The sequence below is a fragment of the Rahnella sp. GSA61A genome (genome assembly GCF_019969905.1).
In the GTDB taxonomy this organism is placed as follows: domain Bacteria; phylum Pseudomonadota; class Gammaproteobacteria; order Enterobacterales; family Enterobacteriaceae; genus Rahnella; species Rahnella aceris.
This window is the reverse complement of the sequence record NZ_JAHXYO010000002.1, coordinates 1-461,373: the sequence shown is the minus strand read 5'-3', so window position 1 is coordinate 461,373 and position 461,373 is coordinate 1. Positions and strand designations below refer to the sequence as shown.

The window sequence follows — 461,373 nt, the reverse complement described above, 5'->3', positions numbered from 1 at the left end:
GCTGATTGACCGGCCGGATTTCGCCGTGCGGTACGACCGCCAGTACGCGTTCTTTCAGCTCACGTTCAAAACCATTCATGGCGCTGAGGCCAACGATCAGCACCGCCACACCCAGTGCAATGCCTAACGTTGAAATTACCGAAATCAGCGACACCATGCCGCTGCGACGGCGTCCACGACTGAACCGCAGGCCAATCAATAATGAAAAAGGAATGCCAGACATTACTTCGCTCCCAGCAACATCGATTCCTGCTGCAACTTGCCGTCACGCATTTCCAGCTGACGCGTCAGACGGTTCGCCAGTTGCAGATCATGCGTCACCACCAGAAACGCCGTGCCCTGGCGCACATTCAGTTCGCCGAGCAATTCGAAAATGCTGTCGGCATTGCGCTGATCGAGATTACCGGTCGGTTCATCGGCCAGCACCAGCGAAGGATTATTCACCAGCGCACGGGCAATTGCCACCCGCTGACGTTCACCACCGGAAAGCTCGGAAGGACGGTGATTGCTGCGATGTTGCAGTCCCACCGCTTCAAGCATCGCCAGCGCGCGTTCCTGCACTTCGGCAGATTTCTTTTTGCCAATCAGCAGCGGCATCGCGACGTTTTCCAGCGCGGTGAAATCCGGCAGCAAATGGTGGAACTGATAGATGAAGCCCAGCTCGCGGTTACGCAATTCAGATTTCGCCGATGAAGACATCGCGTTCAGAGACTGACCTTTGAAAATCACTTCGCCGGACGTCGGGGAATCGAGTCCGCCCAGCAAATGCAGCAAAGTACTTTTGCCGGAACCGGAGGTGCCGACAATCGCCATCATCTCACCCGGCTGCATAGCGAAACTGACGTCACGCAGCACGTCGGTGTGCATTTTACCTTCCTGATAAGTCTTACAGAGGTTTTCACACTGCAATAATAAAGAATTACTCATAACGTAAAGCCTCTGCGGGATGGGTGGCAGCAGCGCGCCAGGAAGGATAAAGCGTAGATAATAAAGCAATAGCCATAGCAACCAGCGCGATGACCACGACCTGAACCGGTTCGATATCGACCGGCAGCGACGCGCCATCGAGCATCAGCCCGATAGCTGGCATAATTGTATTCAGTTGGGTGGCCAGCACCACGCCGAGCACGGCCCCGAGCAACGCGCCGATCACACCGGCACTGGCGCCCTGCACCATGAACAGCGCCATAATCTGGCGACGGCTTAAGCCCTGTGTTTGCAAAATGGCCACTTCGGCTTGCTTCTCCATCACCAGTAAACCCAGTGACGTAATAATGTTAAACGCGGCGACGGCGACGATCAGGCTCAGCAACAGCCCCATCATATTTTTCTCCATGCGCACCGCCTGGAACAATTCGCCGCGGCGTTCACGCCAGTCTTTCCAGCTTGCACCGTCAGGCAGTTTTTGCGTACTCAGACTGTCGACGTCCAGCGGTTTGTCGAGGAACAAACGCCAGCCGGTGACATTGCCTTTCGGATACAGCATCAGACGTGAGGCGTCCTGAATGTTCACCAGCATCTGGTAACCATCCACTTCGCTGTTGGCGGAGAAAGTGCCGATAACGTTGAACAAACGCTGGCTCGGGACGCGGCCGACCGGCGTGAACTGGCTGACGCTGGTGACCATCAGACGCAGTTGATCGCCACGGCGCACTTTTAACTGCTGCGCCAGCTGATCGCCAAGAATAACGTTGTATTTACCGGGTTGAAGTTCCTGCTGGGCAACCCCAATTAAGTATTTCGCCAGCGGGTCTTTCTGGTCAGGATCGACACCGAGCATCACGCCCACCGCGACGCTGCCTGGGCTTTGCAGCACGACATCGCCGGTGGTCAGCGGTACAGCGCGGTTAACACTTTTCAGCGCCGACACCTGTTGATGGGTGATTTTCTGAGGGTCGAGGGATCCGCCCGGCGTGGTGATTAACGCCTGAGGCATCAGACCCAGGATGTTACCTTCCAGATCTTTCTCAAAACCGTTCATCACTGACAGCACGGTCACCAGCGCCATCACGCCGAGAGTGATACCAATGGTGGATAACCAGGAGACAAACCGCCCGAAGCGGTCCGAAGCACGCCCGCGCATGTAGCGCAGACCTATAAATAACGCGACAGGTTGATACATAACATCCGTTTTAAGTGCTTGGCCGCAAATAAGTGCGTGGCGCAGACTAAAGTGATCAAGGATAATAAAGGCTAGCACCGCTTTATGGAACCATTAACCCAAAGTAATCGGTTTAACTTTGTGACGCCGTTGACCCTTTTATACAGACAACGGGTTGACCCCGATTACCCCTGCAAAGCAAGATACGGTCTGCTAATTGGCCTCCGACAGCCGCCAAAACGAGAACTCAACACAGCCTATGTCTCAAGATTATCGTTATTCGTTGCCTGAACGCCCGGGCGACAACCGCCTGTTAGGCCAGCTTAAAGGCTCCGCCTGCGCGCTGGAATGCGCCCAAATCAGTGAACGCCATACAGGCCCGATCCTGCTGATTGCGCCTGATATGCAAAATGCCCTGCGCCTGCGCGATGAAATTCAACAGTTTACTGACAACAAAGTCCTGAGTATTGCGGACTGGGAAACGCTACCTTACGACAGTTTTTCTCCACATCAGGAAATTATTTCTTCACGCCTTTCCAGTTTGTATCAGCTTCCTACTATGGAACGCGGCATCATTATTCTGCCGGTGAATACACTGATGCAACGCGTCTGCCCGCACGAATTCCTGCACGGTCACGCGCTGGTGATGAAGAAAGGTCAGCAGCTTTCGCGCGATAAATTGCGTGCACAGCTGGAACAGGCCGGTTATCGCAGCGTAGATCAGGTGATGGAGCACGGCGAGTTTGCCACCCGTGGCGCTCTGCTGGATTTGTATCCGATGGGCAGCGAAGAACCTTATCGCATTGATTTCTTTGATGATGAAATCGACAGCCTGCGCATTTTCGATGTGGATACCCAGCGCACGCTGAGTGAAGTGGAACATATCAATCTGCTACCCGCGCACGAATTTCCAACCGATAAAAATGCCATTGAACTGTTCCGCAGCCAATGGCGCGAGAAGTTCGAAGTACGTCGCGATGCCGAACACGTTTATCAGCAGGTCAGTAAAGGGACCTTCCCCGCCGGTATCGAATACTGGCAGCCGTTGTTTTTCAGTCAGCCGCTGACCACGCTGTTCAGCTATCTGCCGGAAAACACGCTGGTGCTGAATACCGGCGATCTCGAAGCCGCCGCTGAGCGCTTCTGGCAGGACGCCTGCCAGCGTTACGAAAGCCGCCGGGTCGATCCGATGCGTCCGCTGCTCGAGCCGGAAAATCTCTGGCTGCGTGTGGAGTCGCTGTTTACCGAGCTGAAAGCCTGGCCACGTGTTCAGCTGCGTACTGATTCGCTGCCGAAGAAAGCCGCCAATACCAATCTGAGTTACGAAAAGCTGCCAGATTTATCCGTTCAGCCGCAGAATAAAGCGCCGATGGATAACCTGCGTCGCTTTAATGAATCCTTTGCCGGCAGCCTGGTATTCTCTGTAGAAAGTGAAGGCCGCCGCGAAACGCTTCAGGATTTGCTGGCACGCATCAAGCTGATGCCGACGCTTATCACCCGGATTGAAGAAGCCGATATCGCCGGTCGTTACATCATGATCGGCGCGTGCGAACGTGGTTTTCTGGATGCGGATAAACAGCTGGCGCTGATTTGTGAAAGCGATCTGCTTGGTGAACGCGTGGCGCGTCGCCGTCAGGACAGCCGACGGTCGATCAACACCGATACACTGATCCGTAATCTCGCCGAACTGCGTCCCGGCCAGCCGGTAGTGCATGTCGAACACGGTGTGGGCCGTTATCTCGGGCTGACAACGCTTGAAACCGGCGGCATCACTGCCGAATACCTGATACTGACCTACGCCGGTGAAGACAAACTGTATGTGCCGGTATCATCGCTGCATCTCATCAGCCGCTATGCCGGTGGCGCGGATGAGAGCGCGCCGCTGCATAAACTCGGCGGTGAAGCCTGGTCAAAAGCGCGGCAGAAAGCGGCCGAGAAAGTGCGCGATGTCGCTGCGGAACTGCTGGATATCTACGCCCAGCGCGAAGCCAAAAGTGGTTTCGCGTTTAAGCACGACAAAGCACAGTATCAGCTGTTCTGTCAGGCTTTCCCGTTTGAAACCACGCCGGATCAGGCACAGGCCATTAACGCGGTACTGACTGACATGACCCAACCGCTGGCGATGGACCGGCTGGTATGTGGCGACGTCGGTTTTGGTAAAACCGAAGTGGCGATGCGCGCAGCCTTCCTCGCCGTTTCCAACAATAAGCAGGTGGCCGTTCTGGTACCGACCACCCTGCTGGCACAACAGCACTTCGATAACTTCCGCGACCGCTTCGCCAGCTGGCCAGTGCGCATCGAAATGATGTCGCGTTTCCGCAGCGCCAAAGAACAAAACGTCGTGCTGGAAGATGCGGTTGAAGGCAAAGTCGATATTATTATCGGCACACACAAACTGCTGCAAACCGATCTACGCTGGAAAGATCTGGGACTGCTGATTGTCGATGAAGAGCACCGTTTCGGCGTACGTCATAAAGAGCGCATCAAAGCGATGCGTGCAGACGTAGATATTCTTACCCTGACCGCAACGCCTATCCCGCGTACGCTGAACATGGCCATGAGCGGCATGCGCGACCTGTCGATTATTGCCACACCGCCTGCACGTCGTATGGCGGTGAAAACCTTTGTGCGCGAGTACGACAGTCTGGTCGTGCGTGAGGCAATCCTGCGTGAAATTCTGCGCGGCGGGCAGGTTTATTATCTCTACAACGATGTCGAGAATATCGAGAAAGCCTCGCAGCGGCTGGCCGAACTCGTGCCGGAAGCGCGCATTGCCATCGGCCACGGTCAGATGCGTGAACGCGACCTCGAGCGTGTGATGAATGATTTCCATCACCAGCGTTTCAACGTGCTGGTGTGTACCACCATTATCGAAACCGGTATCGATATCCCGACGGCGAACACAATCATTATTGAGCGCGCCGACCACTTTGGTCTGGCGCAGTTGCATCAGTTGCGTGGCCGCGTAGGGCGGTCACACCATCAGGCCTATGCGTATCTGCTGACGCCGCCACCGAAAGCCATGTCGGCCGATGCACATAAACGTCTGGAGGCCATTGCCTCGCTGGAAGACCTGGGTGCCGGTTTTGCGCTGGCGACGCACGACCTTGAAATCCGCGGTGCTGGCGAACTGCTCGGCGAAGGCCAGAGCGGCCAGATGACCAGTATCGGTTTCTCGCTGTATATGGAGTTGCTGGAAAACGCCGTCGAAGCGTTGAAAGAAGGCCGCGAGCCATCGCTGGAGGATTTAACCACCAGCCAGACCGAAGTTGAAATGCGCATGCCTGCGCTGCTGCCGGAGGATTTCATTCCTGATGTGAATACGCGCCTGTCGTTGTATAAACGTATCGCCAGTGCGAAAACCGAAGGCGAACTGGATGAACTCCGCGTTGAGCTGATCGACCGTTTTGGCACGCTGCCGGACGGTGCGCGCAATCTGTTGCTGATTGCCGTGCTGCGCCTGAAAGCCAAAGAACTCGGCATCCGGCGGATTGAAGGCAACGAGCGCGGCGGATTCATTGAGTTTGGCGATAAGAACCGTGTGGATCCGGGCTTCCTGATTGGTCTGTTACAGAAACAACCCCAGGTTTACCGGCTGGACGGCCCGACAAAACTGAAGTTTGTGTTAGATCTGACTGATCGCCCGAAACGCCTGAAGTTTGTCGGTGACATGCTGAATGAGTTTACTGAGCATCTGATCTGAATCTGATCTTCATGCGTTAAAAAAAGCCTGAGGTTTTCACCTCAGGCTTTTTATTTTCCACACTTCCCGCTTGGTTATGAACGGGTAAGTTGCAACTGACCGCTTTTATCCAGCGGAATTTGTGTGCCCGGATCGTGGTCCATACGAACTTTCCCTTGCTGATCGCCTATTTTATAGGTCACATCATAACCGAGCGTTTTATCTTCTTTGTCATACACGGTTTTACAGCGCTGCTGTTGCGTGGTGTAGGTGTCGTTTTCCTGCATGCTGCTCTGCACGCGGTTACCCGCATAGCCACCGCCCAACGCACCCGCTACCGTCGCAACATCACGTCCGCGGCCGCCACCAAACTGGTGACCGAGTACGCCACCGGCGACTGCACCGAGCACGGAGCCAGCAATCTGATGTTCATCCTGTACAGGACGTCGGTGAGTGACCGTCACATTCCGACATTCCTGACGCGGGATTTTCGTGGTTTCTTTGATTGGCGTCGCGCTGACAACCTGCGCGTACTCCGGGCCAGATGAAAAAACATTCATGCTTGCAACGCCAGCAATGCCCAACGCCGCAGCCACACCAATACCGACCCCAGCTAACATTGACTTGTTCACAGGACTTCCTCCGCAAATGTTACCACGCAATGACTCCGTTACCGGGGTCCCTCAGCGGACAGCTTCACATCTGAGGTTCGGCGTGCGTGAATCGCCGTCTGTGACCATCTGTTCTTGTAAACTTATTGTTAAGTCTGCACACCTAAACGTAAGCAAACAATAAGACGAAATCTGTAAGTGAGATAAACAACCGGTGCATCCCCCTGTTTCGGAGAATTCTTAGCAGACAACCTCATCGTGGCGGGATCTTATGCTGTTCACAGGGGTATTCATGCAGATAAGAAAAAGCCTGTCAGAAACAGGCTTTAGGCTATGAAACGATTCAGCTGACGTTGAAAAATATCAGCGAACAGGTATCAGTGCAGTTTAAGACGCGGGCGGATCACCCGGTTAATGCCGCCGACCAGCATCATCAGACCGGTTTTAATGTAACCGTGCAATGCAATCTGGTGCATACGGTACAGCGAGATATAAACCAGTCTCGCCAGACGGCCTTCGACCATCATAGAACCGCGCATCAGGTTACCCATCAGGCTGCCGACAGTACTGAAGCGTGAAAGGGAAACCAGTGAACCGTGGTCTTTATAGACGTAAGGTTTCAGGCTTTGCCCCTTACGCTGCGCCATGATGTTGGCAAAACAACGGGAGGCCATCTGATGCGCTGACTGCGCACGCGGTGGCACGAAACCGCCGGATGGCTGCGGACAGGAAGCGCAGTCGCCAATCGCATAGATGTTCGGGTCGCGCGTGGTCTGCAGCGTCGGTTCCACCACAAGCTGATTGATACGGTTGGTTTCCAGACCCGCGATGTCTTTCATGAAATCAGGGGCTTTAATCCCCGCCGCCCAGACCATCAGATCGGCGTCAATGAATTCGCCGGACCTGGTGTTCAGACCGTTCTTATCCGCGCTGGTCACCATGGTTTGCGTCAGAACGCGTACGCCCAGTTTAGTCAGCTCGTTATGCGCCGCAGCAGAAATACGCGGTGGCAGCGCAGGCAGAATACGTTCACCGGCTTCCACCAGCGTGACGTTCAGCGCTTCGCTGTCCAGCCCTTCGAAACCGTAGCTGTGCAGTTGTTTTACCGCATTATGCAGCTCGGCAGACAGCTCGACACCCGTCGCCCCGCCGCCAACAATCGCAATGTTCACTTTCTTCTGCTTGTCTGCACTGGCAGAGAATTTGAGGAACAGGTTCAGCATTTCGTTATGGAAACGGTGCGCCTGATGCGGGTTATCCAGGAAGATGCAGTGGTCTTTGACGCCCGGTGTACCGAAATCGTTAGACGTGCTGCCCAGCGCCATCACCAGGGTGTCGTACGCAATATCCCGTACCGGCACCAGCATTTCGCCGTTCTCGTCACAGATTTCAGCCAGTTTGATGGTCTGATTTTCACGGTCGATATCGGTCAGTGAGCCAATCTGGAAGGTGAAACCGTGGTTGCGGGCATGAGCCAGATAGCTCAGCGCATCCACGCCGTCATCCAGACTGCCGGTCGCCACTTCGTGCAACAGGGGTTTCCATAAATGGCTGTGGTTACGGTCGACCAGAATGATCTCCGCTTTTTTGTTGCGGCCAAGTTTATGGCCCAGGCTGGTCGCCAGTTCCAGACCGCCGGCGCCACCGCCGATAATCACAATTTTCTTCATTGGTGATGTCAAAATGACCCCCTCAAATGTGAACCAATTGTTATATAAGAGTAAAAATATAATCCTTATATAACATAGGGTTGCTTAAGTTAAATCGGTATCTGAGACGGAGGATATCACGCGTGGTGATTTGGTCATACCAAAATTGATATAGGTCAATTTAAATTCATTTGGCTAATTTGACTTAGGAAAATGGCACGCATTTTGACATCTTTAAATCAGCAAGTTAGACGCGGATCTGCCATGAAAACGAATTCTGAAGCGGGAATGACACAAATAAAAAACCACTGCGCAAAGGCAGTGGTTTTAGCGATTTCAGAAACGAAATGTTAAATCAGACGATATTTTTGAACGCTTTAATGCGTTGCAGATGCGTCGAGATATCTTTGAATTTATGGCTCTGATGCTCGTCCCATTCAACCGGATAATAGTGATGCAATTTCTCAGCCGTTTTGCTGCTGTCGAGCACGCCATCTTCACGGGATAAAATCACCAGACAGCGGTCGCGGTTTTTCTCGCGGAAATCGCTGATGCACTTGGTGGCGATATCTTCATACTCTTCCGGGCGGTCGATTTTCCCGGTCATATTATCCTGCGGTGACAAATTCGGATTGAACATCACCTGGCGGATCCCGCACAGGAAACCGATGCGTTCAGCCCAGAATCCGCCAAGTCCGACGCCGCAAATCAGCGCATTCTTGTCCGTCGTTTCCTGCAGCACTTTATCCACTTCTTTTAGCAGATGTTGCATGTCATGACGCGGGTGCAGCGTGCTGTAACTGATGAAGCGCACGTCCGGATCAATGAACTGTAACTGCAACACTTTCTCATGATTACCGGGACTGGTTGAATCGAAGCCATGCAAATAGATAATCATCGTTTACCTCATCCTGAATGTGCGTTGAACCCTTCACGTGGTCGGAAAAACGTTACAGGGCAGCCTGTTTATGTTCCTGCCAGCGGGCGTCGAGTATGGTCAGATCACGGTTTGCCTCTTTCCAGCGTCTCGAATTTTGCAGGTCCTGACGGGCCTGTTTTCCACTATACAGTCCGCGATGATACAACTGTGCAACGCGCTCAGCGTTGACCGGAGACAGGTTATCCAGCACGCTGACAGCACCCTGCCGGTTGTTACAGGCCAGGATCATGTCGCAACCCGCATCCAGAGAGGCCTGCGCGCGTTCGGGATAAGACCCCATGATTGCCGCACCTTCCATTGAGATATCATCGGAGAAGATCACGCCGTTGAAATTCAGCTCTTTGCGCAAAATTTCCTGCAACCAGTATGGCGAACCGCTGGCCGGACGTGGATCGGCCTGAGTATAAATCACGTGCGCCGGCATCACGGCATCCAGTAATTTACGTTCGTTGAGCTGACGGAAGATAGCCATGTCGTGCTGGCGGATAACTTCCAGCGGGCGATCGTCGTGTGGTGTTTCTTTATGGGAATCCGCGCTGACGGCACCGTGCCCCGGAAAATGCTTACCGGTGGTTTTCATGCCAGCGGAATGCATACCGAGAATATACTGCTCAGCCATTTCAAGCGCTTTCCGGGGTTCTGCATGGAACGAACGTTCGCCGATAGCTGCGCTGATATGTCCGATATCCAGCACTGGCGCGAAGCTGATGTCGATATCCATCACAATCATTTCCGACGCCATCAGCCAGCCGCTTTCCTGGGCCAGACGCCCCGCTTCGTGCGGTTCATTGAGCGCCGCAAAAGATTGCGCGGCAGGCAGACGGGTAAAACTTTCGCGGAAGCGCTGTACGCGCCCGCCTTCCTGATCCACGGCCAGCACCAGCCTGTCGTGCGACGCGGCGCGGATCTGGCGGATCAGTTCATGCAACTGATCGACATCATGATAATTTCGGGTGAATAAAATCAGCCCGCCCACCAGCGGGTGCTGCAAAATTTCACGTTCTTCGGCATCCAGCGCATAGCCAGCGACATCCAGCATTACAGGTCCCAACAAAATGGACGCTCCTTTTCATTTTTCAGACAATTATCACGGGTGCAACGGGCGCACCCATTCAAGATATTTACTCTCGCCGGTCTGCTGCCAGCGCACTTCGAACCACATCAGCATCAGGTAATCAACCCAGGGGATCCAGCGTTTAACCCGCTGCTGCAAAAGAGATATTTCCTGATAGCCGCCAGCATCAACGTATTCGCCGATGAACGCATTTTGCTGCTGCGCGTTCCAGTCGTTGCCACGAATAATCGCCGCCAGCTCCAGCGCAATGTCCGCATTCGCCGCATATTCCCAGTCAATCAGCCGCAGCCCGTCTGGCGTACTAAGCACATTACCGGCGTGAATATCCATATGTACCAGCGCCAGTTTCAGCGGTGACGGCGGATCCTGCGACAACATTTTGCGGTGCAAACGCAGCCAGTGCGGCGTCAGCCTGCGCCGGTCGATATGTTGCCAGTAGCGGGCAAATTGCTGCTGTAAATCCAGCCGGTAGCCTGATAGTGGCAACTGGTGTAACTGCACCAGACACTGGCACAAGGCTTTCTGGCCTGAAACGGCGGCGAGTGCCTGATCTTGCAACGGCGTTCCGCCTATCCAGTCGACTATCAGCCACGGCGGCGAATAAAGTCTGACACAAGGGCCTAATTTGTGCCGCGCGATATGCCGCAAAATCACAGATTCGCGTTGCCGGTCAGCGCCCAAAGCTTGCCGCTGTACAGACTGATGTCGTGCCAGAAACTCACCGGCAGACGAGCTGATTTTCCAGCTTTCGCCGGTCAGCCCGGCAACCGGTAATAAACGAAAACCGGCGGTTTTCACCGCCGGATAATGTTGTTCAATCAGTTGCCGGAGTTCGTGTTGCAGAAGCTCAGCGTTAATTCTGAACTGCACCGCGGCCTGACCAGATGATTTCACCACTCGGTGCGGTAATCAGACGCATCGACATGGTCGGCGCTTTCACATCACCACTCACGGTACTGTAAAGCACGTACTGCGCTTTTACGATGTTTGCCAGGCCGATGGCCTTACTGACCGAAGCCAGACTGTCATCCGGCGATAATCCCAGAGACTGTTTGGCCGAAGCCAGTTGCTCGGCGGGTACCACCTGGAAGGTCGTGTTGTTGGCCAGTGCATTGCGCAATGCATCGGTGGCTTTTGCCATTTGCAGGGAACCGTTGGTGCTGTTTTTCACGCCATCCACCAGCAGAACGCTGCCCGGCTGCACACCACCGGATTTCAGCATTTTCGCAAGCATTGGCTCAACAGTTGCGGTCCAGTCGATATTGGCAAATTTAGGCGGCTGCGGAACTGGCTGGACCTGCGGTTGCTCCGGAACCGGCGGGTTAACCGGTGGCAACGGTTGCTGTGGCTGCTGCGGTTGCTCAGGCTGCTGTGGCTGGTTTTGCTGCTGGTTTGGCAACGTACAACCGCCAAGGATCAATGCGGCAATTGCCACAATGAGGAAATACTTTTTCATCAACCTTCTCCGTGCAAAAAATTAGAGATAAAGGTAAATACGCACACTGTACGCATCAAGATTGCCGTTCAGGGAACTGACGTCCACGCTGCTGTTCGCCGGAACAGTAATGGTCCTGGCCTCGGCGACCGGGAATAAATCCAGCCCCTGTTTATCATACCAATAGTAACGATAATGCAGGGTGACTGAGTGTGGCTGGTTGTTATCCAACCTGGTTGTGGCTTTTTTCTGCCCGCCGGAATCAGATACGGATGGCGAACCTGGGATTATGCCTGCCGTCAGAACGGGGGATTCCATTACCACTCTTTGTTGATTATTCAGCGCAATAGTGGGCTTGCTGCTACAACCTATCAACAAAATCACTGGCAATAACGCCATCAAAAAACGCATGTTTACCCTTACTGACGTGACAGCAATGGACCCAGTGCACGGCCACCGACCAGATGCATATGGATGTGATAAACCTCCTGACCAGCATCACGGTTGCAGTTGACGATCAGGCGGTAACCGCTTTCGGCGATGCCTTCCTGTTCGGCAATTTTCGCGGCCACCGTCATCATTCTGCCCAGCGCTGCTTCATGCGTCGCATCGACGTCATTCATTGTCGGGATCAGAACATTCGGGATAATCAAAATATGGCTGGGTGCCTGAGGAGAAATGTCGCGAAACGCAGTGACAAGTTCGTCCTGATAAACCACGTCGGCAGGGATTTCACGGCGAATGATTTTGCTGAAAATTGTCTCTTCGGCCATCTTAACTGTCCTTAACAAAGTAAAAAGCGTTGTACGCAGTATGGGTTAGAATTTCCATTCCTTTCAACCTGATTACGCTTTTTGATGCTTAATTGACGCAGAAAGCGTCAGCCAGCGCTCCGCTGAATCGCAGACATAAAAAAAGGAGGCCGAAGCCCCCTTTCTCAGAACCAGACATTGCTCACCATTAATGGCTACGCATGTACTCGTCCATATCGGTTTTCAGGTTGTCAGACTTGGTACCGAAAATGGCCTGAACACCAGAACCTGCAACCACCACACCTGCCGCACCCAGTTTTTTCAGGCCAGCCTGATCGACTTTGGAGACGTCCGCTACGCTGACGCGCAGACGGGTAATACAGGCATCAAGGTTAGTGATGTTGTCTTTGCCGCCGAAAGCCTGAACCAGAGAGGCGGACATTTCAGAACCGCCCTGCGCGGTGGTTTCGCTGGTAGAGTCTTCACGACCAGGTGTTTTCAGATCCAGCTTCGCAATCAGGAAACGGAAGATGCTGTAGTAAACAACCGCATACACCGCACCTACGATTGGGAACAGCCAGATTTTGCTGCTGTTACCACTCAGAACGATGAAGTCGATCAGACCGTGCGAGAAGCTGGTGCCGTCACGCATACCCAACAGGATACAGATTGGGAATGCCAGACCGGCCAGAATCGCGTGGATCACGTACAGGATCGGCGCAACGAACATGAAGGAGAATTCGATTGGCTCAGTGATACCGGTCAGGAACGCAGTCAGGGCAGCGGAAATCATGATGCCACCGACTTTTGCACGATTTTCAGGTTTCGCTGAATGCCAGATAGCAACCGCAGCGGCTGGCAGACCGTACATTTTGAACAGGAAGCCACCTGACAGTTTACCTGCAGTTGGGTCACCGGCCATATAACGTGGGATATCGCCGTGGAACACCTGACCTGCAGAGTTCACGTACTCACCGATTTGCATCTGGAATGGAACGTTCCAGATATGGTGCAGACCAAACGGAACAAGTGCACGTTCTACCACACCGTAGATACCGAATGCCACGACCGGGTTCTGGTAAGCCGCCCATTGTGAGAAGGTCTGGATACCTGTACCGATTGGCGGCCAGATGAAGGACAGAACCACACCCAGGATAATCGCAGCCAGACCAGAGATGATCGGAACAAAACGTTTTCCGGCGAAGAAGCCCAGATATTCTGGCAACTTGATACGATAGAAACGGTTGAACATGTAAGCCGCAATCGCACCGGAGATGATACCGCCCAGTACGCCGGTATCGGCGAGATGCTTGGCTGCAATTTCTTCAGCGGGCAAATGCAGAACCAGTGGAGCCACAACCGCCATGGTTTTCACCATGATGCCATATGCCACAACGGACGCCAGCGCAGAAACACCGTCGTTGTTAGTGAAGCCTAAGGCAACACCAATAGCAAAGATCAAAGGCATATTAGCGAAGACTGAACCACCGGCTTCGGCCATAACATGAGAAACGATCAGTGGCAGCCAGCTAAAGTTTGCAGAACCGACGCCAAGCAGGATACCTGCGATTGGCAGTACGGATACTGGCAGCATTAGCGATTTACCGACCTTTTGAAGGTTTGCAAACGCGTTCTTAAACATAATTGATTGTGCTCCTGAGTAATGATTCTTTTTGATACTTATTGCGGTTTAGCCTGATAACTAACCGCTTTGCAAAAGTGTTGCGAACCTTTTGCTGTCGGGTGTCTGAGCACCCCTTTTAATTTTTACGCAGGGTAAAATAATTCCCTTTGTTAATGTTTGATGGCAGTCACGTTTTTCTGAAAAATGCAGTTATAGCGTCTTAAAAGCCACCATTTATCAACATAAAATCCGAATGAAAGCACTCTGACACCGCCAAAAACGGTGCCAAAATACCTCATTCAGAGGATTAATTACGAGGCGAAAAATAAATACCGAAAATATGACCTGGCCTAAAGCGACATCAAGGAAGAAGAATCGATGTGAAATAATCGTGAAAAGTTGGCTGTCGTGGCTTCGGCAAGTTGTTCCACGCTCACGCCTTTGAGCACTGCCATGTAGTCGGCAACGTCACGCACATAAGCAGGCTGGTTTTCCTTTCCGCGATGCGGAACCGGTGCCAGGTATGGCGAATCAGTTTCTACCAGCAGACGATCCAGCGGGACGTAACGTGCCACTTCACGCAGCGCATCGGCATTACGGAAAGTCACAATTCCGGAGAAAGAGATATAAAAACCCAGATCGAGCAGGAATTTTGCGGTCGGCGAATCCTCGGTGAAGCAATGGAGTACACCACCGCACTCCCCTGCTTTCTCTTCTTTGAGAACATCCAGCGTATCCTGGCGGGCATCACGGGTATGGACGATCACCGGTTTGTTCAGCTCGCGGCCAATACGGATGTGCTCGCGGAAAGAGTCCTGCTGCAGTTTCAGCTGATGCGCTTCTTTCTGATAAAAATAATCCAGACCGGTTTCCCCCATCGCCACCACTTTCGGGCTGGCGGCAAGCTCACGCAGCTCGTTGAAATCGTAACCATCGTCGATATTCAGCGGATGAACACCGCAGGAAAATGCCACGTCCGGGCGATCACCAATCAGCTGCGTCATTGCCCGATAGCCCGGCAGGGTTGTTGCGACGGCCAGCATAAATTTCACATCACGTTCGCGGGCTTTTTCCAGCACACTGTCCACGCCTGAATGCAGCTCGTTGTAATCCAGGCTGTCGAGGTGGCAGTGGGAATCGACTAAAAACATAATAATTAACTCGTTGCGGTATGTTGAAGATAAAGAGTATATCAGCGCGATAGCGCGGAACTGAAAACTGACGAGGAAACCGCCCCCTGAAGCATTTGTTCCCATTCCAGCAGCTGTTCTGTCAGCAGCAGTTCGCGGTTTACGCCCACGATGGAAATCAATTGCTGACGGCAGTGCATCCACGCCGTAACCGACTGTTGCAGAGATGCGTTAGACTGCGCGCCTGCCAGCAAAGCAATCAGCGGCTGCTGATCGTGATTAATGATGAACTGCCCGGCATGTTGCTGCCATTTGACAGCATCCAGCAGTAACGTCGCCAGCCAGTACAGGCGTTCAGCGGCATCCTCATGATTAAGCTGGGACAACAGAGAAAGCATATCCTGCTGCTGGCACTGAACGTAAAGCTGCTGGCAAAGCGCCACGCGCTGTTTCCAGCGCTCCGGCTGCAACAGTTCAATGGCCGATAATGGCCCGCCGTTGGCCAAACGCAGGGCGGTTTTAATCGCGACCGGATCCGCGCTGAGCTGGCGGTTAATCCAGTGCACCGCCAGCGTTTCTTCAGGCACCGGCAGATGCCAGTAGAAGCAGCGACTGCGGATCGTCGCCAGTAAAGCCGAAGGCTCCCGGCAACCGAGCAGGAAATAAGTGCCAGCAGGCGGCTCTTCCAGCGTTTTCAGCAAGGCATTGGCCGCTGCTTCGGTCAGCATCTCTGTCTGAGGGATCCATACAACTTTTGCGCCGCCCTGTTGCGAATAGTTATACAGCGTTTCAATAAGCTGACGCACCGGGTCGATGCCCAGAGAGCTTTTGCCCTTTTCAGGCTGGAGAATATTCCAGTCAGGATGGTTTCCGGCAATCATCAGCTGGCAGCTGTGGCAGGTTCCGCAGCTTTTTTCCCCGTCCTTACGCCGGCACAGCAACCATCGACTCAGACCATACACCAGCGCCTCATCACCCATCCCCGCAGCCGCATGCATCAGCAAAGCGTGGTGGCCACGCCCCGTCAGATATTGCCCGACCAGTTGTCTGTACGGGCCACTGAGCCACGGATACCAGTTCATGATGCGTTGCCTTGTAAAACCTGCTCATCGAACCAGTTTTTCAACGTCAGCTCGATGGAAGCAGTGACCTGCTCAATGGATTGGGAGGCATCGATGGTTTTGATGCGGCTGTCTCCGGCAGCAAGTTCGAGATAACGCGTACGCGTACGCTCAAAGAAAGGCAACGCTTCCTGCTCAATACGATCCAGTTCCCCACGGGCACGGGCACGTTGCAATCCGATAGCCGGAGGCAGATCAAGATACAGCGTCAAATCAGGACGGAAATCACCCAGGACGGTATCACGCAAGGAGGTCATCAGTTTGGCATCAATCCCGCGACCACCGCCCTGGTACGCCTGTGAAGAAAGATCATGCCGGTCCCCGACAACCCACGCGCCACGCGCCAGTGCAGGCAAAATTACCGTTTCGACCAGCTGAACACGGGCGGCATAAAGCATCAGTACTTCTGCTTTCACGGTAGGTTTTTCGCCATCGACGCCGCGTTTGAATAAATCGCGTAATTTCTCAGCAAGCGGCGTTCCACCCGGTTCACGGGTGAAGACGATTTCGCCCACGCCGTGCTGACGCAGAGCATTGACGACCACGTCATGAGCAGTAGTTTTCCCTGCCCCTTCAAGGCCTTCAATCACAATGAAGTTACTTTTCATTCTTATTCTTAAGCGCCTCTATGTACACACGAACCGCCTTGTTATGGTTCTCAAGGTTGGTGCTGAAAGTATGCCCGCCTTTGCCGTCTGCGACAAAGTATAGATACGGGGTTTTCGCCGGATGCGCGGCGGCCTGCAGTGAGGCTTCGCTCGGCATCGCAATTGGCGACGGCGGCAGGCCGGTGATCACGTAGGTATTGTACGGAGTCGGCGTTTCCAGATCTTTCTTGGTGATGTTGCCAGTGTATTTATCACCCATCCCGTAAATCACCGTCGGATCGGTTTGCAATCGCATACCAATACGCAGGCGGTTAATAAATACTGAAGCGACTTCAGGGCGCTCATCTTTAACTGCAGTTTCTTTTTCAATGATCGACGCCATGGTGACCATATCAGCAGGTGTTTTATACGGCAGAGAATCCATGCGGCCTTTCCAGATATCCGCCACCGTTTTTTCCATCCTTACGTGAGCACGTTTGAGCAAAGATAAATCGGTCATGCCCGCAGTGTAATGGTAAGTATCCGGATACAGCCAGCCTTCGAGATTTTTGGTGTCCGTTGCGCCCAGCGCGGCGGCAATGTCTTCGCCACTTTTACCACTGAGTTCATGCTTCAGATACTCTGATTTATCCAGAACTTTCATCCAGTCGCTGAGCTTAAAGCCCTCTACAAAACGAACGCTGAATTGGGCCTCTTTACCGCTTTTCAGCAGCTCAAGCATCTGACGTACTGTCATGCCTTTTTCAAAACGGTAAGTACCAGCTTTAAACTCGCTCAGTTCAGGTTCTAAACGTAATAACCACGGAAACCACGGATTGGGCTTCATCAGTTTTTTATCAATTAGCAGTGTTTCCAGTACCACGCGTCCCGTGCCTGCGGGAAGGGTAAAGATCGTTTCGCTGCTGACATTGATCGGGCGATCCGCAAACTGTTTTACTTTTTGATAGGCAAACGTCGCCAGCCCTAACAGAATCAGGGCAATGAGGGCGAAGATTTTGGTCTTTTTGTTTGTCATTGTTTAATCACTTTTTCTTAACAGCTCTGGATCAGGAAATCGCACAAACGCCGTGAAATGTAATATTTGTCATCGACCTGATTCACCGGCAGAACGGGCATCAGGGCGTTACAAATCAGGATTTCGTCAGCATCTGATAATGTTTCCGCAGATTCACTGACGATGTTCACAACCCAGGGGGATGTCGCTTCAAGTACGCGGATGATGTGCTGACGCATAAGACCATCAACGCCGGACTGCGATAAATCCGGAGTAAACACCTGATTTCCCTTACGCCAGAATAAATTTGCCGCACAGCATTCCACCAGGCAGCCCGAGGTGTCAACCACCAGCGCTTCATTGGCATCTGTCTGGTCAAGATGCATGCGGATCATTACCTGTTCCAGCCGGTTAAGATGTTTTATTCCGGCCAGCAACGGGTTCTTACTCAGTGTGACCGGGCTCAGCGCGAGTTTCACGCCCTGTTGCCGCCACGCGTGATAATGCACCGGATAATCAGACGCAGAAACAATACGCGTCGGCGCAGAGCAACCTGCGGCGCTGTAACCTCGGCCGCCCTGCCCGCGCGTCACGACGGCTTTAACCACTGCCTCTTTCTGCTGTCCGGCAGCCAGAACCATTTCCTGTTCCAGAGCCGTCCAGTCCACACCTTCAATCCGCAGTACCGACGCAGCACGTTGCAGACGCTGAATATGCCCGGCCAGAAACACAATCACACCGTCTGACACCCTGGCTGTGGTAAAGCAACCGTCGCCAAACTGCACTGAACGGTCACTTGCCGACAACATCGCGGCCGCCACACCATTAATCCACATGGTTACTTCCTCCGGTTCTGGAGCTTATGGTCACGATTCTCTGACAGCAGAGCCTGCGTGAGCCGGTCTGTCGCATCAAGGAGAGCATTCTTACTTTATCGTATTGACACGCGCTGCCAGCAGGAACACGCATCCCGTTTACGCATTGTTGTATTCAGTCTTCGCTTTAATTCAGACAACAAAAAGGCCCGATTAACGGGCCTTCACAAACACAGCTTGTGCGGGATCAGATCTTACGGAATACCAGCGAACCATTGGTACCACCGAAACCGAACGAGTTGCACAAGGAATACTGCATATCTTTAACCTGGCGCGCTTCGTGAGGGACGAAATCCAGATCACAACCTTCATCCGGATTATCCAGATTGATGGTCGGCGGAACCGCCTGGTCGCGTAATGCCAGCAAGGTGAAAATGGACTCCACCGCACCCGCTGCGCCTAAGAGATGGCCGGTCATCGACTTTGTCGAGCTGACCATAACTTTATGCGCATCAGCACCAAAGACGGATTTAACCGCCTGGGCTTCGGCTTTATCACCCGCCGCAGTCGAGGTGCCGTGTGCGTTGATGTAACCAATCTGAGCCGCAGAAACACCCGCGTCACGCAGTGCGTTCTCCATCGCCAATGCCGCACCCGCGCCATCTTCCGGCGGTGATGTCATATGGTAAGCATCGCTGCTCATGCCAAAACCGACAATTTCAGCATAAATTTTTGCACCGCGTTTACGGGCATGTTCGTACTCTTCCAGCACCATAATACCTGCGCCGTCACCCAGTACGAAACCATCACGATCTTTATCCCACGGACGACTCGCCGCCTGAGGATTGTCATTGCGCGTTGAAAGCGCGCGTGCTGCACCGAATCCACCGACGCCCAACGGGGTACTGGCTTTTTCCGCGCCGCCTGCCAGCATCACGTCGGCATCGTTATAAGCGATGATACGTGCTGCATGACCAATATTATGCACCCCAGAAGTACAGGCTGTTGCAATAGAAATACTCGGCCCACGCAACCCGAACATGATACTCAAATGACCTGCAATCATGTTGACGATAGTGGATGGAACGAAGAAAGGACTAATTTTGCGGGGTCCGCCGTTAACCAATGAGGAATGGTTTTCTTCAATCAGACCAAGCCCACCGATACCGGAACCGATCGCCGCACCAATGCGTGGCGCGTTCTCAGCAGTTACCTCAAGCCCGGAGTCTTGCATCGCCTGAATACCGGCAGTAATACCATACTGAATAAAGGCATCCATCTTGCGGGCATCTTTGCGCGGGATGAAGTCTTCACAGTTAAAATCTTTTACTAAGCCAGCAAAACGCGTTGCGTAGGCACTAGTATCAAAATGGTCGATCAGGCTGATGCCACTCTGACCGGCAAGGAGAGCGTTCCAAGTGGACTCTACAGTATTGCCGACAGGAGACAGCATGCCCAGTCCAGTCACTACAACTCGACGCTTAGACACGTATGTCCTCCAGGGAGGGAAAAAAGTAGTAATACCGTGGGATAAAAAAAACTTAGGCGGTCAAATGACCGCCTAACTATCTAAACTTAAAGCATGTACGCTTACTGTTGGCTAGCGTTGATAAAATCAATTGCTGCCTGAACAGTAGTGATTTTTTCAGCTTCTTCGTCAGGGATCTCGGTATCAAACTCTTCTTCCAGAGCCATAACCAGCTCAACGGTGTCGAGAGAATCAGCGCCAAGGTCGTCTACGAAAGATGCAGCATTCACTACTTCTTCCTGTTTAACACCCAGCTGTTCAACGATGATTTTCTTAACGCGTTCTTCGATAGTGCTCATACTCTTAAATTTCCTATCAAAACTCGCTTTCGCGATGGTTTTCGTAGTGTATAAAATGTTGAAAAAGATGCAACTAAATCCAGGCTGTTCAAACCACGAATTTGCTCTATTTTGCGGTTTTTACCGCAAAAAACGCAAATAATTTCGTAATTTTTAAATCATGTACATGCCGCCATTGACATGTAATGTTTCACCCGTGATGTAGCTGGCCTCGTCAGAGGCTAAAAAAGCAACGGCGCTGGCAATTTCTTTGGCATCGCCCAACCGGTTGGCTGGAACTGATGACAAAATGCCTGCGCGTTGATCATCTGTCAACGCCCTTGTCATATCCGTCTCAATAAAGCCAGGAGCGACGACGTTGACAGTAATGCCACGTGAAGCGACCTCACGTGCCAAAGACTTACTAAAACCAATCAAGCCAGCTTTAGCCGCCGCGTAATTCGCCTGCCCTGCGTTACCCATGGTGCCAACAACGGAACCAATTGTAATAATCCGTCCACACCGTTTCTTCATCATAGCCCGCATGACAGCTTTTGACAGCCGAAACACTGAAGTCAGGTTCGTATCCAGGATATCCTGCCACTCATCATCCTTCATACGCATGAGAAGGTTATCACGGGTAATGCCGGCATTATTAACTAAAATATCAATTTCGCCAAATTCAGCTCGAATCGTCGCCAATACTTGCTCAATAGATGCAGAATCAACCACATTGAGCATGATACCTTTGCCATTTTCGCCTAAATATTCGCCGATCGCTTCTGCGCCTTTCTCGCTGGTCGCAGTGCCGATCACTTTCGCGCCACCAGCAACCAGTTTTTCTGCGATTGCGCGGCCAATACCACGGCTGGCACCGGTAACCAGTGCAATTTTGCCTTCGAAGCTCATACTCATCCTCTTATTACTGTTCAAGCGCCGCTGCCAGACTTGCCGTGTCATTCACAGCGGCAGCCGTCAGGGTGTCAACAATACGTTTGGTCAGACCGGTCAGCACTTTACCTGGTCCCACTTCTAATAACTGTTCTACGCCTTGTGCAGCGATGTATTCGACAGACTCAGTCCAGCGAACCGGGCTGTACAACTGACGTACCAGCGCACTGCGGATCGCTTCAGGAGACGTTTCGACTTTCACGTCAACGTTATTCACGACAGAGTACTGTGGCGCATTGAAAGTGACATTTTCGAGCGCAATCGCCATCTTTTCAGCGGCTGGCTTCATCAGTGCACAATGTGAAGGTACGCTGACAGGCAGAGGCAGAGCACGTTTTGCACCGGCTTCTTTACATGCTGCACCAGCGCGTTCTACGGCTTCTTTGTTACCCGCGATCACAACCTGACCAGGCGAGTTAAAGTTCACCGGAGAAACAACCTGACCCTGTGCAGATTCTTCACAAGCTTTGGCAATGGCATCATTATCCAGACCAATGATCGCATACATCGCGCCAGTTCCGGCCGGAACGGCTTCCTGCATCAGCTTACCGCGCAGTTCAACCAGAGAAATCGCCTGTTTAAAATCCAGTACACCAGCACAAACCAAAGCGGAATACTCACCCAGACTGTGGCCAGCCATCAGAACAGGCTGAGTGCCATTCTGTTGCTGCCATACGCGCCAGATGGCGACAGAAGCGGCCAGCAATGCCGGTTGCGTCTGCCAGGTTTTATTCAGTTCTTCAGCCGGCCCCTGCTGCACCAACTGCCATAAATCGTACCCCAGTGCCGAAGAAGCCTCGGCAAATGTTTCTTCAACCACCGGATGCGCAGCGGCTAAATCAGCCAGCATACCGAGTGTCTGAGAACCCTGACCAGGGAAAACCACCGCTATTTTTGTCATTTTTATCATCCTGTTAAATCAAAAACGTACCAGCGCCGAGCCCCAGGTAAAGCCACCGCCAAATGCTTCGAGCAACACTAATTGCCCGCGCTGAATTCTGCCGTCCCGGACCGCTTCGTCAAGTGCTGCAGGCACAGAAGCCGCCGACGTATTGCCATGACGATCGAGCGTAACAACGACTTTATCCATGCCCATGCCCAGCTTTTTCGCTGTTGCGCTGATGATACGCAGGTTCGCCTGATGTGGCACCAGCCAGTCAAGAGCGGAGCGGTCGAGATTATTTGCCGTCAGGGTTTCATCAACAATGTGCGCCAACTCAGTCACCGCGACTTTGAAGACTTCATTACCCGCCATAGTGACATAAGCAGGTTTTTCTGGTTCTGACTGGCTAGGGTACGCCAACGTCAACAGATTACCGTAATGACCATCGGCATGCATGTGAGTGGAGATGATGCCTTGCTCTTCGGAAGCTCCCAGCAATACTGCGCCAGCGCCATCTCCAAAGAGGATCACCGTGCCACGATCTTCAGGATCGAGTTTACGGGATAGCACATCAGATCCAATCACCAGCGCGTATTTTACAGCACCGTTTTTAATGTATTGATCGGCAACGCTCAGCGCATAGGTGAAACCTGCACATGCCGCCGCCAGATCGAACGCTGCGCAATCCCTGATGCCGAGCATATTCTGCACCTGGCAGGCTGAACTCGGGAATGCATGTGAAGATGAGGTTGTTGCAACAATGATCAAACCTACGTCGCTTGCGCTGACGCTGGCCATTTCAAGTGCTTTTTCAGCAGCGTGCAGGCCCATTGTGGCCACAGTCTCATCCGGTGCAGCGATACGACGTTCACGAATACCCGTACGTGTGACGATCCACTCGTCGGAGGTATCCACCATTTTTTCTAAGTCGGCATTAGTCCGAACTTGCACGGGCAAATAGCTCCCCGTACCGAGAATCTTTGTATACATGTACGATCAGTCACTCTTGGGTAATACAGCTTCAAGGCGCGCGGCAATCCGCGGAGGGACTTGCCGCTGCACCGCCTGCACAGCCTGTTCGATAGCAACAGCAAACGCACGCTGGTTTGCTCCGCCGTGGCTTTTAATAACGATGCCCCGTAATCCTAACAAACATGCGCCATTATACTGGTCGGGATTGAGATGGCTAAAACGCTTTAGCAATTTTTTCTGCAGAATCCGACCTAACCATTTCAACCACCAGGCCTTCTTGCCACCCTCTCCCGAGGATTTTAACAGTGACAAAAACATCCTTATTACACCTTCCATGGTCTTGAGCGTAACGTTACCCACAAAGCCGTCACACACCATCACATCTGTTTTACCGGTCAGAAGGTCGTTACCTTCAAGATAACCGATATAGTTGATTAGTGCGGTATTTTTTAAAATCGCGGCGGCTTCACGGATATTATCCAGCCCTTTGCTTTCCTCTTCGCCGATATTGAGCAAGGCAACGCGGGGATTCGTGATCCCCACCACCTGTTCGGCCATCACAGCCCCCATCACGGCAAACTGGACCAACATCGTGCTGTCGCACTCAACGTTGGCGCCCAGATCCAGCACCACAGTTTTACTACGTTGCTGGTTAGGTAGCACGCTCATCAACGCCGGACGCTCAATACCATCCAGCGGCTTGACAACCAGCTTGGCTAATCCCATCAGTGCGCCGGTATTCCCGGCACTGACACACGCCAGTGCGTCACCACTCTTGATCAGTTCCAACGCCACACGCATCGAGCTTCCTTTGCTGGCCCGTATAGCTTGCGACGCGCGTAAATCGCTGGCTATAACTGATTCAGCAGGAATTATCCGAATTCTTTCTGTTAAAGAAGGATCGGCTTTGGCTAAGAAAGGTGTGATTGCGTCGGGATCGCCGACCAGAAGGAGGTCTAATTCAGAATTAGAGATCAGTGCCTGCAATGAAGCAGGCACTGTGACGGAAGGACCGAAATCTCCGCCCATTACATCTAACGCGATGGTTAGACGAGTCAAGGTATCGCCTTGCCAGCACTTATCACGTGAATAAGTTGCAGACAAATATCAGCCGATTACCTTGCGACCGCGGTAGAAACCGTCGGCAGTGATGTGGTGACGCAGGTGAGTTTCACCAGAAGTCTTGTCCACAGACAGAGTGGAAGTGGTCAGAGCATCATGTGAACGACGCATGCCACGTTTAGAACGGGTTGGTTTATTCTGTTGTACGGCCATGGACCTTACTCCTTAAGTACTTTTCTTTAAACTCGCTAATACGGCAAATGGATTTGGTTTCTCCGCCTCTTCAGGCAGTTTACCGAATACCATGTCCGCTTCGGACACTTCACAGTGTTCAGATTCATGTACCGGCACGACAGGCAGTGAAAGAATAATTTCGTCTTCAATCATTGCCAGCAAATCAACTTCGCCAAAATCATCGACTTCGATCGGCTCGTACGCTTCCGGTAATGCCTCAGCCTGTTCATCATTCTGGACAGGACTAAAACAATATGTTGTGTGAACCTGATGTTCAAACGTCTTACCGCATCTCTGGCATTCCAGAGTGACAGCAACATCGGAGTGGCCGGTAATCACAGCCAGACGCTGGTTGTCGATATTAAACGACAAAGAGGTTTGTATATCAGAATCCACACTGACCACTGATTGGGCAACACGCGTAACCTGATCAGCAGTATAGACACCTGTATAGTCTAAACGCTTCTGGGCAGTGCGAACCGCATCAAGGGTCAGGGGTAATTTTACTTTTTGCATAGGGCGCGCATATTAACTTTGTAACGACAGAGAGTCAAAGAAAAAGGCCTTAAAACCGCACCTTTCACCAATATTCGCTTCCGCAGCGGCCGACAGTTTAAAATGTGCGATTCAATAACGCTACGCTTTGTGAAAAAAAATTATGTCAGCACATCAAAAAAAATTACTTCTGGCTTCAACATCGGTTTACCGCAAGGCCCTTCTCGATAAAGCCGGCCTGGTATTTTCCTGCGCCTCACCCGCCATTGATGAGACGCCGGGTCGGGACGAAAAACCCGCCGAACTGGTGCAGCGTCTGGCTTACAGCAAAGCCAGCGTGCTTACAGCTTTGTATCCTGAACACCTGATAATCGGTTCTGATCAGGTCTGCGTGATTGACAGAAAAATAACCGGCAAGCCGCACACGTTTGATAACGCATTCCACCAGTTGCGTGCTGCCAGTGGCAAGACAGTGACGTTTTACACCGGCCTGAGCCTGTATAACGGCGAAACACAAACGGCGCAGACTTTATGTGAAACATTTGACGTGACCTTCCGGTCATTAACTGATGAAGAAATTACCGGTTATTTGCATCGCGAACAACCTTATGACTGTGCCGGGAGCTTTAAATGCGAAGGACTGGGGATCACACTTTTCGACAGTCTGGCAGGACGCGACCCGAACACGCTGATCGGGTTGCCTCTTATTGCCCTGCTCGCCTTGTTGCGTCAGGAAGGCATCAATCCGTTGCTATAAAAGGAATAAAAAAGGCGCACTCTGTGCGCCTCTGTTTACTATTCGTGCTTTAACGTGCTGTCGTTTTACCCCGTAAAACTTTCAGACAGTTACGCAGTTTAGCATCCATCGGTGCTTCAATACGCATCGTCTCCCCCGTGTTCGGATGCTCAAAACGCAACGCCGCCGCATGCAGGAATAAACGATTGAGGCCAGTTCCGGACAGTTTTGCATCGAAATCTCGCTCACCATAACGGTCATCAAATGCAATCGGATGTCCGGCATGCAATGCGTGTACGCGGATCTGATGGGTTCTGCCGGTCACCGGGCTGGCTTTCACCAGAGTTGCAAACTCATAACGTTCTTCAATTTTGAAGCGCGTTTCTGAAGGCTTGCCTTCGGCATTAACCCTGACAATACGTTCGCCGCTTTGCAGAATATTTTTCAGTAAAGGGGCCTGCACGACTTTGCAGTGTGACGGCCATTCACCCCGGACCAGCGCCAGATAATCCTTTTGCATGCTTTTCACACGCAGTTGCTCATGTAAGGAACGCAGTGCAGAGCGTTTCTTGGCGACCAGCAAAACACCGGAAGTATCACGGTCCAGACGGTGAACCAGTTCCAGAAAACGAGCATCCGGACGCAGCGCGCGCAGGCCTTCAATCACGCCGAAACTTAAACCACTGCCGCCGTGTACGGCAGTGCCGGAAGGTTTATTAAGGATCAGCAAATGATCGTCTTCATATAAGATGCAATCCGCCAGCGCGGCGACTTTATCCAGCTTTGCAGAAACTGGCGCTTCATCACGTTCAGCAACACGAACGGGCGGGACACGCACTTCATCACCGGCAATTAATTTATATTCCGGCTTAATTCTTTTCTTATTTACCCGCACTTCACCCTTACGCACGATGCGATAGATCATGCTCTTCGGCACGCCCTTAAGGATTTTAAGTAAGAAGTTGTCGATACGCTGACCGGCTTCGTCGTCAGAAATGGGGATTAATTGTACAGTTGGATTCTCAGTTTTCATGGCTCGCGATTCTAAATATCCGGCACGGTTCGCGCCACTGATTTTTATGTGCTTAACTTTTACTTTACCAGTAACAGCATAGGAAAACCTTCTCACCCCCCCTGTTTTTTAAGAAAGCTCAGGTTCTGACAATGCGGCGCATCTCTCATTGAGGTAAATATCTTACCTGCTTGGGAAAAGTCACCTTGCTATCACAGTGCCTGCAATGGAATAATGAAGTCACTTTCGGCGTTGTTTCTCTTAAGTTAGGGAAAACGCAGGAATTATAGATTTGCCTGATCGCACAAAAACGCAGCAATGGCGTAAGACGTAATGTGAAATCAAGCAATTAGCGGGCTGCGGGTTGCAGCTTGGCCGGCGAATGGAATGAGATCTGTTAACGTAAATTCAGAAGCTATTCCCCTAATAAAAGTGCTGCTTTCACAACGCTGGTGTCTTTAATACAGCAAAAGCAGACTTACCGAAATAATGCGCCCCTATGCAAGCGACAGCCGTGAGGTTGACGATTTGCGAGAAGACTCGGGGCCAACGGTTTATCCGGTCATGAGGTCATTTTGCCCGCAGCTCTGTCAATAATGGAATAATAATGAGTAAGTTAAGATGAAAAGAATGTTGATTAACGCAACTCAGCAAGAAGAGTTGCGCGTTGCCCTCGTAGATGGACAGCGGCTGTATGATTTGGATATTGAAAGTCCGGGCCATGAGCAGAAAAAAGCGAATATTTACAAAGGTAAAATCACCCGCATTGAGCCAAGTCTGGAAGCAGCATTCGTAGATTACGGCGCGGAACGACATGGTTTCCTCCCTCTGAAAGAAATTTCCCGCGAATATTTCCCAAGCAATTATTCTTCCCATGGCCGCCCGAACATCAAAGATGTGTTGCGCGAAGGCCAGGAAGTCATTGTTCAGGTAGATAAAGAAGAGCGTGGAAATAAAGGCGCAGCACTGACGACGTTTATCAGTCTGGCCGGTAGTTATCTGGTTCTGATGCCAAACAATCCACGCGCAGGGGGTATTTCCCGCCGTATTGAAGGCGATGACCGTACTGAACTGAAAGAAGCCTTGTCTTCCCTGCAACTGCCTGATGGCATGGGCCTGATTGTGCGTACTGCCGGTGTCGGTAAATCCGCAGAAGCTCTGCAGTGGGACCTGACTTTCCGTCTTAAGCATTGGGATGCGATCAAGAAAGCCGCTGAAGGCCGCCCTGCGCCATTCCTGATCCATCAGGAAAGCAACGTTATCGTTCGTGCGTTTCGTGATTACCTGCGCCCGGACATCGGTGAGATCCTCATCGATAACCCGAAAGTCCTCGAGCTGGCAAAAGAACATATTGCTGCTCTGGGTCGTCCTGATTTCAGCAGCAAAATTAAGCCGTATGTTGGCGAAATTCCGCTGTTCAGTCATTACCAAATCGAATCGCAGATTGAATCCGCTTTCCAGCGCGAAGTCCGTCTGCCTTCCGGTGGCTCTATTGTTATCGACAGCACCGAAGCGCTGACCGCTATCGACATCAACTCCGCGCGTGCAACCCGCGGCGGCGATATCGAAGAAACCGCATTCAACACCAACCTTGAAGCTGCAGATGAAATTGCCCGTCAGTTACGCCTGCGTGACCTCGGTGGTCTGATTGTTATCGACTTCATCGACATGACACCTGTTCGCCACCAGCGCGAAGTAGAAAATCGTCTGCGTGATGCCGTTCGTCAGGACCGCGCCCGTATTCAAATCGGCCGCATTTCCCGTTTCGGTTTGCTGGAAATGTCCCGTCAGCGCCTCAGCCCGTCATTGGGTGAATCAACGCACCATATCTGCCCGCGTTGTGCAGGTACTGGTACCGTCCGTGACAACGAATCTCTGTCACTGTCGATTCTGCGCTTGATCGAAGAAGAAGCACTGAAAGAAAATACTAAAGAAGTGCATGCCATCGTTCCGGTGCCAATCGCTTCTTACTTGCTGAACGAAAAACGTGAATCGGTGAATGCCATCGAGAAACGTCAGGGTGGTGTGCGTGCAGTGATCGTGCCTAACGATCAGATGCAAACTCCGCACTACCATGTTCTTCGCGTTCGTAAAGGCGAAGAAATTTCTGCACTGAGCTATTTGCTGCCACAGATTCATGAAGCGGAAATGCTGCAACCTTCAGAAGAGTTGCCGACTGAACGTCGTCGTCCTGAGCAACCGGCTCTGGCTGCGTTTGCGCTTCAAAGCGAAGCGCCTCCATCCAGCTTTGAGCAGGCAACAGTGACCGAAGAACCGGTTAAAACCCGAACGGCAACAGTTAATGCGCCTGCGACACCTGTTGCTGAGAAATCAGGGTTTGTCAGCCGCCTTCTGAGTGGGTTGAAAAGCTTGTTCGCACCGGAGCCACAGCAGGAAGTTAAACCTGTTGAAGCACCGCAAGAGACGCCGGAAGCTACTGAAACGGAAAACCGTCGTAACAACGAACGCCGTAATCAACGCCGCCAGGGCGGACGTCGTGATCGCAACGGAGAACGCGGTGAGCGCAATGACCGCGGTAATCGTGGTGAACGTGGCGAAGGTCGTGACAACAATCGTGATAATCGTGGTGAAAGCCGTGATACCCGCGAAAATAATCGCGAACAGCGTGATGATCAGCAGCGCCGTGGCCGCCGTAATCAGGAACAGGTTGTTACCGAAACCCGTAGCGAAGAAGTTGAAACTGTTGCTCGTGAAGAACAGCAGCAACAGCCTCGCCGTGAACGTTCGCGTCGCCGTTCTGAAGACAAGCGTAAACCACAAACTGAAGAGAAAGTTCAGGATGTCGCAGTTGTCGAACAAGTTGCTGCTCCGGTGGTTACCGATGAAACTGAGCAGGAAGATCGTCAGCCAACTCAGCGCCGTCAGCGTCGTCAGTTATCGCATAAAATCCGTTTCGAATCTGAAGCAGAAGTTGATCATGAAGAAGAAGCTGCAGCTCAATTATTGATCACCGGCACTCGCCCTGCGGCGCCAGCGATTACTGAGCAGGAACCTTCTAATGCTGAAACCGCAAACGTTGCTGATAACGAAGATAATCAGAATGACAACGCCCGTGAAAATGGCATGCCACGTCGTTCACGTCGTTCTCCACGCCATCTGCGTGTAAGCGGCCAACGTCGTCGTCGTTATCGTGATGAGCGTTATCCGACCCAGTCACCAATGCCACTTGCAGGTGCGTTCGTTTCTCCGGAAATGGCTTCGGGTAAAGTCTGGGTCACTTATCCGGTTGCTCAGTCCTCTGAACAACAGGTTACTGAAACAGAAACTCCTGAAGTGCTGACTGAGCAGGTCGAGATTGCACAGGCGAATACGCCGGTCATATCTGACATCACTGAAGTTACGCAACAGCCAGTCGCAGAGCCTGTCAATGATGTTGTTGACGCTGCACCACAAGAGGTGCCGGCCGAAATCGCAGCAGCAGACGTTGCACAGCCTGTAGCCGACGAGCCAGTGCTGGTCGAACCGGCAACAGCTGAACCTGTTGCAGAAACACCTGTGGTTGATGTTGCGCCAGAAGCGCTCGAGCCTGCGATCGTTGAACCCACAGATGTTCTCGCTGCATCTGAAGTTCAGGCACCTGCGCCAGTCGCCGAACCCGAAGTGAAAGCTGAACCTGTTGCTGAAGTTAAACCTGCTGTGGAAACTGCGCCAGTCGCAGCCGCTCCGACAGGTACTGAAGCTGCGGTTGTTGCACCTCGCTTCAAGCACCTCGCAACCGCGCCAATGACGAAGGCGCCAGCACCTGCCTATGTGCCAGAGCCACCTCGTCACAGTGACTGGATTCGTCCTGAGTTCAACTTTGAGGGTAAGGGCTCTGCAGGCGGCCATGCGGCAGCCACCACTGCAACAGCCCCGGCCACCAAACCTGAGATGCCAGCCGAGTAATCGCTGACCACTCAGTCTAAAAAAACCCGCCTCGGCGGGTTTTTTTATAGAAACTGTTGAAGATTCAATCTCATCAGGCCAGACTTTTCAACCGGCGAATCGTGAGTTCCTCCAGTTTACCTTCCAGGCTTTTTGCAAAATGCTGGAAATGTTCAGTTTTGTTGTGCTGATTCAGCGCTTCTTCAGAGGCCCATCGCTCGTAGAAAACAAAAGTCCCTTCTGTATCGAGATCCTGATGCAACTCATATTGCAGGCACCCTACTTCCTGTCGGCTTGGTTCAATTACGTCAAGCAACGCTTCTGTCACTTTTGCCGTAAACTCTTTTTTAGCGACAATAGTGGCAACAACTCTGATTTCCATAATGGTTCTCCTGTTTTTTTGGTCATGCTTAGCGGCGAACCGGTAAGCACTCTGACTAAAATCTGTCCCCACTATGAACCTTTCGACACATTGATTTCAATACGAACTTTATTTAACAGATGCAACACATCGCTTTTACGCTTATTCTTGTTCCCCGCCGTTAATGCTCCCATTACCGCACCTGATCCCAATATCTTGTCTCTCAATGCCGGAGTTTTGCCTGATGACCGCAACACCGCAAGTTTTGAAAATCCGCCGTCCAGATGACTGGCATATTCACCTTCGTGACGACCAAATGCTCAGCACGGTGTTACCTTTCACCAGTGAAGTATTTGGTCGTGCGATTGTCATGCCAAACCTGAGCCCTCCCGTAACCACCGTGGCGGCTGCGATAGCATATCGTGAACGTATTATGGCCGCGTTGCCTGTCGGACATAATTTTACCCCTCTGATGACCTGCTATCTGACCGATTCTCTGGATCCGGAAGAAATTGCCCGCGGTTTCGAGCAAGGCGTGTTCACAGCAGCAAAACTGTATCCGGCCAACGCGACAACAAATTCCCAGCATGGCGTTTCTGATACCAAAATGATTTACCCTGTTTTGGAACGTATGCAGAAAATCGGTATGCCTTTGCTGATCCACGGTGAAGTCACTCACAACCATGTTGATATTTTTGATCGTGAAGCCCGCTTCATTGATGAAGTTATGGATCCGGTGCGTCGTCAGTTCCCTGAATTGAAAATTGTCTTCGAGCACATCACCACCAAAGAAGCCGCGCAGTATGTTCTTTCCGGCAATCAGTATCTGGGCGCAACCATTACGCCGCAGCATCTGATGTTCAACCGCAATCACATGCTGGTTGGCGGCGTGCGCCCTCACCTGTTCTGTCTCCCCATTCTCAAACGCAACGTTCATCAGGAAGCATTGCGTGAGGTCATCGCCAGCGGCGCGGATCGCTTCTTCCTCGGTACCGACTCTGCGCCGCACACCAAAGACCGTAAAGAATCGAGCTGCGGATGTGCAGGTTGCTTCAATGCCCCACTGGCGTTATCGGCTTATGCGACCGTCTTTGAAGAAATGAATGCACTGCAACACTTTGAGGCGTTTTGCTCCCTTAACGGCCCGCGTTTCTATGGCCTGCCGCTCAATGAAGACTTCATCGAAATGTCTCGTATACCGGTGACGCAGCCGGAAGAAATTGCATTGGGCAATGAATCTGTTGTGCCATTCCTCGCAGGTCAGACACTGAACTGGAAAGTGACGTCGAACTAAATACAAATTCTCACAAGCGTGTATTGCACTGATCATGATTTGACTGTATAAATATACAGTCAAATCTATTCAGGAGGTCCTATGCGTGTTGAAGTCACAATCGATAAAACCAAGCCTCTGCCTGCTGGCGCGCTGGATGCGTTATCAGGTGAATTGAGTAAAAGAATTAACAAACAGTTTTCTGACTGCGAAAATAAAATTCAGGTCCGCTATGCGGGGGCAAATAGCCTGTCCGTTTTGGGTGGCGCAAAAACTGACCGTGACCTTATCGAGGAAATTCTTCAGGAAACCTGGGAAAGCGCTGATGACTGGTTCTCAAATCAGAACGATGAGTAACCCGATGAAATCCCTGAAAAGCCATTCACTTTTTACTCCCTATCTATAATAATCAGGTTTATTAAAACCACGCCGCAAGGCTATTGGTGTATTTCACCGGGCGTCGCAGTCCGGTTTTTTATTCTTTTTTACTGCATAAAACAGACTCTTCTGAAAAATAAAATTTAAGTTAATCTCAGATTATTCCGCTGAATAAATAATCAACACAAATTATTTACAATTTAATACGCTTAAATCACTCCATAAATCGGTTTATCTGTTTATACTGAAATTGCTCACATGATAATGAGCCGCCTTGATCCTCAGATAGTCACTCACGTCAGTCACTACAATATAAGGGGTCTATATGGACAGAAATGATGAAGTTATTCAGACACACCCGCTTGTTGGTTGGGATATCAGTACCGTCGACTCTTATGATGCCATGATGATACGCCTTCATTACCTGTCTTCAAAAGACCAGACACCCGAGGATGCTCAGGTAGACAGAACCTTGTGGTTAACTACCGACGTTGCACGGCAACTCATTAACATTCTTGAAGCCGGCATCGAAAAGATAGAATCTAACGAGTACGAATACAGTGATCACCGAAAACACTAATCTTTACCTGCCAGTCTGAGGCACCAGCGATTTATCCTGGTGCCTTTTTCTTTGCCTCCGCGCTGCTTGCCTTCTTCGCCTTAAACTCTCTATCATGCCAGTAGCCAGTTTGTTAAAAATTCTCACCACAGGAACGTTTGAATTATGGATTACGATCTCATTATCGTGGGCAGCGGTTCGGTCGGTTCAGCCGCAGGCTACTACGCCACCCGTTCCGGCTTGAAAGTGCTGATGATAGATAGCGCAATGCCACCCCATCAGGCGGGCAGTCACCATGGCGAAACGCGCCTTATCCGCCACGCTTACGGCGAAGGTTCCCGTTATGTGCCAATGCTGCTGAGAGCTCAAACACTTTGGGATGAGCTGGCAGAACTGAGCAGCGATAAGATTTTCCATCGTAGCGGCGTCCTGAATATTGGTCCTGAAAACTCTGAATTTATCAGTAACGTTAAGAACAGCGCAGAAACCTACAATCTCGTCATACAATCCCTCAGTGCGGCTGAAATTCGCGAAAAGTGGCCTCTGTTCACGTTGCAGGACGGCTATTGCGGTGTATACGAACCCAACTCGGGTTTTCTGCAAAGTGAAATGGCGGTTGCGGCATACATTCGTCTCGCACGGGAAGCAGGCTGTGCGCAATTATTCAACTGTCCCGTTGAAAGTATTAACTGGCTGGATGATGGCATTGAAGTATCAACGATTGACGGAGTCTACCGCGGGGCCAAACTGGTGGTAACGGCGGGAACCTGGGTCACGAAAATCCTCCCGGAATTACCCGTGAAGCCTCTGCGTAAGGTGTTTGCCTGGTTCCATGCAGATGGCCGCTACAGTGAAGAAAACCATTTTCCAGCCTTTACGCTCGAAACTCTGCAAGGCGATCAGTACTACGGATTCCCCTCAGTGAAGGATGAACTTAAGTTAGGTAAACATAACGGTGGTCAATGGATAACGGAACCCGAGCAGCGTAAACCTTACGGCAGCGTCAGTCAGGATGGCACAGAGTCCTTCAATTTCTTCCGCCATTTCCTGCCGGGTGTAGGTGTCAGTTTGCGTGGTGCGTCATGCACTTATGACATGACGACTGATGAAGATTTCATTATTGATACCCTGCCGGGCAGAGAAAATACCTTAGTGATTTCGGGATTAAGTGGTCACGGTTTTAAATTCGCCAGCGTATTAGGGGAAATAGTTACTCACTTCGGTAACAATCATCCTATTCCTTTTGATCTCACCCCCTTTTCTCTTACGCGGTTCAATTAACGTAAAATAATTTCAACCCTCGTGAATATTTATCGAGGGTTATCATTTTATTAACGATACGATTTTTTCAATTTCAGTTTGAACAAGATCAATAGACTGGAATTTACGAATTGACAGCATTATAGAAAAGAATCTATGCTGGATACAGAAATCACAGGAGTGGTTTCGGCGCGTAATGTTACGCATGACAAGGACGTGGTATGAAAATTTGTATAATTGAACCCTGTGGTTTTACGCGTTTAGGAATTTTCTCTTATCTTATTGAAAATAACAGCCTCGATATTATCGACACTGTGAATATTTCTCACTCCCTCAATCTAATTCCTGAATTTCAGCCTGATATTATTCTTGTGAATATGACAAACTATTGCCATAACGCAGAAGTATCTGAGGAATTAAAAGCTTTTTTTGAATTTCGTCAAAGCGCCCGAATATACTGCTACGTTGACGCCAGTTACCCGGATTCCGAAACACCGATTGCCGTTACCCGCGAAGTCTCTATTCTCAACAAGCAGGCACTCACCTCCCTCTTGCAGCAGATTGCAGCAGATCCCGAAGCATTTATGCCGATAAATAACTTCGGTTTGCCAAAAATGTTACTTAGCGATCAGGAAATTCTGGTAATGAGCTACTGGATGTCTGAGATGCCGAACTACCGCATTGCCAGAAAATTAAACATCAGCAGCCGTACAGTATATGTCCATAAACGACATCTGGCGCAGAAAATCAAAGTCCGTAACCGGCTGGAATTTTGTTTCATTTACAACCTGATTAAGTATTTATTCTGGCCCATTGATGATATTTCTGCCACGCCAATCAGCCGACAAATTAAAGACGACTTGCAGATGATTTACAAAACTTATAGCTAAACCTGCAAAAACCCTAAATGCCCTGATAATTCAGGGCATTTTATATCGTGATATTCTTCACCCATCTTTTTAAATATCTTGTTTGTATCCCTTCTCTCTCTCGCCAGGTTGCACTATGACGACAGAAGCCGACGATGGCCTTAATGTTAGCAGACTCATCTTGAGCAGCCTCACCAATGACAAGCATAATTTCTCGTCACGCGACTCCCACAAAAATCACAAACATCCTGCTTTCAGTGATTCGCTTAATGCATAAAAAAATTGAAATGTTTGCTCATCATTTTGAAGAGAAAAGCTAACTTTTATGTTCTGGCGGACCATCGCCCAGAAGCACGGCAATTTTGTGGCCTGCCGCCGTGGGTTCAAGGGCTATTTTGAGCACAATCGTCAGCGGCACCGAAAGCAACATGCCGACCGGCCCCATCAGCCATCCCCAGAATATCAGCGACATAAAGACCACAAGCGTCGATAACCCCAATCCGCGCCCCAGAATTTTCGGATCAATAATGCTGCCGAAAATCAGATTGATGAGGATATAACCCCCTGCCAGGATCAACCCTTCGCTGAAACCGTTAAACAAAAATGCCTGAATGATCGGCGGAATAGCCGCGATAAAAGAACCAATATTGGGAATGTAATTCAGGGCGAAAGCCAGCATCCCCCACAGGAACGCAAAACGGATGCCGGTAACTGCCAGCAAAGCCCAAACTGCCAGCCCCGTCACCACACTTATCAGCGTTTTGATCACCAGATAGCGTGTCACGCTGTCCAGGGCACGCTGAATATTAGTCATTCCTTTGCCCGGGTCCTCAGACATCTGCTCCACTTTGTAGGGCAGTTGCGGGACTTCAAGCAGCATGAATGCCACGGTCATCAGCAGTAAGAACAGACCGGCCATGGCGTTGGACAAATAGCTGATTAACTTACTGACCATATTCAGCGTCGCCGCCGGATCGATGTAACTGGCCAGTTGCTCGGGAGATAACGTCAGTTCGCTTTGCGGAAACCAGGCCTCAATATCACTGAGTTTGTCGACAATAAGCCCGCGATATTGTGGCAATGTGCGGGCAAATTCATTGAGCGTCACCAGCAGTTTGGTGGTCAGAAAAACCATCATGCAAATCACCAGCGTTGCCACCAGCAAAACAGCGAGTGCCCGGGGCACCCGCCATTTTTCCAGTAAGACAATCAGCGGATTCAATACGAAAGCCAGAAACAGCGCCAGAATAAAGGGCACGATGATATCTGCAGCAGATTTAATCCCCGCGAAGATCACTACCAGCATCGCCATCATTACAACAATTTTCAGACCCTGAGTTGTCACGATCGTTTTACGCAAGCCTTTCTCTCCTGAAGCTGGCCGGATCCTTAGCGAGATTTCACCCACTCACGCAGACGCTGGATATGCAGATACAGCGCCGGAATAAACAGGATCCCCACCGTCGTGGATAGCAACATACCACTGAACACCGTAACGCCGATGATATGCCGACTCATGGCACCTGCACCGGATGCCATGACCAGCGGTAACACCCCGAGAATGAACGAGATTGCCGTCATCATTACCGCACGGAAACGCTGTTTCGCGCCGTCCTGCGCCGCTTCGCTGACAGATGCCCCCTCTTCTCTTCTGGCTTTTGAGAATTCAACAATCAGAATGGCATTTTTCGCCGCGAGGCCGATTAACAAGACCATACCAATCTGAGCATATACGTCGTTGCTCAGCCCCGCCATGTGCAGGCCGCCGATTGCACCAAACACCGCGAAAATCACAGAAATCATCACAACAAGAGGAATGCTCCAGCTTTCGTATTGCGCCACCAGAAACAGATACGCAAACAGCAGTGCCGCGGCATAGATAAGGATGGCCTGGCCACCAGCCTGAATTTCCTGCAATGACATGCCGGTCCATTCATAGCCGTAACCCGCAGGCAGCTTCTCGCTCAGGATATGTTCCATCTGCGCCATCGCCTCACCGGAACTGATGCCGGGTGCCGCCGAGCCGCTGATAGCCAGTGAAGGGAACTGATTATATTGCGTGATAAACGGTGCACCCAGCGACGGTGTCAGTTCAACCATCTTCGCCAGGCTAACCAGTGAGCCGTTGTCGCTGCGTACCGTGAGTGTGGATATCTGGTCTGCGCGCTGGCGATCTTCCATTTCGTTTTGCATCTGCACATTAAACAGGCGGTTTTTGATGATGAAATCGCTGACGTTCACGCCACCAAGTGATGTCTGCAACGTACCGAAAATACGGCTGACCGGTACCTGTAACAGCGCCGCACGGTCACGATCCACACTCAGGGCGATTTCCGGCACGGATGCACTAAAGGTAGTAAACACACGGCTCAGATTAGGATCCTGGTTAGCGGCCTGGATCAGCGCCTGTCCGGTGAGAGCCAGTTCCTGTGGCGATTGCCCCTGTAACGCCTGCAAACGTAAATCCAGCCCTGAGGCCGTACCTAATCCGGAAATCGCGGGCGGATTTATTGCCATAATCATTGCAGATGGAATACCCGCCATCGCCGGTTGCAGGCGACCAATCACCTGATCCACACTGTCGCGTTCACCCCACGGCTTGAGCAATACGATACCAAAGGCGGCGTTTGGCGAACTCCCGCCACTCAGCAGGCTGAAGCCACTGATGGCGATCACATCCTCGACCGCCGGGTCTTTTTGCATAATCTGCTGCATCTGCCCGAGCACGGCATCAGTGCGGTTTAATGACGCCCCGTCGGGTAACTGCACATTCACGAAGAAGTAGCCCTGATCTTCATCCGGCAGGAAGGATTTTGGCAAACTGCTGTAGCCCCATACACAGGCTCCGCCGATCACCAGAACCGTTACAACGCTGGTGAACACATTTTTACTGATGCCCCGTGCGGCTTTCACATAGACATCGCGAACAGCGTCCAGCCCCTGATTAAACCAGTGGAAAACACGGGCCGGCTTCGCAGGTCGCGGCTTGAGAAGGGTTGCGCACAGCGCTGGGGTCAGGGTCAGCGCGTTGATACTTGAAAGAACAACGGCCGCCGACAGAGTGACAGCAAACTGACGATACAGCGCACCGGTAATACCCGGCAGAACCGCAATGGGCACAAATACCGCCAGCAGAACCACAGTAGTGGCGATGACCGGCCCGGCAATTTGCTTCAGAGCTTTGCGGGTTGCGGCCACACGCCCGAGCGACGGATCCTCCATCATCAGGCGCTCAACGTTTTCCACCACCACGATGGCGTCATCGACCACTACCGTCAGCGCCAAAATAATGGCAAATAAGCTGAGGGTGTTGGCGGAATAGCCAAAGGCATAAAGCACGGCAAACGTCCCCAGTAAAGACACCGGAATGGTCAGTGCGACGATGAATGTCGCCCGCATACTTTGCAGGAACAGATAAACAATCGACAGGACGACGACGAAGGTCAGTACCAGTGAAACGGCAATCTCATCAAGCGTAGCACTGACAAAACGAGTCGAGTCGAATTTGATTTCATAGGTAAGATCATCCGGGAAATTGCGTGCCTGACGCGACATTTCCTCCCGCACAGCATTCGCCACATTCAGCGCATTTGCCCCCGGCGCGGGATAGACTGACAGGAAGGCAGACGGCGTCTGATTCAGTGTCGCATTCACCTGATAATCCTGCGCACCCAGTTCAATACGCGCGACATCGCGCAAACGCACCGTACCGCCATGAGCATTTTTACGCACAATAATATTGCCGAACTCTTCCGGCGAACTCAGACGCCCGCGCCGCTGATGGTCAGGGTTTGCTGCTGCATTGACGGACTCGGTGACGCGCCAATCTGCCCGGCCGCCGCCTGCACATTCTGATTCTGAATAGCGGCGCTGATTTCCATACTGCTGACATCCAGCGCTTCCATTTTGCGCGGGTCCAGCCAGATACGCATGCTGTAGTCACGGGAACCGAAAACCCGGACATCACCTACACCATCCACACGCGCCAGCGCATCACGCAACTGAATGCTGGCAAAGTTGCTGATAAACAGCATGTCATGGGTATTTTCCAGTGAAAGGAGGCTGATGCCCATCAGAATATTAGAAGCCTGTTTGCGCACCGACACGCCCGTGTTCAGCACTTCCGGCGGAAGACGTGAGCTGACCTGTGAAATACGGTTTTGTACTTCAACAGCCGCCGTATCCGGATCCGTACCGCTGGCGAACGTAATAGTCAGCGTGTAGCTGCCGTTATTGCCGCTGTTCGACGACATATACAGCATGTTACTGACACCGTTAACCTGCGCCTCAATCGGCGCGGCAACGGATTCCGCTACGTCCCGTGCACTCGCACCGGGATAAATAGCACTGACTGACACCACGGGTGGCGTGATATCCGGATATTGCTCAACCGGAATGACCTTCAGGGCGACGGCACCGATCAGCGCCGTCACCAGCGCGATGACAACCGCAAAGCGGGGTCTTTTAATAAATTGCTGGAGCATCGTTATTCCTTAACGTTTCTTCGCGGCCATATCCGGGGCATCCGTAGCAGCCCGTGCATTCACTTCCATACCTGGCCGGATCCATTGCAGGCCTTCTGTCACAACTTTTTCTCCGCCCTGCAAACCCTCAATGACGAAATAGCCGTGTCCCGTTTGTGCACCAAGACGCACCGGGCGTGCTTCCACGCGCTGTCCGGCATTCACCAGCAAGACAAAGTGCCCTGCCGCATTTTGCTGCAAAGCCTGCGCAGGCAGTACCGGCAGAGAATGTCCGGAACGCGGCGCTGCGGCCACATTCACGGTGCCCCCCGGCAGCAAACGATGGTCTGGATTTGCCACAGTCAGCCTGACCGGCAAGGTCCCTGTTTGCGCATCAATACGATTGCCGAGGGATTCCAGCACGGGCGCTTTCATATAAGGTGAACCGTCCGATAAGCGCAGAGAAAGCGTCATGTTATCGGCAGAGAAAGCGTCTTCCAGCGTGCCACTGCTGTGGCTGGCACTGAGAACATCACGTTCATTCACTGAAATCACCACACGTACCGGATCGAGCTGCACGATTTCCGTGAGTGCACCGCTGGCCGGATTCACCAGACTGCCGGTATGAAAATGGCTCACGCCGATGCGCCCTGCAATGGGCGCCGTAATGCGGGTATAGCTTAGTTGCAGTTCCTGCGTTTTTAACGCCGCCTGCGCCTGCGCGACAGCCGCACGGGCGGTATCACGGGCAGCCAGCGCGGTATCGACATCAGACTGGCTGACGGTACGCGCATCACCGAGACGCTGTATGCGGTTCAGATGGGTTTGTGCATGGCGTGCGGTAGCATTGGCGCTGTCGAGCTGGGCTTTGGCCTGAGCGACAGCCACCTGATGCAAGGCGGGATCGATTTCATACAAGACGTCGCCGGCATTCACAAACTGCCCCTCCTCAAAGGCCCGGCGGGCGATAAATCCTTCAGTCCGGCTGGTCACATTGACGGCCTGAACAGCTTCAAGACGCCCGAGATAGGTCCGGCTGACGCCATCAGGTTGAGTGGTGATGGTCTCAGTGGTCACTGTCGGCAAAGGCTGCGCCGCCACGCGGGTCAGGGGGAATAATAATGTTGTCAGCAGCACTGGCACTGCCATAAAACGGCTCATTGCAGGAAACATATGTCACTCTCCATGTGATGTCGGATGGTGCTCTTTTAATTCAGCTAAAGCGCCCACACCGGCAAACATCAAATATTAATCTATAAAAAAATTCCTAATCAGGATTATTGAGAATTATAAATATTGTCTGATATCACAAACTGATCTCGATCACCTCGAGAATCAACCTTTAACATATTTACGTTTTATTTAAGAAACATTTAGATTGATAGCCTGAATAACAAAACTTCATGTTCACATAAAATGACCGGCTAATGAAAAGCATCAACAAGGATTAATCACTCCTGAAATCATTATTTTTACTCAAATTTTTAGTATCAGGATTAACTTTACCTTCGATGACAAAACCTTACAGACCCCTGTCATCACTGAAATCGATATAATCAAAACCGCCGTAAGATAACAAAAGCAAAAGCACTGAAGGAAACCTTCCTGATACCATCAAAAATAATGAACAAGTTAAATTAATCGGTTAATTTGAAAATAATAGTTTGCCAATATGTTTCCAAATGTTTATTTTCCACAAACACCCTCTTCACTGAGAACATCATCTTATGCTGTGGAAAAATACACCTGCACGCTTTGGCCATATTTCAGTGTTAATTCACTGGCTCATCGCTGTGGCCGTTTATGGTTTATTTGCACTGGGATTATGGATGGTCGGATTGGGCTATTACGACACCTGGTATCACCGTGCACCGGAAATACATAAAAGTATCGGCATCCTGATTTTTGCTGCGATGGTATTTCGTCTTGCTTGGCGGTTTATTTCTCCGCCACCTAAGCCGCTGGCAAGCTACAGCGTGAAAACGCGTATTGGCGCCTGGCTGGCTCATGTTCTGCTGTTCATCGGCCTGTTCGGCATTCTGATCAGCGGTTATCTGATTTCGACGGCTGAAGGTCAGCCTGTCAGTGTCTTCGGCTGGTTTGAGATCCCTGCCACACTGTCTGGACTGGAACAACAGGCCGATATCGCGGGCACGCTGCATCTGTGGATGGCGTGGGGCATTGTGATCATCTCAGGTTTTCACGCCCTTGCCGCGCTTAAACATCATTTCATCGATCGTGACAGCACCCTGACCCGCATGCTGGGGCGCTGATCCGGCTCACGGTCAGCTCTTTACTTATGTTGTTCATATTATGGATAAACGGAGAATAACCATGTTGAAAAAGACCACTCTGGGTTTAACCCTGGCGTCGCTGTTACTGGCGGCGGGTTCGGCAACGGCAGCCAGCTACAAGATCGACAAAGAAGGTCAGCACGCTTTTATTGAATTCCGTATCAAGCATTTAGGTTACAGCTGGCTGTACGGCAGCTTTAATGATTTCGATGGCGGATTCACTTTTGATGAGAAAGATCCCGCTGCGGATAAAGTGAATGTCACGATTAACACCACCAGCGTATTCACCAATCACGCCGAACGTGACAAACATTTGCGCAGCGCTGAATTCCTGAATGTTGGCAAACATCCGCAGGCCACATTCAAATCAACGTCAGTGAAGAAAGAAGGTGAAAATCTGGCAGTGACTGGCGATTTCACGCTGAACGGCGTCACCAAACCTTTAACGTTACAGGCTAAGTTGCTCGGTCAGGGCAAGGATCCATGGGGCGGTTATCGTGCAGGTTTTGAAGCGGCAGGGTCCATCGCGCTGAAGGATTATGGAATTACTACCGATCTCGGTCCGGCATCGCAGAATGTCGAGCTGATTATTTCGGTCGAGGGTGTGCAGGAGAAGTAATCCCCATCCCTCAACGTATAAAGCCCTGAATCGCTGCCGCCATTCAGGGCTTTTTTATACACGCCGGTCAGTCGTTTTCAGGTGCCGGAATATGCATGGTGGTTTGCAATAATCCTTTGGACTTATTGAATATTTTTATGCCATTCTCACGACCCGCGCGCAATGCACGTTGTTCTTCTACTGGCAGCTTCAGCTCTGTCATACAGATTTCGCTGCAACAGCCGTCAAATCTCGCCGCACACGTCGGGCACTGAATAAACAGCAGATGGCAGCCGTCGTTTTTGCAGTTGGTATGGTTATCGCAGGCCACACCGCACTGGTGACAGTGTGCAATCACGTCATCGGAAATACGCTCGCCCATACGCTCATCAAAGACAAAGTTTTTGCCTTTAAATTTTACCGGTAACCCCTGCTCTTTGGCACGGCGTGCATATTCGATAATACCGCCTTCCACGTGATAGACGTTTTTAAAACCGTTATGCAACATGTACGCGCTGGCTTTCTCACAGCGAATGCCGCCAGTGCAATACATCACGATTTTCTTGTCTTTGTCTTCTTTAAGCATGTCAACGGCCATAGGCAGTTGATCGCGGAAAGTGTCAGACGGGACTTCAATCGCATTATCAAAATGCCCCACTTCGTATTCGTAGTGGTTGCGCATATCGACAAACAATGTGTCCGGATCGTCAATCATGGCGTTGACCTGTTCGGCTTTCAGGTACTCACCCACATTTGACGGGTCGAAAGAATCATCATCAATCCCGTCCGCGACAATGCGGTCACGCACTTTGAGACGCAACACCCAGAAGGATTTACCATCATCTTCCAGCGCGACATTCAGGCGGATCTGATCCAGCGCCGGATGGCTGGAAAACAGCACGGTTTTGAACGCTTCAAACTGGCTTTGCGGCACGCTGATTTGTGCGTTAATCCCTTCTTTTGCCACGTAAATACGGCCAAATACGTTAAGGCGTGTCAGGCTGACGTACAGGGCGTCACGAAAGGCTTTTGGATCTTCGAGCTGGAAATACTTATAAAAAGAAACCGTAGTGCGGGGCTCAGTTTCAGCCAACATGCGCGCACGCAGTTCCTCATTAGAAATACGGTTATGTAACACTGGCATGGTGTACGTTCCTGTCTTTCAGGGGAATTTAACTATTGATACCGAATAGCTACTTTTGAAGCGGCAAGATTATACATTAAAGCAACAATGAGGACATCTCCCGTTGCAAATTCGTCAGGAGAAAAACACCTGCTGTACATTGCCCATTTTTGAAATGCGATAACCTATTCTTAGTTGTTATCTATTCTTGTAGTCCATCACCACGCTGAATTTTAAGGGGCATGAAACATGAGTAAGCTTTTTGAACCGATTTCCTTAGGGAAGCTGACACTCGCTAACCGCATCGTGATCGCGCCAATGTGCCAGTATTCATCCGACGAAGGGAAAGCCACGTCCTGGCATCACGCGCATCTCGGGCAGTTATCCTTTTCAGGTGCGGGTTTGCTGATCCTGGAAGCGACCGCTGTCGAGGCCGTGGGGCGTATCTCGGCTCAGGATCTGGGCTTGTGGGACGATGCAACCGAAGCGGCCATGAAGGATTTAGTGACCGGCTTACGTGAAAACAGCGATATGCCACTTGGCCTGCAACTCGGACATGCGGGACGTAAAGCGTCGTGTGCTGCGCCGTGGCAAGGCGGAGCACAAATCGCCCAGTCAGCGGGTGGCTGGCAGACGATTGCGCCTTCCGCCGTCGCCTTCACCGAAGGCACTGAGGCCCCGCAGGCAATGTCGCTGGAGCGAATCGCTGAGCTGAAAAAAGCCTATGTCGATACAGTCCGTCGCGCCGACCGTCTGGACTTTGATCTGCTGGAACTGCACGGCGCTCACGGTTATCTGCTGCACCAGTTCCTGTCGCCACTTTCAAACCAGCGCACCGACCAGTACGGCGGCTCACTGGAAAACCGTATGCGCCTGCTGCTGGAGATCTTCGGGGAAATCCGTGCGGCATTCCCGGCAGAAAAACCGATTGGTGTGCGTATTTCCGCCACCGACTGGGTGGAGGGAGGCTGGGATCTGGAGCAATCCATTGAACTCGCCAAAGCGCTTGATGAACTGGGTTGCAGCTACATTCACGTCTCCAGCGGCGGTCTGAGTCCGCATCAGAAAATCACCGTCGGCCCGAACTATCAGGTGCCATTTGCTGATGGCATTAAGCGTTATGTGAAAATGCCGGTGATCGCTGTGGGTCTGATCACTGAACCGGAACAGGCGGAAGCCATTATCGGCACCGGACAGGCAGACATGATTGCTCTGGCACGCGGTATTTTGTATAACCCGCGCTGGCCCTGGCATGCAGCGGCAAAACTGGGGGAAAAAGTGGCCGCGCCGAAACAGTACTGGCGCAGCGAACCGCATAGCGTCAAAGGCCTTTTCCTGCCGGAATAATAACCAGATTTAAGATTAACGCGAAAGTCGCCAGAAAGGGGATTTTGCAAACGTGATCACGGGCGGCCCGACAGCCGCCCGTTTCATTGACAAAAAGACATTCTCTATTGATATTTGAATTGATGGTGAATGAATATGCCGGGACATTAATGAGAATTCGTTTTGTTTTTCATTCACTCAACCTATAAATAAATGAGGTATTAGTGCCGTGAATTTTCACCTCACATCAAAAAAATGCCACAATATGTCACTTTGCTGCAGAAGATAACGGACAACACATATTCCGGATGAATATGTGTGCGTGTTTCTGTGGCAGGCTGCTGCATTAGACAGAGCTTATAAACTTTCTACTTCGACTCACTGACGCAGAGATTCTATGACTCAGGTACCAACCTTTAATCGTTCGTTACTGCACCCTCGTTACTGGATCACCTGGATGGGTCTGGGACTGCTTTATGCACTGGTGTTACTGCCTTATCCGGTTATTTATCGCATCGGTACCGGGCTGGGTCGCTTCTCAATGCGCTTCCTGAAACGTCGCTATAAAATCGCCAGACGCAATATCGAATTGTGTTTCCCGGATATGCGCCCGGAACAGCGCGAAGATATGATTGTGAAAAATTTCGAATCCGTCGGCATGGGGTTGTTTGAAACCGGCATGGCGTGGTTCTGGCCAGACTGGCGCATCGAGCGCTGGTTTAAAGTCAGCGGTCTGGAACATATCCAGCATGCGCGTGATAACAAGCAAGGCGTTCTGCTGATCGGTGTACATTTCCTGACGCTGGAACTGGGTGCACGTATCTTTGGTATCCATAATCCTGGCGTGGGGGTTTACCGTCCTCACGATAACAAGCTGATGGATTGGATCCAGACCAAAGGCCGAATGCGCTCGAATAAAGGGATGCTGGATCGCAAAGATCTCAAAGGGATGATCCGCAGCCTCAAGCAAGGCGACATCATCTGGTACGCGCCTGATCATGACTACGGCCCGCGCGCCAGCGTATTTGTACCGTTCTTCGCGGTCGATAAAGCCGCCACCACCACCGGGACATATCTGCTGGCACGCATGGGCAAACCGGCAATTATTCCCTTCACTCCGCGCCGTCTGCCGAAAGGGGAAGGTTATGAGATGATTATTCACCCTCAGGTCGCTGACTTCCCGCTGGATGATGAAGTGGTTGCCGCCACGTATATGAATAAAGTGGTGGAAAACGAGATCTGTCAGGCGCCGGAGCAATATATGTGGCTGCACCGTCGCTTTAAAACACGCCCGCAAGGTGAGCCTTCGCTCTATAAAGCCCTTAGCGATTAATCACCCGGAACCGGTCCGGCAGCCGCAGGTCCGGTTTTTTTGATTTGCTTCATCAGTTTTTTTCACAGACTTCTTCAAACTTATCAGATTTGATCCCACCCGATTTAGGCCAATACTCTCTCCATAATTTCTGCATGTGATTACTCCGCTGATTTTGGAGCCGCGTGCCTCCCGCCTCTTAAAGGCATGTTACCTTTGCAAGGAACACATTATGTTGGCAAAACTGAACTCCGCTTTTACCCGTGCTGTTGATCATCAGAACTTTGGTAAGCTTTTGTTGCGTCTGACTTTTGGTATTTTAGTTTTATTCCATGGTGTAGCAAAAATGGAAAATGGCGTGGGCTGGATTGCACAGATGTTACAGGCTGATGGCCTGCCGGGCTTTATTGCTTACGGTGCGTACATCGGTGAAGTGATTGCGCCGGTTCTGATTATTCTGGGCATCTTGACCCGCCCTGCCGCTCTGGTGCTGGCATTCAACATTTTAGTGGCAGTTTTCCTGGTCGTGGGTGGCAAATTTTTCACCGTTACTGAAGTCGGTGCATGGGGGCTGGAAGGTGAAGCTCTGTACTTCTTTGGTGGTCTGGTCATCATGTTCCTGGGCAGCGGCCGCTACTCTGTCATGAAGAACGAAGCCCTGCGCTAAGATCCGGTTTTAGTATTGCGTTTTTAATTCTTTGTCTGTCGCGGTCAGCCTCCTTGCTGACCGTTTTTTTGGCTTTCATCTGCTCTCCCTCACTCCTCCAGACTTTTTGAACCTGTATTTCACTTCGCTTGTTACAGTTCGTTAACATCATTGAAGTGAATGATAATTAGGCGCATAATTATTAAGCCAATTGATTGTTACTTATGCTCTGCCTTGTTTCTTTGTGTCATTCCAGAGCGAATCTGACCTCTTTCTTCGGTATTTTATGACTTCGGCCTCTGAACCTGAAATCGCCCCAGATCCCATTAACTGGAAACGTAATCTGTTTGTCGCCTGGATCGGTTGCTTCCTGACCGGTGCCGCATTCAGTCTGATCATGCCCTTCCTGCCCCTTTACGTGGAAACCCTCGGCGTAACCGGTCATGAATCCCTGAATATGTGGTCGGGGCTGGTTTTCAGTATCACCTTCTTGTTTTCCGCCATCGCCTCCCCCTTCTGGGGCGGACTCGCGGATCGTAAAGGCCGCAAAATCATGCTGCTGCGATCCGCACTCGGCATGTCCATCGTCATGGTATTAATGGGCTTCGCGCAGAATATCTGGCAGTTCCTGATTCTTCGCGCGTTACTTGGCTTGCTGGGTGGATTTGTTCCCAATGCTAACGCGCTGATCGCCACACAAATCCCACGCAATAAAAGCGGCTGGGCGCTGGGTACGTTATCAACTGGCGGTGTCAGCGGTGCGCTGCTCGGGCCACTGGTCGGAGGGTTGCTGGCGGACAGCTATGGTTTGCGTCCGGTGTTCTTTATCACCGCGTCGGTGCTGTTTTTGTGTTTCATCATGACGCTTTATTTTATCCGTGAGCAGTTTGTCCCGGTGAGCAAAAAAGACATGCTGAACCGTAAGCAGGTCTTTGCCTCGCTGAAAAATCCTAAACTGGTGCTGTGTTTGTTTGTCACCACCATGATTATTCAGGTGGCGACGGGTTCGATTGCGCCGATCCTGACGCTTTACGTACGGGAGCTGGCCGGTAATACACAAAACCTGGCGTTTATCAGCGGCATGATTGCTTCGGTACCTGGCGTGGCCGCGCTGATGAGTGCACCGCGTTTAGGCAAACTCGGCGACCGGATTGGCCCCGAGCGGATCCTGGTGGCGATGATGGCGTTATCTGTGTTGTTGCTGATCCCGATGGCCCTGGTACAAACTCCCCTGCAACTGGGTATTTTGCGTTTTCTGCTGGGTGCCTGCGATGGCGCATTGCTGCCGGCCGTTCAGACCCTGCTCATCTATAACTGCACTAATCAGGTAGCAGGACGGGTATTCAGCTACAACCAGTCGTTCCGTGATGTGGGCAATGTCACCGGTCCGTTACTGGGTGCGGCGGTCTCAGCCAGTTACGGCTTCCGGACGGTATTTTTTGTTACGGCGATGGTGGTGTTATTCAACGCGGGATATTCGTACTGGTGTCTGCAACGCCGGCCTCATCAGGCCATGATTGACTAAATTCCAGCCGACGAAGCAGCAACAGGCTTATTGAGATTTTTCTGCCAGCGGCGGCACTGGCATGTAATCCGGCACCTCGACGACGGCCAGACGCACTTCGTAATGCTTGCCTGCCGTTGTAGCCGGAAGTACCGACGTCAGTTTCTGAATAGTTTCAGTCGGGTTATCACTGGCTACGCTGGCACAGAACAGTTGCCCCGGATGGCAAAAGCCGACCATCATTGGCGGCGGTGGCAGCATGCCCTCGCCGTGGAAGGGTGGCAACCCGTGCGGCTGTTCTATCGGTGATTGGGGATGTGTATTTTCAGCCGCGGTACTGGCCACGCTGAATAATACGCCAAGGCCACACAGCGGCATGAGCAAAACGCGGGAAAGAGTCTTCATAACATTCACCTTATCTTGAGAAGTCAGAATCACTTTATGCCTCAAACGCTGCCCGTGTAGCCGGTTTGCTAAACTTTTACCCTCTCCCCTCACAGCCTTTGCAAAGCTGAAATTCCGCTGACATTCGCGCCTATGCCGTCCAGTCCCGCAAAGCCAGCACCACCCTATAACCGTCAATATCCTCGAAGGTTTTACCGCATTCATCCCAGTAGGGATTAAACGAAGGCACGACGATAAAACCGGCCTGCAGCATCCGTTCGCACTGCGTCAGCCACTGCTGATTATCAGGAATATAGAACACCAGGAGATTATCTTCGGTGGGCGCACGCCCCACGGAGGAACCGAGATGATGGGTAAACTCGAGATGATAATGATGATGCGGATGCCCGACCAGCACGCCATCAAACCCCTGGTGGTCACTAAAACTGCCGATGATGTCGAAACCCAGCCCCTGCGAATACATGCGGGCTACCTGCTCAAGATTGTCCGTCGGGCGCGCCACCCGTAATACTGATTGTCGTGAAACCATGTGCACTCCCGTTTTTTAAACCGCCGCAAAGTCGCCAGCGAGAAATTGAGAATAGCAGAAATAAATCCGACTGATTTAGTCTGAAAACTTGCATCCTGTCAGTTATAGACAACAATCATTTAATCAGGTTTTCCCCTGTCAGATGGCCGTTACTTGTTCATTAATAACGCTATTTGCTGCACAACCATTAACAGTTTCAACTCAGGAGACAACAATGAGCATGTATGCAACGCTTGAAGAAGCTATTGATGCCGCCCGCGAAGAATTCCTTGAAGCCGCGCAGGATAGGATCCATGACGACGAAGAGCCAGTTCCGGACCAGTTTAATCTGCAGAAATACATCATGCAGGATGGCGATGTGATGTGGCAGGCGGAATTCCTCAGCGGCGAAGGTGATTCCATCGATGCGCTGACGTTCCGTAGCGGTGCGGCGGCGCAGGCTATCTTTGACGAGGATTATGATCAGATAGAACTCGAAGAAGAATGGCAGGAAGAAGCCACGTTGTATGAATGGGATGAAGGTGAATACCAGCATGAACCGCCGCTGGATACTGAAGAAGGTAAAGCGGCAGCTGAAGAATGGGACGATGAAGACGAGTATCCGGGTCGTGATATTGATTAAGTTATTTTATTCGTAAGGCCCGTGGCGGGCGTCAACCGGCAGCATGAAAGTGTCGACAATCATCGACAGCGGAACATCGATGACGGTGACATAACGCCACGGACTGTCCCGCAAATCCCACTGCACACCGGGATAATACTGGTTGCCATGCCCCTGTCCCGGCACAGTCCGGCTGATAATACTGCCGCATCCGGTCAGTACCGTCGCCACTAACGCCAGCACGCATCCGCGAAAAATAACCCGATTAATCACTCACCCAACCTGTCGATTCAATTCAAAAGAGGCACATTCAGAAGTGCTGAACAGCGCTGTCAGCTTATCATGCACAGCGCCTGCCTTATGTTAAGGCGAGGTAAAATTCCTGCATGACCTGCTAAAGAGTAACCCGTCTTTCATCACAAAGAAAACGGGCAGTATGTTTTCACATACTGCCCGTTTTTTTATTCACTCAATGTCATTTTCAGGCGGGTTTAACTTCCAGCGTCTGAGTGACAGGGAATGCCTGCGCATTGCGAGGTAATTGCTGGTAGTAAGCACTCCAGGTCTGCTGATCAGGTTGCGTCCACACCGCAGAGTGTAAACGCGCCATCAGCACAGGATCGCTCAGCAGAATCAGACGATCCGCCTTGCCCAGATCCTTAGGACCGGTTTTCAGCGCATGCTCCAGGTGGGCACGACGGCCGTTTTCTACCGTTTCACGCAACAGGTGACGGGATGTTGCCATCGCCGTTGCCAGTGCGTTGAAGCCCGGATCGAAGACCGCATGCATAAAGCCATTTTGCAGCTTACGCGAACGGTTCAGCGCCAGATATTCCTCGGTAGCCACCAGTTCACGCGGAGGATCATATTCTTCCGGGATCAGGAACAGCTTGGCCTTCTTACTCTTAATCCCCAGCGTTGCACGGCTCGACAGCACAGAGACGATTGGCGACAGGATCAGGGAGAAGACGATTGGCGCAAGCCACCACAGGAAACGCAAGTCCAGCCACGCCATACCGGCAGCCCAGACCGCACCCAGCAACAACTGAGAACCATGGCGTTTAAAGGCTTCGCCCCACGGAGTATCGTCGTCATCACGCTGCGGTGAGTTCCAGACCACTTCCCAACCCAGGAACGCGCTGACCACGAAGACGGTGTGGAACAACATACGTACCGGCGCCAGTAATACTGAGAACAGCATTTCGAGGAACATGGAAATCAGCAGTCGGAATGCACCACCAAACTGTTTCGCCCCCTTCGCCCAAATCAGCACGATACTCAGCAGTTTTGGCAGGAACAGCAACACCATGGTGGTCGAGAACAAGGCTATCGCCAGTTCAGGACGCCACTGCGGCCACACAGGGAACAGCTGACGGGGTTGCAGGAAATACTGCGGTTCCATCAGCGTGTGCACGACCTGCAATGCGGTAGACAAAGCCAGGAACGTAAACCATAACGGCGCGGACAGATAAGACATCACGCCGGTCAGGAACACCGCACGGTGAACCGGATGCATCCCTTTCACCAGAAACAGGCGGAAGTTCATCAGGTTACCGTGGCACCAGCGACGGTCGCGTTTCAGCTCGTCGAGCAGGTTCGGTGGCAACTCTTCATAACTGCCCGGCAGATCATAAGCAATCCACACGCCCCAGCCCGCACGACGCATCAATGCCGCTTCCACAAAGTCATGAGACATGATGGAACCGGCGAAGGAACCTTCACCGGGCAATGGCGCAAGCGCACAATGCTCAATGAACGGTTTCACACGGATAATGGCGTTATGGCCCCAGTAGTGGGATTCGCCCAACTGCCAGAAATGCAGACCGGCGGTAAACAACGGACCGTAAACACGGGTCGCAAACTGCTGGCAACGTGCATACAGCGTATCCATGCCTGACGCTTTTGGCGCAGACTGGATAATACCGGCGTTCGGGTTGGCATCCATCAGACGGGCCAGGCCGGTCAGACATTCGCCACTCATGACGCTGTCAGCATCGAGAATAACCATATAGGCATATTCCCCGCCCCAGCGACGGCACCAGTCATCAATGTTACCGCTTTTACGTTTCACACGACGACGACGACGGCGATAGAAAATACGTCCGTGACCTTCAACGTCGCGGCACACTTCCATCCAGGCTTTTTGTTCCGCTACGCAGATATCCGGATCGTAACTGTCGCTCAGCACGTAGATATCAAACTGATCCAAATCACCTGTCGCTTTAACAGATTCATACGTTGCACGCAGACCCGCGAAAACGCGCTCCACGTCTTCGTTACAAATCGGCATGATCAACGCGGTACGGTTGTTCGGATTCAGCGGCTCATTACCTTTCGTCGAGGCGGTAATGCTGTATTTGTCCCGACCGATGAGCAATTGTAAAAAGCCCATCAATGCCGTCCAGAAACCGGCCGACACCCAACAGAACAGAATGGCGAACAGCACCAGGATCCCGGTCTGTAAGACGTAAGGCAGCAGTTGCAGAACCGACTGTTGCCAGTCCTGATTGAGCATATCGCTTGGGTCGATGAGCGCCCAGCCCTGATACGGCAGAATGGTTTTCATGTACCAGGTCGCGATCGCCGTCTGCACCAGCATCAGAACCAGCAGGATATAGCGACGCACGGAACCGGCGTGACGCCAGCGCTTTTCTGACTCGGGCATATCTGATGTGGTGTGACGCGAAACCGCGCTGCGCCCCATCATATTGTCCCAGAAACGCCCGACCGGGTTGGTGCGCCAGACATCAGGGAACATGCTGGAACGTTTAACCGGTGGCATGGCGCTGGCAATCGTACGCCCTTCGTTATCGACTTCGTCTAACGAGCCCTTTTCAAGGGCATCAGGCCAGCTTGCGCCGACGCGGGCTTTCACTGACACCAATGGCGCATCAGGATCGGCCGCATCAGCTGTGGTCGAGGCATCACCGCCTAAACGGTGATGTACGGTAGCAAAAGCCTGCCCCGGCTCAGCGGGAAGCTGCTGAGAGAGCGCCGCTTTCTGTTCATCAGTAAGCGGCAAAGCTTCTACATAATCTTGAGTAGAGTGCATTGACTTATTCATTTGCAGGCAGCTGATAGCTCCAGGTTTCACTCAGAGTTTTGTCGCCATTGGCCAGAGAAGCGCGCATTTCGATCGCCTTCTTAGGATCCTTCACTTTCAGGCGCAGCGTCAGACGCCAGCCCTTCGTTACAGGATTATAGCGTACGGAGTTTTCAACCAGATCACCGTTGTCGCCCACGCTGACCTGAGACACGACTGGCGTGTCGCTCTTCAGCGCTTTCAGGTTTGGACCGACGAAGTCGACGAGGAAAGCAACGCTGCCATCTGGCTCACGGATCAGATTCGACTGTTTCACATCTCCGGTAGAGCGCATGGTGCGTTCAACCCACGCCAGATCAGGAGAATGCAATTTCTCTTCTTCACGGGTGAAATGTAAACGATAGTTCAGGCTGAGCGGTTTGCCTGCATCGGGTAACTGATCAGGGGTCCAGAAGGCGACGATATTATCGTTGGTTTCATCCGCCGTCGGGATTTCCACCAGTTCAACTTTCCCTTTACCCCAGTCACCTTTGGTCTCAACCCAACCGCTTGGACGCAGGTCATAACGATCGTCCAGGTCTTCGAAGTTAGAGAAACTGCGACCACGTTGCAGCAGCCCGAAGCCTTTCGGGTTCTCCATCGAGAACTGGCTGACGGCAAGGTGTTTCGGATTGTTCAGCGGACGCCAGATCCATTCACCGTTACCGGCGTGAATAGACAGTCCGTTGGAATCATGCAGCGCCGGACGGTAGTTCAGCACCGGCGAAGGCTGGTTTGCGCCAAACAGGAACATGCTGGTTAACGGAGCCACACCCAGTTTGCCGACTTTATCGCGCAGATAAACCTGAGACTGCACATCGACAGTGGCTTCTTTACCCGGATAAACGTCCAGACGATAAGCACCGGTCGCACGCGGGGAATCCAGCAAGGCGTAAATGACTAAATGCTTTTCATCCGGGTTAGGACGTTCGATCCAGAACTCACGAAAACGTGGGAACTCTTCGCCGGAAGCCAGCGCGGTGTCGATCGCCAGACCACGGGCAGACAAGCCATAAACCTGGCCTTTACCGATGACACGGAAGTAGCTGGCACCCAGCACACTCATAATCTCATCATCTTTGTCGGCTTTATTGATGGGATAAAGCACTTTGAAGCCGGCAAAACCGAGGTTTTTCACTGAGTCAGCGTCATGCTTGACGTTGCCAAAGTTGAAGTAGTCCGGGCTGTATTTGATTTCTTTGACTGAATCAGCCGTTACTTCGTTGATTTTCACCGGAGTGTCGAAGTACATACCCTGATGGTAAAACTCAAGCTTGAAAGGCGTATTCAGGTTTTTCCAGTACGCTTTGTCATGATTGAATTGAATTTGTTGGTAGTCTGCGAATTTGAGATCGCGGAACTGAGACGGAAGATTGCTTTTCGGCGCTTCGTAACCTTTATCGGCTAACGCCTTCGCTTGTTTGGCAACATCATCTATAGAAAAAGCCCAGGCAGATGAGGTGAACATGGTCATCAACACTGCGGCACTTAGCAAACGGACTTTGATCATACGTGACCCTATGGAAAAATTTTTATCCGACACCTTGTCTCCTTTACGCGCGCTTCATTCATTTACTGTAACTATTTTAAGGGAAGTGTCAGGTTTCCGACAACTTGAGCAGTCGATGGTTCATCCATTGATGAACCGTTTAAGCGCAACAGGGTACAAGGATATCAATTCGATGAAACTCCGGCTATGGAAACTTGTCCTATAACAAAGCATGTTTTAAGGTTAGAAACTAAACTAATGTCAACGATGGTCATTTTTGCTTACGTGCAAAATTAGCCTTAAAGACAAATTACGCTCTAAAATTAGGATGAGCTACTTACAACGGATACGTAATGACACAGCCAAAACCACAACGTGAGTTTTTCTTAGACTCCATCCGCGCATATTTGATGCTGCTGGGTATTCCTTTCCATATATCATTGATTTACTCCAGTCATATCTGGGCGGTAAACAGTGCAATACCCTCTGACGGCCTGACAATATTTAATGATGTTATTCACGCCTTCCGTATGCAGGTGTTCTTTGTTATCTCGGGCTATTTTTCTTATATGCTGTATGAGCGCTATGACCCGCAGCAGTGGCTGAAGGTGCGTCTGGAGCGGGTTGCCATCCCGCTGGCGGCGGCCTTCCCGCTGATCACGATTCCGCAGCTCTATTTCCTGATGAAATTCACCAGCAAGTTTTCTGACTGGAATAATATGGATTTTTATCAGAGAATTAATGTGACTGTATGGGAACTGGTCTCGCATTTATGGTTCCTGTTAACCCTGGTTATTCTCACCAGCATTTGCTTTTACCTCTTCAAATTTATTAAAGAAATTAAGAATAGTCGTATTCAAATAATAAAAAGCCGTACAAATAGCTTAGGAAAAATCTCAATTATATTTCTTTTTATCGGTTTAATTTACGCGGCATTTAACAGAAGCCTGTATCTTTTTGCACCAAATTTACTTTCCAACGGCGCGTTTAATTTCATCGTCATGCAAACGTTGTTTTATCTGCCGTTTTTCATCCTGGGTGCACTTGCTTATAAATTCTCCTGGCTGAAAGAACTGTTTCTGAAACCCTCCGCGACTGCCGGGGTAGTCAGCATTTTCCTGTTCGCCGCTTACATGTTCAATCAACATGTCAATACGCCACAGCTGTACTCAATGGAAATCGATGCCATCATCACTACCCTGCTCGGATTCCTGATGGTCAATGTGGTGTTTTCATTCAGCCATTATTTACTGAATTTCCAGGCGCCATGGATCACCTATCTGGTGAACTCATCCTTGTTTATCTATCTGATCCACCATCCTTTAACGCTGATTTACGGTGCGTTCATTACACCGAAAATTCACAGCGACTGGCTGGGATTCTGGCTGGGGCTGGTGTTTGTATTCGGTATCGCCTTTTTGCTGTATGAAGTGCATAAGCGCATCCCGATCCTGCGGTTCCTGTTCTCTGGCAAACCCCAGCATCCGGCTAAAAAGAATTCAACCGACGCGAATCCGCCGCAAAATCAGGCTTCCTGATACGCGGACATTGACCCCATACAAAGTCAGCGACATGAAAAAGGCGATCTCCGGAGTCGCCTTTTTGTTTCAAAATTTGTTATTCAGCGCGATGTGATATCAATTGTCGGGATCACAGACATCCCGACTTTCAGACGCTTCGCATCGGGCTGATTACTGTCGAGCACAATTTTAACCGCCAGACGCTGTACAACTTTAGTGTAATTGCCGGTCGCATTGTCCGGCGAAATAGGCGAAAACGTCACGCCGGTGGCAGGCGAAATGCTGTCCACCTTCCCTTTGAGGGTCACACCCGGCAACGCATCCACCTTAATCTCAACCGGTTGATGCGGCTGCACATCACCCAGTTGTGTCTCAAGGTAGTTCGCCACAATGTAAGCGTTTTTCAGCGGCACCACGGCCAGAACGCGTGCTCCTGCAGCCACATATCCGCCGATACGCAACGAGCGCTGCCCGACCACGCCATCCACCGGCGCCGTAATTTCGGTATAAGAAAGATTCAGCTTCGCCTGTGCCAGCGCCGTTGCGGCTGAATCGATTGCAGCTTTCGCTTCTGCCTGTTCCGCTTTCAGTACATCAACCTGCTTTTCAGCGCCCAGAGCTGCGGCCATATCACTCTGCTGCGCAGCCAGTTTTGAACGTAAATTGGCATCAGACTCATCACGTGCATCGGCCGTGCCGGAGCCATTTTGCAGCAGGCGTTTATAACGGTCAGCACTCTGACGCGCATAAGCAATACTGGCCGCATCAGCATTAACCAGTGCCCGGGCCTGCAAGATAGTCTGTTGTTGTTTCGCCAGTTGCGCGGTCAGGCTGAGTATCTGCGCATTAGCGGTTTCCAGATTTGCTTCTGCCGTCAGTACCGCATTGCGGTAATCACGATCGTCGATTCGGGCAAGTACATCACCGGCTTTCACCATCTGGTTATCCTGCACGTAAACATCCGCAATCGTGCCGGAAATCCGCGGCGCGACCAGCGTGGAATCTGCAGAAACAAAGGCATCGTCAGTAACGGGTAGAGTGCTCTTGCCGAGTATCCACAAGGCGATGACAACCAGAAATATCACTACCACAGCGGCACACAGCCAGCTCAGGCGGACAGGTGAGGTTTTTATCATGATGTTGTTCTCTCGTACTTTTCAGAGTGGAATACTACGGTTAATAGTGATGCGATACTCAGGGACGTTTAACCAGAGACTGAGGCGGATATGTGCGTTTAGGTAAAATGGCGACCAGCAATATCAGGGAGAGTGCCAGCCCGATGATCACCATGTAAGCGTCCGATATTCCCAGCACCAGCGCCTGCTGTCTCACCCCTTGAGAAAACCGGGTGAGTATTTCTGTCGAAATCGCTGCGCCGCCGCTGTTCAGCGGGGCCAGAAAGCTGCTGTCGCCACCATATGGCTGTGAGAGCAGATAGCTCACGCTACCGGCGTGATTGAGCAAAACATTGGAATGGAATTGTTCGCGGTGGCTGACAAAAACAGCCAGCAAAGAACCGCCCATCACGCTGCCCAAACCGCGGGTGGTGTTAAACATCGCGGAGGCAAAAGGCCCTTCCGGTGGCTGTACAACACTGGTTGCACTCATCAGGATCGGCAGGACCGCCATCGGTTGTCCGAAAGCCTGCATAATCTGGATCAGATAGAAATTATCGCGCGCCCAGGCACCGGTAAGATGTGTTCCCCAGTAACAGGAAAAGCCCACCAACCCTAATCCGCAGACAAGCACCCAGCGGCTGTCTATCCAGCGCATGGTCAGCACAAAAGCGATCAACGGGGCGAGTAATAGCTGCGGTAAACCGATAGTCAGCGCCAGCGGTCCGACCTGTATGGCACGAAATCCGCCAACCTGCTCCATATAACTGGCGGGTAACGCGGAGCCCGATAAGAAGAGAAACATCAGAGCGAACAACGTGATTAAGCCGTGCGTCAGATTATGTCTTCTCAGCATTTGTAATTTGAACAATGGCAACGGGTGATACCATTCGTTGACCAGGAAAACCGTCAGCAAGCCAAGCGCCGTGAAAAACATCAGCGTAATCAGCGGCGAACTGAACCAGTCGAGGCGTTCTCCCTGCTGCAAGGCCAGCACCAGCAGCGTTACTCCGCCCGTGCCAGTCAGCATGCCAACGACATCCATTTGCCGGAAACGCTCAAAACGCGGCGGATCCTGCGGCAGCCCGTGGGCAATCATCGCTACCGCCAGCAGACACGGTGGGATCACCTGCCAGAACACCCACTCCCAGCCGACATAATCGGTCCAGATGGCCGCCAGTGAAGTCGCCATATTTGGCCCGAAAGTCGCCGTCAGCGCATAAGCACTCAGCCCGTATAACTTGTATTGCGGCGGCATAAAACGCAGGGCGGACGTCATCAGTAACGGCGGCAAAGCACCACCGAACACGCCCTGAACTGCGCGCAGTGCAATGAATACCGGCAGATTTGGGGTGTACGGCAAAACAGCGGCAATAAGAACAAAACCCAGCGTGACGAACACGGTGAAACGACGCAGTGAAAAGGTCATGGCAAACCACGGTGCCAGCATCATTGCGGAGACTTCCGCCGCCTGATAGGCACCAATCAGCCATGAGCCCTCATCTGTGCTGATGCTGAGTGCGCCACGAACATCGGCAAGCGCAATGTCAGTAACACGGTCGTTAAGGCCAGAACACAATGAGGCGATTAAAACCCCCAGTAACCCGATAACCAGCCTTAACGTAAAAGGGGGCGGCACGGGCAGTGCAGCAACAGGCGCCATTGTGATTGTCTGATTCATCGTTAACTCCACCGCTTTATCATGGCGGCGATAGGAAGAAGGCAGGTTTTGTGTCGCAGAAGTGCAAAATAAGCGACCTGCATCACAAATATTTCGATGCATTGCACCACATTGTGATACACACAGAAATACTATAATACGGTGCACTGTATTGCAATGTGATTAAAAATTGTTTTTCACCCGTTGAGCCATTACATTGACCACTCAGGTTTATGGACAGGATCACGCACGGAGATAAAGGAGAAATCATGGCTCAGGACAATCCGGCAGACGAAGAACGCAGCGGTGGGATTCAGGTGATCTCGCGGGCGGCCACCATACTCAATTCGCTGGGAAAACATCCGCAGGGAATGAGTCTCGGTGCCATTGCCAATGAAGTGGATTTACCACGTTCGACTGTGCAGCGCATCGTCGCCGCACTGGCCGAAGAAGGGCTGGTTCGCTCAGAAGGTAGCGGAGGCGTACGGCTTGGCCCGACGCTTCTGAAACTCGTTTCAACGGTCCATACCGATGTCATCGCCATCGCCTCCCCATTTCTGCGTCAGCTTTGCGACAACACACAGGAAACGGTGTCGCTCGGGCGGGCAAGTGGTCGGCAGATCGCCAATATTCACAGCATTGTGGCCGAGCGGGAACTGCGCGTGGTGCCGCGCGTCGGCCTGAATCTGCCCATTTACAGCACATCGAGCGGCCGTGCCCTGCTGTCGCTAAAAACCGATGAAGAGATCCGCATTATTGTCGGGGATGTGCTGGAGCCCGCCACGGAAAATACCGTGCGTACCCTTGACTCACTGCTGGAAAAAATCGCCAGTGTGCGGGAAAGCGGAATTGCGATGGAAGAGGGAGAAACGGTAAACGGCGTTACCACGCTGGCTATCGCAATAGATACAATTTTAGGCCGTTACTCGGTATCGGTACTTTTCCCTACCGCCCGGCGGGCAGCCAAAGAGTCGCAAATCCGTGAAGCGTTGCTGGAATGCAAACATGCCCTGATTGGCGAAATTGGTAAATTGGATGAAACCCAGGTATCCGGTGGAAAATAAAGAAAGGAATTGCCGTGTTTGATGTCATTTTGTTAGCCGTAGACGGCTCAAAGCAATCCCTTCTCGTGATTGATCTCGCCCGCCAGCTGGCAAAGGGAAGAGCTTCAACGGTTTTCGTCACCTGCTGCATTGACGAGTCTTACGCACTGGAAAATAACGGCGACGTTCCCGGTGAAATTGTCAGCTACCCGCCGGCAGAAGAAGAGCAAAACACCGCACGCGCCGTGGTCGGGCATGCGCTGGAAATTTTGTCGCAAGCAGGGATCAATGCGAAAGGCAATCTGATCGTCGGTCCGGCCGGAGAAGCGCTTGTGGCTGAAGCTGAAAGAATCAATGCTTCGGTGATTGTCATCGGCCACCGTCAGCTTTCAGCGTTTGGACGGATGATGAAAGGCTCGGTCAGTGCGGAAGTGATCGCGGCCGCCCCCTGCCCGGTTATGGTTGAAGTTCGCGGTAGATGCCAGACGACAAAAAGCGCCCTCAGGCGCTTTTTCAGACGGGTAAAGAACAGTAATAACGAAGCGGATTATTTAATGTTTATCAGCCCCATGGATTTTGCCCAATCTGAGATGTGATCCCGATAAAAGAAAGTGATGTCCAGTTCCAGTGAACATTCCTTTGATGGCGTCACACTGCCTAAACACGGATATTCCAGCGGACGATATTCAAAAAGGAAATCATCCATTTCCTCATCAGTCATCAACTTATCGCCTTCTATTTTATCCTGATAGAAATAGGCATCCAGCATCCAGGCGCGGTATTCAAAATCATTTTTAATCAATTGCATAGGAATAATCTCGCTAAATGACATGTTACATATCTGACAGGGCTTTCCCCTGTATGACGGCCTGTTTCATCAGATATGTGTCGTATTCGAGCCATCCGTTGCCGATTTCATAACAAGAAATTAACATATTAATGACCGTTAGCAAGCTGCAATTACTCTTAAAAAAGTTTTTTCCAAACTCACCTGCGCTCAATAGAATGAAAAAACATCTTTATATAATTCAAATAAATGAATCACATTATTTGCATTCATAAAGTAATTAATTAGGAGAGAATTATTAATAGCGGGGGGAGAGAATGTGGAAGGAACAGAACTGACATTGGGGATGCTTTTGCATCGCCACTGCCAACCCTGTTCCCAAAATCTTTAACGTCTGCCCTTCAACTCATCAAACTTTCGTTACCAGCGGCCCGGAGGCGGACCTTCGCGCCAGTGTCCCGGAGGGCCATCACGCCAGTGCCCAGGAGGGCCATCGCGCCAGTAGCCGGGTGGCGGGCCTTCATGCCAGTGCTCATGATGCCAGTAGCGTGGCGGCGGCGGGGCCGGTTCGTAATAAACCCAGTGCCCGCGGCCTTCATCACGATAATGCTGGTCCCACCAACCCGGTGGACGCCAGTCACCACCATCCCAATAGTATCCGCGGTCGTCACGGTCTCCGATATGCAGTGACAACCCTGGCATATTAACGCCAAGCTCGACGTTCGCCTGTGCGACAGCTGGCAAAGTTAGCAAAACGGCGAGAACTAAAATTAGTTTTTTCATTGTGAACCTCACGACCTGCTTATCAGGTGGTGTCAAAGTACCCCCAGCTATCTTCCTGTTCTATAGGAATTTATCCCAAAAAAAAACCCTTAACGTAACCCTTACATTTGCGTCAATCCACCACCTCGTCCAACCAGGCGCAACGCTATGGCTGCAAAGGAAATTCAGTTCAACATTGCAAAGCCGTTATAAATGACAGATACAAAAAAACCGCCGAAGCGGTTTTCTTTTTGCTGCTTTGTTGTGCAAAATCAGATTTTGCAGCCTTCGCAGTCACTTTCGTCCTGAACGGCTTCAGGCACTTCTGCTGCTTTTTCAGCTGCTTTCACTTCGGCAGTTTCCAGTGCAGCATCAATGTCAAAATCAAAAATATCGTCGCTCATTATCATCACCTTAAATGTTCAAAATCGCGTTCAGTATAAACGACAGCCCCTGCCAGGCGCCGGTTTTTTTGTGCCCTGCTGCCGCCGCATTTGCATAAAGTGCATCGGGAAACCATAGTTATGGTGAATGCAACGGTGTAACAGAGACACCTTTATGAATATGAAATAAACACGAGGAGAACCGGATGACGACGTCAAACATCAAAGCGTGGGCAAATACCCGTGAAACCTCTCACGAAATCGCCGAGGCCATTTTCGAACTGGCGAATAACGACGAGACGCTGGCACAGAAAATCTGGGAAGAAGGTAACGACGAAGTATTGCCTATCGCGTTCGCCAAGACCAAAGAAGACCATTTGTTCTGGGGCGAAGAGAAAATTGATCGGCAAAATGTCTGATAGCCACAGCGTGAACGGCTGACGCTCAGCCCTGAGTCAGACTTAGGGCTGAATCTGCATTAAACCGGCCTGGCAGTTAGCTGTCGAAGCCAAATCCCATTTTATGCGCCCACTCAAAGATTTGCTCTTTGTAGAAAAAACGCGGCTCACACACCCCCGGTTCGCCTGGTGTCTGGATCATCACAGCCACGCACGGATAAGCCACCGGACGGGCGTCAAAGATAAAGTCATCCACTTCCTGATCGGCAAACTCAGAGGTTTCGCCTACCGCACTCGCCTGGAATATTTCATCCATTATCCACTGACGGTATTCAAATTCGTTGCTGATAAATTTCATCATTTACCTCTGCCTGGCTTTTACTCTGCTTGCGGTCATTGCCGGGTTAAATCAATGGTGTAAGGCGTCGCCGCCACAGCAAGGGCACACTTCGGCGCGCGTTACCGACATTTGCGCACTGCCGTCGGAGTCCCATTCTACTCTCAACGGTTTGCCGTTATCGTGTACGACTTTGATGAAACGATCAAAATGTGCAGCCTGCCCGGTCATCGTTTCGGTGACTAACAGTTCATCGCCAGCATAAATACGTGCAGTAGCTTGCGTGTCCTGCTTTTCGCCCGAAATGATTTTGTGCAGATGGTGAATGGTAAGTTTGATTCGTTCCACTATAGCTCCTGTCACGGCTCAACATCATTTTCTCGTTTAAACACATTCACGAAAATGATGCCCAGCCGCTATTTTATCAGAGCATGCAGGGTAACGTCATGGCCTGATGCCATGTTTAGAGGGGTTAAGAGTGAGCTAACTGTGCTGTTCCGGTGCTATCTGGCAAATGGCGTTCCAGCCGGGCCAGATCGTAAACATCATAGAAATCCACAAAACCTTTATGTCGGACAATGGATTCAATGCGGTTTTTGATGTGCTCGCTGACATCAGGGGCGCTGAGTATTTGCTTCACGGCATCAGCAGAAAGCTCGCGGCTGAAATACCATTCGCCGTTATAACAAACGCGTAAATCAAGCACCCCGATATCTTCGTAGCGATAAACTGGCTTAATTTCCAGCAACAGCATCGCGGACATAAAGATCAGGAAAGCCGTAAATCCGATAAACCAGCCGAGCCCCATATAAGGTGAAACGTACATGACGATGCCCACGGCGATATACCCGACCAGCATAGCCAGACATAACCAGGGATGGTTTATAAAGAACTCAGCATTGATCCGCGCTTTACCATCGCGCCCTTCCTGACGATTGATGCGATCAATTTCACTGTTTAATACGTTTTTGATTACGTCCATCTCATACCTCATTGCGTCACGACTATAATGCAATCTGATTACATAATTTTATCACGACAACTGTTATAGCGCGTAGAGCAGTTCACCGCCGTTAATCGGTAAACTGTTATAGTTTGGTATTTGCACCTTACTCAACATGGAACCCGTTCAATGCATGTCAGATAAAAGGAGATCATCGTGGCATTATTAATTGTAGAGAGACCGGCCAAAAAGCTGGTGAGCTACCGGGTGGTTGGCCCCTATCAGGAGTCAATCCACAGTGGTTTTCAGCAACTGATGAAATGGGCTGTACGGCATCATCAGCCGCAAAACGAATGGCTGACGTGGTTTCATGATAATCCTGACACCACACCGGCAGAAGCTTTACGTGCTGATCCGTCGGTGTGTGTAGCCGATAATTTTATTCTCGATGATGCAGAAGGACTGGCGTTGCAAACGCTGCCGGGAGGCACGTATGCGGCGTATCACACCACGATCACAGACGGCAATTTTGAAAAGGCCTGGCGGGAATTCTACAGCCAGCTGCTGGCCAGTACGAGCTATCGCCCGGACGGAAAAGCGTGCTTTGAGCACTATCTCAGCGACGGCTCCAAAAATGGCATCTGGGAAGTGGTTTTTTATCAGTCGGTCGAAAAAATCCCGGCAATCCGCTGAAGTGTTAAACCAGCAGCGGAATGTCGGAGAGCTCGCAGAAATCGACATAAGCCTGTGGTGGTTCAGCGTCGCTGACCACCACATTAAAACGCGCAAGCGGCGCGATGGCTGCGGGCCTGACCTGATCAAATTTGCTGCTGTCAGCGACGAGAATGCTCTGCGCTGAGCGTTCTATGGCCTGATGTTTCATCAGTAATTCATCAAAATTAAAGCAGGTCACACCGTGTTCAATACTGACGCCCGCAGCGGAAATAAAGGCTTTCGCCGGGCGGATAAAGTCGAGTTCACTGCTGCGCCCGATAGGCGTAAAAATACTGTTACTGGATTTAAACGCACCGCCGCACAAGATGACTTCACAGTGAGGTTTATCCTGCAGCGCCAGAAACGTATTGAGCGAGTAACAAATGGCCGTAAATACCCGGTTATCGGCAATGCTTTCAATCACATAAGGCATTGTCGTGCCACAGTCAAAAAATACCGTATCGTTATCCTGAATAAGACTGGCTGCGCGGGCAGCGAGACGTTGTTTCTCTGCAACATGGCGGGTTTTCTGTTCACTGATAAAGTAGTGCGTCGCCGGATTATTCTTCGGATCAATCACAATATAACCGCCGAGTAAAATTACCGGTGCGGGTGCTGCGCTGAGATCACGGCGGACAGTCATTTCCGAAACATTGAGCAGTAAAGACGCTTCTTTAAGGTGAATTTTGTCGGTCTTTTTTAATGCCAGCAACAGACGCTGAATCCTGTCTTCACGCTTATTTTCCATGATGTTATCCCGTGCCTTCCCGGTTCGCAGCCGCTCACTATACCGTTGCCCGTCAGTCACCGCAAACCCCGGTAACGCCTGACATTACTGCAGCTGAATAAGCGTCAGATAACCGCCAAATACAGCGCCCGTATCAATATAAAACTGATTGGCAAACTGCATTGCATGTTCAACCGGCGTGTGACCGAAATAAAATTCATCAGCGCCAGCTATCGGTTGAAAGCGACCCGCCAGCGCAGAATTCACACGTTCACGATCCCAGATAACCTCATCACCATCCATTAGCTTATCGAACACATATTCATTGGAAAGGTAATCAGCATGGGCCACCACGATACGCCTGCCCTCACGGTTCGTCAGTTCGAGAATATGTGGCAGCGTGTCAGCCTGTAAAATCAGCGCTTTCGCCTCTTCTTGTTTGTCGTGTTCAAGAGCATAAAACCAGTCGCCGCCATTACGTAACCAGCGCGGGATATTCTCTTCGTTTATGGCATCAATCGCCATCTGCTCGTGATTTCCGCGTACACAAGCAAACCAGGATTCATTGAGCAGTTGCAAACAACCGACACTGTCAGGCCCGCGATCGGCAAGATCCCCCACAGATAACAGCAGATCGCGGTGGGGATCGAAAGACACTTTCGCCAGCTTTTCCCCAAGCAAACTCAGGCAACCATGCAAATCGCCAACAATATAAATGTGTCTGTATATTGAACAATCAATACGCTGGTACAGAGCAGGAGTCATACTTCGCAAAAATCCATAATCAGGATGAATACCTTAAGTGTAATGCAAGATGATAATGAGGAAAGCGGAGAAAATCGGGAGAAGACTTTACTCTCTCATCAGCGGCTTATGCGCTCTCTACACTGAGTTGACGCTGAAATCCACTGATAATTAAATTATCGTTAAGTAACTGACGCCTTTTTGTGCTAGACTACTGCCCGCTCTAAGTAAAACCGGAGGTTTTATGAGTTCCACAGTTTTAAGCGCTCAAGACGAGTGTCCGTTATGTCAAAGCAGGAATAAGACGTCGGTTAATATGTCGGCGAAAATTGTTACTGTGACCTGCACTTCGTGTGGCCGCTACAGTATCTTCCGCAAAACCATGGAAGAGATTTCAATCGACAGGAAGAAACGCGTTGCCCTGCAGGCGTTTTTCACCAGCCAGCCTAACTACCATTTGCCGCTATCAATCAGGGCATTGAGCAACACTGATTCATCGGGTGAATTCTGACCCTAAAAACGCCCCTCGGGGCTGTTTTAATTCCTGATTTTCTTCATCCCTTTTACTCAACAACCGACATTGTGTTCAGAGCACCTCATTCTGGCTGAGGTCGCGAGCGCGAAGGATGTTATTGAAGAAACACTTAAGGCCCCTGTTGCAGGTGGCCTTTTTTATCGCATCTGGATTACGCGAATTTCAGGCATAAAAAAACCACCCGAAGGTGGCTATAACGACATTACTACTTTATTGCTTTTGATTATTCAGCTAATTTTCCCATGGTACCCGGGACGAGACTTGAACTCGTACAGCCATAAGCCGAGGGATTTTAAATCCCTTGTGTCTACCGATTCCACCACCCGGGCTCCGGGAAAATTGGAGGCGCGTTCCGGAGTCGAACCGGACTAGGCGGATTTGCAATCCGCTACATAACCGCTTTGTTAACGCGCCTTAAATCTTACTACTTGTCTTGCACTTAAACCAATTCACGAACCAGTTTAAGAAAATTTGGAGCGGGAAACGAGACTCGAACTCGCGACCCCGACCTTGGCAAGGTCGTGCTCTACCAACTGAGCTATTCCCGCTTTAATCAGAACGTACTGATTTTTTTAACTAATCTTCTGGCACAAGACTGGCTGCCTTCCGATGCGTTGCATTCTACTGACCTGACGGATTGAGTCAATAAAATTATCTGCTTCATGCGTTCGTTTGACGTTTTTTACGGCAGTTTGATCAGGGTTCCAGCAAATCATGGCGCGCAGCGTTGAGATATTGGAACATTGACCAGAAAGTCAGCACTGCAGCAATATAAAGTGCAACCACGCCAACCCAGACCACAATAGCATCAGGACGCCACAACAGCGCGACCAGCGACAGCATCTGCGCCGTGGTTTTCACTTTCCCGATCCATGAAACCGCCACACTGCTGCGTTTTCCAATCTCAGCCATCCACTCACGTAGCGCGGAAATAATGATTTCGCGGGCAATCATGGTCGCAGCCGGTAACGTAATCCACCAGGAGTGAAAATATTCAGCCACCAGCACCAGCGCGATCGCCACCATCACTTTATCGGCTACCGGATCAAGGAATGCACCGAAACGCGTCGTCTGCTTCCAGCGGCGTGCCAGATAGCCATCAAACCAGTCGGTCACGGCAGCAAAAACGAAAATCAACGCACAGACCATTGATGCCCATGGATAAGGCAGATAAAAGGCCAGCACGAAGAACGGTATCAGTACAACGCGGAACAGGGTGAGGCACGTAGGTATATTAAATTGCATAGCGAAGGTAACTGTTTGTCCGGTGTGGATATTATGAGTATGTTGCTACATTGCCCTTAGTGTTTCAACGCATTATGAATCTTTTCTGCCAATGCGATAGAAATACCCGGTACCTGTGCAATTTCCTCTACGCTGGCATTCAGTAATGGCTGAATGCCTCCCATGTATTTCAGTAAAACCTGACGCCGCTTCGGCCCGACGCCTTCAATTTCTTCCAGCGCACTGGTCGTACGGACTTTCGCACGTCTCTGCCGGTGGCCGGTAATCGCATGGTTATGCGAGTCATCACGAATATGCTGGATGACATGCAACGCTGGCGAATCAGCGGGTAACGCAATCCCCTCACCTTCCGGCACAAAGAACAGCGTTTCGAGCCCGGCCTTACGATCCGCACCTTTCGCGATACCAATCAGTAAAGGTTTGGATTTGTCCCACTCCACATTCAGCGAATGAAACACATCCAGCGCCATGCCGAGTTGCCCTTTGCCGCCATCAATAAAGATAACGTCAGGAATTTTATTGTCATCGAGCGTCTTACCATAGCGACGCTGCAATACCTGCGCCATCGCCGCGTAATCATCGCCGGGCGTAATGCCGGTAATGTTGTAGCGTCGGTATTCAGAACGCACCGGGCCATTGCCGTCAAAAACCACGCAGGAAGCGACTGTCTGCTCGCCCATAGTATGGCTGATGTCGAAGCATTCCATACGGTTAATTTCCGCAAGATTCAGTGTTTTTGCCAGTTCAGACAGCCGCTGATGGATTGTCGACTGCTGAGCCAGTTTGGTCGTCAGTGCAGCAGAGGCATTGGTGCGCGCCAGTTTCAGATAACGGGCACGGTCGCCCCGCGGCTTACTCTGGATTTGCACTTTGCGCCCGGCCAGTTCGCTGAGCGAATCGGCCAGCAGATCTTTTTCCGCCAGACTGAAATCCAGCAGAATTTCGCCGGGCAGTGTCCGTTGCTGACTGCCCTGCAAATAGAATTGTCCAACGAAGGTCTGCACCACTTCGCCCAGATCGGTGCCGCCTGGTACTTTCGGGAAATAACTGCGGCTGCCCAACACTTTGCCCTGACGGATAAACAGAACGTGCAGACATGCCATACCTGACTCGAAGCCCACGCCGATCACATCCAGATCTTCGCTGTTACCCGACACGAACTGACGCTCTGTCACGCGGCGTACAGCCTGAATTTGATCTCTTATCCGCCCGGCATCTTCGAAGCGCAGCGCTTTACTGGCTTCTTCCATGCGGTTTACGAGCTGTGTGACGACCTGCTGGTCTTTACCGGACAGGAAAAGGCGAACGTATTCCACCTGATCTTTATAATCTTCCTCACTCACCAGCCCTTTGACACACGGCCCCAGACAGCGACCAATCTGATATTGCAGACAAGGGCGCGAACGGTTGCTGTATACGCTGTTTTCACACTGGCGGATCGGGAAAAGTTTTTGCAGCAGCGCCAGTGTTTCACGCACGGCATAGGAATTAGGAAAAGGCCCGAAATACTCGCCTTTGGCGTGCTTAGCACCGCGGTGAACTGAAAGTCTTGGATGATTATCCGCGCTGAGGAAGATCAGCGGATACGACTTATCATCGCGTAACAATACGTTATAACGCGGCTGATAAAGTTTGATGTAATTATGTTCGAGGAGCAGCGCTTCGGTTTCCGTGTGGGTCACCGTCACATCGATTTGCGCGATGTTTTTGACCAGCGTTTCGGTTTTGCGGCTGGAAACCTGGACGCGAAAATAACTCGAAAGACGTTTTTTGAGGTCTTTGGCTTTACCTACGTAGATTACGGTGCCGCTGGCGTCATACATTCTGTAGACGCCAGGCTGGCTGGTGACCGTTTTCAAAAAGGCTTTTGGGTCGAAACGCTCATCACTCACTGCCTGATAAAGTCTCCGTATTGAACAAACCGTGCCGGATTGCCAGATGTGTTAACTCAACATCACCGCTGATATTTAATTTACTAAACATCCGATAACGATAACTGTTAACTGTCTTCGGGCTCAAGTTCAGCTGTTCAGAAATTTCATTGACCTTTTGTCCCTTAGTGATCATCAGCATGATCTGCAGTTCACGCTCGGATAAGGAATCAAAAGGCGTTTCAGATTGTGGTTCAATCTGGCTCAGTGCCATTTGCTGAGCAATGTCGGAGGCAATATAACGCTGACCCGAATCAACCAGACGGATAGCATTGACCACTTCCTGTGGAGCTGCGCCTTTGCTCAGGTAACCGGAAGCCCCCGCCTGCATCACTTTGGCCGGTAGCGGATTTTCAGTATAGATCGTTAACATGATGATCTTGATATCTGGCGAAAAGCGGACAATTTTCTTGGTCGCTTCAAGCCCGCCAATACCTGGCATGTTCATATCCATCAGGACAATATCAACGTCATTGGTCCGACACCATTTGACGGCATCTTCACCGCATTGCGCCTCACCAACAACTTTGATGCCTTTGATATCTTCAAGAATGCGTCGGATCCCTGCGCGCACCAGTTCGTGGTCATCAACAAGAAGAACGCTTATCAAAGAGAATTCTCCAAAAAATAAGGGCAACACACCGTCAGGGACTTCACGCTTGTCTTACGTAAACCTACGTATCGAACATTAAAAATTTGCTCTCAGACAGCTTATAAATGAAGAGAAGGTGGCAAATAAGAGGCCAATATCAACTAACTCGCCCCACTACCGCTCATCGGTAGTATTTTTAAAGCAGAAAGACACAGTTATTTATTATAGCCCGCGTATTTTACTCTATCAGACGTTCCTGACCAAGGAATGTCTGCAAAAAACTACTTTGCTGAATGTAAATGAGAAGTACCACCCACTGTATTAATAAATTATTAAAAATACGTGTCTAATCAAAGATCAAGCAGAAAAATCTGCGGTCTCTTTTAAGCGGTAAGTAAATAACTCCAGGCCCTTACTCATATCTGAAACTCTCTTTACGCCATGCTGGCTATTTAAGCGTCAGCACTGTCACTTCATATATCTATGATATATCCAATTATTATTTGCGATCGCACGAATTGATGATGGCTTATATGAATAAGTCTGCACATAAAGATGAAAAATTCTCAATCCCCCATTATGTTTAGTATTCTTTACTCATTGTCCGGAAACACTATATGCAGACGCTTAACCTCCCGTTTTAAGCGGCCATTCTGGCCCTGCCCTAAAACGTGCCAACTATGCTAAAATGCGGCCACTTTTCACCTGTTCAGAATTCGGTGCGCTGCCTGACAGCTTGCCTGAGGGGATACAAATAATGAGTAATTGCGATTTTACGACTGAAGCAAACGTTGAAACACTGGCAGCAGAAGTTGCCTGCCTGAAAGCCACCCTGACCCTGATCCTCAAAGCGATTGGCCAGGCTGATGCAGGTAAAGTGATGCTGAACATGGAGCGTTTTGTCGCGCAGATGGAAGACGAACAACAGGCTGCCGTGTTCAAAAATTCCCTGCAGCAAATCAAGTTTGCTTACCGTCAGTAATGCTATTTCAGAGTCTGTCACCCTGACAGGCTCTGCCTCTCTCCGCCCGGTTATTCCCCGCAATGTCTGCTATAATCATGCCCTGCATTCATTCAATGAGAACATAAGCATGAGCGACGAAAAGAATAAAGAAAACAAAAGCAAAGCCGACGAAGTCCATGTCAGTGACGGGCTGGGAGAACTGTTTGAAGTTTCTGAACAACTGACGGAAGAAGAAATTGAAAAAGCGGCAGAAGAAGCCAAACAAGCCGTAGAAGATGCCAAAAAACAGAAACATCATTGATCAATGCATCACAACTTCCTTGCCCCGCATCAGGTGCTTGCGCCTCTGGCTATTGATTATCAACATGGTGACAGCGAGCCAGCCCACAGTCACAACTGCTCACAACTGATTCATACGCTATCCGGTATTGTAGAAGTGCATACGTCGCTCGGCACCTGGATGGTGCCGCCCGGGCGCGGGGTCTGGCTGCCTGCAGAGGTTGAACACAGTCTGCGTTTTATCGGCGGTGTAAAGGCCCGCACGCTGTTTGTCGATCCCCTCGCCCGTGCTGACTTACCTGCGCAATGTCAGGTAGTGCAGATTTCTCCGCTGCTGCGTGAACTGATTTTGGCCTCGCTGACTATTCCGGCCGATTATCTGCCCGGCGGGCGCGATGAACGCATCATGGAATTATTGCTTGATGAACTGCGTCTGTTGCCGACACTGCCTCTTTATCTGCCGGAACCCAACGAGCCGGAGCTGAGCGGGCTTTGCCAGCAAATTCGTGCGGATCTTTGTTCAACGTGGGAACTGGAAGATGTCGCGCAACGTCTGAATATCAGCAGCCGAACGCTCTCACGCCGTTTCCAGCGTGAAACGGGATTACGTTTCAGTGACTGGGTTCGCCAGGCAAAATTGCTCGAAGCACTGAACCAGCTTGCCGTTGGCGTTTCAGTTATTGATGTGGCGCTGGCACTCGGCTACGACAGCCCGAGTGCCTTCAGTGCGATGTTTCGCCGGTCGCTTGGCGTCTCACCCAGCGAATATTTTAATCAGTCATAATGGCGCTGGCTGCATTGAACAGTGCCTGCAATGAAGCACTGGACACATCGCTGTCAATCCCCACGCCATAACACGTTTCGCCCAACCGCCCCCGACAGCTCAGATACGCCACCGCGCGACTGTGGCTCTGATGTCCCAGCGTATGTTCATGATAATCGCCGATTTCCAGGAGCACATCGTAACTGCGACGCAAAGCATCCGCTGCACCGGACAGCAAACCGTTACCGCTACCCGTAATATGTTGTTCTTCATTACGATAGCGGATCCGCGCACTGAAATGGCAGACGTTTTGCTCATCGCTGCGGATGTCATAACTGAGCAATTTCACCACGGGCAGATCGGTTAACCCGTAACGCTGCCGGAACAGTCGCCAGATATCGCTGGTGCTCATTTCCTTGCCATGCGTATCGGTTTCACGCTGCACCGCTTTACTGAAATCAATTTGCAAACCGCGCGGCAATTTCAGCCCGTGATTCTGTTCCAGCAACCAGGCCGCCCCGCTTTTCCCGGACTGGCTGTTCACGCGGATCACCGCTTCATAACTGCAACCGACATCCGCAGGATCTAACGGCAGATACGGCACGCGCCAGACCGTGCTCTCTGATGCTTTCTGTGCAGCAAACCCTTTTTTGATGGCGTCCTGATGCGAGCCCGAAAATGCCGTAAACACCAGTTCACCGGCATACGGATGGCGCGGATGCACCGGTAACTGGTTACATTCCTCCACCGCCTCGACAATCGTCTGCAAATTGCTGAAATCCAGCTGCGGCGAGATGCCCTGCGTGTAAAGGTTCAGCGCCAGCGTCACAATATCCACGTTGCCGGTGCGTTCACCGTTACCAAAAAGACATCCTTCCACACGGTCGGCACCGGCCAGCATCGCCAGCTCAGCACAGGCCACACCGGTTCCGCGGTCATTGTGCGGATGAACGCTGATGGAAACCTGTTCGCGGTGGCTGAAATGACGGCAGAACCATTCAATCTGGTCGGCATAAACATTCGGTGTGCTGACTTCTACTGTTGCCGGTAAATTAATGATCATCGGCCTTTCATTGCCCGGTTTCCAGACATCCGCCACGGCTTCACACACTTCCAGCGCAAACTCCAGTTCAGTGAAGCAGAAGGTTTCCGGTGAATACTCAAACGTCCATTCAGTCTGCGAATATTGCCCGCACAACTGACGAATTTGCTGAGCGCCGCGAACCGCCAGCTCACGCGTTGCGGCCTGATCCTGATTAAATACCACTTCACGGAACACAGGCGCAGTGGCGTTATATAAATGCACAATGGCACGCGGCACATCTTTGAGTGCCTCAAAGGTGCGGGCAATCAGATCCGGCCGCGAAGGCGTCAGCACCTGAATCACCACATCATCCGGGATGAGCTTCTCTTCAATCAGGCTGCGGACAAAATCAAAATCGGTTTGTGAAGCCGAGGGAAACGCCACCTCAATCTGCTTAAAACCACACTTCACCAGCAAATCAAAAAACTGACGCTTACGGGCATTATCCATGGGTTCTGCAAGCGCCTGATTGCCGTCACGCAAATCACTTGAACACCATTGCGGCGCTTTACAGAGCACATTTCCTGGCCACTGGCGATCGGGTAAATTCACCTGCGGGAAGGGGCGATATTTTTGCGACGGGTCGTTTAACATACGATTCTCCTTTTATCATTGGGCAGCGGTTATGTTCCGTTAAATCCATAGTACGCAAACGATAACTTCCTGCGCCTGACTAACTGACAGTCACCCTCGCAAAACGGACAAAAAGAAAATGATCATAAAAAAACCCGCATTCTGCGGGTTTATTCATTTTGTTATTTATTGCCGCTGCCTTCCGGCCGGATATTGTAGGTTCCGAAGAAGCTGCGATCCGTTTCCAGACTGATACTTTTACCATTCGCATCAACGGTAATCGAACCTGATGTCTTGGTCAGCGCGCAGGCAATGCGAACATCAATAGTGCGCATCCCGTTCGGCACATTCAAATCCACGTACTGATTAAAATGCAGGGAAGCCACGGTTTGTCCGTCTAAAAACACTATCAGCGGACAGGTTTTCTCAAACGGCACGACTGACCACTGATCTAAACGGTGTAAACGGATGTGGGTCTGCCCTGCCGGCGCTGCCGAGCTGGCGTTAGCGAAAGATGACTTGACCTGCAGCGTCGGTTCATAAGGATTGGCCGCACACCCGGCTAAAAATAAAGCAGCCAAGGCCACCAGTGTTTTTTTCATCGTTATCTCCCTGAGTTTATGCACGAATGATAGCAGTGTGCGCGCAGCGGGCAACAAAAAACCGGTGGGAGCGGGTACGGAGTGTCCGCAAGCGTAAAAAAGTCATCTAAATCTGTGACGTTAGTACAAAAAAACATCACCCGAATTGCTAATAGTCCTCCACTGGTATTTGATATTCTTGTTAGGATTTATCCGATCAGTCGTTCAACTCAGTTTCAGGAATCACTATGTACAGCTACACATTAATCGCCCCCGCAGGGATCGTTAAAGCCTACGAAGACGAATTCCGCGACAAAGGGATTGAGTTACTGGTTGCCAAACAGAATCGTTCGGAGACGGTCGTCTTGCGCAGTGACCGGTTCACCGAAGAAAGCACATTTATCACGCACGTTCATCTGCTGATCTTCAGCCTGTGCATGCGTGTACAAAAACAACTCAAAAATGGCAATGCACCCAATACCACCATTATGTATTGATGCATTCCTGCACTTAACACTGTTTTGGCCTCAAACCGGGGCCTGACAGCTATTCCCTGTATTTCTTCCTTCCGCTCATCTTTATATGCCATAAAAATATTCCTGCCAGATTGCGTAAATAAACGACAAACCGTTGAGGTTTATTTCCCGACAGGCGACAACTTTATTAGCAGTGCATAAAACAGAGGAACTGACGGATTAAAGAAGAAGGGAAATAAAAGCAGAAGGAGCTTAATGCATTGATTAATCATTTGTTGGTGGGTCGTGGCGGGTTCGAACCGCCGACCAATTGATTAAGAGTCAACTGCTCTACCGACTGAGCTAACGACCCAACGGGACGGATTATTCTCCTCTGCAAGGATGATGTCAAACGCTTACCCTCACTTTTTTGCCGTTATTTTCATTAATATTTGTGAAGCTCATCACTCTTAAAAACGCTATTATTCCCACCGTCTCTGAAGAGACTTGATTAATTAACACTCAGTTATCCACGATGTAAAAATTACGATACATTTTTTCCGTTGGCATTTTTCATGCCAGTTATAATAAATGCGCACTTAACATTACTATTACAACGTTCACGCACGCTGTCGTTCCGGTCGTGGTGACCAAAGGGCCACTCAGAGCTCAAAAAATTGACGTAAATGAATGCGATATGGCGGAGTTCATACGCAAAAAGCAAAAAACAGGAATCAATACAACATGCAAGAAGAGTCAAAAATCCTCGTCCAGCCTGGGGAAGAGAACGCTGAAGGTTTGCGGCGAAATCTTTCCAACCGTCATATCCAGCTCATTGCCATTGGCGGCGCGATCGGTACCGGCCTGTTTATGGGCTCAGGCAAAACCATCAGCCTCGCCGGTCCGTCCATCATCTTCGTCTACATGATCATCGGCTTTATGCTGTTTTTCGTCATGCGCGCGATGGGCGAACTGTTACTGTCCAACCTCGAATACAAATCTTTCAGTGACTTTGCCGCCGACCTGCTGGGCCCGTGGGCCGGGTATTTCACCGGCTGGACCTACTGGTTCTGCTGGGTGGTCACCGGCATCGCCGACGTCGTCGCTATCACCGCTTACGCACAGTTCTGGTTCCCCGGACTGTCGCAATGGGTCGCATCCCTGCTCTGCGTGCTGGTGCTGCTGAGCCTCAATCTCGCTACTGTGAAAATGTTCGGTGAGATGGAATTCTGGTTCGCGATGATCAAAATCGTCGCCATCGTCGGGCTGATTATCGCCGGGCTGGTGATGGTGCTGACGCACTTCCAGACCCCCACCGGCACCGTCGCGTCCTTCAGCAATCTGTGGAATGATGGCGGGTTCTTCCCGAAAGGCGTGAGCGGTTTCTTTGCCGGTTTCCAGATAGCGGTGTTCGCGTTTGTCGGTATCGAACTGGTGGGCACCACCGCCGCCGAAACTAAAGATCCGCAGAAATCCCTGCCGCGCGCCATCAACGCCATTCCGCTGCGCATCATCATGTTCTATGTGTTCTCACTGATCATGATTATGTCGGTGACACCCTGGAGCCATGTGGTGGCGGATAAAAGCCCGTTCGTTGAATTGTTCGTACTTGCCGGTCTTCCGGCTGCGGCGAGCATTATCAACTTTGTGGTGCTGACTTCGGCGGCCTCTTCCGCCAACAGTGGCGTATTCTCCACCAGTCGCATGTTGTTCGGTCTGGCACAGGAAGGCAATGCGCCGAAAGCATTCGGCAAGCTCTCTTCCCGCGCTGTACCGTCGAACGGCCTGACATTTTCCTGCATCTGCCTGCTCGGCGGTGTGGTGCTGATTTACCTGATCCCGAATGTGGTGACGGTCTTCACGCTGGTCACGACCGTTTCGGCGATTCTGTTTATGTTCGTCTGGACCATCATCCTCTGCTCTTATCTGGTCTACCGCCGTCAACGCCCGCAACTGCACGAAGCTTCAATCTACAAAATGCCGCTCGGCAAACTGATGTGCTGGGTCTGTATGGCATTCTTTGCTTTTGTTCTGGTACTGCTGACCTTGCAGGATGATACCCGTCAGGCGTTACTCGTCACGCCGCTGTGGTTTGTGATTCTGGCGATTGGCTACGGGTTGCGCAGACGCCAGTCCTGATTGCACGAATATACTGCCAAAGGTATTTGGTAATCACAGTGTCCTGAATTACTGAGGAGCATAAAAATCCTCCTCAGTCATTCTCTCTCATTAATTATTAATCTCTTTTTTATTATAAAGGCGCTGCAAATCCCTTGCGGTACTTTCATTTAAATATTTAAATCATAAACATTCACTAAAAAATATAATTTCCTCTGCGTGATTATTTATGATACACGCCCGCCTCATACCTTAGTTAGCATTAAATTGAATTTAATGTCGATTAGCGTGAGGTCTATATTATGTGTTCTGCAAAGCAAGATGTACAACCAGAAATTATCATTCAGGATAATGACCCCTCTATTATTTATACCGGAAACTGGACCCGATATACCGGACGAGCATACAGCGATGATGGTGCAAGTATGGCGTTGTATGATAACGGTAAGTATTTTGAATACACATTTACCGGTTCAGGCATTGGGTATTACAGCGAAGGAAATACCGATCAGGGCGAAATAGATTTTTATCTTGATGGCGTGTTACACGGTACGGCAACAACCAAAACTTCAACGCGCCAGTACAGCGATCTTATTTATTATATTACCGACATATCGCCCGGAGAACATACTTTTAAAGGGGTGAAAAAAAACGGATCCTGGATGCTGCTTGATCAGCTTAAAGTGTATAACGATGCCGCGCTTACCGCTGAAGTAGAGCAATTTTTGGGCGCAGGCAGTGAAGGGACAGCACGGCTTCAGTTCAATCAATCGCTGGATAGCCAAAGCGGAACTGAACCGGGAAATTATCAGTTGAACAACGGAGCAAGCGTTGTCTCCGTCACTTTAAGCAATGACCGAAAAACTGCTGACCTCACCATTACCGGGCTGACCACGCAAACGGATTACACACTCACGTTGAGCCAAATCAGCAACCAGATTCTGACCACCACCGTTCAAAATCAGACCTTTACGCTAAACTACACTGCACTTCCTGCGGAACAGGTTTATGACGACCCGGTCGCCGACATTGTATATGCCGGTAAGTGGACGCACAGCACGAACCGTACACAAAGTATCTTTTATCACACCACCTCGTATACCCAGAGTAATAACTCTGCGACCTTTACACTAAACTTTATTGGTACCGGTATTTCTTATATTGCCGAAAGCAGTAGCGATCAGGGTGATGTTGAAATTTATATTGATGGTGTGTCTCAAGGCAGAATAAGCACCTGGTCTTCCACCCATCTGGACAGCCATATTCTGTATCAAAAGGTGGATTTACCGTTTGGTTCACACACGATTCAGGGAATTAAACGTTCGGGGTCTTATGCACATCTGGATGCATTAAAAGTCTACAATGCCGGTGATCTTGAAATCGTTGAAACCACTACCGACAGTAATAACAATATTCTGGTGACGTTTAACCAGGCTCTGGATTCAACGAGTGCGTTAACTCTCACTAACTCTGTGCTGGATAATAGTGGCGTTATTCAAAGTGTCGCGCTGGATGATTTAAAAACCACACTGACACTTAATGTGCCTGACTTACAAACTGGAATTCCCTATACCCTGACTTTCCACGGATTTAAAAATGAGATCCTGACGAAAGATTTTGCCGATATTCAGGCCACGTTTACTTACAACCAGGGCATGAAGTATTACTACACCTTTGATGATGAAACTGACGGGGCTTTCTTAGAGACCATTAATAACCAACGTAGTGCAATAAGCCAGGGACAAGCCCCCTCGCTGGTGATGGCAAAGCTCAACAATGGTATCGATTTTGCCAGCGGGCAGCCGGGTTATATTGATTTAGGCGTGCTTGATTGTTTGCAATATTCCGCCTTTACCGTGGAAGCCTGGATATACCCGCGTTCAACAGCGATGAGCATGATCGTCAGCCAGGATACGCGCAATAACAACAACCAGCGCTGGCAGCTTTATACCCAGGACAATCAGCTGGTTTGCACGATGTCGAATGATACCAACAGCACCTCATTTACTTTAAAAACCAAGTCTTTTATTCCGCTGAATGCCTGGACCCACGTCGCCATTTTGCGCCAGGGTGATGAATATGCCCTGGCCGTTAACGGCAATATGGCGATGACAGGCGGCAGTAACGTGGTGCAAACGAACGTCACCACTTCGGTGAAAGTGGGCGGACGGCTGGATACCAACGGCGCGGTGACGGATGCTTTCGACGGTATCATTGATGAAGTTAAATTCTTTGATTCACAGATAAGCCCGCAAACGTTGAGCGGGCATTATCGTCAACTGGCCGACACGAACTTTAACCTTCAGGCGAGTAACGGTACGCTGAAAGCTGCGTTTGTTCACCCGCAATCTGTCGAGCCTGTGCTGAGTGATTTCCGGACACACCTCAAAGTGAACAGTGAAATGCGCGTGGGTTTGCCAATAACTGGTTTTGTGTGGGATGCGGCAAGCAATACGGCAACACTCTCTTTCACGCCACTCGAACTTGCGGCGGTTGAACAAAATATCATCTTCACCGTGCGTTATCGGGAGTTGCCTGTCGATGCGGATTTCTCGCTGGAACCGACCACGATAGCCGCGCCTTCCCTCTCGTCACTGGTATTAAACGGTTCGTTACTGACGCGCGAAATTTTACGCCCGGATTATCTTTTTACTGACCCCGGCGGTTTTGCAGAAAATGGCAGTGAATACCTGTGGGAAGTGGCGGGCAGTACGACTGGCCCATTCAGTACCATCAACGGGTTGCATACCCGCACAATGATGCTGTTGCCTGAGCACAACGGGAAATACATTCGTGTCACGGTTACACCGCGCAATGAACGCCTGTGCTTTGGTGAGTCACAATCTGTGATTGTCGGGCCTGTCGTTGCGCGAAGTGGCAACCCGCGAACCGACTGGTTCCGCAATGCGCATTACGGCGTATCGCACCATTTCCTGCCTAACTATCTCAATCTCTCATCGGATATTCCGCAAGATGAGAAATGGCAGCCGGGCGAAAGCTGGGACGATTTCCTCAGTACTTTTGACGTGCAGGCTTATGCCAAAGCCGTCAGCGAAACGGGGGCGGGATTTGTTCTGCTGACGATGGATCAACATGCCGGATATAACCTTGGCCCGAATAAAACTCATGACGCCATTCTGGATATTGAACCTGGCGTGCGCAGCGCCATTCGTGATTTGCCGCTGGAAATGGCTCAGGAACTGGCGAAATACGATATCAAACTGATGTTGTACATGATGGGTTACGCGCCTGCTAAAGCCAGCCTGGTCTATTACGATGATGACGCGAATCAGCACTCGCCGGATCGCTGGGGTGACATGCTGGTCCCGCATCTGTACGAATGCTCCCCGTTTGACAACGTTATCACGTCAGAAACCACGCGCATGAATTACGCGGTGGTAAGAGAGTTTGGTGAACGCTACGGTGATTTGTTAGCAGGCTGGTGGTTCGATGGCATGTGGAATAACTACACCGACATGAGCCAGCCCTACAATATCAATGACGTGGTGGACGGCTCGCGGGCGGGGAATCCGGACCGAATTGTCACCGGGATTGGTGTTCATACCCTGACTTACACGGATTACTCAGCGGGTGAATCCTACGGCTCGAAAAATGCCGAAGGCAACTATGTGATGACTGACCTGCCGGACACACGCTGGGACAGCAACGACGGCTATCATCAGTGGTTCCGCTGGATAGCACTCGGTAACCAGACGGTGAATGCGGGCTGGGGCGCGATGGGTTCAAGCGATACCGGTAAACATTACGACACCGACGCGCTCGCCCAATGGGTGAAAGACGTAGCTGCCCGTGATGGCGTGGCCTGTATGGATATTCGCATCAACCGTTTCGGGGAACTGGATCCGATTGTTTCTCAACAACTTGCGGCCGTCAACGCGGCAGTTTATCCATCCCTCGATGACGAGCAGTTGCTTGATAAAGTACAGCAAACCACGCTGCGCTATTTCTGGGACTACGCACACCCGACCAGCGGTCTGGCTTTTGAGCGGTTATATCGCAACAGCGATGCCGGGCCTGATGAACCCATTGCGATTGGGGGGAGCGGTTTTGGCATCATGGGGATTTTAGTGGCGATTGAGCGCGGTTTCGTCAGTCGTGAGGATGGCTACGACCGCATTAACAAAATGGTCGATTTCCTTGGCGGGCCGACCACGCGCTACAAAGGGGCCTGGCCGCACTGGATTAACGGCAGCACGGGCGCGACCATTCCGTTTGGTTCCGATGATAACGGTGCCGATCTGGTGGAAACGTCGTATATGGTGCAGGGCTTGTTAACAGCGCGTCAGTATTTTAACGACACTGCGCTGACGGACAAAATCAACGCCCTCTGGCATGACATTGACTGGAACTACTTCACCAATAACAGCAACAGCCTGTACTGGCATATCGATAAAGATTTGCAGTTCACCATGGGGATGAAAATCACCGGCTGGAATGAGGCGATGATAACCTATCTTTTGGCTATCGCTTCTCCGACGCATGCCATCGACCCGGCACTCTGGAAAAGTGGCTGGTCACAGGGAAGTTATAACAACAAAAACAAAGTCTATTACGACATCACGTTGCCGATCGGCCCGACGATGGGCGGCCCGATGTTCTTTATGCACTACTCGTTCCTCGGTTTTGACCCGCGTAACCTGCGGGACAGTGCCAATAACGTGAATTATTTCCAGCAGGGTGAAGCGCAAAGCCAGATCCAGCAGGCTTACAGTATCGATAATCCTGGCGGATTTAACGGCTATGCAGAAAATTACTGGGGACTGACATCGGGTTACGGGCCTGCAGGTTATGCAAGTCATGATCCAACGTCTGATGACGGCACGATTACCCTTACCGCTGCACTATGTGACTTACCTTATTTGCCTGAAGCGTCGATGGCAGCGCTGCGCCATTTTTATGACGACCTGGGAAATGCGCTGTGGACAGAGAAATGCGGGTTTATTGATGGTGTTAATCTTTCCAAAAACTGGTATTCCGATGGATATCTGGCCATCGACCAGGGGCCAATCATTGGCATGATTGAAAACCATCGTAGTGGATTGTTATGGCGCTATTTTATGACCTGCCCTGAAATTCAGCAGGCCTTATCTCTTATCGGTTTTGTCGATGATGACATTCCGCCACGTGAGAGTTAATTAACGGTCGGATCTCCGGTGTTTGTCTGCGAGAGTCAATGCAGGCAAACACTTCCCACCGTTATGACAACACTTTGATGCTAACACCTCAGTCCGGGGAGCCCACGGGCTCCTTTTGCTTTATTGCAGATTACTCCACTTCCAGCGCCTGTCTGAACTGATCCCACATTTTCACCGCCGACGGTCTGGCGGATGCCACTTTCACCGGCAGTTCTGGTGGTGCACCGGCTTTCATCTCGCCGAGATCGAACACAAAGGTGTAATCCGGTTCCTGCCCCATACGTAAATCGCTGACCAGAATATGACCGCCCTGCTCTTTTACGCTGAAAAAGCCGTGGCTGAACCAGGCGACACGCGCCAGAAAGGCATTATCTTTGTGTGCTTCATACAACGCTTCACCGCGCGGATAGAAGCGGAAACGGATCGGCGAATCCGGATGCAGCAGCGAGGTAAACCCTTCGCCGTAACTGTCTTTACTCATCACCACCACACGCCACACCAGCGAATTGAGCGGGGTCGGCGTGACCAGAATCTGTGTGCTTTCGATGTTCTGGCGTTGTAATTCCTCGCCCACATGCCGCGTCACCTGATGTTGCTCGAAGGCGGTACAGGCCAGATATAAACAACTCACGCCCAGCAACACGTTATTCCACATGATCCCACGCTGTTGCTCGCGGTACAGCGCCAGCCCGACGCCGATGATCAGCGGTAAGGTATAAAGCGGATCGACGATGAAAATGCTGCCGACCGCAAACGGATAGTTTGTGAATGGCAATCCAAGCTGCGTGCCGTACACCGTCATCAGATCCAGCAACGGATGAGTGATCAGTGCCAGCCAGACCGCGCCCCACCAGCGTTTGAAATGCTGCCCGCCGCTGAGCAATTTTGCCATCAGCCAGGCAATCAGCGGCGAAACCAGCGTCAGATAAAACAGCGCATGGCTTTCGGTGCGATGCAGGGTCATATTGCTGATGGCGTCACCGTGATCGTAAAACACATCCAGATCGGGCAAGGTTCCGCATACCGCGCCAGCCAGTGCAGATTTCCACACCGGCACCCGTTTGCCCATCACCGCAATGCCGACCGCAGCGCCAAGAACTAATTGTGAAACCGAATCCATTCTGCCCTCTCAGACCCGAAGCTGAATGCCTTCGGTAATAATGCGCTGCACGTTACTCACCGTTTGTTCAAAGAACTCAGGATCACTGAGCGTTTTGCCGGTGATGGCTTCGACCTGCACGCCGAAATCGGCGTAATGCTGCGTGGTCGCCCACAGCATAAATATCAGTTGCATCGGATCAACAGGTGCGATCAGTTCTGCTTTAATCCAGCCGCGTATCACATCCGATTTATCTTCCACCAGCGTTTTCAGGCTACCGCCCAGTTCCTGTTTCAGCAGCGGCGCGCCCTGCACCATCTCCAGACAAAACAGCTTTGATGCCTGCGGGTGATCGCGCGAAACGCACAGCTTCAGGCGGATATATTCCCGGATAGCTTCCAGCGGATGTTGATCCGACTGCAACGCTTTCAGCGGCGCCAGCCAGATATCCAGCAACCCTTTGAGCACCGCGATATACAAATCTTCTTTCGACGGGAAGTAATACAGCAGATTGGTTTTGGACACGTCGGCGCGCTCGGCAACCTGATCCAGACTGGTGCCATGCATGCCGTACAACGAAAAGAACTCCAGCGCCGCCGCCATGATATTGCTGCGTTTGGCGGCGACGGCCCGCGAGCGTCGCGTCGGCGCTTTCGCCGCCGTCTGGCGGGATTTTTTCTCTCCGGCGTGAGGCAACGGAGGTTCAACCAATGGCTTCACAATGTCTCCCTGAGACAAACAGCAAGACGGAAATCATAACAAATGGAGGTACAAGCGACTATCGCTAAGCCTGTCGATGATGAAAGTAACACCAAAGACAATAAACATTAACCACAAAGAGTTATCCGCTTAACAAATTTGCACCATTTTTGTTCAATCCTGCCTGATAGATGTGCAGTTATTTTTGACCAGATGGTCTGAAACAGACCATTTGCTCCACCTGAAAACGAAACACATTTTTAACTCATTGATAACACTGCGCATTCTAAAAGTGGCATCACGTTTGCAATAGCTTTCCCGTCAGGAGATTTCAGCACGGTGCAATTCGGAACCCGCAGGACGCACTCAAGCCGCGCAGAGATTTTCGCAAGCCCTTGTTTTGGTAATTTTATTTTCAACCGAGGTGAGCTATGAAAATCGGTGTATTCATTCCTATCGGCAACAACGGCTGGTTAATTTCAGAAACTGCGCCGCAGTACAAACCGACCTTCGAACTGAACAAAACCATCGTGCAGAAAGCGGAGCATTATCATTTTGATTTCGCGCTGTCGATGATCAAACTGCGCGGCTTCGGTGGCAAAACCGAATTCTGGGAACACAATATGGAGTCGTTCACGCTGATGGCCGGTCTGGCTGCCGTGACCTCCCGCATCCAGCTTTACGCCACCGCCGCCACGCTGGTGATGCCTCCGGCGATTGTGGCGCGCATGGCCGCCACCATTGATTCCATTTCCAACGGACGTTTCGGCGTGAACGTCGTCACCGGCTGGCAGAAACCGGAATACGAGCAAATGGGCATGTGGCCGGGCGATGACTATTTCAGCCGCCGCTATGATTACCTGACCGAATACGTCAGCGTGCTGCGCGACCTGTGGGGCACCGGTCACTGCACACTCGACGGAGAATTCTTCAAAATGGACGACTGCCGCGTCAGTCCGCGCCCGCAGAGCGAAATGAAAGTGATCTGCGCCGGACAAAGCGATGCGGGTATGGCGTTCTCCGCCAAACATGCCGATTTCAACTTCTGCTTCGGCAAAGGCGTTAACACACCGACCGCCTTTGCACCGACCGCCGCACGCATGAAAACGGCGGCCGAAGCCGAAGGGCGCGACGTCTCCTCTTATGTCCTGTTTATGGTGATTGCCGACGAAACCGACGCCGCTGCCCGCGCCAAATGGGAGTTGTATAAATCCGGTGCTGACGCCGAGGCGCTCGCGTGGCTCACCGACCAGAGCAGCAAAGACACAAAATCCGGCGCTGATACCAACGTCCGCCAGATGGCTGACCCGACTTCGGCGGTCAATATCAACATGGGCACACTGGTCGGTTCTTACGCCAGCGTCGCCAGAATGCTTGACGAAATCGACACCGTGCCCGGCGCAGGCGGCGTACTGCTGACCTTTGACGATTTTGTCGAAGGCATCGAAAACTTTGGCCGTTATATCCAGCCACTCATGAAAACCCGCCAGCACATCGGCACTGAGCAGAAAGAGGTCGCATGATGAACGTTGTTGAGAATCAAACTGTGGTCCGCCGCGAGCCCCACAACACCGGCGAGGAAACGATCCTCACAGCACGTCCTGAAGCCATTGCGTTTACGCCGCAGCAAACGGCGCTGATTGTGGTGGATATGCAAAACGCCTACGCCTCACAGGGCGGTTATCTGGATCTGGCGGGGTTTGATGTCTCCGCCACCGCGCCGGTGATTGCCAATATCAAAGTGGCGATTGCCGCTGCCCGCGCCGCCGGGATCAAAGTGATTTTCTTCCAGAACGGCTGGGACAACCAGTACGTCGAAGCTGGCGGTGCCGGTTCGCCTAACTTTCATAAATCCAATGCGCTGAAAACCATGCGTAAACGCCCGGAACTGATGGGCAAACTGCTGGCGAAAGGTGACTGGGATTATGACCTGGTGGATGAACTGCAGCCGCAGCCGGGCGACATTGTCCTGCCCAAACCACGCTACAGCGGCTTCTTCAATACTCAGCTCGACAGCCTGCTGCGCAGCTACGGTATTCACCATCTGGTGTTCACCGGTATCGCCACTAACGTCTGCGTGGAATCTACGCTGCGTGACGGCTTCTTCCTCGAATATTTCGGTGTGGTACTGGAAGACGCCACCCATCAGGCCGGGCCGGAATTCGCGCAAAAAGCGGCGATTTATAATATCGAAACCTTCTTTGGCTGGGTCTCCAGCGTACGTAATTTCTGCGACGCCGTGGGTTACAAAACTGAACAAAACGCGGCCTGACCGCTTTCTGAAAAGGACAATTAACCATGCCTAAAAGCGCCATTATTCCGGCTGGCAGCGGCGTTCCGCTGGCACCTTTTGTTCCGGGCACCCTCGCCGATGGCGTGGTGTATGTTTCCGGCACGTTGCCGTTTGATAAAGACAACAATGTCGTGCATGTCGGCGATGCCGCGGCGCAAACCCGCCACGTACTGGAGATCATCAAAAAGGTGATCGAAACCGCGGGCGGCACAATGGATGACGTCACCATGAATTCAATTTTCATCACCGACTGGGCGAACTACGGTGCGGTAAATCAGGTTTACGCCGAATACTTCCCGGGCGAAAAACCGGCACGGTTCTGCATTCAGTGCGGGCTGGTGAAACCGGATGCGCTGATTGAAATCGCCTCGATTGCCCATATCGGCAAATAATCCGTGCGATGGAACCTGTCCTGAACTCCCTGAGGTAACAGCATGTATTACAAGGTACTGGGTAAGAAAAATGCTGATGCAGAAACCGTCGTGCTTTCCTCCGGCCTCGGCGGTTCCGGTGGTTTCTGGCAGCCGCAACTGACCATGCTCGCGGAGCATTTCCGCGTGGTGGTCTATGACCAGCACGGTACCGGCGTCAGTCAGGGCACGGTGCCCGCCGGTTACCGGATGGAAGACATGGCCGATGAACTGGCGGGTATGCTCAACGGGCTGGATATCAGCCGCTGTCATCTGGTCGGTCACGCGCTCGGCGGCATTATCGGCCTGCATCTTGCCCTGCGTTATCCGGCGTTGTTGCAAAGTCTGGTGGTGATTAACGGCTGGACGAAGCTCGACAGCCAGACGCGGCGCTGCTTTGAAGTGCGGCAGAATTTACTGCTCAACAGCGGGGTCGATGCCTACGTGCAGGCGCAGCCGCTGTTTCTGTATCCGGGTGACTGGCTTTCTGAACATGACGCGTTATTGCAGGAAGAGCGCCAGCATCAGGTGGCGCATTTTCAGGGGATGGAAAACCTGCTGCACCGTTTGCAGGCGCTGATGAATTCAGACCTGACGGCGTCGCTTGGACAAGTGATCACCCCGACGCTGGCTTTCAGTTGTAAAGACGATTTGCTGGTGCCGTGGTCGCGTTCGGTCGATCTCGCTTCCCGTCTGCCTAACGGCGAACACACGCAAATGCTGTACGGCGGCCACGCCATGAGCGTGACCGATCCGGAAACCTTTAACCCGATTTTACTGGACTGGCTGCTGCGGCACTCATCGCAAGCGTCCGCTACGCCGTCCGGTCACCTGCCCACGGAGACATCATGGCCGAAGCATTAACCGCCACCGCGCTGGCAACCTTATTCACCGAAGCCCGCACGCACAACGGCTGGCTGGATAAACCGGTCACCAGCGAACAACTGAAAACGATTTACCAACTGGCACGCATGGGGCCGACCTCGGCCAACTGCAGCCCGCTGCGCATCGTGTTTATTCAGAGTCCGGAGGCGAAAGAAAAACTGGCTCCGGCGCTTTCGGGCGGCAATCTGAAAAAAACCATGACTGCGCCGGTGACGGCGATCATTGCCTGGGATCCGGAATTTTACGAACTGCTGACGGAACTGTATCCCTCCGGCGATGCCCGTTCGTGGTTCACCTCCAGCCCGCAACTGGCGCACGACACGGCATTTCGCAACAGCAGCTTGCAGGCCGCGTACCTGATCATGGCCTGCCGCTCCCTCGGGCTGGATACCGGGCCGATGTCCGGTTTTGACAACGCCAGAGTCGATGAAACATTTCTGGCGCAGGAAGGCTGGAAATCTAATTTCCTGATCAACATCGGTTACGGCGATCACAGCAAAGTGTATCCGCGTGCACCGCGCCTTGATTTCGACCGCGCCTGCCGCGTGCTGTAAGCATCAATGAAAAAATTTGAGGACACGACCATGCCATCCACCCTGAACGCCACACTGCCTGTTCCCGATATGCCAGTCGTCGAGAAACACGCTGCCGTTGAGAAACAAGCCGCCGTTGAAAAACAAGAGTACCGCGATGCGATGGCGCGCCTCGGCTCAGCCGTCAACATCATCACCACCGACGGCCCCGGCGGACGTGCAGGTTTCACCGCCTCCGCCGTATGCAGCGTCACCGATTCGCCGCCGACATTGCTGGTCTGCCTGAACCGCTCAGCGTCGGTGTATCCGGTCTTCAAAGAGAATCAGGTGCTGTGCGTTAACACGCTGGCTGATTGCCATGAGTCACTGTCCAATTTATTCGGTGGAAAAACGCCGACGGAGCAACGCTTTGAAGCCGCTGAGTGGGAACGCCTCGCCACCGGCTCGCCGATCCTCACCGACGCGCTGGTGTCGTTTGACTGCAAAGTCACGCAAATCACCAGCGTCGGCACCCACGACATTTTGTTTTGTGAAGCCGTTGCGTTACGACGCAACGACGACAGCCACGGACTGGTGTATTTCGACCGGCGCTATCACCCGCTGATGCGTCAGATAGCCTGATAACTCAATCCTCAACTTAGTAAGGGTCGTGCATGGCAAATACCTGGTTTCCACAATGGCGTAAAAGAGAAGGCAATCTGGATGGCGCGGTGATCGCACCGGATGAACGATTGCCGTTCGGATCGACAGTAATCATGGGGCTGCAACATACGGTGGCGATGTTTGGTGCCACCGTGTTAATGCCATTGCTGATGGGTTTTGATGCCAACATGGCGATTTTGATGTCGGGCATCGGCACCCTGCTGTTCTTCCTGGTGGTCGGCGGACGCGTACCCAGTTATCTCGGTTCCAGCGCCGCGTTTGTCGGGCTGGTGATCGCCGTGACCGGCTACAGCGGCCATGGTGCGAACCCGAATATCGGCGTGGCGCTGGGGGGCATTATTGCCTGCGGCGTGATTTATACATTGATCGGTTTTGTGGTGATGGCAGCCGGTACGCGCTGGATTGAACGTCTGATGCCGCCGGTCGTCACCGGTGCGGTGGTGATGGCAATTGGTCTGAACCTCGCGCCGATTGCCATTAACAGCGTGTCGGCCTCGTCATTTGACAGCTGGATGGCGGTAATGACCGTGCTGTGTATCGGCTCGGTGGCGGTGTTCACCCGCGGCCTGGTGCAGCGCCTGTTATTGTTGCTCGGTCTGGTGGCGGCGTACCTGATTTACATGGTCATTACCAACGGCCTCGGGCTGGGCGCACCGGTAGATTTCAGCGCTGTGGCACAGGCGCCGTGGTTTGGCATCCCGGCCATCACCACGCCGGTGTTCAGTTCTCACGCCATGCTGATGATTGCGCCAGTGGCGGTAATTCTGGTGGCGGAAAACCTGGGCCACATTAAAGCCGTGGCCGGTATGACCGGCAAAAATCTCGACCCGTACATGGGCCGCGCGTTTGTCGGTGACGGTCTGGCAACCTTACTTTCCGCCTCGGCGGGCGGCACCGGTGTCACGACTTATGCCGAAAACATCGGCGTGATGGCGGTCACCAAGATTTACTCCACGCTGATTTTTGTTGCTGCGGCGATTGTTGCCATTGTGTTGGGCTTCTCGCCCAAGTTTGGTGCACTGATCCACACCATTCCGGGGCCGGTACTCGGCGGCGCATCGATTGTGGTGTTCGGACTGATTGCTGTGGCAGGTGCCCGCATCTGGGTACAAAACCAGGTGGATCTGGGACTTAACGGAAATTTGATCATGGTGGCAGTCACGCTGGTACTGGGCGCAGGCAACTTTACCCTGAGCCTGGGCGGCTTCAGCATGGGCGGCATCGGCACAGCCACGTTTGGTGCCATTTTGCTCAATGCCTTCCTGAGTCGCAGCAAACAGGCAAAAATTCAGCCTGAAATAAAAGCTGGCACAGAAGCTGCATTAAAAGATCACTGACGACCTCAGTTTCTCCTTAGCTCATCATTTTTGATGATCGCCAGCGGTTAGCCGGTCCACCCGTCCGGATTAGCCGCTGGTTTTTTTCTTTCTGCCTCCCGCACATTTTCCCTAATGCCGTTTCCAGCTAACGATTGCAAAATTCCTTCGTTCACCTCCCTCTTAAATTGGTTTGTTATGGGCTCAGCACTTTGGTTCTAAGCACGCCAAAGTCATCACCTGTCACCATGACCAATAAGAAAAAGGGTTTAACGATGAAGAACATTCGCCGGATTAACGCGGTGACCCGCGCACTGGCTTTAGGGGCACTTCTCACCAGCACGTTTTCTGCCATCGCCGCCGACGGCACACCGGTTCAGGGCGGCACGCTGATTTATCTTGAACAGCAGGCGCACACCAACCTCTATCCGCCCGCAGGTGGCTTCTACCCGAACGGCGGCATACTCAATCAGATCACCGACAAACTGACTTACCAGAATCCGAAGACGCTGGAGATTGAACCCTGGATTGCCGAATCCTGGTCATTCAACTCTGATAAAACCGAATACACCTTTAAACTGCGTCCGGGCGTGACCTTCTCCGACGGCACGCCGCTCGATGCCAACGCGGTCGCCAAAAACTTTGATACTTACGGTCTGGGCAACAAAGAGCATCACCTGCCGGTCTCCGAAGTCATCAACAATTATGACCACAGCGAAGTGGTTGATCCGCTGACCGTGAAGTTCTATTTCAAAAAATCCTCGCCGGGATTCCTGCAGGGCACGGCAACCATTGGCTCCGGTCTGGTGTCGCTGAGCACGCTGGATCGTAATTTTGATGCGCTGGGCGACGCCACGCACATCATCGGTTCCGGCCCGTTTGTGGTCAGCAAAGAAACGCTGGGGCGTGAAGTCGATCTGACTGCCCGCAAGGATTACAACTGGGGGCCGAAAAACCTTAAACAGCAGGGTCGCGCGAATCTTGACGGCATCAAAGTGATCGTGACCGGTGAAGACAGCGTGCGTATCGGCGCACTGCTGGCGGGTCAGGCTGATTTCATCCGTCAGGTTCAGGCGTATGACGAGAAACAGGCCAAAGACCAGAGCTTCCCGCTTTATGCCGCGCCGACCAAAGGCGTTAACGACAGCATATCGTTCCGGCCGGACAACGCGCTGGTGTCGGATCTGAAAGTGCGTCAGGCGCTGCTGCACGCCACCAACAGCAAACAGGTGGTCGATACACTGTTCTCACCAAACTATCCGCAGGCCACTTCGGTGATTGCCAAAACGGCGGCCGGTTATGTCGATCTGAGCCACAAACTGACCTACGACCCGACGCTGTCCAAAAAGCTGCTCGATGAGGCGGGCTGGAAACCAGGCCCGGACGGCATCCGCCAGAAAGAGGGCAAAACGCTGTCACTGACTATTTATGAATCGCTGCCACAGCCGCAGAACAAAGAGGTGTTGCAACTGGTTTCCCAGCAATGGAGCCAGGTCGGCGCGAAGCTGAATATTCTGGCGGGCGACGCGGGCAGCCGTGTGGCGGATAACCTCGATCCGGAGAAAACCCCGGCTAACGTGGTGGAAGTCGGACGCGCCGATCCGGACGTCATCAAAAGCTCCTTCTACCCGACCAACCGCGATGCGCTGCTGCAAAAAGGCGGCCTGAGCAGCAAGGTGAAAAGCTTCCGTGACGACAAACTTAACGATCTGCTGACCGCGATTTCTGCCGAAGTCGATCCGAAAAAACGGCTTGAACTGACCGGTGACGTGCAGAACTACCTGCTCGATCAGGCGTATGTCATTCCGATTTTCGAAGAGCCGCAGGTGTTTGCCGGTGCGCCGTATTTCAAAGGCGTAAGCTTTGAAGCGGTCGGGCGTCCGAGCTTCTACGGCGCATGGCTGGAAAAGCATTAACAGACGGGGAGTAAATCATGAGCCGATACGTGAGCGGTCGATTCGGGCAGGCTTTGCTGGTGTTGTGGGCGGCGTTTACCGTCTCCTTCATCCTGTTGCAGGTGCTGCCCGGTGACGCGATTCTGATTAAATTCCAGAACCCGGACATGGGATTAAGCCCGGCACAAATCGCCGATATGCGTGCCGCTTACGGCGCGGATGTGCCGGTCTGGCAACAATATCTGCATACGCTGGGCAATTTTCTGCGCGGGGATCTGGGTTACTCGATTCAGGCTGGCGTACCGGTCACCGAATTACTCAGCAGCAACTTTCCGCCGACACTGCGTCTGGCGCTGATGGGTTTTGCTCTGGCCGCCGTGGTGGCTTTTGCGCTGGCATTTCTCTCCAGCCTGCTGCATTTCGGCTGGCTGAAAAATGCTTTGCAGGCGGTGCCGTCGCTGTTTATTTCCATCCCGACCTTCTGGCTGGGCATCGCGCTGATTCAGTTTTTCTCGTTCCATCTGCGCTGGATCCCGGTGATTAATCCGGGTGAATGGGTCGGGCTGATTCTGCCGGTTATCACCCTGGCGGTACCGATTTCCGCGCCGCTGGCGCAGATCCTCATCCGCAGTATTGATCAGGTGCAAACCCAGCCGTTTGTCGCCGTCGCCCGCGCCAAAGGTGCCAGCCGCAGCGGCGTGTTGTGGCGTCATGTGGCGCGCAACGCCCTGCTTCCGGCGCTGACCATTGCCGGTTTGCTGTTTGGCGAACTGATTGCCGGAGCGCTGATCACCGAAACCGTCTTCGGTCTTAACGGCCTCGGGCAACTGACCCAGCAGGCAGTGAATAATCAGGATGTCGCCGTGTTGCAGGCGATTGTGGTGATTTCCGCCGCCGCCTTTGTTGGCATCAATTTACTGGTCGATTTGCTGTATCCGTTGCTCGACCCGCGCCTTAAAACCTCTGCCTCTAAACATTCAGGAGGAGCCACCGCATGAGCAGCTTACCGCTTGGCAAAAGCATTCTGTCGTTGCCGGTGACACAGCGCCGCCGCTGGAAACCTGCCCGCCTGCAACCGGGGTTAATTCTCGCCTGGCTGGTGATGGCGACCGTCATTTTGTGGGCGATTGCCCCCGGCTTATTTACGGATTACAGCGGTACCGAAGGGATTGCCGGTGCGCAGCGTCTGGCGCCGCAGGCCGGACACTGGCTGGGCACGGATCAGCTCGGCCGCGATGTGTACGCGCGCATTGTGTATGGCGCATCGCATTCCCTTTCCGGCGCACTGGTTGCGGTGGCGCTCGGGCTGGTGTTCGGCACCGCGCTAGGGCTGGCGGCGGGTGCCAGCGGCGGTCTGGTGGATGCCATTGTCATGCGCATCAATGACGTATTGCTGTCAATTCCCGGCCTGCTGTTGTCACTGAGCGTGATTATTCTGCTCGGCTTCGGCACGGTTCATGCGGCGATTGCCGTCGGTGTGACGTCGGTTGCCAACTTCGCCCGCCTGGCACGTGCCGAAGTGGTGCTGGTACGTCACAGCGATTACGTCGAAGCCGCGTACGGCAGCGGCGGTTCCTTCTTCTCTGTTTTGTGGCGACACATTTTGCCCAACTCGCTGACCTCAGTGATCGCCTTCTCGGCGTTGCAGTTTGGCAGCGCGATTCTGGCGATTTCCACCCTGAGTTTTCTCGGTTATGGCACGCCACCGCCGACACCGGAATGGGGGTTACTGATTGCCGAAGGCCGCAATTACATTTCCACCGCCTGGTGGCTGACCACTTTCCCCGGCGTGGTGGTGGTTTTAGTGGTGCTTTCCGCCAACCGCATCAGCCAGTCATTACGCAGGAGAACGCGATGAACGCACAGGCCACTTTTACGCATGACGCTCCGCCGGTTCTCGAACTGGAAAACGTATCGATTGCCTACGACGGCAAACCGGTGGTGCATAACGTATCGTTTTCCATTAACGCCGGGGAGGTGCTGGCGCTGGTCGGCGAATCCGGCTCAGGGAAAACCACCACCGCACAGGCGATTATTGGCCTGCTGGCAGAGAACGGCCATATCGAACAGGGCGAAATCCGTCTGAACGGCTCCGACATCAGCCAGTGGTCGCAGCGCCGTCTTGATGCCCTGCGCGGTGCGCGCATCAGCCTCATTCCGCAGGATCCGACCAGTTCGCTGGATCCGGTGAAAACCATCGGTTCGCAGGTGGCGGAAATTCTCGATATCCATCAGCGCCTGCCGCGTGTGCAGCGCGACGCCCGCGTGGTGGAACTGCTGTCACGCGTCGGTCTTTCGCACCCTGAGCAACGGGCGAAACAGTATCCGCACGAGCTTTCCGGCGGCATGAAACAGCGCGTATTGATCGCCATTGCCATTGCGCTGCAACCGGCGCTGATCATCGCCGATGAGCCGACCAGCGCGCTGGACGTCACAGTGCAAAAACGCATTCTGGATTTGATCGACGAACTGCGCCGCGAATCCGGCACCGCCGTGTTACTGGTGACACATGACCTGGCGATTGCTGCCGAACGCGCCGACCGGTTGCTGGTGTTCCGTCACGGCAAAGTGCAGGAACAGGGCATCACACGCGAGGTGCTGGATGCACCGAAAAGTGATTACACCCGCCAGCTTTTCGCCGATGCCCCGGCCCTTTCCGGCCGTCACCGTGCACAACTTCGCGCAGCGGAAGATCCGGTGCTGGTGGTCGAAAACATCACCCATGATTTCACGCTGGGTGGCAAACATCAGGCGGCGTTCCGCGCGGTGGATCATGTCTCTTTCAGCATTCCGCGCGGCACCACCCATTCGCTGGTCGGCGAATCCGGCTCCGGCAAAACCACGCTGGCGCGCATTCTGCTCGGTTTTCAGAAACCGGACAGCGGACGCGTACTGATCGACGGCGAAGACATCACACGGCTAAAAGGTGAAGCCTTGCGGCAGTTACGCAAGAAAATCCAACTGGTATATCAGAACCCGTTCGCCTCGCTGGATCCGTCGCAAACGCTGTTTCGCGTGATCGAAGAACCGCTGCTGAATTTCGAAAAAATCCCGGCTGCCGTGCGCCGTGAACGGGTGCTGGATATCGCCCGCCGCGTGGCGCTGCCGGAAGAATTACTCAGCCGTAAACCTCGCGAACTGTCCGGCGGTCAGCGCCAGCGTGTGGCGATTGCGCGCGCGCTGATTTTAGAGCCGAAAGTGCTGATCCTTGATGAAGCCACGTCGGCGCTCGACGTCACCGTGCAGGCGCAAATCCTGACGTTACTTCAGCAGTTACAGGACTCACTCGGCCTGACCTATTTGTTTATTTCGCACGATCTGGCCACCGTCCGGCAAATCTCACACAGCGTCTCGGTGTTAAACCGCGGGCAGCAGGTGGATTCCGGCAAGGTGGAAGACGTTTTCGCCCTGCCGTCCAGCGATTACACCCGCCAGCTTATCGATGCTATTCCCGGTCGCCACCGCGCCGCATAAACCAGACCATGAAACAAGAGGGACATTATGAGCAGTAAACGTCTTGGATTTTTCACCCGCCTGCTGGACAACACCAGTGCGCAGGAACGTTACCGGCTGGCGACCGAGCAAATCATTCATGCCGAACGGTTAGGTTTTGATTCCGCGTGGGTCGCGCAGCACCATTTTCATGAAGCCGAGGGCGGCCTGCCTGCGCCACTGGTTTTTCTTGCGCAGGTCGCGGCGCATACCCGCTTTATCCGTCTCGGCACCGGCGTAATCACCCTGCCGATGGAAAACGCATTGCGCGTTGCCGAAGACACTGCCGTGCTGGATTTACTCTCCGGCGGGCGGCTTGAGGTTGGTTTAGGCTCGGGCGGCACACCGTCATCCTTCCCGCCGTTCGGGCTGGAAAGTCACGAACGCGGTACGGCATTTGGCAATAATCTGCAAACCCTGCTCACCGCCTGGCGCGGCGAACCGCTGGCGGGCACCGATAACCGCTTATATCCGGCGGCGCCGCAACTGGCGAACCGCGTCTGGCAGGCGACTTTCTCGGTGGACGGCGGCGCACGTGCCGGTAAATCCGGCGACGGGCTGATGCTCTCGCGCACCCAACCACGTCCGGCGGACGCGCCGGATTTGCGTCTCGATGAGCTGCAAAACCCGATCATTGATGCCTATCTGGATACGCTGCCCGACGGCGTAGCGCCGCGCATCATGGGTTCGCGTACCGCATTCGTCACCGAAAATGGCGACGAAGCGCGTGAGCTGGCGCAAAAAGGCTTACGCCGTCAGGCCGAAAATCACCGTGCCAGCGGACAGACGGTGCAAGGCGACACGCTGGATGATTACATCCGCGCCTTCGACGTGCATCTCGGCACGCCAGCGCAGGTGACCGCAACGTTGCAGGCCGATACCGCGCTGGCCCGCGTCACCGATCTGGCGTTTCAGGTGCATTCCATCGATCCGCCGCATCCGTATATTTTACGTTCCATCGAACTGATTGCCCGTCACGTTGCGCCCGCGCTCGGCTGGGTTCGCCGCACACCGCAGCGCAGTGTTTCCACCTCTTCTGCCGATTCCTCATTCTCAAGGGAAGCCCTATGACTACCTATTCGACCGACCTGCTGGAAAAACTGGCCGATATTGCCCCGGATTCCGCATTGAAACAGGCTCGCGATACCCGCGACGCCGCCACCCGTCACGCACAGGGCAGCTATGACGCGCTGTTTACCGAACAGGATGGCGTGGATTTCTCACTGGCTGAGCGCCTGCGGCTGGCGCAAAACGTCGCGCGCTGGCACGGCGATTCGCAGCTGACTAACCACTATTCCGAGCGTTTGCAGGATTTGCCGGATATCGACGAAACCGCGCGCCTCGACGCGGCACTGACCCACGGTGAACGTCTGAGCTTCAAACCCGCCAGCGCGACGCCGGCGCATTTGCAGGCACTGAAAAAAGCCGGCTGGTCGGTGGATGCCATTGTCACACTGTCGCAACTGATCGCTTTCGTCAGTTTCCAGAGCCGTGTGCTGCGCAGCTACCGGTTGATTGGCGGCAAGCCGGTAGAGAACGGCAGCAATAAGCAGGTCGGTGCCGCGTTCTGGCGCACCGAACCCAATACCCACAGCGGCCGCGATGCACCGCAGGCCTTTACCCAGGAAGAACTGGGCTGGGAGCCGTGGATCCCGGCAAAAAAACTGGAAGAATTTGATGAAGCCCAGCAGGCTATTCTGGCGAAATTCGGCCATACCGATTCTGACTATTTCCGCCTGTTAGGTCGTAATTTACCGGTACTCGAACAGCGCACGCTGACCGACAAAGGGATTTTCTATACCTCCGGCGGGTTGCCGCGCAAAGAGCGCGAACTGGCGGCGACGGTTGCCAGCAAAATTAACGGCTGTATTTATTGCGCCTCGGTGCATTCGCGCAAAGCCAGCCAGCTTTCCAAACAGACGGAAGATGTCCAGCGTCTGATCGACACCCCGCCGGGCGGCATTCTCAGCAAAGAACAATCTCCGCGCTGGCAGGCTGAAATTGATTTCGCCGCCGCGCTTTCCGCTACCCCACCGGTCGCCACTGAGCAGCACATTGCGGCGCTGCGCGAGCAAGGTTTAAGTGAGCTGGAGATTGTCGATCTGGCGCAGTCTGCGACGTTCTTCGCCTGGGCAAACCGTCTGATGTTAACGCTGGGAGAACCGTTTAATGACTGAAGCACAACATTCGCAGCCCCTTCGCCCGCAGCTTGATCACGTGGTGATCAACGTCGCCGAACAACTGGATCAGGCCGGGCAGCAGTTCCGCCGTCTGGGGTTTCATCTCACGCCGCGCGGGCATCACTCGCTGGGATCCAGCAATCATCTGGCGATTTTCGGCGAAAACTATCTTGAACTGCTCGGCTATGAGCCGGGCAACGCTCACACCCGCAAAGACCTGTGGCAGGCACCGCTTGGCCTGACCGGTCTGGTGTGGAAAACGCAGAATTCATCGGCGGTATACGAACATCTGCAACAGCAAGATATTGCCGGTTCCGCACCGGCGGAGTTCTTCCGCCCCGTCGGGCTCAACGACGGCACTTCACCGAATGCGCGATTCCGCACCGTACCGCTGGCCGCCAGCCGCGTACCGAATGGCCGCAGTTTCTTTTGTCATCATCTGACGCCGGAACTGGTGTGGCGCAACGAATGGCAACACCACCCGAACGGTGTTGCCGATATCACCGGTTTCGTGATTTCTGCGGCAAATCCGCAGGAAGCCGCTCAGGTGTATGGCGAATTGTTTGGTGTCAGTGCGCTGGAGTTCAAACCGCAGGAAGTCGTGCTGCGCGCAGGCCGCGCCACCGTCCGGTTTATCACACCGGAGCAAGCCGCCGCCGAATTCGGCATTGTGCCGGAAGGCGAGAACGGCAGCGCCCGCATGGTCGGACTGGAATTCGCCACGCGGTCGCTGGAGGCAGTACGGAATAGTTTACGGGTCGGGGAAATACCTTTCAGGGATGACGTTAACCGTGTGTCTGTCCGGGCAGCGGACGGGCTTGGGGTGGCGCTTGGATTCAGCGAGGAATGATCTGCTTTTCTCCTCCCCCTGCGAAGGAGGAGGATAGCCTACACATCATATTGAATATCAAGGATATTAATTTTCTATTATGAATTTATATCCTGTTTTATATCCAGCAAATAAATCTTATACAAACTAATTTCTGTTTTGAAGAAAAGAGCACAAATAGTTCAAGCGTTATTCGAAACTACAATTCACAGGATAAATCTTACTCATTGAATTTATTGAAATTTGGCATTATTTCCACATAAAGTATAGGTGTATATTATCGTTTTATCCACAGAACGGTAATCATTATGCCTCACACGACAAAACGTCTCTATTTCTATGCTCCCGGTGATCATTTCCATCTTGCCCCTCTTGATATGTTTGTTGTGGCAAAAAAATCAGTCAGAGAAAACGGCATTCACTGGCTGGAACCCGTCTGGTCAACAGGCCCAACTCCCGATAAAAATGGTTTGTTGTTATTCACTTCTAAACTGGATGCTTTGATATATACCTTCATATTAAATAAAGGGGCAAACGAGGATTGGAATGTTTACCCTTTCAATGATGTCAGCGTGACTGAAATGATGATTGATGTAGCTCCACTGACAGAGACATATTCAATATATATTGCATTCGGTTTCAGCGTAGATAGCAAAGAGTCTCTTATATTTACCAGCGGTAGTTTACGAACCAGAAGTTTTATGCAAGGTCTCAAAATAGAAAAAGAAAGCTCTTCTTTATCTCCAATTACGCTGAAATTTGAAAACACACTTTTTCAACAAATAAATGATTACTGGAAAGATTATTACGCTGATTATTGTGAGGAAATAAAAAAACAAAACGCATTAGACAGTGCACATTTAATGCAAGTTGCCCATACTGCCATTGATAAAATTGAAAGATCTAAAAATGAGAAAATAAACGATTTTGATTGTATTTCGCATTACTCAATTAACAAAGAAAAATGGATCACTTCATACTGAAAAGGATAAACAAGTATGGCAATGCTCGGATATTTTATTCGTCTTGGTGATAAGACATCATGCGGCGGAAAAGTAGTAAGTGCAACAAGTCGTATTATACATCACGGACTAAATTTAGCTCGTGTAGGAGATAAAGTGACATGCGGTGAAAACGAAGGTGAATTTAATCTGTTTGGTGGAATACAAAACTACACTTGCGATGGTATTCCTTGTATTGGCACACTTGAAAGTTTCGCCGGTTGCCCATGTCGATCTAGATTATTCGCAAGTGAATTTTCATCCAGTTACTATCCTGAACCGCCGAAAATGGCGTCACAGAAAACCACTGTCAATGAACCTGAGCAACACGCACAGGCGGCAAAGAAACAGATGGTTACTGAAACTAAACCAGAATCGGCACCAGCTTCCCCTCTAAAAGAGGATAAACCACCACGCGAACCGGTGGATGCTGGATTCTGTATTGTCGATTTACCTGCGAATGTAAAAGATTTTGGTGACTATTTATTTTATAACCCTGTAGCAGGTGCAAGAGAATTATACGATACACTCAACGGCAGCGGGCCAATCAAACCAGCGTCTATTCTTTTATTAGTAGACCCTGATAAACAAGATCCAAAACAAATCGAAACTTTGAAGAAAGCAAAAGCAAAAGTTGATACTGCATTAAGTGATTTGACTATGGAGGAAGCCAGTTTTTTACATAAACATAAAGATACGATTGATATATTTATGGCTGTCGGAAATAAAGGGTTTGGAGTGGCATCTGAAATAGGCCAAAAATACTTTGAAGAAATAGAAAATATATTAGCAGACATAGAAAAAACTTATCAGAACGCTTTTAGAACGAGCGGTGCATTAATCGGTCAACAATTTTACGTACAAAGAGCAATTCAATTTAAAAAGTTAAATTTGATATTGAATAGTTTTATGAAAGACAAATTAGGTATGGCTCAGTACAATGATTTAAGAAAAGCATTAGGGCTTTCAAGTAGAAGTATTATGCACCAATGGACTCAAACAGGTATCGGCAGCATTGAAGGATACGCAACATATATTGAGAAATCTGCTAAACTTATAAAAGCCATGAAGAAACTTGGGTGCATCGGGATAGCTTTTGATTTCGGTAGTACAACTAACAAAGTCTATGATGCTTGCACCATCGGCAGAGAAGCAGATTGTACTAAGACCGCTTTCACAGAATATGGTGCTCTTACTGGTTCTGTGGGAATGTCCGCTGCTATTGGCCCGGCTGTTGGTGGACTCTCTACAACTGTTTGTATGTTTGCATTGGGATTAGTAACCGCAGAAGTTGGGGGATCTGGAGCACTTTTATGTACCGCAGTCGGTGTTACAGGGGCGATAGCTGCCGGTGAATTTGCGGGTTCACTAGGTGGCGAGTTGGGGGGGAGTATAGGCAAAGGAATATATGAGGTTATATATAGTGAATGAGTATTTACGCAATGTTGTATTAGTTTCACTCTTTATTAATTGCGTGCTTTATCTTTTGATTACATATAGAAACGAAAAGATGTATATAGGTATTTGTGAAATGTTTCGTGCTGTCAGTCACACTACAAATGATGACTATTGTTTTAAATATTTCAACTTTAACATTACCTTTTATTATGTACCAACTAAGAAAATAATATATGTATATCTCCCATTGATTTTTAAGAAAAACATCTCGACTAACAAGTCAGTTTCGGATGAATGGTATATCTTTATCAATACATTGCCATACTCTAAAAAAGCATGGCTATATTGTGAAATATTTTTACTTAAATTGTCTGGAATCTTGATGGCGCTACTTTTCGTATTATGGATGTTATGATAAAAAAAAAGGTGCGGAATATTCCCGCACCTTTTTTTTTCTGCCTGTTCGGCAGTGAACTACAATTACAATCAACTATTCGTAAAATTATGCTACATATTTCTAAGCTGCCTGTTCGGCAGTGGTAAAAACTAGCTTACGTAATTTTCTAAATCGCCAAGCGCAGCAAGCCCGAAAATCCCTTTAGCCCATGAATAACAATCAGATAGCACCATACTAAAAACCCAGAAAGGAGAATAGAAAGAAGATCAACAGAGGAGAAAAAAGTTCAAAAAAATCCCCGGCATTCATGCCGGGGATTTGTGTATAAGAGACAGCCCTGCGAAGGGGGAGGCCGGGAGGGGGTTTTAAGTATTAACGCAAATGCCTGTCCGGTAACTTAACCCGCTGATTTGTCTTTAATACCCCACCCCAACCCTCCCCTTCGCAGGGGAGGGAGTCGATCGAGTTTCCGCTGAAGACTTTAGATCTTTTCGCTCTTAGTTATCACTTTTATTTTGTTGCTTAAATTCCCTGATATGTTAAAACTCTGCTACTGCGAGTCTTAGACGGCTAAACGTCTAAATCCCCAACCGTCTATTTAATAAGGCCCAACGCCCAGTGACTTCCTCCCTCCTTAAGATGCGTAATATCTCGATTTCATTTGCCGGTTTTCCTGCCCTGCGCCAGGTGGATTTCACGCTGGAAGGCGGATCCGTCCATGCATTAGTCGGCGCAAACGGCGCGGGGAAATCGACGCTGATGGCGGTGCTTTCCGGCACGCATGACCATTACACCGGGCAGATCACTATCGACGGCGAAGCGGTAAATATCCGCCTGCCGCATCATGCCCGCGAGCACGGTATTCATCTGGTGCAGCAGGAAGTGGACGTCGCGCTGGTGCCGACGCTGAACGTTGCGGAAAACATCATGCTCGACCGCCTTTCCGAACCGGGCCATCTGCATAACTGGCCGCAACTTTATCGTCAGGCGCAACTGCTGACTGAGCAACTCGGGCTGAACATCAGCCTGCGGGCGCGGATCGAAAGCTGCACGCTGGCCGAGAAACAACTGATTTTGCTGGCGCGGGCGTTATCGCATAAATGCCGTTTTCTGATCCTTGATGAACCGACCGCCCCGCTGGATCAGGCGGAAAGTGCACGCCTGTTCGCGCTGGTCCGCAAGCTGAAAGCCGCCGGAATGGCGATCGTATTTATCTCGCACCGCATTCATGAACTGCGCGATATCTGCGACCGTATGACGGTGCTGCGTGACGGGCGTCTGGTCAGCGATGACAGCATGGACGGCCTGAGCAACGAGCACATTATCGAGAAAATGATCGGCCATCAGCTCGACGATATCTATCCGCCGCGCCGTCCGCCGCACAGCGGTGAAACGCTGCTAAGCATTCACGGGATGCACGATAAAGACAAACTGCGCGATATCTCGCTGCGACTGCATCGTGGCGAAATTCTCGGCATCGCCGGGCTGGCGGGAGCCGGAAAAACGGAACTGTGCAAAGCGTTGTTTGGCGCAACGCCGAGTCAGGTAGAAAGCGGTGAGCTGAATGGCAAACCGTGGAAGCCGAAGGAGCCGCACCTTTCTGTCGAACAGGGGCTGGCGTTAGTACCGGAAGAACGGCGCAAGGAAGGGATTTTCATTGACGAAAATATCCCGATGAACCTGAGTGTGACCGCTGATGACACCTTTTCGCGCTGGAGTATTTTCAACGCGCGCCAGTCGCTGTCATGGGCAAAAGACATTATCAGCCGCTTAGGCATTCGCGCTTCCGGGCCGATGCAGAAGCTGGCCCGGCTTTCCGGCGGCAACCAGCAAAAGGTCGCCATCGGGAAATGGCTGCGCAGTGAGAGTCAGGTGTTGATCTTCGACGAACCGACCAAAGGCGTGGACATCAAGGCCAAAACGGACGTGTTCAGGCTGATCGACGGCCTGGCGCAACAGGGAAAAGGCATTATTTATGCTTCCGGTGAGTTCGCCGAACTGGTCGGTTTATGCGACCGCATTCTGGTGTTATGGGACGGCCGTATCGTCGCCGAACTGAACGCCGCAGACGTCGACGAAGAAACCTTATTAGTCTATTCAACCGGAGGAATACCCGCGTGAACAAAGCCGTGGTGAGTAAAGAAAACGTGCCCGATGCCCGCCAGCCGTGGCGTCATCAGCTGTTCGAATTTTTATATAAATGGGGCATGTTGCTGACCGTGGTGTTGCTGATCGCCGCTTTTGGTCTGGCGTCAGATAACTTCCTCGAACCGTCGAACATCATCAATATCTTGCGTTCGATTGCCATCGTGACGGTGATTGCCATCGGCGTGTCGATTTCCCTGGCGGTCGGCGGCTTCGATTTATCGGTCGGCTCAACGGCATCGCTTGCCAATGCGCTGGTGATTTCGATGTTCGTCTGGCACGGTTTTGGCACGACCGAAGCGATACTTATCACGCTGGCGTTGTGTACGCTGGTCGGCCTGTTCAACGCCTTTCTGATCGTCATCCTGAAAATTCCTGACATGCTGGCAACGCTCGCCAGTCTGTTTGTGATTCAGGGCGCAGCGATGACTTACAGCTACGGCGGTTCCATCACTGAAAACATGTTATTGCCGAGCGGCGACATGGCCGAAGGCACGGTCCCTGCGGTGTTCAGCCTGCTCGGTCAGGTGCCGGTGATTGTGATCGTGATGGCCGTCGTGACCATTGCGGTGCAACTGTTTATGTCGCTGACCAAGCATGGCCGCCGCATGTACGCCATCGGCGGAAATCCGCTGGCCGCACGTCTGGCGGGGATCCGCACCGCGCGCTACCGCGTGATTGCTTATGTGATGTCATCCGTGCTTGCCGGTGCAGGCGGGATTTTGCTGGCTTCACGCATCGGTTCTTCGCAGGTGAATGCCGGTGGCGGCTATCTGATGGATGCCGTTGCCGCCGCTTATATCGGTTTCTCGCTGGCCGGTTCCGGTAAGCCTAATGCGCTCGGCACACTGCTTGGCGCGGTGATTTTAGGCGTGCTGTCGAACGGGCTGGTGATGTTGTCGGTGCCGTATTATGCGATGGATATCATCAAAGGGTTAGTGCTGGCAGTGGCGTTAGCGCTGACGTATATCCAGAAGAGATAGCGGAGGCCGCTGCTATATTTCGGCCTCTTTAAGGTCAACACCGTGGGCTCGCCGCCCACACTGGCCCAAAGGGTTTTAAACGAAACCCTTTGGAATCCTGCGTTTTTTTAACTGCGCGCTTCGCTCGCTGGCTATGTTTCAGAAACCACAGCGACAGGCTGGAAATCTTGCCGCTGCGCGGTACCTTCTCTCGGTCTTCGAGCCATAGGTCTCGAAGCCGCTCCGTTCAGCAAGATTTCTGAATCGCCCGCGGGATCTTAAATTCAAGGGCAGACAGTTTAAGATTTCAACATCAGTCAGGTTGTGAATTAAGAGCCTGAGGCCGGTTCCAAAATACCGCCGGACGAGAGGTGGAAAACCGCGCATGTTTTTGCGCGGGTTGTAACCCGATGGGAGGGAACCGCGCAGCGGCGGGATTTTGCGGCTATCACTGCGGCTGATGAAACATAGTCAGCGAGCGGAGCGCGCAGTGAAAGAGCCCGGGGGGTCTTGGGGGGCGGCGGCGATAAGCCGTCCCCCAAGTCGGTGTGGGCCGACGCCCACGACCTTGAATTTGAAGTTGAAGTTGAAGTTGAAGTTAAAACCGCCCCTGATTCGGTCAAAATCAGATCACACCAGCACCTTATACATCACACTCGTCGACTCCAGCATTCCCCCCGTCGACATCGCATAATGCGGAATCGTCCCGCTCAGGGTGAAACCCTGATTTTCATACAATGTCTGTGCCGGACTGCCGGTGACGGTATCCAGCACCAGCAAGGTTTTGCCCTCTTCCCGCGCCAGCGCTTCAACCGCCGTCATCAGTTTACGCGCGATACCCTTGCGGCGGCCATCGGGGTGAACCATCAGTTTAACCACGTCACCGCGGTGCGCACCGTTGGCGGGCTGATCGACCACCAGTTGCACCGTGCCGATGATTTTGCCTGCCATGCGCGCCACCAGCAGGCGTTTTTCGCCACGCTCAAAAGCCGGTAACAGCTTTTGCCAGAACGCCTGCGCCTGCACAAAACCGAAAGGCAAAATAAAACCGATGCTGGCACCCAACGCCACGGACTGCATCAGGGTTTCGGCCAGCGCATCCAGATCGATTTGCGACAATACGCCGCCCTGCACTTCACTGATCACCACTTCATTGCTGTTTTGCATCATGTTAAACCTTACTCAGTCAGACATTTAAGGACGTGAAATGACGATGGCGTAGCGGGCATCTGCCGGGCCGGGTACGTAGAAAGAAGTCCTGCCGTGAAGATGAAAACGCAGGCAGTCGCCCGGTTCCAGCCGGTAACTGCGGCCATCGAGCACAAATTCCAGTACACCTTCAAGCATCCAGATATGCTGTTCGAGTCCCTCTACCGGCGGTGCGTCGTAAGTAATGCTGGCGCCAGCTTTCAGCACACCTGAAATCAACTCAGCACGAAAACCCGGTGCTGGTGCGGAAACGGAACGACGCTCGAAGCCGGTTTCCCGGTCATGCCACACCGGTTGTTGCGATGCGCGGATAAGCTCCGGGGGGTTATCTTCCAGCGCCATCAGCAAACGGGAAGTGGTCAGCCCGTAAGCCGCACTCAGTTTGCCCAGCAACGAGGCCGTCGGGCTGGTCTCTGCCCGCTCCACGCGTGAAAGTGTCGCGCGGCTTATGCCGGTCATCTGCGCCAGTTGTTCAAGTGACCAGCCCTGGCTGACGCGTAATTCAGCCAGCCGTTCCGCCAGACGGAGATCGTGATTGTCCTGCCCTTCTCCCATTTTCTTACCCTGTCGTAAAATCTCAATACAGGGAAAATATCTCTTATATGAGAATGTCGCAAGTTAAAAAAGTGTAACCAAAAGGATTTTCCAAGTTGTACAGAAATAATAAAGTTGTACAACTTTACGATGTGGCGCTAGAGTTAGCTTATAAGTGGTATGAATATTTGGATGGAAATATGTCTCTGTACAGCATCGGTGAAGTCGCCCGAATTTGTGGTATCAACCCGGTCACGTTGCGTGCCTGGCAGCGGCGTTATGGCCTGCTGAAGCCACAGCGCACAGAGGGTGGCCATCGTCTGTTTAATGATGATGATCTCGACACCATCCGCACCATTCTGGGCTGGATCAATCGCGGTATTCCGGTTGGTCAGGTGAAATCTTTGCTGGAAGGTAAAGTGGACGTGCTACCCGGTGGCTGGTCGCAGTCAGAACATCAGCTGCTGACCGCCTTACAGGATGGCCGCCCGCAAAAAGTTCGTCAGTTGATGCTGGAGTTCGGTCGTGAATACCCGGCGGTAACATTTGTGAATAACGTGCTTCGCCCCCTGCGTGAGCGCCTGAGTTCCGGCGATTCACGACTGCTGATGCTGCGCAGCCAGCTTGACGGTCTGATCATTGAACACGCGGTGATGTGCATGAACGCCGCCCGGAAGCGTCCCGGACCGGCTGCCACGCTGATCGGCTGGGGGAACACAGACAGCACCGAGTTGTGGCTTGAGGCCATTGTGCGGTGCGAAGAAGGTTTGCAGGTCGAAATATTGCCGGTTCCTCTCAGCGAGCCGTATCTGGAAAACCTGAGCGGCTCGCAAATTCTGTTGTGGTCCGAAGGCAAGCTGACGCAGGTTCAGCGCCAGCGGCTGCAGCACTGGATGGCGCAGGGTTTGTCGATCATCCTGCTGGGCAGCTCAGCTATCCTGCTCGGCGCAGAAGAAACAGACGCTAAGGAAGATGAGCTCAGCGCCTCCCCCGATGACGATGATCATCGCGCCAGTCTTCGTATTGAGCCTGCTCGCCGGGAGGGGAAAAATGATGCTTAAACATGCTTCTGAACACGCAACCCCGGCCGATGTTCTGGCACGGCTGTGCGAATTTTACCGTCACCTTGATACCAGCCGCCTGCCGCAGCTTTCCCTTATTTATCATCCGAATGTGGTGTTTATCGATCCGGTTTCACATTACGACGGCGTGGATGCGCTGGAACACTATTTTGCGCAGCTGCTTGAGAAAACGAATTACTGCCGCTTTGAGATCCAGCCTCCACTTATTCAGGGTGATGAAGTGTCGCTGTTCTGGCGGATGGAATTCTCACACCCGGCGTTGAAAAAAGGTCAGGCAATGTTTCTTGATGGCACAAGCCATCTGCGCCTGAATGAAAACCTTATTATCTATCAGCGCGATTATTACGATCTCGGTGCCATGTTGTACGAGCACATTCCGGTGCTCGGCGGTGTCGTGCGCGCCGTCAAAGCCAGGTTGAAATAATGGGGCGCGTACTGATTACCGGTGCCAGTTCTGGCATTGGCAAACAACTGGCACTGGATTATGCCAGCGGAGGCTGGGAGGTCATTGCCTGCGGGCGAGATGGCGCAAAGCTGACGGCCGTCGCCGCCACCAGCCCGCTGATCATCCCGCTGTGTTTTGATATCACCGATTTACAGGCTACCCGTGAAGCATTGCAGGGCAGGCAGGCCGATTTAGTGATTCTTTGCGCGGGCACCTGCGAATATCTCGACAACGGCGTCGTCGATGCCGAAAAAGTCATGCGGGTGATGCACACCAATTTTTCCGGTCCGGTCAATTGCCTCGACGCCCTGCTCCCCGGCTTAGCGCCCGGCAGCCGGATAGCGCTGGTGGGTTCCGTCGCCTGGCTGCTGCCGTTTTCACGCAGTGAAGCCTATGGGGCATCCAAAGCCGCGCTGGCATTTTTTGCCCGCTCTCTGGCGGTTGATCTGGCGAAACGTCAGATTCACATTTCGCTGATTCAGCCGGGTTTTGTCGAAACACCACTGACATCGCGCAATGACTTCCCGATGCCGATGATGGTGAGCGTCGCCCAGGCGTCGAAGCACATCCGAAAAAAACTGGCGCGCGGTGCGAGTGAAATCGCCTTCCCTCCGCTTTTTGCCCGTTTACTCAAGGTGCTCTCCTTGCTGCCCGTCAGTTTGCAACAATGGTTATGCCGGAAAATGGTGAAATAAAATGACAACAAAAGTGGCGATTGTAGGCAGCGGAATTTCAGGGCTGAGCTGTGCCTGGCTGCTGACAAAAAGTCAGCCCGGCTGTGAGATTACCGTCTTTGAAGCGTCTGAAACCTTAGGCGGACATACTGCCACGCAGGATGTAATTTCCGACGGAAAAGAATACGCCATCGATACCGGTTTTATTGTCTATAACTCCCGGACATACCCGCATTTTATTGCCCTGCTCAAAGAACTGGGCATTGAAGGACAGCCGACGGAAATGAGTTTTTCCGTACGCAATCCGGTTAATAAACTCGAATACAACGGCCACTCGCTGAACAGCCTGTTTGCCCAGCGCCGCAACCTGCTCAAACCGCAATTCTGGCGCTTTATTCTCGAGATCCTGCGGTTTAACAAACTGTGCAAGGCGCGCCTGCTGAATCCGCACAATGACGAAGATACGCTGGCTGACTTGCTCGATCAAAACGGTTTCACCCCGTTTTTCGCCCTGCATTATGTGCTGCCGATGGGGGCGGCCATCTGGTCTTCTTCGCTGAGCGATATGGCGAATTTCCCCCTGTCGATGTTCCTGCGCTTTTTCGATAATCACGGATTACTGGACGTCAGCAACCGCCCGCAATGGATGGTGGTCCCCGGCGGTTCACGGGAATATATCCGCCGGATGCAGGAAAAACTGCCGGCCCGCGTCAGGCTGCTGACCAGCGCACCGGTCAGTAAAGTCGTCCGCACACCCTGCGGTGTGACGCTGCATTCCCCGCATGGCGAGGCGCATTTTGATCAGATTATTTTCGCCTGCCATTCCGATCAGGTGCTGACCATTCTGGGTGACAACGCCACTGCTGATGAGCAAAGCATTCTCACTGCCCTGCCTTATCAGAGCAACGACGTCATTTTGCATACCGATACCCACCTGCTGCCTCGCGAAAAACGCGCCTGGGCGAGCTGGAATTATCAGTTGCCGAACGCGCTGAATCTGGCGGACCACGCGGATATACGCGACAGCAATCCTTCGCAACGCCGCCGCGCCAGCGTGACCTATAACATGAATATTTTGCAGGGGCTGAATACGCCGCAGACATTTTGCGTGTCACTCAATCCGCTGACGCCGATTGATGAAAACAAAGTCCTGTTCCGCACCACGTATATGCACCCGGTTCTCAATCTGGCCAGCCGCCACGCACAGCAGGAACGCCACCGGATCAACGGCCACAACCGCACCTGGTTCTGCGGTGCGTACTGGTACAACGGCTTTCACGAAGACGGTGTCAACAGTGCGCGTGACGTGGTGGAACAACTCAATCTGCAACTTTTCAGTGCGCAGCAACAGAATGAGCAGGAAAAACGGGAGGCGTCATGAACAGCCAGTTGTATGTCGGCACGGTGCGCCATCGGCGGTTTACGCCGGTTGAACACCGATTCGACTACGATATTTTCATGCCGCTGATTGACCTTGATGAACTGGACCAGTTACCTGCACAAGGTATCCAGCTCGACCGGTTTTCCGCCGCCAGTTTTCGCCGCAAAGATTATCTCGGCGGCGGTGATATCAAAACCAAAGCGCAGGCGAGAATCGAAGCGCTGACCGGCGAACGCCCGGACGGGCGGGTGATGTTGTTATGTCAGTTGTGTTATTTCGGCTGTTATTTCAATCCGGTGAATTTTTACTATCTTTATGATCAGCATGGTGTTTTGCGCTGGATGCTGGCCGAGGTGCGCAATACCCCCTGGAACGAACGTCACACCTACGCCGTTCTGCCTGACGGTTCACAACCGGTGCCGAAAGCCTTTCATGTGTCGCCCTTTAATCCGATGGACATGGTCTATCACTGGCGGCTGACACCCCCTGGAAAGCAGTTACACATCACTATCGAAAATTACCGTAAAGAACGGGAATTCGATGCCGCCCTTTCACTGACAGCCCGTCCGCTGACCCGCGCGGCGCTGCGTCAGCAATTGTGGCGGCTGCCTGTCATGACCGCTAAAACCGCACTGACTATCTACTGGCAGGCACTGAAACTGTGGCTGAAACGGGCGCCCATTTATTCTCATCCTCCCGTTGATAAGGACTGACCATGAGCCAACCTGAAATGCAACTCGCCCGTGAAGGGACGAATAACAGGCGCAGCAAAGCGGCGCGCGCGCTCATCCTTAGCGTCCTGAAGCAGCTCAAAGGCGCGGGCCTGACGCTGCGTGAACCCGGTGAGCAGGCGATATTTTTTGGCGATCCGACGGCTATCTTGCAGGGTGAAATTGACATTCTGCATCAGCGCGCTTACCGGCGTGTCTTACTGGGCGGCAGCGTCGCAGCGGGTGAGAGTTTTATTGATGGCGACTGGACCACGCCTAATCTGACCGTCGTGCTGCAACTGCTGGCCGAGAACCTGAAGCTGGTCGATAAAATCGAGGCACGCCTCAGCTGGCTCAGCACACCGGCCAAAAAAGTCATTCATTTTTTCCGCCGCAACAGTCCGTCGCAGGCGCGTAAAAATATCTCGGCGCATTACGATCTGGGCAACGATTTTTATCAGGGTTTTCTCGATGAGAAGATGCTGTATTCCTCGGCCTGGTATCAGGAGCCGCAGATGACGCTGGAACAGGCGCAGGAAGCCAAAATGCGCCGCCTGTGTGAACAGCTGCAATTAAAAGCGGGCGATCATCTGCTGGAAATCGGCACCGGCTGGGGCGCGATGGCCGAATTTGCCGCGCGCGAATACGGCTGTCAGGTCACCACCACCACCATTTCCCGCGAGCAATATCGCTTTGCCTGTGAGCGGATTGAAAAAGCCGGGCTGAGTGACCGCGTGACGGTGCTGTTCGAAGACTATCGTTCGCTGCAGGGGCAGTTCGACAAACTGGTGTCGATAGAGATGATCGAAGCAGTCGGCAAACGCTATCTCTCCACCTTTTTCAAACGCTGCAATGCGCTGCTCAAACCGCACGGGCGTATGGCAATTCAGGCAATCACCATCGCCGACCAGCGTTATGCCGCCTACAGCCGTAACGTCGATTTTATTCAGTGCTACGTTTTTCCCGGCGGTTTTCTGCCCTCAATTACCGCCATGAATGACACCATGACCCGCTGCACCAGTCTGGTGGTGCGTGATCTGTTCGATATCGGTTCCGATTACGCCCGCACCCTTCATGAATGGCGTGAGCGGGTGCAGCGCTACTGGAATGCACAGACTGACGGCGTGCAGGACGAATATTTCCGCCGTCTGTGGCTGTTTTATCTGTGCTACTGCGAGGCAGGTTTTCGTGCACGCACCATCAGCACCGTGCAGTTGGTCGCCGAGCGACGCGGATGAAAACCTTGCGCTTCTGGCTGCTGACACTGGGTTTTGATGCCTGGTGGACGCTGGCCGTCTGGGGGCGCGGACGGTTTATCCTCTTCCTGCTTTTAAGCAGTTTTCTGATGCTGGCGTTTACACCATCAAAACGCCGGTTGTGGGTCGCCACTGCCTGTACGCTGGGCATCATGATGGACTCGCTGTGGTGCATTTTGGGTCTGTTTGAATTTAGCGATTCTTCCGCCGTACCGCCGTGGATGATGGCGTTATGGCTGGGCTTCAGCGCCTGGTGGCTGTGGTTACTCGGCTATTTACGGCTGACATGGTACTGGCTGATGCCTGTCGGCGCGGTCAGCGGCCCGCTGGCCTATTACCTCGGCATGCAGCTCGGTGCCATGCAACTTCTCGCCGCACCGGTTTATGTCTGGCTTCTGCTGGCGGCGGGCTGGGCGATATTCTTACCACTGATCAGCCTGCCGGTGCTGCTCAGCCATGACACAGAGCGGAAAACCTGATGATACGCGCATTTCTGGCCGTACTTTCGCTGATGATTTCTTTCTCTGCCTTTGCCGCCACGCCGTGGAACCAATGGCAACAGGTCGGGCGTGCCACGCTGAGCTGGGGGCCTTTTGAGGTTTATCATTCGCAACTGCTGACGCCCGACGGTAAGTATCAGGCCGGAAAATGGCCGCAGGCGCTGAAGATTGAGTATCTGCGCAGTATTGATCATCAGGAACTGACCAAAGCAACAGAAGAACAATGGCAGGCACTGGGATTGCTGGCACAGGCACAGAAAAATGGCTGGCTGGAGGCGGTACAAAACACCTGGCCGGATGTCAGCAACGGCAGCGAAATCATGTTTGTCGCCACTGAAAATGGCGGCCAGTTTTACAGCCAGCCCGCAAACAGCGTGCTGAGCACACCGGTCGGTCAGCCTTTCAGCCCGGCATTCCGCGATGCCTTTCTGGCGATCTGGCTCTCGCCCGCCACGCAATATCCTGATTTACGCAGCAAGCTGACCGGCGCATCCGCGTCCGATTAATGGCATCTTATGGAGGTTTTATGACTGTTCTGCGCAAGATTTTTGTCACGCTGATCGTCGGCGGAATGCTGTTACTCACCGGCTGTAAAGCCAATATTCAGGATTACGCACAAGCGCAACCGAAGCTGGATATTTTCACCTGGTTTGCCGGTGACAGCGTGGCCTACGGCATGGTGCAGGATTACAGCAACAAACAGACCCGGCGCTTCACCGTGAAAATCCGCGGTGATGTGGCGGGCGATACGCTGACGTTGCATGAAGACTTTGTGTATGACGACGGCGAGAAACAGACCCGCGTCTGGCGGATCCGCAAACTGGCAGACGGCAGCTATACCGGCACGGCGGGCGACATTATCGGCACCGCCACCGGGCAATCCGCAGGCAATGCCTTTAACTGGAAATACGTGATGGACGTAAAATCAGGCGGCAGCACCTACCGGCTGACGTTCGATGACTGGATTTATCAGCAGGACGCACAGCACTTGTTTAACGTCACCGCGCTGAAAAAATTCGGCGTGGAAGTGGCGCGGGTGACGATTTTCTTTGAGAAAAAATAGGCTTAACCCGGTCTGATCCCTCCCCTGCGAAGGGGAGGAGCAAAACAAAATCAGCTGTCACATTTGCGAAAAGGAAGCGGTTTAAACCTTCACTTCTTTAATCACCGTCTTCTTACGCCCGAACACCAATTTCCCCAGCGTCACCAGCAGCACCGCGCAGAGGATCACGCCCAACGCCACCCATTCGACCGGAGACAAGGATTCACCGGCGAAGCCGATGCCGAGCAACACCGCCACAATCGGGTTCACATAGGCATAACTGGTGGCCACGGCGGGACGCACAGTTTTCAGCAGAAACATATAGGCGCTGATGGCAATCATCGAGCCAAATACCACCAGATAACCGAGCGCCAGAAAACCGCTCAGCGAAGGCGTCGCGGTCATGTGTTCCCCGGTGACACGACTTGCCACCAGCAACACCACACCGGCGATAATCATTTCCGCCGCACCCGCCATCAGGCCGGTTGGCAGCGGCAAGCGAGAACTCCACACCGAACCGAATGCCCAGCTTAGTGAGGCGAGCAGGATCAGCGCCGCGCCCCACGGGTTCCCTTCCAGATTACTGCCGGTATTAAGCAGCACAATCCCGAACAGGCCGATGGCGACACCGGTCCATTCCAGGCGGCTGTTGGGCATTCCCCACAGGCGGCTGAAACACAGGGTAAACAGCGGCACGGTGGCGACCATTACGGCGGCAATGCCCGACGGCACCTGCATATGTTCCGCCACCGTCACCAGCCCGTTACCGACAGAGAGCAGCAAAATACCTACGGCACCGGCGGCCATCCACTGCTTCAACGTCGGGACTTTATGCCCGCGCAGCAATAAAAACGTGAACAAAATACATCCGGCGACGAAGAAACGCAGCCCGGCCATCATCAGCGGCGGCCAGCTTTCCACGCCCACGCGGATCACGAAATAGGTCGAACCCCAGATAAAATACAGCGCAAACAGTGCAGCAATTAATGGCAGCAGGGAACGGGTGGCGGAACCAGTCATAGGAATAACTTATTAGCGTGATAATGAAGGCAAACAGTTAACGCTATTGCCCTGATTTCCGGCAAGGGAATCCGTGCGATCGCGTCAAAACGTTGCTAAAAAGTTTCTGTATATGACAAAAAATGCGCTGGCATCACCGTTAAAAGTAATCACAGCATGAATAGTCTGTTGCAGGGGTGAGGAAACGATTTATAATTCGCCGTTCAAAATCCTGAGGTACTGCACATGAATTCGCTAGGCAAAAAATTATTTATCGCGCTGTTTGGTCTGATGGCGATTGGCGCAATTGGTGGCGTGATGGTTGCCGGTTATGCGGTGGTGATTCAGGACGACGCGAAACCGGTCAGCGATAACGACGCCCCTTCCGTGGTGCCTGCGCCGCCGTCTGCGTCAACGAACTGATTCGTCCACTGACCGCTGCTGCCAGCGTTGTAACCCGTGGCTCCAGCGTTCAAACAGCATATCTACGCAAATCGCCAGCAACGCGACAATCACCGCACCCTGCAATACGTAGGCGGTATTAAAACCGCTCAGGCCGATGATAATCGGCGAGCCGAGGCTTAACGTGCCGACCGACGAGGCAATCGCCGCCGTCCCGATATTGATAATCACTGACGTGCGGATGCCGGAAATAATCACCGGTGCGGCCAGCGGAATTTCCACTTTCCGCAGCATCTGCCAGCGGCTCATCCCCACGCCCTGCGCAATCTCCCGCGCCGACGCCGGTACCGATTCAATCCCGGCAATCGTCCCCTGCAGGATCGGCAACAACCCGTAAAGCACCAGCGCAATAATCGCCGGTTTTTCACTGAATCCCATCACCGGCACCGCGACTGCCAGTACCGCAACCGGCGGAAACGTCTGTCCCATCGCCACCAGCGTTTCCACCAGTGAACGGAATTCTTTGCCCGCCGGACGTGTTACGCCCACCCCCGCCGCTACGCCGATAATCACCGCAATCAGGCTGGAAATGCCGACCAGCAACAGATGGGCTTCCACCAGCGCGGCAAAGCTTTCCTGCTGATACACCGGCCTGCTGAGTTCAGGGAACATCCAGTGGAACAGCCCGCCGAGCGAGGTCATACCGAAAATCAGCGCCAGCAATAAAGCGAATAACCAAATCAGAGGATCTGCAAATACCCGTTTCATGCGCTGCCCTCCGGTGCGGTCAGATCCGCAAAATGCAGCACGCCGAGCGGTTGCCCTTGTTCATCCACCACCGGTAACTGCTGAGCCTGCTGCGCGACAAATTTTGACAGCGCCTGACTGAGGCTCATGGTATCGGTCAGCGGTAACTGGTTGCCGGAATACGACTCGCCGCGCCGCATCAGCGAACCCACTTCGCGCAGCGACAACAAGCGGATCCCCATCTCGCTGCCACCGAAGAAATCACGCACAAACGGCGTTGCCGGTCGGGTCAGCAATTCCAGCGGCGTCCCCTGCTGCACCACTTGTCCGTCATTGAGCAGTACGATGCGGTCGGCCAGCGCCAGCGCTTCGTCGATGTCATGCGTCACCAGTACGATGGTGCGGTGAGTGATTTTATGGATGCGCGCCACTTCTTCCTGCAACGTCGCGCGGGTCACCGGATCGAGCGCGCCGAAAGGTTCATCCATCAGCAATACTTCCGGGTCAGAAGCCAGCGCCCGTGCCACACCGACGCGCTGCTGTTGTCCGCCGGAAAGCTGATGCGGATAACGATGACGGAACTGTTTCGGATCGAGATTGAGGAGTTCGAGCAGTTCAGTCACGCGGTCACGGATTTTCGCCTTCGGCCATTTCAGTAATTGCGGCACGGTGGCGATATTCTCCTCCACCGTCCAGTGCGGGAACAGGCCAATGGACTGGATCGCATAACCCATCCGGCGGCGCAGATCCTGCGCACGGAATTTTTCTATGGGTTCACCGGCAAATAAAATCTCCCCGCGATCGTGCTCCACCAGCCGGTTGATCATTTTGAGCGTGGTGGATTTCCCCGAACCGGAGGTGCCGATCAGCACCGTGAATTCGCCTTTGGCCATTTCCAGCGTGAGATCGCGCACGACCGCTTTTCCGGCAAAGTGTTTGCTAACCTGCTTGAAATGAATCATCTGCGTGTGGTTTCCAGAATTGAGACTGCAAATTTAAAGACGCTGTCGACAACAACGGCCATCAGCACCGCCGGGATCACCCCGAGCAAGACCAGATCCAGCGCACTGCTGAGCAGACCCTGGAACATGATGGCGCCCAGTCCGCCCGCGCCAATCAGCGCCGCAACCATCGCCATACCGACCGTTTGCACCGCAACAATGCGCACACCTGTCAGGATAACCGGCAAGGCAATCGGCATCTGCACGCGGAAAAACACCTGCGCACGGTTCATGCCCATGCCGCGGGCAGATTCGATCACCGATTCCGGCACCGACTCCAGCCCGGCAATCACCCCGCGCACCAGCGGCAACAGCGAATACAGCACCAGCGCGATAATCGCCGGTGCCAGCCCGATGCCACTGATGCCGTGTTCGGCCAGCCACGGCAGCGCTTTTGCCAGCCCCGCCAGCGGTGCGAGCAGCAGGCCAAACAACGCAATCGACGGCACGGTCTGAATAATATTCAGCACCGACAATACCGGCCCGCGCCAGCGGGGTTTACGGTGACACAGCAACCCGACCGGCAGACCGATCAGCACCGCAGGCACCAGCGTGCCAAACAAAATGCCAAGATGCTGCCACAGCGCATCGTTGAACACGTCGGAACGGTTGTCATATTCCTTAAGCAGCGAAAGTTCGGCAAGCTGACCGTACGCCAGCAGCAAAACCACCGGCACGACCATCTGCACGTTGAGCAAAATACGCAGGCTGTGATTACGGGTAAAACGGGAAATGGCGTCGGAGGCGATCAGCAGACAAAGCGCCGCACCTGCCCAGAAACCGCCGCCGAGCGAGGTGCGCGCGATACTGTCTTCATCGCCCCCCGCAAGTTGCACCGCGCTGTGACCGGCCAGCCAGACCAGCACGGCCAGCAGGATTTCCGCCAGCAGCATCACCAGCAAATGATGGCGGCCATAAAGGGTCAGAAAGGCACAGGCCAGCAGCAAAACGGCAGGCAACAGGAGTAATGCAGAATAGCCATGCAGCAGGCTCGCCAGTGAAATACCTTTACCGGATACCAGCCGGTTGGGCGCATGGCTGACAAAAGCCAGCCCGAAACCGGCCAGCAACAGCAGCAAAACCAGCGTCAGCAGGACGCGGTTTTTAACGGGTGAGTGATAAGTCAAAACATTACCTGATATCAGAGAGCACGACCCGAAGATCGTGCTCAGGGCGGTCACTGCCCGGTTATTTTTTAACGAAACCTTTTTCCTGCAAGTACTTCGCCGCCACCTTCTTCGCATCCTGACCATCAACCGCGATTTTCGCGTTCAGCCCCTGCAGCGTTTTGGTATCAAGCGAAGCAAACACCGGTTTGAGCAATTCAGGAATGTTCGGATGCGCTTTCAGCGCGGCCTCGCGGATGACAGGCGCAGGCGCGTAAATCGGCTGTACGCCTTTCGGATCTTCCAGCGTTTGCAGGCCGAGCGCCGCTACCGGGCCGTCAGTGCCGTAAGCCATTGCCGCATTGACGCCGGAAGTCTGCTCAGCGGCCGCTTTGATAGTCACCGCCGTATCACCGCCCGCCAGAGACAACAGTTGCGCCTGATTAAGCTTGAAGCCATAGGCATTCTCAAACGCCGGTAAGGCATCCGGACGCTCGATAAACTCGGCTGACGCCGCCAGTTTGAAATCGCCGCCGCTGCTGATGTATTTGCCCAAATCACCCAGCGATTTCAGGTTGTGCGCACTCGCGACGTCCTGACGTACCGCGATAGTCCAGGTGTTATTGGCCGGAGACGGATTCAGCCAGACAATTTTGTTCTGGTCGTAATCCAGCTTTTTGACTTTATCGAAACCGGCCTGCGCATTTTTCCACGCCGGGTCTTTATCGTCGGAGAAGAAGAACGCGCCGTTGCCGGTGTATTCCGGATAGATATCGATTTCACCGGAGGTGATTGCGCCACGCACCACTTTCGTCGTTCCCAGCTGCAATTTATTGGTAGTGTGAATACCGTTGGCTTCCAGCACCTGAATAATAATGTTACCGAGCAGCGACCCTTCGGTATCAATTTTTGAGCCGACACGCACGGCATCATCAGCGGCCTGTGCGCTGAAACTTAACACGGAAGCCAGCGCCAGTGCTGCCACTGAAAATCCCCGTACTCGCCCAGTTGTTACAGTCATGTTCTATCCTCTTATCGGGTTATGTTGGTTTTTGTCGCCCGGCGACTGCTCTGTCTTTCGGCTTTCATCTGAATAAACAAGCTGCTAACAAGAATAGTCCAATTTCGCGCAGGGAAACGGAGAGTGAGCCATAAAAGCAGGCGGCGGAAGCGGAGTAAAATGCATAAATGTTCGAAGCTTATCCGCTAAATCACTGAGACAAGACAGGCTGTTTCCCCCGAAGAAGATGTTCACCGCTGCCTTTTAGATCACTTTGTTTTAACTTATAGCCATTTGTTTTCACGCAACGTCTAATCAGGACTTGTGACCGGCATCACCTCGCCTCTATGCTGGTTTTTTTGTCAAAAAGCGTAAACACAACAATGTCTGATTCAATTGCGGCCTCTCAGACCGCCTCTTCAGGGGATTACAGCGCAGATTCTGCGCCTGACCAGCCGGTGGTGATTCGTTCCGCTGCCGATATTACTCAGTTAGTGAACCGCGGCGCAGCGAAAATCAGCGACGCACGCATCGTGATTGCTATCGCACTCGGCGGCGTTTTCCTCGACGCTTATGACCTCGGTGCGCTGGCTTTCGGAATGAAAGATATCACCCGCCAGTTTGGGCTGACGCCTTCCGGCGCGGGCTTTGTGGCCTCGGCGATTACCTTCGGGGCGATTGTCGGCGCATTGTTCGGCGGCTATCTGACCGACAAAATCGGCCGTTACCGCGTCTTTATGGCTGATATGTTCTTCTTCGTGATTGCCGCGCTGGCCTGCGCCTTTGCACCGAATGAATGGGTGCTCGGCGGGTCGCGCTTCGTGATGGGATTAGGCGTCGGCATCGATTTACCGGTGGCGATGGCGTTTCTTGCGGAGTTCTCAAAACTTCAGGGGCGCGGCAATAAAGCCTCGCGCGTGGCGATGTGGTGCCCGACGTGGTACGCGGCGATCAGCGTCTCGTATCTGCTGGTTCTGCTGCTTTACGCAGTACTGCCTGCCACGCACACCGACTGGTTGTGGCGTCTGATCCTCGGCTTCGGCGCGGTGCCTGCGATTCTGATTATCGCTATCCGTCACCGTTATATGAATGAATCGCCGGTCTGGGCGGCCAATCAGGGCGACCTGCAAAGCGCGGCGGCGATCCTGAGAAAGTCTTACAACATCAATGCGGTAGTGGCTGAAGATGCGGACAAAACACCGCAGGTGAAAGTGCGCAAAGCCGCATGGCGTAACTACGGCACGCTGTTGCAGGGCATTTATCTGCGGCGCACCGTGCTGGCGACCGTGACGGCGGTGGCCTCGTCATTTGCCTATAATGCGGTGGCATTCGGGTTACCGGTGATTTTATCCAGCTTCCTGCAACAATCGATGATCAGCACCATTCTGTTCTCGCTCGGCCTGAACCTGTGCTTCGCTTTTGTCGGTGGTCTGATTGCGGTACGGTATGTGTCGAAATTTGGTGCATGGAAAATGACCTACGCCGGTTACGCCTGCCAGCTGGTGGCGATGATCGGTCTGGCACTGGTCGGCCGCCCGGCAGACGGTGGCGAAGCCGCAATTTCCATCGCCATGCTGGCGTTATTCCTGTTCGGTCAGGGGTTCGGGCCGGGATCGCACACCATGACATTTGCGTCACTGAGCTACCCGACATCACTGCGCGGCATGGGTGTCGGCTTCAACCAGACGCTGATGCGCGCCAGCTCCACCCTTTCACTGTTCCTGTTTCCGGTGCTTTCCGCCGCACTCGGCACCGGCGTGTTCTGGGTGATCGCCTTAGCGCCACTGGCAGGCTTAATCGTACTGACAGCGGTACGCTGGGAACCGTCGGGATATGATGTTGATGCTGAGGATTTTCAGCAGGAAATTAAACCGGTTTAGGTTTTTGCCTTGCTCCTCCCCCTGCGAAGGGGGAGGCTGGGAGGGGGTTTTAAAGACAACACAATAGGTACTGCACTCTTCAATTCTTTGATTCTTCTTTAATACCCCACCCCAACCCTCCCCTTCGCAGGGGAGGGAGCAGATCGGTATTCTTACTCATCTCTGTGAGAAAACTGAGAGAGTGACATCAAACCACCGCACTTCTCGGCGCAAACACATACCCGATATCGTTCTTGATCATCGCGGCGACCAGTTCAAATCCGCCATTCGGTCTGGCCTGCGCAAACTCCAGTTCGCTGGTAAACACCGGACTGACCCAAAACAGATTCACCGGATCCCCGTAAATTTTTGGCAGACGCATTTTGTCTGCCGGACCGCATAATGCGGAGGAAATCACGTGTCCTTCAAAGCCGAGCGGTGCCATCGGCGACATCAGCGTGTGGCCTTCACCCAACCAGCTGAGAGTCGTCCAGGGAATCTGTGCATAACCGGATAACGCGCTGGCCATCTGCACGGCATTTTCTTCTGTCACATATTCTTTGCCGACCGAAAATGCGAGTTCGATGCGACGATGCTTTTCTGCTTCATCGTTGAAAACAATATCAATTTGCGGCATCGGACGGATACTCATGCCGACCGTGAAGAAGTAATAATTCTCTTCATCTTCATGCTGAGAAATCGCCATCGGCGGCCAGTTGCCCTGATTGATCAGATAATATTTCAGTGATGGGCCAAAGCGATTTTCGTAGGATTCCAGCAGCTTGCGCTGGATTTTCGGCCACGGATTGCTGAATTCATTTTGCCAGTCACGCCAGAACAGGCGGGTCTTTTCTGCCAGTTCACATTGCGTGTTGGTCGAGGCAGAACCCAGCGGGAAGGTCAGCGGATTCTGTTTAATGCAGCCGGCGGAATAACACACCGAATGGTCGATATACAAACTCCAGCCGGGGATCACCGCCAGCAATAATCCCTGATACCACAACGCCGCGCCGTCATCGCTTTCATTCCAGAGGATCTGAATTTGTGCAGGCTCCAGCGGCGCTTCGCCCTCCAGATTGCGGCAGTATTGCGCCGCCAGCATCGGGGCAATCCCCTGCTCCATTGCCTCTGTGTCATCGTTCAGCGGTGCGGGCACCAGATTACGTACCCAGCAGGCGCGCATTTTCGGAAAGCGGTCGCGCAAATCTTCGCGGGCGAAAATATAGAAATACACCACGCGGTTATCCTGCTCGACCAGCGCGGTCAGGGTTTGTTTGTCGTTACTGACTTCAGCAACAATGTCGGACTGGCGCATATGACCTCAACAATATCAGGAAGCTTATTATTCCCTGTGATGGTCAGTGTAGAACGGATAAGCCAGGCCGATAACGGGCAATATTCCCAAAAATCCCCGATAAATCATTAAAACAGGTGCTTTTTTGTCAAAATATCAACATCAGCGGCAATACATCCGAAACAGCTGCGCCAGATGCGCGGCCATCGGCGTCAGCGTGGTATCACGTCGCTGAATGAGATAGAACGTGGCTTTCGGCAGCGGCAGATCAAGATCCAGCGCGACCAGACTCTGGCCGATCACCGGATCGTTAATGACATCGACGGACAACACGCTGAGAAAATCGGTCTTGGCGATCAGGCTGGTGCAGGACATAAAAGTTTCGCAAATCACGCTGATATTCGGCTCGGCATCCATTTCGCTGAACACTTCGCTGAGCAGTTTGTAATAGCTGCCGCGTGGCGTCGGCATCGTCCAGTCGCAATGCAAAAGCTCCTGCATCGAACGGGCATGCTGCATCGGATGACCACGCCTTGCCACCACGCGATACTCTTTATCCATAAGCTTTTCATATAACAGTTCGTTATCAAAGGGCCCCTGATAATAGGTATTCACGGTGAAATCCAGCTCGCCCTGACGCATCTCCGGGATCATCGATACCAGTTGCCCCTCGGCAATCCGCACCTTCACATGGGGGAATTCACGGTGAAAACGGTCAATGACTTCCGGCATGATGGTGCGGGCAATGCTGGCACCGACGCCGATATTGACCCTGCCGCTGGTCCCGCCGAGGCGCTGAGCGATGTCTTCCTGCGCCACCCTCAGCTCTTCCAGAATCAGGCTTGCGCGCTTAAAAAACGCGTCACCACAATCAGTTAGCGTCACGCCCTGACGGCGACGGACAAATAACCTCGCCCCCAGATTTTCTTCCAGTTCTTTAATTGATTTGGTCAGCGCGGGCTGTGAAAGATTCTGCATCCGGCTGGCGGCACGAATACTGCCCTGACGTGCGACCGAAACAAACGCCCGCAACTGATGCATTTTTATTTGTGATGGCATGAGATTCTTTGATAACCCCTGATTATCACTAAGAAGATTTTGGCATCTTATATGCCCTGAACGCTTTATGTACATTGAAAATCATATCAGGCCGCCTTTCGCCGCTTTCTGCGTGCGGGTCTGCACTTCCCGAAGCTTTGATTTCCTCCTTTCTGCCGCTGTGCGGAAAGCCTGCATGTCTGTGTAAAAAGAGAGTCCGTGATGGTTAATGAGATTTCTGAACGTGTAGAAAAGCTGTTCCCTTCCCTGCAAAAGCAACGTCGTGATCTGCATAAATACGCCGAATCCGGTTGGCTGGAGTTTCGTACCTCCACGCTGGTGGCCGATCGTCTGGAAAAACTGGGCTATTCACTGCAACTCGGCAAAGAAGTCATCGACGCGGATTCGCGTATGGGGCTGCCTTCCGCTGCCGTGCTGGCCGAACAGGAGCAGCGCGCACTGGAACAAGGCGCGATTGCCCGCTGGATGCCGCATTTCTCCGGCGGTTTCACCGGGATTGTCGCCACGCTGGAAACCGGTCGCCCCGGCCCGGTAATGGGTTTTCGGGTGGATATGGACGCGCTGGATTTAAACGAAGTACTGGAAGACCAGCATCGCCCGTTCCGCGACGGGTTTGCTTCGGCCAATAACGGCATGATGCATGCCTGTGGTCACGACGGTCACACCACCATTGGCCTCGGGCTGGCAGACGTGCTGATGCAGGTGCGCGACCAGCTCTGCGGCACCATCAAGCTGATTTTCCAGCCTGCCGAGGAAGGCACGCGCGGCGCGAAATCCATGGTTGAAGCGGGCGTGGTGGACGACGTGCAATATTTCACCGCCGTGCATATCGGCACCGGCGTACCGGCTAATCACATCGTGTGCGGTAACGATACTTTTATGGCAACGACCAAGCTCGACGTGCACTTCACCGGCGTGGCCTCACATGCGGGCGGTAAGCCGGAGGATGGCCGCAATGCCCTGCTGGCGGCGGCGCAGGCAACACTGGGTTTGCATGCGATCCCGCGTCACAGCGGCGGTGATTCACGCATTAATGTCGGCGTTTTACAGGCTGGTACCGGGCGCAATGTGGTGCCTTCCAGCGCCACGATGAAAGTAGAAACGCGTGGCACCACCAATGAGGTGAACGAATTTATTTATCAGCAGGCGCTGAAAGTGATTTCCGGCGCAGCCGAAATGCATCAGGTGAAATTCGACATCAAACTGATGGGCGCGGCGCAAAGCAGCACGCCGACGCCCGCCTGGGTGAATTACATCCACCGTCAGGCGGAAAAACTCGGCGAGTTTGAGCAGATTATCGACCGTCAGGAAGGCGCAGCGGGTTCGGAAGATGCCACCTATATGATGGAGCGCGTAAAAGCCCGCGGTGGCGAAGCCTCTTATGTCATTTTCGGCACTGATCTGAGCGCGGGTCATCACAATGAACTGTTTGATTTCGATGAAAAAGTGATGTCTCAGGGCATTAAAACCCTGGCGGCACTGGCGCTGAATATCGCTGAATTCAAAGGGGAACGCTGATGACGTCGCACGTGCCACATCAACAGAACGTCGTGAATTTCATCAATGATTTCATCGATAACCAGCAACCCGCGCTGGCAGAAATCAGCGATGCCATCTGGGATCATCCTGAAACCCGCTTTGTCGAATCCTTCTCTTCTGCATTACTGGCCGACAAACTCGACGCCAGCGGATTTGCCGTTGAGCGCGGCGTGGGTGGCATGGAAACGGCGTTTATCGCCAGCTTCGGCAGCGGAAAACCAGTGATTGCCCTGCTCGGCGAATTCGACGCGCTGGCCGGTTTAAGCCAGAAAGCCGGTTGCGATGTAGCGCAGCCACTGGTGGAAAACGGCAACGGCCACGGTTGCGGCCATAATCTGCTGGGAACGGCGGCACTCGGCGGCGCGCTGGCAGTGAAAGCCTGGATGGAACGTGAAAACATTCAGGGCACGGTGCGTTTTTACGGCTGCCCGGGTGAAGAAGGTGGCTCCGGCAAAACCTTTATGGCCCGCGAAGGATTGTTCGATGACGTCGATGCCGCACTGACCTGGCATCCGGAAACCTACAGCGGCATGTTCAGCAACCAGACGCTGGCCAATATTCAGGCGTCGTTCAGCTTTAAAGGCGTGTCCTCACACGCCGCCGCCGCGCCACATCTGGGTCGCAGCGCGCTGGATGCCCTGACGCTGATGAATACCGGCGCGAACTTCCTCCGTGAGCACATCATTCAGGAAGCGCGCCTGCATTACGCGATCACCAACGCGGGCGGGATTTCGCCCAACGTGGTGCAGGCAGACGCCGAAGTGCTGTATCTGGTACGCGCGCCGCAAATGGATCAGGCGCAGGCGATTTTCGACCGCGTGGTGGATATCGCCAAAGGCGCAGCGCTGATGACCGGCACACAGATGTCGATGCGCTTTGACAAGGCCTGTTCCAACTACGTGCCCAACCGCACACTGGAAAGCGCGATGTATCAGTATGTGCAGGCTTTCGGCACTCCGCATTACACCGCCGAAGAGCGGGCGTTTGCGGCGTCGATTCATGCCACGCTGAGCGAACAGGATATCGATAACAATCTGCTGAATATCTCCCGTACCAGCGGCGCGGAAGGCGTGGAATTCGCCGAAACCTTGCGCCATTCCCCGCTGACAGACTCCGTTGCTCCGTATGCCCCGAACGGCAATATCCTCTACGGCTCAACGGACGTCGGTGATGTGAGCTGGCTGGTGCCGACGGCGCAGTGTTTCAGCCCGTGTTTTGCGGTCGGTTCGCCGCTGCATACCTGGCAGATTGTGTCGCAGGGGCGGACCTCCATCGCCCATAAAGGCATGTGTCTGGCAGCGAAAATCATGTCATCGACCGCGATAGACCTGTTCACCCGGCCGGATTTACTGACGGCCTGTCAGAAAGAGCGCGATGCACAACGTGCACGACGCCCGTATCAGTGCCCGATCCCGGCAGGCGTAAAACCTTCGCCATTGAAATAAATCACGGGTGTCAGTTAATGATGTAAACCGCTCATTCGCGTCCCGTTCCGGCACGGATGAGCGGCATAAATATAAAAAAAGACAAACACGACAGAGGGTTAACAGATGAGTATTCAGGCGCAAGATTCCGGCCAGAGTCCGGGGGGATTTCTTCAGTGGGTTGAACGTGTGGGGAATAAAATTCCCAACCCGTTTTTGTTATTTGTTTACCTGATCGCCGTGCTGATGGTCGCCAGTGCGGTGATTTCATGGCTGAATATTACGGCAGTAAACCCAACCAACGGTGAGGTAATCCATGTAAAAAACCTGCTGAGCGTGGAAGGTATTCAGTGGATTTTGCCGAACGTCATTAAAAATTTCAGCGGATTTACCCCGCTCGGCTCGATTCTGGCGCTGGTGATTGGTGCCGGACTGGCGGAGCGCGTCGGGCTGCTGCAAAGCCTGATGTACAAAATGGCGTCCAAAGTAAACGCCCGTTACGCCAGCTATATGGTGATTTTTATCGCCTTCTTCAGCCACATTTCGTCGGATGCCGCACTGGTGGTGATGCCGCCGCTGGGCGCACTGATTTTCCTCGCAGTCGGACGTCATCCCGTGGCTGGTTTACTGGCGGCTATCGCCGGTGTTGGCTGCGGTTTCACGGCTAACCTGCTGATTGTGACCACCGATGTGTTGTTATCCGGTCTGAGTACCGAGGCGGCAAAGGCGATTAATCCGGCGGTTCAGGTCAGTGTGATCGACAACTGGTACTTTATGGCAGCCTCGGTGATTTTGCTGACCATCGTGGGTGCCATTCTGACCGATAAATTCGTTGAACCGCGCCTGCCGGTGTATCACGGCGAGCGTAACGAAGAGATGAAAAAGCTGACGCCGGAACAGAACCGCGGCCTGATGGCGAGCGGCATTGCGGCGCTGGTGTTTATCGCCCTGGTGGCGTTGCTGGTGGTGCCGGAAGCCGCGCCGCTGCGCAATCCGAAAACCGGCGGCATCATCCCTTCGCCATTTATTCAGGGCATCGTACCGCTGATTATTCTGTTCTTTTTCGTGATTTCAGTGCCTTACGGCATGGTGACCAAGCAGATCCGCAGCGCCAGTGACGTGCCGGATTTGCTGGTGGATCCAATGAAATCCATGGCGGGTTTTATTGTGATGGTGTTCCCGCTGTCCCAGTTTGTGGCGTTTTTCAACTGGAGTAATATGGGGAAATTCATGGCGATCGGGCTGACGGATGTGCTGGAAAACTTAGGCATGACCGGCATCCCGGCGTTTCTCGGCCTGATTTTCCTGTCGGCATTGCTGTGTATGTTTATCGCCAGCGGCTCGGCCATCTGGTCGATTCTGGCACCGATATTTGTGCCGATGTTTATGCTGCTCGGTTTCCATCCGGCGTTCGCGCAAATCGTGTTCCGCGTCGCGGATTCTTCGGTGATCCCGCTCGCGCCGATGTCGCCGTTTGTGCCGCTGTTCCTCGGATTCCTGCAGCGCTACAACAAAGAAGCGAAACTCGGCACCTATTATTCGCTGGTGCTGCCGTATCCGATTGTGTTTTTCGTGGTGTGGCTGCTGATGCTGGTGGGCTGGTATCTGCTGGGTCTGCCCATCGGTCCGGGCGTTTATCCGCATCTTTAACGGTCAGTGCAGACGCCCCATACGGCGCATGGCCCGGTGCCATGAGCCGTTTCTCACCGCCCAGCGCAATACCCCTGCAATGCAACGGGTGGCGAAACGAATCCTCCGGCGCTTTTGCGGGGAAAGGGAAATCCCCAGTTGGATTGCTGCCCACTCAGGCAATAATTCAATGCCAGCCTGAATCATCAGGCTGCCCACCGGCCTGGCCAGACGGCTCGGCGCGGGTGCATTCTGCAATAATCTTACCACTTCAAGCGTCCGTTCATCGCAGCGCAACTGCGGGCGCATCGCCTGCAGATAGGCTTCTACCGCATCGACACTCTCCGGCACATTTCCCGCCCCCAGGCTTTTCGCCACACGGGAAAACTCCTGATAATAGCGGTTCTGATCGCTCAGGCTGAGCGCAGGATTGCGATAACGCAGATGCGATTGCAGGAAGCTGTACGCTTCGGCTACGTGCACCCAGACCAGTAAATCCGGATCGCTGGCCGCATAAGGCGTGCCGTAAGCATCGGTACCGGTCACCCGCAAATGAATGGATTTTACTTTTTCGATTAACGCGTTGGCGTCATTAACAGGCGCAAAAGTCGTCCCGGAAATGAACTGACTGGTGCGACGAAGTCGCCCGAGCATATCTTCACGAAATGAGGAATGATCCCAGACACCGGCAAGCGCCAGCGGATGAAGCATTTGCAGCAATAAGGCACTGACGCCGCCACAAAGCATGGATGAGAAGTCTCCGTGAATTCGCCAGGTGATGCTTTGCGGACCAAACAGTCCCGGGTCACCCGGCGGATTCTCAAAGTCTATACCGCCTAACGCCAGGCCCGAAAGACTCAGCACCTGACGTTCTATTCTCTTTCTTAACAATTATCTTAACTCAGTGATTAATGTGCGGCTTTGCTGATAACCGTGGCTTTGGTCAGCTCCGGCCACAGGTTCATGACCACGTCAATCAGCCGGTTGAGTTCATCAGAACTTGCGCCGTCACGGGCCTGTACGGAGAAGCCCTGAATGGTGCAGGCCAGGTATTTCGCCAGCAGCGCGCTGTCAGTTACCGCAGTCAAATCACCGCTCTGTTTTTTCTTCTCGAAATATTCAAACAGAGTGCGTTCCTGCGAAAGGTGGCGCGCACGCAGCATTTCGGCAATATCCGCAGAAGATGAAGACATCCCGGATGATGCGCTGATCATAAAGCAGCCACTTGGCGTGTCGCAGTCGGTAAACAGCTCAACGATGGCACGCAGATAGCGCCCAACCGTATCCTCAACGGACAAATCTGTTCTGCTCAGTAAACATGAGCTCTTTTCGTAAAAGTTTTTCAGATAATGTTCAACGGCTGCGCGGAAAAGCCCTTCTTTGTTACCAAATTCGGCATACAAAGTTGGCGCTTTTGCACCGGTTGCTTCGACCAAATCGGCTAATGAAGTGGCCTCGTAACCATGGCGCCAGAATAAATTCAAGGCCTTGCTCAGAGCAGTTCCACGATCGAACTGTTTTGGGCGACCGCGACTTTTCCGGACCAAAGCCGTCTGTTCAGTGCTCATACACCCTCCTTCCATCACCATTGTGATTATGGTTATTAAAATAGTTATAGAAATAACTTAACGATCATTATTAAAAATAGTTGCGCACAAGTCCAGCGGAGTTTATCATTTAATTATCGAGCGATAAGAAAATCACTCAAACCCGCAAAGCTGCACAACTAAAACGCTTTTATAAGCCTTTTGCAGACAACACATTCAGGACGTAACATCATGAGTAACTTTAAAATCCTTCTTGCAGTTCTGGCATTAACCGCTGTACCGGTTGCCAATGTTGCCGCACAGCAGGTTATCATGATGCCTTTGCAGAGTCAGGAAGTGCGGATGGTCAATGTGACCGGTGACAGTAACTTCTGTAACCCGGCCACCTGTACGAACAAAAAAATCGAACAGGGCCGTATTCCTACTTCTCCCACTCAACCACCTGCGCCTTCAACCTCTGGTCATCAGCCCGCTTCTGTTTATTACTAATGACCACGGAGCCTGATGACAGACCGTCAGGGCAGGAATCACGATAAGGCGGCTTATGTCGCCTTATCTTTTTCCTGGCCGCCCCATGTTTTATCACCCTCGCTGGCCAGAACCAACCATTAACTTAGCGATCATTAAAGATTCATTCAGCAAAATTATGCATAAAGGATTTTCAATTCTTATCGCGAATCATTTTAAAAACATTCATTTAACAAAATGAAAACAAAAACCGCGTTTAGCGTGACGTTCATCACAGCACGATTAGTTAACGTTCATTAAAAAAACATCTTGCACAAACTCTCAACACTCCCTATCATTTACTTATCGAACGTTAACTAATAACTAACGTTGACCCGAAACTGAGGTTCCTGAATAAGGCACCCCGAATAAAAAATTGACGAACAGGAATTAACATCATGAAAACTATCGCAATGACAATCGCAGCACTCACACTTGCTACCGCTTCTTTCTCTACCCTGGCGGCGACTGAGGTTCAGTCTGTACCTGCGGGTGAACAAACTATCGGTACTGTCAGCGCCTCTTCAAACGGTGACCTGAGCACACTGCAGTCAAAACTGAACGCGAAAGCCACTGAAGCCGGTGCAAGCTCATACCGCATCATCGGTGCTTCTGGTGAAAACCATCTGTACGGTACTGCTGAGCTGTATAAATAAGGCCTGAAGATTTCGTTAGCAGATTGTTCCGCACAATAAGTTAACGATTAATAAATAAATGAGTTGCACAGAATGTGATCCAGGTCTAACATTTACTTATCAACTGTTAAGAAATAACAGTCGGACCTAATAATCACCTGCTGATAAACAGATAAAAAGGAAGACCATCATGAAAAATATCACTATGACTTTAGCTGCAATTGCGCTTGCTACCGCCTCATTCTCTACCCTGGCAGCGACTGAAGTTCAGTCTGCACCAGAAGGTCAACAAGCAATTGGTGTGGTAAGTGCTTCTTCAAGCAATGATTTATCAAGCCTGCAGAACAAACTGAATGCAAAAGCCAACGAAGCGGGTGCAAGCTCATACCGTATCATCGGCGCTTCAGGTGAAAACCATCTGTACGGTACTGCTGAGCTGTATAAATAAGCACAAGAATAAGCAATTTAAGGGTACAACAGCATTTAGTTAACGATTAATAAGCTAGATGTTGTATCGGACAGAAGACAGCTTTGCACATTAAATGAACGTTGATGACAACGCCTGGCAAAGCTCAAAAATACGAAATGAGGAAAATAACATGAAAAACGTAACAATGACTCTTGCTGCAATCGCACTGGCTACCGCTTCATTCTCGACTCTGGCAGCGACTGAAGTTCAGTCCGCACCGGCAGGTCAGCAGGCAATTGGTGTGGTCAGCGCAACATCAGGTAACAGCCTGAGCAGCCTGCAGGACAAACTGAATGCTAAAGCCAGCGAAGCCGGTGCAAGCTCTTACCGTATCATCGGTGCTTCAGGTGATAACCATCTGTATGGCACAGCTGAACTGTATAAATAAGCTGAAGTAAGCAGTAAAAAAGCAGTAAGCAGAAGAGGCGGCATTTGCCGCCTTTTTCGTGTCTGTGTTTTATGAAAAATTTCTCTGAATGCTCCCTGCCCGCCTGACCTTGTGCTACATTTTTCTCTTCTATTTCCTTAAGGCCCTCTTTCCCAATGTAACGAACTCTCATCACTGACAGTTTTTCTTCTCCCTGTTGCCTGCGGGCAATTCGGGGTTTCTGTTATTTCTGATGAGAATCTCTTTCATGAATTCGTTATTAATTGCGCTCATACGCGCACTGCGCAGCCATCGCTGGCTGCGGCTGCTGGGCTTTGCCTTTATTTTATCATCTCTGGATAATGGCCTGACACAGGTGGTGGTTTTTGGTCAACTGCTGCGCTGGAACGCCTCCCCTGCTACGCTGACTTTCGCTTATATGCTGGCAACATTGCCCGGCTTTATCGGAAGTCTGTGGGGCGAACGCCTGTGCAGAAAAATGTCGCCGCTGCAGATTTTGATCCTGACCGAAATTCTCGGCATGGTGGCATTGATATTTCCGCTGTACGGCTTGCTGTCACACAATATTTCCGCGTTGCTGGCTGTTCAGTCTGCCGAGGCGTTGCTCAGCGGGATGAGTTATCCGGCGCTCACATTGTTATTCAAACGCGGGCTGAGTGTTGATGAGTTACCGGCAGCGACGGCAATGGAAACGCTGATCTTCGCGGCGCAGGTCATGCTCGGCACCGGCGCAGGGGTTTTGTTGTTCAATGTTGTTTCGCCACTCAGCATTCTGCTGCTTGATGCCCTGAGTTTTGCCGCATCTGCCATTTTGCTTCTGATCACCCGGAAAATATTTCAGGCCAGATGCGCCGACACAACGCCCGCTGATTCCGCCGTACCCGCGTCACTGCGCTGGAAAAATTACTCACCGCTACAGAAACGAAGCGTCTTGCTGCTACCGGCGCTCGCCGCCGTCGGTTCACCCGCGATGGCATTATTGCCCGCACTGGCGCAACAAATCCGCCCTGAAGAAGCCACAGGTCTGGCGCTCCCTTTGTTGTTCTCCCGTAGCCTGGGACAACTTTGCGGGCCGTTATTGCTCAATGCCGACAAACTCCGCCGTTACAGCGCCAGCAACGGACGGTTATTGCTATGCCTGATGTTGTTTCTGGGCGGATATTTTCTGCTTTCTCCCCTCTCCGCCTGGCCGGTGGCCAGTCTGATGCTGATTTTCGGTGCTCATCTGGCCTCGAATGTGGTGTTTGCATTAGGGACTTTCGGCGTGCTGCAAAATTTTGCGGGCAGGCAGGTCGCCACAGCCAGCGCTCTGGCCTGGCGCGGACAAGTTATGGTGAGCGCTTTTGCCACCGGAGCCGCCGGTTTACTGGCTGATAGCATCGGGGCAACCGGCGCGCTTTATAGTGTGTCACTCGCCAGCCTGACCGGGGTTGTTATCTTACTCTGGCACTACAGAGCGTAATCAGAAAACGATAAAGGCAGGGATTTCTCCCTGCCTTTTAACCCCATGGAAGTGCTTTTCTTCGGCATATCTCGCAAGAATTCTCCTTACTTATCTCGTCAGACGTTGGCTGTCGTATAAAGACGTTGGCGTGAGGCATATTTAGGTATAAAATTTTATACACAAGGAAAGTGATGGTGATTAAAGATATCGACTGGCGTGGAAGTTCGTTGAAGGATTTACGTGATTTCCCCACAGACGCCAGAAAAAGAGCAGGCTATGAACTTGAACAAATTCAGCATGGGCTTCCCCCAACACAATGGAAGTCAGTCAGCGACTGGGGAGCTGGCGTGGTTGAAATCAAACTTGATGTGTTTGCCGGTACTTTTCGGGTTATCTATCTCGCTAAATTCGACGAGGCCATTTACATCCTGCACTGCTTTGCGAAAAAGAAGCAGCAAACCAGCCCGAAAGATATTTCCATTATAAAAAGCCGCTATGCCCAAATTGTCCGGGAGCGCCACAGGAGAGAAAATGAAAAAGGATGTTATTGATGTCGCATCACGACATATCACACCAGCAGGCGGAAATGTTTTCGCCGATTTGGGATTCAGCGCTGTCGAAGCACAGGCTTTACATGCCGATTCACAGCGTAAAATTGCCCATACTCTGGCGCTCAAAGAACAACTGATGACTGAAATTGGCCTCTGGATCGCCCATCAGAATTTACTTCAGAGCGATGCTGCAAAAATTTTGCAAGTTTCCCGCCCGCGCGTTTCTGACGTAGTGAACAAAAAGACGGATAAATTTACGCTCGATGCCCTGATTCTGATGCTGAGTCTGGCCGGAAAACAGGTAAAGCTGGTGGTTGAATAATCAGCAAAGAAAACGACAAAGGCAGGGATTTCTCCCTGCCTTTTCATCTCAATGCAAAATTTGAATAATCAGTTGGCAGAACTCTTCAGTTGGTTATCCTGCTGATGTTGCTCGAGCGCCAGCTCAATCAGGCGGGTGATCAGCTCACTGTAACTTAACCCGCTGGCTGCCCAGAGTTTCGGATACATACTGATGTTGGTGAAGCCCGGCAATGTATTGATTTCATTGATGACGACATCGCCCTGTTCTGTCAGGAAAACGTCCACACGCGCCATGCCGCGACATTCCAGCACCTGAAATGCCTGCAAGGCAATGGCGCGGATACGGTCGTGGGTCTCACGGGGTAAATCAGCCGGAACCGCAATGGAAGCACCGGATTCGTTGATGTATTTGGTATCGTAGGAATAAAACTCGTCGTGCAGGATCACTTCGCCACACACACTGGCCTGCGGGTGATCGTTACCCAACACAGCGCATTCAATTTCACGACCTTTAATGGCCGATTCCACCAGCACTTTGTGGTCGAAGCTGAAGGCTTTATCCAGCGCACGCTGATAGCCATCTTCATCACTGACTTTACTGACGCCCACCGATGAGCCCTGATTCGCAGGTTTGATAAAAAGCGGCAGACCGAGTTGTTGCGAAACACTGGCAAAGGTATTTTTCTGACGGTTCGCACGTGTCAGGCACACAAACGGGGCAACAGCCAGACCGGCATCGCGCAGCAAACGCTTGGTGACATCTTTATCCATGCTCACGGCGGAACCCAGCACGCCGGACCCCACGAAGGCAATATTTGCCATGCGCAGCAGCCCCTGCAAGGAACCGTCTTCCCCCAGCGTTCCGTGCACTATCGGGAAGATCACATCCACTTGCGACAACGCGCTGGCGCTGTGAGTCTCAATTAACTGATTCTCAGTCTGACCGGGGATCAGTGCAACCTGGTTATTCGAGCGGTTCAGGGCAATCAGCGACGGATTTTCAGCATTGATCAGGTAGTTACTGGCATCATTAATATGCCATTCCCCTTTCTTATCAATGCCCAGCAATGTCACATCAAAGCGTTGTTTATCAATCGCATCCACAATGTTTTTTGCCGACTGCAGTGACACTTCATGCTCTGCCGATTTACCACCGAAAATAATACCAACCCGTAATTTACTCACCTGCTGCTCCTTGTCGCCAGCCTCAGCGGACGGCGAACGTTTCTATAAACAACCACGACTAATCAACAACAAACAGTTTCGCGCCAATTGGTGTGGATGAACGGTGTGCTTCAGCATTGTCCGCCACCTGATAACTCATGCCCGGCGATAAGGTGAAATTCCGTCCGTCCTCAAGACGCGTATGAAGCTCCCCCTCCAGGCAGAACAAAACATGGCCTTTACTGCACCAGTGATCAGCCTCATAGCCAGGTGAATATTCAACGATACGCACACGGATATCGCCAAATTTTTGTGTACGCCACAGCGCCATGCCGGTATCACCCGGATGCTGCGTCGGCGTGACATCACTCCAGTCAGTCGTGCAAAACGGAATCGCATCAAGCTTCATGAGTTTCTCAATGTCGGGAAAAGGAAGGAAAGCCAGCATAAAAGTGAGCGGTAAATTTATCAATCGCTTGCTGAAAACAATTCATTAACAGCCGCTCGCAAAGTTGCGTAAAGCCGATTGTTCTTAGAGACAGGCTACAGCGCACGTATGTCAGGGCCAGGGGAGAATGCGGGCAGCACACGCCATACCGTTGTGTTGCATGAGATGTCTGTGGGACAGCGGTCACGTTTTTTCGACTATGCTTAATGTTCTGTTGAGAACGCAGAAAGGCGCACGCACCTCAATTCCAACGTGCCGTTGTTTTCGACGACACGCCACAAAACAAGGAGCAACATATGCCATATCAAACGATAAATCCGTTCAACAATAAGCTCATCAAAGAATATCAAACACATAACGATCAGCAGGTTGAAGAGGCACTCTCTGCCGCCCATGCTTTATACAAATCTGACTGGGGTCAGGGCGATATTAAGCAACGCGTTAACGTGCTGCATAAATTGTCAGAACTGATGGCTTCCCGTGTCGATGAACTGGCGGAAGTGGTCAGTGTAGAAATGGGGAAACTCATCGGCCAGAGCCGTGGCGAAGTGCAGATTTGCGCGGATATTGCGAAATTCTATGCCGAAAACGCCGAGGAATTTCTCAAACCTGTGCCGTATAAATCCGATCTCGGCGAAGCCTGGGTCGAGCATCATCCGATTGGGGTGATTATGGCCGTCGAGCCCTGGAATTTCCCGTTCTACCAGTTAATGCGTGTACTGGCACCGAATCTTGCCTCAGGTAACAGCGTGGTCGTCAAACACGCCAGTATCGTTCCTCATTGTGCGGAAACCTTTGAGAAACTGGTTACCGAAGCGGGTGCCCCAAAGGGCGCTTATACCAACCTGTTTATTTCTCAGGATCAGGTCAGTGCCATCATTGATGATGACCGCGTTCAGGGGGTCGCGCTGACCGGTTCGGAGAAAGCCGGTGCGGTCGTGGCTTCACGGGCGGCATCTAAGCTGAAGAAATCGACGCTGGAACTCGGCGGGAATGACGTGTTTGCCGTACTCGATGATGCGGATATCGATAAAGCTGCCAAAGCCGGTGCGCAGGCCCGTGTCTCTAATGCCGGACAGGTGTGTACGGCGGCCAAGCGCTTCATTATTCATGAAAAAGTCGCCGATGAATTCCTTAAAAAATTCACCGAACACTTTAAGGCACTGAAGATCGGCGATCCGCTGGATAAATCCACCACACTGGGACCGTTGTCCTCCGCGGAAGCCGTGAAAACGCTGAGCAAACAAGTGGATGATGCCGTGAAACACGGGGCGAAACTGCACTTTGGCGGTAAAAAGGTGGCAGACAATCCGGGCAACTTCTTTGAGCCAACGATTCTGACGCACATTACCCGCGATAATCCGGCCTATTTCGAAGAGTTCTTTGGCCCGGTCGCACAGGTGTACGTGGTGAAAAATGATGAGGAACTGGTGAAACTTGCCAACGACTCACATTACGGCCTCGGCGGTTCGCTGTTTACCACCGATCTGACCCGCGCCCGTAAGCTGGCGAGCCAGATTGAAACCGGTATGGTATACGTCAATTCGCCGACGGATACCGCTGCTGAACTGCCTTTCGGTGGTGTGAAACGCTCGGGCTTCGGCCGCGAACTCTCTGATCTCGGTATCAAAGAATTTGTGAACCAGAAACTGGTGGTGCTGGCCGCGAAATCATAAATATTTCAACCAGAGTTCTATACCCAAAATAATTCGGGCTGCAGGACAAAAGCTTCAGCTTTTGAACAGCGCTTGCGCTGGCCCTAATAGGGCGAGGCTTGCCGAGTAACGCGGAAAGTGAAGGGATCCCGATGAGCTTACTCAGGTAAGTGATTCGGGTCACTGAACGCAGCCAACGCATCTGCGGTTCGAATTATGATGGGTAGCCTTGATGCATGACAAAGCGCTGTCCTTATTCCCCTCTCTATAATCAGACCCGTTTGTCTTCCCACTGGTAAATCACATGGCTTATGAACTCAATCTGGACTGGCCGGAATTTTTAGAAAAATACTGGCAAAAAAAACCTGTTGTTATCAAAAAAGCGTTCTCAAATTTTGTTGATCCAATCTCTCCAGACGAATTAGCCGGTCTGGCGATGGAGCCGGAAGTGGACAGCCGTCTGGTGAGCCATAAAGATGGTGAATGGCAGGCAAGTAACGGTCCTTTTGAAGATTTCGACGGGCTGGGTGAAACCGGCTGGTCACTGCTGGCACAGGCCGTAAACCACTGGCATTTGCCTGCGGCAGAACTGGTGAAACCTTTTCGCGTATTGCCGGACTGGCGTTTAGACGACCTGATGATTTCGTATTCCGTGCCCGGCGGCGGTGTCGGCCCGCACATCGATCAGTATGACGTGTTTATCATCCAGGGCATGGGCAGCCGCCGCTGGCGCGTGGGCGATGCTCTGCCGATGCGTCAGTTCTGCCCGCACCCGGCGTTACTGCATGTGGATCCGTTCACGCCAATCATTGATGAAGATCTTGAACCCGGCGACATTCTGTATATTCCGCCGGGCTTCCCGCACGACGGCTTTACCCATGAAACCGCCCTCAACTATTCCGTCGGTTTCCGTGGCCCTAACAGCCGCGATTTCATCAGCAGTTTTGCTGACTACGCGCTGGAAAACGATCTGGGCGGCAGCCATTACAGCGATCCGGATCTCACGCTGCGCGACCACGTCGGTAAAGTAGAAGATTACGAGCTGGAACGTGTGCGCCAGATGATGGTTGAGCTGATCAGCCAGCCGGAAGATTTCAAACAATGGTTTGGCCGTTTCGCCACTACGCCGCGCCATGAACTGGATATCGCGCCAGCCGAACCGCCATACGAATCACATGAAATTGCCGATGCACTGATGGAGGGCGAAAGCCTGGTGCGCCTGAGCGGTCTTCGGGTTCTCAACGTCGGCGAACGTTTCTTTGTTAACAGCGAGCCGCTGGAAACATCGCAACATGCCGCCGCCGATGCGCTGTGCCGCTATACGCTGATCAGTAAAACAGAGCTGGGTGCTGCGTTGCAGGATCCTGAATTTGTCGCTCTGTTAACAGATCTGGTGAATCAGGGTTACTGGTATTTCGACGAGTAAACTCCCGGCGATTCAATAACAGCAAAGGCGGCATCCATCCCGGATGCCGCCTTCTTTTATTCTGTTTCGACCGTTAACATTTACGAGCGATAAAGCTCAACCGGCGGCTTCATTTTCCGTTCTTCCGGTGCGAATAAACTAATCTCTTCGCCCAGGATATATTTGGCGCGCAGCATCGCGGAAATCTTGTCCATAATCATTACGATAGCCACTAAAATCAGTGTGATAAACATCACCACATCCCAGTTCCACAGACGCATATTTTCCGCATACACCAGACCGATCCCGCCCGCGCCAACAAAACCAAGAACAGCGGCTGAACGGGTATTGGATTCAATCTGATACAGCGACAACGCAAGGAATGTCGGGAAGGATTGAGTGAAAATCCCGAAGCGGTGCGTTTGTAGCGGGGAAGCCCCCAGCGCCCGCAGGCCGCGGCTCGGCGAACGATCTACCGCCTCATGCCCTTCCGCATAAAGCTTGCCCAGCAAGCCTAAATCCTGCATCACGATCGCCAGCACACCGGCCAGCGGCCCCATGCCGACAGCACGAACGAAAATCAGCCCCCAGATCGCCATATCCAGCCCGCGTAAAACATCCAGAAGACGGCGGATGACCATGGAAACGGGTCTGAGAACCGGCGTCGACATCACATTACGCGCCGCAAGGAATGAAAGGGGCAATGCGAGGAAAGACGCGGTGATGGTTCCGGAAAACACAATCGCCAGCGTGATAGCTATTTGCGAAAAATAATACATAAACGGCCATTCGGAAACGTTATGCCAGACAAACATCCGCAGGAAATAACGTCCTACTTCGCGGGTGCCGCGCACCACTTCGCTCCATGGAATACCGAAATAACTGAAGAAATAGACGTAGTACAGCGTAATCACGACAGCCAGTATCGCGAGGTAGCGCAGATAGCGGCGCTGCGCGGCAAACAGATGCCCGTGCTTCTGCTTCAGGCTGCTGACCACATGAGGTTCGAGCGCATCAGTTAACATCAGAAAGTGCCCTCCACAACGCGTTTGCGCAATTTACCGGAAAGAAAATCCATCGCCGACACCACCAGAATAATCAGCAGTAAGGTCATGCTGACCTGGTCATATCGGTCCAGTTTGATTGAGGTCATCAGTTCCTGCCCGATACCACCGGCCCCGACCAGCCCGAGGATAGTCGACTGGCGGAAGTTAATTTCGAGGCGCATAAAGCTGTAGGATAAGAATATCGGTTTCACCTGCGGCCACATGGCGAAACGCATGCGCTGCAAACGCCCCGCGCCGCAGGCTCTGAGTCCGCGCACCGGTTTATCCGATGCGGTTTCAATGGATTCGTAGAACAATTTGGTCAGACTGCCGGCAGTGTGTAACGTCAGGGCGATAAAGCCCGGAATGGCACCGACGCCAAACGCCATCACACACATTACCGCCCAGGCCAGTTCCGGCATGGTGCGCAGGAAAGCGACAAAGGTACGGATGCTGAATTTCACCCATTTAGGCGAATCCGTATTGCTGGCGGCGAGAAAAGCCAGCACGACTGCCAGCGCCGTCGACAATATCGTTGAGGACAACGCCAGCTGAATAGTTTCCCAAATCAGCGGCAGCTGAATATTGAGACGGTATCCCCAATACGCCAGTGAACCTTCGGTATGACCGTCAGCAAATAACAATGACCAGTGTAATACCGGCACCGTCTGACCAATATAATCAAAGAAGCTCGGCGCGGAGACAATAATCGTTTTTAAATTAAGTTCGGAAACATTGCCTGACCACAGATATAACAACAACATCAGCCCTGACCAGATCAGCGCTTCCCGCTTTTGTTTACCGCGTATCTGCTGGTAATAACGATTGAAGTCTTTGTTCAAAATAATATTTCCGATTTGCGATAATCATTATTCCTCCCCCTGCGAAGGGGGAGGTCAGGAGGGGGTATTAAAAAAACAATAATGGTAAAAGCTTTCGCTTCCTGAGTTGCCATTAATACCCCACCCCAACCCTCCCCTTCGCAGGGGAGGGAGTTACGGGTTAGCGACCGCCTTTGGTCAGTTCACGCTTCATATCAATAATCTGCTGATATTCAGCCAGGGACGTTTCGCCGATATGCTGTTTGCCGCCCACCGCTTTTACGAAACAAGCGTGGTCATCTTTATCCAGTTTCTTAATGGCAGAAACCAGCTTAGCTTTAAATGCCGGTGGCAAATCGCTGCGCACTAAAATCGGACCATTAGGAATTAATGGCGATTCCCAGATAATGCGGATTTTCTTCATCAGATCCGGATGGTCCATGCGGATCATGCGGTTGAATGCACCGGAGGTATAACCGGTTTCGCGGTCGCCGATCATTGAAGTCCAGGTGACTGCGCCTTCGAACTGGCCGTTCAGCACGCCAAGAATATCCTGCTCATGGCCGCCGGAGAAGGTCACGCTGGAGAAGAAGTTGTTGTATTTGTTATCCGTCGTGCCGCCAAATTCTTTCTTGAATGTCTGGTTCGGGATCAGGTAACCCGAAGTAGAATCCGGGTCAGCGAAACCGAATGATTTGCCTTTCAGGTCAGATAATTTCTGGTACGGGCTGTCGGCTTTCACGACAACCACGGAGTGATAACCCCGGGATTTATCCGTATCGTCAATGACAATGCCGACCAGATCCACCGCTTTCGGATTATTAATATAAACCGAAGCAAAAGATGACGGGGACATGCTTAATACCATATCCACTTTCTTACCTAATAACCCCTGAATAACACCTGAATAATCGGATGAATTACGCAGTTTGGTATCCACATTTAATTCTTTATCGAAGAAATCTTTTACACACTGATTATCGCCGATTTGCTGGGTGGCATTCTGGCCACCCAGAATACCTAAGTTTAATTCTTTAGGAGCATCTTCTGCCATGCTGTGCATTGCAGTAAAAGAACCTGCTACGAAGACTGCCAGACGTAATAACTTCTTCATGTAATGATGACCTTGTGTAGATTGAGAGAAAGTAGAAATAAGCACTGCAAAATAAATAACGTTATTGTTTAACTGTTTATCGCTTCGTGTTCTTCACCGTATAACTGATGCAAAATGCCTTCAGTTAACTGGTCCGGATGGCCGTCGAAAATAATCTGCCCTTTCGCGATGCCGATAACGCGGGTGCAATAATCTTTCACCAACTCGACCGAGTGCAGGTTGACCATCACGGCGATATTCTCTTCGCTGACTTTTTTCAGCGCATTCATGATGCGCAGGGTATTTTTCGGATCCAGTGACGCCACCGGTTCATCGGCCAGCAGAATTTTCGGGTTCTGCATCAGCGCGCGACAAATCGCCACACGCTGCATCTGGCCGCCGGAAAGGTTTTCGGCACGCTGCAATGCATGCGGCAGCATGTGCAACCATTCAAGCAAAGAGATGGCGCGGGCGCGGTCTTCGTCATCGAACTGGTTAAAGAATGATTTGAACGTTGAGGTGTGGCTGAGACGCCCCAGTAACACATTTGTCAGGACATCCAGACGAGGCACCAGGCAGAAATCCTGAAAAATCATGCCACAGCCTGAACGCCAGCGACGCAATGCTTTGCCGGTAAGCCCGGCCAGCTCCTGCTGTTCACCATTTTCGTAATGACATACCACACTGCCATCCGTGAGCGGGATCGTACCGTTGAGCACATGCAGCAGGGTGGATTTACCCGCGCCAGAACGGCCAATTACCGCCACGAACTCACCGGCGTGGAGATCAAAACTGATGTCATTCAGGACACGCTGACCCGATTTATAGGATTTCACCAGACCTTTGACGTCCAGAACTTTGTTCAGATGCTGTGGCCCGGTCTGAGGATATTCAGCCTGTGCCAGCTTAAGTTGAGCTTGCGCCATGATGCTGTCTCTCGGTTGCTTTCGTTATCTGGCGTTCATTAAGCGCGAGTTTTATGACACATCAATGACGATTTAATGGACAGCGCATGACAAAAATGCAACAGATTAAGTGGAATTACCTAACCCATATCCCGAATGACGTTTAACTTAACAAGTATCATTTAAGTCTATGATTAGATGGCATCCCATCAAAAAAGGAAGATGAAATGGATAATCAGTCACTCATCGCCACGCTGAAAGAGATTGCCGGCAGCCGCCACGTTTTAACCGGCGACAGCAACACCGAACGCTACCGCAAAGGGTTTCGCTCCGGTGGCGGTAAAGCGCTGGCGGTCGTATTTCCACAAACGCTGCTGCAACAGTGGCAACTGCTCAAAACCTGCATCGCCGCCGACAAGATTGTCATTATGCAGGCCGCCAATACCGGGCTGACCGAAGGTTCGACGCCCAGCGGCGACGACTATGACCGCGACATTGTTATTTTCAGCACCCTGAAACTGGACACGATCCAGTTACTCGACGGCGGTCATCAGGTGATCGGCTTTCCCGGCAGCACCCTGTATAAGCTGGAAAAAATCCTCAAGCCCTACAACCGCGAACCGCATTCAGTGATTGGCTCGTCCTGCATCGGCGCATCGGTGGTCGGCGGGATCTGTAATAATTCTGGCGGATCGCTGGTGAAACGCGGCCCGGCGTATACCGAAATGGCGCTCTATGCACAAATCGATGCACAAGGCGAATTGCGGCTGATTAACCATCTGGGCATTAATCTTGGTGAAACGCCGGAAGAAATCCTGACACGTCTGGAAAAAGGCGATTATCTGGAAACCGATATCCAGCATGATCAGCGTCTGGCGTCGGATCACGATTATGCCTCACGTGTCCGCGAAGTGGATGCGGATACGCCGTCGCGTTTCAACGCGGATGAGCGACGTTTATTTGAAGCTTCAGGTTGTGCGGGCAAGCTGGCGGTTTTCGCCGTGCGGCTCGATACGTTTCCGGCAGAAACGCAGCAGCAGGTTTTCTATATCGGCACCAATGACACGGCGGTGCTGACAGAATTACGCCGCCAGATCCTGCGTGACTTCGCTAACCTTCCGGTGGCAGGGGAATACATGCACCGGGATATTTTCGATATCACCGAAGTCTATGGCAAAGACACTTTCCTGATGATCGACAAACTTGGCACCGACAAAATGCCGGACATGTTTACTGCCAAAGGAAAGTTCGATGCACACGCCAGTAAGGTCCCTTTCCTGCCCAAACATTTCAGCGACCGCGTGATGCAGTGTCTGAGCAAAGCCCTGCCGAATCATCTGCCACCGCGTATGAAGCAGTATCGTGACCGGTTTGAACATCACTTACTGCTGAAAATGTCCGGCCCCGGTATTGACGAAGCCCGAACCTTTTTGACACGTTTCTTTAGTGAGGGTCAGGGTGATTTCTTTATCTGTTCCGCCGACGAAGGCAAGAAAGCCTTCCTGCATCGCTTTGCCGCCGCCGGTGCCGCCGTGCGGTATCACGCGGTACATGAAAACGAAGTGGAAGATATTCTGGCGCTGGATATCGCACTGCGCCGCAATGACCGCGACTGGTTCGAGACATTGCCGGAAGATATCGACAATCAACTGGTAGCAAAACTGTATTACGGCCATTTCATGTGCCACGTTTTCCATCAGGATTACATCGTCAAAAAAGGCGCAAACAGCAAGGCGCTGAAACACAGGATGTTAGAACTGCTCGACGCCAAAGGCGCGGAATATCCCGCCGAACATAACGTCGGCCATTTGTATCTGGCAAAACCACATTTGAAAGAATTCTACCGGCAGGCAGACCCGACCAACAGCTTCAATCCGGGTATCGGGAAAACCAGTAAGATGAAGAACTGGCAGGAATAATGTCCTTCAAAAGAGGAATGGCGTAGTCGGCGCAGGCAGTTTGTTCCCAGACAGCGCGGAGGACCCGGAGCGTACATAAAGTACGTGAGGAGTCCGAGCACTGCCCGGGGGCAAAATGGCAAGTAAGATAGCCATTAAGTTAAAATAACTGTGTTCCGTAACCCCACATAATTACCGTCAGAGCCAGAAGCAGCTCTAATACCAGAACGCCCATTGCCAGTGTTGAACTGGAGAACAGGAACCCTTCGCGACGGTCGATATTGAGGAAGTTAGGAATGCCGAGATACAACAGGTATCCGCTGTAACACAGGCCGATCAGCCCGACAAACAGGCATAACCAGACCATCGGATACAGGGCTACGACCCCGCTGAGGAACATGGGTGTGGCCACGTAGCCGGCAAAGACGATACAGTTGTTGAGTGTCGGGCGGCTGTCATAGCGACGCGCCATTCCGTAGATAATCCGCCCCATCAGTGCGACAGCAGCGAGCATCAGAACATAGAAAATGACGGCGATATAAGACGCGGTAAACATGGAAACCATCAGCTTCTCGCCATCACCGAAGTTCCAGCCAAGTTGTGTTGTTCCGATGAAAGAACAGACAACCGGGATGAGCGCCATTAAAAGAACATGGTGGGAATACACATGTGAAACGGTTTCCCGCTCACGCTGGATTTGTTGCAATTCGGGACCCGGATTGGATATCAGTCCCCAGACATGATTAGCCATGAAACACCCCCTTGTACGCCGAAAGCCGCCAGCAGCGCGCAGTGATAAACCTTCGGGATTGCCCGTCAGACAAGGGCATAAAGAAGGTGGCGACCTGTCTATATTATAGTCGCTCTTGCCAGCTTTGCTGATACGGCCAATTCAGCGTAATGGGAGATCAACCGTATCAGGTCGCCGTTAGTGAATATAGCGTGCAGCCGTAAACGTCACGCCAACCAGTACCAGCATCATGCTGACAATCCATCGGGTCTGTTTAATCATGAGATCGTAAAACATTGCCTGCATTGCACTCAGTGAAGCTTCAATCTTCACAAAGCGTTCATCTACTTTTTCAAAGCGCCAGTCGATCTTCTCAAATCGTTGATCTATTTTGTCAAAGCGCTCATCTACACGATCGAACTGTTTATCGACCTGTTGAAACTGTTTATCTACCTGTTCAAACTGTTTATCTATCCTCACCAGATGATCGTCAATTCTCAGCAGGTGCCCGTCGATGCGCGCGATGCTCTGTTCGGTTTTCCCGACACGACCCCCGATATCTGTCACCGCTTCAGTGAGCGTGACCATCTGGTGCTCCAGTTTGCCGACACGGAGATTCGTCTCCGTGATCACTACCGTTAGCTGACTGACCTGCTGTTCCACCTTCCCTACCCGCAGATTCAGCCCGGCAATTTCCTCACCATTTTTGATGCCCTGCTTTTCAATATTGTTGATCTGGTTTTGCATGAGCTTTTCCATGAGCGATTTTCCTTTGTAATCTTCCGGCCAGGCAGGCGCGCCTGGAAAATAGAGCATCCTGTTGATCGGCGATAGATCCCGTCTGCTGAGCTGAAACATAGTTGTTGTCCCTCACATGAGCTTTCCCTGTTTAGAAATCCTTAATCTGGCCACAGTTTGCACTGGATAAATAACCACCTCAAATCAATTTCCTTCTCGACAAATACGCGATTGCTTATGTATCTATATATGATTGAGTTGCATTGCTTTAATGAATAAATATCAATGAAAATAACCTGTTACGGGGATCGTTAACAGGTCAAACTTAAGGAATTACGGACGCCCGCGGGTTATGGAAATCATAGCGTGCACCGGGGAAACCGGGCATTTTCCAGCCCGCATTAACTCATCAGTTTTTACAGGTAAAAAAGTCTGCGGTACGGTTAAAAAATCATTAACGTAGAGGCAGACACTTATCAGGAGAATTACATGCGCATTACCTGCTTACATACGGCCGACAGCAATATTGCGGTTTTCGAAAATACAGCTCACGAACTTGGGCTGGATCAGCATAAGTTTGTGCATGTTTCGCGGCCCGATTTACTGGCTGCAGCCGAAAAGGCGGGCGGGCTGACTGCAGAAATTCGTCAGCAAACGGCGGATGTGCTGCTGGCATTGAGTGAAAATGCCGATCGCGTTTTACTGACCTGTTCGACGCTGGGTTCTGCCGCGACGCTTGCCAGTGAAAGTGCCGCGGTGCCGGTGTTGCGTGTCGATCAGACGCTGGCGGAACAGGCCATGAAAACAGCGGGCAGTGTGGTCGCACTCTGTGCGGTCGAAACGACCCTGGAGCCGACGCGGCAGTTGTTCGCGCAGGTGGAAAAACATCCGCAGGCGCAGTTTGAAATCCATCTGGTGGCAGGCGCATGGGAAAAGTTTAAGCAGGGGGATCTGGCCGGATATTTACAGGCTATCGCAGCGGCGGCTGATGTGGAATACAGGCGAGGCGCGGCCTGCGTGGTGCTGGCTCAGGCTTCGATGACCGGTGCGGCACAACTGACCCAAATGGGCAAACCGCTTACCAGCCCGGAATGTGGTCTGCGCGCGGCACTGGCCTGAAATTAGCAAGCACACAGCAAAAATGCAGGCAGAAGCTATACTGATAAGGAATATCATTGGCTTAGCCGGATGGCCGATGACGACTGAAGGTTATGTTAAGGAGAAAACATGAAAATTATTCTGTGGATCATCGCCATCATCTTTATCGTCGGCTTACTGACCCTGACAGGGGTGTTTAAACTGATTTTCTGACCACGTTGTCTGTCCCTGCAAAACAAAAAGTCCGGCATCTGGCCGGACTTTTTCATTTCAATCATCTGCTCAATCATCCGCCTCTTCGACGGAAGGCTGCGTTTTCTGCTGCTCTTTCTGCTTACGGTAGTTTTTGGCAATCTGTGGAACAGGCACTGCTTTGCCGGTTTCCATCCAGGTGCGCAGGCGGTTGGCATCGGCAAAGGCCGTAAATTTCCCGAAGGCATCCATCACGACCAGCGTAACGGGCTTGCCGTTAATGGTGGTACGCATCGCCAGGCAATGGCCGGCTTCATCGGTGTAACCGGTTTTGGTCAGCTGGATATTCCACGACGGGTTCATAATCAGATGGTTGGTATTACGGAACGGCAATGCATACGCCGGATGGCTGAAGACAGCCGTTTTTTCAGCAGTCGTACTTAGCTGACCGATCAGCGGATAGCGCTGTGAAGCCAGCAGCAGCCGTGTTAAATCACGCGCGGTGGAGACGTTGCGCGGCGACAAACCGGTCGGTTCAGCATAATGCGTATGGGTCATGCCCAGCGATTTCGCCTTCGCATTCATAGCATTGATAAATGCAGAATAACCGCCCGGATAATGTGCCGCGAGACTGGCCGCAGCCCGGTTTTCTGAGGACATCAGCGCCAGTTGGATCATCTGACGACGGGTAATTTCACTGTTCAGTTTCACGCGGGAGAACACGCCACGCATTTCGGGTGTATTACTGATATCGATATTGATCACTTCGTCGAGTGGCAGATTCGCATCAAGCGTCACCATCGCGGTCATCAGTTTGGTCAGGGAGGCAATCGGCCTCACCTCATCCGGATTTCGGGAATAAATCACTTCGTGGCTTTTCAGATCCACCACCATGGCACTGCCGGAAGCAATTTGAACGATCGGGGCGACGGCCGGCTCATGCTTTGCAGCGGTGGCGGCAGGGGCAGACAACATGCCTGTATTTAAGGCTAATAAGCTCAGAACCAAAAGACGGATTTTCACATGCATTGCTCTGTATTTAGAAAGTTGTCATTAAGATATGTCGTAACAGCGGGCGGAATTATAAGTGAGGCGAAAAGTCTTAGCACCCGCAATTTTCAATTCTATTTGTCACAAAGTCTGTCACCACCACCCACAGACCGTGGAATGGCGAGTAAGTGAACACTTGCCTTGCTCATTCAATGTTGGTTTATAGTTCCAAAAAGGCTTTTCGATAGCAAGGAAATTGTCACTTATAGCAACCATATTGCACTTATCAAACACCATGTTTTTTTAGGATGCAGTCGCTCTTTTATGTGTATTTCTTCGAATCATATCTATGCATAAAACTAAAATGTAAATTACAAAAAACCGTCAATTCATTTGATATGAATAAATTTAGAGTTTAAAATGATAAAAAAATGAGGAACTATAAATGCTAATAAATTATAAAATTGAGAATTTCAAGTCTTTTGGAACTGCACAATCATTAAGATTAGCACCAATAACTTTAATTTGTGGTCCAAATTCATCGGGTAAGAGTTCAATAATTCAATCATTATTACTGCTAAAGCAAACATCTGAATCAGATAGCCTAGTAGGTTCATTATCCTCTCAGGGAGGACTAATTAACTTAGGGGATTATGAATCTTTTATTTTCAAACACGATATACAACGTGAGTTAAAATTAGAGATATCATATACAAAGAAACAGATTCTTAGTGAAATGAAAATACTAGGAAGCCAGCATGATAGAATTGTTAGCTTTGGATACGCCAATGCCATATTGAATGAAAAAAAGTCTGTAACCTTCTTAAAGGAATATTCTTTCCTTGCGGAACATAAAAATGAAAACCATTTAGATTTTAGACTTAAAAATATTCACACACAGGACTCTGCCAAAAGACTAACCTCGGAAGAAAGTTTATCAAAGTATATATTCCTCAACGATGAATCAAGGGATTTGTTTATATCTTTTTTAACAAGAAGAATAAAAAACAGATCATCGTTAAATACTAAAGCAAACGATAAAATACTTAATATGTTTTTAAATAAAGAAATAGAGAATATCAACAGTAATGATTTTATTATTTCTAGAAACAATTTCCTACCATCTAAACTTACAGCTGATGCAGGATTAAATACCGGAGCAATAGCCAATAGCCTCGCTGAAGATGTTAAGGAAAAGTTAAAGTCAATATTATACCTTGGTCCTTTAAGATGTTATCCGTCTCGCTTTTATACTGCTACTGAAAACAAGGAAAAATCAGTGGGTAAGGACGGACAGGATACTGTAAAAATGATTCACGATGCTGGTCATTTAACAGTTGATGAAATTAACAATTGGTTTGAACTATTTGAAGTTCCCTATAAGATAAAAATTGGTGATATTGGTAATAAAACTACTGGGAAAGTTTTATATATGCAACTTCAAGACTTGCGTACTAATGTTATTGTTGCTGCTTCAGATGTAGGGTTCGGAATTGGGCAGTTACTCCCAATAATTGTTGAAGGATTAGTTGGTAGCGATAAAACTATTTGCGTTGAACAGCCAGAAATTCATTTACATCCAAAACTACAAGGTCATCTTGGTGATTATTTCATAAAATCATTTACCGAAAAAAATAACCAATGGATTATTGAAACACATAGTGAGGCTTTAATCCTAAGGCTTCAACGTAGAATTAAAGAAGGTAAACTCAGTCATAAAGATATTTGTGTTGTATATGTAGATCCAACTAGCCAAGGTGCAGAGGTTAGCGAACTAAGACTTGATGCGGATGGCGATTTTATTGATGAATGGCCTAATGGATTTTTTGAAGATAGATTCAACGATGTTTTTGGATTGTGATTATGAAAACAAGATTCTACTTTGACGAAGAGACTTTTTTATCAAATAACTTTTGCTCAGACGGCGCATTTGCTGCCCATGACAATCTAATGCAAGAATGGAATAATTATGGAGTGTTAGTAATACCTCCCAATAGAAGTATTGAAGATTATTATAATGCAATAAATCAAATCCCTCCAAAATTCAGAAAAAGATGGCAAGAAGCATTCGTGAAATTTCACAAAAGCAGCACGGGGAAAAATATTAACTACATCAGCACTTATAAAAGCATTGATGCTTTGGAAGGTGTATCTGAAGATGTAGAAACATTTTTAATACCATACGAACTATCAGGAAATATAGGTTTAAATGAATTTGGTGTTTGCATGCATACCTCCCAAAAATTCGAAGTTATTGAATCCTCATCGATTCTTTCATCTTTCTTTTTCAAAAGAAGCAAATTAGCATCTCAGAAAAACATCTCTAATACAGATACAGCTGATATAATTTGGAATGAAAGGATGAGGAATTTATCTAAGAATGAAAAAAAAATCATTATTTCTGATCGATATTTTTTAGAAAATGTAATGAAGGATGTAACACACACCAAGAAAAATGACAATATTTTATTCAACCTCATTAAGTTGATATCTCAGGACAATGAACTGCATAGTTTAAAAATCTACACTTCTGGTGGTGATAAAAATAGTGACTTGCATATGTTTATTGAAAACTATCTTAGAGAATATTTGAAAAAAAAATCGATGTTTTCTGAGAAACTATCTCTTTTCGAATTATTTTCAGTAGACGAGAAAGTTTTCAAAAATGATGGTCATGACCGATACATTAGATTTGGAAATTATGTATGTGAGGTTGGTTTAGGCATGGAGATATTTAGGACAAATAATTTCAGATCAACTACATTCAATATTAAAGATATATCCTTTACGTATAACAAAGAATTAGAAAAAGAGATGAATAAAAATAGAAAATGGACGTATTCCACTGAATTAAAAATATAAAAGGTGTTGTGAAATATCTCCCACCACCTTTTATAAGCCCCAAAGAGTTGCATTTAACCACTTATATAGTGTGGGTATTTTCAATAGTCAGGTTAATTATTTCCTGCCCGTAAGATAATTCCAGCGTATTGCCGTCCGGGTCATCAAGAAATGCCCAGTAGCCCACCGGCGCGCCGGAATCTGTCGGCTCCTGACGTAAAACGGCTGCGGCGCGCGCCTCAGTAAGTTTGGCATCCATCGCTTCTTTTGATGCACAGGCGACGCCGAGATGGCAGAAAGGACCGAGTTTGGTATCGGTGTTTTCAGGGTCTTCGGAGAGAACGATGGCGAAATGGCGGGTCATGTCGCTCAGCCAAGCGGACGGGCAGTGCTGCCCTTTTCTCCGCGACGATGAATGACTTTCATGTCGGCGAATTGTTGATAAAACGCGATGCTGGTATCCAAGTCTTTAACAGCGAATGCAATGTGGGTCAGCCCCGATATCTCTGTTTTCCATGATGCTTCTCCATTTTTTAAGTGTTATCGCGTGGAGACATCATGGCATCACCGGTTGATGCGTTCGGCAATTTCCTTCGACGTCTTCAGCACGCGCACTTCAGTAAATAACTCAGTCGCCTCTTCGTACTCTTTACGCAAATAGCTCAGCCACTGTTTAATACGCGCCACGTGATACAAACCGGTATCGCCCTGCTTTTCCAGACGGGTGTATTTCTGTAATAACGTCATCACGTCCGGCCACGGCATACGCGGTTCGTTATATTTCACCACGCGGCTGAGATTCGGGATATTCAGCGCACCGCGTCCGAGCATCACTGCGTCGCAACCGGTGGTTTGCATACAGGCCTGTCCGCTGGCGTAATCCCAGATTTCGCCGTTGGCGATCACCGGAATGGTCAGCCGCTGGCGGATTTCAGCAATCGCCTGCCAGTTAATGCGCTCGGGTTTATAACCGTCTTCTTTGGTGCGTCCGTGAACCGTCAGTTCGGTGGCACCGGCCTGTTGTACCGCATCGGCAATTTCAATACTGCGCGCAAGGGAATCCCAGCCGAGACGCACTTTGACCGTCACCGGCAAGTGCGCGGGAACAGCGGCGCGCATGGCCTTCGCGCCCTGATAAATCAGTTCCGGATCTTTAAGCAGTGTCGCCCCGCCGCCACTGCCGTTCACCAGCTTTGACGGACAACCGCAATTGAGATCGACACCGTAAGATCCCAGTTCCACGGCGCGGGCAGCATTTTCAGCCAGCCACTGCGGATACTGACCGAGCAACTGCACGCGCACTAACGTGCCCGAAGACGTGCGGCTGGCATGATGTAATTCAGGACACAAGCGATAGAAGGATTTAGCGGGAAGCAGCTGATCCACCACGCGCAAAAACTCGGTGATGCACAAATCGTAGTCGTTTACTTCTGTGAGAAGTTCACGAACCAGAGGATCAAGCACACCTTCCATCGGAGCCAGTAATACGCGCATCGCAGTTCAACCCTTAAAAATGACGCGCAAGATTACCGCAAGGCCCGCCGCCGGGCAATTACCCCTGAGACAAATCGCCGCTTAATGAGGTTTTCGCCCTGCCCTGCAAGCGTCTGACTCTGACGGAGCGCCAGGCAATCCACACCGCCAGAAGCGCAGGCACAGCAAACAGCAGGAACATCCAGAATGCCGCGCTGGCTGCACCGCTATCCCCCTTATCAACGCCTGCAAAGTTAGCCACCGTTCCGGCTAACGCCGCGCCAAGCGCCGCCGCAAAAGATTGCACCACGGTTATCGACGCACCGGCTTTTTCGCGATCCTCTTCCGGTGCCTGTTGCAGAACGCGGGTCAGCAAATGCGGCCAGCCGAGGCCAATCCCAAAACCGGCCAGCGTCAGCCCGAGCACCACGCCACTGATATTCAGCCACGGCAGACCGAAAGCGACCGGCACGGTGAACAACAGTAAAAGCAAACCGGCAGCCAGGATCAGTGGCCCGCAGATAATCGCGCCATCCGCGCGACGGCCTGTCCAGCCGGAACTGGCCACTTCACTTAATGTCCAGCCCGCGGCCGCCGCGGCAGTGATGTATCCGGCAGCCAGCGGGGTCTGACCGTGTAAATGTTGCAGCAGATACGGCACAAACAGTTCGCAACCGAGGCCGATAATCAACAACGTCATCACCAGATACAGGCCATAGAGCGGTGAGGAACGGCGTAAAGCGTTGCGCGGCAGCAGTCTGACATCCGCCGTAAATTCGCGGTGGCGCAAGATTAAAATCATCACCACCGCGACCACGAAACCGAGCAAGTTAATCAGCCCTGATGAAGACAGGCTGCCCGCCGATACCACTAACACTGCGCCGGTCAGCAAGGCCAGTTGCATCAGCGGCAGCGGTTCGTCCGGCTGCCGGTCGTGCCGGGATTTTGGCAAAATCCGCCAGACCCACACCCCGAACAGCGACGTCACCGGCAACAGCAAACCAAACGCCCAGCGCCATGCATGCAGTTCGGCGAAGATACCCCCTACCCCCGGGCCGACCAGCGTCGCAATGCCCCACATCGCCGAAATCAGCGCCATGGCGCGCGGCCAGAGAGATTCTTTAAACAGGAGGTTGATCATCGCGTAGGAGAGTGCGAACAGGAATCCGCCCCCCAGCCCCTGCAGCGCCCGTCCGAGCAGCAGCACCGGCATATTCGGCGCGGCGGTACAAATGGCGGCACCGGCAATAAAAATAGCGGTCGCCATCAGATAGCTGCCACGCGGCCCGGCGGTGCGCATCAACCGTGCAGAAAGTGCTGAGCCGAGAATCGAACACACAACGTACAGCGTAGTGTTCCAGGCATACCACGCCAGCCCGCCGATATCCTGCACAACGGAGGGTAAAATCGTGATGACGATGTAGCTGTTAGTCGCATAAAGCGCGACACCTGCGCTCAGGGTAATGGCACTGCCCCGGTTTTCGGCGCTGAATAAATCCGCCCATCCGTTATGACTTCCCGACATTTTCTCTGCATCCCTTTGGTTTGTACTGTCCACGCATTGAAGCGTGCTGTGGTTATGATATGATTAAAACAAGAAATAACTTGGAATATTTTTTACGTAATCTAGAACCCGTCGAGGCAATATGTCAAGCAATGACCTGGAAAATAAAAATGACGTACGGCAAAGCGTCGCAGAGCGTTTACTGATGCTGCTGAAAACCCACGGGCAACTTCAGGCCAGCGATGCCGGCCATCTGCTGGGTACCACAGGTGAAGCCGCGCGCCAGCAGTTTGTGAAGCTGGCGAAGGAAGGACTGGTGGAAGCCAAATCTGTCTCACAGGGTGTCGGACGCCCGGCGCAGTTCTGGCAACTGACCGCCGCCGGTCATGCGCGATTTCCCGATGCCCACGCTGACCTCACCGTACAACTTTTGCAACTGATCCGCACCTCTCTGGGGGATTCGGCGCTGGATCAGCTCATCACCTCGCGGGAAAAAATCACGCAGGAACACTACCGCCAGGCGATGCTCGGGGCGGTGTCGATGGAAGACAAATTGCAAAGGCTGACGGATATCCGTACCCGTGAAGGCTATATGGCGGACTGGAAAATGCAGGAGGATGGCAGTTATCTGTTTGTCGAAAATCACTGCCCGATTTGCGCTGCCGCAGCCACCTGTCAGGGATTTTGCCGTGCGGAACGCGATGTATTCAGCGATGTGCTGAACGCCAGTGTCGAACGCACCGAACATATTTTGCAGGGTGCACGCCGTTGTGCGTACGTGATTCGTTAGATTACCCGCGAAAAAAAACCGCCTTCAGTGAAGGCGGTTTGATTGCATTACAGGGGATCCGGAAACTTATTTGTTGCCGCTGCCTGCATTGCCGGTGCGACGCTGGCCTGCATGGGCAGGACGCGAACGTGCCGGACGGTTCTCAGCTGAACCACGGTTTTCTGAACCCCGGTTTTCAGACGTACCGCTGCGCTGACCGTTACCGCCCTGACGCGGAGCGCCTGAACGTGGAGCACCCGTACGCGGTGCGCCAGGACGCTGGCCCTGACGTGGCGCGCCACGACCACCACCACCGCCGCTGCCCTGACGACCATTGATGATCGGCTCAGCTTTGATGCTCGGATCGGGCTCGTAACCTTCCAGTGCGATGCGAGGAATTTCACGTTTCAGCAGACGCTCGATATCACGCAGCAGTTTGTGTTCGTCCACACACACCAGAGAAATCGCTTCACCGGTGGCTTCCGCACGACCGGTACGGCCGATACGGTGAACGTAATCTTCCGGTACGTTTGGCAGCTCATAGTTGACCACGTGCGGCAACATATCGATATCCAGGCCACGCGCAGCGATGTCTGTTGCCACCAGAACACGGACAGAACCGGCTTTAAAATCAGCCAGTGCACGGGTACGTGCGCCCTGACTTTTGTTGCCGTGAATAGCAGCAGCCGTGATGCCATCTTTATTGAGTTGTTCGGCTAAATGGTTTGCACCATGTTTTGTCCGGTTGAACACCAGCACCTGTTTCCAGTCGCCTTCACCGATCATCTGCGACAGCAATTCTCTTTTGCGTTTCTTATCAACAAAATGAACGCTTTGTTCAATTTGCGCAGAAGCGGTGTTACGACGCGCGACTTCGACAGAGGCCGGGTTGGTCAGCAACTTACTCGCCAGACCTTTGATCTCATCAGAGAACGTCGCGGAGAACAGCAGGTTCTGACGCTTGGCAGGCAGTTTTGCCAGCAGGCGACGGATATCGTGAATGAAGCCCATGTCCAGCATGCGGTCGGCTTCGTCCAGCACCAGAATTTCAACCTGAGATAAATCAACAGCACGCTGATGTTCCAGATCCAGCAAACGACCCGGCGTTGCGATCAGCACATCCACACCACCGCGCAGTTTCATCATCTGCGGGTTGATGCTCACACCACCAAATACCACCAGAGAACGCAGGGTGAGGTATTTGCTGTAGGCCTGTACGTTTTCACCAATCTGCGCCGCCAGCTCACGGGTTGGGGTCAGGATCAGCGCACGAACCGGGCGACGTCCTTTGAATTGCGCGTTGGTATGGCTGAGCATATTGAGCAGCGGCAAGGTAAAACCAGCGGTTTTACCGGTACCGGTCTGCGCACTCGCCATCAGGTCACGGCCTTCCAGCACGACAGGAATAGCCTGACGCTGAATAGGCGTAGGTTCGCGATAGCCCTGTTCTTCAACAGCACGCAAAATTTCGGCACTTAAGCCGAGGGAATCAAATGACATATAAGGAAAAGCTCCAGTCCACTCTAACCCGAACGGGGTTCGGTGCAGTTTCAAGAGTGGATGATCAGACGAGGCAAATGAGGCATTACCACGAGGATTCGGCACAAACTGCAGTGCGCCAGTTGGGGCGATAGTAGCACAAAACGCCGCTCTGCGTGAAGTTATCTCCTTCTGGCCTGTAACTGATGGTTACAGCCGCAGATTCTGGTAACAGTTTCAGGCCGCATAATCTGCCGCGATAATCCGAAACTTTGACACAGGATAATCAATTATAAACCTGATGAATGGGTTCCCACTTTTTGCGTCCCACTTCACAGATTTGATTGCTATGCTTCTTTTCTCTCACTCCTCTGTCCATAAGGCTACATCGCTGCAACATGGAAACCTGGAAAGTAAATTTAATCTCCGTCTGGCTGGGTTGTTTTTTTACCGGCATGGCGATGAGTCAGATCCTGCCTTTTTTACCCCTTTATATCGAACAACTTGGCGTAACGTCTCATGAATCCCTGAGCCTGTGGTCAGGGCTGGTATTCAGCGGCACGTTCCTGGTTTCCGCCATCGTTGCGCCGTTGTGGGGCAGTCTGGCTGACCGCAAAGGCCGCAAACTGATGTTGCTGCGCGCCGCGCTGGGGATGGCGATTGTCATGATGTTGCAAGGGTTCGCCACCAACGTCTGGCAGCTTTTCATTCTGCGCACACTAATGGGCCTGACGTCCGGGTATATTCCCAACGCGATGGCGCTGGTCGCCTCGCAGGTCCCGCGCGATAAAAGTGGCTGGGCGCTCGGCACGCTGTCTACCGGTCAGGTATCCGGCGTGATTATCGGCCCGCTGCTCGGCGGCTTTATGGCTGACCATCTCGGCCTGCGCACGGTGTTTTTCGTCACCAGCGGCATGCTGTTTATCAGCTTTCTGATCACATTATTTTTGATTAAAGAACGCGTGGTGCCGGTCACCAAAGCCAACCGTCTGAGCGGCAAAGCCGTATTTACTACGCTGCCCTACCCGTGGCTGATTGTCAGCCTGTTCGTCACCACCATGATGATTCAGCTCGCCAACGGTTCCATCAGCCCGATCCTGACGCTATTTATCCGCGAACTGTCATCGGATACCAGCAATATCGCCTTTATCAGTGGTGTGATTGCCGCCGTGCCGGGCGTTTCCGCGCTGATGGCCGCCCCGAAACTTGGCAAGCTCGGCGACCGCATTGGCGCGCATCGCATTCTGATTGCCGCGCTGGTTTTTTGCTTCATTCTGTTTTGCCTGATGGCACTGATTAATACGCCGACCCAGCTCGGGATCCTGCGTTTCATGCTCGGTTTCGGCGATGGCGCGCTGATGCCTGCGGTACAGGCGTTGCTGGTGAAATACAGCAGTGATCAGGTCACCGGCCGGATATTCGGTTACAACCAGTCTTTTATGTATCTCGGGAATGTGGTCGGGCCGCTGATTGGCTCAAGTGCCTCGGCACTGCTTGGCTTCCGCTGGGTGTTTATCGTCACGGCGATACTGGTGCTGTTCAATACGGTGCAGGTTTGGTGGAGTTTTCGGCAGGTGCCGACGGGGCGGGTCAGGTTTTGATTTGCTCCTCCCCCTGCGAAGGGGGAGGCCGGGAGGGGGTTTTAAGGGCTGACACCATTATCCCTGCACACTTCAGCTTTCATTTTTTGATCTTAATACCCCACCCCAACCCTCCCCTTCGCAAGGGAGGGAGCTAATAAACCTAACCTGTCAGCATAAAAAAAGGGACACTTCTCAGTGCCCCTTTCTCATATTTGAAATCAAAAAACCTTACCGGCGGTTGCCGAAGATCCGCAACAACATCAGGAACAGGTTGATGAAATCGAGATACAAGGTCAGTGCGCCAACAATCGAGTATTTACGAAAGTTATCGCGGTCATCCGCTGACAACTGCGCACCCATATTTTTCAGCTTCTGCGTGTCATACGCCGTCAGACCGACGAAGATCAGCACACCGGCGTACGAAATGATGTTCGCGAGGCCGGAGCTTTTCAGCCACATGTTCACCAGTGATGCCAGCACCAGACCAATCAGCGCCATGAACAACATGCTGCCGATCCCGGTCAGGTCGCGCTTGGTCACGTAACCGTAGACACTCATTGCGCCGAACATACCGGCAGCGACGATGAACGTTCCGAAGATTGAATCGCCGGTGTAGACCAGAAAAATGCTGGAAAGCGTCAGACCGGTCAGTGCGGAATACAGCATAAACAGGCCGGTGGCGACCGTGCCGCTCAGGCGGTTCACCATGCCTGAAATCACGAACACCAGCGCCAGTTGCGCGATGATCAAGCCGAAGAAAGTAATCTGGCTGGAGAAAACAAAGCTCATGATTTTTTCAGAGCCGGAAGCGTACCAGGCCACAAATGCGGTCAGCAGCAAACCACAGAACATCCAGCCATACACTTGCGCCATGTACGCCTGAATGCCGGTATTCGCGCGTTCAACAATTGAACCGTTACTGCGTGGATATCGATCCATGATGATTACCCTTTTGCATGGAGGATGAAAAATGAGGCCAAAACAGCCTCCCGATTTGTAAAGCGTATCACAGATAGAGAGAAAAGCATGGGAGGTCTGCGTGTGGTTGAGGCGCTATTTACCAGCGCGCCGCCGCCTGTTTATCACTGTCGCGGGCATCGACCCAGCGATCACCCTCTTCTGTGGCTTCACGCTTCCAGAACGGCGCGCGGGTTTTCAGATGATCCATAATGAATTCATTGGCTTCAAAAGCCATGCCGCGATGTGCGCTGGTCACGCCGACAAACACAATTTCATCGCCCGGATACATGGGTCCGACGCGGTGATAAACTGAGACACGTTGCAGCGGCCAGCGGGTACGGGCTTCAGCAACAATCTCTGCCAGCGCTTTTTCGGTCATGCCCGGATAATGTTCCAGCGTTAAGGCGCTGACATGATTACCCAGATTATGATTACGCACTTTGCCGGTAAACGTGACCACAGCACCGTCAGCGTCCGATTGCGCCAGCCAGTTGTACTCATCACCCACGCTGAATGGCGCGGCATCAACAACAATTTTCGTCTGATCCATCTCAGCCCCCGGTGACCGGCGGGAAGAACGCCACTTCATCGCCCGCACGCAGCGGATGCGCCATCGTGGTCAGCGTCTGGTTAACCGCCACCAGTAATTTCCCGGATTCCAGCGCCAGTGCCCAGCGGTCGCCGCGTCCGGTGAGCGAAGCGCGCAGCTCTTCCACCGTGGCGAAATCAGCAGGGAGTTGCAGACCGGAGGTGCCGGTCAGTTCGCGTACCTGCGCGAAGAACAGAATGTCGATCATACTTCCACCTTACCTTCCGCCTTAAAATCTCCTGATTTACCGCCGCTTTTCTCCAGCAGGCGGATCGGGCCAATCACCATATCTTTTTGCACGGCTTTGCACATGTCGTAGATAGTGAGTGCCGCCACAGAAGCCGCCGTCAGCGCTTCCATTTCCACGCCGGTTTTACCGCTCAGACGGCAGCGGGATTCGATGCGCACACGGTTATGTTCCGGCTGTGCTTGCAGATTCACTTCCACTTTGGTCAGCAGCAGCGGATGACACAGTGGGATCAGATCCCAGGTTTTCTTCGCCGCCTGAATGCCAGCGATACGCGCCGTAGCAAACACATCACCTTTATGGTGATTGCCGTTGATGATCATCGCAAGCGTGTCAGCGGCCATTTCAACAAAAGCTTCGGCGCGGGCCTCGCGGACCGTTTCGGCTTTACCGGAAACATCCACCATGTGAGCGTCGCCGGACGCATTAATATGGGTCAGTTCAGACATACTTATTTCTTCAAATGTGGAGTGAAATTGCACGGCCCCTGACGGGCATCGAGCTGCGCTTCAATAATGTTGTCCCAGGCAGTCTGGCAGGCGCGGGTTGAACCGGGCATGGCGAAAATCACCGTCTGGTTGGCGATGCCGCCGATGGCGCGCGACTGAATCGTCGAGGTGCCGATATCTTCAAACGACACCATGCGAAACAGCTCGCCAAAACCTTCGATTTCACGGTCAAACAAAGGCTTCAGCGCTTCCGGCGTATTGTTGCCCGCGTTAAAACCCGTGCCACCGTTGACCAAAATCGCCTGAATCTTTTCATCCGCAATCCACGCAGATACAACAGCGCGGATGCTGTAAATGTTCTCTTTGACAATTTGCTGCGCGACGACATGATGGCCGCCTTCGGTCACCGCTTCTTTCAGGTAATGCCCGGACGTGTCTTCAGCGTCGGTTCGGCGGTCAGAAACCGTCATGATCGCGACAGATAAAGGCAAGAACTCTTTACTGGCTTTGCTCATCAGTTTGCTCCTTAAACGATCAGTACCGGATTTAACCGCCGATAAACGACAGATTCTGGGTAATTCCGGTATTGCCTTCATGCAGGAAGTGGGTTTGTTTTTTACGGCTGAGGCCGCCCTGAATGCGGTCCATCAAATCGTCCTGTTGCATGTCGTCGGCTAATAAATCCCGTAACGGAATGCCTTGCTCGCCGAACAGACACAAATGCAGATTGCCGAGGGCAGACACACGCAGCCGGTTGCAACTGGCGCAGAAGTCTTTTTCGTACGGCATGATCAGACCGATTTCACCCAGATAATCCGGATGACTGAAGACTTGCGCGGGGCCATCGCTGCGTGAGCGAAGTTGTAACTGCCAGCCCTGACGCACCAGTTGTTCGCGCAGCACCTCACCGGAAACGTGGTGTTTGCGGAACAAGTCGCCGCCGTCGCCGGTTTCCATCAGTTCAATGAAACGCAGCTGGATCGGACGGGTTTTTATCCAGTCGAGGAAGGTATTCAGGCTGGCGTGATTGACATCGCGCATCAGCACGGTATTGACTTTCACCTTGCTGAAACCGGCGTCAAAGGCCGCATCTATACCCGCCATAACGTCGCGGAATTTATCCTGACCGGTGATGGCGTGAAACTGGCGGGCGTCGAGACTGTCGACGCTGACGTTGATGTTGGTCAGACCGGCATCGCGCCATTTATCGATATCACGCGCCATGCGATAACCGTTAGTGGTCACCGCGAGGGTTTTGATGGAAGGATTTTCGCGCACTGCGGCAATGATCTCGCAGAAATCGCGGCGCAGCGACGGCTCTCCACCGGTCAGGCGCACTTTTTCCGTTCCCAGACTGGCGAACGCGCGGCTGACCCGACGGATTTCATCGAGCGAGAGAAAGCTTTTATTGCTGTGTCCGTGCGGCTTGTAGCCATCCGGCAGACAATAGGTGCAACGAAAATTGCACACATCTGTGATCGAAAGCCGCAAGTAATAAAACTTGCGGGCAAAAGCATCAGTAAGTTGAAGCACCTTAACACCTTTCCAGATACGGGAGATGCGGGCATTTCTGCCATGCACCCTGGTGACTTTCGTCACGGCCAGGGCTCCATATTGTTTCTGTGGGAACGACGTCAGAAAGGCAACTTAGGAACCAGGGCTAGGAGTTGATTCATGCCGTCCGTAGCGGATCGAGAATGAATACGGGGGTAACGGGGGATATTCTAACGCCGCAAAGTCCTGAACGCCAAGATGGTTTTTCGTTATGTATTTTGATACATAACGATTTTTTACGACAAAAGGCTGCATTTTCAACGCTGAAACTGCCCGGTTTTTAATGTCCTGAGAGTGGCGTGAAGGGATAACATCTTGTTGCAAAATTAGGTAAAATCCGCCGCAGAAAACGATGTAAACCCGCCGCTCCCCATTTGAAAGGAAAACCATGCGCAACCGAACATTAGCAGACCTCGACCGGGTGGTGGCATTAGGCGGAGGTCACGGGCTGGGCCGTGTGATGTCTTCACTCTCGCTGCTGGGTCCGCGCCTGACCGGCATTGTGACGACCACCGATAACGGCGGTTCGACTGGCCGTATCCGCCGTTCCGTTGGCGGCATTGCCTGGGGTGATATGCGCAATTGCCTGAATCAGCTGATCACCGAACCGAGTCTGGCGTCGGCGATGTTCGAATACCGTTTCAGCGGCCAGGGCGAGCTGGATGGCCATAATCTTGGCAATCTGATGCTGCGCGCGCTGGATCATCTCACCGTGCGCCCGCTCGAAGCGATCAATCTGGTACGAAGCCTGCTGAAAGTCGACGCAGAACTGATCCCGATGTCAGAACAGCCGGTCGATCTGGCGGCCATTGATGCCAATGGTGAACACGTCCACGGCGAAGTCAACGTCGATAAACTGGCACAAATTCCGCGCGAACTGCGGCTGGAACCCCAGGTGCCGGCCACGCGCGAAGCGTTACAGGCCATTGCTGAGGCAAATCTGATCCTGATCGGGCCGGGGAGTTTCTTTACCAGCCTGATGCCGTTGTTACTGATGAATGATCTGACAACCGCGCTGCGCCGCAGCCGGGCGCATATCGTGTATATCGGAAATCTGGGGAAGGAACTGAGTGTCGCCGCCGCGTCGCTGACGCTGGACGACAAACTGGATATGATCGAGAAACGCATCGGCCGCCGCGCCGATGCCGCGATTGTCGGGCCGAAAGTCAAAATCGGCGGAAGCGCCACTGAACATCTGATTATTCAAAGCCCGCTCGAAGCCAGTGATGTGCCCTATCGTCATGACCGCGACATGTTACGCATGGCGATTGAAGAGGCGCTGCAAAAAATGATCTGATTGGTAAACATCAGAGATAAGAAAGGCCGCGCGATGCGGCCTTTTTTGCGTCCGAAAACTGAATTTACTGCCAGTCAGCCAGGATTTCCGCAGTGGTTTTTACCGTTACCGGATTTCCCGGCACAGATAACTCACGCCACACTTCATTATGCTGCCCGATCAGTTGCTGCGCCGTCGCGTGTGTGCGATCGCCGGTAGTGTGCGCATCTGACGCAACCGTCACGGCATAGCCTTTGCTGGCAGCGATTTTGATGGTGGTGTCTACGCAATAATCCGTTGCACAACCGCAAAGGGTAAAACGGGTCGCATTCAGTTCCTGCAGAACGTTATCGAGTGAAGTGCGGTAGAAGGAATCACAGGCGGTTTTAGTCACAGAAATCGCGCCTTCCGGCTGATGCAATTCCGGTAATATCTGCCAGAATTCGCTGCCTTCGGTCATTTCACCTTCAGCGTGCTGAATGAAAATAACCCGCCCTGCCCGGTCAATCAGCTGATTAATGCGCTCAGCCCGTCCGCTGCGGTCATAACGCGGGGAAGCGAACACCCCGTTTTGCATATCCACCACGATAAGAACATGTTGCTCTGACACGATCCTTCCCCTCAAATGAACAGAATGAAATGCGCCTAAATTACTTTTTCACCAGCGGATGGTTATTCCACGGGCTGTCGGCAGCCGGTTTGGCGGTGCTGACTTTTGGCTTTTGCGGAGCCTGTGCTGAGAGCGGTGTGCGGCGCTTGCTGCGGGTCATATCCGGGCGCAGATGACCTTCAATGAAATCCAGATACAGCGTTTCCACTTCCTTACGCGCCCACGGCGTGCGGCGCAGAAATTTCAGGCTGGATTTCACACTCGGGTCGCTTTTGAAGCAGTTGATATTCACCTGTGAGGCCAGCGCCGGCCAGCCAAAGTTATCCACCAGCGTTGTCAGCAGTTTTTCCAGCGTGACGCCGTGCAGCGGATCTTTCGCTGCGCCAGGGTTTTGTGGTGTATCAGTCATTGGCTCGCTCTTCGTTAAAATGTCTGGGTCATGATTTTTAAGCCGCGCAGTCTACCACCCTTCTCGTTACGAAATCGCAATAAACTGCTCACGCAGGGCATGCAACTCGTCGCGCGTGTTGGCCGCCTCTTCGAATTCCAGATTTTGCGCGTGCGCATACATCTTGCTTTCCAGCTCTTTGATGCGTTGCTCCAGCGCTTTCGGCGTAAGCGATTTGAAGGTTTGCGCCGCTTCGGCATCGCGTTTGTCTTTGTTCTTTTTGGTTTTCGGCTGACCGAGTTGCAGGATGTCGGAGATCTTCTTGTTCAGCCCCATCGGCGTGATACCGTTTTCGAGGTTGTACGCTTCCTGTTTGGCGCGACGTCGTTCGGTTTCTTCAATGGCGCGGGCCATTGAATTGGTAATTTTATCACCGTACAGAATCGCTTTACCGTTGAGGTTACGTGCCGCGCGGCCGATGGTCTGGATAAGCGAACGTTCAGAACGCAGGAAGCCTTCCTTGTCCGCATCGAGAATCGCCACCAGCGACACTTCCGGCATGTCCAGCCCTTCGCGCAGTAAGTTGATGCCGACCAGCACGTCAAATTCCCCCAGACGCAAATCGCGGATAATCTCGACGCGCTCGACGGTATCGATATCAGAGTGCAGGTAACGCACCTTCTCGCCGTGTTCTTCCAGATACTCAGTCAGATCCTCGGCCATACGCTTGGTGAGCGTGGTGACCAGCACACGCTCGTTAATCGCCACACGCTTGCGGATTTCAGACAGCAGGTCATCAACCTGCGTGGTTACCGGTCGCACTTCGATGATCGGATCCAGCAAACCGGTCGGACGCACGACCTGATCGACCACATCGTCACCGGATTTCTCCAGCTCGTATTTGCCCGGCGTGGCCGAGACATAAATACTTTGCGGCGCCAGGGCTTCGAATTCCTCAAAGCGCATCGGGCGGTTATCCAGCGCCGAAGGCAGGCGGAAACCGTATTCCACCAGCGTTTCTTTACGCGAGCGGTCGCCTTTGTACATGCCGCCGATTTGCGGAATGGTGACGTGCGATTCATCGACAATCAGCAGGCCGTCAGCCGGCAAATAATCAAACAGCGTCGGCGGCGGCTCGCCAGGCCCGCGGCCAGACAGATAACGTGAGTAGTTTTCGATACCGGAGCAATAACCCAGCTCGTTCATCATTTCGAGATCAAACTGCGTACGCTGGCTGATGCGCTGTTCTTCCAGCAATTTGTTGTTGGCCAGCAACACTTTGCGGCGATCCGCCAGTTCGACTTTAATTTCTTCCATCGCCTGCACAATACGTTCGCGTGGCGTGACGTAGTGCGTTTTCGGGTAGATGGTGAAACGCGGCACTTCATGCTGCACCTGGCCTGTCAGCGGATCAAACAGCGAAAGGCGTTCAACTTCCTGATCAAATAACTCAATGCGCAGCGCCAGATCGTCCGATTCAGCCGGGAACACATCAATCACTTCGCCACGCACGCGGAAAGTACTGCGCTGGAAAGCCTGATCGTTGCGTGCATATTGCAGTTCCGCCAGACGGCGCAGGATCGAACGCTGATCGATAATCATCCCTTTGGTCAGGTGAAGCATCATTTTCAGGTATAAGTCCGGGTCGCCCAGACCGTAAATCGCAGAAACAGAGGCCACCACAATGACATCGCGCCGTTCGAGCAGCGCTTTGGTGGCAGAAAGACGCATCTGCTCAATGTGTTCGTTCACCGAGGCGTCTTTTTCGATAAAGGTATCGGAACTCGGAACATACGCCTCAGGCTGATAATAGTCATAGTAAGAGACGAAATATTCGACGGCGTTTTCCGGGAAGAACTCTTTCATCTCGCCGTATAACTGTGCGGCCAGCGTTTTGTTGGGGGCAAGCACCATCGTCGGACGGTTCAGATCCGCAATCACATTCGCCACGGTAAAGGTTTTTCCTGAACCGGTTACCCCGAGCAATGTCTGGTGCGCCAGTCCGTTCTCCAGCCCTTCTTCCAGACGGCGTATTGCCTCAGGCTGGTCACCTGACGGTTTAAATTCGGAATGCAGTTTGAACTCTTTACTCATGACGGGCTACCTGACTGAAATGGGAATGCATAGGGCCGTGCGCGCTGAACGGGTGAACAGTTTGCGGAAAAATAGTATGAAAGACTTCGCGATTTTTGCCAGCCCTGATTTTACCTTCGCTATAATACTGTATATAAAACCAGCTTCCAATCGATAAAAAGTGTTGGCGTTTTAACGTGCTGTCGAGGCTGCACTTTTTTAGGATATGACGAATGAGAATTCTCACCATCAGATGACATTTTTTCCCAAAATCCGCATTCCCTCCATTTTCTGACCACAGGTTGACGAAGATTGACACAACTATGACGAACGAATTACGGCTGTATTGCTTTTAACTAACTCGTTGATTAAAAACAGTATCATTAAAAAGCTGCGAATACGGGCAAACTAAGCGGAACCCGCATGCTGACTCGCCTGTAGCAACTTTTCTCACTCTCATGCACAAGGTTATCCACAGGAATAGTGGATAAGTCCCAGCACGCCCCGCGCTGCGGGAGTTGGTAAAAAACTGAATTTTGCCTTCCGTGGGTCTGAAAGGTCTTTTTTAGTTATTTTTTATCTTTTTTATCTCCTTATTTATGCCTATTTTGCCTAAATTTCTGGGCTGATGTTTCTTGCAAAAACCAAAATTGCATCTCACCAGAATTTTTTGCTCACGTTTGTCCATGTGTTTGCACCAAAAACAGTGAAGACGGCACTGGCAAAGTGCAGGTCACCGTGGACTACTCCTTATGGGGTAATCTCAAAAACCTCAGAAATGCTAATGAATAATCCGAAATCATCAGCGGCGCGCCTGTTAACACCCCTGTAACTTCTCTTTCCCTGGCCGTTTTTACAAACTTGGCCTGAGAGTTGCAACGTCTCTGCATGTGGAGGTTGCGACAGCCGGAACTGCTTTTTTCGCCCCGCCATAAAAAATGAGAATTCCCCTGCTTTCAGGCAGGAAAAATCATTTTTAGCGCAAGGAAATGCCCCTTAACCCCATTTATCACTGATTAAGGGGGATTTATCTGTAATTGATGCTGTCAGGTTAGCCGTCAACAAACGGAATTAAATTCTGCGTTGGGGCATTAACAGCGGAACATAAATGTCAGAAATATGACAGTGGCCGTCAAAATGAAGTTCAGCGGAAGGCTCCGTGCGGGAGGGAGGTCTGATGTTAAGTGTAAAATCAGTTAATCAGTATTATGGGCAAAAACATATTCTGTGGGATATCAATCTCGAACTGTACCGCGGTCAATGTACCTGCCTGATCGGGCGAAATGGCGTGGGAAAAACCACGCTGGTGAACTGCATCATGGGGCATCTTCCGGTGAAAAGCGGCGCCATCTCCTGGCAGTCGCGTGACGAAGAGCCGCAAAGTCTGCTGAATTTGCCGGTCGAAAGCCGCGCGCAAATGGGGATTGGTTATGTGCCACAGGGACGGCAGATTTTTTCGCAGATGAGCGTCGATGAAAACCTGCAAATCGCCATGATGGCCAGCCGGAATAAGACCCGTCGCGTGCCGGAAGAGGTGTATGACCTGTTTCCGACATTAAAGGAGATGGGGGCGCGCAAAGCCGGTGAGCTCGATGAAAGCCAGCAGCAACAACTGGCAATCAGTCGTGCGCTGGTTCAGGAACCTGAATTACTGATTCTGGATGAACCGACCGAGCACACCAGCGCATCGATGGCGGCAAACATGGGCAATATCATTCACCGCCTGAACCGTGATCTCGGCCTGACATTGTTGCTGGTCGGTCATAAACTGCCGTTCATCCGCAGCGTTGCCGACCGGTTCTGCCTGGTCGACGGCGGACGCAACATCGCGCAAGGCACACTGGCGCAGCTTGACGATACATTAGTCAAAAATTATCTGACCGTCTGACGTCTCATGCCGTGAGACGGTTAAGATGAAGATACTGTCCCAAATTAACGTCAGTTCCGGCACTCAGGTACGGGATCTCGCCCAGCAAAGGCGCAGGCAGCATACGCGTGAGCGTATCCATGTATGCCTGATGATGCTTCCCCGTTTCCTGTACGTCGTTAGCTATCCAGCCCGCCAGATGCAACCCGCTTTGTGTGATGGCCTGCGCCGTCAGCACGGCGTGGTTAATGCAACCCAGCCGCATGCCTACCACTAACACTACCGGCAACTGCTCGGCGATAACCCAGTCAGCAAAGGTATAATCTGCCGTCAGCGGTGTGTACCAGCCGCCTGCGCCTTCCACCACCACCCAGTCCGCCAGCGGTTCGAGATGACGTAATCCGTCTGATAGCACCCGCGGATCAATCGGCCGTTTTTCCAGTTCGCTGACGATATGTGGCGAAGTCGGTTCGATAAAGGTGCAGGGGTTCACTTCGTCATAACGCAGCCCGACGGTGCTGTAAGCCTGTAACGCCAGCGCATCACTGTTGCGCGGGCCTTCGCCGGTCATTTCACTGCCGGATGCCACCGGTTTGTATCCGGCTGTTTTGTGTCCTGCCTGCGCGGCAGCCTGCAAAAAAGCGGTGGTCGCGACGGTTTTACCGACTTCAGTGTCGGTGCCGGTAATAAAGTATTTTTGTTTCATGAAAAGCCTGGTGTTGGTTTTAGCTCCCTCCCCTGCGAAGGGGAGGGTTGGGGTGGGGTATTAATGGCAACTCTGACTTTCAAGTTGCCTGCAAAACCCCCTCCCAACCTCCCCCTGCGAAGGGGGAGGAGTAAATCAGCGTGGGATCAGTTCTTCGACCTGCAAAATGCCGTAGACCAGCCGGTAGTTGAGCGGCAGGATGCCGTCGCGGCGGGCATAGTGTTTGTCCAGCAATTGCAGACGTTCACGCCCGCCCAGACCGCCGAGGCGGCCATTTTTGATGTGCGTCGCACCGATGCCTTTCAGCGAGCGCAGCAGCGACATCACATCGGGGAATTGAGCAACATGATCGCTGAAGGTCACATCATGGCGATACGGCGCGCAGGCTTCGGCGATTTTGTCCGGCGTCAGGAACTGATTCACGTGACGTCGGCCATCGACCTTCATCCATGCCGCGGCCAGCTCATTGAGCGAACCTTCTGCCAGCGTGGAAAACAGCACCAGCCCGCCGTTGCGGGTGACGCGGTGCATTTCTTCCAGTGCGCGTGGCAGCGCGTTACACCACTGCACCGCCAGATTGCTGAAGCAGATGTCGACAGAGTTGTCGGCAAACGGCAAACGTTCGATGTCGCCCGGCACGTATTCATCAGCAGAATCCAGCTCACGGGCGCGATTTAACATGCCCTCAGAGAGATCCAGCGCAATGACATGTTTACCCTGCGCACGCCAGTAACGGCTGAAGTGGCCGGTGCCACAGCCCGCATCGACGACAATCTTACCGGCGTCTTGCAGATACGGCGCAGCCAGCGCCAGTAATTCCTCACCCACATCACGCTGCAACTGCGCGGCGTTTTCGTAACTGATAGCGGCACGACTGAACGCATCGGCCACCGCTTGTTTGTTCACTAATTCAGTGACTGCACCCATGAAGGGACTCCAGCAAAAAATCGATATCTTCCGGCTCATGCGCCGCTGTCAGGGTAATGCGCAGCCGCGCACTGCCCGGTGGCACCGTCGGTGGACGGATGGCGCTGACCCACAATCCGCGATCGCGCAAGGTGGATGCCAGATCCAGCGCGGGCTGGTTTTCACCCACAATCACCGGCTGGATCGCCGTCTGTGAACCGGTCAGCGGATACGGCAAACCGGCGGCACCCGCGCGAAAACGGGTAATATTGGCGGCCAGTTTATCACGCAGACCGTCATCCTGCCGGACTCGTGCCAGTGCAGCCTGTAACGCACAGACCTGCGCGGCGGGCATCGACGTGCTGTAAATCAGATGGCGGGCAAACTGCAACAGGTAATCGGCGGTAGCATCATCACACAACACCGCCGCGCCGCTGCAACCGAAAGCTTTTCCGAATGTGACCACCAGCAGTTCCGGCCGGATGCCCTGTTGCCAGCAACTGCCGCGCCCTTCTTCACCGGTAACGCCCACACCGTGCGCGTCATCAACCATCAGCCAGCTACCGTGCGCTTTGGACAAGCTATGCAGATCAGCCAGCGGCGCGGCGTCGCCGTCCATACTGAATACACCTTCGGTCACCACCAGCGTTTCGCCGGCTACCGGTTTTTCCAGCAGGCGCTCAAGGGAATCCGGCTGATTGTGGTGAAAACGCCGCAACTGCGAAGGTGCATGGGCTGCGGCTTCCAGTAAAGACGCGTGACTGAGTTTGTCAGCCAGCACGCGATCCTCAGCCTGCATCAGCGCCGCGAGAATCGCCTGATTCGCCGCAAAGCCGGAGATAAACAGCAAAGCCCGCGGATATCCCTGCCACTGCGCCAGTTGTTGCTCAAACGCGGCATGCACCTCGCTGTAACCGGTGACGTGTCCTGAACCGCCGCTGCCGACACCGTATTTAGCCGCGCCCTGCTGCCACGCGGCGATCACCTCAGCGTCCTGACTCAGGCCAAGATAATCGTTACCGGAAAAATTCAGATAACGCCGCCCGCCCTGCGTCAGAAAACGCGCACTGCCGCCCTCATTCGGCTGCCGTACACGAAATGCCGCCGCCTGTTTGCGCGCCGCCACCGCGTCGTTGATCCGCGTTTGCCAGCTCACCGGTTATACCGCAGCGTTGTAGAACTGATCGGTATCGGCGTGGACCAGCTGCTCGGCAAGCGCGGCCTGCTGCTGGTTATCGCCCATTTCTGTTTCAAATGACTGCGGGTTAAGCCCCAGCTTGCCGAACAGAATCAGGTCTTTATCTTCTGCCGGGTTTGGCGTGGTCAGCAGTTTGCAGCCGTAGAAGATGGAGTTGGCACCGGCCATAAAGCACATCGCCTGGGTCTGCTCACTCATCTGCTCACGTCCGGCAGACAGACGCACATAAGATTGCGGCATCATGATGCGCGCGACCGCGATCGTGCGGATGAAATCAAACGGATCCACATCGTCATTATCCGCCAGCGGCGTACCTTTCACTTTCACCAGCATGTTGATCGGCACACTTTCCGGCGGCACCGGCAGGTTCGCCAGTTGCATCAGCAAACCGGCGCGGTCTTTGACGGTTTCACCTAACCCCACAATGCCGCCGGAACAGACTTTAATGCCCGCGCCGCGCACTTCCGCCAGCGTATCCAGGCGTTCCTGATAGCTGCGGGTCGTTATGATGCTGCCGTAAAATTCCGGCGAGGTATCAAGGTTATGGTTGTAGAAATCCAGCCCGGCGTGCGCCAGACGCTGTGCCTGCGTAGTGTTCAGCGTGCCGAGGGTCATGCAGGTTTCCATGCCCATTTCTTTCACGCCCTGCACCATCTGCTCGAGGTACGGCATGTCACGATCGTGCGGGTTTTTCCACGCCGCGCCCATACAGAAACGGGTTGAACCGGCGGCTTTCGCCTGTCGGGCAGATTCGAGCACCTGCTCGACTTGCATCAGACGTTCAGATTCCAGCCCGGTTTTGTAACGGGAACTTTGCGGGCAATATTTACAGTCTTCGGGACAGGCACCGGTTTTGATCGACAGCAAGGTGCTGACCTGAACCTGTCGCGGGTCAAAATGCTGACGGTGAATTTGCTGCGCTTCGAACATCAGCTCCAGGAATGGCTTATCGAACAGAGCCTGCGTTTTTTCCAGCGTCCAGTGGGTGCGGGTAGTCATTGATGACTTCTCCAAAATAGAGGGAATAATTTTTAAGGGTTATAATCCGTAAACTATTTTTAATTTGTTTTGGTTTACCGTCAACGTTAAAATTATTTTTTAGTTTACAGCTTACGCCTCAGGATTCGTTTATGACCCCCGCCGATATTGAATTCGACCAGCGCCACATCTGGCATCCGTATACCTCTATGACCAAACCGCTGCCCGCCTATCCGGTGGAATCCGCGTCCGGCGTGATGTTGCAGCTGGCTGATGGCCGCAAACTGGTTGACGGCATGTCGTCCTGGTGGGCGGCAATCCACGGTTACAACCATCCGCAGTTGAACCAGGCGGCCATCGAACAAATCGGAAAAATGTCACATGTGATGTTTGGCGGGATCACCCATCCGCCGGCGGTTGCGTTGTGCCGCCGTCTGGTAGAAATGACCCCCGCCGGGCTGGAATGCGTGTTTCTGGCGGATTCTGGTTCGGTGGCCGTTGAAGTAGCACTGAAAATGGCGATGCAATACTGGCAGGCGCGCGGTGAAAAACGCCAGACGTTGCTGACCCTGCGCAACGGCTATCACGGCGACACCTTTGGCGCGATGTCAGTCTGTGACCCGCAAAACTCGATGCACAGTTTGTATCAGGGTTATCTGCCACAGCATCTGTTCGCCGATGCGCCGCAGAGCCGTTTTGACGGGGAATGGGATGAGGCGGATATCGCGCCATTTGCCAAAATGCTGGACGAAAATCACCGCAAAATCGCCGCAGTCATTGTAGAACCCATCGTTCAGGGGGCGGGCGGGATGCGGATTTATCACCCGCTGTATCTCAAACGCGTGCGTAAGTTATGCGATGAATATGGCGTGTTGCTGATTGCCGATGAAATTGCCACCGGATTTGGCCGCACCGGCAAGCTGTTTGCCTGTGATCACGCCGGGATTTCGCCGGATATCCTCTGCCTCGGCAAAGCCCTGACCGGCGGCTACATGACACTTTCCGCCACGCTCACCACCCGCCATGTGGCACAGGTGATCAGTGACGGCGAGGCGGGATGTTTCATGCACGGCCCGACATTTATGGGCAATCCGCTGGCCTGCGCGGTCGCCAGCGCCAGCCTGCATTTACTTGCGGAAAACCGCTGGCAGGCGCAGGTATTGAGCATTGAGAAACAGCTGAATACCGGTTTACAGCCGCTGGCAGCACATCCGGCGGTCGCCGATGTGCGGGTGCTCGGGGCGATTGGTGTGGTGGAAATGCGCCTGCCGGTAGACATGGCGCAATTGCAGAAGCATTTTGTCGGTCAGGGCGTGTGGATCCGCCCGTTCGGCAAGCTGATTTACCTGATGCCGCCGTACATCATTTCACCTGAAGAACTGAGCAAACTGACCGGCGCAATCGCCAGCGCACTGGCTGCGCTTTACTGATTAGCCTGTGGTGACTAACCGGTGTGAGGTAGATAACAGCGCGCTCAGTTTTTCCCGGCTGAGCCGCGCTTCTTCATTAAGAAAATCAATTGCCACTTTCAGCGCAGGGGTCGGGTTTTCCGGATACAGCAACGTATAAGACGCGCCGCTTGCCACGCACAACGGGAACGGCGCAATCACCCTTCCCGCCTGCAAATCATCTTCAATTAATGTCAGATCGCCTATCGCCACACCGTAGCCCTGCAACGCCGAATTGATCGCCAGATCCAGCGTATCGAAATGCTGTGATTTGGCTGACGGCAATCCCTGTACGCCCTCCTCCCGCAGCCACAACAACCAGTCGCGACGGTCACGCGTCGGGTGAAGCAGCGTTTTATCGGCCAGATCCGCCACTTTCGTTTTCCCTTTATGACGCGGCAGAAACTCCGGCGTACACACCGGCGTCAGCACTTCATCAAACAGATGATGCGCCCGGCGCTGTGATTCCGGCGGACGACCAAACACTACGGCAGCATCAAAATGTTCGTTGCTGAAATCCACGCCGTGGGCGATGGAAGCTGTCAGCTCAATCTGCAAATCCGGCCTGTCGTTTTGTAGCTGGATAACACGCGGCAGCAGCCAGCGCATGGAACAGGTCGGGCATTTAATGCGTAAGGTATCCGGATGCGAACCCACACGTTGCAGGGCTTCTCCCATCAGCGCCAGCGCCTGTTGTACCGGCGGCAACAACTGCGCCCCGCGCGGGGTCAGCGTCAGCCCGCGGGCCTGACGTAAAAACAACGGATAACCCAGCGTGGCCTCAAGTCCGGTGATCTGGCGACTGACCGCGCCCTGGGTGATGTGCAGCAACGCCGCCGCGTGTGTCAGATTCAAGGTTTGCGCAACCACGGCAAAGGTTTTCAGCACGTTGAGCGAGGGTAAATTCAGATACGGCAGTTCAGGAGAAAAACTCACAGTTACCTCGTCAGAAACGTTATAAAGCCATGACTTCAGATCATAACGAGTATGACAAACTTTCCATTGTCGGCACAGGGGAACTATTGCTTAATCATTCAACACCCGTTTTTACCTTCTCATGGCCACCCGGCCTGCTTTTTGGGGAAAATGCTATGAAGAGCGCCATGTCGCCCCTGTCAAAATTACCTGACGTCGGCACCACCATTTTTACCGTTATCGGCCAGCTCAGCGCTGAACATAACGCCCTGAACCTGTCACAGGGGGCACCGAATTTCTCATGCCAGCCCGCGTTAATCGACAGCGTCGCAAAAGCCATGCGCGAGGGGCATAACCAGTACGCACCAATGAGTGGCGTGGCGGCATTACGCCATGCGTTGTCCGCCAAAGTCGAAGCGCTTTATGGCTGCAAATATGATGCCGACAGCGAAGTGACGGTGATTGCCAGCGCCAGCGAAGGCCTGTATTCCGCCATCAGCGCCCTGGTACATCCGGGCGATGAAGTCATTTATTTCGAGCCGTCATTTGACAGCTATGCACCGATCGTCCGTTTACAGGGCGCGAAGCCGGTGGCTATCGGCCTGTCGCTGGATGATTTCAGCATCGACTGGGATCAGGTCGCCAGCGCGATCAACAGCCGCACGCGAATGATCATCATCAACAGTCCGCATAACCCGACCGGTGCCATTTTCACTGAATTTGATATCGAACGACTGACCGCGCTGACCCAAGACACCGACATCGTGATTTTGTCCGATGAAGTGTATGAGCACGTGGTGTTCGACGGCGAGCGCCACGAAAGCATGGCCTGCTATCCGCAACTGGCTGAGCGCAGCGTGATTGTGTCGTCTTTCGGCAAAACCTATCACGTCACCGGCTGGCGTGTGGGTTATTGCCTGGCACCGGCAGAACTAATGGATGAAATCCGCAAAGTGCATCAGTTTATGGTGTTCTCTGCCGATACGCCGATGCAGGTCGCATTCGCCGAAGCGCTGGCTGACCCGCAAAGTTATCTGGGACTGGCCGATTTTTATCAGCAAAAACGCGACCTGCTGGCCGAAGCCCTCAGCGAATCCCGCTTTGAATTACTGCCAAGCCGTGGCAGTTTCTTTATGCTGGCGCGTTTTAGTCATTTCAGTCCACTGACCGACGACGAATTTGTGCTGAGCCTGATCCGCGATCATCAGATCGCGACCATTCCGCTGTCAGCCTTTTACAGCAATAACCAACCAACAGGGCTTATCCGTCTGAGCTTTGCCAAAGATAACGACACGTTGTACGAAGGCGCACGCCGGTTGTGTCGCGTCTGAACCTTTGTATTCATCTCAATAACGCCGGGGAATTGTGAATAATGAAAAAATTGAAAATCGCATTGCTGTTAGGTTGTGCCGTCGCGTCTTTCTCCGCACTGGCGGACGGTTCCACGCTCAAATTTGGTCTGGAAGCGCAATATCCACCGTTCGAATCGAAAAGTGCGACCGGTGAATTACAGGGTTTTGATATCGATCTGGGCAACGCCGTCTGCGCCGCCGCCAGTGTGAAATGCGACTGGTACGACACTTCTTTCGACGGCCTGATTGCGGCCCTGCAGGCGCGTAAATTTGATGCGATTAACTCGGCGATGAACGTGACGGATAAACGTCGTCAGGCGATTGATTTTACCAACGTGATTTACCGCGTCCCCACCAAACTGATTGCGAAGAAAGATTCCGGCCTGCTGCCGACCACGGAGTCGCTGAAAGGCAAGCATATCGGCGTGTTACAGGGGTCGATTCAGGAAAGTTATGCGCAGGCACACTGGGCACCGAAAGGCGTGGATATCGTCTCTTATCAGGATCAGAATCAGGTGTATCTGGATCTGTCATCCGGTCGTCTCGACGGCACATTAGTGCTGGCCCCGGCCGGTCAGACCGGTTTCCTGTCGCGTCCGGACGGTAAAGATTACGGCTTCGTCGGTGACGCCGTACGCGATGATAAAATTCTCGGCAGCGGCATCGCCTTCGGCCTGCGTAAAGGCGATACCCAGTTGAAAGAAAAGCTGGATACAGCGATCGCTAAAGTGCAAAAAGATGGCGTGGTGAAAGAGCTTTCGAAGAAATACTTTGGTGATATTGATGTGAGCGTGAAGTAAAGCCGCCAGGAAGACAGGTTTTACTTTTGCGCCTCCCTGTGCGAAGGGGGAGGCCGGGAGGGAGTTTTTAAGGGCTAACACCTTATCAAAAAAACCTCAACCCATTGATTTTGCTTTAATACCCCACCCCAGCCCTCCCCTTCGCAGGGGTGGGTGCCACTTAATACTCAGAATTCACAATGACTTCTTCTCCAAACGCACCGGCTTGTGGCAGCGGTTTATAGCTGGAGTTTGACGCACGCAGTACGCGGATCCCCCTCGCGCTCACGGCCTGAGCGGCAGTGATATCATTGTCAGAGTCGCCATAAAACACTTTAATTTGCTTATCTTTCAGCCACTGCGTTTTTGTGTTCTGACCGGCTTTGTCACCGGCGAAAATAACCGCATTCACTTTGTCCTGCGGGATTTGGAAATCGTTCTGCAGCGTCTTCGTCACGGTCTCAGTTTTGGTTTCGCTGCGGCCGGTCACGAAGTAAATGCTGTCGCCGCGTTTGAGGTGCATGGCAATCAGCGCCTTCGCTACGTCTTTTGGCATGCTGAAATCATCCCAGCCGTTGTTCATTTTCTCCCAGAATTTCGGGTTCTTCAGATAATCCTGTTTTCCGGGGGAAAACTCGACCTGCCCGCGGTAAAAGCCCGGCGAGGAAAACAACACCGTGTCATCGATATCAAAACCGACAGCTATTGGCGGGCGGCCGTTCAGGCTGTTTTCAATTTGCGCGACCGACACCCAGTGAACCGGCGATTGCTGCGCGAGTTGCGCCACATTGACGCCCGGCCAGAGCGGCGCGGGCGCGGGCTCTTTGGCGAAGGCAGACTGATTCAGGCTGAGCAACAGGAAAACGGCACTCAGTGCCAGAGGAGTTTTACGCATTAGGATCCCTTTTTTATGCTTATTAATCTTGCAGATAAAGTGGAGCAACAGGTCAAAAATCTTACCGACCATACCTGTGCAACCTGCAGATTTAAAGGAATTTTCCGGCAGATGTCATAGGAAAAGATGATGGTCACATTTCAGGGAAAAATCGCAGGGTTTATTCAAACATGGCATAAAGCGCTTGGTTCGAAAACTGTTTAGCGTCCTATACTTATTCCCAATTACGTTAGCTTTTAACTTTCTTATAAGAAAACGAAAAGGAATGACTATGCCCCAGTTACAGTCTGAAAACCGCCGCATCGTGCTGGCTTCACGCCCTCACGGCAAACCCGTCGATGACAATTTCCGTCTGGAAAAAGCGCCGTTACCGCAGGCCAGAGACGGTCAGTTATTGCTGCGTACCGTGTGGCTTTCGCTCGACCCGTACATGCGCGGACGTATGAGCGATGCGCCTTCTTACGCTGCGCCGGTACAAATCGGTGAAGTAATGACCGGCGGCGCAGTTTCCCGCGTGGTGGAATCAAAAAGCCCGGATTTTAAAGCCGGGGATTTCGTGGTCGGCAGCACCGGATGGCAGGATTATTCCGTGGCCGACGCCAAAGCCGTGAAGAAACTGGAAGGCGCGGCACTCAAACAACCTTCCCTTGCACTCGGTGTTTTAGGCATGCCGGGCTTCACCGCTTTTATGGGGCTGCTGGATATTGGCGAACCCAAGCCGGGGGAAACGCTGGTCGTTGCTGCAGCGACCGGGCCGGTCGGCTCGCTGGTCGGACAAATTGGTAAAATCAAAGGCTGTCGCGTGATCGGGATTGCCGGTGGTGAAGAGAAATGCCGCTATGCCGTTGAACATTTCGGTTTCGATGAGTGTCTCGATCACCGCGCCCCGGATCTGGATAAACGCCTGAAAGCGGCCTGCCCGGATGGCATTGATGTGTATTTTGAAAACGTCGGTGGCGCGGTGTTTGATGCCGTATTGCCGCTGCTCAATACCAAAGCGCGTATTCCGCTGTGCGGGCTGGTTTCCCAATATAACGCGACCGGTCTGAAAGAGGGACAAGATCGCCTTTCCCTGCTGACCGGCACCATTCTGAAGAAACGCATGCGTGTGCAGGGCTTTATTATTTTTGATGATTACGGCCATCGCTATCCGGAGTTTGCAAAACAGATGAGCGAATGGTTTGAACAAGGGAAAGTGAAATTCCGCGAAGATATCGTGGAAGGATTAGAGAATGCACCGCAGGCGTTCTTTGGCCTGCTTGAGGGTAAAAACTTTGGCAAACTGGTCGTTCGTGTCGGTCAGGACTGATTACTCCTTAACTAAAGCTGACGGCGTCCACAGGAGGTAACATGAAATTACTGATTGTATTGACATCACACGATAAGCTCGGCGAAACCGGTAAGAAAACCGGTTTCTGGCTGGAAGAATTTACCGCGCCTTATTACGAGTTTCTGGATGCAGGCGCCGGGCTGACGCTGGCCTCGCCGAAAGGCGGACAGCCACCACTCGATCCGAAAAGTGATGAGCCGGATGCGCAGACCGAAACAACCGAACGCTTCCGCAGTGATAAAGATGCGCAGAAGGTGCTGGCGAACACGCACAAACTTGCTGATGTTAACGCTGATGACTTCGATGCCATTTTCTATCCGGGTGGTCACGGACCGTTGTGGGATCTGTCTGAAGACCAGCATTCCATCGCGCTGATCCAGGCTTTCTGGGCAGCGGGCAAACCGGTTTCTGCGGTCTGCCACGCGCCGGGGGTGTTGCGCAATGTGCTGGTGGAAGATGGCACGCCGCTGGTGAAAGACAAGCGCGTAACCGGCTTTAGTAACAGCGAAGAAGACGCGGTTGGCCTGACCGACATCGTGCCTTTTTTGGTTGAAGACGAGCTGAAGAAAAATGGCGGCGATTACAGTAAGGCAGCGGACTGGCGGCCTTATGCCGTCACCGATGGCAAACTGATCACCGGTCAGAATCCGGCCTCTTCCAGAGCAGTCGCGCAGGCATTACTGAAAATGCTGGGCGGCGGCGAGGTCGGCAAGTAATCTGCCCGTGACTATTTCATCATCTGAAGAGGGTTCTATGGCATTTACACTCACCAGTAATGATTTGCGCGATGGCGACAAAATGCCGGAAACGCAGGTTTTTAACGGCATGGGCTACAACGGCGACAACCTTTCGCCGCATCTGGCCTGGTCCGGTGCCCCCGAGGGCACCAAAAGTTTTGTGATAACCGTTTATGACCCGGATGCCCCGACCGGCTCCGGCTGGTGGCACTGGGGCGTCGCGAATATTCCGGCAGACGTCACCGAATTGCCGCAAGGCGCGGGCTCCGGCAAAGGCGGTTTACCTGCCGGTGCCGTGCAGACCCGCACCGATTTTGGCAAAGCCGGTTATGGCGGCGCAGCCCCTCCGCAGGGCGAACACCATCACTATCATTTCACCGTATACGCCATCGATACAGAAACGCTGGAAGTCGATGAGAATGCCAGCGGCGCGTATCTTGGCTTCAATGTGCATTTCCATACTCTCGGCAAAGCATCACTGACAGTGATATACAGCTGATTCCTGTGGTATAAAAGACGCAGAAAAGGTGGTCAGTTTTACTGGCCACCGTTTTTTTATTGCGGCGATGACCGCAACATTGAAAAAAAGAACAATCTTCTTCATCAAGGAGTCAGTCACAGTGAAAATTTCCACCCTGTCGCGCGCGTGCGCTATGTTGTCTGCCAGCCTGATCCTGGCGGCATGCAGCAGCAGCCATCAAGGCTTATCCAGCCAGGTTGCTCCGGGCACCGCGTCACTGCCCGTGTTATCAGCGGACGAAGCGGCCAATTTTACAACGAAAAATTATCTGGCCTTTGGCGGCCCTTCTTTGCAGGTTCAGCAACAGGGCTGGTTCCCTAAACTGGCCAGCACTGACGGTGTGAACACCCATTTCGTGGTCGGCCCGCAGTTAGGCACCGACGGCGCAGAATACTCTAACGTTCAGATGGCGGTAAACGCGGCACTGGCTGTGCGTAACCACGGTGAACGTATCTTCATTAAAATCCTGCCAGGCACTTACAACGGTGCCGTGTACATCCCGGCGGGTTCACCACCGGTCACCTTATTCGGTGCGGGCAACAGCTCTGCTGATGTGACCCTCGCACAAGGTCTGGAAGCCGCAGCGGCACCCGCCACTTACCGTTCAACAGTCAGTCCTAACGGCCAGTTCCTGCCGGGCGATCGCGCGTTCTATATGTTCCAGAACTGCGCCACCCTGACCACTGAAACCATCGGCACCGGCTGTACCGCGACCGTGTGGTCACAAAGCAACGGTGTGCAGATTCAGAACCTGACCATCGGCAATTCCCTGCTCGATACTGTTGACGGGGGCGATCATTCCGCCGTTGCGCTGCGTACCGACGGTGACAATGTGATTCTGGATAACGTGCGCCTGATTGGCCGCCAGAATACCTTTATGGTGAACACCGCCAACATCCACAACCAGACTGACAACAGCCGTTACAGCCGTGCATACGTGCATAACAGCCTGATCGTGGGTGATGTGGATTACGTATTTGGCCGGGCGAATGCCGTCTTTGACCACGTTGAATTCCACACCGTCAGCAGCCGTGGCGTGAAACAGGCGTCTGTCTTTGCGCCAAACACGCCAGCAGCTGCACCGTATGGCCTCCTGGTGATCGACAGCAACCTGACCGGCGACCGTGGCTTCGAGCAGGCTGCGAAAGCGAAAATGGGGCGTGCGTGGGATGCTGATGGCGCAAGCAGCCAGCTGGTAATCCGCGACAGCAGCTTCGACAACAGCTATGACCAGATGAATCCGTGGGGCGCTTCTGTCTTCTCCGGCCAGCCATTTGCCGGCAACGTGCCAAAAGATGAGAAACAACAGCGCAATCTGAATGACACTAACTTCAACCGCCTGTGGCAGTACAACAACGTGCTGACACAGCCTGCGAAGTAATTCAGTCTGATGCCATGAAAAAACCGCCGGGGTTGCCTCCGGCGGTTTTTTTTCGTTCTGCGGACTTCGTTCTGCGAAAATGTTACAACGCTTCGTTGCCCAGACGGAATACCGACACCGTGCGTTCCAGATTCACCGCCTGCTCATCGAGCGAAGCCGCCGCACTGGCAGACTGCTGAACCAGCGCCGAGTTTTGCTGGGTGACGGTATCCATCTCTGCCACCGCCTGCGCAATCTGACTGATGCCGCGACTTTGCTCGTCAGACGCCGATGCGATCTCATGAATGATTTGCGTGACATGACGGACAGAGCCGACGATTTCTTCCATGGTGTCACCCGCTTTGCCAACCAGCACAGAGCCGTTATTGACGTTAATCACCGATTTACCAATCAGCCCTTCAATCTCTTTCGCCGCCTGCCCGCTGCGCTGCGCAAGGCTGCGGACTTCGCTGGCGACCACGGCAAAACCGCGGCCCTGCTCCCCTGCCCGCGCCGCTTCAACCGCAGCATTCAGCGCCAGAATATTGGTCTGGAAAGCGATGCTGTTGATGACCGTGGTAATTTCGGAAATCTGCTTCGAACTGACAGTAATCTCTTTCATCACGCCCACGACATCGGCCACCAGTTTACCCCCCCGTGCCGCCGTATTGGCCGCATCGGAGGCCAGCTGACTGGCCTGCGCGGCATTGTCGGCGTTCTGTTTCACCGTTGAGGTCAGTTGTTCCATGCTGGCCGCTGTTTGCCCCAGCGCTGCCGCCTGCTCTTCGGTACGGGCTGACAGATCGATATTACCTGCGGCTATTTCGCCCGAAGCGCGGGTCACCTGCGTTACGCCTTCGCGGATATCACCGATGATGCCGTGCAGGTTCTGGTTCATGGTTTCAATGGCGCGGCTCAGTTGCCCCACTTCGTCAAAACTGTGGCTGGTGGCATGAGTAGAAAGATCACCGGCAGCGATACGTTCTGCGGTTTGCAGCGTGCGGCGCAGAGGAAGTGTCAGCTGACGGGTCATGCGCCACGAAATCAACACACCGGCAACCACAGTCGCCACAATGATCACCAGCATTTCAGAAATGGTGCGCGTCACTTCGTTATGCAGATTGTTCATCTCATGATCGAGCAACGTGTTAGACGCAGAGGTCAGGGCCAGCCCGGCTTCGGCCAACTGCGCGGTGATTTTTTCCGCATCGCTGCCTGCCGGAGGATTCAGCGTGTGCTGCCAGCTTTCACGATAACGGCGGATATTTTCCGGCATGGTTTCCACCAGACGCTGGTCTTGCGGATCCCAGGAGTACGCCTCAACATCAGCCTGACGGGCTTCCAGTTTATCCAGCGCCTGGCGGTTTTCTTCAACAAATTTGGGGTCTTTGCTGGCCATATATGAAAGCCGGGTAAATTTGGCATCGCTCAGCAGATCGTTAACGGTCTTGAGCAAGGACGCTTTTTCAGCGCGTTGATTGATGCTGGTCAGATGGTAGACACCGGACACAGCGATAAAGGATCCCAGAAGCAACACCAGCGCAAATCCTGCACCGAGCTTGCTGGCAATTGAGGCATGGCGAACCCGGCCAGCGATCCCTGAAAGTACATTCATTTTCTTCTCCCTGATAACCAAAAGGACTGACTCTGAAGTGGCAACGCCACCGAAGAATCAGTGAATAACGGGAGAGTTATCGACCAGCAATGTTCAACATTTATAGAAACATTAAAATATTTCTTATATATAGCACGTATAGCACAGGCAATAAAAAAGCCCCTTATTACAGGGGCTTGATCATTATTTCAGAGCGGTATTATTGATCAGTTAAAAATAAATCATTAGATAAACTAACCAGTAAACAGCCGTGATTAATTAATTTCCAGAATGCTTACCCACATCGGGCCTTTGCCCACCGCGTAGGTTTTCAACGTCGTCAGCTGACCGTTTTGCGGATCAATTTTAGCGACTTCAATCGCATCCGATTTCTGTCCTGCGGTGATCACATACTGGCCGGAGTGATCAATATTGAAACCACGCGGCTGTGTCTGGGTGGCGTGATGCCCGGCCAGTTCAAGCACGCTGCCATCTTCTGAGACGGTCAGCACAGAAATCAGGCTGGCAGTACGGTCTGAGGCATACAGGAATTTGCCGTCCGGCGTGATGTGCAAATCGGCCGCCCAGCAGGTGCCGGTGAAATCAGCGGGCATAATCCCCAGTGTCTGCACCTGACGGTATTCGCCGCTGGTGACGTCTTTCTGGTACACATCCACGCTGCTGTTCAGCTCATTTACACAGTAGGCAAAATGATGATTCGGGTGGAATGCCATATGACGCGGGCCCGCACCCGCTGCGGTTTTCAGCTCCGGCGCGTTATGCGGCGTCGCTTCGCCGTTCACACTGAAGTCAAACTGGCGGATACGGTCTTCTTTCAGCGCCGGGATCATCAGCACCTGATTGGTCGGGTCAATATTGGCTGAGTGCGGAGCCTGGATGTTTTCCAGCACCTGCACCGGGGCCAGTGCGAGGCCTTTTTCATCCAGCGGATGAATGCTGACATTGTTAAAGCTGTAGGACGCGGAGAACACAAAACGCCCCTGAAGGTCTATACCCAGATGCGTCGGACTGCCCGGCAGAGGTGCCATCGCGGCTTCTTCCAGTTTACCTTCATGGTCGATGCGGTAGGTCAGCACGCCGAACTCAGGACGTACGCCGACGTAAAGACGATGACCATCGGGATGAATCACCATCGGCTGAACCTGTCCCGGAACGTCCACCGTTTGCAGCAGGCTCAGTTCACCATTGTCTGCCAGACGAAAAGCGTGGATTTGCTGGCTCTCAGGGCTGGCAATGTAGACAACTTGCTTCATCACATCTCCTTATTAAGACTGAATGAGTCGTTATGTTTTTTACAGCGTAGCTCAGGTTAGCACGATACGACGGCACCTTTAGTGCCGGATACCCGGTTTAATTAGCAGGCTAAAAAAGGTAATATGGCGATAATTTCCCCTTATTCCCCCTCACTTACGATGGACTGCTCATGACTTATCGCATTATTGCGCTCGATCTCGACGGGACGCTGCTGGACCGCCAAAAACGTATCCTTCCAGAATCCCTTGCCGCACTGGCCGATGCCCGTGCACAGGGAATCAAAGTGGTCGTCGTGACCGGACGCCATCATGTCGCTATCCATCCGTTTTATCAGGCATTGCAGCTCGATACACCTGCTATCTGCTGTAACGGCACCTATTTGTATGATTATCAGGCACGTAAGGTCTTAACTTCTGATCCGCTGGATCCGGTCAAAGCAAAAAAAGTGGTCGACTTGCTGGAATATCACGGCATCCACGGTCTGTTGTATGTCGATGACGCCATGCTGTATCAGCAACCGAGCGGCCACGTCAGCCGGTCCATTGCCTGGGGGCAAACCCTGCCGGAACATCAGCGCCCAAACATTATTCAGGTGAACAGTCTTCGCGAAGCCGCTGATGATGCGCAGTCGATCTGGAAATTCGCCACCTCACATCAGGATCTCGATGCCCTGCATACGTTTGCCTCACAGGTTGAAAACGAGCTGGGTCTGGCCTGCGAATGGTCATGGCATGATCAGGTAGATGTGGCGAAAGGAGGCAACAGCAAAGGTCGCCGTTTGCAGGAATGGGTCGAATCGCAGGGTATGAGCATGCAGGATGTGGTGGCGTTCGGTGATAACTACAACGACCTGAGCATGCTGGAAAATGTCGGTCTGGGCGTGGCGATGGGCAATGCAGCAGATGCTATCAAAGAACGTGCCGCGCTGGTGATTGGCGATCACGAAACACCCGGCATCGCTGAAGTTATCCGTAATAAAGTGTTGAACTAATTTTACCAATGCACCTTCCTCTGCCACAGAGGAAGGTGTTTTTTTGCAGGATAATCAGTCGCTTTTCAGCGTCTTATTCCTGACCGGCCGGACGGCGCGGGTAATTAATTGCTTATTCTCGTCGAAGTACCGGCTGGGCCAGATCACCGACGGATGGATATCCAGAGCCTGAGCAATGATCAGTTCCCCTTTCGGCCACGGACGCGCCAGCGCATTGGCCAGTGTGGATGAGCCTAAACCGGCTTGACGCGAGACCGCCGCCAGTGAGGATTTTTTCTTACGTAATGCAGCAATGATATCTGCCGGATGCCAGTCATTTTCCATTTTTATCCCTCTTCCTTATGTTGTTTGTTCAACTATCTGAATTGTGAATTACACTGACATATAACGATGTCCAGTAACTCTAAACAACAATAATGTTAAGTGATGCTAAACATAACGTCAATACAGTTTCTATGGTTATTGATAATGATCCCACATCGACTGAAATCCGCACGGACAAAAGCCAGACTTACGCAGGAAAAATTGGGTGTTTTAGCCGGAATAGATGAGAGCACTGCGCGTTCGCGGGTGTCGCAATATGAAAACGGCACGTACAGCCCGAACTTCGACACCATGTGTCATTTCGCCCGGGTGCTTAACGTGCCGGAATGCTATTTCTATATTATTGATGATGCGTTTGCCGAAGAGGTTCTGGTGCTTTACGCCGCCTTTAACCCGTCAGAAAAGTAAGGTGCAATACGATTAACGACTGACCGACACACTTTTGATCTGCGCATACAACCACTGGCCTGCGCGGATCATCAGTTCGTCCCGCGCCCACGGCGAGATCCGCGCCCAGATGATGTGATCGGCCATCGCCAGTTTGACCTCCACCTGATTCCCCAGATCCAGACATTCGAGCACTTTCGCTGGCAGAATATTGCGGATACTGCTGTTGTTAGCCGTCGGTTGCAGCACCAGCGAAACGTCCGTGGAATTCACGCGAATGCGCAACGCCGTGCCGGGCACCTCTTCGACTTTACTGATCCATAAACGCTGATCGCCAATGGCCAGTGCGGTCATTTCATAGCGCGGATGATGTTCCAGTACGCTGACATTCAGCACGCTGCTTTGCTCTTCTTTCGGCAGCCACGGCCGCATCACATTGCTCGCCCACACGTCTTCCAAAGTGCCCATGGCCAGCACTTTACCGCCGTCGAGCACCAGCACTTTTTCCGCCAGACGTAAAATCTCATCGAGGCTGTGCGTCACATACAAAATCGGAATGCTGACTTCCTGCGCCAGACGCTCCAGGTAAGGCATCAGTTCGCGTTTACGCGGGATATCGAGCGCGGCCAGCGGCTCATCCATCAGTAAAATTTCCGGTGCTGTCAGCAGCGCACGACCAATTGCCACGCGCTGTTTCTCGCCACCTGAAAGCGTGAGCGGGAAGCGGTCCAGCAAGGGGGTGATACCGAGCAACCGCACGATGTTATCGAACTGTCCGCGCATCGACGGCGCCATGCCGTATTGCAGATTGCCTTTCACACGGTAATGCGGGAACAGTCGCGCATCCTGAAAAACATAACCGACGCGGCGTTTTTCTGGCGGCAGGAAAATGTTGTTTTGCTTATCCGATAAGATGCGGCCGTTCAAGGTAATGCGGCCACTATCAGGTTGGGTCAGGCCGCCGATCGCATTAATCAGCGAGGTTTTTCCTGCGCCTGACAAACCAAAAATGGCCGTTATCCCCTGCGCCGGTAAGGTCTGCGACACCTGTAATTCCAGGCTGCCCAGCGTCTGGCTGAAATCGAGTTCAAGCATGTCAGCCTCCCAGCCGGATACGGCTGCGTTTTGCCAGCCAGTCAGAAATCAGCAATGCCGCCAGAGACAGCAGGATTGCCAGCACGCAGAGCCGTGCGGCAGCGCCTTCCGCGCCCGGCGTTTCAATCAGGGTATACATCGCCAGCGGAATGGTGCGGGTCTCACCCGGAATATTCGAGACGAAGGTGATCGTTGCACCAAACTCGCCCAGCGAACGGGCAAATGCCAGCACCACGCCGGCAATGACGCCCGGCACGGAAAGCGGCAGTGTGATGGTGAAAAAGACCCGCCACGGCGAAGCACCGAGCGTGCGGGCGGCGAGTTCAAGTTTGGGGTCAACCGCCTCCAGCGACTGGCGTATCGCCCGCACCATCAGCGGAAATGCCACCACCGCCGAGGCCAGCACTGCACCATGCCAGCTAAAACTGAAGCTGAAACCAAACCATTCGTACAGACGCTGGCCGATAAAGCCGCGCCGCCCCATCACCACCAGCAGCAAATAGCCAATCACCACCGGCGGTAATACCAGCGGCAAATGAATAATACTGTCGAGCAGGGACTTGCCGGGAAAGCGGCCGCGGGCGAGGACCCACGCCATCAGAATACCAAGCGGCAGACTGCAAACAACGGCCAGGCTCGATACTTTCAGACTAAGAAGTACCGCCTGCCACTCATATTCACTCAACATCATGTCGGTTTCTTAATCCTGAATTTATGTGTCGCAGAGATAAAATATCGGCAAAAATTTCGCAGGCTTTAATTTACGTCAAAGTATAGAGAATCACACACGGGGAAAGAAACCGGGATGGACAGATAAAGCCTCCTGGCGCAGCGCAGGCTTTATCTGTTTTCAGCAACAGCGATGAACTTAGCCGCGAGGCGTGAAACCGTATTTTTTGAAGATTGCAGCCGCTGCCGGGGTTTTCAGATAATCATAAAAACCGCTGACGGTGGCATTTTCGTGCCCTTTCACCATCGCCATCGGATACTCAACCGGCTTATGGCTGGAGGCAGGGAAAATCCCGATCACTTTCACTTTTTTACTGGCGACGGCGTCAGAACCATAAACTATGCCCACTGGCGCTTCTTCGCGTTCAACCAGCGCCATGGCCGCACGGACGTCGCTGGCGCGCGCCAGTTTAGGTTCCAGCGTGGTCCAGGCACCCAGTTTTTGCAGCGCTTCTTTGGCATAAATCCCGGCCGGGACATGATCAGGGTCACCCACCGCCAGGCGGCTGTCGCCCGTCAGTTTGGTCCATTCGGTTTTCTCAGAGATGTCGACTTTGTTGATTTTGCTGTTAGCCGCAGAAATCAGCACCAGTTCGTTGCCCAGCAACGTGTAACGGGTGTTATCGACCATCTGCTGCTTGCTGATGGCATAATCCATCCATTGCTGATCGGCAGAAATAAACAAATCTGCCGGCGCGCCCTGTTCAATCTGGCGGGCCAGTGTCGAAGATGAGGCGAAGGATGAGACCACCTGCACGCCTTTTTCTTTCTGGTATTGGGTGGCGATATCCTGCAAAGCATTGGTGAGTGATGCAGCGGCAAACACCGTGATTTTCTCTGCTGCCTGCGCCTGAACGCCAAGCCCTGCGACCAGAATGGTTGCGGTGAATACTTTACCCCATTGATATGTCATCGTTTTCCTTCGCCTTTATGAAGAGATATTTCGCTATGTAATCTTTAATATAGCGCGACGAAAAACGATGTCATTCATTTTTATGAATCAGGGGGAGATAACCTATGTTTTTTTGATCTGAACTATAAAAAGAAAACCTGGAAAAAAGAAAACCCGGCGCAAGGGCCGGGTTCCGGAAACAAACAGTCTCATTAATCAGTAATGAGGTTTCTCACGGGATTCTTTAGAGTGGCCCACGTGAGAGATGATGTTGAATACTTCGCCCAGCCCCCAGATCAAGCCCAGGATCACAGCGATGAAGACCGGCACCATGATGGCAGCGAAAATCAAACTTTCTAATAGTTCTAACATGATAGCCTCACTTAACTGGCTGAATCGCCCTGAGGCGATGTTGGACTTCGTACATGAAGTCAAAAACGAAAAATCAAACTGTTGCGGATAATAACAGCACGGGACGGTAATTACTTTAGCATTTAGCCAACTTGCCTGCCTGCAGGTTTAGCGGCGACAATAAGCCATGATTCTAACAAGGAAGCTGCGATGCAAGCCGAAATTCTCTTAACCCTTAAACTTCAGCAACGTTTGTTTGCCGATCCGCGCCGTATTGAATTACTGCGGCAGGTGCGCCACACCGGTTCAATCAGTCAGGGGGCTAAGCTCGCGAACATCAGTTACAAAAGCGCCTGGGATGCCATCAATGAAATGAATCAGCTTGCCGATCAGACGCTGGTCGATCGCAGCACCGGCGGGAAAGGCGGTGGCGGCGCAGTGCTGACACCTTACGGCGAGCGCCTGATCCAGCTTTATGAATTACTGGCGCAAATCCAGCAAAAAGCCTTCGACGTGCTAAAAGAAGATTCGCTCCCTCTCGACAGTTTGCTGGCGGCCATTTCACGCTTCTCCCTGCAAACCAGCGCGCGCAACCAGTTCTTCGGCAACGTGATTGAACGCGATAACAGCACCGTTCAGCAGCATATTGATGTCCTGCTGGCTGACGGCAAAACAAAAATCCGCGCCGCGATCACTGAACAAAGCGCAGACCGTCTGGCGTTAACGCCCGGCAAGGAAGTGCTGGTGCTGATCAAAGCGCCCTGGATCACCCTTGGCTTCACCGCAGAAAATCCGCATAACGCCTTGCAGGGCAGTGTCACCCACATCCAGCGCGGTGAAAACAGCAGCGAAGTGCTGATGAAACTGCAAAGCAGTGAAATTCTGTGTGCGACGGTACCGAATGCCGAAGCCGATAAACTGGCTCTGAAAAACGGTCAGAGCGTTTACGCGCAGTTTGATGACGACAAAGTGATCCTGGCCACCCTGTGCTAAAAGCAGAATTTAATCAGTATCTTGCAAAATCAGCGTTTTCATTTTGCAGATTTGTCAATTGACTTGCGAAGGTGCAGCGCTTATCCCTTGTTTTATAATCATTTGAAAATGAGAGATTAAGATGTCGTCGTTACATATCTCGCAAGGCGTTTTCCGTCTCAGTGATACCCGGACCCTCACACTTTCTGATCTGAATATCCAGCAGGCCGACAGCTGGGCATTTGTCGGCTCAAATGGCAGTGGAAAATCCGCACTGGCACGAGCGCTGGCAGGCGATTTAACCCTGCTGAAAGGTACCCGGGAAAACAATTTTCCGCATATTGTGCGTCTCTCATTCGAACAGTTGCAGAAGCTGGTGGCCGATGAATGGCAGCGTAACAACACCGACTTACTGAGCGAAGGTGAAGACGATACCGGCCGCACCACCGCTGAAATTATTCAGGATGAAGTGCGCGACCCCGCCCGCTGTGCTGCCCTTGCCGCACAGTTTGGTATTGAGAAATTGCTCGACCGCCGTTTCAAATATTTATCGACCGGCGAAACGCGCAAGACTCTGCTGTGCCAGGTGCTGATGCAAAAACCCGATTTGCTGGTGCTTGATGAGCCGTTCGATGGCCTCGACGTCAACGCCCGGGCGCAACTGGCACAGTTGCTGGAAACCTTGTCCGGCGAAGGTCAGACGATGGTGCTGGTGCTTAACCGCTTTGACGACATTCCTGCATTTGTGAAAAATGTCGGCGTTCTGGCTGACTGCACGCTGGCCTCGGTGGGTGCGCGCGAACAGGTGATGGCTGATGCGCTGGTCGCGCAACTGGCACACAGCGAAAGCCTGAACGGCATGGCTGTGCCGGAAGCAGAAGATCCGACAGCCCGCGTCAGTCCGCCTGCCGACAGCCCTTTGATCGTACTGCGTGACGGCGTGGTGCAGGACAACGACAAGCCGATCCTGCACAATCTGAGCTGGCAGGTCGATCACGGTCAGCACTGGCAGATCACCGGCCAGAACGGTGCCGGGAAATCCACCTTACTGAGCCTTATCACTGGCGATCACGCACAGGGCTACAGCAATGATCTGACGCTGTTCGGTCGCCGGCGTGGCAGCGGTGAAACCATCTGGGACATCAAACGCCATATCGGCTACGTCAGCAGCAGTCTGCATCTGGATTATCGCGTCAGCACCAGCGTGCGCAATGTCATTACTTCCGGCTTCTTCGATTCGATCGGCATTTATCAGGCGGTATCTGACCGGCAGAGATTGCTCACCTCGCAATGGCTGACACTGCTCGGACTGGACGGCGATGCCAGTGATAGCCCGTTCCACAGTTTATCCTGGGGACAACAGCGGCTGGCGCTCATCGCCCGCGCGCTGGTCAAGCATCCGGCGCTGTTAATTCTGGATGAACCTTTGCAGGGTCTGGATCCGATCAACCGCCAGCTGGTGCGCCGTTTTGTCGATATTCTGATCGGCGAAGGCGAAACCCAGTTGCTGTTTGTTTCGCATCATGCGGAAGATGCGCCGGAATGTATTACTCACCGGCTGAGCTTTATTCCTGATGGCGAAATCTACCGTTATCAGATTGACGCGCTGTAACGTTATTTTGCTTCGCCTTTGCGGGAACCATCAGCGCGGTCACGACACCAGCCAGCGCCAGTGCCGCCAGCAATGCAAATCCGTTTTCAATCCCCTGCTGGCCGGGGTTATTTCTCAGTAGCAGAATGAGCAGTGCCAGTATCACTATGGTACTGCTCACCCGAACCCAACCTCCCAGCAGGATTGCATAATGGTATTCGGCCCCGGTGAGCAGATCCCTTTCTGCCGCGGCGGCCTGGCGAACCATACCCGCCCCGAATCCGGTCAGTAACAATCCCGGCAGCAGCACCGGCCAGAACGAGGGTGTCATCGCCATCCCCTCCAGTCCGCCCGCCGCAATCATAAACCCCCACAGCAAGATGCGGGCAGATGTCATTCCCCGCCCGAGCTTTTCGCTGAGCGCTTTGCCCGGCAGCATCATCAGCAATAAGGGAACGAAGCTGAGAATAATGCCCGGTACACCCAATCCGTAAAGCTGATACATCGCCACCGCCAGCATGAACCACGTGGCATAAGTGACCGCCGTGACGAAAATACGCGTCCAGAGGCTTATCTGTAACAGCAACGACGACCGCAGATGGCGTGGCATTAGCGGTTCGGGGTGATAACGTTCGCTGATGATAAACAGTACAAAAAAGAGTGCGGCAGCCCCCGCCAGCGAGTGGGACAGCGGTGTGTCCAGACCGTAAAAGGCGACGCTCAGCAGTGTCAGCGCCAGGTTCAGCACAAACAGCGTGCCCAGCGCAGAAGCCAGCAACGGCATGGGTAATTTTTTGGCGTTCATAGCAAGTTCCTTTATCAACATTCATCGGCTCAGCAGATGAATATGCTTCATCTTCATCGTGTTGATAAAAGAGCTTACACCGCCTATTTTAGCTAACTCAAAGTCATAGATTTCAGCAATGGATGAAAATAACTCATCATGAAGAAGATCCGTTTACCGCCGCTGGGTTCGCTCAAAGCGTTTGATGTCGTGGCGCAGCAAAGGAGTTTCAAACGCGCGGCAGAAGATATCGGCGTGACGGCCACCGCCATCAGCCATCAGATCCGTGTGCTTGAAGAAGCACTGGGCACGGCGGTGTTTGAGCGCAGCGCCCGTGAGGTCAGGCTAACCGCTGCGGGGAAAATTCTGCGCCAGGCCACCCGGCAGGCATTTGCCGGATTACAGGCAGCCGTCGAAGAAATCCATCACGCCGGGTTGCCTGCGGCACTGACACTGACCACCACGTCCAATTTCCTGACGCACTGGCTGGTGCCGCGGCTGGCGGACTTAAAAGCCGCAGCGCCCGAAATGGATTTACGCCTGCACACCGGCATCGAACTGGTGGATTTAACCCGTAATACCGTGGATGTGGCGATCCGTTACAGTGAATCCGCCAATGAAAGCCTCGATTCAACGTTGCTTTATCACGACACTTTTGTGCTGGTTGCCAGTCCTGCACTGGCGCTGAAAACGATGGAAGATCTGAAAGAGGTGACGTTGTTTCATGTGGAAAACCGTCATATTCCCCATCCTTCTCCCGACTGGGAAAACTGGAAAAAACACGTCGGTCCCGCGCAATTAAATACCGACAGCGGCCTGCGCTTTACAGATGAAACCCATGCCATTCAGGCGGCAATTGCCGGCCAGGGCGTGGCGATTGTCAGCAGTTTACTGGCCCATGACTTCATTGAAAAAGGCATTCTGACCACGCCATTCCCTCAATATCTTCCCGGCGCAAACTATTATCTGGTGACCGCAAAAGAGAAAGCACTGCGCGATGACATCGTGACGCTCCGCCGCTGGTTACTGGACAAAATGTCGGCATTTCCCCGGCTGGAGTCTGAAAATGAGCACGGAAAACTGATTCAGACAAAGCATAAATGTTAGTGTAAGCGATTACACAACCCATCCTTTCTGGATTGCTGCCGGCTGCAGAAGGCTTTCTGCATGGCACGCAGCACCTGTTGAGTCATGTTGAAAGGTGGTAAACTGTTTGTGTAAGCGATTCCATTTTATTGGGGATGGATCACCTTTTTCAGCCTTGCAGCGTGATATCGTTGCATCAAGATAATCATCGGGGAGCTCTTATGTACGTCTTAGTCACAGGTGGTAGCGGTTACATCGGTAGTCATACTTGCGTGCAACTGATTGATGCAGGCTTTACGCCAATCATTCTTGATAACCTTCATAACAGCAAAGTCAGCGTACTGGAACGCATCCACAGCCTGACCGGCAAAACGCCGCTGTTCTACGAAGGTGATATTCGCGACCGCACGCTTCTCGATAAAATTTTCAGTGAGCACCCTGTTCATTCCGTCATTCATTTCGCTGGCTGGAAAGCCGTGGGTGAATCGGTGGCAAAACCGCTGGCTTATTATGACAACAACGTCACCGGCACGCTGGTGCTGGTTGAAGCCATGCGTGAAGCTGGCGTTAAAAACCTGATTTTCAGCTCTTCGGCGACCGTGTATGGCGATCAGCCAAAAACGCCTTACGTTGAAGATTTCCCGACCGGCAATCCGTCCAGCCCGTACGGCCGCAGCAAACTGATGGTCGAGCAAATTCTGCAGGATGTGCAGCGTGCAGAACCTGAATGGAGCATTACGCTGCTGCGTTACTTCAACCCGGTCGGCGCGCATCCGTCTGGCCTGATGGGTGAAGATCCCCAGGGCGTGCCAAATAACCTGATGCCATTTATCGCGCAGGTAGCGGTAGGCCGTCGTGAGTCCGTGGCGATTTTCGGCAACGATTATCCGACACCGGACGGCACCGGCGTGCGTGATTATATCCATGTGGTGGATCTTGCCGACGGCCATCTGGCGGCAATGAAAACCCTGCACAACAAAGCGGGCGTACATATTTATAACCTGGGCGCGGGCTTCGGCCACAGCGTGCTGGATGTGGTAAATGCCTTCAGCAAAGCCTGCGGCAAGCCCGTGAATTACAAGTTTGCACCGCGCCGTGAGGGCGACTTACCGGCTTACTGGGCGGATCCGACCAAAGCGGCGAAAGAGCTGAACTGGAAAGTCACCCGAACGCTTGAAGACATGGCCAACGATACCTGGCTATGGCAGTCGAAAAACCCGCAAGGCTACCCGGACTAAGGTGCACTAAGGAAAGTTTATGACCACGTTTAACCCGATTGATCACCCGCATCGTCGCTACAACCCGCTGACCGATCAGTGGGTGTTAGTCAGCCCGCACCGCGCAAAACGTCCGTGGCAAGGCCAGCAGGAAGCCGTTTCGCAGGAAACGCTGCCTGCGCATGACCCGGACTGTTTCCTGTGTCCGGGCAACACCCGTGTGACTGGCGATGTGAATCCGAAATACACCGGCACGTTTGTGTTTACCAATGATTATGCCGCGCTGATGCCGGATACCCCTTTTGCGCCGGAAAGCGACGATCCGCTGATGCGCGTTCAGAGCGCACGCGGCACCAGCCGGGTGATCTGTTTCTCGCCGGATCACAGCAAAACGCTGCCACAACTGTCGGTTGAAGCCCTGACGGAGATCGTCAGAACCTGGCAGGAGCAAAGCGCGGATCTGGCAAAAACCTATCCATGGGTGCAGGTTTTTGAGAACAAAGGCGCGGCGATGGGATGCTCCAACCCGCATCCGCATGGTCAGATCTGGGCCAACAGCTTCCTGCCTAACGAAGCCGAACGCGAAGATCGCCTGCAACGCACCTATCTTGAACAGCAAGGTTCGCCGATGCTGCTGGATTACGTGCAGCGCGAACTGGCCGATGGCAGCCGTACGGTGGTCGAAACCGAACACTGGCTGGCGGTGGTGCCTTACTGGGCAGCGTGGCCGTTCGAAACCTTGCTGTTGCCGAAAGTTCACGTCAAACGCATTACCGAACTGAGCGATGCACAACGCGGTGATCTGGCGCTGGCGCTGAAAAAGCTGACCAGCCGTTATGACAACCTGTTCCAGTGCTCTTTCCCGTATTCGATGGGCTGGCATGGCGCGCCATTTACCGAAGACGACAACGAACACTGGCAGTTGCACGCACATTTCTATCCGCCGTTGCTACGTTCAGCCACGGTGCGCAAATTTATGGTCGGCTACGAAATGCTGGCTGAGACCCAACGCGACCTGACAGCGGAACAAGCCGCCGAGCGTCTGCGGGCGGTGAGTGATGTCCATTATCGTGAGGCCGGAGAAAAATAATGAAACTGAAGACCAAAACCCTGGAAATCTTTGCCGATAAATTCGGCTACCCTGCCACCATTACCATCAAAGCACCGGGCCGCGTAAATCTGATCGGCGAACATACCGATTACAACGACGGTTTCGTGCTGCCATGCGCCATCGATTATGAAACAGTGATTGCCTGTGCACAGCGTAATGACCGCACCATCCGCGTGATCGCCGCCGATTTCGATAACGACGAAGACAGCTTCTCGCTCGACGAGCCTATTTTGCACAGCGATGCGCACCCGTGGGCCAACTACGTGCGTGGCGTGGTGAAGCATCTGATGCTGCGTAACAAAGATTTCTCCGGCGCGGACATGGTGATCAGCGGCAATGTGCCACAGGGTGCAGGCCTGAGTTCATCCGCATCGCTGGAAGTGGCGGTCGGTCAGGCGCTGAAATCATTGTACGATCTGCCGCTGGACGGCGTTGCGCTGGCACTGAACGGTCAGGAAGCGGAGAACCAGTTTGTCGGCTGTAACTGCGGCATTATGGATCAGCTTATTTCTGCGCTGGGCAAAGAAAATCATTCACTGCTGATCGACTGTCGCTCGCTGGAAACCCGTGCAGTGTCCATGCCGAAAAACGCCGCGGTGGTCATTATCAACTCCAACGTGAAACGCGGTCTGGTGGACAGCGAATACAATGCCCGTCGCGAACAGTGCGAAGTGGCGGCACGCTTCTTTGGCGTAAAAGCGCTGCGTGACGTTGACCCTGCCCTGTTCTTCTCCATTCAGGATGAGCTGGATCCGGTCGTTGCCCGCCGTGCACGTCACGTCATCACAGAAAATGACCGTACGCTGGCAGCAGCTGATGCGCTGGCCAGTGGCGACCTGAAACGTATGGGCGAGCTGATGGCAGAATCTCACGCCTCAATGCGTGATGATTTTGAAATCACCGTGCCGCAAATCGATAAGCTGGTGGAAATCGTTAAAGAAGTGATTGGCGATAAAGGCGGCGTGCGCATGACCGGCGGCGGCTTTGGCGGTTGCATCGTGGCGCTGGTGCCGGAAGACATGGTGGAGAAAGTCCGTCATGCCGTTGAACAGCAATATCACGCGCACAGCGGTCTGAAAGAAACCTTCTACGTTTGCACAGCTTCCCAAGGAGCAGGCATATGTTAAAACCTGAAAACACGCAACTGGCGCCCGATGGCCAGCCGTTTGAACAGGTTACGCTACAGAATGCGGCAGGTGCCACCGCCACATTCATGGACTGGGGCGCGACCTGGTTATCCTTTACCCTGCCGCTGACGGATGGCTCCACGCGTGAACTGCTGCTGGGCTGCCAGTCGCCGCAGGAATACATGAACCAGAGCGCGTATCTGGGCGCGACCGTCGGACGTTACGCCAACCGTATCGCCCGCTCGCAGTTTGATATCGACGGCAAACCGCATCTGGTGGTCGCCAATCAGGGCGTGCATCAGCTTCACGGCGGGCCGGAAGGTTTCCATGCGCGTCGCTGGACTATTCTCGAACAGACCGCGCAGAAGCTGACGTTCCAGCTATTTTCGGCCGACGGCGATCAGGGTTATCCGGGCAACATGACGGCGAAAGTGCATTACCAGCTGACTGACGATAACCGTCTGGAAATCCGTTACGAAGCGACGGTTGATAAGCTATGCCCGGTCAATCTGACCAATCATGCCTATTTCAATCTCGACGGCGAAGGCACCGATGCGCGCCAGCACAAGCTGCAACTGTTTGCGGACCGTTTCCTGCCGGTCGACAGCGATGGCATTCCCTGTGCGGATCCGACCCCGGTTGAAAACACCGGCATGAATTTCAACGCAGCCAAAACGCTGGCGAAAGATTTCCTCACCGACCGCGACCAGCAACGCGTGAAAGGCTATGACCACGCCTATCTGCTCAACCGCACCTGCAACAGCGGCAGCAATCCGGCAGCGCATTTGTGGTCTGCCGACGGCAAAGTCAAAATGACAATGTTTACGTCTGCGCCCGCCGTGCAACTCTACAGCGGTAATTTCCTGGGCGGAACACCGAACCGCAGCGGCGGTGAATACGCCAGTTACAGCGGTGTCGCGCTGGAAAGCGAATTTCTGCCGGACAGCCCGAATCACGCCACCTGGCCGCAACCGGGCTGCTGGGTCAAACCGGGTCAGACTTATAAGTCCTCGACGACGTATCAGTTCTTCGCGTTGTAATTCGTTCAGGACAGGGCTTCCAGGCTCTGTCCTTTTCCCAAACTTCTTCGAATTTGTGACTGACTGCGCATCTGCTTCCGCACTTTCTCAGCTAAACATCTAAACTCAGAGGGTGTCCTGCATAAAAGGACGTTTATTAAGGAGTTTTGATATGCGTTTACCTGTTGTGCTATCCCTGCTGGCAACGCTGTGCGCGGCGGGTTCCGCTCTGGCGGCGGACCCGGTGAAAGTCCCTTCTCCTGCTCAGACTGAGCAACGCCAAAAAATGACCGATTGTAATCAGCAGGCCACTACGCAGTCCCTGAAAGGGGATGAACGTAAAAAATTCATGAGCAATTGTCTGAAAGCAGAGGCTAAAACTGACGATAAAATGAATCCTCAGCAGATGAAAATGAAAACCTGTAATGCCGATGCCGCGAAGCAAAATCTGAAAGGCGATGCGCGTAAATCCTTCATGAGTACCTGCCTGAAAAAAGCCAGCTGATCACGCTGACCTGCTTGTACAAAACGCGCTGTCAGGGTGACCTTCTGCGCGTTTTGTTTTACATCGTCGCAGCAAATTCGTTATGTTTAATACAAACAGCGTCCCGCAAAGATTTCCTGAGGAAGTTTCAGATTGCTGAGTGGGATGCCCAGACCCTATAATGATAACTGTTATCATTGAAAATTGAGTTAACTGAGGAGTTTAGCTATGGCTGTAACCAAGCTGGTGCTGGTAAGACACGGTGAGAGTGAGTGGAATAAAGAAAACCGCTTTACCGGTTGGCATGATGTTGAACTGTCCGATAAGGGCCGCACCGAAGCAAAAGCTGCTGGTCAGCTGCTGAAAGACGAAGGCTTCCAATTCGATTTTGCATACACCTCTGTGCTGAAACGTGCCATCCACACACTGTGGAGCGTTTTGGACGAACTGAACCAGCCATGGCTGCCAGTTGAGAAATCCTGGAAACTGAACGAACGTCATTACGGTGCGTTGCAGGGTCTGGATAAAGCAGAAACTGCACAGAAATACGGTGACGAGCAAGTTAAACAATGGCGTCGTGGTTTTGCTGTGACGCCACCAGAACTGGATCGCGCTGACGAACGTTTCCCTGGCCACGACCCACGTTACGCTAAACTGACTGCGGCAGAACTGCCAACGACAGAAAGCCTGGCGCTGACCATCGAACGCGTCATCCCTTACTGGACTGAAGTGATCAAACCACGCATCGCCAGCGGCGAGCGCGTCATCATCGCGGCACACGGTAATTCCCTGCGCGCACTGGTTAAATATCTCGACGACCTGAGCGAAGAAGAAATTCTGGAACTGAACATCCCTACCGGTGTTCCACTGGTTTACGAGTTTGACGAAAACTACAAACCAATCAAACGTTACTATCTGGGTAATGCCGACGAAATCGCAGCGAAAGCAGCGGCCGTGGCAAACCAGGGTAAAGCGAAGTAATTTCACGTTTTCTTCTGCGTTAAGCAGGAAGATTGGCAAGGCACGCACACGCGTGCCTTTTTTGTTTTCTGAATCCGACACTCCCCCGCCCTTATCCGGATTTCCGGTAAATCCTCCCTGTTGTGAAAATCGTGATCCAACGCCGGCTTTTCAGATAACAGTTTTGCTACATTCATTTAAACTTTCGAATGAAAGTAATTTAATATTCGTACGAAATAATCATTTCAGCAACCTGCCGGAGGTTTTATGGATAAAAGATTTACGTCAACGACATTACCTGTTGATTATAAAAAGAATATTATCGAGATGAAAAAACAACTCCGCGCACAGATTGGCGATGTTGAAGGACTCTTCCGTCAGGTATGCGAAAAAATTGAAACGGAGATCGCCGCAGCACGGGCGGAGGAGGCAGCGAACGGGACTGCATGGCCACAAATCAGCTGGGCAGCGCTGGCGGAAGGCCGGGTTTCTGATGCGCAAATTGCTCAGGTGAAACGCCGCGGCTGTCTGGTGGTCCGTCAGACATTTGACCGCGATGACGCGCTGGCGATGGATAAATCCATGCTGCATTACCTCGATGCCAACCATTTCGATGAGGTCTACCGCGGGCCGGGTGATAACTTCTTCGGATCGCTGGAAGCTTCCCGGCCTGAAATTTATCCGATCTACTGGTCTCACGCGCAAATGGAAGCCAGACAGAGCCAGGAAATCGGCACGGTTCAGTCATTTTTAAACCGTCTCTGGAAGTTCGGGGACCATCAGGGCGCATGGTTTAATCCTGACGTAAATATTATCTATCCGGACAGGATCCGCAGGCGTCTTCCGGGCACCACTTCTAAGGGGCTGGGCGCGCATACCGATTCCGGCGCGTTAGAACGCTGGCTGTTACCGGCGTATCAGAAAGTCTTCCGCAAGATTTTCACCAACCGTTTTGAGGAATACGATCCATGGGATGCGGCTTTCAGACCCGACGTCAATGAATACGATGTGGAAAACACGACGAAATGCTCAGCGTTCCGGACATTCCAGGGCTGGACTGCGCTATCTGATATGCAAACCGGACAGGGCTTGCTGCACGTCGTTCCGGTGCCTGAGGCGATGGCGTATGTGCTGCTGCGTCCGCTGCTTGATGATGTGCCGGAAGATGAACTCTGTGGCGTTGCGCCTGGCCGCGTTTTACCTGTTTCAGAAAAATGGCATCCGCATCTGATTAAAGGCCTGTGCAGTATTCCGGAACTTCAGGCGGGCGACTCGGTATGGTGGCATTGTGACGTCATTCATTCCGTCGCGCCGGTTGAAGATCAGCAAGGATGGGGAAATGTGATGTACATTCCAGCCGCGCCGCTGTGCGAAAAGAATGTCGCTTATGCCCGTAAGGTACACGAAGCGCTGAAGACAGGCGCTTCACCAGCGGATTTCCCCCGCGAAAACTATGAAGCAAACTGGACAGGCCGATTCCTTGAACGAGATCTCAACGCTAACGGACGGCTGGGCGTAGGGCTGAAGAAGTAACTCCGCGGCTACGTTTTCAGTAATGCATAAAACAATAAGCCCCGATAATTAACCGGGGCTTTGACTTTCTCATCAGGCAAAATCAGAAACACGTTAGCACTGAAAATAACGTTGTATTAATTGCGCAAGGAAAGCCATAAACAAGCCAAACCACAAGATTTTGATAAACCAGCGAGCGTACCGCCAGAGATAACGTTCCCTTTCATTAGCTTTGTGAATGGCTTTATCCAGTTCGTTTTCTGTCATCATCCTGCTCTTGCTTTATCAGGTATTTGAATCTTCTACTATCCTGATATTCATCCGTTTAATACGTGAGTAAATCCACAATCCCAGGCAAATAAATGTTCCAAAGAATAGCGTGAACACTTGTGACATTAAGCAGGCAAGGACCGGCGCGGTGATAAACGCTGTAATGCCATAGACGTATTCGCCATTAAGTAAAATCACGTCATACCCAAAAGCCCCCATAACTCCCATCAGCAAACCCACAGGTAAGGCTGCAAACAGCATGCCGACAGACACCAATTTATAGACAGTCCCGGCGGTGATTTTTCGGATTTCTATTGTTCTTATCTGTACTGCGTTCATCTCTCATCCCTGTCAGTTTTTATTGTTAGCAAAAGATAATGTTACACCTCGTGGTGAAAAAATAAACTTCATATTCAACACATTGAGCGATGAATTCATGTAAGTTATTTCTGAACGCCATCAAAAAGGAGATAACAATGCCCGTCAGACTCGCCTGCCCCGATGAAGCGGAAATACTCTGGGAAATCAGAAATCAGGCTATCCGCCACGGATGTAAAAATACCTATGGCGCAGACATTGTGATGGCGTGGACGCCCGAACAGATGCCTGCCGGATATCGCAAAGCTATTGCGGAGAATCCTTTTTTTGTCGCACAGGTGCACGGGCTGGAGACACCGGCGGCAACAGGTTTTCTCGATCTGAAAAATGGCAGTGTTGAAGCGATTTTTACGTTGCCGGAATTCGAAGGCAAAGGTCTCGCCACGCAAATTCTTGCTGCCATAAAAGCGGAAGCCAAATCGCGGGGATTCACAGCACTTACGCTGGCTTCCACACCGAATGCTTTTGAATTTTATAAGAGGAACGGTTTCAGTCTGGTAAAAGAGAGTCTTTACCGCTCTGAGATGGCGAATGCTGATTTGCGTTGTATGGATATGAAATGCACGCTCTGAACATATTCAGGTAATAAAAAGCCCCGCAAAAGCGGGGCTCAGAAAGATATGCTGGCGTTAAAGAATTATCCGCGACGCGCTTTAACGGCGTTCGCGAGATTACGCAGCAGCACTTCGGTATCTTCCCAGCCGATGCAGGCATCGGTCACGCTCTGGCCGTAAACCAGTGGCTCGCCGCTGTCGAGGCTCTGATTCCCTTCGACCAGATGACTTTCGACCATCACGCCCATCACCGCCTGTTCGCCACCCGCAATCTGACCACAAACGTCTTCACACACTTCCATCTGCTTTTTGAATTGCTTACTGCTGTTGGCGTGGCTGAAATCGATCATAATACGGGCTGGCAGTCCGCCTTTTTTCAGGCCTTCTTTCACTTCCTGCACATCCTGAGCACTGTAGTTTGGCTTTTTGCCGCCGCGCAGAATGATATGGCAGTCGTTGTTCCCGCTGGTGTTCACGATAGCGGAGTGACCCCATTTGGTGACAGACAGGAAGCAATGCGGCGCGCCAGCCGCGTTGATGGCGTCGATCGCCACTTTAATGGTACCGTCGGTGCCGTTTTTGAAACCAACCGGGCAAGATAAGCCGGAGGACAACTCACGGTGTACCTGAGATTCCGTGGTACGTGCGCCGATGGCGCCCCAGCTCATTAAATCCGCCAGATATTGTGGCGTAATCATGTCCAGGAACTCGCCCGCCGCTGGCAGACCGCTGTCATTAATATCCAGTAACAGTTTGCGGGCAATGCGCAAACCGTCGTTAATCTGGTAGCTGTTATTCATGTGCGGATCATTAATGAGCCCTTTCCAGCCTACCGTAGTGCGCGGTTTTTCAAAATAAACACGCATCACCACTTCCAGCTCACCTTGCAGCTCTTCACGCATTTTCAGCAAACGGGCAGCGTATTCTTTCGCGGCTTTCGGATCGTTAATGGAGCACGGCCCGATGACGACAAGAAGGCGATCATCGTTTCCTTTCAGTATCTTATGAATGGCATTGCGAGCCTGAGAAACTGTTTTTGCCGCTTTGTCAGTGGCGGGAAATTTTTCGAGCAGGGCAACCGGAGGTAAAAGTTCTTTGATTTCTTTAATGCGTAAATCGTCGTTTTGATAATTCATAACTGTTCCATTCGGGTGTTCATAAGAGACAAAGCGAAACGCTGACCGCGTTCAATCTAGCCGTATTGAATGTCAGTGTAAACCTGCTTTTACACTTACGATTCGTCTCATTTTGATTTAGGACATAATTTATTTAGCTAGGCTTTTATCAGGCACATGAAAAACGACCATGGACCTTTAACGAAACAATGGAGATGAACATTATGAAAAAGCTCGCAATCATGTTACTGACCGCAACCATGGCTCTGACCACCGGCGCTGCTTATGCTGCCGGCGAATCCTCAGCCAGCGATAACAATGGCCAGGCAAATCAGTCCGGCTCGCCGGGTTCAATTCAGAAAATTGCGCCAAAAAGTGTGAGCAACGATCAGATCAACAATACCAGTAAACCTGTGAATGAAGTGAATACCAAAACGGATACCACTACGCATCACATGAGCAAAGACAAACAGCATAAGAAAACCATGTGCAAAGATGGCCGTTGTCCGAATCAGACCCCGGGCACAACACCGTCGAAAGAAACCGGTAACTAATCCCGTCACGGTTGTTCACACAGGAGGAACTTTGTTTCCTCCTTCTTCCTTAACTTCCCCTTCTTGCAACACGTTATGATTACGCTATTGTGATTGTCTCGGTTCATCATTTTTGTGAATATAATTATGTCTTCTTCCCTGTTACCACAGGACAAAAACAGTCGCCGTTTGTTGCTGGCTTTCCTCGTTACTGTGATTTTCATGGTGGCCGAAGTGATTGGCGGGCTGGTCTCCGGCTCTCTGGCGCTTCTGGCCGATGCAGGACACATGCTGACTGACGCCGCCGCGCTGCTTGTCGCATTGCTTGCCGTACGCTTTGCTAAACGTAAGCCGAATACCCGCCATACTTTTGGCTATTTGCGCCTGACGACCATGGCGGCCTTCGTCAATGCCGCTGCGCTGCTGGTGATTGTCGTTCTGATTGTCTGGGAAGCCATCGCGCGATTCTTTAATCCACAGCCGGTGATGGGCACCACTATGCTGGTGATCGCCATCGCTGGCCTGTTTGCCAATATTCTGGCCTTCTGGCTGCTGCATCAGGGCCAGGAAAAAGCCAACATTAATGTGCGTGCCGCCGCGCTGCATGTTCTGGGTGATTTGCTGGGGTCAATTGGGGCGGTCGCTGCGGCGCTGATCATCATGTATACCGGCTGGACACCTGTGGACCCGATTTTATCAGTGCTGGTTTCCTGCCTGGTGTTAAACAATGCCTGGCGGTTGCTGCGGGAGAGTTTCCATGAGTTGCTGGAAGGCACACCGGAAGAGATCGATATCAATAAACTGCGCCGGGATTTATCCCTGAGCATCCCGGAGGTGCGCAACGTGCATCACGTTCACGTCTGGCAGATTGGTGAACAGCGTCTGATGACCGTGCACGTGCAGGTTGTTCCACCGCACGATCACGACGCGCTGCTTTACCGCATTCAGCACCATTTACTGGAAAAATGCCGCATCGGCCATGCCACGATACAGATGGAATATGGCCAGTGTGAAGCACCGGATTGTGAGATGAATGAAATTCCGGTGACCCGCGCCGGGCACGATCATCATGGTCATAGCCATGCACATCATCACCACTGATTCCTCAGGTCAGAACGAGAAAGCAAAACGCCTCCGTTATGGAGGCGTTTTTTATGGTCGCAAAATCAGGCCGGTTGCAAAGGCTGAGAACCGTTTTGCTTTGCACTTTTGATCCACAGCCACGAACCGTTCAGTGCAATCAGCGTCAGCAGCACGTATTCAAGCGCCATCGCATAAACGCCCTGATAAGCGAAAATCGCGACGCTGATGACATCAATGATGACCCACAGCAGCCAGTTCTCGACATATTTTCGGGTCATCAGCAGCATTGCCACAATCGACAACACCATCATTGACGAATCCCAGAACGGGAAGGCATCAGGTTGCAGTTCAGGCATCTGCACATTCAGCCCCAGCGCCTGCATCAGATTCACCGCCACTAGCGTCAGGGTGGCAAAAACGCGGTCAATGTTGAAGGTCATCAGCAGAATGCCTGCGACGCACACTACGCCCCATATCAGCGCTTTGCCACGCGGCAACCAGCGGATCTGCAACTCAGCTTCCTGATCGGCTGTCTGACGACTCCAGGCATACCAGCCGTAGATATTCGCGGCAAAGAAGAAAATCTGCAGCAGCAGGCTGGCGTAAAGCTGGATCTGGAAAAAGATGATCGCAAACAATGTGACGTTGATCAGACCGAACGGATAGTTGATCAGCTTTTCTTTGCTGGCGTACCAGATGCAGAGCAATCCAAAAAGGGTGCCTACAGCTTCAATCCACGACAGGTCATATCCGCCCTTTCCAAGCGGTATATGAACCAGAATATTGCTGGTACTGAAAAAATCCATCATCACATCCTTTTCCTTTTATTGTCAGTCACAAGACATTATCAGTCACAAAAAATGCTTACAGCGCTTTAGCCTGCGTCCGTAATCTAAGTTGGGCAGCAAAATCCAGCATGCGATTCAGGGGGATCAGTGATTTCACACGCAGCGCTTCGTCAACCTCGATAGCATGTTCCGTGCCGCCGTGTTCCAGACCTTCAGCAATGGCTTTAAGGCCATTCATCGCCATCCACGGACAATGTGCGCAGGTACGGCAACTTGCGCCCTCACCCGCCGTCGGCGCTTCAAACAATTCTTTGTCCGGGCACGCCTGCTGCATTTTGTAAAAAATACCACGGTCAGTGGCGACGATCAGTTGCTTCTGAGGCAACGTTTTTGCCGCCTGAATAAGCTGACTGGTAGAACCGACCGCATCAGCCATATCAACGATCGCCTGAGGAGACTCCGGATGCACCAGAACAGCGGCGTTCGGATACAAGCCTTTCATTCGGGTCAGGGCCTGTGTTTTAAACTCGTCATGGACGATACAGGCGCCCTGCCAGCACAAGACGTCTGCCCCCGTCTGCTTACGGACGTAATTTCCGAGGTGCCGGTCAGGTGCCCAGATTATTTTTTCACCCAGACTATCGAGATGTTCAATCAGCTCAACCGCAATGCTTGAGGTCACGACCCAGTCGGCTCTGGCTTTTACTGCTGCTGAGGTATTAGCGTAGACCACAACGGTGCGGTCGGGGTGCTGGTCGCAAAAATCTGAGAAAGCTTGCTCCGGGCAGCCCAGATCCAAAGAACATTCAGCGTTGAGGGTTGGCATCAGCACGGTTTTTTCCGGGCTGAGGATTTTGGCCGTTTCTCCCATGAAGCGCACACCCGCGACAAGCAGGGTCGAAGCAGGATGCTGGCTGCCAAAACGCGCCATCTCTAAAGAATCCGCGACAATACCACCGGTTTCTTCAGCGAGCGCCTGAATTTCAGGATCGGTGTAATAATGCGCCACCATCACGGCATCACGTTCCTTCAGCAGTTTTCTGATCTTCTCTTTATAGAAGGTCTTTTCATCTGCAGTCAGCACCGCGGGTTTCGGAGGGAAAGGATAAACCGTCGCATTCAGATCCAATGTTTCGCTCATACTCGTTATCTCATTCAGTCAGGCAACTTGCCCGGATAGCCATAAGCCACAACAGATCCCACCCGGGAATCCTTAGTTTTGTATGCTAAACAAAATACCGCAAAAAGCAGGGAAAGTCGTCCAAATAATAGACGCAGGGCTTAAAATGTTTACTGGACTTAAAAGAGTCTCGAATGAGACACGCAACGGGGGAACAAAAAGCGAAGACTTAAGAAAAAATGAGGTCTTTTGGGACTCACATGCGAAAAAAGCGCCAAAAGGCGCTTTTCTCTGAATTCTGCAATTTAGATGGCTTCACTAAAAAAGTGGTGGGCCGTGCTGGATTGACTTGGTTTCACCTCGCCCTGCGGGCAACGCTGCGCGTTGTCGTCTCGCTTCGCTCGGCTCGAACTTGTGGTTCTCATCCTGCACTGCTTCACTACATTTTCCACTTTGAAAGTGGTGGGCCGTGCTGGATTGACTCGGTTTCACCTCGCCCTGCGGGCAACGCTTGCGCGTTGTCGTCTCGCTTCGCTCGGCTCGAACCTATGGTTCTCATCCTGCACTGCTTCACTGCATTTTCCACTTTAAAAGTGGTGGGCCGTGCTGGATTCGAACCAGCGACCAATTGATTAAAAGTCAACTGCTCTACCAACTGAGCTAACGGCCCATCTAAATGCTGCGTACTACTTTAATTTTGGCTTTCAAAATCTTCAGGAGATTCCACGTTAAAAGTGGTGGGCCGTGCTGGATTCGAACCAGCGACCAATTGATTAAAAGTCAACTGCTCTACCAACTGAGCTAACGGCCCTTCCTGAATACTTCTTATTGCCAGCGTGTCTTGCAGTTGGTGTGCAAGCCACATGCAATGCTGATTTAGATTGGTGGGCCGTGCTGGATTGACTCGGCTCGAACTCATCCTGCACTGCTTCACTGCATTTTCCACTTTAAAAGTGGTGGGCCGTGCTGGATTCGAACCAGCGACCAATTGATTAAAAGTCAACTGCTCTACCAACTGAGCTAACGGCCCATCTAAACCTGCTGCATATTGCCTAAATCTCTGACAGCGTTAGCCGTTTGGAGTTGTCTGGGCAACGGCGGCATATATTACTTATTTAACTTTTCAGTGCAACTTTAATTTTCAGAAAGAGTGCTAACTGATGGTGTTTCACACACTCAAGCCCAGAAAATGCACGATATGTACATTTTCCGGACCTGAACGAGGAACTATTTTGCAGATAAACGTTTTTGAGCTTGTTTTGCCGCATCGGTATTTGGGTACTGTTTCACGACCTGTGCGAAGACGGCTTTGGCTTTATCAGCCTGCCCTTTCTCCTGCATGATCACCCCAACCTTGAACATTGCGTCAGAACTTTTTGGAGACTTAGGGTAGTTTTTGACCACAACCGCAAAATAATAGGCAGCATCGTCTTTTTTACCCTTGTTGTAATACAACTGTCCCAGCCAGTAATTGGCATTAGGCTGATAAGTTGAATCAGGATATTTTTTTACGAAACTCTGAAAAGCCGCGATGGCTTCATCATACTGTTTCTTTTCCAGCGCCAGTGAAACTGCAGCATTGTAGTCACTGTTCACGTCACCGGTGCTTGCCGTGGCTTGTGCAGCACCCGCATCAGGCGTTGTGGCAGCAGAACCGGAAGCGTCACCTGTGGCTGCTGCAGCACCCGTGCTGGCGGCTCCGGCAGAACTCTGGCTTAAGCTGTCCAGTTGATTAAAAATCTGCTTCTGGCGATCACCAAGCTGACTCAACTGATATTGGTTCTCCTGGATTTGACCACGAAGAGTATCCATATCACGTTGGGTATCAGAAAGTTGTTGCTGGAGTTGAGTTAATAGCTGGCTGTGAGCGTTAGAAATACGCTCCAGAGAGGTGACCCGATCTTCAATCGAGCCTGAGCCGACATTACTGATTGGCGCTTGGGCAGTAGCGGCCCATGGGACCGCTACGCCAACCAGTAACGACAGACTCAACAAGTGAGTTCTGAAGTTACTGCTCATACTACTCTCTTAGTATACCAGTACGGCACGACGGTTTTTAGCGTATGCCGCTTCGTCATGGCCCAGTACAGCTGGTTTTTCTTTACCGTAAGAAACGATAGAGATTTGGTCAGCAGAAACGCCTTTGCCTTGCAGGTACATTTTAACAGCAGTAGCACGACGTTCGCCCAGGGCGATGTTGTACTCTGGAGTACCACGTTCGTCAGCATGACCTTCTACAGTCACTTTGTAAGACGGGTTGCTACGCAGGAAAGCAGCGTGCGCGTCCAACATCTGAGCGAATTCAGAAGACACATCGTATTTGTCCAGGCCAAAGTAAACGATGTTGTTTTTCTGCAGTTCTTGCATCTGCAGACGAGCTTGCTCTTCTGAAGACATGTTTGCGTTTTCAGTGCCTGCGCCAGAGTTCAGACCCATACCGTTGGATTGGTCGTTGTCTGCGTTCTTGTGAGAACTACAAGCAGCTACTGCCAGTACAGGCAACGCCAGCATCAGCCCTTTCAGCACTTTATTCAGTTGCATCTATTCGATCCTTTTATAATTTTTTGCCATACATAGTTTTTCTATGCATTACAGATACGGCGACCAGGCAGGAAATTTGACCTGTCCATCAGTTGCCGGAAGACGCGCTTTGAAGCGCCCATCAGTCGATACCAACTGCAATACGGAACCCAGTCCTTGAGAGGAACTGTAAATTACCATGGTGCCATTTGGTGCGAGGCTAGGCGTTTCATCCAGGAACGTGTCCGTCAATGTTTGAACGGCTCCCGTTGCCAGATCTAGTTTAGCGATGTGCTGTGTACCGCTGGCGCTGCTCACCATAACCAGGAACTTGCCATCTGTACTTACATCAGAGTCCTGATTCTGCGAGCCTTCCCAGGTCAGACGCTGAGGCGCACCGCCATTAATGTTGACTTTATAAACCTGCGGACGACCGCCCTGATCCGACGTGAATGCCAGATTCTGGCTGTCCGGGAACCAGGTTGGTTCCGTATTGTTGCTACGTCCGTTAGTCACCTGACTAATCTGGCCAGAAGACAGATTCATCACATACAGGTTCAGGCTACCGTCTTTAGACAGTGCGAAAGCCAGTTTGCTGCCATCCGGAGAGAAAGCTGGTGCACCGTTGTGACGAGGGAATGAGGCAATCTGCTTGATTGCACCGTTTGCCAGCGTCTGAACCACCAATGCTGAACGACCGCTCTCAAAGGTGACGTAAGCCAGTTTGCTGCCGTCCGGAGACCAGGCCGGAGACATCAGAGGCTCAGGTGAACGGTGAACGACAAACTGATTGTATCCATCGTAATCCGCTACACGCAGTTCATACGGGAATTTCCCGCCGTTAGTCTGCACGATATAAGCGATACGGGTACGGAATGCGCCTTTAATACCGGTCAGCTTTTCAAACACTTCATCGCTGGCGGTATGGGCGGAATAACGCAACCATTGTTTGGTCACTTTGTACTGGTTTTGCGCCAGCACGGTACCTGGTGCGCCAGAGGTATCCACCAGTTGGTAAGACACCACATAGCTGCCATCGGCTGCAGGCTGAACCTGACCGATAACAACAGCATCAATACCCAGCGCGGTCCAGGCTGCAGGGGTCACTTCTGCGGCGGAGGTTGGCTGCTGAGGCATACGTGATGCATCAATAGGATTGAATTTGCCGCTGTTACGTAAGTCAGCAGCAACGATACCACCCACATCTTCAGGTGGTGTACCCGGGCCAGCCCATTTGAATGGCACAACGCCAATCGGACGAGCTGTATCTACCCCTTGGGTAATTTCAATGCGAACTTCTGCATGAACCACAGATGCCCACATCATCAAAAGGCCGAACGCTACTCGAAATGCCTGCTTCATTGTATCTCCCTTATCTGGACGTATCTGCCCGCGATAATTTAGCAGAATTTTAACAAACCAACGCACACAAAACTAGAATTACACCCTGCAAACCATCGTAAAAATCTGAAAAGTTATCATTTTCATCTTTTATTGAGGTTTGAAATCTATCGGAGCATTTTTAAATACTTCATAGACGGCTTCAGAAGGCGGTTTCGGGAACTTCGCCTGTCGGGCTGCGGCAAGCGCCGCCTGACACAGTGCAGGATCCCCACCTTCTGCCGACACACTGATTAATGAGCCATCAGGGTTCATTTTAACGCGCAACGCACAGGTTTTGCCTGTATAAGATGACGCGTCATAGAATCTGCTCTCGATGGCAGCCTTAATCTGGCTACCATAGTTCGCAATATCAGCCCCGGATGCCCCCGCTTTTTTCTGAGTCCCCTTCCCTGAAGGAGCAGAAGCGCCGCCACCTGTTGCGCCTTTCGGTGCATTTTTGGAGTCGGCAAGGCCATCAAATAAGTTATTCGCATCAGCGGCTTCTTTGGCTGCTGCGGCGGCGGCAGCTTTTTTATCCGCTGCAGCTTTCTTGGCAGCAGCGGCAGCTTTTGCATCGGCGGCGGCTTTGGCATCGGCGTCAGCTTGTGCCTTCGCATCAGCCGCGGCCTGAGCTTTTGCCTCAGCAGCAGCCTGTTTTTTGGCTTCTGCGGCCGCTTCTTTCTTAGCGTCCGCTTCGGCTTGTTTCTTCGCTGCGGCAGCGGCGGCGGCAGCTTCAGCCTCTGCTTGTTTTTTAGCATCAGCTTGTGCTTTAGCCGCTTCTTTCGCAGCATCTGCTTTCGCCTGAGCGGCCGCTTTGGCCGCTTCAGCCTTCGCTTGTGCGGCAGCAGCTTCTGCCTGTTTCTGCTGTTCTTTCGCCTGCTCAGCGGCTTGTTCAGCCTGCTTCTGCTGCTGAGCCTGTTCCTGAGCCTGCTGCTTGGCATTTCCCTGCGCTTGCAGACGCTCTTTCTCAAGTTCTTTCAGGCGTTGCTGTTCTGCGGCCTGTTTCTGTTGCAGCTCTTCAGCCTGTTGTTCTGATTTTTTCTGACGCGCTGCGGCAGCACGTTGGGAATCAGCCTGTTGCTGCTGCTGACGGTTGTACTGATCGACCACGGCACTTGGATCAACCATTACGGCAGAGATATCGCTACCGCCACCGCCGCCACTCATGCTGGTATCTTCGTCCAGCGATCCCCAAATCAACAGGGCTATAATGATGATATGCAGAACGACCGAAACAATAACGGCGCGTTTGAGCTTATCGTTTTGTTCAGTTGCAGTTGCCTTTACCAAAATAGATTTCCCAAGACAGGATTACTAAAAACCCGGTTTCCTGTATTGCCTGTCATACTTTTAACAAGCCAGAGAATGCCGGGTTTCAAATAAGTGTTACAAATTACCTATCCTCAGATAGGTTGTGTCATCAATCCGACAGACTTCACGCCAGCCTGATGCAGCATGTTCAGCGCCTTAATAATTTCATCATAAGGCACATCTTTCGCACCACCGATCAGAAATACCGTCTTCGGATTGGCCTGAATACGGCTGGTCGCTTCCGCGATCACCTGCTGTTCAGGCAATTGTTCCATACGCTGATGGTCAACCACGATGGTGTATTGACCCACGCCAGACACTTCAACAATCACTGGCGGATTATCATCGCTGGACACCGTTTTAGAATCCGTTGCGTCAGGCAAATCAACTTCCACACTCTGGGTAATGATGGGCGCTGTTGCCATAAAAATCAGTAACAGAACCAGCAGTACGTCCAGCAGCGGAACGATATTGATCTCCGACTTACCTTCGCGACGGTTACGACGACCTCGTGAACGAGCCATACTCTCCCCCTTTAGTTACTGCTGGTTTCGCGAGAGAAAGCCTGACGGTGCAGGATAGCCGTGAATTCTTCCATGAAGTTATCGTAGTTTTGCTCAAGCTTGTTCACACGCTGGTTCAGGCGGTTGTACGCCATAACAGCAGGGATAGCGGCAAACAGACCAATCGCGGTGGCGATCAGTGCTTCTGCGATACCCGGAGCAACCATTTGCAACGTTGCCTGTTTCACAGAACCTAAACCGATAAAGGCGTGCATGATCCCCCAGACTGTACCGAACAGACCGATATAAGGGCTGATAGAACCGACAGTACCAAGGAACGGAATGTGAGTTTCAAGTGATTCGAGTTCACGGTTAAAAGAAATACGCATCGCACGTGAAGAACCTTCAATCACGGCTTCTGGCGCGTGGCTGTTGGCACGATGAAGACGGGCGAACTCTTTAAAACCGGAATGGAAGATCTGCTCTGCCCCGCTCAGGGTTTCGCGGCGGCCCTGACTTTCCTGATACAGACGGGAAAGTTCGATACCGGACCAGAATTTATCTTCGAACGCTTCTGCCTCGCGGGTGGCGGCATTCAGCACCTTGGTGCGTTGAATGATGATCGCCCAGGACGCGATAGAGAAGCACACCAGGACAAGCATAATCAGCTTGACCAGGATGCTGGCCTTCAAAAATAAATCAAGAATGTTCATGTCAGTCACTGCTTAAACTCCGCGACAATAGACTTAGGAAGCGCTCGGGGCTTCATTTGGTTTGGATCAATGCATGCGATCAACACTTCTGCAGAACTCAGAAGGTTTCCATGCGAATCAAGAATTCGTTGTGCAAAAGTAAGAGAAGCTCCGCGAATGGACGTAATCTCACTCTGAACATCCAGCAGGTCATCTAAGCGAGCTGGTGCAAAGTATTCGACCGTCATGCGGCGGACAGCAAAAGCGACGTGTTCACTCAGCAACTGCTGCTGGTGAAAATTGCGTTGGCGCAACATCTCTGTGCGAGCCCTTTCATAAAAGGCGACGTATCGGGCATGGTAGACCACACCTCCCGCGTCTGTGTCCTCAAAATAGACACGAACCGGCCATCGGAACAACGAATTACTCACTGTACATCCCGTAATGCAATTTGACGGCACTACTATACGCAAGAGAATTGGGGTTGGGAATGGGTAGGATTGCTGGAATGAAAATAATTATGGGCCAGCACGGCCCATAAGAAAATTACTGTAAATTTGTCTTTTTTTTATGCAAAAAATCAGCTGAAAAAGTAATAAAGTCCTGCAGCTAGCGCAATCATCGCCAGCAATGGCGAGAAGAAAGCCTTCCAGACTGATTTATTCGGGCGAAAACCCAGGCCGTGGATCACGCCACTGCACACAGCCCATATCAAAATGAGCCCATGCCAGACTTCAAGCTGACTGGTCGACGAGGCAAACATGCCCGGTTTCCAGAAAACGCAACCGGCCAGTGCCAGTGACATCACAAGCGAAAGGGCCCGCAAGGGGCCCTTGTCTGTGATGGCGTAGAGTTTATCCACGATCACACTCATTATTACTTCTCTTCTTTAGCCGCTTTATTGGCTTCGCTGTGTTCAAACGCCAGCGCGGTAATGATACCGAATGAGCAAGCCAGTAAGGTGCCGAGGATCCAGGCAAAATACCACATGGTGTTCTCCTTAATACAACGAATGCTTGTTGTTCTCGATGTAGTGTTTATCGAGGCGCCCGAACATCTTGTAATACGCCCATGAGGTGTAAATCAGGATGATTGGCACAAAGATACAAGCGACAACGGTCATCACTCTCAGCGTCAACAGCGTAGATGTTGCATCCCACATTGTCAGGCTGGCATTCGGTTCAGTGATAGAAGGCATCACGAACGGGAACATAGTGATACCGGCAGTCAGGATCACACAGGCGATAGTCAGTGAGTTACTGATGAACGCCAGCGCGGCTTTATTCATGCGCGAGAACAAAATGGTCAGCAGCGGCAAAATCACACCTAACGCAGGAATTGCCCACAGGCCCGGCGTCTTGTTGAAGTTCGCCAGCCATGCACCCGCTTCATGAGACACAGTTTTGCGCAGCGGGTTAGACGGACCCGCGTGATCCATAACGGATGTCACGGTGAAGCCATCAATCCCTTTCACTAACCAGATACCCGCCAGCAGGAAGCACACCATCATCACCAGCGCAGAAATCTGCGACGCGGTACGGGTACGCAGGTGCAGTTCACCCACAGTACGCATTTGCAGGTAGGTAGCGCCCTGGGTGATCAGCATAGTCAGGCTCACCAGACCGGCCAGAATGCCGTACGGGTTCAGCAAGCCCAGCAGATTACCGGTGTAGAACAGACGCAGGTCGCTGTCGATATGGAACGGCACCCCTAACAGAAGGTTACCGAAGGCCACACCGAACACCAGAGCGGGCACGAAGCTGCCGATAAAGATGCCCCAGTCCCACATGCCACGCCAGCGAGCGCTCTCGAGTTTTGAACGGTAATCAAAGCCCAGCGGACGGAAGAACAAGGCGCACAACACCAGCACCATCGCGGCATAGAAGCCGGAGAAAGCCGCTGCGTAGACCATCGGCCAGGCAGCGAACAATGCGCCACCGGCCGTAATCAGCCAGACCTGGTTGCCGTCCCAGTGCGGGGCGATGGCGTTAATCATCACGCGGCGGTCAGTATCGGTTTTACCGATAATGCGCACCAGGATGCCTACGCCCATATCAAATCCATCGGTGACGGCGAAGCCGATAAACAGCACGCCAATCAGCACCCACCAGATGAACCGTAAAACTTCATAATCAAACATAAGTGGACTCCCTATTACCGAGCTTGCTCAAGTGGCGCTGAAGTTTGTTCATAATGATAACGGCCAGTTTTCAGGCTGCTTGGGCCCAGGCGCGCATATTTGAACATCAGGAACATTTCAGCGACCAGGAACAGGGTGTACAGACCGCAGATGAGGATCATCGAGGACAGTACATCACCCACAGTCAGTGAAGAGTGTGCAACCGCAGTCGGTAACACTTCACCAATCGCCCAAGGCTGACGACCATATTCAGCCACGAACCAGCCCGCTTCGACAGCAATCCACGGCAATGGCAGGCCGATGAATACCGCGCGGTGTAACCAGCGTTTCTGACCAATCTTGCCGCGCAGGACGGTATAGAAGGACAGCGCAATCAGGACGAACATCAGGATGCCGCAGGCAACCATGATACGGAATGCAAAGTACAGAGGCAGAACGCGTGGAATAGAATCTTTGGTCGCTTTCTGAATCTGTGCGTCAGTCGCTCCCGCCGGGTTGTCGGTATAGCGTTTGAGCAACATACCGTAGCCCAGATCCTGCTTAGCATTTTCGAAATCGCTGCGGACTTTCGGGTCAGTATTGCCCGAACGCAGTTCTTCCAGCAGGGTGTACGCTTTCATACCGTTGCGGATACGCACTTCATGTTGCGCCATCAGGTCTTTCAGACCAGTAACCGGCGTATCCACGGAACGCGTAGCAATCAGGCCGAGCAGGTAAGGAATTTGAATGGAATATTCATTTTCCATTTTGTCCTGATTAGGCATGCCGAACAGCGTGAAACTTGCCGGTGCAGGTTGGGTATCCCACTCTGCTTCGATAGCCGCCAGTTTGGTTTTCTGTACGTCACCCATTTCATAACCGGATTCATCACCCAGTACGATAACGGAGAGCACTGCGGCCAGACCGAAGCTTGCAGCGATAGCAAATGAACGCTTCGCAAAACCTACGTCGCGGCCTTTTAACAGGTAGTAAGAGCTGATAGCCAGAATGAACATCGCGCCAGTCACATAACCAGACGCTACGGTATGAACGAATTTAACCTGTGCGACCGGGTTCAGAACCAGCTCAGAGAAGCTGACCATTTCCATACGCATGGTTTCGTAGTTGAAGGTCGATGCAATCGGGTTTTGCATCCAGCCGTTCGCCACCAGGATCCACAGTGCTGACAAGTTTGAGCCAAGGGCAACAAACCAGGTCACTGTCATATGCTGAACTTTAGAAAGACGGTCCCATCCGAAGAAGAACAGGCCCACTAAAGTGGATTCCAGGAAGAACGCCATTAAACCTTCAATCGCCAGAGGCGCACCGAAGATATCACCGACGTAATGTGAGAAATATGACCAGTTAGTCCCGAACTGGAATTCCATGGTTAAACCGGTTGCAACGCCCAATGCAAAGTTAATTGCAAAAAGTTTGCCCCAGAATTTGGTCATATCTTTATAGATTTGTTTGCCGGAAAGCACATAAACCGTTTCCATAATTGCCAGTAAAAACGCCATACCCAGCGTTAATGGGACAAATAGGAAATGGTACATGGCTGTTAAAGCAAACTGTAAACGCGACAGTTCAACGATATCAAACATCTTGACCCCTTGCTCCTCGGAGGAAGACCCCAAATTGCGATCTCTGACGAACCGGTTGCCGGAACGCCTCATGACTACCAGTATTCAAATGTGTGCAGAACAGAGAGCCAGCATTCAGTGCGAGTAACGCTGTCAGCGGGACACTCTGAACCCGGAAAAAGCGCGAACCGCGGGCCTGTAACAGGCTGATGAACGGGCAAAATCACGGGAAAAATAATCATACAAAAAACGGATGGTTACAGGAGCATTATGTTACGCCAGTAATCCCACACATTAAATAGGTTTTTTAGTGACCCAAAGCGGATTTCCGTGTACAGGTCAATTTAAGAACAAAACAGTGATAATCGCTGTAATTGATCTGACGCAATTTAAGCCTATCTCATTGTTTATTTCTATAATGTCTTCATCAATTTCGAAAAAAATATTTCAGGATGTTAACCGTTGGTTTCATTGAGCTTTAAGGGTGGCTTTTATGTTAATTAATTGTGTTTATATGGTTATCGTTAATATTTATTTTGCTACCTGTTTAAACCTAATTATTAACCTTTTATTTCCAATGGACCTATCGTGCTGTGTTAATAAATATAGCTCAATTCAGCGAATGTTAACTATTTCGCTTAAAATAAAAAAGGCCACCCTAAGGTGGCCAACATGTCGAATCTTTTTCTTAAATAAAATGGCTTCACCCGCACCGTAATTTCACCGGTGCGGGTGGGGTAATACTTATTGCGGAAGCAATGATTTCACGGCTTCGCCGATATCGGCCAGGCTGCGAACGGTTTTCACGCCTGCCGCTTCCAGCGCTGCAAATTTCTCATCAGCAGTGCCTTTACCACCGGCAATGATGGCGCCTGCATGGCCCATACGTTTGCCTTTAGGCGCAGTCACACCCGCGATATAGCCCACAACCGGTTTGGTCACGTGTGCTTTGATGTACGCGGCAGCTTCTTCTTCCGCGTTACCACCGATTTCACCGATCATCACGATCACTTCAGTCTGTGGATCTTCCTGGAACAGCTTCAGGATATCGATGAAGTTAGAGCCCGGGATCGGGTCACCGCCGATACCGACGCAGGTAGACTGGCCGTAACCGTAATCAGTTGTCTGTTTAACGGCTTCATACGTCAGCGTACCGGAACGGGAAACGATGCCCACTTTGCCTGGCAGATGAATGTGGCCCGGCATGATGCCGATTTTGCATTCGCCCGGCGTGATAACACCCGGACAGTTTGGCCCGATCATCACTGCATCGCTCTGATCCAGTTTCACTTTAACCACCAGCATATCCAGCGTCGGAATGCCTTCAGTGATACAGATGATCAGTTTAATACCTGCATCCAGCGCTTCCAGAATAGAGTCTTTACAGAACGGCGCCGGCACATAAATCACAGACGCCGTTGCGCCGGTAGTTTCTACCGCTTCACGCACGGTATTGAACACTGGCAAGCCCAGATGCTCGGTGCCGCCCTTGCCTGGCGTAACGCCGCCAACCATTTTGGTGCCGTAAGCGATGGCTTGTTCGGAGTGGAAAGTCCCCTGGCTACCGGTGAAACCCTGGCAGATAACTTTGGTGTTCTTGTTGATTAAAATCGACATTATTTCCCCTCCACTGCCGCGACAACTTGTTGAGCCGCATTCGTCAGGCTGGTCGCTGCAATGATGTTCAAACCGCTGTCTGCCAGTTTTTTGGCACCCAGCTCGGCATTGTTACCTTCAAGACGCACCACAACCGGTACGCTGACGCCCACTTCTTCCACCGCGCCGATGATACCGTCGGCGATCAGGTCGCAACGAACGATACCGCCGAAGATGTTAACGAAGACAGCTTTGACTTTTTCATCGGACAGGATGATTTTGAAGGCTTCGGTCACGCGCTCTTTGGTTGCGCCACCGCCAACATCCAGGAAGTTAGCCGGTTCGCCACCGTGCAGTTTCACGATATCCATGGTACCCATTGCCAGACCGGCACCGTTCACCATGCAACCGATGTTGCCGTCGAGTGCAACGTAGTTCAGTTCCCACTGCGCTGCCTGAGATTCACGGGCATCTTCCTGGCTGTAATCGCGCATTTCACGCAATTCTGGCTGACGGAACAAGGCGTTGCCGTCTGCACCCAGTTTGCCGTCGAGGCAGATCAGGTCGCCAGCGGTAGTCACCACCAGCGGGTTGATTTCGATCAGCGCCAGATCGCGCTCAAGGAAGATGTTCGCCAGACCCATGAAGATCTTGGTGAACTGCTGAACCTGCTTACCGGTCAGGCCCAGTTTGAAAGCCAGTTCGCGCCCCTGATAAGGCTGCGGACCTGCCAGCGGATCCAGTGCCACTTTATGGATCAGGTGTGGCGTCTCTTCTGCCACTTTCTCAATTTCCACGCCGCCTTCTGTAGACGCCATGAACACCACGCGACGGGAGCTGCGATCCACTACCGCACCGAGGTACAGTTCCTGATCGATATCCGTTGCCGCTTCAACCAGGATCTGGTTAACCGGCTGACCGCTGGCGTCTGTCTGATAAGTGACCAGACGTTTACCCAGCCAGTGCTCAGCAAAAGCGCGGATCTCTTCTTTGCTTTTGACCACTTTCACGCCGCCCGCTTTACCGCGGCCACCGGCATGAACCTGACATTTCACCACCCACGGACCGGCACCGATTTTCGATGCAGCCTCTTCCGCTTCACGCGGGGTGGAACAGGCGAAGCCCGTCGGTGCTGGCAGGCCGTAGCGCAGGAACAGCTGTTTCGCCTGATACTCGTGTAAATTCATGATGTTCTATCCATTCTTAGTAGGAAGGCTTATCAGGGCACAGCGAACTGTGCCGCAGATTTTTCGATCTCTAATCTTTCGCAGTGCCGGGACTAGACGTCCAGCAGCAGACGAGCCGGATCTTCCAGCATCTCTTTAATGGTCACCAGGAAGCCGACCGATTCACGGCCATCAACCAGACGGTGATCGTAGGACAGCGCCAGATACATCATTGGCAAAATCACTACCTGACCATTGACCGCCATAGGACGATCTTTAATGGCATGCATGCCGAGGATCGCACTCTGTGGTGGGTTGATGATTGGCGTGGACATCAGGGAGCCGAAGACGCCGCCGTTGGTCACAGTAAAGTTACCGCCGGTCAGTTCTTCCACTTTCAGTTTGCCGTCACGACCTTTGATCGCCAGCTCTTTGATTTGCTTCTCGATATCCGCCATGCCCAGCGTATCGACATCACGCAGAACCGGGGTCACCAGGCCGCGTGGCGTGGATACCGCGATGCTGACATCGAAATAGTTGTGGTAAACCACATCCTCGCCGTCAATAGAGGCATTCACTTCCGGGTAGCGTTTCAGTGCTTCAACCACGGCTTTCAGATAGAAAGACATGAAGCCCAGACGCACGCCGTGACGTTTTTCGAAACCATCACCGTACTGCTTACGCAGATCCATGATTGGCTTCATGTTGATTTCGTTGAAGGTCGTCAGCATCGCAGTGCTGTTCTTCGCTTCAAGCAGACGCTCAGCAACACGCTTACGCAGACGGGTCATAGGCACACGTTTTTCGCTACGTGAACCCAGAGCCGGAGCGGCGCTGGTCGCTGCCGGAGCGGCGGCTGGCGCGGCTGCCGGTTTCGCGTCTTTGGCTTTCGCCAGATGCTGTTCGATATCTTCACGGGTCAGACGACCACCAACACCGCTGCCTTTAATCGCGCTGGCATCCAGAGAATGTTCTGCAATCAGACGGCGGATAGCCGGGCTGAGTGCGTCGTTGTTCTCTTCTTCCAGTGCTGCTGTGTGGCGTGCCGCAGGAGTCGCTTCTTTATCGGAGCTTTTCTCAGTGCTTGGCTTACCGCTGCTGTTACCCGGACGAATACGCGCCAGGATCTGACGGGAAATGACCGTCGCACCTTCGTCTTCGATAATGCTGTCCAGGATACCGGCTTCACTCGCCGGGACTTCCAGAACCACTTTGTCGGTTTCAATTTCTACCAGTACATCGTCACGCTCAACACTGTCGCCCGGCTTTTTGTGCCAGGTGGCAACCGTCGCATCCGCAACGGATTCAGGAAGGTCAGGGACCAGAATATCTACGCTACTCATTATCAATCCTTCTTATGTTCCATATAGTTAACTGACACCGACGCGGTTATTTAACGTTCAGCGCATCGTTAACCAGATCTTGCTGTTGCTTCTGGTGAACGGACATGTAGCCCACTGCCGGAGAGGCAGAGGCCGGGCGTCCTGCGTAACGTAAAGAAGCCCCGAAAGGAATCACTTCACGGAAATTGTGCTGGCTGCAATACCACGCGCCCTGGTTCAGTGGCTCTTCCTGACACCAGACGAAATCATGAACGTGTGAGAATTTCTCAAGCACTTCCTGAATTGCCTTGTGCGGGAACGGGTAAAGCTGTTCGATGCGGACAATCGCCACATCGGTTTGCTCGTTTTTGCGACGTTGTTCCAGCAGGTCGTAATAAACCTTACCGGAGCACATCACCACGCGCTTAACCTGTTTCGGATCCAGTTCGTCGACTTCACCAATCGCTGGCAGGAAGCTGCCGTCAGCCAACTCATCAAGCGTAGAAACCGCCAGAGGATGACGCAACAGAGACTTCGGTGACATCACGATCAGCGGACGGCGCATACCGCGCAGTGCCTGACGGCGGATCATGTGGTAAACCTGCGCCGGGGTAGACGGGATACACACCTGCATATTTTGCTCAGCGCAAAGTTGCAGATAACGTTCCAGACGCGCGGAGGAGTGCTCCGGCCCCTGCCCTTCGTAGCCGTGCGGCAGCAGCATCACCAGACCACACATGCGGCCCCATTTCTGTTCGCCGGAACTGATGAACTGGTCGATAACCACCTGTGCACCGTTGGCGAAGTCACCGAACTGCGCTTCCCAGATGGTCAGGGTGCGCGGTTCAGCGGTCGCGTAACCGTATTCAAAGGCCAGCACCGCTTCTTCGGAAAGCACGGAATCCCAGACATTGAATTCGCCCTGGCTGTTATGAATATTGGCCAGCGGCACGTACACGGAACCGTTTTTCTGGTTATGGATCACCGCATGGCGATGGAAGAAGGTGCCGCGGCCGGTATCTTCACCGGAAAGACGAATCGGAATACCTTCATCTACCAGCGTAGCGTAGGCCAGATTTTCCGCGCCACCCCAGTCGAACTTCTTATTGCCTTCGGCCATCTCGTTACGGTCGCCGTAAATCTTGGCAACGCGGGATTGCATTTCGATCGCATCAGGCACATGGCTGACACGACGCGCCAGTTCCTGCAGGCGTTTCAGCTCGACCTTGTTCGGATAAGCCTCATCCCACTCATGATTCAGATACGGTGACCAGGTGAAAGTGTGCATGTCATTCTGACGCCACTCTTCCACTACGCATTCACCGGCATCCAGCGCATCGCGGTACAGGTTGACCATTTCCGTGGCATCTTCGAGGCTGGCTACGTTTTGCTCAGTCAGGACATCAGCATAAATCTTGCGTGGCGTCGGGTGTTTCTTGATCTTGTTGTACATCAGCGGCTGGGTTGCGCTAGGTTCGTCGGCCTCGTTATGGCCGTGGCGACGGTAGCAAACCAGGTCGATCATGACGTCACGTTTAAAGGTGTTACGGAAATCCAATGCCAGGCGGGTCACGAAAGCCACCGCTTCAGGGTCATCGGCATTGACGTGGAAAATCGGTGCCTGCACCATTTTCGCGATATCGGTACAGTAGTCGGTAGAACGCGCATCTTTCGGATTCGAGGTGGTGAAGCCCACCTGGTTATTAATGACGATACGCACGGTACCGCCCACTTCATAACCGCGTGCCAGCGACATGTTCAGGGTTTCCTGAACCACACCCTGACCGGTAATGGCCGCGTCACCGTGAATGGTGATTGGCAGAACCATGTTGCTGCGCGCTTCGTCCAGACGGTCACGACGGGCACGAACAGAACCGATGACCACCGGGCTGACGATTTCCAGGTGCGACGGGTTAAACGCCAGCGCCAGGTGAACCATACCGCCTTCGGTTTCCACATCAGACGAATACCCCATGTGGTATTTCACATCACCGGTGCCCAGGTGTTCTTTATGCTTACCGGAGAATTCGTCGAACAGGTCCTGAGGTTTTTTGCCCAGCACGTTGATCAGTACGTTCAGACGACCGCGGTGCGCCATACCCAGCACGACTTCGCGGGTTCCGTTTTTGCCGGCATGACGGATCATTTCTTTCAGCATCGGAACCAGCGCATCGCCACCTTCGAGTGAGAAGCGTTTTGCACCCGGGAATTTCGCCCCCAGATAACGCTCCAGACCTTCTGCTGCGGTCAGCTCTTTAAGAAACGTTTTCTTCTCATCATTGGTGAAACTCGCACGACCTGCCACGGATTCGATTCGCTGTTGGATCCAGCGTTTCTCTTCAGTGTTGGTAATGTGCATGTATTCCGCACCAATGGAACCGCAATAGGTTTGCTTCAGGGCTTTATACAGCTCGCCGAGCTGCATGGTTTCCTTGCCAATGGCAAATGAACCGACGTTGAAGGTTTCCTGGAAATCAGCTTCAGTCAGATGGTGGAACGCCGGGTCCAGATCAGGCACGGCGTCCAGCTTCCACAGGCCGAGGGGATCAAGGTTTGCATTCTGATGACCACGGAAGCGGAAGGCGTTGATTAACTGCAGCACCTTGACTTGCTTGGCATCCGTTTCCGGATCGCTGATGGAGGAGTTATAACGTGACGCGTCTTTCGCCAGGCGGCGGAAGTAGTCCCGAGTTTGAGAATGGAGTTGCTCTGGTTTCACACCCACTGTTGGTAGCTGTTTAAAAATCGAACGCCAGCTATCGTCAACGGAACCAGGATCGGTTAAGTAGTCTTCATAGAGTTGCTCTATGTAAGACTGGTTTGCACCCGCCAGATAGGAGGAATCCAGCCAGGCCTTCATTGCGCCGTTCTGCATCGTGATCCCTTAAGCTTTGAAGCTTTAGTTTTCGCCGTGGTTAATAATAATGACCGTGATACACCGCGGTAAAACGGTTTTCCATACTAAAACAGTTCGTTGGTTGAGCGGTTGGCTCTTCAAGGAACCTTCAGAAATCCGCCATGCGCGTGACTGATTTTTGAAGTTACCCTGCTTATTTCTGCTGCCTTTCGGGGGATTTTTATCTCCCGGTTTTTGACCCGGCTATCTTACTCCAGTCAGGCGCAACTTTGTTGCACTTGTTGCTACTTTGTTATTAAAAAATTAATTATTTGCTATCCCCACCTCAGTTACCACATTTGTAACTAAAGAAAGCGAAAAACCGGTGGTAACTAAATAACAGCGGGAACCTGAGTTCCCGCTGTGCGTGGCTTATCAATCAGGCACCGCGTTGTAGCAGCATCGATTTAATATGGCCGATAGCCTTGGTCGGGTTCAGCCCCTTTGGACATACACTCACACAGTTCATGATGCTGTGGCAGCGGAATACGCTGAAAGCATCATTCAGATCGTCAAGGCGCGATTGAGTCTCGGTATCGCGGCTGTCGATCAGGAAACGGTAAGCGGCCAGAAGGCCTGCCGGACCGACAAACTTGTCGGGATTCCACCAGAAAGACGGGCAGGACGTTGAACAGCAGGCGCAGAGAATACATTCGTACAATCCGTCCAGCTTTTCGCGGTCATCCGGCATTTGCAAATGTTCACGCGCCGGAGGATTTTTCCCATCATTCAACAAGTAAGGCTTAATCTTCTCATACTGCTTATAGAATTGTCCCATGTCTACTACAAGGTCACGGACAACCGGTAACCCCGGCAACGGACGGATTACAATTTTCTTGCTGCCGTTACGCAACGTCGAGACGGGTGTGATACACGCCAGGCCGTTTTTGCCGTTCATGTTGACGCCATCTGACCCGCAAACACCTTCACGGCATGAGCGGCGGAAAGCCAGCGTCGGATCCTGTTCTTTCAGCAAAATCAGCGCGTCGAGCAACATCATATCGCGCCCTTCTTTAGCTTCCAGCACGTAATCTTTCATGTACGGCACGTCATCAACGTCCGGGTTGTAGCGATAAATCGAAAATTCAATTTTCATAATCTGTCTCCGCTCCGCCCTAGTAAGTACGCGCTTTCGGCGGGAACGCCGCGCGAAGCTTAGGCTGCATGTTCACCTCACGGCGGGTCATGCTTTCTGTTTCTGGCTGATACAACGTGTGGCACAACCAGTTCGCATCATCACGCTCAGGGAAGTCGAAACGGCTGTGAGCACCACGGCTTTCAGTGCGGTAGTTTGCAGAGACAGCGGTGGAGAACGCAGTTTCCATCAGATTATCCAGTTCCAGACACTCAACGCGCTGGGTATTGAACTCTGAGGACGTATCATCCAGACGGGCAGATTTCAGACGCTCGCGGATCACTTTCAGTTCTTCCAGACCTTTCGCCATCGCATCACCTTCACGGAATACCGAGAAGTTGTTCTGCATGCACGATTGCAGGTCTTTACGGATAGCCACCGGATCTTCACCTGAACGGGTGTTGTTCCAGCGGTTCAGACGCTCCAGAGATACATCAATGTCGTCCTGAGAAGCATCACGGCTTTCGCCCTGCTCAGTGATAGATTCCTGCAGATGCATACCCGCTGCACGACCAAACACCACCAGATCCAGCAGTGAGTTACCACCAAGGCGGTTAGCGCCGTGAACCGATACGCAGGCGATTTCGCCGACCGCGAACAGCCCAGGGATCACTTCATCCTGACCCTGCGCGTTCACACGCAGCGCCTGACCGGTCACTTTGGTCGGAATACCGCCCATCATGTAGTGGCAGGTTGGGATAACAGGGATCGGTTCTTTCACCGGATCGACGTGTGCGAAGGTACGCGACAGTTCAAGGATGCCCGGCAGGCGGGATTCCAGAACGTCTTTACCCAGATGATCGAGTTTCAGTTTAGCGTGCGGGCCCCACGGACCTTCGCAGCCACGGCCTTCACGGATTTCGATCATGATGGAACGCGCCACCACGTCACGACCCGCCAGGTCTTTGGCATTCGGCGCATAACGTTCCATGAAACGTTCGCCGTCTTTATTGAGCAGATAACCGCCTTCACCACGGCAGCCTTCTGTCACCAGAACGCCTGCGCCGGCGATACCGGTCGGGTGGAACTGCCACATTTCCATGTCCTGCACCGGAACACCTGCACGTAACGCCATGCCAACACCGTCGCCAGTATTAATGTGGGCGTTGGTGGTGGACTGGTAAATACGGCCTGCGCCGCCGGTCGCCAGTACGGTGGCTTTGGCTTTGAAATACACCACTTCGCCGGTTTCAATACAGATTGCGGTACAGCCGACGATCGCGCCGTCCTGGTTTTTCACTAAATCCAGTGAATACCATTCAGAGAAAATCGTGGTGCCTTTTTTCAGGTTTTGCTGATACAGCGTGTGCAGCAAGGCGTGACCGGTACGGTCAGCGGCGGCCGCAGTACGTGCCGCCTGCTCGCCACCGAAGTTTTTCGACTGGCCGCCAAACGGACGCTGATAAATGCGGCCATCTTCAAGACGGGAGAAAGGCAGCCCCATGTGTTCGAGTTCCAGAATCGCTTCCGGCCCGGTTTTACACATATATTCAATGGCGTCCTGGTCACCGATATAGTCGGAACCTTTTACGGTGTCGTACATGTGCCATTCCCAGTCATCCTCATGGGTGTTACCCAGCGCGACGGTGATACCGCCCTGCGCGGACACCGTATGGGAGCGGGTCGGGAAGACTTTTGAAATCAGGGCGCAAGACAGCCCCATTTGTGAAATCTGTAACGCGGCACGCATACCGGCGCCACCTGCACCGATGACGACAGCATCAAACTCTCTGACTGGCAGATTCATTTACTACGCTCCCCAAACAACAATTGTTCCGTAAAGTAGGTAAACCACTAACACCACGACGATAGCCAGTTGCAGCATCAGCCGGACAGCCAGCGGTTTCACATAGTCCGTTAACACCTGCCACATGCCGATCCACGCGTGTATCAGAATTGAGAGCAGCGCCAGCAGTGTGAATACTTTGGTGATGGAGGAAGAGAAGAAGCCATGCCAGACATCAAATGTCAGTTCCTGAGCCAGAACCACGAAGCCCAGAATATAGAGGATATACAGGGTGAGGATAATTGCGGAAGCACGCAGTAACAGCCAGTCGTGCACACCATTACGCCCTAACGCAGAAACGTTGCTTACCATACGAGAACTCCAGCCAGAATTGACAGCACGACGGTCAGCCCGATTGCCACCTGGGCAGAACGGGTACCGGCAGCCAAACTCTCTTCGATATAGCCAAAATCCATCAGCAAATGGCGTACGCCACCGCAAACGTGATAGGCCAGCGCAGTGAGTATTCCCCAAAAGATGAATTTGACGAAGAAGCTATTCATGATGGCGGCAGCATGCGCAAACCCTTCAGGAGAAGAGAGAGACAGGCCTAACAGCCAGAGGAGGATACCGACGGCGACGAAGGTAATTACGCCAGAGACTCGGTGTAAGATGGACGCTATCGCAGTAACAGGAAACCGGATCGTTTGCAGATCCAGATTGACAGGTCTTTGTTTTTTCACGGTTTTGCCCACACAGCTCTTATTATTTTTCCTCCGGTCCGGAGCAGTATGTCAGACAGCACCCTTTCCTTCGTTCTTGTCGTTGTGGATGCGTTGACTTACCGCCTCCCCACAGAACCAATAACGTTGGAAAGCTGAGCTAAAAGCCCAACATTTCACGCGCTCAAACAACGACATCCGATGTGCTTAAACGGCGCAGAAATGTGTTTTCCTTTAAGTCCATTTTCATAAAATCTGAGACAAAAAAGAGAGTGCTGGGTGCTCCTACTTCGGATTGCCCGGAGACCTTGTAGGAGTATAGGTTGATCACATTCCTATTACAATTGCCCTACAAATGCTTTATTCACATTTCTCCGAAACAGTGAGTTAGCTCCCATTTTTCACAAAAGACACGAAATAAATTATCCAGTTTGACATTTGATCAACATTTCCATTACAAATGAACTATCCCTATAGGACTGTGATTCTGCGCACATACCGGCTTCGCCTTCACGCACCAAAATGGTGAAAGTTTCTGAAGAATCAGTGGATCACACAATCGCAATGCAGGGTCTTCCCTGACGGCTCAAGTTATGCAAAAGTGGTGATTGTGTAAATCCTCATACTCTTCACAGGTACTGAGCGACAGAACAGTAATGATTTACCGAATCGTTAACAACGATGAAACGCCGCTTGTTTGTCACAGAGCAGTCTGAGACTGCACTTCGACTCAGCTCTACGTTCCCTTCCCATTCGATCGCAGAGCTAAGGCTGACAATAATAATGACCTTACAAGGCGTCGCTTCCAGGCATTTCTGTTGTTACTGATTTTTAAAAATAAGGCGCTAAGGAGACTGTAAATGGCTGATAAGAAAGCGACACTTACCCTACAAGGTCACGACCCGATTGAACTAAACGTGCTGTCCGGCACACTGGGCCAGGATGAAGTGGATATCCGCACCCTCGGTTCTAAAGGTCTTTTCACTTATGACCCCGGTTTCACCTCTACTGCATCCTGCGAGTCCAAAATCACCTATATCGACGGTGACGAAGGCGTTCTGCTGCACCGTGGTTTCCCGATTGACCAGCTGGCACAGGAGTCCACTTTCCTTGAAGTGAGCTATCTGCTGCTGAACGGCGAAGTGCCGACTCAGAAACAGTACGATGAATTCAAAACCAATGTCACCCGTCACACCATGGTGCATGAGCAAATCACCCGTCTGTTCCACGGCTTCCGTCGCGACTCTCACCCGATGGCGGTCCTGTGTGGCGTCACCGGCGCGCTGGCCGCGTTTTATCACGACTCCATCGACGTAGAAAACGAACGTCACCGTGAAATCGCGGCTTACCGTCTGCTGTCTAAAATGCCGACCGTCGCTGCCATGTGTTACAAATATTCTATCGGCCAGCCGTTTGTATATCCGCGCAACGACCTGTCTTATGCCGGTAACTTCCTGCACATGATGTTCGCCACCCCATGTGAAGAATACAAAGTGAATCCGATTCTGGAACGCGCGATGGATCGTATTCTGATCCTGCACGCTGACCATGAGCAAAACGCCTCCACGTCCACCGTGCGTACCGCCGGTTCTTCTGGCGCTAACCCGTTCGCCTGTATTGCTGCAGGTATCGCGTCCTTGTGGGGACCGGCTCACGGCGGCGCGAACGAAGCTGCACTGAAAATGCTGGAAGAAATCAGCAGCGTTGATCACATCCCTGAATTTGTGAAACGTGCAAAAGACAAGAATGATTCTTTCCGCCTGATGGGCTTTGGTCACCGTGTTTACAAAAACTACGACCCGCGCGCAACCGTGATGCGTGAAACCTGTCATGAAGTGCTGAAAGAGTTGGATCTGAAAGACAACCTGCTGGAAGTAGCGATGGAGCTTGAACATATCGCGCTGAACGACCCGTACTTCATCGAGAAGAAACTGTACCCGAACGTCGATTTCTACTCCGGCATCATCCTGAAAGCCATGGGTATTCCCTCTTCCATGTTCACCGTGATCTTCGCGATGGCGCGTACTGTTGGCTGGATTGCTCACTGGAGCGAAATGCATCAGGAAGGTATCAAAATTGCCCGTCCTCGCCAGCTTTATACCGGCTATGACAAACGCGATTTCCATTCTCAGCTGAAAAAATAATTCCCTCCTGTCCTAATATACAAGGCCGATGAATAATTCATTGGCCTTTTTATTTATTCAACCCAAAGAGACCTTAATTATATATTAAGCATAAATTAACCATTCAATATATCAGTACCAATATTTGACGCTTATCCTTCCGTGATATACCATCCCCCGAAATTCATCTGACAATAAACTCATAGTCATCAACAATATGATTCATTGCAATCCGCCAATTAAAAAAGCGTATTAATGAAACATGTAAGATAAACACGCCATTATTAAAACAAAGGACATTTTGACATGGAAGAATATCGGGAACACCCGCGTTCATTTAAAAAAACATTATTATCTAGCGCCATCTTTAGTCTTTTATTACCGTCTTCTATTGCACTTGCAACAACCACATTTTCAACGGGCATAACCCCTGATGATGCCTTGAGTTTCGCTACGACGGGGGCGGGCGATCACGCTTACACCATCACCGGCGCGGGTACAGAAGTTATTGTTGATGGTGAAATCACTATTCCCGGAATACCTTCGCCAGTGCCCGTTCAATCCGTAGTTTCCACGACCGGCAGCGAAGCTTATGCATTCAATATTATTAGCGGAGGTAAGTTAATCCTTAATTATGCTGATGTCAGCACAACAGATTCCAGCAAAACATTTAACATTATTACTGGCGCATCAGCCGAAATTAATAATACCGACATCCGTACGGGCAAAGATGACAGCAGTGTTATTTATGTCTCAGATGTCGGTTCAACATTAACAGGTAATGATATACGTATCACCAGTGATGCCGCTCAGGCACAGGGAATTAATATCCAGTCGGGTGCATCGGTGAACCTGAGTAATGTAAACATAGAATTAACTAACGCAAAACATGCGCTCACCGTTTCTGACGCCTCATTGAGCATTGAAAATCTCACGGTTAAACAAAACTCTGCAGGTTCCCAAAATGTCATTTATGCGTCAGGTTCCAGCGATGCCAAAAGAACTACCGTTGACATAATAAACGGCAACGTCGAAATGACCGGCACTGACGATATCATGGTGAATAGCAACGCCTATAGCGATGTGACGTTGACAGGCGGGACCTACACCACGACAGGCAATAATAACATCGGTTTTTTTGCCAGTCAGGGCGCAACGCTAACGGCCAAAAATATAGTGCTCAAGACCGAAGGTACCCGTTCAGCCGCTGCTTTAGCCACAGGCTCCGGGGCTATGGCACTTGATACCGCTGAGATCACCACAACCGGTACGGGAAGTAATCTGCTGGTTGCGATGAATGATTCTACCCTTGATGCCAATGCGGTTACGGGGATTTCTACCGGCGAAGGGGCTTCCGCTGTCCGTTCCTACGCCAACAGCCAGATGACCATCAGCAACAGCGAGTTATCGGCCTCCGGTGCATTCGCAAATGGCATCTATACGCAGGGTTTTGATGCAGATCATCAGGCTATCGTGACGCTGGATAACAGCCTTGTCAGCAGCGCCACCAGTGAGGGAATACTGGCTGCAGGTGCCAATACCCGGATTAACGTGAACAACGGGTCAACCGTGCAAAGCGGAAACGGCATTCTGCTGAGAGCCGGAAGTTTCACAGATACTGATACGGGCGTTACCGCGCAAAGTCAGGTGAATTTATCTGCCAGTAATTCTTATATGGAAGGCGATATCATTGCCGATACCGGCAGTGTTGTGGATGTCTATCTTAACAGCGGCTCTGAATGGCAAGGCATCACCGCCAGTACCAACAGCATTAATATCGACGATTCCAGCCGGTGGACGCTGACCGGTGATTCCACGATTTCGCAGATGAACTCCGGTGGCACCACGTTCTTCACACATAACGGTAATGAATACTCTGAACTTACCGTGAACAGCAATATGACCGGCGACGGCACATACCGTATCAATACCTATCTGGATGACAGCAACTCGCCGACAGACAAGATCCACGTAACGGGCGACATTACCGGTCAAAATACCTTGTTTGTCACCAGCACAGGCGGCAACGGTAACTATACACAGGGCAACGGGATTGAAGTGGTTACCGTGGATGGAACCAATACACAGGGAACCAATGCCTTCACGCTGGGGAATTCTGTCTCAGCGGGTGCGTTCAACTACGGGCTGCGTAAAGGTGATATCACCACCGGTGAGGGTGAAAACTGGTATCTGAGCACCTGCGCTAATTATGATTGTTCAACGCCGATCCCTGCCCCTGCGCCTGACGCCAATCCTGATGTGAACCCAACTCCGACGCCATCCGACGACATCCAGCCGTGGCGTGAGGAAGTGCCGGGATATATCGCGGCACCGGCGCTGAATATGCAGTATGGCTTTGATGCGATTGGCACTTATCACCAGCGTACCGGCGGTGATGTGCTGCATAAAGACGGCGCATGGGGTCGGATTGTCGGTACTCACACCGAGAATGACGCAGGCCGTTACAGCTATGATACCGATACCTGGTATGCGCAGTTGGGTATGGATCTGATATGGGATAAAAACGAAGAAAACACCGAACGCAGTGCCGGTATTCTCGTGACACTCGGACGTCAGAATACCGACGCGGAAGACAGCCTTCGCAGCAATAACCCGATATATTCCGTACAAGCTGGCAGTGTAGACAGCGACATCTACAGCCTCGGCGGTTACTACACGCTAAAAGCGCAGGATGGCGGCTACATTGACGCGGTGGGTATGGGCAGCTGGTATAAAAACAGCTATGACAGCACGCATGATGCCGATCAGGACGGTTATGGCGTTGCGTTATCAGTAGAAGCAGGCAAACCCTTTACACTGCATGAAAATCTGAAAATTGAACCTCAGGCGCAGGTGATTTATCAGTATCTGAATCTGGAAGATTTCAACGATGGCATCAGCAATGTCTCCGGCGTATCAACCAGTAATGCGCAGGCACGCGGCGGTGTGCGGTTGTTCATGGATAATCCAACCTGGACGCCTTATCTGACGCTGGATGCCGTCACGACTATTGGCGATGAACCCGAAGTACAATTCGCGACTCAACGGCTTAAAGCGGAATTCAGCGACAACTGGTGGCAGACTGGCGCAGGGCTGGCGGGCAAACTCAGTGAAAACACCACGATTTATACAGACGTCCGCTACCAGAAAGGATTTGATTCAGATCTGGAAGGTTACAGCGGTAATCTGGGTATCAAAGTGAATTTCTGATTCTGAAAACACTGAGCAAGGGCACTCCGGTGCCCTTTTCTTTTTATCTTTCAGACCTGACACACCGGACACCAGAAGAATGGTCGCGATGACACACTGGTTTTCATGATCGGATCGCCGCAACGTTCACATGGCTGGCCTGTGCGGCCAAATACCTTAAAACGGAACAGCGCGCCGTGATGCACATTTTCATCCATCGTACCTCGCGTGGCGTACGACAACCGCGCAACAGACAAACAGGCATCGGCCAGCGCATCCCGTTCCGTGTCATTCAGCTCTTTCGGTTTATGATCCGGCAGCAGTTTCGCCAGCCAGAGAATTTCCGCCCGCAGATAATTCCCCAACCCGGCCAGAAAAGCCTGATCCAGCAACATTCCGCCTAACTGCCGGTTGCAGAATTTAGGCGAAAGTAACCGTTCACGTACCTGTGCGACCGTCAACGTCTCATCCAGCACGTCGGGGCCGATACGTTGCAGGAACGGATGCTTTTCGATTTCCGCCGTATCGTAAATACTGATTTCGGACGCGCTGTAGAGCAAAATCGCCGCTTCGGTGGTTTCCAGCTTTACCCGCAGCGAGCGTTTGGTTTCTTTCTCCACTTCACCGGCATTGACCACCCGCCAGACGCCGTAAAGCTGATTGTGGCTGTACAACGTCAGTCCGTTGGAAAAGTGCGTCAGCAGGGCTTTCCCCCGCGTTTCAATCGACGTGATTCTGGTTCCACGCAGCGCTGACTGATAAGGTTTCAGGGCCGGAAACGCAAACCAGACATCCGTCAGAGGCTTATTCACTACCGCCGTAGCCAGCACATCGGCCGCACGGCGAATTTCAGGACCTTCAGGCATCAGTGAGTCGCACCCCCGGCAATTTTCAAATCTTGTTCCGTGTGCAGCGCGATGGCGATCGTCAGCTCAAGGGCGTTCAGAACAGTATGTACTGACATACTTGGCGCCCCCGGATGATGCGCGGCCTGTTCAGGCAGGTAAGGAATATGGATAAAACCGCCCTTCACCACCTTACAGGCAGGCTGCGCCAGACGATGCATCAGGCCGTACATCACGTGGTTACAGACATAGGTACCGGCGGTTTGCGACACCGATGCAGGGATCCCCGACTCGCGTAATCCGTTGACAATTGTCTTGAGCGGCAGAGTAGAAAAATACGCCGCCGGGCCGTCGCTGACAATCACCTCATCCACCGGCTGATTGCCGTCGTTATCGGCAATACGCGCGTCATCGACGTTGATCGCCACGCGTTCGATGCTGAAATCATTGCGGCCACCGGCCTGTCCGACGCAGATCACCATTTCCGGCAGCACTTCATCGATCGCCGCATTCAGCGCATCAATGGCTTTGCCGAACACGCACGGCAACTGACGAACCACAATCTGCGCGCCCGACAATTCCAGGTCGCCCAGTTGCTTTACTACTTCCCATGATGGATTAACGCGCTCGCCGCCAAAAGGCTCAAAACCGGTGACTAAAACTTTACGCATAGAGGTACTCCTCAGATTCTGCAAAAATCAGCCTGCGCTGATCTGAATATCCTGTTCAGCAAACGCGTGCCTCAACCGGCGGGCAAACGTCAGCGCGTGCTCACCATCACCATGCAGACAGACAGTTTCCGCATTAACGGGCACCCAGACACCTTCGCGGCTGAGCACTTTTTGTTGCTGTATCATCGACAATGTCTGATCCAACGCCAGTTCGTCGCTTTCGATCATCGCATCCGGCTGAGTGCGCGGCACCAGTGATCCGTTGTTCTGATAACGCCGGTCAGCGAACACTTCCTGACGGGTTTGCAGGCCAAGGCGTTCGCCAGCACGAATTAATTCGCTGCCCGCCAGCCCGACCAGACGCAATGCCGGATCCACCGCATGTACCGCTCGGGCGATGGCATCCGCCAGCACGGCGTCGGTTGCTGCCTGGTTGTACAACATGCCGTGCGGCTTTACATGCACCATGTGTCCGCCTTCCGCACGGGTGATGGCAGCCAGCGCACCCAGCTGATACACCACCTGCGCATACACGGTTTCGGCAGGGAGTTGCATGGCGGTGCGGCCAAAATTTTCCCGATCAGGGAAACTCGGGTGCGCGCCAATCGCCACACCGTATTTCAGCGCCCGGCGCACGGATTGCTGCATGGTCTGCGCGTCACCGGCATGAAATCCGCAGGCGATATTGGCTGAACTGACGAGCTGCAACAGCGCCTCGTCATTCCCACAGCCTTCGCCTAAATCGGCGTTAAGATCAATAACCATGCAGCCCCCGTTTAATCTGTTCGATAAAGAGTGATTGCTCACGTAAGGCCTTCTGCGCGTCTTCCGGTGTGCATTTGACGAAATGAATCGGTTCGCCCAGGCGGATTTGCGCCAGATTATACAAATCCGCCTCAATAACACAGGCAATACGCGGATAGCCGCCAGTGGTCTGAGCATCGGCCATCAGAACAATCGGCTGGCCACCATGTGGCACCTGCACCACGCCCGGCAATAAGCCGTGCGACAGCATTTCACGGTCAGTTTCGCGTTTCAGGGTATGCCCGTGCAGACGGTATCCCATACGGTTACTTTGCGGGCTGAGCTGCCAGGCGGCGCGCCAGAATTCATCGCGCGACTTCTCGCTGAATTCCTGATACTCCGGCCCCGGCAATGCACGAATGCGGTTGCCAAACAGCAGTTGTTTAATGCCACCGGTTTTTTGCGGTTGCCGGAACGAATCACCGATGGGCAACATATCGCCATCCTGCAACGGACGCCCGTGGAAACCGCCGAATTTGGCTTTCAGATCGGTACTGCGTGATCCCATAACTTCCGGCACATCGATGCCGCCGGAAACTGCCAGATAGCTGCGCATGCCGCGGGTGGGCATTTTCAGAGTCAGCACCTGCCCCGGTTTCACTTCGTAACACCAGCCGGTCCACACCTCTTTACCATCAAGTTGTGCGTGACAACCGGCGCCGGTCAGCGCGATCCAGCCTTCGCGGTGAAACCCGGCACTGAACTGACCGAGGGTAATTTCCAGCGCAGCCGCATTTTCGTCATTGCCAACCAGCAGATTGGCAGACCGCAGCGCCGGGGCATCCAGCGCGCCGGACTGACTGACGCCCTGCTGGCGGTAACCATTGCGGCCTAAATCCTGCACCGTGGACAACATCCCGGCGCGTAAAACCTTCAGCATACGCCCTCCTTCTGTGGCACAAAACGCACGCTGTCGCCCGGCAGCAATAATGTCGGCTGTTCCCGCAGCGGATCAAACATCGCGATGAGCGACTGGCCGATCAGTTGCCAGCCCCCCGGTGTCTCAAGAGGATAAATACCTGTCTGACTGCCGCCAATGCCAACCGAACCCGCAGGCACTGACAGGCGCGGTTCGCCGTGACGTGGCGTGGCAAGTGTCGCAGGCATGCCGCCCAGATAAGGGAAACCTGGCTGGAAACCGAGAAAATAGACGATGTAATCAGCACCTGCATGACATTCGACGACCTGCCGCGGCGTCATGCCGGTATGACGCGCCACGTTGTCCAAATCCGGTCCCTGCGTACCCCCGTAAATCACCGGAATTTCAATCAGCCGCGATTCAGGCTCAATGGCTTCGCTTTCTTCCCACCAGTTTTGCAGACGCTCAATGGCATCCAGCGCCGAACTTTGCGCCTCGGAGAGTAATACCGTCAGATTATTCATGCCGGGAATGACTTCACGCACGCCCGGATACGCGGCGCGATCCTGTAAACGTTGCGTCAGCCCCCAGATCCGTTGCTGGCTTACCAGTGATACCGGGGGTTCAAGTTCCAGCACTACCGCGCGTTCGCCCAGCAGGTAACATCGTGCTCGTTGCACTCAGGCACTCCTTAAAGAAGGGTTGTGGATCATTGGGTTATTCATCGAATCAATAGCGTGAGATTTGTTATCAGTTATGCGTGAAACAGAGTGCTGATGTCAACTCATCTGCCTCTTCGCGCAGGTGACGGAGGTTTCGCCCGCCGCCCGCAACTGCTACTCTCAGAAACGTTGCTGTTTTTTAGCGTTTGGATAACGCCTTCGTTACACAATAGGGATGGCCTGTGAGAAAACCATTAGCACTCTTTTTTCCGCTCTACACCACGACATTACTGATGTTACTGGGTTCCGGCCTGCTGACGACTTACATTTCCCTGCGTCTTTCCGCGATTCATGTCAGCGGCGCGATGATCGGGGCGATCATCGCAGCCAACTACATCGGGCTGGTGATCGGCGGCAAAGTCGGCCATATCCTGATCGCCCGCGTCGGCCATATTCGTGCCTACGTTTCCTGCTCCGGCATTATCACCGCCGCCGTGCTGGGCCATGGCCTGACTGACATCATCCCGGTCTGGGTGGTGCTGCGCCTGATCATCGGCTTATGCATGATGGTGCAATATATGGTGCTGGAAAGCTGGCTCAACGATCAGGCCGAAGCCAGTCAGCGCGGCGTGGTATTCGGCTTTTATATGGTGGCGTCTTATCTCGGGATGGCGCTTGGTCAGGTCGTACTGATGCTCAACAGCGATTTAGGCGTCAGTACGCTTATCGTTATTGCCTTGTGTTTTGCCCTGTGCCTGGTGCCGATTGCGCTGACTACACGCACCAACGTCGGCCATATGTCGCCAGCGCCGATGGAACTGAAATTCTTTATTGGTGCTATCCCCAAAGTGCTGGCTATAACGTTGCTGATTGGCATGGTTGTCGGTTCGTTCTACGGGCTGGCGCCGATTTACACCAGCCAGCAATCGCTGAGCACACAACAAACCGGTCTGTTTATGGCGCTGGCGATTTTCGCCGGGCTGCTGGCACAGTTCCCGCTCAGCTGGCTTTCCGACCGCTATAACCGCAACATGCTGATGCGCATAAACGCCATCCTGCTGGCCGTTACTGCCCTGCCACTGGCGTTGTTCAGCCACATCTCATTCCCGCTGTTGCTCGCCATTGGTTTTGTCGTCAGCCTGATGCAGTTCACGTTGTACCCGCTGATCGTCGCACTCGCCAATGACATGATCGAACCGGAGCGTCGCGTCTCGCTTTCAGCCTGTCTGCTGATGGCTTTTGGCGTCGGCGCCTGTATCGGCCCGCTGGCGGTAGGCGCGCTGATCGAACCGCTGGGTGGCAATATCCTGTATGCGTTTTTTGCCCTGTGCGGTGCCGGGATTGTGGCACTGAGCCGGACGTCGAAAAAGGAAGAAGAAACACAGATGGCGGTCGATGCACCGGTTCCGCACATCGCCATGCCGGACAGCCTGAGCAGTTCCCCGCTCTCGCCTGCGCTAAACCCGGCGTTTGACGAACAGATGATTCAGGAAACCATGCCCGCACCGGAAAACGTGGTGGAACCGCAGGTTGAGGAAAGCGAAGCCGCAGAGGAAGAAGAAGAGGAAAGCAAGTATCCACCGCAGGGCGCAGACCCCGAAGTGGATACCGGATTACAGCGGGCGTTCACCCTGCTGGAAGACAACGTTTCTGAAGAGACGGTCGAAAAGAAAAATTAGGCAGGATTGTCGATGTCGATGAACATGACGTCTAACCCGTGTTCCGCTGCCAGCCATTCGCCCAGCGCTTTCACGCCATAACGTTCGGTGGCGTGATGGCCTGCGGCAAAGAAATGCAGGCCCATTTCACGGGCAATATGAATGGTTTGTTCAGACACTTCGCCGCTGATAAAGGCATCGACGCCAAATTCTGCGGCTTTCTGAATGTAGCCCTGACCGCCACCGGAACACCATGCCACGCGACGGATTTCGGCAGGTGCATTCTGTGAACTGTGCAGCACGTTGCGATCCAGCGTCACTTCAATGCGCTGGCGGAATGCTTCACCGGTCAGTGGTTTTTCCAGCTCGCCCCACGGCAACAGCAGGGCAATTTCCCCCTGCACGTCGATACCGAACAGTTTCGCCAGTTGCGCGTTATTCCCCAGCTCCGGATGGCCGTCCAGCGGCAGATGGTAGGCGTACATATTGGTATCCGTTGCCAGCAACGTCTTAAGACGGTTACGCTTCATGCCGCGGATTTCAGCCGGTTCGTCTTTCCAGAAATAACCGTGATGCACCAGAACCGCATCAGCTTCGACAGCAATCGCGGCATCCAGCAGATCCTGCGACGCCGTCACGCCGGTCACCACGCGCTGCACTTCACGACGCCCTTCAACCTGCAATCCGTTCGGTGCGTAATCTTTGTAATTGCTGATATCCAGTTTCTGATTAATCAGCTTTTCAAGCTGGAGATTATTCATGGCGTTTCTCGTTATTAATGGATGGTCTACTTGATCTCTAATTTATCACCCTGCGCCATCCTGACAAAATTCACGCCCAGATTATTCCCTTTTTCCAGCTGCGCCATGATCGCCTGTTCAGGATCTGCCCCGGCTTTCAGGCTGGGCTTAACGTGGCTGATAATCACCGTCAGGCCTTTCAGCGAACCTTCGCCACCGGCGTATTGTTGCAGCGTTCCCAGCTCTTTCAGCAGCCAGTCCGGCGTCAGATGCCCAAACAGTTTGCTGTCGGGTACGCCATCGGGATACGACGTTTCGATAATCAGCCCTTTCAGCCGTTGTGCTTTCACTTCATCGCCCAGCACGCGCCACACGGTATCGAGATTTTTTGATTTCTCGACTTCATCCGGACCGGTGTCGCCGAAGAAGGCAAAAGACTGATTATTGCGGCTGACCAGGATCATGCTGGATGGCGTACCGCCGTGACTCAGAGGATAAATAATGCCGTCCAGACCGGTCAGCCCGAGAGAAAATCTCTGTGCCGGACGCTGCTGGTTGAGGCGATAGGTGCCGATACGTAAACCACTGCCGGAGTCGGTAAAGTTCGGCCAGACGCGACCATTGAAATAATGCTGCCGCAGCGTGCCAATGGTATCGGCCATGCCGTAAATCGGTTTTTTGCTGTCTTCCGGCGAGCTGATAATCAACCCTGCAAGATGGTCGAGATGACCGTGACTGATAAAGTATCCGCCAATCAGGTTACGGAAAACCGCGCCCTGCGGGGTCAGCGGTGCGGCATTTTCGGCGGTGACCTGCGGAAAACTGCCTTTCTCCAGCGCCTTGCGGATGCCCGGTAAAACAGAACCGGCATCCAGTCCGAGATAGAGTTTTTGATCGTCACTTCGGATCAGATAGGAGGTGAGGTTACCTTCTTCGACGCCGCCGTTCACGCCGAGCGCCACAACATCAAATCCCGCGTTGGCCTGGCCCGCCCAGCATGCCAGCATCATCGCCAGCAGGTATTTTTTCATCACATCGCTCCTTGTCGTGGTGAGAGAGTAAAGTCAGTCTGACCGGTTTTTTGCCGCCTCAAACGCCGCGAGCGTGTCTTTTCTCGCCTGCGCGTGATCAATAACCGGCAGCGGGTAGTCTAGCACGCGATGATGTTTTTCCGCCCAGCGATGCGGTTGATGAATGTCTCTTTCCGGCACATCCGCGAGTTCAGGCACCCAGGCTTTGATAAAGCGTCCGGCTTTATCAAAACGTTCGCCCTGTGTCGTCGGATTGAAAATACGAAAATACGGCGCGGCGTCAGTACCCGTCGAAGCACCCCACTGCCAGCCGCCGTTGTTGGCGGCCAGATCACCATCCAGAAGTTGCGACATGAAATAGCGTTCGCCTTCACGCCAGTTGATCAGTAAATCCTTCACCAGAAAACTGGCGACAATCATACGCAGACGGTTATGCATCCAGCCCGTCGCATTCAGCTGACGCATAGCCGCATCTACAATCGGATAACCGGTTTTCCCGTCTTTCCACGCCTGCAAATCATCGGGCGCATGACGCCAGCGCACGTTGTCAGTCCATGCAACGAACGGCTGATGTTTGCAAAGTTTCGGCCAGGCGACGATCAGATGGCGGTAAAACTCGCGCCACACCAGCTCATTCAGCCAGCCGAACGCGCCGCCGTCGGTTTTCTCCAGCACGTCCGGGCATTCAGCGCGCAGGCGGTTCAGACACTGGCGCGGCGAAAGCACGCCAATGGCCAGATACGGCGAAAGCGAACTGGTGCCGTCGACCGCCGGTAAATCACGTTGTTCGAGGTAATCCTGCACCTGTTCACGACAAAAACTGCGCAGCTGGTTACGCGCGGCTTCCTCGCCAATCGCAAAATGATCGCCGATATCCGCAAGCGGATAATCGAACGGCATCAGCCGGTGTGTCACCACTTTTTCAGCATTTTCTCGCGCCTGTGGCGCAGGCAGCGAGCGGCTGTCAGATTCGGTCAGGCGGGATAAAAACGCGCGGCGAAAAGGCGTATAAACCTTGTACATTTCATTATTGCCGGTCATTACCGACCCCGGCGGCAGCAGCAGACTGTCGTCAAAAGCGTGGCAGATGACCGATTCACTGACCGCGTTCTCCAGCGCCGCATCACGCTGACGCTCGTTGAACTCATACTGTTTGTTATAAAACAGCGCATCCACTTTTTCGGTTTTGCAGAAATCTTTCAGCCACGTCACGCTGTCGGCAAAATCATCACACTGGTGGTAATGCAGACCGATGCCACGCTCAGCCAGCGCATGCTGTAACGCCTGAAGATGTTGATAAATAAACATCGCCTGCCGCGGTGCCATTTCATGTCGTTTCCACTGTTCAGGCGTGGCAACAAATACGGCAATAACACGCGCCTGCGGGTCTTCACAGGCGGCATGCAACGCGCGATTGTCGGTTATCCGCAGGTCATTACGGAACCAGACTAAATGCGTGGTCATATTTTCCCTTTTATATCCGTATTAATGTCCGTATCGAAGTTTTAAAGCTTCCGGATAAGGCTCGAAATAACGCTGGTCAGCCAGATAGGCATCCGGGTATTCCGACATGTAATGTTTGAGCAAGGTGATCGGCGCCAGCAACGGCTGCATGCCCTGGCGATAGCGGTCGATCAGGCCCGCAAGTTCCTGACGCTGCGGCGAACTCAGCTGTTTGCGGAAATACCCCTGCACATGCATCAGCACGTTGGTGTGATTGCGGCGCGTGGCTTTGTGGAGCAACAGGTTCATCAGCCGTAACCGGTATTCAGTGAAGTAGTCCTCAAGGGAATCCCACTCTGCCATCGCAGCCACAAAGCGCCCCAGCTCACGATATTCCGGCTGAGAATGGGCCAGCAAAATGAGTTTATAACGGCTGTGAAATGCCATCAGTTTGCCGCGCGTCAGGCCACTTTCGCGAAGCTGGTTCAGTTCAAACAGCGCAAAAACGCGCTCAACAAAATTCTCCCGCAGCACCGGATCGTTTAACCGGCCATCTTCTTCCACCGGCAACCACGGATGCTGTTTCATCAGCTCGGCGGTATACATCCCGATACCGGCTTTTTTGGCATCTTTACCGTTAGCGCTGTACACCCGCACCCGCTCCATCCCGCAGCTCGGGGATTTTGCACAGACGATATAACCGCAAAGGCCGGTCAGCGGCGCCACGCGTTTTTCGGCGTAACTCTGCATCTTTTCGGTGACGTCGATGCTCTCGTCATTGCTGAAACGCATCACGATACTGTCATCCATTTTCACCAGACGCAGTGCAGGACGCGGCGTCGGTAAGCCTATCGCCATTTCCGGGCAGATCGGCTCGAACCGCACATAAGGCGCCAGTTGCTCTACGGCAAACGCCAGACGTTTATGCCCGCCATCAAAGCGGACATTTTCACCCAGCAGGCATGCACTGATACCAATCGGAATTGTTTTCGTCATTGTCGGCGCCTTGTGTCCCAGAAAGGAAAGTAAGAGGTGGCATTGATTCATCACCCTTATGTATAACTTTAGCACAAGTTATACATAAAAATAATATTGTACAGGTTTATCGACAGGCAATAAAAAACCCCGCGGGGAACGGGGTTTCTGGCGCCTCCCCTTCGCAGGGGAGAGAGCTAAATCAGTAAAAGTCTTGGGTCGCCATCTCGGCATGACTCAGCCATACCGGCTTATCGCTGGTTTTCATCCAGACGCGGTGTAAATAGCTGTAAAAACGGGCGCGGTCAGCGCGGAACAGCATAACCGGCAGGGCCAGAACACCGGCAGCGATAACAAAAGCGCGGCGGGCCAGTATGCGGGTCATTGTGTATGGCGTGTAATCATTCATCGCGTTGCTCCTGTGCAATTTGCAAAGTTTTCGGAAACTGTAAGTTGTGAAAAATATACTGCAATTGATGAAATTTTACTACTCATCTGACCACTTTAAAGTGTAAATTTTCGCCAATTTTGGCCTGTTGCTGTAATTGAGTTACAAAATGGTTAAATAAATACGTAACCCAGGTTAACCACCAATTCCTAAGTCATTGGAGTAACAGCAAGGCAGCAGGCGAAAGCATCCCGATGAGCGGACTCAGGTCAGTGATTCGGGTTAGTGAGCGCAGGTAACGCCGCTGTGGCTTTAAGGACGAAGGAATTTTTATACTTTTTTTACACGCAGGAACGCTTTCTTTTCAGGATCTTTTCCCGCCTTTCCTTATTCTCGCCACAACATAAAAACACACCTGTGGAGGTGGATTGTGAGTGTTGGCGTAATCTGCGGCGCATTACTGGTTCTTCTGCTGCTCGGCTATCTGGTTTATGCCCTGCTGAATGCGGAGGATTTTTAAATGGCTGCAACCGGATTCTTACTGATTGCCAGTTTTATGCTGGTGCTTTTGCTGCTGGCAAAACCACTGGGTAACTTTATTGCTCAACTGATTGAAGGACAGCCCGGCGCATTTATTCAGCGCATAGAAAACGGTGTTTTACGCACGTCTGGCAGCAGCAATGCTGAAATGAACTGGTGGCAGTATGCACTGGCGATCATGGTATTTAACATTCTGGGCATTATCGTGCTGATGGCGCTGCTGATGGCGCAAGGCGTATTGCCGATGAACCCGCAGCATTTCGGCGGATTGTCATGGGATCTGGCCTTTAATACCGCAGTGAGTTTCGTGACCAACACCAACTGGCAGGCTTACAGCGGCGAAAGCACGTTGAGCTATCTCAGCCAGATGGTCGGGCTGACTGTGCAAAACTTCCTCTCCGCAGCGACCGGTATCGCCGTGGCGTTTGCCCTGATCCGCGCCTTTGCACGCCCTTCAGCACACACCATCGGCAATGCCTGGACGGATTTATGGCGCATCACACTGTATCTGCTGCTGCCGGTGGCTTTCCTGCTGGCACTGTTTTTCGTCAGTCAGGGTGTACTGCAAAACTTCGAAGCGTACCAGCACATCACCACACTGGAAGGCCTGCAACAGACCTTACCTATGGGGCCGGTGGCTTCGCAGGAAGCGATCAAAATGCTCGGCACCAACGGCGGTGGCTTCTTTGGTGCTAACTCTGCCCATCCGTTTGAGAACCCGACCGCACTGACCAACATGGTGCAGATGCTGGCGATCTTCATTATCCCTTGTGCCTTGTGCTTCGCTTTTGGCCGCGTGGTCGGCGATAACCGTCAGGGGCACGCGCTGGTCTGGGCGATGTCGGTGATTTTCGTGGTGTCGGTCGTGGTAGTGATGTACGCCGAGCTTAAAGGCAATCCGCACTTCATAGCACTTGGTGCCAGCAGCAATTTTAATATGGAAGGTAAGGAAAGCCGCTTCGGCATTCTGGCCTCCAGCCTGTACGCCGTCGTCACTACGGCGGCCTCGTGCGGTGCGGTCAACGCCATGCACGATTCCTTTACGGCACTCGGCGGTATGGTGCCGATGTGGCTGATGCAGATTGGCGAAGTGGTGTTCGGCGGCGTGGGTTCCGGTCTGTACGGCATGCTGCTGTTTGTACTGCTGACGGTGTTTATCGCCGGGCTGATGATTGGCCGTACACCGGAATATCTCGGTAAGAAAATCGACGTTTACGATATGAAGATGACCGCGCTGGCAATCCTGGTGACACCGACGCTGGTGCTGCTCGGCACGGCACTGGCGCTGGTCACCGACGCCGGTCGCGCAGGCATTTTAAACCCCGGCGCGCACGGATTCAGTGAAGTGCTGTATGCGGTGTCTTCCGCCGCCAATAACAACGGCAGTGCGTTTGCCGGGCTGAGCGTCAATACACCGTTCTACAACCTGTTGCTGGCAGCCTGTATGTTCTTCGGCCGCTTCGGCGTCATCATTCCGGTGCTGGCGATTGCCGGTTCTCTGGTGATGAAAAAACGCCAGCAGGCAGGCAACGGCACGTTGCCGACATCCGGCCCGCTGTTCATCGGTCTGCTGGTCGGTACCGTGTTGTTAGTCGGTGCACTGACCTTTATTCCGGCGCTGGCGCTGGGACCGGTGGCAGAACATTTGCAGGTCTGGTCAGCACAGTAATGCTGCGTAACTCGTTGAACTGATGAATATAGAGACTAAAAAGATGAGTCGTAAACAACGTGCGTTATTTGAACCCCGTCTGATCCGCACTGCCCTGCTGGATTCGGTGAAAAAACTGGATCCCCGTGTTCAGTGGCGCAATCCGGTGATGTTCGTGGTGTATCTGGGCAGCATTCTGACCACACTGATCTGGCTGGCAATTCTGCTGCACCGGACCGACGGCAGCGCGGCTTTTACCGGCAGCGTGTCGCTGTGGCTGTGGTTTACCGTGCTGTTCGCCAACTTCGCCGAAGCACTGGCGGAAGGCCGCAGCAAGGCGCAGGCGCAGAGCCTGAAAGGCGTGCAGAAAACCAGTTGGGCGAAAAAAATCTACGAACCACGCCCTGAATCGCCGGTGATTAAAGTCGCCGCCGATACCCTGCGCAAAGGCGATTACGTGCTGATCGAAGCAGGCGATACCGTGCCATGCGACGGTGAAGTGCTGATCGGCGGTGCGTCGGTGGATGAAAGCGCCATTACCGGTGAATCTGCGCCGGTGATCCGCGAATCCGGCGGCGACTTCTCCTCGGTCACCGGCGGGACGCGCGTCTTGTCAGACTGGCTGGTGGTCGAATGTTCGGCGAACCCAGGCGATACCTTCCTCGACCGTATGATTGCGATGGTCGAAGGTGCGAAACGCCGCAAAACGCCAAACGAAGTGGCGCTGACGATTTTGCTGGTGGCGCTGACGCTGGTGTTCGTGCTGGCTACCGCCACGCTGTATCCGTTCTCGCTGTTCAGTGTTGACGCCAGTCACGCTGGTATTCCGGTGACTGTCACCGTGCTGGTCGCCCTGCTGGTGTGTCTGATCCCGACCACCATCGGCGGTTTGCTGTCGGCGATTGGCGTGGCGGGTATGAGCCGCATGCTGGAAGCGAACGTCATCGCCACCAGCGGCCGTGCGGTGGAAGCCGCCGGTGACGTGGATGTGCTGCTGCTGGATAAAACCGGCACCATCACGCTCGGTAACCGCCAGGCATCGCAGTTCCTGCCCGCGCCGCAGGTGACGGAACAGGAACTGGCCGATGCCGCGCAGTTATCCTCTCTGGCTGATGAAACGCCGGAAGGCCGCAGTATTGTGGTGCTGGCGAAGCAGCGCTTTAACCTGCGTGAACGCGATATTCATTCGCTGAATGCAACCTTCGTGCCCTTCTCCGCGCAAACCCGCATGAGCGGCGTCAACGTCGGTGACCGCAGCATCCGTAAAGGGGCGGTTGACGCTATCCGTCGCCATGTGGAATCCAACGGCGGTACCTTCCCGAAAGCCGTCGAGGGGCTGGTGGAAACCGTGGCGCGTAAAGGCGGCACGCCGCTGGTGGTAGCAGAAGGCGCTAAAGTACTGGGCGTGGTTGAGCTGAAAGATATTGTCAAAGGCGGTATCAAGGAACGCTTTGCCGAGCTGCGCAAAATGGGCATTAAAACGGTGATGATCACCGGGGATAACCGCCTGACCGCCGCCGCGATTGCCGCCGAAGCGGGCGTGGATGATTTTCTGGCGGAAGCCACACCGGAAGCCAAACTGGCATTGATTCGTCAGTATCAGTCAGAAGGTCGTCTGGTGGCGATGACCGGCGACGGTACCAACGATGCGCCGGCGCTGGCACAGGCCGATGTCGCGGTGGCGATGAACTCCGGGACGCAGGCAGCGAAGGAAGCCGGGAACATGGTCGATCTCGACTCCAACCCGACCAAGCTGATTGAAGTGGTGCATATCGGTAAACAAATGCTGATGACACGCGGCTCGCTGACCACCTTCAGTATTGCCAACGACGTGGCGAAGTATTTCGCCATTATCCCGGCGGCGTTCGCGGCAACCTATCCGCAACTCAATGCGCTGAACGTCATGCACCTGACGTCGCCGTCTTCGGCCATTATGTCGGCGGTCATTTTCAACGCCCTGGTGATTGTGTTCCTGATCCCGCTGGCGCTGAAAGGGGTGAGCTATAAAGCCATGAGTGCCGCCGCCCTGTTGCGCCGTAACCTGTGGATTTATGGTGCGGGCGGGCTGCTGGTGCCGTTTGTGGGTATCAAGCTGATAGACGTGATCCTGACCGTTTTACATCTGAGCTGATTTTTAAGGAAGACCATTATGTCCGTTACAAGAATGTCCTATGTGCGTCCGGCTCTGGTGATGACAGTTCTGCTGACGCTGGCAACCGGCGTCGTTTATCCACTGCTGACCACCGGCGTTTCAGAGCTGGTATTTCGCCCGCAGGCGATGGGTTCGCTGATTAAAGACAGCGGCAATAAAGTGATTGGCTCAGAACTGATCGGGCAGAATTTTACCCGTAATGATTACTTCTGGGGCCGTCCGTCCGTCACCTCCGATTCGCCGTATAACCCGATGGCGTCGGCAGGGAGTAATCTGGCGGCCAGTAACCCGGCGCTGGATCAGGCAGTGAAAGACCGCGTGGCAGCGCTGCGCAAAGCCAATCCGCAAAGCCCGGCAACGGTGCCGGTGGATCTGGTGACCAGCAGCGGCAGCGGACTGGATCCGCAGATTTCAGTGGAAGCGGCACAATGGCAGGCTCCGCGCATTGCTGCCGCACGCGGGCTGCCACTGGCGCAAGTGAATAAATTGATTGATGATAATACATCATCACCGCTGATTGGTTACCTTGGCCCCGACGTCGTTAATGTGCTCGGCCTGAATCAGGCGCTGGATGAACTGAAAACCCATTAACCAACCTCACAGGATGATATGACAGAAGATCGCCCCGATCCCGACAGCCTGCTGGCGCTCGCCAACGAGAAGCCACGCGGGCAACTGAAAGTCTTTTTCGGTGCCTGCGCGGGCGTCGGTAAAACTTTTGCCATGTTGCAGGAGGCGCAGCGCCTGCGCGCCACCGGCCTCGACGTGCTGGTTGGCGTGGTGGAAACCCACGGCAGGCAGGAAACACAGGCGCTGTTGCCGGGGCTTTCTCTGTTACCGCCGAAACGCATTCAACACCGCGGACGTCAGGTGCAGGAGTTTGACCTCGATGCTGCGCTGGCCCGCCGCCCTGCCCTGATCCTGATGGACGAACTGGCGCACAGTAATGCTGCCGGTTCGCGCCATCCGAAACGCTGGCAGGATGTCGAAGAGTTACTCGATGCCGGTATCGACGTATTTACCACCGTGAACGTTCAGCATCTGGAAAGCCTGAACGATGTGGTCAGCGGCGTCACCGGCATCATTATTCGTGAAACGGTTCCCGACCGCCTGTTTGATGGCGCCAGCGAAGTCGTACTGGTGGATTTACCCCCCGACTCCCTGCGTCAGCGCCTGAAAGAAGGCAAAGTTTATATTCCCGGTCAGGCCGAACGCGCCATCGAACACTTCTTCCGCAAAGGCAATCTGATTGCCCTGCGCGAGCTGTCCCTGCGTCGTACCGCCGACCGGGTGGACGATCAGATGCGCGAATATCGCGATGATCAGGGCATCAGCCGTGTCTGGCATACCCGCGATGCGCTGTTGCTGTGTATCGGTCACGGTGGCGGCAATGAGAAATTAGTCCGCGTCGCCTCCCGCCTGGCAGCGCGCCTCGGTTGCGTCTGGCACGCGGTGTATGTCGAAACCCCGCGTCTGCACCGTTTGCCTGAAGGTCAGCGTCGCGCCATTTTGCGTTCCCTGAAACTGGCGCAGGAACTGGGGGCAGAAACTGCCACGCTCTCCGATCCGCAGGAGGAACAGGCGATTTTGCGTTACGCCCGCGAACATCGTTTGGGCAAAATCATGACCGGCAGACGCCGTGAAAAGCGCTGGAAATTCAGCGCCAGTTTTGCTGATAAGCTGGCGGAAATCGCGCCCGATCTCGATTTAATCGTCGTCGGGCTGGAAGATGCACCGGTCACGCCCCTGCGCAAAGAGCAGGACTCGCGCACGTTTGCTGATCGCTTCAGTCGCCAGTTGTGGGGCTGTGCGCTGGCCGTGGCGCTGTGCGCGGTGATCACCGTGATGTCGCAATGGCTGGTGCCGACGTTCGATCAGGCCAATCTGGTCATGGTGTATCTGCTCGGCGTGGTGATTGTCGCGCTGTTTTATGGCCGCTGGCCGTCGGTGCTGGCGGCGGTGATTAACGTCATCAGCTTTGATCTGTTTTTCGTGCAACCCCGTGGCTCGCTGGCGGTGACTGACGCGCAATATCTGGTGACTTTCGGCGTGATGCTGACTGTCGGCATACTGATCGGGAACCTGACAGCAGGGGTGCGTTATCAGGCGCGTATCGCCCGTCACCGTGAAAAGCGTGCGCAGCATCTGTATGAAATGTCCAAAGGGCTGAGTCAGTCGCTGACGCCGGAAGCCATCGCACAGACCAGCCGCCACTTTATTTCTTCCAGTCTGAATGCCAAAACGGCCATTTTGCTGCCGCAGGAGAACGGTGAACTGGCGCAGCCTGCGGGTGAAATCACCTCGATTGTGGTGGATGACGCTATCGCCCGCTGGAGTTTCGACAAAAAATTGCCAGCCGGTGCGGGCACGGATACCCTGCCTGGCGTGCCGTACCAGCTTCTGCCGCTGATTGCATCCGGCGAATCACGCGGCCTGCTGGCGGTCGAACCGCCGAATATCCGTCAGCTGTTAGTGCCTGAACAGCAGCGTCTGTTGCAGACCTTTACCGTGCTGATTGCCAATGCGCTCGAACGTCTGCATCTGGCTGCCCGCGCGGAAACGGCACGGCTGGAAACCGAACGCGAACAACTGCGCAACTCGCTGCTTTCAGCGCTTTCCCACGATTTACGTACCCCACTGACGGTGCTTTTCGGGCAGGCGGAAATCCTCACGCTGGATCTGGCATCAGAAGGCTCGAAACACGCACCGCAGGCCAGCCAGATCCGCCAGCAGGTGCTGAGCACCACGCGGCTGGTGAATAATCTGCTGGATATGGCGCGCATTCAGTCCGGCGGATTTAATTTGCGCAAAGAGTGGCAGTCAGTGGAAGAAATCACCGGCAGCGCATTGCGGATGCTCGAACCCGTACTGGCGCACGACAACATCGAAATTGATTTGCCGAAGGAAATGGTGTTGGTTAACTGCGATGCCAGCCTGATTGAACGGGTGCTGATCAATTTGCTGGAAAATGCCCATAAATATGCCGGAACCGGTGCGACAATTGGCATTAAAGCCACGCCGCTGGATGAATGGCTGGAGATGGAAGTCTGGGATAACGGCCCTGGTATTCCGGCTGGCGCCGAGCACACCATTTTCGAAAAATTCGCCCGCGGTAATAAAGAATCCGCCATTCCGGGTGTGGGGTTGGGATTAGCGATTTGTCGTGCCATTATTGAGGTGCACGACGGACGGATCTGGGCGGAAAATGGCCCGAACGGCGGTGCGCGTTTTCGTTTCAGGCTGCCGCTCGAGGCATCGCCGGAGATGGAAAGTGACATGGAATCAGACATCGACGAGGTATCGTGAGCGCATCCCCGATAAATATTTTAATTGTTGAAGACGAAAAAGAGATCCGCCGCTTTGTGCGTACGGCACTGGAGGCGGAAGGCCTGCGGGTGTTTGAAAGTGAAACACTGCAACGCGGGCTGATTGAGGCCGGCACACGTAAACCGGATCTGGTTATTCTCGACCTCGGTTTACCAGACGGTGACGGCCTGACCTATATTCGTGATTTGCGCCACTGGAGCGCCATCCCGATTATTGTGCTGTCGGCACGCACCCGTGAGGAAGACAAAATTGCCGCGCTGGATGCCGGTGCCGATGATTTTCTCACCAAGCCGTTTGGCGTCGGTGAACTGCTGGCGCGGGTTCGTGTGGCCCTGCGCCGCCATACGGGCAGCGCGCAGGAAAGCCCGCTGGTGACGTTTTCTGATGTGACGGTAGATTTGATCAACCGGCGCGTACAGCGTAACGGTGATGACTGTCATCTGACGCCGATTGAGTTTCGTCTGCTGGCCGAACTGCTGGCGAACAGCGGCAAAGTCATTACTCAGCGTCAGTTACTGAGCCACGTATGGGGCCCGAATTACGTCGAACACAGCCATTATCTGCGCATCTACATGGGGCATTTGCGCCAGAAACTGGAAGCCGACGCCACCCGGCCACGTCATTTACTGACCGAAACCGGCGTGGGCTATCGCTTTATGCCTTAGGTTCGTCAGTCTGCGGTTTGGTTTCGGCAAATTCGGCTTCCAGACTTTCTGCAGCCTGCTGCAAAATCGCACTCACCCGCACCACCTGTTCCGGCGTTAAATCCGCACGCATCATGTTACCGCGCAGTGCATGCCTCAGGCGGTGCATCGACTCATGAATGCCCTCTGCCAGGTTGTTTTCACGCGGACGCTGCGCGCCAGCCAGACGGGCAAAAATCACATCAACCACCGCCTGATGTTGCGCCAGTTCCACTTTACCGGCTTCGGTGATCTGATAACTTTTCCGGCCATTACCGGTGGCGACAGGCTCGAGGAAATCCTGCTCTTCCAGCAGCGTCAGCGTCGGATAAATCACGCCAGGGCTTGGTACGTAAAGACCTGACGATGCCTCTTCAATCGCTTTGATCAACTCATAACCATGGCTCGGTTTTTTCGCCACCAGCGCCAGCAGGACGCGGCGTAAATCACCGTGTTCGAACAGACGATGTACACCGCGCTCGCCACGACCACCCCGACGACCATCGCCACGCCCGCGATGTTCACGCCCTTCCTCACCCCGGTCTTCTCCACGATGACGGCCATCACGGCGTAACATGTGACGCTCGCTGTGATCACTGCGTTCTGATTCATGACGGCAATGGCCGCGATGCCCTTCTTCCCGGCTACCGTGACCGCGATGGCGGCCTTCAAACATTTTGCTAAACATAATTTATGTCCCATTTAGATATATCGAATTATTTCGATATATCTAAACTAGATCGGTTTTCAGAAACTGGCAAGCCGAAAAACGCATTTAGATAACTCTTTTTGATGTCTGAACTTCCGGCAAAAAATGGACAAAAAAAAAGCGCTGAATAATCAGCGCCTTTGATGAGAAGCAGAGAACGGCTTATTTAGCGTCGGCAAGCACTTTGCTGACGATTTCTACCGCTTCTTTCTCGATTTGCTCACGGTGTTCAGCACCGAGGAAGCTTTCACAATAAATCTTGTAAGCTTCTTCTGTACCGGACGGACGGGCCGCGAACCAGCCGTTTTTGGTCATCACTTTCAGGCCGCCGATGGACGCGCCGTTGCCCGGTGCGTTGGTCAGACGGGCGGTGATCGGGTCACCGGCCAGCGTGTCGGCTTTCACCTGTTCAGGAGAAAGTTTAGACAACGCGGCTTTCTGCGCATGAGTCGCAGGTGCCTGAATACGGTTGTAGCTTGGTGCGCCAAAGCGGGCAGCCAGCTCATTGTAATGTTCCTGCGGGTTCTTACCGGTAACGGCAGTAATTTCCGCCGCCAGCAGGCACATGATGATGCCGTCTTTGTCGGTAGACCACGGCGTGCCGTCGAAACGCAGGAAAGAAGCCCCTGCACTTTCTTCGCCACCAAAACCGAAGCTGCCGTCAAACAAACCATCAACGAACCATTTGAAACCAACCGGCACTTCCACCAGTTTACGGCCCAAATCTTCCACCACGCGGTCGATCATCGCACTTGAGACCAGCGTTTTACCGACGGCAACGTCTTTGCCCCACTGCGGACGGTGCTGGAACAGATACTGAATCGCCACCGCCAGATAATGGTTCGGGTTCATCAGACCCGCAGGCGTCACGATACCGTGACGGTCATAGTCAGGATCATTAGCAAAGGCCAGATCGAATTTATCACGCAGCGCCAGCAGACCCGCCATTGCGGATTCGGACGAGCAGTCCATACGGATCACGCCGTCGTGGTCGAGATGCATGAAACGGAAAGTCTGATCGACTTCATCGTTCACCAGCGTCAGATCCAGTTTGTAATGCTCCGCGATGCGTTTCCAGTATTCGATACCGGAACCGCCGAGGGGATCCACACCCAGTTTCAGACCCGCTTTCTGAATCGCAGCCATATCAACGATGTCGGTCAGCCCTTCGATAAACGGCTGAACCAAATCTTTCGCTGTCAGATGACCACTTTTCCACGCCAGATCCAGAGACTGACGTTTCACACCTGTCAGTTTCGCGGCCAGCAATGCGTTAGCACGTTTCTCAATCACGGAGGTCAGGTTGGTATCCGCCGGACCGCCGTTGGTCGGGTTATATTTGATGCCGCCATCTTCCGGTGGGTTGTGCGAAGGCGTGATGACGATGCCATCCGCCAGCGCGCCGCCGTTACGGTTATGCGTCAGAATGGCGTGAGACACAGCCGGTGTCGGCGTAAACCCGTTGTTTTCCTGAACAATGACATCAACGCCATTGGCGGTCAGCACTTCCAGCACGGAAATAAACGCCGGTTCAGACAACGCGTGCGTGTCTTTACCCACGTAGCATGGCCCGGTGGTGCCCTGCTCTTTACGCACTTCGGCAATCGCCTGAGCAATCGCCAGAATATGCGCTTCATTAAAGCTGTGACGCAACGCGCTACCGCGATGGCCGGACGTGCCGAATTTCACAGCATGCGCCGTGTTTGCCGGATCCGGTTGCAGAACGTAGTACTGTGACGTTAACTGCGCCACATTGATCAAATCGCTTTGCTGAGCAGGTTGCCCTGCACGGGGGTGATTAGCCACTGGCGCTTCTCCCTTACGCTGAAATTAAAGGGTGCCGCAAACTTTGTCAGTCAGTTCCGTCGGGAACTGCATGAGCTGCATGATGTGTTCAATCATGCTGCGTTTACGACCTGTGTTGGTATTCGTAATAACCCAATACGGCGTTCCGGGAACGTGTTTAGGCTTGGTATGAATGCCGTTTTGCAGCAAGGTTTGCTGGTCACCGGCAAAGTAAGTCCGCGTGCGCCCGGTCAGAGAGTCGGTCGCCGTCGCAAATTCTTTAGGGTTCAGGGTATACAAGGTCGAGAGGATCAGCATAAAACGGTTAACCGCTTTAGTCTGTTCTGCGTATTCGTCGGACAGCAACAGTTCACGAACGGCGCGGACTTTATCACGCGACGTCGGTGCGGCGGCGGCGGCAGGTTTTTCCTGCGCGACAGTTCCGGCGATAACAGAAGTGGTCACTGGTACGGCAGGAGCGGTCTGACCGGCAGTAAACTTCAACATACGGCGTAAAATATCAGACGCACTTTCACCGATTGCTTGCGTGTGGCTGGCAATGTAGCGGTAGAGTTCTTCGTCAACCTCAATAGTTTTCATCTTTATCCAGTACTGTTTTTCTACTTAATTCATTCGAAAGGATTATACAAATTTCTACGCAGTAACAAACAGAGGAATTGCGCCGCGAAGTAAAATCCAGACAACTTCCCGATTTTGCTGCATGCAGGCTCCGGCCCGTTCTGCTCCTGGTAGTCAAATCCCGCTCAGGCATCTGGCAGAAACTTTCTGTTTTAAAAAATTATCCGCAAGTCATGATAACCTAATGAGATTGTTTATCTGTATGAACTTCTCTATGAAATTACATTATCGCCTGCAAGAATCTGAAGTCGCTGACAGCACTGCACTGCCGGTTTTGCTCATCCACGGATTGTTCGGCACCCTTGATAATCTGGGCATTCTGGCCCGGGACCTGAGACAACAGCATAACGTGTTACAGGTGGATTTGCGTAATCACGGCCAGTCAGGACGTTCTGATGAAATGTCTTACGCCGCCATGGCGCAGGATTTAGTGGAAACGCTGGAAGCTGTTGGTTTCCAAAAAGTCATTGTGATCGGCCATTCAATGGGTGGGAAAGCGGCGATGGCGTTGACGGCACTGATCCCCGACCGTATCGAAAAGTTGATCGCCATTGATGTCGCGCCGGTGGATTATCACGTGCGTCGCCATGATGAGATTTTTGCGGCGATTAATGCCGTGACCGAGGCAGGACTCCGCGACCGTACCTCCGCTACCGAATGTATGCGCACGTATATAAAGGAAGACGGCGTGATCCAGTTCCTGCTCAAATCATTCCAGCAGGGAGAATGGCGCTTTAACGTGCCGGTGCTGCTCAGTGAATACGAAACTATTACCGGCTGGGAAGACGTGCCTCCGTGGGATCACCCGGCGCTGTTTATCCGTGGCGGGCTATCGCCGTATGTGCAGGATGAATATCGCGACGCGATTGCCCGACAATTTCCGCAGGCCAAAGCGCATGTGGTGGCGGGAGCCGGTCATTGGGTGCACGCGGAAAAACCCGATGCAGTACTGCGCGCGGTGCACCGTTTCATCGATGCGGCCTGAGGTTTAACATCCTGGGGATAAATTGTGCAAAAAGTCTGCACAACTTAAGAAGTTATCATGAAATCAGGGTAATCAGGCGTTGTGAACCCCTGGTGCGCCAGTGTATGATTGCGCGCTATAATTTTGCCGCCCCGTTTACTCACAGTGAGTCGCGGGAGGTGAATTGGGTCAGGGTTTCTTAGCCCGAAATGTGTGAAACGCTCGTCAGGAACCGGCTTGCGGTTTTCCGATGTAAAAACTTCCCTGGTTGTACCGCTACCTATGGCAAAAGAACAACTGGATCGCACGACGATTGATCTGTTCGCAGATGACCGTCGTCCGGGGCGTCCAAAAACAAATCCGCTATCCCGTGATGAACAGCTCAGGATCAATAAGCGCAACCAGTTACGCCGCGATAAAGCGAGCGGCCTGCGTCGTGTGGAGCTGAAAATGAATGCCGATGCTGTTGATATGCTCAATAAGCTGGCAGAAGAACGCAATATCAGTCGTAGCGAATTGATTGAAGAGATGCTGCTGTCGCATCTTAACGGTCATGAAGGCTGATTGAAAAGCGGGTAACCCTCTCAGGCTACCCGTTTGTTTTTTCTTACTTATTCCATATTAATTCACGTCTTCCTGCTCAGAACGTTTCCCAGTTTTCAGCACTTTTCGCCGAAAGCATGCTGGTATCCGGACGCAATAACGGTGCGGAAATTGACTTCCCCGGACGTGAACCGACGCTCGTCACGCTATCTTTAAGTTTGAACGTAGCAACGGCATTGTTCAGCAATGAAGCCTGCTCTTCCAGTGATACTGCAGCCTGCGACGCCTGTTCTACCAGCGCGGCGTTCTGCTGTGTGACGCTGTCCATTTCTGTGACGGCAACCGCCACCTGACTGATTCCTTTGCTTTGCTCATCGGATGCAGAGGCAATTTCCGCCATGATGTCAGTGACATGCGTAATTGAGCGCACCACTTCATTCATCGTATGACCGGCGTTTTCAACCAATTTCGAACCGCTGTCGACGCGGGAAACCGATTCGCTGATGAGCTGCTCGATTTCTTTCGCCGCCTGCGCACTGCGTTGTGCAAGATTGCGCACTTCGCTGGCAACCACTGCAAAACCGCGCCCCTGCTCGCCCGCACGTGCCGCTTCGACGGCAGCATTCAGCGCCAGAATGTTGGTCTGGAAAGCGATGCTGTTAATCACAGAAGTGATTTCAGCAATTTTCTTCGAGCTGCCGGAGATATCTTTCATGGTGCTGACCACGTCTGCCACGATGTTGCCGCCCTTCTGCGCGGTGGTGGAAGCCTCCATCACCAGCTGGCTGGCGTGATGCGCGTTATCGGCATTGTGTTTAACGGTAGCCGTCAGTTCTTCCATGCTGGCAGCGGTTTCTTCCAGCGCCGACGCCTGTTCTTCCGTACGGGAAGACAAATCGTTGTTCCCGGCTGAAATTTCTGACGCGCCCTGATAGATGTGATTGGTGCAGTTGCGGATGGTCTGAACGGTATTGACCAGGCTCAACTGCATCTCGTTCAGCAACGGAATCAGCTTACCGGCGCAGTTTTTACCGAATTCTTCCAGATAAAACGTCAGATCGCCGCTGGCGATCACCGCGAAGTGACCGCGGATTTTATCCAGCGGCTTCACCAGCGCCATCACCAGATAACGGTCAGTCAGCAATAAAATCACCAGCCCGATACCAAATGCCGTCAGCAGAATCACTTTGCTAAATGACGTCAGATGGGTGGATTGCCGTTGTGCCGCATCAAAATCGACAGCGATCTGACCGCTGACTTTTTCCATTGATGAGCCAAAGCTGCGGCTCAGTGCAGGCACGGTGGAATTGGCTAGCTGGTTATAGGACTCCGTATTTTTGCTGCGGGCTGCGTCGAACAATGGCGTGACGCCCTGCGTGATCAGATTTTCCCAACTGGTGATTAATTCCTGCACGGAGGAATCTTCCAGCCCCGGATGCGGTGCCGCTTTAAAACTGGCCAGAGCCTGCGTCAGCCCGCTGAGTGATTGTTTGGCGGTATCAAAAATTTCCGGACCTTTTGACGGATCGGCCTGAAGCTGTGCCACGGCGCGGCTCAGGCGCGTCACGGTACGAAAATACTGATCATTTCCTTTATTGATCAGCGCCATATTGTTGACCAGCTCGGTACTATTTTTGGTATTTTGGGTCAGTGTGTCCAGTGAGGTGACGGTGTAAAGGGAAACACCTGCCCACATGACGCAAAAGATGCCAAGAATGGTTAATAAAGCGGCCCTGATGGTGATATTTTTTAAAAACTGCACGATATGCCTCTCTCGAAACATGTCTGTTTCTGGCCTGAGGATTGACGGGGATGCGGAGAATCAAGACAGGTAACCAGCAGGCAAGTGCCCCAGGACATGTTTGAACACCTCTCCGGGCATCGATTTCTTTATTATGTTGAGATTGCTCCCGAATCATCTATCGGCGGAATGTTCTCGAAATTTAGTATTGTGACAACTTATTTCTCAAACTTGCTTTTGACCTCATTAACCCTGAGGTTAATTCGCCGCAGGTGAAAGCACACAAAGGCGATAACACATAAAAATATTGCCCGATAAACTTATTTCCCAGTTAAGAAGGCGAGCAGAAGCATATTCTCCGCCGCACGAGTTTGCTATCATCTGCATTATTATTGCCTGCGTTGCAGAGCACTTCATTGAGAACAAGAGGTTAGGTAATCTTATGGCCGTTGTAGGTATCTTCTTTGGATCCGATACAGGTAACACCGAAAACATCGCAAAAATGATCCAGAAGCAATTGGGTAAAGATGTTGCAGAGGTGCATGACATTGCGAAGAGCAGCAAAGAGGATCTGGAAAAATTCGATATTTTGCTTATCGGCATTCCAACCTGGTATTACGGTGAAGCGCAGTGTGACTGGGACGACTTTTTCCCAACGCTGGAAGAGATAGATTTCGAAGGTAAGCTGGTGGCACTGTTTGGTTGCGGTGACCAGGAAGACTACGCCGAATATTTCTGCGATGCGCTGGGCACCGTGCGCGATATCATTGAGCCACGCGGCGCAGTGATTGTCGGACATTGGCCTACCGAAGGTTACCACTTTGAAGCATCTAAAGGCCTGGCGGATGATAAGCACTTCATAGGACTGGCAATTGACGAAGATCGTCAGCCCGAACTGACCAGCGAACGTGTTGATGCCTGGGTGAAACAGATCACAGAAGAACTTAGCCTTTCTGAAATTATTGGCTAAAAACCCTGTTGGCCCTGAGGATTTATTCTACAATTGAAGGGCCAAACTATTACTGAAATTAACAATTTAACTGCTACAAAATTGTAACTTTCGGTCGTATCAAGGTACACTGAGTTCCTCTGTTTTTTCTATTGATCAAGTCGTTGCATTCCAAATGTGACCGGCAATTTGTGATCTTTATTAACAGGCTGTCGTTGACGAGAATTGGCACATTGCGTTAAACGAAGAGACTAAACGAATAATTTTGTGCCGCCGATGCCACAGGCTGCATGCCTCAACTTGATTAGCACATAGTAACAGGACTGAATCCGCATGACTGACAACAACACCGCACTGAAGAAAGCCGGCTTAAAAGTCACGCTTCCGCGCCTCAAAATCCTGGAAGTGCTGCAAGCGCCGGAAGGTCATCACGTTAGTGCGGAAGATCTTTACAAGCAACTGATTGATATGGGTGAAGAAATTGGCCTGGCGACGGTTTACCGCGTTCTGAACCAGTTTGACGACGCCGGTATTGTCACCCGTCATAACTTCGAAGGCGGCAAGTCCGTATTCGAACTGACCCAGCAACATCACCACGACCACCTGATCTGTCTGGATTGCGGTCGTGTGATCGAATTCCGTGACGAATATATTGAAGGTCGTCAGCGTGAGATTGCTAAGAAACACGGTATCAAGCTCACCAACCACAGCCTGTATCTGTACGGCCACTGTGAAGCAGGCGATTGCCGCGAAGATGACTCTTTGCACAACGATAAACCTGCGCAGTAATCTGCACAGGCTTTGACTAAATTAACCGCTGAAAAGCGGTTTTTTTATGTCTGATATCGACGCAGATTGAGCCCGGATAGCAGGCATAAAAAACCCCGGCAAGCCGGGGTATGTTTCGCTGCTGAGATTCACGGCTTAGGTGAATTGTTCGTTTTTATTTCCTGCCAGATTTTCCCGCAATCAGCAGCATATGCCTGACCGTCGCCAGTTTTACGCGCCGTCAGACATCGCTGATAATCCACCACGCGCACCGTCTCCTGTTCTGCAAATTGCTGGTGGGCTTTTTCCTGTTTCAGTTTATTCAGTAACACCTCGCAGGATGCCAGTTTGTCCGGATTGCCTTCTGACGTATTGATACAGGCACGGTAATCTTCCCGCGTTTGGGATATTTGTGCCTGATCGGCGGTGGGTGCACAACCGGCCAGCAGAACAACCGAAACCACGATCATCAGTAATTTATTCATCGACATAGCGACCTCAGAAAATAGTGAATGGAGCGATAACGATGAATTTCACGTCTTTTTCATCCTGGAAAATGTTGCCGTAACCGCCGCCCCAGCTCGGAATATCCGAATGGTTGTCGTACTGGGTGTAATGCAGTTTGAACAACGTCCCTTTGGCGCGCCCTTCCTGAATGGTGTACAGCGCATCCAGGCTCCATGCGCTTTCTTTCAGACGCTGGCTCTGGTCATAAGCGGCGTTGGTGCTCGGTTTGGCATCCCAGGCATAGACGTACGAACCACCGACCGCGAAGCCCGGTAAATCCCATTTCGCCAGATCATACAATACGCCTGCATATACTGCTTTTTCACCGTTGGCGTTGAAGTCCGAGCGGTTGTCCCACCACACATCAAGACGGCCGTTTGAGGAAGAATAAGTCGGGGTCATGCGCTGCAGGAAGTAGCCCTGATTCCCTTCCGCTTTCACCATCGTCCCTTCCAGACGCCAGTTAAACTGCCCGGTGGTATAGCCAAAGGTCAGTGCCTGCAACCATGCCAGACCGTCATACAGACTGTTCGGATCATTCTTGTCACTGATGCGGTCTTCTGCACCATAGAACTGATAGCTGGTGGTCAGCGGATTGCCCAGCAGATCCATTTTGTACGAGGCTTTAGCAAAGTACTGATCGACATAACTTTCAGCCTGGCCAAATGCGCCTTCCAGTACGAAGTCATTTTTAAAATCATATTTCGCACCGAGCGAATGAATATAAGAAACGCCGGTTTTCTTGTCATTCTGGCGGAAATCATCCATTTCCAGATGCCACGGCGATTTATATTCATCAGCCCACATATAGGAGAAACTCAGTTCACCCGGGTCACCGAAATCGTGTTTATAACCGGCTTCCGCACCGCGATACGTACCCGGCATAAAGCTCCAGTGCGGTGCGATCAGCGTCTGTCCGGTAGGCTGAATATACCCTGCGTGCCCCCAGAATCCGCCGTATTTGAATTTACCGGCTGCCTTATAAAGACTGACCCCACTTTTATCCCCGGAGTAATCTTCGTCGTAGGCGCGATTGCTGTTGGAAAAGGCGATTTCGTTGGGATGGCCGCTCTCGCTGCTCTCGGCCATTTCAATCGCCGTAAAGGCTGCGATATCAATACCAAACATGTCCCAGGCATAGCCGGAAGAAAAATCGAGGTTCAGGTTAGCGGTAGAATGCGAAAGGTTGGTTGTATAGTCTTTGTAGTGGTCACTCGCCGGATCCATGTCCTTGCGGTCACGTTCACGCTGCCAGTAGTACACACCGCCGGTCAGTGTGGAATCATCAATAAAACCGGCTGCTTTGGTCTCTTGTGAAAACATCATTCCGCCACCCAGTAAGGTGCCGGCGAGAGAATACATGGCAGGTTTCAGGTAAGCCGATCCCCTGCCCCTGTTACGGCGCTTGTGCATAGAGATTCCTCATGTTGACTAAAAAAACGAGCAAAACCCAAACGGGTATAAAAAGCGGTCGCCAGAGGCGTAACCGGTTAAATCAACATCAAGAGTATTTTTCGCGACGCGAATTATCAATGAGTAATTAATCATTAATTATCGAAATATGACAAAGTGCACATAAAGATGAAAAAGCATTACAGAGGTATGCAGGAAAGGATTAAAGCAATGGACTATAATAATATATAATTAAAACATACGATTAAACAAAATCATCTTACAGTTTAAACGTTTCAGCAATATGAACGGCTGTGGCACAACGTTTTAAAAGTAAGCATAGGAAATACATTAATTCGCGACGAAAAACAAAAGGCATCTCTGACAAGAATAACAGGCGAAAAAAAACGCAGCCTGAACTGCGTTTTTATTACCTCATACTGAGGGCTTACGCGACGGGTTTGCTTTCCCAGGTATCACGCAGGCCAACGGTACGGTTAAACACCAGATGTTCAGCACTTGAGTAGCGATTGTCGGCACAGAAGTAACCTTCACGCTCAAACTGCAGGCTGATTTCAGCCTGTGCAGCCACCAGTGATGGCTCCACGAAACCGTGGGAAATCACCAGGGAATCCGGGTTGATGGTGGTCAGGAAGTCTTCCGCCTGGCCCGGGTTTGCGACGCTGAACAGACGGTCATACAGGCGGAACTCAGCCGGTTTGCCTTCAGACGCGGACACCCAGTGGATCACGCCTTTCACCTTGCGGCCATCGGCAGGATCTTTGCTCAGCGTGTCGATATCGTAAGAACAGAAGATAGTGGTGATATTCCCTTCCTCGTCTTTCTCGATACGTTCTGCTTTGATCACATACGCATTACGCAGGCGCACTTCTTTGCCCAACACCAGACGCTTGTACTGCTTGTTGGCTTCTTCGCGGAAATCAGCCTGATCGATGTAAATCTCACGGGTAAACGGCACTTCGCGGGTGCCCATTTCCGGTTTGCCCGGATGATTCGGCATCTTCACCATCTGCACATCATCACCGGTAAAGTTTTCAATGATCACTTTAACCGGATTGATAACCGCCATGGCGCGCGGTGCGTTCTCGTTGAGATCGTCACGGATGCAAGATTCCAGCGCCATCATTTCAACGTTGTTATCCTGCTTGGTAACGCCGATACGACGGCAGAATTCACGGATAGATGCCGCGGTATAGCCCCGGCGACGCAGACCTGAAACGGTCGGCATGCGCGGGTCATCCCAGCCTTCAACAATCTTCTCGGTCACCAGCAGGTTCAGCTTGCGCTTGGACATGATGGAGTATTCGAGATTCAGACGGGAGAATTCGTACTGACGCGGGTGGCATGGAATAGAAATATTATCCAGAACCCAGTCGTACAGACGACGGTTATCCTGGAATTCCAGCGTACACAGCGAATGGGTGATCCCTTCCAGCGCATCGGAAATGCAGTGGGTGAAATCGTACATCGGATAGATGCACCATTTTTTACCGGTCTGGTGATGTTCTGCGAATTTAATACGGTACAGAACCGGATCACGCATCACAAAGAATGGCGAGGCCATATCGATTTTTGCACGCAGACACGCAGCGCCTTCGGCGAACTCACCGTTACGCATTTTTTCAAATAACGCAATGTTCTCTTCCACGGTGCGATCGCGGTACGGGCTGTTTTTACCCGGCGACGTCAGGGAGCCGCGATATTCACGGATCTGGTCAGGAGACAGTTCATCAACATACGCCAGACCTTTGTTGATCAGTTCAAGCGCATAAGCATGCAGTTGATCAAAATAGTCCGAGGAGTAATGAATATCGCCGCTCCAGTCGAAACCTAACCACTGGACGTCGCGTTTGATTGACTCAACGAATTCGATGTCTTCTTTTGCCGGGTTGGTATCGTCAAAACGCAGATTACACTGGCCCTGATAGTCTTGCGCGATGCCGAAATTCAGGCAGATAGATTTCGCATGACCGATGTGCAGATAACCATTAGGCTCAGGTGGGAAACGGGTGTGAACGGTATTGTGTTTCCCGGTCGCCAGATCTTCATCAATAATCTGACGGATAAAATTTGTTGGGCGGGCTTCAGCCTCACTCATTGTGCAATTCCTCTACGCAACATTGACTCTACGGATAACCGCTTATGTTCCAACAAGCCACGCCGGGAAACAACCGTTAGTTGCATTAAATCGTGGTTATCTCTGCTGCCTCTGTCCTCAGACAATAAAAAGCGGGAAGAGATCGCTCTCTTCCCGCTGTCACTACGTCGACCTGTTACGTCATCCGCAGGGTTATTTGCCCTGGATATCGAACAGTTTCGTTTGACCGGCAACCACTGAACCGCTGGCCAGTGACGTCACACCGGTATAATCATCAATATTGCTGACGACTACCGGGCTGATCATTGAGCGCGCATTGGCATTCAGATAATCCAGATCCAGTTCCAGTACAGGCTGACCGGCAGTGACTGTTGTCCCTTCTTCAACCAGGCGGGTAAAGCCCTGGCCGTTCAGTGCAACAGTATCAATCCCCATATGCACCACGATTTCAGCACCGGAAGTCGTTTCCAGGCAGAACGCATGATTGGTATTGAAGATTTTCACCACCGTGCCCGCAGCCGGCGACACAACGATTTTATCGGTAGGACGGATGGCAACACCATCACCCACCGCTTTGCTGGCAAAGGCTTCATCAGGCACCTGATCCAGCGCCACAATGTCACCGGTAACCGGAGACACTAAAGTTTCCACTACCGTTTTCACGCTGTTTGGCACTGCCTGAGGTTTGATTTCAGACACTGGCGCAGCCGGAGTCACGGTAGCCGCAGCAATCGGGCCTGCATTCAGTGCGGTACGCATCGCACCGGCAATGATTTCGGCACGGGTACCGACAATCACCTGCACGCTTTGTTTATTCAGACGGATAACTCCTGAAGCGCCCAGACGTTTCGCCAGTCCGTCGTTGACCAGTGCGGAGTCTTTCACGTTCAGGCGCAGACGGGTGATACAGGCATCAATGCCGGTCAGGTTTTCTGAACCGCCGATGGCACTGATATAACGACGTGCCAGAGCAACGGTTTCATCACCTTTGTTGCCAGCAGATTCCACATCAACGTCGTAACCGTCCGCTTCGTCACCGGCCACTGCCAGTTCACGTCCCGGGGTCAGCAGGTTGAATTTCTGGATGGTGAAACGGAACACCACATAGTAAATCACGAAGAACACCAGACCCTGAGGGATCAGCATGTACCAGTGAGTCGCCAGCGGGTTACGGGAAGACAGCACCATATCCACCAAACCTGCGCTGAAGCCGAAACCGGCAATCCAGTGCATGCTTGCTGCGATGAAGACCGAAATCCCGGTCAGTACGGCGTGAATCACATACAACACCGGCGCAACGAACATGAAGGAGAATTCCAGCGGTTCGGTGATACCGGTAAAGAAGGAAGCGAAAGCAGCAGCCAGCATGATACCAGCAACTTTTGCTTTGTTTTCAGGACGTGCGCAGTGGTAAATCGCCAGTGCCGCGCCCGGAAGACCAAACATCATGATCGGGAAGAAACCTGCCTGATAACGACCGGTGATACCCACCACCGCTTTACCTGACTGGATAGATTCCTGACCACCGAGGAAGTTAGGGATATCGTTAATACCTGCAACATCAAACCAGAACACGGAGTTCAGTGCATGATGCAGACCGACCGGGATCAGTAAACGGTTGAAGAAGGCATAGATACCGGCACCGGCAGAACCCAGTTGCTGGATATGCTCACCGAAGGTCACCAGACCGTTGAAAATCAGAGGCCATACATACATCAGGATGAAGGCAACGATGATCATCAGGAAAGAAGTCAGGATCGGAACCAGACGACGACCACTGAAGAATGACAGCGCTTTCGGCAACTCGACGTGGCTGAAACGGTTGTACAACTCAGCAGAAATGATACCGACTAAGATACCGACAAACTGGTTATTGATTTTACCAAATGCCGCCGGCACCTGGTCTAACGGGATCTTCTGAATCATGGACACGGCTGCAGGCGAACACAGCGTGGTCAGCACCAGGAAACCGACAAAACCCGTCAGTGCAGCTGCACCGTCTTTGTCTTTGGACATGCCATACGCCACACCGATCGCAAACAGTACGGACATGTTTTCAATAATGGCGGAGCCAGATTTAATGAAAAATGCCGCCAGCGCATTGTCTCCCCCCCAACCCACAGGGTCGATCCAGTAACCGACGCCCATGAGGATTGCGGCGGCTGGCAACGTAGCAACGGGCACCATTAATGCCCGGCCAATCTTTTGTAAATAACTCAGTATATTCAACATTCCCCCTACTCGCCCGTAAGCGAATCACCAAAGTAGTTTAATTAGTATGTTTACTACCTTTTACATTTACCGTTCCGATTTAACCAACTGCAATTGCGAGTGTAAAAATATTATTTCGTATCGCAAATTAAAACCTCTCTTTTTGTGAGATTTGTCACCAAAAAGAGGTCATAACATGCCATTTCACTGGTCAATACACCAAACTTATTTTATCATTAAAAAAATCCAGACGGTATTGTGCCAGTCATAAACCGTTGCGGTGGTTTACGCTTAACAAGACCGCCCTGAACCCAAAACTGCTTTCTGACTTATTGTCCCGCGCTAGCACTTCTGCGGAGGACAGACACATTATATTCAATATTCTGAAACTAAGAGGTATCTGATGAGACTTATTCCATTAAACACCCCCACTGAAGTTGGCAAATGGGCTGCACGTCATATTGTTGAACGCATCAACGCATTTAAACCCACTGCTGACCGCCCTTTTGTTCTGGGCTTACCAACCGGTGGTACGCCGCTCGAAGCTTACAAACATTTAATCGCCATGCATAAAGCAGGCCAGGTTAGCTTTAAGAACGTAGTGACCTTCAACATGGACGAATATGTCGGTCTGCCGCAGGAACACCCTGAGAGCTACCATACGTTTATGTACAAAAACTTCTTTGACCACGTTGATATTCCACGCGAAAACATCAATCTGCTGAATGGTAATGCACCAGACGTCAACGAAGAATGCCGCCAGTACGAAGCGAAAATTAAGTCTTACGGCAAAATTCACCTGTTTATGGGCGGCGTGGGTAATGACGGTCATATCGCATTCAACGAACCAGCCTCTTCTCTGGCTTCCCGTACGCGTATCAAAACCCTGACCCATGAAACCCGTATCGCGAACTCACGTTTCTTCGACAACGATGTCTCTCAGGTGCCAAAATACGCCCTGACCGTTGGCGTGGGCACGTTGCTGGACGCAGAAGAAGTGATGATTCTGGTGACCGGCCATGCGAAAGCGCAGGCGCTGGAAGCGGCAGTTGAAGGTAATATCAACCATATGTGGACCATCAGTTGCCTGCAATTGCACGCGAAAGCCGTTATGGTATGTGACGAACCGTCCACCATGGAACTGAAAGTCAAAACTGTTAAATATTTCCGCGAGTTAGAAGCGGAAAATATGAAAAATCTCTGATCCAAAATTATGCCCAAAGCCAGTCGGGTTGCGGCAAGGCGGCAACGAGCGAATCTCCGGGAGCTTACTGAAGTAAGTGACCGGAGTGAGTGAGGCCGCCAACGCAGCAGCAGCGTGACTGGAGAAGGGCAAACGTACTAGGGGGCATGATGTACGCTTTAGTGAACGGCCGGGTCTATACCGGTCATGACGTTCTGGATAACCACGCGGTGGTCATTGCCGATGGCAAAATTGAACGTGTCTGCCCGGTAAGTGAATTGCCGGCGAATGTGGAAACCCGCAGTCTGGATGGCGCCATTCTTGCCCCCGGATTTATCGATCTGCAACTTAATGGTTGTGGCGGCGTGCAATTCAACGATTCACTGGAAGCGATTTCAGTAGAAACGTTAGAAATCATGCAGAAAGCCAATGAAAAATCCGGCTGTACCAGTTTCTTACCGACGCTGATTACCTGTAGCGACGACTACATGAAACACGGTATCAGCGTGATGCGCACCTATCTGGAAAAGTATCCGAACCAGGCACTGGGTCTGCACCTTGAAGGACCCTACCTCAGCCCGCTGAAAAAAGGCACGCACAACCCGGCCTTTATCCGCCTGCCAGACAGCGCGATGATTGATTTTCTGTGTGCAAACGCGGACGTGATCACCCAACTGACGCTCGCACCCGAACAGGTTGATGCAAAATATATCCGCCAGATGCGTGATGCAGGAATAGTGATTTCCGCAGGCCATTCAAATTCCACCTATGCTGAAGCCCGTGCCGGTTTTGCCGCAGGTATCAGCTTTGCTACGCACCTTTATAATGCAATGCCAGCCATCACGGGCCGTCAGCCTGGTCTTATTGGTGCAATCTTCGATACGCCAGAAGTCTATACCGGCGTGATTGCTGATGGTCTTCACGTTGACTGGGCGAATATTCGCAATGCGAAAAAGCTCAAAGGCGAGAAGCTGGTGCTGGTCACTGACGCAACGGCTCCGGCTGGCGCGAATATTGATGAGTTCATTTTTGCCGGTAAAACAATATACTACCGTGACGGACTCTGTGTGGACGAAAACGGAACACTGAGCGGCTCTGCGCTGACGATGATCGAAGCGGTACAAAATAGCGTCGAACATGTTGGCATCGCACTGGACGAAACGCTGCGTATGGCAACGCTTTATCCGGCACGCGCCATTGGTGTTGAAGACCAACTGGGCAGCATCGAAGCAGGTAAAGTCGCCAACCTCACCGCGTTCACTCATGATTTTAAAATCACAAAAACTATCGTTAATGGTGACGAAGTTTAATTGAGCGGATAACAGCATTGATGACAACTGGCGGACAGCAGGCACAAATCGGCAACGTTGATCTGGTTAAGCAGTTAAACGGCGCGGCGGTTTACCGCCTGATTGACCAACAAGGTCCCATCTCGCGCATTCAGATTGCTGACATGAGTCAGTTAGCGCCCGCCAGTGTGACCAAAATTACCCGACAATTGCTTGAGCGCGGGCTGATTAAAGAAGTTGATCAGCAGGCTTCCACCGGAGGGCGCCGCGCTATTTCTATCATCACCGAAACCCGCCCTTTCCATACCATCGCAGTACGTCTTGGTCGCCATGATGCGACGATTACGCTTTATGATCTCAGCGCAAAATCGCTGGCCGAACAACATTACGCCCTGCCCGAACGCACCCAGGAAACCCTGGAGAACGCGCTGTTCGAGGCTATCCAGCAATTCATTGAACTGAATCAGCGCAAAATCCGCGAACTGATTGCCATTTCCGTCATCCTTCCGGGGCTGGTCGATCCGAATAAAGGCATCGTGCGCTATATGCCGCATATCAGCGTGGGCGCGTGGAAATTAGTCGATGCGCTGGAAGCCCGGTTTAAAGTCACCAGTTTTGTCGGCCACGATATCCGCAGTCTGGCGCTTGCCGAACACTACTTCGGTGCAACCCGCGACTGTCAGGACTCCATTTTGGTTCGTTTACACCGTGGTACCGGTGCCGGAATCATCGTTAACGGCCAGATTTTTCTCGGCAGTAACGGCAACGTCGGTGAAATCGGCCATATTCAGATCGACCCGCTGGGCGAACGCTGCCACTGCGGTAATTTCGGCTGTCTGGAAACCGTTGCGGCTAACGCTGCCATCGAAAATCGGGTGCGCCATTTACTGACGCAAGGCTACGCCAGCAAGCTGAGTCTGAATGACTGTTCAATTTCGGCGATCTGCAAAGCGGCCAACCGCCACGATCCGCTGGCAACCGAAGTCATCGAACACGTTGGCCGCCAGCTGGGTAAAGGTGTGTCGATCGCGATAAATCTGTTCAACCCGCAAAAAGTCGTGATTGCCGGCGAAATCACCGAAGCCGATAAGGTTCTGCTTCCGGCAATTCAGAACTGCATTAATGCGCAGGTTCTGAAAGATTTCCGCCGTAATTTACCGGTAGTGACCTCTGCCCTGAATCATCAGTCAGCGATTGGTGCGTTTGCCCTGGTTAAACGGGCGATGCTGAATGGCGTTCTGTTACAGCGTCTGATGGAAAATTAAGACGTGCTATAGTATCTGGCTGCCAGGAATGGGACTGAAAATGTGGGTTTGGAAATTATGACGATAAAGAACGTAATTTGTGACATTGATGGCGTGCTGTTGCACGACAATACCGCAGTACCTGGCGCCGATCGTTTTCTGGCGCGGATTCAGGAACAGGGAATGCCTCTGGTTATTCTCACTAACTACCCTTCCCAGACAGCACAGGATCTGGCAAACCGCTTCGGCGCTGCCGGTCTCGACGTGCCTGAAAGTGCATTTTTCACCTCTGCGATGGCCACAGCCGATTTCCTCAAACGTCAGGAAGGCAAAAAAGCCTATGTCGTCGGCGAAGGTGCGCTGATTCATGAACTCTATAAAGCCGGTTTTACCATTACCGATATCAATCCTGATTTCGTGATTGTCGGAGAAACCCGTTCTTATAACTGGGACATGATCCATAAAGCCGCCTATTTCGTGGCAAACGGCGCGCGCTTTATCGCGACAAATCCTGATAACCACGGACACGGTTTTGTTCCTGCCTGCGGCGCATTGTGTGCACCGATCGAAAAAATTACCGGACGCCAGCCATTTTATGTCGGCAAACCGAGTCCGTGGATTATCCGTTCGGCGTTAAATAAAATGCAGGCGCATTCCGAAGATACCGTCATTGTGGGGGATAATCTGCGTACTGACATTCTGGCGGGCTTCCAGGCAGGTCTGGAAACCGTTCTGGTGCTGACTGGCGTTTCCACGCTCAACGATATTGAGGGAATGCCTTTCCGTCCGACCTGGATTTACCCTTCAGTTGCCGATATCGACGTGATTTAAGCGTTTCCGGCCACTGCCTGAAAACGAGTCTGGATCTTTATTCAGGCTCTTTTTTTTTGTCTTGCCGTCTGATTTTTATCCACTTTTCTCTTTTTTTGAATCCTCCTCAATTTTTGGCGATTAAATTAATAATCCGCTAATAGAATCGCCATAAAACTGGTGATTCATCAAAGATCACCCACCATCAACCAACTATTTATCAGAAGAGCGTTAAACCGCTTGCACAACATAGGGGTTTTGACGCATTTTCATAGTCAGCAACGCAACAACGCCGGGCTAAAACTGAAAGAACGGCAACGTTGATCCTCATTCGTAATCATAAAAATAACAGCCAGAGAAAGGTCGTTAGGGAGAAAGTCATATGTGTTCAATTTTCGGTGTGCTCGATATCAAAACTGACGCTGTCGAGCTGCGCAAAAAAGCGCTGGAACTGTCGCGCCTGATGCGTCACCGCGGACCCGACTGGTCCGGTGTGTTTGCCAGCGATAAAGCCATTCTGTCGCATGAGCGTCTGTCCATTGTCGACGTGAACAACGGCGCACAACCTTTGTACAACGCAGCACACACCCACGTTCTGGCTGTGAACGGCGAAATTTACAACCATCAGGCTTTGCGCGCAGAACTGGGCGACAAGTATGAATTCCAGACCGCATCTGACTGTGAAGTCATTCTGGCGCTGTATCAGGAAAAAGGCCCTGCCTTCCTCGATGAACTGCAAGGTATGTTCGCCTTTATTCTGTATGACACAGAAAAAGACGCGTACCTGATTGGCCGCGACCATCTGGGCATTATCCCGCTGTACATGGGCTACGACGAACACGGCAACATGTACGTCGCTTCAGAAATGAAAGCGCTGGTGCCGGTTTGTCGCACCATCAAAGAATTCCCGGCAGGCAGCTATCTGTGGAGCCAGGACGGTGAAATTCGCGAATACTACCAGCGTGACTGGTTTGACTTCGAAAACGTCAAAGACAATGTGACCGACGCTGCGGCGCTGAAAGATGCACTGGAAGAAGCGGTAAAAAGTCACCTGATGTCTGACGTGCCTTACGGCGTGCTGCTGTCCGGTGGTCTGGATTCCTCCGTGATTTCCGCCATCACCAAGAAATTTGCCGGCCGCCGTATCGAAGATAAAGATCAGAGCGAAGCCTGGTGGCCGCAACTGCACTCCTTTGCCGTCGGTCTGCAAGGTTCACCGGACCTGCGCGCTGCTCAGGAAGTCGCCAACCATTTAGGCACCGTGCACCACGAAATTCACTTCACCGTGCAGGAAGGTCTGGATGCTATCCGCGATGTTATCTATCACATTGAAACGTATGACGTCACGACTATCCGTGCATCAACGCCAATGTATCTGATGTCGCGTAAAATCAAAGCGATGGGCATCAAAATGGTGTTGTCTGGCGAAGGCGCAGACGAAGTGTTGGGCGGCTACCTGTATTTCCATAAAGCGCCAAACGCCAAAGAATTTCATGAAGAAACCGTGCGTAAATTGCTGGCCCTGCATATGTATGACTGTGCGCGTGCCAACAAAGCCATGTCAGCCTGGGGTGTGGAAGCCCGCGTCCCGTTCCTGGACAAAAAATTCCTCGACGTCGCGATGCGTATCAACCCGAAAGACAAGATGTGCGGCAACGGCAAGATGGAGAAACATATCCTGCGTGAATGTTTCGAGTCTTATTTGCCACACAGCGTGGCCTGGCGCCAGAAAGAACAGTTCTCTGATGGCGTAGGTTACAGCTGGATCGATACCTTAAAAGAAGTGGCCTCTCAGCAGATCACCGATCAACAGCTTGAAACTGCACATTTCCGTTTCCCGTACAACACGCCGACCTCGAAAGAAGGCTACCTGTACCGTACGATTTTTGAAGAGTTATTCCCGGTGCCAAGCGCGGCTGAATGTGTGCCTGGCGGGCCGTCAGTGGCCTGTTCTTCAGCGAAAGCTATTGAATGGGACGAAGCGTTCAAAAACATGGACGATCCTTCTGGCCGTGCCGTTGGCGTGCATCAGTCCGCTTATAAATAACCGATTTACCGGTAAATATCCTTGTAGCAAACGGGCCTCTTCAGGCCCGTTTTTTAATGGGTAAAGTCAGTAAAAATAATGTCTTTTGTCCAATTAATCACCAGAGTGGTTATAAGCCAGACAAATGGACGCCGTCAGGCCTTTTTCTCCAAAAAAGGTGTTGACGCAAAACGGTCATATACGCATAATGCGCCCCGCAACGCCGATGAAGGTAGCGCGAAAAAAGATGGCTACGTAGCTCAGTTGGTTAGAGCACATCACTCATAATGATGGGGTCACAGGTTCGAATCCCGTCGTAGCCACCATCTTTTTGCGGGAGTGGCGAAATTGGTAGACGCACTAGATTTAGGTTCTAGCGCCGCAAGGTGTGCGAGTTCAAGTCTCGCCTCCCGCACCATTTCCAGACATCGGCAGCACAGTTGGGGTATCGCCAAGCGGTAAGGCACTGGTTTTTGATACCAGCATTCCCAGGTTCGAATCCTGGTACCCCAGCCATTTTCTTACCTTTCACATTGTTGTACTGATGTGGTTGTGAGGAAAATCCAATTTGAAGAAGTTGTACTGTTGGGGTATCGCCAAGCGGTAAGGCACTGGTTTTTGATACCAGCATACCCTGGTTCGAATCCAGGTACCCCAGCCATACTTCTTTCTGTATAATTGGTAAGCACTTGAAATTTATTATTAAGTTAGTTAAATTAGTGCTTGAAGTTTTGAAGTAAGTCAGTAGAATTTGGCTACGTAGCTCAGCTGGTTAGAGCACATCACTCATAATGATGGGGTCACAGGTTCAAATCCCGTCGTAGCCACCATTTTATTTGCAGTACACTACTCAAAAGGTAGTGAGAAACAAAATTGGGGTGTCGCCAAGCGGTAAGGCTCTGGTTTCTGATACCAGCATACCCAGGTTCGAATCCTGGCACCCCAGCCACATTAGAAAGGCCTGCTTTTTAGCAGGCCTTTTGCTTTTCTGTATTTTAAATATTTATCTAAAAATAGAGGTCTGGTGGAGATGTTTTCCCACCAGCCTTGACGTCATTAAATCCCCAATGCGTATTTAAGTGCTTTGGTTTTCAGTGCACCCGTACGTTGTGCGGTCATCAGCGCCAGATTACGCAACGCTTTCACCGGTGCCAGATCGTTACTGAAGGCGGTATAGAATAAATCCATCCCACTTTGCATCAGCAGATTATCCAGACGACGCTGACGCTGATAGCGCAGTAAGACTTTCTCGCTGCTCCACGCTTCATCATGGTCACGCGCCTTTTCCAGCACCGATAACAACGCTTCCACATCACGGTATCCCAGATTGACGCCCTGCCCTGCCAGAGGATTGATGGTGTGCGCTGCGTCACCCACCAGCGCCAGCCCCGGTAAGACATAACGCTGAACGTGACGGCGAACCAGTGGGAATGCACCTGCGGATATTGCTTTCACTGTGCCCAGCCGTGCCGGGAAAGCCTGCATCACTTCTGTCGTAAGTTGCTGCATATTCAGCGTTTTCAGATAACGGATACGCTGCGGGCTGTCATACCAGACCAGCGAGGCCTGATTATCAAACAGCGGCAGGAACGCCCGCGGGCCGGAAGGGAAAAATTGCTGCCATGTCACGTCCTGATTCGGCGTTGCGGTTTCGACATGAATCAGCATACAGTGCTGACGGTATTCCCAGCCATCCACACCAATCCCCGCTAACTGCCGCACCAGGGAATTCGCACCATCGGCAGCGACCACAAGTGGCGTGCGCAGTAATTCACCCGTAGTCAGTTGCAAAGACCAGGTTTTATCATCGTGCTGCAAAAGGTGACGCAATTTTGCCGGGCACAAACGGGTCAGACTGGTGAGGGCATCAAACTGTTGCCACAGCGCCAGCTGAAGTACCCGGTTTTCGACCATGAAGCCCAGTTCCGGCAATCCGAGAGACTGCGCATCAAATTTCACTTCAGAACCGTCAACTTCCCAGGTTTCCAGGCGGCGGTATGGGACTGAGCGCATTTTCTCAACCGCACCCCACGCACCCAGTTTCTGTAAAAAGCGCACAGACGCACAACCAATCGCGGAGATACGCAAATCAGCCGGCGCTGACGGATCAAACCCGGCAGGTTCTTCATTCTCTATCAGAGCAACCTGCAATCCCTGCTGCGCCAGCCCCAGGGCTGTGGCAGCGCCCACCATGCCGCCACCCACAATGACTGCATCAAATGTCTTCTCAGAATTATTCATTTTATTCCGGCTTTCTGTTCAGTTCATTATGCGAAGTGTACCGGATTTTTGTGTTGGCATCAGGGCCTAAGCTGCTTTCCTGCACTGGTCAGCACTGGAGTGAGGGTTTACAATAGCGCCCCTGAACTATGCTATGCACTGCGGCACTGCCGATCTAACGTTTCCCGTATTGAGTACTGACACGCTGATGACTAAAAAACTGCACATAAAAACCTGGGGCTGCCAGATGAATGAATATGATTCATCCAAAATGGCTGACCTTCTCGACAGCACCCATGGTTACCAGCTGACGGATAACGCTGAAGAAGCAGACATTCTGCTGCTGAATACCTGCTCAATAAGGGAAAAAGCGCAGGAGAAAGTGTTCAGCCTGCTCGGACACTGGAAATTACTGAAAAAGAAAAACCCGAATATTATCATTGGGGTGGGTGGCTGCGTCGCATCACAGGAAGGCGAAATGCTGCGTAAACGTGCGCCTTGTGTCGACATCGTCTTCGGTCCGCAAACCTTGCATCGTTTACCGGAAATGGTGAACCACGTACGTGGCACCAAAAGCCCGGTCGTGGATATCAGCTTTCCTGAAATCGAAAAATTTGACCGCCTGCCGGAACCGCGCGCAGACGGCCCGACCGCTTTCGTTTCCATCATGGAAGGCTGCAACAAATATTGCAGCTTCTGTGTAGTGCCTTATACGCGCGGTGAAGAAGTCAGCCGCCCGTGCGATGACGTATTGTTTGAAGTGGCACAACTGGCCGCGCAAGGCGTGCGTGAAGTTAACCTGCTGGGCCAGAACGTTAATGCGTATCGTGGCGATGCGTTTGAGGGTGGCGTGTGCACCTTCGCTGAGCTGCTGCGTCTGGTGGCAGCGATTGACGGTATCGACCGTATCCGTTTCACCACCAGTCATCCGGTGGAATTTACTGATGATATTATAGAAGTCTATAAAGATACGCCTGAAGTGGTGAGCTTCCTGCATCTGCCGATCCAAAGTGGTTCCGATCGCATTCTGACGATGATGAAGCGTCCTCATACAGTGCTGGAATATAAATCGACTATCCGCAAGTTACGCGCCGCACGTCCTGATATTCATTTCAGTTCAGATTTTATCATCGGTTTCCCTGGCGAAACGAACGAAGATTTTGAACGCACGATGGATTTGATTGCGCAGGTGAATTACGACGTCAGCTTCAGCTTCATCTATTCTCCGCGTCCGGGCACACCGGCGGCAGATATGGTTGATGATGTGAGCATGGATGAGAAGAAACAGCGTCTGGCGCTGTTACAGGACAGAATCACACAGCAAGTCATGCGCTTTAGCCGTGCTACGCTGGGTACTGTTCAGCGTATTCTGGTGGAAGGCACGTCCCGCAAGGACATTATGGAGCTGACCGGCCGTACCGAATGCAACCGCGTGGTCAACTTCGAAGGCACACCGGACATGATTGGTAAGTTCGTTGATGTCGAAATTGTCGACGTGTATGCCAACTCACTGCGCGGTGTGGTTGTCCGTACGGAAGAACAGATGGCGCTTCGCCTGCATGAATCACCACAATCAGTTATCGAACGCACCCGCAAAGAAAATGAATTGGGCGTTGGACTATATCAACCCTGAACCATCAGAATGATGCACAGCCTGAAATCAACAGGGCGCTCCGGCGTCCTGTTTCTTTTGAGATTTTCGGTAATAACCTCATCATAAGGGTTTAATTTTCCAGCAAAGGCCGCATATCCGGATGACGGTGCCTGCAACTGCTGCCACGGCGCAGCATATTTTGCCAAGGGCATGTATTATTAAGTCAGGTATGGTTGGCGGCTGAAAGCAGTGACTCAGCCGGGTGAAATGACAACTGGTCCGAAGTGACCCAGAGGATTCGTTTGAACGTTGTAACACAAGAGATTTTACTGGAGCCCGAAGACAACCAGCGTTTGCTGAGCCTGTGCGGGCCGTTTGATGACAATATCAAACAACTGGAGCGCCGGTTGGGCGTTGAAATCAACCGTCGTGATAACGCGTTTAAATTGGTCGGAAAGAGCCTGCCGGTTGCGGCAGCCGCCGACATCCTGCGTGATTTATACGTTGACACTGCGCCGCTGCGCGGTGAGATCCAGGATATCGATCCTGAGAAAATTCATCTGGCGATCAAAGAAAGCCGGGTGCTGGAACAAACAGCAGAAAGTGTGCCCGACTTCGGCAAAGCGGTCATCATCAAAACCAAGCGTGGCATGGTGAAGCCGCGCACGCCCAATCAGGCGCAGTATATCGCCAACATTCTCGACCACGACATCACCTTCGGGATCGGTCCTGCAGGTACCGGTAAAACATATCTGGCCGTGGCTGCTGCGGTGGATGCGCTGGAGCGTCAGGAAGTGCGCCGCATTCTTCTGACCCGCCCTGCCGTTGAAGCCGGTGAAAAACTGGGCTTCCTGCCGGGGGATCTCAGTCAGAAAGTTGACCCATATCTGCGCCCGCTGTATGACGCATTGTTCGAAATGCTCGGTTTTGAGAAAGTTGAAAAACTGATTGAGCGCAACGTTATTGAAGTCGCCCCGCTGGCTTACATGCGTGGACGTACATTGAACGACGCTTTTATTATCCTTGATGAAAGCCAGAACACGTCTATCGAACAAATGAAGATGTTCCTGACCCGTATTGGCTTTAACTCCAAAGCGGTGATCACCGGTGACGTGACGCAAATCGACTTGCCGCGTCATCAGAAATCAGGGCTTCGTCATGCGATTGAAGTGCTGTCGTCAGTCGAAGAACTCAGCTTTAACTTCTTCCACAGTGAAGACGTGGTACGTCATCCGGTCGTTGCGCGCATTGTTGTCGCGTACGAAGCCTGGGAAGAAGAAGATCAAAAACGCCGCGATGCGATTGCCGCAGAGCGTAAACATGAACATCAGAACAGCTCAACACAACAGGCCAGTCAATGAACACGGTAATCCTCGATTTACAAATTGCCTGCGAAGATGCAGCAGGTTTACCGTCAGAAAATGATTTCCAGACCTGGCTTGAAGCGGTTCTTCCTCAGTTTCAGGAAGAATCAGAAGTCACAATCCGTCTGGTCGATATCCCTGAAAGTCATGAACTTAATATGACTTATCGTGGGATGGATAAACCGACCAACGTGTTATCCTTTCCGTTCGAAGCACCTCCTGGTATGGAGATGCCGCTGCTTGGCGACCTGATTATTTGTCGCCAGGTTGTGGAGAAAGAAGCAAAAGAGCAGGACAAAGAACTTCTGGCTCACTGGGCGCATATGGTCATTCACGGCAGTTTGCATTTGCTGGGCTATGACCATATCGTTGACGAAGAAGCCGAAGAAATGGAATCGATTGAAACTGAAATCATGCAGGGTCTGGGGTATCCGGACCCGTATATTTCAGAGAAAGAAGATAACTAAGCCTCACAGTAAACTCGCGTAATGCCTGCCTGATAACGTGTTCATCCGCAGGCGTTTCGCATAATTTTCACTAACTACGAGTAAAAAAAACCAAACGCCATGAGCGATGACCATTCACAAAATAGTGACAGCCCCAGTCCCAAGAAGGGCTTCTTTTCCCTTATCCTTAGCCAGCTTTTTCACGGTGAACCTAAAAACCGTGGCGATTTGGTTGAGCTGATCCGTGATTCAGAACAAAACGATCTGATCGACCCCGATACCCGTGACATGCTGGAAGGCGTGATGGATATCGCCGAGCAGCGCGTCCGGGACATCATGATCCCACGTTCACAAATGATCACGCTAAAACGCAACCAGCCGCTGGAAGAGTGCCTCGATGTCATTATTGAATCTGCACACTCACGCTTCCCGGTGATCAGCGAAGATAAGGATCACATTGAAGGCATCCTGATGGCCAAAGACCTGCTGCCGTTTATGCGCACAGAGTCTGAGCCATTCAGCATAGATAAAGTGCTGAGAACCGCGGTCGTTGTCCCTGAAAGCAAACGCGTAGACCGCATGCTGAAGGAATTCCGCTCACAGCGTTACCACATGGCGATTGTCGTTGATGAATTCGGCGGCGTTTCAGGTCTGGTAACCATCGAAGATATTCTCGAACTGATCGTCGGCGAAATCGATGATGAGTACGATGAAGCAGAAGATCTGGATATCCGCCAGCTCAGCCGCCATACCTACACCGTCCGCGCACTGGCACCGATCGAAGATTTTAATGAAGTGTTCCGGACCCATTACAGTGACGACGAAGTCGATACGATTGGTGGTCTGGTCATGCAGTCATTCGGCCATTTACCGGCGCGTGGTGAAAGCATTGAAATTGACGGTTACCTGTTCAAGGTTGCGATGGCTGACAGCCGTCGTATCATTCAGGTTCATGTAAAAATACCGGACGACGCGCCGCAACCGATACTGGAAGAATAATTACTTCATGGCAATTGCCTCTTTATATCAACGCCAGCGGGTTCGCGCCCTGCTGGCGCTCTTTTTCGGTGCCTGTGGCACGCTGTCATTTTCCCCTTATGACTTCTGGCCTGCGGCGATCATTTCGCTGTGCGGTCTGCTGGCATTAACGCTCGATCGTCGTCCGGCTCAGGCCGCGCTCATCGGCTTTTTCTGGGGAATGGGTCTTTTTGGCAGCGGCGTAAACTGGGTTTATGTCAGCATCGCCACGTTTGGCGGCATGCCGGAAGCGATCAACCTTTTCCTGGTGGTCTTGCTGGCAGCGTATTTATCGCTGTACACGATGTTGTTTGCCGGCTTGTTCAGCAAACTGTGGCCGAAAACCACCTGGCCGAAACTGGCACTTGGCGCGCCCGCCTTGTGGCAAGTTACTGAATTCCTGCGCGGCTGGGTGCTGACCGGTTTCCCGTGGTTACAGTTCGGCTACAGCCAGATCGACGGTCCGCTGAAAGGCCTCGCGCCGATTACCGGCGTCGACGGCATCACGATTTTACTCACCTCGCTGAGCGGACTGATTGTGTACGCGATACATCAGCGTCGCGTCACACCGGGAATTATCGCTGTTGCCATGCTGTTGCTGCCATGGCCGCTGCGTTATATCCACTGGTATCAGGAACAGCCAGATAAAACGGTCGATGTGGCGCTGGTTCAGGGCAATATTCCACAGTCCATGAAATGGGATCCGAAAGCGCTGGAAAGTGCGCTGCAGACCTATCTCGATCTCAGCCGCCCGTACGTGGGTAAATCCAGCATGATCATCTGGCCGGAATCAGCAATTTCAGATATTGAATCCGATCAGCAGGGCTTCCTGAGCATGGTGGATAATATCTACCGCTCACACGGCACCCAGTTAATCACCGGCATTATCGATGCCCGTCGCAATGAAGAAGGCATGAAAGTGTATAACAGCGCCATCGTGCTCGGCGGTGAAAAGCCCTATCACTATCCTGACGAAAACCGCTTCAACAAACATCATCTGGTGCCTTTTGGAGAGTTCGTACCGCTGGAAGCCATTCTTCGCCCGCTGGCACCTTTCTTCGATTTGCCGATGTCCGGGCTGACCAGTGGTGATTACGTGCAGAAACCGTTGTTTGTCAGTGGCCTGAATCTGACCACGGCGATTTGTTACGAAGTCGTCTTCGGCGAACAGGTGCGCGACAATCTGCAACCGGATACTAATTTCCTGCTGACAATTTCAAACGATGCCTGGTTTGGTCATTCGATTGGCCCATGGCAACACTTCCAGATGGCACGTATGCGTTCGCTGGAACTGGGTCGCCCGTTGCTGCGCAGTACCAATAATGGCATTACCGCCGTCGTTGATGCTCAGGGCGATGTGACCCACGAAATTCCGCAGTTTACCCGTCAGGTGCTGAACGTGAAGGTCACACCGACAACGGGTATGACACCTTATGCCCGGGCTGGCTGGTGGCCGGTGTGGTTTGCTACGGCAGTCATGGCGGCAGTTGCGCTGTGGTTGGGTCGCCGTAAATCCTGAGTACAAGCGTTTTGTTTCTAAAACAGGCACCTCCGGGTGTCTGTTCTTTTTTGTAGCACCCCTTTTTAATCTCAATACCCCTCCCCTTTTACCTGCTGCCGATTGTTTCGACTGCGGCATTAAGCGCTGCCGATTTGCCCGCTTATGAAGTTAAATCAGGCCATTTGGCACGACTCTTGCTACATCTGATTGAAAGATATCTGATTAGTTACTTTTTATGACAGGATGCATCATTTTGGTACAAATAGGCTGCTCCTCATGCACTTTCCGGGTGCATAGCCGTTTGATTGCTTTGATTTGGTGCGTGTCTCGTCTCAAAAAAGAAACAATGTGGTTTCATAATATTCACATTCAGCTATTTTCTAGCTTCATATGACGAGGCATTAGTACTTTCTGATCCCTGAGTTTGGATCCCTAATGACAGCAAGGAGTTGGACATGCAATTGCGCAAATTGGCGTTATCAGTACTGTTGGCAAGCGTTACCGTGAGCAGCTTTGCTCACGCAGAAGAACTGACCGGCACCCTGAAAAAAATTAAAGACAATGGCGTTATCGTGGTGGGTCACCGTGAATCCTCAGTGCCATTCTCTTACTACAACAACGAACAAAAAGTTGTGGGTTATTCACAGGACTATTCTGACGCTATCGTTGACGCAGTGAAGAAAAAACTGAACCTGCCTGACCTGCAGGTCAAAATGATGCCAATCACTTCGCAGAACCGTATCCCGCTGCTGCAAAACGGCACCTACGATTTCGAATGTGGTTCAACCACCAACAACCTGGAACGTCAGCAACAAGCGGCCTTCTCTGACACCATCTTTGTGATCGGTACACGTCTGCTGGTGAAAAAAGGTTCGGAGATTAAAGATTTCACTGACCTTAAAGGCAAAACTGTTGTTGTAACCTCCGGTACGACTTCCGAAGTTCTGCTGAACAAGCTGAACGAAGAGAAAAAACTGGATCTGCGCATCATCAGTGCCAAAGACCACGGTGACTCCTTCCGTACGCTGGAAACTGGCCGCGCAGTGGCCTTCATGATGGATGACGCCTTGCTGGCCGGTGAACGTGCGAAAGCCAAGAAACCAGACAACTGGGAAATTGTCGGCACGCCGCAATCCAAAGAAGCTTATGGCTGCATGATGCGTAAAGACGATGCTGAGTTTAAAAAACTGGTTGATGACACCATCGTGCAGGCACAAACCTCCGGTGAAGCAGGCAAATGGTTTGAAACCTGGTTCAAAAAACCAATTCCTCCGAAAAACCTGAATATGAACTTTGAGCTGTCCGATGACATGAAAGCTCTGTTCAAAGCGCCAAACGATAAGGCGCTGTAAGTCATACCAAATGGACGGGTATAACCAAGAGAAGAGTGAAAAGTGACTAAAATACAAGGTTGGACCACCAACCTGTGATGATACAGATGCGGGGTGGTCGTTCCCCACCCCGCATTCTTTCCCATTCACTTTAGGCGGATTGCGTCATCACTCAGATGGGTAAGCCTTTACCCGCTTTACGGAGTTTTTATGTCAATAGATTGGAACTGGGGCATTTTTCTGCAACAAGCCCCCTTCGGTAACACAACTTATCTGGGCTGGATTTGGAATGGATTTCAGGTCACTGTCGCACTGTCAATTTGCGCATGGATAATCGCCTTCCTCATCGGTTCTCTGTTCGGTATTTTGCGTACCGTCCCCAACCGCATCCTTTCGGGTATTGGTACCTGTTACGTCGAATTATTCCGTAACGTGCCATTAATCGTGCAATTCTTCATTTGGTATCTGGTGGTCCCTGAACTGCTGCCTGAAAATATCGGCATGTGGTTTAAATCCGAACTAGCGCCTGACGTACAGTTCTTCACTTCCTCGGTAATTTGCCTCGGGTTGTTCACCGCCGCCCGTGTATGCGAACAGGTGCGTGCAGCCATCCAGTCCCTGCCAAGCGGACAACGCAATGCCGGACTGGCGATGGGCCTTACGCTGCCGCAAACTTACCGCTATGTGCTGTTGCCCAATGCTTACCGCGTGATCGTGCCGCCAATGACCTCTGAGATGGTTAACCTGGTGAAAAACTCCGCCATTGCCTCGACCATTGGTCTGGTTGATATGGCCGCACAAGCCGGTAAGCTGCTGGATTACTCCGCGCATGCCTATGAATCATTCACTGCAATCACCGTTGCTTATGTCCTTATCAATGCCGTCATCATGCTGCTGATGCATTTCGTAGAACGTAAAGTCCGCCTGCCGGGCAACATGGGAGGGAAATAAGCATGCATGAATTCGACTGGAGTTCTATTGGTCCCGGCCTGCCCTATCTGTGGCAAGGTATGGTCATTACGCTGAAGATTACGTCGCTGGCGATTGTGGTCGGTATTTTGTGGGGCACCCTGCTGGCGGTCATGCGCCTGTCAACGTTCAAACCGATCAGCTGGTTTGCCTCGGCTTACGTCAACCTTTTCCGCGCGGTTCCGCTGGTCATGGTGCTGTTGTGGTTCTATCTGATTGTGCCGGGCTTTCTGCAAAAAGTGCTCGGACTGTCACCTAAAACCGATATCCGCCTGATTTCTGCGATGGTCGCGTTTGCGTTATTTGAAGCGGCGTATTACTCGGAGATTATCCGCGCAGGGATTATCAGCATCGCACGCGGTCAGTCTTCTGCAGCGCTGGCGCTGGGTATGACGCAATGGCAATCCATGAAGCTGGTTATCCTGCCCCAGGCTTTCCGCGCGATGGTGCCGTTACTGCTGACGCAGGCGATCGTTTTGTTCCAGGATACTTCGCTGGTGTATGTTCTGGGCCTCGCGGACTTCTTCCGCAGCGCATCTAATATTGGTGACCGTGACGGTACGCTGGTTGAGATGGTGCTGTTTGCAGGACTTATTTACTTTGTTATCAGCCTTTGTGCTTCCTTGCTGGTGCGTTATTTGAAGAAAAGGACCGTTTCATGATTTCACTGAAGAATGTTTCTAAATGGTACGGGCACTTTCAGGTGCTTACCGATTGCAGCACCGAAGTTAAAAAAGGTGAAGTTGTGGTGGTTTGCGGGCCTTCAGGCTCAGGGAAATCGACGCTGATCAAAACCGTTAACGGACTCGAACCAGTTCAGAAAGGTGAGATCCTGGTCAACGGGACGCCGGTCAATGACAAGAAGACCAATCTGGCGCAACTGCGTGCAAAAGTGGGCATGGTTTTCCAGCATTTCGAACTGTTCCCGCACCTTTCCATCATCGATAACCTGACACTGGCGCAAGTCAAAGTTTTAAAACGTGATAAAGCGGCAGCGAAAGACAAAGGCCTGAAATTACTGGATCGTGTCGGTTTGTCCGCGCACGCCAATAAATTCCCCGGCCAGCTTTCCGGTGGTCAGCAACAGCGTGTGGCGATTGCCCGTGCATTGTGTATGGATCCGATCGCGATGTTGTTTGACGAACCGACGTCCGCTCTTGATCCGGAAATGATCAACGAAGTGCTCGACGTTATGGTTGAGCTGGCAAACGAAGGTATGACAATGATGGTGGTGACACACGAAATGGGCTTCGCCCGTAAAGTGGCCAACCGCGTGATTTTCATGGATGAAGGCAAAATTGTAGAAGATCGCAATAAAGACGATTTCTTCAATAATCCGGAATCCGATCGCGCCCGGGATTTCCTGGCGAAGATCCTGCACTGACCGGCACTGAAGAAAAGAAAGCACACCTGCCCCACTTCTCCGGGGCAGGTGTCTGACGCTTAAGGTTCAAACGGACGACGCGTAAACTCAGTGTTACCGCATTTCGGGCATTTACTCAGAATTTCCGGCGTATACACCGCTAAGTGAAAATGACAGTTTTCACACACCAGATTGCCCAGACCGACGACTTCTCCGCTGTGATAAATCCCGTGATGGCTGACATCTTTAAAAACCTCTTTCCATTCCAGCTGGGTTTTATCGGTCATATCGGCCAGCTCTTTCCACAAGCTTTCTTTAATGACCCGCATGAACACACTGTCCGTGCCGTCATCTTCTTCTGCCACGGCTTGCTGGTTTTCTTCATAGTTGCGGGCAAATTCGTGCAAATCGCGGCGTACCGCCGACGTTAACTGTTCAATCTGGATTTCCGTCAGCTTGCCCTCTTCCTGCAGTCTGACGCGGGCATCCTGTACCAGCGCGCTGATATCACGTTCACCGTGTTTTAACCGCTCGGTCAGTGATGTCACCAACTGACGGTAAGATTGCGTAATATTGCTCATATTTCCTCTCCTTGAACTGTCATAACCATTTTCACGGCGGGAACGCACTGCCTTTATTTTAGTCGTAAATCCCTGATCCGTTGCGCAGATTATCTCGCGCTGACTCGCAGATTATGAATATTGCGCCAGAAGCGGACAGAAATTCCCTTTAGCCTTCGCTGGGTGTTGTTGCTCCAACCGCTTATCAGCTATGCTATGCGGATCTTTTGATTAAAACTTTTTGAGCTACAGGCGTAGCTGTTTTCACTCACAGGACCACCGGCCGCCATGCAAGAGCAATACCGTCCAGAAGACATCGAGTCACACGTTCAGCTTCACTGGCAAGAGAAGCAAACCTTCAAAGTTACCGAACAGCCTGGCAAGGAGAAATATTACTGCCTCTCCATGTTGCCTTATCCATCAGGCCGTCTCCACATGGGACACGTGCGCAACTACACCATCGGTGACGTGATTTCCCGTTACCAGCGCATGCTCGGTAAAAACGTTCTGCAGCCGATTGGCTGGGATGCGTTTGGCCTGCCAGCGGAAGGGGCAGCGGTTAAAAACAACACCGCACCTGCGCCGTGGACTTACGAAAACATCGAATACATGAAGAACCAGCTTAAATTGCTGGGCTTCGGCTATGACTGGGATCGTGAAATCGCGACCTGTAAGCCTGATTATTATCGCTGGGAACAATGGTTCTTCACCAAGCTGTACGAAAAAGGTCTGGTTTATAAGAAGACCTCCGCAGTGAACTGGTGTCCGCATGACCTGACCGTTCTGGCGAATGAACAGGTTATCGACGGCTGCTGCTGGCGTTGCGATACCAAAGTAGAACGTAAAGAAATTCCTCAGTGGTTTATCAAAATCACCGATTACGCCGATCAGCTGCTTAACGATCTGGACACGCTGGAAAGCTGGCCAGAGCAGGTGAAAACCATGCAGCGCAACTGGATTGGCCGTTCCGAAGGCGTGGAAATCACCTTTGATGTGGCTGACAGCGATGAAAAAGTCACGGTGTACACCACCCGTCCTGATACGTTTATGGGCGCGACCTACGTCGCTGTGGCTGCCGGTCATCCTCTGGCACAGTTGGGCGCACAGAATAATCCTGCGCTGAACGATTTCATCGACGAATGCCGTAACACCAAAGTTGCCGAAGCAGAAATGGCGACGATGGAAAAGAAAGGCATGGCAACCGGTCTGTTTGCCATTCACCCGCTGTCTGGTGAAAAGCTGCCAATCTGGGTCGCTAACTTCGTGCTGATGGAATACGGTACCGGCGCAGTGATGGCCGTGCCTGGTCACGATCAGCGCGACTGGGAATTCGCCACCAAATACGATCTGCAGATCAAGCCGGTTATCCTGAATCTGGACGGCAGCCATCCTGACGTCAGCGCAGAAGCCATGACTGAGAAAGGTACACTGTTCAATTCTGGCGAATTTGATGGTCTCAGTCACGAAGACGGCTTTAATGCTATTGCCGATAAACTGGTTGCTCAGGGTGTCGGTCAGCGCAAAGTAAACTACCGTCTGCGCGACTGGGGGGTTTCCCGTCAACGTTACTGGGGCGCACCAATTCCGATGATCACGCTGGAAGACGGCACCGTTATTCCTGCGCCTGAAGATCAACTGCCGGTTGTTTTGCCGGAAGATGTGGTCATGGACGGTATCACCAGCCCGATTAAAGCGGATCCTGAGTGGGCGAAAACTACCGTCAACGGTATGCCGGGTCTGCGTGAAACCGACACCTTTGACACCTTCATGGAATCTTCCTGGTATTACGCGCGTTATACCTGCCCGCAATACGACGAAGGTATGCTGGATCCTGCGGCCGCCAACTACTGGTTGCCAGTCGATCAGTATGTCGGTGGTATTGAACACGCCATCATGCACCTGATGTATTTCCGCTTCTTCCACAAACTGATGCGTGATGCAGGTTTGGTGGATTCTGACGAACCGGCCAAGCGCCTGTTGTGTCAGGGTATGGTTCTGGCTGACGCGTTCTACTACACCGGTAACAGCGGCGAACGTATCTGGGTTTCCCCGGCGGATGCCATTGTTGAACGTGATGAAAAAGGTCGCATCACCAAAGCCACTGACCCGCAAGGCCACGAACTGGTTTACGCGGGCATGAGCAAGATGTCCAAGTCTAAAAACAACGGCATCGACCCGCAGGTGATGGTCGATAAATACGGTGCAGATACCGTGCGTCTGTTTATGATGTTCGCTTCTCCGGCAGAAATGACGCTGGAATGGCAAGAGTCCGGCGTTGAAGGGGCAAACCGCTTCCTGAAACGTGTCTGGAAACTGGCCTTCGAGCACACAGAAAAAGGTCCTGTTGCCGCTCTGGATGTGGCTTCTCTCAATGAAGCACAGAAAGATCTGCGTCGTGACTTGCATAAAACCATCGCCAAAGTGACCGATGATATCGGTCGTCGTCAGACCTTCAACACCGCTATCGCGGCAATCATGGAACTGATGAACAAGCTGGGTCGTGCACCTCAGGATAGCGAACAGGACCGTGCGCTGCTGCAGGAATCCTTGCTGGCGGTTGTCCGTATGCTTTATCCATTCACTCCGCACGTCTGCTTCAGCCTCTGGCAGTCGCTGCAAGGAGAAGGCGACGTGGATACCGCGCCATGGCCACAAGCTGATGAGCAGGCAATGGTTGAAGATTCCAAGCTGGTCGTTGTACAGGTGAACGGTAAAGTGCGTGCTAAAATCACCGTAGCCGCTGATGCTACCGAGCAACAAGTGCGCGATCGTGCGGCAGAAGAACATTTGGTCGCAAAATATCTGGATGGGGTTACGGTTCGCAAAGTAATCTACGTCCCGGGCAAACTGCTTAACCTGGTTGTAGGTTGAGTCAAGGAGGATCTGTGCGACATCCCATAATGACATTGCTGCTCACCGCAGCAGTGCTGGTTACAGCAGGTTGTGGATTCCATTTACGTGGGAAAACCAATGTTCCTGACGAACTGAAAACAATCGTTTTGGACAGTGGGGATCCATATGGTCCGTTGACTCGTAATATCAGGACCCAGTTGCGTCTAAGTAATGTGACCATTGTTGATGATCCGACCAAAGAACAGCGTAAGGATATCCCGTCGCTGCGCATTGGGGCTGAGTCAGTGGGTCAGACTACCGCATCAATCTTCCAGGACGGTAAGACTGCGGAATATCAGATGGAAATGAACATTAATGCGACGGTTCTGATGCCTGGCAAGGATTTGTATCCTATCCATGTAAAAGTGTTCCGTTCCTTCTTTGACAACCCGTTAACGGCGCTGGCCAAAGATAACGAACAGGACATCATTATCGAGGAAATGCGCCAGCAGGCTGCGCAGCAACTGATCCGTAAGTTGCTGACCGTCCATGCTTCAGAATTGCAGAAAGCAGAGGATGTCGGCGGGCGTCAGGTAGAAGTCATTTCTACCGGTTCATCAGCCACGACGTCGTCTGATGCCTCTGCGGCATCTTCCACGGCACCGGCCACCCCTTCCGCACAATGATCCGAGTTTATCCGGAACAACTTGCCGCGCAGCTCCGTGAGGGGCTGCGCGCTTGTTATGTGTTATGTGGAAACGACCCTTTGCTTTTGCAGGAAAGCCAGGACAGCATACGTCACGCTGCCCAGCAGGCTGACTTCCAGGAGCACTACACCTACATTCTTGACGCCCATACCGAATGGGAGTCCATCTTCAGCATCTGTCAGGCCCTGAGCCTGTTTGCCAGCCGGCAGACCCTGATGCTTATTCTGCCCGAAAATGGCCCGACGGCGCCGATGGCAGAACAATTACTCAAACTGACCCCCCTGCTCCACGACGATATTCTGCTGCTGTTGCGCGGTACAAAACTGACTAAAGCGCAGGAAAACAGCGCCTGGTTTAAAGCGTTAAGTGACAAAGGTGTTTTCGTCAGTTGTCAGACGCCCGAACAGGCACAACTTCCCCGCTGGGTGACCCGTCGCGCCAAAGAACTTTCACTTGAACTCGATGAACCGGCTAATCAGCTTTTGTGCTACTGCTACGAAGGAAATTTGCTGGCGCTGGCGCAGTCGCTGGAGCGTCTTTCCCTGCTCTATCCGGATGGCAAACTCACGCTACCGCGCGTCGAAGAGGCCGTCAACGATGCGGCACATTTCACACCTTATCACTGGCTGGATGCGTTACTGGCCGGGAAAAGTAAGCGAGCCTGGCATATTTTGCGTCAGTTGCAACAGGAAGACAGCGAGCCGGTTATTTTACTGCGAACCGTACAGCGTGAGCTGCTGATGCTGCTCAATCTGAAACGGAAAATGGACACGACGCCGATCAGGACCCTGTTTGATCAACAAAAAGTCTGGCAAAACCGCCGGGCGCTGGTGACTCAGGCACTGCAACGCCTGTCTCTTGCCCAGCTGTCTCAGGCCGTTCGCTTACTGACCCAGATGGAAATCACACTAAAACAGGATTACGGTCAGTCAGTCTGGGCCGAGCTTGAAAGCCTGTCTATGCTACTCTGTGGGAAATCCTTACCCACCGGATTGACGGAGTTGGGTTCGTATTGAAGCAGGACACCGTTATGCCGCGCCGCGCCGCACATTCTTCTGCAACCGCTGAAAAGCTGCTGGCTTTTTTTGGCGGTACGTTTGACCCGATCCATTATGGTCATCTGAAACCCGTTGCAGCGCTGGCAGCGCAGGCCGGGTTTGATCAGGTGATCCTGCTGCCCAACAACGTTCCTCCCCACCGGCCACAACCCGAAGCCACGCCGCAGCAACGTCTGCATATGGCGAAGCTGGCTGTGGCGGATAACGCGCTGTTTTCAGTCGACCCCCGCGAGCTGGCTGTTGATACGCCCTCCTACACGATTGAGACACTTGCAACGTTACGTAAAGAACATGGCGACAAATGCCCGCTGGCGTTTATCATTGGCCAGGATTCGTTACTGACGCTGCATAAGTGGCACCGCTGGGAATCGTTACTGGATTTCTGTCATATCGTGGTGATGGCGCGTCCGGGTTATCAGGAACAACTTGATACACCAGAACTGCAGAAATGGTATGACGCCCATCGGGTGAATGATGCCAATGCGCTTAAGCAAAAACCGGCTGGATTCATTTATCAGGCCAATACCCCATTGCTGGATATTTCAGCGACTGAAATCCGTGAACGCCGTCATGCGGGTCTTGATTGCTCAGATTTACTGCCTTCCGCCGTTGAGCGTTATATAGAATCACAGGGCTTGTACCGCGAGTAGCTAACGCGTGCTATACTGCGCCGCTTAATTTCGGCTCTCGATAACGCTGCGTAATCAACCAATACAATGTATTGATTGTTAAACGTTTTAAGCTGTTTTCCAGACAACCGCTATGTTTATCCTTCATGAGATTGATCATTGCTTCGGTGCCACACCGGCGGACATCTCGTGAGGTCAATTGTTTCAAACATCCCCAGGGGGAACCTTTGCAAGGTAAAGCGCTCCAAGATTTTGTTGTCGATAAAGTCGATGACCTGAAAGCACAAGACATCATCACCATTGATGTTAAAGGTAAATCCAGTATTACTGACTGCATGATTATCTGTACCGGCACGTCAAGCCGCCATGTCATGTCCATCGCCGGGCATCTGGTTGAAGAAATTAAAGCCGTTGGCCTTGATGCCATGGGTGTGAAAGGCATTAATGAAGCTGACTGGGTGGTTGTCGATCTGGGCGAAGTGATCGTGCACGTTATGCAGGAAGAAAGCCGTCAGTTGTATGAGCTTGAGAAACTCTGGGGCTGATGCGTGAAGCTGCAACTTGTCGCCGTCGGCACCAAAATGCCTGACTGGGTGCAAACCGGTTTTAACGATTATCTGCACCGTTTCCCTAAAGATATGCCGTTTGAACTGACAGAGGTTCCGGCCGGGAAACGTGGGAAGAACGCAGACATCAAGCGCATTCTTGAAAAAGAAGGCGAGCAGATGCTGGCCGCTGTCGGTAAAGGGAATCGCATCGTAACGCTGGATATTCCAGGGACACCATGGGAAACCCCGCAACTGGCACAACAACTGGAACGCTGGAAGCAGGACGGACGCAATGTCAGCCTGTTGATCGGCGGTCCGGAAGGGCTGGCACCGGCCTGTAAAGCCGCAGCGGAACAGAGCTGGTCGCTCTCTCCGTTGACGCTTCCTCACCCGCTGGTGCGGGTTCTGGTGGCGGAAAGTCTTTATCGCGCCTGGAGTATTACCACTAATCATCCATATCACCGCGAATAACGGGTGGTGAATGTCAGCAACATGAATTAAGTAGTGGGATGAAAATAGATCGTAACCCTTTTCGCGACTATACGGCTGAATCAGCCCTCTTTGTGCGCCGTGCACTGGTGGCGTTTATCGGCATTCTGCTACTTAGCGGCGTTTTAGCTTTTAATCTTTATAATCTGCAAATTGTCCGTTTTCAGGATTACCAAACCCGTTCTAACGATAACCGTATCAAGCTGGTGCCGATCGCGCCCAGCCGCGGCATTATCTATGACCGCAACGGTACGCCGCTGGCGCTGAACCGCACGATCTATCAGCTTGAACTGGTGCCGGAAAAAGTGGACGATTTGCAGGCCACGCTTGAAGGCCTCAAACCGATAGTTGACCTCACGCAGGAAGATATCGATAACTTCAAAAAAGAGCGCCAGCGTTCGCGACGCTTTACGTCTATTGCCGTCAAAACGGCCCTGACTGAAGTTCAGGTTGCGCGTTTCTCCGTCAACCAGTTCCACTTCCCCGGCGTTGAAGTCAAAGGCTATCAGCGTCGCTACTATCCGTATGGTTCAGCGCTGACGCACGTTATCGGCTATGTATCGAAAATCAATGACCGTGACGTTGAACGCCTCGATAAAGATGGCATTCTGGCCAACTATGCCGCCACGCACGACATTGGTAAGCTCGGCATTGAGCGCTATTACGAAGATACGCTGCACGGTAAAACCGGCTATGAAGAAGTTGAAGTGAACAACCGTGGCCGCGTTATCCGCCAGCTACACGAAGAACCGCCGCAGGCGGGCAAAGATATTTACCTGACGATCGACTTGCCATTACAGCAATATATTGAAGTCTTGCTGACCGGCAGCCGCGCCGCTGTGGTGGTTACCGATCCGCGCGATGGCGCCATCCGTGCACTGGTGTCTAACCCGAGTTATGACCCGAACCTGTTTGTGGATGGCATCTCCAGTAAAGATTACAACACGCTGCTTAACGACCCCAATAAGCCGCTGATCAACCGGACAACGCAGGGGGTTTATCCGCCAGCGTCTACTGTGAAACCGTATATTTCAGTTTCTGCGCTGACAACGGGTGTTATCAATAAAAACACCTCCCTGTTTGATCCAGGCTGGTGGCAGTTACCGGGTTCAGACAAGCGTTACCGCGACTGGAAACACTGGGGGCATGGTCGCCTGAATGTGACGAAAGCCCTTGAGGAATCGGCTGATACCTTCTTCTATCAGGTTGCTTATGATATGGGGATTGACCGTCTTTCCGAGTGGATGGGCAAATTTGGTTACGGCCAGTACAGCGGTATCGATTTATCAGAAGAACGTAGCGGGAATATGCCAAACCGCGACTGGAAATTTAAACGCTTCAAAAAACCCTGGTATCAGGGCGACACCATTCCGGTGGGTATCGGTCAGGGCTACTGGACCGCAACTCCAATCCAAATCATGAAAGCCATGACCACGCTGATTAATGACGGCAATGTCAAAACGCCACATTTGTTGCTGAGCACCAAAGTTGACGGCCAGCAGGTGCCGTACAAACAACAGGAAACGACCCAGATTGGCGATATTCATTCCGGCTATTGGGAAATTGCCAAAGACGGTATGTATGGCGTAGCAAACCGTCCGAACGGTACGGCCCGCAAGTACTTTGCTGACGCGCCTTATAAAGCCGCCGCAAAATCCGGGACAGCACAAGTTTACGGTTTGAAAGCCAATGAAATCTATAATGCGCATAAAATCGCTGAGCATCTGCGTGACCACAAGCTGATGACCTCTTTTGCACCCTATGACAAACCGACCGTGGCCGTTGCCGTGGTTCTGGAGAATGGCGGTGCGGGTCCGGCAGTGGGGACAATTTCACGCCAGATACTCGACCACATTTTACTGGGCGACAACACGACACAATTACCGGCTGACGCGCCAGCGCCACCGGGAACCGAAGGTGATTAACCGTCAATGACTGAGAACCAACAAAAAAGATCATTGTGGTCGAAAATGCATATCGACCTGACGATGTTGCTGATCGTGCTCGCGCTGCTGACCTACAGTGCGTTCGTGATGTGGAGCGCCAGTGGTCAGGACATGGGCATGATGGAACGTAAAATCGGCCAGATCCTGATGGGTCTGGTGATTATGCTGGTCATGGCACAAATCCCGCCGCGCGTTTACGAAAGCTGGGCACCTTATCTCTACATCTTCTGCGTTTTCCTGCTGGTGCTGGTGGATGCCTTCGGCAGTATCAGTAAAGGTGCACAGCGCTGGCTGGATCTGGGGATCATTAAATTCCAGCCGTCAGAACTGGCGAAAATCGCCGTGCCTCTGATGGTCGCGCGCTTTATCAACCGCGACGTTTGCCCGCCTTCACTCAAAAATACCGCGATTGCCCTGGCATTAATCTTCATCCCTACCCTGCTGGTCGCGGCACAGCCCGATCTGGGCACCTCGATCCTGATTGCCGCATCCGGTTTATTCGTGCTGTTCCTTTCGGGCATGAGCTGGAAACTGATTGCTGTCGCCGCCCTGCTGGTTGCCGCATTTATCCCGATCCTGTGGTTCTTCCTGATGCACGACTATCAGCGCGACCGCGTCATGATGTTGCTTGATCCTGAAAGCGATCCGCTGGGTGCGGGCTATCATATTATTCAGTCTAAAATTGCCATCGGCTCTGGCGGTTTTTCCGGCAAAGGCTGGTTGCATGGCACGCAGTCTCAGCTGGAATTCCTGCCCGAGCGACATACCGACTTTATCTTCGCTGTACTCGCCGAAGAACTGGGGTTGATTGGTGTTCTGGTGCTGCTTGGGCTGTACTTATGCCTGATCATGCGCGGTCTGGTGATCGCCGCCCATGCACAGACTACTTTTGGCCGCGTGATGTCTGGCGGACTGATGCTGATTCTGTTCGTTTATGTGTTTGTTAACATCGGCATGGTCAGTGGTATTGTCCCGGTAGTTGGGGTACCTTTGCCTCTGGTCAGCTATGGCGGGTCAGCACTCATCGTGCTAATGGCAGGGTTTGGTATCGTTATGTCGATACATACTCATCGAAAAATGTTGTCGAAAAACTTATAGAGGTGAGCAATGCGTAAGGAGTGGCTTGGAGCTGTCATTATCGGTTTGCTGTTAAGTGGTTGTGCCACTGAAGATACACAGCAACAACAACCGGCACCGCAGCAAGCCTACAATGGCCCTGTGGTAGAAATCGGCGGGGCTGATCCGCGTTACGAACCTTATAATCAGGGCACGATGCAGGATTATACCGTTAACGGTAAAACCTATAAGATCATCAAAGACCCGTCCAACTTTTCGCAGGTGGGGCAAGCGGCCTGGTACAGTCAGGAGAATGGAGGCAACACTACCGCGCTCGGTGAAGAATTCGACCCGACAGCCATGACCGCTGCGCATCCGACATTGCCGATCCCAAGCTATGTCCGCGTCACCAACATGGCGACAGGACGCATGCTGGTCGTGCGTGTTAACGATCGTGGCCCTTATGTGCCGGGCAAAATTATCGATTTGTCTCAGGCTGCGGCAGACCGTCTGAACCTGACCAACAGTACCAAAGTACGCATTGATTTTATCAACGTTGCGCCTGACGGTACGCTTTCCGGCCCGGGGACTATTGGTACGACCGTCGCCAAACAATCTTATGCATTACCGTCTCGTCCAAGTTTAGGCGCCAGCAATATGGGTACGCCTACGCTGACAGCAGAGCCGGCGAATACGTCAGATGTACGCCCGATCAGTAACAGCACCCTGAGTAATCCTAATGCTGCGCCATTAACGAATGACGAGGATAACAACGGCACCGTAGCCTCTGCGCCAGCAGCGACCACGATGTCCGGTAACAGCGGCGGCGGCGGGTTTCTGAGCGCGCCAACACCTCTGCGTCAGGGTGTGTTAGAAGGCAGCGAACCGGTAACAGCACCGGTTGCTGTCGCCAGTGCCGCACCGGTAGCAGCAGCTGCGGCCTCCGCAGCGCCTGCGCATACCACTGCCATTCCTTCCTCGGGATTTATGGTACAGGTTGGCGCACTGAGTAATCCTCAGAACGCGCAACTGTGGCAAAAAAGCCTCAGCCAGCGCTTCTCTGTACCCGGTAAAGTACAGGCCAATGGCAGCACCTATCGCGTGCAGCTTGGTCCGTTCACCACCCGCCAGCAGGCCGAACAGCTGAAACAGCGACTGGCCAGCGAAGCTCAGCAGCAGTCTTTCGTCACTGCTGGCATGTAATCTCAAAATACGGGGCATCGGCCCCGTTCTTATAAGTGCTCTGTCTTATAAGTGCTCTGTCTTATAAGGACTCTGTCTTATAAGTAAAAGTCAGTAAGCGCCGGTAATCGAAGATGTCTGACTTATGACTCTTCTGCTATAGTGGCGCACGTTTATCACTTACTCCCACGGATGTTGTTGTCCCGATCATGAAACTTGTAAATACTTCACGTTTAGTCAAAAGCCTCGCATTTGGCACCGTAATCACTCTGAGTGCAGCGTCCGCCTATGCCGACGATGTTAATTTAAAAACAATGATCCCTGGCGTTCCGCAGATTGATGCTGAAGCCTATATCCTGATCGACTACAACTCCGGCAAAGTTCTGGCAGAAATGAATGCCGATGCGCGCCGCGACCCAGCCAGCCTGACTAAAATGATGACCAGTTATGTTATCGGTCAGTCCATCAAAGCCGGCAAAATCTCTCCGACCGACATCGTTACCGTGGGTCCGGACGCCTGGGCAACCGGCAATCCGGTGTTCAAGGGCTCTTCCCTGATGTTCCTCAAACCCGGCGACCGTGTACCGGTTTCTGAACTCAACCGCGGGATCATTCTGCAATCCGGTAACGACGCCTGTGTGGCAATGGCCGACCATGTGGCCGGAAGTCAGGATGCTTTCGTTGCCATCATGAACAATTACGTGAACTCTCTGGGTCTGAAAAATACCCATTTCGGCACCGTTCATGGTCTTGATGCCGCTGGCCAGTACAGCTCAGCCCGCGATATGGCGCTGATTGGTCAGGCGCTGATCCGTGATGTACCGGAAGAATATGCCACCTACAAAGAGAAAGAATTCACCTTCAACAATATCCGCCAGATGAACCGTAACGGTTTGTTGTGGGATAACAGCCTGAATGTTGACGGCATTAAAACCGGTCATACTGATTCAGCGGGCTATAACCTGGTAGCTTCTGCGACAGAAGGCCAGATGCGTCTGATCTCCGCAGTGATGGGCGGTCATACGTATAAAGGCCGTGAAGTTGAAAGTAAAAAGTTACTGACCTGGGGCTTCCGTTTCTTCGAAACCGTTTCTCCGCTGAAAGCCGGTAAAGAGTTCGCGTCAGAACCTGTCTGGTTCGGTGATACCGACCGCGTCGCACTGGGCGTTGAGAAAGATGCTTACCTGACGATCCCGCGTGGTCGTATGAAAGATCTGAAAGCCAGCTACGTGCTGAACACACCGGAACTGCATGCGCCCTTGCAGAAAAATCAGGTGGTTGGGTCGATCAATTTCCAGCTTGATGGCAAAACCATTGATGAGCGCCCTCTGGTGGTCATGAACGAAGTGAAAGAAGGCGGCTTCTTCGGTCGCATCGTGGATTACATCAAACTGATGTTCCACCACTGGTTTGGCTAAGTTGCCCGCTTGAAAAAGTTTGCAACAATCCCCATATAACCGGTATAGATTATAGCTCCCGCTACGGCGGGAGTTATACTTTCAGAGACAACACTTAATACGCTGTACAACACGCTGGAGTGCACATGAAAACCAAACTGAACGAACTGCTCGAATTCCCTTGTCCCTTTACCTACAAAGTAATGGGCCTGGCACAACCCGAGCTGGTAGACCAGGTTGTGGAAGTCGTGCAACGCCATGCGCCTGGCGATTACAATCCTCAGGTAAAACCGAGCAGTAAAGGGAATTACCACTCTGTTTCGATTACGATCACTGCGACTCACATCGACCAGGTCGAAACCCTGTACGATGAACTGGGCAATATCGAAATTGTCCGCATGGTGCTGTAAGCCCTTTCTGACCGATCCGCGCGGGAGTCACACTGTCGCGCGTTTTCCCCCTCTTCAATGACGATAACTGCCGTGCAATCACAAAATCCGCAAGAACGTATCGTACTGCGCCAGCTTGGTCTTCAGCCCTATGAACCGGTTTCTCTGGCCATGCACCATTTTACTGAGCACCGAAATGCCGACTCGCTTGATGAAATCTGGCTGGTTCAGCATCACCGTGTCTTTACGCAGGGTCAGGCAGGCAAAGCTGAACATGTTCTGATGCCCGGTGATATTCCGGTTATCCAGAGCGATCGCGGCGGTCAGGTGACGTATCACGGTCCCGGTCAGCAGGTAATGTACGTGATGGTGGATTTAAAACGAAAAAAACTCGGTGTCCGTCAACTGGTGACGGCCATTGAGCAAACGGTGGTGGATACGCTGGCACACTTCTCTATCGACGCTTATCCGCGTGCGGACGCGCCGGGCGTGTATGTCGATGGCAAAAAGATTTGTTCGCTGGGGTTACGCATCCGCAAAGGCTGTTCGTTACACGGCCTGGCATTAAATATTGATATGGATCTGGAGCCTTTCCACCGCATCAACCCCTGTGGTTATGCTGGCCTTGAAATGACGCAGGTTAGCCTCGAAAAACCGGGGCTGACGGTCGATCAGGTGATGCCGGTTCTGGTGAAATCCTTCAACCATCGCCTTGATTATCAGCAGGTTGATTATCTGCCCTGGCAGATAGAACATTACGCCCCTTCTCCGCCGTGATTTTTGGGCAGAGCTGATACGGCTGTATTGATCTTTTCTCGCGTACCTCGTGTTTTTGTCATTTATCGGGAGCGCGAGAAAATATTTACACACCATTAACACCCCATCAGCCCCCTCAGCGAACCGCTAAAATAATCAGTATTTTCAAAATATTACATTCAATTAATGACTCCTTTTTTGATAACCCTTCCTGTTTAAGGTTAAAAAATTGCAGCATTTAGCACTTCCGGTCATGACGAAGGGCTGAACGAAGGGATGCTTCAATGATATAATTTCCGCATTATTTCTACTTTTTTTGATGAATCAGCCAGTTCATTGAATGTCCTGAAAAAACTCGGGTAACGAGTGACAAACCTGGAAGCTGCAAGATTATGAGTAAACCGATTCAGATGGAACGCGGCGTCAAATACCGCGATGCAGATAAGATGGCGTTAATTCCGGTGAAAACCGTGGTCAGTGACCGGCAGGAAATGTTACGTAAGCCGGCATGGATGAAAATCAAACTGCCTGCCGACTCAACAAAAATTCAGGGCATTAAATCAGCACTGCGCAAGAATGGCCTGCATTCCGTTTGTGAAGAGGCGGCCTGCCCTAACCTTTCCGAGTGCTTCAACCACGGTACCGCAACGTTCATGATCCTCGGCGCCATTTGTACCCGTCGCTGCCCGTTCTGCGATGTGGCACATGGTCGTCCAACCGCACCTGATACCAACGAGCCGGAAAAACTGGCACAGACTATTTCTGATATGGGTCTGCGTTATGTCGTGATCACCTCGGTTGACCGGGATGACTTGCGCGACGGCGGTGCTCAGCATTTTGCGGATTGTATTACGGCTATCCGTGCAAAAAACCCGACCATCAAAATCGAAACGCTGGTACCAGATTTCCGTGGACGTATGGATCGTGCGCTGGAAATTCTTAACGCCAGCCCGCCGGACGTGTTTAACCACAATCTGGAAAACGTGCCGCGTGTTTACCGCCAGGTTCGTCCGGGTGCTAACTACGAGTGGTCCCTGACGCTGCTGCAACGTTTTAAAGAAGCGCACCCGGAAATTCCAACCAAATCAGGTCTGATGGTGGGTCTGGGCGAAACAAACGAAGAAATTATCGAAGTGATGCGCGATCTGCGTCGTCATGGCGTAACGATGCTGACACTCGGCCAGTACTTACAGCCAAGCCGTCACCATCTTCCGGTGCAGCGTTATGTGAGCCCTGAAGAGTTTGATCAGATGAAAGAAGCAGCGATGGAAATGGGCTTCACCCATGCAGCCTGCGGTCCGTTCGTGCGTTCTTCTTATCACGCCGACCTGCAAGCCAAAGGGTTAGAAGTTAAGTAATATCTCGTTACTTTTTCGCTTCAGAAAGACAAAAAGGTTGTTCGCAAGAACAACCTTTTTCGTTTGCTAAGAGGCCGGAGACTGGCGTTCTGAAAACTCAGTCTTTGTGCTCAACACGTTGAGCTGGCTTTTCTTCTGCGGTTTTTTCAGCAGAAGCGGGAGCCGGATCATCGTTCATGGCTTTCTTAAAGCCACGCAGTGCCGCGCCCAGGTCACCGCCCAGAGAACGCAGTTTGCTGGTACCGAACAACAGAACGATCAGCACGCCGACCACCAACAATTTAGTAATACTTAAACCTTCCATACATACCTTCTTTACACTGAGTGCTGGAAAACAGCAGTGACAATTTGCCGTTATTAACGGCCATTCGCGACGTTAATACAACCCGAAAATGTAACAGAACGGATCCGCAACTGTGCGCATTGTGACCAGAGTGAGTTATTATGAGCGTGAACAGCACGCCCATAAAGGACTTCTGTCTTTATTTACAGCAAACCACCTGCAAACTTGATTTCGGATCAGATAAAGCGGCTCAGGAAAGCCTGTGTCCGCTGATGTTTCGGATTGACCAGAACATCATCCGCTGCCCCCTGCTCAACGACAACGCCGCGATCCATAAACACCACGCGATCTGCAGCCTCTTTTGCAAAACCGATTTCATGCGTCACCACAATCATCGTCAGCCCCTGCTTTGCCAGATCCCGCATGGTAGCCAGCACTTCGCCCACCAGTTCAGGGTCGAGTGCGGACGTTGGCTCATCGAACAACATCAGTTTAGGTTTCACCGCCAGCGCACGGGCGATAGCAACGCGCTGTTGCTGACCACCGGAAAGATGACGCGGGTAGGCATTCGCTTTATCACTCAGGCCGACTTTTTGCAGCAATTCACGCGCATATTTCTCCGCTTCATGACGGCTTTCTTTATGCACACCAACCGGCGCTTCAATGATGTTTTGCAATACGGTCATGTGCGGATAAAGATTGAATTGCTGGAATACCATGCCGATATCCCGGCGTTGCCGCGCAATCGCCCGTTCGGGCAGTTTATGCAGACGGTCTCCGCGCAGTTCATAACCGATTTGCTCGCCACCGACCATAATGGAACCGCGATCAATATCTTCCAGATGATTTATACAGCGCAAGAATGTCGATTTACCTGAACCCGACGGCCCGAGGATCACCACCACTTCGCTGGGTTTCACATCCAGATCAATCCCCTTCAGCACTTCGTTATCACCATAACTTTTATGCACATTACGGGCGACCACCAGTGATGCTTGTCCGGATGACTGTACGTCAGCGGGCAATTGACTCATAAGTCCTCCTTTTGGGCCATGCCCGGTGAATTGATGATCGGCGCGGTTTTTTCTTCCGCATTGCTCTGACGCCGTTTGGCATTTGGCAACGTCCGGCGTGTACCGCGGGAATAATAGCGTTCAATCGCAGACTGTCCGAGATTGAGCAATGACGTGATAAACAGATACCAGATCACCGCCACCATCAGCATAGGCACCACTTCAAAGGTCCGGTTGTAGACCGTTTGCACGGAATACAGCAAATCGCCCATCGCGATAACGCTGACCAGCGACGTCGCTTTAATCATGCTGATCAGCTGGTTACCGGTCGGCGGAATAATCGAACGCATGGCCTGCGGAATGATGATCCGGCGCAGCGCACGGCCACGACTCATGCCAAATGCCTGCGCGGTTTCCGCCTGACCGTTATCGACTGACAGCAAGCCTGCCCGAATGATTTCTGCCATATATGCCGCTTCATTCAGCGCCAGACCGGCAATGGCAGCAGTCAGCGGCGTGATCAGATCATTGGTATTCCAGCTCATGTACTCCGGGCCAAACGGGACGCCGAGTACCACGCGCGGGAACAGCGTCGACATGTTGTACCAGAACAATAACTGTACCAGCAGCGGCGTACCGCGGAAGAACCAGATATACAGCCCTGCTAATCTTCTCAGCAACAGGCTGTCAGACAAACGGGCAATCGCCAGCATCAGCCCGATGAACACACCGAGCAGCATCGACACCACGGTAAGGCCGAGCGTGACGCCCAGACCTTTGATCACCGACCCTTCCGTGAACCACTGCGCCACCACATGCCATTCGAAGTTCGGGTTGTGCGAAACGGCCCAAACCACATCAGCGGCAATCAGCAACACCACTATCCAGGCAATCCAGCGGCCGTAGTTACGCGGTGCGTGGGAAAACTCAACGTTACGTCGCGGATCCTGCGTATAGTCGTCCTTGACTGCCGGCGTTGAACTATACGATTTATCCGTCATTTAGACTGCGCCTTTGCCAGGTTAATGCCCGGTGCTGAAATCATATTGCCTTCCAGACCCCATTTTTTCATGATGATGGCGTACGTGCCGTTGTCGAACAGTTTCTGATAACCGGCGAGGATCGCGTCACGAACCGGTGAGTCTTTGGCGACGACCGTCCCCTGGAAGATATCGCCAAAGCCGTTGGATTTGCCGGTGCCGGTCAGTTCAAGCTGACCGTTGGCTTTTTCCACAAAATAGGTCAGCGGTGCCTGAGAAGAGAAGAACGCGTCGGAACGGTTAGAACGAACCGCCAGAATCGACGTAGGCTGATCGGCAAATGACTGTACAGTCACGGCCGGTTTGCCGTCTTTGACACACACATCAGACTGCTTACGGATAACCTGTTCAGCCGATCCCCCCGCCATCACGGCAATGCGTTTACCGCAGGTATCATCAAGGGAATTGATATTTTCCGGGTTACCTTTGCGCACCCCGAAGACGACATATTCTTTGACGAAATCGATGAAATCATTTTTCGCCTGACGATCAGGATAATCGCCGATCGGGCCGATGCCCATCTGGTAGCGTCCTGCGGCCATGCCGCTGAGGATGCCGGATAAGCCGCTCACGGAAGCATGCTCTATTTTTACACCCATGACTTGTGCCAGCGCATGCGCCAGATCCGCACTCGCGCCATCCAGACCGTTGGCGCTGGTCACGATTTCATACGGAGGGAAAGAGCCGTTATTCACAGAGGTCATCACACCTGACTTCTGAATATCCGCAGGTAATTTTGCGTGGATCGCCGGATCCATCGTCTGAGTCGGGATTGTCACGTTTTCAGCAGCAAAGGCATTTATGGAAGATACGGAAAGTAATGCAGCGGTCAGTACAGCAATCTGACGAAGTTGTTTTGCCATCATTCTCTTGTTTCCTCTGTGTAAAAAGTCGGTCTGTGAGTTTATGAATGTTGTGGTTTTATAGTGATTACCTTCCGTGGCAACTTTCCGGGTTTTTCTTTTTATGGCTGTTTATCTATAGAAAAAACAAACGCATCCCCTGGTGAGGGCGCGGTACTGCATGAGCGCTGAGGCAGCCGTTGAGGACCGGCCGCGCACAGACTCAGTCGTTACGCAGTTGCGGTAAACCAAAACGACGATTTGCCAGCACCGGTAACACTTTTCTGGCATGCGCCAGACGATCTTTATCCAGCTCGGCAAACACCAGTGCCGGGGCCTCGGCTGCGCGGGCGATAGCCACACCCAACGGATCGACCACCATACTGTTGCCGATATTGCGCTCGCCACATTCACCCACGGCCACCATATAGGTGGTGTTTTCCAGTGCGCGTGCCGTGACCAGCACTTCCCAATGCATTTCTTTCAGCGGACCTTTCACCCACGCGGCAGGCAGCACCAGTACATCGGCACCGTCGAGCACCAGACGCCGCGCCAGTTCCGGGAAACGCACGTCATAACAGGTCATCAGGCCGACGTTAAACCCGGCGACATTCACCAGCGGCGGTATTTCGTCACCCGCCGTGACATTTTTTGATTCCTGAGAGGAGAACGCATCATAAAGATGCAACTTTTGATATTCAGAAATAATTTCGCCATTACGGATTGAAATCAGCACGTTATATGCACGACCATCCGGTGCAGGCGTATGCACGCTCATCATGGTGGTCATCTGATTGCCACGACTGGCCGCCAGCAACTGACTGACAAACGGGCCATCCAGAGGTTGTGCTGCTTTTAAAACCAAATCCGGATCGGTAATGTCACGCGCCAGAATGCCTTCCGGCAGCACCAGCAAATCCACGCCCGCTTCGACAGATTTCGCCATCAGCGAAAGACAGGTTTCGACGTTGGCTTCCCATTCACGGGAAACAGCAAACTGACCTAATGCAACTTTCATTTTTGACTCCCCCCGTCGCTTATTTGTGAAAGCGATCGGTTAAGTGTTACTGAGCAAAGTTCGGGAACAAATCTCCCGGCGTCAGGCGCCTGGCAGTCAGCCCCTGGGCATGTAATTCCTGCGCAAAATCGTCGATCATCTTTTCATTGGCGGCGTAACCGTTTGCATTCCAGTCCGCAGGTAAATCGACCACAGTGCGACGTAAATCATCCAGCAACCATGGCGTGGTATCGGCATATTTCGCGCGCTTATCCATCCAGACTTCATAAGAGCGATCGATGATTTCGCTCAGCGCCTGCGGTAACCACGGATGCTCCTCGGCCAGCGCAGGTTTGATTGCCAGCAGGTGGATGCCCGGGATGTACCCGACGCGGTTGAAATAGGCCAGTTCGGCGGCACGAAAATCCGGCTGGAACTGACGGAAACCGGAATCAGGCTTGAAGAATCCCTCAGGCATAAACGGTGTAAATACCGCATCCAGCCAGCCTTCCTGTAACAACTCCATCATAGGACGTTCTTCCGGCACGGCTTCGATGCGCCCTTCGCGGCCAAAACCGGCCAGACGGTCAACAATCGGGTGCGCTTCGGTCAGGCGGCCGACATACCAGTTCGCATCTTCAATGCCCACACCTTCAAGTGCCAGCAACGTGCGGGTCCAGGTATTGCCGGAATCCTGCCAGCCGGTCAGGCCAATACGTTTACCGGCCAGTTGATAAAGTTCGGTCAGCGGGCTGTCTTCACGGGTGATGATGCAGCGCTGACGGAAGCCGCGCATCAGAAAATGCGGTATCGCCAGTAAATCAGATTCGCCCCGCGCACGCCCTTGTGCATAACGGCTGAAAGACACTTCACCCGCATCGTATTTATCGCTGGTCCCCAGGTTATCAACTAAAGTGCCCACGCGGTCTATCTCGAGATTAAACCCTTCCGGTTTAAGATCGCCTAATGCCAGCGGCGTAAAATAATCCCAGTCACGAACCGCCAGCCTGATGGTAATCGTCACATCTTTCCCCTTAAGTGTCAGCATGGTTAATATGCAGAAAAACAACTGTGCGTTTACAAACCTGCCCGAAAACACACCAAATTCTTTTACTAAGGCCATCATCTTCACGGCAAGATGATTATTTTATCGCCTGCGTTGGCTAAGTTTGATACTAATGGCATAAATTAATATGTACAATAGAATCTTTGTTACTGAACAAAAGGCAAAAAAATGACAGAAAACTCTCTCGAAAAAACGCTGGATGCAGAATGGTTGGCGACGCAATTACAGGATCGTTCCATGCGGGGCATTGCGATTGAAACCGCAGCGATGATCCGATCCGGTGTGATCGAGATTGGTACGCATCTTCCCGCCGTGCGTGAACTCGCGCAGGCGCTGGGCGTCAGTCCGGCCACGGTTTCAGCCGCCTGGGGTCAGTTGCGACGTCAGAAAGTGATCGCCGGACGGGGGCGAAACGGCGTCTGGGTGTGCGGCGATATGCTGTCTCCACGACCGGCACGCTTCGAGAAAATCGGCAATTTTGGTGAGCATATTATTGCGGATCTGGCGCTGTCATCGCCGGATCCGGCACTGTTGCCTGACTTGCACGAAGCCATGCAGCGCGGTGTTGGCGCAGACAATCTGAACAGTTATCAGCGTGAGGCTATCGCGCCGTCGCTGCTTGAGGCCGCACGCCAGGACTGGCCTTATGACGCCCCCGCTTTTATGGCGGCGGATGGTGGATTTGACGGCATGAACCTGACGCTGCAAACCCTGCTGATGCAGGGTTCGGTGGTGGCAATTGAAGACCCGACTGCCACACGCCTGCTGGATATGCTGGACAATCTCGGTGCGCAGGTCATTCCGGTGAAGTGCGACGAATTCGGCCCCACGCCGGAATCACTCAGTCAGGCACTGCTGAAAAATCCTTCAGCCTTTATTTTTCAGCCACGTACCCATTCGCATTGTGGCCATGCGATTAACGCAGAACGTTATGCTGCGCTGGCCAACATTCTCAGCCAAAGTAACACACTGATTATTGAAGATGACGGGATCGGACAGTTGTCACGTTACGCGCCGCTGAGTATGGGCAGCAAACTGCCGGACCGCACGGTGCATGTCCGTTCTTATTCCAAAGCGTACGGCCCGGATTTGCGGCTGGCGGTGATTTCGGGATCGGTGGATTTAATCAAACAAATCAAATCATTCCGTAACTTTGGTGCCGGCTGGTCGAGCCGTATTTTGCAGGAAGCGCTGGCGTGGCTGATTAACGATCCGAAAACGCAGGAAGGGATTACGCAGGCTAAAAAAGTGTATGCGGAGCGACGCAAAGCCATGTCCGATGCGTTGCGCATTCGCGGCGTGAATATCCCCGACCGCGACGGACTGGCGATGTGGATCCCGGTGCCATCGGAACAGTTTGCGCTGGTAACGATGGCCGCGCGTGGTATTGCGGTTCTGCCCGGCGAACGCAGCCGCATCGGGCCGGGGCAATTTATCCGTATCAGCACCAGTCAGATGAAACCGGAGCAGGTTGATCTGATCGCCGACGCTATCGTGCTGGCGCTGGATGTCTGATCATTCAGAGTTTTTTCAGCAGATACTTTGGCGATTCCTCGTACTGCGCCCGCGCATAAAAAGTGTGGGCGCGTACACGGCGGGTATGGCTGTGAACTTCCATCCGGTCACACCCCCGGTCCGCTGCCAGACGTTCGGCCTCATCCAGCAATTTCTGGCCAATACCGCTGCCACGCGCGTGATCGCTGACGCACAAATAACTGATACGGCAAAATTCGCCAGCCAGCGCAATTTGCGGAATGAAATGCAACGAAATAAACCCGACAGCCTGACCTTCTGTTTCGGCCACTAACAGGCGGCTGTCCGGGTTCACGGCCATTTTTGCCACACGTTCAGCTATCGCTTCAGACCTGTTGGGATAATCCAAATCCCCCAGCAATTGCGCCAGAACTGGCGCATCCTGCACGGTACCTTCTCTGATTAACATCGCCTTTTCCTTTTCACAAACTGTTTCCGAAACGCGTCTACACAAGCGCCATCACACAATGTAAACTGAGCGCCTGCATTACTTTGCACTGTGGAGATGACATTCCTCCCAAACCGCCTTTACCGGCTGATGATGTCTGCGCAATCTCGCGAGAGGTTCGTAGCGTCATGCCCGGGCCTTTCTGAATTTCATCTATTTTTTAAGGTATCACTATGTTTAGCACCTTACTTGCAGTCTTTATTGGCGGTGGTATTGGCAGCGTTGTGCGCTGGTATGTCAGTCTCAAAATGAACGGAATGAGTCCGCTACTGCCCGCCGGCACCCTGACCGTGAATCTGGTCGGCGCCTTTATCATTGGCCTGGGCATCGCGATTTTCACCCGCCTGACCCATATCGACCCGGTATGGAAGCTGCTGATCACCACCGGCTTCTGCGGTGGCCTGACAACCTTCTCCACCTTCTCTCTGGAGGTGGTTTACATGCTACAGGATGGTCGCTTTGGTGCCGCCCTGCTGAACATGGCGCTGAATCTGGCCGGCTCACTGGCCATGACATTACTGGCGTTTATGCTGGTCAGCTGGTTCAGCGCACACTGATCCTATCCTCCGGCGATGCCTTTTTAATGACAAAAGGCATCGCTGTGATAAATCTGTGACGCGGGTTCACCTCCTCCCGCCGTATCTTAATGTTTCCTTCATCTTATCTGCAGATAATAGCGTCAGTTCACTCTGGTTTATCTTTGAGGTATGACATGTTTTCTGTGCCAAAAACGTCTTCTGAGTTCCTGGTTGTTGCCCTCTGTGTTCTGACAGTTGTGGCTTTTTTACAGGCATACTTTGCTTAACAGCCCCGCCTGACCCGCAGCCCCCCTTTCCCGTAAACGGCGCATTCCTTTGGATTGCGCCGTTTGCCTTTGTGCGTCACGCTTAATTGCGCTGAAACGAAACGCCACTTTTTATTTCATTCATAATACAAATATTTACCTGTTCCTCCTTATTGCCTATACTTGAGAATGATCGTTCGCAACCTACATCAGTCACATTACCGGGTATCTCATGCTTCACCCACAACAATGCACTAAAGATGCGCGCATCAGCGCCCGACGCGACCAGATTATTGCCGCCGCCCGCCTGTGTTTTCGCAAGCATGGTTTCCACGGTGCCGGTATGGCTGAAATCGCTAAAACTTCACAGCTCAGTGTGGGGCAGATATACCGCTACTTCGCCAATAAAGATGCGATCATCGAAGATATCGTGCGGCGAATAGTGATGAAAAAAATCAGGCTGATGACCGGCAACGCGCATAATTTGCAGCAGGTGGCTCATAACCTGGCGCACCGTCGGATTGGCAATTTAAGCGCGCCGTATAAAGAAGATCAGTGCATCGAACAAAAAGAGCAGGCCGAAATTGACCACGCGCTGATGCTGGAAGTCGCCGCAGAAGCGACCCGTAATCCGATCGTGGAAAAAATCTGGCGTGACTCCGAAAAACAGCTTTTTAACGAAGCAAAAACGCTCCTCAGTGTCACCTTCCCGCAATTTTCCGATGCTGAAATGACCGCAAAAGTCGAATCATTAGCGGTGATTTGCGAAGGCACGGCTTTTCGTCGCCTGACGACTGTTCACGCCGACGCTGAGATTCTGGAAGCCTTATACCATCGCTACTTCCGGAGCCTCTTCGAAACGGATTTAACCACCAGCAAACTGGAATAAACTTTTACCATGAGCGCTCACCTGCACGAAAAACGCCTCGGTTACGCCCTTGTTCTCGGCTCGCTTGCCGCACTCGGGCCGTTATGTACGGATTTATATTTACCGGCATTGCCGGAGATGGCTGGCGACCTGAATACGTCCACCGCCAGCGCGCAGTTAAGCCTGACCGCCGGTTTACTCGGCCTCGGTTTCGGCCAGTTACTCTTCGGCCCGCTGAGCGACCGCTATGGCCGTATGCGCCCGCTATTGTGGTCACTGGCGTTATTGCTGGCTGCCTCGGTCTGGTGTGCGGTGGCACAGGACATCAGTCAGCTGATTGTCGCTCGTCTGTTGCAAGGGATCGCCGGTGCCGGTGGCGCGGTATTGTCACGCGCGGTGGCAAGGGATTTGTATAACGGGCACGAACTGACACGGTTTTTTGCGTTGCTGATGCTGGTGAACGGGCTGGCACCGATCATCGCCCCGGTACTGGGCGGCGCAATGCTGCACTGGGTTAACTGGCGGGGAATATTCGGCGTACTGGCGTTTATTGCCATCTTACTGTTCAGCTTCTCCTCGCTAAAACTGCATGAAACCTTAACGCCCGAACGCCGTTCAGGGGGCGGTATTTTCAGCATGCTGGGCTCGGTATTCAGCCTGCTGAAACATCGTCCGTTTATGGGGCTGTGCCTGACACAGGGCTTTATTATGGCCGGGATGTTCGCGTATATCGGCGCGTCACCTTTTGTGCTGCAACAGATTTACCATCTCAGCCCGCAGATGTTCAGCCTGTGCTTTGCGATTAACGGCATCGGCCTGGTGATTTCCGCACAGGTGTCTACCCGTCTGAGCCGCCGCTTCGGCGAAATGGCGCTGGTCAAGGCCGGTTTGTGCATCGCCGCAGTGGCCTCGGTGGCGCTGGTGATTTCCGCCAGCCTGAATGCGCCACTCGTGATGTTACTGGTGCCGCTGTTCTTCTCGGTGATGGTGATAGGGATTATCAGCCCGAATGCAGGCTCGCTGGCGATGCAAAGTCAGGGGAAAAATGCAGGCAGCGCGTCTGCCCTGCTGGGCGTGTGTATGTTTGCGCTCGGGGCAGTTGCCGTACCGGTAACGGGTTTCGGCAGCCATCCGGCGTTGTCGATGGGGCTGACCATTCTCGGCTGCTACGCGATTGCTATCCTGATGTTCGTGACGCTGGTGCGTAAACCGGCATAAGGTTCTGGCGAACGACAGGCAAAAAAAAACCCGCTTCGGCGGGTTTTTCAATAAATCGGCTAAAGTCAGATAGCGATAACGTTAGCAGCCGACGGGCCTTTGGCACCATTGGTGATTTCGAACTCTACGCGTTGGCCTTCAGCAAGGGTTTTGAAACCGTTGCTGGAAATAGCAGAGAAATGAACGAAAACATCTTTGCTGCCATCTTCAGGGGTAATGAAACCAAAACCTTTAGATTCATTGAACCACTTAACGCTACCTTTAATCTTAGACATCAAACTTACCTTTACGTGAATGTTGGACACAAAATGTGTGTCAAACACAGTACAGCAACAGATTTGGCTTTTGTCCAGAATTCTGATGGCAATAAGCGATAAACCTCTCACTCTTCACCTTCTGCTGCTTTTTTCTGCTGCCAAAAAGCCCCTTAATAGCCTTATGACATCAACCGGTTAGAAGAATGAGTCATCATCATTGTTGAAATCATCAGTGTTGAAGTCATCATTTCCAAACCCCAAATCCGAATTGTCATTACGCAGCGACGCATCTTCCCATGACGGCTGATTGCTGTCGAAACCCTGACTGTTATCGAGGAAGCTGCTGTCGGCAGGATTGAGATCCTGCACTGGCGGTTCTTCGATGATATTGACGATTTCCTGCGGCTGGCTGTGATGGAACATGCCGGTCAGCATATCCGCCAGCACCACCCCACCCGCGACGCCCGCCGCCGTGCGCAATGCACTGCCCAGAAAACCCGGCTGCTGGGGTGCAGCTTGTGCCGGTGCCTGCTGTTGCGGCTGTTGGGCATATTGCTGTTGCTGAGGCTGACTTCCCCAGCCTTGTGTACCGGGAATGGGCTGGCTGCCCTGCGAAGCCTGGCGTTGCGGTTCAGGCTGAGACGTGCCACCGCCAAACAAGCCAGCCAGAAAACCGGTGCTTTGCGGTTTGGCCGTCTGCGCCTGTTGTTGCAACTGCTGAACCTGCTGTTGCAATTCTTGTACCTGCGCATTCAGTTTGGTCAGCGCCGCTTCCTGAATAATCATTGCCTGCGCCATGTAATACGGGGCAGATGGCTGCTGACGAATATGGGCCTGAATCACACGTTCAGCTTCCGCATCACGCGGTGCCGTGTTGGACTCAGCCTGTTGTAAGCGACTAAAAAGCCCGTCAATTAAACGCTGTTCTTCAGATTGCATAAATTCACCTTGTTGATATGTCGTACTGCGTCAGGAGCGACGCCGGTCGGCGTTATTCAGATACAGTAATACAGTTAGTTTTTTGTATAAATTAACGGAGTGTCAACAAATGTGACGGAGGTAAAGTTAGTGCAGAAAGCGCGCAGAGGGATTGAAAAACCGCCTGCGGGGCCACAGGCGGGGGAAATATCAGCACTTACTTTTTCGGTGTCCAGCCAAGGATGAAATCCTGATCCGGCAGGTTGGTATAGTTACGTACGATGTCGTGGTAAGTCTTCGCCGGGTCCAGATCTTTAAACTGTTGCGGATAAATAAACTTCGCCAGATATTCCATCCCGACAATGTTATACGGATGGTTGTAGAACTGGTGATAAATACCGTAAACGTGGCCCGCATTCACCGCAGGGATTTGCGCCACGCCGGTGCGTGAAAGCAACACTTTGGCTTCTTTATCCACATCCGCTTCATCCGCACCGTAGCCAAACGGCAGAATATGCGTCACAGAGCCACTTTTCGGACGTGCCGAACCGGTCATGATGTAAACGTCCGGCTTCATGCTGATCACCTGTTCCAGAGAAACGGTGCCTGATGCGCCCGGCAGGAGGCTGGAACCGATGTTATTGGCATCTACCGCCTGGATCAGTTTTCCCCATCCCGCATTACCGTGTGTGAAACAGCAGGAGTCGTCGCGACCGGCAATTGGCTCGATAAACACATTCGGCCTGGTTTTAATCGCCTCTGCGGCTTTCTGAATAGCCTGGAAATGCTGGTTATAGAACGTGGTGTAGGCGCGGGCGTTATCCTCCTTATTCATCACTTTGCCGAGCAGATCAATACTTGGCGCGGTGTTTTTTGCGGGATCCAGTTCGTAATCGACAAACAGTACAGGGATGTGCAACGCGGCGAGTTTATCCAGCACCCCGGCCTGCGCCAGTGAATCTTTCGCCCTCATCTGCGCAATCATCAGATCTGGTTTTTTAGCGATCACCGTTTCCAGATCCACCTGCCCTTTGTCGCTGAATCCCATATCGAGGATTTTCGCCGATTCAGGCCATTTGCTTTTCAGCATCTCCCAGGTACCGCTGTCAGTTTTCTTCAGCAGGTTATTCCAGGCCACCACATGCTGAAAAGGATTGGCTTTATCCAGCACCGCCAGCGCCAGAAGGTCGCGCCCGTCCTGCAAAATGACCCGTTGCGGCGCTTTATCGATGGTGACTTTCTGACCGGCTATGTCCGTGACCGTCAGCGGATACGTGGTAGCAAAACTGGCAAAGGAGGTCGCCATCAGACCGGCAACAGACAGCACGCGAGCAGTATTCTTTAACATGCGATTACCCGAAAATGAGAATAAATGAAAAATGATTTTGATAATTGTTATCAACAGAAGTCAAAATAATAAACAAGGAAAGGTGAAGGGGGCAACGTTTTTAAAGCGGACAGAGGGAGTTAAAACATGTCGAAATATTAACGGGATACCACAGAGGCATCCCGTTTTTTATCAGACTCTCGCGGGCAATATCAGCCGCTGGCTTTGTCACGGCCAATAAAGTGCAGCAGAAATTCGCTCACCATCACCCGTTTAAACGCGGACTGTTTTTTGTCAGCCGCGGCGCTGTGACCGCCGTCAGTATTCTCGTAAAAATAGACCTGCGGGATACCCAGCGCCTGCATTTTCGCGGCCATTTTACGTGCATGGTCAGGCCCGACGCGGTCATCGCTGGTCGCCGTTGAGAACAATACCGGCGGATATTTTTTTGCCGGATCGATATTGTGATACGGCGAAAACTCGCGGATAAACGCCCATTCTTCCGGTTTCTGCGGGTCGCCGTATTCAGCCATCCACGAAGCGCCAGCCGAGATTTGCGTGTACCGGTACATATCCAGCAGCGCCACTTCACACACGATGGCCCCGAATAATTCCGGGTAGCGTGTCAGCATATTGCCGACCAGTAAACCGCCGTTGCTGCCGCCCTGCACCGCCAGATGGGCCGGTGAGGTGATCTTGCTGGCAATCAGCGCCTTCGCCACGGACGCGAAATCTTCGTAAGCGCGCAGACGTTTTTCTTTCAGCGCCGCTTTATGCCATTCCGGCCCGTATTCGCCACCGCCACGGATATTTGCCACCACAAACACGCCGCCGCGATCCAGCCACGACACACCGCTGACCCCGAGATAATACGGCTCAAGGGAGACTTCGAAACCACCGTAGCCATAAAGCAGCGTCGGGTTCCTGCCGTCATACGCCACATCTTTGCGCGAGATGACAAAATACGGCACGCGGGTACCGTCGTCGGACACCGCGAAATGCTGGCTGACCTGATAACGGGTGGCATCAAAATGCGACGGATCTTGTTTCAGCAGTTCGGCTTCCACGTCCGCGCCACTATCCAGATTTCCGAGCGACAAACTGGCCGGTTGCAGGAAACCGCTGACACTCATGAAATATTCATTGGTCTCATCATCCACGCCCCACGCATTGATTTTGCTCAGCTCCGGCACTTTACCGAACGGCTCACGCTGCCAGTCGCCGTCTTTTGGCGTCAGCACTTCAAGCCGGTTGACGACATCACGCGTGATACTGAGGATGATATGATCACGGGTGTAGGAATAGCCGTTGAGCTGGTCACGGGTTGCCGTCACGCCGCTGAGAGAAGAATGCGCACCCGGCATAAACAGAGGTTTCAGCGTGCGATCGCCTGCCATAAAAGCGTCAAAATTCATGGTCAGCAACGAACCGGACGGCCAGCTTTCGCCGTTCACCTGCCATTCACTTGAAGGCTGGATCAGGATCCACTCGCGCCAGTTACTGAATTTGGCATCCGCCGGCAGATCGATTTTGATTAAGTTTTTGTCGTCATCAAGCAGGAACACTTCACGGTGATAGAAGTCGGTGACACGCACCACATAATTGCGCTCAAACCCTTTGGTGGCATCGCTATAACCCGCCGCCATCATGTCTGTCTTTTCTGCGCTGAACACCGTGACCGCTTCGCACAGCGGTGTACCACGCTGCCAGATTTTGACGATGCGCGGATAACCGGAACCGGTCATTGAGCCTTCACCAAAATCAGTGGCGACAAACAAATGGTCGCGGTCAATCCAGCTGATGCGGCTTTTCGCGACCGGCAAATAAAAACCGTCCGGCACAAAATCCTGAGTGATTAAATCAAACTCGCGCACTTCAGAGGCATCACCGCCATCCGGCGACAGCACTAACAACGCACGCCCGAAATCCGGTTTTAAATTCCAGAAACCGTGAAACACCCACTCCTTCCCTTCGGCTTTACCCAGCGCATCGATATCCAGCACGGTGTGCCATTGCGGTTCGGCTTTACGGAATTCATCAAGCGTGGTCTTGCGTAAAATGCCTTTCGGGTTCTTCGCGTCCTGCCAGAAGTTGTACCAGTCGTTGCCACATTTCCACACGCCGGGGATTTGATCCGGCGAATTCAGGCCTTCCAGCACTTTCTCCCGCAGCGGCTCAAAATCGTGACCCTGCGTAAACGCTGCCAGCGTGATGGCATTTTGCTCACGCGCCCATTCAAGGGCTTTTTCGTTGCGTAAACCTTCGAGCCAGATGAAATCATCCTGCGGGGGAGTGCCTGAGTCAGTTGTCATGTCATTCTGCTCCTTCAGTCAATACAGCCATTTTGAATGCTTTTACATCAACGCTTTTACTCTCAAAGATAAAGAGTATCGCTTCAGGAATTTATTGCACCAGGATGCCCTGAATCAGGCTGGCTTTGACAATCGTCACCTGTGAGATATTCAGCGCCTGCATAAAGCCCTCCACCAGCAGTAAATTGCTGACATCGGTCGCGCGGTATTCGCCGGTAAGTTCACTGTCCCCTTTCCATACCTGATTTTTCGACACGCGTTCTACATCAGCCAGACTGTAAGTATTGTTCGCCGGATGGATCTGGTCTTTCAGCGAAAAACCATGAACGCCGCCGATACCAATCACCCGGCGGGTTTGCGCATCCTGTTTGATTTGAGGACTGACGTGCGTCCTCGCGTAGAAATTCACGTAACGCAGCACCGTATTGCGCAGCGATCCAATCGGGTTCGGCGAGGCGGCTTTATCCAGTTCCTGATTTTTAAGCACGCTGATAATGAATTCTTTCAGGGTTACCGATGCCAGTTTGCCCTGATATATATCCGTCACTGGCTGACCATTTTGTTCGCGGATGGCGGTCATTTGCATCGAGCCGCCGCCGATATCCCAGACCAGCAGATCCTGATTGTTGATGGTGTTGTCATGCAGCGCCGCCTTCGCCGACAGGAAACCCAGCTCCGCCTCCTGCTCCTGAGAAATCACACGAAGCTGGATTTGTGTCTGCTGGTTGAAACGGTCAATGACCTGCTGACCGTTAGCCGCTGAACGAAACACTGCGGTGGCAACGCCGGTAATGCGCTGCGGATGAAAGCTGCGGGCTTTATCGACCATCTGTTTCAGCGCCGTCACGCCCTGTTGTTGCATGGCCTCGCTGATCTGGTTGTTGCCGGATTTGCCCAAATCCTCATTAAAGCCCAGCGGCTTTTGGTCTTCATACAGCACTTTTCCCGGCAGATGTCGGCAAATATCAACCTGCGCCACCTGAATTTTGGTGGTGCCGGATCCCATGTCAATTGCCCCGCGGGTTTCGATACAGTTTTCTGCCAGCACAGAAAATGTGCTCAACGCGAATAAGGTGCCCAGAAAACCCTTTACCCAATAATTCATCTCATCCTGCCCCTGAAAAATAAAAGAAAAGTAGAAAGCATCCAGAAATACCCGTTTTATGGCGGTGATTTCAAGTCTTTTAGTTTCCTTTTACGTTCTGAATAACCTTCCGAAAAATGCAGGATTGTCCTTAAATAATCCATTCTGCGATCTGCATGGTTTCGGCAATCCTTTTTTGTGAGTCACTTCAAGCAATGAAATAACAGGAACGCCTATAAAGAAATCATTACTTTGTCATGACAAAAAATGACAGGGATTTGAGGTAGAAAAGGGAAACGAAAATCAGGCAGCCACAGAAAAGGAGTGAATGTATGGAATGGAAGATCATCGACATCCTGAATATCCCGCAGACCGGACTGAAATATATCTGTATCCAGGCTTTTAAAAACCTGAAGCTGATTTTGTCCGTAGACAATGATTTTAAGCTGCAAACCGGCGACACCTTAGAGATCACGCCGGAGGGCTATTCACTGAACCGTCATCAGGCACAGAGCCTGAAAATTCACCGAATGATGCCGTATTGTCAGCAACGCTGGCAGTCGCTTTCCATTCAATAAATGGGTTTACACGCACGTCAGCCATAGAAAAGCCGGCATTCAACTGACCGGCTTTTTCTTTTGTTCACGTCGCTGGTCCGAAATGCCGTCGTGATCACCAAATTGTTGCTCAGGTACATCCACCCAGCGGTCTTTGCGCGTCGCTTCATATTCCTGATTCAGAGGGTAATAAATCCGGTTTTCCGGCTTATTTGCCTCCCCCACCACCAGCAGCCGCACTTCCTCATCGCTGTTATTAATGAAGGTGTGACAGATACCGGTGCCGTGCGGAAAGGCCACGGCATCGCCCGGTTTCAGCGGATGCAGATGGCCGTTAATCCACGCGTCAGGATACCCTTCCAGCACGTACACAAATTCATCTTCCGCACTTTCCGCATGGGCGTAACAGGTACGACGCCCCGGTAATAAACGTTCGTGATGAATACCAATTTTCGTCAGGCCAAGCGCTCTGCCGAGCGGTGCGCCAATCGACATCAGTTCATCATCGCCGGGATAATTGCCGTCGTCTGGACCTTCCAGCTCGGTCCAGTGTCGGATAAAATCAGGTCTTTCCTTGCTCATAAAATCTCCGGATAACATTGCCAATAGTCAATTTTAGTACAGCGAAGGCGACTTCTGCTGCATCGAGTACGGACTTTGCGTCTGCGCAATATTTTTAGGCAGACAGGCAAATCTTATGTGTACCTTCTCGCCGTCGTTGCTTTCACCCAGCGTCTGGAATTTGCCGCTACAAAAATCGAAGATCTTTTTGTAGGTATCCGCGCGACGCTGCCGCTCAAGGATTGAAAACACGGATGTCGTATAACTTGCTTCGCCCTGCGTAAACGACGGGTCAAAATTGGCCGGGCGATAAGTCGCATCGCCAACCGGTTTATCAATAGATGAACAGCCTGCCAGCAAACCTGCGGCGACGGCCGCAGCGACCCACATTATGGTGATATTTTTCATTACTCATCCCGGAAAACGTTAACGTTATTCAGTGTAGCTGAGCAGAAGTATCTGTCCTGCTCACGCTGCCAATACTGTTTTTGCCATTTTGTTTCACATTCACCAATGCCCGTTCGGCAGCCGCCAGCCACTGGTTATAATCTTCATGATTGCGGGATGTCGCCACGCCGATACTCAGCGAACACTGGAAACCGGAATCCTGCGATAAGCGGATTTCTGAGGTTTTCAGTAATAACCGGTAACCCACGGCATACGCTTCTTCTTCAGAAACCCCCGGCAGGATCACCACAAATTCATCGCCCCCCAGAATAGCCGGGAAATCATTTTGCCCGGTTTCCTGCCGTAAAATCGCTGACACCGAGCGCAACACATAATCCCCCGCTTCGCGCCCGAACAAATCATTCACCATTTTCAGGTCATCAACGCCCAGCACCATCAGGCAGGATAAATCATGTTTTGCGCGTTCAAACTCCAGCATCAGACGCCGGTCGAGTAACCGCCTGTTAGGCAAACCGAGAAAAGGATCCATCAGGGCGGCTTTTTCCAGCTCGTGTTGTTTATCCCGCAGCTTTCTGGAAATGGAATAATTCGCTGCACTGAAAGCAATAATATAAATCGTGGAAAGCGGCAACGTCAGCCACAACGTCCGGTCAGTGACGGTGAAATAAAACGTCATTCCCGACAACAGCCAGCAGACAATAAAACCTGCGCAATAAAACAGCGCAGCGCGGCGCAGCAACTGCCAGCCACCGGCAGAAAAACGGTCAGCGATGAGAATAGCCGTAATAATGGCCGACGGCAGCGGACAAACGCCCATCAGCGCAACCCAGGCTCCCCCCGCGATGGCATCAAATGCCAGATTCCGGAATTCCGCCTGATTAGGGTGATTTGAGCGTTGTGAAATCAGCATAGCGACATGCGGCCAGACAAAGGCATTCAGCGCCAGCAGGCTGATGGCGATCCAGGAAGCATTGCGTTCAAGAAGGACAGAAAACACAGGAAAAAAGCAGAGAAAAGTGCCAAGTATCCGCATTAAGTACATTCGCCGTAAGAAGCGCTCTGAGCGCTCACGGACGAGACTTTCACCTGGAGAATAATATGGCATACGGGAAACGGCTCTTGAGTTGATTTCTATTTATATTAGTCGAGTTACTTATCTCAGAGCTACTGAAAGCGATAATTTTAATGCGCCGAACAACGGGGGTTTTTAGCGTTAAATAAGACAGGTTAATGGTTAACCAGAGAATTTAGGATAAAAATTCGGAAATACAGAAATAACCGTATCGATTTTAGGCAGTCACAATATATTGCCACAAAAAAGGCGGCTTTTACGCCGCCCTTTTGAGCAAAGGTTATATAAATTCCACCGGGACAGATGATTACTTACTGTACTGCGCGTCCGTCACCTTTTCCATCCACTCAACCGGACTGCCGTTCAGGGACTCGGCAATCGCGATGTGCGTCATGGCATTCTCCGGGGTCGCGCCGTGCCAGTGTTTCACCCCTTCCGGGATCCACACGATATCGCCCACATTCATTTCGCGAATTTCGCCGCCCTCCTCCTGCAACCAGCCACGGCCTTGTGTGATGATCAACGTCTGACCCAGCGGATGTGTGTGCCAGGCGGTACGCGCACCCGGTTCAAAGGTCACGATCGCGCCACCGACACGGGCAGATGCAGTGCCGCTGAACGGCGAGTCGATACGCACCTTGCCGGTGAAGTAATTTTCCGGGCCGTTTTGTGAAGGAACAGAACCACTTTTGGTAATTTTCATTTTATCAGTCATTTCATTCTCCGCCTGAGGGACTGCTGCTGGAAAGTTCGTCATGTCATAAACAATAGCGCCGTTCGTTTATGACGACCAGAGGGCAAAATATGAAAGGAGCTATGAGATAAATTCATAAGTCAGCACGCGCGGCAGGACAGCGATATAAAAATAACAATAAAGATCACGATTTGATCACAATCATCTCTAAAAAACGGACACTTATTTCAGGAAGATAATTAATTGATTTTATTTAAATTTTGTCTCATTCTGTTCGCACTTTAAGAAATATTGTATTTTTTGCATTTGCAGCCCGCCTCAGAGCGGGCTTTTTTATGTCGGAGAGACGGTCAGGTAAACATTACGTCAGTTTCCGCACCACCTTGCAGGGGTTTCCACAGGCAACCACGCCCGCTGGCACCGGTCGCGTGACCACACTTCCTGCGCCAATCGTGCAACCATCGCCAAGGGTCACGCCGGGCAAAATCACGCATCCGCCGCCAATCCAGACATCGTTGCCAATAGTGACTGGCCGGGCGCTGCCAATATGTTCACGACGTAAATCAATATCCAGCGGATGCTGTGCGGTATAAATTTGCACATCAGGGCCGATAAAAACGTTATTCCCTATTGTGACCGGCGCGCAATCAAGTAACACAAAATTAAAATTGATGAAAACATTATTGCCGATTCGGGTATTTATGCCGTAATCAATGCGCATGCCTTTTTCAAAATGGACATTGCAGCCCACTTCCCCAAATATTTCCCTGATCAGGGCGTCTTTCTCCGCCGTCTGACGGGCGCTCAGCGCATTAAATCCATCCACTTTATCGCGGGTCTGATAACGAATTTCACGTAATTCGTTATCATTAATATGGTAATCCAGCCCGCTGGTCATTTTGAGTAAGTCGCGCATCAACTGTTCCCTGATATTGTTCACATCCACAATGAATCACCGGCGTGTTTACTGCCCGATATCGCGCAGTTTTTTTCCGGACATAAGGTTTCTTTCTATTTGCTCCAGCGTGACGTTTTTCGTTTCCGGTATCAGGATGAAAGTGATCACCACGAACATCACGTTCAGCGCGGTGTACAGCCAGAATGTCCCTGCTGCACCGATATTGTCCATCAGCGTCAGGAAAGTAGCGCCGATAATCATGTTCGAAATCCAGTTGGTGGTGGTCGAACAGGTGATACCAAAGTCACGGCTTTTCAGCGGCTGAATTTCAGAACACAGGATCCATACCACCGGCGCCGCACTCATGGCGTAACCGGCAATACACATCATGGTCATACCGACCGACAGCCAGGAAAGTGCGGCACCGGCCGTGCCCTGATTGAATTGCTGAAGACAATATCCCAGCACCAGCGTGCCGAGCGCAATCACGCTAAAGCCAATTTTCAGTGCCGGTTTACGTCCCGCTTTATCAACCATGCCGATGGCAATAAACGTCGCGAGCACAAACGTCAGACCGACAATAATCGTGGCGATCATCTGCTGGCGTGTACTGGTAAATCCCGCCAGATTAAAAATCTTCGGCGCGTAATACATGATGATATTCATGCCGGTAAACTGCTGCATCGCCTGCAACAACATGCCTAAGCCGACAGCCCGGCGCACATTACTGTTGGCTTTAAATAATTCCCATCCGCCCTGTTTCAGTTTCAGGCTTTCACGGATTTCATTCAGTTCCTGGCGGGCCTTTTCCGAGGTATCGCGCAGCATTCTCAGCACACGCTCGGCCTCAATATGCTGCCCTTTGGCGGCCAGCCAGCGCGGGCTGTTTGGTAAAAAACACACCGCAATCATCAGCACAAACGCCGGAATCGCCAGCACGCCCAGCATTGCGCGCCAGTCACCGCTGCTGCTGAATGCGGTATCAGAAAGGAAAGCCAGCAAAATGCCGATCGTCACCATCAGCTGATACATGGCAATCATCTTGCCGCGAATGGTTTCTGACGCCATTTCAGACAGATACAGCGGTGCGGTGTAGGACGCAATACCGACAGCAAAACCGAGGATCAGGCGCGACACCATCAGGATTTCAATGCTGGAAGCGAAGGCGGAGCCGAGAGAACCGAGAATAAACAACAGCGCTGCCGCCATAAGGCTGTATTTGCGTCCCAGCCGGAAAGAGAGCCAGCCATTGGCCAGCGCACCGAACGCTGCGCCGAGCATCATGATGCTGACAACCCATTCCTGCTGGCGGCTGCTCAGCACAAAATGCTCAGTAATAAAGGGAAGCGCACCAGAAATCACACCAATATCGAGACCGAATAACAGCCCCGCCATCGCCGCCGCAAAAGACACAAACAGGTTCATCACTTTGGTGTTTTTGAGCGAACTTTCAGTCAGTTTAACCACATCAGATGACGACATTTTTTTCTCCGGAAAGGGGGAATACAGCAACGGACATCAGAAAAAAATCATTCAGCCATTACGATAAGCACAAGTGCCCTGTGGGGTGAGAGCAGGAAAGGCACATATATACACAATCGTGCTGCACCGGACTTTCTGTGATCGGGATCACTGGGGAGAAGATGGCGGCGATATGGTGCAGGGGAATAAAAGTCAGGCAGAACCGATCGTTGCGAGATATCTTCCAAATCTGAATACAACTCCCTGTAAATGCATCCAGCCTGTTTCTTTGCTTCGGCAGCAGGAATAAAGTCTCCCCGCTGCGGCAAAATCCGCAGCCGGAATTAGCGTTCCGATACTTACACGGCGAAATTATGTGATAATTTCGTGCGCTTTGATTCACCCCAAATAATGGTGGCTCAGGCAGGGGCTTCGCAAGAAGCATCGGATTCGTGTAAGCCGGTACGCTAACCCTGTCTGAGCTGCCACCCGAGTTTAGCGTCTCAGGTGGTCGTCTTTAACTTTCTTACACGAGATTTCTATCATGACGAACACCGAAACTGCTTTCTCTGAAAACTCAATTACCGTCTTCCGCTCACTGATCGCCGAGCTGGATTTCAGCCATTTCGAAGATGCTCAGCTTTACGATCTCAGCGCGCTGGCATCGGACTCTGCCGAAGGATTGTGCCACGGCCTGCTGTGCCTGAGCGAAGGGCTGGAGAATGGTGAGATATTACCGCCGGAAGGTATCCCGCAGGTCAGCGCCTATCTCAAGGCGACCGCGCATTTATTACCCGTATTGTTTGAGCTGAGTGAACGGGCGAATGACAGCTTAGGGAAAGCGGGAAAAGTGAGTCCTGCCGCGATTAACTGACAGGTATCAGACATGAAAAGGCCCGCCGCACTGTTCTGGCGGGCTTTAAAGCACCCACTCTCCCCACATCCTTTAATCCGGAAAATTTTTTACTTTTCAGTTTGCACTGAGTCGTGTCTGGCGTCAGGATTTACCCTGATTCCCCATTGGCAGTGATAAAGGCTTATCGATAATGACGACTCAGACACCTAAAACGCCGGTTGCGGCAGGGACAATTTTTAGCGCAGCCGGTCTGCAATTTCTGAATAAACTCGCGCAAAACAACACCCGGGACTGGTTTAAGGCTAATCAGGACGAATACGAGAATACGCTGAGAACGCCCGCGCTGCGCTTTATCGAGCAAATGCAGCCAGAGATTATTGCCATTTCCCCGAGACTGACTGCTGTCGCGAAAAAAGTGGGGGGCAGCCTGATGCGCCCGCAGCGCGACAGCCGGTTCAGCAAAGATAAAACGCCGTATAAAACCAATGTCGGCATTCAGTTTCGTCATTTCCAGGGCAAAGATGTGCACGCACCCGGCCTCTATCTGCACATCGCCGAAGACGGTTGTTTTATTGCGGCAGGGATCTGGCACCCGGAATCAAAAGCGTTAAACGCGATTCGCGCCTGTATTGATGAGAACCCGAATGCCTATCAGAAAGCGCTCAAGACATTGCACGATAACGGGTTTGTGATGGACGGCGACAGTCTGAGTCGTCCGCCAAGAGGCTACGACAAAAACCACCCGCTGTTAGCTGAATTAAAACGCAAAGATTTTATCGCGATTAAAAACATCGCCTTTGAAGATCTGTGCAAGCCAGATGTTATTGATTTTTGCGCAGAGCAGTTCAGACATTGCGCGCCGTTGATGTCCTATCTGTGTTTTGCACTTGAGCTGGACTTCTGAAGCTGATGAGACGACAGGTTTACCCTGCCCGGTGAAGTGCGAAGCATTCTTGACACCTGAAACAGCCAAAATTATATTTTCACTGTCATGACAGCAACCGGCCAGAGGCCTCGTGGTTGAATGCGCTGGCCGGTTTGCTAAATCCCTTTCCCCTGACAGCATGTGTACTGTTGCGCTCAGGGCTGTGATGTTCTGCTCATTTCAACCCGGCTAGCGGACCGGGCTTTGGTGCGTGTAACCCACTACTCTCTAAGACCTTCTATCGCCTGACACAATGCATCATTAGGCTTACCTGTTATTGTCACAGCTGATTGTTGAACACGCTCTAAACGACTGGCAATTCTAGAGCGACTTATCTCTTCCCCATTCTGAGCAAGCATAAAGCAACATTCACCTACCATCCTGCACGCTTCTTCAAAAACGGGATTCAAAATCTCCATAAAACCTCCAAACGGACTAAAAAAACCCCGTAGAGTAGCTGAAGATTTCAGAAAAAATTTTTCCATTAGAAAAATTAACAATCATCTCTGAATGCGCATCAAAACGGTTTTAGCTGACAACAGATCGTCTGCCAGCCCCAGGCATTATTTTGCACTGACGAAAATCCCCCTGACAGGGTGAGTTCAATCGATAGCTGCAACTTGTTCAGCTTCGCACGCGGCAACGTTCAGCCGCGAACACTAGCCGATGATAAACGCAGTGCTGATTCGCTTTGCGTTGAATCAGAATCGCAGGCCGTTAAATCCGCCCGTAGAAGGTCATTCTGGCAGACTCAGACAACGAAATATCAGGCTGAGAATTGTAAGCCAAAACCACCAGCATGCGCGTGGTCTCCCCCTCCGTTGGAGTCACACGATGAATCGCATTCCGGCCGCGGAACAGCACCAAATCGCCTGCCTCAATGCCGAGTTTTTTCGGCTCAGTTTGCTTATCCAGTAATTTTTCCACGCCATCAAAATTCATGTCGCCAGCATCAGCGTCGCGTAAGTTCTCAACGTATTCAAACACACCGCCAGCCTGAGGTTTTTGAATCAGCAGGGTGATGGCAAAAGAGGAGTTATCGAAATGCCAGCCCAGCTCCTGGCCTTCGCTGGCGTAATGCAGGTTGATTGAAGAGAGTTTATCAGCGTAAGGATACAGTTGCGCCTCACCCAGCACCGCGCAAAGAAACGCACGAAACACTGGCGCGTTATACAGTGCGCGCAGTGCCGAATCCTGCGGGATCTCTTCATCGGTAATACAGCCCTTTGAGGAAACAATCTGCCGATTTCTTGGATGCGAATCTGGCAGCCCGGCATCAGGTTTCAATAGATAAACATTATGATTATTGCTGGTGTAATAGGCCAGATGGCGATTTTCATCCCCCTCACGCTTAATCGCTTTCAGCGCAGCAGGATTAAGAAAGTCATGCAAGACCAGGGCGCCCTTTTCATTCAGCGTCTGTTTACACTGAGAAAGAAAATTCGTATCCAATATCGGATTCGCCGCGAAATTTACGATCGTATCGAGTTCTTGCATCATTAATTCTCATGAATTATTCAGGGGGAAAATAGTCGCTTCTACTTTAACCAAGTCATTAATAGCTGGGAAATGAAAAATAGTGATCACATTATCGCCATGAATCCCCATTGGGGTAAGTTTGCAAGGGGTTTAGCCGCCTGATGTCTCTCCCTTTGACGCAACACGCAAATATCATATTAAACATTTCTATTGATAAAGATTCTCCTCATCCCTGCCGATATTTCTGATACAGGCGGCAACACCGCCTCTCATTCCAATGTGCGCCAGCGATAGCACGCCCCCTGCCGCTAATACAGTTTAGTCAACATGCTTTCCTCCCCCCTTATGAAAGGCGTACATATGAATTGCATCTTCAGCGTGATCTGGAACCACAGCCGTAATGCTTTTGTGGTCGTCAGTGAGCTGACCACTCGCCGTGGAAAACGCAGTGACGTCCGTGCGATTCAGGTCGATGATCATTCAACCCCATTCAACGGCGCGATCACGCCGCCACCGTTTGCCATTGCCCTTATCTCATTCATTGTTTCATTCATGCCTGTTATCAGCATGGCCGCAGATTTGCCCACTGGCGGTAATGTCGTTCTCGGCAGCGGCCAGATTGGCGCGGCGGCCGATCATCAACTGACGATCAACCAGTCCGGCCAAAAAATGGCAATTGACTGGCAGAGTTTTAATATTGGCAAAGACAACAAAGTGACCTTTGTTCAGCCCGGCGCTGATTCGGTTGCCCTGAACCGGGTGATCGGTGCTGACGGCTCGAAGATCATGGGCCAACTCAACGCCAATGGCCGGGTGTTCTTAATCAACCCCAATGGCGTGCTGTTTGGTCAGGGCGCCTCCGTCAGTGTCGGCGGGTTGGTGGCTTCGACACTCAATATCTCGAACCAGGATTTTGCTAACGGCAAGTACAGGTTCAGGGGGGATGGCAGCAACGCCAGCGTCATCAACCAGGGCACGATTAACGCTGCCGACGGGGGAGCCGTGGTGTTACTCGGCGGCACCGTCAGCAACCAGGGCGTGATTGTTGCGAAACAGGGTACCGTCGCATTGGCCGCCGGCAATGCGGTGACGCTGGACTTCGCAGGTGATGGCTTGCTTAACGTCCAGGTCGATGAAGCGACCAGAAATGCCTTGGTGGAAAACCGCCAGTTGATTCAGGCCGACGGTGGCCAGGTCATTATGACCGCGGCGGCCAGCAATGCGCTGCTCAGGACGGTGGTCAACAACACCGGTGTGATTGAAGCGCGAGGCTTGCAGAACAAGAACGGTAAGATTTCCCTCGGTGGCAGTGACAGCGGTCTGGTGCGCGTCGCCGGTACCCTGGATGCCTCTTCAACCCGGGGCACGGGCGGCGCGATTCAAATCACCGGCCAGAACATTGCGCTCACATCCGCCACTCTGAATGTCTCAGGTGCCAGCGGTGGCGGCAGCATCAAGATCGGCGGCGACGCTCAAGGCAAAGGCCCCCTGGCTAACGCACAAGGTGTCAGCGTGGATGCGGGCAGCAGCCTCAAGGCTGACGCCGGAACCACGGGAAAAGGCGGCAACATAGTCGTCTGGTCCAACGGAACGACCGTGGCCAAGGGCAATTTCTCGGCCAGGGGCGGCACGCAAAGCGGTGACGGAGGATCCGTAGAAACCTCCGGCCATCACGTTGACTTCACTGGCATCCAGGTGAACACCTCGGCAACCAAAGGCAAAACGGGTAACTGGCGGGTGGATCCTGAAGACCTGAACGTTGATGACGCTTCAGCAGCCACAATCAACGCCGCTCTCCTGAACACCGACGTCACCCTGCAAACCACCGGCACCCTCACCTCCACGGCAACAGGCCTCGGTGATATTTCCGTTAATTCAGCCCTGAGCTGGAGTTCACCAAACACCCTGACGCTGGACTCGTTCCACTCTATTGCGATCAATGCCAATGTCTCCGTCACCGGTGCAGGTGGTCTGGTGCTGGTGACGAATAACAACAGCAACGGTACCAGCAGTGGCAGCGGTGATCTCACGTTTGCCAAAGGCGTCTCGGCCAGTTTCACGGCACCGGAAGGCAGCGGGCAGCGTTTGAACATCAACGGTTCGGCTTACACGCTGGTTTACAGCATGGCCGACATCGACGGAATCGACGGGGATCCGGCTTCGTCTGGCGCAATTACAGACCAGACAGCGGCAGGCGGACTGGCAGGGCATTACGCCCTGGCCCGTAATCAGGATGCCAGTGGCGTCATATATACGAACGCACTCGTGGGGAGCAATTATGATTATGATTCGCCCTTCTCCGGCACCTTTGAAGGCCTGGGTCATACCCTATCGAATCTGACCATCACGGCTCCGGACGCAAACAACACGGGGCTGTTTGGCGACAATCAGGGGGCAACGGTTCGGGATCTGGGTGTAGTTAATGGCGCTATCAGCGGCGGATCTTACGTCGGCGGTATCGTCTCTATGAACCAGAGTTCCTCCTCTGTATTAAACAGCTATTTCAGCGGCACGGTGTCAACGTCATCCTCCGGCATAATGGTCGGGGGGATCGCCGGCTTTAATGGAAATAACTCGACGATTGCAAACAGCTATAGCATGGGCACGGTAACGGGCACCCGCTGGACAGGAGGAATAACGGGCTATAACGGCAGTGCCCTGGTGACAAACAGCCACAGCTCCAGCAACGTAAATGGCGGTAATGGTGACTACGTTGGCGGGGTCGTGGGCGCTAACGAAAGCGCCACTATCACTAACAGCTATAGCACCGGCAACGTGTCGGGCAATACACGTGTTGGCGGGGTGGCAGGCAACAGCTACCGGGGGTCAATTTCTGACAGCTACAATACGGGCAACATATCGGGCAACAGTTTTGTTGGCGGTATTGTTGGCCTTAACGATACTGCCAGCTCCCTCGCCAATAGCTACAATTTCGGCAATGTCCAGGCTGACTATAATGTGGGCGGGGTCGCAGGCTATAACGACAGCGCTATTTTCTCCAGTTATTCCACCGGTCAGGTGCGGGGGGCGACGGGCAGTAACGCTGGCGGTGCTATTGGCTACAATCAAGCCAATAGCACGGTGACAAACGTTTACTGGAATAGCGTCACCAGTGGCAACACTGTCGGGATTGGCGGCGGCGTCACTTCCGGGGTCACCGGTTTAACCCTCGCACAGTTACAGGGCGTATTACCTTCTTATTTCGATAATACCGTTTGGGGCACAGCCAGCGGTCTTTACCCCTATTTGAAATCCCAATATCCGAACGGCACACCGCAAGCCATTTCCGGCTTCGCTCAAAACAGCGATGCGGCTGGCCAGGTCTCCACCGTGATTAACGGCCTGGTGGTCGGTACCTCCTCCATCGGCGCCGGGGGTTACTACTACAGTCTGCTCGCGCCCGGCACCCTGGCGAACACTGATGTGTTCACCTATGCGCAAAGCGGCGGCAATCTGGCTAATACCTTCACGCAGGGTGTGACGGGGACGACCAGTAACATCAATCTGACGGCTGACACGCTGGTACTGACGGGCAATGAAAACTCTCTGTCCTCGCTGCTGACAGATTTGAACGCGGCCAGCGGCAACGCAGACAGCGCCCACAAGCTGTTTACCCTCGATGCCAGTGGTCTGAACGCCACCGGTAATGTGCAATTCACCCGGGCCGGGAGTTTCATTTTTGACCAATCCCTGAGCGCGGTCGGCAACAGCAACGTGAGCGTCGCAGGGGATTTGACCATCGCATTGGGCGAGCATGTCAGCGGGTCTGATGTGGTGTTATCCGCCACGGGTGCCTTTATTAACAACGCGGGCAGTCATGCCGTTACCGCCTCAACTGTCGGCGGACACCACTGGGTGATTTATTCCAATACCCCCGCCACCGGTACCTTTGCCGGACTGAACAGCAACAATACTGCTATCTGGAATGCCAGCATTAATACCCTTCCGGCGAGCTCCGTAACCGGTAACCGGTACGTGTTCCGCTATCAACCGACGGTCACCTACACCCCGGCAAATGTCAGCAAGACCTATGGTGATACGGCAGATGTCAGCTCTGCGTATACAACCTCTGGAGTAAGTGCCGGGGTTACAGGAGCATTTGCAGCCGATACCCTGGCTAACGTGGTAGCGGGCACTTTAGCGATATCTTCAACGGGAACAGCGGCTACTGCGGGTGCAGGCAGTTACGCCATCCTGGCAAGCCAGGGGACTTTAAGCGGTTTGCAGGGTTACCTGGTCGCACTTGCAAGCCACGGAAACTTAACTGTCAATGCCAGAAACATCACCGTAGCGGCCAGCAGTGGCAGCTCAACGTACGGCGCGACCCCTGTCCAGCCAGCCCTGAGCGCCATCGGCCTGGTCAACGGCCAGGATGTGTCGGTGCTGAGCGGTTTGAGCAGCACAGGCATTAGCGGCACCACCAACGTCGGCACCCATGTGGTGAGCGTGCGGGGCGTCCTGACCAATGGCAACTACAGCGTGACTCAAACATCCGATGGCCAATGGATCGTCGCTCCCCGCGCCCTGGCCGTTATTGCTAACAACCTTGGCAAAATCGTCAACACCAGCGACCCGGCACTGACCTGGTTCACCAATGGAAATCTGGTTAACGGTGATCACCTCAACGGCAATCTGACGCGCAGTGCTGGCGAAACAGCCGGTCAGTACAGGATTGAACAAGGCTCGCTAAACAACAGCAATTACGCCATCGCTTTCACTGACGGTACGTTCAACATCGGTGTAACGCCGCTAAACCAATTGCTCAGTTTGCTCAGTGCCCCCGAAAACGTAGCGGCGGTGACCACCCAACCTCTGCGTAAATTACCGACCCCCACCACGTCTCTGGCGGTGCAGTTGCCGTCCGACGGCCTCTATAGCGTAATTGAGCAAGGCTTGCGCCTTCCGGAAGGACTTTGATTTATGCGTATCCGTCTTACTCCCATTGCCCTGGCTCTCCTGACGTTAACTGCCAGTACGGCCCGGGCTGAAATTGTGCCGGACGCGGGTCAGTCAATCCGTGAGATCCAAACTAAACCGCCGGTTTTACCGCCGCGCCAGACGCTGGAACTGAACCTTCCCGACACGCCGGACACTCATCCGACTGCCCGCGGGCCAACGATGCAGGTTGCGCAATTCAGGTTGACAGGCAATCAGGCGATCAGCAGCGCCGATCTGCTGCCATTGCTGGCTGATCTGCAAAATCGCACGGTCAGCTTTGGTGAGTTGCAGGCTGCGGCCGGGCGTATCACCCTGTTTTATCGACAGAAAAATTACCCGCTGGCACGGGCTTATTTGCCGGCTCAGGACGTGGAGAATGGCGTCGTCACCATTGCCGTCCTCGAAGGTCATTTTGGCGAAGTGAAGCTTAATAACGCTTCGCGCATCAGCGACGGCACGTTGGCTGCGCCGCTCCGCGCGCTGAAAAACGGTGAAGCGGTGCGCGCCGGCCCTCTGGAACGCAGTCTGCTGTTGCTTCAGGAAATCCCCGGCGTTGAAGTCCGGTCCACGCTGAAACCCGGCACCGCCGTGGGTGCCAGCGACCTGGTGGTCGATGCACGCTCGGCGCCGATGGTTTCGGGTCAGGTGGATCTGGACAACTATGGCAACCGCTTCACCGGTGAATACCGTCTGGGCAGTACGCTGAACCTCGCCAGCCCGTCAGGCATGGGTGATCAGGCCAGCATACGGATCATGGGTTCTGATGAAGATCAGCATTACTTCCGGGCAGCGTATCAGTTACCGATCGGTCCGTGGGCGACGCAAGCCGGTGTCGCTTACTCGTACATGAATTATCAGTTAGCCAGGAACTTTGACAATCTTGATGCCTCGGGTAACGCGAAGATTGCCAGCGTGTTTGTGCAGCAGCCATTGATTCGCCTCCGGGATTTCAGCCTGACTGCGCAACTGCAATTCGATGACAAACGCTTAAGAGATGACATCGATCTTTACGACTATAAAAGTCACAAACAGTCGCATGTCGTGACTGCCAGTCTCAACGGCAACTCCCGCGACAATTTTTTGGGTGGCGGTTCGAATGCATTCTCGCTGGCCTGGAGCCAGGGCAACCTGACGCTGGATAACCCGCAAGACAAAGTGCTGGATGATCTCACAGCCAGGACTCGCGGCACCTTTCAGAAGATCAATCCTGGCATCGTGCGCCTGCAGCGCCTGACGGATCGGATCAGTCTTTATGGTCAGTTCCAGGGCCAATGGACTGACGGCAACCTTGATTCCTCTGAAAAAATCAGCCTCGGCGGCGCGTATGGCGTACGGGCTTATCCGGAAGGCGAAGCACAGGGTGACCAGGGATATGTGACCAGCGCCGAACTGCGATACGCACTGACCGAGATGGTGCAGTTGTTCACCTTCGTCGATCATGGCGAAGTACGGCTGAACAAAGACACCTGGGCTGACGGCGAAAATCACCGCAGCCTTTCTGCTACGGGTGTGGGCTCGACATTGTCTGCCGGCAACTGGCATCTGATGGCGGTCGCGGCATGGAAACTGGGTAATGCCGATGCACAAAGCGACACGGATCGCACGCCCCGGGTGTGGGCACAGGCTAGTCGTACATTTTGAGGGGATGTTTACGATGCCAACACATGTACCAACAGATAGTACTTGATGTCGGTTGATATAGGTAAAATCAGCTTGAACCATGAAGCGCTAAAACCTGCTAACTCACTGAATTTCATGCATAAAAATAGACGTCAGTTGACGTCTATTGAACCCTACAGGGTTCGAGCCTGTGACCTGCGGCTTAGAATCTCTAAGAACCGTGCAATAAATCATTAACTTACCGCATATAGCCCCGCTCACACGTCCCAACATGCAGAAAGATGACAAGCGTTGTTTCGATCGCTTTCAAACGTTCAGACAAAGTAGCGATAAGTTCTGCCTGGTCTTCATTGCGTTTCTTTAATACTTTTATCGCAGCGCCAGAATATGCGGCTGATACTCCAAGGGTGAGTTCACCCTACAGAAATAAATCGGGTTGCAGTCTGAAAATGAAATGAGAGAAGCTAATCCCTTTTGGTAAAAAAACCCTGCTGATACACTTACCGATTGATTCTTTTTGAAAATTTACTATTTATCGTCGAGGGCTACGTCTTGCTTTGGAATATCCTGACCTATTTTGGCGACAGCATGCTCATTTTGCCAACCGGAATAACCCTCGCTTTATTTATGTTATGGAAGGCTGACAACCCAGTCACAGCATTAATCTGGCTGATTATACTGGGTATTTCTGGCCTCGCGGTGAGCATCTCAAAGCTGTTGTTTCTCGCCTGGGGCATTGGCAGCAGTACATTTAATTTTACAGGCTTCAGCGGGCATACCACGATGTCAGCCACTTTATGGCCGGTCATGTTCTGGCTGATAGGCCAACGTTTTCAACCTGACGGACGCAGGCTGATGATTACTGCTGGGTATTTCATTGCCATTATGGTGGGTATCAGCCGGCTCGCACTGCATGCTCATTCCGTCAGCGAAGTGATCTCAGGATTTATTCTCGGCAGTCTTTGCAGCGTAATCTTTTTATATACACAACACGACCGCAACATGCGCTATTTCACATTCACTCCATTAGCTATTCTGCTTATTCTCCCTCTGTCACTGATGAGCTTTGGCAAGAAAGCACCCACACAGCAGCTTCTCGAACATATCGCTACGCAAATCACAGGCAAACAACCCTGGACGCGGGAAGAATATCGGCTTATGGCTGAGAAACCGGAAATCTCAAAAAGCGCGTGGAACTAAAGCAGAGATACTTACAATACCACTTGATTTGGGTATAACTGAGTTGACTTCGATAGAACCCGGGACAGAAAAATTCAGTAATTTCAGGGAATATAAAGGAGAAAAAGCGAATTCAGCAGAGGTGTGTTGACTTGAAATGGTACGCCCTACAGGGCTCGAACCTGTGACCTACGGCTTAGAAGGCCGTTGCTCTATCCAACTGAGCTAAGGGCGCATTGCTTGTCCCTTTCGGGAGCGTTGCGGGTTCGGATTATACGGGCAGACCGGGATGAGTCAATGGCTTTCGAACTCACTGCTTAATGCCTGAACAATTTGCCGATATTCCCGGACTGTCTTGCAACGTTATGTGATCAGTATCGGCTATTTTTCGGATTTCAGCGCGGCAGCAATCACGCGGGCAGACGCGTGATAAGCGACACCTTCGTAAGCCGTCAGTTCCGGTCGCAATGTTTGTACGATACCTTTTTTACCAATCACCGCTGGCTGGCCGATATAAACGCCCAATTGTTCATCGAGGGCAGACACCGGCCAGACACTGCGGGCGTCGGACAAAATGGCATCCACCAGCCGCGCTGTTGCAGTAGCGATGCCAAAACTGGTCCAGCCCTTGCCTTGCAGGATTTCCCAGCCACCGCCGCGCACAGCGTCGTTCATTGTTGCCCAGTCGACGTCACGGTCGCCTGCCAGTTCTGCCACCGGACAGCCGCCAAGTGTCACGGTGCTCCAGGCCACAAACTGTGATTCGCCGTGTTCGCCCATCACGTAGCCGGTGACGCTTTTCGGATCGAAACCGAAGAACTCACCGACCACGCGTTTCATGCGCGCGGTATCGAGCGAGGTGCCGGTGCCGAACACCTGTGCGTCAGGGAATCCGCTGGTCTGCTGAATAATCTGGGTAATGACATCGCACGGATTGGTGATATTGACGATCACGCCGCCAAAGCCGCTGGCAATCACGCGCGGGATCACTTCACGCACGGCGGCACGGGTCTCAGCGAGTTCTTCCAGACGATCTTCACGCAGCAAGGTTTTCGGGCCGACGGCGATGACCAGCACATCGGCATCATGCAGTTCGCTGTAGTCGTTGGCGATAACCTGCACGCGTGAGGTCGTCAGCGACGCCATATCCCGCAACTCCAGCGCCTGACTGGCCGCTTTAGGTTCGTTTTCATCCAGCAAGACAATCACGTCACACAGCCCCTGCGTGACCAGAGAGAATGCAAAGTCAGCGCCCACATGACCGGCACCGATGATCCCCACTTTGCGTGTCATTTGTTTCTTTCCTTATGATTTAAAAAGAGTCATACCTAAAATAGACACTTTTTTCGCCACTGTCGCAGGTTAAATTCTCATCCGCAGATAACAAGTTATTCGCATTCAACGCCTGACAGCGCCCGCGGCTTCTGACAAAATAGGCGCATCCCCCTGCATTTATTAATTAATGGATTTATTCCCTGATGGCAGCAAAGATTATTGACGGTAAAACGATTGCGCAGCAAGTCAGAAGCGAAGTTGCAGCGCGTGTTCAACAACGACTGGCTGAAGGAAAGCGTGCGCCCGGTCTGGCCGTGGTGCTGGTCGGTGAAAATCCGGCGTCACAGATTTATGTCGCCAGCAAACGCCGTTCTTGTGAAGAAGTCGGGTTCATCTCCCGCTCTTACGACCTGCCAGCCACCACCACTGAAGGTGAGTTGCTGGACCTGATCGAAAAACTGAATAACGACAGCGAAATCGACGGCATCCTGGTTCAGCTTCCGCTGCCTGCCGGTATCGATAACATCAAAGTGCTGGAACGTATTCATCCGGATAAAGACGTCGATGGCTTCCATCCTTATAACGTCGGCCGTCTGTGCCAGCGCGCGCCGACGCTGCGCCCTTGTACGCCGCGTGGCATTGTGACGCTGTTAGAACGTTACGGTATTGAAACCTTCGGCCTGAACGCCGTGGTGATTGGCGCATCCAACATTGTGGGCCGTCCGATGAGCATGGAATTACTGCTGGCCGGTTGCACCACCACCGTCACCCACCGTTTCACCAAAAATCTGCGCCATCATGTTGAGAATGCCGATCTGGTGGTTGTCGCTGTGGGTAAACCGGGCTTTATTCCCGGCGAATGGATTAAACCGGGCGCGATTGTCATTGATGTCGGTATTAACCGTCTGGAAAGTGGTAAAGTTGTCGGCGATGTGGAATATGATGCCGCCGCCGAGCGAGCTTCCTTTATCACACCGGTGCCGGGCGGTGTTGGCCCGATGACGGTCGCGACGCTGATTCAGAATACCTTGCAGGCGTGCGAGGAATATCATGACGTCAGCGCCAGTAAGTCTTAAACCCTTTGCACTACACAAAAAGTCAGGAATACATGGAAACTTTCTTTCTCGAAAAACACCCGCACGTTGAACTGTGCGATCTGCTCAAATTTATGGGCTGGTGTGACAGCGGCGGTACGGCGAAAGCAGTGATTGCCGAAGGCCAGGTTAAGGTCAACGGTAAAGTCGAAACCCGTAAGCGCTGCAAAATCGTTGCTGATATGAACGTCGAGTTCGCCAGCAACAAAGTCGTGGTGAAAGCGTCCGAATAATCTTTCCGGTAGCGTTGCACGACAAAAGAAAATGCCCTGCAAGCGAAAGCTCACAGGGCATTTTTTTATTTATCGGCAGAGTGACAGGCCGAAGGCAAATTACTGCTGCGTCACCCACAACACCGGCCATTCGCCACCGCTGCTGTAACCGTCACAACTGGGTTCAGAGGCAAATGCCGCCAGCCGGAACTGTTTACCATCAAACACCCAGCGTGAAGACACGCCACAATCACCGATGCCGCGCCCTTTATCGTAAGTCGAGAGCATACCGGTTTTCGGGTCGAAATCAGCGTTGATCAGTTCCGGCGAATCATCATCTTCGCCCAGTTTGAACGGCATATTCAGCGCCAGATTGTCCATTTTATAAGGCGCCTGACGCGAAACCAGGAAGCCCAGCGCATACAGGTTATACGCGCCCATGTCGCAGTTGACAGTCATCAGGGCTTTATCGTTGCTCAGCGCGAAAATATGCACTTCCCGTTCGGAAGGGTCGAGGCTGCAATCATTATTCTCAATGGTGGCGGCGGCGTTCTGCGTGATGGCCGAAATCTCAGTTTCGGATAATGCATGCGGTTCACTGAAACGCGGCAGAACCGGCGTGGCAGGAATGGGCGGCACGGTATTCGCCGGTTTCGCACCACGATTAATCCAGGCCGTTTTGGTGCCAACGCGCCCCTGCTGCGCATCAATGGCCAGCAACGCAGCTTTGATCCCTTTCAGTGAAACTTCCGGTTTAACGGGCTGAGCCGGGTCAGCTTTCACTGCCAGCTGAATACTGCTGCCTTCGCGGATCGCGGCAATAAAATCATTCACCACCAGACGGTTAGTGGTGGAAAGATGTTTTTTACTGACATCCCATTCACGGTGATTAAAACTCAGTGTCTTACCGTTCATCTGCAAGCGGCTGGCAACCGGCGCATCCGTCGTCTGCTCATCACTGTTACGCTGGTAATCAATGCTGACGGAGGATTTCCCTTCCGGCCCGGCTTCACGGGTGATTTTCATTACCAGTTCCTGCCCGTCCTGCGAATTACGCGCGACGCAGTGATTCAGGTTGTCACAGCTGACCTGCCAGTCGTTATAAATAGCCTGCAACGGCTCAGCCTGGGCGCTAAAAACCAGCATGGTGGCCAGCAGGCATAAAGGGGCGGTTATCCATCTGCACATTATAAGTTTCAGCTCTGTTCGAAATTATCTTTCTGATAATAGCGTAACCCTCGCCAGGAGACTGCCTTCAATGCAGCATTTTTTACCCGAAATTATAAAGAGATACTCCACCCGCAGGGTTTGCGGCAGACAATAATTTTTCATGACATACGAGAAGCCGCAATGGTGACGCAGGGAAACTTTCAGTACACTGGCTGAGCCAAAAACAAACAATAATGGCGAAAAGGATGAAGATCATTTCTCTGGGAGATACGGATGAAGTTATTGATTTTGATGATAACGCTGTTATCACTGCCGGCGCTGGCTGAAGAGCCTCCGGTGGTGTACGCCGGCACACTGGGTAAAACCAGCATTGTCGTCGAACTCGATTTAAATAAACCTGACGAAGTGACCGGACGGTATTTCTACCAAAAATACCGTCTGGATCTGCCGCTCAACGGAGCGCTGGATGGTCAGGAACTGAAATTACAGGAAGGTCTGGATGATTTCGACGATACACCGCGCCCTGAACTGACGCTGACCAAAGATGAAAACGGTGACTGGCAAGGCAACTGGACCAACCCGCAGGGCAAAACACTGCCGGTTAAGTTGCAACCCGCGCAGTTACCGGCAGCCGCCACGGACGACGGCTATCTCAGTTCGCTGATCCACACCGATCCGTACGAGTATTTGCGTTTATCCGCGCTGCAACTGAAAGCGGGCAAAAACGAAAACTTCATGGGCTATCAGCTGCAATGGTGGACGGAACCGCAATCAAAAATCAGTTTCTTTGAGATTGTCTCCGGTTATCCGGAAGCCAGTTTACCAGCCATTAACCAGAAGCTGCGCGCCCGTCTATGGCAGGAAGTCAGCGGCTGGCATGCCTGTATGCTCGGGGCAAGCCGTTTTGGTCAGGGAGAATATCAGCAAACGGTGACGCCGAAGTTCATGAGTCCCGATGTGGTCAGCATCAGCGTATTTACCTCTTATGACTGCGGCGGTGCGCATCCTGATTTCGGCGAAGCGCCGATCAACCTGAACGCCAAAACCGCAGAAACGCTGACGCTGGAAGATGTGATTTGGGTGGGCGATGGCGCACCGTTCCACTATCTGAATGCTGAAGATCGCGCCCTTACGGGTAAAAACGATGTGGATTTCGATACCTTCGCGCAGTACCGCGATAAGAAATGGGCGCCGTGGCTGGTGAAACAACTGACCGCGGCTTATCCGCAACAGATGAAAAAGCCGACGGAAGAAAGCGAAGACGATTGTGATTATTCAGACCCGTCGGTCTGGCAATTCCCGGCCTGGTATTTCACGCAAAAAGGGCTGTATTTTGATCCGACGTTTGCCCGTGTCATGCGTTCATGCGAAGGCCCGGAATGGTCCGTTCTGCCATGGTCTGCCATGAAAGGCCACGCGGGCAGCACCGCAATAAACCTGGAACACTGAAATAACAAAGGCACCCGCGGGTGCCTTTGCCTCAGATGCATTTTCGCCGGTCATCTTTACGCCAGCCAGCCCTGAATCTGCGCATATTGCAGCAACATAATGGTTTTACCATCTCTGATGCGCCCATCTTTGATCATCGCCAGCGCCTCGGTAAACGGCACCTCCAGCACATCAATGTCCTCGTCTTCCACGCCGCCACCGGCGTTCTGACGCTGCGACTCATCGTATTCTGCCGCGAAAAAATGCACGATTTCGGTCACGCTGCCCGGCGACATATAGGCTTCAAACAGTTTATCTACCTTGCCCACTGCAAAACCGGTTTCTTCAATGGCTTCTTTACGGATGCAATCTTCCGGCGAATCGTTGTCGAGCAAACCGGCGCAGGTTTCCAGCAACATACCGGTCGGGTTGCCATTGACGTAGGTCGGCATACGGAACTGTCTGATCAGCAGAACGGTTTTTTTAGGACGGTTATAAAGCAGAATAGTCGCGCCATTTCCCCGGTCATACACTTCACGGGATTGCGGCTGGCGTTCGCCATTACGTTTGATTAAATCGTAGGTGTATTTGCGAAGAACATACCAGTTATCAGAGAGTAACTGGTTTTGAACGTTTTCGATCCGGGATGACTTGTCATCAGATGACATAAAGCGTGCCTCCGCTCAGAGGGTGAGAGAAGCCAGACATCATAGCGGCATTACACCGCGCACGCCAGATTCAGCCGTGCTCAATTGCATTAAGCAGTTGTTCCCGATGGCGTTCAACCCACTTCGCATCCAGCGGCCCCCAGCCGGAAAGCTGATAATAACCGTCATTATTGCGCACACCCTGCTGCACAAATTCCAGTTCGACACCCATACCCGGTAGCGCTTTCAGTACGTCCTGCAAGGTGCGGCGCGGCCAGCCGGTGATTTCCATCAGTTTTGGTACGTTCGGTTTTTGTTCAGAGTCCAGCAACCAGCAAAGGTAGAGACGACGGGCGAAAACCGAATTTAACATCAAACTCATCTGAACGGCTCCAGTGTGGACATACGAATGCGTGTCATAAAAAAGCAGGCTGTCAAAGCGTAGACGGTATCAGCAAATCTGTCTGCGGGATAACCCTGTGTACAGGGAGGTTTTTTTTACATTATCTCCTTTATTTCTCCACGTTTTATGCGACATGAGAAGGTAAAGTGCACTGACGTAGAACTCCACTCTAACACTTGCTCAGTCCCGTCGGGACGGTTCCGCCTCTGAGACTGCCTATGAGAAAATAGCGCTCAGGGGATTTTTTTGTCAGATTACTGACGTTCTGTTTGTTTGCTGATGTTAGTTACTCACGCCAGAGTAACAACGAGGTTCCTGAAGCATGGCTAACTTTTTTATCGATCGCCCAATCTTTGCCTGGGTTTTAGCGATCATCATTTCCTTGTCCGGCGCACTCGCGATCTATTTTCTGCCGGTTGAACAGTATCCCGATCTGGCTCCGCCAAACGTCAGGATTTCTGCAACTTATCCCGGCGCATCAGCACAAACATTAGAAAATACCGTTACCCAGATTATCGAACAGAACATGACCGGCCTCGATAATCTGATGTACATGTCATCGCAAAGCAGTAACGACGGTAAGTCGCAGATAACCCTGAGCTTTACCGCCGGTACCGATCCCAACGAAGCGCTGCAACAGGTGCAAAACCAGTTGCAGCAGGCGCTGAAACGCCTGCCGCAGGACGTGCAGACGCAGGGTGTGACGGTGTCAAAAACCGGTGACACCAACCTGATGATGGTGGCGTTTGTCTCCACCGACGGCAGCATGGATAAGCAGGATATCGCCGACTATGTGGCGTCCAACATTCAGGATCCGCTGAGCCGCGTGCCCGGCGTCGGCAGCATTGATGCTTACGGTTCACAATACGCGATGCGCATCTGGCTGGATCCGGACAAGCTCAATAATTACCAGCTGACCACCGCCGATGTGGTCACCGCCATCAAAGCGCAGAACAGTCAGGTCGCTGTCGGTCAGCTCGGCGGCGCACCTTCGGTGGATTTTCAGGCCCTGAATGCCACCATTAATGCCCAGGCACAGTTACAGACGCCGGAACAGTTCCGCCAGATCACCCTGAAAGTGAATCAGGACGGTTCGCAGGTCAAACTTGGCGATGTTTCCACCATCGGTCTCGGCGCGGAAAACTACGCCCTGCTCAGCCGTTATAACGGACAGGCTGCGTCAGGGATGGGCGTTAAACTGGCGTCCGGTGCCAACGAACTGCAAACCGACAAAGCCGTCCGTGCGCGCCTTGATGAGCTTTCTCACTATTATCCGCACGGTCTGAAAGCCGAAATCGCTTACGAGACCACGCCGTTTGTTAAAGCGGCGATCACCGACGTGGTGAAAACGCTGTTTGAAGCGATCGTGCTGGTGTTCCTGGTGATGTATCTGTTCCTGCAAAACTTCCGCGCTACGCTGATCCCGACAATTGCCGTGCCGGTGGTCTTGCTGGGGACGTTCGCCGTGCTGCATCAGTTCGGTTACAGCATCAATACTCTGACGATGTTCGCGATGGTGCTCGCCATCGGCCTGCTGGTGGATGATGCCATCGTGGTGGTGGAAAACGTCGAGCGCGTGATGAGTGAAGAAGGCCTCAGCCCCAGAGAGGCCACGCGAAAATCGATGGGACAAATTCAGAGTGCGCTGGTCGGTATCACCATGGTGCTGTCGGCGGTGTTCGTGCCGATGGCATTCTTCGGCGGCACTACCGGCGCGATTTACCGTCAGTTCTCCATCACCATTGTCTCGGCGATGGTGCTGTCAGTGTTCGTCGCGCTGACGCTGACACCAGCGCTGTGCTCGACCATTCTCAAACCTGTCGCGCAGGGACATCATCACGGTAAACGCGGTTTCTTCGGCTGGTTTAACCGCATGTTTGACCGCAACGCACGTCGCTACGAAAACGGCGTGGCGAGGGTTCTGCGTAACAGCCTGCGTTATATGCTGGGATATGCCGCACTGGTCGCCTTGCTGGCAGTGATGTTTATCAAACTGCCCACCTCCTTCCTGCCGATGGAAGACCGTGGCGTGTTCACTGTTCAGGTTCAGTTGCCGCCGGGTTCAACGCTGCAGCAGACACAAAAAGTGGTGGAAAAGGTCGAAAAGTATTTCCTGACTGAAGATAAGAAAGACGTGCTTTCGGTGTTCTCAACCATCGGTGCTGGCCCCGGCGGTAACGGGCAAAACGTTGCGCGTATGTTCGTGCGCCTGACGCCCTGGGATGCACGCACCGGCGAAGGCGATTCTTCTTTTGCACTGATTGAACGGGCGACCAAAGCGTTTAACAAGATAACCGAAGCGCGCGTGATCGCCAGCAGCCCGCCCGCCATCAACGGTCTGGGCAGCGCCACCGGCTTTGATATGGAATTACAGGACCACGCCGGGCTTGGTCATGATGCGCTGATGGCGGCGCGCGATCAGTTGCTGGCCATGACATCCAAAGACAGCAACCTGACCCGCGTGCGTCACAACGGTCTGGATGACAGCCCGCAGTTGCAGATCGATATCGATCAGGTGAAAGCGCAGGCGCTGGGCGTGGCTATCTCTGATATCAACAGCACGCTGAGTACCGCGTGGGGCTCAACCTACGTCAATGACTTCGTTGACCGTGGCCGTGTGAAGAAAGTCTACGTGCAGGCCGCGGCACAATACCGCATGCTGCCGGACGATATTGACCGCTGGTATGTGCGAAACTCCGCCGGAACCATGGTTCCCTTCTCCGCTTTCGCCACGTCGAAATGGCTGACAGGTTCGCCGCGTCTTGAGCGTTACAACGGCTATTCCGCGCTGGAAATTGTCGGTGAACCGGCAACGGGCATCAGCAGCGGTACTGCGATGGATGACATGGAAAAACTGGTCGCGAAGTTGCCGGTGGGTATTGGTCTGGAATGGACCGGTCTGTCGTATCAGGAAAGACTGTCAGGTTCTCAGGCACCGGCGCTGTATGCGATTTCCCTGCTGGTGGTGTTCCTGTGTCTGGCGGCGTTGTACGAGAGCTGGTCCATTCCGTTCTCCGTCATGCTGGTGGTGCCGCTCGGCGTGCTCGGCGCGGTGATTGCCACCTGGCTGCGCGGGCTGGAAAACGATGTGTATTTCCAGGTCGGTATGCTGACCATCATCGGTTTGTCAGCGAAGAACGCCATTCTGATTGTCGAATTTGCCAATGACCTGAATGTTCGCGGGAAGGAACTGCTGGAGGCCACGCTCGAAGCCGCCAGAATGCGTCTGCGTCCGATTCTGATGACCTCGCTGGCATTTGTTTTCGGCGTTCTGCCGATGGCGACCAGCATGGGGGCCGGTTCAGGCAGCCAGCACGCCGTCGGTACCGGTGTGATCGGCGGGATGATTTCCGCCACGGTGCTGGCGATTTTCTTCGTACCGCTGTTCTTTGTATTGATTCGCCGTCGTTTCCCGGGCAAACACACTGCACCGGTAATTGCTGATATCGTGGAAACAGTCCCCGCCGAGCACCGGTAAAAACGCCGGATCGCAGGCAACAAAAAAGGCGTTAATTCACATTAACGCCTTTTTTATTCATGATTTACTGGCGGTGAGAATCGTCGCTAAATGCAACGTAATGGTCTTCCTGAACAAACGTTTTTTATAATGACGTGCTGCACTGAGAATAAATCTTTTCTTTGCTTTGTCGGTAACGATGTGGGCAATTACGCTTTCAACATACGGTCGATAAAGTCTTTCCAGTGACCTAATTCTTGCTCTAACATTTTACTCCCCTTGATTGGACGCTGGCAGTATACGTTTATTTTTTGACCATGCAAAAACTCCGTGACTAATTTTTAAGCGCGATCACAATCCCGCCCCGTCTGGATCCTGCCGGCGTTTTGCCTCATTATGTGTCCTTCTCTGACGCCACTTATCAGCGCAGCTAAAAAGCGCTTATTTTACTGACAGGTTACGTTTTTCTATGGCAACAACTTCAGCTCAAAACTCATTTATTCTCTACGGCATAAAAAATTGCGACACCGTTAAGAAAGCCCGCCGCTGGCTGGAAGAAAACGGTGTTGAATGCCAGTTTCATGATTATCGGGTCGAAGGGCTGGATGCCGCGTTGCTGCAGGATTTGTTAGATAAACAAGGCTGGGAAGCGATGCTCAATACCCGTGGCACTACCTGGCGTAAGCTCGATGAGGCCACGCGCGCAGCCTGTGATAACGAAGCCAGCGCCAAAGCGCTGATGCTCGAACATCCGGCTGTCATCAAACGTCCGTTTTTACTGGCGCCAGAAGGCCAGTCTCTGCTGGGATTCAAACCAGAAAGCTATCAGCAATTCCTTGCACAGGTGAAGTAACATGAGTTGTCCGGTTCTCGATTTAGCGCAACAGTTAATCCGCCGCCCTTCCCTCAGCCCGGACGATGCGGGTTGCCAGGAGATTATGATTGCCCGCCTTGAGGCCATTGGTTTTCACATTGAGCCGATGCATTTTGGCGATACCCTGAATTTCTGGGCGACACGTGGTGAAGGCAAAACCCTGGCCTTTGCCGGGCATACCGATGTGGTCCCTACCGGCGATCATAAGCTGTGGGTTACCGGCCCGTTTGAGCCAACGCTGCGCGACGGCATGCTGTATGGTCGCGGCGCGGCAGACATGAAAGGCTCACTGGCGGCGATGGTAGTGGCAGCAGAGCGGTTTGTCGCCGCCAATCCCCATCATCAGGGTCGTCTGGCTTTTCTCATCACTTCTGATGAAGAAGCCAGCGCCGTCAACGGCACCGTCAAAGTGGTCAACGCGCTGATGGCACGCAATGAGCGCCTTGATTACTGTCTGGTCGGCGAGCCTTCCAGCACCACGCGCGTCGGCGATATTGTGAAAAATGGCCGTCGCGGTTCCATGACCGCCAACCTGCATGTGCATGGCGTTCAGGGGCATGTGGCGTATCCGCATCTTGCGGATAATCCGGTACACCGCGCCATGCCCGCGCTGAATGAGCTGGTCGCCACCGTGTGGGATAATGGTAACGAATTCTTCCCGCCAACCAGCATGCAAATTGCCAATATCAACGCGGGCACCGGCAGCAACAACGTCATTCCGGGCGAACTTTATGTGCAGTTCAACTTCCGTTTCAGCACCGAGCTGACTGATGCCATCATCAAACAGCGCGTCGCCGAATTACTGGATCGCCATAACCTGCAATACACCCTGAACTGGGTGGTTTCCGGCCAGCCATTCCTGACATCACGCGGTGAGCTGGTGGATGCCGTAGTCAATGCGGTGCGCCATTACAGTGAAATCACGCCGGAACTGCAAACTACCGGTGGTACCTCTGACGGGCGTTTTATCGCGCTGATGGGGGCGCAGGTGGTTGAACTCGGGCCGGTCAACGCGACTATCCACAAAATCAATGAATGCGTACATGCCGCCGATCTGCAGGTGCTCAGCCGCATGTATCAGCGCATCATGGAACAATTAGTCGCATGATCACTCACGAGATGCTGACCGGACGCTCCGCTGCGCATCTGGTGATTATCGGCGACGGGCCGCATCGTTTGCAGAAGGAAGCGGCGCAGGCATTCGAAAAAATGCGTCTGGCAGCCCGTGAAGCCGGTTTTGACTTGCAACCGGCCAGCACCTTTCGTGATTTCGATCGGCAACTGGCTATCTGGAATGGCAAATTTCGCGGCGAGCGACCAGTATTAGATAAGAACAGTCAGCCGGTGGATGTCAGCGCGCTGACGACAGCAGAACGTTGCGAGCTGATTTTGCGCTGGTCTGCGCTGCCGGGTGCAAGCCGTCACCACTGGGGCAGTGACCTGGATGTCTACGATCCTTCATTGTTACCGGCAGGCAAGACGCTGCAACTGGAGCCGTGGGAATATGAAGAAGGCGGGTATTTTTATCCGCTGAACCAATGGATGTCAGCGCATATGACAGAATATGGTTTTTACCGGCCATATGCGGAAGATCGCGGCGGTGTGGCTGTCGAACCCTGGCATCTGAGTTACCGCCCGCTGGCGGCAGAATGTGAAAAACAGCTTACGCCGCAGGTGTTGATCAGTTCCTGGACCGGAAAAGACGTCGCTGCTGCAGACTGGTTAGCCGGGCAAATGGACACTCTTTTCCCGCGATTTATCGCCCTCTCACCCTTTTAAGGAGTACACCATGGAGTGGATTAAAGATTACTGGTGGATCGTTCTGATCATTCTGGTCGGCATGTTTATCAGCGGCATCAAAGAGCTGAACCGCGTTGATGTGAAAAAGTTCCTGAAAGATAAACCTGAGATCCCGCCGCATCGCGACAACAATGCCGAGTGGGATAAAGATGACGACTGGCCAAAGAAAAAGTAATCCCACCCCGGTAGCATCTCACTTTTAATCAATATTAGTCGGCGGATAATCTAGCGATTCTCCGCCGATTGACTTTACCTCCTGCCGTTATCATTCAACATGAAACTGATGCACGGAGAGAACAAGTCTTTGCAAACATTACCTATTACCCGGGCGGATCAGGCAGTGCCTGAACGCTTTGACGCGTCGAAATTTCTGGGTCTGGCTCCGTTTCTACGTATGAGCATCGCAGGCGAGGAATGGTCTGACATCGCGCAGATACTGATCACCCGTGCGCAACAGACCCCGGATGACGCCGTATTGTGGATGAACCTTTCCACTGTCATGCTGTGCCTGCAACGCACTGAACTGGGTTTGACGATTCAGAATCAGGCACTGGCGATGCAACAGGTCTATACCCTTTGCCCCGCGCTACAACCGGCGAAGTTACGCTTACTGATACTCATGGTGCCCGGCACGCTTTCCGCGAATGTGCCGCTGGATTGCCTGCTGGAAAACAGCGATATCGAGCTGATTTATTACTACATCACGCCCGAAGCCCCTTTTGAAGCCCCGATCCCTGAACACGATTTACTGATGGTCGGCATCAGCGCCACTACCGAAAATCTGTTCCTGTTGCAGCAACTGGAAGATGTCACGGAACATTGGCCGGTGCCGGTGATCAATGCGCCACAGCATATCCCGAGTTCTGAACGCCAAACCGCCAGCCGCCTGTTGCAAAACCAACCGGGTTTAGCCATTGCCCAGGCGCATGCGATGACGTTTGCGGCGTTATCTGCCGTCGCTGCCGGAGAAACCACGCTGCACGCTGCGCTGCCTGACAGCAGTTATCCGGTGATCCTGCGCCCTGCGGGTTCGCACGGCGGTCACGGTCTGGAAAAAATCACCGGTCAGGAAGAACTGGCTGATTATCTGACCCGCGTGCAGGTTGAAGATTATTTCCTGTCGCAGTTTATTGATTACAGCAATGAAGACGGTCAGTTCCGTAAGTACCGCATTTCGTTGATCGACGGCGTGCCGTATGCCTGTCATATGGCGATTTCATCCCACTGGATGGTGCATTACGTTAACGCCTTCATGTATGAAGATATCCAAAAGCGTGAAGAAGAAGCCGCATTCCTGAACAACTTCCACGAATTTGCCACCCGTCACCAGCAGGCGCTGAAAGCGATTTATGACACCACGCAGCTCGACTATCTCGGCATCGATTGCAGCGAAACACCGGACGGCGAATTGCTGGTGTTTGAAATTGATCCGGCGATGGTGGTGCACGCAATGGATCTGGAAGTGATGTTCCCGCACAAAAAAATCCACATGAATAAAGTTAAAACAGCATGCCGCGAGTTGCTGTTATCCCGTGCCTTTGCGCACACCGACACCTCTGCTGATGCGTTTAAAGGACAAGAATAAACATGATTTCACGTAACGCCCTGAACTTCTCCGGTGGCCCTGGCGCATTGCCGGAAACCGTTCTCACTCAGGTTGAAGCCGCGATAAAAGAAGTGCCGGAAGTCGGCCTGTCGATCCTCGGTATCAGCCACCGTTCAGACTGGTTTGCCGCCATTGTGCAGGAAACCGAAAACAACATCCGCACCCTGCTCGGCTTGTCGAAAGATTTCCATATCCTGTTCCTGCAGGGTGGCGCAACGCAGCAGTTTTCGATGGTGCCGATGACGCTGTTGCGCGGTCAGAAGCATGCGGCAGAATATCTGGATACCGGTTACTGGAGCAGTAAAGTCGTGACCGAAGCGCGTCGCGAAGGGCCGGTAAAAGTGCTGTGGAGCGGCGAATCGTGCGGATTCAACCGTCTGCCCTCTGACGAAGAACTGGCATTCTCGCCTGATGCGCCCTATCTGCATTATGTCTCGAACGAAACAGTGGAAGGGTTACAGTTTCAGCGCGTTTTGGGCCGCGACGACGTACCCCGCGTCTGCGATATGTCTTCCGATTTCCTGTCCAAACCGTGCGATGCCAATAAGTTTTCGGTCATCTACGCTCATGCGCAGAAAAACATCGGCCCGGCGGGCGTCACTATCGTGCTGGTGCACGATACCGTGGTGAAAGCGTCATCTGACGAATTGCCATCATTCCTGAATTACCGCCGCCAGGTGGAATCTCATTCCAACCTCAATACGCCGCCGGTATTTGCGATTTATGTGGTGCTGCTGGTCACCCGCTGGCTGCTTAACGACGTCGGCGGTCTGGAAAATATGGAACAAACCAACCGCCATAAAGCAGAACTGTTGTATGCAATGCTCGACAACAGCGACGGTTTCTACAATGGCTGGAGCAGCAAAGCCGACCGTTCACACATGAACGTTGCGTTTAAGTTGCCGGATGCGGATCTGGAGAAGAAATTCCTGGCCGAAAGCCAGGAAGCTGGCTTCTCAGGTCTGGCAGGGCACCGTGCGATTGGCGGCATCCGTGCCTCTATCTACAACGCCCTGTCACTGCCAGCGGCAGAGAAACTGACTAACTTCATGGATGATTTTATGCGTAAAAACCGCAAATAATCGCCTCAGTCAGACATTAAAAAAACGCCCCCGGTTGTGATGCAGCCGGGGGCGTTTTTCAATAAAAGTGGCAATGAAATCAGTGCTGATGCGACTTCGGTTCGTAATTTTGCAAATGCGCTATCGCCGTATTAATCATGTGCGAATCCAGCCCGTGTCCCATACCCGGCTGAAGATTGAGCGTACATTCACAACCCAACGATTTCAGACGTTCTGCCGCACTTTTCGACTGGAACGGATTAATCACCGGATCCTGTTCGCCATGAATGAAATGCACCACCGTACCGGCGGCAATCGGTTTTTGCGGAAGCGTTGAAAAACGCCCGCTGAACGCGATAATGCGCGACGCCAGATGCTCTTCCACTTTCGTCGACTCCAGCGCCATGATGGTGCCCTGCGAGAAGCCGACTAATGTGGTGTGTTCCGGGGTAACGCCGGTTTTTTGCTGCCAGTCACGGACAATCTGCACAAAAGCTGGCATTGCGGCATCCACTCGCGGCTGACGGTTTTGTTCGGTCACGCCCTGCACGGAAAACCACTGGAAGCCCCGGCCAAAATCACAAATATCCGGGCTGCCGACGCTTATCACCTGCGCGTGCGGGAATGAAACAGCGAAAAACTTACCGATTTCGCCCATAGAAATCGGGTTATCACCCACGCCATGAAATAATAAAATCAGCTGGTTAGCGATTTCTTCCGGCTGCTGGACGATAATTTGTTCTGAGCTCATTGCTCTCTCCCGTTGTCATTTAATGAGTTCACTATACGCCGCCCGCCGGTCAGTGAAATCGGGTTTTATTGAACGAGTCTTTCCATTTTTTGCAATGAAACCGCTGATTTATTCAGCCATTCCCGCGGCTTTCAGCGCCTGTCGTGTCTCCTCACGCCAGCGCGAAACCAGCGCTTTACGGCCGGAAAGCTTCAGCGACATGACGACTTGCGCGACACTTTGCCCCTGTTGCAGATGCGCACGCAACGCCGTCAGTGGCAAAGTGCTGTGCAACAGCACGCGACTGAGCGCCGGTAAACTGCTTTCCAGCGGACGATGGGCGAACACAAATCCGTTCAGCTCGCGCCAGTCGGCATCATCGGGTTGCGTATCCGCAGTGGTATCGAGCGGCAGGGTTAAATCCATCTGAGGCGCCAGCCAGCGCCAGTCACGGTCAAGCTGATGCACGGCTCTGTCCGCCAGTGCCTGCCCCGCCACGCTCAGCGGTAATATCGCCATTGCGGCATAACAGCCGCTGCTGGCTTCTTTCTGCATACTGACGCGCACCAGCCGGAATCCGGCCTGTTGCCACAAGGCCGCCAGATCCGTGGTGTAACCAAAACTGACGGACAGAAAATCCAGCCCCGCCAGCCGCGCCTGCTGTTTCTGCGCCGATAACAGATCACGGGCGATACCCCGACGGCGAAACGCGGGATGTACCGCAATCCGGCTGACACGCCGTGAACGCAATACGGCAGCCTCGGGGAAACCCGCGTGCGCGGCGAGAGACTGCGCCACCAGATTACCGCGCGGACGTCGCCTGCCCGCCCAGACTTCCTGCGCCAGTTCAGCACTCAGCCCGCCTTCATCCACCAGCCATAACGCGCCGGTCAGGGTGTTTTTCTGTCGCGACGCACTGAATGTCATGCCCGGCGCATCCAGCAAACGCCGCAGATCCAGCGGCGACGTGCGGTAATGTGCGCTGGTCAGCAGGCCGTAGAATTCCTCTAACAGCGCCGGTTCACTCAGCCAGTCGTCGGCATCAATGGAGAAAATTTCTGATGTGCCGCCAGTCTGTTCTGCTACAGGCAAATGCTCGTCAAACAACAATAACTGACTGATAAACGGCTCAAGCGTGTCGGATGATGACCAGCGGATCGGGGAATTCAGACGCAGGTCATGCCACCGCGGCAGGGATGCACAGAATTTAAGTAAGAACCCCCGTCCGGTGCCTTCATATCCCTGAACCGTAGTGGTCAGTAACACACGCGGAAAAGCCGCGATAATTTCCGAAAGCATCGGCGTCGGAATTGCTGCCGCTTCGTCGATAATCAGCCAGTCAATGTCCGTTACCGCACCTTCGCGGCATAATGAAAGCAACGCATCTGGTGCGATAAAGCGGGCAGACTCTGTTTGATGATTGAGAACCTGGCTGGCTGAGGCTTTCGCCGGTGCGGTCACCCAGCAAGTACCCGGCCACTGTCTGGCAAGCATTCCCGCCAGCGTCGATTTGCCACGGCCACGGGCAGCCGTCAGCACCCATACACCGGACTGAGCCTGCATCAGTTGTTGTAAAATCTGCGATTGTTCAGCGGTGGGCTGGCCGTCGGGTGGCAGCCAGTCGGGTGCTGCTGGCAGCGGGGGGATATCAAAAGGCTGATCCTGCTGGCAAACCGTAATGTTGCGATCTTGTTCGAGTAAAGACTGGAAACGGCGGATGAAACGCGGCGTCGGGATCGCCTGCGGTTGTTCGCTCCAGCGCAGGCTGTCCGCGTCCGGCGTGCCAGGCCAGGCGTTCCATTCCGGTATTAGCAGAATCAGCCAGCTTCCGGCTTTCAATGTGCCGGAAAATACCGCCAGCGCCTCGGTATTGAGGCCATAACGCGCATCAAACACACCGTGAAAAATGTCCTGTCCGAGCAGCGTCTGCGCCGCTGAAGGCGGGCAGGATGTGACGCCATCAGGCGGTGAATCACTCAGCCACAGCCAGTCACCGGCACTTTGAGCAGAGAACAGGACAGCCTGTTGTTCACACCACTGCGTCCCGCCACTGAATACCAGCAAACGCCGGACACCCCGCCGCTGCATCTGCTGCTGTAGCAACGTCGCAGACATGTCAGGTTTTCCCGACAATCATCGATAACAGACCGGCAGCAATCAGCGGCCCGACCGGTACGCCTTTAAACAACGCCACGCCCAGCACGGTGCCCACTAACAGGCCAGCCACCAGATGCGGCTGCGTACCCATCAGCGTCAGGCCACGTCCGCCAAGCCACGACACCAGCACACCCACCAGAATGGCGACAATAGATTTCCAGTGGAGGAAAGAATGCACAATGGTGCTGGCGCTGATTTTTCCGCTGGCAATCGGCGCCATCACGCCAATGGTCAGAATAATAATGCCGATAGTCAGGCCGTATTTTTCTATCCACGGAAAAAAACTGTTCAGTGGCGTAATACGCACCGTGAGGAGGAAGAACATTGCGATGGTGACGGCGCTGTTGTGGCTGATAATGCCCAGACCGGCGAAAACAAGTAAGATCAATAGGGTTGGATCGAGAAAAGCCATGGCATTCCCAGCGGTTCAACATGAAAATGAAAGAGAGGCCCGGGGAGCCTCTCTGGATCGGTCATTGATTATTGAACAGTTTTTAGCAGCAGACCAGCGCTTCCTGCCACTTAATCAGCGGCTGGCAAAGGTATTACACTGGTCCGGATTACCGGTATCAAAGCCGCGTTTGAACCAGGTATAACGCTGCTGGGAAGTACCGTGAGTGAAGCTGTCCGGCACCACGCGCCCCTGACCTTGCTGTTGCAACCGGTCATCGCCGATGGCCTGCGCGGCATCCAGCGCTTCTTTCAGATCGCCCTCTTCGAGAACATTTTGCTGCTGCATCGCGTGCCCCCAGACACCGGCGTAACAGTCAGCCTGTAATTCCATTTTCACCGACAACTGATTTACCACAGTCTGCGACGCGCCCTGCTGCATCTCGCGAACCTTGCGTTCGGTGCCCAGCAAGTTCTGCACATGGTGGCCGACTTCGTGCGCCACCACATAGCCCTGCGCAAAATCACCGCCCGCGCCGAGTTTGTTCTGCAATTCCTGATAGAACGACAGATCGATATACACCGTGCTGTCCGCCGGGCAATAGAACGGCCCCATCACTGACTGGCCGGTGCCACAACCGGTGCGGGTCGCGCCGCGATACATCACCAGTTTGGGTTCACGATAAGTCATGCCCTGCCGCTGGAAAATCTCTTTCCAGGTGTCTTCCGTCGAAGCGAGGATCACCGAGGTGAATTTTGCCTGCTCGTCATCTTTCGGGCTGATGGATTGTGACTGTGTTTGCTGCATGCCGCCGGACTGACCGCCGTCAATCAGCGGAGTGAGGTCGATACCGTAATACCCGGCCACCAGCACCACGATGATGATCACGATACCGCTTTTGCCACGGATCGGCAGGCGCATTCCTCCGCCGCCTAGACCGCCTCCGTTAGATCCCTGTCCGCGTCTGTCTTCTACATTGTCGCTTTCGCGACGCCCTTGCCAACGCATAGATACCTCCAACCTGTTTTTTTAAGACTAGCCAGCACACGCAGTTAATACCATCTGCGAAAGGACGTAAGTTTAGTGGCGGAGGAATTAAATGAAAGGAATCAGTGTTAAAACAGGAAAATTAAATGCAGGAAAGAGAACGGGTGACGGAGGCCATCACCCGTTTAGTGCATACCGCGTAAACGATTGCGCAGTCTGGCTAAAAAAATAACGTGCAGCTTAGTCCAGTTTCACACCGATACGGTGAGCGACTTCTTCGTAAGCTTCGATCAGGCCACCCAGGCTCTGGCGGTAACGGTCTTTGTCCATTTTGTTCAGGGTTTCTTTATCCCACAGGCGGCTGCCGTCTGGAGAGAACTCATCACCGAGCACCACTTCCCCGTTGAACAGACCGAATTCCAGTTTGAAGTCGACCAGGATCAGACCGGCATCATCAAACAGTTTGCTCAGCACGTCGTTGGCTTTGTAGCTCAGCTCTTTCATGCGCGCGAGGTTTTCTTCGTTCACCCAGCCAAACGTCTTGCAATACGATTCGTTGATCATCGGGTCGTGCATGGCGTCATTTTTGAGGAACAAATCGAACAACGGTGGGTTCAGTTCCAGACCTTCTTCAATGCCCAGACGTTTTACCAGCGAACCAGCAGCACGGTTACGGATCACGCATTCAACCGGGACCATATCCAGTTTTTTCACCAGCACTTCGGTGTCAGACAGCAGGCGTTCCATTTGAGTAGGAATACCGGCTTCTTCCAGCTTAGCCATGATGAAATGGTTAAATTTGTTGTTAACCATGCCTTTACGGTCGAACTGCTCAATACGCTGACCATCCAGTGCTGACGTATCGTTACGGAACTCCAGTACCAGAAGGTCCGGGTTTTCGGTGGTGTAGACGGTTTTCGCCTTGCCGCGATACAACTCAGCTAACTTTTGCATCTTTACTTACTCCAGTGGAAAAAACAGATGTAAAAAGGGGCCGGAGCCCCTTGGTATTATTTTGCGCTACTCTGGCTAAACGCGGCCTGCATGACCGCCACCATCGCATCGTTCTGCGACTGGCTGAGAGCATGTCCTTTCGGATCAAGGAACTGCAAACTACTACGGTTGTCGAGGTCGCCAACCTGAAGTTTGTAATCACCGGAAGTCAGCCCCGGATCTTTCGCACCCAGTGTCTGCCACGCATCGTCATTCAGCGGTTTGTAGGTCACAGACAATGTGCCTTGCGGACGGCTGCTGTCGGTCACTTTCATGCCGACTTTTGTCAGGGCATTTGGCAGGCGATCCCACACAACACCGTAGCTCTCACGAACAATCAGCACCGGCAGGCCGGTATCATCTGCACCGCTCTGAACATCAATCTCACCAACACGACGGTTGTCGAGGCGTGCCTGAGTATCCTGCTGCACTTTATCCAGGCTCGCCGTGATGGCGTTCATCATCTGGCTGTTGTAACGCTGGATTTCAGCAGAAGAGGTCACAGGTTTATCCTGTTGTTTCAGCTCAAGCGTTTTCACCGTCAGCGCTAACTGGTAACTCTGCTGTTTCACGCTGATCTGATAACGCCCCTGATACTGGAAGTCTTCATCCGCACGATTCCAGTCAACGAAATCGGTGGTCAGTGTCTGGTTAGCATCATCACGGTTGGCAATTTTGAAATTATTTTGCTCAACCGCTTTCACGACGTTATTCCACAGATCACGGTTCTGCGCGGTATTTTCCAGCAACACGGTGCTGCTGTTGCCAGAGAATTGCGTCTGGGAACCGCTCAGCAGCGCCAGTGGCTGGGATGGTGGACGGATGTCGAGTTGTTTGCCCACGGCGCCCTGCATTGATCCTGCCTGAACTTCATACGTTCCGTTCTGCACGGGAAGAATCATCCCGACCGGCGCTTTCAGCTCATGCAGACCTGACGCATCCAGGTAGGCTTCATCGCCACTTACCTGGCGTTTGTAACGTTGATCGCTTGAACAGGCGGCCAGCAGCATGATCAGGGAAACCCCGACCACTTTCGCTACGGCCGTTTTCTGCAATCGGGTCATCTGGAAACTGTTCTTGTCAAATAAAGAGGCCATCAAATCTTCCTAAGAGTTACAGCAAACCGGCGCTTTTTAATGCTTCTTCCACGACCGGACGGGCAGCATCTGTTAACGGCGTCATAGGCAGACGCATCGTATCGGTTGCCATCAAACCCAGTGCCTTACAGGCCCATTTCACCGGGATTGGGTTTGCTTCTACAAACAAATTCTGATGCAAAGGCATCAGGCGCTGATTCAGGCGACGCGCTTCGGCAAAGTTGCCAAGCGCTGCCAGCTCACAAAGTTGGGCCATTTCACGGGCAGCTACGTTAGCCGTGACGGAAATAACGCCCTTACCACCGAGTTGCATAAAGTCCAGACCGCTGGCGTCATCGCCGCTCAGCAAAATGAAATCTTCATCATCAACCAGCACTTGGATCTGACTAACCCGACTTAAGTTCCCTGTTGCTTCTTTAACAGCAACAATATTCTTCAATTTTGCTAAACGCGCGATAGTCTGCGGCAACATATCGCAGCCGGTACGTGAAGGCACGTTGTAGAGAATTTGCGGCAAAGAGGTATTTTCAGCGATGGCTTTGAAGTGCTGATACAGACCTTCCTGCGTCGGACGGTTGTAATAAGGGGTGACGGTCAGGCAACCAACAACGCCACTTTTTTCAAAACGTTGCGTAAGAGAAATCGCTTCAGCAGTCGCGTTTGCGCCCGTGCCTGCGATAACAGGGATGCGTCCATCAGCCAGTTCCAGCGTCTGTAAGACCACGTCACCGTGCTCTTCATGGCTCAACGTGGCCGACTCGCCGGTCGTGCCAACGGAAACGATCGCCGCAGTACCACTGGACACATGATAATCAATCAGTTTTTTCAGACTCGCGCGATCGACAGCACCTTTGGTGTCCATCGGCGTAACCAGTGCAACAATACTTCCCGTAAACATTGACCTTCCCCTCCACAAACAGGTCACTCATGGTACTTTTGACACCACTGCAAAAGCAAGCAATCAACGAGCGGTAACCGCTTGTCCGGCGGTTTTTTTTATGTTTACCTTGGGAATACTCCCAAGCACGACAGGAAGACCTATTTTGCCGCAGCCACAACAACATTATCTCGTGATCACCGCCTTAGGCGCTGATCGTCCGGGTATCGTCAACACCATTACCCGTCAGGTCAGCAGCTGCGGCTGTAATATTGAAGACAGCCGTCTGGCGATGCTCGGTGATGAGTTTACGTTTATCATGCTGCTTTCCGGAAGCTGGAACGCGATTACACTGATCGAATCCACCCTGCCGCAAAAAGGCGCAGAGCTGGAATTATTGATCGTGATGAAGCGAACCAGTGCACATGAACGCCAGCCAATGCCTGCTACGGTCTGGGTGAAAGTGGAGGTGAAAGACTCTCCGCATCTGATCGAACGTTTTACCGATTTATTCGATACGCATCAGATGAATATCGCCGAACTTGCCTCAAAAACGCGCCCGGCAGATGCCGCCACGCCGGCGCAGTTATCGATTCAAATAACGGCGCACAGCGCAGCCAATACCGATGCGGCAATTATTGAGCAGGCGTTTCATCAGCTATGTACAGAACTGAAAGCGCAAGGCAGTATTAACGTGGTTAGTTATTCTGAGAATGAAGATAAACTGCAGTAATCGCTAAGAGATATGGAGAAAGACAATGAGCCCACTGAAAGCCGGTGACCCTGCGCCGCAATTTAGTTTGCCCGACCAAGACGGTGAACAAATTAATCTGGCCGACTTCCAGGGACAGAAAGTCCTGGTCTATTTCTATCCTAAAGCCATGACGCCGGGTTGTACCGTACAAGCCTGCGGACTGCGCGATAACATGGATCAGTTAAAAAATGCCGGAGTGGAAGTGCTGGGGATCAGCACCGATAAACCGGAAAAACTGTCGCGTTTTGCTGAGAAAGAGTTGCTGAACTTCACCTTGTTGTCCGATGAAGATCATCAGGTCTGTGAGCAGTTTGGCGTCTGGGGTGAAAAATCCTTTATGGGGAAAACCTACGACGGCATCCATCGCATCAGCTTCCTGCTCGACGGCAATGGCAAAGTCGAGAAAGTGTTCGACGATTTCAAAACCACCAATCACCATGACATCGTCATGGCCTACCTCAACGGTAAATAGCCGACACGGTCAGATTGTGGAGACAAAAAAAGCGCAGACGCGCTTTTTTTATTGGGTGCGGTAAGCAGAAAAAATCAGACCGTTTCGTTGAGTGATTCATCCGGCCAGACGTGAACCACGGCTTTGACCAGCGTCGCCAGCGGTATGGCAAAGAACACCCCCCAGAATCCCCACAGACCGCCAAACACCACGACAGAAAGAATAATCACCAGCGGATGCAGGTTAACGGCTTCAGAGAACAACAGCGGCACGATCACATTACCGTCCAGCCCCTGCACCACCAGATAGGCGACGAAAAGCGTCCAGAAATCCGCGCCCAGCCCCCACTGGAACATCGCGACAATCACCACCGGAATGGTCACCAGCATCGCGCCGATATACGGGATCAGAACGGATACGCCGACCAGCACCGCCAGCAGCAGCGAATAATGCAAATCCATCACCCAGAACACCAGATACGTGGCCACTCCGACGATAATCATTTCGAGCACTTTGCCGCGAATATAGTTGGTGACCTGCTGATTCATCTCCACCCAAACCTGTCCGGCCAGCCCGCGATCGCGGGGCAGAACGCGACGCACGGCACTCAGCATCTGCTCTTTATCTTTGAGCAGAAAGAACACCATCATCGGCACCAGAATCAGATAAATTGCCAGCGTCAGTAAACCGACCAGCGAGGCCAGTGAATATTTCACTACTGACTCACCCAGCCCGGATAATTTGCTGCGCATGTTTTCCGCCATCATATCGATGATGCCCGCATCCACCAGCGCCGGATAACGCTTCGGCAATGTTGCGGCGAAATCATAAAAGCGGTTCAGCATGCTCGGTAAATCGGTCATCAGGTTCACCCCCTGCTGCCAGGTCACCGGGGCAATGACAAACATACCGAGCAGCAAAATACCGGCAAAAATAATCAGCACCACGCTGACCGACAGCGTGCGGGAAAGCCCGACATGTTGCAGACGCACCGTCGGCCATTCCAGCAAATAGGCGAGTACGATCGCCACCAGAAGCGGCGCAAGGATACCATTGAGAAAATAGAGGATGCAGAATCCTGCGACCAGAATCGCCAGCAGCGCGATAGCCTGCGGGTCGGTAAAGCGACGGCGGTACCACTGTAATAACATATCCAACATTAAGAAAACGCTCCTGTAATTTCGGGTCTGGCATCTACGCGCTGTTCGTTCCCTGCGCGCTCAGACACAAGTAACTATTTAAAAAATTCGTTGTCACACGACTGTAGCTTCGGAGTGTTTTAAACTCTCACGCGGATAGCTACTATAGAGACCAGCGCAGAGAAAAGCGCAAGAAAATAATGGTCTGACTGACTGTCCGCAGAAGAAAGGCTCGCAAAGCTCATCGGTATCGCGGTTAACTTATTGGGAAGCAAATGTTTATGGTCATGCGGTTGAAAAAAAGGGTGATTGCCCTGTGTCTGGGCAGCCTGCTGGCGGGTTCCATACCGCCCGCCGGTGCGGATGACAGTTCATTCTGGTCAACCCCCGTGAGCCCCGTAAAAAGCCCTAACTCGCCGTTAGCCCCGCCGGTGAGCGACCAATTACCGGACATCGGCACGACTGCAGGCGGTACACTCAGTATTAATCAGGAATTACAGATGGGCGATTTTTATGTCCGTCAGATGCGCGCCAGCACGCCGCTGATTAACGATCCGCTGCTCAATCAGTACATCAACGAACTGGGGCAACGGCTGGTGGCGCATGCCTATTCCGTCCGCACGCCATTCCATTTTTTCATCGTCAATAACGATGAGCTGAACGCCTTTGCCTTCTTTGGCGGCAATGTGGTGCTTCACTCATCACTGTTCCGTTATACCGATAACGAAAGCCAGCTGGCGTCGGTCATGGCGCACGAAATTTCCCACGTGACCCAGCGCCATCTGGCGCGTGCGATGGAAGACCAGCAACGTAACGCGCCGCTCACCTGGGTGGGGGCGCTGGGGTCAATTCTACTGGCGATGGCCAGTCCGCAAATGGGCATGGCGGCGCTGACCGGTACACTAGCAGGCACGCAGCAAGGCATGATCAGCTTCACGCAGGGCAATGAGCAGGAAGCCGACCGTATCGGCATTCAGGTCTTACAGCGTTCGGGGTTTGATCCGCAGGCGATGCCCGCCTTCCTGCAAAAACTGGCAGATCAGGCGAGCTACTCAACCCGTCCGCCGGAAATGTTGCTGACGCACCCGTTGCCCGACAGCCGTCTGGCCGATATCCGTAACCGCGCCAACCAGATGCCGCACCCGATTGTGCAATCTTCACAAGATTATACCCTGGCGAAAGTACGCATATTGGGGATGTACGGTTCAGAGAGCTTCCCGCTGAGTGACGACTATCTGCTGAAACTGAGCAATGGCAATATCCGCGAGCAACTGGCGGCAAAATACGGCCATGCACTGCAATTTTATAAAGCAAAAAAATATGATCAGGCGCGGACGATCCTTGAACCGCTGCTGGCTCAGAATCCGGGCAACGAATGGTTACTCGATTTAGCCACCGATAATGATATCGACAGCAAACGTGCGCCGCAGGCGATAGCGCGTCTGGAGCAGGCCGGTGCGGCCAGCAGTGCCAACGCCGTGCTGCAACTCAATCTGGCCAATGCTTATCTCGAAGGTGCGAAGCCGGCCAATGCCATGAAAATCCTCAACCGCTATACTTTCAATTATCCGGGTGATCCGAATGGTTGGGATTTGTTGTCTCAGGCCGCCGCAGCACAGGGTTTACGTGCGCAGGAACTGGCTGCCCGTGCGGAAAGCGTGGCATTAGTCGGACGTCTGGATCAGGCGATTGAAATGCTGAGCAATGCCAGCGCATTACAAAAATTAGGCAGTCTGGAACAGGCCCGTTATGACGCACGAATCGACCAGCTTCGTCAGTTGCAGCAACGATTCCGTCAGTATCAGAAAGGCTGATTTCAGTGCCAGAATGGAGAAACTTTTATGCAACACGATGTCGCAATCTATCATAACCCGGCATGCTCGAAGAGCCGTGAAACCCTGAAATTGCTGGAAGCAGAAGGCATTGAACCGCAAGTGATTTTGTATCTGGAAACGCAGCCGTCAGTGGATAAGCTGAAAGAATTGATCGACCTGCTGGGTTTCAGCTCTGCACGTGAACTGATGCGTAAGGGTGAGCAGATTTATAAAGACATGAATCTGAAGGATACCAGTCTGAGCGAGGACGCGCTGTTACAGGCGATGGCCGATCATCCGCGGCTGATTGAACGTCCGATTGTGGTGGCCAACGGCAAAGCGCGTTTAGGGCGTCCGCCGGAACAGGTCAAAGAGATTTTATAACCCCGCGCTTTCAGTTCGGGTTCAGTGCTAACGAACCCGGACATCCCTTCCTGTCACAACCCGAGAATTTCTTTCACGAACGGGATCGTCAGTTTCCGCTGCGCCGTAATCGAAGCGCGATCGAGCTGATCCAGGGTCATAAACAACGTACGCATTTCCCGATCCAGACGTTTGAGCAGGAAACGGCCCACGTCTTCCGGCAGTTCAAACCCGCGCAGTTTAGCGCGTAGCTGCAATGCCTGAAGTTTTTCTTCATCGGAAAGCGGCTGAAGTTTGTAGATTTGCCCCCAGTCGAGACGGGAAGCCAGATCCGGCAGGCTGAGATTGAGCTGACGCGGAGGTCGATCGCCGGTAATAAACAGGCGCGTACGGCCGGTTTCAAGAATGCGGTTATAGAGATGGAAAACAGCCGCTTCCCATTCATCATCACCGGCAATGCCTTCGATATTATCGATGCACACCAGCGCCAGGTGCTCCATACCGTCCAGCACTTCAGGCACGAAATACGCGCGTTTGTCTAATGGCACATAACCGACGGCTTCACCGCGCTGTGATAATTCGGCGCAGGCTGCATGCAGCAAGTGGCTGCGGCCGCCGCCCTCGCGTGACCAGAAATAAATATAAGTGCCGTGTTCCTGATGCAATGCGCTCTGAATGGCAGAAAGCAGAGAGGGGTTTTCCCCCGGATAAAAACTGGCAAAGGTTTCATCATCGGGAAGATAAAGTGGCAAAGAAAGCTGTGCCGGCGTATTCAGAAGCACCTCAACCAAAGCGGTATAATGACCGCAGATGTTGTCACGTCAATAAAAGGAACTGCCGAATTCTAGCAAGGATCCGTTGTGAAATGAACTGTGCCGGGTGCAACCGCTTGCGATCCGAGCACCTGACCGGCTGGCAATACACCCGCCGGTCAGGGATTCACTTAAAAACGTGCAGATCAGACCGGCGGATTTTCCCGCTCATCTTCAACATCAATGATCTGTTCTTCGCCACGGAAAATCTCGATAACTTTGAACAGCAGACTCAGGAAAATGCCCACGATCGTTGCCAGCGCCATGCCTTTCAGCTCCGCTGCACCAATGTGGATTTTCGCGCCGCTGACACCGATGATCAGGATCACTGCGGTCAGGATCAGGTTTTGTGCTTTATTGTAATCCACTTTCGATTCAATCAGCACGCGGATACCGGATGCACCAATCACACCATAAAGCAGCAATGAAACGCCGCCCATCACCGGTACCGGCACAGCCTGGATGGCTGCCGCCAGTTTGCCGATACAGGAAAGCAGAATAGCCAGAATGGCCGCGCCGCCAATAACCCAGGTGCTGTATACCTTGGTGATGGCCATGACGCCGATGTTTTCACCGTACGTGGTATTTGGCGTTGAGCCGAAGAAACCGGACAACACGGTCGACAAACCGTTTGCCAGCATCGAACGGTGCAGGCCCGGATCACGCAGTAAATCTTTCTTCACAATGTTTGCCGTCACAACCAGATGCCCGACGTGTTCGGCAATAACCACCAGCGCCGCAGGCAGGATCGTGAGGATGGCGACCCATTCAAAACGTGGCGTATAGAAGGTTGGCAGCGCGAACCAGTGCGCATTCTCGATCGTTGAGACATCCACCACCCCCATAAAGAACGACAGTGCATAACCCACCAGCACGCCGATCAGGATCGGGATAATCGCCAGGAAACCACGGAACAGCACGGACCCCAGAATGGTCACAGACAGTGTCACCAGCGAAATGGTAATGGTGGTGGAATCCACCGCCGCGCCCTCGGCAGGTAACAGACCCGCCATATTCGCCGCCACGCCCGCCAGTTCCAGTCCGATGACGGCAACGATTGCGCCCATCGCCGCAGGCGGGAATATCACGTTAATCCAGCCAATTCCGGCTTTCTTAACAATCAGCGCCACCAGGCAGAACAACAGCCCGCAGGCAATAAAACCACCGAGCGCCACCTCATACCCCATCGGTAACAGCAACAGCACCGGGGAAATAAACGCGAAGCTCGAGCCAAGGTAAGCCGGTATTTTCCCTTTACAGACAAATAAATACAGCAAAGTCCCTATGCCATTGAACAGCAGCACCGTTGCCGGGTTGATCTTAAACAGAATGGGCACCAGGACGGTGGCACCAAACATGGCAAACAGATGCTGGAAACTCAGGGGAATCGTCTGCAGCAATGGCGGACGTTCGCTTACCCCGATGACACGACGGGTCATGAATGTGATCCTCTCAATGGTGTGATGTTGTATATGACGAGCAAAAAAAAGCCGACTGATTAGTCGGCTAAACGCTTATTTATTTCGTACCAAATATCTTGTCGCCCGCATCGCCGAGCCCCGGGATGATGTAGCCTTTATCGTTGAGTCCCTGATCCACCGAGGCGGTGTACAACTCAACGTCCGGGTGTGCGGCTTCGAGAGCGGCGATCCCTTCAGGCGCGGCAACCAGCACCAGCACTTTAATGCTCTGGCAGCCGGCTTTTTTCAGCAGGTCGATGGTGGCAATCATAGACCCCCCCGTCGCCAGCATCGGATCAACCACCAGTGCCAGACGTTCTTCAATGTTAGAAACCAGTTTCTGAAAATACGGCACAGGCTTGAGGGTTTCTTCATCACGGTACACGCCGACCACACTGATACGCGCACTCGGAACGTGTTCCAGTACGCCTTCCATCATGCCCAGACCGGCACGCAGGATAGGCACTACGGTAATTTTCTTGCCTTTAATCTGATCGATTTCAACCGGGCCATTCCAGCCTTCGATCGTCACTTTTTCAGTTTCTAAATCAGCAGTCGCTTCATACGTCAGCAGACTTCCCACCTCAGAAGCCAGTTCGCGAAAACGTTTCGTGCTGATGTCGTTTTCACGCATCAGGCCCAGCTTGTGTTTCACCAGCGGGTGTTTCACCTCGACGATCTTCATTATTTATTCTCCTAAGGTGGTTGAGCTGCAAAAAAAATCGCGAGATTATAACGCCATTTTTTTTGAACGCCATACCAAATAGCCTGATCTGGATCATCAGTAACCCGGTTAGAGTATAGACAGCCTAAAACTCATCATCGAATAAGGCGCTCGCAAACGTTTGCTTCCACTGTTAGAATTGCCCCGCTTTATTCTTCAACCACCAACCCAAACCGCCGTGGGGACTTCGCAGTGACCGACAAAACCTCTCTCAGCTATAAAGACGCAGGCGTAGATATCGATGCCGGTAACGCATTGGTAGACCGCATTAAAGGTGTAGTAAAACAGACTCGCCGCCCTGAAGTGATGGGTGGACTGGGCGGTTTTGGTGCCCTCTGCGCGCTGCCGCAAAAATATCGTGAACCCGTACTGGTTTCGGGTACCGACGGCGTTGGCACCAAGCTGCGTCTGGCGATGGATTTGAAACGCCATGATACTATCGGTATCGATCTGGTCGCGATGTGCGTCAACGATTTAATCGTTCAGGGCGCTGAACCGCTGTTCTTCCTCGACTATTACGCCACCGGCAAACTGGACGTCGATACTGCCGCCAGCGTAATCACCGGTATCGCAGAAGGCTGTAAACAGTCTGGCTGTGCGTTAGTCGGTGGTGAAACCGCTGAAATGCCGGGCATGTATCACGGCGAAGATTACGACGTGGCAGGCTTCTGCGTGGGTGTGGTGGAAAAATCAGAAATCATCGACGGCAGCAAAGTGGCTGACGGGGATGTGCTGATCGGCCTGGCCGCCAGTGGCCCGCATTCCAACGGTTATTCTCTGGTGCGCAAAATTCTGGAAGTCAGTAAGACTGACCCGGAAACTACCGATCTGGCAGGCAAACCGCTGGCCGATCACCTGCTCGCACCAACCAAAATTTACGTGAAATCGATTCTGAACCTGATCGAAAACGTGGATGTTCACGGCATCGTCCATCTGACCGGTGGCGGCTTCTGGGAAAATATCCCACGTGTATTGCCGGACAACACACAGGTGATTATCGACGAATCAAGCTGGCAGTGGCCGGATGTCTTCACCTGGCTGCAAACCGCCGGTAATGTCAGCCGTCACGAAATGTACCGCACCTTTAACTGTGGTGTGGGCATGCTGGTGGCACTTCCGGCAGAACTGGCCGATCAGGCGATTGCATTACTGAACGATAATGGCGAAAAAGCGTGGAAAATTGGCTACATTAAAGCCTCTGACTCCGCTGAACGCGTGGTTATTGAATAAAACCAGTAAATCAACTGACTGAAGACGGGTAGCAAAATGAAAAGGATTGTGGTTCTGGTATCGGGCGAGGGGAGCAATTTACAGGCCCTGATTGATGCCTGCCAGCAGGGACGAATTAACGCAACACTCAGTGCGGTCTTCAGCAATAAAGCAGCTGCATACGGGCTTGAAAGAGCCCGTTTAGCCGGTATTCCCGCGCATGCACTGGATGTTAAGGCTTACCGGGACCGGGCGGAATTTGACGTTGCACTGGCGGATGCCATTGACACTTTCCAGCCTGATCTGGTGGTACTTGCCGGTTATATGCGTATTCTGACCGCTGAATTCGTCCAGCGCTTTGCCGGACGCATGATCAACATCCACCCTTCCCTGCTGCCAAAATATCCGGGTCTGCACACCCACCGTCAGGCCATTGAAAATCAGGATGCGGAACACGGTACGTCCGTGCATTTTGTGACTGAAGAACTCGATGGCGGTCCGGTGATTTTACAGGCCAAAGTCCCGGTGTTTGCTGACGATACAGAAGAAGAGCTGATTGCCCGCATACAAACGCAGGAACACAGCATTTATCCGCTGGTCGTCAGCTGGTTCGTTGACGGACGTTTGTCGCTGCAAAAGGGTCAGGCGCTGCTGGATAACAATCCGCTTTCTGAACGCGGATATGCAGAAGATTAATCTACCACTGCATCATGATTTCACTATAAACCGGCCATGCGCCGGTTTTTTATTTTCCGTCATTTGACATTTGTTTACATTTCGTCCGATATAATGCACATCCCGGCGCACGTTTAAACGTCGTTTGTGCGCCGACCTTCATCGGGAACACGGTTGTTTCCGATTTCATATTTACGAAGGTTACCCTCATAAAACGGCTTTTATAGTTGAGGAACACCCCATGTTTAGCCATAACAGCGTCAGATTACGTCCACTGGAAAAGGACGACCTGTCGTTTGTTCATCGTCTTGATAATAACGCCAGCATCATGCGTTACTGGTTTGAAGAACCTTACGAGGCTTTCGTCGAACTGACCGACTTGTATCACAAGCATATTCACGACCAAAGCGAACGCCGCTTTATTATTGAATACGAAAGCGGACCGGTCGGCCTGGTCGAGCTGGTGGAAATTAATCATATTCACCGCCGCGCGGAATTTCAGATCATCATCGATCCGCAGCATCAGGGCAAAGGCTTTGCCGGTGACGCTGTCCGTCTGGCGATGGATTATGCCTTCTCCGTTCTTAACCTCTACAAACTGTATTTAATCGTGGATAAAGAAAATAAAAAGGCGATCCACATTTACAGCAAATTAGGCTTCGAGCTTGAAGGTGAACTGAAACAGGAATTCTTTGTGAACGGCGAATATCGCAGCGCCATCCGCATGTGTATTTTCCAGCCGCAGTTTCTGGCGAAATACAAAACCAAGCCTGTTCAGGTCAAACCGGAATCCCTGATTGGCGCCAGCGCGGTTTAATTCCACCGCGACATAAATCGGTAAAAGAATGACCGGTGAAGGATACAAATGTCCTTCATCGGTAACACTTTTCTCTCTTTTGACTCCCCGTTAAAGACTCTCCTGAAATCATCCCTTGTTATGTTGGACTTTCCTGTCAATCTTTCGCAATATTGATAGTAGACACTAGGCCCCTCTCACAGATGACTTCCTGCTGCGCTGGCTGCTTAAAAGGCGGGCAACACGAAGAATATGTTGAGCTACATTGCGGTGTTTTCAGGCAAATTTGCCTGTATGGGCCAGGTTGCAAGCTAAATGAACGGAGTGAAAATGGGTCAGGAAAAGCTTTATATCGAGAAAGAACTAAGCTGGCTGTCCTTCAATGAGCGCGTGTTGCAGGAAGCGGCTGACAAAAGCAATCCCCTGATCGAACGGATGCGTTTTTTAGGGATCTACTCCAATAACCTGGATGAGTTTTATAAAGTCCGTTTTGCCGATTTAAAACGACGGATCCTCATCAGTGAAGAACAAGGTTTTCTGGGCGCGTCCCGTCATTTGCTGAAAAAAATTCAGGCGAAGGTGCTGCGCATTGATCAGGAATTCGACAGTCTTTACAACGATTTGCTTCTGGAAATGGCGCGTAATCAGATCTTCCTGATTAACGAACGCCAGGTTTCTGAAAACCAGCAAGCCTGGCTGCGTCAGTACTTCAAACATCAGCTGCGCCAGTACATCACACCGATTCTGATTAACCACGATACCAATCTGGTGCAATTCCTCAAAGACGATTACACCTATCTGGCAGTAGAAATTATCCGTGGCGAAGAGATCCATTATGCGCTGCTGGAAATCCCGTCCGATAAAGTGCCACGTTTCGTTAACCTGCCGCCGGAAGCACCACGCCGTCGTAAGCCGATGATCCTGCTGGATAACATCCTGCGTTATTGTCTGGATGATATTTTCAAAGGCTTCTTCGATTACGATGCACTGAACGCGTACTCCATGAAAATGACCCGTGACGCCGAATATGATCTGGTCACGGAAATGGAATCGAGCCTGCTTGAGCTGATGTCATCAAGCCTGAAACAGCGTCTGACCGCCGAACCGGTACGTTTCGTTTATCAGCGCGATATGCCGGATGAAATGGTCGAACTGCTGCGCGGTAAACTTGGCATCTCCAATTATGATTCGGTGATTGCCGGTGGACGTTATCACAATTTTAAAGATTTCATCGGCTTCCCGAACGTCGGCAAAGCCAATCTGGTCAACCGTCCGCTGCCACGTCTGCGCCATTTGTGGTTCGATAAATTCCGCAACGGCTTTGCAGCGATCCGCGAGCAAGACGTGCTGCTGTATTATCCGTACCACACGTTTGAGCACGTACTGGAACTGTTGCGTCAGGCATCGTTCGATCCGAACGTGCTGTCGATAAAAATCAATATTTACCGCGTGGCGAAAGATTCCCGCATTATCGAATCGATGATCCACGCCGCGCACAACGGTAAGAAAGTCACTGTTGTCGTCGAACTGCAGGCGCGCTTCGATGAAGAAGCCAATATTCACTGGGCGAAACGTCTGACTGAAGCCGGTGTGCACGTTATTTTCTCTGCGCCGGGCCTTAAAATACACGCAAAACTCTTTCTTATTTCCCGACGCGAAGGCGACGAAATTGTCCGCTATGCTCATATCGGGACCGGTAACTTTAACGAGAAAACGGCGCGCCTTTATACCGACTATTCACTGCTCACCGCCGATGCGAGGATCACCAACGAGGTTCGCCGCGTCTTCAACTTTATTGAAAACCCTTACCGCCCGGTGTCGTTCGAGCATCTGATGGTGTCACCGCAAAACTCGCGTGACATGCTTTACCGTTTGATCGACCGTGAAATTGCCAACGTTCAGGCGGGCGGAACAGGCGGAATTACGCTAAAAATCAATAATCTGGTGGATAAAGGGCTGATAGACCGCCTCTACGTCGCGTCTAACGTCGGGGTGAAAATCCGTCTGCTGATCCGCGGGATGTGTTCTCTGGTGCCGAATTTACCCGGCTTTAGCGAAAACATTCAGGTTACCAGCATCATTGACCGCTATCTGGAACACGATCGCGTGTATGTCTTTGAAAATGGCGGCGATTCCAAAGTCTTCCTGTCTTCAGCCGACTGGATGACGCGTAATATTGATTATCGTATTGAAGTGGCCGTCGCCCTGCTCGATCCGCGTTTGAAACAGCGCGTTCTGGATATCCTTGAGCTGCTGTTTAGTGACACAGTAAAAGCCAGAGTGATTGATAAAGAACTGAGCAACCGGTATGTTCCACGCGGAAATCGCCGCAAAGTCCGTGCGCAACTGGCGATTTATGAATATCTGAAAGAGCTGGAACAACAAAGTCAGCAAGCCTGAACCCCTGGAGCGTTACACAACTATGCCCCTTAAAAGCAGCCCACTGAATGCCAAGCCACAGGAAATTGCGGCGATTGATCTCGGGTCGAACAGTTTCCATATGGTCATTGCACGCGTCGTTAACGGCGCGCTGCAGGTCCTGGGACGCCTGAAACAGCGCGTCCATCTGGCCGATGGTCTCGACAGTAAAAATGTGCTCAGTGAAGAAGCCATTCAACGCGGGCTGGATTGCCTGGCTTTATTCGCCGAACGCCTGCAGGGTTTTCCGGAAAATAACGTCACTATCGTCGGTACACATACGCTGCGTCAGGCAGTGAACGCCGAGGAATTTCTCAAGCGTGCCAAAGAAGTCATCCCCTACCCGATTGAAATTATTTCCGGGCAGGAAGAAGCACGACTTATTTTTATGGGTGTTGAACATACGCAGCCTGAAAAAGGCCGCAAGCTGGTGGTCGATATCGGTGGCGGTTCAACAGAACTGGTCATCGGAGAGGACTTCGAGCCGTTGCTGGCCGAAAGCCGCCGTATGGGCTGTGTCAGTTTTGCGCAGATGTTTTTCCCCAATGGCGAAATCAGCCGCAGTAACTTCAAACGTGCCCAGCTCGCTGCTGCGCAAAAGCTGGAAACCCTGGCGTGGCAGTACCGCCTGCAGGGCTGGCAGTATGCTTTGGGTGCCTCCGGCAGTATTAAAGCGGCACACGAAGTGCTGGTCGCGATGGGCGAAAAAGACGGCTTAATTACCCCTGAACGGCTGGAAATGCTGTCCGAAGCGGTACTGAACTTTAAACATTTCAGTGCCCTGGATTTACCAGGCTTATCGGAAGACAGGCAATCGGTGTTCGTGCCGGGGCTTGCCATTCTGCGCGGTGTGTTCGATGCGCTGGCGATCAAAGAGCTGCGTCTTTCTGACGGCGCACTGCGTGAAGGTGTGCTGTATGAAATGGAAGGCCGTTTCCGTCATCAGGATATCCGTACCCGTACTGCCAAAAGTCTGGCTGAGCATTACAACATTGACCGTGAACAGGCGCGCCGTGTGCTGGATACCACAGAGCAATTGTATGCCCAGTGGCTGGCGCAAAATACCAAACTGGTGCAGCCACAGCTGGAATCACTGTTGAAATTCAGCGCCATGTTGCATGAAGTCGGTCTGAGCATTAACCACACCGGCATGCACCGCCATTCCTCGTATATCCTGCAAAATACCAACTTGCCGGGTTTCAATCAGGAACAGCAAACGCTGCTGGCCACACTGGTCCGCTTCCACCGAAAAGCCATCAAGCTGGAAGAACTGCCGCGCCTGAATCTGTTCAAGAAGAAACACTACATTCCGCTGATCCAGCTTCTGCGTCTAGGGGCGTTGCTCAACAATCAGCGTCAGTCAACGACAACGCCTGAATCCCTGCGGTTATCTACCGATGATAATCACTGGACGCTGCGTTTCCCGGCCGGATATCTGGCTCAGAACAACCTTGTTCAGCTGGATTTCGAAAGAGAACAGAGTTACTGGGATGACGTGACAGGCTGGAAACTGATGCTTGAGGAAGAAGACGGTATTGTGAAAAACTAACCGTTCCGCTGCAATAAAAGAGCCCTCTGGCATCTGATGCGCAGAGGGCTTTTTCTTTCCGGACATCGCTCAATGTCAGACGTTCGGGAATTCCAGTAGTTTGTTTAACGGTTGCGGTTTACCCACCAGATAACCCTGCATGTAATCCACACCCAGCTCGTGCAGCGCGATTTTCTGTTCTTCAGTTTCCACATACTCTGCCACAATCGACAGATGCTTCATGCGCGCCACCTGACAGATTGACTGCACAATGTAGGCGTCCAGCGAATCAGTGAGCATATTGCGCACGAAGCTGCCGTCAATTTTCAGGATATCGGCCTGAATAGCCTTCAGACGACCGTAACTGGCGTAGCCCGTACCGAAGTCATCAATCGCAATGCGGCAACCGTAGGAACGCAATTCCCGCATCGCCAGGTCGGCATATTTCATGTTCTGCAGCAGATGGGATTCGGTTACTTCCAGCACGATCTGGAACGGTTCTACCTCATATTCCAGCATCAGCGTTTTAAAATCGCGGCTAAAGGTCGGGCGGCACAGCGTCGAGGGCGTGAAATTCACCGCAAAGCGCAGACTCGGCAAACGAACACGGTTCTGATTAATAAACATCAGTGTATGTTTCAGCACCCACATATCCAGCTGATACGACAAACCGAACTCATGCACCACCGGCAGGAATTTATCCGGTGTGATCAGCGTTCCTTCTGCGCTGTCAGACAGACGCAGCAGGATTTCATGATAACTGTCGCCACGCACCCCGAAGATCGGTTGCGCCATCAGCACAAAGCGATCGTCATCCAGTGCCCGCTGAATTTTATGCAGCATGTCGACTTTTTCTCTGATCTCCAGTTGTACCTGACTGTGGTCGTTTTTATTGGATTCCGGCTGCCCGGTGGTCAGGGAAACTTCAGCAATACCGCTCAGTTCGCCCAGCAAAATCGGCAGATGTTCCACTGGCGAATACACGGTACAGTACGATAAGCCTATATTGGGATGCAGCGGCAAGCCGTTCCAGATCAGGCGGAAATCTTCCAGATAGTCATGCAAATTCTGCAATTTTTTATCCGAATCTTCGCAGTTAAGCCGCAAGACCAGATCATAACCCGGTAAATGATAAACCCGCTCACCCGGTTGCAGATAAGGCTTCAGCCCGTGCGCCAGTTGCTGTTTAAACTGGATACGCAACTGCATGCCGTAGTTACGGCTCAGCACGTCCATATCGGAAACACGGATAAAACACAGCATGGAACGCGGATAGCTCGCCAGATCGCGGTTGAAGGCACGCAGGTTTGGCAGACCAAACACCGGATCCTGCAATGCGGCGGCGCTGGATTTTTTCATCAGCAGACGCTGACGTGAGGCGATGGCCGCCATCAGCAACAACGTCATCGTATAGACCAACATCAGGGCGGACACGAACACCAGATTATGAACAAAGCCGTGTTCGGAGATAAACCCCTGATAAAATTCAAATAACACAGTCAGGGTGACGGTCCAGACGATACTGATAAAGTAATAACCGTAGCGCCAGGCTCCAAACAGCAATACCGGAAACAGTAGCGTCAGCGTGTAATCGCTGAGTAAAATCTTCATGAACGGTTCACTCAGCCCCGGCAGGCACAACAACGTGACCATGACCCCCAGAACCGCAAACCACAGCATAATCTCAGCAAACTTCACGCCTGGTGCCATTTCCTGACGCAACCTCGTGCAGACCACACGTAAATAATGCGGCTTGCGGATAATGCGTATCACCAGATAAATCACATGCGAGTTAAGCAGAATACCAAGGACCATCCCCTGTAAATTGACCAGGGTCCTGAGCGTGAAAAAGTCCCGCGTCGCCATGCCGAGATAATCGGGCAGCAATCCGCTTTCAATCACAATTTGCAGCACGATGACTAAGAATAATGTCAGGAAAATCAGCAACCAGCCTACCCGGGCTTTCGCCAGATTCATCAGACCGAGCGGTGCGGACCAGCGACTTCCCGCCTGCCAGCGATAGCCCAGCCAGGCCAGAGACAGCGCGGCGAAATAAATCACCGTCATCAGCATCCCCATCTCGAAGCCAATCCGCAGGTAATAGCGCAGGAAAAGCGTCAGGACGATGCCCGGCAATGCGGCCCAGTCAAATACCATCAGTAACGCGACGCAGGTCGCCATCGGCATATAAATGAGATAAGTACGGCCATCCGGCAGGGAAATCATCGGAGAAAGCCACGAGGTCACCGGGATCAGCACCAGAGCAAAAATCGCAGGAAGGCCCCACCATTTATGGCGCATGTCTTGCCAGGAAAATTTTTTACGCATCAAGTCCATCTAAGTTTTGCGCATGAACTTCATGCTGCAGTGAAGGGTTCAGGGTGTAATAGACATCAGACAGACAGTCCGATGACGATGGCCACAGGTTCCGTCCTCAATTATCGTTGTAAAAACGTCATCTCACAGAAAAAACGCAGAAGAAAAAAGAATACAGCGGAGGTCGGGATATAAATTTTAAAATATGGCTGGATTCTAATGTGACTTATCTTAAATCCCTTGATGCATATCAATAAACACAATCTTTGTGATTTGACAAAAATTCATCTCAGACAAATTCATCGCGTGATGCATGAAATAAAATTTTTTGGCAATTTCATGCGATCCTTCTTAAGGAGAACGAAAAGTCTTAGGTTTGATGGATTTATACCCCTTTAAACCGCGCGTTTGCCCTTAATCCGATTATCTGGCTGCCTGTTTAGATGTGTTATATATTGTAAACGTTATCATTTGCACACCTTCATTCCTTCACCGGAGCAACGATTTACTTAAGCGATTAAATTATGTCTCGAAAAACCAACATCAGAATGACGAAAATCGTTTTAGCGATAAGCTTCATTATTTTGTTCGGGCGTCTGGTCTACTCCGCTATCGGTGCGTATTCACATCATCAGAATCAAAAACAAACCCGGACCGATACGCAAACTGTGGAGTTACAGGAACAGACTCCGGCAAAAACCTGTACCGGCACGCTGAAAACCTGTCGTTACTCAAAGGACTAAGGATCACAAATGTCTGGTGGAAAACCAAAGAATTACGGCCAGAAACTGGCTGAAAGCCGCAGCAGGATCCTCGATCTCCTTCTGAACACCGATGACCTCGCCGACAGTATTCTGGGCGAGGAACCTGATGTTGATGACGCCACCCGCGCACAACTGATGGACAACACCGCCGAGCTGACCTCGCGGGTACAAAGTCTTCACGCGGCGGACGTTGCGGACGTACTGGAAGCACTGCCGATCCGTGAACGTCTGGCGCTGTGGCGGCTGGTCGAACCCGCTGCACGCGGTAAAGCGCTGGTGGAAGTCTCAGAAACCGTCTGGGACAGTCTGATCGAAGAAATGAGCGATAAGGATTTGCTCAAAACCATGTCACTGCTGGATGTGGACGATCAGGTTTATCTGGCGGAATATCTGCCCCGCGACCTGATTGGCCGCGTACTGACCTCACTGGATCCCCGCCAGCGAGAGAAAGTTCGCGAAGTGATGAAATTCAGCAAAGAATGTGTTGGCCGTATCATGGATTTCGAGTTGCTGACCGTTCGCCCGGATGTCTCACTGGGCACCGTTCAGCGCTTTCTCCGCTCACGTAAGTCAATCCCGCAGGCAACCGATAAAGTCTTTATTACTGACCGGAAAAATACGCTGCTTGGCGAATTGCCGCTGACCACGATTTTATTGAACGCGCCGCATACGCTGGTTTCCGACGTGATGATCACCGATCTCACCAGTTTTGAACCGGAGGACAAAGCCGAAGACGCCGCCAGCGCGTTCGAACGTTATGACCTGATCACCGCAGCCGTCGTGGATAAAAAAGGTAAACTGATGGGCCGCCTGACGGTGGAAGAAATCGTCGATTTCGTCAATAACGACACCGACAGCAACTTACGCCGCATGGGTGGCTTAAGCCCTGAAGAAGACGTTTTCTCGCCGGTAACCAAAGCCGTGCGTAACCGCTGGGCGTGGCTGGCCATCAATCTGTGTACGGCGTTTGTGGCTTCCCGTGTGATCGGCCTGTTTGAACACACGATTTCGCAGCTCGTTGCGCTGGCCGCGCTGATGCCCATTGTCGCCGGTATCGGCGGAAATACCGGCAATCAGACCATCACCATGATTGTCCGAGGGCTGGCGCTGCACCATGTTCAGCTCGGCAATCTGAAATTCCTGATGTTCAGGGAGCTGGGCGTGGCACTGATCAACGGCCTCGTCTGGGGCGGATTAATGGGGATTGTCACCTGGCTGCTCTATGGCAACTGGGAGATGGGCGCGGTGATGACGCTGGCGATGGTGCTAAATTTACTGCTGGCCGCGCTGATGGGTGTCGTCATCCCCCTCACCATGGTACGCCTGGGCCGCGACCCTGCGGTCGGATCCAGTGTGATGATTACCGCGCTGACAGACACTGGCGGATTCTTCATTTTCCTCGGCCTTGCCACCATTTTCCTGCTTTAACGAAATGAATTCCGGCTTTCTGGCCGGAAAATTCGTTATCTATTACAGCGTAATGTAGAATTTATATTAATCATTAGCGCTGATTTTCCGGTACTCATTAACCCCTGCCGCAGTTCGCCCTGCGGTAGTGCATTGATAACATTAATCAATAAGTATCACTGCGACTGCCTGCAACGCTCCGTCAGCCAGAAAAAGGTTTTCACCGTGGAAAATAGCAAGCCGCCCTCAACTGGGGCTAATCGGGCAAACTGGACATCCTGCTTACTTTTAGGCATCTCAACCTGCCTGCTGGCCTTTGCCTGTTTGAGTATCATTCAGAAGTCGTCCAGCCTCGCCGGATTGTGGCTACCGACAGCATTGCTGATCCCTGTTTTATTCCACCATCGCTATCGCGACTGGATCCCGCTGCTGTGCGCCGCCGCACTGGGCATCGCGGCATCACATACGATCCTCGGTACGCCCTTCTTTCGCTATCTGCCTTATCTGCTCAACAACCTTATTGAGGCTTCTCTGTGTGCGGATTTATTGCGCAGAATATTGCCGGCGCAGGATCCGCTTTCGGGGCTGAGTTCCTGGATGAAATTCCTTTTCGTCGCGGTGATCTTCTGCCCGCTGGTCAGCGCGTTAATCATGCTGTTGTTTATTCTGCATGTTCATTCTCCGGCAGAATTACAAAGTCGCTTTACCACCTGGTTTATGTCAGAAGCCGTGGCGATCCTCGCGCTCACGCCGCTGGGGCTTATCTACCATCGCGGCTACCTGGTTAAACTGATCACCTCGCCGCGTCTTTTCGGACTGCTTCTGACGTTGATCCTGACGCTGGCGGCCGGTTTTCTGGCCCTGAAATGGCTGCCTTACACTTTCGCCTTTATCACCATTCCGCTGTTATCGGCCGCCATCCGTTTACCCCGTATGGAATCGTTCATCATTTTCCTCTCGATGACACTGATGATTGCGTTACTGCATACCAGCGGCATTATTTCCGTTCAGCCGCACCTGGCGGATCAGCTCCCTCAGGGATTGATTTTCCTGCCGCTGCTATTGATTCTGATGCCTGCGAATGCCATGGCGATGGCAATGCATGCGTTGCGTACTGAAAAATCTCACATCACGCAAAGTGAAAATCGCTTCCGAAACGCCATGGAATATTCCGCAATTGGCATGACGCTGGTATCACCGGAAGGCAAGCTGCTGCAGGTGAACAAAGCCCTGTGTCATCTGCTGGGTTATGAGGCGGAATATCTGACCACCCTGACGTTCCAGGAAATTACCTATCATGAAGATCTGGGCAAAGACCTGGCGCTGTTGCAGCAATTGCTGAACGATGACATCCAGAGTTACACCCTGGAGAAACGTTATCTGCGCCGCAGCGGAGAAGTTATCTGGGCATTCCTCGCCGTATCTCTGGTACGTGATGAACACCATAATCCGATGTATTTCATTTCTCAGATTGAAGATATCAACGAGCTTAAACACACCGAAATGACTAACAAACGCCTTTCGGAAGCGCTGCATGAAGAAAAAGAGCTGCTGCATATCACGCTGAATTCGATCAATGAAGCGGTGATCTCCACCGACCGGAATATGAATATCACTTTCATGAATCCGGTCGCAGAGAAAATGACTGGCTGGACAGAACAGCAGGCGCAGGGGCAACCGGTAGGCCGCATCGTGCGCATCAGCAAAGGAGCGGGAGGGCCGCTTATCGACGATCTTTTGCAGTTTGATATCAATGAAAATCTGCACTCTTCCGTTGAGCGTTCGCTGGTTCTGCACGGCCATCACACGGCTTTGTTTGATGTTCAGCTGGCAGTGTCACCGCTGCGCCCCCTGAAAGACGAACCGATTGGCATTGTGCTGGTGCTACAGGACGTCAGTAAATCCCGCGAACTGATGCGAAAACTCAGTTACAGCGCCTCTCACGATTTACTCACCGGGTTGTCGAATCGTGGCAGTTTCGAATCGAGCCTGAAAAAAGCGCTGAATCTGACTGCAACGCAACGTCAGCCTCACGGTCTGGCGTTTATCGATCTGGATCATTTTAAAGCGATTAACGACACCGCCGGACATGCTGCAGGGGATGAACTGCTGCGCCAGATCAGCGCACTGATGCAGGAGAACATCCGCAACAGCGACCGGCTGGCAAGGCTGGGCGGCGATGAATTTGCGCTGATCTTATTTGATTGTCCTCAGGAAGAAGGGCTGGCAACGCTGCAGCATCTGGTGGACAAAATCAACGATTTCAAATTTATCTGGGAAGGAAATGCCTACCGGATCGGAGCCAGCGCAGGAATGACGCAAATAAACGATGCGAACATCACCGGCAGCGAATACATGGCGCAAGCGGATATGGCCTGCTACATTGCCAAACACAACGGACGCGGGCGGGTTTATAAATATGAACCGGCGCAAAAAACGGCCACTGCACATACCAGCGGTGCCATCCCCCCTGAAGACCATCAGTCTGGCACAGAAGTGTCACGTTAATCCCCGCCTACGGCGTGCCCGGCTGCCACTCATTATTGAACCACAAATGCAGCGTGGCGTAGGTGCGCCAAGGTTTCCAGACTTCGGCATAGCGGGCTATCTTCGCGGGCGTCATGCCCGGAAAACGCTGTTTAATCAGATAGTCACCGCCGAGAAAAATATCAGGCGCAGACCAGGCGCGCATTGCCACATAACTGGCAGTCCAGTTGCCAATCCCCGGCATCGCCTGCAGCTGTTTTATTCCGTCCTGCACATCGGTGATGTCATCCAGCGGCAAACGCCCCTCATCCACTGCCTGCGCAATATTAATCAGACACGCTGCACGTTTGGCCTGCACACCAATACCCCGTAAATCGTCTACCGTTAACTGCCCGATGGCCGCTGCAGACGGAAACAAATGCGTCAGCGCGGCAAACGGCGTACGCACCGGTTCGCCCCATTTTTCAGTCAGCCGCGTCGCCAGTGTCGCCGCCATTTTCACGCTCACCAATTGCCCGAGGATCGCGCGCACCGTCAGTTCAAAACGGTTGACGCAGCCCGGCAGGCGTAATCCCGGCGCATTGTCAGCCAGTCCCCCCAGCCCCTCGGCGATAAGCGTGGGTTGCGCGTCCAGATCCAGCAACCGCCGCACCCGGGCAACTATGTTCTCCGTGACCGGCGAAAGCGACGCCGACACTTCCAGCTCAACGCCATTTCGCTCAGGCAACGGACGCAACCGCAACCAGCCGGTCAGCCGTTCGCCGTGGTGCATCACCGCCAGCGTACGCTGGTAATATTCGCCATCCTGCTGTTCAACACCCTGCAATGCACGCGCGCCGAGAAATGCCGTCATCCATTGCCAGTCATACGGAGGCTGATAGGTCAGAAACAGGGTTGTCACAGCATGATCCTTATAAAAATGGCCCCCGGTTGGGAGCCATAATTCAGCATTAAGAACAAAAGAATAGACTATTTTCTACGCCAGGTGGTCCCTGCTGCGCCGTCTTCTAAAACGATACCCATTTCATTGAGACGATCACGCGCTTTATCCGCCATGCCCCAGTCTTTGCTGGCGCGGGCATCGTTACGCTGTTTAATCAACGCTTCGATTTCAGCCACTTCGTCATCGTTATCCGCCTGAGCACCGGATTTCAGGAACTGCTCCGGATCCTGCTCCAGCAGGCCAAGTACACCTGCCAGTTGCCGCAGTTCCGCTGCCAGACCGTTGGCCGCAGACAGGTCTTCCGTTTTCAGACGGTTGATGTCACGTGCCATATCGAACAACACGGAATAAGCTTCCGGTGTGTTGAAATCATCGTCCATAGCCGCACGGAAGCGCGTAACGAAAGCCTCACCACCGGCTGGCGTTGCAGCGGCGTCAGTGCCACGCAGTGCGGTGTACAGACGCTCCATTGAGGTACGCGCCAGTTTCAGGTTCTCTTCGCTGTAGTTTAGCTGGCTGCGATAGTGACCCGACATCAGGAAGTAACGCACGCTTTCAGCGTCATAATATTTCAGCACATCGCGCACGGTGAAGAAGTTATCCAGTGATTTGGACATCTTTTCGCGGTCGATCATCACCATGCCGGAGTGCATCCAGGTATTCACATACGGGCCGTCATGGGCACAGCTTGACTGCGCAATTTCGTTCTCGTGGTGCGGGAACATCAGGTCAGAACCGCCACCGTGAATATCGAAATGCGCACCGAGCTGTTTGCAGTTCATCGCAGAACATTCGATATGCCAGCCCGGGCGACCTTCGCCCCACGGAGATGTCCAGCTCGGTTCGCCCGGCTTGGACATTTTCCACAGTACGAAATCCATCGGATTGCGTTTCACGTTGGCTTCGACTTCGACGCGCGCACCCGCCTGTAACTGATCCAGATCCTGACGGGACAACAGTCCGTAATCCGGATCACTTTCCACCCAGAACATCACATCACCGTTCGACGCGACATAGGCGTGGTCACGGTCAATCAGCTTCTGCACGATATCGATAATTTCGTGAATGTGCTGCGTGGCGCGCGGTTCGGAGTCCGGCGGCAGAATGTTCAGTGAAGCAAAATCAGCATGCATCTCGGCGATCATACGGTCGGTCAGCGCCATAAACGTTTCGCCATTTTCAGCGGCACGTTTAATGATTTTATCGTCGATATCGGTGATATTGCGCACGTATTTCAGGTCATAACCGAGGTAACGCAGGTAACGCGACACCACGTCGAAAGACACAAAGGTGCGACCGTGGCCGATATGACACAGGTCGTAAACAGTGATCCCACACACGTACATCCCGACTTTACCGGCATGAATTGGCTTGAATTCCTCTTTTTGGCGACTCAGGGTATTAAAAATCTTCAGCATCAGGCTATTCCGTGTGTTGGGCGTAGAAAATGACGTTGGCGCGTTTAAGCGACACTAACGCGTATAATATAACGAAAATGATTTCACCGAAACGGCATAAGGCCGCCGGACGGGCTTTAGTCGTCACAAAGCCGCTGCTGACGGCAACTTTTGAGTTATGGTATAAGAAAAGGCTATAGTAGCCGCTCTTACTAAGAGCACACATCAACATTAGCAGGATGATAATTATGGTCACTTTCCACACCAACCACGGCGACATCGTCATTAAAACTTTCGCTGACAAAGCGCCAGCCACGGTTGAAAACTTCCTGAACTATTGCCGTAAAGGCTTCTACGACAACACAATTTTCCACCGTGTGATTAACGGTTTCATGATCCAGGGCGGCGGTTTTGAGCCAGGCATGAACCAGAAAAACACCGATGCGCCTATCAATAACGAAGCAGACAACGGCCTGAAAAACACCAAAGGCACGCTGGCGATGGCGCGTACCAACGATCCGCATTCCGCCACGGCACAGTTCTTCATCAACGTAACTGACAACGACTTCCTGAACCACAGTGGCAAAAACGCACAGGGTTGGGGCTACTGCGTATTCGCAGAAGTGGTTGAAGGTCAGGACGTGGTTGACGCGATCAAAGCCGTCAAAACCGGCCGCAGCGGTATGCACCAGGACGTTCCAAAAGAAGATGTTGTGATCAAAAGCGTCACAGTCAGCGAATAATCAACGTCGGGATGACCACGTTTTTTATCGCAGATATCCATCTTTGCGCACAGGAACCGGCAATCACTGCCGGTTTTCTGCGTTTTCTACGTGAAGATGCGCCGCAGGCCGACGCCCTGTACATTCTCGGTGACCTGTTCGAAGCCTGGATTGGCGACGACGATCCGCAGCCGCTTCACGCTGAAATCTCGGCGGCACTGAATCAGTTACACCAGCAAGGTGTGCCCTGCTTCTTCATTCACGGCAACCGCGATTTTCTGCTCGGCAGACGTTTCGCCCGCGAGAGCCTGATGACGTTGCTGCCGGAGAAAAAAGTGCTGGAACTGTACGGACGCCGCGTCCTGATCCTGCACGGCGATACACTGTGCACCGACGATGTCGCGTATCAGAACTTCCGCAAAAAAGTCCACAACCCGCTGATCCAGAAACTTTTCCTGATGCTGCCGCTGAAATGGCGACTGGCGATTGCCGCCAGAATGCGCGCCAACAGCAAGGCGTCAAACCAGGGCAAATCACTGGAAATTATGGATGTGAACCCGCAGGCGGTGGTCAGCGAAATGCAGATGGCAGGCGTGGAGTGGATGATTCACGGTCACACCCATCGTCCGGCAATTCACGATGTGCCGCTGGAAAATAAAACCGGCCACCGCGTGGTACTCGGCGCATGGCACGAAGAAGGCTCGATGGTGAAAGTCACCGCCGATAACGTCGAGCTGATCAGCTTCCCGTTTTGAGTCACCTCAAAGTTACCCAAAATAATTTGAGTTGCTGGAAGGCGACAAGCTCATGAATCCCTGGGAGCTTAGCTGACTAAGTGACCGGGGTGAATGAGCGCAGTCAACGCATCAGCAGCCCGAAGTATGAAGGGTAACGGGTACGCCTGAATGGAAGCGGAATTGTTCGTCCGGCGTGAGGATCAGTTCCGCTTCAATTCTGCCAAACTCCTCTACCCGCTCACTGATATCCGTTCCGGCATATTGCTCCGCCAGCGCCAGATAATCGGCAAAATGCCGTGATTCTGAACGCAGCAATGAGGTGTAAAAACGCGACAAGGTTTCGTCGAGATGCGGCGCAATTTTGGCAAAACGCTCACAGGATCGCGCTTCTATGTACGCCCCGATAATCAGCCGGTCGACCAGAATATTCAGATCATCGTGATGACGGGTATGTTTGATCATACCGCTGGCGTAGCGCGAGGGGGAAAGCTGGGTATAAGTAATATTGCGCTTTTGCATGATTTCCACCACTTGTTCGAAGTGATGAAGCTCTTCACGCGCCAGACGCGCCGCACAAAACAGCAGCTCGGTGCGATCCAGATATTTGGTCATCAGGCTCATCGCCGTGGCCGCCGCCTTCTTTTCACAGTTAGCGTGGTCGATCAGCATCACCGTCTGATTTTCCAGCGCCACATCCACCCACAGAGCGGGTGTTTCACAGTGAAGAAAATCATAAATCGGTGCCAGTAAAGCCTGCGTCATAAATCAGTTTCCAATGAAGTTTGTCATTAATATATTGGTTTGGATTATACAAATCTGCCGCCAACTTCTCATCAAAAATGCGCCGTTTTCCGGCGACGCAACCGTTTTCCTCCCTCACGGAGCGTGCTATCATTTGCGCCCTCGCAGTTTCTATTTCCGAATCACAGGAGCTTTACAGACATGTCATCCAACGTTACCCCGGCAAAAATCGCCATCGTTATGGGGTCTAAAAGTGACTGGGCGACCATGCAGTTCGCCGCCGACGTCCTCACAACGCTGAATATTCCTTTCCATGTCGATATCGTCTCCGCTCACCGTACGCCGGACAAATTGTTTACTTTCGCTGAGCAGGCTTCCGCTAACGGTTTTGATGTGATCATCGCGGGTGCCGGTGGCGCAGCGCATTTACCGGGCATGCTGGCGGCGAAAACGCTGGTGCCGGTGCTGGGCGTGCCGGTGCAAAGTGCTGCACTCAGTGGCATCGACAGTCTCTATTCCATTGTGCAAATGCCGCGTGGTATTCCGGTCGGTACGCTGGCGATCGGTAAAGCCGGTGCCGCAAACGCCGCATTGCTGGCGGCACAGATTCTTGCACTGCACGATGCTGAGATTGCCAAAAACCTGGCCGCGTGGCGCACCGCACAAACTGACGAAGTGCTGAATAACCCCGACCCGCGGGAGGAAGCATGAAACCGGTTTGCGTACTCGGAAACGGCCAGTTAGGCCGAATGCTGCGTCAGGCCGGTGAACCGCTGGGCATCGCCGTCTATCCTGTCGGCCTTGATGCTGAACCGGAAGCCGTGCCGTATCAGCAAAGCGTGATCACCGCTGAAATCGAACGCTGGCCGGAAACGGCACTGACCCGCGAACTGGCGACGCACAATGCGTTCGTTAACCGCGACATTTTCCCGCGTCTGGCCGATCGCCTGACGCAAAAACAGTTGCTCGACCAGCTCGGTCTGGCGACTGCGCCGTGGCAATTGCTGGCCGATGCCGCCGAATGGCCGCAGGTATTCTCCCGGCTTGGCCAACTGGCGATTGTGAAACGTCGCGTCGGCGGGTACGACGGCCGGGGTCAGTGGCGTCTGCGTTCTGGTGAAGAAAATACCCTGCCGCAGGATTGCTATGGCGAATGCATCGTTGAGCAGGGTATCAACTTCTCCGGTGAAGTTTCGCTGGTGGGCGCGCGAGGTCACGATGGTAAAACCGTGTTTTATCCGCTGACCCATAACCTGCATCAGGACGGCATTCTGCGCACCAGTGTTGTGCTGCCGCAGCCGGATGCCGCCCTGCAACAGCAGGCAGAAAACATGCTGTCAGCGATCATGAACGAACTGAATTATGTCGGTGTGATGGCAATGGAGTGTTTCGTGGTCAGCGAAGGTTTGCTGATCAATGAGCTGGCACCGCGTGTGCATAACAGCGGGCACTGGACACAGAACGGCGCCTCTTACAGTCAGTTTGAAATGCATCTGCGCGCCATCCTTGGTCTGCCGCTGCCGAAACCGGTGGTGAGCACACCGTCAGTGATGGTGAATCTGATTGGCACGGATGTGTCAGAAAAATGGCTGAGCCTGCCGCTGGTCAATCTGCACTGGTACGAGAAAGACGTGCGTCCGGGTCGTAAAGTCGGACACCTGAATCTCAACGACGCCAGCGCCAGCCTGCTGAAAGACAATCTCAACGCACTGGTCCCGATGCTGCCGGAAGAATACGCCAGCGGGATTGAATGGGCAGTTGAAAAGCTTTGATTTGATCGGCTCCCTCCCCTGCGAAGGGGAGGGTTGGGGTGGGGTATTAAGGTCAAAATCTCATAGTTAAAGTGTGCTTTGACAAACAGTTAGCCATTAAAACCCCCTCCCTGCCTCCCCCTTCGCAGGGGGAGGAGTTTAGAAACTACGAGTCGTATTGCCGGAACAACGCCCGCCCCCGCAGCAACCGCACACCCAGCCAACCGCCGCAAACCGACAGCAGCACCGCGCTGACCACCGGTACCGCAATCCACATCAGATAATTCGGTTCCCATGGGAAATCGAAAACCTGGCGTTGCAGTAGCCACAATGCAGCTTCCGCGCCGATGGCGGCGGCGATCCCCGCCACCAGCCCGAGCACGGCAAATTCACACCACAATGTCCGGTGCAGCATTTTTTTGCTGGCACCCAGCGTGCGGTAAACAATCAGCTCCTGACGGCGCTGACGCATGCCGACCTGAATTTGCGCCAGCAGCAGCAATCCGCCGCACAGCATCACCAGGATCACCATCACTTCCAGCGCCCGACTCACCTGCTGTAATACCTGGCCGACCTGACGCAGGATCGAGCCGATATCCAGCAAACTCAGCGTCGGGAACTGACGGTTAAGCTGCGTGATGGTGCTGACATCACCGTGATAACGGAAGCTGGTCAGCCAGCTTTGCGGTTGTGCATCCAGCGCACCCGGCGGGAAGATGAAGTAGAAATTCGGCTTCAGGCTGTCCCAATCCACTTTACGCAGGCTGGTGATTTTGGCGCTGAATTCCTGCGTATCACCGCTGAACGTGACGGTATCGCCCAGCTTCAGTCCCAGACGCCCCGCCAGCCCTTCATCTACCGACACTTCACCGGCTTTCGGCGGTCCGTTGCCTGCAACCAGCGGATTGTGATCCGGCAGTCCCTGCATCCAGGTCAGATTCAGTTCACGGTTGACCGCCTCTCCCCCTGCGTCATCCGGTTTGATGATATCAGTGGCAACTTTGTCGTTAATCTTCGTCAGACGTACCCGCACAATCGGGTAGAAGGTTTCCGGTTGCGCGTTATGCTGATGCAGGAAATCCGTCACCTGCGGGATTTGGTCTTTGGTGATATTAAGCAGAAAGTAATTCGGGCTGTCCGGCGGCAGTTGTTGCTCCCAGCGATCCAGTAAATCCCCGCGCATCACCAGCAGCAACGCCAGCAACATAAATGACATCGAGAATGCCGCCAGTTGGCTGAGCGTCACCCACGGCTGACGCAGCAGACGGTTGACCGCCAGACGCAGCGGTAACTGACGGAATGTCAGCTTGCGTAACAGCAGCAGCGCCCCCCAGCCAATCAGACCAAGCAGCAGCGAAAGTACCAGTACGCCCGCCAGTAATGACCAGAGCAGCGCACTGCCGCCCATCAGCGCTGCCAGCAAACCCACCACTACCACAACCATCACCGGCAGGAAATAACGCAGCGGCCAGACATTTGCCACCACATCATGGCGCAGCACCCGCAGTGGCTGGGTCGCAAGCAACTGGCGATACGGACGAATGCCGATCAACAGCGAGATCACCACCATCGCGCCCATCGACCACACCCACGGCCAGCCACCGGCAGGCGGTAATTCTGCAGGCAAAACCGGCGCCAGCACTTTCATCAGGATGGCTTCAAATGCCAGACCAACCACACTGCCGCACAACCCCGCCAGCGCCAGCACCGCCAGCCACTGACCGATAATCAGTTTTTGCAGCGCCTTTTTCCCGGCACCCAGCGTTTTCAGTACCGCAACCAGATCATAACGGCTGCGGCAGTAATGCCCCATCGACACGGCAATCGCGGCGATTGACAGCATCAGGGTCAGCAGTGCCGACAGCGTGAGGAATTGCTGAGAGCGCTGTAATGATTTGCCCAGCGCCCCGTCGGAATCCTCCATCCCGCTCCAGCGTTGATCAGGCTTAAGCAGCCCTTTTATCGCTTCGCCGTAACTTTGAATCGCTTGCGGCGAACCGGCAAACATATAGCGATAGGTCAGACGACTGCCCGGCTGAACAGCCCCGGTTTTCGGCACGTCTTCCAGATTCATGATCACCCGGGGCGCAGTCTGGAACGGGTTAAAGCCCGAATCCGGCTCCTGAACAATCACACCGGCAATTTTCAGCGTGGTATCTCCGACATCCAGATTGTCGCCGACTTTTACGTTCAGCAGTGCCAGCAGGCGCGGCGCGACCAGCACCGTTCCCGGTTCAGGTTTCAGTCCTGCCGGTTCGGTTTGTAACGCGCCATACAGCGGATATGCCAGATCGGTGGCTTTCACCGCCGCCAGTTGCGGCGTTTCGCCGGCAAACGTCATGGTCATAAAAGAGAGCTGACGGCTGACTTTCAGCCCCTGCGACTGTGCATCCTGCAACCAGGCTTCCGTAATCGGATGCGCGGAACGCAGGACGCGATCCCCGGCGATAAACTCACGGCTTTGTTGACTCAGCCCTTTGTCCATGCGGTCGCTGATACTGCCAAGCGCCAGCACACAGGCCACTGCCAGGGTCAGCGCCAGCCAGACGATCAGCAGCGAAGGCGAACGCCATTCCCGCCAGAACCAGCGCCAGATCATGCTTCCTCCCATAATTTCCCGTCGCGCAGACGCAACCGCCGCTGACAGCGCGCCGCCAGCTGTTCGTCATGCGTGACCAGAATCAGCGTCGTCGCCGCATCGCGGTTCAGTGAAAACAGCAAATCGACAATACGCTCGCCGGTCACGCGATCCAGATTGCCGGTCGGCTCATCGGCAAACAATAATTTCGGCTTGCCGATGAATGCCCGCGCCAGCGCCACACGCTGTTGTTCGCCGCCGGAAAGCTGCGCCGGAAGATGATGCAGACGCCCGCCCAGCCCGAGACTTTCCAGTAACTGCACGGCCTGCTGACGACTGCTGCTGTCGCTTTCACCGCGCAACAACGCAGGAAGCTGGACGTTTTCCAGTGCGTTGAGTGTCGGCACCAGCATGAAAGACTGGAACACGAAACCGACATTTTTTGCCCGCAGCGCCGCGCGCCCTTCCTCATTGAGTTCGCTGAGGGATTTGCCCAGTAATTTCACATCACCCCGGGTGCCATCATCCAGCCCGGCAAGAATGCCCAGCAAGGTGGATTTACCGGAACCGGATTCGCCAATCAGGGCAATTGTCTGGGCAGGTTTGACAACCAGCTCCACACCGGACAGGATGGTGAGCTGACCTTCACCCTGACCGACGTGCTTACTTAGATGATGAACTTCAAGAACATTTTCCGCTGGCATCTCCCCTTCCTTATGTTGTTAGGATTATTGAGTTTTCGCGCCGTTGCTGCTGATAACTTGCTGATTATTGGCGACAGTTTGAGTGCAGTCTATCGCCTTCCGGTAGCCGAATCCTGGCCGACATTACTGAATAACACATGGCAAAAAGAAGGTGGCAAGCCCACCATAATCAACGCCAGTATCAGCGGCGATACCGCTGAACAAGGGCTGGCACGCCTGCCATCCTTGCTGCAACAACATCACCCCCGCTGGGTGCTGATTGAACTGGGCGCCAACGACGGATTGCGGGGTTTCCCGCCACAAACCCTTTCCCGGACGCTGCAACAGGTGATTGAACAGGTAAAACAGAGCAATGCCCAACCGTTGCTGATGCAAATCCGTCTGCCACCCAATTATGGCCGCCGCTACGGCGACGCGTTCTACGCCATTTATCCGGCGCTGGCAAAGCAGGAAAACATCCCGCTGGTGCCGTTCTTTATGGAGCAGGTCGCCGTGAAACCTGAATGGATGCAGGACGACGGTTTACATCCTGCGCTGGCAGCACAATCCTTTATTGCCGGATGGATGTCAGAAAAACTCACGCCGCTGCTGACGCATTAGGGTTAAAATACGACGAATAAAAATAATACCGGGACGTGAGTAAAACCAAGACGTTACCTTTTTCACCCGACTCCCTAGTAAATCACAGTCATAAAAAATAGGGACACCTCACAGGTAAAGTTATGCAAAAAGCAGTATTAATCACCGGTTGTTCCAGCGGTATCGGGCTGGTTGCCGCACAGGATTTGCGCGCACGCGGTTATCGGGTACTGGCGGCATGTCGGAAAACGCAGGATATCGACACGCTGCAGCAGATGGGGTTTGAAACTATTCAGTGCGATCTTGATGATAAACAGAGCGTCGAACTTGCGGCCGCCGAGGTCATTGCGCTGACAGGCAACCGTCTGTATGGCTTGTTTAATAATGCGGGTTACGGCGTTTATGGCCCGCTCAGCAGCATCAGCCGTGAGCAGTTCGAACAACAATTTTCCACCAATTTATTTGGTACACATCAGCTGACGCAGCTTCTGTTACCCGCCATGTTGCCACACGGCGAAGGCCGTATTATCCAGACCAGCTCGGTGATGGGGCTGATTACTACGCCGCGCCGGGGCGTGTATGCTGCCAGTAAATTTGCACTGGAGGCCTGGTCCGACACACTGCGCATGGAGCTGCACGGCACCGGTATTCAGGTCAGCCTGATTGAACCCGGCCCGCTGAGCAGTAATTTCACCGCCAATGTGAGTCAGTCGCAGACCGACCAGCCGGTCGAAAATCCGGGTATTGCCCGTCGTTTTACACTCAAGCCGGAGGCGGTTTTGCCCAAACTGCACCATGCTTTAGAACATCCGCGCGCGCGCCTGCGTTATCCGGTCACACTGGTCGCCCATGCACTGACGGTGCTGAAACGCCTGTTGCCCGCGCGCATGCTGGACAAAATATTACGCGGAAACAGCTAAGTAAAAGCGATTCGGGGTTGAAGCGGCAAGAGTCGCCCCCATTTGTTCTTAAATACTTTAATTTTCTATACCCTAAATAATTCGAGTTGCGGGAAGGCGGCAAGCTCACGAAGACCCGGGAGCTTAGATAACTAAGTGACCGGGCTGAATGAGCGCAGCCAACGCATCAGCAGCTCGAAGTATGACGGGTAGCGGAGAGACAGAATTCATGCTTGCACAACCTACAGTAATCGATATCAACGAAACCAACCTGCACCAGACGCTGGAACAATCCATGTCTGTGCCGGTGATGTTCTATTTCTGGTCTGAACGCAGCCAGCATTGCCTGCAACTGGGTCCGGTTCTCGACAAACTGGCCGTCGAATACGCCGGTCAGCTAATCCTGGCAAAAGTGGACTGCGATGCCGAGCAGATGATCGCCCAGCAGTTTGGTCTGCGCTCGATCCCTGCCGTTTATCTGTTCAAAGACGGTCAGCCGGTCGATGGTTTCCAGGGTCCGCAGCCGGAAGAAGTGATCCGCGAACTGCTGCAGAAAGTGTTGCCGAAAGAAGAAGAGCTGAAACTGGCTCAGGCGCAGGAAATGTTGCAAGCGGGCGATGTGAATGGTGCCCTGCCGTTGCTGAAAGAAGCATGGCAGTTGAGCAATCAGCGCAGTGACATCGGTTTGTTGCTGGCGGAAACACAAATTAATCTGCACCGTACTGACGATGCCGAAGCCGTGCTGGCGACCATTCCGTTACAGGATAAAGATTCCCGTTATCAGGGGCTGATTGCGCAGATCGAGTTACTGAAACAGGCCGCCGATACGCCGGAAATTCAGCAACTTCAGCAGGCGTTGTCGCAGGATCCTGAGAATGCCGAGCTGGTGGTCAAACTCAGCCTGCAACTTCATCAGGTCGGGCGTAATGAAGAAGCGCTGGAACTGCTGATGGCTCCGCTGAAGAAAGACTTAGGGGCGGCGAACGGTGCGGCACGTAAAACGCTGATGGATATTATGGCAGCACTCGGCACCGGCGATGCGCTGGCCGCCAAATACCGCCGCCAATTATATTCCCTGCTCTATTGATTCATCCGGTTTCACCGTAAAACGCCCTGCGCACGTCACTTCTCCGGACGTGCGTTTTTTTTAGCATTTCCCCCGTCTTTTATCCTCTGAACTATCCTTTTATTAATACGATGACTTAACGATTTGTGCGACAATTGAACACGCGCCTGACCGGTCGGTGAGTGCGCCAGGGACATGTTTTTATTCGATTATTCCCCCGTGAATAGTCAGAACACAGTTTTACAGGAGTTTCATACTATGTTTGACCTTATTCCCATCCCTATCCTTATTCTGATCGTACTGGCGCTGCTGATGGTGTACGCCGGGATCAAGATCGTGCCCCAGGGCTACCAGTGGACCGTCGAACGTTTTGGCCGCTATACCAAAACCCTGATGCCGGGGCTGAACCTGGTGGTGCCGTTTGTCGACCGCATCGGTCGCAAAATCAATATGATGGAACAGGTACTGGATATTCCTTCTCAGGAAGTGATTTCCCGCGATAACGCCAATGTTGCCATCGATGCGGTGTGTTTCATTCAGGTGATTGACCCGGCGCGCGCCGCCTATGAAGTCAGCAATCTGGAGCAGGCGATCGTTAACCTGACGATGACCAACTTCCGTACCGTTCTCGGCTCGATGGAACTGGACGAAATGTTGTCACAACGCGACAACATCAACGCACGTTTGCTGCATATCGTCGATGAAGCTACCAATCCGTGGGGCGTGAAAATCACCCGTATCGAGATCCGTGATGTGCGCCCACCGGCTGAACTGATCTCTGCGATGAACGCACAGATGAAAGCCGAACGTACAAAACGTGCCGACATTCTGGAAGCCGAAGGTGTACGTCAGTCCGCCATTTTACGTGCTGAAGGTGAAAAACAGTCGCAAATTCTGAAAGCCGAAGGTGAGCGTCAGTCAGCATTCCTGCAGGCAGAAGCGCGTGAACGTGCGGCGGAAGCGGAAGCCCAGGCCACCAAAATGGTGTCCGAGGCGATTGCGGCCGGTGATGTGCGGGCGATTAACTACTTCGTGGCACAAAAATATACCGATGCCCTGACGAAAATCGGTTCTGCCAATAACAGCAAAATCATCATGATGCCGCTGGATGCCACCAGTCTGATGGGCTCCATTGGCGGAATTGCTGAGTTGCTGAAAGAAACCAAAGGCGGCAAATAATGCTGCATGATTTCATGGCAAATCCGCACGTATTCTGGCTGTCTCTGGGTGGCCTGTTACTGGCAGCTGAGCTGGTGGGTGCGAGTGGTTACTTGCTGTGGAGCGGCGTGGCGGCGGCCCTGGTGGGTGCTGTCACGTGGATCCTGCCGCTGCCGTGGGCATGGCAGGGCACGGCATTTGCCCTGCTGACCATTCTGGCGGCGTGGCTGTGGTGGAAGTGGCTGAACCAGCGGGTGGATAAATCTTCCGGCAATGCCGCACTCAATCAGCGAGGCCAGCAATTAGTGGGCACTTACGCTACGGTGCTGGAACCGGTAACTAACCAGTTCACACGGGTACAAATCGGTGACAGCAGCTGGCGTGCGATCTGCAGCTCCCCTCTGAACGTCGGGGACAAAGTCGTTATCACCGGCGTGGAAGGGGCGACGCTGCGCGTAGAACCCGATGCGCGTTAATGTTTGTTATGACAGCAGCCGCTGAGATTATCGATGATCGGGCAATCCGCACCCTCGTCGCCGGGGCAGGATTCCGCCAGCGTCAGTAAGCGCTCACGCATCACTTTCAGTTCTTCAATGTGCCGCGCAATTTCGGCGGCCTTTTCTAATGTCCGCGCTTTTACGTCAGCACTGTGCCTGTCAGGATTGTGGAATAATGCCACCAGCTCCTGACACTCTTCCAGCGTAAAACCAACCTGCCGCGCCTGGCGCAACAACGTCAGTTCTTCGATATGTTTTTGTGCATAGCTGCGGTAGCCGTTTTCACTGCGAGCCGGTGCGGTGACCAGCCCTTTCTCTTCATAAAAACGAATCGCTTTGCTGGTCAGCCCGGTTTTTTTCGCCACATCACTGATGTTCATTTTGCCTCCTTGACCTTACCCTTGCTGGAAGGTTTATGCTCTATAACTAGTGAAATTTGACAATCAGGTCAAGGCAAAAAGGAAATTCATCATGACGACTACCGTATTATCCCTGCAAGGCTTGTCCTGCGGGCACTGTGTCGCTTCAACGCGGAAAGCGCTGGAAGCGGTTGAAGGCACCACCTCTGTAGAAGTCTCTCTGGATAAAGCCATCGTCAAAGGCGATGCCAGCAGCCAGAGCCTGATCGACGCCGTAGTGAACGCCGGTTACGACGCGCAGGTTGCAGGAGATACATCCCCAAAATCTGAGCCGCTGACCGATAAGGCGAGTGTTTTGCCGGAACCCCTGTCAGCGGCTGCGTCACCTGTTCCGGCTGAGACTCACGCCCCGCAAGCCGCTGATGACAGCGTGCAATTATTGCTCAGCGGCATGAGCTGCGCCAGTTGTGTCAGTAAAGTGCAACGGGCGCTGGAAGGCGTGAATGGTGTCGAGCAGGCACGGGTCAATCTGGCGGAACGCAGTGCGCTGGTCAGCGGCAAAGCTGATCAAAACGCACTGATTGCCGCCGTTGAACGTGCCGGTTATGGCGCTGAAATTATTATCGACGAAACCGAACGCCGTGAGCGCCAGCAACAAACCTCACGCAAAAGCATGATCCGCTTTAGCTGGCAGGCAGCGCTCGGCCTGGCTGCCGGTATCCCGATGATGTTATGGGGATTGCTCGGCGGCGAAATGATGGTCACCGCCGGTAATCAGACCGGCTGGCTGATTATCGGCCTGCTGACATTGCTGATTATGATTGTCGCTGGCGGGCATTTTTACCGCAGTGCATGGAAAAACCTGATGCACGGCAGCGCGAATATGGACACGCTGGTGTCACTCGGTACCGGCGCAGCGTGGATTTTCTCCTTCGCTGTCAGCCTGTGGCCGGACGAGTTCCCGATGCAGGCGCGCCATCTTTACTATGAAGCCAGCGTGATGATTATTGGCCTGATTAATCTGGGTCACGCGCTGGAACAACGCGGACGTCAGCGTTCATCAAAAGCACTCGAACGCTTGCTGGACCTGACCCCACCGACCGCACGCGTTGTCACCGCAGAAGGCGAAAAAACCCTGCCGCTGGCTGAAATACAGCAAGGCATGACGCTGCGGCTCACCACCGGTGATCGTGTGCCGGTTGACGGTGAAATTCAAAGCGGCGAAGCCTGGATGGATGAAGCTATGCTGACCGGCGAACCCATCCCACAGCAGAAATCCCAGGGTGAAAAAGTGCATGCGGGGACGCTGGTCAAAGACGGCAGCGTGCTGTTCCGCGCTGACGCTATCGGCAGCCAGACGACCCTTTCGCGGATCATCAAACTGGTGCGCGAAGCCCAGAGCAGCAAGCCTGAAATCGGTAAGCTGGCAGATAAAATATCTTCTGTCTTCGTGCCCGCCGTAGTGCTGATTGCTTTGTTCAGTGGCGCAATCTGGTACTTCTTTGGTCCGCAGCCACAACTGATGTATACGCTGGTGATCGTCACTACCGTGCTGATTATCGCCTGTCCTTGTGCGCTGGGATTAGCGACGCCGATGTCGGTTACCGCGGGCGTCGGCCGTGCGGCGGAATTCGGCGTACTGGTGCGTGATGCCGATGCGCTGCAAAAAGCCAGTACCCTCACCACGCTGGTATTTGATAAAACCGGGACGCTGACGGAAGGCCAGCCGAAAGTGACGGATACATACACCTTTGGCGGTATCCGTGAACAGCAGGCGCTGCGCTTTGCCGCCGCGCTGGAAAAAGGCTCGCACCACCCGCTGGCGCAGGCGATTGTTGAAAAAGCTGGCGGGCTGGACATTCCTGACGTGCTGAATTTCCGTACCCTTGGCGGTCTGGGTTTACGCGGCGATGTTGACGGTACGGCGTTATTACTGGGTAATCAGGCGCTGATGCAGGAAAATGGCGTGGATACCGTGGATGCCAACACTCTGCTGGAAAGCATGGCAGGCGAAGGCGCAACGCCGGTATTGCTGGCGGCAAACGGACAACTGGCGGCGCTGTTCGCACTGCGTGACCCATTACGTGAAGACAGCGTCAGCGCCTTACAACGTCTGCATCAGCTTGGGTATCAGCTGGTGATGCTGACCGGCGACAATCCGCGTACCGCTCAGGCAATTGCCGCACAAGCAGGAATCGATAAAGTGATTGCCGGTGTGCGTCCCGAAGGCAAAGCCGATGCCATTAAAGCGTTGCAGGACAAAGGCCAGCAGGTCGCCATGATCGGCGACGGCATTAATGATGCCCCGGCACTGGCGCAGGCCGATGTCGGGATTGCGATGGGCGGAGGCAGCGATGTGGCGATCGAAACAGCGGCCATTACCCTGATGCGTCCGAGTCTGCACGGTGTCGCCGATGCGCTGGCGATGTCTCAGGCGACGCTGCGTAACATGAAGCAGAACCTGCTGGGCGCTTTTATCTATAACGTGATTGGCATTCCCGTTGCGGCTGGTGTGCTTTATCCGCTGACCGGTACCTTGCTCAGCCCGGTCGTGGCAGGTGCAGCGATGGCACTGTCATCCATTACCGTCGTCGCTAACGCAAATCGCCTGTTGCACTTTAAGCCGAAAAAACAAGACGTTTCCCCTGTTCGCTAAAACGATGACGCGTTAGCATGGTCTCTCATTTTTCGGGAGACCATGCACTATGGCGCATTTTTTCAACCGGGTATTAAGCGGGTTCCGCAAGTTGTTTCCCGTCGAGTATTCTTATCCCGCCATTGATATTCAGCTTCCCGGCAACCGCTCCCTGCATCTGGTCGGCAGCATTCATATGGGCACGCAGGACATGCACCCCCTGCCCGCCCCCCTGTTGCGCCGCCTGCAAAAAGCCGATGCACTGATTGTCGAAGCCGATATCAGCGGCACGGAATCTCCCTTCAGCATGACCGGCGAATTTCCGCCACTGGCCGAACGTCTGCCCGAATCCCAGTATCTGCACGTCGAACGTTTATGCGAAGAACTGGGCGTATCCATGTGGACGCTCAATCCGCTGCCCTCGTGGCAGGTGGCACTGATGTTGCAGGCCACGCAGGCGCAGCGCCTCGGGTTGCGCGGAAATTACGGCATTGATTATCAGCTGTTGCAGACCGCCAAAAAGCAGGGGACGAAAATCATCGAGCTGGAAGGTCCGCAGGAACAGTTCGAATTATTGCAGCAGTTGCCAGATGGCGGACTCACGCTGCTGGAAGATACCCTGACGCACTGGCACACCAATGCCCGCTTGCTGCAAACCATGATCAGCTGGTGGCTGGATACCAAACCGGGGCTGGCGACAGAGCAACTGCCTAACACTTTCAGCAGCGATTTGTACGATATCCTGATGAATCAGCGAAACATTCGCTGGAAACAACTGTTGCTGGATCTCCCGGCGGGAAACTATGTGGTCGCAGTAGGTGCGCTGCATTTGTATGGCGAAGGGAATCTGCCGGAATTACTCGCAAAGAAGAGATAGCCTGAAGGATGACGGAGATTAAAAAAATGGCCGATATTTCTATCGGCCAGTCAAAGAGGAATTTCATTTTATTAGTTATAGCTTCAGTGTCAGCCTTTACAGGCGCAACACCGGCTGGCACAGGGTAGCAATCTGTGTTGGGTCTTGGCAATAACCATTCATTGCTCTACTATTTCTCCTTCGCTTATTAAGTGCACTTTATTGTTTAATTTCATCAGATTGAACAGGTGATGAAATTTCGAACAACAACATAAAATAAAACAGAGGAGACAGGCTATGACCCCTGCCGTATTACTCCTGGAAAAGAATAAAGTCAGCTTCACCCTTCATCCGTATGAACACAGCAGCGATGAAACCAATTTTGGCGATGAAGCCGTAAAAAAACTCGGTCTGGACGCCCGTCAGGTTTATAAAACCCTGCTGGTTTCGTTGAATGGTGATGCTAAAAATCTGGCCGTGGCGGTCACGCCGGTGGCATCCCAGCTGGACTTAAAAAAAGTCGCGAAAGCGCTGGGGGCGAAAAAAGCCGATATGGCGGATCCTATGATTGCACAACGCGTTACCGGTTATCTGGTCGGTGGCATCAGTCCGCTCGGACAGAAAAAGCTGCTGCCCACGGTGATCGACAGCCCGGCGCAGACGTTCAATACCATTTATGTTTCAGGCGGTAAACGCGGCCTTGATATTGAACTGGCGGCAGGCGATCTTTGTCGCTTACTGAAAGGTCAGTTTGCTGAGATCGCGAAAATCAGCTGACAGGCCGGTACTCTGCACCTCTACAATAAGAAGGCCTCCTCTGCTATGACAGACACGACGTCAACGCCAGCCAGCCCGCAGAAAGACGCAGTCAAAAAGACTGCGTTTTCTATTCTGGCGGCGATCAGCGTTTCTCACCTGCTTAATGACATGATCCAGTCGCTGATACTGGCGATTTATCCGTTGCTGCAAAACGAGTTTTCCCTGAGCTTCACACAGATCGGGCTGATCACGCTGACGTATCAGATCACCGCATCACTGTTGCAGCCGCTGATCGGCTATTACACCGACAAACATCCGCAACCCTATTCTTTGCCGGTCGGCATGGGCTTTACGCTCTCCGGGCTGCTGCTGCTGGCTGTGGCGCAGAGTTTCCCTGTCGTGCTGCTGGCGGCGGCGCTGGTCGGGACGGGTTCTTCGGTTTTCCACCCTGAGTCTTCGCGCGTGGCACGCATGGCTTCCGGCGGTCGTCACGGGCTGGCGCAATCGCTGTTCCAGGTGGGCGGTAATTTCGGCGCTTCCCTCGGCCCGCTGCTGGCTGCACTGATTATTGCGCCTTACGGTAAAGGCAATGTTGCGTGGTTCTCACTGGCTGCGCTGCTCGGCATTGTGGTGTTACTGCAAATCAGTAAATGGTATCGCCAGCAAAACCTGATCGCCAAAACGCGCGGGCCGGTGAAAAGTCATGTGACCCTGTTGCCACGTAAAACGGTGGCGATGTCACTGGGTATTTTGCTGATCCTGATATTTTCCAAGTACTTCTACCTGACCAGCCTGAGCAGCTATTACACCTTTTACCTGATCCATAAATTTGGTGTATCGGTGCAAAGCGCACAAATCCATCTGTTTGTTTTTCTGTTTGCAGTGGCTGCGGGCACCATTATCGGCGGGCCGGTGGGTGATAAGATTGGGCGCAAATACGTCATTTGGGCTTCAATTCTCGGCGTCGCGCCATTTACACTACTTTTGCCGCACGCCAGTCTGATGTGGACCAGCGTACTGAGCGTGATTATCGGCGTGATCCTCGCCTCGGCATTTTCGGCGATTCTGGTGTTTGCGCAGGAGCTGATGCCAGGGAAAGTCGGCATGGTGTCGGGCCTGTTCTTTGGGCTGGCCTTTGGTATGGGCGGGCTGGGCGCCGCGGTGCTCGGCTATGTGGCCGATAAAACCAGTATCGAACTGGTGTATCAGATTTGTGCCTTCCTGCCGTTGCTCGGGATCCTGACAGCATTCCTGCCAAATATAGAACGCAAATAGCCTTTAACCTTTCCTTCCCGGCTGCCGATAGTTAAATATCGGCAGCGTCTGAACCCTTATTCCCTTGATATCTGCCTGATAAAACCCATTTAAATCCCGCGTTGGAATTTTTTTTATCGTCTGCTGATGATTTTAAATAAAAAAGGCCAAAATTCCCCAACGTGAAAACGATTTTTACCATAAACTTAGAAACAATCAGCAACATATTTGCTTTATGCATAACCAGAAGGAGTCTGAATGCATCATTCTACGCCTCTCATCACTACCATCGTTGGCGGTCTGGTCTTAGCGTTCCTGTTAGGAATGCTCGCCAACCGCCTGCGAATTTCTCCTCTGGTTGGCTATCTCGCCGCTGGCGTGCTGGCCGGTCCGTTTACACCGGGCTTCGTTGCAGACACTTCACTGGCACCGGAGCTGGCAGAAATCGGCGTCATCCTGCTGATGTTTGGCGTAGGTTTGCATTTTTCTCTGAAAGATTTACTCGCCGTAAAGTCGATAGCCATTCCCGGCGCTGTAGCGCAAATCGCGGTTGCAACACTGCTTGGAATGGGATTATCAAGCCTGATGGGCTGGGATCTGGCCACCGGACTGGTGTTCGGGCTGTGTCTGTCCACCGCCAGTACCGTGGTGTTGCTGCGGGCGCTGGAAGAACGGCAACTGATTGAAAGCCAGCGCGGCCAAATCGCCATCGGCTGGCTGATTGTTGAAGACCTGGTGATGGTGCTGACGCTGGTTCTGCTGCCTGCGTTCAGCGGCATGCTGGAAAGCCATCACTCCAGCCCGGTAGAACTGCTCACCGGGCTTGCCGTGACGATTGGTAAAGTGATCGCGTTTATGGTGCTGATGATGGTGGTGGGCCGCCGTGTAGTGCCGTGGATCCTCGCCAAAACCGCCAGCACCGGTTCACGTGAACTGTTTACGCTGTCAGTTCTGGCACTGGCGCTGGGCATCGCTTACGGCGCCGTGGAATTCTTTGATGTGTCGTTCGCGCTGGGCGCGTTCTTCGCCGGTATGGTGCTCAATGAATCCGAACTCAGCCAGCGTGCGGCGCACGACACGTTACCACTGCGCGATGCCTTCGCGGTGCTGTTCTTCGTCTCGGTTGGCATGCTATTCGACCCGATGATTCTGGTGCGTGAACCGCTGACCGTGATCGCCACGCTGGCGATTATCGTGTTCGGTAAATCCATTGCCGCATTCCTGCTGGTGAAGATGTTCGGGCATTCCAAACGCACCGCGCTGACGATTTCCGTCAGTCTGGCGCAGATCGGCGAATTCGCCTTTATTCTCGCCGGTCTGGGGATTTCGCTGGGACTGCTGTCTGAACATGGCCGTAATCTGGTGCTGGCGGGGGCAATTCTGTCGATTATGTTTAACCCGCTGCTGTTCACGCTGCTGGAAAAATATCTGGCGAAAACGGAAACCATCGAAGACCAGAGCGTTGAAGAAGCGGTTGAAGACGAGAAGCAAATCCCGTTCGATTTGTGCAATCACGCACTGCTGGTGGGTTACGGACGCGTCGGCAGTCTGCTCGGCGAGAAACTTCAGGCTGCGGGGATCCCGCTGGTGGTGATTGAAAATTCGCGTCCGCGTGTCGAGGCGCTGCGTGACCAGGGCATTAGTACGGTGCTGGGCAATGCCGCCAATCAGGAAGTGATGGATCTGGCGCGTCTCGACTGCGCCCGCTGGCTGCTGGTGACCATTCCCAACGGTTATGAAGCCGGTGAAATCGTCGCATCAGCCCGCGTCAAGCGGCCAAATATCGAAATTATCGCCCGTGCGCATTATGACGATGAAGTCACCTATATCCTGGAACGCGGTGCGGATCGCGTGGTGATGGGCGAGCGGGAAATCGCCAACAGCATGCTGGGTATGCTGCAAATCGATATTATGACCGAAGACGAAAAGCGTCCGTTTTGCCCGATCTGATCATCTGTTAGTGATTAAAAAAATAAGGGCGCAGTTCATCACTGCGCCTGTTTAAGTGGCTTTATAAAAAATGGCTTCTATCTCAACGCCCTTCTGATTTTCATCAAAATGTTGACAGCCGCCTGACTCCCTAGCGCTCCCAGTAACTCTCTTCCAGGCTGTCTTCACGTTCCGGCAGGCCACGCGTCAGACGCGGCGAGTGCTGGTTCAGCACCTGATAACTCACACGGTTGGCGTATTTACACACCTGCGCCAGCGAGGAATAGGTCAGATACTCGCGGGAATGTTTGCTGGAATTCGGCACAGAAGTCCGGTGGAAACCGTTGGCGGCGATATCATGCAGCAGCGCCGATAATGCCCCGTCACCCGCTCCGTTGGTGTTCATGATTTTCTCCGGCCCGCCCATATACGGCGCGATGTGGGAATAAATCTTCAACGGTTGCTGACAACAGTCACGACGCATCGCGCGGCTGAATTCGTACTGATTGAATTCGGCAATCGCCCCCGGCAGCAGCGGATGCTGGGTGGTGCGCTTGAACTCGTCTTCGGTATAACTCGCCATAAACAGGCCGTTCGGCCCGGCGGTACACAGCACCAGATCGACCCAGTCCAGCGCCTTATCCGCTGCCATCAGCGGATCTTTCAGGCCAGTCAGCGCAAAACCTTCATCTTCGTTCATCGCCAGAATCGACACGTTATCACGGATGAAATCACGCCATGCCTGCGGATCTTCGGCGATAACGTATTGTGTGCCCAATGTTAAGACCACCGGCACATGGTACTTCTTCGCGTACTCAATCGCCTGCATGGTGGCTTCCGGCATCGGTTCGCCCGGCTTGCTGCGCAGCAAATACGAGGTCAGTAACAGCGCGGAGGCTCCTGCTATCACATCTTCCGGCACATTTTCCGCACGCAGACCGTTCATTTTGCCCGGACTGATGGCAAAGGTGCGCTCGCCGGTATCGCTGATCAGCGTAAAGCAACGACCTATCGCGCCATCCACGCCCTGCAGGAAGTTAAGATCTACGCGGCTGGAGGTGTTGCAAAGATAACGGTAAGCATAATCGCCAATTTTAACGTTATTACACATCACGCCGAGCAGCACAGAACGGTCATCGGCCAGCACGGAATAGTTGTGCAGTGTGTTACCGACAGTACCGCCCGCAAACTGGTGCGTGATCAGGGCGTTGCTCATCAGTTCCTGATACAGCGTTTCCGACATCTCATCATCAAGAATATTGGATTCACCGAGCGTCAGCCCGTAGCGGGCAACAAAATTCTCATCAACACGCGCTTCGATATCGACCATCGTCTGGTCAATGCCGGCGATGTACGAGGCACCGGCTTCTGACTCCGGCTGCATTGCCTGCAACATAGAATCACGCAATAAAGGGTCGCGTGCGCTGACCGGAAAATAGTGTTTGGACTTACGTTTACCAGGAAATTTCATGCATTATTCTCGGGAGATTCAAAAAACTCAGGCTTCAGTCAGAAGTGCTGAGTGACCAGCTGTTGCAGCAAATCAATATGTTCCGGCTGGTCGTTTAAGGCGTCAATATATTCGAAGCGCTCGCCGCCTGCATGAATAAAAATCTCGCGGTTCTCGCCTTTGATTTCCTCCAGTGTCTCCAGACAGTCTGCCGCAAAGCCCGGGCAGAGGATCTGAATATGCTTAACTCCCTGAGCCGGAAGGCCTTTCAGCGTTTCATCGGTGTAAGGCGTCAGCCATGGTTCGCGACCAAAGCGAGACTGGAAGGTCAGCATAATTTTGCCCGCAGGCAGTTGCAGCGCATCGGTCAGCGCCTGCACGGTATCGCGGCAACGCTGTTCGTAGTCATCACCCTGCGCGACAAAACGCTTTGGAATGCCGTGGAAGGACAACACCAGACGGTCCGGTTCGCCATGCTGAGCGAACGAACGTTCGATGCTGGCTTTCAGCGCGGAAATATAAGCCGGATGCGTGGCGTAATCACGGATAAAGCTCATTGAAGGCAGGCGACGCTGCGATTTCAGCACACGCGCCACGCCGTCAAATACCGCGGCGCTGGTCGAGCAGGAATATTGCGGATACAGCGGCAGCACCACCATTTTGGTCACGCCCTGCGCCAGCAGTTTTTCAATCGGTTCTTTCATGCCCGGCTTGCCGTAACTCATCGCCAGTTCAACCGGCGTACCCGGCAGGCGTTCTGCCAGCGCTTTCTGCTGACGACGGCTGTAAACCATCAGCGGTGAGCCCTCTTCCATCCACACGGCTTTATACAGTTTGGACACGCGCGGGGAACGCAGCGGCAGGATCACCAAATTCAGGATCGGCCACCACAGCCAGCGGGGGGTATCAACCACACGGATATCACTCAAAAATTCAGCCAGATATTTTCTAACGGCCTGCGGGGTCGGAGCTTCCGGCGTCCCGAGGTTGACCAGGAGAACACCGAATTTGGTCTGCGTCATGCTGAATTTCCTAAATTGAAGGCACTGAAGCCAGTGCGAAAAGTTATGGGCGCCACCGTTTATTTGTGATGCGGCAAAGAGGCGCAGGTCATTGTAACGAAAACAAAGACGATGGGAACAACGGCAGAAACTATCAATGCGAATTGTTATTATTAATCCCCGTCACGCTCGCTTGCCGCCGCTCGAATTATTTTGGGTATTGGAAATGGAGACCCTAAAAAAACAAACGGGGCGACCGTAGTCACCCCGTGATAGTGCGCAGAACAGACGATCAGCTCAGAATAGCAGCCAGTTCGTCACGCACTGCAGAGACCTGTTGTGTACCGTCAATTTTGACGTACCTGGTATTGCCCGCTTCAGCTTCTTTGCTGTAGTAGGACACCAGCGGCTCAGTCAGCTCATGGTATTCCACCAGACGTTTACGCACGGTTTCTTCCTGATCATCTTTACGGGTGATCAGTTCTTCGCCGGTGACATCGTCTTTACCTTCCACTTTAGGTGGATTGTAATGGATGTGGTACACGCGGCCAGAGCCAGGGTGTACGCGACGACCTACGATGCGATCGACGATCAGTTCGTCAGGCACGTCGAATTCCAGCACGTAATCCACTTTGATGCCCGCGTCTTTCATGGCATCAGCCTGCGGAATGGTACGAGGGAAACCGTCTAACAGGAAACCGTTGCGGCAATCTTCCTGCTGAATACGTTCTTTCACCAGTGCGATAACCAGTTCGTCGGTTACCAGTTTACCGGCATCCATAATCTCTTTTGCTTTCTTGCCGAGTTCACTTCCGGCCTTCACAGCGGCGCGCAACATATCACCGGTAGAAATTTGCGGAATACCAAATTTCTCCATGATGAATTGAGCCTGAGTACCCTTACCTGCGCCCGGAGCGCCCAGCAGAATGATACGCATTGCGTAAATCCCCTTGCATGTAATTTTTATGAATCTCGAAAAACGGTCAACCATACCATTCTGAGCACTTTTGCTCAAGGAACAAGCCCTGCTGAAATTGGGGTTAAGCCTGCGCCATCCGTCGTTCCACCCGCCAGTTTGCGGGACCACGACCAGCGAGAACATCACGCTACCGGCATGATTGCTGAACTTTACTCACAGGCTTTCAGGGAATGGAAACGGGAAGAAGCAAAGCAATAAAAAAGGGTGTCGCTTTCACGACACCCTTTTCGTTTTACGCCAGCTGATTACGCCTGTAACAGCGTATTCATGCGACGGATGAACAGGTTTGGATCTTCCAGCGTGCCGCGTTCTGCGAACAGCGCCTGATCCAGCAGCAGCTCAATCCACTCGCTGAACTGATCTTCATCAGCCACATCAGAAGCACGTTTCACCAGCGCGTGTTCCGGGTTCAGCTCAAAGATGTATTTCACTTCCGGCGCATCCTGACCGGCAGCGGCAAACAGTTTTGCCATCTGCGTGGTCATTTCGTCGGCACCGGTGGTAACGATGGCTGGCGTGTCAGTCAGACGGTGCGTCAGACGCACTTCTTTCACACGATCGCCCAGCAGCGTTTTCACGCGCTCAACGAACGGCTCCAGCGCTTTTTCGGCTTCTTTCTGCTCTTCGCTTTCGTCAGCCAGTTTGTCCAGTGTGTCGTCGGCCTTGCTGACGGACTGGAAGACTTTGCCATCAAAATCAGTCAGATAGCTCATCATCCATTCGTCGATACGGTCAGACAGCAACAGGACTTCAATGCCTTTTTTGCGGAACAATTCCAGATGCGGGCTGCTCTTCGCGGCCGCATAGCTGTCGGCAGTGATGTAATAAATTTTGTCCTGGCCTTCAACCATCGACGCTACATACTCTTCCAGCGACAACGTCTGCTCGCTGCTGTCGTTGCGGGTGCTGGCGAAACGCAGCAGTTTGGCGATCGCTTCTTTGTTCGCACCGTCTTCTGCCGGACCTTCTTTCAATACCAGACCAAACTGTTTCCAGAATTGCAGGTATTTTTCGTTGTCGTCTTTCGCCAGTTTTTCCAGCATTTGCAGAACACGTTTGGTCAGCGCACTGCGCAGGTTCTGGGTGATGCGGCTGTCCTGCAGAATTTCACGGGACACGTTCAGCGGCAGATCGTTGGAATCTATCAGACCACGAACAAAACGCAGGTAGTTCGGCATGAACTGCTCGGCTTCGTCCATGATAAACACGCGCTGAACATACAGTTTCAGGCCGTGTTTATGGTCGCGGTTCCACATATCCCACGGTGCCTGTGAAGGGATGTACAGCAGGCTGGTGTATTCCTGCTTACCTTCAACGCGGTTGTGGCTCCAGCTCAGCGGATCGCTGAAATCATGAGAAATGTGTTTGTAGAATTCTTTATATTCGTCGTCGGTGACTTCCGCTTTACCGCGGGTCCACAGGGCCTGTGCCTTGTTGATTTGTTCCCAGGTGACGGTGTCGTCTTCTTCGTTACGGGTTTCGACTTCAACCGGCAACGCAATATGGTCGGAATATTTACTGATGATGGAGCGCACGCGCCAGTCATCCAGGAATTCGTCCTGATCTTCGCGCAAATGCAGGGTAATTTCAGTCCCGCGATCGGCTTTCTCGATATCCGCCAGGGTGTACTCACCTTCACCGGCAGATTCCCAGAATACGCCTTCGTCAGCGCTGGCACCGGCTGCGCGGGTGCGCACGGTGACTTTGTCTGCCACGATAAAGGCAGAGTAGAAGCCCACACCAAACTGACCAATCAACTGGCTGTCTTTCGCCTGCTCAGAACCGACAGATTGCAGGAACGCTTTGGTGCCGGATTTGGCGATGGTACCGAGGTTATCGATAACTTCGTCACGGCTCATGCCGATACCGTTATCACTCAGCGTCAGGGTGCGTTTTTCTTTATCAAATGCCAGACGGACATGCAGCTCGCCATCACCTTCATAAAGTTCAGGCGCAGACAATGCGCGGAAACGCAGTTTATCAGCGGCATCTGAGGCGTTGGAAATCAGCTCGCGCAGGAAAATTTCTTTGTTTGAATACAGGGAATGGATCATCAGATGAAGCAGTTGTTTTACTTCAGACTGGAATCCGCGTGTCTCTTGTCCTTTCATACTCATCAAATTACCTCAATCCAGATACTGTTATTGACCAAATCAGACGTTGAGGAATAAGTGGGGTTACGTGTCAGGCTTTTCAAGCACAGGGAGAAAATTTTAAGAAGAAATGCAGAGGGATAGCTGAATAAAACGGGGCGCAGAGAACCGCGCCCGCATAACAGTCAGAACCGAAAGGGATGACGTCCGGCAAGGGAATGCGACAGCGTGGTGCCGTCGACCATATCCAGTTCGCCTCCGACTGGCACACCGTGCGCAATGCGGCTAGCCAGTACGCCATACTGGCCGCACATTTCAGCGATGTAGTTGGCGGTCGCTTCACCTTCAACCGTCGGGTTAGTCGCCAGGATCACTTCCTGAATATTTTCACTTTCAAGACGCTCTTCCAGACGGCCTAAACCGATGTCGTCCGGCCCGATGCCATCGAGTGGTGACAGGTGTCCCATCAGCACAAAATAGCGACCAGAGAACTGACCGGTTTGTTCTATCGCATGAATGTCCGCCGGGCTTTCCACCACACAAACCTGACCGTTTTCTTTACGCCGTGGATTGGCGCAAATCGTACAGATTTCCTGCTCGGTGAAGGTACGGCAATCGGCACAATGGCCGATCTCAGACATGGCACGCGTTAAAGACTGCGCCAGCCGCATTCCGCCGCTGCGATCACGTTGCAGCAACTGGAATGCCATACGTTGCGCGGACTTCGGGCCGACGCCCGGCAGGCAACGCAACGCCTCCATTAAAGATTCAAGGAGAGGGCTGGTTTGCATCAGAATGGCATCTTGAAGCCTGGTGGCAATTGCATGCCGCCAGATACGGCTGCCATTTTTTCTTTCTGAGTTTCATCGATACGACGTGCAGCATCGTTGAACGCCGCAGCGATCAGATCTTCCAGCATGTCTTTATCGTCTTCCAGCAGGCTTGGATCGATTTCAACGCGACGCACGTTGTGCGCACCGTTGATGGTGATTTTCACCAGGCCAGCGCCTGACTCACCGGTCACTTCCAGCTGAGCGATTTCCGCCTGAGCCTGTTGCATTTTTTCCTGCATTTGCTGGGCCTGTTTCATCAGGTTACCAATGCCGCCTTTTCCAAACATAGTCTTCTCTCTCAGCAATGGCCGCGTCACAATCGCGGCGTTTAAATTGGGCGGATACTTTCCTCATCCAGCTCAGCGTCGAAGAAACGGCGCAAAGTCTGAATGTTGTTATCCGCAATAATAGACTGACGCGCCTGCGCCAGTTTTTCTTCATAAATGGCCTGTCGCCATTCCAGCGGCGTCTTCACCGCCAGATTATCATCTTCCAGCACGGTCAGTTCAACCGGCGTCTGATGCAATGCCGATAAAGCATCCGTCAGCACTTTCTGCGCGGACGGCGAATTCAGGTGCTTTTGCGAGGAACGCAGGTGCAGGCAGATTTTGCCTGGTTCCGGCTGCTCACGATACGCATTCAGCGCCAGTTGCTGCACCAGTTTCGGAATGGTCATCCGGCTGATCTCAGCCGCCCATTCATCACGTTCAATCGCTTCTTCCGCCAGGCGGGAAGCCAGTTCCGGCGATTTTTCATGTTCCAGCGCGGTGCGCAGCGCTTTCGGTGTCGCCACCGGTTCCGGTGCGACTTCCGGTTCCATCATCGCTTTCCAGCGATACGCTTCTTCTTTTATCGGCGCGGCAGGTTCTTTCTTCACAGCCAATGTCTGCGCACGCTCAGTCACCGAAGCGAGACGCTCCAGTGCTGAGGTTGCCGGCCGCGCTTTTCCTGGCGCTGCCGGCTCAGCTTTTTTTGGGGTGGTACTCCCCTGCCTGAGCAATTGTGTTCGTGCCTGTAAAAGTTGCGCGGTGGAATCCGGCATTGACGCCGGTTCTGCATTTCCCTGCGGCGCAGGCGCATTATCGTTTTGTTGCGGCGGTGCGTTACGCGGTGCCGCCGGTTGTGATGGAGCCTGCGGCGCCACATAAGCTGGGGCTGCGACTGGCTGGGGAGCCGGTTCAGCAATAATCACTTTCGGATGGAAGGCCAGCGCGCGCAGCAGCGTCATTTCAACACCCATACGTTTGTCCGGCGCATAGGCCAGCTCTTTGCGGCCAATCAGTAAGGTCTGATAATAAAGCTGTACGTCTGCAGGCGGAATGACACGCGCCAGTTCGCGCAGGCGTTGTTCAATCGCCGCGTAATGATTATCGAGAACCGACGGTAACAACTGAACCATTGCAATGCGGTGCAGCAACGCCAGCGTTTCCACCAGCAAATTTTCCCAGTCCACGCCACGGGACGCGGCCTGTTCGACCTGCGCCATCATCTGTCCGCCATCGGCGCTGACCAGCGCTTCCAGCATTGCCAGCGGTTGTTCGTCATCCAGTGTACCGAGCATTTGTGCCACGGTTTCGGTCGTCACCGCGCCCTGCCCCATCGCGATCGCCTGATCGGTCAGGCTCAGCGCATCACGCATACTGCCGTCGGCAGCGCGCGAAAGCAGCTGTAAAGCGCGCGGTTCCGTGGTAATGGTTTCCTGGGTTAATACATGTTCGAGCTGTTTACGGATCTGTTCAGCGTCCAGCGCTTTGAGATGGAACTGCAAACAACGCGATAAAATGGTGACCGGCAGTTTTTGCGGATCCGTCGTTGCCAGCAGGAATTTGACGTGTGCGGGCGGCTCTTCCAGCGTTTTCAACAGCGCATTAAAACTGTGACGCGAGAGCATGTGCACTTCGTCAATCAGGTAAACTTTGAAGCGGCCCCGCGCCGGTGCATATTGCACGTTATCCAGCAGCTCACGGGTGTCTTCGACTTTGGTACGGGAAGCGGCATCGATTTCAATCAGATCGACAAAACGGCCCTGCTCGATCTCGCGGCAGTTATCACACACGCCACAAGGGGTGGAGGTAATGCCAGTTTCGCAGTTAAGGCCTTTCGCCAGCAGACGGGCGATGGTGGTTTTCCCTACGCCACGGGTACCGGAAAACAGGTAGGCGTGATGGATGCGCCCGAGCGACAAGCCATTGGCCAGCGCGGTCAGCACATGTTCCTGTCCGACGACGTCGGCAAAAGTTTGGGGGCGCCACTTACGGGCAAGAACCTGATAGCTCATTAATACTTCATCGTTGATTTATAATGAATAATTTGACGATACACGAAAAAACATCGTTTAACCCGTCTTTCTGCGCTGGTCTGCGAAACGGAGACTGAAGACTCAGCATAATGATGCCGGAGCCAGACTGCCACTTCTTAGTGTACCAGCAGGGTCGCCATCATTCCTATTACTTTACTTTTTGCGCAGCGCGCCGCAGTTTCTCCACCTTCCTCCTCCTCCTGACAATTCGCCTCACGGGATGAGGGCAAATTTTGCCCACTCATTACACTTAAATTCACCTCTGTTCTGATAATGCTTCCTGCCTTTCGTAAGGAGAGCCATGAAACACCTGACACTGCCTTTATTATTGCTCATTTCTCCCGCCGCACAGGCCGACTGGACGCTGCAAGGCTTCCCCGGTTTCGCCGAACCGGTCAGCGGAATATTCACCAGCCACGCCACATTACCTAAGGGACAACGCACACTGGAATTACATCAGGATAATCAGTGCTGGCAACCCACGGGTGCGGTAAAGCTTAACGAAATGCTGTCGCTGCAACCTTGTGAAAGCCAGGTGCCGGTTAACTGGAAACTGTTCCGCGCGGGGGATTATCAGGTTCGAATTGATACCCGCAGCGGCACACCCACGCTTCAGCTCAGTTTGAAAACGGTGGAGGAAACCGTCGCCCCGGTGGCGAAAACCTGTCCGCGTGGAGATGGAAAACCGCTGACCGTCGATGTCTCCGGCACTTTTGCTGAGGGTGAAACTGTTCGCGATTTTTATTCTGGTCAGAGCACACAGGTCAGCGGCGGCCACATCACCATGATGCCGGATCCGGCCAGCGGCGGCCTGTTGTTACTGGAAACAGCAGAGCGCAAAGCGCCCGCGGCGTTTAGCTGGAAAAACGCCACGGTGTATTTCGTACTGACCGATCGCTTTGAAAACGGCAATCCGGATAACGATCACAGCTATGGCCGTCACAGTGACGGAATGCAGGAAATCGGCACTTTCCACGGCGGTGATCTGGCCGGGCTGACCAGCAAACTCGACTATCTGCAACAGCTCGGCGTTAACGCACTTTGGATCAGTTCGCCGCTCGAGCAGATCCACGGTTGGGTCGGCGGCGGCACCAAAGGCGACTTCCCGCATTATGCCTATCACGGCTATTACACGCTCGACTGGACAAAACTCGATGCCAATATGGGCACCGGCGAAGATTTACAGAAACTGGTCAGCGAAGCGCACAAACGTGGGATCCGCATTTTATTTGACGTTGTCGTCAATCACACCGGCTATGCCACGCTGGCAGACATGCAAACCTTCCAGTTCGGCTCGTTATATCTGAAAGGTGATGACATCGGAAAAACACTCGGCAAAAACTGGACTGACTGGAAGCCCGGTCCAGGCCAGAACTGGCACAGTTTTAATGATTATATTAATTTCGGCGACAAAGACGGCTGGAGCACCTGGTGGGGGAAAAAATGGATCCGCACCGACATTGGTGACTATGACTCGCCCGGTTATGACGATCTGACGATGTCATTGGCCTTCCTGCCGGATATTAAAACGGAATCGACGCAAGCCAGCGGCCTGCCCGTTTTCTATCGCAACAAACCCGATACGGCCGCACGTGAAATTCCCGGTGCAACACCGCGTGATTATCTGGTCACCTGGCTCAGTCAGTGGGTACGGGATTACGGCATAGATGGATTCCGTGTGGATACCGCCAAACACGTCGAAAAAGCGACACTGGCATTACTCAAAGACCGTTCAGCCGAAGCCCTGAAGCAATGGAAAACGGCCAATCCTGCAAAGGCGCTGGATGACGCACCATTCTGGATGACCGGCGAGGCATGGGGCCACGGTGTGATGAAAAGCGATTATTACGCCAATGGTTTTGACGCAATGATTAATTTTGATTTTCAGGATCAGGCCGCGGCGGCGCTGAGTTGTTTTGCCAGCATCGATGCAACTTATCAGCAGATGGCGGAGAAAATGCAGGATTTCAATGTCCTCAGTTATTTGTCATCGCATGATACCCGGCTGTTTTTCGCTGCCGATGCCAAAGGTTCTCTACCGTTACAGCAGCGCGCCGCAGATTTCTTGCTACTGGCACCCGGCGCGGTGCAGATTTATTACGGCGATGAAAGTGGTCGCCAGTTTGGCGCGACGGGTTCAGATCCTTTACAGGGAACGCGTTCTGACATGAACTGGAGTGAGCTGACCGGCCCGAAACAGGCTTTACTGAAGCATTGGCAAAAACTGGGAACTTTCAGGGAACAACATCCGGCGGTTGGCGCAGGCGTGCAGAAATCGCAGCTGACGGCGCAATATTATGCCTTCAGCCGTCAGCAAGGTGACGATAAAATAATGGTGGTCTGGGCAGAAGAAAGAGGGAAATAACGGCGCAGAAAGCAAAAGGCCTCGCGTTAACGGCGAGGCCAGTTCACATCAACGCGCATGAATCAGTGGCCGTCGAAACAGACCAGGCTGTAGCAGTTGATATTTGAATCGTTCAGGCGTTTTTCACCGCCCAGTTCCGGCAGGTTAATGATGAATGCAGCATCAGTCACTTCTCCCCCCAGACGACGGATCAGTTTCGCGGTGGCTTCAATCGTGCCGCCTGTTGCCAGCAAATCGTCGATCACCAGAATTTTTTCGCCAGGTTGAATCGCATCAACGTGGATTTCAAGACTGTCAGTGCCGTATTCAAGATCGTAGGTTTCGCTGATGGTTTCACGCGGTAATTTGCCCGGTTTACGCACGGGAACAAAGCCCACGCCCAGAACCAGCGCAACCGGTGCGCCAAACAGGAAACCTCGTGCTTCAGTGCCCACCACTTTGGTGACGCCAGCATCGCGGTAACGATCGGCCAGTAACTGAATGCTTGCAGCGTAAGCTTTTGGGTCTTCCAGCAAGCTGGTGACGTCACGGAACAGTATGCCTGGCTTAGGATAGTCAGGGATGGTTTTGATACTGTCTTTAATAAACTGTAGCTGCTGTGCGGTAGCGGTCATAATGTAATTGCCTGATAAAGCTGCTGTTCATACTTAAACGCGGGCGGTCAAATGTCCCCCGCCATGCCTGTATAAAGCATGTCGTTCAAGGAAGGAAATTGGGAGCGCACCGACGTACGAGATGCCCAAATCTATGCAAAGCTGCTTTAAAAAGCAACCCGCAGCCGGACATGATCGCCTGTTTTATTGCTCAAGGTCAACCACAGGTAATCGCCACATCATGATCAGCAGCGAAAACATCATGCAAACCAATAAAATACGCACCCACCATAATGGTACGAAATAAATCGAAATCGCGAAAGTCACCACAATCAGCGCAACCGCTTTCGGTTTTACACCTTTCGGTAACGCGCGATGTGTCTGCCAGTGGCGCAGATAGCTGCCAAACCATGAGCGGTACAATAACCACTGATGGAAACGGGGTGAGGACCGGGCAAAGCACCAGGCCGCCAGCAGTAAAAAGGGGGTTGTCGGCAACAACGGTAACACCACGCCGAGCGTCGCCAGCACCACACACAACCAGCCAACGGTAATCAGTAGTACGCGTTTCATGCATTTCCTTCAGCTTAAAACAGGCTGCATAGCCGATTTACGGTTTCTCAGTGTAAACAAGTGCGCAGAGGCTGTCATACCGGTAAGCTACGCCAGAGTTTAAGGGAGATTATCGTGAGCACAGAACGAATTTTACATGTCCTCGATCAGCAGATCGAAACACTGGCTCGGGAAATTGAACCGATCGGCCATGTTTCCGCCTCACAGGCACGGTTTGATGTCGCACTTTTCTCAACCAAAGGCACCCGGTTGCGCGATTATCTGGCAGAAATTAAAACCAATTTGCGGCAACTGAATCAGGAAGTACTCGAAAAACGCTCTGCGCAGGTGGCGTTTATCGCCGAACGGCTGGTGGCACAAATTACCGCCATGCAGCGCGAACTGGCGACCCAGTCTCTGCGCAAAACGCACCAGACACCGGAACGCAAAAGCCATGATAATTACACCAAACTGGCGGAAACTCAGCAGTTCGAGCGACGTCTGATTGCGATGATTGAAGATCGGGAAACCACGCTGGGTCAGCTGGCGACATTCAGCGATCAGCAGCGGGTGCAGAAGGAACTGGCGGCGCTCGAAGGACGTTTAATGCGTTGTCGTCAGGCGCTGGCCAAAATAGAGAGACAAATCGAGCGGCAGGAAAAAGGTTTTTGAATCTTTATCACATTTTTTTAATCCGGCATTCAGGCCGGACCTTTTCTTATCTATAATAGTAAGTCCAAAACCTGCTAATCATAATGTTGGCCTATATGTCCGTAGAAAATGCGCCCCCCGAACTTCAGCTTGCTGTCGATTTGATTTACCTGCTTGAGTGCAATGAAATTGCCCCTGAAACCGCGCTTGCGGCGCTGGAAATCGTACAACGCGATTATCAGGAAAAGTTGAAAAACAGTAAGAGTACGCTTTCGATCAGTTACCTTTAAGCTGACCGGCTGCCTGCTTCAGGGGAACCCGTCAATTTCCCCTGAATGGCACCGAATTTCTCAGCTCTGTGGCAATGCATCCGGTTCATCGCCCGGTTGTCGCATTACACGTTTCACTTCCTGCACTTCACTGCCGTCCTGATTATGCAGATACACCTCCAGCTGATTGAACGCGATATTAATGCCGTTTTCGCGGCAAAGCTTATCAATGCTGCGGTTAAGTTCATCCACGGTATAACTGCGATCCCCCAGCTCACGCACATACACTCGCAGTTCGTGATCGAGCGTGCTGGCCCCGAAATTCAGGAAGAACACCAATGGCGCGGGGTCACTCATCACACGGGCATTTTCATGCGCCGCCTGCAATAAGATCTCTTTCACTTTGTCGAGATCGGAACCATACGCCACACCGAGTTTGATCAACACGCGGGTGACGGTGTCGCTCAACGACCAGTTGATCAGCCGCTCGGTCACAAACGCTTTATTCGGGATGATCACTTCTTTGCGGTCGAAATCGATAATCGTAGTCGCACGGATACGAATGCGGCTGACGGTGCCTGAGAATGTCCCGATGGTCACGGTATCGCCAATACGCACCGGGCGTTCGAAGAGAATGATCAGCCCTGAAACAAAGTTCGCGAAGATCTCCTGCAAACCAAAGCCCAGCCCCACCGACAGCGCGGCCACCAGCCATTGCAATTTATCCCACGAGACACCGAGCGATCCGAGCGCTGTCACTGCGCCAATCACCGTAATCGAATAGGTCAGAATGGTCGTAATGGCGTAGGACGTCCCCTGCCGCAATTGCAGCCGCGACAACACGACAACCTCAAGCAATCCCGGCAAATTTCGCGTTAATACATACGCCACAATCACCGCGAGGAAACCGAGCAGGAAATTCCCCAGCGTCACCGTTTGCTGAATGACCGCGCCCGCCACCGTGCTGGAGTAATGCCACAAGGTAATGCTGTCCAGATACGAAATCACCGTCAGCAAATCCGACCAAATCCAGTAAAACACTGTCGCGAAGATAAAGAACAGGCCCATCGTGGTCAGGCGTAATGACTGCTGGTTGATCTGATCCAACCCGATCTGCGGCTCTTCGACTGGCTCGTTGCCCTCCGCGCCATCTTTCGCCGCTATGGTCTGGCGACGCGCCAGCGCTCGGCGATAAGCCAGGCGCCGCGCGGCAACACTGAGTCCGCGCAATGCCGCAAGATAGGCAATGTTCCAGAAAATCAGCAGATACAGGCTGTCAATCCAGCGACCTGCCAGTCGCAACGTGGTGTAAAAATACCCGCTGACCACCAATCCGACGAAGAAAATCGGTGCCAGGGCAATCGCCGTCACCACCACCAGCCGAATACTGTGCGAATCTTTTTCACGCCAGCCATCGCGCGCAATCGGGAAAACCAGAACAGTCAGGGCTAGCATCGTCAGGAAAATCACGACCTGACCGATGATGTCATCCACCAGCCCGAGCGGCGCTTTCTCACCGCGTACCGACCAGAAAATCAGCGGTAACATCACCAGACTCAGACGAATGACAGAACGACGATAGTGAGCACAAGTGGCCGCCGGCGTATTGAAGTGCCGTTCATTTATGCCGCCCGGTTTGAGAATTCGATAACAAAAGCCCATCACCAGCTGGAAAACCGCCAACCGTTGCGCCAGTGTCCAGAAGAAATCACTCGGCTCGATATCACACACTGAAAGCCAGTAGCCGATGCCGAGCATCAGCAGGACGCCGGGCAAAACATTCAGCGCCATTAATGCCAGCGCCTGCGGCGTATGCAATTGGCTGTCCCGCTTGAGCTGTCCGACATCATTGCTCAACATTTCAATCCGCTGGTTAATATATTTCCTGCGCCACAGCAGCAACAAAATTACGGTTAACAGCGGAATGGTCACCGGCAGGGAATGCAGTGCACCCAGCATCAGCTCACCCGGCGGAATACTGACATGCAGGCTGCTCAGCTGATTTTTCACTTCATCTGGCAATGACTTGATGAACTCCCAGTTCATCGGTTTATTGCTGCTCACCCAAAAAATTTGCTGGGTCAGCGTTTCGGTCAGCGACTGGTTGATGCTCAGCAATTGTTGCTGGTTAATCTGCAAACTGATGGCCAGCGACAGCTGATTACCGAGCTGTTTATTCAGTTGATCAAGTAGCTCACGTCGCATGTCGACAATCTGATCCAGTGCATCACTGATATCGCCGTTAATCGTCTCTTTGCTGTTGGCCACTACGCCCTGAATGTAGCTGTCGCCCTGGAATAAGGCATCACGCTGCTGATTGATCTTGAACTGTTCGAGACGCAGATCGGCAATGTGCGTGCTCATGTCCGTTATCAGGCCGGAAGGCGGGATGGTATTTTGTTGTTGCTGATATAAAATGCGCGACAGCAATAAACTGCCCTTCAGTACAGTGATTTGCTCTTTGAGGTCATGCTCAGCCTGCGCCGAACGGTCGAGCCAGTTTTTCACCGTGATGTTTTTCTGCACCAGTTGGTTGCCCTCTTCCGTGGCGGCAATCAGGCGTTCACTGAGCTGGCGGTTAATCCCCAGTTCCTGCGCAACAAGCGGATCATTTTGGATGTCCGAGGTGTCGTCCGGGGTCTGTGCTTCTTTTGCCGTGCGTTCAGACAAAATCAGCCGTTTTCCGTTGACCACTTCCTGCAACAGCTGCGCGGTATGTTCCAGCTGGCTGATGTGCGCATTGGTGTAATCGCGTTGTTTTTGCAGTAAATCCTGTAACGTAGTGTTGGCCTCGAGGCTCTTACGTTGCAGATCAATCTGCGCAGTCAGCAAAGCCTGCTGCGTCACGAGCATATTTTGCTGAGTAGTTCGTAAATCTTGCTGACCAGGCGACATGCCATTGAGCTGATTGCGGATTTTCTGGATAGCCAGCGAATAGGTGTACATCGCGTTCTGCACGCGTTCCGGCTGGGTTTGCAGGGAAATCAGCTGGGTATTGAATGTGGATAAATCTTCCTGAGAAGACTGAAGATCATCGAGGGTATCGTTAAGACGATTTTCCAGCTGACGCAGCGATAAAGCGCCAAGTTGCGCTTTGTTGACGTCATCTTTGGGGTTGTTTTTGATTTGCTCGAGGCCATCCATCGCCACCCGTAATTTCTGCGGTGCTTCTGCGACCTGTTTTTGCAGCTGATTAACTTCCTGTTTCACCCGATCAAGCGCATCAAGGTATTCCAGCGTGTGGATCAAATCCTGTTGCGATAGCTTATCGACCGGCGTCAGGTTTTTTTGGCGATTTAACGCATCAAGCTGGTTTTGAACTTCATTACGGCCCGGAATATCATTACTGGCAGCATGACCGGGGAAGGAGAAAAGAAACAATGCAACGCATATCACAAACGTAAAAAAACCTGCCATTCCCTTTTTTTTCAGGAGAGAAATTACGTCAGAAGCGGCGGCCAGAAACCAGATAAACATACGTCGGTGTCAACTCATACCAAATGAATAATAGGTGATGACAATAGCAGCGTTCACGATGAAAGGAAGGAGAAAAGCGTATCTGAATACAACATCAGTGTGTTTATTTTGTCGCCAAAATGGAGAACAGATTTGCAGGCTTATTAATACAGCGGAAAGCAGTAAGACGTTATTTTATCATGGTAAGAAAGGATGAGTGGCGAAGCATATCTATATACGTATCCACAAACCTTCCGGCATTGCCTTCTAAATCAAAGCTTTCAGGAATAAATAACCAGTTTTCCATTAAACCGGAGAGATAGGCGCGTAAAATAACTGCGGCCTGGCGGGTATCGAGATTGGCCGGGAGTTGCTTTTCTTCTATGCAGCGTACGAGAATACGCTCAATTTTACCGTATCCTTCCATATAGAGCGCTTTGCGCGCTTCATGAACCGATGTCATCTCCCCAACAAATTCACATTTATGGAATATAATCTCCATCAATGCTTTACGCTGGCTATCTGTGACGGTGGCGACCAGTATGTAAATAAGGATTTCGCGCAAAATACGCAGTGGATTATTCGGAAACTTTGTCTGATACTCTACTTCGAGCACTTTTATCCGGGATTCATAAGCTTCCCAGATCGCGTTAAACAGTTCCACTTTGTTCCTGAAATGCCAATAAATTGCGCCCCGCGTCACACCGGCTGCATTTGCAATATCAGTCAGTGATGTCGACGATACTCCACGGGCAGAAAATTCACGCACAGCAGCATCCAGAATCTGTTGTCTGGTTTCCAGTGCCTGTGATTTGGTTTTTCGTGCCATAGGTTTATCTTTATGGGGAGTTTGATTTACATACATTCTTGAATGTATGTAACATAGCACGCACATACTAAAAGCGCAGCAATGGATTTGGGATGTTGTGATCCATTGGACAATTTGAAATCGGACACTTGAGGTTTATTTATGAACAAAAACAGAGGGTTAACGCCTCTGGCGGTAGTTCTGATGCTATCCGGAAGCTTAGCACTTACAGGATGTAACGATAAAGAAGCTCAGCAAGGTGCGCCACAGGCTCCGCAGGTTGGCGTCGTTACCCTGAAAACTGAACCGCTTAATGTGACTACCGAACTTCCTGGTCGTACTGCTGCTTTTCGCATTGCTGAAGTGCGCCCGCAGGTTAACGGTATCATTCTCAAACGTAACTTCGTTGAAGGTAGCGACATCAAAGCCGGTACCTCCTTATATCAAATTGATCCTGCCACTTATCAGGCCGCGTATGACAGCGCTAAAGGCGATCTGGTAAAAGCTCAGGCGAATGCACAAATTTCCCGTCTTACCGTGACACGTTACAAGCCTCTGCTCGGTACCAGTTACATCAGCAAGCAAGATTACGATACGGCTGTCGCAACTGCGGCACAGGCTGATGCTGCAGTAGTCAGTGCGAAAGCAGCCGTTGAGTCTGCACGCATCAATCTCGCTTACACCAAAGTGACCTCCCCGATCAGCGGACGTATCGGTAAATCGTCTGTGACAGAAGGTGCGCTGGTGTCTAACGGCCAGGCCACTGCGCTGGCAACCGTGCAACAGCTCGACCCTATCTACGTTGACGTAACACAGTCCAGCAATGATTTCCTGCGTCTGAAACAGGAACTGGCTGACGGTTCACTGAAACAGGCTGACGGTAAAGCGCAAGTCAAACTGCTGATGGATAACGGTAAAGAATATTCACAGCCGGGTACATTAGAATTCTCTGATGTGACTGTTGATGAAACCACCGGTTCCATTACTTTACGAGCCATCTTCCCGAATCCAAATGATTCCCTGCTGCCGGGTATGTTTGTGCGCGCACGTCTTGATGAAGGTGTTAACAACAACGCACTGCTGGTTCCGCAGCAAGGTATCACCCGTAACCCACGTGGTGATGCAACAGCGATGGTTATCGGCGCTGACAATAAAGTTGAACTTCGTACTGTGACCACAACACAAGCTATTGGCGACAAATGGGTTGTTACCGACGGTTTAAAAAGTGGCGATAAAGTTATCGTGACAGGACTGCAAAAAATTAAGCCAGGCGTACAGGTTACTGCACAGGAAGTCGATCAAAACGCAGCAGCGCCCGCTACAGCGACGAAGTCTTAATAGGAGCCGGTAATTCATGGCTAAGTTTTTTATAGATCGTCCCATCTTTGCATGGGTGATCGCCATCATAATCATGTTGGCGGGGGGATTGGCAATTCTTAAATTGCCAATTGCGCAGTATCCAACCGTTGCGCCACCGGCTATACAGCTGACCGCAACCTATCCGGGCGCGGATGCGCAGACGGTACAGGATACCGTTACTCAGGTTATTGAACAGAACATGAACGGTATCGACAACATGATGTACATGTCGTCGACCAGTGATTCATCCGGTACTGTTCAGATTACCCTGACCTTTGCTTCAGGTACTGACGCGGATATCGCACAGGTACAGGTTCAGAACAAACTGCAGCTCGCAACGCCGTTGCTGCCGCAGGAAGTTCAGCAACAGGGTATCTCCGTTGAGAAATCGAGCAGCAGCTTCCTGATGGTGGCCGGTTTTATTTCCAACAATGGTTCAATGACTCAGGATGACATCGCCGACTACGTCGGTTCCAACGTCAAGGATCCTATCAGCCGTACCGCCGGTGTGGGTGACGTTCAGCTGTTTGGTGCTCAGTACGCGATGCGTATCTGGATGGATCCGAACAAACTGAACAACTTCCAGCTGACGCCGGTGGACGTGATTAACGCCATCAAAGTTCAGAACAACCAGATTGCAGCCGGTCAGTTGGGTGGTACGCCACCGGTTCCGGGCCAGCAGTTGAACTCCTCTATCGTGGCCCAGACCCGTCTGAAGTCACCGGATGAATTCGGCAAAATCATTCTGAAAGTGAATCAGGATGGTTCTCAGGTTCGCCTGAAAGATGTGGCTAAAATCGAACTCGGTGGTGAAAACTACGACGTTATTGCCCGTTTTAACGGACAACCTGCGTCAGGTTTGGGTATCAAACTGGCAACGGGTGCGAACGCCCTGAACACCGCAGCGTCTGTAAAAGCCACGCTGGCTAAACTTGAACCGTTCTTCCCGGCTGGCTTAGAAGTTGTTTACCCATACGACACTACGCCGTTCGTAAAAATCTCGATTAAAGAAGTCGGTAAAACGCTGTTCGAGGCCATCGTCCTGGTATTCCTGGTGATGTTCCTGTTCCTGCAAAACTTCCGCGCAACCCTGATCCCAACGATCGCGGTTCCTGTGGTCTTGCTGGGCACCTTTGCAATCCTGGCGGCATTCGGTTATTCGATAAACACCCTGACGATGTTCGGGATGGTGCTCGCGATAGGCTTGCTCGTCGATGACGCCATCGTCGTCGTCGAGAACGTCGAACGCGTCATGGTCGAAGAAGGGCTGCCGCCTAAAGAAGCCACCAAAAAATCCATGGAGCAGATCCAGGGTGCATTGGTCGGTATCGCGATGGTGCTGTCCGCAGTATTCATCCCGATGGCCTTCTTCGGCGGTTCAACCGGTGTTATCTACCGTCAGTTCTCCATCACCATCGTTTCTGCCATGGTGCTGTCGGTTCTGGTGGCGATGATCCTGACGCCTGCGCTTTGTGCGACCATGCTTAAGCCGGTTGCCAAAGGCGAGCATCACGAGAAGAAAGGTTTCTTCGGCTGGTTTAACAAGAAATTCGAGCAAAGTACGCACCACTACACCGACAGCGTAGGCAACATTCTGCGCAGCACCGGTCGTTATCTGGTGATTTATCTGTTGATCGTTGTCGGCATGGCATTCCTGTTTATCCGCCTGCCAACCTCCTTCCTGCCGGAAGAAGACCAGGGTGTATTCCTGACCATGGCGCAGTTGCCAGCAGGTGCAACCCAGGAACGTACGCAGAAAGTGCTCGATGAAGTTACCGATTACTATCTGAACAAAGAAAAAGCGAACGTGAACTCGGTGTTTACGGTTAACGGCTTTGGCTTCGCAGGTCGTGGTCAGAATACCGGTATCGCGTTCGTCAGTCTGAAAGACTGGTCTGAGCGTAGCGGCGCTGAAAACAAGGTTCCTGCGATTGCAGGCCGTGCAATGGGTGCGTTCAGTACCATTAAAGATGCACTGGTGTTCCCGTTCAACTTACCCGCGATTGTTGAGTTGGGTACGGCGACAGGCTTCGACTTCCAGCTGATTGACCAGGCTAACCTTGGGCATGACAAACTGACACAAGCACGTAACCAGTTGCTGGGCATGGTGGCTCAACATCCTGACTTGCTGACTCAGGTTCGTCCGAACGGTCTGGAAGATACACCACAGTACAAAATCGAGATTGATCAGGAAAAAGCAACGGCACTTGGCGTTTCAATTTCCGACATCAACACCACATTGGGTGCCTCGGTTGGTGGTAGCTACGTCAACGACTTCATCGATCGTGGTCGTGTGAAGAAAGTGTACGTTCAGGCTGAAAATAAATACCGTATGTTGCCATCAGACATCAACAATCTGTATGTCCGTGGCAGCGCAGGCCAGATGGTGCCGTTCTCCGCGTTCTCAAGTGCGAAATGGGAATACGGCTCACCGCGTCTGGAACGTTATAACGGCCTGCCATCAATGGAAATTCTGGGTCAGCCAGCTCCGGGTAAAAGTTCGGGTGCTGCCATGGCGATGATGGAGTCTCTGGCTTCTAAACTGCCAAACGGTATCGGCTATGACTGGACTGGCCTGTCTTATCAGGAACGTTTGTCAGGTAACCAGGCTCCGGCCTTGTACGCTATCTCCCTGATCGTCGTCTTCCTGTGTCTGGCAGCGTTGTACGAAAGCTGGTCAATACCGTTCTCGGTTATGCTGGTGGTTCCGCTCGGTGTTGTCGGTGCACTTATTGCAGCTACGATGCGCGGTTTGAGCAACGACGTATACTTCCAGGTGGGTCTGCTGACCACTATCGGGCTGTCTGCGAAGAACGCCATATTGATTGTTGAATTCGCCAAAGACCTGATGGATAAAGAAGGCAAAGGTCTTATCGAATCAACGCTTGAAGCGGTTCGTATGCGTCTGCGCCCGATCCTGATGACATCGCTGGCGTTCATCCTTGGTGTTATGCCGCTGGTTATCAGTTCCGGTGCAGGTTCCGGCTCACAGAACGCTGTAGGTACCGGCGTAATGGGCGGGATGATCACGGCGACCCTGCTGGCGATCTTCTTTGTTCCGGTCTTCTTCGTGGTGGTTCGTCGCCGCTTTGGTAAGAAGAACGAGGATATCGAACATACGCACAAAGTAGAGCATCCGACGCTGTAACCGGATCTCCCATCTAAACGAAAGGCCGCTTATGCGGCCTTTTTTTTCGCCTGAGACTTGAACCGGAAAAAGGATGAGTGCATAATTAATGTTATAGTATAACATAACACTTAGAGGCATTATGAAACCCACTATCCATCCTGCGTACCGCACCGTGGTTTTTCACGACACCAGTGCTGACGAATACTTCAAAGTTGGCTCGACTATCTCGACGGACCGCACCATTGAACTGGAAGGGGCTACCTACCCGTATATCAGCATTGAAGTGTCTTCAGCCTCTCACCCTTACTACACCGGTAAGCAGAAAGAGTATTCCAAAGAAGGCAGTACCGCGCGCTTTAACCAACGCTTCGGCAGCTTCCTCGGTAAGAAATAAATGACATCAGGGAAATCGTTATGCAGGTTCTGAGTTCATTACGTTCAGCGAAAAATCGTCATCCGGATTGCCGCGTAGTCCGCCGCAAAGGCAGGGTTTATGTGATTTGCAAAAGCAATCCACGTTTTAAAGCCGTACAAGGTAAGAAGAAAAAGCGTTAACACCTCGTCTTCTCATTCCTTCTGTACTAAAAACAAAAGCCCCGTCGCTTGCCCGACAGGGCTTTTTCTTATGCTAAGACATGATGTAAAGCTCCCCACAGCATAGCCGTGAGGAGCGAAGATCTTATTTCATGCTGGCGACAATCGTCTCAACGTTATGCTTAAACGCTTTCACGTAAGTTGTCGCTGGTCCTTTCGGGCCGGACAATGCTTCAGGGTACAACTCCCCCCCTGGCTCAGCACCGCTGGCTGCTGCTATCTGTTTAACCAGACGCGGGTCGGTCTGATTTTCGATGAAGTAAGTTTTCACCTTCTCTGCTTTAATCTGCTTAATCAGAGAAGCCACACCACTGGCACTTGCTTCAGCTTCCGTAGAAAAACCAACGGGCGCCATAAAGCTGACGTGATATTCCTGACCAAAATAGCCGAAGGCATCATGGCTGGTCAGCACTTTACGTTTCGACTGTGGGATACCGGTAAATTCAGTTTTTGCCCACGCATCCAGCTTTTGCAATTGTTCAATATAAGCAGTGCCGCGCTGACGGAAATAATCCGCATCTTCTGGATCCACTTTGATCAGCGCATTCATCACGTTAGTGGCATAAATCACGCCATTCGCCATACTGTTCCATGCGTGAGGATCGGTGATTTGCTTACCGTCTTCTTCCATTTTGCGGGAATTTACGCCTTCCGATGCTGTTACCAGATGACCTTTATAACCCGATGCAGTCACCAGGCGATCGATCCACCCTTCCAGGCCCAGACCGCTGACAAAGACAACATCAGACGCATTGATGGCTTTGCTGTCTTTAGGTGAAGGTTCGAAGCTATGCGGGTCACCGTCCGGTCCGACTAACGTCGTGACTTTCACATGCTCCCCCCCCACTTCCTGAACGATATCTCCAAGAATTGAAAAGCTGGCTACCGCATTGACGGTTTTAGCCATCGCCAGCGGACTCGACAGCAGGGCAGCTACTGCGAGTGATACAGGTAATAATTTCATCATGTCCCCTTAATTGTGGTACTGCTTATTAACGTATTGCTGCTTAACTTCGCGAGGCGGTTAACATGCCGCCCCGCTTTCCGAATAAAACCGAAATGAAGAAGATCACTGTCGCACTCAGCACTATCGCGGGCCCGGCGGGCAACGAAGCATAATAAGACCAGATGAGTCCTACAACGCTGGCAATCACACCAATAATCATCGCGCTCAGTAAGGTATGAGGCAGGTCGCGAGCCCAGAAACGGGCACTGGCGGCAGGCAACATCATCAGCCCGACAGACATCAGAGTGCCGAGGATCTGGAAACCCGCCACCAGATTGATCACCACCAGCGCCAGAAACATTCCATGGATCGCTGCCAGCCATTTTCCGGCGCTGACGCGCAGAAATAGCGAATCAAATGACTCAATGACCAGTGCACGGTAAATGCATGCCAAGACCAGTAAAGAAAGACTGGCGATAATACCGACCATAATCATGGCGGAGGAATCGATGGCAAGAATTGAGCCAAACAGCACATGTAAAAGATCCACGCTCGAACCGCGCAGGGAAACCAGCGTGACCCCAAGTGCCAGAGAGCCAAGATAGAAACCGGCGAAACTGGCGTCTTCTTTCAATTGTGTACGACGACTCACCAGCCCGGACAGCATCGCAACAGCCAGGCCTGCGATAAAACCACCAATCCCCATGGCGACCAGCGACATCCCCGAGATCAGATAGCCAATCGCTGCGCCGGGTAAAACAGCATGCGAAAGTGCATCACCCACCAGACTCATCCGGCGTAATAACAGGAAAACGCCCAATGGCGTGGCGCTGATTGATAATGCGATGCAGGCAATCAAAGCGCGCCGCATGAAACCGAATTCAATGAAAGGATCGGCAAGCAGATGAAAAAGCATCATGAATTTGCGACTCCCGTCGTCAGGGAGAAAGGTTCTGTCGAAATGCAGGCATGCGCCTGATGAGGAAAATGCCCGAGGACATCCTGTGCGCTTCCCCATAAATTCTGCTGTCCACTGAGGTAAAGCACGTGCGGAAAGTGTCGTGCAACCATCGAAATATCATGCAAAACCGCGATGACAGTTTTTCCTTCCTGATGCCATTGCGCGATGACTTTTAACAGTAAATCGATGGTTTGAGTGTCGATACCTGTGAACGGTTCATCAAGCATAATGAGGGGTGCCTGTTGCACCAGTAAGCGGGCAAACAGCGTACGTTGCAATTGCCCGCCAGAAAGCGATCCTACGGGCAGATGCGACATTTCCGTCATCCCCACCGTCTCCAGCGCCTTATCGACGGCTATCGCAGACTGTTGGTTTATGCCACCGAATAACCCGCTTTGCGGCCAGCATCCCATCGCGACCAGATCAAACACGCTGATAGGGAAACTGCGATCCAGCTCAGCCTGCTGTGGCAAATACGCCAGTCGGGGGCGTTTCCCGCCCGTGAAAGTTATATTCCCTGCCACAGCCTGCTGCAAACCGGCTAATGTTTTGAGAAAGGTGGATTTCCCGGCACCGTTGGCACCAATGACAGCTGTCAGGGAACCCGGACAAAACTGTCCGTTAAGGGGCATGGCCACCGCCTGACGGTCATACCCCACTTCGAGGTCATTAACAAAAATCATGGTAGTGAAATTGCCCAGTAAATAGCTGCCCATAACAAAGCGAGCACAGCCAGTACAGCGACGCAGCGTACCGGCGAAGAAAGTGTAAAGAGTGTTTTTGTCATACCCCCTCCAAAAAGTTATAATATAACATCACAATAGGGTATGAGTATCAATACATGAACTGTTTCAGTTTTTTACGGCAGAAGGGATAGCAGGCCGTTTTTGAGAGAACACGGATCTTAACTGTTAAAAAAGAGTAAAAATTGATGAATGAGTTGTAATTTGCACTACAATCAAAAAGTTATGGAATTTTGGTTTGGAAATTTTTTTCTCTGCCCAAAACACATCCTGATGAAAATATGCGATAATGAAGGGATATGTGCTTAAGAGGTAAATGCCTTTGAAGAAATTGATCCATTGTGATATTAATGGGAATATTCTTACGGTTGATGAGTTACAACAGATTATTGAACCTGCTTTGTCTGAAATTGAAGAGTCCTTAATTGGAGATTTAACTTATTTTTCAGAAAATGCACGTTATGAAACAAATTCTTTGCAGATCGTGTCAATAACACAAATTGGCAAAAACTATTATTCAATGACTTACCAGTTCAAATGGACGATTTTCAATGGTTGTCTGGACATTAATGCTGATGAGTTAACGAAGCAAAGTGTCAGATTCTGGGTTAAACCTGACGGATTGGAGTTTGATATTATTGAGTCCTTCAAAGGCTCAACGGCTGAAGAATTGTAAGTTTGAGTAATACGTTTGCACAGCTTTCTAAAAATGAATTATATTTAAAATACCGGCTGTATATTAAATCCTTTAAACCTCATCCCGAACACTGTTCATTGTGATTGTCTTTGATGTTTAAGCCAGTTCATAGCGTTTTAGTGAGAGCCGTTTCCTGTAAGCCATTAAGTTTTGTTGTTTACTCACAGAGTGTTATCAACACCGAATAAACCATTACGGAGGGGATGATATGGATGAGTACTCGCCTAAGCGGCACGATATCGCTCAGTTACGCTACCTGAATGAAATGCTGTATGATGAAGGGATTGCGACACTGGGTGACAGTCATCATGGTTGGGTTAACGATCCGACTTCGGCTGTTAACTTGCAGCTCAATGAACTGATTGAGCACATTGCATCCTTTGTGATGAGTTTTAAAATTAAGTATCCAGACGATAACCATTTAAGTGATCTGGTTGAAGAGTATCTGGATGATACCTACACGCTGTTCAGTAATTATGGAATTAACGATTCTGATTTACGCCAATGGCAAAAGACCAAGAAGCGGTTATTCAGAATGTTCTCAGGGGACTACATCTGTACCCTAATGAAGACTTGAGTAATAATTTATATGCAGTCATCAGATAAAAATCAAAAGGCTAAGATGAACAAAATCGACTATTTGATGCGTTTACGAAAATGCACCACTATCGATACACTTGAACGTGTTATTGAAAAAAATAAGTACGAACTTTCCGACGACGAGCTGGAATTGTTTTACTCGGCAGCTGACCATCGTTTAGCGGAGCTAACGATGAACAAGTTGTACGATAAAATCCCGGTATCAGTGTGGAAATTTGTACGCTGATCTATAAAGCCAGGCCGGAATATCCCCCGGTCTGGCTGGTTAATATTTAACCATATTATCGTTAATATTATTTAACTATATCTTTGAGTTAAGTTTTTCTACTTTCTCTTTGATCTGCCGATGAAATGTTTGCAACAGAAACTGAAAACATTGTTCCGTTTTCGGTGAACGCAATGGTGCGGGTTTGCGCATCATCGCCACTGTTCTGCTTAATGTGGGCTGCTGCAAGTGAATCACTGTTAATTCATTATCGTTAAGTGTTGCAGTATATAACTCTGGTAATATTGCTAATGCCAGACGCGAACGCACCAGTCCATATAACGTCTCCTGAAAATCTACGCGATAACTCACCCGTAAATTCAAACGATGACTCTCACTCAGTGATGTCACCAGCCTGCTAACATTCCCCTTTGAGAACAAGGCAATATCTCTTTTCAGCAGTTGTCGCCAGGGAATATTGTGATCCTGAGAAAGCGGATCGTCGCGTCTGATAACCGCCACAAAAGGATCTTCCAGCAGTGGATAAACAGCTATGGATTCCGGCACTGTACTGTCTGTTGCACCGATACCAAAATCCACTGATCCCTTCTCCAGTTCCAGTAATAATGCATCGTTTGTCAGGTCATGAAATTCCACACGCATATCAGGGAAATATTCCGCCAGTAATTGTGGAACGGCCGGAAATAACAATGTACTCACCGAAGGTACTAATCCAATGCGTAATGTGCCATCCCCGCCCTGACGCATAATTTGCTGCATATCATCGAAAACACTAAGCGCGGTATTCAATAAACGTTCTGCATATGGCAGAACAGCCTCACCCTGTTCAGTCAGACTCACACCTTGTGCCGTCCGGTTGAGTAGTTTGCCCCCTAATACCGATTCAATTTGTCGAAGCGCGCTACTCAGCGCGGGCTGACTGATCGCCAGACGATTCGCCGTATCGGTGAAACTGCGCAGTTGTGCCAGCGTCACAAAGTATTGAATTTGCTTGAGGGAAAGGGCAGGTAACCGGCGCCAGGGTTCAGACATATGAGCAGCTATTCCGCGAAAAATAGAAAACGTTTGCTCAGCATAACCGTATCTTATAAACGGATAAAATAATTCATCTGTGCAAAGCCCCCCCTGCTCCCTACATTAGCCTCACCATTGTTTAAATCCGGACACTGATATGACCGACGGCATCACCTCCCAGCCCCTGCGCCAGCGGGCTATAAACGCAGCACTGGGGAACATCCCTTTCGACCGTCTGCTGATTAATGCCCGTGTCATCGACATGGTCACAGGGGAAATTCGCGAAGCCGATGTCGGCATCACCGGCAATATGATTGCCAGCGTTCATTCACGCGGGAAATTCACGCAGACTGAAAACGTTGATGATTTATCAGGAAATTACCTCTCTCCCGGCCTTATCGACACGCACGTTCACATCGAAAGCTCGCATTTGCCACCCGAAAAATACGCCGAAATCGTCGTCGCTCAGGGCACAACAACGGTGTTTTGGGATCCGCATGAACTGGCGAATGTGCTGGGCGTTGCCGGGGTGCAGTACGCCATCCAGTCCAGCCGTAATCTGCCATTACGCGTGATATGCGCTGCGCCTTCCAGCGTGCCGTCAACACCGGGCTTAGAGATGTCCGGTGCGGATTTCACAGGCCAGGAAATGCAGACAATGCTTAGCTGGCCGGAAATTGCAGGTGTCGCCGAAGTGATGGATATGCATGGCGTGCTCAATGGCAGCGGGCGAATGCTGGAAATCCTCGAAGCCGGACTAAACAGCGGAAAGCTGATTGAAGGCCACGCACGCGGCCTTAAAGATGAACAATTGCAGGCGTATCTTGCCGCAGGTGTGACGTCAGATCACGAACTGACCTCGGCTGATGATGCCCTGGAAAAGCTGCGTGCCGGTCTGACGCTGCAAATTCGCGGCTCACATCCTTATCTTCTGCCCGATATCGCAGCCGCTTTGCTCGCACTTCCCCATCTTTCATCACAAATAACATTGTGTACTGACGACGTACCGCCCGATCATCTGCTGGAAAAAGGCGGGCTGATCGCCTTAATCAAGCTCCTGATTTCCTACGGATTACGTGCAGAAGATGTACTACGCATGGCGACGTTGAATGCCGCTATTCGCATGCAACGTTCTGATTTAGGGCTGATTGCCGCAGGCCGCACGGCTGATCTTATCGCGTTTGACTCGCTGGAAAATCTTCTTCCGCGTGCAGTATATGTCGGCGGAACCTGTGTAGCTCAGCAAGGCAAGCTGCTGTTTACCCCTGCCGCCGCGCGCGGAGTGGTTCCACCACGAGACACCATGCGCTTAACGCCGCTGAACGCCGCTGATTTCAGGCTAAAAATTCCGGGGCTGAACAACGGCAAAGCGCGTCTGCGCAATATTAAAGGCGCACGCTTTACACAATGGAGTGAAGTAACCGTGAATGTGCGGGATGGTGCCGTACAGATACCCGACGGCTTCAGCCTGATTTGGGTTCAGCACCGCCATGGCCGCCACGACGCCACACCGAAAATGGCATTACTTGAAGGCTGGGGAGCATTGCGCGGTGCCATTGCGACCTCTTACTCTCACGACGCCCATAATCTGGTGATTATCGGCCGGGATCCTGTCGACATGATGATAGCGGCCAATCAGCTGATCGCCAGCGGCGGCGGTATGGCGTTGAGCCAGCATGGCAAGTTGCTGGCCAATATCGATATGCCGATTGCCGGAATGCTGTCTGATTTACCGGCCACGGAACTGGCGAAGCAGTTTAAAAACCTGCGCGACCTCAGTGCACAGGTCGCAGACTGGGAACCGCCTTATCGCGTTTTCAAAGCTATCGAAGGAACGTGCTTAGCCTGTAATGCAGGCCCACATCTGACTGATTTAGGGCTGACAGATGGCGGTTCACGGGAAATCGTCAACCCGGTTCTGGAAATCTGGCCAGAAGAAATCTGAAGCATTCTCAAAACCACCAGACGTAAAAAGATAGCAAACACAACATTATAAAAATTATTTTCAGGGGAATTTAAGCATGTCCGAAAGTTCTGTGAAAAATGTTACCGTCTCAGCAGACGAAAGCTGGTTACAACGCCGCTTCCATCTGCACCAGCGCCAGACCAAGATTAAAACGGAATGTCTGGCTGGCATCACCGGGTTTCTGGCGGCAGCGTATTTACTGGTGGTGATCCCGGGTTTACTGGCCGTCAGTGGTATAGATAAAGGCGCAGCCACCACCGGCGTGATCCTGGTATTTGTACTGGGCTCTCTGCTGATGGCTTTTTACGCCAACCTGCCCTTTATGGTCGGGCCTGGCATTGGCGGCTCGGTACTGGTCGGTATTACGCTGGCGGGCGACGGAGTTACCTGGCCCGTCGCGCTGGGGATTGCATGCTGGTCGGGGATTTTATTTTTCGTGATGACAGTGTTTGGCTTACGCGAAGTAGTCACCCGTTCTGTTCCGCAGTCGATCAAGCTTGGGCTGACCGCTTCTATTGGCATTTTTGTCGCCCTGCTCGGCTTCCGCAATGCCGGGCTGGTAATGGCAAATACCAAAACACATGCGCTGGCTCTGGGAGATTTTACTGCGCCGGGTGCGTTAATTGCGCTTCTTGGTCTGCTGGTCGCCGTGGGGTTACAGGCTCGTAAAGTACCGGGTGCCATTTTATGGGCCATTTTGCTGGCGACGGTGGCGGGTATACCGTTTGGCGTAACGCATTTACCTGAGCAATGGATCTCGCTGCCTCACTCGGTTGCTCCGTTATTGGGCAAAGTCGATCTTATCGGTGCTATCAACATCGCCTTTCTGCCATTCCTGTTTATCTTCTTCGCCTCGGAGTTCTTCTCTACGATGGGCACCACACTGGCTGTCGGTGGTGAGGCTGGATTGCTCGATGAACACGGCAATATGAAAAATATCAACCGGCCTTTCATGGTGGATTCCATTGCAGCAGCGCTGGGCCCGATCGTCGGTATTCCTGCAGCTACAGCATTGATCGAATCCTCTGCCGCCGCTGAAGCAGGCGGGAAAACTGGCCTGACGGCACTTACCGCTGCAGTCATGTTTCTGCTGATGCTGTTATTTACTCCGATTGCGCTGATGATCCCGAAAGAGGCGACCGCACCGGCACTGATTCTGATTGGCCTGAACATGTTCAGTAATTTGCGAAAAGTGGACTTAGCGAATTTTACCGACGCGCTGCCGGTACTGATGATGGTAATGATTACGCTGATTTCCAACAGCTTCGGCACCGGTATCGCCGGCGGCCTGCTGTTTTACGTCATCATTAAAGTGGTCGCAGGAAAAGCACGTGAAGTGCCTGTAGGCCTTTATATTCTGGCAATCCCGCTGGTGTATTATTTTGCGACGCTGGTTCATCACTGAAACTTGCGGATTAACAGAGGGCGCGTGAAAACGTGCCCTTTTTTATGGGCGCAGCCTGGCTTTGAAGATATTTTTAGGAGGAAATCAAAGAGAAGAGATAATTCCGGAGGCCTGAAATGGTGGAGGCCCTGCCAGCTACATCCCGGCACACACGACACCTGCCATGGCTGCTTCCTTCCGGACCTGACCAAGTTGACAAGTTAGCGTTGCGGGAGAACCAACAGGGCCCCCATTGACGTTGTCAGCTTCATTTCTCTGCTAAGAGAATCGAAGCGGTGGGCATTATCTGTGATGGCCGAAACAAAAGCAAGTTAACTGCCGACAACCGTTGTTTTCTTAAACAATACGCCTGAATCAGAGCCTACAAAACCTTAATTTTTGCGTCATACTGGCGCAAATCACTGAGGAGGATGTCATGTCGGAACCCGATAACTTTCGCCAGCGCGTATTTCAGATTATCGCCGCCATCCCGGTCGGGCAGGTCACAACTTACGGGAACGTCGCGCAACTGGCCGGTTCACCCCGCGCGGCACGTCAGGTCGGGGGGGTACTCAAGAAATTGCCGGAAGGCAGCACTCTTCCCTGGCACCGGGTGATAAACCGGCACGGTGAAATCTCTTTGCAGGGCGAAGACTTTAAACGTCAGCGTCAGGCACTGCTGGCCGAGGGCATCACGTTTAAGAAAGGCAAAATCGATTTAGAGAAATACGGCTGGAAATGGTGAATGCCTGCCTTCAAAACGCACATAAAAAAGCACCGCAAGAGCGGTGCTTAGCCATCATAAGTGATGAATTAATAGGTCGTTGGTTGTGCAGGTACCATACTAACCGGTGCAGGCGAAGTGCCCAGTCCTGGATTTGACGGGTTAGTCATTGGTCCCAGGGCACTGGGTTTGGTCGCTACAGGGACGGCGACAACCGGGACAAGTTGCAGATCGGCACGTGTACCCTGACCGTGATTAATCACTTCTTTAATGGAGTCAGTGATGAAGGTCATCTGACCATTGATGGTTACCGCCGCACTCAGCAGAATACGCGCGTTAGGGGCAATTTCCTGCGGGTTATACGGCAGGATGAAGGTAAACGGTGCCTGTTTACCCTGAGTTCTCGCCACCTTTTGCGAAATCACGCGGGATGGCGCATCCGCCACCGAAGCATCAGACAATGTCACCGTCAGGACAGCATCCGGTGGCAAGGCTACACGCTGATTGATAAACACGCTACCCGATACATTCGGGCCAGTGATCGCAGGTCCGGTGTCCGGGCTAGCCGCCGTATTCACAGGAGGTTGCTGCGCTGGTGCCTCATGATGCTGTGCGCACCCGGCAAGAGTCAGAGACAGCGCGGTTCCACCTACTATCTGCCAAAGTTTCATTGATCGTACTCCCTTTTTTATTAGTCGCTTGTCGACAAGCTGTAATAAACGCCGACGATGAATTTAGTGACTTTAACCAGCTTACCTACTAATCATGGCACAAAAGTCTGAGGTTTTCCTGTCAGCGGCCAAACAGATCTTCTGACAAAACGTAAGATCCACTATGATTAACAGGTTAGACCTGTCGGTTAAGGCGTATTTCAGAAAATTCCTGCCTGCATTACCCCGAACAACTTAGGTCGATTTCTCCGGTAACTTTCATGAGGCCACTATGAGTCAGGCATTAAAAAATCTGCTGGATCTGCTTGATCTGGAAAAAATTGAAGAAGGGCTGTTTCGTGGTCAAAGTGAAGACTTGGGTTTACGTCAGGTCTTTGGCGGTCAGGTCGTAGGCCAGGCATTATATGCCGCCAAACAGACTGTCCCGGCGGAACGTGGTATCCATTCTTTCCACAGCTACTTTTTGCGCCCGGGTGACAGCAGCAAGCCGATTATCTATGACGTGGAAATCCTGCGCGATGGCAACAGTTTCAGCGCCCGCCGCGTAAAAGCGGTGCAGCATGGCAAGCCGATTTTCTATATGACGGCGTCGTTCCAAAGCCAGGAAAGTGGTTTTGAGCATCAGAACACCATGCCGGATGTGCCGCCGCCGGAAACACTGGTATCAGAATCAGATATTGCTAAAAATCTGGCGCATCTGATACCGGAAAAATTCCGCGAAAAATTTATTGGTCATAAGCCTATTGAAATGCGTCCGGTGAAGTTTCATAACCCGATGAAAGGGAGTGTCGAAGAGCCGAACCGTGCAGTGTGGTTCAGGGCCAACGGTGAAATGCCAGATGATTTGCGAATTCATCAGTATTTACTGGGCTATGCGTCTGACTTCAATTTCCTGCCTACGGCGCTGCAACCCCATGGCATTGGCTTCCTTGAACCGGGAATGCAGGTCGCGACCATCGACCATTCGATGTGGTTCCACCGCCCGTTCCGCATGGATGACTGGTTGCTGTATGCCGTCGAAAGTACCTCTGCATCCGGTGCGCGTGGTTTTGTGCGTGGACAGTTTTATACCCGCGATGGCGTGCTGGTCGCCTCCACGGTACAGGAAGGGGTTATTCGTCAGCGAAAGCCTGAATAATCATCATTAAAGAGCGCCCTGTAAAAATGGCGCATTAAAAAGGGGCGATATCATTATCGCCCCTTTTGCATATCATCATTATTTTATTATTTTTAACTCATTAATGAGAGAGTTAGCGCACTACTTTCTCTGAAATCTCATTATTGGTTGTAAGCGTTTTCGCCGTGGCTATTAACATCCAGCCCTTCGCGTTCTTGTTCTTCAGGAACACGCAGACCTACGATCATGTCCGCCACTTTGTAACCGATGAAAGCAACAACACCAGACCAGACCAATGTCACGCACACGCTGAAGAACTGAACCCAAACCTGATGGCCCATGGTCACACCTTCTGCATAACCTACGCCGCCGAGTGAGCTGGAAGTGAATACGCCAGTCAGCAGACAACCTACGATACCGCACACACCATGAACACCGAACACGTCACAGGTGTCATCAACACGCAGCCATTTTTTCAGGGTAACCACACCCCACAGGCCAGTGATACCGCCTACGAGACCGATGATGAGAGCACCACCCACGCCGACCGTACCACATGCAGGTGTGATAGCGACCAGACCTGCGATAGCACCGGAGCTTGCGCCAAGCAGTGAAGGTTTACCACGCACCATCCATTCAACCAGTGTCCAGGACAGGATTGCACCAGCCGTTGCAATCACCGTGTTCAGGAAAGCCAACGCGGCAACAGGGCTTGCTGCACTTGCAGAACCTGCGTTGAAGCCGAACCAACCCACATACAGGATTGATGCACCAGTGAAGACCATTGGCAGGTTGTGTGGTTTGAAAGCTTCTTTACCGAAACCGGCACGTTTACCCAGCAGATAAGCCCCCACCAGACCTGCGATAGCGGCGTTGATGTGAACAACGGTACCACCGGCAAAGTCCAGCGCACCATCAGCAGCCAGGAAACCGCCTGCCCACACCATGTGAGCCATCGGGATGTAAGAGAAAGTCAGCCAGATCACAGTGAAAATCAGAACCGCTGAGAAACGTACACGTTCAGCGATACCGCCCACGATCAGCGCCACAGTGATACAGGCAAATGAGCACTGGAAAGCAACGTGGATCATCTGGGAGAAGGTGCCTGTCACGGAGTCCAGGCCGATGCCTTTCATCATGACGTTACTGAAACCACCGAAGAACGCGTTACCTTCGCTGAAGGCCAGACTGTAGCCGTAGAGGATCCACAACACGCAGACCAGAGCAAAGGTGACAATAACCTGAGTCAGCATGGACAAAACGTTTTTAGAACGCAGTAAGCCACCGTAGAACAACGCCACGCCCGGTACGGTCATGAACAATACCAGCGCGGTACAAATCATCATAAAGGCGTTATCAGCACCGTTTGCCGCTGCTGGCGCTGCTGCCATGGCAAGCGAAGGCAGCAAAGCCACGGCACCAAGCCCCATCATGGATAAAAGTTTTTTCATTATTAACCCACCCCTGTTTCTCAAAACTGTTTTTTCTAATCTGATTTATCTCAAACCGATTGGTATGAGAGATAAAAGCCTGAAATTACAGTGCTGCTTCGTCGGTTTCACCAGTACGAATACGGATAACACGTTGCAATTCAGCAACGAAAATTTTGCCATCACCGATCTTGCCGGTATAGGCCGCTTTGCTGATCACATCGATCACTTCATCAAGCTGATCGTCTGCAATAGCAATGTCGATTTTTACTTTTGGCAGAAAGTTCACGCTGTATTCCGCGCCACGGTAAAGTTCGGCATGACCTTTCTGACGGCCAAAACCTTTAACTTCCGTTACGGTCAGCCCCTGAATTCCAACAGCAGACAGCGCTTCACGCACGTCTTCCAGCTTAAAAGGTTTGATCACCACAGTAACCAGCTTCATTGTGCCACTCCTCGAATTAAGGGCTTGCCGCGAGAGGATTCGCGCCCGATACGGATTGGATAAAGCAAAGGATGTGCCAGAGTTGAAATCGGGCGCAGATTCATGCAATTCCCGCGTAATACGGCATTTTCAGAATAATCGTGACCAGGCGCACAGTTGTCATGCCATATGCAGCACAGCAGCACACGCACCATTTAAGTGCTCACCGCTGCTTTTTAGTGCACCCGAATTGAAAAAGGGTTCTGCCTGCATGAATACAGTGCGGGGAAAAGAAAAACAGGAAATGAAAAACGGAGAAAGAAGAAAGCCGGTGCCGCAGGGATACGGCACCGATGCAAAGATTATGCGTTTTCTGTTGCAGGCATAATCTGTCCGGCAGAAGCCAATTGCTGTCCGGCAAGTTGCAACTGATACATCTGATAATACCGGCCTTTTTCTGCCAGCAGTTGCAAGTGATTACCCTGCTCAACAGCCTGGCCACGGTGCAATACCAAAATATTATCGGCATCCACAATCGTCGAAAGCCGATGTGCGATAACCACAAGCGTAGTCTGCTGCCGGATAGCCCGTAATGCACGCTGAATAGCCTGCTCGGTGCCGGAATCAATATTGGCCGTTGCCTCGTCAAGGATCAGAATTTCCGGTGCCTGCACCAAAACGCGCGCCATCGCCAGTAATTGTTTCTGCCCGACAGAAAGATTATTGCCCTGCTCTCCCAGACGCGTATTCAAACCTTCGGGCATTTCGCGTACCAGCGGTGAGAGCTGCACAATGTCCAGCGCGTGCCACACCTGCGCTTCATCAATATCACGGCCTAACGTGACATTAGCGAACACGGATTCTGCCAGAACCACCGGATCCTGCTGAACCATTGCAATACCTTTGCGCAGGCTGGTGTGCGATAAGTCGGCGAGGTTACGTCCGTCAACCCTGACCTCACCTTTGTTTAACGGGTAATAACCCATCAGCAGATTTGCCAGCGTACTTTTACCACTGCCGGTATGTCCAACCAACGCCACAAAACCGCGCGAAGGCACGTGCAGGGAAATATTTTCCAGCACCCATTTATCCGGGAGGTAAGCAAAGCTGACGTCTTTGATGTCAATCTCGCCGCGGGTGAGCAACTTTTCGTCTGGCCCGTATTGCTGTTGCGTCCTGTCCATCAAATCAAAGATACGTTCACCGGCAACGACTGCCTGCTGCATAATCGATTGTTGTGAGGTCAGTTCAATCAGAGGCTCGTTGAGCCGTCCGAGATAATTGATGAAGGCGTACAGAACCCCAACGCCCACAGAACCTTCGGCACTGAATCCAAAGAGAATGAGCAGACCGCATAAAATCAACGACGAGAATAAGCTGAGCAAAGGACGCAACAGAAATCCTTCCAGTCGCAGCGTTTGCATGCGGGCCAGGTAGTGCGACTGGCTGGCGCGGGCAAGTCGTTCGCCAAACCTTTTCTGCTGACGGAATTGCTGAATCACATTCATACCGTTGATGACTTCATTGAAGCCATCATTAATATCCGCCAGATAAGCGCGTACTTTGCGCACCACCGGCGTACTGTAAATCTGGTACAGCCCCATCACGACAAATACGGCCGGGAAGATACAAATTGCCACCGATGCCAGTCGCCAGTCGAGGCTGAACATCGCCACCAGCATCGCACCAATCAGGGCGATGCTGCGTAAGACTGTCGATACCACGGTCACATACAGATCACGGATAACTTCCGTGTCATTAGTCACGCGGGAAATCAGCTGACCTACAGGCTGTGTATCAAATGCGCTCAACGGTTGCCGTAATGCCGCATCCATGACTTCGGTGCGCAGGCATTGGACGACACCCACCGCAGCACGGTTGAACAACAGTGCCTGAAAATAGTGCAGGCTTGCTGCCAGGAATTGCAGGAAGATAAAACTCAGCGCGAGCAAACTGACTTTCCCCCACGGCATTTCACCTTTAGCCACGTAGTGATCGATAAAGAAGCTGATTAATATAGGGCCGGTCACTTCCGCTGCCGCTGCAATCCACAGCATCAGAACCGCATAAGACAACGGCTTGCGGTAAGGTTTCCCGTATTTCAACAGGCGCTTTAGCGTTGGCCAAAGCTTCTGAATTTTAATTTTTTTGGGTTCAGCCACGGTGTTCCGGCTCCTTTTCCTGTGACACATCATCCAGCGCAGCTTCTAATTGCTGATAACGGAACATATCGCGGTACCAGCCGGCTTCGGCAGCAAGCTGGTCATGATTGCCACGCTGCGAAATACTCCCCTGGCTGAAGACCAGAATCTCACTGGCTTCGGTCAGTGCAGAGAGACGATGTGCGCTGATGATCACCGTACGGTCATTTCCCCACTGACGCAGATTGTGCAGAATCTGGTGCTCCGTCCGGCCATCAACGGCGGATAAAGCATCATCCAGGATCAGAATTTCGGCTTTGAGGAGCAATGCGCGCGCAATCGAAATACGCTGCTTCTGACCACCCGATAACATGACGCCGCGCTCGCCGACTTCAGTTTCATATCCCTGAGGCAATCGCAGAATGTCATCATGAACGCTGGCGAGACGCGCGGCTTCTTCAATCTCTTCCTGCGTGGCATCAGGCCTTCCGAGCGCAATGTTCTGCGCGACAGTGTCTGAGAACAAGAAAGGCGTCTGACTGACAACTGCCAGCCGGGCACGCCAGTCATCAAGCTGGATTTCTTTAAGGGATAACCCGTGATAGGACACGTCACCGTCAGTGACATCGAACTGGCGCTGAAGGAGTGAAAGCAGCGTACTTTTACCGGAACCTGTCGGACCGCATAACCCCAGCATTTGCCCTGGTTGCAGGGAAAAAGTAACGGTCGTTAAAGCAGCGTGGCTATTTTCCGGATAATGGAAATCGTTGATGTGAGCCTCAAGCGTCGCGCGGCCTGCCGGTAACGGTGTTGTGCCATCAACAACAGCCGGGGCTTCCTGTAACAGGCTACGGATACGGCTGTAAGCCGCGCTGCCACGTTCGACAATGTTAAACATCCAGGCGAGCGCGAGCATCGGCCAGATCATCAGGCCAAGGTACATCACAAAGCTGGTGAGTTCACCCAGCGTCAGGTGGCCATTGACTACCATCCAGCTACCGCCGCCGATGGCCAGCAGGTTTGCCATACCGATAGAGACATAGATGGTCGGATCAAAGCGGGCATCAACACGCGCGACACGCATATTTTTTGCACCGGTATCCGCAGCCACATCAGCAAACTGCGATGACTGATGATTCTCCAGGCCAAAAGCTTTGATCATACGGATACTGGTCAGGCTTTCCTGCGCCTGATCGTTAAGCGAGGAAAACGCCGCCTGTGCGGTTTTGAAACGGGAATGAAGTTGATCACCATATCGCTTGATAATGATCGCCATTACCGGCATCGGCACCAGCGACAATAACGTCAGTTCCCAGCTGATCTGGGTTGCCATAACGATAAGTACCGCCAGCCCCATGACCAGCGAATCGACCAGCGTCAATACGCCCTCTCCCGCAGCGAACACCACCCGGTCGACGTCATTAGTCGCTCGGGCAATCAAATCACCGGTGCGATGGCGCAGATAAAAAGCGGGATGCTGACGGCTCAGCTGACGGAAAAAATCCTGTCGTAGTTCAACAGCAAGCTGATAAGACGCGCCGAACAGCAGCACGCGCCAGACATAACGCAGCAGATACACCACAACAGCCGTGCCGAGCATCAGGCCAAGCCACGCAAAAAGCACGCCGTAAGACATTTGTTTTGACGTAACACCATCGATAATTACGCCCACCAGTTTTGGCGGCAGTAATTGCAGAACGGCGATAATGACCAGTAAGGCGACGGCACCCAAATACCGGCGCCATTCACGCCGGAAGTACCAGCCTAATTGTGCAAACAATCTCACGCAGTGTTTTCCATACAAATAATAATAATTTTATTGAGTTAAACCGGCGACAGAAAGACCAATTTTCTCTTCAGGCCGACAAGGATACCAGAGTTAACAGGGGTTTCTGATGAAACTTTTTACTGCAACTTTTGCATTAAATCGGCAATGCGGTGGTCGATTTTATGCGCTCCATCGCAAAACTTGAGGTCACGTCGTTCAGTCCTGGAATGCCATTCACAAGTCGCTTGTAAAAGTTATCGTAGCTTTTCATATCGGAGACCTGAACTTGCAGCAAATAATCGTACTCGCCCGCCATCCGGTAAAAACCCAGCACCTCTGGAAACGCTTCGACTTGCTGAACAAATCGCTGATACCACTCACTGTTGTGATGCTGGGTCTTAATCAGCACAAATGCTGTCAGGCTAAGTCCCAGTTTCTCAGCGTCAAGTAACGCCACTTTTCCGCAAATAATCCCGTCATCTTCAAGGCGCTTTATTCTTTTCCAGCAGGGGGTGGTGGTGAGGTTGACGGCCTCAGCCAGCTCGTTCAGAGAAAGGGTGCAATCCCGCTGTAGCAGCGATAAAAGCCTGAGGTCAATTTTATCTACCATACCGCACTCCAGGAGAAAGTATTTCTCCAAATAAGATGATCCATGGGTCAAAGAGTAACTTATTTCTCTGGTGATTACGTTATTCTTTATCTCATCAAAACACTTAAATGAGCCTGCAACATGCGCAATTCCTGGGTCACTCACGCCATTAAAGAAATCGACGCCGATTATCAACGTTCAGCCGACACACATTTAATTCGTCTCACGCTGAACGACTTTCCTGGAATTTCGTTGTATCTCAAAGATGAAAGCACGCATCCTTCCGGCAGCCTGAAACATCGTCTGGCACGCTCATTGTTTTTATATGGCCTGTGCAATGGCTGGATCCGCGAAAATACGCCGATTATTGAAGCGTCTTCGGGCAGTACCGCTGTCTCCGAAGCCTATTTCGCGCGTCTGCTGGGCCTGCCCTTTATTGCCGTAATGCCCGCCTGTACAGCCCCGCGCAAAATTCAGCAAATTGAGTTTTATGGTGGTCGCTGCCACTTTGTCGAAAACTCAGGTCAGATTTATGCTGCCTCAGAGCAGCTCGCTAAAGAGCTGAACGGCCATTATATGGATCAGTTCACCTACGCAGAACGGGCCACCGACTGGCGCGGAAACAACAACATTGCAGACAGCATTTTCCGTCAGATGTCCCGCGAACCGTATCCGGTGCCGCGTTATCTGGTGATGAGTGCGGGTACCGGCGGAACGTCCGCAACGCTAGGCCGCTACATCCGCTATCAGGGGCACGATACCGAACTGGTCGTGGTGGATCCGGAAAACTCTGTCTTTTACGATTACTTTCAGCAACGTGATGCCAGCGTTACCGCTCAATGCAGCAGCCGCATTGAAGGCATTGGCCGCCCGCGCGCCGAACCCTCATTTATCCCCGACGTCATTGACAGCATGATGCAAGTACCTGATGCTGCAAGCATTGCTACCGTTCGCTGGCTTGAACAGGTACTGGGGAGAAAAGTCGGCGGCTCGACGGGAACCAATATGTGGGGGGCATTGCAACTGGCAAAACAAATGCGCGAGAAAGGTGAAACCGGCTCGATCGTTACCCTGCTTTGCGACAGCGGTGAACGTTATCTGAATACCTACTTTGATGACAACTGGGTAGCGAAGAATATCGGGGATATTTCCGTTTACGCTGCACAACTGGAAGGTCTCAACTGAATATCCTCGAAATCATTCGAACTACAACAAGGCAGCAAATGAATGAATCCCGATGAGCTTACAAGAGTAAGTGATTCGGGTGAAAGAATGCAGCTAACGCAGTTGTAGTTCGAAGGATGAAGGGGAAAAAAGCCGGGACAGTTAAAGTGAACCCGGCTTGCTGCAATACCTTAATATTCGGGGGAATAGGTGAGGTGTGGAGTGTGCAGCCAGTGTTGCAAAAAGTGAGACACAGCCTGATTACGGCAATGTCCGATGATTTGTAAATGAGAGGCCTGTTCTTTCAGCACCGGCAAAGCGTTGCCCATAATCAGCCCCATCCCGACACTTTCCAGCATTTCCTTGTCGTTCATGGCATCGCCGAATGCCATGCATTCAGACATATCGATCCCCAGACCTGCAGTGAGAAGCGCCAGAGCACTGCCTTTATTACTGCCTGCGGGCTGCACATCCAGACAATCTGCCGCTGAAAAACACAGGTCAAGACGCGGGCCGAAATGCGCTTCCAGTTGGGGTACCAGCGCCAGCAAGGTTTCATGCGGTGCGCAGAAACACACTTTGCTGTTACCAGAATCAGGCAATAAACGCAGATCCTGTAACTGATAGCGGAAGCCGCTGAACTGATGCGGGATCAGCAAATCCGGATCGTCCAGAGACGTAAACCAGCCATCATCACGGAATACATGCTGGCTGGCAGGTGTATCCCATTGCGTGTGCAAAAGCTCGTGTGCACAATCTTCGGACAAGTCACTGGCATGCAACCGGTGCCCGGACAAGTCATGAATTCGCGTGCCGTTTCCGGTGATCAGAAAACCGTCCAGTCCGATGTTCGCCAGAATATCTTTCATTTCGAGATAATGACGGCCGGTGGCAAACGTCAGTTTTACCGGCTTTTCAGCCAGCTGACGCAATGTTGCCAGTGTTTTTTCGCCCAGCGTGTGATCGGGTAAAAGCAGAGTGCCATCCATATCAAATGCAGCTAAACGGAACATATTTTCTCTCAGAAAAGGAATGATTTTCACCCTCAAAGTATGGACTGCGATTTGCGGAACTAATAGTGAACAGTTTGTGAATACTGTTCCGGTTTTAGCTCACACTCTGGCTCTTCGCTGCAAGCCAGCGCGCCATACGCACGATATGATGAACAGGATAATTCACAGCAAAAATAAGGTTCCGTATTTACCGTGCGCCTGCAAAACCGGCTTAATCAATTTCAGCGTTTATACCTGAAGACCGGACAAGTTCCGGTTCAGTTTACCGTGGCCGAACTGGCTGAGATTTTCTGTTGCAGTGAACGTCATACCCGAACGTTGCTGAAACACTTTCAGGATGCGGGCTGGATTGACTGGCAATCCCAAGCAGGTCGCGGGAAGCGTGCGTCACTTTGCTGCCTGAAAACCCCCGAAGAATTGCGGGGAGCCTGTTTGCAGGAGTTGCTGAAAAATGGCGAACATTCGGCCGCGTTGCAGCTAAGCCAGCTGGATCCGAGCCATCTCAATGCACTGCTGGCGCCGCATTTGGGCGGGCAATGGCAGGAAGATGCGCCCACGCTGCGTATACCCTATTATCGACCTCTCCAGCCTTTAGATCCGCTGACGTTGACCGGCCGTGCCGAGCAACATCTTGCCCATACTATTCATGCAGGACTGACGCGTTTTATTCCGGGAAATTCAGCCCCCCGGCCCGATCTGGCCCATCACTGGCAAATCAGTAATAACGGCAAAACCTGGCAATTTTTCCTGCGTAGTCAGTTGTTCTGGCATAACGGAGAACCACTGAAGACCGCGCAATTAATGGCGCGCTTTGAACAACTGCAAAACTCACCGCGCAGTAAACATAATCTGGCTTGCGTGAGCAAATTGTCTCAGCCGCACGCACTTTGTCTGCAGTTTGATCTCGATAAACCCGATTACTGGCTGGCGCACCGGTTTGCCGACCTTAACTGCCTGTTATCCCATCCCGATAATCCACATATCGGCGCGGGGCCTTTTCGTCTGACTACCTTTTCACCTGAACTGATCAGGCTTGAACAACATACGTTGTACGCCTTACAGCATCCTTATCTGGCGGCTATTGAATTTTGGATCACACCGCAACTCTTTGCACAAAAAAGCAATGTCAGTTGCCAGCATCCGGTCAGGATCATTTTGGGTGAACAGGATGAATTATCGCGCGTGAAACCGGTCAGACGCAGCACCAGCCTGGGATTTTGCTACATCGCCGCCAATCTGAAACGTGGCGTATTGAATGAGGCTCAGGCGCGTAAAATCGTCCGTCTGATCCAGCGCAGCGGCATGCTGGATAATTTGCCTATCGATCATGATCTGGTGAAAGCCAGCAAAGAAATGCTGCCTGGCTGGCCAATACCTTTGCATGACGATGCTGATGTTCCATTGCCTGAAAAGCTGACATTGCTGTTTCACCCGCCGGTTGAATTTGAGCTGGTGGCGCAGGCACTAAAGGAAAAGCTGGCGGAAGAAGATTGTGCACTGGAGGTTAAATATCATGCCGGGCGACTTTGGGAAGATGATGCGCTGCTGGGCTGGGCCGATCTGCTTCTCGGTGATCGTTTGATTGGCGAATCTCCCGATGCCTCCCTGGAGAACTGGTTACAGCAAGATCCGCTTTGGCCGGGGATCCTGCGCGAAAAAGATTATGTTTGCCAGCAACAGCGCCTGGCCGCTATTCAGCAAATCCCGCTGGAGAACCATCGCTCGGACGAACTGCGCGATCATTTATTTCAGTGGATGCAGTCGGCCATCGTCACACCGTTGTTTAACTATCAGTATCAGGTCAGCGCACCACCGCGCATCAGCGGTGTGCAACTCACCGCATGGGGCTGGTTCGATTTCTGTCAGGCATGGGTTCCGCCGCCGCTGCCAACGGAAAGTGTCTGAAGGAGCTGTTTCACTACACTCCGGGGGTAAAGGAAAGTAACATTAGGGCACTTTTACTGCCCGATGCGCAGTGAATTTCAGATAATGGTTTCAAACAACAGGTAATCAGAATGAAAAGAGCAGTGGTAGTTTTTAGCGGCGGACAAGATTCAACAACCTGTCTGATTCAGGCTCTGAAGCAATATGACGAAGTCCACTGCGTTACTTTCGATTATGGTCAGCGTCATCGTGCAGAAATCGAGATTGCACAAAAACTGTCTGTGGAACTGGGCGCACGTGCCCATAAAGTGCTGGATGTCGGGTTGTTAAACGAACTGGCTGTCAGCAGCCTGACCCGCGATAACATTCCGGTGCCTAATTTTGGTGATGAAAACAACGGGGGCTTGCCGAGTACGTTCGTTCCCGGTCGTAATATTCTGTTCCTGACGCTGGCGGCCATTTATGCCTATCAGATCCAGGCAGAAGCCGTCATCACCGGCGTGTGTGAAACTGACTTCTCCGGTTATCCGGATTGCCGTGATGAATTCGTCAAGGCGCTGAACACGGCTGTGTCGCTGGGTCTGGCGCGCGATGTGCGTTTCGAAACGCCGCTGATGTGGCTCAATAAAGCCGAAACCTGGGCGCTGGCCGATTATTACCAGCAGTTGGATCTGGTTCGCCATAAAACGCTGACCTGCTACAACGGCATTGCTGGTGATGGTTGTGGTGAATGTGCAGCCTGTCATTTACGCGCTAATGGTTTGCAGCAATACCAGCAGGATAAAGCGGGCGTGATGACCAGCCTGAAGAAGAAAACCGGACTGCGTTAATTTTTCAGTTTTAATGTTTTGCCGGTAACGGGCGGCTTTCAACCGCCCGTTGGCGTATTCTTTTGACGGGAAAGTGATCTTGCGTAAGGGGAAACGATTAATCGTTTTCCAGTTCCAGTTCACGTAACCGCTCGAGCAATTCCCCTTCCAGCGGCAGCGCTTTTTGCGTACGCAAATCGATACACACGAACGTCAGCGTCGCATCCGCAACCACATCACCTTCACACGTGACAACCTGCTCCAGAACACCACTGCGCCCGTTCAGCTGTTGCAAACTGCTGTCAATGCGCAATACATCCCCCAATACCGCAGGCTTGCGGTAATTGATGTTGATATTCACCACGATGAAGGCAATCTTGTTCTGGCTCATCCACTGGAAACCTGACTGATTGTCGAGCCATTCCCAGCGCGCTGTTTCAAGAAATTCCAGATAACGCGCGTTGTTTACGTGCTGATAAACGTCAATGTGGAAACCGCGAACTTTAATGAACGTATGCATAATCGTTAAGAAACTCCTGATAGTCGTCTGAGGCTTACAACCAAACTGGTCAGATGTCTCTAGAGATTAGCAGAAGAAAACGGCGGCAACCGTTAAGGGATCACCGCCGCGACATCCGTCACAATTTCAGACGGTCCTTGTTACGTTCAAACAATGCAGCACCAATTCCCGGAACTTCACGCAATTGTTCGATATCCGTAAATTGCCCAAGATCTTCGCGGTAACTGACGATGGCTTGCGCTTTTTTCATCCCTACCCCGTTCATCACATTGGCAAATTCTTCCGCAGTCGCCGTGTTGATGCTTACGGTACTTTCATCGGTCACTGCCACTTGTTCCTTTTTCACTTGCGGGCCAGTGACTTTGCTGGCTGCCGTCGCTGGCGCAGTCGTCGTGGTCGCCACGCTGCTGGCCAGTGACTTTGCTGGCTGCCGTCGCTGGCGCAGTCGTCGTGGTCGCCACGCTGCTGGCCGCATTGGGCGCGGCCTGCAACATGACCGGTAGTGTGGAAAGTCCCAGAGCGAGAGCTAACGAAAGTGAGGTGATGCCTAATTTTTTCATGCTGTATCCTCCATGTGTTTGACAGCACGGAGAGAATGCATCAGGCAGAGAAAGCGGACAATGGGCAACATTCAAATGTGGAAAAGGCCGCGGAAGCGGCCTTTTGTTTGTTGCAACGCGTTGCAAAACTTTGCGGCGTTTACTGGTTTTGTGCAGCAGAACCGTATTTGATTTTCGCTTCCTGACGCAGGTTGGTCAGCAGCGAATCAAAGGCCACATTCGAGGACGTCTGTTGCATTTCCTGATTGAAACGTGCTGTATCAGCGGCAGGAATGGTACCCGGCGTCACCGCATTCAGTTTGACCAGTACACTGTTGCCTTTATCGTCCTGAGTCAGCCCATAAACCGGTTGGTCTTTCTGAGGATGAGGCAGTGCGTAAACGTTTTCTTCGAATGCAGAAGGCTGCTGGCTACGCTGTACTTTCTGGACGGCACCAAATGTCAGGCCGGCAGCTTTGATGGCGTCATCGCCTTTGCCTTCTTTCAACGCGGTCAGCAGTTTCTCACCTTCCATACGCGCCTGATCCTGTGCTTTCTGCCGTTTCACCAGCGTCGTCACCTGATCTTTCACGTCAGCGAAAGGTTTAACCCCTTCAGCTTTGTGCGCATCCACGCGAACTACAAAGGCGCGGTCACCATCAACGGTAATAATGTCTGAGTTACTGCCAGAAGAACCGTCCTGACCAATCAGGCCGCCGTCGAAAATCGCCTGTACGACAGGTTTGAAATTGATACCTGCCGGGATTTGATTCTGAGTGAACCAATCTGTGTGAACCGCTTTCGTACCGGCAACATCTTCAGCAGAAGCCAGAGATTCGTTGTCATTGGTTGCCGCTTCGCTGACTTTCTGTTGCAGCGCGTAGTAGGCATCCAATGATTTCTCTTGTTTGAGCTTGTCGGCAATCGTGTTGCGAACGTCAGCTAACGGTTTGACCTGCTCAGGCGTCACGTCATCAAGGCGCAAAATGAAGAAACCGCTGTCCGATTTAATCACACCAGACACCTGACCTTTGGTGGTCAGATTGGCATTTTTAAATTCTGGTAACGTCGTTTCAGGCTCCATCCAGCCGAGGTCACCACCTTGTCTGGCACTCAGCGCATCGGTCGATTTGGTCTTAGCCAGTTCCGCGAAATCGGTGCCTTTTTTCAGCTCGGCAGCCACTGCGTCAGCATCGGCCTGAGATTTCAGAACAATGACACTGTAGCGACGGCGTTCAGGCTGACCAAATTCGCTTTTATGCTGGTCGTAATAGGCGCTGATATCCGCATCCGTCACGTTAGTTTTCCCCTGCATGGCCGCTGCATCCATTTCGATGTAGCTGACTTTCACCTGTTCAGGCGAGAGGAAACTGTTTTTATTCTGGTCGTAGAATGCCTGCAATTCAGCGTCAGTGACCTGCTGTTTAGCTGCCAGCGCATCGGTATCCAATGTGGCAGTCTGCACATCACGACTTTGCAGAATCAACCCACCTAGAGATTTACTTTCCACTGGCAAAACGAAATCGGACTGACCGTAGGCTTGCTCAAGTTGCTGACTGATTAACTGTTGTTTCATCAACTGCGCAAAGTTATCCGCGGTGTATCCCATACCCTGGATGCTTTGCAGATATTTAGCATTGTCGAAACGGCCATCAGTCTGGAATTGCGGGGTCGCAAAAATCGCATCTTTGATCTGCTGATCGCTGACGGTAATGCCTAATTTTTTGGAATACTGATCCAGCAACGTGACGTCAATCAGGTTGCTCAGGGATTCCTGGCGTAATTGCTGCATATAACCGTCGCTGCCCGCAAGCGCAGAGAATTGATCTCCAAGCTGCTGTTGCAAGCGGCTACGCTGGTTTTGAACTGCCTGTTCCAGCTGAGCACGTCCTATTTCCTGACCATTCACTTTCGCTGCATAGTCGCCTGAACCGCCGATCAGGTAGTTGCCTACCCCTGTCAAAATAAAGGACAGAATAATCAGGGCCAGAATGATTTTGAGCACGACGTGATTGGCGGCCGCGCGTAAATTGTCCATCATAGTGTGGCAACACTCCGCTGTAATAAAAAAAGCGCACCGTTTTCGATGCGCCTTGTATCTTACCTTACCAGCCCGATGACGTCAGGTTATTGTTTAACAACCAGACCTGAATGAAAAGCATCAGTGATGCGCCTCACACAGTTTCGACGTCAGTCTGCGGGTAATTAACCGTTAACGGCATCTTTCAGCGCTTTACCTGCACGGAAGCCCGGCACTTTAGCGGCTGCAATGCTGATTTCTTTACCGGTCTGTGGGTTACGACCAGTACGTGCTGAACGCTCGCGAACGGAGAAAGTACCAAAACCAACCAGAGCTACTTCATCCCCAGCTTTCAGGGTGTCAGTGACAGATGCAAGAACAGCATCTAAAACACGTCCCGCTGCGGCTTTAGAAATATCAGCACCGGCAGCAATTTTGTCGATCAATTGTGACTTATTCACTCTTATCATCCCCTCTTAAAATTCGTTCATCACGGCGCATTTTCCCTGCAGACGTGACCGCGCTGCTGTTATATCAATCTTGTCAGAGTGATGCAAGCGACTGAAAGCAGCCTGAAACCCTTTGACCGTTCACTAAGTTAACGGCACAAAAAAAAGCTGGCAAGTGAGATTTCACCTGCCAGCCTGAGTTTTATTCAACTGTGTAAGCTGAGGTCACTATTTTGCTGCCACCGGCAATGCACCGTAAGCCGGATTTTGCAGTGCGATGTTGAGAACATCATCAATGCGTTTTACCGGATGGATCTCAAGATCTGCCAGCACGTTCGCCGGAATTTCTTCCAGATCACGTTTGTTGTCGTCCGGGATCAGAACCACTTTGATGCCACCACGATGGGCCGCCAGCAGCTTTTCTTTCAGACCACCGATTGGCAGAACCAGACCACGCAGTGTGATCTCACCGGTCATCGCAACATCCGCACGAACCGGGTTACCCGTCAGACAAGACACCAGCGCGGTACACATGGCAATACCGGCACTCGGGCCATCTTTCGGCGTTGCCCCTTCGGGTACGTGAACGTGAATATCACGTTTTTCGTAGAAGTCAGGGTTGATACCCAGTTTGTCTGCGCGTGAACGGACAACCGTCAGTGCAGCCTGAATGGATTCCTGCATGACTTCACCGAGAGAACCGGTGTAAGTCAGCTTACCTTTGCCCGGTACGCAGGCCGTTTCGATGGTCAGCAATTCACCGCCCACTTCGGTCCACGCCAGACCAGTAACCTGGCCCACCCGGTTTTCGGTATCAGCACGGCCATAATCGACCTTCTGCACGCCGAGGAAATCTTTCAGGTTGTCGCCGTTAATTTCAATGTGCTTGATGTCTTTATCCATCAGCAATTGCTTAACCGCTTTACGGCACAGTTTCGACAACTCACGTTCCAGACTACGTACACCCGCTTCACGGGTATAGAAACGGATGATGCCAGTTATTGCGCTGTCATCCACAGTCAGTTCGTTCTTCTTAAGCGCATTACGTTCAAGCTGTTTCGGCAACAGGTGCTGTTTGGCGATGTTCAGTTTTTCGTCTTCGGTATAACCGGAAAGACGGATCACTTCCATACGGTCCAGCAGCGGAGCCGGGATGTTCATCGAGTTCGAGGTCGCCACAAACATCACATCTGACAGGTCGTAATCGACTTCCAGATAGTGATCGTTGAACGCCACGTTCTGTTCCGGATCCAATACTTCCAGCAAGGCAGAAGCCGGATCGCCACGCATATCCGATGACATCTTGTCGATTTCATCAAGCAGGAACAGCGGGTTTTTAACCCCCACTTTCGCCATTTTCTGGATCAGTTTGCCCGGCATGGAACCGATATAGGTACGACGGTGACCACGGATTTCCGCTTCATCACGTACGCCACCCAACGCCATACGAACATACTGACGGCCAGTCGCGCGTGCGATTGACTGACCCAGTGAGGTTTTACCCACACCCGGAGGCCCGACCAGACACAGGATTGGGCCTTTGATTTTGCTGACGCGACTCTGCACGGCGAGGTATTCCAGAATGCGGTCTTTGACACGCTCCAGACCATAATGGTCAGTATCCAGAACTTCCTGTGCTTTGATCAGGTCTTTTTTCACTTTGCTGCGGGCATTCCATGGCACCTGAAGCATCCAGTCGATATATCCACGGACAACCGTAGCTTCGGCGGACATCGGCGACATCATTTTCAGTTTTTGCAGCTCAGCTTCGGTTTTTTCACGCGCATCTTTCGGCATTTTGGCCGCTTCGATTTTGCGTTTCAGCGCCTCGTGCTCGTCAGGCGTGTCATCCATTTCGCCTAGTTCTTTCTGAATCGCTTTCATTTGCTCATTCAGATAGTACTCGCGCTGACTTTTCTCCATCTGTTTTTTGACACGATTGCGAATGCGTTTCTCAACCTGCAACAGGTCAATTTCCGATTCCATCATCGCCATCAAATATTCCAGACGCTCGGTGATATCAAACATTTCCAGTACAGATTGTTTGTCAGCGAGTTTCAGTGGCATATGTGCCGCGATGGTGTCAGCCAGACGTGCAGCATCTTCAATGCTGTTCAGCGAAGTCAGCACTTCCGGCGGGATCTTTTTGTTCAGCTTGATGTAGCCTTCAAACTGATTAATTGCAGTACGCACCAGAACTTCCTGCTCGCGTTCATCCACGGCCGGAGATTCCAGGTACTCCGCCTGGGCAGCAAAATGCTCGCCACTGTCAGAAAGTGTCGTAATACGCGCGCGTTGTAACCCTTCCACCAGCACTTTTACCGTGCCATCCGGGAGCTTCAGCATTTGTAATATTGAGGCAACCGTACCCACGGAGAAGAGATCATTAACGCCCGGCTCATCTGTTGAGGCTTCTTTCTGCGCCACCAGCATGATTTTTTTGTCGTGATCCATCGCAGCTTCGAGGCATCGAATCGATTTTTCCCTGCCAACAAACAACGGGATCACCATGTGCGGATAAACCACCACATCGCGCAGAGGCAATACGGGGATTTCTATGCGTTCAGAACGCTCAGGGTTCATAGAGCTCTCTCTTAGTTTAGCTTCCGCCAGGTTAAGGAAATCTCGTGAAACACGAGTCAGACGGGTTTCAGCAAGTCGTTAACTGAGTATATGGGGATGAATGTCCGACATTCAACGATAAGAATGTGCGAAAAAAAAATGGGGGACAAAATCCCCCATTTCGTGGCTAACTCTCTGGATAGATTGGCTAATTATTCGCCAGATGCTTGTTGTGCTTCCGGCTTGCCATAAATCATCAGAGGCTCTGACTGACCCGCAATCACGGATTCATCAATAACCACTTTCTCGACATCTTCGAGAGACGGCAGATCATACATGGTATCCAGCAATGCCGCTTCCACAATGGAACGCAGGCCACGCGCACCGGTTTTACGGATCATGGCTTTTTTGGCAATGGCCGTCAGCGCTTCATCCCGGAATTCCAGTTCAACGCCTTCGAGATTAAACAATGCCTGATATTGCTTAGTCAGGGCATTTTTCGGCTCTTTCAGGATTTGAATCAGGGCTTCTTCATTGAGCTCACTCAGAGTCGCCACCACTGGCAGACGACCTATGAACTCTGGGATCAGACCAAATTTAATCAAATCTTCGGGTTCAGCCTGAGCCAGTAACTGACCTTCAGTCGCTTTCTGCTCTTTGCCTTTCACTTCAGCGCCGAAACCGATACCGGTATTCGTATTGATACGCTGTCCAATCACTTTATCCAGGCCGGCAAAAGCACCGCCACAGATAAACAGGATTTTCGAAGTATCAACCTGCAAGAATTCCTGCTGCGGATGCTTACGTCCGCCTTGCGGTGGAACAGCAGCCACGGTGCCTTCAATAAGTTTCAGCAGTGCCTGCTGTACACCTTCACCGGACACATCACGCGTGATCGATGGGTTGTCAGACTTGCGGGAAATCTTGTCAATTTCATCAATGTAAACAATGCCGCGTTGCGCTTTCTGTACGTCGTAGTCACATTTCTGCAGCAGTTTCTGAATGATATTTTCGACGTCCTCACCCACATAACCGGCCTCGGTCAGCGTGGTGGCATCGGCCATGGTAAATGGCACATCCAGGAAACGCGCCAGGGTTTCAGCTAGCAGCGTTTTGCCGCTACCGGTCGGCCCGATCAGCAGGATGTTACTCTTGCCTAATTCTATACCGTTGCTGGTATCGCCATTACGCAGGCGCTTATAGTGGTTGTAGACCGCCACTGCCAGCACTTTTTTTGCAGGTTCCTGGCCGATAACATAATCGTCAAGGTGCTGACGGATTTCATGCGGCGTCGGTAATGCACTGCGTTCACGGTGTGGCGCGACTTCTTTGATCTCTTCGCGAATAATGTCATTACATAAATCGACACATTCATCGCAGATATACACTGACGGCCCGGCAATCAGCTTACGAACTTCATGCTGGCTTTTGCCGCAAAAAGAGCAGTACAGCAGCTTTCCTGAACCGTCTTTGCGCTTATCTGTCATCAGTAAACCTCTTCTCTGGTATCAGTCCCGCAGCGTAACAATAACACCACGACACGACTATATTACACAACAGCCGCATGATTGGCTGATGTCTGTTCATTCCTGTTATGACTCATTGCTTGCAGGACTTCAGTAACTCAAGTCCTGCCTTTGAGACGTCCGTATGAGTATAACTATAGACCATCAGCCCGGCAGAAATAAGCCGTCAGGCGCGATGGGTAAATACGGAGTCTACTAACCCGTACTGTACAGCCTCATCAGCGGACAGGAAACGGTCACGCTCAGTGTCACGCTCTATTTCTTCAAGAGATTTGCCCGTATGTTTCGCCATCAGCTCATTCATACGAGATTTCACTTTCAGAATTTCTTTAGCGTGGATCTCAATATCCGTCGCCTGGCCCTGGAAACCGCCCAGTGGCTGGTGGATCATCACACGGGAATTTGGCAGGCAGAAGCGTTTGCCTTCGGCACCGGCTGTTAACAGGAATGCGCCCATTGAACAGGCTTGTCCCATACAAATCGTGCTGACATCCGGTTTGATGAACTGCATGGTGTCATAAATCGACATACCGGCAGTGATCACGCCGCCCGGTGAGTTGATATACAAATAAATGTCTTTTTCCGGACTTTCTGCTTCCAGGAACAGCATCTGGGCAACAATCAGGTTAGCCATATGGTCTTCAACCTGACCGGTCAGGAAGATGATACGTTCCTTAAGCAGACGGGAGAAAATATCGTATGAACGCTCGCCCCGTGAAGTTTGCTCAACCACCATGGGTACCAACGCCATGTTTGGTGCAAATTGCTCTCTTTCACCACTGTATGACATAACCGTCTCCTAATAGATTCTGTTTGGCGCTATTTAAAATCGATTCTACTTGAGATAGGCACACATGACTATGCTCAAGCGGCCAAGTCGCCATTTACACGCCTGACGGTGTTTATCAGTCAGATTTTAACTACAAATTTACCTGGGTTAGCTCTTATCAATTGGGGGAATTGCCCCCTTTTTCAAGCCTGCAGTGATATTTCTTTTTTGGCGTGCCCCCTGAGCCAGTAAAAAGCCATCCTGAGGGTGTCAGTCAACAGTTTCTACGTGGGCTGTGCTTTATATTGATAAATATAGTGCAAAAACAACAGCCAAAACAAAAATACCTGATTTTCAGGAAATAAAAAGCCCGCAGTAAAAACCGCGGGCTTTGGAAGCAAACCTGTAAACAGGTTCAGCAACGTGCATTACAATTATGCAGGTTGAGTCTGGTTCATCAGTTCAGTAAAGGTAGTGGCTTTTTCAGTCACTTTCGCTTTAGACAACAGAGTTTCGACCGCTTGTTCTTCCAGTGCGACGTTACGCATGTTGTTCATCAGCTCTTTGTTTTTGCTGTAGAACTCAACAACTTCCTGTGGATCTTCGTACGCAGAAGCCATTTCTTCGATCAGTGCTTTAACGCGATCTTCATCAGCTTTCAGTTCGTGCTGGCTGATGACCTCGCCCAGCAACAAACCAACAACGACGCGACGTTTAGCTTGCTCTTCAAACAATTCGCGTGGCAGTTCCAGCGCTTGTTTTTCGTTGCCGCCAAAACGTTGTGCAGCCTGACGACGCAGAACATCCACTTCGCCGTCGATCAGTGCAGATGGCACGTCGATTTCGTTAGCGCTGACCAGACCGTCGATTGCCTGAGTTTTGATGCGGTTACGAACAGCACCTTTCAGCTCGCGTTCCATGTTTTTACGCACTTCAGCACGCAGACCTTCAACAGAACCATCAGCCACGCCGAAACGTTTGATGAATTCAGGGGTCAGTTCTGGCAACTCACGCTCTTCTACTTTCTTCAAAGTAATCGCGAACTTAGCCGCTTTACCTTTCAGGTTTTCAGCATGATAATCTTCCGGGAAGTTCACGTCGATGGTGAATTCTTCACCGGCTTTGTGACCCACCAGACCGTCTTCGAAGCCTGGGATCATGCGGCCCTGGCCCATAGCCAGTACGAAATCAGAAGCTTTGCCGCCTTCGAATTCTTCACCGTCGATGGAACCGGAGAAATCTACAGTCACGCGGTCTTCAGCAGTGGCCGCAGCATCAGTTTCCTTCCAGTCCGCTTGTTGCTTACGCAGAGTTTCCAGCATGGTATCAACATCAGCGTCGTTAACTTCAACAACCGGTTTTTCAACCTCGATGTTTTCCAGATCTTTCAGCTCAACTTCCGGGTACACTTCAAATTCTACGGAGAAGTTAAAGTCTTCACCCTGCTTGTACTCACCCGGGATGTAGTTAGGTGCGCCAGCTGGATTGATTTTTTCTTTGATGATCGCATCAACGAAATTGCGTTGCATCAGATCACCCAGTACGTCCTGACGTACTGACGCGCCGTAACGCTGTTCAATGATGTGGCTTGGTACTTTGCCTTTACGGAAGCCGTCAATACGTACTTTTTTAGAGACGTTGATCAGTTCACTGCTCACTGCTTTTTCAATGCTTTCAGCAGGAACAGTAATCGTTACGCGGCGCCCAAGGCCTTGAGTGGTTTCAACAGAAACTTGCATCTTGTTACCTCAAAAAAAAATCACAGTGCTCGGTCAACTCCAGAAGTCGTTCTCAAGATGAGCGCAAACTTACCTTGAAAACGACTTCTAAGAACCGGGACAGTTCTGTATCAGAACGTAGCCCTGTATTCGAGAGCGTCCGAAACCATTCCGGAAAAATTAGACGCGACATTATAGCGGCGCATACGCATTGAGTCGAGGACGGTCTCTGTTGCGCGGGAGGGAAACTCACACGGGACTCGATCCTTCGAAAAATGCGGTCATTCAGAGGCATAAACCTCGTGCCGTCAGTCCGTCAGAAGAAAAACAAAAACGGCCCGCAGGCCGTTTCTTGAAATTCGCATCTACTAATACCGCATCTGGCAAGGAAAGTTCCAGTGTTACCGCGTCAAATGCCGATATTTATGCCTTTTGTGAATCAGATCGCGACTGTCAGGCCATGGTGCCCGCGCCGCGACACGGCGGTGAAGCTGGCACCGTATCCTGTAAGCCTTCCCATTCTTTCAGGGTATACGTGTGCAAAGCCAGCGCATGCACGCTGCCTGCCAGCTCCTCCGTTAATCTCCCATAGATGGCACGATGACGCGCCAGGAAACGCTCCCCGATAAACTTATCCGACACCATGACCACTTTAAAATGGCTCTCGGAGCCTGCCGGGACATTATGACGATAGCTTTCGTCAGTCACTTCCAGAAACGCAGGTTCAAATGCTTCAACTAATTTTGCTTCTATTTGCTCACGAATCATAGCAATCTCCTTACACCGCATCAGCAGAGAACTGCGCCTGTCTGGTACACCTATGTCTTTATAATGATAGGCGGCTTTCCAGATTCTACGCACGCCAGAACAATAAATTTCTGCTGCAGATTGATAAAAATGGCGCTCAGTCTGTCAAAGAAACTGCCGCTTCGCTACGGATGGCGTCAGCAGCCCGCGGCTTTACTGCGACTTTGCTGAAAAAAAACGCGAAAAACACGCTTTTCCGGATTGTTGGGACTTCCCCCGGCAAATGGCAATGTTATGATGTCGGCAAATTTTTGAGCACTATTCCCTTATTAATATTGAGAAAATACACATGCTAAAGAAAATTATTTTCCCTGTTCTGGCACTGTTCATGCTGGCCGGTTGCGCCACCAGCACTAACACCCTGGACGTTTCACCGAAAATTGTTCTGCCTTCACAAGATCCAACGCTTCAGGGCATCACTATCAGCATCAACGGTGCTGACCAGCGTCAGGATCAGGCACTGGCAAAAGTGAACCGCGATGGGCAGTTGATTTCCCTGACACCGTCACGCGATCTGCGTTTCCTGTTGCAGGAATCACTGGAGAAACAAATGACCGCCAGAGGTTACATGGTGGGGGCTGACGGCGCGGTTGATTTGCAAATTGTGGTGAACAACCTGTATGCAGATGTTCAGGAAGGTAATCTGCGTTATAACATCACCACTAAAGCCGACATCTCCATCATCGCGACGGCGAAGAACGGCAGCAAGCAGGTGAAAAACTACCGCTCGACATATAACGTTCAGGGCGCACTGTCTGCGACTAACGCAAAAATTACCAACGCAGTTAACACCACACTGGGCGATGTCATCAGTGACATGGCGTCAGACACCAGCATCAGTGACTTCATCAAAGCGAATGCCCGTTAAGTTCAGCTGAAGTTTGCGTGATGAATTCTGCCCGGCTCGTCCGGGCAGAATGCTTTTTAAGGCCAGTGATTATCTTTCCTGAAATGCATCCCTTCCTTTATTATGCGTATGCGCCACTCTCTCAACGGTTCGCAGGAACACAATTTTCATGATCAGTCAGTACTTTAAAATTTTCACGCAACGCAATACGGTCATTTTACTGCTTCTGGGCTTCGCTTCCGGTTTACCCCTGGCGCTGACGTCCGGCACGTTGCAGGCGTGGATGACGGTCGAAAATGTTGACCTGAAAACCATCGGTATTTTTTCGCTGGTAGGTCAGGCCTACGTGTTCAAGTTCTTATGGTCACCGATGATGGACCGTTACACGCCTTCTTTTCTCGGGCGCAGACGCGGATGGCTGATCCTGACGCAGTTGTTGCTGGTCGTGGCGATTTTCGCGATGGGTTTTATGGACCCTTCAAAAGATTTATTCTGGCTCGCCGCGCTGGCCGTACTGATTGCATTCGCCTCGGCGTCGCAGGACATCGTTTTTGACGCGTATAAAACCGATTTACTGCCACCGGAAGAACGCGGAAATGGTGCCGCCGTGTCAGTTCTGGGTTACCGCCTGGCAATGCTGGTCTCCGGCGGGCTGGCATTATGGCTGGCTGATCGGTATCTCGGCTGGCAGCATATGTACTGGCTGATGGCAGGTATGATGCTCATCGGCGTTCTCGCCACCCTGTTGTCGCCGGAGCCTGAAAACACCCAACCAGCTCCGCGTACCATGGAGATGGCCGTCGTCGCACCGCTGAAAGACTTTTTTGGCCGCAACAATGCCTGGCTGATTTTGCTGCTCATCGTGATGTACAAGATGGGCGATGCGTTTGCAGGAAGCCTGAGTACAACATTTTTGATCCGTGGCGTCGGTTTTGATGCGGGGGAGGTCGGGCTGGTAAATAAAACGCTCGGGCTAATGGCAACCATCATCGGTGCATTGTTTGGCGGAATGTTAATGCAGCGTCTGAGCTTGTTCCGCGCCCTGATGTTATTCGGGATTTTGCAGGCTGTTTCTAATGCCGGTTACTGGATCCTCGCCATCACCGATAAAGATTTAACCACTATGGGCGCGGCGATTTTCTTTGAAAACCTGTGTGGCGGTATGGGGACGGCAGCGTTCGTGGCACTCCTGATGACGCTGTGTAATCGCTCATTCTCTGCCACCCAGTTTGCGCTGCTTTCAGCATTGTCTGCCGTGGGCCGCGTGTATGTCGGGCCGATTGCAGGATGGTTCGTTGAAGCTTATGGCTGGCCGTGGTTTTATCTTTTCTCGATTGTAGCAGCGCTGCCCGGTTTACTGCTGCTGGCTGTTTGCCGGCAGACCCTCGAATACACCCAAAATACAGACAGTTTCCTGCCGCGCATTCACTTTGCCGCCCCGTATCGCTGGGCATTACGTTGCATGCTGACGGGAAGCTTGTTATTGATACTCTGGCTGATCACGCTGATTGTCGACAGTATGGGCTGGGCATCCTGGCAAAGGCTGGCGACAACCTTGTTAGAAACGGGAGCAGTTATTTGCCTGACTGGCGTTATTTTAGGCAGTCTGCTCGATTTTTTATCTCTGCGCCGTACTGCACGTTCCTGATTTACCGCCATTCATTCGAAATGAATGGCGCGTTTCATTTAACAAATGATCTATAAATAGGACGCAATAAATTAAATTCAGAAAAAATAATATTTTCCGGGATAGTTTTTCTTTCGGGCTTTTCATGCATTTTATTTCACCTGCTTTATACATTAATTTAACATTAATTAAACGTATCGATGAGATATCGCACGACAATTATAATGTCAAAATCTGTCACCCCTTGTTTTTCATCACTATAGAAAAAAATCCATACGCAACATATTGTTGCCCACTGTAAATTGTCACGATCCGTGACATGTGTGACTGCGTTAACATAAAGTGTCAACAGCGCTTTGACACTTGTTTAAGCGTGTTTACAGTCCTGCAACCTTCCCGTAAAATGCCCGCACACCTGAAGCGACAATAGAGCCCTAGTTATTGAGGTCGTTAGATGAGACTTAAGAAATACAATAAAAGTATTGGGATGTTGTCCTTATTTGCCTCCGCGGTAATGTTGAGCGGTTGCAATACGGCATTGATGGATCCCAAGGGAGCAATTGGACTTGAGCAGAGAACGCTGATTTTAACCGCTATCGGTTTAATGCTGATCGTTGTTATACCAGTTATTATCATGGCGTTTGCCTTTGCCTGGAAGTATCGCGCTTCCAATACAAAAGCAAAATACAGTCCTGATTGGTCCCACTCCAACAAAATTGAAGCCGTCGTCTGGACAGTTCCAATTATTATCATTGCCATCCTGGCAACGATTACCTGGAAAACCACCCACTCGCTTGATCCGTTCAAGCCAATCGTGACTGACCAAAAACCGATGACGGTTGAAGTCGTTTCTCTGGACTGGAAATGGTTGTTCATTTATCCAGAACAAGGCATCGCAACCGTTAACGAACTGGTTATTCCTAAAGATGTGCCTGTTCAGTTCAAAGTCACTTCAGACTCTGTCATGAACTCGTTCTTCATCCCTCAGTTAGGCGGGCAGATTTATGCGATGGCCGGTATGCAAACTCAGCTGCATTTGATTGCAAATGAAGCGGGTACGTATAAAGGCATTTCAGCAAGCTTCAGCGGCCGCGGCTTCTCAGGTATGAAGTTCAACACAATTGCGACTCCAACCCGTGCCGATTTCGACACCTGGGTAGCAAAAGTGAAAAGTGCACCGAACCAGCTGGCTACCACTGATGACTTCAACAAACTGGCTGCACAGAGCATCGACAACCCGGTCGAATACTTCTCTGTTGCAAAACCTGGTTTGTTTAAAGAAATCATTGGCAAATACTCCATGCATGACATGAAGGCAGCGCCAGAAGGTCACACCATGCCAATGCCGGCAGGCGCTGACATGAAAGGCATGGATATGGGTGGACAGTCTCACGCAGCCGGAGCCGAGGAATAAACGATGTTCGGAAAATTAACGCTTGATTCGGTTCCGTATCATGAACCGATTATCATGGTCACAGTTGCCGCGATTATTATCGGTGGCCTGGCAGTAGTTGCCGGCATCACCTATTTCGGTAAGTGGAAATATCTGTGGACCGAGTGGCTGACCTCCGTCGACCACAAAAAATTAGGTATCATGTATATCATTCTGGCCTTCGTCATGCTTCTGCGTGGCTTTGCCGATGCCATCATGATGCGTAGCCAGCAGGTGCTTGCCTCTGCGGGCGAGCCGGGCTTCCTTCCTCCTCATCACTACGACCAAATCTTTACCGCGCACGGCGTGATCATGATCTTCTTCATGGCGATGCCTTTCGTAATCGGTCTGATGAACGTGGTTGTTCCTTTGCAAATCGGTGCGCGCGACGTTGCGTTCCCGTTCCTGAACAACGTGAGCTTCTGGTTTACCGCCGCGGCTGTTGTGCTGATCAACATCTCTTTGGGTGTGGGTGAGTTCGCACAGACCGGCTGGTTAGCTTATCCGCCACTGTCAGGTAAGGAATACAGTCCGGGGGTCGGGGTAGATTACTGGATCTGGAGTCTCCAGATATCCGGGGTCGGGACCTTGCTGACCGGTGTTAACTTCTTTGCGACCATCCTGAAGATGCGCGCACCCGGTATGCCGCTGATGAAAATGCCGGTATTTACCTGGGCCGCACTGTGCACCAACGTGTTGATTATCGTGTCCTTCCCGATTCTGACCGTGACTGTTGCACTGCTGACTTTAGACCGTTATCTGGGCACCCATTTCTTCACGAATGATATGGGCGGCAACATGATGATGTACATCAACCTGATTTGGGCCTGGGGCCATCCGGAAGTGTACATTTTGGTTCTGCCAGTATTCGGTGTGTTCTCAGAAGTTACCGCAACCTTCTCCAAAAAACGTCTGTTCGGTTACACCTCGCTGGTATGGGCAACCATCGCCATCACGGTGTTGTCGTTCATCGTTTGGTTGCACCACTTCTTCACCATGGGTTCTGGCGCCAACGTCAATGCCTTCTTCGGCATCATGACGATGATCATTTCTATCCCGACCGGGGTAAAAATCTTCAACTGGCTGTTCACCATGTATCAGGGCCGTATCACGCTCAACGCAGCGATGCTGTGGACTGTTGGCTTCATCATCACCTTCTCTGTGGGTGGTATGACCGGTGTTCTGCTGGCGGTTCCGGGTGCTGACTTCGTGCTGCACAACAGCCTGTTCCTGATTGCCCACTTCCATAACGTTATTATCGGTGGTGTGGTCTTCGGTTGCTTCGCAGGTCTGACTTACTGGTTCCCTAAATCCTTCGGCTTCACGCTGAACGAAAAATGGGGTGTGCGTTCATTCTGGTTCTGGATCATCGGCTTCTTCGTTGCGTTCATGCCACTGTACGTCCTCGGCTTCATGGGCATGACCCGTCGTGTCAGCCAGAACATCGATCCTGAGTTCCACCCGCTGCTGGTTGTTGCGGCATGCGGTGCTGCACTGATTGCCTGCGGTATCCTCTGCCAGCTGATCATGATCTTTGTTTCCGTTCGCGACCGCGACCAGAACCGTGATCTGACCGGTGACCCATGGGGCGCACGTACTCTGGAGTGGTCAACCTCTTCTCCTCCTCCGTTCTACAACTTCGCTATCGTGCCGCAAATTCACGACCGTGATGAGTTCTGGGACATGAAAGAGAAAGGCACCGCTTACAAGCAGCCTGCTAAATATGAACCGATTCATATGCCACGTAACAGCGGCGCCGGTTTCATCATCGCTATGCTGAGTCTGGTTTGTGGTTTCGCGTTAATCTGGGATATCTGGTGGCTGGCCGCGGTGAGCTTCATTGCACTGGCTGCGACCTGGATTGCGAAAAGCTTCGACGAAGATGTTGATTACTACGTGCCAGTTGAAGAAGTGGAACGTATTGAAAACCAACATTATGAACAAATCCGTAAAGCAGGTGTGAAACATGGCAACTGATACTCTGACTCACCACGATGAGGCCCATGCTGAGCATGGGCACCACGATGCAGGTGCAACCAAAGTCTTCGGCTTCTGGATCTACCTGATGAGTGACTGCATATTGTTTGCGAGCCTGTTCGCAACTTATGCAGTACTGGTAAACGGGACCGCTGGCGGTCCCTCTGGTAAAGACATTTTTGAACTGCCGTTCGTACTGGTAGAAACCTTCTGCCTGTTGTTCAGTAGTATCACTTACGGCTTTGCGATGCTGGGCATGAACAAAGGTAACAAAGCAGCGGTTAACGGCTGGTTGTTCCTGACTTTCCTGTTCGGTTTAGGCTTCATCGGGATGGAACTCTATGAATTCCATCACCTGATTGCTGAAGGCTATGGTCCGCAGCGCAGTGGTTTCCTGTCTGGCTTCTTTGCGCTGGTCGCCACCCACGGTCTGCACGTGACCTGTGGTCTGATTTGGATCCTGACCATGATGGTTCAGGTTTCACGTCGCGGTCTGACTGAAGTCAACAAAACCCGTCTGATGTGTCTGAGCCTGTTCTGGCACTTCCTGGACGTGGTGTGGATCTGCGTGTTTACCGTTGTTTATCTGATGGGAGCAATGTAATGAGTCATTCTGCTACTTCCCATGGTGGCGCAAGCCACGGCAGCCTGAAGTCATACGCTATTGGCTTCATCTTGTCGGTTATCCTGACGGTGATCCCGTTTGCCATGGTCATGACCGACACGGCGTCACATTCACTGATTCTGGGTACTGTGGTTGCTTCCGCGATCATCCAGATCGTTGTCCATCTGGTGTTCTTCCTGCACATGAATACGTCGTCGGAAGAGCGCTGGAACCTGGTGGCACTTCTGTTCACCGCTGTGATTATCTTTATCGTCGTTGTGGGCTCATTGTGGATTATGTATAACCTCAACCTCAATATGATGGTCAGTTAAAGAGCCGAGCTGCACGTGATGATTAAGCAATACCTGCAAGTAACGAAACCAGGAATTATTTTCGGCAACTTAATTTCTGTCATCGGGGGATTTCTCCTTGCTGCCAAAGGCAGCATCGACTTCCCACTCTTTCTCGCCACACTGGTGGGTGTTTCGCTGGTTGTCGCATCGGGTTGTGTCTTTAACAACTTTATCGACCGCGACATCGACCGGATCATGGAAAGAACGAAGAACCGGGTCCTGGTGAAAGGGCTTATTCCGCCGAAAACAAGCCTGGTTTACGCGACCATTCTGGGTATTGCGGGCTTTGCGTTGTTGTATATCGGAGCAAATCCGCTGGCCATGTGGCTGGCAGTGATGGGCTTTGTGGTTTATGTCGGCGTTTACAGCCTGTACATGAAACGCAACTCGGTATACGGCACGTTGATCGGCAGCTTGTCTGGCGCAGCGCCACCGGTTATCGGTTACTGTGCCGTTTCTGGCCAGTTTGATACCGGTGCCCTGATCCTGCTTCTGATTTTCAGCCTGTGGCAGATGCCGCATTCGTACGCGATTGCCATCTTCCGCTTCAAAGATTATCAGGCAGCAGGTATCCCGGTTCTGCCAGTAGTGAAAGGCATCTCCGTCGCCAAGCATCATATTATCGTCTACATTCTGGCGTTTATGATTGCGACGCTGATGCTGACCCTGAGCGGTTATGCAGGTTATAAATACCTGATTGTCGCCGCCGCTGTCAGTATCTGGTGGCTGGGCATGGCACTGAAGGGGTATAAAACGGAAAATGACGTGGTGTGGGCGAGAAAACTGTTTGGTTTCTCCATCATCACCATCATGTCGCTGAGCTTCATGATGTCCGTGGATTTTAATTCTGCACCGACATCCTTGCTGACCTACGTTTGGTAACACGCACCTTCAGTGTAACCCGCTGAAATCACAGCTAAAGGCCAGTAGCAATACTGGCCTTTTCTTTTTCTCAGTCTGACAGGCAAACATCGTAATATCTGCTAAAGATCCATCGTTTTACCCAGGCCGGCTTAATCATTAAAATGTCGGATTGTTATTTTGAGGTAGTAATGTGAACGATAACCAGATGACCCCGCAGGAAAGTCGGGCTACATGGGGACTAGGGACAGTATTTTCTTTGCGCATGCTCGGCATGTTCATGGTTCTGCCGGTGCTGACCACCTACGGCATGAAATTATCCGGCGCCAGCGAAACACTGATCGGCATCGCCATCGGCATTTACGGCCTGGCACAGGCTGTTTTCCAGATCCCATTCGGACTGCTTTCTGACCGCGTTGGCCGCAAGCCACTGATCGTCTTTGGTCTGGTCATCTTCTGCATCGGCAGCATTGTGGCTGCTTCCACCGAATCTATCTGGGGCGTGATCATTGGTCGTGCCCTGCAAGGCTCTGGCGCGATTGCTGCCGCCGTGATGGCCCTGCTGTCTGACCTGACCCGTGAGCAAAACCGCACCAAAGCGATGGCGTTTATCGGCATCAGTTTCGGTATTACCTTTGCGATTGCGATGGTGCTCGGCCCGATCATCACCCACGCCTGGGGTTTACACGCCCTGTTCTGGGCGATTGCAGTACTGACCGTTCTCGGCATCATCATTACTGTGGCCGTGGTGCCCTCCCCTGCTACGCACATTCTTAATCGCGAATCGAGCATGGTAAAAGGCAGCTTCGGCAAAGTGATGGGCAACGCCAAACTGCTGAAACTGAACTTCGGCATTCTGTGTCTTCACGTGTTACTGATGTCGAGCTTCGTGGTGTTGCCGCAAGTGATGGAACATGCGGGCTTCCCGCCGAGTGAACACTGGCGGGTGTATCTGATCACCATGCTGACGTCTTTCGTCGCTGTCATTCCGGTGATTGTCTACGCTGAGAAAAAGCGCCACATGAAACAGGTGTTCATGGGTTGCGTGGTTGTGTTGCTGCTGGCTGAAATCGTACTGTGGGCAGCGGGGCTACATTTATGGGCGGTCATCGCCGGTATCCAACTGTTCTTCCTGGCTTTCAACGTGATGGAAGCGATTCTGCCTTCGCTTATCAGTAAAGAATCACCCGCGGGCTACAAAGGCACGGCGATGGGGCTTTATTCCACCAGCCAGTTCATCGGCGTGGCGATTGGCGGCAGCTTAGGCGGTTATGTTTACGGACACGTCGGGGCCGGTGCCGTATTCCTGGTTTGTGCGGCCATTGCCGTCGTCTGGTTGCTGGTCAGTTCTACCATGACCGAACCCCCGTATGTCAGCAGCCTGCGTATTACGCTGTCTGAACTGGCGGTGAAAGATTCCGCCCTGCAGGCACGGATCCTCGCACAACCGGGCGTGGCCGAAGCCGTTGTCGTTCCGGAAGAATTCAGCGCCTACGTAAAAGTCGACACCAAACAGACCAACCGTAAAGCGCTCGAACAACTGGTCAGCGCTGCCTGACGCCTTCTGACATAAGTAATCAGCTGTGTCTGGAAACTGGCACAGCGTTTCATTTTTATCCCCACTGCGTGACACCCTTCACTTAAAAAATTCCCTCAATCGTTATCCTCAAGAATTCCTTAACAAAATTTTGTCAGTGATGACGGCTCTCGGGCCTTTTGGGGATCTCATGAAAACATATGCTCTCGTTGGCACCGGCGGACGCTCAGGTTTATACATTGAAGCGATCACCGGTAAATACCGCCACAACGCAAAATTTGTGGCCTTCTGTGATACAAATCAGACGCGAATGGATTATGCGAACCGCCAGCTTGAGCAGAGCGGCATCGCACGGGTATCTACCTGGAAATCTGCTGATTTCAATACGATGCTCGACGAAACCAAACCGGATATCGTGATTGTCACCAGCATGGATCGCACACATGACGATTATATCGTCCGCGCCCTGCATGCCGGTTGTGACGTCATTACTGAAAAGCCGATGACCATTGATGAACAACGCGCGCTGCGCATTCTGGATGCCGTCGATGCAACTGGCTATCAGGTGCGTGTGGCGTTCAATTACCGCTACGCGCCGCATCACAGCAAAATGCGTGAACTGCTGATGCAGGAAACCATCGGTGAAGTACTTTCGGTGCACTTTGAATGGCTGCTGAATACCGAACACGGGGCTGATTATTTTCGTCGCTGGCACCGTGAAAAACGCAATTCCGGCGGCCTGCTGGTGCACAAATCGACCCACCATTTTGACCTGATGAACTTCTGGCTCAACAGCACGCCGGAGAAAGTTTATGCGCAGGGCGACCTGCGTTTTTACGGTAAAGAGAATGCAGAAAAGCGTGGCGTGACAGAGTTTTATCCGCGTACACATGGCTATCCGCAGGCACAGAATGATCCGTTTGCACTGCATATGGGCGATAACGCCCAGCTCAAAGCGCTGTATCTGGATGCGGAACATGAAGATAACTATTTCCGTGACCAGAGTGTCTTCAGTGACGGCATCAGCATTGAAGATACGTTGTCGGTGCTGGTGAAATATCAAAACAAAGTACAGCTAACCTATTCGCTCAATGCGTATCTGCCGTGGGAGGGTTTGAACGTGGTGTTCAACGGCACCAAAGGCCGCATTGAAATGAAAATCGTCGAGATGTCGTACGTCAACGCAGGCGGAAAACGCGAGAACGAAGGCAGCATTGAGAAAGCAGAAATTACTGTTTATCCGTTATTTGCCGAACCCTGGAAGGCGGAGTTCCAGATGGGAGAAGGCGGCCATGGCGGCGGTGATAATGCCATGCTGGAAGACCTGTTCGGCGAGCGCAAAGACGACCCGTTAAAACGCGCCGCCGATCACCGAGCCGGCGCGATGTCGATCCTGACAGGAATTGCCGGAAATCTCTCGATGCAGTACGACAAACCGATTTACTTTAAAGACTTCGAACTGGTGAAAAGGCTGCGCCAGCGGAAGTAATCGCCATAAAAAAGGGGACGCAATGCGTAATGCCGATCGTTTAAGGATCAGTTGACCGATCCGGTGGCTCGTGTAAAAAGGGTTCATGCTCATCATGGACCCTTTTTAAATGGAACTTTCACAAGCTCTCGGTATTATCAATCTCACTGCCCCC

At 52.3% G+C, this 461,373-nt stretch carries 422 protein-coding genes, 14 tRNA genes, 3 other RNA genes, 6 pseudogenes, 2 riboswitches and 1 other annotated feature (1 of these 448 only partly in view); of the genes and pseudogenes, 217 read left to right on the top strand and 228 right to left on the bottom strand.

Annotated features, from left to right (window positions below):
• The 3 genes in view from lolE to lolC are tightly spaced (each overlapping or abutting the next) and all read right to left on the bottom strand, a layout consistent with a single transcriptional unit that may run on beyond the window.
• Positions 1-223, bottom strand: the 5' end (the start) of a protein-coding gene (gene lolE, locus LC431_RS04290) for a lipoprotein-releasing ABC transporter permease subunit LolE (protein ID WP_223509314.1). The gene continues 1,028 nt to the left of window position 1, outside the view; 223 of the gene's 1,251 nt are visible here — the first part of the coding sequence; it begins with the start codon at positions 221-223; its stop codon lies beyond the left edge, outside the window.
• The gene (lolD, locus tag LC431_RS04285; protein WP_013576226.1) at positions 223-927 is read right to left on the bottom strand and encodes a lipoprotein-releasing ABC transporter ATP-binding protein LolD; all 705 of its coding nucleotides are present in this window, start codon (positions 925-927) and stop codon (positions 223-225) included. The genes lolE and lolD overlap by 1 nt, the downstream gene beginning before the upstream one ends.
• Complete coding sequence (gene lolC / locus LC431_RS04280) at positions 920-2,122, bottom strand: lipoprotein-releasing ABC transporter permease subunit LolC (RefSeq protein WP_013576227.1); 1,203 nt, start codon at positions 2,120-2,122, stop codon at positions 920-922. The genes lolD and lolC overlap by 8 nt, the downstream gene beginning before the upstream one ends.
• Before the next feature lie 238 nt (positions 2,123-2,360).
• Here lolC and mfd point away from each other — a divergent pair, with 238 nt between their 5' ends.
• Positions 2,361-5,804, top strand: a complete 3,444-nt coding sequence (gene mfd / locus LC431_RS04275) for a transcription-repair coupling factor (protein ID WP_223509312.1) — start codon at positions 2,361-2,363, stop codon at positions 5,802-5,804.
• A 74-nt stretch (positions 5,805-5,878) separates the two neighbouring features.
• Here mfd and LC431_RS04270 read toward each other — a convergent pair whose 3' ends face one another.
• From LC431_RS04270 to yceD, 22 genes are all read right to left on the bottom strand, one after another.
• A complete protein-coding gene (locus LC431_RS04270; RefSeq protein ID WP_013576229.1) occupies positions 5,879-6,415 on the bottom strand; it encodes a glycine zipper 2TM domain-containing protein in 537 nt (178 codons plus the stop codon).
• A 356-nt stretch (positions 6,416-6,771) separates the two neighbouring features.
• Positions 6,772-8,076 (bottom strand): NAD(P)/FAD-dependent oxidoreductase, encoded by a 1,305-nt coding sequence (locus LC431_RS04265; protein ID WP_112151606.1) that lies wholly within the window; start codon positions 8,074-8,076, stop codon positions 6,772-6,774.
• A gap of 322 nt (positions 8,077-8,398) precedes the next feature.
• The gene (gene ycfP / locus LC431_RS04260) at positions 8,399-8,941 is read right to left on the bottom strand and encodes an alpha/beta hydrolase YcfP (protein ID WP_013576231.1); all 543 of its coding nucleotides are present in this window, start codon (positions 8,939-8,941) and stop codon (positions 8,399-8,401) included.
• Between the two features lie 52 nt (positions 8,942-8,993).
• Positions 8,994-10,022 (bottom strand): beta-N-acetylhexosaminidase, encoded by a 1,029-nt coding sequence (gene nagZ, locus LC431_RS04255; protein ID WP_223509319.1) that lies wholly within the window; start codon positions 10,020-10,022, stop codon positions 8,994-8,996.
• Positions 10,023-10,070: 48 nt separating this feature from the next.
• Positions 10,071-10,928, bottom strand: a complete 858-nt coding sequence (locus tag LC431_RS04250; protein WP_131638034.1) for a phosphotransferase — start codon at positions 10,926-10,928, stop codon at positions 10,071-10,073.
• Positions 10,912-11,514, bottom strand: a complete 603-nt coding sequence (lpoB, locus tag LC431_RS04245; protein ID WP_013576234.1) for a penicillin-binding protein activator LpoB — start codon at positions 11,512-11,514, stop codon at positions 10,912-10,914. The genes LC431_RS04250 and lpoB overlap by 17 nt, the downstream gene beginning before the upstream one ends.
• 21 nt (positions 11,515-11,535) lie before the next feature.
• The gene (locus tag LC431_RS04240; protein ID WP_013576235.1) at positions 11,536-11,904 is read right to left on the bottom strand and encodes a YcfL family protein; all 369 of its coding nucleotides are present in this window, start codon (positions 11,902-11,904) and stop codon (positions 11,536-11,538) included.
• Positions 11,905-11,912: 8 nt separating this feature from the next.
• Positions 11,913-12,266: a purine nucleoside phosphoramidase gene (hinT, locus tag LC431_RS04235; RefSeq protein WP_013576236.1), complete on the bottom strand. Its 354-nt coding sequence runs from the start codon at positions 12,264-12,266 to the stop codon at positions 11,913-11,915.
• A gap of 187 nt (positions 12,267-12,453) precedes the next feature.
• Positions 12,454-13,887, bottom strand: a complete 1,434-nt coding sequence (gene ptsG / locus LC431_RS04230; RefSeq protein WP_013576238.1) for a PTS glucose transporter subunit IIBC — start codon at positions 13,885-13,887, stop codon at positions 12,454-12,456.
• 332 nt (positions 13,888-14,219) lie between these two features.
• Positions 14,220-15,020 (bottom strand): metal-dependent hydrolase, encoded by an 801-nt coding sequence (locus tag LC431_RS04225; protein ID WP_223509310.1) that lies wholly within the window; start codon positions 15,018-15,020, stop codon positions 14,220-14,222.
• 41 nt (positions 15,021-15,061) lie between these two features.
• Entirely contained in the window at positions 15,062-16,081 is a 1,020-nt protein-coding gene (gene holB, locus LC431_RS04220) for a DNA polymerase III subunit delta' (protein WP_223509308.1), read from the bottom strand.
• A complete protein-coding gene (gene tmk / locus LC431_RS04215) occupies positions 16,078-16,728 on the bottom strand; it encodes a dTMP kinase (RefSeq protein WP_013576241.1) in 651 nt (216 codons plus the stop codon). The genes holB and tmk overlap by 4 nt, the downstream gene beginning before the upstream one ends.
• A complete protein-coding gene (gene mltG, locus LC431_RS04210) occupies positions 16,718-17,743 on the bottom strand; it encodes an endolytic transglycosylase MltG (protein ID WP_013576242.1) in 1,026 nt (341 codons plus the stop codon). The genes tmk and mltG overlap by 11 nt, the downstream gene beginning before the upstream one ends.
• 17 nt (positions 17,744-17,760) lie before the next feature.
• Positions 17,761-18,558, bottom strand: a complete 798-nt coding sequence (pabC, locus tag LC431_RS04205) for an aminodeoxychorismate lyase (protein ID WP_217216580.1) — start codon at positions 18,556-18,558, stop codon at positions 17,761-17,763.
• 226 nt (positions 18,559-18,784) lie between these two features.
• Entirely contained in the window at positions 18,785-20,026 is a 1,242-nt protein-coding gene (gene fabF, locus LC431_RS04200) for a beta-ketoacyl-ACP synthase II (RefSeq protein WP_013576244.1), read from the bottom strand.
• A gap of 101 nt (positions 20,027-20,127) precedes the next feature.
• Entirely contained in the window at positions 20,128-20,364 is a 237-nt protein-coding gene (acpP, locus tag LC431_RS04195) for an acyl carrier protein (RefSeq protein WP_015690190.1), read from the bottom strand.
• Positions 20,365-20,517: 153 nt separating this feature from the next.
• A complete protein-coding gene (gene fabG / locus LC431_RS04190; RefSeq protein ID WP_013576245.1) occupies positions 20,518-21,252 on the bottom strand; it encodes a 3-oxoacyl-ACP reductase FabG in 735 nt (244 codons plus the stop codon).
• Positions 21,253-21,265: 13 nt separating this feature from the next.
• Positions 21,266-22,195: an ACP S-malonyltransferase gene (gene fabD / locus LC431_RS04185; RefSeq protein ID WP_013576246.1), complete on the bottom strand. Its 930-nt coding sequence runs from the start codon at positions 22,193-22,195 to the stop codon at positions 21,266-21,268.
• Between the two features lie 18 nt (positions 22,196-22,213).
• The gene (locus LC431_RS04180) at positions 22,214-23,167 is read right to left on the bottom strand and encodes a beta-ketoacyl-ACP synthase III (RefSeq protein WP_013576247.1); all 954 of its coding nucleotides are present in this window, start codon (positions 23,165-23,167) and stop codon (positions 22,214-22,216) included.
• A 6-nt stretch (positions 23,168-23,173) separates the two neighbouring features.
• Positions 23,174-24,208 carry a phosphate acyltransferase PlsX gene (gene plsX / locus LC431_RS04175; protein ID WP_223509307.1) on the bottom strand — a complete coding sequence of 345 codons (1,035 nt, stop codon included), beginning with the start codon at positions 24,206-24,208 and terminating at the stop codon, positions 23,174-23,176.
• Between the two features lie 48 nt (positions 24,209-24,256).
• A complete protein-coding gene (rpmF, locus tag LC431_RS04170; protein ID WP_013576249.1) occupies positions 24,257-24,424 on the bottom strand; it encodes a 50S ribosomal protein L32 in 168 nt (55 codons plus the stop codon).
• A 12-nt stretch (positions 24,425-24,436) separates the two neighbouring features.
• Entirely contained in the window at positions 24,437-24,961 is a 525-nt protein-coding gene (gene yceD / locus LC431_RS04165; protein WP_013576250.1) for a 23S rRNA accumulation protein YceD, read from the bottom strand.
• A 142-nt stretch (positions 24,962-25,103) separates the two neighbouring features.
• Between yceD and LC431_RS04160 the strand changes: the two genes are divergently transcribed.
• On the top strand, positions 25,104-25,697 hold the full coding sequence (locus LC431_RS04160; protein WP_131638040.1) for a nucleoside triphosphate pyrophosphatase: 594 nt from the start codon (positions 25,104-25,106) through the stop codon (positions 25,695-25,697).
• A gap of 49 nt (positions 25,698-25,746) precedes the next feature.
• Here the strand turns inward: LC431_RS04160 and rluC are convergent, their stop codons facing one another.
• Positions 25,747-26,709 (bottom strand): 23S rRNA pseudouridine(955/2504/2580) synthase RluC, encoded by a 963-nt coding sequence (gene rluC, locus LC431_RS04155; protein ID WP_013576252.1) that lies wholly within the window; start codon positions 26,707-26,709, stop codon positions 25,747-25,749.
• Positions 26,710-27,309: 600 nt separating this feature from the next.
• Between rluC and rne the strand changes: the two genes are divergently transcribed.
• Positions 27,310-30,594 (top strand): ribonuclease E, encoded by a 3,285-nt coding sequence (gene rne, locus LC431_RS04150; protein WP_223509305.1) that lies wholly within the window; start codon positions 27,310-27,312, stop codon positions 30,592-30,594.
• A 73-nt stretch (positions 30,595-30,667) separates the two neighbouring features.
• Here rne and LC431_RS04145 read toward each other — a convergent pair whose 3' ends face one another.
• The gene (locus tag LC431_RS04145; protein WP_013576254.1) at positions 30,668-30,955 is read right to left on the bottom strand and encodes a putative quinol monooxygenase; all 288 of its coding nucleotides are present in this window, start codon (positions 30,953-30,955) and stop codon (positions 30,668-30,670) included.
• Positions 30,956-31,178: 223 nt separating this feature from the next.
• Between LC431_RS04145 and pyrC the strand changes: the two genes are divergently transcribed.
• The 5 genes from pyrC to LC431_RS04120 all read left to right on the top strand — a co-directional run bounded on the left by pyrC (position 31,179) and on the right by LC431_RS04120 (position 35,294).
• Entirely contained in the window at positions 31,179-32,228 is a 1,050-nt protein-coding gene (gene pyrC, locus LC431_RS04140) for a dihydroorotase (protein ID WP_037037326.1), read from the top strand.
• Between the two features lie 81 nt (positions 32,229-32,309).
• Positions 32,310-32,564, top strand: coding sequence for a DNA damage-inducible protein I (gene dinI, locus LC431_RS04135; protein ID WP_223509304.1), 255 nt, complete (start codon positions 32,310-32,312; stop codon positions 32,562-32,564).
• 346 nt (positions 32,565-32,910) lie between these two features.
• Positions 32,911-33,165, top strand: coding sequence for a biofilm formation regulator BssS (gene bssS, locus LC431_RS04130; RefSeq protein ID WP_013576258.1), 255 nt, complete (start codon positions 32,911-32,913; stop codon positions 33,163-33,165).
• Positions 33,166-33,309: 144 nt separating this feature from the next.
• A complete protein-coding gene (gene solA, locus LC431_RS04125; RefSeq protein ID WP_126124998.1) occupies positions 33,310-34,425 on the top strand; it encodes an N-methyl-L-tryptophan oxidase in 1,116 nt (371 codons plus the stop codon).
• A gap of 200 nt (positions 34,426-34,625) precedes the next feature.
• Entirely contained in the window at positions 34,626-35,294 is a 669-nt protein-coding gene (locus LC431_RS04120) for a LuxR C-terminal-related transcriptional regulator (RefSeq protein WP_223509302.1), read from the top strand.
• A gap of 295 nt (positions 35,295-35,589) precedes the next feature.
• On the opposite strand, the gene LC431_RS04115 is transcribed toward LC431_RS04120, so the two are convergent.
• The 3 genes and pseudogenes from LC431_RS04115 to LC431_RS04105 form a co-directional block, all read right to left on the bottom strand.
• The gene (locus LC431_RS04115; RefSeq protein ID WP_223509301.1) at positions 35,590-36,633 is read right to left on the bottom strand and encodes an AI-2E family transporter; all 1,044 of its coding nucleotides are present in this window, start codon (positions 36,631-36,633) and stop codon (positions 35,590-35,592) included.
• A gap of 29 nt (positions 36,634-36,662) precedes the next feature.
• Positions 36,663-39,757: pseudogene (locus LC431_RS04110) on the bottom strand (efflux RND transporter permease subunit).
• A gap of 9 nt (positions 39,758-39,766) precedes the next feature.
• Positions 39,767-40,909, bottom strand: a complete 1,143-nt coding sequence (locus LC431_RS04105; protein WP_223509299.1) for an efflux RND transporter periplasmic adaptor subunit — start codon at positions 40,907-40,909, stop codon at positions 39,767-39,769.
• Between the two features lie 554 nt (positions 40,910-41,463).
• Here LC431_RS04105 and LC431_RS04100 point away from each other — a divergent pair.
• Positions 41,464-42,009 carry a cytochrome b gene (locus LC431_RS04100; protein ID WP_013576265.1) on the top strand — a complete coding sequence of 182 codons (546 nt, stop codon included), beginning with the start codon at positions 41,464-41,466 and terminating at the stop codon, positions 42,007-42,009.
• Between the two features lie 64 nt (positions 42,010-42,073).
• Positions 42,074-42,649: a YceI family protein gene (locus LC431_RS04095; RefSeq protein ID WP_015690191.1), complete on the top strand. Its 576-nt coding sequence runs from the start codon at positions 42,074-42,076 to the stop codon at positions 42,647-42,649.
• Between the two features lie 67 nt (positions 42,650-42,716).
• Here the strand turns inward: LC431_RS04095 and LC431_RS04090 are convergent, their stop codons facing one another.
• The gene (locus LC431_RS04090) at positions 42,717-43,772 is read right to left on the bottom strand and encodes a rhodanese-related sulfurtransferase (protein WP_223509297.1); all 1,056 of its coding nucleotides are present in this window, start codon (positions 43,770-43,772) and stop codon (positions 42,717-42,719) included.
• A gap of 228 nt (positions 43,773-44,000) precedes the next feature.
• Between LC431_RS04090 and LC431_RS04085 the strand changes: the two genes are divergently transcribed.
• The 4 genes from LC431_RS04085 to mdtG all read left to right on the top strand — a co-directional run bounded on the left by LC431_RS04085 (position 44,001) and on the right by mdtG (position 48,560).
• Entirely contained in the window at positions 44,001-45,098 is a 1,098-nt protein-coding gene (locus LC431_RS04085) for an NADH:flavin oxidoreductase/NADH oxidase (RefSeq protein WP_119261818.1), read from the top strand.
• Between the two features lie 376 nt (positions 45,099-45,474).
• Positions 45,475-46,410: a Kdo(2)-lipid IV(A) acyltransferase gene (locus LC431_RS04080; RefSeq protein ID WP_013576269.1), complete on the top strand. Its 936-nt coding sequence runs from the start codon at positions 45,475-45,477 to the stop codon at positions 46,408-46,410.
• A gap of 211 nt (positions 46,411-46,621) precedes the next feature.
• The gene (locus LC431_RS04075; RefSeq protein ID WP_013576270.1) at positions 46,622-47,056 is read left to right on the top strand and encodes a DoxX family protein; all 435 of its coding nucleotides are present in this window, start codon (positions 46,622-46,624) and stop codon (positions 47,054-47,056) included.
• Positions 47,057-47,321: 265 nt separating this feature from the next.
• A complete protein-coding gene (gene mdtG / locus LC431_RS04070) occupies positions 47,322-48,560 on the top strand; it encodes a multidrug efflux MFS transporter MdtG (protein WP_013576271.1) in 1,239 nt (412 codons plus the stop codon).
• 27 nt (positions 48,561-48,587) lie between these two features.
• Here mdtG and LC431_RS04065 read toward each other — a convergent pair whose 3' ends face one another.
• Both LC431_RS04065 and LC431_RS04060 read right to left on the bottom strand, forming a co-directional pair.
• Positions 48,588-48,944 carry a hypothetical protein gene (locus LC431_RS04065; RefSeq protein ID WP_013576272.1) on the bottom strand — a complete coding sequence of 119 codons (357 nt, stop codon included), beginning with the start codon at positions 48,942-48,944 and terminating at the stop codon, positions 48,588-48,590.
• Between the two features lie 130 nt (positions 48,945-49,074).
• Positions 49,075-49,473: a VOC family protein gene (locus tag LC431_RS04060; protein ID WP_112151615.1), complete on the bottom strand. Its 399-nt coding sequence runs from the start codon at positions 49,471-49,473 to the stop codon at positions 49,075-49,077.
• A 214-nt stretch (positions 49,474-49,687) separates the two neighbouring features.
• Between LC431_RS04060 and LC431_RS04055 the strand changes: the two genes are divergently transcribed.
• Entirely contained in the window at positions 49,688-50,095 is a 408-nt protein-coding gene (locus LC431_RS04055) for a MysB family protein (RefSeq protein WP_013576274.1), read from the top strand.
• A gap of 6 nt (positions 50,096-50,101) precedes the next feature.
• Here LC431_RS04055 and LC431_RS04050 read toward each other — a convergent pair whose 3' ends face one another.
• The 3 genes from LC431_RS04050 to LC431_RS04040 form a co-directional block, all read right to left on the bottom strand.
• A complete protein-coding gene (locus tag LC431_RS04050; protein WP_013576275.1) occupies positions 50,102-50,347 on the bottom strand; it encodes a YceK/YidQ family lipoprotein in 246 nt (81 codons plus the stop codon).
• Between the two features lie 208 nt (positions 50,348-50,555).
• On the bottom strand, positions 50,556-53,138 hold the full coding sequence (mdoH, locus tag LC431_RS04045; protein ID WP_013576276.1) for a glucans biosynthesis glucosyltransferase MdoH: 2,583 nt from the start codon (positions 53,136-53,138) through the stop codon (positions 50,556-50,558).
• Complete coding sequence (locus LC431_RS04040; RefSeq protein ID WP_013576277.1) at positions 53,131-54,666, bottom strand: glucan biosynthesis protein G; 1,536 nt, start codon at positions 54,664-54,666, stop codon at positions 53,131-53,133. Before LC431_RS04040 ends, mdoH begins: the two co-directional genes overlap by 8 nt.
• 332 nt (positions 54,667-54,998) lie before the next feature.
• Between LC431_RS04040 and mdoC the strand changes: the two genes are divergently transcribed.
• Positions 54,999-56,183 (top strand): glucans biosynthesis protein MdoC, encoded by a 1,185-nt coding sequence (mdoC, locus tag LC431_RS04035; RefSeq protein WP_013576278.1) that lies wholly within the window; start codon positions 54,999-55,001, stop codon positions 56,181-56,183.
• An 83-nt stretch (positions 56,184-56,266) separates the two neighbouring features.
• Here mdoC and LC431_RS04030 read toward each other — a convergent pair whose 3' ends face one another.
• Together LC431_RS04030 and LC431_RS04025 are read right to left on the bottom strand one after the other, a co-directional pair.
• On the bottom strand, positions 56,267-57,301 hold the full coding sequence (locus tag LC431_RS04030) for an HlyD family secretion protein (protein ID WP_217244025.1): 1,035 nt from the start codon (positions 57,299-57,301) through the stop codon (positions 56,267-56,269).
• Between the two features lie 58 nt (positions 57,302-57,359).
• Entirely contained in the window at positions 57,360-58,961 is a 1,602-nt protein-coding gene (locus LC431_RS04025; RefSeq protein ID WP_131638057.1) for an MFS transporter, read from the bottom strand.
• 248 nt (positions 58,962-59,209) lie between these two features.
• On the opposite strand from LC431_RS04025, the gene LC431_RS04020 reads away from it, so the two are divergent.
• Both LC431_RS04020 and LC431_RS04015 read left to right on the top strand, forming a co-directional pair.
• Positions 59,210-60,004, top strand: a complete 795-nt coding sequence (locus LC431_RS04020; RefSeq protein WP_013576281.1) for an IclR family transcriptional regulator — start codon at positions 59,210-59,212, stop codon at positions 60,002-60,004.
• A 14-nt stretch (positions 60,005-60,018) separates the two neighbouring features.
• Positions 60,019-60,579: a universal stress protein gene (locus LC431_RS04015; protein ID WP_223509295.1), complete on the top strand. Its 561-nt coding sequence runs from the start codon at positions 60,019-60,021 to the stop codon at positions 60,577-60,579.
• On the opposite strand, the gene LC431_RS04010 is transcribed toward LC431_RS04015, so the two are convergent.
• The 3 genes from LC431_RS04010 to LC431_RS26275 form a co-directional block, all read right to left on the bottom strand.
• Positions 60,531-60,791, bottom strand: coding sequence for a hypothetical protein (locus LC431_RS04010; RefSeq protein ID WP_013576283.1), 261 nt, complete (start codon positions 60,789-60,791; stop codon positions 60,531-60,533). The genes LC431_RS04015 and LC431_RS04010 overlap by 49 nt on opposite strands.
• A 399-nt stretch (positions 60,792-61,190) precedes the next feature.
• Positions 61,191-61,553: a DUF2502 domain-containing protein gene (locus tag LC431_RS04005; protein WP_013576284.1), complete on the bottom strand. Its 363-nt coding sequence runs from the start codon at positions 61,551-61,553 to the stop codon at positions 61,191-61,193.
• Positions 61,554-61,804: 251 nt separating this feature from the next.
• Entirely contained in the window at positions 61,805-61,936 is a 132-nt protein-coding gene (locus tag LC431_RS26275; RefSeq protein WP_013576285.1) for a hypothetical protein, read from the bottom strand.
• A gap of 185 nt (positions 61,937-62,121) precedes the next feature.
• Here LC431_RS26275 and LC431_RS04000 point away from each other — a divergent pair, with 185 nt between their 5' ends.
• Positions 62,122-62,334, top strand: coding sequence for a YccJ family protein (locus LC431_RS04000; protein ID WP_013576286.1), 213 nt, complete (start codon positions 62,122-62,124; stop codon positions 62,332-62,334).
• A gap of 76 nt (positions 62,335-62,410) precedes the next feature.
• On the opposite strand, the gene LC431_RS03995 is transcribed toward LC431_RS04000, so the two are convergent.
• From LC431_RS03995 to LC431_RS03985, 3 genes are all read right to left on the bottom strand, one after another.
• Entirely contained in the window at positions 62,411-62,674 is a 264-nt protein-coding gene (locus LC431_RS03995; RefSeq protein ID WP_015690199.1) for a hypothetical protein, read from the bottom strand.
• Positions 62,675-62,722: 48 nt separating this feature from the next.
• Positions 62,723-62,998 (bottom strand): hypothetical protein, encoded by a 276-nt coding sequence (locus LC431_RS03990; protein ID WP_119261819.1) that lies wholly within the window; start codon positions 62,996-62,998, stop codon positions 62,723-62,725.
• A 124-nt stretch (positions 62,999-63,122) separates the two neighbouring features.
• Positions 63,123-63,632, bottom strand: coding sequence for a YlaC family protein (locus tag LC431_RS03985; protein ID WP_013576289.1), 510 nt, complete (start codon positions 63,630-63,632; stop codon positions 63,123-63,125).
• A gap of 177 nt (positions 63,633-63,809) precedes the next feature.
• Between LC431_RS03985 and LC431_RS03980 the strand changes: the two genes are divergently transcribed.
• Positions 63,810-64,286 (top strand): GyrI-like domain-containing protein, encoded by a 477-nt coding sequence (locus tag LC431_RS03980; protein WP_112198567.1) that lies wholly within the window; start codon positions 63,810-63,812, stop codon positions 64,284-64,286.
• A 4-nt stretch (positions 64,287-64,290) separates the two neighbouring features.
• On the opposite strand, the gene deoR is transcribed toward LC431_RS03980, so the two are convergent.
• Both deoR and LC431_RS03970 read right to left on the bottom strand, forming a co-directional pair.
• Positions 64,291-65,055, bottom strand: coding sequence for a DNA-binding transcriptional repressor DeoR (gene deoR, locus LC431_RS03975; RefSeq protein ID WP_112198566.1), 765 nt, complete (start codon positions 65,053-65,055; stop codon positions 64,291-64,293).
• A gap of 84 nt (positions 65,056-65,139) precedes the next feature.
• Positions 65,140-65,799 (bottom strand): metallophosphoesterase, encoded by a 660-nt coding sequence (locus tag LC431_RS03970; protein ID WP_112151619.1) that lies wholly within the window; start codon positions 65,797-65,799, stop codon positions 65,140-65,142.
• A 223-nt stretch (positions 65,800-66,022) separates the two neighbouring features.
• On the opposite strand from LC431_RS03970, the gene LC431_RS03965 reads away from it, so the two are divergent.
• Positions 66,023-66,289 carry a hypothetical protein gene (locus LC431_RS03965; RefSeq protein WP_013576293.1) on the top strand — a complete coding sequence of 89 codons (267 nt, stop codon included), beginning with the start codon at positions 66,023-66,025 and terminating at the stop codon, positions 66,287-66,289.
• 267 nt (positions 66,290-66,556) lie between these two features.
• On the opposite strand, the gene LC431_RS03960 is transcribed toward LC431_RS03965, so the two are convergent.
• The 6 genes from LC431_RS03960 to uvrY all read right to left on the bottom strand — a co-directional run bounded on the left by LC431_RS03960 (position 66,557) and on the right by uvrY (position 70,099).
• A tRNA-Leu gene (locus LC431_RS03960) sits at positions 66,557-66,642 on the bottom strand.
• Between the two features lie 11 nt (positions 66,643-66,653).
• Positions 66,654-66,727: transfer RNA gene (locus LC431_RS03955), tRNA-Cys, on the bottom strand.
• Positions 66,728-66,785: 58 nt separating this feature from the next.
• Positions 66,786-66,861, bottom strand: a tRNA-Gly gene (locus LC431_RS03950).
• 148 nt (positions 66,862-67,009) lie between these two features.
• Positions 67,010-67,558, bottom strand: coding sequence for a CDP-diacylglycerol--glycerol-3-phosphate 3-phosphatidyltransferase (pgsA, locus tag LC431_RS03945; RefSeq protein WP_013576294.1), 549 nt, complete (start codon positions 67,556-67,558; stop codon positions 67,010-67,012).
• Positions 67,559-67,614: 56 nt separating this feature from the next.
• The gene (gene uvrC / locus LC431_RS03940; protein ID WP_013576295.1) at positions 67,615-69,450 is read right to left on the bottom strand and encodes an excinuclease ABC subunit UvrC; all 1,836 of its coding nucleotides are present in this window, start codon (positions 69,448-69,450) and stop codon (positions 67,615-67,617) included.
• Positions 69,443-70,099 carry a UvrY/SirA/GacA family response regulator transcription factor gene (uvrY, locus tag LC431_RS03935; RefSeq protein WP_013576296.1) on the bottom strand — a complete coding sequence of 219 codons (657 nt, stop codon included), beginning with the start codon at positions 70,097-70,099 and terminating at the stop codon, positions 69,443-69,445. The genes uvrC and uvrY overlap by 8 nt, the downstream gene beginning before the upstream one ends.
• A 739-nt stretch (positions 70,100-70,838) precedes the next feature.
• Here uvrY and LC431_RS03930 point away from each other — a divergent pair.
• The 3 genes from LC431_RS03930 to LC431_RS03920 all read left to right on the top strand — a co-directional run bounded on the left by LC431_RS03930 (position 70,839) and on the right by LC431_RS03920 (position 72,108).
• Positions 70,839-71,063: a DUF2594 family protein gene (locus LC431_RS03930; RefSeq protein ID WP_013576297.1), complete on the top strand. Its 225-nt coding sequence runs from the start codon at positions 70,839-70,841 to the stop codon at positions 71,061-71,063.
• Positions 71,064-71,172: 109 nt separating this feature from the next.
• Positions 71,173-71,346, top strand: a complete 174-nt coding sequence (locus tag LC431_RS03925; protein WP_015697983.1) for a hypothetical protein — start codon at positions 71,173-71,175, stop codon at positions 71,344-71,346.
• Positions 71,347-71,349: 3 nt separating this feature from the next.
• Positions 71,350-72,108, top strand: a complete 759-nt coding sequence (locus tag LC431_RS03920; protein ID WP_112151624.1) for a helix-turn-helix transcriptional regulator — start codon at positions 71,350-71,352, stop codon at positions 72,106-72,108.
• Here the strand turns inward: LC431_RS03920 and leuA are convergent.
• Entirely contained in the window at positions 72,095-73,765 is a 1,671-nt protein-coding gene (gene leuA, locus LC431_RS03915; protein WP_112151625.1) for a 2-isopropylmalate synthase, read from the bottom strand. The genes LC431_RS03920 and leuA overlap by 14 nt on opposite strands.
• Before the next feature lie 161 nt (positions 73,766-73,926).
• Positions 73,927-74,346 (bottom strand): hypothetical protein, encoded by a 420-nt coding sequence (locus tag LC431_RS03910; protein WP_013576301.1) that lies wholly within the window; start codon positions 74,344-74,346, stop codon positions 73,927-73,929.
• 227 nt (positions 74,347-74,573) lie between these two features.
• On the opposite strand from LC431_RS03910, the gene LC431_RS03905 reads away from it, so the two are divergent.
• The gene (locus LC431_RS03905) at positions 74,574-74,822 is read left to right on the top strand and encodes a hypothetical protein (RefSeq protein WP_013576302.1); all 249 of its coding nucleotides are present in this window, start codon (positions 74,574-74,576) and stop codon (positions 74,820-74,822) included.
• A 255-nt stretch (positions 74,823-75,077) separates the two neighbouring features.
• Here the strand turns inward: LC431_RS03905 and LC431_RS03900 are convergent.
• A tRNA-Lys gene (locus LC431_RS03900) sits at positions 75,078-75,153 on the bottom strand.
• 371 nt (positions 75,154-75,524) lie between these two features.
• Here LC431_RS03900 and cycA point away from each other — a divergent pair.
• Positions 75,525-76,919, top strand: coding sequence for a D-serine/D-alanine/glycine transporter (gene cycA / locus LC431_RS03895; protein WP_015690203.1), 1,395 nt, complete (start codon positions 75,525-75,527; stop codon positions 76,917-76,919).
• A 404-nt stretch (positions 76,920-77,323) separates the two neighbouring features.
• Positions 77,324-82,054: a glucoamylase family protein gene (locus LC431_RS03890; protein ID WP_223509293.1), complete on the top strand. Its 4,731-nt coding sequence runs from the start codon at positions 77,324-77,326 to the stop codon at positions 82,052-82,054.
• A gap of 130 nt (positions 82,055-82,184) precedes the next feature.
• Here LC431_RS03890 and LC431_RS03885 read toward each other — a convergent pair whose 3' ends face one another.
• Together LC431_RS03885 and rutR are read right to left on the bottom strand one after the other, a co-directional pair.
• Positions 82,185-83,174 carry a metal-dependent hydrolase gene (locus LC431_RS03885; RefSeq protein WP_013576305.1) on the bottom strand — a complete coding sequence of 330 codons (990 nt, stop codon included), beginning with the start codon at positions 83,172-83,174 and terminating at the stop codon, positions 82,185-82,187.
• Positions 83,175-83,183: 9 nt separating this feature from the next.
• Positions 83,184-83,873, bottom strand: coding sequence for an HTH-type transcriptional regulator RutR (gene rutR / locus LC431_RS03880; RefSeq protein ID WP_013576306.1), 690 nt, complete (start codon positions 83,871-83,873; stop codon positions 83,184-83,186).
• 410 nt (positions 83,874-84,283) lie between these two features.
• On the opposite strand from rutR, the gene rutA reads away from it, so the two are divergent.
• From rutA to LC431_RS03790, 18 genes are all read left to right on the top strand, one after another.
• Complete coding sequence (rutA, locus tag LC431_RS03875; protein ID WP_013576307.1) at positions 84,284-85,375, top strand: pyrimidine utilization protein A; 1,092 nt, start codon at positions 84,284-84,286, stop codon at positions 85,373-85,375.
• Complete coding sequence (gene rutB, locus LC431_RS03870; RefSeq protein WP_015690206.1) at positions 85,372-86,124, top strand: pyrimidine utilization protein B; 753 nt, start codon at positions 85,372-85,374, stop codon at positions 86,122-86,124. Before rutA ends, rutB begins: the two co-directional genes overlap by 4 nt.
• Positions 86,125-86,150: 26 nt before the next feature.
• Positions 86,151-86,537: a pyrimidine utilization protein C gene (gene rutC, locus LC431_RS03865; RefSeq protein ID WP_013576309.1), complete on the top strand. Its 387-nt coding sequence runs from the start codon at positions 86,151-86,153 to the stop codon at positions 86,535-86,537.
• Positions 86,538-86,579: 42 nt separating this feature from the next.
• Positions 86,580-87,419 carry a pyrimidine utilization protein D gene (gene rutD / locus LC431_RS03860; RefSeq protein ID WP_013576310.1) on the top strand — a complete coding sequence of 280 codons (840 nt, stop codon included), beginning with the start codon at positions 86,580-86,582 and terminating at the stop codon, positions 87,417-87,419.
• Complete coding sequence (locus tag LC431_RS03855; RefSeq protein WP_015690208.1) at positions 87,404-87,994, top strand: malonic semialdehyde reductase; 591 nt, start codon at positions 87,404-87,406, stop codon at positions 87,992-87,994. The genes rutD and LC431_RS03855 overlap by 16 nt, the downstream gene beginning before the upstream one ends.
• A 69-nt stretch (positions 87,995-88,063) precedes the next feature.
• The gene (gene rutF, locus LC431_RS03850) at positions 88,064-88,594 is read left to right on the top strand and encodes an NADH-dependent FMN reductase RutF (RefSeq protein WP_052300784.1); all 531 of its coding nucleotides are present in this window, start codon (positions 88,064-88,066) and stop codon (positions 88,592-88,594) included.
• A gap of 32 nt (positions 88,595-88,626) precedes the next feature.
• The gene (gene rutG, locus LC431_RS03845) at positions 88,627-89,973 is read left to right on the top strand and encodes a pyrimidine utilization transport protein G (RefSeq protein ID WP_015690210.1); all 1,347 of its coding nucleotides are present in this window, start codon (positions 88,627-88,629) and stop codon (positions 89,971-89,973) included.
• Between the two features lie 254 nt (positions 89,974-90,227).
• Positions 90,228-91,868 carry a TIGR04028 family ABC transporter substrate-binding protein gene (locus LC431_RS03840; RefSeq protein ID WP_223509292.1) on the top strand — a complete coding sequence of 547 codons (1,641 nt, stop codon included), beginning with the start codon at positions 90,228-90,230 and terminating at the stop codon, positions 91,866-91,868.
• A gap of 17 nt (positions 91,869-91,885) precedes the next feature.
• A complete protein-coding gene (locus tag LC431_RS03835; protein ID WP_013576315.1) occupies positions 91,886-92,845 on the top strand; it encodes an ABC transporter permease in 960 nt (319 codons plus the stop codon).
• Complete coding sequence (locus tag LC431_RS03830; protein WP_126125041.1) at positions 92,842-93,705, top strand: ABC transporter permease; 864 nt, start codon at positions 92,842-92,844, stop codon at positions 93,703-93,705. Before LC431_RS03835 ends, LC431_RS03830 begins: the two co-directional genes overlap by 4 nt.
• Positions 93,702-95,321 carry an ABC transporter ATP-binding protein gene (locus tag LC431_RS03825; protein ID WP_153374683.1) on the top strand — a complete coding sequence of 540 codons (1,620 nt, stop codon included), beginning with the start codon at positions 93,702-93,704 and terminating at the stop codon, positions 95,319-95,321. Before LC431_RS03830 ends, LC431_RS03825 begins: the two co-directional genes overlap by 4 nt.
• A 27-nt stretch (positions 95,322-95,348) precedes the next feature.
• On the top strand, positions 95,349-96,410 hold the full coding sequence (locus LC431_RS03820) for a putative FMN-dependent luciferase-like monooxygenase (RefSeq protein WP_112151631.1): 1,062 nt from the start codon (positions 95,349-95,351) through the stop codon (positions 96,408-96,410).
• Positions 96,407-97,516 carry an alkylhydroperoxidase domain protein gene (locus LC431_RS03815; protein WP_223509290.1) on the top strand — a complete coding sequence of 370 codons (1,110 nt, stop codon included), beginning with the start codon at positions 96,407-96,409 and terminating at the stop codon, positions 97,514-97,516. The genes LC431_RS03820 and LC431_RS03815 overlap by 4 nt, the downstream gene beginning before the upstream one ends.
• On the top strand, positions 97,509-98,369 hold the full coding sequence (locus LC431_RS03810) for a VOC family protein (protein WP_013576320.1): 861 nt from the start codon (positions 97,509-97,511) through the stop codon (positions 98,367-98,369). The genes LC431_RS03815 and LC431_RS03810 overlap by 8 nt, the downstream gene beginning before the upstream one ends.
• 287 nt (positions 98,370-98,656) lie before the next feature.
• Positions 98,657-99,331, top strand: a complete 675-nt coding sequence (locus LC431_RS03805; RefSeq protein ID WP_223509288.1) for a hypothetical protein — start codon at positions 98,657-98,659, stop codon at positions 99,329-99,331.
• A 15-nt stretch (positions 99,332-99,346) separates the two neighbouring features.
• Complete coding sequence (locus LC431_RS03800; protein WP_223509286.1) at positions 99,347-100,780, top strand: PAAR domain-containing protein; 1,434 nt, start codon at positions 99,347-99,349, stop codon at positions 100,778-100,780.
• A 1,003-nt stretch (positions 100,781-101,783) separates the two neighbouring features.
• Entirely contained in the window at positions 101,784-103,265 is a 1,482-nt protein-coding gene (locus LC431_RS03795; RefSeq protein ID WP_112198698.1) for a sugar ABC transporter ATP-binding protein, read from the top strand.
• Positions 103,266-103,276: 11 nt separating this feature from the next.
• Positions 103,277-104,272, top strand: a complete 996-nt coding sequence (locus LC431_RS03790) for an ABC transporter permease (RefSeq protein WP_015690214.1) — start codon at positions 103,277-103,279, stop codon at positions 104,270-104,272.
• A 609-nt stretch (positions 104,273-104,881) separates the two neighbouring features.
• On the opposite strand, the gene LC431_RS03785 is transcribed toward LC431_RS03790, so the two are convergent.
• Both LC431_RS03785 and LC431_RS03780 read right to left on the bottom strand, forming a co-directional pair.
• Positions 104,882-105,418 (bottom strand): GNAT family N-acetyltransferase, encoded by a 537-nt coding sequence (locus LC431_RS03785; protein WP_112198505.1) that lies wholly within the window; start codon positions 105,416-105,418, stop codon positions 104,882-104,884.
• Positions 105,419-105,445: 27 nt separating this feature from the next.
• Entirely contained in the window at positions 105,446-106,015 is a 570-nt protein-coding gene (locus LC431_RS03780; protein WP_013576324.1) for a helix-turn-helix domain-containing protein, read from the bottom strand.
• Between the two features lie 179 nt (positions 106,016-106,194).
• Here LC431_RS03780 and LC431_RS03775 point away from each other — a divergent pair, with 179 nt between their 5' ends.
• From LC431_RS03775 to LC431_RS03735, 9 genes are read left to right on the top strand one after another with little or no spacing between them, the layout of a single operon-like run.
• Entirely contained in the window at positions 106,195-107,055 is an 861-nt protein-coding gene (locus LC431_RS03775) for a MerR family transcriptional regulator (RefSeq protein ID WP_153374671.1), read from the top strand.
• The gene (locus tag LC431_RS03770) at positions 107,045-107,500 is read left to right on the top strand and encodes a nuclear transport factor 2 family protein (protein WP_223509285.1); all 456 of its coding nucleotides are present in this window, start codon (positions 107,045-107,047) and stop codon (positions 107,498-107,500) included. Before LC431_RS03775 ends, LC431_RS03770 begins: the two co-directional genes overlap by 11 nt.
• Positions 107,500-108,216 (top strand): SDR family NAD(P)-dependent oxidoreductase, encoded by a 717-nt coding sequence (locus tag LC431_RS03765; protein WP_131638084.1) that lies wholly within the window; start codon positions 107,500-107,502, stop codon positions 108,214-108,216. The genes LC431_RS03770 and LC431_RS03765 overlap by 1 nt, the downstream gene beginning before the upstream one ends.
• Position 108,217: 1 nt before the next feature.
• Entirely contained in the window at positions 108,218-109,576 is a 1,359-nt protein-coding gene (locus LC431_RS03760) for an NAD(P)/FAD-dependent oxidoreductase (RefSeq protein WP_223509284.1), read from the top strand.
• Positions 109,573-110,289, top strand: a complete 717-nt coding sequence (locus LC431_RS03755; protein ID WP_121020052.1) for a DUF1365 domain-containing protein — start codon at positions 109,573-109,575, stop codon at positions 110,287-110,289. Before LC431_RS03760 ends, LC431_RS03755 begins: the two co-directional genes overlap by 4 nt.
• 2 nt (positions 110,290-110,291) lie before the next feature.
• Positions 110,292-111,524, top strand: coding sequence for a cyclopropane-fatty-acyl-phospholipid synthase family protein (locus LC431_RS03750; RefSeq protein ID WP_013576330.1), 1,233 nt, complete (start codon positions 110,292-110,294; stop codon positions 111,522-111,524).
• A complete protein-coding gene (locus tag LC431_RS03745) occupies positions 111,521-112,021 on the top strand; it encodes a DUF2878 domain-containing protein (protein WP_013576331.1) in 501 nt (166 codons plus the stop codon). The genes LC431_RS03750 and LC431_RS03745 overlap by 4 nt, the downstream gene beginning before the upstream one ends.
• The gene (locus tag LC431_RS03740; protein WP_134705848.1) at positions 112,021-112,548 is read left to right on the top strand and encodes a hypothetical protein; all 528 of its coding nucleotides are present in this window, start codon (positions 112,021-112,023) and stop codon (positions 112,546-112,548) included. Before LC431_RS03745 ends, LC431_RS03740 begins: the two co-directional genes overlap by 1 nt.
• Positions 112,549-112,568: 20 nt before the next feature.
• On the top strand, positions 112,569-113,105 hold the full coding sequence (locus LC431_RS03735; protein WP_223509283.1) for a DUF3833 domain-containing protein: 537 nt from the start codon (positions 112,569-112,571) through the stop codon (positions 113,103-113,105).
• Positions 113,106-113,186: 81 nt separating this feature from the next.
• On the opposite strand, the gene yedA is transcribed toward LC431_RS03735, so the two are convergent.
• Positions 113,187-114,104: a drug/metabolite exporter YedA gene (gene yedA / locus LC431_RS03730; RefSeq protein WP_013576334.1), complete on the bottom strand. Its 918-nt coding sequence runs from the start codon at positions 114,102-114,104 to the stop codon at positions 113,187-113,189.
• 225 nt (positions 114,105-114,329) lie between these two features.
• Here yedA and LC431_RS26380 point away from each other — a divergent pair.
• Positions 114,330-114,431 (top strand): annotated as a pseudogene (locus tag LC431_RS26380) (hypothetical protein); the annotation flags it as partial.
• A 63-nt stretch (positions 114,432-114,494) separates the two neighbouring features.
• On the opposite strand, the gene LC431_RS03720 reads toward LC431_RS26380, so the two are convergent.
• The 4 genes from LC431_RS03720 to LC431_RS03705 all read right to left on the bottom strand — a co-directional run bounded on the left by LC431_RS03720 (position 114,495) and on the right by LC431_RS03705 (position 118,360).
• The gene (locus LC431_RS03720; RefSeq protein WP_037037199.1) at positions 114,495-115,253 is read right to left on the bottom strand and encodes an ABC transporter permease; all 759 of its coding nucleotides are present in this window, start codon (positions 115,251-115,253) and stop codon (positions 114,495-114,497) included.
• Entirely contained in the window at positions 115,250-116,194 is a 945-nt protein-coding gene (locus LC431_RS03715) for an ABC transporter ATP-binding protein (protein ID WP_126125046.1), read from the bottom strand. Before LC431_RS03715 ends, LC431_RS03720 begins: the two co-directional genes overlap by 4 nt.
• Entirely contained in the window at positions 116,191-117,360 is a 1,170-nt protein-coding gene (locus LC431_RS03710; protein ID WP_112151643.1) for an ABC transporter permease, read from the bottom strand. The genes LC431_RS03715 and LC431_RS03710 overlap by 4 nt, the downstream gene beginning before the upstream one ends.
• 61 nt (positions 117,361-117,421) lie before the next feature.
• Positions 117,422-118,360, bottom strand: a complete 939-nt coding sequence (locus LC431_RS03705) for an ABC transporter substrate-binding protein (protein WP_126125047.1) — start codon at positions 118,358-118,360, stop codon at positions 117,422-117,424.
• Positions 118,361-118,722: 362 nt separating this feature from the next.
• On the opposite strand from LC431_RS03705, the gene LC431_RS03700 reads away from it, so the two are divergent.
• Positions 118,723-120,219 (top strand): MFS transporter, encoded by a 1,497-nt coding sequence (locus LC431_RS03700; RefSeq protein WP_223509282.1) that lies wholly within the window; start codon positions 118,723-118,725, stop codon positions 120,217-120,219.
• Between the two features lie 187 nt (positions 120,220-120,406).
• Here the strand turns inward: LC431_RS03700 and LC431_RS03695 are convergent, their stop codons facing one another.
• Both LC431_RS03695 and LC431_RS03690 read right to left on the bottom strand, forming a co-directional pair.
• On the bottom strand, positions 120,407-121,513 hold the full coding sequence (locus tag LC431_RS03695; protein WP_223509281.1) for a suppressor of fused domain protein: 1,107 nt from the start codon (positions 121,511-121,513) through the stop codon (positions 120,407-120,409).
• A 141-nt stretch (positions 121,514-121,654) separates the two neighbouring features.
• Positions 121,655-122,551 (bottom strand): LysR family transcriptional regulator, encoded by an 897-nt coding sequence (locus LC431_RS03690; protein WP_223509280.1) that lies wholly within the window; start codon positions 122,549-122,551, stop codon positions 121,655-121,657.
• Between the two features lie 201 nt (positions 122,552-122,752).
• Here LC431_RS03690 and LC431_RS03685 point away from each other — a divergent pair, with 201 nt between their 5' ends.
• From LC431_RS03685 to abgT, 3 genes are all read left to right on the top strand, one after another.
• Positions 122,753-124,069, top strand: a complete 1,317-nt coding sequence (locus LC431_RS03685) for a M20 family metallo-hydrolase (protein ID WP_013576343.1) — start codon at positions 122,753-122,755, stop codon at positions 124,067-124,069.
• Complete coding sequence (locus tag LC431_RS03680) at positions 124,069-125,535, top strand: M20 family metallopeptidase (RefSeq protein ID WP_013576344.1); 1,467 nt, start codon at positions 124,069-124,071, stop codon at positions 125,533-125,535. Before LC431_RS03685 ends, LC431_RS03680 begins: the two co-directional genes overlap by 1 nt.
• A 105-nt stretch (positions 125,536-125,640) precedes the next feature.
• The gene (gene abgT, locus LC431_RS03675; protein ID WP_013576345.1) at positions 125,641-127,164 is read left to right on the top strand and encodes a p-aminobenzoyl-glutamate transporter; all 1,524 of its coding nucleotides are present in this window, start codon (positions 125,641-125,643) and stop codon (positions 127,162-127,164) included.
• A 3-nt stretch (positions 127,165-127,167) separates the two neighbouring features.
• On the opposite strand, the gene LC431_RS03670 is transcribed toward abgT, so the two are convergent.
• Positions 127,168-128,034 carry an oxygenase MpaB family protein gene (locus LC431_RS03670; protein WP_153374658.1) on the bottom strand — a complete coding sequence of 289 codons (867 nt, stop codon included), beginning with the start codon at positions 128,032-128,034 and terminating at the stop codon, positions 127,168-127,170.
• A 17-nt stretch (positions 128,035-128,051) separates the two neighbouring features.
• Positions 128,052-128,711 (bottom strand): TetR/AcrR family transcriptional regulator, encoded by a 660-nt coding sequence (locus LC431_RS03665; protein ID WP_223509279.1) that lies wholly within the window; start codon positions 128,709-128,711, stop codon positions 128,052-128,054.
• A 210-nt stretch (positions 128,712-128,921) separates the two neighbouring features.
• Here LC431_RS03665 and LC431_RS03660 point away from each other — a divergent pair, with 210 nt between their 5' ends.
• From LC431_RS03660 to LC431_RS03630, 7 genes are all read left to right on the top strand, one after another.
• Complete coding sequence (locus LC431_RS03660) at positions 128,922-129,179, top strand: hypothetical protein (RefSeq protein WP_013576348.1); 258 nt, start codon at positions 128,922-128,924, stop codon at positions 129,177-129,179.
• A gap of 416 nt (positions 129,180-129,595) precedes the next feature.
• The gene (locus LC431_RS03655; protein ID WP_013576349.1) at positions 129,596-129,853 is read left to right on the top strand and encodes a YdgH/BhsA/McbA-like domain containing protein; all 258 of its coding nucleotides are present in this window, start codon (positions 129,596-129,598) and stop codon (positions 129,851-129,853) included.
• Between the two features lie 169 nt (positions 129,854-130,022).
• Positions 130,023-130,280: a YdgH/BhsA/McbA-like domain containing protein gene (locus tag LC431_RS03650; RefSeq protein WP_013576350.1), complete on the top strand. Its 258-nt coding sequence runs from the start codon at positions 130,023-130,025 to the stop codon at positions 130,278-130,280.
• 151 nt (positions 130,281-130,431) lie between these two features.
• A complete protein-coding gene (locus LC431_RS03645) occupies positions 130,432-130,689 on the top strand; it encodes a DUF1471 domain-containing protein (protein WP_013576351.1) in 258 nt (85 codons plus the stop codon).
• Between the two features lie 247 nt (positions 130,690-130,936).
• On the top strand, positions 130,937-132,151 hold the full coding sequence (locus LC431_RS03640) for an MFS transporter (protein ID WP_223509278.1): 1,215 nt from the start codon (positions 130,937-130,939) through the stop codon (positions 132,149-132,151).
• Between the two features lie 173 nt (positions 132,152-132,324).
• Positions 132,325-132,684 carry a type II toxin-antitoxin system RelE/ParE family toxin gene (locus LC431_RS03635; protein ID WP_013576353.1) on the top strand — a complete coding sequence of 120 codons (360 nt, stop codon included), beginning with the start codon at positions 132,325-132,327 and terminating at the stop codon, positions 132,682-132,684.
• Positions 132,665-133,006 (top strand): helix-turn-helix domain-containing protein, encoded by a 342-nt coding sequence (locus LC431_RS03630; protein WP_013576354.1) that lies wholly within the window; start codon positions 132,665-132,667, stop codon positions 133,004-133,006. The genes LC431_RS03635 and LC431_RS03630 overlap by 20 nt, the downstream gene beginning before the upstream one ends.
• A 68-nt stretch (positions 133,007-133,074) precedes the next feature.
• Here LC431_RS03630 and ddlA read toward each other — a convergent pair whose 3' ends face one another.
• Complete coding sequence (gene ddlA, locus LC431_RS03625) at positions 133,075-134,172, bottom strand: D-alanine--D-alanine ligase (protein ID WP_013576355.1); 1,098 nt, start codon at positions 134,170-134,172, stop codon at positions 133,075-133,077.
• Between the two features lie 58 nt (positions 134,173-134,230).
• Positions 134,231-134,560, bottom strand: coding sequence for a DHCW motif cupin fold protein (locus LC431_RS03620; protein WP_013576356.1), 330 nt, complete (start codon positions 134,558-134,560; stop codon positions 134,231-134,233).
• 335 nt (positions 134,561-134,895) lie between these two features.
• Here LC431_RS03620 and LC431_RS03615 point away from each other — a divergent pair, with 335 nt between their 5' ends.
• Both LC431_RS03615 and LC431_RS03610 read left to right on the top strand, forming a co-directional pair.
• Complete coding sequence (locus LC431_RS03615; protein WP_013576357.1) at positions 134,896-136,275, top strand: NAD-dependent succinate-semialdehyde dehydrogenase; 1,380 nt, start codon at positions 134,896-134,898, stop codon at positions 136,273-136,275.
• A gap of 283 nt (positions 136,276-136,558) precedes the next feature.
• Positions 136,559-137,680: a cupin domain-containing protein gene (locus tag LC431_RS03610; RefSeq protein WP_153374653.1), complete on the top strand. Its 1,122-nt coding sequence runs from the start codon at positions 136,559-136,561 to the stop codon at positions 137,678-137,680.
• 80 nt (positions 137,681-137,760) lie between these two features.
• Here LC431_RS03610 and phnE (LC431_RS03605) read toward each other — a convergent pair whose 3' ends face one another.
• The 4 genes from phnE (LC431_RS03605) to phnC form a co-directional block, all read right to left on the bottom strand.
• Positions 137,761-138,684: a phosphonate ABC transporter, permease protein PhnE gene (gene phnE, locus LC431_RS03605; protein ID WP_013576359.1), complete on the bottom strand. Its 924-nt coding sequence runs from the start codon at positions 138,682-138,684 to the stop codon at positions 137,761-137,763.
• The gene (phnE, locus tag LC431_RS03600; RefSeq protein ID WP_013576360.1) at positions 138,684-139,547 is read right to left on the bottom strand and encodes a phosphonate ABC transporter, permease protein PhnE; all 864 of its coding nucleotides are present in this window, start codon (positions 139,545-139,547) and stop codon (positions 138,684-138,686) included. The genes phnE (LC431_RS03605) and phnE (LC431_RS03600) overlap by 1 nt, the downstream gene beginning before the upstream one ends.
• Positions 139,548-139,707: 160 nt before the next feature.
• Positions 139,708-140,640, bottom strand: coding sequence for a phosphonate ABC transporter substrate-binding protein (gene phnD, locus LC431_RS03595; RefSeq protein WP_013576361.1), 933 nt, complete (start codon positions 140,638-140,640; stop codon positions 139,708-139,710).
• Positions 140,641-140,708: 68 nt separating this feature from the next.
• Positions 140,709-141,545 carry a phosphonate ABC transporter ATP-binding protein gene (phnC, locus tag LC431_RS03590; RefSeq protein ID WP_223509277.1) on the bottom strand — a complete coding sequence of 279 codons (837 nt, stop codon included), beginning with the start codon at positions 141,543-141,545 and terminating at the stop codon, positions 140,709-140,711.
• A 206-nt stretch (positions 141,546-141,751) separates the two neighbouring features.
• Here phnC and dld point away from each other — a divergent pair, with 206 nt between their 5' ends.
• The gene (dld, locus tag LC431_RS03585; protein WP_223509275.1) at positions 141,752-143,443 is read left to right on the top strand and encodes a D-lactate dehydrogenase; all 1,692 of its coding nucleotides are present in this window, start codon (positions 141,752-141,754) and stop codon (positions 143,441-143,443) included.
• 139 nt (positions 143,444-143,582) lie between these two features.
• On the opposite strand, the gene LC431_RS03580 is transcribed toward dld, so the two are convergent.
• Together LC431_RS03580 and LC431_RS03575 are read right to left on the bottom strand one after the other, a co-directional pair.
• Positions 143,583-144,173, bottom strand: a complete 591-nt coding sequence (locus tag LC431_RS03580) for a Yip1 family protein (RefSeq protein ID WP_013576364.1) — start codon at positions 144,171-144,173, stop codon at positions 143,583-143,585.
• A gap of 177 nt (positions 144,174-144,350) precedes the next feature.
• Entirely contained in the window at positions 144,351-145,010 is a 660-nt protein-coding gene (locus LC431_RS03575) for a hypothetical protein (protein ID WP_223509274.1), read from the bottom strand.
• A gap of 369 nt (positions 145,011-145,379) precedes the next feature.
• On the opposite strand from LC431_RS03575, the gene LC431_RS03570 reads away from it, so the two are divergent.
• Positions 145,380-146,009 (top strand): hypothetical protein, encoded by a 630-nt coding sequence (locus LC431_RS03570; protein WP_013576366.1) that lies wholly within the window; start codon positions 145,380-145,382, stop codon positions 146,007-146,009.
• Between the two features lie 261 nt (positions 146,010-146,270).
• On the opposite strand, the gene pbpG is transcribed toward LC431_RS03570, so the two are convergent.
• Entirely contained in the window at positions 146,271-147,209 is a 939-nt protein-coding gene (gene pbpG / locus LC431_RS03565; RefSeq protein ID WP_015690223.1) for a D-alanyl-D-alanine endopeptidase, read from the bottom strand.
• Between the two features lie 406 nt (positions 147,210-147,615).
• Between pbpG and LC431_RS03560 the strand changes: the two genes are divergently transcribed.
• Entirely contained in the window at positions 147,616-149,031 is a 1,416-nt protein-coding gene (locus LC431_RS03560; RefSeq protein ID WP_223509272.1) for an AAA family ATPase, read from the top strand.
• A gap of 2 nt (positions 149,032-149,033) precedes the next feature.
• Positions 149,034-150,032, top strand: coding sequence for a hypothetical protein (locus LC431_RS03555; protein ID WP_223509271.1), 999 nt, complete (start codon positions 149,034-149,036; stop codon positions 150,030-150,032).
• Between the two features lie 61 nt (positions 150,033-150,093).
• Here the strand turns inward: LC431_RS03555 and LC431_RS03550 are convergent.
• The 3 genes and pseudogenes from LC431_RS03550 to LC431_RS03540 form a co-directional block, all read right to left on the bottom strand.
• Positions 150,094-150,515: pseudogene (locus LC431_RS03550) on the bottom strand (VOC family protein).
• 60 nt (positions 150,516-150,575) lie between these two features.
• Complete coding sequence (gene dusC / locus LC431_RS03545; RefSeq protein WP_223509270.1) at positions 150,576-151,505, bottom strand: tRNA dihydrouridine(16) synthase DusC; 930 nt, start codon at positions 151,503-151,505, stop codon at positions 150,576-150,578.
• A gap of 58 nt (positions 151,506-151,563) precedes the next feature.
• The gene (locus LC431_RS03540; RefSeq protein WP_223509269.1) at positions 151,564-153,009 is read right to left on the bottom strand and encodes an MFS transporter; all 1,446 of its coding nucleotides are present in this window, start codon (positions 153,007-153,009) and stop codon (positions 151,564-151,566) included.
• A gap of 121 nt (positions 153,010-153,130) precedes the next feature.
• Between LC431_RS03540 and LC431_RS03535 the strand changes: the two genes are divergently transcribed.
• The gene (locus tag LC431_RS03535) at positions 153,131-153,778 is read left to right on the top strand and encodes a metalloregulator ArsR/SmtB family transcription factor (protein ID WP_013576370.1); all 648 of its coding nucleotides are present in this window, start codon (positions 153,131-153,133) and stop codon (positions 153,776-153,778) included.
• Between the two features lie 66 nt (positions 153,779-153,844).
• On the opposite strand, the gene rhlE is transcribed toward LC431_RS03535, so the two are convergent.
• Positions 153,845-155,257, bottom strand: coding sequence for an ATP-dependent RNA helicase RhlE (rhlE, locus tag LC431_RS03530; protein WP_013576371.1), 1,413 nt, complete (start codon positions 155,255-155,257; stop codon positions 153,845-153,847).
• A 377-nt stretch (positions 155,258-155,634) separates the two neighbouring features.
• On the opposite strand from rhlE, the gene LC431_RS03525 reads away from it, so the two are divergent.
• On the top strand, positions 155,635-156,837 hold the full coding sequence (locus tag LC431_RS03525; protein ID WP_013576372.1) for a multidrug efflux MFS transporter: 1,203 nt from the start codon (positions 155,635-155,637) through the stop codon (positions 156,835-156,837).
• 210 nt (positions 156,838-157,047) lie between these two features.
• Here the strand turns inward: LC431_RS03525 and LC431_RS03520 are convergent, their stop codons facing one another.
• The 6 genes from LC431_RS03520 to moaA all read right to left on the bottom strand — a co-directional run bounded on the left by LC431_RS03520 (position 157,048) and on the right by moaA (position 160,597).
• A complete protein-coding gene (locus LC431_RS03520; RefSeq protein ID WP_013576373.1) occupies positions 157,048-157,758 on the bottom strand; it encodes a Bax inhibitor-1/YccA family protein in 711 nt (236 codons plus the stop codon).
• Positions 157,759-157,876: 118 nt separating this feature from the next.
• Complete coding sequence (moaE, locus tag LC431_RS03515; RefSeq protein WP_166860537.1) at positions 157,877-158,329, bottom strand: molybdopterin synthase catalytic subunit MoaE; 453 nt, start codon at positions 158,327-158,329, stop codon at positions 157,877-157,879.
• A gap of 1 nt (position 158,330) precedes the next feature.
• Positions 158,331-158,576, bottom strand: a complete 246-nt coding sequence (moaD, locus tag LC431_RS03510; protein WP_013576375.1) for a molybdopterin synthase sulfur carrier subunit — start codon at positions 158,574-158,576, stop codon at positions 158,331-158,333.
• Entirely contained in the window at positions 158,573-159,064 is a 492-nt protein-coding gene (gene moaC / locus LC431_RS03505) for a cyclic pyranopterin monophosphate synthase MoaC (protein WP_013576376.1), read from the bottom strand. Before moaC ends, moaD begins: the two co-directional genes overlap by 4 nt.
• A gap of 2 nt (positions 159,065-159,066) precedes the next feature.
• Entirely contained in the window at positions 159,067-159,579 is a 513-nt protein-coding gene (moaB, locus tag LC431_RS03500; protein WP_013576377.1) for a molybdenum cofactor biosynthesis protein B, read from the bottom strand.
• A 31-nt stretch (positions 159,580-159,610) separates the two neighbouring features.
• On the bottom strand, positions 159,611-160,597 hold the full coding sequence (gene moaA, locus LC431_RS03495; protein WP_015690228.1) for a GTP 3',8-cyclase MoaA: 987 nt from the start codon (positions 160,595-160,597) through the stop codon (positions 159,611-159,613).
• A riboswitch (molybdenum cofactor riboswitch) is annotated at positions 160,587-160,743 on the bottom strand. Its footprint overlaps the gene before it by 11 nt.
• A 263-nt stretch (positions 160,744-161,006) precedes the next feature.
• Between moaA and yvcK the strand changes: the two genes are divergently transcribed.
• Positions 161,007-161,915: a uridine diphosphate-N-acetylglucosamine-binding protein YvcK gene (gene yvcK / locus LC431_RS03490; RefSeq protein ID WP_153374647.1), complete on the top strand. Its 909-nt coding sequence runs from the start codon at positions 161,007-161,009 to the stop codon at positions 161,913-161,915.
• A gap of 64 nt (positions 161,916-161,979) precedes the next feature.
• On the opposite strand, the gene LC431_RS03485 is transcribed toward yvcK, so the two are convergent.
• The 3 genes from LC431_RS03485 to uvrB form a co-directional block, all read right to left on the bottom strand.
• On the bottom strand, positions 161,980-162,504 hold the full coding sequence (locus LC431_RS03485; RefSeq protein ID WP_015690230.1) for an isochorismatase family protein: 525 nt from the start codon (positions 162,502-162,504) through the stop codon (positions 161,980-161,982).
• 40 nt (positions 162,505-162,544) lie between these two features.
• A complete protein-coding gene (locus LC431_RS03480; protein ID WP_013576381.1) occupies positions 162,545-162,913 on the bottom strand; it encodes a VF530 family DNA-binding protein in 369 nt (122 codons plus the stop codon).
• Positions 162,914-162,979: 66 nt separating this feature from the next.
• A complete protein-coding gene (uvrB, locus tag LC431_RS03475) occupies positions 162,980-164,986 on the bottom strand; it encodes an excinuclease ABC subunit UvrB (RefSeq protein ID WP_013576382.1) in 2,007 nt (668 codons plus the stop codon).
• A 1,156-nt stretch (positions 164,987-166,142) separates the two neighbouring features.
• Here uvrB and LC431_RS03470 point away from each other — a divergent pair.
• Complete coding sequence (locus LC431_RS03470; protein ID WP_013576383.1) at positions 166,143-166,853, top strand: ABC transporter ATP-binding protein; 711 nt, start codon at positions 166,143-166,145, stop codon at positions 166,851-166,853.
• Positions 166,854-166,857: 4 nt separating this feature from the next.
• Here the strand turns inward: LC431_RS03470 and bioD are convergent, their stop codons facing one another.
• The 4 genes from bioD to bioB all read right to left on the bottom strand — a co-directional run bounded on the left by bioD (position 166,858) and on the right by bioB (position 170,641).
• Positions 166,858-167,538, bottom strand: a complete 681-nt coding sequence (gene bioD, locus LC431_RS03465) for a dethiobiotin synthase (protein ID WP_013576384.1) — start codon at positions 167,536-167,538, stop codon at positions 166,858-166,860.
• A 135-nt stretch (positions 167,539-167,673) separates the two neighbouring features.
• Positions 167,674-168,465 (bottom strand): malonyl-ACP O-methyltransferase BioC, encoded by a 792-nt coding sequence (gene bioC / locus LC431_RS03460; protein WP_223509268.1) that lies wholly within the window; start codon positions 168,463-168,465, stop codon positions 167,674-167,676.
• Positions 168,449-169,600 carry an 8-amino-7-oxononanoate synthase gene (gene bioF, locus LC431_RS03455; protein WP_223509267.1) on the bottom strand — a complete coding sequence of 384 codons (1,152 nt, stop codon included), beginning with the start codon at positions 169,598-169,600 and terminating at the stop codon, positions 168,449-168,451. The genes bioC and bioF overlap by 17 nt, the downstream gene beginning before the upstream one ends.
• A 3-nt stretch (positions 169,601-169,603) precedes the next feature.
• Positions 169,604-170,641, bottom strand: coding sequence for a biotin synthase BioB (bioB, locus tag LC431_RS03450; RefSeq protein WP_223509266.1), 1,038 nt, complete (start codon positions 170,639-170,641; stop codon positions 169,604-169,606).
• A gap of 131 nt (positions 170,642-170,772) precedes the next feature.
• On the opposite strand from bioB, the gene bioA reads away from it, so the two are divergent.
• Positions 170,773-172,050 carry an adenosylmethionine--8-amino-7-oxononanoate transaminase gene (gene bioA, locus LC431_RS03445; RefSeq protein ID WP_223509265.1) on the top strand — a complete coding sequence of 426 codons (1,278 nt, stop codon included), beginning with the start codon at positions 170,773-170,775 and terminating at the stop codon, positions 172,048-172,050.
• Here the strand turns inward: bioA and LC431_RS03440 are convergent, their stop codons facing one another.
• Positions 172,051-173,004, bottom strand: coding sequence for a LysR substrate-binding domain-containing protein (locus LC431_RS03440; RefSeq protein ID WP_013576389.1), 954 nt, complete (start codon positions 173,002-173,004; stop codon positions 172,051-172,053).
• A 155-nt stretch (positions 173,005-173,159) separates the two neighbouring features.
• Between LC431_RS03440 and LC431_RS03435 the strand changes: the two genes are divergently transcribed.
• The gene (locus LC431_RS03435) at positions 173,160-174,314 is read left to right on the top strand and encodes a methionine aminotransferase (RefSeq protein ID WP_112197390.1); all 1,155 of its coding nucleotides are present in this window, start codon (positions 173,160-173,162) and stop codon (positions 174,312-174,314) included.
• A gap of 41 nt (positions 174,315-174,355) precedes the next feature.
• The gene (locus LC431_RS03430) at positions 174,356-175,135 is read left to right on the top strand and encodes an ABC transporter substrate-binding protein (RefSeq protein ID WP_037037147.1); all 780 of its coding nucleotides are present in this window, start codon (positions 174,356-174,358) and stop codon (positions 175,133-175,135) included.
• Between the two features lie 160 nt (positions 175,136-175,295).
• On the opposite strand, the gene aphA is transcribed toward LC431_RS03430, so the two are convergent.
• Entirely contained in the window at positions 175,296-176,009 is a 714-nt protein-coding gene (gene aphA / locus LC431_RS03425) for an acid phosphatase AphA (protein ID WP_112151654.1), read from the bottom strand.
• A gap of 271 nt (positions 176,010-176,280) precedes the next feature.
• Between aphA and LC431_RS03420 the strand changes: the two genes are divergently transcribed.
• The 4 genes from LC431_RS03420 to LC431_RS03405 all read left to right on the top strand — a co-directional run bounded on the left by LC431_RS03420 (position 176,281) and on the right by LC431_RS03405 (position 179,977).
• Complete coding sequence (locus tag LC431_RS03420; RefSeq protein ID WP_013576393.1) at positions 176,281-177,318, top strand: NADP-dependent oxidoreductase; 1,038 nt, start codon at positions 176,281-176,283, stop codon at positions 177,316-177,318.
• 41 nt (positions 177,319-177,359) lie between these two features.
• Positions 177,360-178,055, top strand: coding sequence for a type 1 glutamine amidotransferase domain-containing protein (locus tag LC431_RS03415; protein WP_223509264.1), 696 nt, complete (start codon positions 177,360-177,362; stop codon positions 178,053-178,055).
• A 37-nt stretch (positions 178,056-178,092) separates the two neighbouring features.
• Positions 178,093-178,575, top strand: coding sequence for a kinase inhibitor (locus LC431_RS03410; RefSeq protein ID WP_013576395.1), 483 nt, complete (start codon positions 178,093-178,095; stop codon positions 178,573-178,575).
• A gap of 121 nt (positions 178,576-178,696) precedes the next feature.
• Positions 178,697-179,977 (top strand): putative acyl-CoA thioester hydrolase, encoded by a 1,281-nt coding sequence (locus tag LC431_RS03405; protein ID WP_223509262.1) that lies wholly within the window; start codon positions 178,697-178,699, stop codon positions 179,975-179,977.
• 143 nt (positions 179,978-180,120) lie between these two features.
• On the opposite strand, the pseudogene LC431_RS26375 reads toward LC431_RS03405, so the two are convergent.
• The 3 genes and pseudogenes from LC431_RS26375 to pgl form a co-directional block, all read right to left on the bottom strand.
• A pseudogene (locus LC431_RS26375) lies at positions 180,121-180,171 on the bottom strand (hypothetical protein); the annotation flags it as partial.
• A 17-nt stretch (positions 180,172-180,188) separates the two neighbouring features.
• Positions 180,189-181,571 (bottom strand): annotated as a pseudogene (locus LC431_RS03395) (methyl-accepting chemotaxis protein); the annotation flags it as partial.
• A gap of 254 nt (positions 181,572-181,825) precedes the next feature.
• Positions 181,826-182,824 carry a 6-phosphogluconolactonase gene (pgl, locus tag LC431_RS03390; RefSeq protein ID WP_013576398.1) on the bottom strand — a complete coding sequence of 333 codons (999 nt, stop codon included), beginning with the start codon at positions 182,822-182,824 and terminating at the stop codon, positions 181,826-181,828.
• 170 nt (positions 182,825-182,994) lie between these two features.
• Between pgl and LC431_RS03385 the strand changes: the two genes are divergently transcribed.
• On the top strand, positions 182,995-183,816 hold the full coding sequence (locus LC431_RS03385) for a pyridoxal phosphatase (RefSeq protein WP_013576399.1): 822 nt from the start codon (positions 182,995-182,997) through the stop codon (positions 183,814-183,816).
• 54 nt (positions 183,817-183,870) lie between these two features.
• Here LC431_RS03385 and LC431_RS03380 read toward each other — a convergent pair whose 3' ends face one another.
• The gene (locus tag LC431_RS03380) at positions 183,871-184,140 is read right to left on the bottom strand and encodes a helix-turn-helix transcriptional regulator (RefSeq protein ID WP_013576400.1); all 270 of its coding nucleotides are present in this window, start codon (positions 184,138-184,140) and stop codon (positions 183,871-183,873) included.
• A 144-nt stretch (positions 184,141-184,284) separates the two neighbouring features.
• Between LC431_RS03380 and LC431_RS03375 the strand changes: the two genes are divergently transcribed.
• A complete protein-coding gene (locus tag LC431_RS03375; RefSeq protein ID WP_013576401.1) occupies positions 184,285-184,548 on the top strand; it encodes a helix-turn-helix transcriptional regulator in 264 nt (87 codons plus the stop codon).
• A gap of 12 nt (positions 184,549-184,560) precedes the next feature.
• On the opposite strand, the gene modC is transcribed toward LC431_RS03375, so the two are convergent.
• From modC to LC431_RS03355, 4 genes are all read right to left on the bottom strand, one after another.
• Positions 184,561-185,622 (bottom strand): molybdenum ABC transporter ATP-binding protein ModC, encoded by a 1,062-nt coding sequence (gene modC, locus LC431_RS03370; protein ID WP_217244053.1) that lies wholly within the window; start codon positions 185,620-185,622, stop codon positions 184,561-184,563.
• 1 nt (position 185,623) lies between these two features.
• A complete protein-coding gene (gene modB / locus LC431_RS03365) occupies positions 185,624-186,313 on the bottom strand; it encodes a molybdate ABC transporter permease subunit (RefSeq protein WP_013576403.1) in 690 nt (229 codons plus the stop codon).
• A 177-nt stretch (positions 186,314-186,490) separates the two neighbouring features.
• Positions 186,491-187,264 carry a molybdate ABC transporter substrate-binding protein gene (gene modA / locus LC431_RS03360; protein ID WP_013576404.1) on the bottom strand — a complete coding sequence of 258 codons (774 nt, stop codon included), beginning with the start codon at positions 187,262-187,264 and terminating at the stop codon, positions 186,491-186,493.
• Between the two features lie 195 nt (positions 187,265-187,459).
• On the bottom strand, positions 187,460-187,615 hold the full coding sequence (locus LC431_RS03355; RefSeq protein ID WP_013576405.1) for an AcrZ family multidrug efflux pump-associated protein: 156 nt from the start codon (positions 187,613-187,615) through the stop codon (positions 187,460-187,462).
• 189 nt (positions 187,616-187,804) lie between these two features.
• Between LC431_RS03355 and modE the strand changes: the two genes are divergently transcribed.
• Positions 187,805-188,587: a molybdenum-dependent transcriptional regulator gene (modE, locus tag LC431_RS03350; RefSeq protein ID WP_112151656.1), complete on the top strand. Its 783-nt coding sequence runs from the start codon at positions 187,805-187,807 to the stop codon at positions 188,585-188,587.
• A 121-nt stretch (positions 188,588-188,708) separates the two neighbouring features.
• Entirely contained in the window at positions 188,709-190,178 is a 1,470-nt protein-coding gene (gene modF / locus LC431_RS03345) for a molybdate ABC transporter ATP-binding protein ModF (protein ID WP_223509260.1), read from the top strand.
• On the opposite strand, the gene LC431_RS03340 is transcribed toward modF, so the two are convergent.
• Positions 190,132-190,962, bottom strand: a complete 831-nt coding sequence (locus LC431_RS03340; RefSeq protein WP_223509258.1) for a hypothetical protein — start codon at positions 190,960-190,962, stop codon at positions 190,132-190,134. The genes modF and LC431_RS03340 overlap by 47 nt on opposite strands.
• A 138-nt stretch (positions 190,963-191,100) precedes the next feature.
• Here LC431_RS03340 and LC431_RS03335 point away from each other — a divergent pair, with 138 nt between their 5' ends.
• The 8 genes from LC431_RS03335 to LC431_RS03300 all read left to right on the top strand — a co-directional run bounded on the left by LC431_RS03335 (position 191,101) and on the right by LC431_RS03300 (position 199,478).
• The gene (locus LC431_RS03335) at positions 191,101-192,048 is read left to right on the top strand and encodes a LysR substrate-binding domain-containing protein (RefSeq protein WP_223509256.1); all 948 of its coding nucleotides are present in this window, start codon (positions 191,101-191,103) and stop codon (positions 192,046-192,048) included.
• Between the two features lie 200 nt (positions 192,049-192,248).
• Complete coding sequence (gene galE / locus LC431_RS03330) at positions 192,249-193,265, top strand: UDP-glucose 4-epimerase GalE (protein WP_112198509.1); 1,017 nt, start codon at positions 192,249-192,251, stop codon at positions 193,263-193,265.
• A gap of 19 nt (positions 193,266-193,284) precedes the next feature.
• Positions 193,285-194,334 (top strand): galactose-1-phosphate uridylyltransferase, encoded by a 1,050-nt coding sequence (galT, locus tag LC431_RS03325; protein ID WP_013576411.1) that lies wholly within the window; start codon positions 193,285-193,287, stop codon positions 194,332-194,334.
• Positions 194,334-195,482, top strand: coding sequence for a galactokinase (gene galK, locus LC431_RS03320; RefSeq protein WP_013576412.1), 1,149 nt, complete (start codon positions 194,334-194,336; stop codon positions 195,480-195,482). Before galT ends, galK begins: the two co-directional genes overlap by 1 nt.
• On the top strand, positions 195,476-196,522 hold the full coding sequence (gene galM / locus LC431_RS03315) for a galactose-1-epimerase (RefSeq protein ID WP_223509254.1): 1,047 nt from the start codon (positions 195,476-195,478) through the stop codon (positions 196,520-196,522). The genes galK and galM overlap by 7 nt, the downstream gene beginning before the upstream one ends.
• 151 nt (positions 196,523-196,673) lie before the next feature.
• Positions 196,674-197,006 carry a PsiF family protein gene (locus LC431_RS03310; RefSeq protein WP_037037122.1) on the top strand — a complete coding sequence of 111 codons (333 nt, stop codon included), beginning with the start codon at positions 196,674-196,676 and terminating at the stop codon, positions 197,004-197,006.
• Between the two features lie 207 nt (positions 197,007-197,213).
• The gene (gpmA, locus tag LC431_RS03305) at positions 197,214-197,966 is read left to right on the top strand and encodes a 2,3-diphosphoglycerate-dependent phosphoglycerate mutase (protein ID WP_013576415.1); all 753 of its coding nucleotides are present in this window, start codon (positions 197,214-197,216) and stop codon (positions 197,964-197,966) included.
• Positions 197,967-198,212: 246 nt separating this feature from the next.
• On the top strand, positions 198,213-199,478 hold the full coding sequence (locus tag LC431_RS03300; protein WP_126125054.1) for a DUF1479 domain-containing protein: 1,266 nt from the start codon (positions 198,213-198,215) through the stop codon (positions 199,476-199,478).
• A 264-nt stretch (positions 199,479-199,742) separates the two neighbouring features.
• Here LC431_RS03300 and LC431_RS03295 read toward each other — a convergent pair whose 3' ends face one another.
• On the bottom strand, positions 199,743-200,066 hold the full coding sequence (locus tag LC431_RS03295) for a hypothetical protein (RefSeq protein ID WP_013576418.1): 324 nt from the start codon (positions 200,064-200,066) through the stop codon (positions 199,743-199,745).
• A gap of 137 nt (positions 200,067-200,203) precedes the next feature.
• On the opposite strand from LC431_RS03295, the gene LC431_RS03290 reads away from it, so the two are divergent.
• A complete protein-coding gene (locus tag LC431_RS03290) occupies positions 200,204-200,677 on the top strand; it encodes a GNAT family N-acetyltransferase (RefSeq protein WP_015690248.1) in 474 nt (157 codons plus the stop codon).
• A 65-nt stretch (positions 200,678-200,742) separates the two neighbouring features.
• Here the strand turns inward: LC431_RS03290 and aroG are convergent, their stop codons facing one another.
• The gene (gene aroG, locus LC431_RS03285) at positions 200,743-201,795 is read right to left on the bottom strand and encodes a 3-deoxy-7-phosphoheptulonate synthase AroG (protein WP_112151663.1); all 1,053 of its coding nucleotides are present in this window, start codon (positions 201,793-201,795) and stop codon (positions 200,743-200,745) included.
• Between the two features lie 203 nt (positions 201,796-201,998).
• On the opposite strand from aroG, the gene LC431_RS03280 reads away from it, so the two are divergent.
• Together LC431_RS03280 and zitB are read left to right on the top strand one after the other, a co-directional pair.
• Positions 201,999-202,328, top strand: coding sequence for a protein YbgS (locus LC431_RS03280; RefSeq protein WP_013576421.1), 330 nt, complete (start codon positions 201,999-202,001; stop codon positions 202,326-202,328).
• A 126-nt stretch (positions 202,329-202,454) separates the two neighbouring features.
• Positions 202,455-203,408 (top strand): CDF family zinc transporter ZitB, encoded by a 954-nt coding sequence (zitB, locus tag LC431_RS03275; RefSeq protein ID WP_015690251.1) that lies wholly within the window; start codon positions 202,455-202,457, stop codon positions 203,406-203,408.
• A gap of 65 nt (positions 203,409-203,473) precedes the next feature.
• Here zitB and pnuC read toward each other — a convergent pair whose 3' ends face one another.
• From pnuC to sdhC, 26 genes are all read right to left on the bottom strand, one after another.
• Positions 203,474-204,196 (bottom strand): nicotinamide riboside transporter PnuC, encoded by a 723-nt coding sequence (gene pnuC / locus LC431_RS03270; RefSeq protein ID WP_015690252.1) that lies wholly within the window; start codon positions 204,194-204,196, stop codon positions 203,474-203,476.
• A gap of 58 nt (positions 204,197-204,254) precedes the next feature.
• Entirely contained in the window at positions 204,255-205,319 is a 1,065-nt protein-coding gene (gene nadA, locus LC431_RS03265; protein WP_112198513.1) for a quinolinate synthase NadA, read from the bottom strand.
• Between the two features lie 306 nt (positions 205,320-205,625).
• Positions 205,626-205,744, bottom strand: a non-coding RNA gene (locus LC431_RS03260) — RtT sRNA.
• Positions 205,745-205,758: 14 nt separating this feature from the next.
• Positions 205,759-205,878, bottom strand: a non-coding RNA gene (locus LC431_RS03255) — RtT sRNA.
• 14 nt (positions 205,879-205,892) lie between these two features.
• Positions 205,893-205,968 (bottom strand) — tRNA-Lys (locus tag LC431_RS03250).
• 65 nt (positions 205,969-206,033) lie between these two features.
• Positions 206,034-206,109, bottom strand: a tRNA-Lys gene (locus tag LC431_RS03245).
• Between the two features lie 143 nt (positions 206,110-206,252).
• Positions 206,253-206,328, bottom strand: a tRNA-Lys gene (locus LC431_RS03240).
• 197 nt (positions 206,329-206,525) lie between these two features.
• A complete protein-coding gene (gene cpoB / locus LC431_RS03235) occupies positions 206,526-207,317 on the bottom strand; it encodes a cell division protein CpoB (RefSeq protein WP_223509253.1) in 792 nt (263 codons plus the stop codon).
• Positions 207,318-207,326: 9 nt separating this feature from the next.
• Complete coding sequence (pal, locus tag LC431_RS03230) at positions 207,327-207,839, bottom strand: peptidoglycan-associated lipoprotein Pal (RefSeq protein WP_013576426.1); 513 nt, start codon at positions 207,837-207,839, stop codon at positions 207,327-207,329.
• Positions 207,840-207,887: 48 nt separating this feature from the next.
• The gene (tolB, locus tag LC431_RS03225) at positions 207,888-209,180 is read right to left on the bottom strand and encodes a Tol-Pal system beta propeller repeat protein TolB (protein WP_013576427.1); all 1,293 of its coding nucleotides are present in this window, start codon (positions 209,178-209,180) and stop codon (positions 207,888-207,890) included.
• Between the two features lie 129 nt (positions 209,181-209,309).
• Positions 209,310-210,491 (bottom strand): cell envelope integrity protein TolA, encoded by a 1,182-nt coding sequence (tolA, locus tag LC431_RS03220; protein ID WP_223509251.1) that lies wholly within the window; start codon positions 210,489-210,491, stop codon positions 209,310-209,312.
• A gap of 113 nt (positions 210,492-210,604) precedes the next feature.
• Positions 210,605-211,036 carry a colicin uptake protein TolR gene (tolR, locus tag LC431_RS03215; RefSeq protein WP_013576429.1) on the bottom strand — a complete coding sequence of 144 codons (432 nt, stop codon included), beginning with the start codon at positions 211,034-211,036 and terminating at the stop codon, positions 210,605-210,607.
• A gap of 11 nt (positions 211,037-211,047) precedes the next feature.
• Positions 211,048-211,737: a Tol-Pal system protein TolQ gene (tolQ, locus tag LC431_RS03210; RefSeq protein ID WP_013576430.1), complete on the bottom strand. Its 690-nt coding sequence runs from the start codon at positions 211,735-211,737 to the stop codon at positions 211,048-211,050.
• The gene (gene ybgC, locus LC431_RS03205) at positions 211,734-212,138 is read right to left on the bottom strand and encodes a tol-pal system-associated acyl-CoA thioesterase (protein WP_013576431.1); all 405 of its coding nucleotides are present in this window, start codon (positions 212,136-212,138) and stop codon (positions 211,734-211,736) included. Before ybgC ends, tolQ begins: the two co-directional genes overlap by 4 nt.
• Positions 212,139-212,287: 149 nt before the next feature.
• On the bottom strand, positions 212,288-212,581 hold the full coding sequence (gene ybgE / locus LC431_RS03200) for a cyd operon protein YbgE (protein ID WP_013576432.1): 294 nt from the start codon (positions 212,579-212,581) through the stop codon (positions 212,288-212,290).
• Between the two features lie 2 nt (positions 212,582-212,583).
• On the bottom strand, positions 212,584-212,697 hold the full coding sequence (gene cydX / locus LC431_RS03195; protein ID WP_013576433.1) for a cytochrome bd-I oxidase subunit CydX: 114 nt from the start codon (positions 212,695-212,697) through the stop codon (positions 212,584-212,586).
• 10 nt (positions 212,698-212,707) lie between these two features.
• Positions 212,708-213,847: a cytochrome d ubiquinol oxidase subunit II gene (gene cydB, locus LC431_RS03190; RefSeq protein ID WP_013576434.1), complete on the bottom strand. Its 1,140-nt coding sequence runs from the start codon at positions 213,845-213,847 to the stop codon at positions 212,708-212,710.
• A gap of 14 nt (positions 213,848-213,861) precedes the next feature.
• Complete coding sequence (gene cydA, locus LC431_RS03185) at positions 213,862-215,430, bottom strand: cytochrome ubiquinol oxidase subunit I (protein ID WP_013576435.1); 1,569 nt, start codon at positions 215,428-215,430, stop codon at positions 213,862-213,864.
• 723 nt (positions 215,431-216,153) lie between these two features.
• Positions 216,154-217,026 (bottom strand): succinate--CoA ligase subunit alpha, encoded by an 873-nt coding sequence (gene sucD / locus LC431_RS03180; RefSeq protein WP_013576436.1) that lies wholly within the window; start codon positions 217,024-217,026, stop codon positions 216,154-216,156.
• The gene (gene sucC, locus LC431_RS03175) at positions 217,026-218,192 is read right to left on the bottom strand and encodes an ADP-forming succinate--CoA ligase subunit beta (RefSeq protein WP_013576437.1); all 1,167 of its coding nucleotides are present in this window, start codon (positions 218,190-218,192) and stop codon (positions 217,026-217,028) included. Before sucC ends, sucD begins: the two co-directional genes overlap by 1 nt.
• Before the next feature lie 92 nt (positions 218,193-218,284).
• Complete coding sequence (gene odhB / locus LC431_RS03170) at positions 218,285-219,514, bottom strand: 2-oxoglutarate dehydrogenase complex dihydrolipoyllysine-residue succinyltransferase (protein ID WP_013576438.1); 1,230 nt, start codon at positions 219,512-219,514, stop codon at positions 218,285-218,287.
• A 46-nt stretch (positions 219,515-219,560) separates the two neighbouring features.
• A complete protein-coding gene (gene sucA / locus LC431_RS03165) occupies positions 219,561-222,368 on the bottom strand; it encodes a 2-oxoglutarate dehydrogenase E1 component (protein ID WP_121020042.1) in 2,808 nt (935 codons plus the stop codon).
• 400 nt (positions 222,369-222,768) lie between these two features.
• The gene (locus LC431_RS03160) at positions 222,769-223,485 is read right to left on the bottom strand and encodes a succinate dehydrogenase iron-sulfur subunit (RefSeq protein ID WP_013576440.1); all 717 of its coding nucleotides are present in this window, start codon (positions 223,483-223,485) and stop codon (positions 222,769-222,771) included.
• A gap of 19 nt (positions 223,486-223,504) precedes the next feature.
• A complete protein-coding gene (gene sdhA, locus LC431_RS03155) occupies positions 223,505-225,271 on the bottom strand; it encodes a succinate dehydrogenase flavoprotein subunit (RefSeq protein WP_013576441.1) in 1,767 nt (588 codons plus the stop codon).
• 3 nt (positions 225,272-225,274) lie between these two features.
• Positions 225,275-225,622 (bottom strand): succinate dehydrogenase membrane anchor subunit, encoded by a 348-nt coding sequence (gene sdhD, locus LC431_RS03150; protein WP_013576442.1) that lies wholly within the window; start codon positions 225,620-225,622, stop codon positions 225,275-225,277.
• Positions 225,616-226,005 (bottom strand): succinate dehydrogenase cytochrome b556 subunit, encoded by a 390-nt coding sequence (gene sdhC / locus LC431_RS03145; RefSeq protein WP_013576443.1) that lies wholly within the window; start codon positions 226,003-226,005, stop codon positions 225,616-225,618. The genes sdhD and sdhC overlap by 7 nt, the downstream gene beginning before the upstream one ends.
• Positions 226,006-226,832: 827 nt before the next feature.
• Between sdhC and LC431_RS03140 the strand changes: the two genes are divergently transcribed.
• Both LC431_RS03140 and LC431_RS03135 read left to right on the top strand, forming a co-directional pair.
• Positions 226,833-228,116, top strand: a complete 1,284-nt coding sequence (locus LC431_RS03140; RefSeq protein ID WP_013576444.1) for a citrate synthase — start codon at positions 226,833-226,835, stop codon at positions 228,114-228,116.
• Positions 228,117-228,536: 420 nt separating this feature from the next.
• Entirely contained in the window at positions 228,537-231,305 is a 2,769-nt protein-coding gene (locus LC431_RS03135) for an autotransporter outer membrane beta-barrel domain-containing protein (RefSeq protein ID WP_223509250.1), read from the top strand.
• A gap of 50 nt (positions 231,306-231,355) precedes the next feature.
• On the opposite strand, the gene nei is transcribed toward LC431_RS03135, so the two are convergent.
• The 5 genes from nei to pxpB are packed head-to-tail and all read right to left on the bottom strand — an operon-like array spanning position 231,356 to position 235,143.
• Positions 231,356-232,150, bottom strand: coding sequence for an endonuclease VIII (nei, locus tag LC431_RS03130; RefSeq protein ID WP_112151668.1), 795 nt, complete (start codon positions 232,148-232,150; stop codon positions 231,356-231,358).
• Positions 232,150-232,800 carry a pyroglutamyl-peptidase I gene (gene pcp / locus LC431_RS03125; protein ID WP_121019802.1) on the bottom strand — a complete coding sequence of 217 codons (651 nt, stop codon included), beginning with the start codon at positions 232,798-232,800 and terminating at the stop codon, positions 232,150-232,152. Before pcp ends, nei begins: the two co-directional genes overlap by 1 nt.
• Before the next feature lie 27 nt (positions 232,801-232,827).
• Entirely contained in the window at positions 232,828-233,565 is a 738-nt protein-coding gene (gene pxpA, locus LC431_RS03120; protein WP_112198160.1) for a 5-oxoprolinase subunit PxpA, read from the bottom strand.
• Positions 233,555-234,484, bottom strand: a complete 930-nt coding sequence (gene pxpC / locus LC431_RS03115) for a 5-oxoprolinase subunit PxpC (RefSeq protein ID WP_112198161.1) — start codon at positions 234,482-234,484, stop codon at positions 233,555-233,557. Before pxpC ends, pxpA begins: the two co-directional genes overlap by 11 nt.
• Complete coding sequence (gene pxpB, locus LC431_RS03110; protein WP_223509248.1) at positions 234,478-235,143, bottom strand: 5-oxoprolinase subunit PxpB; 666 nt, start codon at positions 235,141-235,143, stop codon at positions 234,478-234,480. The genes pxpC and pxpB overlap by 7 nt, the downstream gene beginning before the upstream one ends.
• 275 nt (positions 235,144-235,418) lie before the next feature.
• Here pxpB and LC431_RS03105 point away from each other — a divergent pair, with 275 nt between their 5' ends.
• Positions 235,419-236,804 (top strand): MFS transporter, encoded by a 1,386-nt coding sequence (locus LC431_RS03105; protein ID WP_254309119.1) that lies wholly within the window; start codon positions 235,419-235,421, stop codon positions 236,802-236,804.
• Here LC431_RS03105 and LC431_RS03100 read toward each other — a convergent pair.
• The 5 genes from LC431_RS03100 to LC431_RS03080 all read right to left on the bottom strand — a co-directional run bounded on the left by LC431_RS03100 (position 236,801) and on the right by LC431_RS03080 (position 241,381).
• Complete coding sequence (locus LC431_RS03100) at positions 236,801-237,544, bottom strand: type 2 GTP cyclohydrolase I (protein ID WP_013576452.1); 744 nt, start codon at positions 237,542-237,544, stop codon at positions 236,801-236,803. The two genes, LC431_RS03105 and LC431_RS03100, sit on opposite strands and share 4 nt — an antisense overlap.
• A gap of 26 nt (positions 237,545-237,570) precedes the next feature.
• A complete protein-coding gene (locus tag LC431_RS03095) occupies positions 237,571-238,554 on the bottom strand; it encodes an MBL fold metallo-hydrolase (RefSeq protein WP_119261851.1) in 984 nt (327 codons plus the stop codon).
• A gap of 33 nt (positions 238,555-238,587) precedes the next feature.
• Positions 238,588-240,018, bottom strand: coding sequence for a deoxyribodipyrimidine photo-lyase (phrB, locus tag LC431_RS03090; protein WP_223509246.1), 1,431 nt, complete (start codon positions 240,016-240,018; stop codon positions 238,588-238,590).
• Between the two features lie 21 nt (positions 240,019-240,039).
• Positions 240,040-240,993: a DUF523 and DUF1722 domain-containing protein gene (locus LC431_RS03085; protein WP_112151674.1), complete on the bottom strand. Its 954-nt coding sequence runs from the start codon at positions 240,991-240,993 to the stop codon at positions 240,040-240,042.
• A gap of 181 nt (positions 240,994-241,174) precedes the next feature.
• Positions 241,175-241,381, bottom strand: coding sequence for a YbfA family protein (locus tag LC431_RS03080; RefSeq protein ID WP_013576456.1), 207 nt, complete (start codon positions 241,379-241,381; stop codon positions 241,175-241,177).
• A 409-nt stretch (positions 241,382-241,790) separates the two neighbouring features.
• On the opposite strand from LC431_RS03080, the gene LC431_RS03075 reads away from it, so the two are divergent.
• Genes LC431_RS03075 through kdpE form a run of 6 tightly spaced genes read left to right on the top strand, consistent with a single transcriptional unit; the run spans position 241,791 to position 249,692 of the window.
• Positions 241,791-241,880 (top strand): K(+)-transporting ATPase subunit F, encoded by a 90-nt coding sequence (locus tag LC431_RS03075; RefSeq protein ID WP_071823630.1) that lies wholly within the window; start codon positions 241,791-241,793, stop codon positions 241,878-241,880.
• Positions 241,881-243,569, top strand: coding sequence for a potassium-transporting ATPase subunit KdpA (gene kdpA / locus LC431_RS03070; protein WP_013576457.1), 1,689 nt, complete (start codon positions 241,881-241,883; stop codon positions 243,567-243,569). It begins immediately after the preceding gene.
• A 43-nt stretch (positions 243,570-243,612) separates the two neighbouring features.
• Positions 243,613-245,679: a potassium-transporting ATPase subunit KdpB gene (gene kdpB, locus LC431_RS03065; RefSeq protein WP_013576458.1), complete on the top strand. Its 2,067-nt coding sequence runs from the start codon at positions 243,613-243,615 to the stop codon at positions 245,677-245,679.
• A gap of 33 nt (positions 245,680-245,712) precedes the next feature.
• A complete protein-coding gene (gene kdpC / locus LC431_RS03060) occupies positions 245,713-246,291 on the top strand; it encodes a potassium-transporting ATPase subunit KdpC (protein ID WP_173362110.1) in 579 nt (192 codons plus the stop codon).
• A gap of 18 nt (positions 246,292-246,309) precedes the next feature.
• Positions 246,310-249,006 (top strand): two-component system sensor histidine kinase KdpD, encoded by a 2,697-nt coding sequence (kdpD, locus tag LC431_RS03055; RefSeq protein WP_037037073.1) that lies wholly within the window; start codon positions 246,310-246,312, stop codon positions 249,004-249,006.
• The gene (gene kdpE / locus LC431_RS03050; protein WP_013576461.1) at positions 249,003-249,692 is read left to right on the top strand and encodes a two-component system response regulator KdpE; all 690 of its coding nucleotides are present in this window, start codon (positions 249,003-249,005) and stop codon (positions 249,690-249,692) included. Before kdpD ends, kdpE begins: the two co-directional genes overlap by 4 nt.
• On the opposite strand, the gene LC431_RS03045 is transcribed toward kdpE, so the two are convergent.
• The 3 genes from LC431_RS03045 to seqA all read right to left on the bottom strand — a co-directional run bounded on the left by LC431_RS03045 (position 249,682) and on the right by seqA (position 252,804).
• A complete protein-coding gene (locus LC431_RS03045) occupies positions 249,682-250,398 on the bottom strand; it encodes a PadR family transcriptional regulator (protein WP_013576462.1) in 717 nt (238 codons plus the stop codon). The genes kdpE and LC431_RS03045 overlap by 11 nt on opposite strands.
• Positions 250,399-250,581: 183 nt before the next feature.
• Complete coding sequence (gene pgm / locus LC431_RS03040) at positions 250,582-252,225, bottom strand: phosphoglucomutase (alpha-D-glucose-1,6-bisphosphate-dependent) (protein WP_013576463.1); 1,644 nt, start codon at positions 252,223-252,225, stop codon at positions 250,582-250,584.
• Positions 252,226-252,249: 24 nt separating this feature from the next.
• Positions 252,250-252,804, bottom strand: a complete 555-nt coding sequence (gene seqA / locus LC431_RS03035) for a replication initiation negative regulator SeqA (protein ID WP_037037064.1) — start codon at positions 252,802-252,804, stop codon at positions 252,250-252,252.
• A gap of 241 nt (positions 252,805-253,045) precedes the next feature.
• Here seqA and ybfF point away from each other — a divergent pair, with 241 nt between their 5' ends.
• Complete coding sequence (gene ybfF, locus LC431_RS03030; protein WP_131638939.1) at positions 253,046-253,828, top strand: esterase; 783 nt, start codon at positions 253,046-253,048, stop codon at positions 253,826-253,828.
• A 261-nt stretch (positions 253,829-254,089) separates the two neighbouring features.
• The gene (ybfE, locus tag LC431_RS03025) at positions 254,090-254,371 is read left to right on the top strand and encodes a LexA regulated protein (protein ID WP_015690259.1); all 282 of its coding nucleotides are present in this window, start codon (positions 254,090-254,092) and stop codon (positions 254,369-254,371) included.
• Positions 254,372-254,447: 76 nt separating this feature from the next.
• Here ybfE and LC431_RS03020 read toward each other — a convergent pair whose 3' ends face one another.
• Complete coding sequence (locus LC431_RS03020; protein WP_223509245.1) at positions 254,448-256,112, bottom strand: methyl-accepting chemotaxis protein; 1,665 nt, start codon at positions 256,110-256,112, stop codon at positions 254,448-254,450.
• Between the two features lie 421 nt (positions 256,113-256,533).
• On the opposite strand from LC431_RS03020, the gene fldA reads away from it, so the two are divergent.
• Together fldA and fur are read left to right on the top strand one after the other, a co-directional pair.
• A complete protein-coding gene (gene fldA / locus LC431_RS03015) occupies positions 256,534-257,061 on the top strand; it encodes a flavodoxin FldA (protein ID WP_013576468.1) in 528 nt (175 codons plus the stop codon).
• Between the two features lie 312 nt (positions 257,062-257,373).
• Positions 257,374-257,829 (top strand): ferric iron uptake transcriptional regulator, encoded by a 456-nt coding sequence (gene fur / locus LC431_RS03010; protein WP_013576469.1) that lies wholly within the window; start codon positions 257,374-257,376, stop codon positions 257,827-257,829.
• A gap of 128 nt (positions 257,830-257,957) precedes the next feature.
• Here fur and chiQ read toward each other — a convergent pair whose 3' ends face one another.
• The 4 genes from chiQ to nagE all read right to left on the bottom strand — a co-directional run bounded on the left by chiQ (position 257,958) and on the right by nagE (position 264,055).
• Positions 257,958-258,293: a ChiQ/YbfN family lipoprotein gene (gene chiQ, locus LC431_RS03005; RefSeq protein ID WP_165497401.1), complete on the bottom strand. Its 336-nt coding sequence runs from the start codon at positions 258,291-258,293 to the stop codon at positions 257,958-257,960.
• Positions 258,294-258,306: 13 nt separating this feature from the next.
• Complete coding sequence (locus LC431_RS03000) at positions 258,307-259,677, bottom strand: OprD family outer membrane porin (RefSeq protein WP_223509244.1); 1,371 nt, start codon at positions 259,675-259,677, stop codon at positions 258,307-258,309.
• A gap of 478 nt (positions 259,678-260,155) precedes the next feature.
• The gene (glnS, locus tag LC431_RS02995) at positions 260,156-261,826 is read right to left on the bottom strand and encodes a glutamine--tRNA ligase (RefSeq protein WP_015690263.1); all 1,671 of its coding nucleotides are present in this window, start codon (positions 261,824-261,826) and stop codon (positions 260,156-260,158) included.
• A 192-nt stretch (positions 261,827-262,018) separates the two neighbouring features.
• Positions 262,019-264,055: an N-acetylglucosamine-specific PTS transporter subunit IIBC gene (gene nagE, locus LC431_RS02990; RefSeq protein WP_015690264.1), complete on the bottom strand. Its 2,037-nt coding sequence runs from the start codon at positions 264,053-264,055 to the stop codon at positions 262,019-262,021.
• 385 nt (positions 264,056-264,440) lie between these two features.
• Here nagE and nagB point away from each other — a divergent pair, with 385 nt between their 5' ends.
• The 11 genes from nagB (at position 264,441) to LC431_RS02935 (ending at position 271,538) form a co-directional block, all read left to right on the top strand.
• The gene (gene nagB, locus LC431_RS02985; protein ID WP_013576474.1) at positions 264,441-265,241 is read left to right on the top strand and encodes a glucosamine-6-phosphate deaminase; all 801 of its coding nucleotides are present in this window, start codon (positions 264,441-264,443) and stop codon (positions 265,239-265,241) included.
• Positions 265,242-265,390: 149 nt separating this feature from the next.
• On the top strand, positions 265,391-266,530 hold the full coding sequence (gene nagA, locus LC431_RS02980) for an N-acetylglucosamine-6-phosphate deacetylase (protein ID WP_013576475.1): 1,140 nt from the start codon (positions 265,391-265,393) through the stop codon (positions 266,528-266,530).
• A gap of 20 nt (positions 266,531-266,550) precedes the next feature.
• A complete protein-coding gene (locus LC431_RS02975) occupies positions 266,551-267,774 on the top strand; it encodes an N-acetylglucosamine repressor (protein ID WP_013576476.1) in 1,224 nt (407 codons plus the stop codon).
• A gap of 57 nt (positions 267,775-267,831) precedes the next feature.
• Positions 267,832-268,584 (top strand): HAD-IIA family hydrolase, encoded by a 753-nt coding sequence (locus tag LC431_RS02970; protein WP_015690266.1) that lies wholly within the window; start codon positions 267,832-267,834, stop codon positions 268,582-268,584.
• 361 nt (positions 268,585-268,945) lie between these two features.
• Positions 268,946-270,610: an asparagine synthase B gene (gene asnB / locus LC431_RS02965; RefSeq protein WP_013576478.1), complete on the top strand. Its 1,665-nt coding sequence runs from the start codon at positions 268,946-268,948 to the stop codon at positions 270,608-270,610.
• Positions 270,611-270,838: 228 nt separating this feature from the next.
• Positions 270,839-270,915: transfer RNA gene (locus LC431_RS02960), tRNA-Met, on the top strand.
• A 7-nt stretch (positions 270,916-270,922) separates the two neighbouring features.
• Positions 270,923-271,007, top strand: a tRNA-Leu gene (locus LC431_RS02955).
• Between the two features lie 23 nt (positions 271,008-271,030).
• Positions 271,031-271,105 (top strand) — tRNA-Gln (locus LC431_RS02950).
• A gap of 70 nt (positions 271,106-271,175) precedes the next feature.
• Positions 271,176-271,250 (top strand) — tRNA-Gln (locus LC431_RS02945).
• Positions 271,251-271,342: 92 nt separating this feature from the next.
• Positions 271,343-271,419, top strand: a tRNA-Met gene (locus LC431_RS02940).
• Positions 271,420-271,463: 44 nt separating this feature from the next.
• A tRNA-Gln gene (locus tag LC431_RS02935) sits at positions 271,464-271,538 on the top strand.
• Positions 271,539-271,645: 107 nt separating this feature from the next.
• On the opposite strand, the gene ubiF is transcribed toward LC431_RS02935, so the two are convergent.
• The gene (gene ubiF, locus LC431_RS02930; RefSeq protein ID WP_223509243.1) at positions 271,646-272,830 is read right to left on the bottom strand and encodes a 3-demethoxyubiquinol 3-hydroxylase; all 1,185 of its coding nucleotides are present in this window, start codon (positions 272,828-272,830) and stop codon (positions 271,646-271,648) included.
• Positions 272,831-273,017: 187 nt separating this feature from the next.
• Between ubiF and miaB the strand changes: the two genes are divergently transcribed.
• From miaB to LC431_RS02885, 9 genes are all read left to right on the top strand, one after another.
• Positions 273,018-274,442 carry a tRNA (N6-isopentenyl adenosine(37)-C2)-methylthiotransferase MiaB gene (miaB, locus tag LC431_RS02925; protein WP_013576480.1) on the top strand — a complete coding sequence of 475 codons (1,425 nt, stop codon included), beginning with the start codon at positions 273,018-273,020 and terminating at the stop codon, positions 274,440-274,442.
• A gap of 245 nt (positions 274,443-274,687) precedes the next feature.
• On the top strand, positions 274,688-275,764 hold the full coding sequence (locus LC431_RS02920; protein WP_112151683.1) for a PhoH family protein: 1,077 nt from the start codon (positions 274,688-274,690) through the stop codon (positions 275,762-275,764).
• Positions 275,761-276,234 carry an rRNA maturation RNase YbeY gene (gene ybeY, locus LC431_RS02915; protein ID WP_013576482.1) on the top strand — a complete coding sequence of 158 codons (474 nt, stop codon included), beginning with the start codon at positions 275,761-275,763 and terminating at the stop codon, positions 276,232-276,234. Before LC431_RS02920 ends, ybeY begins: the two co-directional genes overlap by 4 nt.
• A gap of 99 nt (positions 276,235-276,333) precedes the next feature.
• Complete coding sequence (corC, locus tag LC431_RS02910; protein WP_013576483.1) at positions 276,334-277,212, top strand: CNNM family magnesium/cobalt transport protein CorC; 879 nt, start codon at positions 276,334-276,336, stop codon at positions 277,210-277,212.
• 7 nt (positions 277,213-277,219) lie between these two features.
• A complete protein-coding gene (gene lnt, locus LC431_RS02905) occupies positions 277,220-278,749 on the top strand; it encodes an apolipoprotein N-acyltransferase (RefSeq protein WP_223509242.1) in 1,530 nt (509 codons plus the stop codon).
• Positions 278,750-279,186: 437 nt separating this feature from the next.
• Entirely contained in the window at positions 279,187-280,083 is an 897-nt protein-coding gene (locus LC431_RS02900) for an amino acid ABC transporter substrate-binding protein (RefSeq protein ID WP_013576485.1), read from the top strand.
• A gap of 189 nt (positions 280,084-280,272) precedes the next feature.
• Positions 280,273-281,013 (top strand): amino acid ABC transporter permease, encoded by a 741-nt coding sequence (locus LC431_RS02895; protein WP_013576486.1) that lies wholly within the window; start codon positions 280,273-280,275, stop codon positions 281,011-281,013.
• Positions 281,014-281,015: 2 nt separating this feature from the next.
• Positions 281,016-281,693, top strand: a complete 678-nt coding sequence (gene gltK / locus LC431_RS02890) for a glutamate/aspartate ABC transporter permease GltK (protein WP_013576487.1) — start codon at positions 281,016-281,018, stop codon at positions 281,691-281,693.
• Complete coding sequence (locus tag LC431_RS02885; protein WP_013576488.1) at positions 281,690-282,415, top strand: amino acid ABC transporter ATP-binding protein; 726 nt, start codon at positions 281,690-281,692, stop codon at positions 282,413-282,415. Before gltK ends, LC431_RS02885 begins: the two co-directional genes overlap by 4 nt.
• Positions 282,416-282,474: 59 nt before the next feature.
• Here LC431_RS02885 and LC431_RS02880 read toward each other — a convergent pair whose 3' ends face one another.
• Positions 282,475-282,975: a zinc ribbon-containing protein gene (locus LC431_RS02880; protein WP_013576489.1), complete on the bottom strand. Its 501-nt coding sequence runs from the start codon at positions 282,973-282,975 to the stop codon at positions 282,475-282,477.
• A 267-nt stretch (positions 282,976-283,242) separates the two neighbouring features.
• On the opposite strand from LC431_RS02880, the gene leuS reads away from it, so the two are divergent.
• From leuS to lipA, 13 genes are all read left to right on the top strand, one after another.
• On the top strand, positions 283,243-285,825 hold the full coding sequence (leuS, locus tag LC431_RS02875; RefSeq protein ID WP_119261857.1) for a leucine--tRNA ligase: 2,583 nt from the start codon (positions 283,243-283,245) through the stop codon (positions 285,823-285,825).
• A 14-nt stretch (positions 285,826-285,839) separates the two neighbouring features.
• Positions 285,840-286,472, top strand: a complete 633-nt coding sequence (gene lptE, locus LC431_RS02870) for an LPS assembly lipoprotein LptE (RefSeq protein ID WP_037037035.1) — start codon at positions 285,840-285,842, stop codon at positions 286,470-286,472.
• A complete protein-coding gene (gene holA / locus LC431_RS02865) occupies positions 286,469-287,509 on the top strand; it encodes a DNA polymerase III subunit delta (protein ID WP_217244066.1) in 1,041 nt (346 codons plus the stop codon). The genes lptE and holA overlap by 4 nt, the downstream gene beginning before the upstream one ends.
• A 14-nt stretch (positions 287,510-287,523) precedes the next feature.
• Positions 287,524-288,201: a nicotinate-nucleotide adenylyltransferase gene (gene nadD, locus LC431_RS02860; protein ID WP_013576493.1), complete on the top strand. Its 678-nt coding sequence runs from the start codon at positions 287,524-287,526 to the stop codon at positions 288,199-288,201.
• Positions 288,202-288,407: 206 nt separating this feature from the next.
• Positions 288,408-288,725 carry a ribosome silencing factor gene (gene rsfS, locus LC431_RS02855; protein WP_013576494.1) on the top strand — a complete coding sequence of 106 codons (318 nt, stop codon included), beginning with the start codon at positions 288,408-288,410 and terminating at the stop codon, positions 288,723-288,725.
• 3 nt (positions 288,726-288,728) lie between these two features.
• A complete protein-coding gene (gene rlmH / locus LC431_RS02850) occupies positions 288,729-289,199 on the top strand; it encodes a 23S rRNA (pseudouridine(1915)-N(3))-methyltransferase RlmH (protein WP_013576495.1) in 471 nt (156 codons plus the stop codon).
• A gap of 38 nt (positions 289,200-289,237) precedes the next feature.
• Positions 289,238-291,142 carry a peptidoglycan DD-transpeptidase MrdA gene (mrdA, locus tag LC431_RS02845; protein ID WP_013576496.1) on the top strand — a complete coding sequence of 635 codons (1,905 nt, stop codon included), beginning with the start codon at positions 289,238-289,240 and terminating at the stop codon, positions 291,140-291,142.
• A gap of 6 nt (positions 291,143-291,148) precedes the next feature.
• Complete coding sequence (mrdB, locus tag LC431_RS02840) at positions 291,149-292,261, top strand: peptidoglycan glycosyltransferase MrdB (RefSeq protein WP_013576497.1); 1,113 nt, start codon at positions 291,149-291,151, stop codon at positions 292,259-292,261.
• Between the two features lie 9 nt (positions 292,262-292,270).
• Entirely contained in the window at positions 292,271-293,422 is a 1,152-nt protein-coding gene (gene rlpA, locus LC431_RS02835; protein ID WP_126125059.1) for an endolytic peptidoglycan transglycosylase RlpA, read from the top strand.
• A gap of 188 nt (positions 293,423-293,610) precedes the next feature.
• Positions 293,611-294,819: a D-alanyl-D-alanine carboxypeptidase DacA gene (gene dacA, locus LC431_RS02830; protein ID WP_013576499.1), complete on the top strand. Its 1,209-nt coding sequence runs from the start codon at positions 293,611-293,613 to the stop codon at positions 294,817-294,819.
• Between the two features lie 125 nt (positions 294,820-294,944).
• Complete coding sequence (gene ybeD / locus LC431_RS02825; protein ID WP_013576500.1) at positions 294,945-295,208, top strand: DUF493 family protein YbeD; 264 nt, start codon at positions 294,945-294,947, stop codon at positions 295,206-295,208.
• A 57-nt stretch (positions 295,209-295,265) separates the two neighbouring features.
• Positions 295,266-295,964: a lipoyl(octanoyl) transferase LipB gene (gene lipB / locus LC431_RS02820; protein ID WP_013576501.1), complete on the top strand. Its 699-nt coding sequence runs from the start codon at positions 295,266-295,268 to the stop codon at positions 295,962-295,964.
• A 371-nt stretch (positions 295,965-296,335) separates the two neighbouring features.
• A complete protein-coding gene (gene lipA / locus LC431_RS02815; RefSeq protein WP_013576503.1) occupies positions 296,336-297,301 on the top strand; it encodes a lipoyl synthase in 966 nt (321 codons plus the stop codon).
• 97 nt (positions 297,302-297,398) lie between these two features.
• Here lipA and tatE read toward each other — a convergent pair whose 3' ends face one another.
• The 6 genes from tatE to LC431_RS02785 all read right to left on the bottom strand — a co-directional run bounded on the left by tatE (position 297,399) and on the right by LC431_RS02785 (position 302,500).
• Positions 297,399-297,605 carry a twin-arginine translocase subunit TatE gene (gene tatE, locus LC431_RS02810; RefSeq protein WP_013576504.1) on the bottom strand — a complete coding sequence of 69 codons (207 nt, stop codon included), beginning with the start codon at positions 297,603-297,605 and terminating at the stop codon, positions 297,399-297,401.
• Between the two features lie 215 nt (positions 297,606-297,820).
• A complete protein-coding gene (locus tag LC431_RS02805; protein ID WP_013576505.1) occupies positions 297,821-298,618 on the bottom strand; it encodes an amino acid ABC transporter ATP-binding protein in 798 nt (265 codons plus the stop codon).
• Positions 298,615-299,598, bottom strand: coding sequence for an amino acid ABC transporter permease (locus LC431_RS02800; RefSeq protein WP_013576506.1), 984 nt, complete (start codon positions 299,596-299,598; stop codon positions 298,615-298,617). Before LC431_RS02800 ends, LC431_RS02805 begins: the two co-directional genes overlap by 4 nt.
• Entirely contained in the window at positions 299,595-300,503 is a 909-nt protein-coding gene (locus tag LC431_RS02795) for an ABC transporter substrate-binding protein (RefSeq protein ID WP_013576507.1), read from the bottom strand. Before LC431_RS02795 ends, LC431_RS02800 begins: the two co-directional genes overlap by 4 nt.
• A 199-nt stretch (positions 300,504-300,702) precedes the next feature.
• Complete coding sequence (locus LC431_RS02790) at positions 300,703-301,497, bottom strand: deaminated glutathione amidase (RefSeq protein WP_013576508.1); 795 nt, start codon at positions 301,495-301,497, stop codon at positions 300,703-300,705.
• Positions 301,498-301,543: 46 nt separating this feature from the next.
• Positions 301,544-302,500 carry a nitrate ABC transporter substrate-binding protein gene (locus tag LC431_RS02785; RefSeq protein WP_041673235.1) on the bottom strand — a complete coding sequence of 319 codons (957 nt, stop codon included), beginning with the start codon at positions 302,498-302,500 and terminating at the stop codon, positions 301,544-301,546.
• A 210-nt stretch (positions 302,501-302,710) separates the two neighbouring features.
• Here LC431_RS02785 and LC431_RS02780 point away from each other — a divergent pair, with 210 nt between their 5' ends.
• Complete coding sequence (locus LC431_RS02780; RefSeq protein ID WP_013576510.1) at positions 302,711-304,057, top strand: aminotransferase class I/II-fold pyridoxal phosphate-dependent enzyme; 1,347 nt, start codon at positions 302,711-302,713, stop codon at positions 304,055-304,057.
• Positions 304,058-304,061: 4 nt separating this feature from the next.
• On the opposite strand, the gene LC431_RS02775 is transcribed toward LC431_RS02780, so the two are convergent.
• The gene (locus LC431_RS02775) at positions 304,062-304,484 is read right to left on the bottom strand and encodes a GNAT family N-acetyltransferase (RefSeq protein ID WP_037037019.1); all 423 of its coding nucleotides are present in this window, start codon (positions 304,482-304,484) and stop codon (positions 304,062-304,064) included.
• Positions 304,485-304,567: 83 nt separating this feature from the next.
• A riboswitch (Fluoride riboswitch) is annotated at positions 304,568-304,630 on the top strand.
• Between the two features lie 66 nt (positions 304,631-304,696).
• Here LC431_RS02775 and crcB point away from each other — a divergent pair.
• The 3 genes from crcB to LC431_RS02760 all read left to right on the top strand — a co-directional run bounded on the left by crcB (position 304,697) and on the right by LC431_RS02760 (position 307,393).
• Positions 304,697-305,080, top strand: coding sequence for a fluoride efflux transporter CrcB (gene crcB / locus LC431_RS02770; RefSeq protein ID WP_037037017.1), 384 nt, complete (start codon positions 304,697-304,699; stop codon positions 305,078-305,080).
• Positions 305,081-305,539: 459 nt separating this feature from the next.
• A complete protein-coding gene (locus tag LC431_RS02765) occupies positions 305,540-306,196 on the top strand; it encodes a TetR family transcriptional regulator (protein WP_223509241.1) in 657 nt (218 codons plus the stop codon).
• A gap of 9 nt (positions 306,197-306,205) precedes the next feature.
• Complete coding sequence (locus LC431_RS02760) at positions 306,206-307,393, top strand: multidrug effflux MFS transporter (protein WP_037037013.1); 1,188 nt, start codon at positions 306,206-306,208, stop codon at positions 307,391-307,393.
• A gap of 65 nt (positions 307,394-307,458) precedes the next feature.
• Here LC431_RS02760 and cspE read toward each other — a convergent pair whose 3' ends face one another.
• From cspE to LC431_RS02735, 5 genes are all read right to left on the bottom strand, one after another.
• Positions 307,459-307,668 carry a transcription antiterminator/RNA stability regulator CspE gene (gene cspE / locus LC431_RS02755; RefSeq protein ID WP_009636912.1) on the bottom strand — a complete coding sequence of 70 codons (210 nt, stop codon included), beginning with the start codon at positions 307,666-307,668 and terminating at the stop codon, positions 307,459-307,461.
• Between the two features lie 177 nt (positions 307,669-307,845).
• Positions 307,846-308,589, bottom strand: a complete 744-nt coding sequence (locus tag LC431_RS02750) for a DUF2076 domain-containing protein (protein WP_013576515.1) — start codon at positions 308,587-308,589, stop codon at positions 307,846-307,848.
• Positions 308,590-308,785: 196 nt separating this feature from the next.
• Positions 308,786-309,916 carry an ABC transporter substrate-binding protein gene (locus tag LC431_RS02745; protein ID WP_013576516.1) on the bottom strand — a complete coding sequence of 377 codons (1,131 nt, stop codon included), beginning with the start codon at positions 309,914-309,916 and terminating at the stop codon, positions 308,786-308,788.
• Positions 309,917-310,107: 191 nt separating this feature from the next.
• Positions 310,108-312,207: a prolyl oligopeptidase family protein gene (locus LC431_RS02740; RefSeq protein ID WP_223509240.1), complete on the bottom strand. Its 2,100-nt coding sequence runs from the start codon at positions 312,205-312,207 to the stop codon at positions 310,108-310,110.
• Between the two features lie 91 nt (positions 312,208-312,298).
• Positions 312,299-313,312 (bottom strand): Ppx/GppA phosphatase family protein, encoded by a 1,014-nt coding sequence (locus LC431_RS02735; protein ID WP_013576518.1) that lies wholly within the window; start codon positions 313,310-313,312, stop codon positions 312,299-312,301.
• A gap of 311 nt (positions 313,313-313,623) precedes the next feature.
• Between LC431_RS02735 and LC431_RS02730 the strand changes: the two genes are divergently transcribed.
• Positions 313,624-313,869 carry a hypothetical protein gene (locus LC431_RS02730; RefSeq protein ID WP_013576519.1) on the top strand — a complete coding sequence of 82 codons (246 nt, stop codon included), beginning with the start codon at positions 313,624-313,626 and terminating at the stop codon, positions 313,867-313,869.
• Positions 313,870-313,908: 39 nt separating this feature from the next.
• On the opposite strand, the gene LC431_RS02725 is transcribed toward LC431_RS02730, so the two are convergent.
• From LC431_RS02725 to LC431_RS02700, 6 genes are all read right to left on the bottom strand, one after another.
• Positions 313,909-314,430: a cupin domain-containing protein gene (locus LC431_RS02725; RefSeq protein ID WP_013576520.1), complete on the bottom strand. Its 522-nt coding sequence runs from the start codon at positions 314,428-314,430 to the stop codon at positions 313,909-313,911.
• A gap of 33 nt (positions 314,431-314,463) precedes the next feature.
• The gene (locus tag LC431_RS02720) at positions 314,464-314,817 is read right to left on the bottom strand and encodes a hypothetical protein (RefSeq protein ID WP_013576521.1); all 354 of its coding nucleotides are present in this window, start codon (positions 314,815-314,817) and stop codon (positions 314,464-314,466) included.
• Positions 314,818-314,845: 28 nt separating this feature from the next.
• Complete coding sequence (locus LC431_RS02715) at positions 314,846-315,850, bottom strand: diguanylate cyclase (RefSeq protein WP_223509239.1); 1,005 nt, start codon at positions 315,848-315,850, stop codon at positions 314,846-314,848.
• 346 nt (positions 315,851-316,196) lie between these two features.
• Positions 316,197-316,592, bottom strand: a complete 396-nt coding sequence (locus tag LC431_RS02710; protein WP_015690278.1) for a cupin domain-containing protein — start codon at positions 316,590-316,592, stop codon at positions 316,197-316,199.
• A gap of 352 nt (positions 316,593-316,944) precedes the next feature.
• Positions 316,945-317,499 (bottom strand): sugar O-acetyltransferase, encoded by a 555-nt coding sequence (locus LC431_RS02705; protein ID WP_223509238.1) that lies wholly within the window; start codon positions 317,497-317,499, stop codon positions 316,945-316,947.
• A 48-nt stretch (positions 317,500-317,547) separates the two neighbouring features.
• Positions 317,548-318,990 carry a sugar porter family MFS transporter gene (locus LC431_RS02700; protein ID WP_255347879.1) on the bottom strand — a complete coding sequence of 481 codons (1,443 nt, stop codon included), beginning with the start codon at positions 318,988-318,990 and terminating at the stop codon, positions 317,548-317,550.
• Between the two features lie 496 nt (positions 318,991-319,486).
• On the opposite strand from LC431_RS02700, the gene LC431_RS02695 reads away from it, so the two are divergent.
• The gene (locus LC431_RS02695) at positions 319,487-319,816 is read left to right on the top strand and encodes a hypothetical protein (RefSeq protein ID WP_112198617.1); all 330 of its coding nucleotides are present in this window, start codon (positions 319,487-319,489) and stop codon (positions 319,814-319,816) included.
• A gap of 172 nt (positions 319,817-319,988) precedes the next feature.
• Positions 319,989-320,702 (top strand): DUF2461 domain-containing protein, encoded by a 714-nt coding sequence (locus tag LC431_RS02690; protein WP_013576527.1) that lies wholly within the window; start codon positions 319,989-319,991, stop codon positions 320,700-320,702.
• A gap of 738 nt (positions 320,703-321,440) precedes the next feature.
• Here LC431_RS02690 and LC431_RS02685 read toward each other — a convergent pair.
• Positions 321,441-322,220, bottom strand: coding sequence for a 2OG-Fe(II) oxygenase (locus tag LC431_RS02685; RefSeq protein WP_015690279.1), 780 nt, complete (start codon positions 322,218-322,220; stop codon positions 321,441-321,443).
• 342 nt (positions 322,221-322,562) lie between these two features.
• On the opposite strand from LC431_RS02685, the gene LC431_RS02680 reads away from it, so the two are divergent.
• The 3 genes from LC431_RS02680 (at position 322,563) to LC431_RS02670 (ending at position 329,960) form a co-directional block, all read left to right on the top strand.
• The gene (locus LC431_RS02680) at positions 322,563-327,119 is read left to right on the top strand and encodes a filamentous hemagglutinin N-terminal domain-containing protein (RefSeq protein WP_223509235.1); all 4,557 of its coding nucleotides are present in this window, start codon (positions 322,563-322,565) and stop codon (positions 327,117-327,119) included.
• 3 nt (positions 327,120-327,122) lie between these two features.
• Complete coding sequence (locus LC431_RS02675; RefSeq protein WP_121019789.1) at positions 327,123-328,781, top strand: ShlB/FhaC/HecB family hemolysin secretion/activation protein; 1,659 nt, start codon at positions 327,123-327,125, stop codon at positions 328,779-328,781.
• A gap of 531 nt (positions 328,782-329,312) precedes the next feature.
• Entirely contained in the window at positions 329,313-329,960 is a 648-nt protein-coding gene (locus LC431_RS02670; RefSeq protein ID WP_037036989.1) for a phosphatase PAP2 family protein, read from the top strand.
• A gap of 137 nt (positions 329,961-330,097) precedes the next feature.
• Here LC431_RS02670 and LC431_RS02665 read toward each other — a convergent pair.
• Positions 330,098-330,174, bottom strand: a tRNA-Arg gene (locus tag LC431_RS02665).
• 146 nt (positions 330,175-330,320) lie between these two features.
• On the bottom strand, positions 330,321-331,232 hold the full coding sequence (locus tag LC431_RS02660; RefSeq protein ID WP_223509234.1) for an L-lactate dehydrogenase: 912 nt from the start codon (positions 331,230-331,232) through the stop codon (positions 330,321-330,323).
• Positions 331,233-331,417: 185 nt separating this feature from the next.
• Here LC431_RS02660 and folD point away from each other — a divergent pair, with 185 nt between their 5' ends.
• Together folD and ybcJ are read left to right on the top strand one after the other, a co-directional pair.
• Positions 331,418-332,290 carry a bifunctional methylenetetrahydrofolate dehydrogenase/methenyltetrahydrofolate cyclohydrolase FolD gene (folD, locus tag LC431_RS02655; protein WP_013576534.1) on the top strand — a complete coding sequence of 291 codons (873 nt, stop codon included), beginning with the start codon at positions 331,418-331,420 and terminating at the stop codon, positions 332,288-332,290.
• A gap of 32 nt (positions 332,291-332,322) precedes the next feature.
• A complete protein-coding gene (gene ybcJ / locus LC431_RS02650; protein ID WP_013576535.1) occupies positions 332,323-332,541 on the top strand; it encodes a ribosome-associated protein YbcJ in 219 nt (72 codons plus the stop codon).
• A 99-nt stretch (positions 332,542-332,640) separates the two neighbouring features.
• On the opposite strand, the gene LC431_RS02645 is transcribed toward ybcJ, so the two are convergent.
• Positions 332,641-333,708 carry a DUF1176 domain-containing protein gene (locus LC431_RS02645; RefSeq protein ID WP_223509233.1) on the bottom strand — a complete coding sequence of 356 codons (1,068 nt, stop codon included), beginning with the start codon at positions 333,706-333,708 and terminating at the stop codon, positions 332,641-332,643.
• Positions 333,709-333,963: 255 nt separating this feature from the next.
• Between LC431_RS02645 and LC431_RS02640 the strand changes: the two genes are divergently transcribed.
• Positions 333,964-335,139, top strand: coding sequence for a hypothetical protein (locus LC431_RS02640; RefSeq protein WP_013576537.1), 1,176 nt, complete (start codon positions 333,964-333,966; stop codon positions 335,137-335,139).
• A gap of 56 nt (positions 335,140-335,195) precedes the next feature.
• Here LC431_RS02640 and nudK read toward each other — a convergent pair whose 3' ends face one another.
• Both nudK and LC431_RS02630 read right to left on the bottom strand, forming a co-directional pair.
• Complete coding sequence (nudK, locus tag LC431_RS02635; RefSeq protein WP_013576538.1) at positions 335,196-335,786, bottom strand: GDP-mannose pyrophosphatase NudK; 591 nt, start codon at positions 335,784-335,786, stop codon at positions 335,196-335,198.
• A gap of 70 nt (positions 335,787-335,856) precedes the next feature.
• Positions 335,857-336,147, bottom strand: a complete 291-nt coding sequence (locus tag LC431_RS02630; protein ID WP_112197529.1) for a helix-turn-helix domain-containing protein — start codon at positions 336,145-336,147, stop codon at positions 335,857-335,859.
• A 343-nt stretch (positions 336,148-336,490) separates the two neighbouring features.
• Between LC431_RS02630 and acrD the strand changes: the two genes are divergently transcribed.
• The 7 genes from acrD (at position 336,491) to LC431_RS02595 (ending at position 344,987) form a co-directional block, all read left to right on the top strand.
• Complete coding sequence (gene acrD / locus LC431_RS02625; RefSeq protein ID WP_131638150.1) at positions 336,491-339,646, top strand: multidrug efflux RND transporter permease AcrD; 3,156 nt, start codon at positions 336,491-336,493, stop codon at positions 339,644-339,646.
• A gap of 448 nt (positions 339,647-340,094) precedes the next feature.
• On the top strand, positions 340,095-340,478 hold the full coding sequence (locus LC431_RS02620) for an ArsC family reductase (protein ID WP_119261864.1): 384 nt from the start codon (positions 340,095-340,097) through the stop codon (positions 340,476-340,478).
• A 1-nt stretch (position 340,479) separates the two neighbouring features.
• Positions 340,480-341,607, top strand: a complete 1,128-nt coding sequence (gene dapE, locus LC431_RS02615; protein ID WP_013576542.1) for a succinyl-diaminopimelate desuccinylase — start codon at positions 340,480-340,482, stop codon at positions 341,605-341,607.
• The gene (locus LC431_RS02610) at positions 341,604-342,278 is read left to right on the top strand and encodes a M15 family metallopeptidase (protein WP_037036933.1); all 675 of its coding nucleotides are present in this window, start codon (positions 341,604-341,606) and stop codon (positions 342,276-342,278) included. Before dapE ends, LC431_RS02610 begins: the two co-directional genes overlap by 4 nt.
• 10 nt (positions 342,279-342,288) lie before the next feature.
• Complete coding sequence (locus LC431_RS02605) at positions 342,289-342,474, top strand: YpfN family protein (RefSeq protein ID WP_013576544.1); 186 nt, start codon at positions 342,289-342,291, stop codon at positions 342,472-342,474.
• A 129-nt stretch (positions 342,475-342,603) separates the two neighbouring features.
• The gene (locus LC431_RS02600) at positions 342,604-343,884 is read left to right on the top strand and encodes a RimK family alpha-L-glutamate ligase (RefSeq protein ID WP_223509232.1); all 1,281 of its coding nucleotides are present in this window, start codon (positions 342,604-342,606) and stop codon (positions 343,882-343,884) included.
• A 2-nt stretch (positions 343,885-343,886) separates the two neighbouring features.
• A complete protein-coding gene (locus LC431_RS02595) occupies positions 343,887-344,987 on the top strand; it encodes a phosphoserine transaminase (protein ID WP_013576546.1) in 1,101 nt (366 codons plus the stop codon).
• A 79-nt stretch (positions 344,988-345,066) separates the two neighbouring features.
• Here LC431_RS02595 and ypfH read toward each other — a convergent pair whose 3' ends face one another.
• The 7 genes from ypfH to dapA all read right to left on the bottom strand — a co-directional run bounded on the left by ypfH (position 345,067) and on the right by dapA (position 352,219).
• Positions 345,067-345,717, bottom strand: coding sequence for an esterase (gene ypfH / locus LC431_RS02590; RefSeq protein WP_223509231.1), 651 nt, complete (start codon positions 345,715-345,717; stop codon positions 345,067-345,069).
• A 108-nt stretch (positions 345,718-345,825) separates the two neighbouring features.
• Entirely contained in the window at positions 345,826-347,811 is a 1,986-nt protein-coding gene (locus tag LC431_RS02585; protein WP_223509229.1) for a tRNA(Met) cytidine acetyltransferase TmcA, read from the bottom strand.
• 1 nt (position 347,812) lies between these two features.
• Positions 347,813-348,265, bottom strand: a complete 453-nt coding sequence (locus LC431_RS02580; RefSeq protein ID WP_200227082.1) for a DUF441 domain-containing protein — start codon at positions 348,263-348,265, stop codon at positions 347,813-347,815.
• 114 nt (positions 348,266-348,379) lie between these two features.
• Positions 348,380-349,252, bottom strand: coding sequence for a neutral zinc metallopeptidase (locus tag LC431_RS02575; RefSeq protein WP_223509227.1), 873 nt, complete (start codon positions 349,250-349,252; stop codon positions 348,380-348,382).
• Between the two features lie 219 nt (positions 349,253-349,471).
• Positions 349,472-350,185 (bottom strand): phosphoribosylaminoimidazolesuccinocarboxamide synthase, encoded by a 714-nt coding sequence (gene purC / locus LC431_RS02570; protein ID WP_013576551.1) that lies wholly within the window; start codon positions 350,183-350,185, stop codon positions 349,472-349,474.
• A gap of 56 nt (positions 350,186-350,241) precedes the next feature.
• Positions 350,242-351,321, bottom strand: coding sequence for an outer membrane protein assembly factor BamC (gene bamC / locus LC431_RS02565; protein WP_112151697.1), 1,080 nt, complete (start codon positions 351,319-351,321; stop codon positions 350,242-350,244).
• A gap of 16 nt (positions 351,322-351,337) precedes the next feature.
• On the bottom strand, positions 351,338-352,219 hold the full coding sequence (gene dapA / locus LC431_RS02560) for a 4-hydroxy-tetrahydrodipicolinate synthase (protein WP_013576553.1): 882 nt from the start codon (positions 352,217-352,219) through the stop codon (positions 351,338-351,340).
• Between the two features lie 145 nt (positions 352,220-352,364).
• Here dapA and LC431_RS02555 point away from each other — a divergent pair, with 145 nt between their 5' ends.
• Positions 352,365-352,931, top strand: coding sequence for a glycine cleavage system transcriptional repressor (locus LC431_RS02555; protein WP_013576554.1), 567 nt, complete (start codon positions 352,365-352,367; stop codon positions 352,929-352,931).
• Positions 352,932-352,956: 25 nt separating this feature from the next.
• A complete protein-coding gene (gene bcp / locus LC431_RS02550; RefSeq protein ID WP_013576555.1) occupies positions 352,957-353,424 on the top strand; it encodes a thioredoxin-dependent thiol peroxidase in 468 nt (155 codons plus the stop codon).
• 74 nt (positions 353,425-353,498) lie between these two features.
• Here the strand turns inward: bcp and LC431_RS02545 are convergent, their stop codons facing one another.
• The gene (locus LC431_RS02545) at positions 353,499-354,563 is read right to left on the bottom strand and encodes an AI-2E family transporter (protein ID WP_013576556.1); all 1,065 of its coding nucleotides are present in this window, start codon (positions 354,561-354,563) and stop codon (positions 353,499-353,501) included.
• Between the two features lie 416 nt (positions 354,564-354,979).
• Between LC431_RS02545 and LC431_RS02540 the strand changes: the two are divergent.
• Both LC431_RS02540 and arsC read left to right on the top strand, forming a co-directional pair.
• Positions 354,980-356,356, top strand: a pseudogene (locus LC431_RS02540) (M48 family metalloprotease); the annotation flags it as partial.
• 27 nt (positions 356,357-356,383) lie between these two features.
• Positions 356,384-356,740 carry an arsenate reductase (glutaredoxin) gene (arsC, locus tag LC431_RS02535; protein ID WP_112151698.1) on the top strand — a complete coding sequence of 119 codons (357 nt, stop codon included), beginning with the start codon at positions 356,384-356,386 and terminating at the stop codon, positions 356,738-356,740.
• Positions 356,741-356,793: 53 nt separating this feature from the next.
• Here the strand turns inward: arsC and hda are convergent, their stop codons facing one another.
• The 3 genes from hda to upp all read right to left on the bottom strand — a co-directional run bounded on the left by hda (position 356,794) and on the right by upp (position 359,676).
• A complete protein-coding gene (gene hda, locus LC431_RS02530; protein ID WP_013576559.1) occupies positions 356,794-357,501 on the bottom strand; it encodes a DnaA inactivator Hda in 708 nt (235 codons plus the stop codon).
• Between the two features lie 176 nt (positions 357,502-357,677).
• Entirely contained in the window at positions 357,678-358,970 is a 1,293-nt protein-coding gene (uraA, locus tag LC431_RS02525; RefSeq protein ID WP_013576560.1) for a uracil permease, read from the bottom strand.
• Positions 358,971-359,049: 79 nt separating this feature from the next.
• Positions 359,050-359,676, bottom strand: a complete 627-nt coding sequence (gene upp / locus LC431_RS02520; RefSeq protein ID WP_013576561.1) for a uracil phosphoribosyltransferase — start codon at positions 359,674-359,676, stop codon at positions 359,050-359,052.
• Positions 359,677-359,907: 231 nt separating this feature from the next.
• Here upp and purM point away from each other — a divergent pair, with 231 nt between their 5' ends.
• The 5 genes from purM to ppx all read left to right on the top strand — a co-directional run bounded on the left by purM (position 359,908) and on the right by ppx (position 366,362).
• A complete protein-coding gene (gene purM, locus LC431_RS02515) occupies positions 359,908-360,945 on the top strand; it encodes a phosphoribosylformylglycinamidine cyclo-ligase (protein WP_015690292.1) in 1,038 nt (345 codons plus the stop codon).
• A 36-nt stretch (positions 360,946-360,981) separates the two neighbouring features.
• A complete protein-coding gene (gene purN / locus LC431_RS02510; RefSeq protein WP_013576563.1) occupies positions 360,982-361,620 on the top strand; it encodes a phosphoribosylglycinamide formyltransferase in 639 nt (212 codons plus the stop codon).
• 220 nt (positions 361,621-361,840) lie between these two features.
• Positions 361,841-362,416 carry a spermidine N1-acetyltransferase gene (gene speG / locus LC431_RS02505; RefSeq protein ID WP_013576564.1) on the top strand — a complete coding sequence of 192 codons (576 nt, stop codon included), beginning with the start codon at positions 361,841-361,843 and terminating at the stop codon, positions 362,414-362,416.
• Between the two features lie 309 nt (positions 362,417-362,725).
• Positions 362,726-364,795, top strand: a complete 2,070-nt coding sequence (gene ppk1 / locus LC431_RS02500) for a polyphosphate kinase 1 (protein WP_013576566.1) — start codon at positions 362,726-362,728, stop codon at positions 364,793-364,795.
• Positions 364,796-364,817: 22 nt separating this feature from the next.
• Entirely contained in the window at positions 364,818-366,362 is a 1,545-nt protein-coding gene (ppx, locus tag LC431_RS02495) for an exopolyphosphatase (RefSeq protein ID WP_013576567.1), read from the top strand.
• 75 nt (positions 366,363-366,437) lie between these two features.
• Here the strand turns inward: ppx and LC431_RS02490 are convergent, their stop codons facing one another.
• On the bottom strand, positions 366,438-368,669 hold the full coding sequence (locus LC431_RS02490) for an EAL domain-containing protein (RefSeq protein ID WP_223509225.1): 2,232 nt from the start codon (positions 368,667-368,669) through the stop codon (positions 366,438-366,440).
• A gap of 512 nt (positions 368,670-369,181) precedes the next feature.
• On the opposite strand from LC431_RS02490, the gene LC431_RS02485 reads away from it, so the two are divergent.
• From LC431_RS02485 to LC431_RS02475, 3 genes are all read left to right on the top strand, one after another.
• Positions 369,182-369,400, top strand: coding sequence for a YfgG family protein (locus LC431_RS02485; RefSeq protein WP_013576570.1), 219 nt, complete (start codon positions 369,182-369,184; stop codon positions 369,398-369,400).
• A 9-nt stretch (positions 369,401-369,409) separates the two neighbouring features.
• Positions 369,410-370,849 carry a magnesium transporter gene (gene mgtE / locus LC431_RS02480; RefSeq protein WP_037036915.1) on the top strand — a complete coding sequence of 480 codons (1,440 nt, stop codon included), beginning with the start codon at positions 369,410-369,412 and terminating at the stop codon, positions 370,847-370,849.
• Positions 370,850-371,053: 204 nt separating this feature from the next.
• Complete coding sequence (locus LC431_RS02475) at positions 371,054-373,336, top strand: diguanylate cyclase domain-containing protein (RefSeq protein WP_223509317.1); 2,283 nt, start codon at positions 371,054-371,056, stop codon at positions 373,334-373,336.
• Positions 373,337-373,343: 7 nt separating this feature from the next.
• Here LC431_RS02475 and alkA read toward each other — a convergent pair whose 3' ends face one another.
• Together alkA and cysS are read right to left on the bottom strand one after the other, a co-directional pair.
• Positions 373,344-374,216, bottom strand: a complete 873-nt coding sequence (gene alkA / locus LC431_RS02470) for a DNA-3-methyladenine glycosylase 2 (protein WP_121019785.1) — start codon at positions 374,214-374,216, stop codon at positions 373,344-373,346.
• A 68-nt stretch (positions 374,217-374,284) separates the two neighbouring features.
• A complete protein-coding gene (gene cysS / locus LC431_RS02465; RefSeq protein ID WP_013576574.1) occupies positions 374,285-375,676 on the bottom strand; it encodes a cysteine--tRNA ligase in 1,392 nt (463 codons plus the stop codon).
• 227 nt (positions 375,677-375,903) lie between these two features.
• Between cysS and ppiB the strand changes: the two genes are divergently transcribed.
• Together ppiB and lpxH are read left to right on the top strand one after the other, a co-directional pair.
• The gene (gene ppiB, locus LC431_RS02460; protein WP_013576575.1) at positions 375,904-376,398 is read left to right on the top strand and encodes a peptidylprolyl isomerase B; all 495 of its coding nucleotides are present in this window, start codon (positions 375,904-375,906) and stop codon (positions 376,396-376,398) included.
• An 11-nt stretch (positions 376,399-376,409) separates the two neighbouring features.
• Positions 376,410-377,132 carry a UDP-2,3-diacylglucosamine diphosphatase gene (gene lpxH, locus LC431_RS02455; protein ID WP_223509224.1) on the top strand — a complete coding sequence of 241 codons (723 nt, stop codon included), beginning with the start codon at positions 376,410-376,412 and terminating at the stop codon, positions 377,130-377,132.
• Between the two features lie 111 nt (positions 377,133-377,243).
• Here lpxH and LC431_RS02450 read toward each other — a convergent pair whose 3' ends face one another.
• Positions 377,244-377,876, bottom strand: a complete 633-nt coding sequence (locus LC431_RS02450; RefSeq protein ID WP_013576577.1) for a tRNA-(ms[2]io[6]A)-hydroxylase — start codon at positions 377,874-377,876, stop codon at positions 377,244-377,246.
• A gap of 180 nt (positions 377,877-378,056) precedes the next feature.
• Here LC431_RS02450 and purE point away from each other — a divergent pair, with 180 nt between their 5' ends.
• Positions 378,057-378,566, top strand: a complete 510-nt coding sequence (gene purE / locus LC431_RS02445) for a 5-(carboxyamino)imidazole ribonucleotide mutase (RefSeq protein ID WP_013576579.1) — start codon at positions 378,057-378,059, stop codon at positions 378,564-378,566.
• On the top strand, positions 378,563-379,627 hold the full coding sequence (purK, locus tag LC431_RS02440; protein WP_112197539.1) for a 5-(carboxyamino)imidazole ribonucleotide synthase: 1,065 nt from the start codon (positions 378,563-378,565) through the stop codon (positions 379,625-379,627). Before purE ends, purK begins: the two co-directional genes overlap by 4 nt.
• A 145-nt stretch (positions 379,628-379,772) precedes the next feature.
• On the opposite strand, the gene ybbP is transcribed toward purK, so the two are convergent.
• Positions 379,773-382,205, bottom strand: coding sequence for a putative ABC transporter permease subunit YbbP (gene ybbP / locus LC431_RS02435; protein WP_015690298.1), 2,433 nt, complete (start codon positions 382,203-382,205; stop codon positions 379,773-379,775).
• On the bottom strand, positions 382,202-382,888 hold the full coding sequence (gene ybbA / locus LC431_RS02430) for a putative ABC transporter ATP-binding protein YbbA (protein ID WP_015690299.1): 687 nt from the start codon (positions 382,886-382,888) through the stop codon (positions 382,202-382,204). The genes ybbP and ybbA overlap by 4 nt, the downstream gene beginning before the upstream one ends.
• Here ybbA and tesA point away from each other — a divergent pair.
• The 5 genes from tesA (at position 382,859) to LC431_RS02405 (ending at position 387,066) form a co-directional block, all read left to right on the top strand.
• On the top strand, positions 382,859-383,488 hold the full coding sequence (gene tesA / locus LC431_RS02425; protein ID WP_015690300.1) for a multifunctional acyl-CoA thioesterase I/protease I/lysophospholipase L1: 630 nt from the start codon (positions 382,859-382,861) through the stop codon (positions 383,486-383,488). The genes ybbA and tesA overlap by 30 nt on opposite strands.
• 122 nt (positions 383,489-383,610) lie before the next feature.
• On the top strand, positions 383,611-384,387 hold the full coding sequence (locus LC431_RS02420; RefSeq protein ID WP_037036898.1) for an SDR family oxidoreductase: 777 nt from the start codon (positions 383,611-383,613) through the stop codon (positions 384,385-384,387).
• 208 nt (positions 384,388-384,595) lie between these two features.
• Positions 384,596-385,453 (top strand): co-chaperone YbbN, encoded by an 858-nt coding sequence (locus LC431_RS02415; RefSeq protein WP_131638164.1) that lies wholly within the window; start codon positions 384,596-384,598, stop codon positions 385,451-385,453.
• Positions 385,454-385,690: 237 nt separating this feature from the next.
• Entirely contained in the window at positions 385,691-386,611 is a 921-nt protein-coding gene (locus tag LC431_RS02410; protein ID WP_037036893.1) for an SPFH domain-containing protein, read from the top strand.
• Positions 386,611-387,066, top strand: a complete 456-nt coding sequence (locus LC431_RS02405; RefSeq protein ID WP_013576587.1) for an NfeD family protein — start codon at positions 386,611-386,613, stop codon at positions 387,064-387,066. The genes LC431_RS02410 and LC431_RS02405 overlap by 1 nt, the downstream gene beginning before the upstream one ends.
• Here the strand turns inward: LC431_RS02405 and cueR are convergent.
• Entirely contained in the window at positions 387,063-387,467 is a 405-nt protein-coding gene (gene cueR, locus LC431_RS02400) for a Cu(I)-responsive transcriptional regulator (protein WP_013576588.1), read from the bottom strand. The genes LC431_RS02405 and cueR overlap by 4 nt on opposite strands.
• Positions 387,468-387,558: 91 nt before the next feature.
• Here cueR and copA point away from each other — a divergent pair, with 91 nt between their 5' ends.
• From copA to ybaL, 5 genes are all read left to right on the top strand, one after another.
• On the top strand, positions 387,559-390,102 hold the full coding sequence (gene copA / locus LC431_RS02395; RefSeq protein WP_223509222.1) for a copper-exporting P-type ATPase CopA: 2,544 nt from the start codon (positions 387,559-387,561) through the stop codon (positions 390,100-390,102).
• A 49-nt stretch (positions 390,103-390,151) separates the two neighbouring features.
• Entirely contained in the window at positions 390,152-390,958 is an 807-nt protein-coding gene (locus LC431_RS02390) for a TraB/GumN family protein (RefSeq protein ID WP_013576590.1), read from the top strand.
• 276 nt (positions 390,959-391,234) lie between these two features.
• On the top strand, positions 391,235-391,714 hold the full coding sequence (gene ybaK / locus LC431_RS02385; RefSeq protein ID WP_013576591.1) for a Cys-tRNA(Pro)/Cys-tRNA(Cys) deacylase YbaK: 480 nt from the start codon (positions 391,235-391,237) through the stop codon (positions 391,712-391,714).
• A gap of 45 nt (positions 391,715-391,759) precedes the next feature.
• On the top strand, positions 391,760-392,971 hold the full coding sequence (locus tag LC431_RS02380; RefSeq protein WP_037036886.1) for an MFS transporter: 1,212 nt from the start codon (positions 391,760-391,762) through the stop codon (positions 392,969-392,971).
• A 237-nt stretch (positions 392,972-393,208) separates the two neighbouring features.
• Positions 393,209-394,900, top strand: coding sequence for a YbaL family putative K(+) efflux transporter (ybaL, locus tag LC431_RS02375; RefSeq protein WP_037036885.1), 1,692 nt, complete (start codon positions 393,209-393,211; stop codon positions 394,898-394,900).
• A gap of 130 nt (positions 394,901-395,030) precedes the next feature.
• On the opposite strand, the gene LC431_RS02370 is transcribed toward ybaL, so the two are convergent.
• From LC431_RS02370 to dnaX, 7 genes are all read right to left on the bottom strand, one after another.
• Positions 395,031-396,350, bottom strand: coding sequence for an inosine/guanosine kinase (locus tag LC431_RS02370; protein WP_223509220.1), 1,320 nt, complete (start codon positions 396,348-396,350; stop codon positions 395,031-395,033).
• 38 nt (positions 396,351-396,388) lie between these two features.
• Positions 396,389-397,351 (bottom strand): ferrochelatase, encoded by a 963-nt coding sequence (gene hemH, locus LC431_RS02365; RefSeq protein ID WP_037036882.1) that lies wholly within the window; start codon positions 397,349-397,351, stop codon positions 396,389-396,391.
• A gap of 271 nt (positions 397,352-397,622) precedes the next feature.
• Positions 397,623-398,267 carry an adenylate kinase gene (gene adk, locus LC431_RS02360; RefSeq protein WP_013576596.1) on the bottom strand — a complete coding sequence of 215 codons (645 nt, stop codon included), beginning with the start codon at positions 398,265-398,267 and terminating at the stop codon, positions 397,623-397,625.
• Positions 398,268-398,554: 287 nt separating this feature from the next.
• On the bottom strand, positions 398,555-400,420 hold the full coding sequence (htpG, locus tag LC431_RS02355) for a molecular chaperone HtpG (protein WP_165497402.1): 1,866 nt from the start codon (positions 400,418-400,420) through the stop codon (positions 398,555-398,557).
• A gap of 167 nt (positions 400,421-400,587) precedes the next feature.
• Positions 400,588-401,193 (bottom strand): recombination mediator RecR, encoded by a 606-nt coding sequence (gene recR, locus LC431_RS02350; protein ID WP_013576598.1) that lies wholly within the window; start codon positions 401,191-401,193, stop codon positions 400,588-400,590.
• Positions 401,193-401,522 (bottom strand): YbaB/EbfC family nucleoid-associated protein, encoded by a 330-nt coding sequence (locus tag LC431_RS02345; protein WP_013576599.1) that lies wholly within the window; start codon positions 401,520-401,522, stop codon positions 401,193-401,195. Before LC431_RS02345 ends, recR begins: the two co-directional genes overlap by 1 nt.
• A 41-nt stretch (positions 401,523-401,563) precedes the next feature.
• On the bottom strand, positions 401,564-403,513 hold the full coding sequence (dnaX, locus tag LC431_RS02340; RefSeq protein WP_013576600.1) for a DNA polymerase III subunit gamma/tau: 1,950 nt from the start codon (positions 403,511-403,513) through the stop codon (positions 401,564-401,566).
• Positions 402,164-402,228, bottom strand: a sequence feature (DnaX frameshifting element). (Overlaps the previous gene by 65 nt.)
• A gap of 322 nt (positions 403,514-403,835) precedes the next feature.
• On the opposite strand from dnaX, the gene LC431_RS02335 reads away from it, so the two are divergent.
• Positions 403,836-405,899 (top strand): alpha-amylase, encoded by a 2,064-nt coding sequence (locus LC431_RS02335; protein WP_126125076.1) that lies wholly within the window; start codon positions 403,836-403,838, stop codon positions 405,897-405,899.
• Between the two features lie 62 nt (positions 405,900-405,961).
• Here LC431_RS02335 and apt read toward each other — a convergent pair whose 3' ends face one another.
• On the bottom strand, positions 405,962-406,513 hold the full coding sequence (gene apt / locus LC431_RS02330; protein ID WP_013576602.1) for an adenine phosphoribosyltransferase: 552 nt from the start codon (positions 406,511-406,513) through the stop codon (positions 405,962-405,964).
• Between the two features lie 183 nt (positions 406,514-406,696).
• The gene (locus tag LC431_RS02325; protein WP_121019778.1) at positions 406,697-407,065 is read right to left on the bottom strand and encodes a DUF454 family protein; all 369 of its coding nucleotides are present in this window, start codon (positions 407,063-407,065) and stop codon (positions 406,697-406,699) included.
• A 114-nt stretch (positions 407,066-407,179) separates the two neighbouring features.
• Between LC431_RS02325 and priC the strand changes: the two genes are divergently transcribed.
• Together priC and rsmS are read left to right on the top strand one after the other, a co-directional pair.
• On the top strand, positions 407,180-407,716 hold the full coding sequence (gene priC, locus LC431_RS02320; protein WP_013576604.1) for a primosomal replication protein PriC: 537 nt from the start codon (positions 407,180-407,182) through the stop codon (positions 407,714-407,716).
• A gap of 95 nt (positions 407,717-407,811) precedes the next feature.
• The gene (gene rsmS, locus LC431_RS02315) at positions 407,812-407,985 is read left to right on the top strand and encodes a pleiotropic regulatory protein RsmS (protein ID WP_015690305.1); all 174 of its coding nucleotides are present in this window, start codon (positions 407,812-407,814) and stop codon (positions 407,983-407,985) included.
• Between the two features lie 60 nt (positions 407,986-408,045).
• On the opposite strand, the gene mscK is transcribed toward rsmS, so the two are convergent.
• A complete protein-coding gene (mscK, locus tag LC431_RS02310; RefSeq protein ID WP_013576606.1) occupies positions 408,046-411,441 on the bottom strand; it encodes a mechanosensitive channel MscK in 3,396 nt (1,131 codons plus the stop codon).
• A 169-nt stretch (positions 411,442-411,610) separates the two neighbouring features.
• On the bottom strand, positions 411,611-412,249 hold the full coding sequence (gene acrR / locus LC431_RS02305; protein ID WP_013576607.1) for a multidrug efflux transporter transcriptional repressor AcrR: 639 nt from the start codon (positions 412,247-412,249) through the stop codon (positions 411,611-411,613).
• Between the two features lie 141 nt (positions 412,250-412,390).
• On the opposite strand from acrR, the gene LC431_RS02300 reads away from it, so the two are divergent.
• The 4 genes from LC431_RS02300 to ykgO all read left to right on the top strand — a co-directional run bounded on the left by LC431_RS02300 (position 412,391) and on the right by ykgO (position 417,272).
• Positions 412,391-413,566 carry an efflux RND transporter periplasmic adaptor subunit gene (locus LC431_RS02300; protein WP_013576608.1) on the top strand — a complete coding sequence of 392 codons (1,176 nt, stop codon included), beginning with the start codon at positions 412,391-412,393 and terminating at the stop codon, positions 413,564-413,566.
• A 16-nt stretch (positions 413,567-413,582) separates the two neighbouring features.
• Entirely contained in the window at positions 413,583-416,735 is a 3,153-nt protein-coding gene (gene acrB / locus LC431_RS02295) for a multidrug efflux RND transporter permease subunit AcrB (protein ID WP_013576609.1), read from the top strand.
• 121 nt (positions 416,736-416,856) lie between these two features.
• A complete protein-coding gene (locus LC431_RS02290) occupies positions 416,857-417,111 on the top strand; it encodes a type B 50S ribosomal protein L31 (RefSeq protein WP_013576610.1) in 255 nt (84 codons plus the stop codon).
• Positions 417,112-417,131: 20 nt separating this feature from the next.
• Positions 417,132-417,272 (top strand): type B 50S ribosomal protein L36, encoded by a 141-nt coding sequence (gene ykgO / locus LC431_RS02285; RefSeq protein ID WP_013576611.1) that lies wholly within the window; start codon positions 417,132-417,134, stop codon positions 417,270-417,272.
• A 124-nt stretch (positions 417,273-417,396) separates the two neighbouring features.
• Here ykgO and LC431_RS02280 read toward each other — a convergent pair whose 3' ends face one another.
• The 3 genes from LC431_RS02280 to LC431_RS02270 are packed head-to-tail and all read right to left on the bottom strand — an operon-like array spanning position 417,397 to position 419,901.
• Positions 417,397-418,275: a metal ABC transporter substrate-binding protein gene (locus tag LC431_RS02280; RefSeq protein WP_013576612.1), complete on the bottom strand. Its 879-nt coding sequence runs from the start codon at positions 418,273-418,275 to the stop codon at positions 417,397-417,399.
• 43 nt (positions 418,276-418,318) lie between these two features.
• Complete coding sequence (locus LC431_RS02275; RefSeq protein WP_013576613.1) at positions 418,319-419,176, bottom strand: metal ABC transporter permease; 858 nt, start codon at positions 419,174-419,176, stop codon at positions 418,319-418,321.
• Complete coding sequence (locus LC431_RS02270) at positions 419,173-419,901, bottom strand: metal ABC transporter ATP-binding protein (RefSeq protein WP_173362112.1); 729 nt, start codon at positions 419,899-419,901, stop codon at positions 419,173-419,175. Before LC431_RS02270 ends, LC431_RS02275 begins: the two co-directional genes overlap by 4 nt.
• 376 nt (positions 419,902-420,277) lie before the next feature.
• Here LC431_RS02270 and LC431_RS02265 point away from each other — a divergent pair, with 376 nt between their 5' ends.
• The 3 genes from LC431_RS02265 to LC431_RS02255 all read left to right on the top strand — a co-directional run bounded on the left by LC431_RS02265 (position 420,278) and on the right by LC431_RS02255 (position 421,484).
• Positions 420,278-420,637, top strand: coding sequence for a hypothetical protein (locus tag LC431_RS02265; RefSeq protein ID WP_015690306.1), 360 nt, complete (start codon positions 420,278-420,280; stop codon positions 420,635-420,637).
• Between the two features lie 229 nt (positions 420,638-420,866).
• Complete coding sequence (gene tomB, locus LC431_RS02260; protein ID WP_013576616.1) at positions 420,867-421,235, top strand: Hha toxicity modulator TomB; 369 nt, start codon at positions 420,867-420,869, stop codon at positions 421,233-421,235.
• A 45-nt stretch (positions 421,236-421,280) separates the two neighbouring features.
• Positions 421,281-421,484, top strand: coding sequence for an HHA domain-containing protein (locus LC431_RS02255; protein ID WP_013576617.1), 204 nt, complete (start codon positions 421,281-421,283; stop codon positions 421,482-421,484).
• A 75-nt stretch (positions 421,485-421,559) separates the two neighbouring features.
• Here LC431_RS02255 and LC431_RS02250 read toward each other — a convergent pair whose 3' ends face one another.
• Positions 421,560-422,516 carry a LysR family transcriptional regulator gene (locus LC431_RS02250; RefSeq protein ID WP_217192332.1) on the bottom strand — a complete coding sequence of 319 codons (957 nt, stop codon included), beginning with the start codon at positions 422,514-422,516 and terminating at the stop codon, positions 421,560-421,562.
• A 139-nt stretch (positions 422,517-422,655) separates the two neighbouring features.
• Here LC431_RS02250 and LC431_RS02245 point away from each other — a divergent pair, with 139 nt between their 5' ends.
• Together LC431_RS02245 and LC431_RS02240 are read left to right on the top strand one after the other, a co-directional pair.
• Entirely contained in the window at positions 422,656-424,443 is a 1,788-nt protein-coding gene (locus LC431_RS02245; protein WP_223509218.1) for an adenine deaminase, read from the top strand.
• Positions 424,444-424,519: 76 nt separating this feature from the next.
• Entirely contained in the window at positions 424,520-425,869 is a 1,350-nt protein-coding gene (locus LC431_RS02240; RefSeq protein ID WP_131638180.1) for an NCS2 family permease, read from the top strand.
• 126 nt (positions 425,870-425,995) lie between these two features.
• Here LC431_RS02240 and ffs read toward each other — a convergent pair.
• An RNA gene (ffs, locus tag LC431_RS02235) (signal recognition particle sRNA small type) lies at positions 425,996-426,092 on the bottom strand.
• 192 nt (positions 426,093-426,284) lie between these two features.
• Here ffs and LC431_RS02230 point away from each other — a divergent pair.
• On the top strand, positions 426,285-426,593 hold the full coding sequence (locus tag LC431_RS02230; protein WP_037036827.1) for an MGMT family protein: 309 nt from the start codon (positions 426,285-426,287) through the stop codon (positions 426,591-426,593).
• A gap of 68 nt (positions 426,594-426,661) precedes the next feature.
• Here the strand turns inward: LC431_RS02230 and LC431_RS02225 are convergent, their stop codons facing one another.
• Entirely contained in the window at positions 426,662-427,243 is a 582-nt protein-coding gene (locus tag LC431_RS02225) for a YbaY family lipoprotein (protein WP_037036825.1), read from the bottom strand.
• Between the two features lie 271 nt (positions 427,244-427,514).
• On the opposite strand from LC431_RS02225, the gene tesB reads away from it, so the two are divergent.
• Positions 427,515-428,381 (top strand): acyl-CoA thioesterase II, encoded by an 867-nt coding sequence (tesB, locus tag LC431_RS02220; protein ID WP_013576623.1) that lies wholly within the window; start codon positions 427,515-427,517, stop codon positions 428,379-428,381.
• 140 nt (positions 428,382-428,521) lie between these two features.
• Here the strand turns inward: tesB and amtB are convergent, their stop codons facing one another.
• A complete protein-coding gene (gene amtB, locus LC431_RS02215) occupies positions 428,522-429,811 on the bottom strand; it encodes an ammonium transporter AmtB (RefSeq protein WP_013576624.1) in 1,290 nt (429 codons plus the stop codon).
• A gap of 85 nt (positions 429,812-429,896) precedes the next feature.
• Positions 429,897-430,235: a P-II family nitrogen regulator gene (gene glnK / locus LC431_RS02210; RefSeq protein ID WP_009639071.1), complete on the bottom strand. Its 339-nt coding sequence runs from the start codon at positions 430,233-430,235 to the stop codon at positions 429,897-429,899.
• 55 nt (positions 430,236-430,290) lie between these two features.
• Here glnK and LC431_RS02205 point away from each other — a divergent pair, with 55 nt between their 5' ends.
• The gene (locus LC431_RS02205; RefSeq protein ID WP_126124264.1) at positions 430,291-430,602 is read left to right on the top strand and encodes a hypothetical protein; all 312 of its coding nucleotides are present in this window, start codon (positions 430,291-430,293) and stop codon (positions 430,600-430,602) included.
• On the opposite strand, the gene LC431_RS02200 is transcribed toward LC431_RS02205, so the two are convergent.
• The 3 genes from LC431_RS02200 to LC431_RS02190 all read right to left on the bottom strand — a co-directional run bounded on the left by LC431_RS02200 (position 430,577) and on the right by LC431_RS02190 (position 434,733).
• Positions 430,577-432,409, bottom strand: coding sequence for a SmdB family multidrug efflux ABC transporter permease/ATP-binding protein (locus tag LC431_RS02200; RefSeq protein WP_370633747.1), 1,833 nt, complete (start codon positions 432,407-432,409; stop codon positions 430,577-430,579). The genes LC431_RS02205 and LC431_RS02200 overlap by 26 nt on opposite strands.
• On the bottom strand, positions 432,369-434,141 hold the full coding sequence (locus LC431_RS02195) for a SmdA family multidrug ABC transporter permease/ATP-binding protein (RefSeq protein WP_119261885.1): 1,773 nt from the start codon (positions 434,139-434,141) through the stop codon (positions 432,369-432,371). Before LC431_RS02195 ends, LC431_RS02200 begins: the two co-directional genes overlap by 41 nt.
• A gap of 136 nt (positions 434,142-434,277) precedes the next feature.
• Positions 434,278-434,733, bottom strand: a complete 456-nt coding sequence (locus LC431_RS02190) for an Lrp/AsnC family transcriptional regulator (RefSeq protein ID WP_013576629.1) — start codon at positions 434,731-434,733, stop codon at positions 434,278-434,280.
• Between the two features lie 120 nt (positions 434,734-434,853).
• Here LC431_RS02190 and LC431_RS02185 point away from each other — a divergent pair, with 120 nt between their 5' ends.
• Positions 434,854-435,897: a PLP-dependent cysteine synthase family protein gene (locus LC431_RS02185; RefSeq protein ID WP_013576630.1), complete on the top strand. Its 1,044-nt coding sequence runs from the start codon at positions 434,854-434,856 to the stop codon at positions 435,895-435,897.
• A 170-nt stretch (positions 435,898-436,067) separates the two neighbouring features.
• On the opposite strand, the gene cof is transcribed toward LC431_RS02185, so the two are convergent.
• The gene (cof, locus tag LC431_RS02180; RefSeq protein WP_013576631.1) at positions 436,068-436,889 is read right to left on the bottom strand and encodes an HMP-PP phosphatase; all 822 of its coding nucleotides are present in this window, start codon (positions 436,887-436,889) and stop codon (positions 436,068-436,070) included.
• 192 nt (positions 436,890-437,081) lie between these two features.
• Between cof and LC431_RS02175 the strand changes: the two genes are divergently transcribed.
• Together LC431_RS02175 and queC are read left to right on the top strand one after the other, a co-directional pair.
• Positions 437,082-438,794 (top strand): SgrR family transcriptional regulator, encoded by a 1,713-nt coding sequence (locus LC431_RS02175; RefSeq protein ID WP_112151713.1) that lies wholly within the window; start codon positions 437,082-437,084, stop codon positions 438,792-438,794.
• Positions 438,795-438,904: 110 nt separating this feature from the next.
• Entirely contained in the window at positions 438,905-439,603 is a 699-nt protein-coding gene (queC, locus tag LC431_RS02170) for a 7-cyano-7-deazaguanine synthase QueC (protein WP_112151714.1), read from the top strand.
• A 97-nt stretch (positions 439,604-439,700) separates the two neighbouring features.
• Here the strand turns inward: queC and LC431_RS02165 are convergent, their stop codons facing one another.
• From LC431_RS02165 to bolA, 10 genes are all read right to left on the bottom strand, one after another.
• A complete protein-coding gene (locus LC431_RS02165; protein WP_013576634.1) occupies positions 439,701-440,102 on the bottom strand; it encodes a YbgC/FadM family acyl-CoA thioesterase in 402 nt (133 codons plus the stop codon).
• A 118-nt stretch (positions 440,103-440,220) separates the two neighbouring features.
• On the bottom strand, positions 440,221-440,505 hold the full coding sequence (locus LC431_RS02160) for a helix-hairpin-helix domain-containing protein (RefSeq protein WP_223509217.1): 285 nt from the start codon (positions 440,503-440,505) through the stop codon (positions 440,221-440,223).
• On the bottom strand, positions 440,417-440,662 hold the full coding sequence (locus LC431_RS02155) for a hypothetical protein (protein ID WP_223509215.1): 246 nt from the start codon (positions 440,660-440,662) through the stop codon (positions 440,417-440,419). The genes LC431_RS02160 and LC431_RS02155 overlap by 89 nt, the downstream gene beginning before the upstream one ends.
• A gap of 139 nt (positions 440,663-440,801) precedes the next feature.
• Entirely contained in the window at positions 440,802-442,682 is a 1,881-nt protein-coding gene (gene ppiD, locus LC431_RS02150) for a peptidylprolyl isomerase (RefSeq protein WP_153374577.1), read from the bottom strand.
• A gap of 164 nt (positions 442,683-442,846) precedes the next feature.
• The gene (hupB, locus tag LC431_RS02145; protein WP_013576637.1) at positions 442,847-443,122 is read right to left on the bottom strand and encodes a nucleoid-associated protein HU-beta; all 276 of its coding nucleotides are present in this window, start codon (positions 443,120-443,122) and stop codon (positions 442,847-442,849) included.
• Positions 443,123-443,338: 216 nt separating this feature from the next.
• Positions 443,339-445,693 (bottom strand): endopeptidase La, encoded by a 2,355-nt coding sequence (lon, locus tag LC431_RS02140; protein ID WP_013576638.1) that lies wholly within the window; start codon positions 445,691-445,693, stop codon positions 443,339-443,341.
• Between the two features lie 191 nt (positions 445,694-445,884).
• Complete coding sequence (gene clpX / locus LC431_RS02135) at positions 445,885-447,159, bottom strand: ATP-dependent protease ATP-binding subunit ClpX (protein WP_013576639.1); 1,275 nt, start codon at positions 447,157-447,159, stop codon at positions 445,885-445,887.
• Positions 447,160-447,364: 205 nt separating this feature from the next.
• A complete protein-coding gene (clpP, locus tag LC431_RS02130) occupies positions 447,365-447,988 on the bottom strand; it encodes an ATP-dependent Clp endopeptidase proteolytic subunit ClpP (protein ID WP_013576640.1) in 624 nt (207 codons plus the stop codon).
• Between the two features lie 413 nt (positions 447,989-448,401).
• Positions 448,402-449,706, bottom strand: a complete 1,305-nt coding sequence (gene tig, locus LC431_RS02125; protein ID WP_013576641.1) for a trigger factor — start codon at positions 449,704-449,706, stop codon at positions 448,402-448,404.
• 432 nt (positions 449,707-450,138) lie between these two features.
• Positions 450,139-450,453: a transcriptional regulator BolA gene (bolA, locus tag LC431_RS02120; RefSeq protein ID WP_013576642.1), complete on the bottom strand. Its 315-nt coding sequence runs from the start codon at positions 450,451-450,453 to the stop codon at positions 450,139-450,141.
• A 328-nt stretch (positions 450,454-450,781) separates the two neighbouring features.
• Between bolA and LC431_RS02115 the strand changes: the two genes are divergently transcribed.
• From LC431_RS02115 to LC431_RS02075, 9 genes are all read left to right on the top strand, one after another.
• Entirely contained in the window at positions 450,782-451,360 is a 579-nt protein-coding gene (locus tag LC431_RS02115; RefSeq protein ID WP_013576643.1) for a lipoprotein, read from the top strand.
• 148 nt (positions 451,361-451,508) lie between these two features.
• Positions 451,509-452,987: a muropeptide MFS transporter AmpG gene (ampG, locus tag LC431_RS02110; RefSeq protein WP_013576644.1), complete on the top strand. Its 1,479-nt coding sequence runs from the start codon at positions 451,509-451,511 to the stop codon at positions 452,985-452,987.
• A gap of 433 nt (positions 452,988-453,420) precedes the next feature.
• Complete coding sequence (gene cyoA, locus LC431_RS02105; protein ID WP_013576645.1) at positions 453,421-454,380, top strand: cytochrome o ubiquinol oxidase subunit II; 960 nt, start codon at positions 453,421-453,423, stop codon at positions 454,378-454,380.
• Positions 454,381-454,383: 3 nt separating this feature from the next.
• Positions 454,384-456,375: a cytochrome o ubiquinol oxidase subunit I gene (gene cyoB, locus LC431_RS02100; RefSeq protein ID WP_013576646.1), complete on the top strand. Its 1,992-nt coding sequence runs from the start codon at positions 454,384-454,386 to the stop codon at positions 456,373-456,375.
• A complete protein-coding gene (locus LC431_RS02095) occupies positions 456,365-456,979 on the top strand; it encodes a cytochrome o ubiquinol oxidase subunit III (RefSeq protein WP_013576647.1) in 615 nt (204 codons plus the stop codon). The genes cyoB and LC431_RS02095 overlap by 11 nt, the downstream gene beginning before the upstream one ends.
• Entirely contained in the window at positions 456,979-457,311 is a 333-nt protein-coding gene (locus LC431_RS02090) for a cytochrome o ubiquinol oxidase subunit IV (RefSeq protein WP_013576648.1), read from the top strand. The genes LC431_RS02095 and LC431_RS02090 overlap by 1 nt, the downstream gene beginning before the upstream one ends.
• Positions 457,312-457,329: 18 nt before the next feature.
• Complete coding sequence (gene cyoE / locus LC431_RS02085) at positions 457,330-458,214, top strand: heme o synthase (RefSeq protein WP_013576649.1); 885 nt, start codon at positions 457,330-457,332, stop codon at positions 458,212-458,214.
• Positions 458,215-458,386: 172 nt separating this feature from the next.
• A complete protein-coding gene (locus LC431_RS02080; protein WP_013576650.1) occupies positions 458,387-459,751 on the top strand; it encodes an MFS transporter in 1,365 nt (454 codons plus the stop codon).
• Between the two features lie 169 nt (positions 459,752-459,920).
• Positions 459,921-461,219 (top strand): Gfo/Idh/MocA family protein, encoded by a 1,299-nt coding sequence (locus LC431_RS02075; RefSeq protein ID WP_013576651.1) that lies wholly within the window; start codon positions 459,921-459,923, stop codon positions 461,217-461,219.
• Positions 461,220-461,373: the final 154 nt, after the last annotated feature.

Bases quoted from the DNA above. Each gene is read 5' to 3' on its own strand.
- yedA (WP_013576334.1), bottom strand. From the start codon at position 114,104: ATGACTGGTTCCGCCACCCGTTCCCTGCTGCCATTAATTGCTGCACTG.
- galT (WP_013576411.1), top strand. From the start codon at position 193,285: ATGACCACGTTTAACCCGATTGATCACCCGCATCGTCGCTACAACCCG.
- deoR (WP_112198566.1), bottom strand. From the start codon at position 65,055: ATGGAAAATAAGCGTGAAGACAGGATTCAGCGTCTGTTGCTGGCATTA.
- moaE (WP_166860537.1), bottom strand. From the start codon at position 158,329: ATGGATCAGACGAAAATTGTTGTTGATGCCGCGCCATTCAGCGTGGGT.
- LC431_RS03690 (WP_223509280.1), bottom strand. From the start codon at position 122,551: ATGCCATCACAAATAAAAATGCATCAGTTGCGGGCGTTTGTTTCGGTC.
- corC (WP_013576483.1), top strand. From the start codon at position 276,334: ATGAGCGATGACCATTCACAAAATAGTGACAGCCCCAGTCCCAAGAAG.
- rpmF (WP_013576249.1), bottom strand. From the start codon at position 24,424: ATGGCCGTACAACAGAATAAACCAACCCGTTCTAAACGTGGCATGCGT.
- pabC (WP_217216580.1), bottom strand. From the start codon at position 18,558: ATGTGGATTAATGGTGTGGCGGCCGCGATGTTGTCGGCAAGTGACCGT.
- leuA (WP_112151625.1), bottom strand. From the start codon at position 73,765: ATGTTAAACGACCCGTCGCAAAAATATCGCCCCTTCCCGCAGGTGAAT.
- LC431_RS02900 (WP_013576485.1), top strand. From the start codon at position 279,187: ATGCAATTGCGCAAATTGGCGTTATCAGTACTGTTGGCAAGCGTTACC.
- LC431_RS02485 (WP_013576570.1), top strand. From the start codon at position 369,182: ATGTCTCGAAAAACCAACATCAGAATGACGAAAATCGTTTTAGCGATA.
- LC431_RS03560 (WP_223509272.1), top strand. From the start codon at position 147,616: ATGCTAATAAATTATAAAATTGAGAATTTCAAGTCTTTTGGAACTGCA.
- LC431_RS02790 (WP_013576508.1), bottom strand. From the start codon at position 301,497: ATGAAAGTTGCATTAGGTCAGTTTGCTGTTTCCCGTGAATGGGAAGCC.
- lipB (WP_013576501.1), top strand. From the start codon at position 295,266: ATGACGATAACTGCCGTGCAATCACAAAATCCGCAAGAACGTATCGTA.
- phnE (WP_013576359.1), bottom strand. From the start codon at position 138,684: ATGTTAACTGATGCGCTCGAACCTCATGTGGTCAGCAGCCTGAAGCAG.
- LC431_RS03695 (WP_223509281.1), bottom strand. From the start codon at position 121,513: ATGCGCCAGTCCGACATTGTTGCTGAAGTCAGTAACGACAAACAAACC.
- LC431_RS03735 (WP_223509283.1), top strand. From the start codon at position 112,569: ATGACTGTTCTGCGCAAGATTTTTGTCACGCTGATCGTCGGCGGAATG.
- cycA (WP_015690203.1), top strand. From the start codon at position 75,525: ATGCAAGAAGAGTCAAAAATCCTCGTCCAGCCTGGGGAAGAGAACGCT.
- LC431_RS03335 (WP_223509256.1), top strand. From the start codon at position 191,101: ATGAAGAAGATCCGTTTACCGCCGCTGGGTTCGCTCAAAGCGTTTGAT.
- fur (WP_013576469.1), top strand. From the start codon at position 257,374: ATGACTGACAACAACACCGCACTGAAGAAAGCCGGCTTAAAAGTCACG.
- LC431_RS02225 (WP_037036825.1), bottom strand. From the start codon at position 427,243: ATGAAACTTTGGCAGATAGTAGGTGGAACCGCGCTGTCTCTGACTCTT.
- LC431_RS02325 (WP_121019778.1), bottom strand. From the start codon at position 407,065: ATGAAACGCGTACTACTGATTACCGTTGGCTGGTTGTGTGTGGTGCTG.
- LC431_RS03930 (WP_013576297.1), top strand. From the start codon at position 70,839: ATGAGTAATTGCGATTTTACGACTGAAGCAAACGTTGAAACACTGGCA.
- LC431_RS02675 (WP_121019789.1), top strand. From the start codon at position 327,123: ATGCGTATCCGTCTTACTCCCATTGCCCTGGCTCTCCTGACGTTAACT.
- ybgE (WP_013576432.1), bottom strand. From the start codon at position 212,581: ATGAGTGTGATCGTGGATAAACTCTACGCCATCACAGACAAGGGCCCC.
- hemH (WP_037036882.1), bottom strand. From the start codon at position 397,351: ATGACGCAGACCAAATTCGGTGTTCTCCTGGTCAACCTCGGGACGCCG.
- leuS (WP_119261857.1), top strand. From the start codon at position 283,243: ATGCAAGAGCAATACCGTCCAGAAGACATCGAGTCACACGTTCAGCTT.
- LC431_RS02240 (WP_131638180.1), top strand. From the start codon at position 424,520: ATGTCCGAAAGTTCTGTGAAAAATGTTACCGTCTCAGCAGACGAAAGC.
- LC431_RS03435 (WP_112197390.1), top strand. From the start codon at position 173,160: ATGAAGAGCGCCATGTCGCCCCTGTCAAAATTACCTGACGTCGGCACC.
- LC431_RS03630 (WP_013576354.1), top strand. From the start codon at position 132,665: ATGAAAAAGGATGTTATTGATGTCGCATCACGACATATCACACCAGCA.
- mltG (WP_013576242.1), bottom strand. From the start codon at position 17,743: ATGACAAACAAAAAGACCAAAATCTTCGCCCTCATTGCCCTGATTCTG.
- LC431_RS02645 (WP_223509233.1), bottom strand. From the start codon at position 333,708: ATGTGCAGATGGATAACCGCCCCTTTATGCCTGCTGGCCACCATGCTG.
- LC431_RS03685 (WP_013576343.1), top strand. From the start codon at position 122,753: ATGGTTAATGAGATTTCTGAACGTGTAGAAAAGCTGTTCCCTTCCCTG.
- galK (WP_013576412.1), top strand. From the start codon at position 194,334: ATGAAACTGAAGACCAAAACCCTGGAAATCTTTGCCGATAAATTCGGC.
- LC431_RS02280 (WP_013576612.1), bottom strand. From the start codon at position 418,275: ATGAAATTATTACCTGTATCACTCGCAGTAGCTGCCCTGCTGTCGAGT.
- LC431_RS03700 (WP_223509282.1), top strand. From the start codon at position 118,723: ATGTCTGATTCAATTGCGGCCTCTCAGACCGCCTCTTCAGGGGATTAC.
- moaD (WP_013576375.1), bottom strand. From the start codon at position 158,576: ATGATCGACATTCTGTTCTTCGCGCAGGTACGCGAACTGACCGGCACC.
- LC431_RS02780 (WP_013576510.1), top strand. From the start codon at position 302,711: ATGACAGAAAACTCTCTCGAAAAAACGCTGGATGCAGAATGGTTGGCG.
- LC431_RS03085 (WP_112151674.1), bottom strand. From the start codon at position 240,993: ATGACGAAAACAATTCCGATTGGTATCAGTGCATGCCTGCTGGGTGAA.
- LC431_RS02595 (WP_013576546.1), top strand. From the start codon at position 343,887: ATGATTTCACGTAACGCCCTGAACTTCTCCGGTGGCCCTGGCGCATTG.
- lpxH (WP_223509224.1), top strand. From the start codon at position 376,410: ATGACCACGTTTTTTATCGCAGATATCCATCTTTGCGCACAGGAACCG.
- nadD (WP_013576493.1), top strand. From the start codon at position 287,524: ATGCCGCGCCGCGCCGCACATTCTTCTGCAACCGCTGAAAAGCTGCTG.
- cyoB (WP_013576646.1), top strand. From the start codon at position 454,384: ATGTTCGGAAAATTAACGCTTGATTCGGTTCCGTATCATGAACCGATT.
- apt (WP_013576602.1), bottom strand. From the start codon at position 406,513: ATGACCGCTACCGCACAGCAGCTACAGTTTATTAAAGACAGTATCAAA.
- LC431_RS03760 (WP_223509284.1), top strand. From the start codon at position 108,218: ATGACAACAAAAGTGGCGATTGTAGGCAGCGGAATTTCAGGGCTGAGC.
- nagZ (WP_223509319.1), bottom strand. From the start codon at position 10,022: ATGCTGGATGTCGCTGGCTATGCGCTGGATGCCGAAGAACGTGAAATT.
- LC431_RS04040 (WP_013576277.1), bottom strand. From the start codon at position 54,666: ATGATCAAAGTCCGTTTGCTAAGTGCCGCAGTGTTGATGACCATGTTC.
- phrB (WP_223509246.1), bottom strand. From the start codon at position 240,018: ATGACCACGCATTTAGTCTGGTTCCGTAATGACCTGCGGATAACCGAC.
- lon (WP_013576638.1), bottom strand. From the start codon at position 445,693: ATGAACCCTGAGCGTTCTGAACGCATAGAAATCCCCGTATTGCCTCTG.
- upp (WP_013576561.1), bottom strand. From the start codon at position 359,676: ATGAAGATCGTCGAGGTGAAACACCCGCTGGTGAAACACAAGCTGGGC.
- LC431_RS02605 (WP_013576544.1), top strand. From the start codon at position 342,289: ATGGAGTGGATTAAAGATTACTGGTGGATCGTTCTGATCATTCTGGTC.
- LC431_RS03105 (WP_254309119.1), top strand. From the start codon at position 235,419: ATGTTACTGGGTTCCGGCCTGCTGACGACTTACATTTCCCTGCGTCTT.
- rutD (WP_013576310.1), top strand. From the start codon at position 86,580: ATGTATTACAAGGTACTGGGTAAGAAAAATGCTGATGCAGAAACCGTC.
- pyrC (WP_037037326.1), top strand. From the start codon at position 31,179: ATGACCGCAACACCGCAAGTTTTGAAAATCCGCCGTCCAGATGACTGG.
- LC431_RS02760 (WP_037037013.1), top strand. From the start codon at position 306,206: ATGAGCGCTCACCTGCACGAAAAACGCCTCGGTTACGCCCTTGTTCTC.
- cof (WP_013576631.1), bottom strand. From the start codon at position 436,889: ATGTTCCGTTTAGCTGCATTTGATATGGATGGCACTCTGCTTTTACCC.
- LC431_RS03755 (WP_121020052.1), top strand. From the start codon at position 109,573: ATGAACAGCCAGTTGTATGTCGGCACGGTGCGCCATCGGCGGTTTACG.
- bamC (WP_112151697.1), bottom strand. From the start codon at position 351,321: ATGGCCTCTTTATTTGACAAGAACAGTTTCCAGATGACCCGATTGCAG.
- LC431_RS03540 (WP_223509269.1), bottom strand. From the start codon at position 153,009: ATGTCGGGAAGTCATAACGGATGGGCGGATTTATTCAGCGCCGAAAAC.
- speG (WP_013576564.1), top strand. From the start codon at position 361,841: ATGTTTAGCCATAACAGCGTCAGATTACGTCCACTGGAAAAGGACGAC.
- modF (WP_223509260.1), top strand. From the start codon at position 188,709: ATGTCGTCGTTACATATCTCGCAAGGCGTTTTCCGTCTCAGTGATACC.
- LC431_RS03740 (WP_134705848.1), top strand. From the start codon at position 112,021: ATGATACGCGCATTTCTGGCCGTACTTTCGCTGATGATTTCTTTCTCT.
- LC431_RS02185 (WP_013576630.1), top strand. From the start codon at position 434,854: ATGCGCAATTCCTGGGTCACTCACGCCATTAAAGAAATCGACGCCGAT.
- LC431_RS02720 (WP_013576521.1), bottom strand. From the start codon at position 314,817: ATGAAAAATATCACCATAATGTGGGTCGCTGCGGCCGTCGCCGCAGGT.
- nagA (WP_013576475.1), top strand. From the start codon at position 265,391: ATGTACGCTTTAGTGAACGGCCGGGTCTATACCGGTCATGACGTTCTG.
- holA (WP_217244066.1), top strand. From the start codon at position 286,469: ATGATCCGAGTTTATCCGGAACAACTTGCCGCGCAGCTCCGTGAGGGG.
- rutB (WP_015690206.1), top strand. From the start codon at position 85,372: ATGATGAACGTTGTTGAGAATCAAACTGTGGTCCGCCGCGAGCCCCAC.
- ppk1 (WP_013576566.1), top strand. From the start codon at position 362,726: ATGGGTCAGGAAAAGCTTTATATCGAGAAAGAACTAAGCTGGCTGTCC.
- cpoB (WP_223509253.1), bottom strand. From the start codon at position 207,317: ATGAGCAGTAACTTCAGAACTCACTTGTTGAGTCTGTCGTTACTGGTT.
- dld (WP_223509275.1), top strand. From the start codon at position 141,752: ATGGATAATCAGTCACTCATCGCCACGCTGAAAGAGATTGCCGGCAGC.
- aroG (WP_112151663.1), bottom strand. From the start codon at position 201,795: ATGAATTATCAAAACGACGATTTACGCATTAAAGAAATCAAAGAACTT.
- LC431_RS03825 (WP_153374683.1), top strand. From the start codon at position 93,702: ATGAACGCACAGGCCACTTTTACGCATGACGCTCCGCCGGTTCTCGAA.
- LC431_RS04075 (WP_013576270.1), top strand. From the start codon at position 46,622: ATGTTGGCAAAACTGAACTCCGCTTTTACCCGTGCTGTTGATCATCAG.
- LC431_RS04160 (WP_131638040.1), top strand. From the start codon at position 25,104: ATGTCAGCACATCAAAAAAAATTACTTCTGGCTTCAACATCGGTTTAC.
- dusC (WP_223509270.1), bottom strand. From the start codon at position 151,505: ATGCGCGTATTACTGGCTCCGATGGAAGGTGTGCTTGATCCTCTGGTT.
- kdpA (WP_013576457.1), top strand. From the start codon at position 241,881: ATGGCTGCAACCGGATTCTTACTGATTGCCAGTTTTATGCTGGTGCTT.
- lolC (WP_013576227.1), bottom strand. From the start codon at position 2,122: ATGTATCAACCTGTCGCGTTATTTATAGGTCTGCGCTACATGCGCGGG.
- acrD (WP_131638150.1), top strand. From the start codon at position 336,491: ATGGCTAACTTTTTTATCGATCGCCCAATCTTTGCCTGGGTTTTAGCG.
- lolD (WP_013576226.1), bottom strand. From the start codon at position 927: ATGAGTAATTCTTTATTATTGCAGTGTGAAAACCTCTGTAAGACTTAT.
- LC431_RS02490 (WP_223509225.1), bottom strand. From the start codon at position 368,669: ATGCGTAAAAAATTTTCCTGGCAAGACATGCGCCATAAATGGTGGGGC.
- glnK (WP_009639071.1), bottom strand. From the start codon at position 430,235: ATGAAGCTGGTTACTGTGGTGATCAAACCTTTTAAGCTGGAAGACGTG.
- sdhA (WP_013576441.1), bottom strand. From the start codon at position 225,271: ATGAATCTGCCAGTCAGAGAGTTTGATGCTGTCGTCATCGGTGCAGGT.
- mgtE (WP_037036915.1), top strand. From the start codon at position 369,410: ATGTCTGGTGGAAAACCAAAGAATTACGGCCAGAAACTGGCTGAAAGC.
- LC431_RS03615 (WP_013576357.1), top strand. From the start codon at position 134,896: ATGCCATATCAAACGATAAATCCGTTCAACAATAAGCTCATCAAAGAA.
- folD (WP_013576534.1), top strand. From the start codon at position 331,418: ATGGCAGCAAAGATTATTGACGGTAAAACGATTGCGCAGCAAGTCAGA.
- LC431_RS02095 (WP_013576647.1), top strand. From the start codon at position 456,365: ATGGCAACTGATACTCTGACTCACCACGATGAGGCCCATGCTGAGCAT.
- LC431_RS02250 (WP_217192332.1), bottom strand. From the start codon at position 422,516: ATGTCTGAACCCTGGCGCCGGTTACCTGCCCTTTCCCTCAAGCAAATT.
- lpoB (WP_013576234.1), bottom strand. From the start codon at position 11,514: ATGAAAAAGTATTTCCTCATTGTGGCAATTGCCGCATTGATCCTTGGC.
- LC431_RS04100 (WP_013576265.1), top strand. From the start codon at position 41,464: ATGCTGTGGAAAAATACACCTGCACGCTTTGGCCATATTTCAGTGTTA.
- mdoH (WP_013576276.1), bottom strand. From the start codon at position 53,138: ATGAATAAGTCAATGCACTCTACTCAAGATTATGTAGAAGCTTTGCCG.
- pbpG (WP_015690223.1), bottom strand. From the start codon at position 147,209: ATGCATGTGAAAATCCGTCTTTTGGTTCTGAGCTTATTAGCCTTAAAT.
- LC431_RS02245 (WP_223509218.1), top strand. From the start codon at position 422,656: ATGACCGACGGCATCACCTCCCAGCCCCTGCGCCAGCGGGCTATAAAC.
- acrR (WP_013576607.1), bottom strand. From the start codon at position 412,249: ATGGCACGAAAAACCAAATCACAGGCACTGGAAACCAGACAACAGATT.
- LC431_RS03610 (WP_153374653.1), top strand. From the start codon at position 136,559: ATGGCTTATGAACTCAATCTGGACTGGCCGGAATTTTTAGAAAAATAC.
- LC431_RS02710 (WP_015690278.1), bottom strand. From the start codon at position 316,592: ATGAAAATTACCAAAAGTGGTTCTGTTCCTTCACAAAACGGCCCGGAA.
- LC431_RS04010 (WP_013576283.1), bottom strand. From the start codon at position 60,791: ATGCAATTGATTAAAAATGATTTTGAATACCGCGCCTGGATGCTGGAT.
- LC431_RS02630 (WP_112197529.1), bottom strand. From the start codon at position 336,147: ATGAGTTTGATGTTAAATTCGGTTTTCGCCCGTCGTCTCTACCTTTGC.
- phnD (WP_013576361.1), bottom strand. From the start codon at position 140,640: ATGAAGAAGTTATTACGTCTGGCAGTCTTCGTAGCAGGTTCTTTTACT.
- LC431_RS02585 (WP_223509229.1), bottom strand. From the start codon at position 347,811: ATGTCTGCGACGTTGCTACAGCAGCAGATGCAGCGGCGGGGTGTCCGG.
- LC431_RS03280 (WP_013576421.1), top strand. From the start codon at position 201,999: ATGAAAAAGCTCGCAATCATGTTACTGACCGCAACCATGGCTCTGACC.
- modB (WP_013576403.1), bottom strand. From the start codon at position 186,313: ATGATGTTGAGTGAATATGAGTGGCAGGCGGTACTTCTTAGTCTGAAA.
- LC431_RS03660 (WP_013576348.1), top strand. From the start codon at position 128,922: ATGAGTAACTTTAAAATCCTTCTTGCAGTTCTGGCATTAACCGCTGTA.
- bssS (WP_013576258.1), top strand. From the start codon at position 32,911: ATGGACAGAAATGATGAAGTTATTCAGACACACCCGCTTGTTGGTTGG.
- LC431_RS03385 (WP_013576399.1), top strand. From the start codon at position 182,995: ATGACTTATCGCATTATTGCGCTCGATCTCGACGGGACGCTGCTGGAC.
- yvcK (WP_153374647.1), top strand. From the start codon at position 161,007: ATGCGCAACCGAACATTAGCAGACCTCGACCGGGTGGTGGCATTAGGC.
- ybaK (WP_013576591.1), top strand. From the start codon at position 391,235: ATGACCCCTGCCGTATTACTCCTGGAAAAGAATAAAGTCAGCTTCACC.
- acrB (WP_013576609.1), top strand. From the start codon at position 413,583: ATGGCTAAGTTTTTTATAGATCGTCCCATCTTTGCATGGGTGATCGCC.
- pal (WP_013576426.1), bottom strand. From the start codon at position 207,839: ATGCAACTGAATAAAGTGCTGAAAGGGCTGATGCTGGCGTTGCCTGTA.
- LC431_RS02090 (WP_013576648.1), top strand. From the start codon at position 456,979: ATGAGTCATTCTGCTACTTCCCATGGTGGCGCAAGCCACGGCAGCCTG.
- purN (WP_013576563.1), top strand. From the start codon at position 360,982: ATGAAAAGGATTGTGGTTCTGGTATCGGGCGAGGGGAGCAATTTACAG.
- LC431_RS03835 (WP_013576315.1), top strand. From the start codon at position 91,886: ATGAGCCGATACGTGAGCGGTCGATTCGGGCAGGCTTTGCTGGTGTTG.
- LC431_RS03820 (WP_112151631.1), top strand. From the start codon at position 95,349: ATGAGCAGTAAACGTCTTGGATTTTTCACCCGCCTGCTGGACAACACC.
- rutG (WP_015690210.1), top strand. From the start codon at position 88,627: ATGGCAAATACCTGGTTTCCACAATGGCGTAAAAGAGAAGGCAATCTG.
- LC431_RS02405 (WP_013576587.1), top strand. From the start codon at position 386,611: ATGCTGCATGATTTCATGGCAAATCCGCACGTATTCTGGCTGTCTCTG.
- LC431_RS03855 (WP_015690208.1), top strand. From the start codon at position 87,404: ATGGCCGAAGCATTAACCGCCACCGCGCTGGCAACCTTATTCACCGAA.
- LC431_RS03655 (WP_013576349.1), top strand. From the start codon at position 129,596: ATGAAAACTATCGCAATGACAATCGCAGCACTCACACTTGCTACCGCT.
- LC431_RS26275 (WP_013576285.1), bottom strand. From the start codon at position 61,936: ATGAGCGACGATATTTTTGATTTTGACATTGATGCTGCACTGGAAACT.
- LC431_RS03300 (WP_126125054.1), top strand. From the start codon at position 198,213: ATGGATAAAAGATTTACGTCAACGACATTACCTGTTGATTATAAAAAG.
- ppx (WP_013576567.1), top strand. From the start codon at position 364,818: ATGCCCCTTAAAAGCAGCCCACTGAATGCCAAGCCACAGGAAATTGCG.
- glnS (WP_015690263.1), bottom strand. From the start codon at position 261,826: ATGAGTGAGGCTGAAGCCCGCCCAACAAATTTTATCCGTCAGATTATT.
- LC431_RS03480 (WP_013576381.1), bottom strand. From the start codon at position 162,913: ATGACTGATACACCACAAAACCCTGGCGCAGCGAAAGATCCGCTGCAC.
- tesA (WP_015690300.1), top strand. From the start codon at position 382,859: ATGAACTTCAAGAACATTTTCCGCTGGCATCTCCCCTTCCTTATGTTG.
- mscK (WP_013576606.1), bottom strand. From the start codon at position 411,441: ATGTTTATCTGGTTTCTGGCCGCCGCTTCTGACGTAATTTCTCTCCTG.
- yceD (WP_013576250.1), bottom strand. From the start codon at position 24,961: ATGCAAAAAGTAAAATTACCCCTGACCCTTGATGCGGTTCGCACTGCC.
- cyoA (WP_013576645.1), top strand. From the start codon at position 453,421: ATGAGACTTAAGAAATACAATAAAAGTATTGGGATGTTGTCCTTATTT.
- LC431_RS03995 (WP_015690199.1), bottom strand. From the start codon at position 62,674: ATGATGAAATTTATCAGCAACGAATTTGAATACCGTCAGTGGATAATG.
- pxpC (WP_112198161.1), bottom strand. From the start codon at position 234,484: ATGCTGAAGGTTTTACGCGCCGGGATGTTGTCCACGGTGCAGGATTTA.
- LC431_RS03650 (WP_013576350.1), top strand. From the start codon at position 130,023: ATGAAAAATATCACTATGACTTTAGCTGCAATTGCGCTTGCTACCGCC.
- dnaX (WP_013576600.1), bottom strand. From the start codon at position 403,513: ATGAGCTATCAGGTTCTTGCCCGTAAGTGGCGCCCCCAAACTTTTGCC.
- ppiD (WP_153374577.1), bottom strand. From the start codon at position 442,682: ATGATGGACAATTTACGCGCGGCCGCCAATCACGTCGTGCTCAAAATC.
- mrdB (WP_013576497.1), top strand. From the start codon at position 291,149: ATGACTGAGAACCAACAAAAAAGATCATTGTGGTCGAAAATGCATATC.
- LC431_RS02765 (WP_223509241.1), top strand. From the start codon at position 305,540: ATGCTTCACCCACAACAATGCACTAAAGATGCGCGCATCAGCGCCCGA.
- bioC (WP_223509268.1), bottom strand. From the start codon at position 168,465: ATGGGTGCAGTCACTGAATTAGTGAACAAACAAGCGGTGGCCGATGCG.
- seqA (WP_037037064.1), bottom strand. From the start codon at position 252,804: ATGAAAACTATTGAGGTTGACGAAGAACTCTACCGCTACATTGCCAGC.
- LC431_RS04145 (WP_013576254.1), bottom strand. From the start codon at position 30,955: ATGGAAATCAGAGTTGTTGCCACTATTGTCGCTAAAAAAGAGTTTACG.
- pxpA (WP_112198160.1), bottom strand. From the start codon at position 233,565: ATGGTTATTGATCTTAACGCCGATTTAGGCGAAGGCTGTGGGAATGAC.
- ypfH (WP_223509231.1), bottom strand. From the start codon at position 345,717: ATGAGCTCAGAACAAATTATCGTCCAGCAGCCGGAAGAAATCGCTAAC.
- recR (WP_013576598.1), bottom strand. From the start codon at position 401,193: ATGCAAACCAGCCCTCTCCTTGAATCTTTAATGGAGGCGTTGCGTTGC.
- bolA (WP_013576642.1), bottom strand. From the start codon at position 450,453: ATGATTCGTGAGCAAATAGAAGCAAAATTAGTTGAAGCATTTGAACCT.
- rlpA (WP_126125059.1), top strand. From the start codon at position 292,271: ATGCGTAAGGAGTGGCTTGGAGCTGTCATTATCGGTTTGCTGTTAAGT.
- LC431_RS03920 (WP_112151624.1), top strand. From the start codon at position 71,350: ATGCATCACAACTTCCTTGCCCCGCATCAGGTGCTTGCGCCTCTGGCT.
- purC (WP_013576551.1), bottom strand. From the start codon at position 350,185: ATGCAAAAGTTAGCTGAGTTGTATCGCGGCAAGGCGAAAACCGTCTAC.
- pcp (WP_121019802.1), bottom strand. From the start codon at position 232,800: ATGCGTAAAGTTTTAGTCACCGGTTTTGAGCCTTTTGGCGGCGAGCGC.
- LC431_RS02345 (WP_013576599.1), bottom strand. From the start codon at position 401,522: ATGTTTGGAAAAGGCGGCATTGGTAACCTGATGAAACAGGCCCAGCAA.
- LC431_RS03375 (WP_013576401.1), top strand. From the start codon at position 184,285: ATGATCCCACATCGACTGAAATCCGCACGGACAAAAGCCAGACTTACG.
- LC431_RS03905 (WP_013576302.1), top strand. From the start codon at position 74,574: ATGTACAGCTACACATTAATCGCCCCCGCAGGGATCGTTAAAGCCTAC.
- LC431_RS04080 (WP_013576269.1), top strand. From the start codon at position 45,475: ATGACTCAGGTACCAACCTTTAATCGTTCGTTACTGCACCCTCGTTAC.
- LC431_RS02580 (WP_200227082.1), bottom strand. From the start codon at position 348,265: ATGGCTTTTCTCGATCCAACCCTATTGATCTTACTTGTTTTCGCCGGT.
- dapE (WP_013576542.1), top strand. From the start codon at position 340,480: ATGAGTTGTCCGGTTCTCGATTTAGCGCAACAGTTAATCCGCCGCCCT.
- clpP (WP_013576640.1), bottom strand. From the start codon at position 447,988: ATGTCATACAGTGGTGAAAGAGAGCAATTTGCACCAAACATGGCGTTG.
- fabD (WP_013576246.1), bottom strand. From the start codon at position 22,195: ATGACAAAAATAGCGGTGGTTTTCCCTGGTCAGGGTTCTCAGACACTC.
- galE (WP_112198509.1), top strand. From the start codon at position 192,249: ATGTACGTCTTAGTCACAGGTGGTAGCGGTTACATCGGTAGTCATACT.
- htpG (WP_165497402.1), bottom strand. From the start codon at position 400,420: ATGAAAGGACAAGAGACACGCGGATTCCAGTCTGAAGTAAAACAACTG.
- acpP (WP_015690190.1), bottom strand. From the start codon at position 20,364: ATGAGCACTATCGAAGAACGCGTTAAGAAAATCATCGTTGAACAGCTG.
- LC431_RS02740 (WP_223509240.1), bottom strand. From the start codon at position 312,207: ATGACAACTGACTCAGGCACTCCCCCGCAGGATGATTTCATCTGGCTC.
- LC431_RS04060 (WP_112151615.1), bottom strand. From the start codon at position 49,473: ATGGTTTCACGACAATCAGTATTACGGGTGGCGCGCCCGACGGACAAT.
- dacA (WP_013576499.1), top strand. From the start codon at position 293,611: ATGAAACTTGTAAATACTTCACGTTTAGTCAAAAGCCTCGCATTTGGC.
- LC431_RS03830 (WP_126125041.1), top strand. From the start codon at position 92,842: ATGAGCAGCTTACCGCTTGGCAAAAGCATTCTGTCGTTGCCGGTGACA.
- phnC (WP_223509277.1), bottom strand. From the start codon at position 141,545: ATGGCGCAAGCTCAACTTAAGCTGGCACAGGCTGAATATCCTCAGACC.
- LC431_RS02075 (WP_013576651.1), top strand. From the start codon at position 459,921: ATGAAAACATATGCTCTCGTTGGCACCGGCGGACGCTCAGGTTTATAC.
- queC (WP_112151714.1), top strand. From the start codon at position 438,905: ATGAAAAGAGCAGTGGTAGTTTTTAGCGGCGGACAAGATTCAACAACC.
- purE (WP_013576579.1), top strand. From the start codon at position 378,057: ATGTCATCCAACGTTACCCCGGCAAAAATCGCCATCGTTATGGGGTCT.
- LC431_RS02725 (WP_013576520.1), bottom strand. From the start codon at position 314,430: ATGAGCAAGGAAAGACCTGATTTTATCCGACACTGGACCGAGCTGGAA.
- ybfE (WP_015690259.1), top strand. From the start codon at position 254,090: ATGGCAAAAGAACAACTGGATCGCACGACGATTGATCTGTTCGCAGAT.
- LC431_RS03355 (WP_013576405.1), bottom strand. From the start codon at position 187,615: ATGTTAGAACTATTAGAAAGTTTGATTTTCGCTGCCATCATGGTGCCG.
- LC431_RS02795 (WP_013576507.1), bottom strand. From the start codon at position 300,503: ATGATGGCAAAACAACTTCGTCAGATTGCTGTACTGACCGCTGCATTA.
- LC431_RS03810 (WP_013576320.1), top strand. From the start codon at position 97,509: ATGACTGAAGCACAACATTCGCAGCCCCTTCGCCCGCAGCTTGATCAC.
- LC431_RS03290 (WP_015690248.1), top strand. From the start codon at position 200,204: ATGCCCGTCAGACTCGCCTGCCCCGATGAAGCGGAAATACTCTGGGAA.
- ybaL (WP_037036885.1), top strand. From the start codon at position 393,209: ATGCATCATTCTACGCCTCTCATCACTACCATCGTTGGCGGTCTGGTC.
- galM (WP_223509254.1), top strand. From the start codon at position 195,476: ATGTTAAAACCTGAAAACACGCAACTGGCGCCCGATGGCCAGCCGTTT.
- gltK (WP_013576487.1), top strand. From the start codon at position 281,016: ATGCATGAATTCGACTGGAGTTCTATTGGTCCCGGCCTGCCCTATCTG.
- LC431_RS03640 (WP_223509278.1), top strand. From the start codon at position 130,937: ATGAATTCGTTATTAATTGCGCTCATACGCGCACTGCGCAGCCATCGC.
- modC (WP_217244053.1), bottom strand. From the start codon at position 185,622: ATGCTTGAACTCGATTTCAGCCAGACGCTGGGCAGCCTGGAATTACAG.
- cueR (WP_013576588.1), bottom strand. From the start codon at position 387,467: ATGAACATCAGTGATGTGGCGAAAAAAACCGGGCTGACCAGCAAAGCG.
- cydX (WP_013576433.1), bottom strand. From the start codon at position 212,697: ATGTGGTATTTTGCCTGGATCCTCGGCACCTTACTGGCTTGCTCATTC.
- bcp (WP_013576555.1), top strand. From the start codon at position 352,957: ATGAGCCCACTGAAAGCCGGTGACCCTGCGCCGCAATTTAGTTTGCCC.
- LC431_RS02380 (WP_037036886.1), top strand. From the start codon at position 391,760: ATGACAGACACGACGTCAACGCCAGCCAGCCCGCAGAAAGACGCAGTC.
- LC431_RS02660 (WP_223509234.1), bottom strand. From the start codon at position 331,232: ATGACACGCAAAGTGGGGATCATCGGTGCCGGTCATGTGGGCGCTGAC.
- LC431_RS03715 (WP_126125046.1), bottom strand. From the start codon at position 116,194: ATGATTCATTTCAAGCAGGTTAGCAAACACTTTGCCGGAAAAGCGGTC.
- LC431_RS02290 (WP_013576610.1), top strand. From the start codon at position 416,857: ATGAAACCCACTATCCATCCTGCGTACCGCACCGTGGTTTTTCACGAC.
- LC431_RS03575 (WP_223509274.1), bottom strand. From the start codon at position 145,010: ATGTTTCAGCTCAGCAGACGGGATCTATCGCCGATCAACAGGATGCTC.
- LC431_RS04005 (WP_013576284.1), bottom strand. From the start codon at position 61,553: ATGAAAAAACTAATTTTAGTTCTCGCCGTTTTGCTAACTTTGCCAGCT.
- solA (WP_126124998.1), top strand. From the start codon at position 33,310: ATGGATTACGATCTCATTATCGTGGGCAGCGGTTCGGTCGGTTCAGCC.
- amtB (WP_013576624.1), bottom strand. From the start codon at position 429,811: ATGAAAAAACTTTTATCCATGATGGGGCTTGGTGCCGTGGCTTTGCTG.
- LC431_RS02545 (WP_013576556.1), bottom strand. From the start codon at position 354,563: ATGTTGGATATGTTATTACAGTGGTACCGCCGTCGCTTTACCGACCCG.
- kdpD (WP_037037073.1), top strand. From the start codon at position 246,310: ATGACAGAAGATCGCCCCGATCCCGACAGCCTGCTGGCGCTCGCCAAC.
- LC431_RS03770 (WP_223509285.1), top strand. From the start codon at position 107,045: ATGATGCTTAAACATGCTTCTGAACACGCAACCCCGGCCGATGTTCTG.
- LC431_RS02640 (WP_013576537.1), top strand. From the start codon at position 333,964: ATGAAGTTATTGATTTTGATGATAACGCTGTTATCACTGCCGGCGCTG.
- LC431_RS03095 (WP_119261851.1), bottom strand. From the start codon at position 238,554: ATGAAAAAATACCTGCTGGCGATGATGCTGGCATGCTGGGCGGGCCAG.
- kdpB (WP_013576458.1), top strand. From the start codon at position 243,613: ATGAGTCGTAAACAACGTGCGTTATTTGAACCCCGTCTGATCCGCACT.
- tolR (WP_013576429.1), bottom strand. From the start codon at position 211,036: ATGGCTCGTTCACGAGGTCGTCGTAACCGTCGCGAAGGTAAGTCGGAG.
- LC431_RS04180 (WP_013576247.1), bottom strand. From the start codon at position 23,167: ATGTATACAAAGATTCTCGGTACGGGGAGCTATTTGCCCGTGCAAGTT.
- LC431_RS04105 (WP_223509299.1), bottom strand. From the start codon at position 40,909: ATGTTTCCTGCAATGAGCCGTTTTATGGCAGTGCCAGTGCTGCTGACA.
- cspE (WP_009636912.1), bottom strand. From the start codon at position 307,668: ATGTCTAAGATTAAAGGTAGCGTTAAGTGGTTCAATGAATCTAAAGGT.
- LC431_RS02680 (WP_223509235.1), top strand. From the start codon at position 322,563: ATGAATTGCATCTTCAGCGTGATCTGGAACCACAGCCGTAATGCTTTT.
- LC431_RS02115 (WP_013576643.1), top strand. From the start codon at position 450,782: ATGCTAAAGAAAATTATTTTCCCTGTTCTGGCACTGTTCATGCTGGCC.
- LC431_RS04020 (WP_013576281.1), top strand. From the start codon at position 59,210: ATGGCTCAGGACAATCCGGCAGACGAAGAACGCAGCGGTGGGATTCAG.
- LC431_RS03925 (WP_015697983.1), top strand. From the start codon at position 71,173: ATGAGCGACGAAAAGAATAAAGAAAACAAAAGCAAAGCCGACGAAGTC.
- lnt (WP_223509242.1), top strand. From the start codon at position 277,220: ATGGCAATTGCCTCTTTATATCAACGCCAGCGGGTTCGCGCCCTGCTG.
- ubiF (WP_223509243.1), bottom strand. From the start codon at position 272,830: ATGAATAATTCTGAGAAGACATTTGATGCAGTCATTGTGGGTGGCGGC.
- LC431_RS03520 (WP_013576373.1), bottom strand. From the start codon at position 157,758: ATGGATCGATATCCACGCAGTAACGGTTCAATTGTTGAACGCGCGAAT.
- pgsA (WP_013576294.1), bottom strand. From the start codon at position 67,558: ATGCAATTTAATATACCTACGTGCCTCACCCTGTTCCGCGTTGTACTG.
- LC431_RS03965 (WP_013576293.1), top strand. From the start codon at position 66,023: ATGAGTTCCACAGTTTTAAGCGCTCAAGACGAGTGTCCGTTATGTCAA.
- bioD (WP_013576384.1), bottom strand. From the start codon at position 167,538: ATGAAACAAAAATACTTTATTACCGGCACCGACACTGAAGTCGGTAAA.
- ybeD (WP_013576500.1), top strand. From the start codon at position 294,945: ATGAAAACCAAACTGAACGAACTGCTCGAATTCCCTTGTCCCTTTACC.
- LC431_RS03100 (WP_013576452.1), bottom strand. From the start codon at position 237,544: ATGAATAATCTCCAGCTTGAAAAGCTGATTAATCAGAAACTGGATATC.
- LC431_RS03765 (WP_131638084.1), top strand. From the start codon at position 107,500: ATGGGGCGCGTACTGATTACCGGTGCCAGTTCTGGCATTGGCAAACAA.
- LC431_RS03470 (WP_013576383.1), top strand. From the start codon at position 166,143: ATGTTAAGTGTAAAATCAGTTAATCAGTATTATGGGCAAAAACATATT.
- pgl (WP_013576398.1), bottom strand. From the start codon at position 182,824: ATGAAGCAAGTTGTCTACATTGCCAGCCCTGAGAGCCAGCAAATCCAC.
- LC431_RS02390 (WP_013576590.1), top strand. From the start codon at position 390,152: ATGGCGCATTTTTTCAACCGGGTATTAAGCGGGTTCCGCAAGTTGTTT.
- LC431_RS04240 (WP_013576235.1), bottom strand. From the start codon at position 11,904: ATGCGTTTTTTGATGGCGTTATTGCCAGTGATTTTGTTGATAGGTTGT.
- LC431_RS02190 (WP_013576629.1), bottom strand. From the start codon at position 434,733: ATGGTAGATAAAATTGACCTCAGGCTTTTATCGCTGCTACAGCGGGAT.
- LC431_RS02730 (WP_013576519.1), top strand. From the start codon at position 313,624: ATGGAATGGAAGATCATCGACATCCTGAATATCCCGCAGACCGGACTG.
- LC431_RS03080 (WP_013576456.1), bottom strand. From the start codon at position 241,381: ATGAATGATTACACGCCATACACAATGACCCGCATACTGGCCCGCCGC.
- LC431_RS02705 (WP_223509238.1), bottom strand. From the start codon at position 317,499: ATGCGCGACTTACTCAAAATGACCAGCGGGCTGGATTACCATATTAAT.
- ampG (WP_013576644.1), top strand. From the start codon at position 451,509: ATGATCAGTCAGTACTTTAAAATTTTCACGCAACGCAATACGGTCATT.
- ptsG (WP_013576238.1), bottom strand. From the start codon at position 13,887: ATGTTTAAGAACGCGTTTGCAAACCTTCAAAAGGTCGGTAAATCGCTA.
- LC431_RS04055 (WP_013576274.1), top strand. From the start codon at position 49,688: ATGAGCATGTATGCAACGCTTGAAGAAGCTATTGATGCCGCCCGCGAA.
- LC431_RS02155 (WP_223509215.1), bottom strand. From the start codon at position 440,662: ATGAAAAAATTAGGCATCACCTCACTTTCGTTAGCTCTCGCTCTGGGA.
- LC431_RS03780 (WP_013576324.1), bottom strand. From the start codon at position 106,015: ATGGGAGAAGGGCAGGACAATCACGATCTCCGTCTGGCGGAACGGCTG.
- pnuC (WP_015690252.1), bottom strand. From the start codon at position 204,196: ATGGATTTTTTCAGTACCAGCAATATTCTGGTTCATATACCGCTTGGA.
- adk (WP_013576596.1), bottom strand. From the start codon at position 398,267: ATGCGTATCATTCTGCTGGGCGCTCCGGGCGCAGGTAAGGGTACTCAG.
- tolB (WP_013576427.1), bottom strand. From the start codon at position 209,180: ATGAAGCAGGCATTTCGAGTAGCGTTCGGCCTTTTGATGATGTGGGCA.
- purK (WP_112197539.1), top strand. From the start codon at position 378,563: ATGAAACCGGTTTGCGTACTCGGAAACGGCCAGTTAGGCCGAATGCTG.
- mdoC (WP_013576278.1), top strand. From the start codon at position 54,999: ATGACACAGCCAAAACCACAACGTGAGTTTTTCTTAGACTCCATCCGC.
- LC431_RS02335 (WP_126125076.1), top strand. From the start codon at position 403,836: ATGAAACACCTGACACTGCCTTTATTATTGCTCATTTCTCCCGCCGCA.
- gpmA (WP_013576415.1), top strand. From the start codon at position 197,214: ATGGCTGTAACCAAGCTGGTGCTGGTAAGACACGGTGAGAGTGAGTGG.
- sucD (WP_013576436.1), bottom strand. From the start codon at position 217,026: ATGTCGATTTTAATCAACAAGAACACCAAAGTTATCTGCCAGGGTTTC.
- modE (WP_112151656.1), top strand. From the start codon at position 187,805: ATGCAAGCCGAAATTCTCTTAACCCTTAAACTTCAGCAACGTTTGTTT.
- nudK (WP_013576538.1), bottom strand. From the start codon at position 335,786: ATGTCATCTGATGACAAGTCATCCCGGATCGAAAACGTTCAAAACCAG.
- LC431_RS02880 (WP_013576489.1), bottom strand. From the start codon at position 282,975: ATGAGCAATATTACGCAATCTTACCGTCAGTTGGTGACATCACTGACC.
- LC431_RS03045 (WP_013576462.1), bottom strand. From the start codon at position 250,398: ATGTTTAGCAAAATGTTTGAAGGCCGCCATCGCGGTCACGGTAGCCGG.
- LC431_RS03750 (WP_013576330.1), top strand. From the start codon at position 110,292: ATGAGCCAACCTGAAATGCAACTCGCCCGTGAAGGGACGAATAACAGG.
- LC431_RS03310 (WP_037037122.1), top strand. From the start codon at position 196,674: ATGCGTTTACCTGTTGTGCTATCCCTGCTGGCAACGCTGTGCGCGGCG.
- LC431_RS02200 (WP_370633747.1), bottom strand. From the start codon at position 432,409: ATGATGTGTCACAGGAAAAGGAGCCGGAACACCGTGGCTGAACCCAAA.
- LC431_RS02690 (WP_013576527.1), top strand. From the start codon at position 319,989: ATGACGACTCAGACACCTAAAACGCCGGTTGCGGCAGGGACAATTTTT.
- rsmS (WP_015690305.1), top strand. From the start codon at position 407,812: ATGTCCGTAGAAAATGCGCCCCCCGAACTTCAGCTTGCTGTCGATTTG.
- LC431_RS03160 (WP_013576440.1), bottom strand. From the start codon at position 223,485: ATGAAAATTGAATTTTCGATTTATCGCTACAACCCGGACGTTGATGAC.
- LC431_RS02410 (WP_037036893.1), top strand. From the start codon at position 385,691: ATGTTTGACCTTATTCCCATCCCTATCCTTATTCTGATCGTACTGGCG.
- asnB (WP_013576478.1), top strand. From the start codon at position 268,946: ATGTGTTCAATTTTCGGTGTGCTCGATATCAAAACTGACGCTGTCGAG.
- LC431_RS03680 (WP_013576344.1), top strand. From the start codon at position 124,069: ATGACGTCGCACGTGCCACATCAACAGAACGTCGTGAATTTCATCAAT.
- sucC (WP_013576437.1), bottom strand. From the start codon at position 218,192: ATGAATTTACACGAGTATCAGGCGAAACAGCTGTTCCTGCGCTACGGC.
- ybeY (WP_013576482.1), top strand. From the start codon at position 275,761: ATGAACACGGTAATCCTCGATTTACAAATTGCCTGCGAAGATGCAGCA.
- crcB (WP_037037017.1), top strand. From the start codon at position 304,697: ATGTTTAGCACCTTACTTGCAGTCTTTATTGGCGGTGGTATTGGCAGC.
- LC431_RS03410 (WP_013576395.1), top strand. From the start codon at position 178,093: ATGGCATTTACACTCACCAGTAATGATTTGCGCGATGGCGACAAAATG.
- LC431_RS04030 (WP_217244025.1), bottom strand. From the start codon at position 57,301: ATGATAAAAACCTCACCTGTCCGCCTGAGCTGGCTGTGTGCCGCTGTG.
- abgT (WP_013576345.1), top strand. From the start codon at position 125,641: ATGAGTATTCAGGCGCAAGATTCCGGCCAGAGTCCGGGGGGATTTCTT.
- LC431_RS03380 (WP_013576400.1), bottom strand. From the start codon at position 184,140: ATGGAAAATGACTGGCATCCGGCAGATATCATTGCTGCATTACGTAAG.
- clpX (WP_013576639.1), bottom strand. From the start codon at position 447,159: ATGACAGATAAGCGCAAAGACGGTTCAGGAAAGCTGCTGTACTGCTCT.
- LC431_RS03745 (WP_013576331.1), top strand. From the start codon at position 111,521: ATGAAAACCTTGCGCTTCTGGCTGCTGACACTGGGTTTTGATGCCTGG.
- ybcJ (WP_013576535.1), top strand. From the start codon at position 332,323: ATGGAAACTTTCTTTCTCGAAAAACACCCGCACGTTGAACTGTGCGAT.
- LC431_RS03295 (WP_013576418.1), bottom strand. From the start codon at position 200,066: ATGAACGCAGTACAGATAAGAACAATAGAAATCCGAAAAATCACCGCC.
- tesB (WP_013576623.1), top strand. From the start codon at position 427,515: ATGAGTCAGGCATTAAAAAATCTGCTGGATCTGCTTGATCTGGAAAAA.
- LC431_RS03415 (WP_223509264.1), top strand. From the start codon at position 177,360: ATGAAATTACTGATTGTATTGACATCACACGATAAGCTCGGCGAAACC.
- LC431_RS02685 (WP_015690279.1), bottom strand. From the start codon at position 322,220: ATGCAAGAACTCGATACGATCGTAAATTTCGCGGCGAATCCGATATTG.
- LC431_RS03525 (WP_013576372.1), top strand. From the start codon at position 155,635: ATGGAAACCTGGAAAGTAAATTTAATCTCCGTCTGGCTGGGTTGTTTT.
- nei (WP_112151668.1), bottom strand. From the start codon at position 232,150: ATGCCTGAAGGTCCTGAAATTCGCCGTGCGGCCGATGTGCTGGCTACG.
- LC431_RS03885 (WP_013576305.1), bottom strand. From the start codon at position 83,174: ATGGATTCGGTTTCACAATTAGTTCTTGGCGCTGCGGTCGGCATTGCG.
- dapA (WP_013576553.1), bottom strand. From the start codon at position 352,219: ATGTTTACGGGAAGTATTGTTGCACTGGTTACGCCGATGGACACCAAA.
- LC431_RS04065 (WP_013576272.1), bottom strand. From the start codon at position 48,944: ATGAAGACTCTTTCCCGCGTTTTGCTCATGCCGCTGTGTGGCCTTGGC.
- miaB (WP_013576480.1), top strand. From the start codon at position 273,018: ATGACTAAAAAACTGCACATAAAAACCTGGGGCTGCCAGATGAATGAA.
- tmk (WP_013576241.1), bottom strand. From the start codon at position 16,728: ATGAAAAGTAACTTCATTGTGATTGAAGGCCTTGAAGGGGCAGGGAAA.
- LC431_RS02415 (WP_131638164.1), top strand. From the start codon at position 384,596: ATGCTTGCACAACCTACAGTAATCGATATCAACGAAACCAACCTGCAC.
- nadA (WP_112198513.1), bottom strand. From the start codon at position 205,319: ATGAGCGAAACATTGGATCTGAATGCGACGGTTTATCCTTTCCCTCCG.
- cydA (WP_013576435.1), bottom strand. From the start codon at position 215,430: ATGTTTGATATCGTTGAACTGTCGCGTTTACAGTTTGCTTTAACAGCC.
- LC431_RS03570 (WP_013576366.1), top strand. From the start codon at position 145,380: ATGCGCATTACCTGCTTACATACGGCCGACAGCAATATTGCGGTTTTC.
- cysS (WP_013576574.1), bottom strand. From the start codon at position 375,676: ATGCTGAAGATTTTTAATACCCTGAGTCGCCAAAAAGAGGAATTCAAG.
- LC431_RS03580 (WP_013576364.1), bottom strand. From the start codon at position 144,173: ATGGCTAATCATGTCTGGGGACTGATATCCAATCCGGGTCCCGAATTG.
- ybbP (WP_015690298.1), bottom strand. From the start codon at position 382,205: ATGATCTGGCGCTGGTTCTGGCGGGAATGGCGTTCGCCTTCGCTGCTG.
- LC431_RS03890 (WP_223509293.1), top strand. From the start codon at position 77,324: ATGGCGTTGTATGATAACGGTAAGTATTTTGAATACACATTTACCGGT.
- dinI (WP_223509304.1), top strand. From the start codon at position 32,310: ATGCGTGTTGAAGTCACAATCGATAAAACCAAGCCTCTGCCTGCTGGC.
- LC431_RS03430 (WP_037037147.1), top strand. From the start codon at position 174,356: ATGAAAAAATTGAAAATCGCATTGCTGTTAGGTTGTGCCGTCGCGTCT.
- holB (WP_223509308.1), bottom strand. From the start codon at position 16,081: ATGAACTGGTATCCGTGGCTCAGTGGCCCGTACAGACAACTGGTCGGG.
- LC431_RS03620 (WP_013576356.1), bottom strand. From the start codon at position 134,560: ATGAAGCTTGATGCGATTCCGTTTTGCACGACTGACTGGAGTGATGTC.
- modA (WP_013576404.1), bottom strand. From the start codon at position 187,264: ATGACATATCAATGGGGTAAAGTATTCACCGCAACCATTCTGGTCGCA.
- fabG (WP_013576245.1), bottom strand. From the start codon at position 21,252: ATGAGCTTCGAAGGCAAAATTGCACTGGTTACCGGTGCCAGCCGTGGT.
- rutC (WP_013576309.1), top strand. From the start codon at position 86,151: ATGCCTAAAAGCGCCATTATTCCGGCTGGCAGCGGCGTTCCGCTGGCA.
- LC431_RS03840 (WP_223509292.1), top strand. From the start codon at position 90,228: ATGAAGAACATTCGCCGGATTAACGCGGTGACCCGCGCACTGGCTTTA.
- LC431_RS03805 (WP_223509288.1), top strand. From the start codon at position 98,657: ATGCCTCACACGACAAAACGTCTCTATTTCTATGCTCCCGGTGATCAT.
- moaC (WP_013576376.1), bottom strand. From the start codon at position 159,064: ATGTCTGAACTGACCCATATTAATGCGTCCGGCGACGCTCACATGGTG.
- LC431_RS02745 (WP_013576516.1), bottom strand. From the start codon at position 309,916: ATGTTAAAGAATACTGCTCGCGTGCTGTCTGTTGCCGGTCTGATGGCG.
- mrdA (WP_013576496.1), top strand. From the start codon at position 289,238: ATGAAAATAGATCGTAACCCTTTTCGCGACTATACGGCTGAATCAGCC.
- bioB (WP_223509266.1), bottom strand. From the start codon at position 170,641: ATGACTACCCGCACCCACTGGACGCTGGAAAAAACGCAGGCTCTGTTC.
- LC431_RS03800 (WP_223509286.1), top strand. From the start codon at position 99,347: ATGGCAATGCTCGGATATTTTATTCGTCTTGGTGATAAGACATCATGC.
- rutF (WP_052300784.1), top strand. From the start codon at position 88,064: ATGCCAGTCGTCGAGAAACACGCTGCCGTTGAGAAACAAGCCGCCGTT.
- LC431_RS03000 (WP_223509244.1), bottom strand. From the start codon at position 259,677: ATGTATTCTCTCGCCGGCACCTTACTGGGTGGCGGAATGATGTTTTCA.
- LC431_RS04225 (WP_223509310.1), bottom strand. From the start codon at position 15,020: ATGTTTTTAGTCGATTCCCACTGCCACCTCGACAGCCTGGATTACAAC.
- LC431_RS03140 (WP_013576444.1), top strand. From the start codon at position 226,833: ATGGCTGATAAGAAAGCGACACTTACCCTACAAGGTCACGACCCGATT.
- LC431_RS04120 (WP_223509302.1), top strand. From the start codon at position 34,626: ATGAAAATTTGTATAATTGAACCCTGTGGTTTTACGCGTTTAGGAATT.
- LC431_RS03705 (WP_126125047.1), bottom strand. From the start codon at position 118,360: ATGACTGTAACAACTGGGCGAGTACGGGGATTTTCAGTGGCAGCACTG.
- LC431_RS04025 (WP_131638057.1), bottom strand. From the start codon at position 58,961: ATGAATCAGACAATCACAATGGCGCCTGTTGCTGCACTGCCCGTGCCG.
- LC431_RS02970 (WP_015690266.1), top strand. From the start codon at position 267,832: ATGACGATAAAGAACGTAATTTGTGACATTGATGGCGTGCTGTTGCAC.
- mdtG (WP_013576271.1), top strand. From the start codon at position 47,322: ATGACTTCGGCCTCTGAACCTGAAATCGCCCCAGATCCCATTAACTGG.
- ybfF (WP_131638939.1), top strand. From the start codon at position 253,046: ATGAACTTCTCTATGAAATTACATTATCGCCTGCAAGAATCTGAAGTC.
- tig (WP_013576641.1), bottom strand. From the start codon at position 449,706: ATGCAAGTTTCTGTTGAAACCACTCAAGGCCTTGGGCGCCGCGTAACG.
- LC431_RS02255 (WP_013576617.1), top strand. From the start codon at position 421,281: ATGAACAAAATCGACTATTTGATGCGTTTACGAAAATGCACCACTATC.
- tomB (WP_013576616.1), top strand. From the start codon at position 420,867: ATGGATGAGTACTCGCCTAAGCGGCACGATATCGCTCAGTTACGCTAC.
- LC431_RS03535 (WP_013576370.1), top strand. From the start codon at position 153,131: ATGTCAAGCAATGACCTGGAAAATAAAAATGACGTACGGCAAAGCGTC.
- LC431_RS02265 (WP_015690306.1), top strand. From the start codon at position 420,278: ATGCCTTTGAAGAAATTGATCCATTGTGATATTAATGGGAATATTCTT.
- rluC (WP_013576252.1), bottom strand. From the start codon at position 26,709: ATGAAAACTGAGAATCCAACTGTACAATTAATCCCCATTTCTGACGAC.
- ybbA (WP_015690299.1), bottom strand. From the start codon at position 382,888: ATGCCAGCGGAAAATGTTCTTGAAGTTCATCATCTAAGTAAGCACGTC.
- LC431_RS04000 (WP_013576286.1), top strand. From the start codon at position 62,122: ATGACGACGTCAAACATCAAAGCGTGGGCAAATACCCGTGAAACCTCT.
- LC431_RS03340 (WP_223509258.1), bottom strand. From the start codon at position 190,962: ATGAACGCCAAAAAATTACCCATGCCGTTGCTGGCTTCTGCGCTGGGC.
- odhB (WP_013576438.1), bottom strand. From the start codon at position 219,514: ATGAGTAGCGTAGATATTCTGGTCCCTGACCTTCCTGAATCCGTTGCG.
- LC431_RS03665 (WP_223509279.1), bottom strand. From the start codon at position 128,711: ATGAGCACTGAACAGACGGCTTTGGTCCGGAAAAGTCGCGGTCGCCCA.
- LC431_RS03970 (WP_112151619.1), bottom strand. From the start codon at position 65,799: ATGACTCCTGCTCTGTACCAGCGTATTGATTGTTCAATATACAGACAC.
- LC431_RS02575 (WP_223509227.1), bottom strand. From the start codon at position 349,252: ATGCGTTGGCAAGGGCGTCGCGAAAGCGACAATGTAGAAGACAGACGC.
- LC431_RS02800 (WP_013576506.1), bottom strand. From the start codon at position 299,598: ATGACGGATAAATCGTATAGTTCAACGCCGGCAGTCAAGGACGACTAT.
- cydB (WP_013576434.1), bottom strand. From the start codon at position 213,847: ATGTTTGATTATGAAGTTTTACGGTTCATCTGGTGGGTGCTGATTGGC.
- LC431_RS02275 (WP_013576613.1), bottom strand. From the start codon at position 419,176: ATGATGCTTTTTCATCTGCTTGCCGATCCTTTCATTGAATTCGGTTTC.
- LC431_RS02750 (WP_013576515.1), bottom strand. From the start codon at position 308,589: ATGCAATCTGAAGAACAGCGTTTAATTGACGGGCTTTTTAGTCGCTTA.
- ykgO (WP_013576611.1), top strand. From the start codon at position 417,132: ATGCAGGTTCTGAGTTCATTACGTTCAGCGAAAAATCGTCATCCGGAT.
- LC431_RS02450 (WP_013576577.1), bottom strand. From the start codon at position 377,876: ATGACGCAGGCTTTACTGGCACCGATTTATGATTTTCTTCACTGTGAA.
- sdhD (WP_013576442.1), bottom strand. From the start codon at position 225,622: ATGGTAAGCAACGTTTCTGCGTTAGGGCGTAATGGTGTGCACGACTGG.
- LC431_RS02230 (WP_037036827.1), top strand. From the start codon at position 426,285: ATGTCGGAACCCGATAACTTTCGCCAGCGCGTATTTCAGATTATCGCC.
- LC431_RS02735 (WP_013576518.1), bottom strand. From the start codon at position 313,312: ATGAATTATTGGGTAAAGGGTTTTCTGGGCACCTTATTCGCGTTGAGC.
- LC431_RS02885 (WP_013576488.1), top strand. From the start codon at position 281,690: ATGATTTCACTGAAGAATGTTTCTAAATGGTACGGGCACTTTCAGGTG.
- LC431_RS02165 (WP_013576634.1), bottom strand. From the start codon at position 440,102: ATGCATACGTTCATTAAAGTTCGCGGTTTCCACATTGACGTTTATCAG.
- LC431_RS03635 (WP_013576353.1), top strand. From the start codon at position 132,325: ATGGTGATTAAAGATATCGACTGGCGTGGAAGTTCGTTGAAGGATTTA.
- LC431_RS02620 (WP_119261864.1), top strand. From the start codon at position 340,095: ATGGCAACAACTTCAGCTCAAAACTCATTTATTCTCTACGGCATAAAA.
- LC431_RS02975 (WP_013576476.1), top strand. From the start codon at position 266,551: ATGACAACTGGCGGACAGCAGGCACAAATCGGCAACGTTGATCTGGTT.
- nagB (WP_013576474.1), top strand. From the start codon at position 264,441: ATGAGACTTATTCCATTAAACACCCCCACTGAAGTTGGCAAATGGGCT.
- LC431_RS03985 (WP_013576289.1), bottom strand. From the start codon at position 63,632: ATGGACGTAATCAAAAACGTATTAAACAGTGAAATTGATCGCATCAAT.
- chiQ (WP_165497401.1), bottom strand. From the start codon at position 258,293: ATGAATAAATTACTGATGATCGTGGTTTCGGTTGTTCTGCTGGCCGGT.
- uvrB (WP_013576382.1), bottom strand. From the start codon at position 164,986: ATGAGTAAAGAGTTCAAACTGCATTCCGAATTTAAACCGTCAGGTGAC.
- arsC (WP_112151698.1), top strand. From the start codon at position 356,384: ATGCAACACGATGTCGCAATCTATCATAACCCGGCATGCTCGAAGAGC.
- zitB (WP_015690251.1), top strand. From the start codon at position 202,455: ATGTCTTCTTCCCTGTTACCACAGGACAAAAACAGTCGCCGTTTGTTG.
- LC431_RS04090 (WP_223509297.1), bottom strand. From the start codon at position 43,772: ATGCCAGTGTTACATAACCGTATTTCTAATGAGGAACTGCGTGCGCGC.
- lipA (WP_013576503.1), top strand. From the start codon at position 296,336: ATGAGTAAACCGATTCAGATGGAACGCGGCGTCAAATACCGCGATGCA.
- LC431_RS02370 (WP_223509220.1), bottom strand. From the start codon at position 396,350: ATGAAATTTCCTGGTAAACGTAAGTCCAAACACTATTTTCCGGTCAGC.
- LC431_RS03555 (WP_223509271.1), top strand. From the start codon at position 149,034: ATGAAAACAAGATTCTACTTTGACGAAGAGACTTTTTTATCAAATAAC.
- LC431_RS03795 (WP_112198698.1), top strand. From the start codon at position 101,784: ATGCGTAATATCTCGATTTCATTTGCCGGTTTTCCTGCCCTGCGCCAG.
- uraA (WP_013576560.1), bottom strand. From the start codon at position 358,970: ATGACCCGTCGTGTCATCGGGGTAAGCGAACGTCCGCCATTGCTGCAG.
- aphA (WP_112151654.1), bottom strand. From the start codon at position 176,009: ATGCGTAAAACTCCTCTGGCACTGAGTGCCGTTTTCCTGTTGCTCAGC.
- ppiB (WP_013576575.1), top strand. From the start codon at position 375,904: ATGGTCACTTTCCACACCAACCACGGCGACATCGTCATTAAAACTTTC.
- kdpC (WP_173362110.1), top strand. From the start codon at position 245,713: ATGTCCTATGTGCGTCCGGCTCTGGTGATGACAGTTCTGCTGACGCTG.
- bioA (WP_223509265.1), top strand. From the start codon at position 170,773: ATGACCCCCGCCGATATTGAATTCGACCAGCGCCACATCTGGCATCCG.
- hinT (WP_013576236.1), bottom strand. From the start codon at position 12,266: ATGGCCGAAGAGACAATTTTCAGCAAAATCATTCGCCGTGAAATCCCT.
- LC431_RS04085 (WP_119261818.1), top strand. From the start codon at position 44,001: ATGAGTAAGCTTTTTGAACCGATTTCCTTAGGGAAGCTGACACTCGCT.
- LC431_RS02610 (WP_037036933.1), top strand. From the start codon at position 341,604: ATGATCACTCACGAGATGCTGACCGGACGCTCCGCTGCGCATCTGGTG.
- LC431_RS03815 (WP_223509290.1), top strand. From the start codon at position 96,407: ATGACTACCTATTCGACCGACCTGCTGGAAAAACTGGCCGATATTGCC.
- LC431_RS02695 (WP_112198617.1), top strand. From the start codon at position 319,487: ATGACGAACACCGAAACTGCTTTCTCTGAAAACTCAATTACCGTCTTC.
- cyoE (WP_013576649.1), top strand. From the start codon at position 457,330: ATGATTAAGCAATACCTGCAAGTAACGAAACCAGGAATTATTTTCGGC.
- copA (WP_223509222.1), top strand. From the start codon at position 387,559: ATGACGACTACCGTATTATCCCTGCAAGGCTTGTCCTGCGGGCACTGT.
- LC431_RS03910 (WP_013576301.1), bottom strand. From the start codon at position 74,346: ATGAAAAAAACACTGGTGGCCTTGGCTGCTTTATTTTTAGCCGGGTGT.
- LC431_RS03645 (WP_013576351.1), top strand. From the start codon at position 130,432: ATGAAAAACGTAACAATGACTCTTGCTGCAATCGCACTGGCTACCGCT.
- LC431_RS02420 (WP_037036898.1), top strand. From the start codon at position 383,611: ATGCAAAAAGCAGTATTAATCACCGGTTGTTCCAGCGGTATCGGGCTG.
- LC431_RS03785 (WP_112198505.1), bottom strand. From the start codon at position 105,418: ATGCAAAACAGCAATGAAGTGGTGATCAGTGAAGTGCAGGGCGGCGTA.
- LC431_RS02300 (WP_013576608.1), top strand. From the start codon at position 412,391: ATGAACAAAAACAGAGGGTTAACGCCTCTGGCGGTAGTTCTGATGCTA.
- LC431_RS02775 (WP_037037019.1), bottom strand. From the start codon at position 304,484: ATGTTAATCAGAGAAGGTACCGTGCAGGATGCGCCAGTTCTGGCGCAA.
- LC431_RS02270 (WP_173362112.1), bottom strand. From the start codon at position 419,901: ATGATTTTTGTTAATGACCTCGAAGTGGGGTATGACCGTCAGGCGGTG.
- fldA (WP_013576468.1), top strand. From the start codon at position 256,534: ATGGCCGTTGTAGGTATCTTCTTTGGATCCGATACAGGTAACACCGAA.
- ycfP (WP_013576231.1), bottom strand. From the start codon at position 8,941: ATGATTATCTATTTGCATGGCTTCGATTCAACCAGTCCCGGTAATCAT.
- moaB (WP_013576377.1), bottom strand. From the start codon at position 159,579: ATGAGCAAAGCCAGTAAAGAGTTCTTGCCTTTATCTGTCGCGATCATG.
- mfd (WP_223509312.1), top strand. From the start codon at position 2,361: ATGTCTCAAGATTATCGTTATTCGTTGCCTGAACGCCCGGGCGACAAC.
- rne (WP_223509305.1), top strand. From the start codon at position 27,310: ATGAAAAGAATGTTGATTAACGCAACTCAGCAAGAAGAGTTGCGCGTT.
- LC431_RS02895 (WP_013576486.1), top strand. From the start codon at position 280,273: ATGTCAATAGATTGGAACTGGGGCATTTTTCTGCAACAAGCCCCCTTC.
- LC431_RS03720 (WP_037037199.1), bottom strand. From the start codon at position 115,253: ATGAAACGGGTATTTGCAGATCCTCTGATTTGGTTATTCGCTTTATTG.
- sucA (WP_121020042.1), bottom strand. From the start codon at position 222,368: ATGCAGAACGGCGCAATGAAGGCCTGGCTGGATTCCTCCTATCTGGCG.
- LC431_RS02715 (WP_223509239.1), bottom strand. From the start codon at position 315,850: ATGCGGATACTTGGCACTTTTCTCTGCTTTTTTCCTGTGTTTTCTGTC.
- LC431_RS02805 (WP_013576505.1), bottom strand. From the start codon at position 298,618: ATGAGTCAATTGCCCGCTGACGTACAGTCATCCGGACAAGCATCACTG.
- rhlE (WP_013576371.1), bottom strand. From the start codon at position 155,257: ATGTCATTTGATTCCCTCGGCTTAAGTGCCGAAATTTTGCGTGCTGTT.
- LC431_RS03775 (WP_153374671.1), top strand. From the start codon at position 106,195: ATGTCTCTGTACAGCATCGGTGAAGTCGCCCGAATTTGTGGTATCAAC.
- rutA (WP_013576307.1), top strand. From the start codon at position 84,284: ATGAAAATCGGTGTATTCATTCCTATCGGCAACAACGGCTGGTTAATT.
- LC431_RS03420 (WP_013576393.1), top strand. From the start codon at position 176,281: ATGCCCCAGTTACAGTCTGAAAACCGCCGCATCGTGCTGGCTTCACGC.
- tatE (WP_013576504.1), bottom strand. From the start codon at position 297,605: ATGGAAGGTTTAAGTATTACTAAATTGTTGGTGGTCGGCGTGCTGATC.